Annotated in this window: 387 protein-coding genes, 4 tRNA genes, 5 pseudogenes and 1 other annotated feature (1 of these 397 cut by a window edge); of the genes and pseudogenes, 99 read left to right on the plus strand and 297 right to left on the minus strand. The window is 48.2% G+C overall.

Annotation, left to right across the window (positions count from 1 at the left end):
- Positions 1–524: the 5' portion of an O-methyltransferase gene (locus GCU39_RS15860; protein WP_152394410.1), read on the minus strand. 109 nt of this gene lie to the left of the window's left edge; only the first 524 of its 633 coding nucleotides appear in the window; its start codon is at positions 522–524; its stop codon lies beyond the left edge, outside the window.
- A 106-nt stretch (positions 525–630) separates the two neighbouring features.
- Here GCU39_RS15860 and GCU39_RS15865 point away from each other — a divergent pair, with 106 nt between their 5' ends.
- Together GCU39_RS15865 and GCU39_RS15870 are read left to right on the plus strand one after the other, a co-directional pair.
- Positions 631–1,776, plus strand: coding sequence for a THUMP domain-containing class I SAM-dependent RNA methyltransferase (locus GCU39_RS15865; RefSeq protein WP_152394411.1), 1,146 nt, complete (start codon positions 631–633; stop codon positions 1,774–1,776).
- Positions 1,777–1,965: 189 nt separating this feature from the next.
- The gene (locus GCU39_RS15870; RefSeq protein ID WP_152394412.1) at positions 1,966–3,936 is read left to right on the plus strand and encodes an LTA synthase family protein; all 1,971 of its coding nucleotides are present in this window, start codon (positions 1,966–1,968) and stop codon (positions 3,934–3,936) included.
- Positions 3,937–4,035: 99 nt separating this feature from the next.
- Here GCU39_RS15870 and GCU39_RS15875 read toward each other — a convergent pair whose 3' ends face one another.
- The 5 genes from GCU39_RS15875 to GCU39_RS15895 form a co-directional block, all read right to left on the minus strand.
- Complete coding sequence (locus GCU39_RS15875) at positions 4,036–4,722, minus strand: metal-dependent hydrolase (protein ID WP_152394413.1); 687 nt, start codon at positions 4,720–4,722, stop codon at positions 4,036–4,038.
- Positions 4,723–4,738: 16 nt separating this feature from the next.
- Positions 4,739–5,569, minus strand: a complete 831-nt coding sequence (locus GCU39_RS15880; protein WP_152394414.1) for an aldo/keto reductase — start codon at positions 5,567–5,569, stop codon at positions 4,739–4,741.
- Between the two features lie 164 nt (positions 5,570–5,733).
- A complete protein-coding gene (locus tag GCU39_RS15885; RefSeq protein WP_227793221.1) occupies positions 5,734–6,003 on the minus strand; it encodes a hypothetical protein in 270 nt (89 codons plus the stop codon).
- 86 nt (positions 6,004–6,089) lie between these two features.
- On the minus strand, positions 6,090–6,311 hold the full coding sequence (locus GCU39_RS15890; protein ID WP_152394415.1) for a YuzB family protein: 222 nt from the start codon (positions 6,309–6,311) through the stop codon (positions 6,090–6,092).
- Between the two features lie 14 nt (positions 6,312–6,325).
- On the minus strand, positions 6,326–6,628 hold the full coding sequence (locus tag GCU39_RS15895) for a HesB/IscA family protein (RefSeq protein ID WP_152394416.1): 303 nt from the start codon (positions 6,626–6,628) through the stop codon (positions 6,326–6,328).
- Positions 6,629–6,840: 212 nt separating this feature from the next.
- Between GCU39_RS15895 and GCU39_RS15900 the strand changes: the two genes are divergently transcribed.
- Positions 6,841–8,466, plus strand: coding sequence for an MDR family MFS transporter (locus GCU39_RS15900; RefSeq protein WP_152394417.1), 1,626 nt, complete (start codon positions 6,841–6,843; stop codon positions 8,464–8,466).
- Positions 8,467–8,543: 77 nt separating this feature from the next.
- On the opposite strand, the gene GCU39_RS15905 is transcribed toward GCU39_RS15900, so the two are convergent.
- Both GCU39_RS15905 and GCU39_RS15910 read right to left on the minus strand, forming a co-directional pair.
- Entirely contained in the window at positions 8,544–9,962 is a 1,419-nt protein-coding gene (locus GCU39_RS15905) for a sensor histidine kinase (protein WP_152394418.1), read from the minus strand.
- Complete coding sequence (locus GCU39_RS15910) at positions 9,952–10,674, minus strand: response regulator transcription factor (protein WP_152394419.1); 723 nt, start codon at positions 10,672–10,674, stop codon at positions 9,952–9,954. The genes GCU39_RS15905 and GCU39_RS15910 overlap by 11 nt, the downstream gene beginning before the upstream one ends.
- 171 nt (positions 10,675–10,845) lie before the next feature.
- Between GCU39_RS15910 and GCU39_RS15915 the strand changes: the two genes are divergently transcribed.
- Positions 10,846–13,104 carry an MFS transporter gene (locus GCU39_RS15915; protein ID WP_152394420.1) on the plus strand — a complete coding sequence of 753 codons (2,259 nt, stop codon included), beginning with the start codon at positions 10,846–10,848 and terminating at the stop codon, positions 13,102–13,104.
- Between the two features lie 52 nt (positions 13,105–13,156).
- Here GCU39_RS15915 and GCU39_RS15920 read toward each other — a convergent pair whose 3' ends face one another.
- Together GCU39_RS15920 and racE are read right to left on the minus strand one after the other, a co-directional pair.
- Positions 13,157–14,362, minus strand: a complete 1,206-nt coding sequence (locus tag GCU39_RS15920; protein ID WP_152394421.1) for a M14 family metallopeptidase — start codon at positions 14,360–14,362, stop codon at positions 13,157–13,159.
- Between the two features lie 157 nt (positions 14,363–14,519).
- A complete protein-coding gene (gene racE / locus GCU39_RS15925; RefSeq protein ID WP_152394422.1) occupies positions 14,520–15,329 on the minus strand; it encodes a glutamate racemase in 810 nt (269 codons plus the stop codon).
- Between the two features lie 176 nt (positions 15,330–15,505).
- Between racE and GCU39_RS15930 the strand changes: the two genes are divergently transcribed.
- The 5 genes from GCU39_RS15930 to GCU39_RS15950 all read left to right on the plus strand — a co-directional run bounded on the left by GCU39_RS15930 (position 15,506) and on the right by GCU39_RS15950 (position 21,636).
- Positions 15,506–16,402 carry a glycosyltransferase family 2 protein gene (locus GCU39_RS15930; protein WP_152394423.1) on the plus strand — a complete coding sequence of 299 codons (897 nt, stop codon included), beginning with the start codon at positions 15,506–15,508 and terminating at the stop codon, positions 16,400–16,402.
- Between the two features lie 187 nt (positions 16,403–16,589).
- Positions 16,590–17,624 (plus strand): phosphodiester glycosidase family protein, encoded by a 1,035-nt coding sequence (locus GCU39_RS15935; protein ID WP_227793638.1) that lies wholly within the window; start codon positions 16,590–16,592, stop codon positions 17,622–17,624.
- 317 nt (positions 17,625–17,941) lie between these two features.
- Positions 17,942–18,949 (plus strand): 2-oxoacid:acceptor oxidoreductase family protein, encoded by a 1,008-nt coding sequence (locus GCU39_RS15940; protein WP_152394425.1) that lies wholly within the window; start codon positions 17,942–17,944, stop codon positions 18,947–18,949.
- A 28-nt stretch (positions 18,950–18,977) separates the two neighbouring features.
- Complete coding sequence (locus tag GCU39_RS15945) at positions 18,978–21,287, plus strand: thiamine pyrophosphate-dependent enzyme (RefSeq protein WP_152394426.1); 2,310 nt, start codon at positions 18,978–18,980, stop codon at positions 21,285–21,287.
- A gap of 55 nt (positions 21,288–21,342) precedes the next feature.
- Positions 21,343–21,636, plus strand: a complete 294-nt coding sequence (locus GCU39_RS15950) for a hypothetical protein (RefSeq protein WP_152394427.1) — start codon at positions 21,343–21,345, stop codon at positions 21,634–21,636.
- A gap of 87 nt (positions 21,637–21,723) precedes the next feature.
- Here the strand turns inward: GCU39_RS15950 and GCU39_RS15955 are convergent, their stop codons facing one another.
- On the minus strand, positions 21,724–22,059 hold the full coding sequence (locus GCU39_RS15955; RefSeq protein ID WP_152394428.1) for a YtxH domain-containing protein: 336 nt from the start codon (positions 22,057–22,059) through the stop codon (positions 21,724–21,726).
- 16 nt (positions 22,060–22,075) lie between these two features.
- Positions 22,076–22,555 (minus strand): DUF948 domain-containing protein, encoded by a 480-nt coding sequence (locus GCU39_RS15960; RefSeq protein WP_152394429.1) that lies wholly within the window; start codon positions 22,553–22,555, stop codon positions 22,076–22,078.
- A gap of 747 nt (positions 22,556–23,302) precedes the next feature.
- Between GCU39_RS15960 and GCU39_RS15965 the strand changes: the two genes are divergently transcribed.
- Positions 23,303–26,179 (plus strand): endo-beta-N-acetylglucosaminidase, encoded by a 2,877-nt coding sequence (locus tag GCU39_RS15965; protein ID WP_152394430.1) that lies wholly within the window; start codon positions 23,303–23,305, stop codon positions 26,177–26,179.
- A gap of 153 nt (positions 26,180–26,332) precedes the next feature.
- Here GCU39_RS15965 and GCU39_RS15970 read toward each other — a convergent pair whose 3' ends face one another.
- The 8 genes from GCU39_RS15970 to GCU39_RS16005 all read right to left on the minus strand — a co-directional run bounded on the left by GCU39_RS15970 (position 26,333) and on the right by GCU39_RS16005 (position 32,448).
- Positions 26,333–26,599 (minus strand): YqkE family protein, encoded by a 267-nt coding sequence (locus GCU39_RS15970; protein WP_152394431.1) that lies wholly within the window; start codon positions 26,597–26,599, stop codon positions 26,333–26,335.
- Between the two features lie 106 nt (positions 26,600–26,705).
- Complete coding sequence (locus GCU39_RS15975; RefSeq protein WP_152394432.1) at positions 26,706–27,359, minus strand: helix-turn-helix transcriptional regulator; 654 nt, start codon at positions 27,357–27,359, stop codon at positions 26,706–26,708.
- 95 nt (positions 27,360–27,454) lie between these two features.
- On the minus strand, positions 27,455–27,889 hold the full coding sequence (locus tag GCU39_RS15980; protein WP_152394433.1) for a DUF86 domain-containing protein: 435 nt from the start codon (positions 27,887–27,889) through the stop codon (positions 27,455–27,457).
- Positions 27,890–28,048: 159 nt separating this feature from the next.
- Entirely contained in the window at positions 28,049–28,336 is a 288-nt protein-coding gene (locus GCU39_RS15985) for a Dabb family protein (RefSeq protein ID WP_152394434.1), read from the minus strand.
- Between the two features lie 195 nt (positions 28,337–28,531).
- Complete coding sequence (locus GCU39_RS15990) at positions 28,532–28,930, minus strand: phage holin family protein (protein ID WP_407671550.1); 399 nt, start codon at positions 28,928–28,930, stop codon at positions 28,532–28,534.
- 174 nt (positions 28,931–29,104) lie between these two features.
- Positions 29,105–30,424, minus strand: a complete 1,320-nt coding sequence (locus tag GCU39_RS15995; RefSeq protein ID WP_152394435.1) for a 6-phospho-beta-glucosidase — start codon at positions 30,422–30,424, stop codon at positions 29,105–29,107.
- A gap of 36 nt (positions 30,425–30,460) precedes the next feature.
- Positions 30,461–31,432: an N-acetylglucosamine kinase gene (locus GCU39_RS16000; RefSeq protein WP_152394436.1), complete on the minus strand. Its 972-nt coding sequence runs from the start codon at positions 31,430–31,432 to the stop codon at positions 30,461–30,463.
- A gap of 158 nt (positions 31,433–31,590) precedes the next feature.
- Positions 31,591–32,448, minus strand: coding sequence for an AraC family transcriptional regulator (locus GCU39_RS16005; protein ID WP_152394437.1), 858 nt, complete (start codon positions 32,446–32,448; stop codon positions 31,591–31,593).
- 229 nt (positions 32,449–32,677) lie between these two features.
- Here GCU39_RS16005 and GCU39_RS16010 point away from each other — a divergent pair, with 229 nt between their 5' ends.
- Entirely contained in the window at positions 32,678–33,286 is a 609-nt protein-coding gene (locus GCU39_RS16010) for an acetate uptake transporter (protein WP_152394438.1), read from the plus strand.
- 81 nt (positions 33,287–33,367) lie between these two features.
- On the opposite strand, the gene GCU39_RS16015 is transcribed toward GCU39_RS16010, so the two are convergent.
- The gene (locus tag GCU39_RS16015; RefSeq protein ID WP_152394439.1) at positions 33,368–33,760 is read right to left on the minus strand and encodes a hypothetical protein; all 393 of its coding nucleotides are present in this window, start codon (positions 33,758–33,760) and stop codon (positions 33,368–33,370) included.
- 42 nt (positions 33,761–33,802) lie between these two features.
- Entirely contained in the window at positions 33,803–34,246 is a 444-nt protein-coding gene (locus GCU39_RS16020) for a helix-turn-helix domain-containing protein (RefSeq protein WP_152394440.1), read from the minus strand.
- Positions 34,247–34,445: 199 nt separating this feature from the next.
- On the opposite strand from GCU39_RS16020, the gene GCU39_RS16025 reads away from it, so the two are divergent.
- Entirely contained in the window at positions 34,446–34,742 is a 297-nt protein-coding gene (locus GCU39_RS16025; RefSeq protein WP_152394441.1) for a hypothetical protein, read from the plus strand.
- Between the two features lie 15 nt (positions 34,743–34,757).
- Here GCU39_RS16025 and GCU39_RS16030 read toward each other — a convergent pair whose 3' ends face one another.
- From GCU39_RS16030 to GCU39_RS16040, 4 genes are all read right to left on the minus strand, one after another.
- A complete protein-coding gene (locus GCU39_RS16030) occupies positions 34,758–36,182 on the minus strand; it encodes a PAS domain-containing sensor histidine kinase (protein ID WP_152394442.1) in 1,425 nt (474 codons plus the stop codon).
- A gap of 114 nt (positions 36,183–36,296) precedes the next feature.
- The gene (locus GCU39_RS16035; RefSeq protein ID WP_152394443.1) at positions 36,297–36,629 is read right to left on the minus strand and encodes a hypothetical protein; all 333 of its coding nucleotides are present in this window, start codon (positions 36,627–36,629) and stop codon (positions 36,297–36,299) included.
- 23 nt (positions 36,630–36,652) lie between these two features.
- Complete coding sequence (locus tag GCU39_RS31560) at positions 36,653–36,802, minus strand: hypothetical protein (RefSeq protein WP_193726500.1); 150 nt, start codon at positions 36,800–36,802, stop codon at positions 36,653–36,655.
- 175 nt (positions 36,803–36,977) lie between these two features.
- Positions 36,978–39,593: a GH116 family glycosyl-hydrolase gene (locus GCU39_RS16040; RefSeq protein WP_152394444.1), complete on the minus strand. Its 2,616-nt coding sequence runs from the start codon at positions 39,591–39,593 to the stop codon at positions 36,978–36,980.
- Positions 39,594–39,831: 238 nt separating this feature from the next.
- Here GCU39_RS16040 and GCU39_RS16045 point away from each other — a divergent pair, with 238 nt between their 5' ends.
- A complete protein-coding gene (locus GCU39_RS16045) occupies positions 39,832–40,821 on the plus strand; it encodes a LacI family DNA-binding transcriptional regulator (protein ID WP_152394445.1) in 990 nt (329 codons plus the stop codon).
- A gap of 64 nt (positions 40,822–40,885) precedes the next feature.
- Here GCU39_RS16045 and GCU39_RS16050 read toward each other — a convergent pair.
- From GCU39_RS16050 to GCU39_RS16080, 7 genes are all read right to left on the minus strand, one after another.
- A protein-coding gene (locus GCU39_RS16050) for an IS3 family transposase (protein ID WP_152397154.1) occupies positions 40,886–42,033 on the minus strand; the annotation gives its coding sequence in 2 pieces (ribosomal slippage) (positions 40,886–41,775 and positions 41,775–42,033; 1,149 coding nt in all).
- 108 nt (positions 42,034–42,141) lie between these two features.
- Positions 42,142–43,422 (minus strand): Gfo/Idh/MocA family protein, encoded by a 1,281-nt coding sequence (locus GCU39_RS16055; RefSeq protein WP_152394446.1) that lies wholly within the window; start codon positions 43,420–43,422, stop codon positions 42,142–42,144.
- A gap of 104 nt (positions 43,423–43,526) precedes the next feature.
- Positions 43,527–45,194, minus strand: coding sequence for a response regulator (locus GCU39_RS16060; protein WP_152394447.1), 1,668 nt, complete (start codon positions 45,192–45,194; stop codon positions 43,527–43,529).
- A 13-nt stretch (positions 45,195–45,207) separates the two neighbouring features.
- The gene (locus tag GCU39_RS16065) at positions 45,208–46,941 is read right to left on the minus strand and encodes a sensor histidine kinase (RefSeq protein ID WP_193726986.1); all 1,734 of its coding nucleotides are present in this window, start codon (positions 46,939–46,941) and stop codon (positions 45,208–45,210) included.
- Between the two features lie 48 nt (positions 46,942–46,989).
- Positions 46,990–47,874 (minus strand): carbohydrate ABC transporter permease, encoded by an 885-nt coding sequence (locus GCU39_RS16070; protein ID WP_152394449.1) that lies wholly within the window; start codon positions 47,872–47,874, stop codon positions 46,990–46,992.
- A gap of 37 nt (positions 47,875–47,911) precedes the next feature.
- Complete coding sequence (locus GCU39_RS16075) at positions 47,912–48,817, minus strand: ABC transporter permease (protein ID WP_193726501.1); 906 nt, start codon at positions 48,815–48,817, stop codon at positions 47,912–47,914.
- 68 nt (positions 48,818–48,885) lie between these two features.
- On the minus strand, positions 48,886–50,559 hold the full coding sequence (locus GCU39_RS16080; protein ID WP_152394450.1) for an extracellular solute-binding protein: 1,674 nt from the start codon (positions 50,557–50,559) through the stop codon (positions 48,886–48,888).
- A 349-nt stretch (positions 50,560–50,908) separates the two neighbouring features.
- On the opposite strand from GCU39_RS16080, the gene GCU39_RS16085 reads away from it, so the two are divergent.
- Positions 50,909–51,754 carry a chitosanase gene (locus GCU39_RS16085; RefSeq protein WP_152394451.1) on the plus strand — a complete coding sequence of 282 codons (846 nt, stop codon included), beginning with the start codon at positions 50,909–50,911 and terminating at the stop codon, positions 51,752–51,754.
- Here the strand turns inward: GCU39_RS16085 and GCU39_RS16090 are convergent.
- Positions 51,717–52,487 carry a glycosyltransferase family 2 protein gene (locus GCU39_RS16090; RefSeq protein WP_152394452.1) on the minus strand — a complete coding sequence of 257 codons (771 nt, stop codon included), beginning with the start codon at positions 52,485–52,487 and terminating at the stop codon, positions 51,717–51,719. The two genes, GCU39_RS16085 and GCU39_RS16090, sit on opposite strands and share 38 nt — an antisense overlap.
- A gap of 160 nt (positions 52,488–52,647) precedes the next feature.
- Between GCU39_RS16090 and GCU39_RS16095 the strand changes: the two genes are divergently transcribed.
- Positions 52,648–53,331, plus strand: coding sequence for a polysaccharide deacetylase family protein (locus GCU39_RS16095; RefSeq protein WP_152394453.1), 684 nt, complete (start codon positions 52,648–52,650; stop codon positions 53,329–53,331).
- Between the two features lie 73 nt (positions 53,332–53,404).
- Here GCU39_RS16095 and GCU39_RS16100 read toward each other — a convergent pair whose 3' ends face one another.
- The 6 genes from GCU39_RS16100 to GCU39_RS16125 all read right to left on the minus strand — a co-directional run bounded on the left by GCU39_RS16100 (position 53,405) and on the right by GCU39_RS16125 (position 61,676).
- Positions 53,405–54,286, minus strand: a complete 882-nt coding sequence (locus GCU39_RS16100; RefSeq protein WP_152394454.1) for a pirin family protein — start codon at positions 54,284–54,286, stop codon at positions 53,405–53,407.
- A gap of 91 nt (positions 54,287–54,377) precedes the next feature.
- Positions 54,378–54,827: a MarR family winged helix-turn-helix transcriptional regulator gene (locus GCU39_RS16105; protein WP_152397273.1), complete on the minus strand. Its 450-nt coding sequence runs from the start codon at positions 54,825–54,827 to the stop codon at positions 54,378–54,380.
- A 225-nt stretch (positions 54,828–55,052) separates the two neighbouring features.
- Complete coding sequence (locus tag GCU39_RS16110) at positions 55,053–56,150, minus strand: LLM class flavin-dependent oxidoreductase (RefSeq protein ID WP_152394455.1); 1,098 nt, start codon at positions 56,148–56,150, stop codon at positions 55,053–55,055.
- Between the two features lie 295 nt (positions 56,151–56,445).
- The gene (locus tag GCU39_RS16115; protein WP_152394456.1) at positions 56,446–58,131 is read right to left on the minus strand and encodes a type 2 periplasmic-binding domain-containing protein; all 1,686 of its coding nucleotides are present in this window, start codon (positions 58,129–58,131) and stop codon (positions 56,446–56,448) included.
- 85 nt (positions 58,132–58,216) lie between these two features.
- On the minus strand, positions 58,217–59,845 hold the full coding sequence (locus tag GCU39_RS16120) for a response regulator transcription factor (RefSeq protein WP_152394457.1): 1,629 nt from the start codon (positions 59,843–59,845) through the stop codon (positions 58,217–58,219).
- Position 59,846: 1 nt separating this feature from the next.
- Positions 59,847–61,676: a sensor histidine kinase gene (locus GCU39_RS16125; RefSeq protein ID WP_193726502.1), complete on the minus strand. Its 1,830-nt coding sequence runs from the start codon at positions 61,674–61,676 to the stop codon at positions 59,847–59,849.
- A 213-nt stretch (positions 61,677–61,889) separates the two neighbouring features.
- Between GCU39_RS16125 and GCU39_RS16130 the strand changes: the two genes are divergently transcribed.
- The 3 genes from GCU39_RS16130 to GCU39_RS16140 all read left to right on the plus strand — a co-directional run bounded on the left by GCU39_RS16130 (position 61,890) and on the right by GCU39_RS16140 (position 64,447).
- Complete coding sequence (locus GCU39_RS16130) at positions 61,890–62,840, plus strand: ABC transporter permease (protein ID WP_152394458.1); 951 nt, start codon at positions 61,890–61,892, stop codon at positions 62,838–62,840.
- Positions 62,841–62,855: 15 nt separating this feature from the next.
- Positions 62,856–63,728: a carbohydrate ABC transporter permease gene (locus tag GCU39_RS16135; protein WP_152394459.1), complete on the plus strand. Its 873-nt coding sequence runs from the start codon at positions 62,856–62,858 to the stop codon at positions 63,726–63,728.
- A gap of 149 nt (positions 63,729–63,877) precedes the next feature.
- Positions 63,878–64,447 carry a superoxide dismutase family protein gene (locus GCU39_RS16140; protein ID WP_152394460.1) on the plus strand — a complete coding sequence of 190 codons (570 nt, stop codon included), beginning with the start codon at positions 63,878–63,880 and terminating at the stop codon, positions 64,445–64,447.
- Between the two features lie 27 nt (positions 64,448–64,474).
- On the opposite strand, the gene GCU39_RS16145 is transcribed toward GCU39_RS16140, so the two are convergent.
- The 3 genes from GCU39_RS16145 to GCU39_RS16155 form a co-directional block, all read right to left on the minus strand.
- Positions 64,475–65,668, minus strand: a complete 1,194-nt coding sequence (locus GCU39_RS16145) for an MFS transporter (protein ID WP_152394461.1) — start codon at positions 65,666–65,668, stop codon at positions 64,475–64,477.
- A 204-nt stretch (positions 65,669–65,872) separates the two neighbouring features.
- Positions 65,873–67,900, minus strand: a complete 2,028-nt coding sequence (locus GCU39_RS16150) for a DUF5107 domain-containing protein (RefSeq protein ID WP_193726503.1) — start codon at positions 67,898–67,900, stop codon at positions 65,873–65,875.
- A gap of 21 nt (positions 67,901–67,921) precedes the next feature.
- On the minus strand, positions 67,922–70,288 hold the full coding sequence (locus GCU39_RS16155; RefSeq protein WP_152394463.1) for a glycoside hydrolase family 95 protein: 2,367 nt from the start codon (positions 70,286–70,288) through the stop codon (positions 67,922–67,924).
- 180 nt (positions 70,289–70,468) lie between these two features.
- Here GCU39_RS16155 and GCU39_RS16160 point away from each other — a divergent pair, with 180 nt between their 5' ends.
- Positions 70,469–71,302 (plus strand): AraC family transcriptional regulator, encoded by an 834-nt coding sequence (locus tag GCU39_RS16160; RefSeq protein WP_152394464.1) that lies wholly within the window; start codon positions 70,469–70,471, stop codon positions 71,300–71,302.
- Between the two features lie 344 nt (positions 71,303–71,646).
- Here GCU39_RS16160 and GCU39_RS16165 read toward each other — a convergent pair whose 3' ends face one another.
- Positions 71,647–73,155, minus strand: coding sequence for a sulfatase family protein (locus GCU39_RS16165; protein WP_152394465.1), 1,509 nt, complete (start codon positions 73,153–73,155; stop codon positions 71,647–71,649).
- A gap of 117 nt (positions 73,156–73,272) precedes the next feature.
- Between GCU39_RS16165 and GCU39_RS16170 the strand changes: the two genes are divergently transcribed.
- Positions 73,273–74,136, plus strand: coding sequence for an AraC family transcriptional regulator (locus GCU39_RS16170; RefSeq protein ID WP_152394466.1), 864 nt, complete (start codon positions 73,273–73,275; stop codon positions 74,134–74,136).
- A 61-nt stretch (positions 74,137–74,197) separates the two neighbouring features.
- On the opposite strand, the gene GCU39_RS16175 is transcribed toward GCU39_RS16170, so the two are convergent.
- Entirely contained in the window at positions 74,198–75,730 is a 1,533-nt protein-coding gene (locus tag GCU39_RS16175; RefSeq protein ID WP_152394467.1) for a 2-isopropylmalate synthase, read from the minus strand.
- 109 nt (positions 75,731–75,839) lie between these two features.
- Positions 75,840–76,073: a binding site (T-box leader), on the minus strand.
- A 176-nt stretch (positions 76,074–76,249) separates the two neighbouring features.
- On the opposite strand from GCU39_RS16175, the gene GCU39_RS16180 reads away from it, so the two are divergent.
- The 4 genes from GCU39_RS16180 to GCU39_RS16195 all read left to right on the plus strand — a co-directional run bounded on the left by GCU39_RS16180 (position 76,250) and on the right by GCU39_RS16195 (position 78,775).
- A complete protein-coding gene (locus GCU39_RS16180; RefSeq protein WP_152394468.1) occupies positions 76,250–76,900 on the plus strand; it encodes a cupin domain-containing protein in 651 nt (216 codons plus the stop codon).
- 154 nt (positions 76,901–77,054) lie between these two features.
- Positions 77,055–77,435: a GntR family transcriptional regulator gene (locus GCU39_RS16185; RefSeq protein WP_152394469.1), complete on the plus strand. Its 381-nt coding sequence runs from the start codon at positions 77,055–77,057 to the stop codon at positions 77,433–77,435.
- Positions 77,419–78,120: an ABC transporter ATP-binding protein gene (locus GCU39_RS16190; protein ID WP_152394470.1), complete on the plus strand. Its 702-nt coding sequence runs from the start codon at positions 77,419–77,421 to the stop codon at positions 78,118–78,120. Before GCU39_RS16185 ends, GCU39_RS16190 begins: the two co-directional genes overlap by 17 nt.
- The gene (locus tag GCU39_RS16195; protein ID WP_193726504.1) at positions 78,107–78,775 is read left to right on the plus strand and encodes an ABC transporter permease; all 669 of its coding nucleotides are present in this window, start codon (positions 78,107–78,109) and stop codon (positions 78,773–78,775) included. The genes GCU39_RS16190 and GCU39_RS16195 overlap by 14 nt, the downstream gene beginning before the upstream one ends.
- A gap of 62 nt (positions 78,776–78,837) precedes the next feature.
- Here GCU39_RS16195 and GCU39_RS16200 read toward each other — a convergent pair whose 3' ends face one another.
- From GCU39_RS16200 to GCU39_RS16230, 7 genes are all read right to left on the minus strand, one after another.
- Positions 78,838–79,149 carry a hypothetical protein gene (locus GCU39_RS16200; protein WP_152394472.1) on the minus strand — a complete coding sequence of 104 codons (312 nt, stop codon included), beginning with the start codon at positions 79,147–79,149 and terminating at the stop codon, positions 78,838–78,840.
- Positions 79,150–79,255: 106 nt separating this feature from the next.
- Entirely contained in the window at positions 79,256–79,714 is a 459-nt protein-coding gene (locus GCU39_RS16205; RefSeq protein ID WP_152394473.1) for an SRPBCC domain-containing protein, read from the minus strand.
- Between the two features lie 26 nt (positions 79,715–79,740).
- Positions 79,741–80,328, minus strand: coding sequence for a TetR/AcrR family transcriptional regulator (locus GCU39_RS16210; RefSeq protein WP_152394474.1), 588 nt, complete (start codon positions 80,326–80,328; stop codon positions 79,741–79,743).
- Positions 80,329–80,365: 37 nt separating this feature from the next.
- On the minus strand, positions 80,366–80,800 hold the full coding sequence (locus GCU39_RS16215; protein WP_227793222.1) for a saccharopine dehydrogenase NADP-binding domain-containing protein: 435 nt from the start codon (positions 80,798–80,800) through the stop codon (positions 80,366–80,368).
- Between the two features lie 687 nt (positions 80,801–81,487).
- Positions 81,488–82,635, minus strand: a protein-coding gene (locus GCU39_RS16220; protein WP_152397276.1) for an IS3 family transposase whose coding sequence is annotated in 2 segments (ribosomal slippage) — positions 81,488–82,377 and positions 82,377–82,635 — 1,149 coding nt in all. Because the reading frame shifts where the segments join, the coding sequence is not laid out codon by codon here.
- A 122-nt stretch (positions 82,636–82,757) separates the two neighbouring features.
- Positions 82,758–85,211, minus strand: coding sequence for a glycoside hydrolase family 38 N-terminal domain-containing protein (locus GCU39_RS16225; protein ID WP_152394475.1), 2,454 nt, complete (start codon positions 85,209–85,211; stop codon positions 82,758–82,760).
- 216 nt (positions 85,212–85,427) lie between these two features.
- A complete protein-coding gene (locus tag GCU39_RS16230) occupies positions 85,428–91,538 on the minus strand; it encodes a discoidin domain-containing protein (protein ID WP_227793639.1) in 6,111 nt (2,036 codons plus the stop codon).
- 355 nt (positions 91,539–91,893) lie between these two features.
- Here GCU39_RS16230 and GCU39_RS16235 point away from each other — a divergent pair, with 355 nt between their 5' ends.
- Positions 91,894–92,985 carry a serine hydrolase domain-containing protein gene (locus GCU39_RS16235; RefSeq protein ID WP_227793223.1) on the plus strand — a complete coding sequence of 364 codons (1,092 nt, stop codon included), beginning with the start codon at positions 91,894–91,896 and terminating at the stop codon, positions 92,983–92,985.
- A 64-nt stretch (positions 92,986–93,049) separates the two neighbouring features.
- Here the strand turns inward: GCU39_RS16235 and GCU39_RS16240 are convergent, their stop codons facing one another.
- The 8 genes from GCU39_RS16240 to GCU39_RS16275 all read right to left on the minus strand — a co-directional run bounded on the left by GCU39_RS16240 (position 93,050) and on the right by GCU39_RS16275 (position 102,644).
- Positions 93,050–93,517 carry a hypothetical protein gene (locus tag GCU39_RS16240; RefSeq protein ID WP_193726506.1) on the minus strand — a complete coding sequence of 156 codons (468 nt, stop codon included), beginning with the start codon at positions 93,515–93,517 and terminating at the stop codon, positions 93,050–93,052.
- A gap of 118 nt (positions 93,518–93,635) precedes the next feature.
- Complete coding sequence (locus GCU39_RS16245; protein ID WP_227793224.1) at positions 93,636–94,289, minus strand: TetR/AcrR family transcriptional regulator; 654 nt, start codon at positions 94,287–94,289, stop codon at positions 93,636–93,638.
- Between the two features lie 68 nt (positions 94,290–94,357).
- The gene (locus GCU39_RS16250) at positions 94,358–95,053 is read right to left on the minus strand and encodes a YqeB family protein (RefSeq protein WP_152394478.1); all 696 of its coding nucleotides are present in this window, start codon (positions 95,051–95,053) and stop codon (positions 94,358–94,360) included.
- Complete coding sequence (locus GCU39_RS16255) at positions 95,050–95,616, minus strand: TetR/AcrR family transcriptional regulator (RefSeq protein WP_152397279.1); 567 nt, start codon at positions 95,614–95,616, stop codon at positions 95,050–95,052. The genes GCU39_RS16250 and GCU39_RS16255 overlap by 4 nt, the downstream gene beginning before the upstream one ends.
- Before the next feature lie 175 nt (positions 95,617–95,791).
- Positions 95,792–96,529: a MerR family transcriptional regulator gene (locus GCU39_RS16260; protein WP_152394479.1), complete on the minus strand. Its 738-nt coding sequence runs from the start codon at positions 96,527–96,529 to the stop codon at positions 95,792–95,794.
- Between the two features lie 113 nt (positions 96,530–96,642).
- Entirely contained in the window at positions 96,643–100,170 is a 3,528-nt protein-coding gene (locus GCU39_RS32020) for a DUF4855 domain-containing protein (RefSeq protein WP_152394480.1), read from the minus strand.
- Positions 100,171–100,498: 328 nt separating this feature from the next.
- On the minus strand, positions 100,499–102,097 hold the full coding sequence (locus tag GCU39_RS16270) for an S-layer homology domain-containing protein (RefSeq protein ID WP_227793225.1): 1,599 nt from the start codon (positions 102,095–102,097) through the stop codon (positions 100,499–100,501).
- A gap of 115 nt (positions 102,098–102,212) precedes the next feature.
- Complete coding sequence (locus GCU39_RS16275; RefSeq protein ID WP_152394481.1) at positions 102,213–102,644, minus strand: DUF6526 family protein; 432 nt, start codon at positions 102,642–102,644, stop codon at positions 102,213–102,215.
- A 186-nt stretch (positions 102,645–102,830) separates the two neighbouring features.
- On the opposite strand from GCU39_RS16275, the gene GCU39_RS16280 reads away from it, so the two are divergent.
- Both GCU39_RS16280 and GCU39_RS16285 read left to right on the plus strand, forming a co-directional pair.
- Positions 102,831–103,721, plus strand: a complete 891-nt coding sequence (locus tag GCU39_RS16280) for an ATP-binding cassette domain-containing protein (RefSeq protein WP_152394482.1) — start codon at positions 102,831–102,833, stop codon at positions 103,719–103,721.
- A complete protein-coding gene (locus GCU39_RS16285) occupies positions 103,718–104,506 on the plus strand; it encodes an ABC transporter permease (RefSeq protein ID WP_152394483.1) in 789 nt (262 codons plus the stop codon). The genes GCU39_RS16280 and GCU39_RS16285 overlap by 4 nt, the downstream gene beginning before the upstream one ends.
- A 79-nt stretch (positions 104,507–104,585) precedes the next feature.
- Here GCU39_RS16285 and GCU39_RS16290 read toward each other — a convergent pair whose 3' ends face one another.
- The 4 genes from GCU39_RS16290 to GCU39_RS16305 all read right to left on the minus strand — a co-directional run bounded on the left by GCU39_RS16290 (position 104,586) and on the right by GCU39_RS16305 (position 108,136).
- Positions 104,586–105,389 carry a TetR/AcrR family transcriptional regulator gene (locus GCU39_RS16290; protein WP_152394484.1) on the minus strand — a complete coding sequence of 268 codons (804 nt, stop codon included), beginning with the start codon at positions 105,387–105,389 and terminating at the stop codon, positions 104,586–104,588.
- A 108-nt stretch (positions 105,390–105,497) separates the two neighbouring features.
- Entirely contained in the window at positions 105,498–106,229 is a 732-nt protein-coding gene (locus GCU39_RS16295) for a class I SAM-dependent methyltransferase (RefSeq protein ID WP_152394485.1), read from the minus strand.
- A gap of 58 nt (positions 106,230–106,287) precedes the next feature.
- Entirely contained in the window at positions 106,288–106,665 is a 378-nt protein-coding gene (locus GCU39_RS16300; protein WP_227793226.1) for an NUDIX domain-containing protein, read from the minus strand.
- A gap of 463 nt (positions 106,666–107,128) precedes the next feature.
- Positions 107,129–108,136: a LacI family DNA-binding transcriptional regulator gene (locus GCU39_RS16305; RefSeq protein ID WP_152394486.1), complete on the minus strand. Its 1,008-nt coding sequence runs from the start codon at positions 108,134–108,136 to the stop codon at positions 107,129–107,131.
- Between the two features lie 188 nt (positions 108,137–108,324).
- On the opposite strand from GCU39_RS16305, the gene GCU39_RS16310 reads away from it, so the two are divergent.
- Complete coding sequence (locus GCU39_RS16310) at positions 108,325–109,314, plus strand: aldo/keto reductase (RefSeq protein WP_193726507.1); 990 nt, start codon at positions 108,325–108,327, stop codon at positions 109,312–109,314.
- Between the two features lie 77 nt (positions 109,315–109,391).
- Here the strand turns inward: GCU39_RS16310 and GCU39_RS16315 are convergent, their stop codons facing one another.
- From GCU39_RS16315 to GCU39_RS16340, 6 genes are read right to left on the minus strand one after another with little or no spacing between them, the layout of a single operon-like run.
- On the minus strand, positions 109,392–110,834 hold the full coding sequence (locus tag GCU39_RS16315) for a glycosyl hydrolase family 18 protein (protein WP_152394487.1): 1,443 nt from the start codon (positions 110,832–110,834) through the stop codon (positions 109,392–109,394).
- A gap of 17 nt (positions 110,835–110,851) precedes the next feature.
- The gene (locus tag GCU39_RS16320; RefSeq protein WP_152394488.1) at positions 110,852–112,504 is read right to left on the minus strand and encodes an extracellular solute-binding protein; all 1,653 of its coding nucleotides are present in this window, start codon (positions 112,502–112,504) and stop codon (positions 110,852–110,854) included.
- Positions 112,505–112,537: 33 nt separating this feature from the next.
- The gene (locus tag GCU39_RS16325; RefSeq protein ID WP_152397282.1) at positions 112,538–113,434 is read right to left on the minus strand and encodes a carbohydrate ABC transporter permease; all 897 of its coding nucleotides are present in this window, start codon (positions 113,432–113,434) and stop codon (positions 112,538–112,540) included.
- A 33-nt stretch (positions 113,435–113,467) separates the two neighbouring features.
- Positions 113,468–114,385, minus strand: a complete 918-nt coding sequence (locus tag GCU39_RS16330; RefSeq protein WP_152394489.1) for an ABC transporter permease — start codon at positions 114,383–114,385, stop codon at positions 113,468–113,470.
- Between the two features lie 29 nt (positions 114,386–114,414).
- Positions 114,415–115,689 carry a 6-phospho-beta-glucosidase gene (locus tag GCU39_RS16335; RefSeq protein ID WP_456093969.1) on the minus strand — a complete coding sequence of 425 codons (1,275 nt, stop codon included), beginning with the start codon at positions 115,687–115,689 and terminating at the stop codon, positions 114,415–114,417.
- Between the two features lie 19 nt (positions 115,690–115,708).
- On the minus strand, positions 115,709–116,695 hold the full coding sequence (locus GCU39_RS16340) for an N-acetylglucosamine kinase (RefSeq protein WP_152394491.1): 987 nt from the start codon (positions 116,693–116,695) through the stop codon (positions 115,709–115,711).
- Between the two features lie 404 nt (positions 116,696–117,099).
- Between GCU39_RS16340 and GCU39_RS16345 the strand changes: the two genes are divergently transcribed.
- Positions 117,100–117,639, plus strand: a complete 540-nt coding sequence (locus GCU39_RS16345) for an NADPH-dependent FMN reductase (RefSeq protein WP_152394492.1) — start codon at positions 117,100–117,102, stop codon at positions 117,637–117,639.
- Between the two features lie 59 nt (positions 117,640–117,698).
- Here the strand turns inward: GCU39_RS16345 and GCU39_RS16350 are convergent, their stop codons facing one another.
- Positions 117,699–119,372, minus strand: a complete 1,674-nt coding sequence (locus tag GCU39_RS16350) for a M20/M25/M40 family metallo-hydrolase (RefSeq protein ID WP_152394493.1) — start codon at positions 119,370–119,372, stop codon at positions 117,699–117,701.
- A gap of 393 nt (positions 119,373–119,765) precedes the next feature.
- On the minus strand, positions 119,766–121,604 hold the full coding sequence (locus GCU39_RS16355) for a UbiD family decarboxylase (protein ID WP_152394494.1): 1,839 nt from the start codon (positions 121,602–121,604) through the stop codon (positions 119,766–119,768).
- Between the two features lie 219 nt (positions 121,605–121,823).
- On the opposite strand from GCU39_RS16355, the gene shc reads away from it, so the two are divergent.
- On the plus strand, positions 121,824–123,722 hold the full coding sequence (gene shc / locus GCU39_RS16360; protein WP_152394495.1) for a squalene--hopene cyclase: 1,899 nt from the start codon (positions 121,824–121,826) through the stop codon (positions 123,720–123,722).
- Positions 123,723–123,826: 104 nt separating this feature from the next.
- Positions 123,827–124,357, plus strand: coding sequence for a hypothetical protein (locus tag GCU39_RS16365; RefSeq protein ID WP_152394496.1), 531 nt, complete (start codon positions 123,827–123,829; stop codon positions 124,355–124,357).
- A 71-nt stretch (positions 124,358–124,428) separates the two neighbouring features.
- Here GCU39_RS16365 and GCU39_RS32310 read toward each other — a convergent pair whose 3' ends face one another.
- From GCU39_RS32310 to GCU39_RS16385, 5 genes are all read right to left on the minus strand, one after another.
- Entirely contained in the window at positions 124,429–124,563 is a 135-nt protein-coding gene (locus GCU39_RS32310; RefSeq protein WP_265333398.1) for a hypothetical protein, read from the minus strand.
- 92 nt (positions 124,564–124,655) lie between these two features.
- A complete protein-coding gene (locus tag GCU39_RS16370) occupies positions 124,656–125,525 on the minus strand; it encodes an RNA polymerase sigma-70 factor (RefSeq protein ID WP_227793227.1) in 870 nt (289 codons plus the stop codon).
- Entirely contained in the window at positions 125,500–126,810 is a 1,311-nt protein-coding gene (locus GCU39_RS16375) for a phytoene desaturase family protein (protein WP_227793640.1), read from the minus strand. Before GCU39_RS16375 ends, GCU39_RS16370 begins: the two co-directional genes overlap by 26 nt.
- A gap of 157 nt (positions 126,811–126,967) precedes the next feature.
- Complete coding sequence (locus GCU39_RS16380; protein WP_227793641.1) at positions 126,968–131,296, minus strand: LPXTG cell wall anchor domain-containing protein; 4,329 nt, start codon at positions 131,294–131,296, stop codon at positions 126,968–126,970.
- 63 nt (positions 131,297–131,359) lie between these two features.
- On the minus strand, positions 131,360–132,004 hold the full coding sequence (locus tag GCU39_RS16385) for a class D sortase (RefSeq protein WP_152394499.1): 645 nt from the start codon (positions 132,002–132,004) through the stop codon (positions 131,360–131,362).
- 518 nt (positions 132,005–132,522) lie between these two features.
- Between GCU39_RS16385 and GCU39_RS16390 the strand changes: the two genes are divergently transcribed.
- Positions 132,523–133,143 (plus strand): flavin reductase family protein, encoded by a 621-nt coding sequence (locus GCU39_RS16390; RefSeq protein WP_152394500.1) that lies wholly within the window; start codon positions 132,523–132,525, stop codon positions 133,141–133,143.
- On the opposite strand, the gene GCU39_RS16395 is transcribed toward GCU39_RS16390, so the two are convergent.
- Together GCU39_RS16395 and GCU39_RS16400 are read right to left on the minus strand one after the other, a co-directional pair.
- Positions 133,137–133,583 (minus strand): DoxX family protein, encoded by a 447-nt coding sequence (locus tag GCU39_RS16395; protein ID WP_152394501.1) that lies wholly within the window; start codon positions 133,581–133,583, stop codon positions 133,137–133,139. The genes GCU39_RS16390 and GCU39_RS16395 overlap by 7 nt on opposite strands.
- A 14-nt stretch (positions 133,584–133,597) precedes the next feature.
- Positions 133,598–134,194 (minus strand): TetR/AcrR family transcriptional regulator, encoded by a 597-nt coding sequence (locus GCU39_RS16400; RefSeq protein ID WP_152394502.1) that lies wholly within the window; start codon positions 134,192–134,194, stop codon positions 133,598–133,600.
- A 270-nt stretch (positions 134,195–134,464) separates the two neighbouring features.
- Between GCU39_RS16400 and GCU39_RS16405 the strand changes: the two genes are divergently transcribed.
- Positions 134,465–135,856, plus strand: coding sequence for an MFS transporter (locus GCU39_RS16405; protein WP_193726510.1), 1,392 nt, complete (start codon positions 134,465–134,467; stop codon positions 135,854–135,856).
- Positions 135,857–135,925: 69 nt separating this feature from the next.
- On the opposite strand, the gene gap is transcribed toward GCU39_RS16405, so the two are convergent.
- Positions 135,926–136,939, minus strand: coding sequence for a type I glyceraldehyde-3-phosphate dehydrogenase (gene gap, locus GCU39_RS16410; RefSeq protein WP_265333399.1), 1,014 nt, complete (start codon positions 136,937–136,939; stop codon positions 135,926–135,928).
- A 274-nt stretch (positions 136,940–137,213) separates the two neighbouring features.
- Between gap and GCU39_RS16415 the strand changes: the two genes are divergently transcribed.
- Complete coding sequence (locus tag GCU39_RS16415; RefSeq protein WP_152394505.1) at positions 137,214–137,594, plus strand: hypothetical protein; 381 nt, start codon at positions 137,214–137,216, stop codon at positions 137,592–137,594.
- A gap of 170 nt (positions 137,595–137,764) precedes the next feature.
- On the opposite strand, the gene GCU39_RS16420 is transcribed toward GCU39_RS16415, so the two are convergent.
- Positions 137,765–138,469: a TraX family protein gene (locus GCU39_RS16420; RefSeq protein WP_152394506.1), complete on the minus strand. Its 705-nt coding sequence runs from the start codon at positions 138,467–138,469 to the stop codon at positions 137,765–137,767.
- 265 nt (positions 138,470–138,734) lie between these two features.
- On the opposite strand from GCU39_RS16420, the gene GCU39_RS16425 reads away from it, so the two are divergent.
- The gene (locus GCU39_RS16425) at positions 138,735–139,352 is read left to right on the plus strand and encodes a TetR/AcrR family transcriptional regulator (RefSeq protein ID WP_152394507.1); all 618 of its coding nucleotides are present in this window, start codon (positions 138,735–138,737) and stop codon (positions 139,350–139,352) included.
- Between the two features lie 69 nt (positions 139,353–139,421).
- On the opposite strand, the pseudogene GCU39_RS32025 reads toward GCU39_RS16425, so the two are convergent.
- From GCU39_RS32025 to GCU39_RS16440, 3 genes and pseudogenes are all read right to left on the minus strand, one after another.
- A pseudogene (locus GCU39_RS32025) lies at positions 139,422–139,911 on the minus strand (ABC transporter substrate-binding protein); the annotation flags it as partial.
- 156 nt (positions 139,912–140,067) lie between these two features.
- On the minus strand, positions 140,068–140,721 hold the full coding sequence (locus GCU39_RS16435; RefSeq protein WP_227793228.1) for a glycerol-3-phosphate acyltransferase: 654 nt from the start codon (positions 140,719–140,721) through the stop codon (positions 140,068–140,070).
- On the minus strand, positions 140,676–141,773 hold the full coding sequence (locus GCU39_RS16440; protein WP_152394509.1) for a glycosyltransferase: 1,098 nt from the start codon (positions 141,771–141,773) through the stop codon (positions 140,676–140,678). Before GCU39_RS16440 ends, GCU39_RS16435 begins: the two co-directional genes overlap by 46 nt.
- 234 nt (positions 141,774–142,007) lie before the next feature.
- On the opposite strand from GCU39_RS16440, the gene guaD reads away from it, so the two are divergent.
- Complete coding sequence (gene guaD, locus GCU39_RS16445) at positions 142,008–143,372, plus strand: guanine deaminase (protein ID WP_152394510.1); 1,365 nt, start codon at positions 142,008–142,010, stop codon at positions 143,370–143,372.
- A gap of 91 nt (positions 143,373–143,463) precedes the next feature.
- On the opposite strand, the gene GCU39_RS16450 is transcribed toward guaD, so the two are convergent.
- Both GCU39_RS16450 and GCU39_RS16455 read right to left on the minus strand, forming a co-directional pair.
- On the minus strand, positions 143,464–144,300 hold the full coding sequence (locus GCU39_RS16450) for a DNA alkylation repair protein (RefSeq protein ID WP_152397285.1): 837 nt from the start codon (positions 144,298–144,300) through the stop codon (positions 143,464–143,466).
- 71 nt (positions 144,301–144,371) lie between these two features.
- Positions 144,372–145,049 carry a Crp/Fnr family transcriptional regulator gene (locus GCU39_RS16455; protein ID WP_152394511.1) on the minus strand — a complete coding sequence of 226 codons (678 nt, stop codon included), beginning with the start codon at positions 145,047–145,049 and terminating at the stop codon, positions 144,372–144,374.
- Between the two features lie 161 nt (positions 145,050–145,210).
- Between GCU39_RS16455 and GCU39_RS16460 the strand changes: the two genes are divergently transcribed.
- On the plus strand, positions 145,211–146,968 hold the full coding sequence (locus GCU39_RS16460) for a glycoside hydrolase family 35 protein (RefSeq protein ID WP_152394512.1): 1,758 nt from the start codon (positions 145,211–145,213) through the stop codon (positions 146,966–146,968).
- 84 nt (positions 146,969–147,052) lie between these two features.
- Here the strand turns inward: GCU39_RS16460 and GCU39_RS16465 are convergent, their stop codons facing one another.
- The 9 genes from GCU39_RS16465 to GCU39_RS16505 form a co-directional block, all read right to left on the minus strand.
- Positions 147,053–152,422, minus strand: coding sequence for a glycoside hydrolase family 2 TIM barrel-domain containing protein (locus tag GCU39_RS16465; protein WP_227793642.1), 5,370 nt, complete (start codon positions 152,420–152,422; stop codon positions 147,053–147,055).
- Positions 152,423–152,616: 194 nt separating this feature from the next.
- On the minus strand, positions 152,617–154,341 hold the full coding sequence (locus GCU39_RS16470; RefSeq protein ID WP_152394514.1) for a sensor histidine kinase: 1,725 nt from the start codon (positions 154,339–154,341) through the stop codon (positions 152,617–152,619).
- Positions 154,338–155,924: a response regulator gene (locus GCU39_RS16475; protein WP_152394515.1), complete on the minus strand. Its 1,587-nt coding sequence runs from the start codon at positions 155,922–155,924 to the stop codon at positions 154,338–154,340. Before GCU39_RS16475 ends, GCU39_RS16470 begins: the two co-directional genes overlap by 4 nt.
- An 86-nt stretch (positions 155,925–156,010) precedes the next feature.
- Positions 156,011–158,320: a family 43 glycosylhydrolase gene (locus GCU39_RS16480; RefSeq protein WP_152394516.1), complete on the minus strand. Its 2,310-nt coding sequence runs from the start codon at positions 158,318–158,320 to the stop codon at positions 156,011–156,013.
- Positions 158,321–158,404: 84 nt separating this feature from the next.
- A complete protein-coding gene (locus GCU39_RS16485) occupies positions 158,405–160,033 on the minus strand; it encodes an extracellular solute-binding protein (RefSeq protein WP_152394517.1) in 1,629 nt (542 codons plus the stop codon).
- 64 nt (positions 160,034–160,097) lie between these two features.
- A complete protein-coding gene (locus tag GCU39_RS16490; protein ID WP_152397286.1) occupies positions 160,098–160,967 on the minus strand; it encodes a carbohydrate ABC transporter permease in 870 nt (289 codons plus the stop codon).
- Positions 160,968–161,016: 49 nt separating this feature from the next.
- Positions 161,017–161,892, minus strand: a complete 876-nt coding sequence (locus tag GCU39_RS16495; RefSeq protein WP_227793643.1) for an ABC transporter permease — start codon at positions 161,890–161,892, stop codon at positions 161,017–161,019.
- A 90-nt stretch (positions 161,893–161,982) separates the two neighbouring features.
- On the minus strand, positions 161,983–164,433 hold the full coding sequence (locus GCU39_RS16500) for a glycoside hydrolase family 2 protein (protein WP_193726511.1): 2,451 nt from the start codon (positions 164,431–164,433) through the stop codon (positions 161,983–161,985).
- Positions 164,434–164,693: 260 nt separating this feature from the next.
- The gene (locus tag GCU39_RS16505) at positions 164,694–165,440 is read right to left on the minus strand and encodes an SDR family oxidoreductase (RefSeq protein ID WP_152394520.1); all 747 of its coding nucleotides are present in this window, start codon (positions 165,438–165,440) and stop codon (positions 164,694–164,696) included.
- 158 nt (positions 165,441–165,598) lie between these two features.
- Between GCU39_RS16505 and GCU39_RS16510 the strand changes: the two genes are divergently transcribed.
- The gene (locus tag GCU39_RS16510) at positions 165,599–166,432 is read left to right on the plus strand and encodes a helix-turn-helix transcriptional regulator (RefSeq protein ID WP_152394521.1); all 834 of its coding nucleotides are present in this window, start codon (positions 165,599–165,601) and stop codon (positions 166,430–166,432) included.
- A 382-nt stretch (positions 166,433–166,814) separates the two neighbouring features.
- Here GCU39_RS16510 and GCU39_RS16520 read toward each other — a convergent pair whose 3' ends face one another.
- From GCU39_RS16520 to lpdA, 13 genes are all read right to left on the minus strand, one after another.
- The gene (locus GCU39_RS16520) at positions 166,815–167,252 is read right to left on the minus strand and encodes a hypothetical protein (RefSeq protein WP_152394523.1); all 438 of its coding nucleotides are present in this window, start codon (positions 167,250–167,252) and stop codon (positions 166,815–166,817) included.
- A gap of 116 nt (positions 167,253–167,368) precedes the next feature.
- Positions 167,369–168,379, minus strand: coding sequence for a serine hydrolase domain-containing protein (locus tag GCU39_RS16525; protein WP_152394524.1), 1,011 nt, complete (start codon positions 168,377–168,379; stop codon positions 167,369–167,371).
- Between the two features lie 18 nt (positions 168,380–168,397).
- Positions 168,398–169,333, minus strand: a complete 936-nt coding sequence (locus tag GCU39_RS16530; RefSeq protein ID WP_193726512.1) for a ComEC/Rec2 family competence protein — start codon at positions 169,331–169,333, stop codon at positions 168,398–168,400.
- Between the two features lie 20 nt (positions 169,334–169,353).
- A complete protein-coding gene (locus tag GCU39_RS16535; protein ID WP_152394526.1) occupies positions 169,354–170,187 on the minus strand; it encodes a carbohydrate ABC transporter permease in 834 nt (277 codons plus the stop codon).
- Positions 170,188–170,198: 11 nt separating this feature from the next.
- Complete coding sequence (locus tag GCU39_RS16540) at positions 170,199–171,113, minus strand: carbohydrate ABC transporter permease (protein WP_152394527.1); 915 nt, start codon at positions 171,111–171,113, stop codon at positions 170,199–170,201.
- Between the two features lie 159 nt (positions 171,114–171,272).
- Positions 171,273–172,589 (minus strand): ABC transporter substrate-binding protein, encoded by a 1,317-nt coding sequence (locus GCU39_RS16545; RefSeq protein ID WP_321575646.1) that lies wholly within the window; start codon positions 172,587–172,589, stop codon positions 171,273–171,275.
- Positions 172,590–172,877: 288 nt separating this feature from the next.
- The gene (locus GCU39_RS16550) at positions 172,878–173,651 is read right to left on the minus strand and encodes a glycerophosphodiester phosphodiesterase (protein ID WP_227793229.1); all 774 of its coding nucleotides are present in this window, start codon (positions 173,649–173,651) and stop codon (positions 172,878–172,880) included.
- Between the two features lie 136 nt (positions 173,652–173,787).
- Entirely contained in the window at positions 173,788–174,348 is a 561-nt protein-coding gene (locus tag GCU39_RS16555; protein ID WP_152394529.1) for a glycerol-3-phosphate responsive antiterminator, read from the minus strand.
- 84 nt (positions 174,349–174,432) lie between these two features.
- Positions 174,433–175,374 (minus strand): carbohydrate kinase family protein, encoded by a 942-nt coding sequence (locus GCU39_RS16560; protein ID WP_227793230.1) that lies wholly within the window; start codon positions 175,372–175,374, stop codon positions 174,433–174,435.
- Positions 175,375–175,420: 46 nt separating this feature from the next.
- Positions 175,421–175,567 (minus strand): hypothetical protein, encoded by a 147-nt coding sequence (locus GCU39_RS31580; RefSeq protein WP_193726513.1) that lies wholly within the window; start codon positions 175,565–175,567, stop codon positions 175,421–175,423.
- Between the two features lie 86 nt (positions 175,568–175,653).
- A complete protein-coding gene (locus GCU39_RS16565) occupies positions 175,654–176,826 on the minus strand; it encodes an ABC transporter permease (RefSeq protein WP_152394531.1) in 1,173 nt (390 codons plus the stop codon).
- Positions 176,810–177,442 (minus strand): biotin/lipoyl-containing protein, encoded by a 633-nt coding sequence (locus GCU39_RS16570; RefSeq protein ID WP_152394532.1) that lies wholly within the window; start codon positions 177,440–177,442, stop codon positions 176,810–176,812. The genes GCU39_RS16565 and GCU39_RS16570 overlap by 17 nt, the downstream gene beginning before the upstream one ends.
- The gene (gene lpdA / locus GCU39_RS16575; protein ID WP_152394533.1) at positions 177,439–178,851 is read right to left on the minus strand and encodes a dihydrolipoyl dehydrogenase; all 1,413 of its coding nucleotides are present in this window, start codon (positions 178,849–178,851) and stop codon (positions 177,439–177,441) included. Before lpdA ends, GCU39_RS16570 begins: the two co-directional genes overlap by 4 nt.
- A 155-nt stretch (positions 178,852–179,006) precedes the next feature.
- Between lpdA and GCU39_RS16580 the strand changes: the two genes are divergently transcribed.
- Complete coding sequence (locus GCU39_RS16580; RefSeq protein ID WP_152397288.1) at positions 179,007–179,573, plus strand: TetR/AcrR family transcriptional regulator; 567 nt, start codon at positions 179,007–179,009, stop codon at positions 179,571–179,573.
- 42 nt (positions 179,574–179,615) lie between these two features.
- Here GCU39_RS16580 and GCU39_RS16585 read toward each other — a convergent pair whose 3' ends face one another.
- On the minus strand, positions 179,616–179,891 hold the full coding sequence (locus tag GCU39_RS16585) for an MDR/zinc-dependent alcohol dehydrogenase-like family protein (protein WP_152394534.1): 276 nt from the start codon (positions 179,889–179,891) through the stop codon (positions 179,616–179,618).
- Positions 179,892–180,037: 146 nt separating this feature from the next.
- Between GCU39_RS16585 and GCU39_RS16590 the strand changes: the two genes are divergently transcribed.
- On the plus strand, positions 180,038–180,631 hold the full coding sequence (locus GCU39_RS16590) for a TetR/AcrR family transcriptional regulator (protein WP_152394535.1): 594 nt from the start codon (positions 180,038–180,040) through the stop codon (positions 180,629–180,631).
- Between the two features lie 39 nt (positions 180,632–180,670).
- Positions 180,671–183,670: a YhgE/Pip domain-containing protein gene (locus tag GCU39_RS16595; RefSeq protein WP_152394536.1), complete on the plus strand. Its 3,000-nt coding sequence runs from the start codon at positions 180,671–180,673 to the stop codon at positions 183,668–183,670.
- Positions 183,671–183,857: 187 nt separating this feature from the next.
- On the opposite strand, the gene GCU39_RS16600 is transcribed toward GCU39_RS16595, so the two are convergent.
- From GCU39_RS16600 to GCU39_RS16630, 7 genes are all read right to left on the minus strand, one after another.
- Entirely contained in the window at positions 183,858–184,307 is a 450-nt protein-coding gene (locus GCU39_RS16600; protein ID WP_152394537.1) for an SRPBCC family protein, read from the minus strand.
- Between the two features lie 14 nt (positions 184,308–184,321).
- Positions 184,322–184,660 carry an ArsR/SmtB family transcription factor gene (locus GCU39_RS16605; RefSeq protein ID WP_152394538.1) on the minus strand — a complete coding sequence of 113 codons (339 nt, stop codon included), beginning with the start codon at positions 184,658–184,660 and terminating at the stop codon, positions 184,322–184,324.
- A 121-nt stretch (positions 184,661–184,781) separates the two neighbouring features.
- The gene (locus tag GCU39_RS16610) at positions 184,782–185,423 is read right to left on the minus strand and encodes an NAD(P)H-dependent oxidoreductase (protein WP_152394539.1); all 642 of its coding nucleotides are present in this window, start codon (positions 185,421–185,423) and stop codon (positions 184,782–184,784) included.
- Positions 185,424–185,568: 145 nt separating this feature from the next.
- Positions 185,569–186,405: a YitT family protein gene (locus GCU39_RS16615; protein WP_152394540.1), complete on the minus strand. Its 837-nt coding sequence runs from the start codon at positions 186,403–186,405 to the stop codon at positions 185,569–185,571.
- Between the two features lie 161 nt (positions 186,406–186,566).
- The gene (locus tag GCU39_RS16620) at positions 186,567–186,812 is read right to left on the minus strand and encodes a hypothetical protein (protein WP_152394541.1); all 246 of its coding nucleotides are present in this window, start codon (positions 186,810–186,812) and stop codon (positions 186,567–186,569) included.
- A 154-nt stretch (positions 186,813–186,966) separates the two neighbouring features.
- Entirely contained in the window at positions 186,967–190,620 is a 3,654-nt protein-coding gene (locus GCU39_RS16625; RefSeq protein WP_227793231.1) for a discoidin domain-containing protein, read from the minus strand.
- Between the two features lie 200 nt (positions 190,621–190,820).
- Positions 190,821–191,255 carry an Lrp/AsnC family transcriptional regulator gene (locus tag GCU39_RS16630; RefSeq protein ID WP_152394542.1) on the minus strand — a complete coding sequence of 145 codons (435 nt, stop codon included), beginning with the start codon at positions 191,253–191,255 and terminating at the stop codon, positions 190,821–190,823.
- Between the two features lie 145 nt (positions 191,256–191,400).
- On the opposite strand from GCU39_RS16630, the gene GCU39_RS16635 reads away from it, so the two are divergent.
- From GCU39_RS16635 to GCU39_RS16650, 4 genes are all read left to right on the plus strand, one after another.
- Complete coding sequence (locus GCU39_RS16635; RefSeq protein ID WP_152394543.1) at positions 191,401–192,393, plus strand: oxidoreductase; 993 nt, start codon at positions 191,401–191,403, stop codon at positions 192,391–192,393.
- Between the two features lie 98 nt (positions 192,394–192,491).
- Positions 192,492–192,950, plus strand: coding sequence for a CcdC protein domain-containing protein (locus GCU39_RS16640; protein ID WP_193726514.1), 459 nt, complete (start codon positions 192,492–192,494; stop codon positions 192,948–192,950).
- 42 nt (positions 192,951–192,992) lie between these two features.
- Complete coding sequence (locus GCU39_RS16645; RefSeq protein WP_152394545.1) at positions 192,993–194,225, plus strand: sensor histidine kinase; 1,233 nt, start codon at positions 192,993–192,995, stop codon at positions 194,223–194,225.
- Complete coding sequence (locus GCU39_RS16650; protein ID WP_152394546.1) at positions 194,222–194,893, plus strand: response regulator; 672 nt, start codon at positions 194,222–194,224, stop codon at positions 194,891–194,893. The genes GCU39_RS16645 and GCU39_RS16650 overlap by 4 nt, the downstream gene beginning before the upstream one ends.
- Positions 194,894–194,974: 81 nt before the next feature.
- On the opposite strand, the gene GCU39_RS16655 is transcribed toward GCU39_RS16650, so the two are convergent.
- The 4 genes from GCU39_RS16655 to GCU39_RS16670 form a co-directional block, all read right to left on the minus strand.
- Positions 194,975–195,634 carry a hypothetical protein gene (locus GCU39_RS16655; RefSeq protein WP_227793232.1) on the minus strand — a complete coding sequence of 220 codons (660 nt, stop codon included), beginning with the start codon at positions 195,632–195,634 and terminating at the stop codon, positions 194,975–194,977.
- A 5-nt stretch (positions 195,635–195,639) separates the two neighbouring features.
- Positions 195,640–197,049, minus strand: coding sequence for an MFS transporter (locus GCU39_RS16660; RefSeq protein WP_152394547.1), 1,410 nt, complete (start codon positions 197,047–197,049; stop codon positions 195,640–195,642).
- Positions 197,050–197,146: 97 nt separating this feature from the next.
- On the minus strand, positions 197,147–197,572 hold the full coding sequence (locus GCU39_RS16665; RefSeq protein WP_152394548.1) for a MarR family winged helix-turn-helix transcriptional regulator: 426 nt from the start codon (positions 197,570–197,572) through the stop codon (positions 197,147–197,149).
- Between the two features lie 117 nt (positions 197,573–197,689).
- Positions 197,690–198,664, minus strand: a complete 975-nt coding sequence (locus tag GCU39_RS16670) for a GntR family transcriptional regulator (protein WP_193726515.1) — start codon at positions 198,662–198,664, stop codon at positions 197,690–197,692.
- A 208-nt stretch (positions 198,665–198,872) separates the two neighbouring features.
- On the opposite strand from GCU39_RS16670, the gene GCU39_RS16675 reads away from it, so the two are divergent.
- Positions 198,873–199,400 (plus strand): HPP family protein, encoded by a 528-nt coding sequence (locus GCU39_RS16675; RefSeq protein WP_152394550.1) that lies wholly within the window; start codon positions 198,873–198,875, stop codon positions 199,398–199,400.
- A 59-nt stretch (positions 199,401–199,459) separates the two neighbouring features.
- On the opposite strand, the gene GCU39_RS16680 is transcribed toward GCU39_RS16675, so the two are convergent.
- From GCU39_RS16680 to GCU39_RS16720, 9 genes are all read right to left on the minus strand, one after another.
- Complete coding sequence (locus GCU39_RS16680) at positions 199,460–200,371, minus strand: NAD(P)-dependent alcohol dehydrogenase (protein WP_152394551.1); 912 nt, start codon at positions 200,369–200,371, stop codon at positions 199,460–199,462.
- A gap of 83 nt (positions 200,372–200,454) precedes the next feature.
- Positions 200,455–203,109, minus strand: coding sequence for a winged helix-turn-helix domain-containing protein (locus GCU39_RS16685; RefSeq protein WP_152394552.1), 2,655 nt, complete (start codon positions 203,107–203,109; stop codon positions 200,455–200,457).
- Positions 203,110–203,269: 160 nt separating this feature from the next.
- Positions 203,270–203,692 (minus strand): VOC family protein, encoded by a 423-nt coding sequence (locus tag GCU39_RS16690; RefSeq protein ID WP_152397291.1) that lies wholly within the window; start codon positions 203,690–203,692, stop codon positions 203,270–203,272.
- Between the two features lie 139 nt (positions 203,693–203,831).
- A complete protein-coding gene (locus GCU39_RS16695) occupies positions 203,832–204,107 on the minus strand; it encodes a hypothetical protein (protein ID WP_152394553.1) in 276 nt (91 codons plus the stop codon).
- A gap of 533 nt (positions 204,108–204,640) precedes the next feature.
- Positions 204,641–205,456: an ABC transporter permease gene (locus GCU39_RS16700; RefSeq protein WP_152394554.1), complete on the minus strand. Its 816-nt coding sequence runs from the start codon at positions 205,454–205,456 to the stop codon at positions 204,641–204,643.
- Positions 205,453–206,475, minus strand: coding sequence for an ATP-binding cassette domain-containing protein (locus tag GCU39_RS16705; RefSeq protein ID WP_152394555.1), 1,023 nt, complete (start codon positions 206,473–206,475; stop codon positions 205,453–205,455). The genes GCU39_RS16700 and GCU39_RS16705 overlap by 4 nt, the downstream gene beginning before the upstream one ends.
- 152 nt (positions 206,476–206,627) lie before the next feature.
- The gene (locus GCU39_RS16710; RefSeq protein WP_152394556.1) at positions 206,628–207,446 is read right to left on the minus strand and encodes a carbohydrate ABC transporter permease; all 819 of its coding nucleotides are present in this window, start codon (positions 207,444–207,446) and stop codon (positions 206,628–206,630) included.
- Positions 207,446–208,324 carry a carbohydrate ABC transporter permease gene (locus tag GCU39_RS16715; RefSeq protein ID WP_227793233.1) on the minus strand — a complete coding sequence of 293 codons (879 nt, stop codon included), beginning with the start codon at positions 208,322–208,324 and terminating at the stop codon, positions 207,446–207,448. Before GCU39_RS16715 ends, GCU39_RS16710 begins: the two co-directional genes overlap by 1 nt.
- 81 nt (positions 208,325–208,405) lie before the next feature.
- The gene (locus tag GCU39_RS16720) at positions 208,406–209,704 is read right to left on the minus strand and encodes an ABC transporter substrate-binding protein (RefSeq protein ID WP_193726516.1); all 1,299 of its coding nucleotides are present in this window, start codon (positions 209,702–209,704) and stop codon (positions 208,406–208,408) included.
- A gap of 233 nt (positions 209,705–209,937) precedes the next feature.
- Here GCU39_RS16720 and GCU39_RS16725 point away from each other — a divergent pair, with 233 nt between their 5' ends.
- On the plus strand, positions 209,938–211,731 hold the full coding sequence (locus GCU39_RS16725) for a cache domain-containing sensor histidine kinase (protein ID WP_152394559.1): 1,794 nt from the start codon (positions 209,938–209,940) through the stop codon (positions 211,729–211,731).
- Here the strand turns inward: GCU39_RS16725 and GCU39_RS16730 are convergent.
- The 3 genes from GCU39_RS16730 to GCU39_RS16740 form a co-directional block, all read right to left on the minus strand.
- Positions 211,655–212,863 carry a response regulator gene (locus tag GCU39_RS16730; protein ID WP_193726517.1) on the minus strand — a complete coding sequence of 403 codons (1,209 nt, stop codon included), beginning with the start codon at positions 212,861–212,863 and terminating at the stop codon, positions 211,655–211,657. The genes GCU39_RS16725 and GCU39_RS16730 overlap by 77 nt on opposite strands.
- Before the next feature lie 119 nt (positions 212,864–212,982).
- Positions 212,983–217,368: an S-layer homology domain-containing protein gene (locus tag GCU39_RS16735; RefSeq protein ID WP_152394561.1), complete on the minus strand. Its 4,386-nt coding sequence runs from the start codon at positions 217,366–217,368 to the stop codon at positions 212,983–212,985.
- A 229-nt stretch (positions 217,369–217,597) separates the two neighbouring features.
- A complete protein-coding gene (locus GCU39_RS16740) occupies positions 217,598–218,338 on the minus strand; it encodes a VanZ family protein (protein WP_227793234.1) in 741 nt (246 codons plus the stop codon).
- A gap of 260 nt (positions 218,339–218,598) precedes the next feature.
- Between GCU39_RS16740 and GCU39_RS16745 the strand changes: the two genes are divergently transcribed.
- Entirely contained in the window at positions 218,599–218,919 is a 321-nt protein-coding gene (locus GCU39_RS16745; protein WP_152394563.1) for an ArsR/SmtB family transcription factor, read from the plus strand.
- Positions 218,920–219,319: 400 nt separating this feature from the next.
- Here the strand turns inward: GCU39_RS16745 and GCU39_RS16755 are convergent, their stop codons facing one another.
- The 5 genes from GCU39_RS16755 to GCU39_RS16775 form a co-directional block, all read right to left on the minus strand.
- On the minus strand, positions 219,320–221,248 hold the full coding sequence (locus GCU39_RS16755) for an FtsX-like permease family protein (RefSeq protein WP_152394564.1): 1,929 nt from the start codon (positions 221,246–221,248) through the stop codon (positions 219,320–219,322).
- Complete coding sequence (locus GCU39_RS16760; RefSeq protein ID WP_152394565.1) at positions 221,235–222,008, minus strand: ABC transporter ATP-binding protein; 774 nt, start codon at positions 222,006–222,008, stop codon at positions 221,235–221,237. The genes GCU39_RS16755 and GCU39_RS16760 overlap by 14 nt, the downstream gene beginning before the upstream one ends.
- On the minus strand, positions 221,968–223,050 hold the full coding sequence (locus GCU39_RS16765) for a sensor histidine kinase (RefSeq protein ID WP_227793235.1): 1,083 nt from the start codon (positions 223,048–223,050) through the stop codon (positions 221,968–221,970). The genes GCU39_RS16760 and GCU39_RS16765 overlap by 41 nt, the downstream gene beginning before the upstream one ends.
- Positions 223,051–223,063: 13 nt before the next feature.
- Positions 223,064–223,747: a response regulator transcription factor gene (locus GCU39_RS16770; RefSeq protein ID WP_152394566.1), complete on the minus strand. Its 684-nt coding sequence runs from the start codon at positions 223,745–223,747 to the stop codon at positions 223,064–223,066.
- Positions 223,748–223,871: 124 nt separating this feature from the next.
- A complete protein-coding gene (locus GCU39_RS16775) occupies positions 223,872–225,968 on the minus strand; it encodes a serine hydrolase domain-containing protein (RefSeq protein WP_152394567.1) in 2,097 nt (698 codons plus the stop codon).
- 238 nt (positions 225,969–226,206) lie between these two features.
- Here GCU39_RS16775 and GCU39_RS16780 point away from each other — a divergent pair, with 238 nt between their 5' ends.
- On the plus strand, positions 226,207–226,332 hold the full coding sequence (locus tag GCU39_RS16780) for a sporulation protein YjcZ (RefSeq protein WP_152394568.1): 126 nt from the start codon (positions 226,207–226,209) through the stop codon (positions 226,330–226,332).
- Positions 226,333–226,437: 105 nt separating this feature from the next.
- Here the strand turns inward: GCU39_RS16780 and GCU39_RS16785 are convergent, their stop codons facing one another.
- The 4 genes from GCU39_RS16785 to GCU39_RS16800 form a co-directional block, all read right to left on the minus strand.
- Positions 226,438–229,572 (minus strand): InlB B-repeat-containing protein, encoded by a 3,135-nt coding sequence (locus GCU39_RS16785; protein WP_193726518.1) that lies wholly within the window; start codon positions 229,570–229,572, stop codon positions 226,438–226,440.
- A gap of 4 nt (positions 229,573–229,576) precedes the next feature.
- On the minus strand, positions 229,577–232,048 hold the full coding sequence (locus tag GCU39_RS16790; protein WP_152394570.1) for a X2-like carbohydrate binding domain-containing protein: 2,472 nt from the start codon (positions 232,046–232,048) through the stop codon (positions 229,577–229,579).
- Between the two features lie 201 nt (positions 232,049–232,249).
- The gene (locus GCU39_RS16795; protein WP_152394571.1) at positions 232,250–233,332 is read right to left on the minus strand and encodes a response regulator; all 1,083 of its coding nucleotides are present in this window, start codon (positions 233,330–233,332) and stop codon (positions 232,250–232,252) included.
- Complete coding sequence (locus GCU39_RS16800; RefSeq protein ID WP_193726519.1) at positions 233,310–236,390, minus strand: hybrid sensor histidine kinase/response regulator; 3,081 nt, start codon at positions 236,388–236,390, stop codon at positions 233,310–233,312. The genes GCU39_RS16795 and GCU39_RS16800 overlap by 23 nt, the downstream gene beginning before the upstream one ends.
- A gap of 169 nt (positions 236,391–236,559) precedes the next feature.
- On the opposite strand from GCU39_RS16800, the gene GCU39_RS16805 reads away from it, so the two are divergent.
- Positions 236,560–237,057 carry a DinB family protein gene (locus tag GCU39_RS16805; RefSeq protein WP_152394573.1) on the plus strand — a complete coding sequence of 166 codons (498 nt, stop codon included), beginning with the start codon at positions 236,560–236,562 and terminating at the stop codon, positions 237,055–237,057.
- Positions 237,058–237,119: 62 nt separating this feature from the next.
- Here GCU39_RS16805 and GCU39_RS16810 read toward each other — a convergent pair whose 3' ends face one another.
- From GCU39_RS16810 to GCU39_RS16910, 21 genes are all read right to left on the minus strand, one after another.
- Positions 237,120–238,982 carry a sensor histidine kinase gene (locus tag GCU39_RS16810; protein ID WP_227793236.1) on the minus strand — a complete coding sequence of 621 codons (1,863 nt, stop codon included), beginning with the start codon at positions 238,980–238,982 and terminating at the stop codon, positions 237,120–237,122.
- 14 nt (positions 238,983–238,996) lie between these two features.
- Positions 238,997–240,571 (minus strand): response regulator, encoded by a 1,575-nt coding sequence (locus GCU39_RS16815; protein WP_152394574.1) that lies wholly within the window; start codon positions 240,569–240,571, stop codon positions 238,997–238,999.
- Between the two features lie 38 nt (positions 240,572–240,609).
- Positions 240,610–242,286, minus strand: coding sequence for an extracellular solute-binding protein (locus GCU39_RS16820; RefSeq protein WP_227793237.1), 1,677 nt, complete (start codon positions 242,284–242,286; stop codon positions 240,610–240,612).
- Positions 242,287–242,491: 205 nt separating this feature from the next.
- The gene (locus GCU39_RS16825; protein WP_152394575.1) at positions 242,492–244,192 is read right to left on the minus strand and encodes an extracellular solute-binding protein; all 1,701 of its coding nucleotides are present in this window, start codon (positions 244,190–244,192) and stop codon (positions 242,492–242,494) included.
- Positions 244,193–244,260: 68 nt separating this feature from the next.
- On the minus strand, positions 244,261–245,133 hold the full coding sequence (locus GCU39_RS16830; RefSeq protein WP_152397295.1) for a carbohydrate ABC transporter permease: 873 nt from the start codon (positions 245,131–245,133) through the stop codon (positions 244,261–244,263).
- 63 nt (positions 245,134–245,196) lie between these two features.
- Positions 245,197–246,135 (minus strand): ABC transporter permease, encoded by a 939-nt coding sequence (locus GCU39_RS16835; protein ID WP_227793238.1) that lies wholly within the window; start codon positions 246,133–246,135, stop codon positions 245,197–245,199.
- A 314-nt stretch (positions 246,136–246,449) separates the two neighbouring features.
- On the minus strand, positions 246,450–248,183 hold the full coding sequence (cysI, locus tag GCU39_RS16840; RefSeq protein WP_152394577.1) for an assimilatory sulfite reductase (NADPH) hemoprotein subunit: 1,734 nt from the start codon (positions 248,181–248,183) through the stop codon (positions 246,450–246,452).
- A 75-nt stretch (positions 248,184–248,258) separates the two neighbouring features.
- The gene (locus tag GCU39_RS16845; RefSeq protein WP_152394578.1) at positions 248,259–250,118 is read right to left on the minus strand and encodes an assimilatory sulfite reductase (NADPH) flavoprotein subunit; all 1,860 of its coding nucleotides are present in this window, start codon (positions 250,116–250,118) and stop codon (positions 248,259–248,261) included.
- A 263-nt stretch (positions 250,119–250,381) separates the two neighbouring features.
- A complete protein-coding gene (locus tag GCU39_RS16850; protein ID WP_152397296.1) occupies positions 250,382–252,706 on the minus strand; it encodes an ABC transporter permease in 2,325 nt (774 codons plus the stop codon).
- Between the two features lie 2 nt (positions 252,707–252,708).
- Positions 252,709–253,413, minus strand: coding sequence for an ABC transporter ATP-binding protein (locus GCU39_RS16855; protein ID WP_152394579.1), 705 nt, complete (start codon positions 253,411–253,413; stop codon positions 252,709–252,711).
- 238 nt (positions 253,414–253,651) lie between these two features.
- Positions 253,652–254,638, minus strand: a complete 987-nt coding sequence (locus GCU39_RS16860; RefSeq protein ID WP_152394580.1) for a glycoside hydrolase family 130 protein — start codon at positions 254,636–254,638, stop codon at positions 253,652–253,654.
- Between the two features lie 145 nt (positions 254,639–254,783).
- Entirely contained in the window at positions 254,784–256,022 is a 1,239-nt protein-coding gene (locus GCU39_RS16865) for a M24 family metallopeptidase (RefSeq protein ID WP_227793239.1), read from the minus strand.
- Between the two features lie 14 nt (positions 256,023–256,036).
- The gene (locus GCU39_RS16870; RefSeq protein WP_152394582.1) at positions 256,037–256,789 is read right to left on the minus strand and encodes an amino acid ABC transporter ATP-binding protein; all 753 of its coding nucleotides are present in this window, start codon (positions 256,787–256,789) and stop codon (positions 256,037–256,039) included.
- Positions 256,790–256,803: 14 nt separating this feature from the next.
- Positions 256,804–257,448: an amino acid ABC transporter permease gene (locus GCU39_RS16875; RefSeq protein WP_152394583.1), complete on the minus strand. Its 645-nt coding sequence runs from the start codon at positions 257,446–257,448 to the stop codon at positions 256,804–256,806.
- A gap of 27 nt (positions 257,449–257,475) precedes the next feature.
- A complete protein-coding gene (locus GCU39_RS16880; protein ID WP_152394584.1) occupies positions 257,476–258,309 on the minus strand; it encodes a transporter substrate-binding domain-containing protein in 834 nt (277 codons plus the stop codon).
- Between the two features lie 31 nt (positions 258,310–258,340).
- On the minus strand, positions 258,341–258,979 hold the full coding sequence (locus GCU39_RS16885; RefSeq protein WP_152394585.1) for a TetR/AcrR family transcriptional regulator: 639 nt from the start codon (positions 258,977–258,979) through the stop codon (positions 258,341–258,343).
- Between the two features lie 165 nt (positions 258,980–259,144).
- A complete protein-coding gene (locus GCU39_RS16890) occupies positions 259,145–259,882 on the minus strand; it encodes an ABC transporter permease (RefSeq protein ID WP_152394586.1) in 738 nt (245 codons plus the stop codon).
- A complete protein-coding gene (locus GCU39_RS16895; protein WP_227793644.1) occupies positions 259,879–260,610 on the minus strand; it encodes an ABC transporter ATP-binding protein in 732 nt (243 codons plus the stop codon). Before GCU39_RS16895 ends, GCU39_RS16890 begins: the two co-directional genes overlap by 4 nt.
- Entirely contained in the window at positions 260,610–261,047 is a 438-nt protein-coding gene (locus tag GCU39_RS16900; protein WP_152394588.1) for a helix-turn-helix domain-containing protein, read from the minus strand. Before GCU39_RS16900 ends, GCU39_RS16895 begins: the two co-directional genes overlap by 1 nt.
- Before the next feature lie 168 nt (positions 261,048–261,215).
- On the minus strand, positions 261,216–262,004 hold the full coding sequence (locus tag GCU39_RS16905; protein ID WP_152394589.1) for a response regulator transcription factor: 789 nt from the start codon (positions 262,002–262,004) through the stop codon (positions 261,216–261,218).
- A complete protein-coding gene (locus tag GCU39_RS16910; RefSeq protein ID WP_152394590.1) occupies positions 261,973–263,607 on the minus strand; it encodes a cache domain-containing sensor histidine kinase in 1,635 nt (544 codons plus the stop codon). Before GCU39_RS16910 ends, GCU39_RS16905 begins: the two co-directional genes overlap by 32 nt.
- A gap of 230 nt (positions 263,608–263,837) precedes the next feature.
- Here GCU39_RS16910 and GCU39_RS16915 point away from each other — a divergent pair, with 230 nt between their 5' ends.
- Positions 263,838–265,628, plus strand: a complete 1,791-nt coding sequence (locus GCU39_RS16915; protein WP_227793240.1) for a flavocytochrome c — start codon at positions 263,838–263,840, stop codon at positions 265,626–265,628.
- Between the two features lie 158 nt (positions 265,629–265,786).
- Here GCU39_RS16915 and GCU39_RS16920 read toward each other — a convergent pair whose 3' ends face one another.
- On the minus strand, positions 265,787–266,572 hold the full coding sequence (locus GCU39_RS16920) for a CPBP family intramembrane glutamic endopeptidase (RefSeq protein ID WP_152394591.1): 786 nt from the start codon (positions 266,570–266,572) through the stop codon (positions 265,787–265,789).
- Positions 266,573–266,696: 124 nt separating this feature from the next.
- Here GCU39_RS16920 and GCU39_RS16925 point away from each other — a divergent pair, with 124 nt between their 5' ends.
- A complete protein-coding gene (locus GCU39_RS16925; RefSeq protein ID WP_227793645.1) occupies positions 266,697–266,954 on the plus strand; it encodes a hypothetical protein in 258 nt (85 codons plus the stop codon).
- Between the two features lie 17 nt (positions 266,955–266,971).
- Positions 266,972–267,259: a hypothetical protein gene (locus tag GCU39_RS16930; RefSeq protein WP_227793241.1), complete on the plus strand. Its 288-nt coding sequence runs from the start codon at positions 266,972–266,974 to the stop codon at positions 267,257–267,259.
- 191 nt (positions 267,260–267,450) lie between these two features.
- On the opposite strand, the gene GCU39_RS16935 is transcribed toward GCU39_RS16930, so the two are convergent.
- The 5 genes from GCU39_RS16935 to GCU39_RS16955 form a co-directional block, all read right to left on the minus strand.
- Positions 267,451–267,711: a hypothetical protein gene (locus GCU39_RS16935; RefSeq protein ID WP_152394594.1), complete on the minus strand. Its 261-nt coding sequence runs from the start codon at positions 267,709–267,711 to the stop codon at positions 267,451–267,453.
- Between the two features lie 3 nt (positions 267,712–267,714).
- Positions 267,715–268,323 (minus strand): chorismate pyruvate-lyase family protein, encoded by a 609-nt coding sequence (locus tag GCU39_RS16940; RefSeq protein WP_152394595.1) that lies wholly within the window; start codon positions 268,321–268,323, stop codon positions 267,715–267,717.
- An 81-nt stretch (positions 268,324–268,404) separates the two neighbouring features.
- Entirely contained in the window at positions 268,405–269,427 is a 1,023-nt protein-coding gene (locus GCU39_RS16945) for a bifunctional 3-deoxy-7-phosphoheptulonate synthase/chorismate mutase (protein WP_152394596.1), read from the minus strand.
- Between the two features lie 51 nt (positions 269,428–269,478).
- The gene (locus tag GCU39_RS16950; protein ID WP_152394597.1) at positions 269,479–270,720 is read right to left on the minus strand and encodes a phenylacetate--CoA ligase family protein; all 1,242 of its coding nucleotides are present in this window, start codon (positions 270,718–270,720) and stop codon (positions 269,479–269,481) included.
- A gap of 72 nt (positions 270,721–270,792) precedes the next feature.
- Complete coding sequence (locus tag GCU39_RS16955; protein WP_152394598.1) at positions 270,793–272,136, minus strand: phenylacetate--CoA ligase family protein; 1,344 nt, start codon at positions 272,134–272,136, stop codon at positions 270,793–270,795.
- A 300-nt stretch (positions 272,137–272,436) separates the two neighbouring features.
- On the opposite strand from GCU39_RS16955, the gene GCU39_RS32030 reads away from it, so the two are divergent.
- The 4 genes from GCU39_RS32030 (at position 272,437) to GCU39_RS16975 (ending at position 277,032) form a co-directional block, all read left to right on the plus strand.
- The gene (locus GCU39_RS32030; protein WP_227793242.1) at positions 272,437–274,374 is read left to right on the plus strand and encodes a hypothetical protein; all 1,938 of its coding nucleotides are present in this window, start codon (positions 272,437–272,439) and stop codon (positions 274,372–274,374) included.
- 81 nt (positions 274,375–274,455) lie between these two features.
- Complete coding sequence (locus GCU39_RS16965) at positions 274,456–274,668, plus strand: hypothetical protein (protein ID WP_152394599.1); 213 nt, start codon at positions 274,456–274,458, stop codon at positions 274,666–274,668.
- A gap of 822 nt (positions 274,669–275,490) precedes the next feature.
- Positions 275,491–276,042, plus strand: a complete 552-nt coding sequence (locus GCU39_RS16970; protein ID WP_152394600.1) for a PadR family transcriptional regulator — start codon at positions 275,491–275,493, stop codon at positions 276,040–276,042.
- 9 nt (positions 276,043–276,051) lie between these two features.
- Entirely contained in the window at positions 276,052–277,032 is a 981-nt protein-coding gene (locus tag GCU39_RS16975) for a BtrH N-terminal domain-containing protein (RefSeq protein ID WP_152394601.1), read from the plus strand.
- A 329-nt stretch (positions 277,033–277,361) separates the two neighbouring features.
- On the opposite strand, the gene GCU39_RS16980 is transcribed toward GCU39_RS16975, so the two are convergent.
- From GCU39_RS16980 to nrdR, 5 genes and pseudogenes are all read right to left on the minus strand, one after another.
- Complete coding sequence (locus tag GCU39_RS16980) at positions 277,362–279,203, minus strand: alpha/beta fold hydrolase (protein WP_227793243.1); 1,842 nt, start codon at positions 279,201–279,203, stop codon at positions 277,362–277,364.
- Between the two features lie 70 nt (positions 279,204–279,273).
- Complete coding sequence (locus tag GCU39_RS16985; RefSeq protein ID WP_265333559.1) at positions 279,274–279,693, minus strand: TetR family transcriptional regulator C-terminal domain-containing protein; 420 nt, start codon at positions 279,691–279,693, stop codon at positions 279,274–279,276.
- A 48-nt stretch (positions 279,694–279,741) separates the two neighbouring features.
- Positions 279,742–279,930, minus strand: a pseudogene (locus GCU39_RS32395) (hypothetical protein); the annotation flags it as partial.
- 343 nt (positions 279,931–280,273) lie between these two features.
- A tRNA-Ala gene (locus GCU39_RS16990) sits at positions 280,274–280,349 on the minus strand.
- A 181-nt stretch (positions 280,350–280,530) separates the two neighbouring features.
- Positions 280,531–280,998, minus strand: a complete 468-nt coding sequence (gene nrdR / locus GCU39_RS16995) for a transcriptional regulator NrdR (RefSeq protein WP_152394603.1) — start codon at positions 280,996–280,998, stop codon at positions 280,531–280,533.
- Between the two features lie 114 nt (positions 280,999–281,112).
- On the opposite strand from nrdR, the gene GCU39_RS17000 reads away from it, so the two are divergent.
- Complete coding sequence (locus GCU39_RS17000) at positions 281,113–281,331, plus strand: alpha/beta-type small acid-soluble spore protein (RefSeq protein WP_152394604.1); 219 nt, start codon at positions 281,113–281,115, stop codon at positions 281,329–281,331.
- 250 nt (positions 281,332–281,581) lie between these two features.
- Here GCU39_RS17000 and GCU39_RS17005 read toward each other — a convergent pair whose 3' ends face one another.
- The 18 genes from GCU39_RS17005 to xylA all read right to left on the minus strand — a co-directional run bounded on the left by GCU39_RS17005 (position 281,582) and on the right by xylA (position 303,791).
- Positions 281,582–282,154, minus strand: coding sequence for a lytic transglycosylase domain-containing protein (locus GCU39_RS17005; protein WP_152394605.1), 573 nt, complete (start codon positions 282,152–282,154; stop codon positions 281,582–281,584).
- Entirely contained in the window at positions 282,151–282,753 is a 603-nt protein-coding gene (coaE, locus tag GCU39_RS17010; RefSeq protein WP_152394606.1) for a dephospho-CoA kinase, read from the minus strand. The genes GCU39_RS17005 and coaE overlap by 4 nt, the downstream gene beginning before the upstream one ends.
- Positions 282,754–282,803: 50 nt before the next feature.
- Entirely contained in the window at positions 282,804–283,496 is a 693-nt protein-coding gene (gene ytaF, locus GCU39_RS17015) for a sporulation membrane protein YtaF (RefSeq protein ID WP_152394607.1), read from the minus strand.
- Positions 283,497–283,599: 103 nt separating this feature from the next.
- The gene (gene mutM, locus GCU39_RS17020) at positions 283,600–284,439 is read right to left on the minus strand and encodes a DNA-formamidopyrimidine glycosylase (protein WP_152394608.1); all 840 of its coding nucleotides are present in this window, start codon (positions 284,437–284,439) and stop codon (positions 283,600–283,602) included.
- A gap of 54 nt (positions 284,440–284,493) precedes the next feature.
- Positions 284,494–287,157: a DNA polymerase I gene (gene polA, locus GCU39_RS17025; RefSeq protein ID WP_152394609.1), complete on the minus strand. Its 2,664-nt coding sequence runs from the start codon at positions 287,155–287,157 to the stop codon at positions 284,494–284,496.
- 611 nt (positions 287,158–287,768) lie between these two features.
- Positions 287,769–288,650, minus strand: a complete 882-nt coding sequence (gene pstA / locus GCU39_RS17030) for a phosphate ABC transporter permease PstA (protein ID WP_152394610.1) — start codon at positions 288,648–288,650, stop codon at positions 287,769–287,771.
- Positions 288,647–289,597, minus strand: a complete 951-nt coding sequence (pstC, locus tag GCU39_RS17035) for a phosphate ABC transporter permease subunit PstC (RefSeq protein ID WP_152394611.1) — start codon at positions 289,595–289,597, stop codon at positions 288,647–288,649. Before pstC (GCU39_RS17035) ends, pstA (GCU39_RS17030) begins: the two co-directional genes overlap by 4 nt.
- Positions 289,598–289,670: 73 nt before the next feature.
- Positions 289,671–290,531, minus strand: a complete 861-nt coding sequence (locus tag GCU39_RS17040; protein WP_152394612.1) for a phosphate ABC transporter substrate-binding protein — start codon at positions 290,529–290,531, stop codon at positions 289,671–289,673.
- A gap of 33 nt (positions 290,532–290,564) precedes the next feature.
- A complete protein-coding gene (locus tag GCU39_RS17045) occupies positions 290,565–291,992 on the minus strand; it encodes a TolB family protein (protein WP_152394613.1) in 1,428 nt (475 codons plus the stop codon).
- A 320-nt stretch (positions 291,993–292,312) separates the two neighbouring features.
- Positions 292,313–293,731, minus strand: coding sequence for an alpha-L-fucosidase (locus GCU39_RS17050; protein ID WP_152394614.1), 1,419 nt, complete (start codon positions 293,729–293,731; stop codon positions 292,313–292,315).
- Between the two features lie 150 nt (positions 293,732–293,881).
- Positions 293,882–295,381, minus strand: coding sequence for a xylulokinase (locus tag GCU39_RS17055; protein ID WP_152394615.1), 1,500 nt, complete (start codon positions 295,379–295,381; stop codon positions 293,882–293,884).
- Positions 295,382–295,385: 4 nt separating this feature from the next.
- Positions 295,386–296,210: a tryptophan synthase subunit alpha gene (gene trpA / locus GCU39_RS17060; RefSeq protein WP_193726520.1), complete on the minus strand. Its 825-nt coding sequence runs from the start codon at positions 296,208–296,210 to the stop codon at positions 295,386–295,388.
- Complete coding sequence (locus GCU39_RS17065) at positions 296,207–297,181, minus strand: ABC transporter permease (RefSeq protein ID WP_152394617.1); 975 nt, start codon at positions 297,179–297,181, stop codon at positions 296,207–296,209. Before GCU39_RS17065 ends, trpA begins: the two co-directional genes overlap by 4 nt.
- 60 nt (positions 297,182–297,241) lie before the next feature.
- On the minus strand, positions 297,242–298,738 hold the full coding sequence (locus tag GCU39_RS17070) for a sugar ABC transporter ATP-binding protein (RefSeq protein WP_193726521.1): 1,497 nt from the start codon (positions 298,736–298,738) through the stop codon (positions 297,242–297,244).
- Positions 298,739–298,805: 67 nt separating this feature from the next.
- Positions 298,806–299,732 (minus strand): sugar ABC transporter substrate-binding protein, encoded by a 927-nt coding sequence (locus GCU39_RS17075; RefSeq protein WP_152394619.1) that lies wholly within the window; start codon positions 299,730–299,732, stop codon positions 298,806–298,808.
- A gap of 34 nt (positions 299,733–299,766) precedes the next feature.
- A complete protein-coding gene (locus tag GCU39_RS17080; RefSeq protein ID WP_152394620.1) occupies positions 299,767–300,738 on the minus strand; it encodes a sugar-binding transcriptional regulator in 972 nt (323 codons plus the stop codon).
- 220 nt (positions 300,739–300,958) lie between these two features.
- The gene (gene xylB, locus GCU39_RS17085) at positions 300,959–302,452 is read right to left on the minus strand and encodes a xylulokinase (protein WP_152394621.1); all 1,494 of its coding nucleotides are present in this window, start codon (positions 302,450–302,452) and stop codon (positions 300,959–300,961) included.
- A gap of 25 nt (positions 302,453–302,477) precedes the next feature.
- A complete protein-coding gene (xylA, locus tag GCU39_RS17090) occupies positions 302,478–303,791 on the minus strand; it encodes a xylose isomerase (protein WP_152394622.1) in 1,314 nt (437 codons plus the stop codon).
- A gap of 210 nt (positions 303,792–304,001) precedes the next feature.
- Between xylA and GCU39_RS17095 the strand changes: the two genes are divergently transcribed.
- Positions 304,002–305,144 carry an ROK family transcriptional regulator gene (locus GCU39_RS17095; RefSeq protein ID WP_152394623.1) on the plus strand — a complete coding sequence of 381 codons (1,143 nt, stop codon included), beginning with the start codon at positions 304,002–304,004 and terminating at the stop codon, positions 305,142–305,144.
- A 20-nt stretch (positions 305,145–305,164) separates the two neighbouring features.
- Here GCU39_RS17095 and GCU39_RS17100 read toward each other — a convergent pair whose 3' ends face one another.
- The 7 genes from GCU39_RS17100 to GCU39_RS17130 form a co-directional block, all read right to left on the minus strand.
- Positions 305,165–305,791 carry a hypothetical protein gene (locus GCU39_RS17100; protein WP_152394624.1) on the minus strand — a complete coding sequence of 209 codons (627 nt, stop codon included), beginning with the start codon at positions 305,789–305,791 and terminating at the stop codon, positions 305,165–305,167.
- A 606-nt stretch (positions 305,792–306,397) separates the two neighbouring features.
- Entirely contained in the window at positions 306,398–307,051 is a 654-nt protein-coding gene (gene phoU, locus GCU39_RS17105) for a phosphate signaling complex protein PhoU (protein ID WP_152394625.1), read from the minus strand.
- Positions 307,052–307,084: 33 nt separating this feature from the next.
- A complete protein-coding gene (pstB, locus tag GCU39_RS17110; RefSeq protein ID WP_152394626.1) occupies positions 307,085–307,840 on the minus strand; it encodes a phosphate ABC transporter ATP-binding protein PstB in 756 nt (251 codons plus the stop codon).
- A 40-nt stretch (positions 307,841–307,880) separates the two neighbouring features.
- Positions 307,881–308,756, minus strand: a complete 876-nt coding sequence (gene pstA / locus GCU39_RS17115; RefSeq protein WP_152394627.1) for a phosphate ABC transporter permease PstA — start codon at positions 308,754–308,756, stop codon at positions 307,881–307,883.
- Between the two features lie 4 nt (positions 308,757–308,760).
- A complete protein-coding gene (gene pstC, locus GCU39_RS17120) occupies positions 308,761–309,690 on the minus strand; it encodes a phosphate ABC transporter permease subunit PstC (protein ID WP_152394628.1) in 930 nt (309 codons plus the stop codon).
- A 26-nt stretch (positions 309,691–309,716) separates the two neighbouring features.
- Positions 309,717–310,667 (minus strand): PstS family phosphate ABC transporter substrate-binding protein, encoded by a 951-nt coding sequence (locus GCU39_RS17125; protein ID WP_152394629.1) that lies wholly within the window; start codon positions 310,665–310,667, stop codon positions 309,717–309,719.
- Positions 310,668–310,830: 163 nt separating this feature from the next.
- The gene (locus GCU39_RS17130; RefSeq protein ID WP_193726522.1) at positions 310,831–311,904 is read right to left on the minus strand and encodes a methyl-accepting chemotaxis protein; all 1,074 of its coding nucleotides are present in this window, start codon (positions 311,902–311,904) and stop codon (positions 310,831–310,833) included.
- A 169-nt stretch (positions 311,905–312,073) separates the two neighbouring features.
- Here GCU39_RS17130 and GCU39_RS32315 point away from each other — a divergent pair, with 169 nt between their 5' ends.
- From GCU39_RS32315 to GCU39_RS17150, 5 genes are read left to right on the plus strand one after another with little or no spacing between them, the layout of a single operon-like run.
- Positions 312,074–312,199 carry a hypothetical protein gene (locus tag GCU39_RS32315; RefSeq protein WP_265333400.1) on the plus strand — a complete coding sequence of 42 codons (126 nt, stop codon included), beginning with the start codon at positions 312,074–312,076 and terminating at the stop codon, positions 312,197–312,199.
- Between the two features lie 15 nt (positions 312,200–312,214).
- A complete protein-coding gene (locus GCU39_RS17135; RefSeq protein ID WP_152394631.1) occupies positions 312,215–313,567 on the plus strand; it encodes a cytochrome ubiquinol oxidase subunit I in 1,353 nt (450 codons plus the stop codon).
- Complete coding sequence (locus GCU39_RS17140) at positions 313,564–314,586, plus strand: cytochrome d ubiquinol oxidase subunit II (RefSeq protein WP_152394632.1); 1,023 nt, start codon at positions 313,564–313,566, stop codon at positions 314,584–314,586. Before GCU39_RS17135 ends, GCU39_RS17140 begins: the two co-directional genes overlap by 4 nt.
- 20 nt (positions 314,587–314,606) lie before the next feature.
- On the plus strand, positions 314,607–314,708 hold the full coding sequence (gene cydS, locus GCU39_RS32550; protein WP_407671557.1) for a cytochrome bd oxidase small subunit CydS family protein: 102 nt from the start codon (positions 314,607–314,609) through the stop codon (positions 314,706–314,708).
- A 35-nt stretch (positions 314,709–314,743) separates the two neighbouring features.
- Positions 314,744–315,451 carry a hypothetical protein gene (locus tag GCU39_RS17150; RefSeq protein WP_193726523.1) on the plus strand — a complete coding sequence of 236 codons (708 nt, stop codon included), beginning with the start codon at positions 314,744–314,746 and terminating at the stop codon, positions 315,449–315,451.
- A 124-nt stretch (positions 315,452–315,575) separates the two neighbouring features.
- Here GCU39_RS17150 and GCU39_RS17155 read toward each other — a convergent pair whose 3' ends face one another.
- The 5 genes from GCU39_RS17155 to GCU39_RS17170 form a co-directional block, all read right to left on the minus strand.
- On the minus strand, positions 315,576–316,301 hold the full coding sequence (locus GCU39_RS17155) for a response regulator transcription factor (RefSeq protein ID WP_152394635.1): 726 nt from the start codon (positions 316,299–316,301) through the stop codon (positions 315,576–315,578).
- Between the two features lie 121 nt (positions 316,302–316,422).
- Positions 316,423–318,228: a two-component system histidine kinase PnpS gene (pnpS, locus tag GCU39_RS17160; RefSeq protein ID WP_152394636.1), complete on the minus strand. Its 1,806-nt coding sequence runs from the start codon at positions 318,226–318,228 to the stop codon at positions 316,423–316,425.
- 27 nt (positions 318,229–318,255) lie between these two features.
- On the minus strand, positions 318,256–319,041 hold the full coding sequence (locus GCU39_RS17165) for a bile acid:sodium symporter family protein (protein WP_265333548.1): 786 nt from the start codon (positions 319,039–319,041) through the stop codon (positions 318,256–318,258).
- Positions 319,042–319,062: 21 nt separating this feature from the next.
- On the minus strand, positions 319,063–319,206 hold the full coding sequence (locus tag GCU39_RS32035) for a hypothetical protein (RefSeq protein ID WP_227793246.1): 144 nt from the start codon (positions 319,204–319,206) through the stop codon (positions 319,063–319,065).
- Between the two features lie 54 nt (positions 319,207–319,260).
- The gene (locus GCU39_RS17170) at positions 319,261–320,799 is read right to left on the minus strand and encodes a fumarate hydratase (RefSeq protein WP_152394637.1); all 1,539 of its coding nucleotides are present in this window, start codon (positions 320,797–320,799) and stop codon (positions 319,261–319,263) included.
- 193 nt (positions 320,800–320,992) lie between these two features.
- Between GCU39_RS17170 and yfbR the strand changes: the two genes are divergently transcribed.
- Positions 320,993–321,586, plus strand: coding sequence for a 5'-deoxynucleotidase (gene yfbR, locus GCU39_RS17175; protein WP_152394638.1), 594 nt, complete (start codon positions 320,993–320,995; stop codon positions 321,584–321,586).
- 328 nt (positions 321,587–321,914) lie between these two features.
- Here the strand turns inward: yfbR and GCU39_RS17180 are convergent, their stop codons facing one another.
- Positions 321,915–322,781: an SDR family oxidoreductase gene (locus tag GCU39_RS17180; protein ID WP_152394639.1), complete on the minus strand. Its 867-nt coding sequence runs from the start codon at positions 322,779–322,781 to the stop codon at positions 321,915–321,917.
- Between the two features lie 166 nt (positions 322,782–322,947).
- On the opposite strand from GCU39_RS17180, the gene GCU39_RS17185 reads away from it, so the two are divergent.
- Complete coding sequence (locus tag GCU39_RS17185; RefSeq protein WP_152394640.1) at positions 322,948–323,220, plus strand: hypothetical protein; 273 nt, start codon at positions 322,948–322,950, stop codon at positions 323,218–323,220.
- Positions 323,221–323,272: 52 nt separating this feature from the next.
- A complete protein-coding gene (locus GCU39_RS17190) occupies positions 323,273–323,935 on the plus strand; it encodes a class F sortase (protein WP_227793247.1) in 663 nt (220 codons plus the stop codon).
- 69 nt (positions 323,936–324,004) lie between these two features.
- Here GCU39_RS17190 and mdh read toward each other — a convergent pair whose 3' ends face one another.
- From mdh to citZ, 3 genes are all read right to left on the minus strand, one after another.
- Positions 324,005–324,946 carry a malate dehydrogenase gene (gene mdh, locus GCU39_RS17195; RefSeq protein WP_152394641.1) on the minus strand — a complete coding sequence of 314 codons (942 nt, stop codon included), beginning with the start codon at positions 324,944–324,946 and terminating at the stop codon, positions 324,005–324,007.
- Positions 324,947–324,973: 27 nt separating this feature from the next.
- Complete coding sequence (icd, locus tag GCU39_RS17200) at positions 324,974–326,266, minus strand: NADP-dependent isocitrate dehydrogenase (RefSeq protein ID WP_152394642.1); 1,293 nt, start codon at positions 326,264–326,266, stop codon at positions 324,974–324,976.
- A 69-nt stretch (positions 326,267–326,335) separates the two neighbouring features.
- Complete coding sequence (gene citZ / locus GCU39_RS17205) at positions 326,336–327,448, minus strand: citrate synthase (protein WP_152394643.1); 1,113 nt, start codon at positions 327,446–327,448, stop codon at positions 326,336–326,338.
- A gap of 365 nt (positions 327,449–327,813) precedes the next feature.
- On the opposite strand from citZ, the gene GCU39_RS17210 reads away from it, so the two are divergent.
- A complete protein-coding gene (locus GCU39_RS17210) occupies positions 327,814–329,364 on the plus strand; it encodes a Ppx/GppA phosphatase family protein (protein WP_152394644.1) in 1,551 nt (516 codons plus the stop codon).
- An 83-nt stretch (positions 329,365–329,447) separates the two neighbouring features.
- On the opposite strand, the gene ppk1 is transcribed toward GCU39_RS17210, so the two are convergent.
- On the minus strand, positions 329,448–331,532 hold the full coding sequence (gene ppk1, locus GCU39_RS17215; protein WP_152394645.1) for a polyphosphate kinase 1: 2,085 nt from the start codon (positions 331,530–331,532) through the stop codon (positions 329,448–329,450).
- Positions 331,533–331,731: 199 nt separating this feature from the next.
- Between ppk1 and ytvI (GCU39_RS17220) the strand changes: the two genes are divergently transcribed.
- Positions 331,732–332,853: a sporulation integral membrane protein YtvI gene (ytvI, locus tag GCU39_RS17220; RefSeq protein WP_152394646.1), complete on the plus strand. Its 1,122-nt coding sequence runs from the start codon at positions 331,732–331,734 to the stop codon at positions 332,851–332,853.
- Here ytvI (GCU39_RS17220) and GCU39_RS17225 read toward each other — a convergent pair.
- The 8 genes from GCU39_RS17225 to GCU39_RS17260 form a co-directional block, all read right to left on the minus strand.
- Complete coding sequence (locus GCU39_RS17225; protein WP_152394647.1) at positions 332,850–333,245, minus strand: FxsA family protein; 396 nt, start codon at positions 333,243–333,245, stop codon at positions 332,850–332,852. The two genes, ytvI (GCU39_RS17220) and GCU39_RS17225, sit on opposite strands and share 4 nt — an antisense overlap.
- The gene (locus GCU39_RS17230; RefSeq protein WP_152394648.1) at positions 333,229–333,738 is read right to left on the minus strand and encodes an acyl-CoA thioesterase; all 510 of its coding nucleotides are present in this window, start codon (positions 333,736–333,738) and stop codon (positions 333,229–333,231) included. The genes GCU39_RS17225 and GCU39_RS17230 overlap by 17 nt, the downstream gene beginning before the upstream one ends.
- A gap of 85 nt (positions 333,739–333,823) precedes the next feature.
- On the minus strand, positions 333,824–335,248 hold the full coding sequence (gene pyk / locus GCU39_RS17235; RefSeq protein ID WP_152394649.1) for a pyruvate kinase: 1,425 nt from the start codon (positions 335,246–335,248) through the stop codon (positions 333,824–333,826).
- A gap of 129 nt (positions 335,249–335,377) precedes the next feature.
- Entirely contained in the window at positions 335,378–336,340 is a 963-nt protein-coding gene (locus GCU39_RS17240; RefSeq protein WP_152394650.1) for an acetyl-CoA carboxylase carboxyltransferase subunit alpha, read from the minus strand.
- Entirely contained in the window at positions 336,330–337,235 is a 906-nt protein-coding gene (gene accD / locus GCU39_RS17245) for an acetyl-CoA carboxylase, carboxyltransferase subunit beta (protein ID WP_152394651.1), read from the minus strand. The genes GCU39_RS17240 and accD overlap by 11 nt, the downstream gene beginning before the upstream one ends.
- Positions 337,236–337,640: 405 nt before the next feature.
- Positions 337,641–337,829: a hypothetical protein gene (locus tag GCU39_RS17250; RefSeq protein WP_018756083.1), complete on the minus strand. Its 189-nt coding sequence runs from the start codon at positions 337,827–337,829 to the stop codon at positions 337,641–337,643.
- 86 nt (positions 337,830–337,915) lie between these two features.
- On the minus strand, positions 337,916–338,419 hold the full coding sequence (locus GCU39_RS17255; RefSeq protein WP_152394652.1) for a phosphatidylglycerophosphatase A family protein: 504 nt from the start codon (positions 338,417–338,419) through the stop codon (positions 337,916–337,918).
- A gap of 1,189 nt (positions 338,420–339,608) precedes the next feature.
- Positions 339,609–343,226, minus strand: a complete 3,618-nt coding sequence (locus tag GCU39_RS17260; protein WP_152394653.1) for a DNA polymerase III subunit alpha — start codon at positions 343,224–343,226, stop codon at positions 339,609–339,611.
- Between the two features lie 101 nt (positions 343,227–343,327).
- Between GCU39_RS17260 and GCU39_RS17265 the strand changes: the two genes are divergently transcribed.
- The 3 genes from GCU39_RS17265 (at position 343,328) to GCU39_RS17275 (ending at position 344,559) form a co-directional block, all read left to right on the plus strand.
- Positions 343,328–343,654, plus strand: a complete 327-nt coding sequence (locus tag GCU39_RS17265; protein WP_152397300.1) for a YtrH family sporulation protein — start codon at positions 343,328–343,330, stop codon at positions 343,652–343,654.
- Positions 343,655–343,696: 42 nt separating this feature from the next.
- Positions 343,697–344,164, plus strand: a complete 468-nt coding sequence (locus GCU39_RS17270; RefSeq protein ID WP_193726524.1) for a sporulation membrane protein YtrI — start codon at positions 343,697–343,699, stop codon at positions 344,162–344,164.
- Positions 344,165–344,256: 92 nt separating this feature from the next.
- On the plus strand, positions 344,257–344,559 hold the full coding sequence (locus tag GCU39_RS17275) for a YtpI family protein (RefSeq protein ID WP_152394655.1): 303 nt from the start codon (positions 344,257–344,259) through the stop codon (positions 344,557–344,559).
- Between the two features lie 72 nt (positions 344,560–344,631).
- On the opposite strand, the gene GCU39_RS17280 is transcribed toward GCU39_RS17275, so the two are convergent.
- From GCU39_RS17280 to GCU39_RS17330, 12 genes are all read right to left on the minus strand, one after another.
- Entirely contained in the window at positions 344,632–347,013 is a 2,382-nt protein-coding gene (locus tag GCU39_RS17280; RefSeq protein ID WP_152394656.1) for a hypothetical protein, read from the minus strand.
- 24 nt (positions 347,014–347,037) lie between these two features.
- Positions 347,038–347,922 carry a carbohydrate ABC transporter permease gene (locus GCU39_RS17285; protein WP_152394657.1) on the minus strand — a complete coding sequence of 295 codons (885 nt, stop codon included), beginning with the start codon at positions 347,920–347,922 and terminating at the stop codon, positions 347,038–347,040.
- A gap of 17 nt (positions 347,923–347,939) precedes the next feature.
- A complete protein-coding gene (locus GCU39_RS17290) occupies positions 347,940–348,830 on the minus strand; it encodes an ABC transporter permease (protein WP_152394658.1) in 891 nt (296 codons plus the stop codon).
- Positions 348,831–348,909: 79 nt separating this feature from the next.
- A complete protein-coding gene (locus GCU39_RS17295; protein ID WP_152394659.1) occupies positions 348,910–350,538 on the minus strand; it encodes an extracellular solute-binding protein in 1,629 nt (542 codons plus the stop codon).
- 300 nt (positions 350,539–350,838) lie between these two features.
- The gene (locus tag GCU39_RS17300; RefSeq protein ID WP_193726525.1) at positions 350,839–352,239 is read right to left on the minus strand and encodes a response regulator transcription factor; all 1,401 of its coding nucleotides are present in this window, start codon (positions 352,237–352,239) and stop codon (positions 350,839–350,841) included.
- Complete coding sequence (locus GCU39_RS17305; RefSeq protein WP_152394661.1) at positions 352,214–353,998, minus strand: sensor histidine kinase; 1,785 nt, start codon at positions 353,996–353,998, stop codon at positions 352,214–352,216. The genes GCU39_RS17300 and GCU39_RS17305 overlap by 26 nt, the downstream gene beginning before the upstream one ends.
- A gap of 143 nt (positions 353,999–354,141) precedes the next feature.
- Entirely contained in the window at positions 354,142–355,479 is a 1,338-nt protein-coding gene (locus tag GCU39_RS17310) for a DRTGG domain-containing protein (protein ID WP_152394662.1), read from the minus strand.
- Between the two features lie 84 nt (positions 355,480–355,563).
- The gene (locus GCU39_RS17315) at positions 355,564–358,290 is read right to left on the minus strand and encodes an Ig-like domain-containing protein (RefSeq protein ID WP_152394663.1); all 2,727 of its coding nucleotides are present in this window, start codon (positions 358,288–358,290) and stop codon (positions 355,564–355,566) included.
- Positions 358,291–358,410: 120 nt separating this feature from the next.
- Positions 358,411–358,533, minus strand: coding sequence for a hypothetical protein (locus GCU39_RS32320; RefSeq protein WP_265333401.1), 123 nt, complete (start codon positions 358,531–358,533; stop codon positions 358,411–358,413).
- Between the two features lie 64 nt (positions 358,534–358,597).
- A complete protein-coding gene (locus GCU39_RS17320) occupies positions 358,598–358,891 on the minus strand; it encodes a hypothetical protein (RefSeq protein ID WP_152394664.1) in 294 nt (97 codons plus the stop codon).
- A 111-nt stretch (positions 358,892–359,002) separates the two neighbouring features.
- Positions 359,003–359,338, minus strand: coding sequence for a YlbF/YmcA family competence regulator (locus tag GCU39_RS17325; protein WP_152394665.1), 336 nt, complete (start codon positions 359,336–359,338; stop codon positions 359,003–359,005).
- Between the two features lie 147 nt (positions 359,339–359,485).
- The gene (locus tag GCU39_RS17330; protein WP_152394666.1) at positions 359,486–360,652 is read right to left on the minus strand and encodes a DUF445 domain-containing protein; all 1,167 of its coding nucleotides are present in this window, start codon (positions 360,650–360,652) and stop codon (positions 359,486–359,488) included.
- A gap of 147 nt (positions 360,653–360,799) precedes the next feature.
- On the opposite strand from GCU39_RS17330, the gene GCU39_RS17335 reads away from it, so the two are divergent.
- Genes GCU39_RS17335 through GCU39_RS17360 form a run of 6 tightly spaced genes read left to right on the plus strand, consistent with a single transcriptional unit; the run spans position 360,800 to position 367,518 of the window.
- Positions 360,800–362,164 (plus strand): YheC/YheD family endospore coat-associated protein, encoded by a 1,365-nt coding sequence (locus tag GCU39_RS17335; RefSeq protein WP_152394667.1) that lies wholly within the window; start codon positions 360,800–360,802, stop codon positions 362,162–362,164.
- A gap of 13 nt (positions 362,165–362,177) precedes the next feature.
- Positions 362,178–363,308 carry a YheC/YheD family endospore coat-associated protein gene (locus tag GCU39_RS17340; protein ID WP_227793248.1) on the plus strand — a complete coding sequence of 377 codons (1,131 nt, stop codon included), beginning with the start codon at positions 362,178–362,180 and terminating at the stop codon, positions 363,306–363,308.
- A complete protein-coding gene (locus GCU39_RS17345) occupies positions 363,305–364,678 on the plus strand; it encodes a YheC/YheD family endospore coat-associated protein (RefSeq protein WP_152394668.1) in 1,374 nt (457 codons plus the stop codon). The genes GCU39_RS17340 and GCU39_RS17345 overlap by 4 nt, the downstream gene beginning before the upstream one ends.
- On the plus strand, positions 364,679–365,788 hold the full coding sequence (locus GCU39_RS17350) for a YheC/YheD family endospore coat-associated protein (protein WP_152394669.1): 1,110 nt from the start codon (positions 364,679–364,681) through the stop codon (positions 365,786–365,788).
- Positions 365,789–365,836: 48 nt separating this feature from the next.
- A complete protein-coding gene (locus tag GCU39_RS17355) occupies positions 365,837–366,307 on the plus strand; it encodes a GNAT family N-acetyltransferase (protein WP_152394670.1) in 471 nt (156 codons plus the stop codon).
- A 5-nt stretch (positions 366,308–366,312) separates the two neighbouring features.
- On the plus strand, positions 366,313–367,518 hold the full coding sequence (locus GCU39_RS17360) for a YheC/YheD family endospore coat-associated protein (RefSeq protein WP_152394671.1): 1,206 nt from the start codon (positions 366,313–366,315) through the stop codon (positions 367,516–367,518).
- 88 nt (positions 367,519–367,606) lie between these two features.
- Here GCU39_RS17360 and GCU39_RS17365 read toward each other — a convergent pair whose 3' ends face one another.
- From GCU39_RS17365 to GCU39_RS17445, 17 genes are all read right to left on the minus strand, one after another.
- Positions 367,607–368,746 carry a YheC/YheD family endospore coat-associated protein gene (locus GCU39_RS17365; RefSeq protein ID WP_152394672.1) on the minus strand — a complete coding sequence of 380 codons (1,140 nt, stop codon included), beginning with the start codon at positions 368,744–368,746 and terminating at the stop codon, positions 367,607–367,609.
- A gap of 17 nt (positions 368,747–368,763) precedes the next feature.
- On the minus strand, positions 368,764–370,110 hold the full coding sequence (locus GCU39_RS17370) for a YheC/YheD family endospore coat-associated protein (protein ID WP_152394673.1): 1,347 nt from the start codon (positions 370,108–370,110) through the stop codon (positions 368,764–368,766).
- Between the two features lie 92 nt (positions 370,111–370,202).
- The gene (locus GCU39_RS17375) at positions 370,203–370,907 is read right to left on the minus strand and encodes a glycosyltransferase (RefSeq protein ID WP_152394674.1); all 705 of its coding nucleotides are present in this window, start codon (positions 370,905–370,907) and stop codon (positions 370,203–370,205) included.
- A gap of 152 nt (positions 370,908–371,059) precedes the next feature.
- Positions 371,060–371,815 (minus strand): GntR family transcriptional regulator, encoded by a 756-nt coding sequence (locus tag GCU39_RS17380; protein WP_193726526.1) that lies wholly within the window; start codon positions 371,813–371,815, stop codon positions 371,060–371,062.
- A 38-nt stretch (positions 371,816–371,853) separates the two neighbouring features.
- Positions 371,854–373,599 (minus strand): class I mannose-6-phosphate isomerase, encoded by a 1,746-nt coding sequence (locus GCU39_RS17385; protein ID WP_152394676.1) that lies wholly within the window; start codon positions 373,597–373,599, stop codon positions 371,854–371,856.
- A 149-nt stretch (positions 373,600–373,748) separates the two neighbouring features.
- Positions 373,749–373,828 (minus strand) — tRNA-Leu (locus tag GCU39_RS17390).
- 11 nt (positions 373,829–373,839) lie between these two features.
- A tRNA-Gly gene (locus GCU39_RS17395) sits at positions 373,840–373,914 on the minus strand.
- Positions 373,915–373,931: 17 nt separating this feature from the next.
- Positions 373,932–374,006, minus strand: a tRNA-Glu gene (locus GCU39_RS17400).
- A gap of 91 nt (positions 374,007–374,097) precedes the next feature.
- Complete coding sequence (locus tag GCU39_RS17405) at positions 374,098–374,667, minus strand: manganese catalase family protein (RefSeq protein WP_152394677.1); 570 nt, start codon at positions 374,665–374,667, stop codon at positions 374,098–374,100.
- Between the two features lie 36 nt (positions 374,668–374,703).
- Complete coding sequence (locus GCU39_RS17410; protein ID WP_321575584.1) at positions 374,704–375,000, minus strand: spore coat protein CotJB; 297 nt, start codon at positions 374,998–375,000, stop codon at positions 374,704–374,706.
- A complete protein-coding gene (locus tag GCU39_RS17415) occupies positions 374,997–375,227 on the minus strand; it encodes a spore coat associated protein CotJA (RefSeq protein ID WP_152394678.1) in 231 nt (76 codons plus the stop codon). The genes GCU39_RS17410 and GCU39_RS17415 overlap by 4 nt, the downstream gene beginning before the upstream one ends.
- 172 nt (positions 375,228–375,399) lie before the next feature.
- Positions 375,400–376,434 carry a sporulation integral membrane protein YtvI gene (ytvI, locus tag GCU39_RS17420; protein ID WP_152394679.1) on the minus strand — a complete coding sequence of 345 codons (1,035 nt, stop codon included), beginning with the start codon at positions 376,432–376,434 and terminating at the stop codon, positions 375,400–375,402.
- A 22-nt stretch (positions 376,435–376,456) separates the two neighbouring features.
- Entirely contained in the window at positions 376,457–377,788 is a 1,332-nt protein-coding gene (locus tag GCU39_RS17425; protein ID WP_152394680.1) for a hemolysin family protein, read from the minus strand.
- A gap of 28 nt (positions 377,789–377,816) precedes the next feature.
- Entirely contained in the window at positions 377,817–378,962 is a 1,146-nt protein-coding gene (yfkAB, locus tag GCU39_RS17430; RefSeq protein WP_152394681.1) for a radical SAM/CxCxxxxC motif protein YfkAB, read from the minus strand.
- A gap of 58 nt (positions 378,963–379,020) precedes the next feature.
- Positions 379,021–380,115, minus strand: a complete 1,095-nt coding sequence (locus tag GCU39_RS17435) for an HD-GYP domain-containing protein (RefSeq protein WP_152394682.1) — start codon at positions 380,113–380,115, stop codon at positions 379,021–379,023.
- Positions 380,116–380,244: 129 nt separating this feature from the next.
- On the minus strand, positions 380,245–381,093 hold the full coding sequence (locus GCU39_RS17440; protein ID WP_152394683.1) for an undecaprenyl-diphosphate phosphatase: 849 nt from the start codon (positions 381,091–381,093) through the stop codon (positions 380,245–380,247).
- 59 nt (positions 381,094–381,152) lie between these two features.
- Positions 381,153–382,601: a bifunctional metallophosphatase/5'-nucleotidase gene (locus GCU39_RS17445; RefSeq protein WP_152394684.1), complete on the minus strand. Its 1,449-nt coding sequence runs from the start codon at positions 382,599–382,601 to the stop codon at positions 381,153–381,155.
- Positions 382,602–383,066: 465 nt separating this feature from the next.
- Between GCU39_RS17445 and GCU39_RS17450 the strand changes: the two genes are divergently transcribed.
- The gene (locus GCU39_RS17450) at positions 383,067–384,119 is read left to right on the plus strand and encodes an HD-GYP domain-containing protein (protein WP_152394685.1); all 1,053 of its coding nucleotides are present in this window, start codon (positions 383,067–383,069) and stop codon (positions 384,117–384,119) included.
- A 128-nt stretch (positions 384,120–384,247) separates the two neighbouring features.
- Here the strand turns inward: GCU39_RS17450 and sufB are convergent, their stop codons facing one another.
- The 6 genes from sufB to GCU39_RS17480 all read right to left on the minus strand — a co-directional run bounded on the left by sufB (position 384,248) and on the right by GCU39_RS17480 (position 390,207).
- Positions 384,248–385,645: a Fe-S cluster assembly protein SufB gene (gene sufB, locus GCU39_RS17455; protein WP_152394686.1), complete on the minus strand. Its 1,398-nt coding sequence runs from the start codon at positions 385,643–385,645 to the stop codon at positions 384,248–384,250.
- A gap of 33 nt (positions 385,646–385,678) precedes the next feature.
- Positions 385,679–386,107 carry a Fe-S cluster assembly sulfur transfer protein SufU gene (gene sufU, locus GCU39_RS17460; RefSeq protein ID WP_152394687.1) on the minus strand — a complete coding sequence of 143 codons (429 nt, stop codon included), beginning with the start codon at positions 386,105–386,107 and terminating at the stop codon, positions 385,679–385,681.
- Positions 386,094–387,317 carry a cysteine desulfurase gene (locus GCU39_RS17465; RefSeq protein WP_152394688.1) on the minus strand — a complete coding sequence of 408 codons (1,224 nt, stop codon included), beginning with the start codon at positions 387,315–387,317 and terminating at the stop codon, positions 386,094–386,096. The genes sufU and GCU39_RS17465 overlap by 14 nt, the downstream gene beginning before the upstream one ends.
- The gene (gene sufD, locus GCU39_RS17470) at positions 387,314–388,618 is read right to left on the minus strand and encodes a Fe-S cluster assembly protein SufD (protein ID WP_152394689.1); all 1,305 of its coding nucleotides are present in this window, start codon (positions 388,616–388,618) and stop codon (positions 387,314–387,316) included. Before sufD ends, GCU39_RS17465 begins: the two co-directional genes overlap by 4 nt.
- A gap of 33 nt (positions 388,619–388,651) precedes the next feature.
- The gene (sufC, locus tag GCU39_RS17475; protein WP_152394690.1) at positions 388,652–389,434 is read right to left on the minus strand and encodes a Fe-S cluster assembly ATPase SufC; all 783 of its coding nucleotides are present in this window, start codon (positions 389,432–389,434) and stop codon (positions 388,652–388,654) included.
- A gap of 185 nt (positions 389,435–389,619) precedes the next feature.
- Positions 389,620–390,207: a DUF1802 family protein gene (locus GCU39_RS17480; protein WP_152397303.1), complete on the minus strand. Its 588-nt coding sequence runs from the start codon at positions 390,205–390,207 to the stop codon at positions 389,620–389,622.
- A gap of 211 nt (positions 390,208–390,418) precedes the next feature.
- Between GCU39_RS17480 and mtnK the strand changes: the two genes are divergently transcribed.
- Both mtnK and mtnA read left to right on the plus strand, forming a co-directional pair.
- Positions 390,419–391,639, plus strand: coding sequence for an S-methyl-5-thioribose kinase (mtnK, locus tag GCU39_RS17485; RefSeq protein WP_152394691.1), 1,221 nt, complete (start codon positions 390,419–390,421; stop codon positions 391,637–391,639).
- Entirely contained in the window at positions 391,636–392,688 is a 1,053-nt protein-coding gene (mtnA, locus tag GCU39_RS17490) for an S-methyl-5-thioribose-1-phosphate isomerase (protein ID WP_152394692.1), read from the plus strand. The genes mtnK and mtnA overlap by 4 nt, the downstream gene beginning before the upstream one ends.
- 75 nt (positions 392,689–392,763) lie before the next feature.
- Here mtnA and GCU39_RS17495 read toward each other — a convergent pair whose 3' ends face one another.
- On the minus strand, positions 392,764–393,066 hold the full coding sequence (locus GCU39_RS17495) for a YunC family protein (RefSeq protein WP_152397304.1): 303 nt from the start codon (positions 393,064–393,066) through the stop codon (positions 392,764–392,766).
- A gap of 135 nt (positions 393,067–393,201) precedes the next feature.
- Between GCU39_RS17495 and GCU39_RS17500 the strand changes: the two genes are divergently transcribed.
- On the plus strand, positions 393,202–393,510 hold the full coding sequence (locus GCU39_RS17500) for a hypothetical protein (protein WP_152394693.1): 309 nt from the start codon (positions 393,202–393,204) through the stop codon (positions 393,508–393,510).
- Between the two features lie 48 nt (positions 393,511–393,558).
- Here the strand turns inward: GCU39_RS17500 and GCU39_RS17505 are convergent, their stop codons facing one another.
- Together GCU39_RS17505 and GCU39_RS17510 are read right to left on the minus strand one after the other, a co-directional pair.
- Positions 393,559–395,244, minus strand: a complete 1,686-nt coding sequence (locus GCU39_RS17505; RefSeq protein WP_152394694.1) for a sensor domain-containing protein — start codon at positions 395,242–395,244, stop codon at positions 393,559–393,561.
- Between the two features lie 20 nt (positions 395,245–395,264).
- Complete coding sequence (locus tag GCU39_RS17510) at positions 395,265–395,639, minus strand: DUF423 domain-containing protein (RefSeq protein WP_152394695.1); 375 nt, start codon at positions 395,637–395,639, stop codon at positions 395,265–395,267.
- A gap of 233 nt (positions 395,640–395,872) precedes the next feature.
- On the opposite strand from GCU39_RS17510, the pseudogene GCU39_RS17515 reads away from it, so the two are divergent.
- Positions 395,873–396,532: pseudogene (locus GCU39_RS17515) on the plus strand (DUF444 family protein); the annotation flags it as partial.
- 93 nt (positions 396,533–396,625) lie between these two features.
- On the opposite strand, the gene GCU39_RS17520 reads toward GCU39_RS17515, so the two are convergent.
- The 5 genes from GCU39_RS17520 to GCU39_RS17540 all read right to left on the minus strand — a co-directional run bounded on the left by GCU39_RS17520 (position 396,626) and on the right by GCU39_RS17540 (position 401,165).
- The gene (locus GCU39_RS17520) at positions 396,626–396,793 is read right to left on the minus strand and encodes a GapA-binding peptide SR1P (RefSeq protein ID WP_152394696.1); all 168 of its coding nucleotides are present in this window, start codon (positions 396,791–396,793) and stop codon (positions 396,626–396,628) included.
- 193 nt (positions 396,794–396,986) lie between these two features.
- Positions 396,987–397,193, minus strand: a complete 207-nt coding sequence (locus GCU39_RS17525) for a CAT RNA binding domain-containing protein (RefSeq protein ID WP_152394697.1) — start codon at positions 397,191–397,193, stop codon at positions 396,987–396,989.
- A 51-nt stretch (positions 397,194–397,244) separates the two neighbouring features.
- Complete coding sequence (locus tag GCU39_RS17530; RefSeq protein WP_193726527.1) at positions 397,245–400,178, minus strand: DUF5107 domain-containing protein; 2,934 nt, start codon at positions 400,176–400,178, stop codon at positions 397,245–397,247.
- A 163-nt stretch (positions 400,179–400,341) separates the two neighbouring features.
- Positions 400,342–400,833, minus strand: a complete 492-nt coding sequence (locus GCU39_RS17535; RefSeq protein WP_152394699.1) for a DNA-deoxyinosine glycosylase — start codon at positions 400,831–400,833, stop codon at positions 400,342–400,344.
- Between the two features lie 113 nt (positions 400,834–400,946).
- On the minus strand, positions 400,947–401,165 hold the full coding sequence (locus tag GCU39_RS17540) for a hypothetical protein (protein ID WP_152394700.1): 219 nt from the start codon (positions 401,163–401,165) through the stop codon (positions 400,947–400,949).
- Between the two features lie 462 nt (positions 401,166–401,627).
- Between GCU39_RS17540 and GCU39_RS17550 the strand changes: the two genes are divergently transcribed.
- On the plus strand, positions 401,628–402,479 hold the full coding sequence (locus tag GCU39_RS17550; protein ID WP_152394702.1) for a DegV family protein: 852 nt from the start codon (positions 401,628–401,630) through the stop codon (positions 402,477–402,479).
- A 129-nt stretch (positions 402,480–402,608) separates the two neighbouring features.
- Here the strand turns inward: GCU39_RS17550 and GCU39_RS17555 are convergent, their stop codons facing one another.
- The 4 genes from GCU39_RS17555 to GCU39_RS17570 all read right to left on the minus strand — a co-directional run bounded on the left by GCU39_RS17555 (position 402,609) and on the right by GCU39_RS17570 (position 406,198).
- Positions 402,609–404,150 (minus strand): recombinase family protein, encoded by a 1,542-nt coding sequence (locus GCU39_RS17555; protein WP_152394703.1) that lies wholly within the window; start codon positions 404,148–404,150, stop codon positions 402,609–402,611.
- Entirely contained in the window at positions 404,105–404,308 is a 204-nt protein-coding gene (locus tag GCU39_RS17560; RefSeq protein WP_152394704.1) for a hypothetical protein, read from the minus strand. Before GCU39_RS17560 ends, GCU39_RS17555 begins: the two co-directional genes overlap by 46 nt.
- 139 nt (positions 404,309–404,447) lie before the next feature.
- The gene (locus GCU39_RS17565) at positions 404,448–405,176 is read right to left on the minus strand and encodes a sugar isomerase domain-containing protein (protein ID WP_193726528.1); all 729 of its coding nucleotides are present in this window, start codon (positions 405,174–405,176) and stop codon (positions 404,448–404,450) included.
- Positions 405,177–405,220: 44 nt separating this feature from the next.
- Positions 405,221–406,198 carry a BadF/BadG/BcrA/BcrD ATPase family protein gene (locus tag GCU39_RS17570; RefSeq protein WP_152394706.1) on the minus strand — a complete coding sequence of 326 codons (978 nt, stop codon included), beginning with the start codon at positions 406,196–406,198 and terminating at the stop codon, positions 405,221–405,223.
- Between the two features lie 142 nt (positions 406,199–406,340).
- Between GCU39_RS17570 and GCU39_RS17575 the strand changes: the two are divergent.
- The 3 genes and pseudogenes from GCU39_RS17575 to GCU39_RS17585 all read left to right on the plus strand — a co-directional run.
- A pseudogene (locus tag GCU39_RS17575) lies at positions 406,341–406,853 on the plus strand (DUF444 family protein); the annotation flags it as partial.
- Entirely contained in the window at positions 406,850–408,286 is a 1,437-nt protein-coding gene (locus tag GCU39_RS17580) for a SpoVR family protein (protein WP_152394708.1), read from the plus strand. The pseudogene GCU39_RS17575 and the gene GCU39_RS17580, both read left to right, overlap by 4 nt.
- A 180-nt stretch (positions 408,287–408,466) precedes the next feature.
- Positions 408,467–410,068: an ATP-binding protein gene (locus tag GCU39_RS17585; protein WP_227793249.1), complete on the plus strand. Its 1,602-nt coding sequence runs from the start codon at positions 408,467–408,469 to the stop codon at positions 410,066–410,068.
- Positions 410,069–410,113: 45 nt separating this feature from the next.
- Here GCU39_RS17585 and GCU39_RS17590 read toward each other — a convergent pair whose 3' ends face one another.
- Together GCU39_RS17590 and GCU39_RS17595 are read right to left on the minus strand one after the other, a co-directional pair.
- Positions 410,114–411,571: an ATP-binding protein gene (locus GCU39_RS17590; RefSeq protein ID WP_227793250.1), complete on the minus strand. Its 1,458-nt coding sequence runs from the start codon at positions 411,569–411,571 to the stop codon at positions 410,114–410,116.
- A gap of 491 nt (positions 411,572–412,062) precedes the next feature.
- Positions 412,063–412,872 (minus strand): phytanoyl-CoA dioxygenase family protein, encoded by an 810-nt coding sequence (locus tag GCU39_RS17595; RefSeq protein ID WP_152397305.1) that lies wholly within the window; start codon positions 412,870–412,872, stop codon positions 412,063–412,065.
- Positions 412,873–413,033: 161 nt separating this feature from the next.
- Between GCU39_RS17595 and GCU39_RS17600 the strand changes: the two genes are divergently transcribed.
- Complete coding sequence (locus GCU39_RS17600; RefSeq protein WP_227793251.1) at positions 413,034–413,861, plus strand: helix-turn-helix domain-containing protein; 828 nt, start codon at positions 413,034–413,036, stop codon at positions 413,859–413,861.
- On the opposite strand, the gene GCU39_RS17605 is transcribed toward GCU39_RS17600, so the two are convergent.
- Entirely contained in the window at positions 413,856–414,281 is a 426-nt protein-coding gene (locus GCU39_RS17605; protein ID WP_152394711.1) for an Rrf2 family transcriptional regulator, read from the minus strand. The two genes, GCU39_RS17600 and GCU39_RS17605, sit on opposite strands and share 6 nt — an antisense overlap.
- Positions 414,282–414,430: 149 nt before the next feature.
- Positions 414,431–414,880 carry a DUF3939 domain-containing protein gene (locus GCU39_RS17610; protein WP_152394712.1) on the minus strand — a complete coding sequence of 150 codons (450 nt, stop codon included), beginning with the start codon at positions 414,878–414,880 and terminating at the stop codon, positions 414,431–414,433.
- 164 nt (positions 414,881–415,044) lie between these two features.
- On the opposite strand from GCU39_RS17610, the gene GCU39_RS17615 reads away from it, so the two are divergent.
- Positions 415,045–415,881 (plus strand): protein phosphatase 2C domain-containing protein, encoded by an 837-nt coding sequence (locus tag GCU39_RS17615; protein ID WP_152394713.1) that lies wholly within the window; start codon positions 415,045–415,047, stop codon positions 415,879–415,881.
- Between the two features lie 55 nt (positions 415,882–415,936).
- On the opposite strand, the gene GCU39_RS17620 is transcribed toward GCU39_RS17615, so the two are convergent.
- The 7 genes from GCU39_RS17620 to GCU39_RS17650 all read right to left on the minus strand — a co-directional run bounded on the left by GCU39_RS17620 (position 415,937) and on the right by GCU39_RS17650 (position 424,339).
- The gene (locus GCU39_RS17620) at positions 415,937–416,938 is read right to left on the minus strand and encodes a globin-coupled sensor protein (RefSeq protein ID WP_152394714.1); all 1,002 of its coding nucleotides are present in this window, start codon (positions 416,936–416,938) and stop codon (positions 415,937–415,939) included.
- A gap of 117 nt (positions 416,939–417,055) precedes the next feature.
- Positions 417,056–417,616 (minus strand): GNAT family N-acetyltransferase, encoded by a 561-nt coding sequence (locus GCU39_RS17625; RefSeq protein WP_152394715.1) that lies wholly within the window; start codon positions 417,614–417,616, stop codon positions 417,056–417,058.
- Positions 417,613–418,806 (minus strand): MFS transporter, encoded by a 1,194-nt coding sequence (locus tag GCU39_RS17630; RefSeq protein WP_152394716.1) that lies wholly within the window; start codon positions 418,804–418,806, stop codon positions 417,613–417,615. The genes GCU39_RS17625 and GCU39_RS17630 overlap by 4 nt, the downstream gene beginning before the upstream one ends.
- An 18-nt stretch (positions 418,807–418,824) precedes the next feature.
- A complete protein-coding gene (locus tag GCU39_RS17635; RefSeq protein ID WP_152394717.1) occupies positions 418,825–419,274 on the minus strand; it encodes a MarR family winged helix-turn-helix transcriptional regulator in 450 nt (149 codons plus the stop codon).
- Between the two features lie 169 nt (positions 419,275–419,443).
- Complete coding sequence (locus GCU39_RS17640; protein WP_152394718.1) at positions 419,444–420,790, minus strand: MATE family efflux transporter; 1,347 nt, start codon at positions 420,788–420,790, stop codon at positions 419,444–419,446.
- Between the two features lie 202 nt (positions 420,791–420,992).
- Positions 420,993–421,769 carry a class I SAM-dependent methyltransferase gene (locus GCU39_RS17645; RefSeq protein ID WP_152394719.1) on the minus strand — a complete coding sequence of 259 codons (777 nt, stop codon included), beginning with the start codon at positions 421,767–421,769 and terminating at the stop codon, positions 420,993–420,995.
- 674 nt (positions 421,770–422,443) lie between these two features.
- Entirely contained in the window at positions 422,444–424,339 is a 1,896-nt protein-coding gene (locus GCU39_RS17650) for a PrkA family serine protein kinase (RefSeq protein ID WP_152394720.1), read from the minus strand.
- A gap of 213 nt (positions 424,340–424,552) precedes the next feature.
- Between GCU39_RS17650 and GCU39_RS17655 the strand changes: the two genes are divergently transcribed.
- On the plus strand, positions 424,553–425,305 hold the full coding sequence (locus tag GCU39_RS17655) for a DUF2161 domain-containing phosphodiesterase (protein WP_152394721.1): 753 nt from the start codon (positions 424,553–424,555) through the stop codon (positions 425,303–425,305).
- A gap of 99 nt (positions 425,306–425,404) precedes the next feature.
- On the opposite strand, the gene GCU39_RS17660 is transcribed toward GCU39_RS17655, so the two are convergent.
- Positions 425,405–426,640 (minus strand): aminotransferase-like domain-containing protein, encoded by a 1,236-nt coding sequence (locus GCU39_RS17660; RefSeq protein WP_152394722.1) that lies wholly within the window; start codon positions 426,638–426,640, stop codon positions 425,405–425,407.
- A gap of 258 nt (positions 426,641–426,898) precedes the next feature.
- Here GCU39_RS17660 and GCU39_RS17665 point away from each other — a divergent pair, with 258 nt between their 5' ends.
- Both GCU39_RS17665 and GCU39_RS17670 read left to right on the plus strand, forming a co-directional pair.
- Positions 426,899–427,312 carry a hypothetical protein gene (locus GCU39_RS17665; protein WP_152394723.1) on the plus strand — a complete coding sequence of 138 codons (414 nt, stop codon included), beginning with the start codon at positions 426,899–426,901 and terminating at the stop codon, positions 427,310–427,312.
- On the plus strand, positions 427,309–428,376 hold the full coding sequence (locus GCU39_RS17670) for a phosphodiester glycosidase family protein (protein ID WP_152394724.1): 1,068 nt from the start codon (positions 427,309–427,311) through the stop codon (positions 428,374–428,376). Before GCU39_RS17665 ends, GCU39_RS17670 begins: the two co-directional genes overlap by 4 nt.
- A gap of 295 nt (positions 428,377–428,671) precedes the next feature.
- Here the strand turns inward: GCU39_RS17670 and GCU39_RS17675 are convergent, their stop codons facing one another.
- Complete coding sequence (locus GCU39_RS17675; protein WP_152394725.1) at positions 428,672–428,926, minus strand: AbrB/MazE/SpoVT family DNA-binding domain-containing protein; 255 nt, start codon at positions 428,924–428,926, stop codon at positions 428,672–428,674.
- 117 nt (positions 428,927–429,043) lie between these two features.
- Entirely contained in the window at positions 429,044–429,508 is a 465-nt protein-coding gene (gene trmL, locus GCU39_RS17680; RefSeq protein WP_152394726.1) for a tRNA (uridine(34)/cytosine(34)/5-carboxymethylaminomethyluridine(34)-2'-O)-methyltransferase TrmL, read from the minus strand.
- A gap of 192 nt (positions 429,509–429,700) precedes the next feature.
- On the opposite strand from trmL, the gene GCU39_RS17685 reads away from it, so the two are divergent.
- Together GCU39_RS17685 and rsgA are read left to right on the plus strand one after the other, a co-directional pair.
- Entirely contained in the window at positions 429,701–430,417 is a 717-nt protein-coding gene (locus GCU39_RS17685) for a response regulator transcription factor (protein WP_321575585.1), read from the plus strand.
- Between the two features lie 287 nt (positions 430,418–430,704).
- Positions 430,705–431,775: a ribosome small subunit-dependent GTPase A gene (rsgA, locus tag GCU39_RS17690; RefSeq protein ID WP_152394727.1), complete on the plus strand. Its 1,071-nt coding sequence runs from the start codon at positions 430,705–430,707 to the stop codon at positions 431,773–431,775.
- Positions 431,776–431,868: 93 nt separating this feature from the next.
- On the opposite strand, the gene serC is transcribed toward rsgA, so the two are convergent.
- From serC to aroF, 3 genes are all read right to left on the minus strand, one after another.
- Positions 431,869–432,957, minus strand: a complete 1,089-nt coding sequence (serC, locus tag GCU39_RS17695; protein WP_193726529.1) for a 3-phosphoserine/phosphohydroxythreonine transaminase — start codon at positions 432,955–432,957, stop codon at positions 431,869–431,871.
- A 274-nt stretch (positions 432,958–433,231) separates the two neighbouring features.
- Entirely contained in the window at positions 433,232–434,656 is a 1,425-nt protein-coding gene (gene glnA / locus GCU39_RS17700; RefSeq protein ID WP_152394729.1) for a type I glutamate--ammonia ligase, read from the minus strand.
- Between the two features lie 247 nt (positions 434,657–434,903).
- On the minus strand, positions 434,904–435,968 hold the full coding sequence (aroF, locus tag GCU39_RS17705) for a 3-deoxy-7-phosphoheptulonate synthase (RefSeq protein ID WP_152394730.1): 1,065 nt from the start codon (positions 435,966–435,968) through the stop codon (positions 434,904–434,906).
- A gap of 261 nt (positions 435,969–436,229) precedes the next feature.
- Here aroF and GCU39_RS17710 point away from each other — a divergent pair, with 261 nt between their 5' ends.
- Together GCU39_RS17710 and GCU39_RS17715 are read left to right on the plus strand one after the other, a co-directional pair.
- Entirely contained in the window at positions 436,230–436,511 is a 282-nt protein-coding gene (locus tag GCU39_RS17710) for an ArsR/SmtB family transcription factor (RefSeq protein ID WP_152394731.1), read from the plus strand.
- Positions 436,512–436,585: 74 nt separating this feature from the next.
- Positions 436,586–437,794, plus strand: a complete 1,209-nt coding sequence (locus GCU39_RS17715) for an MFS transporter (RefSeq protein ID WP_152394732.1) — start codon at positions 436,586–436,588, stop codon at positions 437,792–437,794.
- 44 nt (positions 437,795–437,838) lie between these two features.
- Here GCU39_RS17715 and GCU39_RS17720 read toward each other — a convergent pair whose 3' ends face one another.
- The 15 genes and pseudogenes from GCU39_RS17720 to GCU39_RS17790 form a co-directional block, all read right to left on the minus strand.
- Positions 437,839–438,339: a DUF2062 domain-containing protein gene (locus GCU39_RS17720; RefSeq protein ID WP_152394733.1), complete on the minus strand. Its 501-nt coding sequence runs from the start codon at positions 438,337–438,339 to the stop codon at positions 437,839–437,841.
- A 12-nt stretch (positions 438,340–438,351) separates the two neighbouring features.
- Positions 438,352–439,299 carry a 4-hydroxy-3-methylbut-2-enyl diphosphate reductase gene (locus tag GCU39_RS17725; RefSeq protein WP_152394734.1) on the minus strand — a complete coding sequence of 316 codons (948 nt, stop codon included), beginning with the start codon at positions 439,297–439,299 and terminating at the stop codon, positions 438,352–438,354.
- A gap of 57 nt (positions 439,300–439,356) precedes the next feature.
- On the minus strand, positions 439,357–440,814 hold the full coding sequence (locus GCU39_RS17730; protein WP_152394735.1) for a sensor histidine kinase: 1,458 nt from the start codon (positions 440,812–440,814) through the stop codon (positions 439,357–439,359).
- On the minus strand, positions 440,814–441,509 hold the full coding sequence (locus GCU39_RS17735; RefSeq protein WP_152394736.1) for a response regulator transcription factor: 696 nt from the start codon (positions 441,507–441,509) through the stop codon (positions 440,814–440,816). Before GCU39_RS17735 ends, GCU39_RS17730 begins: the two co-directional genes overlap by 1 nt.
- 74 nt (positions 441,510–441,583) lie before the next feature.
- Positions 441,584–443,194 carry a S1C family serine protease gene (locus GCU39_RS17740; protein ID WP_152394737.1) on the minus strand — a complete coding sequence of 537 codons (1,611 nt, stop codon included), beginning with the start codon at positions 443,192–443,194 and terminating at the stop codon, positions 441,584–441,586.
- A gap of 115 nt (positions 443,195–443,309) precedes the next feature.
- Positions 443,310–443,963: a response regulator transcription factor gene (locus GCU39_RS17745; protein ID WP_152394738.1), complete on the minus strand. Its 654-nt coding sequence runs from the start codon at positions 443,961–443,963 to the stop codon at positions 443,310–443,312.
- Positions 443,950–444,993 carry a sensor histidine kinase gene (locus tag GCU39_RS17750; RefSeq protein ID WP_152394739.1) on the minus strand — a complete coding sequence of 348 codons (1,044 nt, stop codon included), beginning with the start codon at positions 444,991–444,993 and terminating at the stop codon, positions 443,950–443,952. The genes GCU39_RS17745 and GCU39_RS17750 overlap by 14 nt, the downstream gene beginning before the upstream one ends.
- A gap of 3 nt (positions 444,994–444,996) precedes the next feature.
- Entirely contained in the window at positions 444,997–445,866 is an 870-nt protein-coding gene (liaF, locus tag GCU39_RS17755) for a cell wall-active antibiotics response protein LiaF (RefSeq protein WP_152394740.1), read from the minus strand.
- A 447-nt stretch (positions 445,867–446,313) separates the two neighbouring features.
- Positions 446,314–446,568: a hypothetical protein gene (locus GCU39_RS17760; RefSeq protein ID WP_152394741.1), complete on the minus strand. Its 255-nt coding sequence runs from the start codon at positions 446,566–446,568 to the stop codon at positions 446,314–446,316.
- Positions 446,569–446,592: 24 nt separating this feature from the next.
- A complete protein-coding gene (locus GCU39_RS32040) occupies positions 446,593–447,150 on the minus strand; it encodes a 3D domain-containing protein (protein WP_152394742.1) in 558 nt (185 codons plus the stop codon).
- A gap of 120 nt (positions 447,151–447,270) precedes the next feature.
- The gene (locus tag GCU39_RS17770; protein WP_193726531.1) at positions 447,271–450,759 is read right to left on the minus strand and encodes a cohesin domain-containing protein; all 3,489 of its coding nucleotides are present in this window, start codon (positions 450,757–450,759) and stop codon (positions 447,271–447,273) included.
- A 35-nt stretch (positions 450,760–450,794) separates the two neighbouring features.
- Positions 450,795–451,865 carry a hypothetical protein gene (locus tag GCU39_RS17775; protein ID WP_152394744.1) on the minus strand — a complete coding sequence of 357 codons (1,071 nt, stop codon included), beginning with the start codon at positions 451,863–451,865 and terminating at the stop codon, positions 450,795–450,797.
- A gap of 196 nt (positions 451,866–452,061) precedes the next feature.
- Positions 452,062–454,002: a threonine--tRNA ligase gene (gene thrS, locus GCU39_RS17780; RefSeq protein ID WP_152394745.1), complete on the minus strand. Its 1,941-nt coding sequence runs from the start codon at positions 454,000–454,002 to the stop codon at positions 452,062–452,064.
- A 377-nt stretch (positions 454,003–454,379) separates the two neighbouring features.
- A complete protein-coding gene (locus GCU39_RS17785; RefSeq protein ID WP_152394746.1) occupies positions 454,380–455,294 on the minus strand; it encodes a putative sporulation protein YtxC in 915 nt (304 codons plus the stop codon).
- A 155-nt stretch (positions 455,295–455,449) separates the two neighbouring features.
- A pseudogene (locus GCU39_RS17790) lies at positions 455,450–455,614 on the minus strand (dehypoxanthine futalosine cyclase); the annotation flags it as partial.
- A gap of 300 nt (positions 455,615–455,914) precedes the next feature.
- On the opposite strand from GCU39_RS17790, the gene GCU39_RS17795 reads away from it, so the two are divergent.
- Genes GCU39_RS17795 through GCU39_RS17805 form a run of 3 tightly spaced genes read left to right on the plus strand, consistent with a single transcriptional unit; the run spans position 455,915 to position 459,180 of the window.
- Complete coding sequence (locus GCU39_RS17795) at positions 455,915–456,148, plus strand: helix-turn-helix domain-containing protein (protein ID WP_152394747.1); 234 nt, start codon at positions 455,915–455,917, stop codon at positions 456,146–456,148.
- Between the two features lie 6 nt (positions 456,149–456,154).
- Positions 456,155–456,817 (plus strand): type 1 periplasmic-binding domain-containing protein, encoded by a 663-nt coding sequence (locus GCU39_RS17800; RefSeq protein WP_152394748.1) that lies wholly within the window; start codon positions 456,155–456,157, stop codon positions 456,815–456,817.
- On the plus strand, positions 456,814–459,180 hold the full coding sequence (locus GCU39_RS17805; protein WP_152394749.1) for a hypothetical protein: 2,367 nt from the start codon (positions 456,814–456,816) through the stop codon (positions 459,178–459,180). The genes GCU39_RS17800 and GCU39_RS17805 overlap by 4 nt, the downstream gene beginning before the upstream one ends.
- Before the next feature lie 305 nt (positions 459,181–459,485).
- Here GCU39_RS17805 and GCU39_RS31585 read toward each other — a convergent pair whose 3' ends face one another.
- Both GCU39_RS31585 and GCU39_RS17820 read right to left on the minus strand, forming a co-directional pair.
- A complete protein-coding gene (locus tag GCU39_RS31585; protein WP_193726532.1) occupies positions 459,486–460,469 on the minus strand; it encodes a copper amine oxidase N-terminal domain-containing protein in 984 nt (327 codons plus the stop codon).
- A 114-nt stretch (positions 460,470–460,583) separates the two neighbouring features.
- Complete coding sequence (locus GCU39_RS17820; protein ID WP_152394751.1) at positions 460,584–461,225, minus strand: recombinase family protein; 642 nt, start codon at positions 461,223–461,225, stop codon at positions 460,584–460,586.
- Positions 461,226–461,373: the final 148 nt, after the last annotated feature.

Genomic DNA, 461,373 nt, shown 5'->3' on the forward strand with positions numbered 1-461,373 from the left:
GGGCCATTCCGAGTTGGATCTGTCGTTCTACCGCGCAGCAAAGTATTATCCCCAACGATAAGCGCCCCGGGGTTCGCAAGCGTTATGGCATAATCAAGGTAATTCAGATAGTTCCCTTTATCGGCATCAATGAAGAAGAAATCAAACCGCTGGCCTTCCGCTTCAAGCTGCTTCAGGCTCTCCATCGCATCGCCGATGCGATACTCCACCTGGTGTCCATGTCCTGCTTCTGTGACATGCCGCTTCGCCACCTCTGCAAACTCGGGCTTCAGCTCCAGCGAGATCAGCTTCCCTTCCTCATCCAAGCCGCGAGCAAGACAGATCCCGCTGTATCCTCCAAGCGCTCCAATCTCCAAAATGCGCCGTGCGCGCGCCGTCTTCACCAGAATCGTAAGCAGCCTGCCGTATCCCGGCGCGATCGATATTTCGGGCATCTCTGCCTGCCTTGTTCCTTCCATGACCTGTTCTAAAACCTCATCCGCAGCAAATAGTGAATCCATATATTGTTCATCCGATTGCGACATGTTATAACCTCCTGCATGATAACTTTGATTTCTATATTTGTAACGTCGGTTGAATTCGCCTATACTGGATTGTATCAGAAAATGCTGTTAGGGTGTGAACGATTACATGAGTCAGTACCAGTTAATTGCGACAGCGCCTATGGGTCTTGAAGCTGTTGTCGCACGTGAATTAAGAGATTTAGGCTACGAAGATCTGATGGTCGAGAATGGCCGCGTGACCTTTCGCGGTGATTTGATTGATATCTGCCGGACGAACCTCTGGCTTCGGACAAGCGATCGCGTCTTGATCAAGATGGGAGAATTCAAAGCCACCACTTTCGATGAACTCTTCGAAGGTACGAAGGCACTGTCTTGGCCGGACTGGATTCCGGAGAACGGGGAATTCCCGGTGGAGGGACGTTCACATAAATCGCAGCTGAGCAGTGTACCTGCATGCCAGGGGATTGTGAAGAAAGCCGTCGTCGATAAAATGAAAATGGCCTACGGAACCGAATGGTTCCAAGAGACAGGCGCTCGATACGTCATTGAAGTAACCTTGCTTAATGACATTGCCCTGCTAACCTTAGACACAACAGGTCCTGCATTGCATAAACGCGGATATCGCAAGCTAGCGACTGAAGCGCCGCTCAAAGAGACGATGGCTGCAGCCCTCGTGCTGCTCAGCCGCTGGAATCCGAATCGACCATTCTATGATCCATTCTGCGGATCAGGTACGATTCCGATTGAAGCAGCCATGATCGGCTGGAATATTGCGCCAGGACTACGTCGATCCTTCAATTCAAGCGGCTGGCCGGTCATTCCCGCAGACCTCTGGGAGCAGGCTCGCGAAGAAGCCTATGATCTTGTCAGAGATGACATTCCACTGCAGATTGCAGGCTCGGATATCGATCGAGCAGCGGTCGATATCGCATACGCTTCAGCCAAAGCAGCAGGGCTCGGCAAAGAAATTAAGTTCCATACCTTGCCCGTCTCCAAGATCGATCCACAAGGGGAGTACGGCTGTATCGTAACGAATCCGCCTTATGGCGAACGGCTCGGGGAGCGCGATGAAGCCGAGAAAGTTATGCGCGATCTTGGCTTTGTATCGAAGAAGCTCCCGACGTGGTCCTTCTTCTCCATTTGCCCGAACAAGCAGTTCGAGCACTACTTCGGCCGTCCTGCGGACAAACGCCGTAAGTTATTCAACGGTCGAATCGAATGCCAATTCTATCAGTACTTGGGGCCGCTGCCACCGCGTAAGCCGCTTGCTTAAAAAACGAATACGCCGTTATTCATTCGCTTCCTTTTGGAAAGAATGGATAGCGGCGGTTTTTTTAATTTAAGAAGCAGCATCCAGATGTTAACAGAAGTTGAATCCGAATCTTTAACGTTTATAATAGTAAAGGTGTCTTTGCACCGCTACGAATTTCCAAATGATTCGAAGAAAGGAGCTGTTTCGAACTTGAATACACCGTACCAGACGGCTCCGCGAGCCAAGAGAGTACTGCTGCAACCCCTGTTTCGTATTCGTTATGTCGAATGTATTCTGTTCATTGCACTTATTTTATATAAATTGTTCTTATTCGATCGTTTTATGGATGTCCCCCTCGTCCGGATGGATCGATGGGATTATATCATTGGTGTCGGTTCCATCATGCTCTGCTCGTTCTGGGTCTGGCTTCTCCCGCCTCGGGGGCGATGGATTAGCGTATTCATTCTGAATGTGCTGCTCACCAGTGTATTTTATGCCGACTTAGTCTATTATCGCTATTTCCAAGACTTTATTTCGATTCCTGTCCTGATGCAGGCGGGACAAGTTAGCTCGCTCGGACATAGCATTGCTTCGCTATTATTCTGGAAGGACCTCTTGTTCTTCATTGATATCCTTCTGCTCCTGCCGTTAACGATTGCAGCTTGGATCGTACTAGGCAAAGATAAGGCTATGATGCGTGTTGCGCATCAAGGGCGCAATCGACTGCAGAAATTCATCATTCGTGTCGTGATGAGCGCGGTCGTCTTCGGACTCGGTGCCGGGCTGACATTCCTGCCGATCAAGCACGCGACGAATACATGGGCGAAAGGGATCTTCGTCGGGAATTGGTGGAATGTATCCCTCTACAATGTCACCGGTCTGATTGGATTCCACGGGTACGATATTCAGCGTTATGCAAATGAGAATTGGTTCTCCAAACAGACGCTCTCGGCCGAAGAGGAAGCGGAAGTGAAAGAATGGTTCGCCGCCAAACATAAGGAACCACAAGTCACTAATGAGCTGTTCGGCGCATACAGAGACAAGAATATTATTGTCATCCAAGCGGAAGCGTTCCAGAACTTCATGATCAACCAGAAGATTAATGGCGTCGAAGTTACGCCTCACTTGAATCAGTTCGTTCGGGAGAGTATGTATTTCAACAATTATTATCATCAGACGGGTCAAGGCCGCACATCCGACGCTGATTTCTCGTCCAATATGTCTCTACATCCCTTACCGACAGGCTCCGTATTCATTCGTTATCCGAACCATACTTACGATGTCCTGCCGCAGATCCTCAAAGATCATGGGTATTCGACAGGGGTCTACCATGCCTATGATGCGAGCTTCTGGAATCGATACAATATGTACAATCAAATGGGATATGACCGGTTCTACAGCAAGAAAGACTTTACAATTGACGAACCATTAGGCTGGTCGCTGGGCGACGCATCGTTCTTCCGGCAGTCTTTAGATGATATGAAGCAGACGAAGGAGCCCTTCTATTCCTTCTTAATCACGTTATCCAGCCATCATCCGTATGAGCTGCCAGCTAGCAAGCAAGTGCTCGATGTCGGGAAGTTCAAAGGAACCATCTTCGGAGACTATCTTGAATCCGTTCATTATGTGGACGAAGCATTCGGTCAAATGATCGAACAGATGAAGGCGGATGGCCTTTGGGAGAATACGATCATCGCGTTCTATGGAGACCATGATAATTCCATACGTGATAAAAACGCGATGGAACAGTTCCTTGGCATGAGCATAAGCGACTTGAAATTTGAGCAGCTCATGAATCAGGTGCCAATGATTGTCCATTTCCCTGATGGAAAACATGTCGGAACCGTTGATCGCGTCGGCGGTCAATTAGATATGACGCCTTCCCTGCTCTATTTGCTCGGCATCCGAACGGATTCGTATTATATGATGGGAAATAATCTATTCACTGAAGGCGATAAACTCGTCGTACTTCGTACAGGCGCCGTGACTGACGGGCACGATTATTACATTCCTGCGGCAGACGGCATCTTCGAGAACGGGACATGCTATGATGCGAAGACCGGGGACAAAGCAGATGTTGCAGGCTGTCGTTCCATCGCTGACCGTGCGAAGAAGCAGCTCGATATCTCGGACAAAGTCATTACACACGACCTCATCCGCCGATTCCGGGAAAAAGCCTAAAATATTCCTACAAATAATAACCCCCTTGCACCACATGGAATGATTCCATGATGTGTAAGGGGGTTTCTTGGTATCGCTGGCTATGCGATTCGATATAGATTAATCGACGATATATCGATCGGACGGATGCAGGCACACCGCGTGCAGACGCTTCGCCTTTACAGCAGCAACCCACGCTTCTGCATCTTGAACGATCGCGGGGAACGTATCGTAATGCACGGGGATATTCGTCTTCGCGCCAATCCACTGTGCCGCGAGAAGCGCATCCGAGGGCCCCATCGTGAAGACATCACCGATTGGAATGGCTGCGGCGTGGATATCATGCAATTCGCCAATCAGCTTCATATCACTGAATAAGGCCGTATCCCCAACGTGATAGAAAGTTTTGTCGCCCATCGTAAGCAGAATCCCGCCTGCAACTCCACCATAGATTGGGCCTTGCTCGGTATCGAGACTTGAGCTATGTATCGCAGGGGTATATTTCACTTTTCCCCAACGGAATGAATTGCATCCGCCAGTATTCATGGCGAACACGGTTGCGCCTTTACTTCCAAAATAATTACAGATCTCAAAATTCGCAATGATCGGGCATTGATTCTGCAGTGCAATTTGCAGCGCATCTGCCGTATGATCGGAATGCCCGTGCGTGAGCAGCACCGCATCGACTTTGACGTCTTCGACCCTCAGGGTTGTGAGCGGGTTGCCTGAGATGAACGGATCAATAATCACTTTGAAGTTCTCATGGGACGCAATAAAGCAAGAATGACCGATAAATTGGAGCTCCATGCTCGTCACACCTCACTTAAAAATCAATATGATCTGGATCTGGACCTACGCGCTGTTCTTTGTTCATGGATTGAATGCGTTCCATATCTTCGTGCGAGAGCTCGAAGTCGAAGATATCGCCATTCTCTGCGATACGCGCAGGATTTACCGATTTCGGAATCGTAATCACACCGTTCTGCAGATCCCAACGTAAAATCACTTGGGCAACCGATTTGCCGTATTTCGCAGCAATTTCAGTTAATGTCTTATCGTCCAACAGCTTTCCTTGCATTAATGGGCTCCACGCTTCGAGTACAATATTGTGGCTGCTGCAGAATGCATGAAGCTCGCGCTGCGCCAGCAAAGGATGATACTCGACTTGGTTCACAACGGGTACAATACCGCTAACTTCGAAGATATCTTTCAAATGATGGATATGGAAGTTGCTTACCCCGATAGCGCGAACCAACCCGTCATTATAGAGCTTCTCCAGCGCTCGCCATGTATCGATATATTTCTTCTCTTTCACTGGCCAGTGAACAAGATACAAGTCAAGATATTCAAGTCCAAGCTTCTTACGGCTCTCTTCAAATGCTTGAAGCGTCGACTCGTAACCTTGATCCGAGTTCCATACTTTCGTTGTCACGAACAGCTCTTCTCTCGCGATCCCGCTGTCTTTGATTCCTTGACCAACACCTGACTCATTTTGATATACCGCTGCAGTATCAATGCTGCGATAGCCAAATTCAATCGCGGATTTAACGGCATTCGAGACCTCTTGGCCGTCAGTAACCTTCCATACGCCTAGACCAAGCCAAGGCATCTCCACACCATTATTCAATTTAACGCGATCCGCAATATGTTTCATACAATATCCTCCCTTGATATGTAGTCAAAATATCTCCATACGCTTCCATAAAGTAAGCGACAACAATATCATATCACAGGTATTTTCCACAGCGCAAAATGCAAAGCCACCCGGGTGAATCCTATCGATCCCTCCTAAGTGGCTCTACAATTACAACGTTCGTATTAATCTGCCGATAATTTATTAAGACGCTCCATTTCTTCACCAAGCAGCTCACGTGCGAATTCAACTGGCTGCTGATTCCGTCCTGTTTCGTTCTTGACCGCCGTATCCACGGCGTTTTTCGCTCGCTTCAATGCCGTGTTCGCTTGAGCCACCGACTGCTCCGACGGATGACTGAGCGCCTGAGAAACGGCATGATGCAGCGTCTCAATGGAATTTTGCGCCTGTGTTATCGGGGTCTGTTCATGCATCGAATCATCATTACGTGTCAATATGCTGTCCTCCCTTAGCCATTATTGCCTCCTTAGGATAGACGAAAAGGTGCGGAACTATCCGCACCTCGTAGGATCAACCTTTATTATTTCACGTATTTGCTTGCCTTTTCAATCGCTTCGTCTTCCGTTGGAGCCGAAATATAACGTCCATTAATAAAAATGAATACCCGCTTCCCGCAAGGACCACAGTACGATTTACACCCAATCTTAATCTCTGCGTCCGGATCCATCTGCTGAACTTTTGGTAAAAATGTTTTCATCTTGACATGCTTGCATTTATCGCATATGCGTATGTCGTTCGCCATAATTCATCCTCTTTCTAGTGATCCCCGTGATTGCCTTTTGATGGATTCGTGATGATAAATCCCTCTTCAGGGAAATATAAATAATCAATTTTGATCCCGTCGAGCATTGGCTCGTCCGATTGCAGCAGGACAGAGATTTCTTTATCCGTCTCAACAATCGTATCCGTATCCTTGACCTTATCTAAATCCATGCCGTAATGCGCATGATTCCCGTGAGAATGTGTAACGAAAACACGAAGCATCAGCTCCTGATCTTTCGCTTGTTCTAGCTCTTGCTTTATCTTTTTCGCAGCGTTGCGTGTAATTTTGCAATTCATGATTATCTCTCCCATCATGTCCAAATCCATATTCTTTTATTGTAAATAATTGAACCTTTGAAATCAACCTATAAAAAGTTCTAAATTCACAATTTGTTCACAAATTAACTCTTGATTCCCCATCTATTATGCCATATAATCCAAAAGTGATTTATTTTAGACCTAAAATATTAGAACGTAAGATTTTTAGGAAATTGGAGGTTTAACCATCTATGCAGGAAGCAATACAAGATTCCTCACCAAAAACGATTAACCGAACCATGGTGCTCATCGGCTTAATCATCGGGATGCTCTTCAGTGCACTCGAACAGACCATTGTTGGTACAGCAATGCCAACGATCATTAAAGATTTGAATGGATTCTCCATCTTCGCATGGGTCACGACAGCATATTTGATCACATCTACGACGGTTGTACCGATTGTCGGTAAACTCGCTGACATGTATGGTCGAAGACTGTTCTATCTACTCGGTGTTCTGATCTTCGTTGCAGGTTCCTTCTTATGCGCGACAGCGATGACGATGGAACAACTTGTCCTTTACCGTGCCGTGCAGGGGATCGGCGGCGGGATGCTCATGCCGCTGTCGCAGACCATCGTCGGAGATATCTTCAACGCAGAGCAGCGTGCCAAATGGCAAGGGGTTTTTGGTGGTATTTTCGGACTTAGTTCTGTCATCGGACCTTTTATCGGTGGATTTATCGTTGACCACGTGCAATGGCACTGGATCTTCTTAATTAACGTCCCTGTTGGACTCTTATCCGGTATTCTTATTTTCTTCGGCATGAAGCATGAGCTTGTAGCCAAACACAAAGCCGTCATCGATTGGTGGGGTATCGTGACATTCGTCCCTGCGATCGTTCTATTGCTCCTCGGCCTTACATTCGGAGGCAAAGATTTCGATTGGGTATCTGCAGAGAGCTTCATGATCTTCGGCGCTGCCATTGTCCTTGGCGTGCTCTTCCTGATCATTGAGAAGCGTGTAAAAGAACCAATTCTCGATCTTTCCTTATTCAAGAACCGCGTATTCGCAACTACAAATATTCTCGGATTCCTCGTCGGGATGGGGATGTTCGGCGCGATTATGTTCGTGCCGATGTTCATGCAAGCCATCCTCGGGGTGAGTCCGACTAAAGCAGGTTCGACCATGACACCGATGATGCTCTCGCTGATTGCAGCAAGTATCGTAGGTGGTCAACTGCTGCTTCGCATAAAATATCGTACAGTGCTGTTCGCGGGTATGGTCATCGGCGGCCTTGGCTTCTTCCTCATGAGTACAATGGGGACGCATACGACACAGCTTACTGTGAATATGTACATGATCATTCTAGGTCTCGGCATGGGTCTTGTCATGCCAACCTTAATGATTGCCGTGCAGAATCAATTCCCTCGCGAACAGCTTGGGACCGTTACATCCGCATCGACATTCTTCCGTTCCATTGGTAGTACGATCGGGGTTACCGTATTGAACGTGGTCATGAACCATGCGCTGGCTAGCAAAATGGATGAAGCGCTCAAGACGGATCAAGTGACGAATAATCCGGTATTGTCCGGCATTATGAGCAAGTTGGCTGAGAAGGTAGATGATCTATTTACGATCATGCTCGCGCCTCAAGCGCTGCAGCTCGAAGGCGACATCAAAGAGACGGTTCTGAATTTGATCAAAACCGTATGGACTGAAGCTTTCTCTATCGTATTCTGGGCAGGGTTGATCTTCATTGCATTAGGCGTACTAACCGCTTGCTTCGTCGGCAACGGTCGGATCTCCAGAGAACAAATGCCGCAGCGCGGCAAGAAGAAAGCGGAAGAGCAAGAACCAGCACCAGCAACAGAAGGATAAGTTATATCCGATCAACATCATGCATTTGGGAAGGGCAACCTCGAAGTCAGCACGTAGACTCGGGTTGCCCTTTTTTTTCATGACGATCCTATACACTTCGGGAACGTAATCTCAAATCGTGTCCAGCCTTCCAGCACATCCAGCGCCAGCTGTCCACCATGCTTTGCCGCAATCTGGTTCGCGATGGATAATCCAAGCCCCGTCCCCCCATCGCTTCGTCTTGCCTCATCGCCGCGAACAAAGGCCTCGAATACACGCTCCCGCAGATGGTCAGGAATGCCGACCCCGTTGTCCGCGACTTCGATGCGAACCGTATCGTGACAATCCACCAGCACCAATTGAACCAACGTACCCGAAGGATTATATTTCAGCGCATTCGTGAGCAGATTGGATATCGCACGATACATCAGCTTCCGGTTGAATGGTGCCACAACCTCCTGGGGAGGAATCTCGCATTCGAATCGAAGCCGTTTCTCTTCGAATTGGTCGTAATAATCGACGGCCATCTCCCGCATAAACTCGGCAACATCACCCACCTCTGTATCAATAGGATAATCCGGGCTCTCGAGCTTGGACAGTTCGAATACATCGTCGATTAATTCGGCGACGTGCTGCGCCTTGTCATGAATCAGCGTGATCGCCCGATGCCGCTTCGGTTCCTCCTCGATCATACCCAGCTGCAGCGCCTTAGCGTAGCCTTGTATCGTCGTGATCGGTGTCTTCAAATCGTGGGAGATATCAACGAGCATGCGCTGTTTGCTCTCCGCAAGCAAGCGATTCTCGCGCTCCGCCTGATCCAGCTTCTCCGCCATCGCATTGAAGCTCTCCTGGACTTGCGCCAGCTCATAATTCGACTCCAAATGAAGACGATCATAATACCGCCCCCCTGTAATATTGCGTATCCCCGCAGCAATTTTGCTTAATGGGCTGGTCAGCCTAGCCGCCGTCTGATGGCTGTATATGAATACGCTAATTCCCAGCAGCACGAGGAACAACACCCCAGTCTCCGCCAAGGCACCCCAGAAGATAACCTGGTTACTCTTGCTCGTCTCTTCGTCGAGGGCAATATCGATCTGAACATTCCGCTTCGGCAGACGAACAAGAACGTATCGTTGTGCGCCTTCATCCGTTCGATAAGGAGCAATGGAGTTGTAATAAGGATTCTCAGGTGTATCGTAGAACAACATGTTCAGCGAATGCTCCGTATACGATGTATCCCCCGCCTGCTTCAAGCCCTTCACTTCAATCACACGGAGCCGCTCGTCAAGAATTTCGACCCAGCCATGCAAATCCTTAATCGCGTTCTCGTTGATATGAGCTGTATTCCCCTGCACCATGCCGCTTGCTTGCCACATGGACGTATCCTTCGCCGGAAGCCATTCATTCGTTCGCATCACAAAAAAAAGCAGCAGCATGAACACGCTGACGCTAACCGTGAGCGAAAACAGAATATAATTCCTTAGCAGCATACCAGATAGTTTCAATTTATGGTTCATGCAGCTCATCCTTCTTCGCGAACCGATAGCCAAGCCCACGGATCGTCTTGAGATAGACTGGCTCTCGCGGCGAATCTTCGATTTTGTCCCTTAACCGGCTAATTTGCACCATGATTGTGTTGTCGTCGGCGATGTAGGATTCAGACCATACGGTTTCGAAAATTTGCTTCTTCGTATAAATCCGTCCCGGCTTGCTCATGAACAGCTTCAACAGCTTATATTCGATCGCGCTCAGCGTGATCTGCTCCCCTCGTTTATACAACATGCAGGCTTCATGATCCAAGGCCAGATCGCCAATCCGCGTCTCCGTCAAGGTCGGTTCCGCTCGTACGAACGAAGGATCATAGAACTCATACGTTCTGCGGAGCTGCGCTTGGATGCGTGCCACGACCTCCAGCGGACTGAATGGCTTCGTAATGAAGTCATCAGCGCCAAGGCCAAGCCCCGATATTTTATCTGTATCTTGATTTTTGGCAGACACGATAATGACCGGAATCTTAGAGTGTCTACGAATCCACTGGAGCAGTTGTAAGCCATCCAGCCGCGGCATCATGATATCAATGACAATCAGATCAATCGTGTGCTGCGAGAATCGCTCTGCCGCCTCTTGGCCGTCACGCGCTTCAATAATGTCGAATTCTTGTTCTAGAAACAACTTCAGTAGATCGACGATATCTTGTTCATCATCGACCAGCATGATCGTCTTACGCATCCGATCCCCTCCTCGTCACTCGTATTGTTCGAGAAGACCTTGCCATTTCCTCCCTTGTAAGGTTAATTTAAGAAACGAGAAAGTTCTTCGAAAGAATCGTTCCTTATACTGAGACCAAGCAACATCTTCGTGCAAACTCAAATTTCATGACAGAAAGGATAGGATCCATGCATGGCCAAAACAGAATTCAGAACCCCTGAACGCCTTCGAAAAAAACTTGAGCATTTACGTAACCCGATGCGCCGTATCCCTTCCTTGACGCCAGGCTGGAAAGGCGCATCGATCGCCTTAGCCATCACGGCCTGCTCTATTTATCTGGTGCAAGCCTATTATCTGCTTGGATCGCGTGGACTCGGAGACTACCTGATTGGAACCTTCCTGTCAGTGATTGCTATTGGGATCATAACAGGCCTCCTAGCCGGATTGCTCTCCTTCGCGAGACGAATGCCATCGCGTTATGTCTGGCTGGCGCTTGCCTCCTTCTGCTTGCTGTTCGTCAGCTTCATAGGTCCGATACCGCTCATGTTCATCGTAACCTTATCCATCATCGTGAGCGTCTCCTTACTCGGCGCGCTGCTAGCCAAGTGGATTACAGGACGATACCGCGAGGTCAAGCGAGTGACGCAGATCATTGCTGGCATAGCCTTCGTCCTGACGGTGGGCATCATCGGCATCGGCAGCTATTGGTTGCTTCATAACGGCAACCCCGAGCTCGATAAGCCTTACCGGCTGCAAACCATAAAGCCGGCCGAGCGTTATCTGCAGACGATGTTAAATCCAGCAGAGCAAGGTCCATTTGCCGTCCAGACCTTATCCTACGGCAGCGCGAATAGTTATCGGCAGCAATTCAATGCAGAAGGATCACTCATCACGAAGCAAGTGGATGGCTCCGCATTCGTGAAGAACTGGTCGACCCTCCGCACGAATACATTCGGCTTCGGGCCTGATCAGATGCCGCTGAATGGGCTCGTCTGGTACCCTGTAGGCCAGGGTACGTTCCCACTCGTCCTCATCGTGCACGGCAACCACACCGCGACCGAATATTCTGATCCCGGATACGAATATTTGGGGAAATTGCTCGCAAGCCGCGGCTATATTGTCGCATCCATCGACGAGAACTTCCTCAATACATCGCTATATGATGACTTGTTCATCCTGCATGTATTGGAGAAAGAGAATCCTGCGCGGGGCTGGCTGATGCTAGAACATCTTAAAGCGTGGGAGGCATGGAACCATACGAAAGGCAATCCGTTCTTTGGCCAAGTCGACATGGATCGGATCGCAATCATCGGTCATTCGCGCGGCGGAGAAGCCGTCACCGTTGCGGCAGCGTACAACAAGCTGCCCGCTTCGCCAGAGAACGGAAACGTAAAGTTCCAATACAATTTCGGCATTCGTTCCGTCATATCCATCGCTCCTACCGACGGGCAATATAAACCTGCAGGGCAGCCTACAACATTGCAGGATGTCAATTATTTAGCCATCCAAGGTGCGCATGATATGGATGTCAGCTCTTTCGATGGCGCAAGTCAATATCATCGAATCAGATTCTCAGATCGCAGCGATGATTTTAAGGCATCGGTCTACATCTATGGCGCAAATCACGGGCAATTCAATACGGTTTGGGGACGTACGGACGGCGCAGGCCTTGGCAACAAGCTGTTCAATACAGCCCAGCTCATGCCGATTGAGGAGCAGCTGCAGGCGGCGAAAGTGCTCATCTCCTCTTTCCTCGACGCAACCTTACGAGGAAAGAATGAATACCGAAGCATGTTCCAGGATCTCGGTTATGCACGAACATGGCTGCCTGACACGATGTACATCAGCAATTACGCCGATGCGAAGACAACGATCATCAGCAACTATGATGAAGATATCGATCTTGGCACGACAACATTACCTGGAGGAAAATTCATCGGAGAAAATCTCGAAGAATGGAAAGAGGAAAAAGTCGAGATGAAATTCATAACGGAGCAATACAGCGCTGTCCGGATTGGCTGGGACCGCAAGAAAGCATCCGGCGTCCCTCGTTATACCGTTGTTCTCCCTCCTGATGGTATCCGTACGCAGGGTAATGCCTCGGTCGTCTTCGCAATGGCGGACCGGAATGACGGACCAACGGAAGACAACACGGAAGCTCCCGTGGATGTCTCCATTCAGGTAGAAGATCGGCAAGGGAACAAGGCGTCTTTACCGCTGAGCAGCGCAGGCAGCTTGCTGCCAATGTTCGAAGGCAACATTGTCAAATGGCCGTTCATGGGCTCGATGCCAACGAAAGAGCCCATATTCCAGAATTTCACCATCAAACTTGCTGATTTGAAGAAGGTCAACCCGAATTTCCAGCCCGAGCTGTTAACTAGCATCCGCTTCCTATTCGATCGAACGGAGCGTGGAACCGTGCTCATTCGGGATATCGGGCTTCGCAATTAACCGACACCGTGATCGACTCCCCCGAATAATGACAGAGGCGTTATGCTGTTCTTTACGAACAACATAACGCCTCTGTTAATATACCGGATACGTCCTGATAGATATTCTGGAACTGCTGGATCGGGAGTGGATTCATCCCCATTCCGACTTCAATCGTGAAGCCCGGCTTACGGAACTCCTGAATGAACCAATCCTTATACCCTGCATCGCTTCCGCTCAGCTTCACCGAACGATAGCTGCTTGCTTGCGCAAATTTTCGCGCGATCGCTTCCGATTCCGCAGGTTCATAATCCCGATAATTCCAATAAATCTCTTCCCCTTGCGCATGCAAGGACAAGACCATGTCGAATTGATGCGCCCTCGTGAACTCCGCCAATGCGACGGCCTCAGGCTCCATCAGCGGCCCCTCAGCCGTGTAATCTTTGGGCCCTGGTCCCCGCTTTCCGCGTCGATCCCGCTCTTCCTCCCAATGCGCCGGGAATTGGTCATTCAGATCGACACCACGAATATTGGCTTTCCAGCGTATGAACTGATATGAACCGCCATTCCAATGCAACAGCGAACGATAATAAGGATGGCTCGGGGTGATTCCCTCTTGCGATAGCTCTACGCCGTCCGGGTTCACCATCGGGACGATCCATAGCGAATTGCGCTGATAGCATTCCTGCGGATCCATGCTGCCCCAAGTGCCGCCAGCACGATAGGCTTTGGCGTACTGTTCAATATATTTCATGAGGATTGGCGTCGTAATCCATTCATTGGCGTGAACAGCGCCATTCGCATGAACCTTCCGATCTCCTGTCCCAATCCGCATCGCAATGATCGGCTTGCCCATGACACTGTATCCAATAATATATCTTCGAATGAAAGGGTACTGCTCGCACAAGCTCGCGCTGTCTTCCATCAATTGCGCAGGTCCATATTCCGCATCCACGCGAACAATTTCCCCGCTTCTAGTGAGCGGAATAATCATGCTTTGACCTATTTTCAAATGGCGCGGATCGACCGAAGGATTCGCATTCAAAAGCTGCTGTATCGGCACCTGGAATCGTCTAGCAATTTCATAGAAGGTGTCACGCTCTTGAATCAGATAGACATGATCCGGCCGATATGGAATGTACATAACTTGTCCGGGAATTAAATACGGTGCTTCTTGCAGCTGCGGATTCACCATATGAAGCGCTGTCGTGTGGATGCCATACCTTGCTGCAATCCGAAGCCACGTATCCCCCTGCTGAACGACATAAGGAATCGCCATGGTTCCCCTCCCCTCCTTACTCCATCCAAATCTACTTTCGATTCCATGAAGTATATGAGAGAGTTGCAGATATTATGTCTTCGTTCCCCTACGAATCCGCACGAAAAAACCGGCAGGGTTCATTCCGATCGGATGAACGACACTACCGGTTTTATGTTCACAGAAAATTAGGCACTTGCCACACGACTGGCGCCGTCTCCAGATGTTCTTTTAACCATTCTTGGGCAATTTGTTGGAATATTCTCGGTTCCCCGCTGCAGAAAAATTGATGCACAGGGAGTTCATCGGCTTTGGCTAACTGTCCGTATTGATGTAAAATCGTACTGATTTCTCGCGCCGTCTCGTCCGCGGAGCTAATCAGCTTCACATTCGGCCCCATCACTTCCGCAATGGGTTCCATGAGGAACGGATAATGCGTACAACCGAGGATCAGGCAATCGATGGGCTTATAACGAAGCTGCGCAAGCGACTCCTGAACGGTCTCCCGCGTCACTTCGTCCCGGAACATGCCTTTCTCTACCAGGGGCACGAACTTCGGACAAGCTTCGCTAACCACTTCAATATGCGGTGAAATCTCCCGCAGCGCCTGTACATAGGCACCGCTCCGAATGGTCCCTTCTGTACCGATAACACCGACAAAGCCAGTCTCTGTCGCATTAATCGCGGCTCTTGCACCGGGATGGATAACCCCAACGACAGGCACATTGACCATCGCTCGAATCTGCTCTAGCGCGACGGCCGTTGCCGTATTGCACGCAATCACAATCATTTTAGGCTGAAACTGAATAAGATACTCGACAATTTGCTGGGTAAATAACAACACTTCTTCCGACGAACGCGGTCCATAGGGTGTGCGGGCAGTGTCTCCAAAATAAATGATCTTCTCCCGTGGAAGCTGCCTCATAACTTCTTTAACAACGGTTAATCCTCCCACACCGGAATCTAGTATAGCGATGGCTTGCTGCACGAACACACGCTTCCTTCTTATAGAATGTCAGTTACAGGGATTCCCCTCTCATAGAATATGAATCTATCGGCCGAAATGTACCACGTAACATGAATCCATAAATATTAGCTCAAAATGTAGTGAGGTTCAAGCAACGCCGTGACATTTCCACCAAATGCCAATAGGATATCATGAACATGATCACCACAAGTCAAATGGAAAAGGGGGCGCTCATGGCCGCTGAACGTATACTCATTGGTTGCCCGGTTCACCAATCGCCGCAAATTCTAGCTTGTTTCTTGGATACACTGCAGCACCTGCATCATCATACACCGCATCCTATCGATTATCTATTCATTGACGATAACTTGGATCCCTGGTCCAGCGAACTGCTCCTTCGTTTTGCCTATACCGAGAAGAGCCTATCACCGAACCGTCAGATTACGGTTCTCTCCTCAGGTGAATCCTTGCAATATGAGAAGGATGAGGTTACCCATCAATGGAATAATCTGCTTATTTGGAAAGTGGCGCGGTTCAAAGATCGCATCTTGAGCCATGCGCGGGAAGCCAGGTATGATTACCTCTTTCTTATCGATTCCGATGTGTTAATCCAACCTTCCACCTTGGACCAGCTCATCGAGGCGAAGAAACCGATTATCTCCGAGATCTTCTGGACGGAGTGGACGCCAGGATCACACCAGCTCCCACAAGTCTGGCTCACGGACCATTATAAAATGTATCGCGCCGATTACGGGGAAGAACTATCTGAAGAAGAAATTCAGACGCTAACGCTGGAATTCCTCGCACGCCTGCAAGTCCCAGGGGTCTACGAAGTAGGCGGACTAGGTGCTTGCACATTAATTCATAGAGATGCGCTGTACGATCGGATCTCCTTCGGCCCAATATCGAACCTCTCCTTCTGGGGCGAAGATCGCCATTTCTGTGTGCGAGCAAAAGCGCTCGGCATCCCGCTCTTCGTCGACACACATCAGCCTGCTTTGCATCTTTACCGGGCGTCAGATCTGCCCAAAGCGACGGCATTTTTTCATATTCATCGCATCGCGCCTGTCTATCAAAAAATATTTGCCAAATAAAATGACAAAATTTTAATGAACCTTTTTACCCCAAAATACGTCATAATGGTATAGATCTATATTCTATCAATATTTGAAAGGAGTCTTACCATTGAGACAGCAAACTCAGACGGCACAGCGACAATCGCAGCCTGTTGCCCCAAGCCGTCGAGCGAGGAAGCAACAGCTTACTAGCAAAAAGAAACGCATGACCTTTGGTCGTTTTATAAAGAATCTCTTCATTACATTATTTATTGTCGGATCACTCGGCGCCGCATGGCTCTTCTTCACGCCATCGGGTACGAACGTCCGTATGCTCATCGCAGATACACTCATCACCACGCAGCATCGCGTCTGGGCGAAATATATTATCGGGGAAGAAGCTCTGAAGAACCGTGTTGCCGAATATAACAAAAGATTCGAAGGCATGGGTGATGAGAAAGACGACCATACCATTACGACAGACGGGAAAAAATCCGGAGACTTGGTCGAGATCAAGCCAGTCAGCGGGGCAGGCTTCAGCGGTTACCTGATGATTGTCAATGATCCAACCAAAATCCGCATTGGCGTTCCGAATCACGTCGGACGCGGTGAGAAAGTCACGAGCATGGTGAAACGTACAGGCGCAATCGCAGGCGTGAACGCCGGAGGCTTTGCCGATCCGAATTGGAAGGGAAATGGATTCCAACCGATTGGACTCGTCATCGCCGATGGAAAAGTCTATTATGACGGCGGCATTAAGAAGACCAAGAAAACCCAGATTGTCGGACTCGATAAGAACGGACGAATGGTCGCAGGGAATTATACCATTCCGCAGCTTCAAGAGATGGGCGTGAAGGAAGCCGTAACGTTCCAGCCCCGCATCATCGTCAACGGCAAAGGTCTCGTGAAGAACGCTGCCGACGGTTGGGGCATTGCGCCACGTACCGTCATGGGGCAACGTGCCGATGGTACGATCTTGTTCCTCGTGATCGACGGCCGCCAAGCGCATAGTATCGGCGCCAATCTCTATGATTGCCAGAATATCATGCTTGAGAACGGCGCAGTCATTGCCGCGAACCTGGACGGCGGGTCATCGACCGTACTTGTGAAAGATAATGAAATTGTGAACTCTCCTGCCAGCCAGCATGGCGAGCGTTATCTGCCGACTGCCTTCCTCGTCTTCAATGATCCGGAGAAGGTCGACATTCCGAATATTTGGGAAGGACTCGATCCGCATAAAATTGACCCATCCAAGTGGTAATGCAATCATTCCTATTCATCATTTATTCATGCGAACCCATAGGACGAACGATCCTATGGGTTTTTTTCATGCCAACCAATTGACTCGTATGGCTCAGCTTCTTTAATTATTCTCAATTTAAAAATGTCAATGTGAAAATTTACAGACAACATCCGCAATCATCCTTAATATATTAGATTAATGGTGACCTCTAGCTTGTGCCTGATTCGATTTTTGTGATCAAAAAAGGTTGTTAAGAACGGTGGAAAAGCTATTGAACACTTGAGAAATACTGGTAATATTAGAGTTGAAATCTTATTCTAGAAGGGAGTAATAGGATGGTTACTTTACCCAAATTAAATGAACTAGGATTTTTCGAGATTAGGCTGGAATCCATCGGCGGTCTCGGCGCGAACTTAGCCGGGAAAATGCTGGCGGAGGCCGGAGTTACAGGCGCCTCACTTAACGGCGTAAGCTTCTCATCCTATGGATCGGAGAAAAAAGGCTCTCCCGTCAAAGCACACATCCGGTTTTGCGACAACCATACGAATATCCGAGATACGTCGCCTGTTGAACGGCCGCATGTTGTAGGAATTTTTCACGAATCATTATCCAAAACAGTCAATGTCATCAGCGGCATCTATGAGGACAGTCTCGTACTTGTAAATTCGAATAAAACACCTGAACAGTTAAAAGAGAAAATGAAGCTCCTCGGCGGTACCATTGCTGTCGTCGATGCAACAGGCATTTCACTAGAAGAGAAGAACCGCACGAACATGGCGATGTTAGGCGCGCTTTTCCGGCTATGCGACTTCCTAGACCCCGAAGCCATGAAAAAGGTCATCCGCAAATCCCTCGAGAAGAAGTATCCACAAGCTGTAGCTCCCGCAATCAAGACGTTCGAAAGAGGCTATCAAGAAGTAACATTCCAGACATTCGAACTGCCAGAAGGGCAGAAAATGCCAGCTTTTGTGCGCCAAGATACACCTGTGCTCGGTTACGAGACACAACCGATGGGCGGCGTCATTACCAATCCAGGGAACAGCATTCTGAAGGATCTAAGCATCTCGCGCGCAGGAATGATGCCGCATTTCGCCGACGATAAATGTATACACTGCGCGGCTTGCGATAACGTCTGCCCTGATTTCTGCTTCGTATGGGAAGAACAACCGGATAAGAAAGGCCGTCCGCAAATGTTCCTGCAAGGAATCGACTATCAATACTGCAAAGGCTGTCTCAAATGCGTTAGAGCTTGTCCAACAGATGCGCTCAGCAGCGCAAGAGAAGAAGATGGCTATGCAGATGAGCATCGAACGCCGCATCATTTTGACCTAGCAGTCCATTAAATTGCATGCCAGAAAGGTGGAATCGACATTGTCTATCGATTTGTCCAAAGAACAAGCAGGACTTGCCCAAGTAGAGCAGCGTGTCGTGTATGAATCCGGCAACGAAATGGCTGCTTACGCGGCGCATCAAATTAATTATCATATTATGGGATACTTTCCGATCTCGCCATCGACAGAGGTCGCTCAATTTCTAGATTTAATGAAGTCCAATGGACAGCATGATATCGTGCTAATCCCGGCTGACGGCGAACACGGTTCAGCAGGGGTATGTTATGGTGCTTCCACCGCAGGTGGGCGTGTGTTCAACGCAACGAGCGCGAACGGTTATCTCTACATGATCGAACAAATGCCGGTGCAATCCGGGACGCGATTCCCTATGGTGATGAACCTTGTCTGCCGCTCCGTCTCCGGGCCGCTTGATATTCATGGCGATCATTCGGATCTCTACTACGCCCTCAACACTGGCTGGCCCATTCTGATGTGTCGTGATCCGCAAGCGGTCTACGATATGAATATTATGGCGCTTAAGGTGGCAGAAGATGCAGAGGTTCGTCTGCCTGTGCTCGTCGCATCCGATGGTTATTTTACATCGCATCAGAAGCGTAAAGTGCAGACGTTCGCGAATCGTGAGGATGTGCATCAATTCATTGGCGCGCAGCCGCCAGTCGGATACCCTGACACGTTGGACCGCAACAATCCGATTACGGTCGGTCCGTATATGAATGAACCGGATTACATCAATAACTGTTACCAGCAATCGATGGCGATGTATAATGCCGAGCATGTCTATGATCGGGTTCGCCAAGAATTCGCTGCCCTGACAGGCCGCGACTATCCGATCCTTGATCTGTATCGCATGGAGGATGCCGAAGTCGCCGTCTTCCTCATGAACTCCGCATCGGAGATCATCAAGGATGTCGTAGACCAATTGCGTGCGCAAGGGATTAAGGCGGGCTCCATTGCACCGAATATGATTCGTCCGTTCCCTCAGAAAGCCATTGCTGAAGCGCTTAAGAACGTTAAAGCGATCACAGTTGGTGATCGCGCCGATTCTTACGGCGGACACGGCGGCAATATGGTAAATGAGATCAAGGCTGCCCTCTTCACACATGGCAACCGCGATACGCTCGTGATCAGCCGGATCTATGGTCTTGGCGGCAAAGACTTCTACGCCGAAGACGGGCATAACCTGTTCCAATTCGCCATCGATGCGATGGATAAAGGAATCGTCGAGAAGCCGTTCGATTATTACGGGCATACACCTGGCGATCCTGCCAAAGCACCGAAACGCGTGCTCAAGCCGATGAAATTCGAAGATTTGAAGACAGGCCTCATCACGGTGAAAAAAGACGAAGAGACGGGTAAGCTAAGCGTAAGGATCCCGCCGCTCCGCTCGCTCACGAAGAAACCGAAGCGCATTGCGCCAGGTCACGGTGCCTGCCCAGGCTGTGGGATTTTCTCCGGCCTTGAGTTATTCTTCAAAGGCATCGAAGGCGATATCGTAGCGCTCTTCCATACGGGATGCGCGATGGTTGTTACAACCGGCTATCCTTACTCGTCGCACAAAGCGACGTACATTCACAACTTGTTCCAGAACGGTGCGGCTACCCTGTCCGGGGTTGTCGAGATGTTCTGGGAACGCAAGCGCAGAGGCGAGCTCGATCACTTGAATCTGCAGGATGACTTCACCTTCGTCATGATTACGGGCGATGGCGGTATGGATATCGGCATGGGCCCGGCAATCGGCGCGGCGCTTCGCAATCATAAGATGATCATTCTGGAGTACGATAACGAAGGCTACATGAATACAGGGGCACAGCTCTCCTACTCGACGCCGATGGGACACCGGACCTCGACTTCCAATGTCGGTTCCGTCCGGGCCGGCAAAGTGTTCCATCATAAAGACACAGCGCAGATTATGGCCGCAACCCATATTCCTTATGTATTCACCGGTTCCGAAGCGTTCCCGCAGGATCTCGTGAAGAAAGCCGCCAAGGCACAGTATTATGCGCAAAATGAAGGACTTGTCTATGGTAAGATCTTAATTACGTGTCCGCTCAACTGGTTGTCCGAAGATGAACTTGGCACGGAAATTATCGATGCCGCTGTTGGCTCTTGCTTCTTCCCGCTCTACGAGGTGGAGCATGGCGTAACGACGATTACGTACAACCCGGATGAGAAAGATAAGCGCGTTCCGCTCGTCGACTGGCTCAAGACAATGGGCAAGACGAGACATCTTACCAAGCCAGAGCATGCCGAGACGCTCAAGGCATTCGAAGGGGAAGTCGAGCGCCGATGGAAGATCCTTCTCGCGAAGCATGAGAATCCGTATCTATAAGTTCGAGTTCAAAAAGTTAGCATTTCAGCACCGAGAATGAGAGGAGTTGTCCTCTATGCCTTACGTACTCCACCATACGGCAACCGGGCAGATCTATGCGTGTCTGCTCCGTAATGGCTATGATCTGGTCTATTACGGGGTGAAATATTGGGAGGATGAGGAAGCTGCCTCTACTGAGCTTCCTGCCTTCCACGCTTCACAGGAATTGTTAGCCACGGAAGCATGGTCGCTGCTTGAAATTGAAGAGCAGGTTCTGAAATTATGCAATGTGAAATTGAAGAACAACCCGAAGTACATCTGTTTCCTCGATACGGAGGGCCGGCCATATACGGAAGTCCTCACGCCATAACGTTCGTATACACACAGAGCAGCAGTCCCCCTTCATGCACAGGGAACTGCTGCTCTTTTACATTTCGTCATCGATTTAGCGACGCGGTTATTTAAGAACTTCTTCGAATTCGCGCGTTTCTTCCTTTTCTTCTTCTTGGCTTGAAGCGATTTGCGCAAAGGTTTCATCATCCTCTTGGCGACGGTTTTGGCGCCACTCGCGGATATTATTCACTTTATCTTTCGCTGCTTCAACCCAGCTCGAAGTCTGCTCGCCAACTTGTTTAATGACATTCGTCGTTTTCTCCGTTACTTGGTGCGCTCCTTCTTTGATATCTTGCCGCAGCTCGCGACCAGACTTGGGTGCAAGCAGTAGCGCCGCTACTGAACCAACAACACTCCCTACAAGTGCACCTAATAGAAAACTTTTTCTTTTCTCCGACATTTGTCATCGCTCCTCATTATGATCCTTCTTTACTCTCACTTGGCTTCGCTGCTCGGGACTCTGCGTTCGCTGGGCGAACGGCTTGCCATTTCTCCCATAATCCAAGGCCTAGATCCATCCAATCGAACATATCGCCAATGCGCTCAATGTTATTGGCGTGTGCACGATTCACATGCGACACGGCAGAGGCCGTTAACGCTTCCGTGACGGAGGTAACCGAGGAGGTGACATAGCGCAGTGTCTCCCCAGTATCGCGGATGGAATCACAGAATGGCTCAAAGGCATCCACTTGGCGCTTGACGTGCGCCGCTGTCTTCTGCGCATCTTGGATGAAGATGGACACCTCTTGGCCTAGCGCAGCCGTATCTCGCTGCAGTTGAAGAATTGTGACATAGGCCTGCAGCACCGTATTTCTTACCGTAATAAGTACGATGATGGCCACGACAACCAGTATGATGAATGCAATCGCCATACTTACAACACTCCATTCAACCATCCACGATCACCTCGATTCACGTTGTTCCCGGGCGAATGCCCATTTTCTAATGACAGTATAAGAAGATTGGGCTTGACTTGACACAGCGGACAAACCAAAAATATTGAACTTTCGTCAAAAGCCTTACGCGGCGTGCGATTTATGCCCTTATAAGCAAGGGGGCGTCATGCAGATTGAGCGAAAGATGCACTCTGTGTCCGTACATGGCTATGGCTAGCGAACTCAGAAATGCTTATTTCGCTGAATTACCACGTTTTCTGATTCTAACGAACCCCAGCAATGCTATTCCCGCCACAAGGCAGCGATATTGCCGATTCTGATTACAATAACGCCGCTAGGATTCGTTAGGTCAAAAAAAACTCCAATATTGAGCGGATAAGCCTACTACGATTCGTTAGCCGTTCCATCTCAAGTTAAAGCCAATGAGTAAAGGTAAGACACAAAAGTAATAAATGGTAACTAGTGAATGTCTTCTATGGGATTTTATAATTAACCAAAGACGAGCCTACACCATGAATACAGGATCAACTGAGAAGATCATTTTCAAACAGAATATAATGGCTTGTCAGTCAGCAACTTAGACAGAAAACTGTATGCGCTTCCATTTCAGTATTTATGATCATCTCTCAAACACCTTCAAAAATGAATGTATTTCCCCTTTCCAATTTGTAAGCGTTTCATCGTATTCCTTGCTATAGAAGCGACTATCGCTTTTATATAAAACAATCAAAAAAGGAGCATGCGATTATGAAAGGTAAACTGAAAAAACGTTTTGTGGTTATTTTAGCATCCGTATTAACTGTTGGTACGATGCTGAATGCTTCTAACGTACTGGCCGGCGGCGACACACTGCCACCGCGTCCTGGTGAACAAGGTTTTAAGGGGAAAAACCAACCTGTCTATCATGGGTATCGAAAACAAAATATTGTGGATTGGACACCTGCGAGCGATGAATATTATGACTTCATGCGAGCGAAAGTGCCGCTTCAGAATCGTAATGAAGCTTTCAAACCAACGCAGGCCAATCCGATGTTGGATCAGGAAGTTCAAAGCCTACTTTTAACAGGAGATTATGGCAACGAATTTTTCAACCCGACGATCTATAATGATCAATTCGCGCAATATTTGTTTAACTTCTGGCAATACGTGGATTATACGGCGTCTTGGCATGGTGTAGTAACGAACCCAACGCCTGATTCTTTGTTCGATCCGGAAGCAGATTGGTGGCAGCGTGAATATGAGTTTGGTGTGGTGAATATTCCAAACCCGGCGTATACCAATGCCGCTCACAAAAACGGTGTTAAATCGTTAGGTTGCGTTTTCTTCCCAAGAACAGAACATACCGATGACTTTATTTATAAAGACGAGAATGGAAGATTCCCAGTCGCGGACAAACTCGTTGAAATGGCGAAATATTACGGATTTGACGGGTACTTCGTGAATGCAGAGGAAACGTTGCCTGCAAGCTTTATGCCTTTGTATCAAGAATTTATTCGTGCGATGACCTCGCAAGGAATTTATGTGCAAGTCTATGCTTCGAATCTATATGGACCGACGAATCAGAGCAAGTGGGGAAAAATCGATTACTATAATAAAGATGCTTCCTTGTTTAGCAACTGGATCAAGTCTCCAGAGGATCAGTCCATTGCTGCGAACTCCTTGTATATGAATCCAGACCCAAGTAAATCCCAGGTAGATGGATCTGTTGCAGGCATGAAGGCATTAGGCTTAGATCCTAGAAATACGGTATTTAATACGCTTGAAGCGGGTCAAACCGGATTTAGCGGAACACGCGGCGCATTATATAATACGCTTGATGAAAATTTAGTACCAAGAACAGGTATCGCTTCGCTAGGGGCTTCAACAGTATTTGATCACCTGGATGAACAACTCTTTGGTCATTCAGGACCGAATAAGTACACGGAAAATCGACGCGGCAACCCGGACTATTACAAATATATCTCGCAGAGAGAAAGAACATGGTTCTCAGGTGCGTCCGATGCTCCTACATACAATGAAGGAAAAGGAACACTAGCTTCAGCTGGTATGACACAGGAGCAATTACAAGAAGCAGTATTAAATGCGACGCCAAACCCTGTGAAAACAGCGAATGACCCTGATCGTGGACAGCCAAACCCAGGTCAACAATATAAAACTTGGCCAGGTCTAGCCGCATACATTTCCGAAAGATCCGTAATCGACGGTTCCAACTTCTATACGAACTTTAATACCGGACATGGTATGGAGTATTACATTGACGGTGAAGTGTCGAATAACAACCAATGGGCGAACATCAACATTCAAGATATTCTTCCGACATGGCAATGGTGGATTGATACGGAAGGCACTCGTCTAAAAGTAGATTTCGACTATGGTAAGAAATATAGCGCAGGAAATGATTATACGCAGCTTGGCGGATATCATGGCGGAAGTTCTCTAGCCATCTTTGGTGATCTGGATGCAACGAACTTTATCCACTTGTACAAAACTAAATTAGACATTAAAGATTCTTCAAAGTTAAACATGACGTATAACAAACCATCAGCTACAGATGCGAGCAGCGTGAAAGTTGGTTTGATTTTTGAAGATGATCCATCCAACGTGGAGTACATTGACATTCCAAGTGGCGCGAACAAAACGACCAAAGGATGGGTTCAGAAAAATCTTGATCTATCTCCGTTTGCAGGTAGAACATTAGCATCTTTCGGTTTAGCTTTCACGCCTGAACAAGGAACGATTGAAAATTATCAATTTAACGTAGGCGAAATAAAAATTACAGATGGTACTGTTGCAAAGGCTCCCGTGCCAACAGGCTTAAAGATGGATAAGTCCTTTGACACGTCTGAAATGTATATTTCATGGACTTTAGATGATTACAGTAAAGTAGAGCGATACAATGTGTATGCGGAATATGAGAATGGCACAGAAATCTTCCTAGGCGGAACCTATGACGACAGATTTTATATTAAGTCTTTGTATGACCCGCAAGGTACGGTGAACATCAAAGTTACAGCCGTTGGTGCAGATGGAAGAGAGAGTAAAGCAGCCGTTGTTAAGAAAGATTTCTCCAAGACGGTGAAAAATATCAATACAACTGAAAAGGTTGGATCGATTGATGTCACTTGGGAAACACCAGCAGTTCAGTATGCTAAAGCAAAAGTAGACGTAACATTGAACTACTCCAATAAAGAAGGGGTTTCAACGACAGTAGCACAAGGAACATATGAAGCAAAAGTTGAAATTCCATTGGCAGACGGAAGTGCTTATACCGTTAGAATTTCATTGTTGGATGCTAAGGGTAATGTGGTTAGTTATGCAGATCATACAGGTGTACTAAAAGATGATCACGCGGATGCTTATGAAGGCGTTGCAACCTTGAAAGGCACGAAAGTGAAACTATCCGGCCCAACATCCGATGACTGGTGGCATTTATATGTCTCGCAAGATGGCAAACAGATTCCATTTAAAGATGGAAGAGCGTATGCGATTCGAGGTATTGATGATTTAACATCCATTCCAGTAAAGGGAGCTTCAGGCGTACTTGAGGTCGTATTAGAAGACTTTAACGGCAATAAGTCGGAGCCTGTACAAGTTTCATTTGGAACAACGCTTACCAATGAGTAAATAAAGGCTTTATTCATAACTCGCTTCCAGTTTATGTTGCAATAAACTGGTAAGCGGGTTTTTATATTTGGTAGATCGCATAAAACGCGATCCCCCGGACCGAGGAAATCTTCCCCGTAATCCGCTGAATCGCGTTTTATGCGAATTTCACAATTACTTATATTGCTTCCAATCTTGCTTCGTGTTATTCAGTAAATATTCGAAGTCATTCTCTCGGCGCTTCTGCTCTGCTTGCCGTGCTTCCTCTTCCTGCTTCCGCTTGGCTGCCTTACGAGCCTCTTCTTCTTGCTTCATGTCATTAGCTTGCGCTTTTAGCTTCTCGAGCACCTTCGGATCGAGGAGATCCTTGAGCGTTGCCGGTTTATCTTGAGCAGCCATTGTTTGCGCTTGGCGCGTCTGCTGCTTCATTTTCTTCGCCATCTTCATTCACCTCGTTTTTGAACAGTTCATCGTTCTATTATAACAGATTCCATGCTTCGGCTGCTGTTCGACATGAAAAAAGAGGCCTCATGGAGACCTCCTTGCATTAATTGGATGATGGAATGCGATAAGTGCATCTTAGTCCGCCTTTGGCAAGACATTCGGTTCGTTCTACCTCGGTGCCGAGCAATTCCTTGAACAATGCGAGCTCGCATTGGCAAGCTTGCTGATAGACATGAGCGACTTGGGTGATCGGACAATTATGCTCGTGCAGCAGATAGTCCCCCTGCTCCCCTTGCGTAAGTTCTGCCATATACCCATTCGTGCTCTGAATTTCCGTCAGCTCGATCAGCCGTTCATTCAGATTCTTGCCTTCCATACGAGGCGCATACTTGCGAAGCAGCTTCGCCTTACGCCCTTCGAACAATCGATTCACCATCGCTTGTCCGGCCGCAGGATCCTCAGCATGATTCTCTTCCAGCTCCTGCAGCAGCTCCAGTAACAAATTCTGATAGTTCTTCGGAAAATGATTATCTGCGAGCTCTGTTAATTCATAGACCAAGCTCGGACGTCCAATCGATTGCCGAACGAGCGAACTTCGTACAAGCCCATCTCGCTCCAATGTATTTAAATGGCGTCTCACCGCCATCTCCGTGATCTGCAGCGATTTCGCTAGCTCACTAACGAGGAGTCCGCCCCTCGTCTTCAATAATGTAAGAACAACACGCCGTGTTGATGTATCCTGCTCCGCTCTTAACATACGTACCACCTCAGGCGTATTGTAACGTATTTTGGTACATAAGTAAATTAGTAAACAATTATGTATCAAAAATACGCGTTCACTGTATTCTGCTATTACGTATGAAACGCACCTAATTCTCGTTCAACATACTGACGTACGGATGATGCAAAAGTCTCCAGCACATCCGGTAATACGGCTAGAAATGGATGGCGCTCCTGGCTTGGCCACGCATAATATTCCTGCACTAACGGTTTGCGCAGCCGCACAAGCTCAATCAGTACAGGGGTGAGTTCGCGCGGGAATACTTGCTCTTCCGCATTAATCTCAATGATGTCCTCATAACTGCTGGCATCACGCATAATAAATCCATCGATAAGATAACTGCCGACATCCGTGACAGTCTCAATCGCAAGATGCAGCGCCCGCTCTTGCGCTAGCCCTTCCACCTTGCTGCCATTCCAACCGGCTCCAATCTCACGCATCGCTTCCGCAATCGAAGGAATACATTGCAGCCGTAATTCAAGTTGCTCACGATTCACATAGTACACGGCAAGTGCCTCCCATTCTCTAGCTTAGGATTGCTTCTTCCGCTTGCCCTTCCACTTCAACCAGAAGAAGATTACGAGGAAGCCAATAACAATCTCAAGAACGACTGCAAAGGCTTCCATAACATCTTTCAAATCACTCATACTGCGGTCCCTACTTTCCTATACTTCATAATCCAGGCTGATGGAGCTCTCACGCGCTTCAGCCATATGGGCGATAACTTTCTGATGTTCCGGATGGACATTATATGCCGCAAGCGACTCAAGCGAATCAAAAGTCGTCACCAGAGCGATATCATAAGAACGATCGGAATGCATGACATCTTTCCCTACTTCGATGCTCTTAAGTTCGGGGATCTGACCTTCCATTGCTCGAAGTACACTCGCAGTCCGCTCCACGCTCTCCGGTGAACGGTCTTTTAGTTTAAATAACACAATATGTCGAATCATAGCCAATCGCTCCTTTACCTGCTACAAACTGTGGAATCTTACCTATTATACACCAATCATTTTCCAGAAACACGCATAAAATAACCCCACACAGGAGGGAGTTGGCTTCGAGGTCAATTCAGGTCCACGGAGGAACCCCGGGAACAAAAAAATGAGCGCTTGAATGATCATCAAGCAGCTCACTCCGCATACGCATCATTTGTCCCTCTGTTTCAGAATTTGAATCATGTCGCGAATCTTCTGAGGCAGCGGAAGCCCTAATCGTCCATAATTCTCCGTGATTGAGATCAACTCGTTCGCTAAGTAAAAATATATCGCACCTGACATTATGATTTCAGTCCCTAACAGCAGGTCCATCTGATGCCCTAACATAATAATGAAGAGCATGAATACTTTGCGTGCGATCCCCCAGAATCCCGTATTACTATTTAACCCTTGTCCCTCAAGCAGCGAAGCTGCAATGCCGGTAATATAATCTATGGTAATGGCGACTAGAAAAAATGTGAGCAATTGGCTCCACTCCCCAAAAGCAAAAGTCACGACGGAACCAACAATGCCGGTCATCGTATTCAGAGCGATTTGGTTCAATAGCATCGTCCCCTTTACTCTGGTGTGCTACGATATCATATGATCCTATCGATCAAAATGAGAGTGATAGTGCCTAGATCCCACGTGCACATTTCCTATTAACCTCGCAAACTTATACAGATTCCCAAAAAAGCCTCAGCACGAGGCAGAGGCTTCTCTAGTATTTCTATCAATCCTTCTTTACACGTCTTCTCTGAAGAAGTTCGGCAAATATTTGCGGTTTGCTTCGAGCATTTCGTTCAGCATGTCTTTCGCAACGGATACGGAAGGCACGAGCGGGTGATGTACAAGAGCTTGCAGCGCGAGACCACGGTCCCCGGTAATCGCCGCTTCAATCGTTAGCTCTTCATACGTCTTCACGGCTTTAAGCAAGCCTTTGACATGACTTGGCACACGCTGTGGTGGCAATGGTATTGGTCCATGACCCGTAATCACACAGTTCACCTCAATACTTGCATCTGCTGGCAAGAAATCATAAATATTGCCGTTCAGCACATTGACCGTCTGGATATCCTGTATATTGTTGTGCAGGGAATACATGAGGTTCACCGCTGCCTCCGAGTAGTAGGCGCCTCCACGCTGTTCCAACTGCTTCGGTTTTTCTTGCAAATGCTCATCTTTGTACAACTCGAACAATTCAGCCTCCACACGACTAACCACTTCGGCGCGGGTACCGTTCTTCTCAAGCGACGCCTTCATATCAGCGAACATTTCGTTCATCATATAGAAATAACGAAGATAGTAGGTTGGGATCGCGCGCAAGGAGCTTAAGAAATCATAATCCCAATCCATCGCGGTAACGTTCGATGCCGTATATTCCTTGCCGCCGTCAATGAGCTCATCCAGCTTGTCTTCCCCGTTGACGTAAGCCGCCGTTACCCAGTGCAAGTGATTGATCCCTACGAATTCAGGCATCGTCTCACTCTGCTTCACACCATACTGTTTCGCGAGGAACTTCTGGAAGTTGATCGGCGAATTGCATAATCCAATCGATTTCACCTTTGAATATTTCGCTACCGCTTCGGTTACGATCCCTGCGGGATTCGTGAAATTGAGCATCCATGCATTTGGTGCCAGCTCTTCAATATCGCGGCAAATATCTAGAATGACAGGAACCGTGCGGAGAGCCTTCATCATGCCCCCTGGGCCCGTCGTCTCTTGTCCGATCACACCATACTTGATTGGAATATGCTCATCGCGTTTACGCGCTTCAAGCAGGCCAACACGAATCTGCGTCGTGACGAAATCGGCGTCCTTGATTGCAGCGCGGCGATCCAGCGTTAAATGAACCTCTGTCGGGATACCCGCCTTCTTCACCATACGCTTCGCGAGCTCGCCTACGATTTCGAGCTTATGCTTGCCTTCCTCAATATCCACGAGCCACAATTCCCGAATCGGCATCTCATTGTACTTCTGAATAAAACCTTCGACGATTTCCGGTGTATACGAAGAACCTCCACCGATGACTGCTACTTTTAAGCCTGCATTTGGATTACTCATGACCATTGTCCTCCTTCGCGCATCCGCTTGATTAATTTATAGAAATTTAATCTGATGTAATTGGTTATAGACTGCATCATTGATCGAATGACCCGCACCGTCCATTGCGCTCATCACGGCCCCTACAACAGGATCCATCTCGACGCGTACGAAGCGTGCATGCGGTGCAAGACTCTGCACTTCCTGCGCAATCGCATCAATCATATGCCGGCTTGTGCTCTTCGAGAATACGCTGCCGCCGAGCACGACATCGAACGCATCCTCCTGCATGTTCAATCTTCGAATTAAGGCATTCGCCGCATTGCCGAACTCTGTACCTTCTTGCTCGAGAATCTGGATGCTTAAGGTATCACCCTTCGCTGCCGCTTCGAAGACAAGCTTCCCCATATCGAGCGGCAATGACTTGCGTCCATACAGAATATCATCGAACAACTCCTCAACACTCATGCTGTCTGTATGTTTCAAGACCAGATCTGTCAGCAACGTAGCAGGTCCGCGTTCATCCCAAGCCCGCACAACAGAGCGGAAAGCGTGAATCGCAAGATCCGTACCTGACCCGTGTCCATCGCCGAACATATAGCCAAAACCGCCATAATCGAGCTCTTCGCCTTTTTTATTTCGTGCTGCGCAATTGGACCCTGTTCCACTAATAATGACAACGCCTGATGCATCTCTTGTACCCGCACGCATGGCGATCATCGTATCACATACAATCTTATAGCGCTTAAACTTTAGGGCAGCAATCATCGGATTTAGAATTTCGAAGTCTGGCCCCCGGTCCGCACCTGCAAGCCCGAAGAACGCAAACGCAATATCATCTTTCTGTAACCCCGCTGAGGCTAGAGCTTGTTCACATGCAGAACGAATATTATTCTCCGCTTCTTCCTTGCCAGTCTGATGATTCCCATTTCCGAATACAATCCCTTGCCCGAGCACTTGTCCTTGCTCATCGACGATGAGTGCGTGAACCTTGGTCCCGCCCGCATCTACGCCTAGAAATCTACTCACTCCAGCGCCCTCCTGACATTCATGACTGAACTGCTGCTTTATCATTCTATACTGTAAAAGTACACGATTTTCGTGCATGCCAGCTACTGCAAACTGATTATCGACTAATACTATCTTACTGTCATTCATCTCAAAACGATAAACACAAAAAAACGGAGCTACTTTCGCAGCTCCGATGGCGATCTACCCATATAATGACGAAATAACCGATTGAAATTCGATAAATTACGGAAGCCGCACTGGGTACAAATATCAATGATTTTGTAATCGGATGTCTCCAAGAGATGCACGGCTGCTCCTAGGCGAAGCTGGATTAAGTAATCCATCGGCGAAGTGCCTACAATCTGACTGAACAAAAAGCTGAAACGAGATGGACTCAGGTGAGCCAGATCGGCTAGCTGCTGCAAGCACCAGGGCTCGGCAATATGCTGCTCCATCTGTTCAACCACCTTCCGAATGTTCTCGATCCCCTGCAATTTGGCCGCATGCTTTGGCAGCTCCTGCAGCGCGAAGGATCGATGTATCGAAGCGAGGAACCGAATCAGATGGGCACGTATGATGGATACATAGGAAGGGAGCTTCCGATCGAACTCTTCCTCCATGCCGTAGAGCATTCGTCTGAGTTCTTCAATAACCGGGTTATTCGCATCGAGCACATTCGAGAACCGCGTTCCGATCTCTCGGAATGGAGCGAGCAGCTCCGGATCATAACGCTGTTCAATCGCGAGCCAGGAAGGGTCGAACATGACGACCATCATCGTCAGCTCCTCCGTCTCAAAAGCGCGATGCAATTCATTGGAATTGATCAGAATGATGTCACCTTGCGAAAAGGTATATTTGTTCCCATCGATAATGTAATACCCTGAACCGCGTACGATGAGATTAATCTCGAGTTCATTGTGCAGGTGTAGTCGTTGGAATAACGGCGAGATGCCCTGACTTTGCGAGATGAGAATCGGAAACGACGGCGGGAGGTCGATCGTATCGCTCGGTATGGAAGATTGAATTTTGTGCATAAGCCGTCTGTCCTCTCTTTCGATCTATGAAACATTCGCACATTCGCCATCACTACTTCTGAGTATATCATATTTCATGCACAATGATTTCCATTATCTACATCCATCCATTTGATACATTTTCAACTTCCCTTTTTGACCAATTCATGTAAAATAGAAAGGTCGTGCCGACGGACTGTCGTCGGACAACCCATACTATTCCCTAAATAAAGGAGCATTTCGATTCATCATGCAAACACAACAAGTCAAAATGACTACAGCGGATCCGAGCGCACTCGGACTTTTTGGCCTAGCGATGGTTACGCTTGTCGCATCCAGCCAAAAACTCGGATGGACCGACGGTCTGTCACTCATCATTCCGTGGGCGATTTTCCTCGGGGCCTTCGCACAGCTCTTCGCCTGCATCCATGATGCCAAGAAGAACAATACATTTGGCGCAACCGCATTTGGCGGATTCGCATTCTTCTGGTTCTCGGTTGCACTCGCTTGGCTGTTCAAAATGGGCGCATTCGGTGAGATCATTGCCTCGCAAGCAGATGGCAAACAACTTGGATTTGCTTTTCTAGGCTATCTGATCTTCTCACTCTACATGACCATCGGTGCAATGGAGACGCACAAAGTACTCTTTATCATCTTCGTCCTCATTGACTTCTTGTTCCTCGGACTCACCTTCGATGCATTCGGCATCATGTCGCATGTCATGCACAAGGTCGCTGCCATCGCTGAGTTCTGCATTGCGATTTTCTCCTTCTACGGTTCTGCCGCTGCCGTGCTTAATGTGCATTTCGGTCGCACATTTTTGCCGGTTGGACAACCGTTCCATATTTTCAAGAAATAGAATATACGCTTAGTTATGACAAAAAGCTATGAATCTCAACGTTGGTTGACATCATAGCTTTTTTGGTGTTCTTGTATAGAATTACAGAAGTAAATAGAGAAAATAGCCGTACACCGATTCCAATTCCTTGACCGAAATCTGCATTGCATCCGCCTGCTGTTCGAAGGACGATTCCGGCAGCTGTTTGATCACTTGGAGCAGCTGCGCCATGTATCCAATCGGCGTATACGTAAGATCAGATTGAAGCACCCGGAACCCCGTCGGCTCAACGGCCTCTAGAATTCCAAAACCAATACACTTCTTAATTCGTGAAGCAATATCCGCATGCGACAGGCGAAGTACCTTACTTAACTCCGTCACCGTAACCGTGCTGATATGTGCTTCGTTCTTTTTCTCCAATAAAATATAAATCAATGTTCTGTATTGTTGGAGCAAATCACCCCAATGGAGTACGGAAGTTTGTCCTTGAATCATCGCTCTCATCTCTCTATATCTATGATATTGGTATGACTCTATTTATTGCTCTGTATAATCTCGAAAGAAACGGCTGACGGGTTGATTGAAATATTTCGCAACCTTATCCGCATTCTCACGCTTTGGGGTAATCCCCTCGAATACCCAGCGCTCAACGGTTCTCGTCTTCAGATCCAGCGCCTGGGCAAGCTCAGGTATGGAAATCTTCGATGCCTCGATCGCGAGATACAGTCGCTCATTCCCGATCTGCCACCGCTTCAACTTACGCAGCGGATACTTCTTGTAACAGAATTCGCAGCTCTCACATCCCTGCATGGGGCGGCCGCACTTCGTACATTGCCCAAGTCTAGCTCGCTGTGCTTCGATCACCTGGCGATTCTTATTCCTGCGCTCTTCACAGCGCTTGCATAAATATCGTTCACTCGGATGTTCGCCGCACTGTGCACATACCCCCTGCATGCGACGCCATTGTCGCAATTTCCGCATCGATATCGCTTCATTTGTCATGCTCATCATTCCTTCAAAAGAACTTCACTTGATGTAAAAATAGAATGATAGCCGAACACGGCTCATTTTATACCTCTATCAGTATCGTATAAATAGGAGCAAGTTACAACGATAATTTCTGCCAAATGGTATAGGTCGTATCGCATTAGGTGAAGGTATGAAGAGGAGGTGTTTCCCATTGGAATGGTTCATGCTCGCCGCGCTCATCATCGTCCCGATGTTGATGCTGGCTCTCGCTTATTATAGTCGACCGATTCGTAACGTCTTGCATGCCCTTGCTCTGCTCAGTTTCTATTGCGCTGGCTCTGTCGTCGCGATCGCGGTCTATCGTACGGTACAGCACGATACAACATTTACGACGGATGTCCATGCTATCTTATTGAATCCTTGGTTGTTGTACCCTGGTGCTTACTTAGGCCTCTATGTCCCCTATCGCATACTGGGCGGATTCGTGAAAAAAAACCAACCGCATTAGCGATGCGATTGGTTTTTACGCTTCGAACACCAAGGGGAGAACAATCTCAAAGGACGTTCCTTGATTAACTTCGCTTGATGCCGTAATGATACCGCCATGATTCACAATAATATTATAACTAATCATAAGTCCGAGACCCGTGCCCGTTTCCTTCGTAGAGTAGAACGGTTGACCAATCTGTTCGAGCTGTTCTGGCGTCATCCCGCATCCTTCATCGCGAATCACGATGCGTACCTCCTGTCCGCAGACCCCGGTGGTCACATACACATTTCCCCCGCCCTGCATGGCATCTATCGCATTCTTGAGCAGATTAATCAACACCTGCTTCAATTGATTCGAATCGCCAGACACCCAGATCGGGTACTGATTCATATTGCCATGGATCTCTACCTTCTTGAGAATCGCTTGTACACTCATGAGGGACATCACATGGTCCAGAATCGCTACAATATCCAAATGCTGAAGGTGCGCTTGATGAGGCCGTGCCAAGATCAGAAGCTCATTAACGATACTCTCAATCCGTTTCAATTCCGATTCTATAATCTCGAAATAGCGTACATCTCTTGTACGACCTGTCTGGAACAACTTCATGAACCCATTAATCGAGGTTAAGGGATTACGAATTTCATGCGCAATGCCCGCTGCGAGCTGTCCGACAACAGCAAGCTTCTCTGATTGCACCAGCTGCTCTTCTTCCCTCTTACGTTCCGTAATGTCAGCATAAATTCCTAGCGCAGCTCGATTACCTCGGTATTGGAAGGATAAAGAGACGCCTTCAACATCTTTCAGTTCGCCTGTCAGACAGTGCACACGATACCGGGTCGGACCGATTCGTTGATAATTCCGATAACGTCTTCTTCGCAATTCAAGCTGTTGATGATAAGACGCATCTACGAGTTGATTTGTCGATAACCCCAAGACTTCTTCCAGATGCGATGCGCCAATCAGTCGAAGCCCCGCCGGGTTCGCATACTGAATCACACCGCCACGGGTAATAAGAACAGTGAACGGGAGATCCTCCAGCAGCTGATCCAATTCTTCTTCAAGATCGTGCATATCGTGTGGGCGTATCTGCTCTCCCGTCCGCGGAAGCACTTGGATGAGAAAAGCCTCCTCACCCTGCTTCTCGCGAAGGTGAGAAATATGGAAATGCACATCGAGAATGTGTTCCTGCTGATGCTGGAGACGTATCCGGAGCTCTCTCCGCTCAAATGCTTCCTCCATCAACATGGCTTGCATCAGCATGAAGACTTCACTACGATCTTCCGGGTATGTAATCTCTTGGGCTGTTAAACTTCGTAATTCATCAGGCTCGTAACCCAGCATGCTGCATAAAGCGAAATTCGCATGGAGGATCTCACCTTTCTCCGATACATAAGCCATCCCAACAACCGCTTGCTCATATGCGACACCATGCGAATGAACTTGCTCAGGACACACTTGAAATCCCCTCTCGAATGAATAATGGTCAGGAATGTAATCTCATTTCATCCGAATTATTCCAGACTAACCCAATTTTACAACTACTCCCTATGACATTCAATAGCTAACCTATTACGTATCTCCAAGATCTTGTAGATGATCGAATATCCGCATTTCTTGCATCGCGTGCTTCGTCTCATCGGTTCCGCATTGATATATTTGCTTGTACACCTGCGTTAAATAATGGTCATAGGCGTCATTCTCTGGGTCTACATGGTACGGAAAAGCAGGAAGATGAGATCGGAAATACGTTCGGTCATCCGAGTTCATCTTCATCTCCAGCAAATGTTGCAATTGATCTACTTCCTCCTGCGTTGCGTAGATCTCAAATTCATAAGGGGTTGCGCCCTGTTCACTTACAATCGAGTTCGATTGTACGGATACATAATATTTATGCTTTTCCATCGAATCACCTCCTCCATTCCTGCCTATGACTTCAGGGAATAATATATGCAAGCCGCCGCGAATACGGCAATCAGGACGAGATAAGGGATATAGACGCGATTGAAAAACCATGGATTTTTCTTCATCTGTGCGTAGTAACGCTTGTCCATCATGTCTTTTTCTTCTTCCTTCACTTTGCATCCTTCCTTTCGCTATGGCGTCAAGAGCTCCCATCCTCTGATCACCCTTATTCTGTCCACTGGTTGGCAATTCATCCGTATCCACCCGTTGCCCGCTTCAAAATACAAAAAACCTCTGGGATAAGCAAGCTCCATAGGAGCGACTGCTTACTAGAGGTTTTTTTGTGTTTTATCCCCTTCTCACTTGTACTTGGACAGCTCCTCCGGATTCAACCGTCACGGGACTCGTGAACGAGATCGTGCCGGACATGGCCGAATAGCTTATAGCCTTATCTTCAAGCACAATAGATTCAATCTGCTGCCCGGCGAGGAAAGGCAACTGTAGTGTGGACAACGTCAAGGTTCCATACAGGACGCATACCGATACGGCATGTTCCGATTTGGTCAATACGCCCCAACCGGAATCCAGCGACCAGAAGCATTGGAAATCGCCTTCCTGCAGGACCGGATTGAACCCGATCATCCCCTGCACCATATCGAATTCGAACCCGCTTAATGTCGGGATCAACGCATAGCTAGCCATCGACCTTGCATAATTGCTTCCGCACTCATATTCGTTCCATGGGTTGCGTCTGTACCCGTCATAGCGGTCTCGAATGGCTTCCACGATCTCTAACCCTTCGGTCACAAGCCCTTCCTGAATCATATGAATCGCTGCTTGATATTCGAACCCGTTCATCGTCTCCTGCGCATAGGTGAGCGGAACGGCTGGCTTCTGTGTCCCTTCCGGCCAGACGCAGATCATAACGCCTGCTTCATCATTCAAGCTGTAGATTCGGCATGGGTTGAATACATCCTGCATACTCTTCTTAAAGTTATGCTCATAAATGGCTTGAAGCGCGGATTTCGTCTGTGCCGGATTGAATATCTCCCCTAAGCCGCTTATGTTCGCATGCCACTGGGCTACAACTTGATCCACGCCGCATCCGTCCACGATTTGATACTTCATCTCCTGTTTCTCAGCATTCCAATAATGCTTCATGGCGCTTGCGTCATAAGATAAGAGAAGGGATTGATCTTTAACGTCCACAATTTGATGATAATAAGAACCGTTGAATAAATGCTCATCCGTCCATGCTTTTCCTCGATTGAATAACGCGCGGTATTCGCCAGCTGTCTCCTGCTCGCCTAGTGCCTCCGCCATTTCGGCGCCAGCCTTGAGCGCCCCCAGGTAGAATCCATTCAGCCACGCATTCGGCCCGAACAGCTCCATATCTAACGTATGGTGCTGTCTTCCCTCGAGTACACCGTCTTTATCCGCATCCCAGCGGTCTTCGTTCGTCGCTGACCATGCATATTCGATCGATTGCTTCACCGCTGACCAATGCTGCTTCAGCCACGCCGTGTCACCGCATATTTTCCAATCCCGATACGTCTTCATGACGCCGCCGAATTGCCCATCCGCGCATGCCCGATAATTATTCGCCGCCCGACCTACTGGCAGCTGCAGTCGGAAGGACATCCTTCCATCTTCCCGCTGGTTATAATGGAAATCTAAATCCCGCATCGAACGTTCTAACGCAGGGAACAAGAATGGAAGCGCATAAGCATAGTTCCAGACATGCGTACAAGAGCCTTCGCAAGATCCTTGGTCAGGAAGACAGCCTTCCCAGCCGTAGAACGATCCATCGGTCAATCGCAGACATGTCGGCGACTTCAATATGGAGATATTCGCAGAGACGGCATCGAGCACCGCTGGCGGCAGCGTCGAGGAGAACAAGGCTTCCTTGAACATTAACGTCTCCTGGTACAACCGATCCCAGTGCTGTAGAGCATAGGCTGCACTTGCCGTAGAGTTCGGGAATATTGTCGCATAATAATTTGTCCATGAATTATGAACCAGTGGATCGCAATTGCCGCCTTCACAAGAACACGACTGCGGGTTCCAATCATTCACGACATTCGGGAAGCTCCAGCTGAGCACAAACCGCACGCTACGCTTCTCCCCTGGACCTAAGTGTATATGCGCCGCAAGCGTGCTATGATCCGTATGCTCTGGAACCGCTTTCGATTGTGCGGTCTCGTAGGAGCGATTCTTGAATTTCCCCGCGGTCGTGAGATCATTCCAATACATCTCAAGATTGTCGAACCAATCGCCGCGATACCAATATTCCTGATAGCTAATATCTTCGCTATCCGTTGCGATCGTCAAATCCCCATATTTCGGATCATGGGTGGCATACCCTGTTGATGACAGCTTGATCATATGGCTGTTCTGTACCTGTGTATACTGGCTCACCCGTTGTTCATCCATGAACGGATTCGAGACTGTGAAGCACAGAGTATAATCCAGAGTACGAGCTGTCGTATTCGTAATCTCAATATCGAAGAAGGCACTTGGAATGCTTGAATCCCGATCATTCAGCGGAATGAACGGGTTGAACGCGGTCATCTGGATGAGACCAGGGAACTTCGCATCTGCGAAGTCCAGCTTCGCGATTGGGAATTCACCCGTAAACTTGAGCGATTCGAAATGCGGTACGCCGGCTAATGTCGAGCGATTCGGCCCGAATCCGTAGCCGCCGTGATGGCGATATCGAATGTTACCCATATGACCTGGCGGCAGATCGCCGTGCAGAACGCGCGCGTCTAGCAGCTCCCCGTCTGCCTCTGTCTTGATAGCAAAATGGCTGAAGTAATTATCGCTCTGCTTGTTCGGACGGTTATAAAGCTCCCAATCGATCAATCGTCCGCTGCCTGACAACCCTAGACTTCCCGATCCAATACCGCCGAGCGGGAACGATATTTCCTTTGCTTGTTCGCCTTGATAGGTGAATCTGCTCATAGGTTCGATCTCCTTTGTCGATTGAATCCAAATCTTCCATTTATCGAAATTTACATATCCTACTGCATTTACGTTCACGTGCACGGGTTTATTGTAGCAGTCCTTTTTTCGGTTGTAAACCACCTAGAGAAAATTCGCATACAATTCATTTATTCAATCCGTTCACGTGCACAAATTGACCAGACGACTGTTTTGAGATACGATAAATCTATCTTAAGGAGAGGACCGGAAATACGCGATGCAGAAGATTACGAGTAAACATATTGCAGAAATATGCGGGGTCACACGCGGTACCGTCGACCGTGCACTGAACAACCGCCCTGGCATTAAGCCTGCGACGCGTGAGAAAATCTTAAAAGCAGCCGAAGAGCTCGGATACCGTCCGGATTATCTAGGTCAGAGTCTCGTTCGAGGCGAGACCCGAACCCTCGGGATTGTGATGTTCGATGTTCATAACCGGATTTTCGCCCAACTATTCCATGCGTTTGAAGAAGTCGCAAGATCACATGGATACTTCGTCTATCTTGTCTTATCCCATAAAGACCAAGCCGTAGAGATTGAATATATACATAATCTAATCGATCGTCGTGTCGACGGAATTGCGCTCAATCCGATCAATGAAGGGGCAGCCTTCGAATCCCTGCTCCAGAAGACGCGAACCCCCATTCTGACTTTTGGAAATGAACTCTCTGCTCATTTCCCTCACATCTGGATCGACGATCAAGCTGCCATTCAAGACGCCGTCAACCATATTGCAGTGAAAGGCTATCAACATATCCTGTATGTCAGTCCGCCGCTCCGATTTAAAGGGCGAGAGAATATCCACGTTCCCGAACAGCGGTATGCAGGGCTTCAGTCGGCTCTTCAACAACACCCTGATATCAGCCATACCGTGATCACCTCAAAAGATTATGTGGACGCCATCCATGCAGAGCTGCAGAAGTCATTCCGACGCACTGCGATTTTATGTACAAGCGATATTTTCGCGCTCGAAGTATTGAAATCGTTAAAAGATGCAGGCATGGATGTCCCTCACGAAGTCGGCGTCATGGGGTTCGATAATATCGATATGCTGAACTATATCGATCCGCCGCTCACAACCGTGGACTACCAAGTCGAGGACATCGGCAGACGCCTAGCAGACTCGCTCATCCGCCGTATTCAAGGCGAGGTCGTTCCTTCACGCACCATAGTAACGCATAGCATTATGGAACGCAGCTCGCTCTAACATCAAAAAGGCTGTTCCCAGGTGGTCATATCCCCGTCAAGTAGACAGCTAAAAAAGCCATAAATTAAGCGGCGATCGCTTTCCTGTATTCAACAGGGGAGAGGTCGCCTAATTTTTTCTGAAACCGCTCATGGTTGTAATAAGCAATATATTCAGTGATCAAACGTTCAGCTTCAGAGGCACCGTTTGGCTTCACCAAATGAAGCTTTTCTGCCTTTAGATGCGAGAAGAACGACTCAACGCACGCATTATCAAAGCAGTTCCCACGTCTAGAATGGCTGCCAACAAGCTTCTGATCTGCAAGGAGCTTTGCATACGTCTTTGTCGTGTATTGAAACCCTTGATCAGAGTGCAGGATCGCTTTTGGTGTATTCAGTTGTTTTACGGTGTCCAGAACAAGTTCTAGGTCATTTCGTTCTCCCAACCTCCAAGTCAAAATCTCATTGTTGTAGAGGTCTAAAACAACTGAAAGATAGAGGAAGCCATGTCCAACGCGAACATAGGTTATGTCGGTTACTAGTTTGAGCTTAGCTGCGGCTGAAGTGAATTCCCGGTTTAATACATTCTGGAACAACACAGAAGGCTTTCTGCCTGCGAAAGGCCGTTTCTTACGTATGACAGACTGGATTCCTAATTCTCGCATGAGTCGTCGCACCTTCTTGTGGTTAACATATAGCCCTTCCTTTCGTAGTGCTGTGCGCATGCGAAAATAACCGTAGTAAGGCCGAATACGGTGAATCGCTAGAATATGCTCTTTAATTACCGTATTCTCATCCATACGTGTTTTCCGGGACTCGTAAGTGGCTAACCATTTATAGTAGCCAGAACGGGAAACCTCAGCAATCTTACACAGTAATTTAATAGGAAAATCGGTTTTCATTTCTCGAATGGACTCGAATCGGACTTGCTTATCCAACTTTCCTCCCCATGTAGATTTGGATTGAGCTTTTTTAGATATTCCACCTGTGCTTTCAAATAACTAATCTCTTCTTCAACTGATCTGAAGCGCTTCTTACTCCATCTCCCTCGAAGATCCTTAAACGTTTCCCCACGCTCAGATTTCTTTACCCAATTCTGAATTTGACTCTTACTCTTGATACTCAGCTTATTCATAATCATGGAATAACTCCAGTGTTCCTCAAGACGTAGTCTAACAGCCTCCTGCTTAGTTGTTTCGTCATAACGATTGAATGTCTGTCCCTTTTTCGCCATGAAAAAATCCCCTCCGGTCAACAGTGTTGAATTCATCATAACATGAACTCTTTTTTTACTGTCTACCGTAAGGGGATAATACCACAGGGGAACAGCCTTTTACTTCGTCTATCCTTGAACCGCGACCGGTTGATTCGCGATCATATCGGCAAGCTTAACAGCCTGGCCGCCTTTCAATCTGGACTGCTCAGATGCAAAGGCTATCAGATGGCTCTGCAACGAGGCTGTCGCGGACGTCAATCCATACGATGGATTCTGGTCGAAGCGTCTCACTTCGCGCAGGAAGGAGCTGACCATGCGCTCGTCGCCGCCGCCGTGTCCGTCGCCGCTCGTGTTACAATTGATCTCCAGCTTCTCCCCAGTCAGATAACGATACAGCGTATAGATGCCGGTATCCATGTCGCCGATGATCTCAGCCTTCGTCCCCATAATCTGTACTCTGCGGGCACCGCTCTCGGTAAGTCCCGACATGATAAAGGAAGCGTTCGCCCCGTTCGTGAACTCCATATTCACGATCTGATGGTCTACCACATTGTTATCGCAGCGATACACGCAGCGTCCGAACGGCCCTTCATGAAGCGCATTCAGAATGCCTTCCTGCGAGAGGTCGCTGGTCATATAACGTGCCCATGGATGATGAGGCGGGTCGATATACATCTTGAGCGCCGAGAACGCGCACTCTTTCTCCACTTCGCAGCCGTCGATGCAGCGGTCCGCCGAGCCTTCCGGCGCATTCTCCGGCCGGAAATGCAGAAGCGAGCCGAAGGAGCTCACGTTAGTGCATTCTTGCCCCATCAACCAAGAGATAATATCGAGGTCATGGCATGATTTCGCGAGAATCATCGGGCTCGTCTCTTCGGAATTCCGCCAGTTCCCGCGAACATAACTATGCGTCATATGACGGTAACCAACATTCTCCGTCAATTGGATCGTCGCGACGGTTCCAAGCTCGCCTTGCTCGATGCATTTCTTGATTCCTGTCCAGAACGGTGTATAGCGAAGCACATGGCTCACGATCAACAGACGCTCATGCTTAAGCGACGCCTGCTCGAGCGCAATGCACTCCTCCTGCGAAGGCGACATCGGCTTCTCGAGCAACACGTGATAGCCGAGTTCCATCGCCATCATTGCTGGAACGTAATGCATCCGATCGAGTGTACTAATGATCATTACGTCCGCAATCTTGCCTTTCTCAAATGCTTTTTCCCATGAATCGTATACTTGATCCGGAGCAATCTGATGAATTGCCGCGAAATTATTCCTGCGCTCATCATCTGGTTCTGCGACCGCAACGATCTTCATTTCATTCGGATATTTTTCCGCATAAGGCCCATAGATGTATCGACCTCTGCTGCCTGCACCAAGTAGTACCGCGGTTAGTGTTCTCACGTCATTTCCCCCTCATGTTCACCCTCTGACTTCTATAGTAAAGGCAGAGCTAGGTACACGAAAGAGATCGTTGCTTACATTTCATATACATTTATTGACCTGGCCTATGTTCCGGAACGGACGATGCGGTACTCCTGCGGCGTGATGTCATTCTGCTTCTTGAAGAAGCGGATAAAGGCGAGAGCTGAGTTATAACCAAGCGCGGTCGCGATTTCGCCTACTTTCATCGACGATTTCAACAGCATTTCCTGCGCGATTAAGTTCCGGTAATCGTTAATATATTTAGAGAGGCCGATCCCCGTCATTTGCTTATACAGTCTGGAGAGGTAGGACGGATTCAAGCCGACGTAATCTGCAAGCGCATTCAGCGAAATATCGGTTGCGATATTTTCTTCGATGTATCGATGAACCTTATTCACGACCTCCGTCGGCAATTGCGTGCCACGCATCGTATTCCATTCGAATAGATAGTCAGCGAGCTGCCAGAAATATTGAATCATATCCGGCCAGGAAGACGCATCCTTAGGCTGGAACAGTCGATCCAAATCCAGCTGCGTGTTCACATAGTCGCGGAAATCCCGATTCTTATGAATATAGAACAAGAACACGGCTGATAGGGAATGGTACAGCTCTGTCTTCCGCTCATTCGGCGTCTTCGGATCATTCCAGATCGAAGTCAATTCGACATATAACTTATTGAACGGTTCACGATGATTATTCTCAATGCAGGTCATGAGCAATTGAATACGAGAATGGTAGAAGCAATCATGATAAGCTCCTGCTTTATCGTCTTCATCCTCGGACTGCATATCAATATCCGTCAAGATGACTTCGTTGGATAAGCCATGACCGTGCGCGAGACCGAACTTGATCGAATGAAACCGATCAGAGACATGCTCCCATAACGTTGGCTCGCTGCCCAGTACGAAAGATACTGGCAGACTCAGCAATCGCTTACAAGTTCCTTGAACCGTCTCGAGAATCCCGCTCGTATATCGATATACACGCCCCCAATCCAATGTGTGGGAATGGTTGGCATTCGGTTCAGAAGGCAGCGGTTGAATGAGCCACACGATTCGCGTCAGATCATATACGAAGGAGAAGCTTCGCACTTGCGCAGATAGATATTCATCACATACATTCTGGAATGCGTACGTTAGCAGCGCTTTATCCGGTGTCGTGAACAGTTCTCGCCATGCATCTACTCTACCTATCAGGATAAAGACAGGCAAATTCGCATCAAGTGGAATATCGATCTCCTTGAATGTACGTTCTAATTGACTCTGTGTGACCTGTTTGCCCTGGAAGAGCCCCCACAAATAATCTTTCTGGAGAGATGGCAGTGCTTGTCGCATCTTCGTCTGTGCTCTAGCTATAATTTGCTGCTGACTATACTCCGCCTCCAGCGTCGTTATGGCTCGCTCGACTGATTCGATAATTTTCTCATCGCTCTCTACTTTCAGAATATACTCGAAGCCGCCATACGTAATGGCGCTCCGCGCATAGTGAAAATCATTGTAACCCGTGAGAAAAATGACTTTGCAGGCCGGCCACTCCTTTTTAATCTCCTGCAGCAGCTCGATCCCTTCCAGCCCTGGCATCTTAATATCTGAGATCACGATATCGACGCGCTGCTCCCGCATGACGCTCAGCGCTTCTTCACCGGAATAGGCCTTAAGCAGCTCAAGCTTCAAGTGATCCGTCTGTTCGAATAATTCGAGCAATCCATCCACAATGATCGGAAGATCATCCACGATTAGCAATCGGTACATGCGAGTTCCCCCTCTAGTCTACACTCAGATTGATTTTGACTTGCAGTCCGCCTAGCTCAGAACGCGACATCGTAATGCCATACTCCGCCCCATAACGCAATTGAATTCTTCGATGAACATTCATTAGACCTGTTGTCTCTTCCATACGAATCGAAGATTGCCGAAGCCGTTGATTTAGCCGTTCAATCTCCTCATCGGAAATACCCGTTCCGTTATCTTCGACATACATCGTAAAGTCATGTTCTTTTTGCTCCATATGAACCCATAATTCTCCCCGCTCGACCATATTGCCGAGCGCATGTTTATAGGCATTCTCGATAATCGGCTGCAGAATGAGCCGCGGCACGAAGATATTCGGTGTATCCCCTTCGAAGAGGACCTGGATGCGCTCACCGTAACAAATGGTCTGCATATCGACATAGGTGCGCGAATGGTTCACTTCCAGCTCCAGCGGAATTTCGTCCTCGTCATTACGTGTAATAAATTGAAAATACTGCCCAATATAAAGACAGAATTGATAAGCTTTCTCTTTCTGATGCTCGGACTTGATTAGTCGGCATAAGACGAAGAAACAATTATATAAGAAATGAGGATTGATCTGCGATTGCAATCGTTTCAGCTCGGAGCGTTGATTGCGAATTTGCTGCTCATAGTTCTCCTCGATTAATGTCTTGAGGGATTGTACCGTATCATTAAAGGCTTGGTACAAATAGCCGAACTCATCCTGCCCGCGATCAATCGGAATGGGCTCCAGCCTGTTCTGCTGCACGCGTCGGAAGGATTGGACCAACTTCATTAATGGCCGATAGATAAGTCTTAATAAAAAATAAGAAAAGAAGAACACAATACATACGGCGAGCACACAAGCACCCCAAAACAACAATCGGTACTTCTGCAAAGGGCCTAGCACATTCTCTTCCGGAATGCTCGTAATGGAATACGAATGCCAGAGCTCTGAATACTTATAGACGGTTAAATAGCGTTCCCCATCGACATGCAAAGTCACATAACCTTCTTGTGCTTTCGAACGCTCTAGTTCTTTGGCGTATGCCCTCATCTCGGCAAGCAGCTTCGGATCATGTGCCCCGGAAATTTCCCAACCGCGATCTAAATTCAGCAGCACCGTCTGTCCGCCTCGCGAGTCCCCAATCTGCTCGAGCGTCTCACGGATCTTGTTCGTCGACAACTCCACCCCGACGAGATAGATCGGATTCTTTGCGAAGCTGCTCGGGTACTGCATCGTGATAAACAATCGTTCCTGCCAATAGATGAACGGCTCCTCATACTTCTTCGCGCTTTGCTGCATCGCCTTGTATTCCTGTTGATCCATAGCCGTCTCGAAATTCAAACTTAATATCGTACGGTCAATTAATGGGACATAAGCTCTCGCTTCACGAATGAAAGGACTCGAATTTTTCATCAGATCCAAGCGACGCTGAATATCAAGCACCATCTTAGCCCGTTCATAATAACTCATCGCTGTGCCTGTTGTCGCAATTTCCATCAAATCTTTGTCCATGACATAATTCGGCAAATATCGACTAATGCGATCTGCCTCCTTATCTAACGAATCCATATAGAACCGGGTCGTATTTAGAATCGAGGATGAGATCTCGGTCCGAATATTGTCCGAGCCCCGGTCATTGATCATCCACGTAATGAGCATAAGAGGCAACAAGGCTGCCAAAAAGGCAGCCAACATTTTCTTGAATATGGAGGAGTCCTGTAACATAAATTTGCTCTTCAACATCTGTTCTCTCCTCTAATAGTATCGTAGCGAAAATATTCTGCAATACTATTCTTTGACACTCCCCATTACAATTCCTTTAATGAAGAACCTCTGCATGAACGGATATACGATGAGAATCGGGAATGCTGCGACGAAAATCTGTGCTGCCCGGCTCGTACGATCTGACACTTTGAGTGCCAATTCGATATTTTCCGCTTTGATGAAACGGAAATCTAATTTAACAATAACCGTCTGCAAGAAGGTCTGCAACGGATAATTATCCGTATGATTCATGTAGAGCATCCCGTCGAACCAGCTATTCCAATGCCCTACCATCGTGAACAAACCTGTCGTTGCGAGTGCAGGTAAGGACAACGGGACATAGATTTTCCATAACGTCTTGAAATGTCCTGCGCCGTCAATTCGCGAAGATTCCTCAAGTTCCTTCGGCAGACTGCGGTAGAAATTGAGAAGCAAAATGACGTTGAATACGGCGACAGCTCCTGGTAGAACCAGCGCCCAGATCGTATCGATCATGCCGAGAGACTTAATCGTCGTATACGTCGGAATGAGTCCTCCGCTGAATAGAATCGTAAATACGAATACCCATGCGTAGAATGTACGCAGCCGGAACTGCCTGGAATCTTTGGACAATGGATACGCTGTAATAATCGTCAGCGCCATACTGATTGTTGTCCCTAGAACAACACGTTGAATCGAGATCCAAAATGCACGAAGATATTCCGGCTTGCCGAATACGTTCTCGTAAGCAGCGGTTGTAAATTCAACCGGCCAGAGCAGGACTTTTCCGGCTGATGCCGCCTGTCCGGAGCTGAATGAGATCGCTAGAATATGAATAATAGGCATAAGACATAAAAAGGATATGAGTGCCAAAAAGAAAAAGTTGCATACTAGGAACAACTTTCTGGACCATGATTTGTTACGATGCACGATGTGTCTCTCCCTTCTGAATTACCGGGCGTGTGTCTTAGAAGATGCGGTAATTCGCTATCCGATAGGCTAAGACATAAGAAACCGAAATGAAAATAAAGGATACGATGGATTTAAGCAGCCCAACCGCTGTCGCGAATCCAAACTGTGCTTGTTGGACCCCCATACGGTAGACGAATGTATCGATAATATCCGCACTTTCATAGACCGGCGGGCTGTACAGATTGAAGATTTGCTCAAAGCCAGCATTCAATACATTACCGATATTGAGTGTGAGCATCAGGATAATGATTGGCATCATCCCTGGCAGAGTGACGTTCAATATCTGCTTGAATCGCCCAGCCCCATCAATCTCAGCTGCTTCATACAGCGATGGGTTAATTCCGGTCAATGCAGCCAGATAGACGATCGTCCCGAACCCGAACTCCTTCCATACATCCGATATGACCATCACATAAGGAAACCAGGCATTATCGCCTAAGAAGAAGATCGGCTTGATTCCAAATATGCTGAGAAATTGATTCAGGATCCCGGCGGATGGAGAAAGAATATCAACCAAAATACCGCTTAATAGAACCCAAGATAGAAAGTGTGGCAAGTATACGAGCGTCTGGAACGTCCGCTTGACCCATTCTTTCCGCAGCTCATTGAGCAGAATCGCTATCGTGATAGGCACAATCAATCCGGCAATAATTTTCATAACCGCAATGTAAATCGTGTTCAGAAAGACCCGCCCGATGTCGGGGTAATCGATTAACAACTGAAAATTTTTCATCCCAATAAAGGGTGATCCGAGCAAACCTTTATTCGGGATATACTTTTGAAAAGCCATCATAATGCCAGCCATCGGATAATAGCAGAAGATCAATACCAAAATTAATCCTGGAAGCAGCATCATATGAAGTGGCCACTCCCGCTTCCACATTCGTGTCAATACATTCATGAATTTCACCTCGCTGTATTAAAAGAGGGGTTGTTATGATTCAACCCCTCAGCCCATCCTTCATGCGATTATTTGTGGCTTGCGTACCACTCGTTCACTTCTTTGGTAATGTCATCGCCGCCAAGCTTCTTCCATTCGCCGACGAACTTATCGAATTCATCAACGGACACTTGGTTCATAATGATTTTGAAGTAGATTTCATCACGTTTCTTGAGCAAAATTTCTTGGCGATCCGCCATCGTAGGCGTAGGTGCACCGTAGAATTTGTTTTGCAGGTACTCTTTGTTTTGCAGGATTTTCGGGTTATGCGATACTGCGCCGTTCGGACCCGAAATCAGAGGTTCCCACCACATATTGATATCGCTGCCATCGATAAATTTCATCGCACGTTCATAACGACCCTTCTGATCTGCAGTTTGAAGAATGCTAGGATCTTTCGTCTCAATCGCTTTCGGCAGAATCTCGCCGTTGTTATCCAGCTGTTTACCAACGCGAAGTGGGCTAAGCAGCCAGTAGTTATTGCCTTTTTCTTTCTTGTCTTTACCATACAAATAGATTTTTTGCTCATCTGTCGGAGTCATCGTATTATCCACGACAATCCATTGGTTCAGCAATCTGATTACGCCTTCCGGATGCTTTGCTTGTTTGGAAATAACATAATAATCATCTACACCAATACCGATTTGGTTCAATGTTGGGCTGCCATCGATGGAAGGAATAGGGTATGCGCCCCACTCTTGCACGACTTTACCATCTTTGACCGCGCCCTTCACCAGCTGTGCAGGCGTCCAGGATGCACCAAATACAAGACCTACATTGTTGTTGTAAAGAAGCTCTGCTTCTTTTTCGGTATCTTTAACGGCGAATTCAGGATCGATTAAACCTTTCTTGAACATATCTTGAAGCGCTTTGAGCGCATCCTTCACTTGCGGCTGGATGTCACTGTTCACGAGATTGCCGCTCGCATCTTCCATCCATAGATTTTCATAAGCGTGGTAACCGTTAAGGAATGCGCGAAGACCCGTTACACCTGTATCGATTTTGAATGGTTCCTTGCTGACGGCGATACCGTAAGGCTTGCCAGTGCCGCCTGGGTCTTTCGTCTTGAAGGCTTCAGCGATCGTAAGCACGTCTTGCATCGTCTTCGGCTCTGGCAGATTCAACTTCTTCAGCCAGTCTGTGCGTACGTACAAGTATTGGAAATTGTACGGATTGTAGGAGCTCGGAATTCCCATCAATTTTCCGTCGATCGTCGCGGTCTTCATCTGCATGCCGCCGTCCATCGTCAGGAACTTCTTCGTATTGTCCGTTGCGTTCTTGTCGTATACATCCGTGATATCCATGATCATGTCTGCTTCTGTCAGCTCTTTGAGCTGTGTCGCGCTCACGAGCATGAGATCCGGAATATCGTTGGATGCGATCGTCATTTTCAATTTTTCTTTGAATTGCGTGACGTCTGCTACCCATTTATTCGTGATTTTTACGCCTAGGTCTTTTTCGTACTGATCATAGACGGCGTTCTTGTCGAAGCTCTCGCCTTCGTCGAATTTCAAATACGGGTCACTCTGTGATACGGTAGATACTTCGATCACTTCATTTTCTTTCGGCGTTTCCGTTGTTTGCGTCTGTTCCTTTGTCGGTTCCGCCGGCTTCTGCGCTTCTTCTTTCGTACCGCCGCATGCTGTTAATGCCATACTGAGGACGAACAATAAGATCAAGAGTGCTTTGCTTTTTCTTCTCATATGAACCCTCCCTAGTGATCTCGAAAAGTGATGATTGGCTGATGGATCAGCTCAATGCTCTCTTCTTACTTTTAGTATAGGAAGATGACAGCCTATCTTCTATATACTAGTCTTTACTTTCGTATACACCTTTTGACACACCCCATATCATTCCATAGGAAAGCAAAAAAGCCAACCCCGTAACCTTGGAGCAGGTTATAAGGTGGCTTGACATCCAGCTCATCGAACGACTTTAGATACAGGTCTTCAGATACACTATTGATGCTCATGCGGCGTTCTCTCATGATTTGTTAGGGATAATGGCATACTAACCCAGAATGAATCGAACGATGACGAAGGAGTACAAAGGATGAATCGAATGCTAACCACAGCGATGATCGTCATGCTAATGACGGGATGTACAGCTTACACAACGCCCAAAGAAGCACCCTCCAAAGTAAAAATATATAGCGACGCCTCCATCTCAGCAACGCTATCCTCCGCACAGAAATTACGCGCCGAGAAACTGATCAGCCTATTCGAAAACGGTGTTACCACGATCCAATACGGCTATGCCAAGAACCTGCATGATGGCCGTGGCTTCACATGCGGCCGCGCTGGGTTCACGACAGGTACAGGCGATGCGTATGAGGTGATCAATCGATATACAAAGCGCGTTCCATCGAATAAACTAGCATCCTATTTGCCTGAATTGAAACGGTTAAACAGCGCTCGGAATAAAGCGGACGTATCTCGATTGGCCGGATTCGATCGAGCATGGAAATCTCTCGGCAGAGATGCCACATTCCGCGCCGTACAAGATGAAGTGGTTGATGAATGGTACTATCGTCCTTCCGCATCCTATGCGAGTACAGCAGGACTGAAGCTCCCGCTCTCCATGGCCGTGCTCTACGATACCATTATCCAGCATGGAGGAGGGAGCGACCCGGATAGCTTGTCCGCGCTAATAAAGCGCACCAATGCAGCAGTCGGAGGGACACCTCGGCAAGGCGTGGATGAGAAGATATGGCTCGCCAAATTTCTCGATGTACGCCGCGCAGACCTGAAGAACCCATCCAACCGCTCAACGCAGCAAGAATGGGCCCAATCCGTAGGTCGCGTCGATGTCTTCAAATCCATTGCAGCGAGCAATAATTATAACTTAAATGCACCGATCGTCATTCATACAAGCGAGTACCATGAGACGATAGTGTAGCCTTACTCATGTGACGGGTGACGTATTTCTTATAGTTGCGTACGCCGCGAATCACTTTGACATCCGCAGATAATAACTGTCGGTCACTAATCACCCATGTATGTCCCAATGAATTTTTCTCTCGGATCGCTGCAAAATTATATTTGCTCGCAGAGTAGACGCGGTACCCCCTTGCTCTGCTGTCTTGACAGAATTTATCATCCTCCCCGATGCTGCGATTCGGGAATTTCACCTTCTTGAATACCTTCTTCTTAAAGACCAACGTCGCACCCGGTAGGATCGATACGTATCTGCGTTCATAGCTCGGAAAACGAAGAATCAGCTTCCGATTCCCTTTGAGCCACGTATAGCATGCGCGTTTGCCTACGATGTCAGCTCCGCTCTTCTTCATCGCCAGCATCGAACCGGTTAGGTAGCTTGGCGCATAATAATCGTCATCATCGAACTTCGCGATCGTCCGATATTTCGATTGACGGACCGCATAGTTCAAGCAAGCGCCTAACGAGGTGTTCTCAGACAATTGATATACAGATACGTTGCTATAGCCTTGAGCCATTTTCCGATACGCTTTAATGTCCAATTTGTCATTATTCAGAATAATGATGAGTTCTTTATTCACCCAACGCTGTCTATTGAAATTTTTGAATATGTTCTTCAGGTGGTGGGGGCGTTTGGTACAAGTAATAATAGAAATGCCCTTCTTTTTGTACCGATAACCACTTCGGGTTGTCACTTGGCGGTCCTCCCTCCAGGGTAATGGAAATGCGTCTTTTTTCTTTCGAGGAGTCACTATATTTGTATGAAATGTATATAAAATAAAGACGGCGAATCGACTGGTTGTTTCGCGGAAATGAAGGCATGTGAACCCGCTCGGAGGGAGAGGTACCGCACTAATGAACGTAAGGAGCCAGATAAAACCAGGGATCAAGCGGATACAACGCCATAAACCATCGGCAATCCGTTCTAGCAGTAATCCTAGAATCGCCTATCTTACCTTTGATGATGGCCCGAATGAATACACCGAACAAATTCTTGATGTATTGAAGGCCTATGATGCGAGCGCCACCTTCTTCATGCTCAAGCCTCATATCCTTCAACATGCGAACACGGCTATGCGCATCGTTCGTGAAGGGCATGCGGTAGGGCTGCATGGCGTGACCCATCGAGCGGAGCTCTTCTATGCATCGAAGGAATCCGTCATTGAAGAATTTAATGACACGCGGTACACGCTTCGTGCGGTAACCGGCAAAGACACGCAGCTCGTACGCACGCCCTACGGCAGCATCCTACATATGAAGCCTTCCTACTTCGATGAGGTGGAGCGCTGGGGCTACCTGCTATGGGACTGGAATGTCGATAGTCGAGACTGGAAATATCGTGATGATCGTTCCGTTCGGGCTGTGAAGAGACGTGTTCGAGCACTTCGCCGGAGCGGCAAGGATCCTGTGATTCTGATGCACGATCGCCCCGAGACGGCAGAGCTGCTCAAGGATATCATTGCATATCTTTACGAACACGGCTATCGTCTGAATAAATTAGATGAGACGTTGAAGCCCGTCCGATTGAAATCCATATGAGACGGAAAAGGCGATAGCTCTCGGTTCCCATCCTCCGAGAAGCCATCGCCTCGATTTGATCGTACACGGCTGATTAGAAATTTGGATCCCCGAACTTGCCTATCCGCAAATCCCGGAAAGCTTCAACGATCTCACGCTCCGTATTCATCACGAACGGACCATGCTGTATGATCGGCTCATCGATTGGCTCGCCGCTTAACACGATGACAAGCGCATCCTCTGTCAGAGCTTCGATCAGCATTTCGCCCGGTTCGTTCTTAAATAGGACAAGATCAGACGACACAGCATCGGATTCACCATTGATCCTTACTTGACCTCGAAGAACGAGCACCGCCGTATTATAGCCCTGGGGAAGCGTGAATCTGGCTTGCCCGTGTTTCTTTAAGCTGATATCGAAAAGATGAACCGGCGTGAAAGTCTCGGCTGGACCCTTTACACCTTCATACTCCCCTGCAATAATACGTACAGTACCTGCTTGATCGGGCAATGCTACATACGCCATCTGATCTTTAAGCAGCTCTTGGTATTTGGGCTTACTCATCTTGCTCGCTTGCGGCAGATTCACCCACAGCTGAATCATATGCATGATCCCGCCACGCTTTGCGAATGATTGCTCCTGGTACTCCTTATGCAATACACCGGAACCTGCTGTCATCCATTGCACATCTCCCGGTCCAATAATTCCATGGTTGCCTGCATTATCATGATGCTCGACGTACCCGTCATAGGCGATCGTTACGGTCTCGAATCCACGGTGCGGGTGCGCTCCAACCCCTCTTGCCGTTTCGGCTGGCGGGAATTCATGCGGTGAATTGTAGTCGAGCAGAACAAATGGACTTAGCCGTTCCAAGAAAGGATTGCCGTGCGGGAAATAATTCGATACGCGAAAGCCGTCACCCACCATTTGAAAAGGTGCCCCTCTAAAAATTCCTTCGATCGGACGAAAGTTTGACATTGCCATTCCACTCCTTTGTTATGGTTCTCATTCAGTTAAATTATTTTATATAAATATTCTTCAATTAAAGATATATAGCGAAGAAAATGGGCTACACGCCATTAGCCCCTTTACCTAACAACTTCAACAGTTCAATCGCCTCTTCCTTCTGCGCTTGGGTTAGCCCGCCCATCAAGTCATGGATTCGATTCGCATGCTGTGGGAAAATTTGCCCGAAGAACGTTTGACCTTGCTCTGTCAACTCTGCAAAAATAACCCGCCGATCCTCCTGCGAAGGAATTCGCGCAATCCAGCCCTTCTTGCACAGTTTATCAATGTTATAGGTCATGGTCCCGCTGGTGATGAGAATTTTCTCCCCGATCTGCTGCAGCGGAATTCTCCCCTTCGAATGAAGCACCTCCAAGATGCCGAATTCGGAAGGCGATAGATCGTAGCTCCGAATATCCTTCGATACGCTATCCATCACGTTCTTATAAGCCTTGGAGAGAACGACGAGTAGTTTCAGCGATGTAAGCTCTTCTTTTTGTGTAGGATCCGCCATCATTATTCCCTCTATTCACCGATTTCTTGAACTTAAGATAATTATCTTGATTTAAAGATATATCGTTTCACGTCATTTGTCAATACACAAGAAGAACCGACTTCATCGTCCGTTAACGGACGATAAGCGTATCTTCGAGAAATATAAGAACAGTTTATTCGTAAAACTTATAAAAAAAACTGACACCCGCTGTGAAATCGAAGGATGCCAGTCTAGTATGAGATATTATGCCTTTGCATTCACCGTTTGCGATTGCTTGCGTAGCTCGCGTCGCACGATGGGAGCCACTTCGGTTGCCAACAATTCTATCGCTTTGGCAACACGATTGAACGGAACGCCGCCGATGTCCATTTGCATCATGTAACGGGTATGCCCGAATAATTGATGTTGAGTGAGAATCTTCTCCGCAATACGCTCTGGACTGCCCACGGCTAGCGCCGTCTCTGGACCTGCAAGCTGTTCGAATGCCTCTCGCGTTAATGTGGTAGACTCTAATCGATTCCCGTTGAACTGGGCGGTGTAATTCGCGTAATACGGGTAAAATTCGCTCATGGCTTGCTCCGTCGTCTTAGCAATATAACCGTGACTGGTAATTCCCACTTGCAAATGTCGTGGGTCATGTCCCGCCTTCTCCCCCGCTTGACGATAGGTCTCAACGATATGCTGCAGCTTGGACGGGTCTCCTCCGAGAATCGCAAGAGCCATGCCCGTACCATACGTTCCTGCAAGCGCAGCGCTCGCCGGTGTACCGCCGACGCCGATCCATAGCGGAATCTCTGGCTGTACGGGTCTTGGTGCGATTTCAGCGCCTTCAAGATCGCTGCGGAACGCCCCCTTCCAAGTGACTTTGGCCTGACGATTTAGCTCCTGCAGCAAGGTTAGGTTTTCCTGGAATAAGGCATGGTAATCCTCTCGTGCATAACCGAATAATGGGAATGATTCCAAGAACGCTCCACGGCCCGAGATAATCTCGGCACGGCCGTTCGAGAGCAAATCAAGCGTTGCGAAATCTTCGAAGACACGGACCGGGTCCGCCGTACTAAGTACCGTCGTTGCGCTAGTTAATCGGATATGCTTCGTCGCTTGCGCAATAGCTGCGAGGACGACAGGCGGCGATGATAAGGCAAAATCCAATCGGTGATGCTCGCCGACGCCGAACACATCGATCCCCGCTTCATCCGCAAGCTTCGCTGCCTCTACGATGTCCCGCAGTCGTTGTGCCGGATGAATGGGCTTGCCTGTCTGTATATCTGGCGATAAATCGCCTAATGTATAAAGGCCGAATTCAAACGTTGGCTCTACTCCATTATCTTTCATATTCATGGTTCCCTCCCTAGATGACATGAATCCTATACGCTTGTTAAGATCCATGAACGCAGTAAAATATGCCGTTAAGCTCGTACACTCCGATAGTTACAGTATGCTCACAAGACCTTGCTTTTCCTGTACGCTTCGTCCGGCATCATGCGCCATTTTTTCACAATCACATCATTTGATTACTTATAGTAAGTAAGTGTATTATAGTAATTTACTGTTGTCAATGTTAAACCGACAAAAAAGACTGACTCACACAGATCGCAACGATCTGGCAAGCCAGCCTTCTTAGGCAATCGCCTTATTATTTAGCCGATACGGATTTGTACCAATCGTTGACTTCTTTTGTGATTTGATCGCCGCCATTCGCCTTCCAGCTCGTAACGAATTGATCAAATGCATCGACTGGCAATTTACCGTAGATAATTTTATTGAACGTCTCCATCTCGGATTGACGCAGCAGGTTCCACTTCGAGATCATTGTAGGTGTTGCTGCACCTGTGAAATAGTTCTGCTTGCGGATATCCATTTGCGACATAACAACTTTCGCTGCATACCAGTTCTCTGGCTTACGGAATTCAGCTGTCTGCTTCTCGTAAGGTGTCTCAGGCTTCTGGCCGTCTGCGAGCTTCACGAGTGTCTTCATGTATAGATCCGGAATGCGTGCAGGGCCTGTAATGAATGGGAAGCTGTTGTTGAAATCCTTGATTTTATCTTTGCTGCTCGTTGGTTGACCATCGACGACATCCCAGTCATAGCCTTTGGCAAAACCGTACTCATACGGGCTGCCAGCCTTCGGATTCGCAAGGTTATCAAGCAAATAGTTGTAGTAGAGAATGATCGCTTCTGGATGCTTCGCATCTTTGTTGATCATGATACTGCTGTTCACGCCGGAGTTCTGCCATTTCGTTCCCATCAATCCATCTGGACCGGCAGGTACAGGATAAGCTTTGAATTTCGAACCCTTCACGTTCTTAAGTAAGTCTGGAGCCGGCCAGTCTGGAACCCAGTTCGCGCCTGGCAAGATGCCCGCTGCGCCTTTCGTCCAGATTTCAGCGGATTTACCTTCATCCCATAATGCCGCATCGACGTGGATATATCCTTTATCCATCCATTCTTTTAGTTTCGCGAGTGCTTGCTTCGCACCTGGGTGAATCGATCCGTAGACCAAATTACCGTCCGCATCTTTATTCCACTGCTCTTCAATCGTACCGTATGCCCCGAATAGCCAGTCCAGGGAGCCCATCCATGTGTTTGTGTTATTCTTGAGCGACACAGCGAGTGGATAGACATCCTTCGCAGGCAAGCCGTCTGGGTTCTGATTCTTGAACTTATCCATAATGTTCTCAAGGTCCGCGATCGTCTTCGGCGCTTGCAGATTCAGCTTCTCCATCCAGTCTTCGCGGAGCCATAAGATCGTATCATCATTATCGGTATATTCCATGATTGGCAGGTTGTACTTCTTGCCGTCTCGTGTGAATGGGTACCATAATTCTGGATTCTGCTCCGTATGTTCTTTCCAAGTCTTATTCGCATATTTATCGAACAGCTCATCGATTGCAATGAATTGCCCGGAATCGATCAATTGGTTCGTTAAGACTGGGTCTGTCGGAACAGGGACGAAATCCGGCAGCTTCTCACCGGAAGTGATTGCTAGCTGCAGCTTCTGACGGTATTGCGCGTCGCCAGCAGGATACCATGTATCTTTATATTTAATACCGAAAGTCTCAAGCATCCAGCGATCGTGTACGTTGTTCTCTTTCGTGTCGCCTTTTGTATAGGTTTTCGGCATTAAGCTCGTACTGATCTCAATCGGTGGATCATATTTCCCTTTTGCAAATGCTTCATCTGCGGCGGAGACGGTTGTTGTGTCGGCTGGCTTCTCTGCTGCCTTCTCCGTACTGCCGGTGTCAGATTTGCCGCCGCAAGCCGCGATCACGAGCAGCGATGAAACCGTAAGAAGCAGCAATGATTTTCTGAATTTTCCCATTCTGTATTCCCCCTACTGTGTAAGATAGCTACATCTGTAACTTTACCAACGGACCAGGAGGACATCTATATGACTTTGTTAGTTTTCATAGGACTCTATCATGTGTTTCATGACCGTCCCGATATTCCTGCGGTGTCACACCGAACTGACGCTTGAACACTTTAATGAAATACGCCGGATCCAAATAACCGATTTCCTGGCTGATTTCATAGATTTTCTTATCCGTTGTTTTTAACTTGTGACACGCCCGTTCCATCCGAAGTCTTGATACATAATCACTAATGCCTTCCCCGGTCTCCATTTTATAAATTTTGGACAAATGCGTCGGATGCAGGTTCACGTGATCCGCAAGCGCACGAAGGGAGACGTCTAGATGCAGATTTTTCTCCGCAAAAGCTTGCAGCTTCGACACATATGTCGACCGACTGTCCGATGCATGGTCGGAATTCGCTTCCTGAAGCTTCGCAAGCACCCGAAGCGACCAATTGCGCAGCTTGCTGATCGTCGAGAACGCCTCGCCGTTCTGCATCGACTCCATGTCCGCCCCAATGAGCCGCGTCAAGCTCTGTCCGTTCCGGTGCGCCAAGTACGTGAAGGAGGACCCGATGACGAATCCTGCTTCCATACAGTGCTCCAGCGATTCCGCCCAGTTACGGTCCAGCTCCGCACATACTGCGCCGATCTTCTCTCTTGCAGCTTCCCATCGCCCCGCTTCCAACAAATTCATGAAAGAGGGGGGCATGTAGAGCGCATCTAACGGCCGTTGGGAGAGACTCTGATCGACATCCCCAGCGCGTGTGACGAATTCACGTTCATCCCCAACGATTTGCCGGAAATAGGACGTTGCCTGCAAATATCGCTCAGGCAGCTGCTGCGGAAACTGGAATCCTTCGGTCATGACGATCGAAATCGATGCTCTCAGGAACTGTTTGACTTTATTTTGCAGCTGCATGGCGAGCTTCTCGAGCTTCGACCCGCGCCCCGACACAACGGTATTGCCTTTAAACTGAAGTACAAAAGCAAGGTAACCGTGCTCCTCCTTCACGCCCCACACCTCGCAAGATTCGCCGAGGATCTCCTGCGTCATATTCATCATGGCATATTCTAACAACTGCAGCCCCATCTTCTTGGTGAAATCAGATGCCTCTTCAATACGAACAAGTAACAACACCGCCTCGCCTTCATGAAAAGGCAGCAGGTAATTCTCCAGTTTGCGCTCCCATTCCTCATCTGCCATCGGTTGACCTCGAAATGCATCGAGTAGCAGCTGTCCTTGCAGCAGCGGCAGGTTCTCGCGGATCGTATGCACCGTCCGCTCAATGGAGCTAATCTGCTCCCATTCCCGGTTCAGCTGATCAATCGCAATCCGCACAGCGCCGAATAATTCCTCGTCTGTGGGCGGTTTGAGCAGATAATCGATCGCTTGATTCTGGAGTGCCTTCTTCGTAAATTCAAAGTCCGAGTGACCGGATAGAATTATACACTTGATCCGCCGATCCACGGTTCGGACACGCTCGATCAGTTCGAGCCCCGTCATCTCCGGCATAATAATGTCTGATATGACGATATCGATGGGATTTGTCTCTATAATCTGCAACGCTTCTTGAGCGGAATACGCTCGATGGACTTGCTCAATGCCCAGCGTATGCCAAGGTTTGAACATGGATAAATTATCTACCCAATGCGCTTCATCGTCTACAATGATCATCTGCATGCTAGTTATCTCCTTTATCGGCTATCCTCAGACGTTGCTGTTCATCTGGAGGCAGCTCCCATTGTATCACCGTTCGAAACCCTCCAAGAGGGGATTTGGTAAAATGCAAGAATGACGATCCGCCAAATTGATGGATGATCCGCTGATTGGTGTTCCATAATCCGCAGCCCATCTCCTCTTGGAGCGGCTCCATCATTTTACGATTCAAGGCTTCCTCCGCTTCCGGCGTCATGCCTGGCCCGTCATCATCCACATAGATGGTGCAATATTGCGCCGTGAATTCGCCTGTGATTCGAATGGCACCGGAAGAGTAGGTTTTGCCGATGCCGTGAATAACGGCGTTCTCCACGATCGGTTGCAATAGCAGACGCGGAACCTGCTGTGTAAGCATCGGTTCGGGAAGCTCGATTTGATAATCGATTCGCCCATTCCTTAGCTTCTGAATGTCCAAATAGTTCACGAGCAGCTTCACTTCTTCGCTCAGCGTCGCCGTCTCCTTCTCCATCCGGGTCGTATATCGATAATAGGCACTAAGGTTGTGCGCCATCGATACGACGGCTTCCTCTTCTTTCATTTGAGCCATATTAATAATATAGCCTAGACAATTATAGAGAAAATGCGGGTTAATCTGCGCTTGCAGCTGCTTGAGCGTCGCTTCCCGGGCTCGCAGCTTCTCGTTCAGCACATTTTCGATTAAATCTTGAATTTGACGCGACATCTCATTAAATCGATGGAACAAGAAAGAGAATTCATTGCTCTCCTTCGAGTAGATGCGCACCGTGAAATCCCCCCGCTTTACACGCTGCAATCCACCAATCAGCTGCTTGATCGGACGCTGCACATTGCGGTATAGCAGAATGGAGGCCGTAATCCCCACAACAAATAACAGTACCATCGTCAGGTAGAATAGATTACGACTATACGAAATGGGACCAAGCACCTGTTCAAGCGCCACGACATCAACCAGATGCCAGTTGAGATTGGGCGACCTAATCGAATTCAGTAGATAGGATTTGCCGTCGAGCTGGATCACTTGTTGATCTGTATCCTCAAGCGTCATCTCGTCCAAGACCGGGATGAGCTCTTGAATCATCTTATGATTTGCTGTCCGGTTCAAGATTGGTGCTTCACCTTTATGGTAGAACAAAGTCTCACGCTGCCCGCCAGCTTTATAAGAATCTAGCATATTTTGAATGTTCTCATTGCTGAAGCTCGCCTCGATGACCAGGCTGCTGCCGCGTATGACGCCTTGCTGACCGAAATTGTCAGTATAGAGCCAATAGAACGCTTTGGGATCACCCGCTTCGGGTGACTGTCCGTGTCGATATTCCCAATTGTTGCTCACATTCTCCAAGAGATATGCATTGTCATATTTGTTATTATTGCTGAAGTTCGAGATTAAATCTTGGTTCTGCTGCGAATAAACGGTATATCTCGCCGGCCAAATATTGATGAGCCCCGACTGCAGCACCATTTTCTCCTGCACGGTATACCGCGTCTGCATGCGGTCATACCGATCTCCCCAGATCTGCAGCCCATTAAATGTCTTCACGTTAGGATCCTTCGAGAAGGAGACGGTGAAATCCATCATTTGCTTCACACGCGATTCGATCTGGCCTGATAGGAAGGTAAGCTGCCTTGTATTCGACATTTGGAGTTCCTTACTCACGACATTCAGCGCCACATCATTCGAATACGAATACATCAGAATAATCGGGATGAACAGAATCAATAGCAACAAGTTCATTTTCGCGAACAAGCTCTTCCTCGTGCCGAACAACCTTCTCCTGATGAAATCTATCCCTCTATGCCATCCCACACGCAGATCCATGCTTGAATCCCCCTTATTCATTATCCCGTAGTGCGCTGAATCTTTAGTCTTCGCTCATCATGCTAACAAAACCCTATCGAGCCTAACATTGTCATATAGTCTCGCGACATCGCCGCTTGCTACTATTAATAGCAGAGATCTACTTTTTGCACAATTTTATTTTTTTATAGGTCTCAACTCTTTAAATACGAAATTACGAAACGGGAGAGCGCCATGGAAATGAATACGACGCAACAAAGAACCCTGAACACCGGCAGTCAAAGATTGACAAAAAGCCGCAACAAGTCCACTTGGATCCTGCATCTCATGGTCTTGCCTGCGGTCATTCTCGCTTTTATCTTCTCTTATCTTCCAATGTCGGGCATTATTATGGCATTTCAAGATTATAAAGCCGCCCTGGGCATTACAGGCTCCCCATGGGTAGGACTCAAGCACTTCCAGTACATGTTCCAGAACGAATATTTCTTGCAGATTACATGGAATACGCTATTCTTCGCCTGTTCCAAAATCATCATGAACTTGGTTATCCCGTTTATATTCGCCTTGCTGCTTAACGAAGTGCGTCATATGGGATTCAAACGGTCCATCCAGACTTTTGTCTACCTGCCTCACTTCTTGTCCTGGGTCACGCTCGGCGGGATTCTGATCGACATGCTCGCGCAAACCGGGATCATCAATCAGTTCTTAACATCCGTCTTCGGAATCAAGCCGATTTTCTTCCTTGGTGACGGCAACTGGTTCCGGTTCACAATCATTTTCAGTGACGTATGGAAAGAATTCGGCTTCAACACGATTATCTTCCTGGCGGCGCTCGCAGGCATTAATCCTGCACTGTACGAGGCGGCTGAGGTCGATGGGGCTGGGCGATTTAAGCAAACGTTGTACATTACGATCCCTTCGCTTATTCCGATTACGATCGTCGTTGCGACACTCGCGCTCGGCAATGTTTTGAACGCCAACTTCGACCAGATCTTCAACCTATATAACCCGCTGATCTACCAACAAGGCGATATTATCGATACGTTCGTCTATCGTGAGGGTCTGCTGACAGGGCAATTCAGCTTCGCAACCGCCGTCAGTTTGTTCAAATCCGTCATTAGTTTAGTCTTAATCGTGATCTCGTATCGACTTGCTTATAAATTCGCAGGGTATCGGATTTTCTAGAAAGGGTGACATCCAATGTATCACAAAACGCTGCCTTACCGAATCTTCTCCATCATTAATTATACTTTCTTGGCTATTGTCGCCATTCTCTGCTTGCTTCCGATGCTTCACTTGTTAATGGTATCCTTCAGCTCGCAAGCGCCAGCCAACGCTGGTCTCGTCAAGTTCTGGCCGATCGGGTTCACGCTCGAAGCGTATGCCAAAACGTTCGATAATGCCAACTTCTTGTCATCCTTATGGGTGTCCGTTGAACGTACCGTGCTTGGAACGGCACTTGCGATGGTCGTTAATACGGCGGCTGCTTATGCCTTGTCCAAAGAATCGCGTACGTTCCGCGCACGCAATATCTACCTCTGGTATTTCGTCGTTACGATGTTGTTCAGCGGCGGTCTTATTCCAGGTTATATCTTAATCCTGAAACTTGGACTTATGAATACACTAGCAGCGCTCATTCTTCCAGGTCTCGTAACGGTCTATAACATTATCCTGCTGCTGAATTTCTTCCGCAATGTCCCGAAAGATCTGGAAGAAGCTGCATTTATCGATGGCGCTGGTTATTTACGGACGTTCATTTCCGTCTATCTTCCTATCTCGCTTCCAGCCATTGCAACCGTCTCGTTGTTCATCATGGTAGGTCATTGGAATGCTTATTTTGATGGACTCATCTACATTAAAGAATCCGAGAAGCTGCCTCTTGCGAGCTTCATGCAGACGATCATCGTGCAAGCAGACATGACCAAGTTCGACCCAACGGTCGTCCAGAACTTGTCGCAGCGTACGATTCGGGCTTCCCAGATCTTTATCGGCGCGTTACCGATCTTGCTGGTCTATCCATTCCTGCAGCGCTATTTCGTCAAGGGGATCGTGATTGGGGCCGTCAAAGAATAGGGGAATCTATCAATAATAAGAAACACCTCTCCAATTATCGCGAAAAGAAGCATTCATCCATTCTTTCCCGGCAGGTTTGCTTTTGCCGTAAATGGGAAAAATAGATGAATGCTTCGTGCATAAGAGTGATCAATTGGAGGCGTTTGACATTGAAATGGCGTAACATATCTTGGGTATGGCTTGCTGGAGGGATGGTCCTTGCACTTACGGGCTGTGATACACAGCCAACCGCAATCCTTGCTTCGACAGCCCATGATCCCTCAATGAATGTACAACCTGTCACATCCGATATTGTGAATAGCAAAGGTAAAAAAATCGGGACGGCGACATTCACGCAGCTGGCCAAAGGGGTGCAAATTGATGTATCTGCATCCGGACTCAAAAAAGGGTTGCATGGCATCCATATTCACGAAATGGGTAAATGCGAAGCGCCGGACTTCAAGACAGCCGGCGGGCATTTTAACCCAACGAGCAGAGAGCATGGCTTCAACAATCCGAATGGGGAGCACGCTGGAGATCTGGCGAACCTCGTGGTCGGTTCGCACGGCAAAGGCGAAGTGCAGTTCGTGAATACATCGGTGACGCTGCGGAAAGGCGAACCGAACTCCTTGCTCAAGGACGGCGGAACCTCACTTGTCATCCACACAGATCCCGATGACATGCATACGAATCCTGCCGGCAACTCCGGCGATCGGATTGGCTGTGCTGTCATTCAGTAACAACCAATCATTAGCCCCTTGAAGCACCTAACTCTGGTGCTTCAGGGGGCTTTTACTTATGATCTGCTTCTCACGCAGCAAGATGATCGACATCAGTATGAGCGAGGTAACCACAAGTGCTGCTGGAATCATGAATATCGCAGGTTGGTAGCCCGGAACAAGAAAAGGCAAAATATAACCAACTAAGGATGCCGTCTGCGATAAGAAAACATACAGACTGGATCCAAAGCCGACTCGCGTATGGAACATCCGCTGGACATAACCCATCGCCACGCCGTATAAGACAGACACAAAGAAGGAATATAACGGCTGGACCATAAAGAAAATGACAAGCGAGGGAGATAGCGCATACGTCGTATATACGATAAGCGCGCACAAACTGGCGATAAATATCACCTTTTTGCTGCCATATCTCGCTGCCCAATATCCTGCTAATGTCATGAATAGCAGCTCGAATATCGCCTGCGCACTCCATAGATAAGACATTAACTGCGGCTCCTTGAATTTCTGAACGACAACGAGCGGTAAATATAGTCCGCGCAGCGCATCCCCGCAAGAGAGCAGCAAGAGCGCAATTAGCATGATGATCGAGAGCGGTTCCCCCGTACTCTTCTGGGAAGTCGAACCCACATCTTCTTCTCGGAACAGGAGCAGCAAGGCTAATAATAAGACATAACCGAGTAAATTCCCCCATAGGATTCCTATAAAATCAGCGAATAAATAGACATTCGCTCCGACGAGCAGACCCGTAAAGAACCCTACACTATATGTCGTCCGAAGCCAAATCTGAGCCATCTCAAAAAAATCAGCCGCATGCTTCATGAAGTGATTCCGTGCCATTGCAAAGAGCTGACCCATAATGAGTCCCGAAGGCGCGACAATAAAGATCATACCAGCCAAAGCCCAGCTATAATCCGCGGCTTGCATATAAATCGTAAGTCCAACAATACATAGCATACTCGCGATAACGGGCAGCGTCTTCTTCCGCTTCATCCGATCACTAATCAATCCTACCGCAATGGTCGTAATCATATTAAGTACAAGTGCGATCGAGAAAATAGAGGTAATCTCCCATTTACTAAGACCAATGCCATCCCGCATATAGACCGCATTCATTGGTGCAAGAATCCCCATGCCAATACCGTAGGCGAACATTCCGATAATTAACGGTTTCGCACCGCGAATGCGAAAGAATGCCAATAGATCAGCCCACCATTTCATCTTACAGTCACGCTCCTTCCATGATCATGTCACAAAAAGGCGCTTGATCGCTCAAGCGCCTGAAGTCTGGGCCTTCGTATGCCTACCCTTGATTGCGTGTGGATACTTCCGATCAATGACCGTCTCGAACACGATTGGTTCATTTTTCCACTTTCGTATAGAGTATAGTAAACCCTTGTCCCGTCGTCAATGCTCGCTATCATCTTACGGGCTGATTAAGCGGAAATCAATATGAACCGGCGGCGGGCAATTCGCCATCGCTTCCTCCAAGATCTCCGGCGTGACCTTTGTATGTCTCGCATTTGCCAGCTGCTTCGCATGATAATGATACCAGATGTCCACAATCCGCACTTCACCTTCGCGAATCACGGCGAACTCCTTACGGAATAGATTCTCGATAAATGTATGTTTATCCAGCTCCAGCGCAGCCGTTCCCATCATAATCTGAATCCGATCGCTTGCTGCATCAGCCGCAGGCAACGCTTCATAGACATCCCAAGCTTGCTGGTACGCCTTACTTGCAATTAATAGATTCAAGTACTCTTCAACAAACGCGCGATCAGGGAAGCCGTTCGCCAGCGCATATGCCTGTTCATAACAGGTGAGCGCGGCAGCCGTATCGCCTTGCTGCTGTTTCACAACCGCTAAGTTGCGATAGACCCAAGCCGACGGGGTCATGCAGAGAGATTTTTCCCATGCTTCCACGGCTTCTTCCTCGCGCCCCTCTTCATATAACATAACGCCGTAATGCAGAAGAGACACCCAGGAAGGCTGTTCTGTTCGCGAAATACTCGCTTCCAGCAGCTTGAACCACTCTGCTTGAATCATCCAAGAAGCCGGGATGCTGCGAACATCTTGATCCGGCAGCCAACCCTCTTCTAGCAATGCGAGCCAAGGATATTGCGGCGCATCCAATGTGATGTCTTCGAATACGAATCCGAGCGGAATCGCTTGTTCGCCCTGCCTTTCGCGACGCACCCGTTCCAATGCGCCCCAGCCAGACCCTCTGGATAACAGACGTGCCGGCTGTTTCTCTGCCAATCCTTGCAGCTTCAGATGTGTCCGATGTACTTCATCTTCGCTTAAGACGGAATCCACTTGCCCTTGAATGTATGATTTGGCTTCACGCCAAGGGGTCTCTAACGATTGTGCCGCCTGCACCTGGGTGACGCCGAACATCTGCGTAAAGTCCCAGACCGTATGGGCTGGCATATCGATTCCATGACGCTGAGTTGGCGCAAGTCCGCCTTGAACCTCGATATAATTGCCTTCCCCCGGCTTCGCAAGAAAATCACACCATCGTCTCCCCCCTCGGTGATTCCCCCAGCAGAACATTTTACGATAGCGCAGCAATGGCGTTGACCGTTCATAGAACAAGCGGCCGTCTTCATAAGCTACAGCCTCCCATGGCGAACGATGATCGGCATCCGTCTGGAAGAAGTATTCGTTCGAGAAAGGGATCCGCATCGGGTAAGATGCGTCTACTTGCGGCGCAGACGGCAGATGCGGCAAATCGTCCAATCCAAACCCCTTGATCTCCGGATCCAAATAAATGACCTTACTCGTCGAAGAGAAAACGCGCGCACCCTGCGTCTCTTCTACCGCGATGTTCGTCCACCAATACATCGGAACCGGCTTGTCGCTATCATTCACCATCCGGACATAGACCGCCAACTGTTCGGCGCCTGGCGGAAGATGGCAGTCGATATGCCAGAATATATTTTTACACCGTTCATATTCATAGAGTCGCAGAAATTCGTTGCCCTCCTCATCCTTCAACGCAGCAGCATGCAGCGGCGAGCATGTCGTAAAGGTATGACCGACTTGTCCAATATTCCATTCGATGCCGCCCGAGAACCACGCATTCAGAATCGATAGATTGGCCGGCTGAAGGACAGGATTACGATACAGAATCTCACGATCCGTTCGTTTATCTCTCAAAGCGTACAGACGACCGCCATATTCCGGCAGGAACGTTGCCTTCAAGATGTCATTTTCAAGGATGATAACCTTCAGTCCGATCGTGTTGCGTTCTCGAGTATAGCGATCCTGCATCCGGTAAGGCAAATACCGCTCCCCGGTCTCATATCCCAAATATTCGTGTTGTTCGGCCGTGAACGTTCCGTTCTCTGCTACGTCGATATGATAATGACGATTCCTGAACATCGGAAGCGGATTCTCACCTGTTACCGGTGTCCCTTCCAAATATAATGTTGATAATGAGACTTTCATCGCAAGCACCTCACTCTTCATTTATGTGCAGGTTAGTTCCTCTTCCGCCCATGTCAATTGAACCGCAACACCTGCCTTGCAGACGATCTCCATCATCGCCCCTTGATAACGAACTTGGCAGGTGCTGTCTCGATCGGCAATGATAGTGGCCTGCGTCAGCTTTCCATGCAACCATACCATACTTACCGTATAGCCTCCCCTTGCCCGAAGCCCATGGATATACCCATCCTGCCACTTGGCGGGCAGCGCTGGAAGGAGATGAATATCCATGAGATGGCTCTGCAGGAGCATTTCAGCGATCCCTGCAGCTGCGCCGAAGTTCCCGTCGATCTGGAACGGAGGATGCGCACAGAATAAATTCGGGTATATCCCGCCTTTACGATAGTTAAAGGCTTGGTCCGTACCGACCTGCATAAAATTGTCTAATAAGCGCAGTGCACGATCCCCGTCACGAAGCCGCGCCCACACGGCAACCTTCCAGCCCATGCTCCAGCCTGTCCCCTCATCGCCCCGCCGTTCCATCGTATTCCGCATCGCTTCACAATAGGCTGGCGTATGCTCCATCGTGAATTGCCGACCTGGATACAGACCGAACAAATGCGAGAAGTGTCGATGCTGCGGATCAACTTCCTCAAAGTCCTCGTTCCATTCCACTAAGTACCCTTGACTGCTGATTTGTAGCGGCTTCAGCTTGATTAATACGTCTTCGCACCGGTTCGTGAATGTCTCATCCACACCTAATAATCGACCCGCTTGCTCAGTAATCGACAACATTTCCCAGGCAATAGATAAATCCATCGCCGATGCTTCGGTCACGGATCGCGGCTGCCGGGTTACCGGATCATAGAAATGATTCTCCGGCGAAGTCGAAGGACTCGTTATCCATTGCCCCTCCTCATTCTCGATCAACCAATCTAGCATGAACTCCGCTGCGCCTCTCATTAATGGCCACGCCTTTTCTCTTAGAAAGCTTATGTCCTGATTGAACAAGTAATGCTCCCATAAATGCTGGCAGAGCCATGCGCCACCCATCGGCCAATACGCCCAAGTCGCTTCCCCGGTCGGACCTACATTGTTCGTTCGCCATATATCGGACATCGTATGCGCAGTCCATCCGTCACAGCCGTAATGGATTCGAGCGGTCTTCGCTCCCGTGACGGCCTGTTCCTCAATCAATTGGAAGAGAGGTTCATGGCATTCTGATAAATGGCAGCTCTCGGCTAACCAATAATTCATTTGCAAATTGATATTCAGATGGAAATCAGCATTCCATGGCGGCTGCACCATGTCATTCCATATGCCTTGCAGGTTCGCCGGCTGCGTCCCCGGCCGCGAGCTCGAGATCAAGAGGTAACGTCCGTATTGGAACAGTAGACGAGACATATCTAAATCTGTCTTGCCTTGTGCCATTCGCTTCAGCCTCTCGTCCGTCGGCCATGACTGAGTATATTCATGCTCAGGATCATGTAGTTCGAAGTCTACCCGCTGATGCAATCGTTGATAGTCAGTAACATGATCCGCTTCCAGCTCGACATAACACTTCTTCCCTGCCTGCTGAAGCGTATCCCTGCATACCACTGCGGGATCAATCGACGTCTGACCAGGCATCTCGTCAAATCGTGAATAACTCGTCGCACTTGTATACAATAATGTGGCGTATGTAGCCCCCTTCAAATAAATCCCGTCAGATTCAAGCTCCGCGTTCCCATCCGTCTCTGCAATCTTGATCATTGCGGCGAACCGCATGGATCGCCCTTCGTCATCGTAGACAACCGCTGGCTCAATCCTATTATTGTGGTTCTGAACCTTCGTCGGTGCTGTTCCCATCAGCAACAGCCCCTGTCCATCAACCGAGACTTGATAACGAAGCAAGGAATCCATAGCGATCGTAACATCGAATCTATTAGCCTGGGCGGCTTCAAGCCGTACCGCCATCACTTGATCGACAGCTGAAATGAACACTTTACGTATATGCTGCTCATCGCCTGAACCGATCTTCGTTGTCGCGATGGCGGTGTGCAAATCCAGCTCCCGTGTATAAGCCTCTTCTTTCGCAATTCCCTCAAAGTCTAAATAGACGTTGCCTAATGGCTGATAGGGCTGCACCCCATGCCCATCTGTTCCGAGCATATGATTCTCCACGAGCGCCTCTGCTTCCGCGTACTGCTTCGCTGCAATATAGTCTCTTGCAGCGGCTAGATAGGTCAAGGCATTTGGATTGTGCTCCTCCCGAGGATAACCCGCCCATAATGTATCTTCATTCATTTGCAGCCGATCACGTTCCACGCCCCCAAAGACCATGGCTCCCATCCTGCCATTTCCTAAAGGAAGTGCTTCCGTCCATTGTACAGCCGGTTGCTTGTACCACAATTTCGCAGCTTTTTGCATCTCATGACTCTCCTTAAGTTTTGTCGTCCAACGTGATCTCCATCGGCACCGTTCTCGTTGTTCTTGCATCGGTATTCACGAATACATTGAAATGATATATTGGTAACGATAAGATAGAAATAACACGATACTCCGATTTATAGAACAATATTATGATTCGTATAGAGGTGGATTCCGCTCATGTACCGTGAATGTTACTTGCCTGATTTCTCAGATATGCAATTCTTCTGCTTCCCTCATTCCGTTGGCTTCTATTCGAAGCCCTTTAATCACAACGTCAATCGGGAGACCGGCGTCAAAGACTACAGCCTTCACGTCGTTATGCATGGCAAAGGGTGGATCGAGCTCGATGATGTTGTCTATCCCTTGAAACAAGGCGATGCCTTTCTCCACTTCCCGAATAAGAAGATGCGCTATTACACCTCAGAGGATGATCGCTGGAAAACCTATTGGATTCAATTTTATGGACACCGTGTTCGAGATTTCTTGTTTGAGAAAGGGTTTGTTAAATCCTCTATCTGGTCCTTAAAACAATATGCACTTCTCCTTACTGCATTCGAAGAACTGCTCAAGGAAATTGAATCGAACAACTTCATGCGCCCATCACGCATCTCTTCCCTTACCTTTGCTACGCTTAATGAATTTATCTGCAATGCCTTGCCCTATGCGAATCTCAAACATAACCATAACTATGATCAAATCACCAACATTCTTCCGTTAATGCAGCAGGAAGCCCATTTGCCATTTATTCTTGAGACGTGGGCCGAACGCGTAGGATTAACGCCGAACTATTTTTGCAGCTTGTTCAAGAAGACGACCAACATGACGCCTGTCACCTACGTCACGAAATGCCGGATGCAGAAATGCAAGCAAATGCTGCTCGAAGACCCAACGCTACCCATCAAGGACGTCGCCTTACAATCGGGTTACCCGAGCACGAGCTACTTCAACAAAAAATTCATGGAATACGAGGGCATTACCCCGCGCGAATTCCGAGATCTTCATACACGCTAGACACGCTCTGTCACGTTAGTAACAGAAGAATCAGACAGGCTTCCCCCGACTAGTTCTGTTGTGCAAGGGCTAATGTATGAGGCTCCGGTTCGTTCGCGAAGATCAGCGCCTAGAAATATTCGACTATGGAAATTTATTACTGCATTCACGATCATTGTACACGTTTTCATAGCACAGTTAAATAACATTATTCCATGGGAATAGAACCACATTTCGATGGAATATCGACAAAAAAGAGCCCCTCCGTTCCGCCATGATTCATCCCTTTAGACCACAACTTACGTCAATCCAATCGTCTCCATTCGGAATAACGCCACCCGTATCTCTACGCGTGGCGCTATGCATTAAGCATGCCAAATCCGAGGCATCGGCATCGGCTCTTTACCGAGCTCGGCCCAGATATATTTCAACAGCAGTTCTTGTTTTAAAGTTTGAGCACTAGGATCATCCCACAGATTATGAAGCTCACCGGGATCCCGCTCCAGATCGAACATTTCTCCATAGGTCTGGTTGTAATAGACGGTGATTTTATATCGTGCATCGACGTACGTCTTCTGATGAATCGTCGTCGGCTCATGATGGAACTCACAGATGGCATGATCGCGTGCATGCGTGCTTGAGCCGCACCATACATCTCGCTGGTCAACTCCTGTCATGATCGGTGGAATAGCAATATCGCTGAAACGGAGGAACGTCGGTGCAAGATCAACAAGGGATTGTATCGCTGAAGATTGTGCTCCGCTAGGCACATGACCGGGATAACGCACAAGGAATGGCAGCTTGATCAAATCCTCGTAATGGAATCCGCCTTTATGCTGGAGACCGTGCTGTCCGAAGAAATGGCCATGATCCGTCGTGAACACGACGATTGTATTCTTCGCCAAATCCAGCTCATCGAGCTTATCTAGAATCCGTCCGATATATTTGTCCATCAAGCTGATCATGCCGTAATAAGTCGCGACAAGCTGCTTCCGTTCTGCTTTCGAGGTCAAATGTGAGTGATACCCATGAATCCCATTGCCCGTCTCGCGCAAGTGACTGAAATCCGGTTGTTCCTCCTGCGTCATCGCGAAATGCGGCGGATTCCGGTCATGCTCCCCCGGTGACATCTCCGGAATCGTCAGTCCATTCGGATCATACATCCTATCCCAAGGCGCGGGGACGAGATAATCCGGGTGCGGATCGAAGAAGCTGGACCACAAGAAAAATGGCTTATCTTCCGCCTTAGATTGCTCGAGCACCGCATTGCTTCGCTCCGCAATCCACGTATTGTAATGGAATTCCTCTGGGATCGGCCACGTATGCTTAATCGCACGATCCATCGTCCCCGTAGGCGCGACAAAATAATCCCGCCAGTTCGTACATCCTTTTTCCTCCAGCCATAATGCATAATGCTGGCCAACGTGCGCTTCGTTCGTATGGTTGCGCGTTAATGCCACATGATCGAATCCATAGAACGGTCCCTCATATGACCGCCAGAACGCCAAGTCCTGTAAGATTGGATAAGATTCGAGCGACGGATATTGCTCCGTTCCGTGAAGCGGTTGGAAGTGAGCTTTTCCAATCAATGCCGTCGTATACCCTGCGGCACGGAACTCATCGCCAACCGTTCTCCGATCCTCAAGCAGCTTCGTCCCGAGCGTCCATGCGCCATGCTGACTCGGGTACATCCCTGTAATGATCGAGGCACGCGTCGGGGTACATGTCGGATTCGGGCAATAGGCACGTGTGAACGTCGTCCCTTCTCTTACCAATCGGTCCAGATTAGGCGTATCGATCTCAGGGTTAAATGCACCGATCGTATTCCAATGCTGCTGATCACTCGTGATCAACAAAATGTTCGGTCTGTTCATCCAATCTACTCCTTCATCAACATATTTTTATCGTTACTAAGAAGCTTATCTTGTCTCATCCTGGATGGAAATGTCATAATGTATTTAGCATAATGTTAGGTATATTGGAGGTAGCGCATGAAAGAACATGCCGTTGAATTCGCGGATCTATGGCATCACATGCCCTCGAAACTCGAGCGTACCGGGGGATTCTGGCTTGTCAGGGCAGGACGCAATCTCGCCAAACCCCATTATCATGTGGGTCCGAAGCAGATTGATTGCTATGGATGGCATGTGATCGTGAGCGGGGATCTTCAGCTCATACACCAGAATGAAGTCATAACCCTGCATGCAGGCGACCTATTCTGTCTCTTTCCGCATATGACGTATGAATATCGCATTGCTTCGCCTGAACCGCTGCGCATGGTCTGGCTCACCATGGAGGGTCCCCAAATGCGCGAATTGATGCGGACGATCGGACTCACCGTTCAACAGCCATACCGTGTCTCTGCCATGCATCGCCCAGGATTTCGCTACTTGCTGCACATAGAGCAGATGATTTGGAGTGAAACACCAGAACAGCCTCGTCTTCTTCCCCTCCTCACTGCGCTGCTTCGTCTATTCGAGCATTTGGAGGTAGACGCGGAAGATCGAGGTACTGAGAAAGGACAACCGAACACCCCTTGGATTCAAGAGGTGCTTCATTTCCTTCAGCTGCATTATGCGGAGCCCTTGCGAATTGAAGCCATTGCGCATCGCTTCGGCTTTCATCGATCTTATTTCACACAGCATTTCAAGCAGAAGACGGAGCAATCACCACAGCAATATCTCCAGCAACTTCGACTGGATCGCGCGAAAGAACTGCTATGCAGCACCAGCTTATCGATCGGAGAAATCGCATTATCCGTTGGATATCCAGACTTATATATGTTCTCTCGCGCCTTTAAAGCGCAGACTGGCCGTTCGCCGACGGCCTATCGCGAAGTGAATCACTCCGAGTAACACGTCGTACAGCAGCAAAAAAAGCCCCCGGATCCTCCGAGGGCTCTTACGTATGTTGTAATTAGCTTACTGTCGCATCCAACAGAATCGCGTTGATTCCATTCAGGAAAGCAATTGCGCTCGCCTTAATGATGTCCGTGTCCATCGCGCGTCCTGTATAGACCTTATCTTGATAGACAACGCGAATGTTGACCCGTCCCACGGCATCTTTGCCGCGTGAAAGACTGTTGATCTTATAATCTTTAAGTTCCACATCAAGTCCTACCAGCGTCTTAATGACGCTGTACAACGCATCGATTGGCCCATCTCCGACACTGCTGTCGGTCAGAATCTCTTCCCCTTTACGCAGCCGTACCGTTGCCGTCGGGTGCAGCTCATTGCTCACCACTTGGAACGAATCCAGCTCATACAACTGATGTTCGCCTTGCGCCAACGTCCGGTGATTCGTCACCAAATAGAACACATCGTGGTCATATACTTCTTTTTTGGCATCAGCCAGTGTTAAGAACTTGTTGAACAATTGCTCGAAATCCGCTGTGTCGCTCGTATCGAATCCCATCTTCTCGACCGCGTTCTTGAACGCATGCCGACCCGAACGCGCGGTCAAGATCAGTTCCATGCTCTCAGCGCCGACTTCTTCCGGCGTCATAATCTCGTAAACCTGCTTATCCTTCAACAATCCGTCCTGATGGATGCCTGAAGAGTGCGCAAATGCATTCTCTCCTGTTATGGCCTTGTTCACCTGCACATCTAGTCCCGTCAAATGGCTAACCAGGCGCGACGTTCTGACAAGCTCCTTGGTATTAATATTCGTCGTGCAGCCATAGAAATTCTCTCTGACCTTCATGCCCATGACGACTTCTTCGAGCGATGCGTTACCTGCGCGCTCACCAAGGCCGTTAATCGTAACCTCGATTTTCTGTGCGCCGTTCTTGATCGCGCTGAGCGTATTCGCCGTCGCCATGCCAAGATCATTGTGGCAGTGGACGCTTAGAATGACGTCCGGATTCAAATTCTTCAACCGGTCATTGATGCGATAGATCAAATGCCCGAATTCCTCAGGAACAGCGAAGCCTACCGTATCCGGTACGTTAATCATCGTCGCGCCAGCCTTCACGACAGCTTCAATGGTGCTCCACAAATATTCGAAATCCGATCTCGAGGCATCTTCGGTCGAATATTGCACATGTGGCAGCAGTGTCTTCGCATACTTCACCGCATCGACGCCCATCTGCATAACAGCATCCTTCGAACGATTGAACTTCTTCTCAACGTGGATGTTGGATGTCCCAAGGACAATATGAATCAGTGGATTCTGTGCCAGCTTGATGCTCTCATAGACCGCATCGATATCGCCTTTCACGGCGCGCGCCAGCGCGGTAATCGAGACGGTGTCCCCTACGCTGCGGGCAATCTCTTGCACCGCTTGGAAATCGCCAAGGGAAGAGGCAGGGAATCCTGCTTCGATAATGTCGACCTGCAGACGTTTCAGCTGCTGGGCAATCTCGATTTTTTGATGCAAATTCAGCTTTGCACCTGGGACCTGCTCTCCATCTCGTAATGTTGTATCGAATACGATAATATTGCGACTCATATGATTTCCTCCTCTATTTTCGTTCATTATTGAAGTCATGGATATTCTCTATGTTAAGGTTTGTTGGTTAAACCCGGAATTTAACCAACAAAAAAACCCCGTCTCTACGTATAGAGACGAGGTTGAACCCGCGGTACCACTCTAATTCATTTCCGTGACAGAAATGATCTCATTCGATGGCCATCACCATCTATCCTTGTAACGGTGGAATTCCGGCTTACCCTACATGATTCAGGCAGCTGTTCATAGACGAGTTCGAAATGCTCAACATTACCGCTTCACACCACCCAGCGGCTCTCTGGAAAGTCAACACACTTCTACTATTTCTAATCAATACATTTACGTTGTCATTCAATTATTTGTTATTATATGGATCACTTCTTCGTTTGTCAACCGGTTCTTACAAATTCGTTCCAGTCGGCCTGGACGATGAAAATAATAAGCGCAAAATGAGACCGCCCGACATAACCTATTCCATCGGGCATTAGTCTACTCCACACGCGAAGGGCAGGGAACACATTGGCAGTATCTTACATGGACTTCACGTCCCCCAACGTTCAATTTACTTATGATTTGAAAAATAACCCATTTTTCAAAAAAGACGAAAACAACTATATCCTTGATCTATCCGTCAATCAGCTCAATACATTAGGAAATGTCTCCATGCTTGACATTTTCCTCAGCAACGGGAATATCGTCGAACCCCACTACCATCAGAATGCGAGCGAATTGGTCTACGTCATATCGGGTTCCGCCACCGTTTCAATTCTCAATCCGTTCACCAAGGAATTACGCAATTATCCTATCCAACCGGGCCAAGTCGCGAATGTACCGCAAGGATGGTGGCATTACGAAATTGCAACATCCGATAATACTCACCTACTCGCGATCTTCGATGCGCCTGTGCCTGAATTCATCGCAGGTTCAGATATTCTCCGTTTAACGCCAGCAAATATCTGGGCGGACACGTATTGCCTGGACGAAGCGAAAGTCAAAGAAACGTTCGCGCCGATTACGAAGACAGTCGTGATCGGACCTCCGAGTGATTGCAAACAACCGCAGCCACAACCAACCCAGACACAAGCAGCTAACATCGTCACACCGCCGATGAGCTCTAATACGCCGCCTCCAACAAGGCAAGTTATTGGCAACGGACTGAATTACAGGTAAGGCTATTCGATAAGACAGTACTTACGAAAGACCAGGGATGTATCCCTGGTCTTTTTACGATATCTAGGTTATTTCTCATTGACTTCCAATCTGCATTGTATTACTGTATTAATCAATTAAGACAGTGGTATAGTTATCCGGCTTGGAGGCGATCATGGAGTTCAATAAAATCGAACCGATATACGCTCAAATCATTCAAGACATTCGACGCAAACTGTTCAATGGCACGTATTCGCTCGGTCAAGAGATTCCCTCCCGCCGTGAGCTTGCCAAGACGTTAGGCGTCAATCCCAATACGATCCAGAGGGCTTACAAAGAAATGGAGGATATGAATCTCATTGTAACCTATCGCGGACAAGGGAGTTTCATCACGAGCGACGCTTCCGTGCTCGCTTCTCTCCGAGAGGAAGCCTTGCACGAATCCATCCATCAGAGCATGGAGCTCCTGCGATCCTTCGGTAAATCCGATACAGAGATTCTTGCGCTTATTCAATCCTATCTCGAGAGGGGCCATCGAAATGATTCAAGTATCTAATGCTGGCAAGAAATTTGGGAACAGAATCGCGCTTCATCAGGTATCTTTCGCCATCGAAGAAGGACAAATCATCGGGCTGCTCGGAACCAATGGCGCTGGAAAATCAACCTTACTTAAAGCGATGGCAGGATTACTGAAGCTCGATCAAGGTACTATTCTTTTCAATGGAACACCGCCAAGCCTTTCCACACGTGCTTCGACAGCTTACCTTCCCGATGTGAATGTCTGGTACCCTTGGATGAAGCTTAGCGATGCCATGAAATACATGCAGGATTTCTACTGGGATTGGGATCAAGATAAAGCTCGTCATTTATTGGATTTCTTAGAGTTAACCCCCTCCTCCTCCATACAACATGCCTCCAAAGGCACACAAGCCAAGATGAGGCTCCTGCTTGCCTTGAGTCGTCAAGCGCGGTATGTTCTGATGGATGAACCATTCTCAGGCATCGACCCCTTCGCAAGGGAACGTATTGCGCAAGCCATCATTGACGACTTCATCGATGAAGGGCAGACCATTCTCCTCACCACACAAGAAATCTCCGAAGTAGAGCATTGGCTGGATGAAGTTTTGTTTTTACATGAAGGGCAACTGCTGCTCACAGGTCAGATGGAGACGTTCAAGCAAGATCGGCATCAATCCCTATTTGATATTCTGAAGGAGGCTTATGACCATGCACGCGTTTAGACGTCTACTGCTAACCGAAATTCGCAATCGGAGAAATGTGTTATGGGTCATCATGAGTTCCCACATGCTCCTCAATATCCCTATCATCTTCCTTACAGCGAATACGTCAACAGCCCAGCTCTCTTATCTGATTCCCCTGAATATGACGCTGCTTAGTGTCATGCTGATCCTTCCTTTTCTTCGCTGCTTCTCCATTTGGCGGGATGAATGGAAACAACAAGCTATCTATCAACTATTTGCTTTGCCCGTTCCGCGATCCTATCTCCTCCTGACGAAATCACTCGTGATTCTTCTAGAAGCCGGAATGATCTTCGCAATAACCGTTATTTCCCTATGGATTCAGTACGTTGTTAGTGACGGTCATCTCTTCCGAGCAGAGCCGCTAACCACGATCAATGGACCCAAATTATTATTTATTATCAGCATTGTCATGACAGCCGTCTCTCTGATTCTCTTATGCACCATGAGTCTATTCATGGGTCACTGGATCGGCAAACTTCCTCTTCTATTGACCTTTATCAGTTTTGTGGCGGGATTGCTTGTAGGTCTGACTGTATTTGCATTCTTTCCTTCGTTCCTCACGATACTCGCATTATGTCTGTTGCTCACCGGAATCAATGTTTATTTATTGGAAAAGAAGGTGCACTTGGCATGAAAATCCTGTTCAAATGCAAAAAGAGATGCGTATGAACGCACCTCTTTCCTTGATATTGTCAATTATCCTTCCGCCACATCCGCCCGCAATTCCCCGGCAACTTCGAGCATCCTAGGAACAACGGCTTGATTCATCCCGGATACGTAGATATCGCCTTGATAATATCGGAATGGAATCTGAATATCCTGATAGCTCCACATGAAAAAATCGCCTTCAATGGACATACTGCCTGTCTCATTTGTTACCTTATAAACCGATGTATACATGAAGTCAGGTTGGGAAGCGAAATACGCCTGGCACTCTTCCAATGAAATGGTGCTCTCGCCATGATCGTTCTCCTGAAAAGCTCTTGTAATGCGATATCGTTGACTCATTCGACTACGTCCTCCATGATCATTCATTCGTCCGCTCTATCGGCAGACGGTTGACAAATCGTATCATCCCAAAAGCTAATTGTAAAGCTGCTCCCGCATATCCTTCTCATTTATCCTCATGCGTTTGTGAGTTCGTCCGAGCTGTCATCGTCGCTAATACTTGTTCCCAATGCAGTTTCATCTGCTCGCGCGTATGGGCATCCGCAAGCTTCTCCTGATGGAAGCTGATCGTAGTTCGGTCCGACTTGACTTGAAGCAGTCGAATTTGCAGCGTAGATGAATGTTCCCATGCCTTCGCGCGCCATGCCATTCGTATCTGATGGAACGGCTTCAATACGCGCACTTGCCCAGAAATGCCCTCCCGTGATTCGAAGGTTTCCCCAACTTCCAGCTGTTCCAGGGTGTTCCCTTCTCCAAGCCAGAGGGACAACCCTTCCGAGGAGACGAGGTATGCCCATGCTTGCTCTCTCGTGATCGGCAAGGTCCGTCTAACACCAATTTGAAATCCAACGCCTGCCGTCTGTCCAACCATTTTCTCTGAATTCATTGCGACTTTACGATTCATTAGTTCCACCTCTCAGCTTCGATTGGTTAAGGCGTCAAGCCCCTTGTGAACAACTCGATACTAGACGCAATAAAACGCTCCATCGTCACATTTGTCATGCCTTCTGCCCCATGCAGATGAGACATAAAGGCACCATAATTCATCCATAAGAACGACATCGCCTGTGCTTCCGCATCGGTTGGAATGAGGTTGCCGCGCTTCTGCATCTCCAAGAAATATTTCGTTAATAACTCAAGCAGCATTCGCGGATGCTTCTGTGCCTTGGTCCGAATCTCGGACAGTTCATCTTCCTTCAATACGATTCGGATCATCTTGCGATTGCGATTCATGCTCTCGTGATACATTCGGCTAATGAGCATCAAATCCGTTCGCAGTTCCCAGACGACCTGTGTTTCGAAAATCTTCGTCATTTCGACTGTGTAATAATAACGGTCAACCGCTTTTTCCAGTAAATGCTGCTTGCTCCCAAACTGCCGGAACAAGGTCATCTCGCTCACACCGGCAGCAGCCGCTATTTCCTTGGTCGATACGCCTTTGTATCCCTTGTCCGCCATGAGATCTATTGCTGCCAGCAGCAGTTTATCTTTGTTGTCCTTGATCTCTTGCTTCTCCACGTCATCCCACCCTTCATTCAATGTTTGTTAGTACTAACTAACACTTAGTGGTGATAGCATAATACATTGCATTGTGCCTGTCAATAATATCCATTGTGATGGCCGTCGCGCCTTGTGCCTCCGCCTCAGCACCCCCATGTTCCACCGCAGTTAGGAAAGAGCCATTCGCAGTGACATCCATGTAATGCACTCCGCTCTGGATACAAGTTCGCACAAATGTCGAATCCGTCTGATCTAGACACATGATGACCAGCTTTACATGCTCTAATTGATGCGGATGGATCGGTTCATGGATATTCATGCACAGAGGTCTCACTATCCCCTCCGTTTCACGACTGAACTGTTCAGCCTTCGCCATAGTTCTTCCTGCAGCGTACACTTTGCCTGGATACTTCTTACCTAGCTCTTGGCACAGGATTCGACCGACATGCCCGTAGCCCCCAATGACGAGAATGTTATCTTTTATCTCCATCACTCCTATTCTGATCGACATAAGCGGTCGCTTCTTTTCATTTTCGCCCATATCTTATACACTAATTAAGAATCATTCTCAATTATAAAGATATGAATCCGATGTACCATCCCAGAAATGTGGGATTCTCGCGATCACGTCAAGAGCTTAGGGGGCACCAATGCAAGCGCGAATCGAACTAACCAAACACCAGATCAGACGACTGGCTGAACGCTCCGAGACTTCACACGATTATCGCCTTGGGTTGTTCAAGCTGCTGTAGGACCTTGTCCCGTTCGCTGCGGCATGCTGCACGACGGTCGATCCGCAAACGCGGCTCTCTACCGGGGCCGTCACGGATGAAGAAGTCGAGCAGATCCACGCCAGGCTATTCGAATATGAGTACCAACGAACGGATTTCAATCCCTATGACCAGCTTGCCCTTTCCCCTGATCCTGTCGCGACGTTAAATCAGGCTACACATAGCAATCTGAATCGAAGTCCACGGTATCGCGATGTGTTAGGACCCGGGGGATTTGGGGATGAGCTTCGGGCAGCACTACGATATGACGGCGTATGCTGGGGGTTTTTGACGCTGTTTCGCCATGAGACCGCGCTTACATGGCAATTTGTCTCCCGGTTCCAATAGAAAAGGCAAGCCTCCTCTGGTCATATCCCCGTCAAGTAGACAGCTAAAAAAGCCATAAATTAAGCGGCGATCGCTTTCCTGTATTCAACAGGGGAGAGGTCGCCTAATTTTTTCTGAAACCGCTCATGGTTGTAATAAGCAATATATTCAGTGATCAAACGTTCAGCTTCAGAGGCACCGTTTGGCTTCACCAAATGAAGCTTTTCTGCCTTTAGATGCGAGAAGAACGACTCAACGCACGCATTATCAAAGCAGTTCCCACGTCTAGAATGGCTGCCAACAAGCTTCCGATCTGCAAGGAGCTTTGCATACGTCTTTGTCGTGTATTGAAACCCTTGATCAGAGTGCAGGATCGCTTTTGGTGTATTCAGTTGTTTTACGGTGTCCAGAACAAGTTCTAGGTCATTTCGTTCTCCCAACCTCCAAGTCAAAATCTCATTGTTGTAGAGGTCTAAAACAACTGAAAGATAGAGGAATCCATGTCCAACGCGAACATAGGTTATGTCGGTTACTAGTTTGAGCTTAGCTGCGGCTGAAGTGAATTCCCGGTTTAATACATTCTGGAACAACACAGAAGGCTTTCTGCCTGCGAAAGGCCGTTTCTTACGTATGACAGACTGGATTCCTAATTCTCGCATGAGTCGTCGCACCTTCTTGTGGTTAACATATAGCCCTTCCTTTCGTAGTGCTGTGCGCATGCGAAAATAACCGTAGTAAGGCCGAATACGGTGAATCGCTAGAATATGCTCTTTAATTACCGTATTCTCATCCATACGTGTTTTCCGGGACTCGTAAGTGGCTAACCATTTATAGTAGCCAGAACGGGAAACCTCAGCAATCTTACACAGTAATTTAATAGGAAAATCAGTTTTCATTTCTCGAATGGACTCGAACCGGACTTGCTTATCCAACTTTCCTCCCCATGTAGATTTGGATTGAGCTTTTTTAGATATTCCACCTGTGCTTTCAAATAACTAATCTCTTCTTCAACTGATCTGAAGCGCTTCTTACTCCATCTCCCTCGAAGATCCTTAAACGTTTCCCCACGCTCAGATTTCTTTACCCAATTCTGAATTTGACTCTTACTCTTGATACTCAGCTTATTCATAATCATGGAATAACTCCAGTGTTCCTCAAGACGTAGTCTAACAGCCTCCTGCTTAGTTGTTTCGTCATAACGATTGAATGTCTGTCCCTTTTTCGCCATGAAAAAATCCCCTCCGGTCAACAGTGTTGAATTCATCATAACATGAACTCTTTTTTTTACTGTCTACCGTAAGGGGATAATACCACCTCAGGTGAGGAAGAGCTTGCCTTTCTTAGCTATGATTAACGATCTACGCGAGCTACCGTGAAGCCCGAAGCGAGTGATCGCACACGATCAATGGCTGCTTCTGGCGTCGGACAATCCGCGTCATACTGAACACGATAGTGGAATTCGTAGAATCCGCCCACCGTCGCTTTGAAATTGGTCTCCCAATAATTGCTTAATGCCCACACGTATAAATGGTTTGGTTCGTCACCTGTTTGCTGTGAATGAACGAGGCGCGTACCATGAGCAAGAGAACCCAATTGAACAAGCGGCGTATCCGGCGTCGCTACGAGCAGCGCTTCCTGACGTCCGTTCTGTTGATTCATCAGACTAAGACCTTCCTGAATGCAGTAATAATCCAGACAGGTGCCAGGCAATTGATCAATGCCCGGACACATTGGCGCCCCTGCTTTGTCGAGCCAGAGCGTCTCTCCAACCCGCCCAAGCGTGAACGGCATCGCAATATAGAGATTCTCCGGATGCCATACACTATCCTTGTGGAGGCGTACGGATACATCCACACGATTCGTATCGGCATATACCTTCAGATGAACCGAGTAATAAGACATGCCCGCTACTTCATAATGCAGCTCAACCGTTGCGAACAATGGCCCTTTGATACCTTCCTTCATCTGCACGATACGCCCGATAGAGCGCTGAGCATTCAAACCTTTGCGATTGCGGCCCATCTGTCTGCGAACTGCGCACTGACTTCCGCCATCCTTCGCATCGGCGGCCGGAGTCACCTCGTAGACCGGCGTGAACGCATGATGATCACGATCCGTCCGCAGCAGTTCTTCGCCCGTTTCCTTGTTGAGCCAGCTCACGATTCCTTCATCCGTCCAACGAATTCGCACGTAATCCGATTCAATCGCGTGACGGCTGACCTTGATGCCTTGCTGATCGCCTCCACCCGGATACATGTCTGCGATATCATAGACTTGATCGGCCCCAATCAATTGCACATTGTTCGTTGTTGTTCTTGATTCAACATGCTTCACAGGCCGCAGATAGAATTCCTGATGAGCAAGCGGCTCCAATGCAACCTTCACCGTATAGCTCTGATATCCGCTCTTCTGATGCGGAACGACTGAACCCGTTGCCGCGTCGACAACTTCCAACCCATCCTTAAATCGAACGACTTCATAGCCTTCCAGATTCATTTCAGCGAGTCCGCTAGCAAGTGTGGAATTCGTGTTAAGCACCCGATAACGGAATGGACGGTTCGGGTACAAGAGCGCTTCCCCTTTGCTGTGCATCAGCTTATCCCAAGCCCGGTATGCGAGCGTACTTCCTTGGGAAGCATAGGCTTCCTTCCGGATGCCCAGTCTCGTGACTTGTGCATGCCACGGTTCATAGATGGATGAATGAAATCCCCACGTATGTTCCGCATACATAATCAGCGGCTGCTCGATGGCTTCCATCTCTTGGCGCGTAATGACCTCCTGATTCGGGTCCAGCTGCCGAATTTTCCGCAATGTCCGCTGCGCGTCCCGAAACATCTGCGTGTGCAGCGCTGTCGAGTTGACGCCGTCCGACCACCAATCCGGCCAATCGCCGCGATAGACAGGAATCTCGATATCCGTCTGCTTGACTGTCGCGAAGAATTGGCTTAACGTCGTCATCTCGATGTGAACGCTCTCCCCGTGCTTCGCATTCCATTCGTGGATGAACGCCATGAGATCGCCGTTCGGAGCGCCGTTATCCGTCGCCAAGCCTGAGATCATGACAGGCACGAAATCATACGGATAACCCTCCTCCTCCAGTTGCGCCAAATACCGCTCGATCCGAATCTCGGCAATCTCCATCTGGTTGTCGACGATCGCAGGCGTGTCGAACTCGTCACGAATCATATATTTGCCGACCGCATCGGGACAGAGCGCCAACTCATTGCCGAGCATATAGTGGTCACCGTTCCAGACAAGCAGCTGATCACCGCCGCGCGTCTCCCACCAGAAAGGCGTCTGTTTGCGGCCTAACGGGAACATGCCATGGTGCGTATGCACGCAGGAGAACAAATGCTTCGTCCCTGCATCCAGCAACTGCTGCGCATAACCCCAGCTGTAGCCATTAATATCCGCCGTCATCGCTGAATCGACGACATGTCCGATACTACGGCCGTATGCGGCTGCCTTGCCAAGCATACTGCGAAGCAGGTGTTCATCCGCCAATTCGGTCATGTTCAGGTAGGTCCCGGATAACTCGATATCGCCTTTGACAACGGCCTCGGCAAAGTCTGATTGCTCCTGCGGCGTCGCCTGTTCCAAGAAGCGCTCTACCGCCCAGAACGTCTCGCAGGTCCATTTGAATCCCTGCCACGATGGCTGCTGTCCTGACGCAGCATCACGGAGAATCTGCAAGGCTTGACGAATAAATCCGACGTGGTATTGTTCGATTTTCTCTTGTCGGTCGGTATATCCAATATCGGTATGAGAGTGATGAATGACACAAATTTTCCAAGGCTTCTTCAATGAGATCGCTCCTTTAATTCTGAGGTGATGCCACCATTGTAACGATGATAGGCACGGAAGTATTTATGAGAACAAGTCATGTTTTTATAATTTCGGGACATCAAGCACAGTACGATCCTTATATGACCATACAGATACCTGGACTTTCTCCAAAAAAAGGACACCCATCCCCGCTGGAATGGGTGTCCTCTTCCCTTCTACTTCTGCAGCTCACCTCTACAATACAATCCTCTTCGCAATCTCAGCCAAATCCTCAATATCGATCTTCCCGTCACCATTGAAGTCGGATGCCTTGATATTCGCCCAGTTCGGGTCTTGGCTGGTACGGCCATAGTTCGCTGCGGCAATCGCCAAATCGCCGATGCTGACCTTGCCGTCACCGTTCGTATCCCCTGGAATCCCCGGCGTGACGACAGATACTTTGATCAAGTACGAAGCGGATTCGATGCTCGTCTCCGCCCCCTGATCATCTGCGACAAGTGCATGCGATACCGTCACTGTTCCCGAGGCGGGCTGGGTTACCGGCTTCGCGCGGAATGTCAGCTGGAGCACATCACCTTTGCCTTGTACAGCATGCGCCGCACCTTCGCTCGCGATGATGAATCGGAGCTCGCCGGCAGTCGATGTCATTTTGTCTACGATATTGACGCCTGTACGAATAGGTTCTGCACCGACATATTCCAATACATCGCTATCGTAAGTCAGTGAAAAGTCTTGGGCATAGACAGCACCGCGAAGCTTATCAAGGCCAAACGTCACCGTGAACGTGCTGCCCGCTTGCACTTTGCCCACGCCTGCCAGCGTCGTTGTCGGCCCATCCGGCTGCGTCGGCACGATAGCATTCTTGAACGCCTGCACCGCTTCTCGGAGTGTGGCGGCAGCAGCATCAATATCTGCTTGCTTCGCTGCGCTGTTGTCGTACACGCCTTGTGCTGCCGTAATGGCTGCGCCAAGCTTCCCTTTGGCCGCTTCGGACACTTGACCCGGCGATGTTCCTACCGCTGTCTCGACATAAAGCTTCTTCGCCTGATCGATTTCCGCTTGCAGCTTGCTCTTATCGATCGGAACCTGCACCACTTCCTCAATCTTGATATCATCGATATAAGCATTTGCTGCGGGACCAGACTTTTTGTAGAAGTAGACGATTGCGGAGTTGGTACTGCTGCCCGTCGTGAACTCCAGCGTCTGCAGTGTATAGTCCGATGAGGTTACGCGTACGCTCTTGTCGATGCCCGTTCCCTTCACGCCGAACATGATCTCGAGCTGCGGGTCCAGCACCTTGGCATAGGCGCTAATCCGATACGTCGTATCCGGCTGAACCGTGAACGTCTGCTCCAGCGTGGTCTCCGCCGTAATTTTCTTAATGATCCCTGCATAGCTTCCGCCATGCGCATTCCCGTCGCTTACGATTCCCGCGCCGTTATTCCATTGATAATCCCACGGATCCCGAGGTCCATGCTGCGCCGTATTCTCGAAATCTCCATTCTTAATCACAGCAGGCGGCTTCGGAATAACCGGCTCGAACGGGTCGACGTGCGGATACGTCTGACCTGCATATTCATGAGCTCCGACATCCGGCATGCCGTTATAGATCGGATTGCCGAAATAGTCTCGCGGCCCCGGATTATGCGTTACACCGATGAAGCGCCCGGCGTTGATGAGCGGCGAATCATCCTGCAGCTTATACCCGTTTAACGCATCCCACTTCACTTGCTCTGGTACGATTGGACCTGCTCCCCCCAGCACGGTGCCTGCCTTGCCTGGATCTACCAGCTTCGGATCGCCCGTGATCATGAATGGATCTGGAATCCGGTCCACCGTTGGAACACGGTTGCCATAGAATGCATTATTGTTATACTTCCAGCTCGGCTTGGCCGTATATCCGCCCGTACCGTTGTTGATGAAGATGTTATTGTACAAACTTACATCCACGGCACCGCCTTGGCTGACGAGCAGATTCGTATTCATGCCTTCTTTGACATAGAAAACGTTGTTATACACTTGAATATTTTTCACGTTGTTCGCGCCACAGATCGTGAAGATCTGGTATTTGTCATTCTGGCTGATGTTATACCGATAGATGCCGTTTCTCACTTCGCCGCCGCTGCCGTCCGAGCAGATCAGCAGATTGCCGCCGTCGTTGTTATAACTGTAGTTAAATTGATAGATGATACCTTGCGTCCCATGGTCAAAATCGAACGGCTGCCCATCGCGCGTCGAGTACCCGCGCGTCACCTCATTGAATTGATAGAGCGTGTTATCGCCGTCCCACGTCCACATACCGGCATTGTAACCGGAGGATGTCCGGTTGTAGCCGTCCAAGAAGTTGTATTCGACGAGCGCTCCGTCGGTCATATGTGGAACGATGCCATCGCCGCCAACATCATAGAGCTTGTTGCCGCGGATAACCACATTCGTAATCGGGGTCCATGGCGTTCGATCACTGCTGCCATATGCACTCCCCAGCAGATCTCTGCTCTTCCAATCATTCCAAGTGACAATCCCTGAACGAGCGACATTACGTACTTCATTATTGATAATTTTGATGTCATCAAATGTCGTCCTTTGGATCACCCGATTCGGATCCGGCACATTGTTCACAACGCCTTGAATCCGGACGCCGACTTGAATACCCGCGCTGCCGTTCATATCTTTCTTGTCTTCACCGTTTACGTCATGAACGTAAAGGTCGTGGATATAAATACCGTGCAGCACCTGGACATCGGTCACATTCGTCTGACTGCCCTTCTTATAGTCCTCGCCCATCACCAGCACACCGCGGCGCGGCGATGTAGCAGCTTGGACGCCTTTATTCGTAATCTCCAGATGGCTGATCTCCCAGTGCTCTTGGTTGTAGATCATCACGGTATTCTCGACTAGACCCTGCCCTTCGATGAGCGGCTTATTGCCTTCGCCGTATCGGCCGATCGCAATCGGATTGCCTGCAGCACCCGACCCTTTCGGCTGCAGCGAACCGCTCCATTTGCCGCCTGCGCGGAACAGGATTTTATCGCCCGGTTTGTAAGTCATCTTATTGACCTGCGCAAGTGATTTCCAAGCTTGATCTTGCCCGGTACCGCTGTTCGTGTCCGCACCGCTCATATCATCGACATAGTAGGTGGTATTCCCCGGCGAGACCAGGTCTTCTTCCTCTACAGGCTGCGTATTGTACACTTGGAATTCCCATATGCTCGGACCTTGGGAGACGTTGACGGATTTCATGTTCAATCGAACCTTCGAGCCCGTCACCGGTGTAAAGGTTATCGTCTTATCCGCGCCAATCGTGGTCCCTGTATAAGCATCGAGCCACGCCGAACCGTTCCAATACTGGATCGCATACGACGAGATGCGAGACTGGAATTCGTTGATCACGACCTTATCGAATGTCTTATTACCGCCGAGATCGACCTCAAGCCATGCTTGTGGATTATTGTCTTCGGTCGCCCAACGGGTCAAAGAGCTGCCATCAACGGCTTGGGAGGCGGCATATGTCGGATTATTCGAATGGACGTTGCTTGCTGCCGCTGGCTTTTTCAGCGCCAAGTTTTCAGACCCGACTGGCTTTGTGAGATACACGCCAACACGGTTCAAGATCGGCGAAGCCTGAGACTCCGTAATGTTAATGCGTATTTTCGTTGTCTTCACGGCAGGAAACGATACGATCTTCTTGTATCCGACCGTTGCGCCCTGCGCGATTTGACTCCATTTGCCGTCCAACCATGTCTCGATTGTAAATTTAGAAATCCGCTGCCCGAGTGGGACATATTCTTGAAGCAGCACGCTATCGATATAACGTTCCTTATCCAGCGCAATCTCCACAATACCAGCCTTCACGCCGTCATCAACCGTCCAATACGTATCATAGCTGTCGTCCAGCACGTTCTGCGCACCGTATTTCGAAGCGTTGCCTCGCGTCTCACTTGCCGTAGCCGAGCCCTTCGCTGCAAGATCGTTCGCATACATCGCCATGACTTGCGTCTTCCATGCTTGCAGATTCGCGACATCGGAGGCTGGAATCTGCCCGGTCGTATCCGGCGATACATTGAGCAGCAGCGTCGCGCCTCGGCCGACGGTCGTCTGATAGATGTCGACCAGCTGATTCAAGCTCTTCGACGAAGAACCTGGACTCCAGAACCATCCCGAGCGCTGCTTCACATCGGACTCTGCCGGTTGATAGATCGTCCCGTTCGCGTGGCCCTTCAAATAATCCCGATTATCGTAAGCTGGCGGGACATATGCCCATGGCGGATTCTGCGGCAAATTCGGTACGACTTTGGCCCAATGCGTATCGTCGACGAACCCGGTCTCATTCCCGTTCCAACGAACGTCGCCGAGCGGAGGACCCCAGATCAATGCTTTTGGCTGGAGCTCGTAAATCAATTTCGCCCATGCATCAAAGTCATAATCCTGCTGTACGTTATCGCCTTTGGCGCCATCCATCCAGATTTCCGAGATTTCGCCGTAATTAGTGAGCAGCTCGCGAAGCTGGTTCATGTAGTAATCATTGTAAGCCTGCCCCTTGCCATAACTTGGCGCATTCATATCCCATGGTGAGAGATATATCCCGAATTTAATGCCCGTTTCACGCGCTGCATCGGATACCTCCTTCACGATGTCGCCTTTGCCGCCTTTCCATGGGCTGTTCTTGACGCTATGCTCCGTGTATTGGCTCGGATAGAGCACGAATCCATCATGATGCTTCACGGTCAGAATGACCATCTTGAGCCCCGCATTTTTCAGCGCAGCCATCCACTGCTTCGCATCGAAATTCGTCGGATTGAATTGAGAAGGGCTCTCCTTACCCGTGCCCCACTCCTTGCCTGTAAACGTATTCATACCAAAATGGACGAAGGCGATGGTCTCCATCTTCTGATATGCCAATTGCTTCGCCGTTGGAATCGGCAGATGCGGAAATGGAGGTGCGACATAACCAGGCTCAGGCGGCGTCTCATCATTTTTCGTGCCGTACACCTCAAATTCATGCAGGGCATAACCATTCTTATTGCTCCTTCCCGTCGCATAAATCCGAATGAACTTGCCATCTGCGCCAGTAAATTGCACGTCTTCCGCACCGCCTGCACCCACCTGCGTCGCGTAGACCGTCTTCCAGGTGATCATGTCGTCCGAGACTTGCAGCTGATAGGCTTTGGCATACGTACCGCCCCAATACATTTTGACGCGGTTCATCTGATAGCTGCCTTTCAGATCCGCAATAAGCCACTGCGGATCCGCAGGGTCGCTCTGCCATTTCGACGCAATCGTCTGATCGAGCGCTTTCTCTCCGCTATTGCCGGAAGCTGCGGAGGAGACGTACGCGGTATGCTGATACGCTAGATTTGTATTCGGGGCTGGCGCTGTATACGGTGGAAGCTCCGGGTCCGGATTCGGATCCGTACCTTCTCCTTCGCGCAGCTCGAAATCGTCTACATAGAAGACGCCGGCTGTTGTGTCTTTCCACACATAAATCTCTGCCGTTGTATTCGAGCTGCCTGTCTTAAAGGTTACGCTGAGCTGCTGATAGCCCATCGTCGTTGTCGTCACTTCTTTCTTGGCGCTCGGACCGTCGAATTTAATTGCTGCGAGATACAATTTATCTTTGTCTGTAGCTTGAACCGGGTTGGCCCACGCTTTTAACGTATACGTTGTATTCGGTTTAAGATTCGTCAGGTCTTGATTGATGCTTGCGCCCGGCGCACCCATTCTGCCTGCATAATTGCCTGTATGCGCATTCGAATTCACGATCATCCGATCGCCTGCGCCTCTCCAGCCTGTGAAATCCCCCTGCTCAAAGCCTGGATTCACAATCAAATTCTGCTGATCGGGATCCGGATTTGGATTATAATGGTTCACGATCATATAATCGATATAGACGGTGCCTTGATCGCCAGCATCGAATCGATATTCGATCGTATTGTCGCCGGCATCCAGCACGAACATTTCCTTCTTATCAGCCCATGCACCAGAGGCAGATCCAGGGAACGTCGCCGTCCCGCGCTTCACGCCATTGATGTAGACACCCAAAGTACTATCCGAAGTCGAGCGATTTGCATAGCGCAGCGTAACTTCGTAATTCAGCGTCGCCGACACGCTTGCCGTGAACTTCACCGCTGCGCCTGCTGACGCTAGTCCTTCAACATAACCTGTGCCCGAGTAGCCTGACTGACTTGAGCCTTTCTTAGCGCCGCCAGAGAGAACTGCATCTTCAGCTTCTGCCTTCTGACCGATTCCTGCAGCTGCCGTCGCACTCGCAGGAGCAGCCATCACCGCCGGTATCCCTGAGATGAAGATGAGCACGGATAGACTTAGCGCGAACACTCTAGACATCATCCTTCTCACAATCCTTACCTCCTTATAGAACCTATGCATTCATCCATCATGAGTATCGGTCATTATGTAGACACGCGCATCGCATCCCCCCCTATTCGCCTGAGCTTTCTATAAATGCAAAAAGGCATGCGCCTAAAGAGATAACTCTCCTAAGCTCATGCCCAGCATTTCGCTAGTTACACGCTAATTCGTTATACGAAGAACAACTATGTTCGTCCTAACCATAAGGTAGAAGATTCGCACGTGATTAGCAATAGAATCGACAAAGGCTCCCATAAAAATCGAATAGGTTACACAGAACGCCATTTCCTGCACAAGGAAGCACGAAGCATCCCAATTTCGAAAGGAATGACAGATGATGAACAAAGAACAGACCGAAGCCGCGATTACGGAACATTTCCGCAAAAAAATTCGCAAGGACAATAAGATTTACCATGCGTCCCTCCTTGTCCACTCCGATCGGCTCGGCATTCATTTGAATTTGGCTGAAGGACGATCCGCAGCGTTCGAGATCCATGCGGATCAACCCTTCTATATTGCGAGCATCAGCAAACTATTCACCTCCGTGCTCATCGGTATGCTCGTCGAAAAAGGACTCCTCGCCTACGATGAACCTATCTCACGATATTTGGACAAGGATCTGCTGCATCAACTCCATCTGGTTCGAGGCAAGGATTACACACATGAAATTCTGATCAGACATTTGTTAAATCATACATCTGGGCTCCATTGCTTCTTCGAAGATCGGCCAAAACGCGTGAAATCGATGATTGACATGATTGTCGATGAACCCGAGCGAACATGGACGCCGCTGGAAACATTACAGTGGGGTAAATCGCATCTCCATGGGCATTTCCGACCCGGCCAAGGGTTTCACTATTCCGATACAGGTTATCATCTCTTAGGATTGATCATCGAGAACGTGATGAAATTGCCTTTTCACGATGTTATACATATCTATATTTTTACGCCGCTTCGCATGCTCCACTCTTATGTTGCACCCGGCCAGCCGAGTAGCCAGAATGAACACCCGATAGCCCGTTTATTTATTCGAGATATCGATGTAACGGATTATGACAGTCTGAGTTTCATGTTTGCCGGAGGCGGGATCGTGTCTACGACGGAGGATTTGCTGCGATTCATGCGTGCCCTGGTCCATCATGAGCTGATTCGATCTGAGACCATCGACACGATGCTTGGGGACTGGGCGAGGTTCTTTCCGGGGATTGATTACGGATATGGGGTTATGCGTTTCCGCGCCATCCCCCTTCTTATGCCAGCACGTTATCAGGCGTGGGGAAATGCCGGCTCCACCGGTTCTTTCATGTTCTATCACCCTGCCACTGATGCATACTTCATCGGGAGTCTGAATCAATTCCGCTATCATCAAAAAGGAATCCGGTTGATGATGCAGACGATCGATAAGCTGCTGAAATGTGATGCTTAAGTGCGGTTGTTTTCAATTTCCAAAAAAAAGAGCTCCGCGAATTCGCGGGGCTCTTGATGTCTCTCTAGGACGTCCATGTTACAAAGGCGTCTGGGTTGGAACGAATGTAAGCGCTGATAAGCTGCAAGCTATCTGCAAAACAAACCTGAAACTGCTCAAATAAAGGAGGTAATGACGATTGTACATCTACAGCAGTTCGATCTGCTGTGGTTCGTAAGCCAAGGGTCTCAGCTGTCTCTTCCAGCAGCGCAATCATTGACGTGTCGCCAAAAAACCGCAAACCGCCCATGATACCTTGCCAGTAACCTGGCTGCTCGTGTAAGTAAGATACCCACGAAGCATATCCATCCGCTGAGCCTTGCGCAGGAAATAATAGTCGGAACATGCATAGCGCCTGCTGTCCAGGGTGGAGTTCAGCAATTTTCTCTGCCTTCACGGACAACTCTCGTCCACGAATTTGTAAAATCGTCGGTTCAATGCAAGCGGAGATCAGCTCCATATCCCCTAAACGGTCGAACATCATTTTTTCCATTTCAATCACCAATTGTATCACCCTCCTTTTTCCATTTTATTTTTGATTGATTTATAAGTCAATATAAAAACAAAAAAATTTATTGCCCTCAACGCAGCAATAAATTCATCCCTATCGCTTAACCCTTCAATAACGCAACGGACGATTCCACGATCTGATCTAGAACTTTCTTCAGCTGCTCCTTACGTTCCTCTTCAGAAAGATCCTCCGCTGTAAGTTCTTGCTGCACCTGATCCAGATAGTTCATTCCTTGGGATACGGAGCCCCAGAATTGCATGGCCATCAAATTCGCGTCACCTGCTGGTACCATCCCCTGCTCCATTCCCATCACAAGCATGCGTGTCATCGGGCGCATGAAATTTTTCACCCAATCAAAAGGTGATATTTCATCCGGCGTATACAGATGATGCAGATCCAGACTAATCCGACCGAAAAATCGAGAGACGGCTGGCCGATCTAGCACCTGCTCACAGACGATTCGGGCATAATGCTGGAATAACTCTAGAACAGGGCCTTCCTGTTCGAAGTACGTCTGCGTAAATCGTCTCGACTCTTCCATTAACATTTCATAGAGCTCGCGAAACAGCGTTTTTTTATTTTTGAAATAGTAGAAGACCAATCCATGCGCGAGACCCGCCCGATCCGCAATCGCTCCTACTTCAGAGGCGGCATAACCCTTCTCCACATAGACATGCATCGCCGCCTGAAGAATCTCTTGCTTGCGCTGTTTGCGAATCTCTTCATTCTGTTCTTTTGTACGAGGGGACATCATAATCACCTATAATCATTGTCATGGTTATTAATCGGACTATTATAAGGAGAATCGCGCTGGCTTGTCAATCATTTGACGAAGCGCCAGTATTGGCGTTTCTCGACATCACGGACGATAATGCCCATTTTGCCCAGCTCTTGGCGCAGGTCTCGAACATCGATTTTCTCTTCTTCCTTCAGTGCCATTTCCCGAGCCTTCAAGATGGCATTCGCCGCAGCATCCAGATCTGGCGTATCCGGCACCCATCGCCGGTATTCCGCCTCATACGGATCTCCCCCCGGCGTGTAGGGATAACCGTGCTCGGTAAACGCTCTGCCGATTTGCTCTTCTTTGGAATCGCTCTTCTCTCGCGCCAGTTCGTGCCCCGAAGATCCAAGGATGACAAGATGCCCCCGGTCTACGAATACCCTACCAACATCGCCGCGGGCAATCGTACACTCACGCTCATCAATACGCAATGTCACTTCCTGGTCGCTGCACGCAATAACAAGACTCTCCTGAATCGCAAGATAGGCGATAACGAGTCCAGCGATGAAACCTAGAAGAGTTAGTCCCGCATCCAGCCATACCCCTTGCCAGGAATGAAGCAGTTTTAGCGGTCCTTCAAAAGGGCTCCATGGTAACTTGAGCGCCCATTCCGCAATACGAGGAAGAAAGTAACCGACGGCCAAACCGATCAATCCAAATCCGCCATACAGCATAACTTTGGTAGACGTTGAGTAGCCGACGACCGTCTTGGCATTGGAAGTATAAGCCATGTTCATGAGACTCCCTCCGTTCGTGTTGTAATCGTACGTACCATCCTTATCAGCTCTTGGCCGTAGGTTTCAAGATCCACTTGTCTCGTAATCGCGGCACTCGCCATATATTCCCCGATCGCGCCTTGGATCATCGAAGCCAGCACTTCGACGTGGAATGAACCGAATTCCCCGGTTGCTTGACCCTCCCGCAGAATCTTCTGAAGCGCAAGCTGAATGACATCTTCATCATCCTCAACACGGTAATAGGAAATGTTGTCCGGTGTACGCGCATGAAAGACGATTTCCAGAAGTGCAATATAATGTGCGGGATTCGTACCTTGATAGGCTAGACCCGCTTCGATGAAGGTATCCAACTTCTCGCGTGCCGTCGCAGCTCCTGCTACGCGATCCATAATATATGTCGCCGAGCGTTCCATCAGCTTCATGAGCAAATGGTTCATTAGATCACTCTTATCCGCGAAATGGTAGGAGATCAGCGCTGTGCTCACCCCTGCCCGCTTCGCAATTTGCGACAAGCTGGACTGGGCATACCCGATCTCATCCAGCGTCGCAATCGCACCGTTCATAATCTGCTCACGCCTCGCCTCAGCGATAAAACTCGTCTTCTCTTCCGGATGGTTCGACACCTGTATTCCTCATCTCTGATTGAATAATCAAATTTCTGATCAATTGATCAATTAATTGTTATTATATGCCATTCCTGCTGATTATGCAACTCAGATCATAGGGATGCGGGAGCGATTATTCCGTTGTTACATAAGAAGCTGCAGCTGCTGCAAGATAGTAAGCTAGCCCAGTCTGCTGGCTCTCAAGCATTTGAAGATGGAAGTCATCCGTCAAGAAAAACTGGGTCTGTGCAGCGAACGAAGTCGGCGTGGTCGAATGCCCGTGTGCGTTCAGAAAATCAAGATGAATGCCGATCCGCTGCCTTATCTTCTCGTCGTGATGCTTCACGCCATTCCGAAGCGATTCAGCCATGCCCCCCATAAACGCCATGGCTTCCTTGGCTTGTTCATTCATCTCTGGCACATCGATTGGTTCCGCTTCAGCAAGATTATAATCATAGGTTTCCTTCAAGTGCTGCCTCTGAGCATCCAGCGCTTCTCGCCAAGCTTCATCGCTCTCAAACCCCTGGAATAATTCTTGCACATCCATGCGTGTCCCGGCCTTCGAGTTGCGAAGCGTCTCTAGAATACGTTCCAGCCTTTGCTGACGCATCTCAAGCAGCTTCTCCTGCTCAATCAGAATTTGAATGCGATCGGGTTCGCCTTCAAGCAATTGATTGATTTGCTCCAGCGGGAACTCCAATTCACGATAGAACAGAATTTGCTGCAGACGCTCCAGCTCCTTCGTTCCATAGTACCGGTACCCTGCTTCGCTGATCTCATGTGGGATGAGCAGACCGATTTTATGATAATGATGAAGCGTTTTAATCGTGACGCCAGACATCGTCGATACTTCCTTAACCGTATATAGCATGATGTCATGCACCTCCTTCACTTAGTGTAAAGTCTCCTCTTAGGTCAGAGTCAAGTCATGAAAAAAAGGCACCCATTTCTCCCAAATGGGTGCCTCGCTTCCTTCAATCCCTGTTACTTCACAATCTGCTTCGCGATAGCCGCCAAGTCCGCGATATCAATCTTGCCGTCGCCATTGAGATCGCCAGCCTTAATCACAGCCCAATTCGGATCTTGGCTGGTCCGTCCATAATTGGCCGCCGCGATGGCCAAGTCGCCGATGCTGACCTTGCCGTCACCGTTCACATCGCCAGGAATGCCCGGCGTAACGACCGTTACTTGAATGGTCAGCGATGCAGCACCGATGCTTGTTTCCACACCTTGATCGTCTGCGACAAGCGCCTTCGTCACGGCAACCGTCCCCGTCATCGGCGCCGTCACATCCTTGGCCCGGAATGTCAGCTTCAGTACGTTCGCTTTACCGAGAACACCATGCGCTGCTCCTTCACTCGCGACGATGAACCGAAGCTTGCCCTCTGGCGTTATTGTTTTCTCCACGATGCTCACGCCTGGCAAGATAGATTCTGCACTGACATACGTCATCGCAGCCGCATCATACTGCAAGGATAAATCTTGTGCGTAGACGGAGCCGCTCACTTGATCGAGCCCGAGCGTAACCGTGAACGCTTCTCCTGCAGCAACCGTACTTTCACCCGTTAACGTCGTCGTTGGTGCATCAGGCTTGTTGTATTCGAAGGATACCTTAACAGGTTGCGACATTCCATCCATCGAGAGATAAGCATCGAGTTTCCCCTTTAGATCACCGGTAAGGCTGATCGTGAATTGGAAACTTCCCGCTTCTGTGCTTGTCGTCTGGCCTTCGTAGCGAACTTTCCCTTCCGAATCGAGCACTTTGATATTCACTTTGGACAAGCTGCCGTTCATGACAAGGCCGTCGATCATCACTTTCTTCGCATCGGCATCCACCACAGCTCTTGCACCGTCGATTAGCGTTATGTCACTGTCTCCCGAAAGGTTATATACGCCAAACTCATAGAAGGAGTATCCGTATTCCGTGTTTCTTTCAACGCCTTGGAATTTAACATATCTCGCTGTGACCGGCTCAAAACGGACCGTTTCTTTTCCTGCACGGGCCGTGATGATCCCGTTGTTGTCCTTGATCACGCTGGTCCAGTTCTGATTATCACTCGACACTAGGATTTTGTATGTTTTCGCGCGGGCGAGTTCCCAATCGATTCGGACCGTATCGAACGTTTTGGCTTCACCAAGATCGACTTGATACCAGCTGTCATCTTCGTAGTAGCTCGCCCATCTCGTCCAAGAGAATCCGTCCACCGCTTTTTCCGGCGCTAATCTTGGACCATCCACCTCAACGGAGGAAGCCGTCACCGCCTTGTTTTCCGCCAAGTTCCCGGCAAGATTATACACCTCTTCTTTCAGCGCGGCGTATGCCGTGTCCGAGATGATATGATCTTTAGCCAATTGTTCGAGCTTTACATTAAAACCTTTTAAGTACTTATCAAATTGCGCTGCATCCGTTCCTTTCGAACGTTTCATCAGTTCCAGAACATTGTTCAGCGAACGAGGGGCTTCCGCATTCGTGAACTGTCCCTGTTCGGTGAACCGGTCAACAAGTGTTTTCAGAGCCTCTACACTCGACCCTGCTTTGATGATATACGTCGTGGTCTTGGATTTGGCAGCGGATACCGTGATCACCAGCTCATGGTTGCCCGGTTTACCTGCGAGATCAACCGGCGTCCCTTTGGTGTACGGCTTACCGTCAAACATCGCCGTCACCTTCGTTAGCCCGCTTCCGTCGTCATCTTTGACTTCCCATGTAAACTGAACCGTCTCTGTATTCGGTACGACCATATCGTCATGCAACGTTTTCCCGTTGATAAATACTTCGGCTTCCGGCGGCGGGTTATTGTTGATGACATACGTTCCGTTTAAATATTGATACAGCCAGTCATACATTAATCGCAGCGTCGGATCCTTGCTTACCCCTAAGTTGTACACGGCATTATTGCCCTGGTAATATGCTCTAAAACCCTGCTGCATCAAGCCGGTGGTGACACCGCTGTTCAAGTAGTCAATGTAACGCTCGAGGAATACGCCATCCGTCAGCATCCGGTCATCAAACTCGACTTCGATCCCCATCCCGTACCGTTTCGCATTATTCGCCGCATCTTCCAGACGGTCAACATCCATTCCGCCGAAGAAATAGTTCGGTTGGTAGGCAACAGCATCAAACCCTACATCTTTCCACATGTAGCTTTTGTAAGCCAAAGAGTGAGGAATCCAGAAAAATTTCAGGTTCATGTCATGGACCTTGCTGCTTACGGCTTTTACCAAATCAGGTCCCGTCGAACTTGTGCTGATTTGCTCTTCCAGCCAGTACATGCCGACAAGTTCCAAATTGGAATAATGTTCAGCCTGCCATCTTTGGCGGACCTGATCCAGCCACCACTGGACCGCTTTTTGCCTGTTTTCGAGTGCTCTTGCTTCACCTACATCGGAACCATTAAAGTTTTCGGATACGCCGTCACCGTCAACGTCGCCAAAATTTTTCAAGTACTCGCCTGGATTCGGAATCATTAACACAACCTTCATTTTATGATCAGGCTGGTTCAGCTTGGTTCCAACTTCCACAGTAGCCTCATTCAGCTGCTGCATATCCCCCTTGGCTGCAAAGGTTTTATTCAAGTACCATTTCCAGTCGTCCAGAATCGTCTGCCCAACACCGAAGTCCCGGCCGGCGGGCGACGCCAGCCCGAGATATAACACGCCGTCGAACAGCCAATCGGTTGGCTCGCCATTTTTGTCCACGTAACTGATATTCGGGATAATTCGCTCCTTCTTCCAATCCCCCAGACCATTATCATACTGTCCGTTATATAGCAGATTCAGGTTTCGGATCCCGGCCGTAGCTTCCCCCGGCGCCAAGAAGTGAGGCGGCTCGGCAGGAACCTTCACAGCTCCATTGAGTTCATCGTCCGTACCCATAATTTCAATTTCATCAATGTATTCCCATAGCGATTGATGCATGGTAAAGATGACTTTCACATAACGCGCATACGCCATCTTGCCATCCGTATTCCCGCCCTTGATTCCGTCCCGGCTGCCGTCCCATACAAAGGTCTCCTGTCTAGGCGGCCCATCTCCCCAGAGGAGCTGGGTGGCGTTATGGGATAACAGGCCCCAATTCTTCTTATCGTCGGAGACATACATCGATACCGTCAGCGGCACGAGGATGGAGTTCTTCGGATAATCTTGGAAGAAATGAGCTGATATTTTTCCGATGGTCTTCTCCTGACCCAAATCGAACACCACTTCACGCGATTTTCCGCGGAGATGTCCTACCCATGCCGGGTCATTCATATCTAGCTTGCCGTATTTGCCATCCGTCAGCTTATGTCCGTTGTCGGGATGCGACGCTTCTGGCGCTTCGGACCATTCATAGGAAAGGCCTGCCGCGAGATTGTGGAATTTCACTTTATCCGGGATCGGTGGTGTTGCAGCCTCATCTGCTTGTGCGATCGTTACAGCCGGAACAGACGATTTCGCCTGCACCACAGAAATCGGGGCCATCAGCATGACGGCTGCCATGAGGAGGGATCCCCATTTTTTATACGAATTCATCAAGGCCAGCTCCTTTTTTTCTCGTTTCACGCAAAGCACCTAAATCCTTCCAACCCATTTACCTGTTCCCGGGTGAATGCTTAATGGGAATCCCCCCTTTCACGGAATCTGGCGCATATCATTTTGTAAGCACTTCCATTCATTCTCGGCTTCATGATACCGGTTAGGGTTTCAGGTAGGCAAGCAACATAATTTGATATGCTGCGCAATATTTTCGCATGCGATCGAAGCTCTTTTTCCACATAAAAGGAGAGAAACAGAACCATAAAAAGGCCATATCCGAACTGGACATGGCCAATAAATACTTTATGATTTCACGTGGATTCTCTTAGTACGATGCATAACGAATGCTATTTCGCAGACTTGTCCAAATATCGTCGGTCTCCGCCCCCATATACCAGAACGCGAAACCCGCTACCCCTCGCTTCGCCGCCATCATCGTCTTGAGTCCGAGTGAACGTCCGTCTTCCACCCAAATCCGGTGCTGACTCCCTTGACGAATGTAACTGACGACATACTGCCCCAGTTCCGAATCCCATGAACGGTTATAGGCTACGGAGCGCATGCGGTAACCCTGTTGAATCAAAGTCAGCTCTTCAGACGACGCCCCGCCTGGCTGCAGCGTCCAATCTCTTGTGTAATACGGAAGCGCTAGAACGGTCTTGGATGACGGAACGACAGAGAGCAGTCGGTCTAAGGCCGATTGAACCCATGGGAGTGAGGATACGGAACCTGCGACAGGATCGCCGTCCCAATGCTCATCATACCCCATCAATACGATATAATCCGTATATCTTCCGAGCGCTTCATAGTCAAAGGCTTCAGTCCAATCTGTACCCAGGTCCGGTGACACGTCAATGGACAGCACCGCGCCTGCCGCCCGCAAGCTCGTCCCGAGTTCGGAAATGAATGCCGTTAACGAGAGCCGGTCCCCTGGACTTACGTTCTCGAAGTCCACATTAATGCCAGATAATCCGTATGTCTTCACATATCCGGCAAGAGTCTGAATAACAGAAGCCCTCTTCTTCTCGTCCGACAGAATCTGATGCGTCAATTCCGAATCCGAATGATTGCCGAGCATCGCCCACACCTTTTTATTGTTCTGCTTGGCCCAAGTGGTAAGGCTGGCATCCGCATAGTTCGAAAGAGGTTTGGATCCCTTTTCTAGGAAAAACCACCTTGGTACGAGCGTATTAACGTGACTCTTCTTCACCTGCTCCTTAAACTGGGAGGTCGTTAATCCGTTTTGCCAGCCCAGCTGGATGCCTTCCTTCGGCGTCTTGTGGATCGCACTCGCCCACACCTTATCCTTCAGAATCCTGGCGAGTACCGCAGCCGTTTCCTCGCGGGTCATAGCCTCGGACGGACGAAACGTCCCGTTTGCCCCATCCATCAGGCCAAGCGTATGCGCAGCTTGCACATAAGGAGCCGCCCAAGGGGCGATTTGGTCCGCATCGTTATACGAAAGATCGCTACCAGCATCGTTACCGGGATTAACTTTCAGTGCCTTGACGATCAGAACGGCGGCTTCCTGTCTCGTAATTTGGGACGACGGCTCGAATGTACGCTTGCTTTTACCTTCAGCGATACCGAGTTGAACCGCAGCTTCAATCCAGCCGTAATACCAACTTTTCGCAGAAACATCACTAAACGTCGGGATATCGGCATCCACAGGCGCAAGCCTCAGCAAACGGTCGGTCATAGTCACAAATTCGGCGCGTGTCACGTTTTTTTTCGGTTCAAATTTCCGATTACCCGCGCCGTTTACGACGCCTTCCTTCACAAGTTCTATGATTTCGTTCTTGGCAAAACTGCCTGCAATATCGTCAAACGGCACAGAGGTAGACGCAGCCGCTGCGTTGGTATAAGCGCCGAACGCCACGGCCGTCGCCAGCCATACAACTACAACTTTATTACGTATTTTCAAAACAAATGCCTCGCTTTTTGATTTTCATAGAATAGATTCATAACCCATAACTTCTATCCTATCAAAAAAAGGCATGAAAGGTAGACGACCAAATCATGGAATACATGTATGAGACTTACACTCTCAAATGGTCCGCTCTCCATTTCGTGATCGCTTGCTTAATGGCATCAGGCTGCATCCCTGTCTCCGCAGCTTTGGAACAAAGTGCTGGGAACTCCTCATCTGCTGCGAACCGAAGCGCAATGATCTGCTTCACGTTCAGCCTTGGATCTAATAGCTTCCCGGTTAAGCGGTAATACCTGAAATTCTCCTCCTGACGAATGATCCGGTCTTGAAGCTTGGTACTGTACAGCCGTAGCAGCGCAGCAAGCAGCACGATTACAATCGCCATGCCGAAGAGTAAGACCGATGCGTAGCTGAATGCCTCTCTAATCACGTACACAACAGACGCGACCAACACAATTAACACAATTAGAGTCAGCACAAAATGATACATCGGATCTACTTTCTTATGATTTTGGTAGGTTTGTTGATTCGATTGACTCATCAATACATCTCCTCCTCTTCCATTTTACGAATTAAGATCATGATTGCCTTACTAATCATTTCATTCGTGCAAGCCGTTCATCTTCCTGCTGGATAATCACCTGATTTCAAAAAAATGGTTGCACAAATAATTGTGTATAATATATACTGATTACATAATACACAGTTAATTGAAGGGAGCATCCCCATGTACAACAACGCAATTGAAGTCAAAGGACTACGCAAGACGTTCGGAAGCCAGACCGTACTCCATGGACTCGATTTAACTGTCCCAGCCGGATCAATCTATGCTTTGCTTGGACCTAATGGCGCCGGCAAAACAACGTTGATCAACATTTTATCCACCTTGGTTGCACCGGATGAAGGCTCTGTGCGTGTCGCAGGCTTTGATGTGGTGAAGGAGAAGCAGCGCGTCAAACGGTCCATCAGCTTGACCGGCCAATTTGCTGCTGTCGATGATGTACTGACGGCGGAGGAGAATCTACGTATGATCTGCCGACTGTCGGGACTTACCAAGGAACAGTCCCATGTTCGAAGCCAGCATCTGCTCAGACAATTTGACCTTACGGCATCGGCGAACAAACAAGTCAAGACCTTCTCTGGCGGAATGCGTCGGCGCTTAGACCTTGCGACCAGTCTCGTCGTCAATCGATCGATTGTCTTTCTTGATGAACCAACGACGGGTCTTGATACCATCAGTCGACGAGCCTTGTGGGATATCATTCTGGGCTTAAGCAGTGAAGGTATCACGATTTTCCTCACGACTCAGTATCTAGAAGAGGCTGATCAATTAGCCGATACGATTGCGGTGATCCATGGTGGTCGTGTCGTCGCATCCGGAACACCATCAGAGCTTAAATCACGCATCGGCGGTGAAGTCATCGAGCTGACCAACGCGAAGGATCAAGTCATTCGCACCATCCCTACGTTCGGCGATATTCATGATGTCAGCCGAATACTCCACGAACTCTCTCACACCCTACCGAAGGATACACAAGTAAGCATACGCAAACCAAGTCTAGATGATGTCTTCGTTGCGCTTACGACTTCATCTGAAATGAAAGGAGCTATCTCATGATCACATCTCAAACGACGGTTCAACCGGCTTCCATCTGGGTTACAAATCGCGTCTTTATTGGACGTAGTCTCCGCCACAGCATCAGAAATACCGAAGCTTTGATTATGGCTATCATGCTGCCCGTCATGCTCATGCTCTTATTCACTTACGTCTTCGGCGGCGCGATTGAACCTAGTGGTAATTATGTGAACTACGTCGTTCCCGGTATTATCCTGCTCTGTGCGGGCTTCGGTTCATCCAGTACCGCTGTGGATGTCTCCAACGACATGACCAATGGAATCATTGAACGGTTCCGTACCATGCCCATTCAAGCGATTGGTGTCATTACCGGCCATGTAGTCGCGAGCCTCATTCGCAATATGATGGCGACAGGTGTCGTGATCGCCGTTGCCTTGCTCGTGGGGTTCCGTCCCACAGCGAATGCAGTGGAATGGCTTGCCGCACTTGGCGTCATTCTACTCTTCATTCTCACATTCACGTGGCTGTTCGCAGCCATCGGAATCGTCGCTGGCAGCCCTTCTGCTGCATCTGGATACGGGTTCATCCTGCTATTCCTACCGTACCTTTCCAGCGCCTTCGTCCCTACCGATACCATGCCTTCTTGGCTGCAAGGGATTGCAAATCATCAGCCAATCACACCCGTCATCGAGACCATTCGCGGACTGCTCACCGGAACGCCGCTGCAGCAACAAGGCTGGATCGCTGTCGCCTGGTGTGTAGGGATTCTCCTCATCGCCTTCCTATGGAGTATGCTGTCCTTCCGTAGACGGGCTGGTCAACGATAAGACATTTATTCAATAATAAATAAAGAACAGCGGCTCGATCTTCATCGAATCGCTGTTCTTTTGGTTTGTCATCAATACTTTACTTCGATCCCGATTGGTTCAATTCCTTTATCGTCAAATAGTGCTCAATGCTGTCCAGAATTCTCTCCAACCCGAACTCGAAATCATCACCGACGTTGTTGTCCTGCTCATTCTCTCCCGTATATGCCCCCGACGCAATCACAGGGTAGAGATCTGGATACTGCTCCGGCTTGACCAGCATTTGAAGCGCAGATCCATAATTCACTCCGCTGAAACTCGCCACCGAAGAACCCGCTTCCACAGCACGGTCGATATCCCGAAGGAGCATGCCGCCGGATCTGGAATAGCTGCTCAGGAGGAGAATGAACGACATTTTCTCGAAATGATTCAATGGCAGTTGGCGCATGGAACGCAGTGCCCAATCAATGACCTTCAGATTGTACGGCGCAAGCGGAATCCCCATAATCGGAATATCGATGTACCACGGGTGGTCACGGAACACTTGCATACACGCCCTCACAAATGTACGCAAATTCTCCCGCCAATCCATTGATTCCTCCGCAACGTCGGGTATCTGAATATTGCATACAGCATCCTGCATAAGATATAGCAGATCATCCTTGCTCGATATATAACGATAGAGAGACATCGTCGTAAACCCAAGCGAGCCAGCCACGCGACTCATCGATACAGCTGCGAGTCCGTCTTTGTCGGCGATAGCAATAGCGGCTTCGACGATTTTCGGAATGCTCAGTTCGCCTTTAGGCCCTCTCGTCGGTGGTTTGTTCAATCCCCAGCTGAGCTTCGCACCGTTCGGCAGCGCGTTCAACACATCTTGATCTTCAGGTCGGTTGTCCTGCATATCGGAAAAGCCCCCATTCATTCACCCGATAAAGTGTATATTATATACACAGTATACCATAATTTAGGGCATCGTTCGAACATTTCATGATCATTGGAAGGATGCCTATCATTTCACCGCGGAAATAATTAAGAACATCGGACGGCGCAGCTCATCCCGCATTCCGTCATATTTGTCGAGCAACTCGATAGCAGGCTGCGGTTCGCTTAGTTCTTTGATCGTAAACCCGGCACCGATGAGCAAATTCAGATGCGTCGCGACAGTACGGTGGTATTTGACAACCTCGGTCTCCAAGAAGTTCGCAACCCGCGGGCCTTCGCTCTGGTAATCATCCACTGGCCAGTGCAGACGTTCGCCCGCTGCACCGTAATGCCAATCTTGGGCTGACCGCGCCGTAAAAATTGGATGTTCGAACGACAAGATGAACGCCCCGCCTGGCACGAGACTATGGTGGATTTGGCGATACACTTCTTCCAGATCCTGAATATAGTGGAACGCTAACGAGCTAATCACAACGTCGAATTCTTCTGCCGCGAAATCAATATCCTCCATGGCAAGACAGCGATAAGATATGGCGGGATCATCCGACAATGCTCTGGCACGTTCCAGCATCTTCTCAGAGATATCAAGGCCCAGCACCGTGCTAGCCCCCTGCTCGCGTGCATAACGGCAATGCCAGCCAAAACCGCAGCCAAGATCTAGCACGCGCTTCCCCCGCATATCAGGGAGCATTGCACGTAATGCCGGCCACTCCCCTGCTTCCTTCAGCCCGCCCGTGGAGCGTGGCATCTGGCTGTATTTATCGAAAAATTGTGGATCATCGTATTTATTTTGTTTCATATTACTGCACCCCTTGATTCCTTTATTTCATATGCATCATGATCAATAACGCTTCCCATTATACTTCATTCATTGCCCCGAACGTTGTGATCCACGAACCAGCCGGGTGATGGATAAGATCAACAAGACGATCTTGCAGAACGGGCGGCAGCACGTTATGCTGCTTAAGCGACGCCGTCTCAAGCTCGATCCATTGGAACGTAAGATGACCTTCTTGGGAATCAGGGATATGATGCGCGTGCAGCATGTCCGATTTCACTTCGAACAAATGGCTAATTTCATGGTGCATCACACCTTGCTCATCGTACCGATGCGTCTCAAGGACACCTAGAAAACGGGTGATGTGACACGCTACACCTAGCTCCTCATACAGCTCTCTCCGCAGCGCATCCTGCGCCCCTTCACCCAGCTCAATGCCGCCGCCAGGTAAGAACACATGTGCCCCTTCAACCTCGCTACTAAAAGCTTGTTTTCATGCACAATCACCGCTCGAGCAATATGGCGAAATTGGATGTTCACCACACACACCTCCGATTGATATCCGATTTGTCTCATTCATGATGTATTTTATCAGATGTTGGAAATATTAGGGAGGTGTCATATCAGGTTGTGTTATGGGACCTGCTGCTCTATCCTGGATCATTGCAGGAAGAAACAGCAGAACGCCACATTAAATCCGCTCTATATTGGATCATTGCAGGAACTTTCTCATATCAGCGTGGAGATAGATCGATATGCTCCTATTATCGTGCAGATCTCCATGATAGCTCAGCTAAGACACGTCTCCTCCCACCTTTTCCTGCAAATATCCACGATAGCTGCTCAAACGCTGCCGCACTCGCCGCCAACCTACTACTTATTAAAAAAAACAGCCCCTCCCGAGGAGTGGACTGTTCATCTCACACATGCAATCGATAAGGTGCCGTCGATTCCCGCACAATTATTTCTGGTTGCAGCATGATCGATGTATTCCGTTTGGAGCCCTGAATCAGCTTCAAGAGCAGGCGAGCCGCTTGCTGACCCATCTGTTCACCCGGCTGGCGGACCGTGGTTAGACGCGGATGAATCTCCGAAGCGAAGGCCTGATCATCATAGCCGATTACCGATATATCCTGCGGTACTCGATACCCTGCGCTCTGGAACGCTTCCATTACTCCAAGTGCCAGACCATCATCCCCAGCGAACACCGCTGTAGGAATAAGCCCTTGCGCAATCCACGCTTGGGCGGCTTCAAAGCCGGTGCGGATGCCGAAGGTTGTATTCGAGATGACGAGTGGCGTTAGCCCCGCTTCCTGCAGCGCTTGTTCGAATCCTTGTCTCCGCTGACGTACACTTAAAAAATGCTCGGGGCCGCTTAGATGCGCAATCTTCGTATGACCGAGCTCCAACAAATGACGGGCCGCGTCGTAGCCACCTTTCGTATTATCCACGTTCACCGTTAACGCTCTCGAATTTTCCACATGATTATCGATGATAACAAACGGAATTCCCTTACGCTTCAGCTCCGTTATATCATTCTCTTCATTTAACGGCGAGAGCACGATAATCCCATCGACACGATCCTCTTGGAATAAAATATTATGCTCCCTCGCATCCTTCTTCGTCGGATTAAATATGGACAATGCCAGGAAATAGCCCTGCTCTTCCAAGCATTCATTCACGGATTGGACAATCGTCTCGAAGACGGTATCCTGCAGCGTAATTAATGTAAGACCAATTACACCTGTCGAACCCCTTGCCAAGCTTCGCGCTGCCGAATTCGGCCGGTAATCCAGCTCCTTAATCGCTTGAAGAACCTTCTGGCGATTACTGTCCCGAACAGAAGGAACATTGTTCAATACTTTAGATACTGTGGCGAGCGAGACGCCTGATTTAGCAACAACATCTAAGATACTTACTTTTTTCATCCCGGTTGGACTCCTCCAAATTATATAAACGTTTATATATATTTATGATATCATCATAGTTCCATTATACCCTACCGTCAACCTTTAAGTATATATTTGACAATCCGGAAATCGAAGGATTATTATATTACTTGTAATTATAAACGTTTATAACTAATTTATCATCCCATCGTTTAGGAGGCATTCCCTTGAATTATCAACCGAACAGTCAAAGGTATGATAACATGCTGTACAACCGTTGTGGGAACAGTGGTCTCAAACTTCCTGCAATCTCCTTAGGTCTCTGGCATAACTTCGGAGATGGATTTGTCTTTAACCATTGTCGTCAAATGATCCAGCGCGCATTCGACCTTGGCATTACACATTTTGATCTCGCCAACAATTACGGATGGCCGGGAGGATCCTCGGAAGAGACGCTTGGTAAAGTCTTGAAGCTTGACTTCGCTTCCCATCGCGATGAGCTGGTTATCTCGACCAAAGCCGGGTGGGATATGTGGCCTGGACCTTACGGCGATGAAGGATCGAAGAAGTACCTTGTCGCAAGCCTCGATCAGAGCCTCAGACGGCTTGGGCTTGATTACGTCGATATTTATTACCATCACCGACCAGATCCGAATACACCGATCGAAGAGACGATGGGAGCGCTAGATCTGCTCGTTCGCCAAGGCAAAGCATTATATATCGGGATCTCCTCCTATAACGTAGAAGAATCCCGCGCAGCCTTCGCTGCGCTGCAGAAGCTGGGCACACCGTGTCTAATTCATCAACCTGCCTATTCCATGCTGGATCGCACAGTAGAGGACGGGTTACTTGACCTGCTAGACCAACAAGGTGTCGGCAGCATCGCCTTCTTCCCGCTCGCCCAAGGCATACTGACGAATAAATATGTCACTGGCATCCCGGCCGATTCGAGAGCAGCCCGCGGCATGCGGTTCCTGCAGCCATCACATATTACGGATGAGATTATTTCGAAGACATCACGACTCCATGAAATTGCCCAGGCTAGAGGCCAGTCTTTAGCGCAAATGGCCATCGCATGGGTGCTGCGTGGCGGTCATGTTACTTCCGCGCTGGTTGGTGCTAGCAAAGTCAGTCAAATTGAAGAAAATGTCGGAGCGCTCCAGAACCTCTCCTTCACCGAAGAAGAACTGCAAGTCATTGATCATATTCTCCAATGAGAAAGCTGTTTTCAGATTCTATTGTAGTAAACGAAAGACCGTCACACCGATCAATGATCGGGTGACGGTCTTTGACATTACGGCTGTTTCGTGAAGTTCAGCCAATTCAGGTTCGGATCGCCTTTTGGCATCGAGATGCGAATAGACTGAAGACCTGCTGGCAGCGCAATCGTCGTGGTGGCCGTTTTCCACGTCTGATATCCGCCAGTCTTCGGAATGTTAATAGAGCCTAACAGCGTACCGTAGCTGTCTCGAATTTGGAAGACGCCCCCGGTCACCGGACTTGCGACACGGAAATCGACATTGTAGACCCCCGCGCTCTGAACGTAGACGACATAATCCAACCAGCCGCCTTGGCCATTCCATCCAACATTCTTGCCTCCGCCCACATCAGACGTATTCTCTAGCGATGTGTTCGCCGTCGCTTGATAGTTCTCGGCTTCAATTTTCCCTGGAATCGCCGCTGCCGTTGCCCCCGAGCTTAGTCCGTTACGAATAGCTTCCCAGAAGGTTGCGTCCTCTTCCCCTAAGCTATAGATCGAGACACCCGCCAGACCATACTGAACCGTATAGTTCGTTTTCTGAGCAATACTGAGCGCATCTTCATACCATACGATATGGTTCTGACCGTTCGTCTTGTACTTGAAATACATCGAGCCTGTCGCAGCGTCTCTTGTCGGCGTCGCGCGATACGTGCTCATCAGATTCGGAATATCCTTCGAATACATGAGCACATTGCTGCTGTTCGTTGGATCGGATAGATTCCAATCGTTCCCGTAAGCAGGTATGCCCATGAGCAGCTTGCTAGGGGATACATGCTGTACGGCATAATCCAGCGCATTCGTAATGAATGACTTACTCGATACCGGACCTGAATCGCTCCATACCCCATATTCGTCATAGGTCATCATTTGCAGCAGATCTGCATCTTGACCAAGCGCCGTGAAATCGAACGGATAAGTCCAGCTATCATTCGGATTGTCTTCTGTCTTAGCAGGCACAGAGACCATCGTGTAGAAATTGTTCTGCTTCATCACCGTAGCTACATCATGCACAAAACTCGTAAAGTTCGGGCCTTCCGTCGCGAGCATGCCTTCAAAATCGATATTGATGCCTTTATAATGATTGTCTTTGACAAGCTTCAGCATATTATTAATCAGATTGCTTCTTGCCGATGGATTCGTCAAAACGGTATGCGCTAATGCGCTGTCCCAATCATAGGTAGCATCATTATAGTTAGAGACGAGTGCATAAGAGACAATGCCATGCTGATTCGCATAATTCACCGCATCTGTCGGCACATTACCGATCAAGTTCCCGTTCATGTCTGTATTAAACGTATCGGTCGAGAGATGTGTGAGATTGCTGCCAAATGCATTTAGATCATTACCCGTATCGACTGTGTAATAACCTAATACAATAGGGGGCGCAGATGCGGCCTTGGCTATCCCTCCTCCGAAGGACATATTACTCGACAACAGGGTCACGATTAATCCGAACAAGGCTAATGATTTTTTCATTGCATTCTTCCTCTCCCCTACTTCAACTTTTTTACATTCTCCAGCCATCTGTCCTGCTTAAACTTCAAGAGCTTGGCGTATCCCACTTTCTGCGCATCTTGCTCGGCCTGATCGAAGATCGCTGCAACCTCTTCATCGCTTTTCGCATTCTGAATGGACATGGCTCGTGCCTTGGAATAAATTTCTTGCACACTCTGCGCGATAATTCCTTCTTCCGATTCGACCGTTGGGTCCAGATTAACGAATTGCGTACTGTTCAATTGCGTCTTCCATGTAATTTCGGACTGCCAACGCGTCTCCCAGTTCTGCTCTTCCGGCTTTAATGTCTTCTCGAATTTCATCTTCGACGTATCGATGAACGATGTATTACTGTTCCATTGAAGATCTGCTGTTGAATCCATGAGTTCGTTGCGCCCGACTGGATCGCTCGTGAATTTATCGGTAAAGATCGGTGATCCTTCCGCATCGAACCCTTTCCAATACAACCCTTCAGGCCCCCAGATAATCGTGCTCTGGCCTTCTGGCCCCGTTGACCAATCGAGAAAAGCGAAGATGCCTTCCGGATTTTCAGCTGCTTTCGTGATGACGCTGACATTCCACCCAAGTTGATTGTAGTTGCCTGGATAGATCTTGTTCTTGTCTAAACCTGCTTTATGAATCGGCCAGATCATGAAATAACCTGCTTCGGGATCTTTTGCGCGAAGCGCTGTGTCCGCACGTGATCCGAGCTGCGTTGGGCTTGGGGAAGCATAGACAGCGACGCGGCCTGTCGTCAACTTCTCAGAAACCTGATCCATGTTTTCGGTAAATGCATCTTGTGTCATCAACTTCTCACGATACAATCGGCTGGCGAATTGTACGGATTCACGATAAGCGGGGTCTAAAAATAAACTTTTCATCTCATTGCCTTCCGGAACGGCGATCATACCTGTGAAGTAAGCGGTCCGGCCTTCACCAAAGGCGGAGTACATCGTATCGACACCTGCTGCACCCTCACCCGACTCAAAAGGCACAACATCTGGGTATTTGTCCTTCACTTGTTTCAAATAGGCATAGAGATCATCTGTTGTCTCTAGCTTTGGCGAGCCCAGTTCTTTATAGATTTTGCTGTTCACGACATAACCTGCATTTCCCTGTGGCGTACTCGTATACCAATTCGGAAATTGATACAGCATGCCATCGGGAGAACGCAGCATGTTGAGCGTCTCTTCGCCAGCCCATTTCTTCAAGTTCGGATACTTGTCGAGGTAATCATCTAATGGGACGAGCAGACCAGCAGTACGCAGCTTCTCGATCTCGGAGTCGCGCTCGGTCCAGATCACATCCGGCAATTCATTCGACACGATCATCGTGCTTAGTTTTGTTTTGGCTGCCCCGCCGGAATTTATCGCGGTGACATCGACCTTCTTGTTCTCTTTGATCCATTTGGACGCTTGGTCTGCCCCCCATTGCGGCATCGTATACCAGTCGTAATTCCCATAGAAGCTGAAAGATAACGGCTCACTGCCTAGTACAAAAGCCTTCCCTTCGCTCTCGCTCTTCTCCGCCGCGCTTGTCTTCAGCTCGGACGCATCCGTGTCCTCTTTGCTGCATCCTGTCATCGCGAACATCACCCATACCATAATTATCGTCAGAAGCAACGATATTCTGTTCTTCTTACGCTCTCGCATTCGCTAATACCCCTCTCATTGAGATCGAATCAATTATTCTTTAATTGAACCAATCAAGACGCCCTTAACGAAATATTTCTGTATAAAAGGATAGACCATGATGATCGGCGCCGTTGCCACCATCATCGTAGCCATCGTCAAGGATTTGGTTGTTACCGTTTTCATATTCTGCAAATGCCCAGCTGCCGCCGAATCCATCTGCGACATTTGTTGAGACATGATGTTGGAATTCAATATTTGCTGAAGCTTGGTCTGGATCGGCAGCAAATCAGCATTGGAGATGAAGATACCTGGCGCAAACCAATCATTCCAATGATTGATCGCCGTGAATAGCGAGAGCGTCGCGATGACCGGACCGGACAGCGGGAGCACAATGCGAAATAAGATCCCAAAGTTCGAACATCCATCAATCGTTGCCGACTCCGATAGGCCGGCAGGCAGCCCCAGGAAGAAGGTGCGGAAGATGATCATATTCCAGACGCTGATGAGCCCTGGGATCACCATCACCCAGAACGTATTCATCATGCCCAATTCACGAATCAGAAGGAAGTAAGGAATCAATCCGCCGCTGAAGTACATGGTGATGACGCAGAAGACCATGTAGAACTTCCTTCCGACAAGCTCCTTGCGGGACATGCCGTAAGCGAAAATCGCTGTAGCTAGAATCGACAGACTCGTTCCGATCGCGGTACGCAGCACGGTAATGATGAATGCGCTTACTAATCGACGATCTTCAAAGACCACCTGATAGTTCGCAAGCGTAAAATCCCTTGGCCAGAATGTTATGCCTCCGAGCACGGTGTCTGTGCCCGAATTGAACGAAATCACTGCCGCATTCCAGAACGGATAGAATGTCGCAAAGCCCAAAATAGACAGCGTAAAATATACGAAGAAAGAAAACGTCTTGTCTCTAAAGCTACCACTATGCATCATCACATCAACCTTTACTCCAAAATCGGATGTCTACCATAAGCTGTTATTCGATTTGCGTGCGATAAAATTGGCCGTTGTCAATAATCCAATACTAATGACCGCTTTGAACAAACCTGCCGCCGTGGCGTAGGAGAATCGATTGTTCTGAATCCCAATGCGATACACATACGTATCGAGCACATCCGACACATCTCTGAGCGACGGATTCGGAGCGAGCAGCAAGATATCTTCAAACCCTGCATTCAGGAAATCTCCGATCGCTAGAATCATGAAAATAATAACGACAGGTGTGATCATGGGCAGCGTAATCAAATAAATCTGTCTAAATCGGCTTGCGCCATCGATCGAAGCCGCCTCGTACAAATGAGGATCAATGCCTGTAATCGCTGCCAAATAGACGATTGATCCAAACCCGATTTCTTTCCACACGTTCGTCGTAATTAAGATCGACCAGAAATACTTCGGCAGGGATAGGAAATTGATTGCACTATCAGTGAGATGCAGCTTCTGCAGCAGCATATTGATGCTGCCGTTATCTACGGACAGGAGCGACATCGCAAACCCCGATACGATCACCCACGATAGAAAGTGCGGCAAATAACTGATCGTCTGAACAATTCGCTTGAATGCCATTTTCCGTACTTCATTCAGCAGTAAGGCGAGGAGAATCGGGGCCGGAAACCCAATACATAACTTCAATAGACCGATGACGATCGTATTACGCATAATCTGACCGAACTCTGGCGCGTTAAAGAACATCTCAAAATGACGAAATCCAACCCAGGAGCTATCAAAGAAGCCCTTGAAAATGCTATAGTCCTGAAAGGCCATGAGCACGCCATACATCGGAATGTAGCTGAATATGAAAATAAACAGAATAGCTGGAACAACCATAATCTGAAGATCCCATTGTCTAAAAAACCGTCTCGTAGTCCCTCTGTTGTTCATCCTTCATGCCCCTCTCACGTCGCTCGCCTTTAGGAAAAGAACCGAGGCAAAAAGTGTTTGTTCTGAGCGAGCATCTCATCCAGCATCGGCTCTGCAATATTCGCTGAAGGCACGAGCGGGTGGTGGGACAATGCGAGCAGAGCAAGACTGCGATCCCCATGCACAGCCGCTTCGATGGCGAGCTGCTCATACGTCTTCACCGCATGAATGAGCCCCTTCACCGCAAGTGGCACATTCGATACCGGCAGCGGAATTGGCCCCTGCTTCGTTACGACACAATTGACTTCAATGCAAGCATCCGGTGGCAAGAAGTCAAGAATGTTCCCATTCAGCACATTCAACGTCTGAATATCGCGTGTGTCATTGTACAAGGATTTCATGAGTCGTACCGCCGCTTCCGAGTAATAGGCCCCTCCGCGCTGCTCCAGCTGCTTCGGCTTTTCCGATAGATTTGGGTCCTGATATAATGTGAAGAGTTCATCCTCAAGTCGTTTCACCACTTCTGCACGCGTACCTTCTCTAGCCGACGTCTCGATCTGATCTTCGAGCATCTCTTTTTGCAAATAGAAATATTTCAAATAATACGACGGGATGGCGCCCAGCGCTCGAATCAAATCCTTATTCCAAGACGATTGTGGAACATTCTTGCCGGTATAGCCCTCATGCTCGCCGAGCATCCCTTCGAGCTTCGATTCGCCGTCAATTCGGACTTGAGTCACCCAGTGCAAGTGGTTCAGCCCCACGAACTCTGCATAGATATGTTCAGCTGGTACATCATACAAATCCATTAACCATTTGTAGATGCCTGTTGGCGCATTGCATAGGCCAATTGCTCGAATCTTCGAATGCTTGTTAATCGCCTCTGTGACCATCCCCGCAGGATTCGTGAAATTGAGCATCCATGCATCTGGGCAGATCTCTTCCATATCCTTACAGATATCAAGCAATGCCGGGATCGTCCGCAGCGCCTTCATCATCCCACCTGGTCCCGTCGTTTCTTGCCCAATCACACCGTATTTGAGCGGAATCGTCTCATCCCAGATCCGGGCTTGCAGCAGTCCGACACGCATTTGCGTCGATACGAAATCTGCCCCCTTGAGCGCTTCACGGCGGTCCAGCGTGAGATGCACAGCGATCGGAAGATTCGCTCGCTCGACCATTCGCTGGGCGAGCTTCCCGACGATGTCGAGCTTATGCTTGCCTTCCGGAATATCAACGAGCCACACCTCCGTCACAGGGAATTCTTTGTAGTTTAGTATGAAGCCTTCGATTAACTCCGGCGTGTAGGATGAACCGCCACCCATGACCGCTACTTTCAATCGTCTAGTCAACGTGAACCACTCCTTTAAGATGTTTGATGAATCGAAGCTGCATATAGATGTCATCGGTTATCGTAAGTCCGTCCCAATCCATCGCGAGCAGGACAGCTCCAACGACGGGTTCCATGTCCAGTGTCCGCAGCTGACAATTCGGAGCCGCCTTGCGTACCTCTTCGAGAATGTAAGGATGGATAAATTGCGCATCCCCTTTAGTAATAATACTGCCTGCCAGCACAAGATCGAACGTTTCCTGCTGCATACCGAGCTTCTCAATGACCGCCTTCGCCGACAATCCTAGTTCCGTGCCTTGCACGCGTAGAATGCTTAACGCGATCTCATCGCCGACCGCCGCAGCCGAGAATAATAACGGGGCAAGTGCCGAAGGCGCCTCCATGCCATGGTCTAAAAAGTTATGGAACATCTGCTCTACCGAATCATAGCCCAGCTGATCTAATATGAGCGGCGTCAACACTGTCGCTTCGCTTCGGCCTTCCCAAGAGCGAATGACGGAACGGAACGCTTCGATCGCAAGCTCTCTGCCTCCGCCAAAATCGCCGTAGGGGTACCCGAACCCTCCGCATTGCAGCATTGCGCCCTGCGGATTAATCCCCGCACAATTCATGCCTGTACCGCAGATGACCACAACACCATACGGCCTCATCGTCCCAGCTCTCAGCGCACTGATCGTATCGCATACAATCTCATACCTCGGGAAGCCCAGCGACTTGATCATGGGTCTCAAGATCTGAAAATCCGCCTCTCGATCTGCCCCTGCTAAGCCGAACCCTGCGTAACGAATGTGTTCCGGTGCGAGCCCCGCTTCTTGCAGTGCTAGACTCGTCGCTTCTTGAATATTCCGCCTGGCCATCTCCTCTTGAATCTGATGGTTACCAGGTCCGCTGTGACCGCTCGCGATCATTCGCCCTTCTGAATCCGTGATGACGGCAAGTGTCTTACTGCCACCGGCATCTACACCTAGGTAATATCCCACACCTGTCTCTCCCATCCTGATAAAATATTCAAATAATTATAAACGTTTATAATTAAATTTCAAAAAATAAAGAGTGTCTCACTCTTTATTTCAAACCAAATGATTCAGCATTCACCGAAGAACCTTTTACAAGGATTTATTTATAATTTTATTATAAACGTTTATATTTTATGACCATATTCTAATGAAGTAACGCCATGGTGTCAATCCTTTTCTTCGACAAGCTTGTCCGATGATTTGGCTAGTCATGTCGAATCATGCTAACCAAATTAAAGTACATTGCTTTTATTTATTTAATATGATATTGTTACTAATGTCAGCTAAGATTTTTACGGTTAGTGCAGTCATAATTGGGTATTCTAGTAACGTGATTTGGGAAACAAAACCTGAGGAGGTCATTCGTCATGTCCAAATTAAACATCGGAATTATTCTAGGAAGCACACGCCAAGGTCGATTAAGCCCACAAGTTGGTGAATGGATTAAGAAAATTGCAGATGGACGCGGAGATGCGAATTATGAGATCGTAGATATCGCAGACTATAAACTGCCACTACTCGGAGAAGTAGATGCAACAGAACAAGCAACAGCTTGGAATGAGAAGTTATCTACGTTAGACGGCTTTGTATTTATCGTTCAGGAATATAACCACAGTATTACAGGCGCACTTAAGAACGCACTCGATTATGCACGCGAAGCTTGGAATAACAAAGCAGCAGGGATCGTTAGTTACGGTTCTGTAGGCGGTGCTCGTGCAGCTGAGCATTTGCGCGGCATCCTCGGCGAATTGTCTGTCGCAGACGTTCGCGTTCACCCAGCCTTATCCCTGTTCACAGATTTCGAGAATGGATCTGTCTTCAAACCAGCTGACCTGCATTTAACGAATGTCAATGGTATGCTTGATCAAGTACTTGCATGGAGCGGTGCATTGAAGACTTTGCGTTAAGATAGATGAAGGCCCATCCCTAGCACAATAAGGGGATGGGCCTTTTTTTCAACGGAGTCTTAGGAATACTTCCTTGTACTTAGCCGCTTGCTGAACACAGGATAGATTAAGGTAGACACAAGCGCCACCACCGTCATCAATGCGCCTGCCATATCCAACGTCATCATCGTGTACACGAGATAGAAGATCGGGGTGATTAATACCAATCCCGGTACAGCAAATAACGCTGCAAGCCACGTCCATCGTTCTTCTCTGCACCGGAATGAAATATTGATCCCGATGAGACTGAACACGAAAGGCCAGAACATGAGATAGCTTCCACCCGGCAGCAGGAATGCCGCCGCCACGCCAAACAGTAACCACAAGAACAAAATACTCGCCCATACATTCTCCGTACGGACATAACGCGAGAGCCAACGATACAAGCCGATGGTGATCAACGCAGTTATCGCGAGCAACCCGATCAGATAATACACACTAATATGAGATTTCGTTAGAATATCCGTATATCGTTCGCTCGACACATTCGACGGAATGAAACGCCACAGCAAAGGAATGACCCCATACACGAAGCCCAGACTGCCTATTGGAATCAGGATACCGCCCATCATCCCCCGAACCGTTAATCGATGTTGTCGGAACCCGTGCCATAAAGTGAGCACAAACAACAAGGCACCAAGCGCAATGAATCCAATTGCCCAAGACTGAGGATAGCTGACCATATGCCAACCGAACACATTAAAATAAATCCGATCTTCTTGCCGCACCTCGTTTAAATCAAGTTGGCCGAAGTGACGTGATAAGCTCAACATGTATTCCCCATGATGCTGAAGGCTGCTCCGATCCAAGTTCTCGGGCGTATCCGTAGGACTGTGGTACGCGTCTAACCCCATCCCGAAGGCAAAATTCATGCCAGGCAGTCCGCCCTGCTTAAATATCGTAAGGTCGGTGTCATTGGGCATTAGCTTATATACGTTATATATGAGCGAATACGCAATAGGCTGCTGCGCGGCTTTCATGAATTCTTGGATGATCCACCCGTTCTGCTCACTCGTCTCGAACATAAAGACGGGGCCTTTATTTCCCCGTGCCTCAAAATTGAGTACCAATCCGACATCTTGAACCCATGGATGATCCTGAATAAATGCTTTGGCCCCGAGCATCCCCATTTCCTCCCCATCCGTCATGAGCAGAATGAGATCATTCTTTAAAGGCTGCCCTGCTTGAATCGCTCGGACCGTCTCCAGCATCGCTGCAATCCCAGCGCCATCATCTCCTGCTCCAGGACCCTCGGGTACCGAATCGTAATGTGCAGCAATCATTAATGCCTTGCTGGAATCCGTACCCGGTATGCGCGTAACAATATTCTCAATATTCCCTGATAAATCGTATGTTTCCGTGGCGTGCGAACTCACCGTAGCCTTTTGTATTTCGGGTTGGTAACCGAGCAGACGAAGTTCAGAAATCAGATAATCCCGAACCTCCGCATGACTGGCGCTTTCGATCGGATGCGGGTTCTTCGCGATGACCTTCAACTTCTCAAGGGCCCGCTCCGCCGAGAATTGATCTGCAGGCGCATCGATCCCAACCGACTTCGGTGCCTGAATTTGCAACATGCCAACAAATACGGAAGCTGCGATCAACACGAAGATACTTATACGCCTGAACCATGTAACCCATCGCATAGGGGTCTGCTGTGAAGTCACTGGCGAGATTGGTTGATTCGAATTCACATAATATCCTCCTCATGAAAATAATGGAAAACATTTCAATGATTTCATCATAGCATATTTAACCTATAGCGTGAATTCCAGCGTCAGACTTGTGAAGAAGGGACAGATTCTGTCGTTCATTGATCCTAACGAATCCAGGCAACCTTATTTGATCTTGAAATAGCTAATTTCATCTATAACGAACCGCATTAACGCTATTTATCGAAAAAGGTGGTAATTTCAGCAAAAATCAGCGTTATAACGCCGATACGATTCGTTAGCGGTACGGAAGCAGCATTTTCGCAGAAATAAGGACATTCAGATTCGTTAGCGTAACCTCCTGCTAATAAAAAAGGACTCAAGCACACTACTGCGCTTAAGCCCTCTTATCTACCATTTCAACGGATTCTGCAATTACTTCATTCCTACCCCACTAAGACTTGCACCCTTCGCGAACACGCGCTTGATGCGCTCCTCCACCTCGGGATCTTGAATGAGCGGCGGCGCCTGATGCGGCTTCGACCGCGCGTCGATGATGACATTATCGCAGCCCCAATGCTTGAAGTCATAGAAGCTGTTCACCCCATAGATATCATGCGACGGATTGCTCCGCGTGAACGTCACCCAGAGGAAATTGTTCAGCTCCGCGCTCAGATAAGCTGGGTCGTCACAAAAAATGATCATCGGGCATGTGGTCAGCGGCCCTCTCGCACGGATCGCATCGCATAAATCGTTCACCTGCTGCTCCGCTTCCGGATAACTCGTGAACTGCGGTCCACGAACGGCGACAATCCCCGGCATCACGAAGTTGACTTGCTCGAAGCCTGGAAGTCCTTGCATGAGTTCGGGAACGTCCGTGCACAGCTCCCGCTTCTTATCGCCCACCGCAGCGAAAATAACCTTACTGCCCGTATTCAATCCCGTTCCTGAATAGTCGAGCGTATCGATCGTCGTATTCGTCTGGAAATGGATATCTCGGTGCAGATCGATTCGCTCCAAGATGTAGCCTAAGAAATCCTCCATCTCATGGGTGCTGACGTTCCGCCCCTTCTCCTCCGCCGTCATGAACAGGAACTTCGCGAGGCTTAGCTGCCCGGTTCCTAGAATCCGATTCGCTTGTGTCAGAATCTCAGCTGGCTGCTTCACCTGTTGGTACGGCGTATACCGCTCGCTGCCGATCGCGAATAACAATGGATGCACACCGGCCGCATCGACGGCATGGACCTCCTTCACGCCGCGAATTTCGTTCTGAATCGCACCGCCCGTCAACTGATGAATCAGATCCCCGAACGACGTATCCTCCTGCGGCGGCCGTCCCACGACCGTGAACGGGTAGATCGCATTTTCGCGCGCATAGACCTTATGCACTTTCATCACCGGAAAAGGATGAATTAAACTGTAATACCCCAAATGATCGCCAAACGGCCCTTCGGGCTTCGTGTCCTCCGGATGAATTTCTCCTGTAATGACGAAATCGGCGTCCAGACTGATGCAATAGCCGTCGACATAGGTGTATCGGAAATGTCGTCCCGACAAGAGGCCCGCAAAGGTTAATTCGCTCATGCCTTCCGGTAACGGCATAATCGCTGACAACGTATGCGCCGGCGGTCCGCCAATAAACACGCTGACCTTAAGCGGCTCTCCCCTCTTATTCGCCTTATGCTGGTGAACCCCGATGCCACGGTGAATTTGGTAATGGATGCCGACCTCCCGGTTCACCTTGTAGTCATTACCCGTCAGCTGTACACGGTACATCCCCAGATTGGAATTCATGATGCCTGGTTTCTCTGGGTCCTCCGAATAGACCTGCGGCAGCGTCACGAATGCCCCGCCGTCGCCTTGCCAATGTTTAATTAGCGGCATATCCGAGATTTGAATCTCTTTGAATCCTGCCGGACCGCCGCTTTTCTTGAATGGCAATGCTTTTCTCGCTGCCACCCCTGTACCGATATATTTGAACGGATTTTTGAGCGCCTTCACCGGGTCGTTGCGAAGTCCAATCACGTTCTGCGTCGAATGCCAGGTATCGCGGAAAATAAACTTGCTGCGCTCCATCGTTCCGAACAGGTTAGAGACGGCGCGATATGTCGAACCTTTGACATTCTCGAATAATAGAGCCGGACCCCCGGCTTCATAGACTTTCATATGTATCGCAGCCATCTCCAGATGCGGATCCACCTCTTCGCGAATCCGAACCAAATGGCCATGTTTCTCCAGATCAATAATACATTCTTCCAAATTGCGATATCTCATGGGATAACTCCAATCTCTCGTAATATAGAACAAGATGACGAGGACAACAAGTCCAACCTCTATTATGTGAAAAAAGAAACGAAATCACAAGCCCGATGCCCGAATCGTTCACGGGTTCATTAGACTGTAACAAATAAGAAGTAGATTCAATTTCACATCTTTATCTGTTCTCCTGGTCATATATTGATGGAAAATGACTTTTGGAGGTATGACGATCCCATGCACGAGCTACATAGTCAAATCGATCAAGAAATCCAGCGGATAACCTACGGCTTAATCCAAGAACAGAAGCAGGATGGAAGCTGGCACTATTGCTTCGAGAACGGCATTGTCATCGATGCCTATCTCATTATTCTCCTTCGCTCCTTGAACGTTCCTAACGAGGAGCTCATCCGGCGGCTGCATGAACGCATTCTGGCGGAACAACAACCGAATGGGGGATGGCGATGGTATACCGATGAGGAAGGGGGGAACTTATCACTCTCCGTCGATGCTTATCAAGCCCTACTCTACTCCGGATACAGCCAGGTACACGATGTGCCAATGCAGCGGGCGAAGCGTTACATCTTATCGAAGGGGGGACTTGCGAGAGCCACGAGCATTCTGACCAAAGCGTTCCTCGCCATCACCGGTCAGCGCCCATGGCCAAGATCGATTACTTCCATCCCGCTTGAGATCATGCTGCTCCCTGCTTCGTTGCCGATCAGTCTCTATGACTTCTCAGGCTATTCGAGAGTCCATCTCGTCCCCTTGCTGTTGATGGCTGATCGGAAATTCTCCAAGAAGACAGTTGCGGCCCCGGATCTCTCTGACCTCTATGTCGGTTCGACAGAAGAAGACGAGGAACCCATGACTAGAGTTTTTCAAGAGTTGCTCGCAAGCATCCAATCCGGCCTAAGCCAGTTGATAGGTACGCCTCGTTCCTTGCATGAGGCAGCGACCAGGAAGGCCGAGCAGTTCATGGTACAGCGGATCGAAGCCGACGGCACGCTATACAGCTATGCCAGCTGCTCACTCCTGATGGTCTTCGCGCTCCTGGCCCTCGGCTACGATACGAAGCACCCGCTGATCACGCATGCCGTACAAGGGCTGATCGCGATGCAATGCCTTACGGATGGACGAACGACCATTCAGAACTCTCCATCCACCGTCTGGGACACCGCGCTGCTCGCCTATGCCCTGCAACAGGCCGGCATGTCGGAAGAGCATAAGACCATCCAACATGCCGCTAGCTACCTGCGCAAGATGCAGCAGCACAAGTCAGGTGATTGGCAGATTCGTAATCCGCATGCACTTCCTGGCGGCTGGGGCTTCTCGGAGACGAATACATTTATCCCCGATGTCGATGACAGCACAGCGGCGTTACGTGCCATCCAGCGATTATCGCATCAAGATCCTGCGTACCTAGACGCATGGAACCGTGGCATCCAATGGGTCATATCTATGCAGAACGATGATGGGGGGTGGCCCGCTTTCGAGAAGAATACCGACAAAGAAATGCTGACTTGGCTTGCGATTCCCGGAGCCAAATCCGCAGCGATCGATCCATCTGAAGCAGACCTGACAGGTCGGACACTGGAGTACTTGGGCAACTTCGCGGCACTGGGCACCAAGCACGACTTCATTCACCGGGGCACCCGGTGGCTCATCGAGAACCAAGGGGAAGATGGTTCCTGGTATGGACGGTGGGGGATTTGTTACATTTACGGCACGTGGGCGGCACTCACAGGACTGGTTGCGACGGGTGTCTCGCCAGATCATACTACCATCCAGAAGGCGGTCAAATGGCTGCTGACGATTCAAAATGAGGACGGCGGCTGGGGCGAATCTTGCAAGAGCGACCTGCTCCGCCGTTATGTGCCGCTTGAAGCGAGCACACCGTCACAGACCGCATGGGCGATCGATGCGCTGATCGCGACACATGCGCAGCCGACGCCTGCCATCGACCGCGGCATGCATCGCTTAATTACCTTACTCCACGAGACAAACTGGGCGAGCACTTATCCGACAGGTGCCGGTTTGCCGGACTTTTTCTACGTCCATTACCACAGCTATCGCACGATCTGGCCTCTACTCACGTTAGGTCACTACCAGAGTAAATATAGAAGTTCACGATAGCGGCATTCCATGAGAATATGGAAACTTCTGTCTTCCAGCCTGCACATTCATGATATAGTAAACTTTAATTTATAATTTTTACCATTTGGTTCAGGAGGGATTTGATGGACTATATTCGTGATTACGTCATGTACGCAGCTATTTTTGGCATGTTTAGCTTTAGTTGGTTCGGCTGGGCGCAGGAGAGACCGCGAGCAAGCTGGCGTCTCTATCTTGGCATCGCATCGGGCATCGCGCTACTCGTCTGCTTATACGGTGTCTATCTCAGCGTAACGCATTGGGACGCCCCGTCAGCATTGAACGATAAGACGTCTTACAGAAACTATTTGATCACTGTCTATGTTGAATTTTTCCTCGCTGCCGCTGGAGCTTTCGCCTTGATCCGATGGAAGCGCAAAGATTATGTTGCACCTTGGATTGCCTTCATCGTCGGGCTCCATTTTATCGGTCTGAAACCCGTATTTAACGATGCCAGTCTGTACGTTCTTGCTGCCCTGCTCGTCATTGTCTCGGTTATTTCGGTATTCCTCGCTCCGAAGCTGAACGTCGCGAATAGTGCGATTACGGGCATCGGTTCGGGCGCAGTGTTATTCGCATTTGCCATCTTAGGATTAATTCGATTCTATCTTGTCTAGGGCATTCGAATCGCTTCAGCAGTCCGCACTAATGGAAAAAGCAGCCTTACGGCTGCCTTTCCTGCCACATTTCATTTCAGAGATCTGACCCCACCTAGGAACATGGCGATCACCTTCATCGTATCCTCCAGTGCTGCCTTGCGCACGGATTCATGTGCAAGCCACAACGCCGTCTCATTCAATGCCCCCGAAATAAAATGCGTCATCGCGTCAAGCGAGACGGCCTGGAGAGCGCCTTGCTCCCTTCGGGGGATTGTCTACGATCATGCCAAGCAAGATTACCAATTTCGGCTTCATATCACTGTATATGCTTCAACTTATCCGGGTTCGCAACGATATAGATTTCATGGATATGGCCCTCGAAGAACTCGAACGAATACACATATCGAAGACCGCTATCCAACGTAAGCTGAAGACCCGGCATCCCATTGACCATAATGTACGTCATATCGAACTTCCCGCTGTACATCCGAAGCAGATTCTGCAATAAGCCAGCCACCTGATGTGCCCCGGCTACCGGAATCAGTCCCGCACGCACCTTGCCGCCGCCATCGGCGTACAACACGACATTATCGCTCAGCAGCTCGAGCAGCCGATCCTTGTTCCCCTGCGTGAGCGAAGTCACGAAGTCGTTGACCAGCCCTTCGGCGACAGTGATCGATGGGATCTGATCGGGATCAAAATGAATGCTTCGCTGGGCACGATGGAAAATTTGGCGGCAATTCGCGCTTGTCTTGCCAACCATCTCCGCAATCTCATCATACGAGTAATGAAAAATTTCGCGCAGCAGAAAAATCGCACGCTCTACCGCATTCAGCTGCTGCAATAGCAGCAGATAGGCCGTCGATATCGATTCATGCTGCAAATAAATATCCGAAGGATCTTCTTCTTGGTTGCAAAGGCCAACTAAGGGCTCAGGAAGCCATGGCCCAACATAGAGCTCTCTCTTCTTAACAGAAGAGCGCAATAGATCTAGGCAGCGATTCGTTACGATCTTGTAGAGAAACGCCCTTACGTTCTGAATCTCTTCTCTATTCGGCACTTGATTATAAGCAATAAAAGCTTCTTGCACGATATCTTCCGCATCCATGACACTGCCTAGCATACGGTAAGCCAAGGAGAATAGAGGCTTACGATAGGATTTATATAATGATTCTGTGGATGTCACGTTGTACCCTCTCCATTCCCTCATGCGTGAGGATATGTTGAACCGCTCTTTTGGCACTCGCTGTCGCCGCATCGACCAATAATTCGCCATGGGTGGCCCAATCCCCTGCCACATACAAGCCTGTGATTTCAGGTACGGCAGGACCCGGTTCGGCTTGACGCTTCACATGTGCAAAATCATAGCATACCGGAATTTTTGGAAGATACTGCTTGTCGATGAGTTCATTGCGCCAACCTGGCTGTATTAAGTCTAAAGCGCGCTCCAAATCTAGCAGATCCTTCTTCGGGTCCTTCTCTGTTCCTTGATATTTAATAAGGGATACGACTTGCGCATGGTCTTCATTCATCATCGCTGCACGCGACTGATTGCTGAGGAAGATCGGCTGATCTAGTCCATAGACGAACTGATGCTTCGGTTGTGGCAAGCGACGCAGCACGACATCCAGGCATGCTCCGGTAACCTCAATTGCCTGTTCTTTCCAGATCTGAATCGCCGTCGCTTCCGCATGCGGCACCAATTGATGCAGAACAGCAGGCGGCGCCGTGACGATCACATTCGCTGCTTCAATCGTCGTGGCATCCTCACATAAGACATGCGCCACACGCCCTTCACGATGCTCAATCGAGACGACTTTGCTCTTCGTCATGATGTGTACACCGAGTTTAGAAGCAACCTCTCGCATCTCCTCAACGATCGAGCCCCAGCCGCGATCAATGTACAGTACACCACGAAGGGCACTAATGAATTGGCGCAATACAGGTCCCGCTGCTTGAAGATCTGGAGCCATGACATAACTTGCCGTACGAAGCAGGGAATAGAACATATGTCGAACCATAGGGTCCTGAACATGTGTCTCAACCCATTCCCGAAGACTCATCTTGTCATAGGTATGGGTCTCCAGCTTGCCGAATTTCGTGAGCCAACCTGCAAACTCCATTTTCCCTCGCCAAGTGAGCAGCGGCGTCTTGATGAGGGAGCCTAGTCCTGTCGGCATTACCTGAAGCTTATCCTTCCAAATGCCGTATGCATCAATGGAAGGCTGACCCCCTTGCAGACGGAGACCTATTTCCCGGAACGTCTCGTATGCATCGCCTTGATATAAGGCGTGACCGCCTAAATTAAAATACGTTCCATTCTTCTTGTTCGTCATACCCCGACCACCTAAACGCTCTTGCTTCTCAATGAGTACTGTCCGCTTGCCTGCCCTTGCTGCAAAGATAGCTGCGGTTAACCCAGCAATGCCCCCACCTACGATTACAATATCCTTATTCAGCATCCGAATCATTCCTCTCAACTTGATACCCGTATGACGGGCGAGCGATTCTAGATGTGACACATCGGATGAAGTAATTAATCTGCGTGATTCGGATAACAAAAACCCCTTAGATGGATGCGGGCAACTCGAAAGTTCCCACCGTCCTTCTAAGGGGTCTAACCAATGTTTATGAATGATGACTGCGATTGCGCTGATATGCAAATATAACGATACCGAGCAGCATGATGCTTAGTCCTGCGAGTTGTATCGGAAGAGGACTATCCTCCCCTGTCTTCGGCAGGAATTTGCCTTTCCCGTTATTGCCGCCTTCGCTGCCTTCTGCGTTCGGACGACGGCCTTTCTCTTCATTGATCGCAGGTGGTTGTTGATCTTTACCGCCGCCTTGCTCTGACGTCCCCCCATCAGCATCACCATCTGAAGGTGAAGCGCCATCTTCTCCGCCGCCCGACGGTTCGTCTGGCGTTCCTGTTCCCGGTTCGGAAGGATCTACAGGATCTGTTGGTCCGATCGGTTTATTCGGATCAGGGGGGATAGGTGGTTCCGTAACTGGGTTTTCCCCGTCTCGCCCACCGATGGTGTCGCGAGCATTTTTCACGATAACCGCGACTTCTTTTCCTTTTACCACCTCGATTTTGGTATAGCGGTTATCCACTCGATAACCCACCGGCGCTTGGACCTCCTCGACATAGTAGATGCCTGGCCGAAGGTCCGAGAGACTCATTTCTCCATGCTTGTCTGTCACGAATAGCTCTAGCTCGTTGCCTTCACGGTCTTGCACAGGCCGTTTATCTGCATCGAGCAGCTTGAACACAGCCCCTTGCAATCGCAGCATCGGCTGTTCCGCTTCCACCTTTGTCAGCTTCACAGACCCTGGTGTGAGGTGATTCTCTGCTCGGAGCTTCACCTGGTCTTCGTTTGCAATGTCGAACGGGAGCGGCTCTGCTAGCGCATCATAATCCCTTAGCGGAGCAACCTCGACGAATTGGTAGCGCCCTGCCGCGAGACCATCGACCATGATCTTGCCATCGGCATCAGTCTTCAGTTGCGATCTAACCGGATGGCCATACGCATCTTGCAACTCGAACAAGACACCTTCAAGCGGAGCGCCATTGAACCCATCGACCTTCGTCAATTCAACCGAGCCGTTATCGATCACGCGGTTCGTCATCGTATATTCCTTGATGACGGTCTGATTCGGATCAATCGTGAACGAGATCGGCGCAGGATCCAGCTTATATCCCTTCGGCGCCTTGAGTTCGATCAACTGATAGTCACCTGGCTCCAGATTCGCCAAGACCACTTGTCCTTGATGATCTGTTGTTAGAGCTTCCTTCCCGCTTACAATCTGCATCCCACCTGCAACCTTCTTCTCCAATCGGAAGACGGCGCCTGCTAATGTTCGCGTGGTATCATCTTGATCCACCTTCGTCAGCACGAATGCTTGCTGAATCTTCTTGTTCTTCACCACGAATGTCTGTGTCGTGTTATTGGCGTCAAACTTCACTTTTATCCATTGTGTATCCGCCACATACCCTGATGGAGCGATGATTTCCTTGATTTGATAATCGCCCGATTTGAAGTTGATAAATTGTGCCTTACCTTCATGATCCGTCGCGTCGGATGTGGCGAGCAGCTTGTCGCCAGCTGCATTATAGAGTTCGAACTTGGCGCCTGACAGCTTGTGATTCGGATCAGCGGCATCTACTTTAACAACGGTTATATTTCCTTTTACCGCATGAATCGCGCCACCGCCTGCACCGGCAAAGTCAGCGACAATCTCCTGATTCGCAGAATCTCCGATTTCTTGAGCGGTCTTCCCGGCGAAAGATACGCTATTCGTCACTTTCTCGAGATGCACGGCATTCATGTAGGTCTGATATTCCAATACATATGCGCTCTCAAGCGCCTGATGGAACGTTATCGTAAAGGTTGGGCTGTCTGCCGCTGCGTTCTCATGGAACTCAAGCGTATAGTGCTGCGGATCAACCTCGCCTACTTTGCTCAATCGCCCATTCGCATCGGCTTTCAGTTGATAGAGTCTGAATGTATCCTTTAACGGAATCTGATTCGGTGACATTGTATCTTCCAAGACCGCGTTCTCGGCAATATAGGATTGGCTGCGGTTGATATGAATCGTCCAATACGCATGATCCATGTCGTTCACCGCTGTGCCTTGACGCCCCTTCTTATCAATCGACTCCCCACCATACACTGGAGCGATTGTCTTGGATTGTTCGAACAGCTTCGTACCCGCACCACCAGTATTGTCATAGAGCGTTGCATGATTCGCATATTCGCGATCTACGGACAAGGACTTCAAACTTGTCGTATACGTTATTCGATACGATGAATCAATCGGATCCCGGAACGTAATTTGGAATCCATCAACGGCATCGCCCTGCGATTTCGTCCATTCTACGTCGTATGCATCGAATCGTTCTCCGACAATAATCTGACCTTTGGCATCAATCGACGTTTTGTTGACCATGAGCGAACCTTCTAATAATGTCTGCTCACCCGTCAATTGATCAGTTACAACCGCATTCGGAATATGATGTTGGTTGTAATTGATATCGATCGTCCATGAAATCGATTTGTCTTCAGCGTTATAGACACCTGTCTTGTTCCCATTATGCTGCATGTTCTCGATCGGTGTGACATCAGCCGTCTTACCAATGGATTGGATAGCTCCTGAAGAATCCTCCCAAGTCATATCCGCCCGGTTCTTATACGTCTTCACCTTCTGCTTATCATAAGCAGCTGAATCAAATTGGGTCGTGTACGTGATGATGTAGTCCTTCGTCACAGGCTTTATGAACTTGATCTGGAATCCTCGCGTATAATCGGGATCCGGCGCGACGATATATTGCTGATCAGGCTCGAGCCCTGTGATGCGTAGACTACTCTCGAGAAATGTTAATCCTTGATCCGCGAACGAATCTCGAATGACGACGTTGTTCATGGTCTGTCGATCTCGATTCACCTGCAGCGTCCACTGAATCTCTTTGTCTTTATAGCTTGTAATTCGTCCGCTCTTCGATAGGATGACTTCCCGAATCGGCTTCGAATCCTGGCTTTCCTTACCGTCATGCATCACGACGACATTGGATGCTTGCCCATCCTGGAAGACACGGTCCTTTACTTTCGTCTGATAACGAATATAGTAACCTTCTTGAATATCTTGTTTGAAGCTTAGTTTGAACTGCGATGCGGACTTTTGTTCATCCAATGTATAATCCACATCTTGCGCAAGCGGCGCAGGATCTAGTGCCGCTCGTCCATCCGGGTTGATCTTGACGCGATAGACCTCAAGCGAGTTCTCGACGAGTTCCTGCGCCGGACGATTGTACGTATCGACCAGATAAGCTTGATCCTTCGGGATTCGCTGCTCATTGTAATTGTATTCAATCGCCCAATTCACCGTCTGCGTCACGGGGTCATAGGCTCCTGCTTTTTTGGATAGCGATTGGCTAAACTTCACGCTGACGTTACCCGTACGCTCCATCAGCGGCTTCTGGCCCTGATCATCGTATCCCTCATACAGCATCGCGTGATTGCTATACGTCGCTTGTTCTGTCGTACGAATGCACGTCGTATAGGTTACGCGGTATGCATGATCGATCGGATTATCGAAGGTTAGCTTTAACCGCTGCTGCTTCTTCCCCTCCGCTGTCATCTCGTCAGTTACTTGATGCGAATAATGACGATAGACATCATTCGTTACGCTGACCGTCCCATCCAGGTGAACCTGCAGCCGCTCTACCTTGATGGATGCTTCGTCAAGATCAAGTCCCGCAGGGATCACATCTTCTAAGCGAGGTTCGCGAATAATGCGCTCATCCTTGTTCAAATCGACGATCCAATGAATGGAGCTGGGATTAAACCCCTTGTCTGCGACGCCTGTTTTATCCATTGACGTGCCTTTTTGCTTGAAATGCAATGATACATCTTTGATCTCATCTTTGAACGGGAACAGCACTTTCTGCTCCGTACCGTCCTCTAACTTCGATGCATCCAGCTTGCGCCATACATAGAAATAACCGTGCATTTCCTGATTATTCTCAATGGTGTCGTTGAACAGCAGCGTTACCTCGCCTTCCGGCGTTACGGTGTACGATCCAACACCACCTGACAGATCCCCGGTTAACGTCTGACTAAGCGTAAATTTATCCGGCAGATCAAATGTGAAGGTGGAGTTCGCCTTATACCCATGATTCGCCGGCAGCGCCCAGTCCAAATAAATCTTCACGCGTTGCCCCGGATCCAGTCTGACCTCGGAGACATCCTGCTCGTGTCCGTCTTCTCCGACCGTTAGCCTGACCCTAGTAATGATATTCTCTGAAATCTCATAGACGGCATCCGTTACACTGCTTCCCTTTGCGCCGATTTGCAGACCATTCTCAGGCAAATCCGCAGCATAAGCCATCGGAATCATCATGTTCAGTACTATTGCAATAACTACATAGATAGATAGCCATTTCCTCGTTTTCCTCATTTTCAATCCTTTCATCTCTCCCAATCAAATGATAACGGCAAGCGAATAAAACCGTGACAGCTCTCAATTGAGATTTCGCGGCTCCTCATCTACCATTTTTCCTTTAATAATTAGTCGATGTGTCGGATTCACCATCGGTTCGCAAGTCACAAGCGTGATTTCTCTCTCCGTACCCTCCGGCTCCAACACCCACACTTCATCTGGCTTAACGGTCATTTTCTGCGTAACAACATATTGATAATGTTGATGCTTCGTCTCCACTTCAATGATATCGCCAGATTCCATTTCGGCGAGTCGATTGAAATTTCTCCCGTAGGTTCGGCTGCGGTGACCAGCAATCGCCACGTTGCCGACCTCGCCTACTTTGCCTGTTTTCTCGATTTGAGCAACAGTGGTTTTCATATGTTGGCTTGTGGCCCCATACAAAATCGGTAGATTCAAATTGATCTTATCGATTCTCAGAATACCTTGCACGTCAGAATCGCTAGTCGTTTGCTGATTCGCATTCTCTTGTACGGTATCCCCCGCCACGGACCGATCCACTGTGTTGATTCCTGCCGTACTGGAATCCAGATTCATAAGACTTGTCTGCCATTCCGCGAGCAAGCGCTGCTGCTGCCGATTGTCCATCCAATCGGATAAACCGGGATAGCTGAAAATAAATAGGCCAATGACAATAAGGAGGGGCGCCATATATCTGCTCTTCACTCCACATTCCTCCCTCTCTTGATCACATTTCCTATCCCTCACTGGTAGATTACCGTACGAACTTTGTTCGCTATGTATCATCCTCAGACCCTCGTAAACCAAACCTTTTCAACTCGTAAAAAAAACAAAAAGCCCTACGCATGCATAGAGCTTTTAAACACTCAATTAAGGATGATTCACTGTAAATCTACTTGCCATTGCCATGCCAATGACAGATTCTACATGCAGAAGAAAATGAAGTCAAGGCAGCTTCTGCAGAGTCCTGAGCGAAATCGCTCAACCAAGGGGGCTCGTGCAAATTTGGTAATTTTTGCTGACGATCCTTGTCTCCCAGCGCGCCAATGATGGGTCCGCTTTCATAGATTGAACACATTCCGCAGACACAACAACCGCATCCGACATGAAATATTCCACAACTTTCGTTATCTTGCTGTCTTATTCGTAAACCCGCTGCAATTGAGCAGGATTGTGCTATACTCGTCAATAATTCATCGATAGATAGGAGATGTGAAGCCGTTATGCATGTTACGATCGATCCGAAAATCCTTTATTTTGGCACATCCGTTGTTCTGATTAGCACCCGGAACGAAGACGGTACGCCTAATTTGGCCCCGATGTCCTCGGCTTGGTGGCTCAATAAGACATGTATGCTGGGACTGAGCAGCAAATCGCAGACTGTACAGAATATTATGCGCGAACGCGAATGCGTATTAAATCTGCCCTCTACAAATTTGGTGCCCGCCATTGAGCTGTTAACACTACTAACGGGCCGCAACCCGGTTCCGACATCCAAGGCACAGCGCGGCTATCAATATGAAGCGGATAAATTCGGTATTGCCGGACTTACGCCAATGCCATCCGATCAAGTTCGCGCGCCGCGCGTATTGGAATGCCCCGTCCACCTTGAGGCGACGCTCGTGAATATACACCCTGTCGAAGAACCCAGTTCCTTAGTTGCGCTTGAAGTTCGAATACAGAAAGTCCATATCGAAGAACATTTGCAAAAGGAGGGACATCCCCATTACATCGACCCCGCCAAATGGAAGCCGATGATTATGAATTTCTGCGAATATTTCGGACTTGATCATCAGCTCTCCACGTCCAGACTCGCACCTGTGTTCGGACCGACGACTCAGTAGAATAGGGGCGACGCCCCTAGAATCGCCGCAATAAAGATTAACTGAAGGACGATTCTCACCCCAAGCGGGGGGACGGGCTTACCGCCGATAGTTAAACGCTCGCGCGCAGCTCGAATGTTTGCGGGGAACATCGCGATAAGCAGGACAACTAAGCCAATAGCCGCCGCGCCCGAAGTGAACGGCAACACGATGAGAATCGCGCCGGCGATTTCTAAGATACCTGTCGCTGAGACGATCCATTCTCGCTTCGGCAAAGTCGGTGGAACCATCTGAATTAGATCGCCACATCGCTTCCCCCAATGCGCCGAAGCCGTTAACAACAGCATCAGTGCTACGGCCGCTTGCAATGATGCCTGCCAATCGGCGAAGTAGGAGAGACCGACAAATCCAAGTCCACGAAATAATAGAAACGATGCAACCAATACGATAAACGGCGCCATTGCAAATTTCCTCCCTAAGATTTCAATTTCAGAATATTGCCCATGAAAGCTGATAAATCTTCGGCGGTACACGTGAACTGCTGGTGCGGAAGCGAGGTGCGTACTCGTAATCCTAGCGTCAACATGACGAACATCTCCGCCGTTTTATCCGCATCCACGGATGTGTCGATGACACCATGCTGCTGCCCACTTACGATCCATTGCTTCGAGAAGTCTACCGACCGTTCATAATAGTGATGGAGCACCTCGGCGATGGCCGGCTCATCTTCCTTCCCCAGCAAATACATTAAGACTTTATTGGTGATATCCTCTGAGTCCTCCAGCGCAGACAGATTACGAGCGATAACGTCCATCGGTCCATCGAAATTCACGGGTGACGCCTGGACATCCTCCATAAATCGTCGATTCGTCTCCTCAAGCCGATCCTGCAGCACCCAAGCAAAAATTTCGTCTTTACGTTTTACATAATGGAAAATAGCGCCTTTGGATAATTCGGATTGCTCCATGATATCCTTCAAAGTTATCGCATGACAGCCGCGCTGTTGCAAGAGTTCCTTGGTCGCCTGAAGCAGCTGGCGAATCGTCTGTTCTCTGCGTTCTTCCTGTTTCAATGAGATCCTCCTCCTCAACTTACTTTTAACCCAATATTTAACATTTAATTATTATCATCATAAAAACCGACCAGCGGTTTGTAAATAGTTTTAACAAAAATATACAAATAACACGTTCCGAAAAGGTATAATGAATAATGAAGTAGCCTTACTTCTAACTCTAATTTACTTAGGAGGCATTTATTCATGCGGCAAACAACACTATTCCATCGGGTACACAAATTAGGGGAAGTCGCATCATTGACCCTATAAACTGCGCAATTCCCCTTGATGAACAAAGGGGTTATTTCTTTGAATTATCTAAAATCAATGATCTGGCTTAGCTTTTTAGCCTTTTGTAGTGTTCTTAATGAGACGGTATTTAACGTATCTCTGCCTGATATCGCAGCACAATACGGCATCTCTCCCGCTGCAGCGAATTGGGTCAATACGAGCTTCATGCTGACATTCGCCATCGGAACAGCCTTGTATGGGAAGTTATCCGACATTTACGGCATCAAGAAATTGCTAGTGATCGGACTGTTACTGTACGGCGCTGGATCGGTTTTGGGCCTGATACTTCATGCCTCTTATCCCGGCGTGATCGTCGCAAGATTTATGCAAGGCGCAGGAATCGGAGCGGTTCCTGCATTGATGATGGTTATCGTGGCGCGTTGCATCGAGCCAAGTCAACAAGGTAGAGCCTTTGGTCTCATCGGCTCCATGGTCGCCTTCGGCGAAGCGATTGGGCCGGTCATCGGCGGCATGATTACGAACCATTTGCATTGGTCCTACTTGTTCATCCTGCCGATGTTGACGCTTCTAACGCTTCCGTTCTTCCTTCAGACACTACCTAGTGAACCGGCTAGAGAAGGGAAGACCGATATCCTCGGGGCAACGTTGTTGTCTCTAGGCATTGTAGCGTTTACGCTCTACACCACGATGTTCCAATGGTTCTTCCTTGGGATTTGTCTCATCCTATTCATTGGATTTGCTTGGCGTATACGCCAAGCGGAGCAGCCTTTTATTGAGCCTTCGTTGTTCCACAGAAAGACGTTCATCGTCGGCGTTATCACTGGTAGTCTGTTGCTGGGCACGGTAGCAGGTTTTATCGCAATGGTTCCCTATCTGATGAAGGCTGTCTATCAAATGCCAACCAGTCTGATCGGTGCCGGCATCCTATTCCCTGGCACTGTCAGCGTCATCCTGTTCGGTTATCTCGGCGGCATCTGCGTCGATCGACGCGGGCCCATCATGACCATGGGCATTGGTGTTGGATTGATTACGATCAGTTTCTTGAGCGTGGCATGGATCCCTGATCGAACCCCATGGCTGATCACCTGTGCGATGGTGCTCACATTCGGCGGACTCTCGTTCGTAAAGACCGTCATCTCTACGAGTGTTGCGGGATCGCTTCGTTCCGATGAATCCGGGTCTGGGATGGGATTCCTGAACTTCGCATGCTTCCTGGCCGAAGGGATTGGTGTGGCGATCGTCGGCGGATTGCTTACGAAGGGATGGTTATCCGTCCCCTTCTTACCTTCAATTACGGATACGGCAGCATTCTTATACAGCAATATGATGCTGCTCTTCATCATCGCGATCATTGGAGGGAGCATTCTGTTTTTCGCGTTTTATACACGTAGATCAGGCAAGCCAGAGGTGTCGATGACAACAAAATAGTAGAATCAATAAAGAGCCTTCACCCTTGAATGGGATGGAGGCTCTACTCTTATGTGATCTGTAACGGTTTTATATGGTAACGGTCTCAGGCTCAGACACGTTCACTTCTTGGCTGACCATGTACTGGGCTAAGTCGATCACGCGACATGCATAGGCCCACTCGTTGTCATACCACGCGAGCACCTTCACTTGACTGCCTTGCGTCATCATCGACAATCCGTCGATCACCGACGATTTATCGTTGCCGATGAAATCCGTCGAGACGAGCGGCTCTTCGCATAATTGGACAATGGAGGCGTATCTACCAATGACCGCTTGCTTAAAAACGTTGCGAACTTGTTCCTGCGTCACTTCGTGGTATGTCTCCACGGTCAAATCGATGAGAGAGACATTCGGCGTCGGCACACGAATTGAGATGCCTTGAATCACGGGTGCCAGATGCGGAATCACTTCGCCAAGCGCTTTGCCGACGCCTGTTGAGGTTGGCACAATGGATTGCGTACAAGCTCTTGCTCTACGCAGATCGCGATGTGGATTATCCAGATGCTTCTGATCATTTGTATACGAATGTATTGTCGTCATCCAACCGGTTAGAACTTGAAAAGCATCGTCCAGAATATGAAGTACCGGTGCTAGACAATTCGTCGTACACGATGCTGCTGATACAATCGCATGTCGATCTGGATCATATTTGTTCTCATTGACGCCCATGACGACCGTGAGGTCCAACCCTTTGCCAGGTGAAGTAATGATAACTTTCTTTGCGCCCGCCTCCAAATGCTGTGCCGCTTGTGATCGGTCAGTAAATTTCCCCGTTGCATCAATGACCGTATGAATGCCAAGTTGCTCCCAAGGCAGGCGGGCAGGATCCGGTTCACTTAACACTTCAATTCGCTGTCCTTCAATGATAAGCGCGTTCGGCTCCACCGATATGTCTCGATCCCATTTGCTATGCACGGTGTCATATGTCAGCAAATGAGCAATCGTCGATGCTGGATATAGACAGTTGATTGCGCGCAGCTGCCACGACTTCTGAGGATGTTCGAATGCGCGGCGAACTAATAACCGTCCGATTCTTCCCATACCGTTAATTCCGATCAACATGAGTTAGATCATCTCCCTGTCATGATTTCCATTCCCATCTCACGGAATCAATGTATCACATTCATAAATAATACACAATATATATTCGTATTAATTGCATATAGTATGTACTATAATTTGGGTCATATAACCATAAATGATATATTATATACCGAAATTAAAGCTTAATAGGATTGATATTTAGGGATTAACATCAATATGACTCATAATCAATTCATAGTAACTGATTACTTCTTTGTAGCTATTCAGGGGTGTGGCGCTTTGGCTGCACAATTTAACTGCTTTTTGGCAGTTATTTCGGGCATGCGACGCTTTTCCTGCACAATTAACTGCTTTTTGGCAGTTATTTCGAGCATGTGACGCTTTTTCTACTCAATTAACTGCTTTTTTGCAGTTATTTCGGGCACGCGGCGCTTTTTCCACTCAATTAACTGCTTTTTGGCAGTTATTTCAGGCACACATCGTTTCTCCCGCACAATTAACTGCTTTTTTGCAGTTATTCCGGGCGCTTTGCGATTTTCCCGTACAATTAACTGCTTTTTGGCAGTTATTTTGGGCGCGTGGCGATTTTTCCACTCAATTAACTGCTTTTTGGCAGTTATTCCGGGCGCGCAACGCTTTCCCGCACAATTAACTGCATTTTGGCAGTTATTTCGGGCACACAGCGCTTTTCTAGAGCATCATCGTAGAGAAGCAATTCAAATCTTTCGATGCCCAACGTAGGGTTATCGCGTAACCTTATACTTATAGCAAACAGCAGCTCGTGCCTCCTACTGAGATCCGGGCTGCTGTTTGCTGTGCAAGCTATTTCATCAAACCTGCAACGATATAAATGATCCAAATATGCACGGGATAAAAGGCATAAAACATATACTTCGTGAATTTATTGTTCAATCCGCGTTCCCCATTGTAGAGCAGGATAAACGGCAATGCGAATACCATCATCCATTGCGGGTCTGCTAGGAACATCTGATCATACGAGAATTGTTGTCCCATGAATAGATTCATCCCTAAGAAAACGATGGCATAGAGCAATCCCATAAGCCACTTCCAGTTTCTACAGTAGTAGAAGATGAGCGTCATCAGGACACCGTAAAAGGAGGCTTCGGTGAACATGCCCCCCGCTGCCGCGACAAGAGCAATCAATATGCCGATGGCCGTCTTTTCGCGCCCTTTGCGAGCCATTTCTAATCCGTACATCATCACAACTGCCATGGCAAGCGACAAGAAAATATTGTTATGAATTTCGTGTTCCTGCCCTGAAATGAGTTGAATCAGCAATGAACCTCCCCACATCACAAATGCCCAGCTAAATAGCCGCAGCATATACTGAATCCGATTCCGCGTATGATAGAAACCTTCAACTACAAAATAGAAGAAGATCGGACTTACAATCCTCCCTACCCAATGAAACCACTGCGGGATGTCCCCAGGGATAAACGTCGCGATATGATCCAATACCATAAATATCATAGCGATTAATTTCAATTGAAAAGCATTCAAGCGCATGCTAACCTCATCCTTTCTTTCATTTACAACCCCTTCCTTAGTGTAATTGGTCATGCAAAATGAACCTATCTGATTAACTTACAAGAGCGTGACATTTCTGCAATGATGCGTTCGCATGCCAAACAAGCTGACCTCGGTCTTCCACGGGCTTCGATGTCAATGCGAATTGTATAAAAATGGATTTTACTTTAAAATCTATGAATACGGTTACTATTTGGTTGTCAGATAAAATACGATCATCTGTTTACTGAAAGGTTGAGATGTAATGGAAAAAGAAATCAAGGACACCGATGGCCGGCATTTACGATCCAAGAAGACAAGACAAAAACTACTAAAAGCGGCACGCGACGTCTTCTTAAAAGAAGGATTCCAACATGCGACCATCAATCAAATTATTAAGCTAGCAAATACAGGATACGGTACAGCCTACACCCATTTTGCCGGTAAAGATGAACTGTTGATCGTATTAATTGAAGATGTGATGCAGCGCTTCTTCGAGATTGCCCGCTTCACCTTCCTGCCGGCATCCAAAGAAGAGGCCAAAAAGATCATTGTCGGGCAGGTGCTCACCTTCTTCCAGATTGCCGAATCTGAGCGTGACATCTTGAAAGTATTCGCGGAAGCAATCGGTCTCTCCACGGCCATCAAGACGAAATGGGAAGAAATTCGCCATCAGTTCATTCAGACCATTATGAACGATATCACTTATTCGCAGCAAAAAGGTCTCGCTCGTAAAGACTTGAATGTTGGACTTGTAGCGCGCCAGTGGTTCTATGCGAATGAAATGTACCAATGGGAGATTGTTCATCATCGCCACGAGGCTACACTCGAAGAAATCGCAAACACGATTACGACCATGTATACGGACGCCCTCTACCTCTAAACGCTTCGCCCATTTTGACACGGTATCACATTTATTCTATATTGGTGCTGCGTTAATATTTTTGTGTCTTCAAATTGTGAATGGATGGGTTGATGAATGATTATTGGTGTTCCTAGAGAATTCAAAACGATAATAAAAAAAGACGCTTAAAAGTATTATGCCCTTCTTGAAGATATCCAACAGATATTCGAGCGACGTTGGGTCGCTGTACGTTGATGCTTCGGTATCAATCTCAATTATTGCCGAACACATAGAAATCCTTCGCATCATATTCGAAGACGGACACGGTTGCTAGATCACCAATCTTGGCTTTGATTTCTTCCCCAGCCGTTTTGGCACGTGCCGAGAAATCGTCGATCCATGTTTGTGCTTCCTTCTCCATGTTCAACACCTTGCCGATCTCCAGCTGCTGCTTCAGATAGTCAAGCTTTCCCCAGGTGTAGACAATGGTCGGAGCAATTTGGCTCATCTTATCCAAATTCTTCATCCATGAACCAGCGATAATGAGATCGGGCTCTAGCTCCATGATTTTCTCCAAATTTTCATCCGATACCGTCTCATCGAACAATGTTAGTGGATAACGCGGGCTAAACGCATAGTGTGATTGAAATGGGTTGTCTCCCTCGAATAAATACGCCTTATCCCGGCGGTAAGGTAAACTTCGTGTCGCCTTGTATAAAATGAGTCTGCCCCTAAACGATCGTATCGGGCATCTCTAGTCGGCATACTTTTTCAACCATGACACTAATTCCATACGATGGGTATAGACAAGGATGATAAGATTGCCAAGCCACACAAGCAAAATCGCCGTCGGGAACTTCGCTAGGACCAAGTATATCGCAAGAAGGAACATCCCGCAGACAACCTGCATACCATCAGACTCCACGGTCGTGGATTTTTGCCTATTCATCCAGTAGCCCCCTACCTTCATCGCTGCCAATATCGCGGCATACACCAGTGAAACCTCAAAGCTCGAAATTGCACTCCAGACGCCAAAAGTTACCGCGATCGCTTTCCCTCCTTTACCTTTGAGAAACGGCGAAAAGGCATGGCCCGCAATCGGCGCCAAAGCGAGAGGAATGAGGAAATAACCATAACCCGCAGCATAACCACTATGGACGATCCAAACCAGAGGTACGTACCCTTTGGCAAAATCCAAGATGACGCCGAGAAAACCGGCTTTATAGCCTTGAGCCTTCCATAAATTCATTGCACCAGGGTTGCCATCGCCTATCGCTTTCAAATTTTTACGTCCCGCTAAACCAAGCCAATACGAGAACATGAATGAGCCCGATAGAAATGCGCATACAATCCACAATACGATCATGGATCTCGCCTGCCCCTCACTTGGACGAGCCTGCCTTTCCATCTTACCTCTCCCCGAACAACGACCTGAAACATCGAATAGAGCATGATGAATACAAAAAATAGCGAAGCCAGCACATGCACCACCGGAACGAGGAATCCGAATACACCGACATACCGGATGAAATAAAAGATCTGCGCCATATAGAGAATATACCCAGTTAGTAAGGGCCAGGCCCATGACGTATTGATGAATACCCATGCTGCACCCGACACCAATAGTCCGATGACCCAGATCGCGATCGGCACAATCGTCCATGGACTGAGGGTCGACGTGCTCAATATAGCCCCTTTGCTAAAGCCTTCGATCTGGCTTCGAATCCCTTGGGGATACATTCGGAAGGAGACCATGTCATAGCCGATAAAATTCGTTACTGGAATGCCAGCTTCGACGAATTTGGATCCAATGAGCAGATCGTCGAGCACCTCGGATTTGACGCTCTCATGACCTTTAATTTTCTCATAATCCTCGCGAAGGGCTAGAATACATGATCCATAGAGGCCCTGCTTCGGATTTTGCCGTTCAAAGATCGACGTAAACGTAAAAATACCCAGCATATTCATGACGAGCGCGAGCTTCTCATAGAACTTCTCCGTGTGATGAAACGGGACGACCGAAATAACCCCTTGCGAACGATCGCGGGCTTTCATTAAAGAACCTAACGCATGTGGCGCCATTCGAATATCTGCATCTAGGAAAACAAACATATCCCCCGTCGCGTGCAAGTATCCATTCCATACGGCCCAACTCTTTCCCGTCCACCCGTCCGGTAGCGGCGTACCTGCAATCACTTTCACACCGGTATACCGTTCTGCAATTTCTCTCGTCCCATCATCAGAGAAATCATCCACCACGATAATCTCGTAAGGTGCGGTGGTCTGTGACATAAGCGAATCGAGAAGATAAGGCAGATTGCACGCCTCATTGCGAGCAGGGATAATGACCGAGAGTTTATATGGCCCGCGGTAGGGCTCATATGCAGGAGGTACGATATTTTTTCTGAACAGTAACAATCCACAGAGACATCCGGCGACCATCAGCAAGACGATCCACATGTCCGAACCCCCTCCTTCTTCTGGCTCTATATATATGAGGAAGTGAGCAAATTTAGTTACCTCAGGTCCCGCGATCGCAATAAAAGATCGCCTTACCGTCGAATACCACATTCGGCTGGGTGCTCTATAAGCTTATGGTCCGGTTGAATGGATAGCGAAATCATAGACTTTGCAGGATTAATCGCCTATAATAGAGCTATTGTCAACAAAAATACGAACATTAAGGTGTATAACATGACTAAATATTCGCAAATTTTTCAAGGTACTGCTTTTTCGTCTACAACTCCCAAAGAAGTGCAAATTCTCAAGGATTATCTGTTCTGCATTAACTCGAACGGGTTGATCGAGCGCGTCGTCTCTCCCGAAGACAATGACTATCAACCGTTAATAGATACGTATCAAGATCAAGCGAACTTCCATCGCCTTGCGGATGGGCAGTATATCCTGCCCGGCTTCATCGACCTGCACGTGCATGCGCCGCAATGGGCGCAGTCGGGCACAGCACTCGATATTCCGCTCTATGACTGGTTGAACACGTATACGTTCCCACTCGAATCGAAATTCGCCGATCTCGATTTCGCCGATCAAGTCTATACCGACGTAGTCAACACGCTGCTGGCGAACGGCACGACGACGGCACTCTACTTCGCCACCGTACACAAAGAGGCGAGCATCCGACTTGCCGAGATCTGCGCGAAGCAAGGCCAGCGCGGCTTGGTCGGTAAAGTCGTCATGGATCATCCGGAGAATAACCCGGATTATTACCGGGACAAGGATACGGCATCCGCGCTTGCGGATACAGAAGAATTCATTCTCGCGGTTCAAGAACTAGCGAAATCGGCGAAGCAGGGCGTCTATCCTGTTGTAACGCCGCGGTTCATTCCAAGCTGTACGGACGAGGGCTTGCAGGGGCTCGGCGAGCTCGCTGCCAAGTACGATGCCTATGTACAGTCGCACTGCAGCGAGAGCGATTGGGCACATGGTTACGTGCAGGAGCGCCATAAGAAGAACGACGCGTTCGCGTTGAATGATTTCGGCTTGCTGCGCGAGAAGTCCGTCATGGCACACTGCAACTTCCTGAGCGACGAGGATGCGGATTTATTCGCCGAGAAAGGAACAGCCATCTGCCATTGTCCCGTCTCGAACAGCTATTTCGCGAACAGCGTCATTCCGATTGCACATTTGCAAGCGAAAGGCGTGGAAATTGGGCTAGGCTCGGATATTTCGGGCGGGTTCTCCCCAAGTCTCTTCGACAACGCCAGACAAGCTGTTATCTCCTCACGCATGCTCGAAGACGGCGTGAACCCGGCGCTTCCTGCCGCAGAACGCGGTGTACCAAATTCGCGCATCACCATTAACGAAGCGTTCTATCTGGCTACTGCCGGCGGCGGCGAGAGCTTGAGCTTGCCGATCGGACGGCTGGAAGCCGGCTACGCATGGGATGCACAGATCATCGACACGACGTTAGCGACGGCTCGATTACCGATCTATTCGGCGGATGAGAACTTAAACGATGTGTTCCAGAAAATCATGTACCTGGCACGTCCCGAAAATATCCGCGAGGTGTGGGTGCAGGGCGAGAAGGTTCATACGCGGTAAATCGATCATAGCAGTACATGGATATGAAAAGTGCACGCCCCATGATAATAGGGCGTGCACTTTTTTGATGCATATATGAATCTTCTCAAAGCTATTTCATTTTCTCTACACTTCGCTTAGCCTTCGTCACGATTCTTCGCGTCTCCTTCGTATCCGATAAGTCAAGCCACTGATTACATACCTCGACAACCCATTCCGGGCGGGTCTTACTGGCATCATTTAACCAATTGCCGACGGAGTCCTGTACGTATTTGACTGGATCCGCCTTCACCCTCTCTAGTAAGGATAGGGCCAAGGCCGGGTTTTCCTTCAGCGGTTGAATATGCTTGGCCCAGACTCCAATGGGGCGAATCGATTCGACCGCGAATCGCCGGATATTCGCATCCGGATCCATCACCCATACAGCGAGCAGCGCGAGCGCCCTCTCTAAATCCCTCATGATCGGCTCCCTGACAGCCATCCAAGCAATCTCGCGGACACCAAAATGCGTATCCGCTGCAAAAGGACGAATGGTGGCTAGCCGCTCTTCCAAGCTTAACCTTTGATCCAAGCCAATGATATAAGCGGCCCAGCAGCGCACACTATCCGAGAGATGGGAAGCCAGCGAGTGGAAGATTCGTGAGCTGTCCTGCTCTGGCATTTGCGCGAACAGACCGAGCCATTCTACCGCAATCGCCGGAATGATCTTCATGATTTTCGTTTCCTTCGTGCAGCGAAGCCTCTCTATCATTGCATGCGTCTCTTGCTCCAGTCCAAGCTCCAGCAGCACATGGTGCAGTAAAGTGAGATGATCCACTGCCAGCCATTCGGTCAAATTCACCGATTGAAGTGCTCCTGTTTGCAGCAGCTCCAAGACATCGCTAGGGATATCCGTTAGTTTCCTAGCACCTTTTCGCGCGAGATAATCGATTTCTTCCTTCGGCTGCATATTCTCCACTCCATCGTTTCATATTTTCATATAGCATACCTTCCTCCAAGCGAGAAAGGATGTAGTGTAGATTACAACTTGTCCAGCTGAGAGCGATGAAGATAGATTGTTTTGAACCCTGTCTGAATCATGCCGTCTTTGACTAATTCTTGCAATGCAGTCGTGACTGCTTCTCTCGTCGCGCCAACAAGATTCGCAATTTCCTGATGCGACAAAGCGTACGCTATTCTCACATACTTCGCGTCATGCGCCGAATATCCGAATTGATTCGCCAACCTCTTGATGATATACAGAATTTTGTCATGTAGATTCCCTAGTGCTAGATTTTGCGTTAAATGACTCATCTGAGCGATACGATCGCTGAGGACTTGAATCATATTCATCATAAATCGAGGTCGTTCCATCAGATAGTTCTCGAATCGATCTTTATTCATTAAGCAAATATGGCTTTCTTCGATCGTCTCAATATAATGATCCCTCGTGCCGAGCGCGATAAATTTCATCTCGCCGAATACGTTGCCTTCGCACAGAATATCTGATGTAAATTGTTTCCCATCGCTATTCAGCTTGAACAACCGCACCTTTCCCTGCTTGATAAAATATAAGCCTTCTTTGAAGGAATCAGGGGTTTGAATATATGTATGTTTCGGAAAAATCGTGATCGACGTTAATTCATCCATTTCGACTAGATCTTCTCTAGATAAGGAGTGAAGTAAATTGAATTGTGACAAATATTGAATGCGATCCATGTCTCCTCCTTGTTGATGACTCTCCATCGTTTCATTATATCGTATCGATTTCGTTGATAGAATGCAGAAATCGTTGATGCGTAACGTAGTTATACCTATCGAGACACGATAAAATATAGTAATACATGATTCTACATAATAAATGAACGGAGGGTAATCCTGTGTCTATTTTTGCTGTGGAAGGTAACCAATTTGTTTTTGATGGCCAGCCTGTCAGGCTTATTTCAGGTGCAATCCATTATTTCCGCGTCGTTCCCGAATATTGGCGGGATCGTCTGATGAAACTGAAGGCGTGCGGCTTCAACACGGTAGAAACCTATGTACCGTGGAACTTGCACGAGCCAAAGGAAGGACAATTCAACTTTGAGGGCATCGCCGATATCGTCAAGTTTATCGAGATAGCTGGCGAATTGGGTCTTTATGTTATCATTCGACCAAGTCCGTATATTTGCGCAGAATGGGAATTTGGCGGAATGCCGGCATGGCTTCTGGCTGATCCTGGCATGCAGCTGCGCTGTTTCCACCAACCGTTCCTAGATAAAATTGACGCCTATTATGACGTCTTGCTGCCGAAGTTTGTGCCTCTGCTCTGCACGAATGGCGGGCCGATCATCGCGATGCAAATCGAGAACGAATACGGCAGTTACGGCAACGACACGCAGTATCTAGAATATTTAAGAGAGAGCAAGATCAAGCGCGGTATCGACGTATTGCTATTCACTTCCGATGGACCAGGAGATTTCATGCTGCAAGGCGGTATGGTGCCGGGCGTGCTGGAGACCGTCAATTTTGGTTCCCGTCCAAAGGAAGCTTTCAATGAACTTCGCATTTATCAGCCGGAAGGGCCGATCATGTGTATGGAATATTGGAACGGCTGGTTCGATCATTGGTTCGAGCAGCACCATACTCGCGACGCAGCTGATGTGGCGAGAGTATTCGACGAAATGCTGGCGATGGACGCTTCGGTCAACTTCTATATGTTCCATGGCGGTACGAACTTCGGTTTCTGGAGCGGCGCCAACGACGACGGCACGAAATATATGCCGACGATCACGAGCTACGACTACGATGTACCGATCAGCGAATCCGGTGATGTGACGGATAAGTTCTATGCTGTACGCGAGGTTGTATCCAAATATGTCGACCTCGGACCGCTCGAGCTGCCTGAGCCGATCCAGAAGAAAGCTTACGGCGAAGTGAACATGTCCCAGCAGGCTTCACTGTTCGAATCACTCAATAAGCTATCGACGTCGGTGCAAAGAACTTGCCCAGATCCGATGGAGCTGCTCGGACAAAACTACGGCTTTATCCTGTATACAACACGGATATCCGGACCGCGCCCAGAGACGAAGCTGAATTTGCAGGATGTGCACGATCGTGCGCAGATCTTTGTCGATGGTGAATTCAAGGGCGTCGTTGAGCGCTGGAACAAGGACGCGGAGCCGATCAAATTCAGTATCCCGCCAGAAGGTGCACAATTAAGCGTGCTCGTCGAAAATATGGGCAGAACCAACTATGGTCCACACTTGCGCGATGTGAAAGGGATTACGGAAGGCATTCGCTTCGGAGCGCAGTTCCTGTATCATTGGACGATCCATACGCTTCCTATGGATGATTTGTCGAAGCTGGAGTATTCGCCCGCAGGAGCGAAATGCGAAGACAAGCCGTCGTTCTACAAAGGCACGTTCCATGTGGATGAGACGGCAGATACGTTCCTCGAGCTGAAGGGCTGGAACAAAGGCGTCGCCTACATCAACGGCTTCAACCTTGGACGATATTGGGAAACGGTAGGTCCGCAAAAAACGTTATACATCCCAGGCCCGCTTCTGCGCAAAGGAGCGAACGAGCTCGTGCTGTTCGAACTGCATGGTGCTGAAGAGCCGGTCGTAACCCTTCGCGATAGTGCTATTTTAGGATAAAATCATCCTTGGATTTATAGAGAAGTCTACAAGAAAAAAGGAGAAGGCAAAATCATGCCTGCTCCTTTTTTAATTGAGATTCCTTTACTCCATTATCTTCTGTGCCAGGATTGCTAGGTCTTTAATGTCCACTTGGCCATCGTTATTCAAGTCGGCAGGCTTATATTTCGCCCAATCTGGATCTGCTGATGTCTTACCATAAGCTGCTGCGACGATCGCAAGATCACCGATTGAATATTTGCCGTCGCCGTTCAGATCACCCGGTTTCCCTTGGATCATGCTGTCGGTAAAGGCCTTCAGCGCAGCTGTCAATGCCGATACCGCTTGCTCAACCTGCTCCTTGCTCGCATCGCTTAGATTCGCCACGGCTTTGGCTTGATCGATCGCCGCTTGAAGTATCGCTTTGGAGCCTACTGGATACTGTCCAGCGCTCGAGCCTTCCACAGCTGCATCATGGATGCGCTGGGCCTCTCCAATCGCTGTAAGAAGAACACCTTTGTCGACTCCTTCTTGAATGATTATTTTATACGTCGAACCTGGGAATGGCATTTCCTTGCCTTCGCCATCTGCCAGCACAAGATCCGATAGTGCAACCGTGGCTTCGCCAATCGATTTGGCAGTGAACCGCAGTTTCAATACATCGCTCTTAACGAGCGTTCCGGAGGTATTCGCCAAGATGAGCCGAATTTTCCCTTCTGATGCTTTCTTCTCGACAATGAACGTCTTCTCGTCCAAGCTGCTGACGTCGATGAATTCCAGCAATTTCGCATCATAGTTGAATGTTACATCTTGGGCGTATACGTTCTGCGTTACATTGTTCAGCCGGTAGAATAGATCAAAGGATTGACCTTGAGCCGTTGTCGCAGGTCCGGTTAAGGATACTTCAGGTTCAAGCTTGCTGTTAGGAACAAGCACGGCATCTGCCCAATCGCCATGGTCTTCCGAATTGCCGTCGCCGTAATCCGTGACGATGAGCTTCAACTCCTTGGCGCCTTTGACAGGCACTTCGATCGCTTTCGCCACCGTCGCCGCCCGCATTAAGCCGCTGTCGTAAACCTTCTCGCCGTCCAAGAAGACTTGGAAAACAATCGTATTATGATCCGATCTTGTGCTGCCGATTTCCTGATCTACGCCGATAACCGCCTTAAACATGTCATAGCTGCGTCCCGTCAGATCGTATATTATTTCCGAATTGGCATGCGTACCGATCCCTTTGTCATACGTTACTGTTCCCGAAGGCCCGCGTAGCCGGATTGGATTGCCTTCCACACTCTGATCCTTCTTCACCGTAAGCCATCCTGTTGTAGCCTGAACCCATTCCAAATCGCTTAAGTACTGATCCGTCACCTTAAATTGAATTTCATACGTCTTCGAGAGCAGCCCATCCGAAGAGCTTGCTGTAACCATCGTCTTACCGGACAGATCTGCAGCCGGTGTTACGGTAATCCGCACATCTTTGCTCGTCGCAATGGCTTCAACCGCAGGCACTTTTGATGTGCCGCGAAGAACATTGTAAGTGTAACTCGTTTTCTCTGGATCAAACCCTGCCAGCGCCTTCCCATTCACTTGAATCAAACTGATCAAATGGACGGTAGAGATCGATTTGCTCAGCTCCATTAAATTCGATGTACCTGCTGGAATCGGACGCAGCGTGTAGCTATAGCTGTACTCTTTGCTTGGCAGCAGCAGGTAGGCAGGATGCGGCCTAGCTCCCCAACTGTCGTCGCCGCCGACGCCCATTTGCTTGTAATTTACGCGCAATGTAATATCATCGCGATGCGTAACTTGATGAGGATGGAGCGGTCCATCCAGATCGTCAGGCGTGTAATGCAGCGCATTCGCCTCGATTGTCGGTGCGCCAATAGCCATAATGCCCGCGCCTTCTGAATTGGTTAACGCTACGAATCGCACATCGGTCTTGTTCCCTGTCTCCGACGGCTCGATGTAAGGGAAGAACTGCTCCTCTACCGTACCGCTATATAACCCGACATCCGATCCCGTATTGCGATCCTGATAATTCTCATAAGGTCCACGGCCATACCATGTCATTTGCTCGAATTCCTGTGGGACCGTCATGAGGCTTCCTACTTCAGGTATTTCGGGAAGCGTGCTTGCACCCGGTTTCAAGCTGTTCGCGACTGTAATGTCGCCATTGCCAAAGACTGTGTAAGACGTCTTATACGAGGAGACGGTCGTCGTTGGCAGCGTTCCCTCCACATCAATCCGCACGATTTTCTCGCCGATTTTCGTCACATTCACCTTGCTGATGCTTCGATTCTTGCCTGCGTTCTTCCAAGTCGCCATCCGCGATGGACCGCCGTTACCTTTGTCATTATCAATTGGGGCACGCCAGTAATTCGGTATCGGCCCGTTTTTGATGAGCGATTTTCCTTTATAACTGAAGCTCTGAATTGTTCCCGACGCTTTATCGAAGGTCAAATCCAAGTCATCATTCTGGATCTTCACTTGCGTCTCCTTCTCTTCTGTCGTCAGATTCGGCATCTTCGACAGATCAAGTGCGGTCTGTGCTGCGGCATTCACCGGTAATCTGAATTGCTGCTTCGCCACCACATGGCCCTTAGACGCCCATAACGTATCGTTCTTCAACGTGAAGCTAATATTGAGCCAATACTCGACGCCAGGCTGCTCCTTCGGCCACACATATGGAATTGTAACTTGCTTGGATGTTAGCGCAGGGATATCCAATCCGGTGAGCGTTCCATACTGGATCACTTCATGATCTGCTTTCAGTTCCCAGGTAGCATCGTATTGGTTTACATTGCTGAATAAAAATTCATTCTTAATCTCGACGAGCCCTTTCGATAGATCAACGTCCTTCACGTTGATGTTCTGGTAAACTTGCTTGACTTCCCACAACTCAGGCTGTACCGTGCGATCAGCCGAGATCAAGCCATTGGCCATAAAGTTGCCGTCGTTCGGATTGTCACCGAAATCGCCGCCGTAAGCGAGATATTCATGCGATTCCAGCGGGATGGACTTGGCATCCGATACATTGAAATCCATCCATAGCACCGTATTCGCATCTGGTGTGCGGTCTGAATTATTTAACTCCGTTAATGATAATCCTCGATTGTATACACGAATTTTGTCAAAGCTCATGTTGGACGTACGGCCTTTCTCTGCATCTTTCCCGATCGTAAGCGCGTACGCATTCGAAGCGAAGCTGCCTGAATACGTTTTTGTAGCGACAATCTGTCCGTCTAGGTAAAGACTCACACTCGCACCATCATAAACACCGGCTACATGATGCCAATTGTTAAGCCAATTGGCAGGTAAGTTCGCTGTCGCCGCGGTCCAGACGCCACCTTTGTAGACAAAGAACTCCAATTTATCCATGCCATTCATTTTCAATGCGAATTGCGTGTCGCCTTTGGCGATAATGGGACTATTGGCGATGCTCGAGATCGGTTTCACCCAAGCTTCGACGGTCAGCGGACCCGTTAGGCTATATTTGGCATCATTAGGCATCGTTACGGAAGCAGAAGCCCGATCTTTCGCCTGCAACACGCCAGTTGCGCCATCAGCCTGTTCCACGACACTTCCCGTATAATCTGCTTGAAATGATTGATTTGCATCCGTCAGATACAGCCGCTCCGATGGCGTCTTCATACGCACCGCTTGATCTACCCAATCCCAGATGAACCCGCCTTGCAAATTCGGATACTTCTTGATCATATCCCAGTATTCCTGAAGATTCCCCGTACTGTTCCCCATCGAATGCGCATATTCACACATGATGTATGGTCGTGGATCACTGCTCTTCGCATACGTCTCAAGCGTCGATACCGCTGGATACATGTGGCTGACCATGTCCGTGACCTTCGCGTCATTATAGCCTTCATAATGAATCGGGCGTGTCGGATCCAGACTGCGGATATAGTCCGACTCCGTCTTGAAATTTGTCCCTTGGCCAGCTTCATTGCCGAGCGACCAGATGAGGACAGACGGGTGGTTCTTATCTCGCTCAACCATGCTGCGGGCCCTGTCCTTAATGTTCTCGGTCCACTCCGCTTTGTTCGTCGGGACAGACCCGTTAACGCCGTGCGTCTCCAAATTCACCTCATCCAAAAGATAAATCCCGTATTGATTCGCAAGATCGTACCAGAATGGATGATTCGGGTAGTGTGAGGTACGAACCGCATTAATGTTAAACTGCTTCATCAACTTCATGTCTTGAATCATCAGGTCCAGATCAACTGCATGACCCGTATCTGGACTGCTCTCATGCCGATTGGCCCCCTTCAACATAATCGGCTTCCCATTGAGCAGCATTTGTTGCTTGCCGCTGTCGCCCGCCATCACCTTCACTTCGAATTCACGGAAGCCGACGCGTGTACCAGCTGTTTCCATGACCTTCCCCGTTGCATCTTTGAGGCTAAATACGAGGGTATACAAATTCGGTGTCTCGGCAGACCATTTGAGCGGATTCGCGATGAGCTTAGAACTGCTAACCTGAACTTCAGCTTGACTGTTCAGATCTGCCTTCATTATGACTGGCTCCGTCAACACAGGTTGATTGCTCGCGTCATAGAGCATCGCTTCCACCGTATGTTTGTCCTCTGATGTGCTCGCACCGTCCTTTTTCACGTTCACCTTCAATTGCAGCTCTGCATCCTTATAGTTCGCGTCCAAGTCCGTCACGATCGTGAAATCCCGGATATGAACCGACGGCGTACTGTACAAGAACACATCGCGTTGAATGCCGCTAACGCGCAAGAAATCCTGGTCTTCCAGCCAACTGCCGTCTGACCAACGATAGACTTCTACGGCGAGGGAATTCTCGCCTTCTCTTAAATACGGCGTAATATTGAAATCCTTAGCCGTATAGCTGTCTTCTGCGTATCCGACCTGCTGGCCGTTCACCCAAAGATAGAATGCGCTTTCAACACCTTGGAACGAAATGAATGTCTGCCGATCCTTCCATGCCGCTGGAATCGTGAAGGTACGCTTGTAAGACCCGACCGGATTATACTGTGTTGGCGCAAATGGCGGCTGAACATTCGTCGAATTACCATTGCCCCAGAACGGGTATGTGACATTGGTGTAGATCGGAAAATCATACCCTTGCATCTGCCATTCCCCTGGCACTTTAATGTTCTTCCAACCACTCGTATCATATGTATCCTGGTAGAAATCCACTGGGCGTGAAGCTGGGTTATTCGCCAGATTGAATTTCCATTCACCGTTCAATGAACGATAATAAGGCGACGGATGTTCGGTCATCGCTGAGATCATATCTGCGCCTTTCAATGCCGACTCAACATCCCCATAGGAAATAAAAGATGCGTGGGCTGGTTCCCGGTTCACCTGAAAAACGGTCGGGTTGTTATTCCATTCGGGGTAGCCATTCGCAGGTGCAGCCCCCGCAGTTAATCCCCAGAATGAATTCGCTACCATGAGCAGCATGAGCAGTAAAGACAATCTTTTTTTCATCAACGTTACATAGCCTCCTTCTCAGATAATGAATGCCGTCCTCCACTATATTCTTGCTGCTTGCTTACAATACCATTATTACGCTCACTTCCATCACAATTAAATCCAAATTCCTCATAAGTTCTATCAAAATTCTCATCAATTTGCAGGAAATGAAAAAAGGTAACTCCGTCGAAAGGAAGTTACCTTAACATTTAACTACAATCATGCAATTCCCGGTACAAAGGAATGACGATACGAACCGTCGTCCCTGCACCCCATTCGCTCTCTATCGTTACGCCGAATGATTCTCCGAATTGCAGCTTGATCCGCTCATTCACATTTCGGATGCCATAACCAATACTTTGTTCTTGATATTCAAATATTTGTCTCATCGTTTCCTCACGCATCCCGACACCGTTATCGCTCACTTTCATGACGATGGTGCCTTCTTCCTGATAAGCGGCAATCCGGATATGAAGGGGCTCTTCAGACATGGCATGCTTGACCGCATTTTCAACAAACGGCTGCAAGATCAGCTTCACGGTATCGTATTCCATGACGGAGAATTGAATGTCATAGCTGACATCCAGCCTGTCGACATGCTTAATCTTTTGGATGACAACATAAGATTGGACCTGTTGGATTTCCTCACGAATCGGGATAATCGATCTTCCTCGATTCAAGGTCAGGCGATAGAACGTTGCCAGCTGTGTGACCATCTGGTGCAGCTTTTCCGTTTCGCCCAAACGAGCCAGCCTGCTAATTGAAGATAAGGTATTATACAGAAAATGCGGTTTAATTTGAGCTTGAAGCGCATCCAGCTCGGCTTCCTTCTTCTGCAAGTTGCTGATATAGACCTCCTGAACAAGGTCCTCAATATTCACCGCCATCTCATTAAATGCAATCGCAATTTGCGCAAACTCATCGGAGCCGACCGATGGAATCCGTTTCGTAAAATTCCCTTCCTGAAATGCGCGGAGAGATCGAACAATCCTGTTGATCTGCTTCGAGAATGTATTGGACACAATGGCACCGATCGCCATGAGCACCAAAAAACTGGCCAAGCAAATAAGCAGTGTCACATTTTTGACTTTCTGAGCGGCATGTTCGAGTTCTTGCAGCGGTACGAGCGCCACAGCGCGGTATTTGGTTCCCTCGATGGGCTCGTAGATCTGCATATAAGCTCTCGTGTCTGCCAGCCAATGCGGAGGAAGCGGGTTGCTACTGTTCTCGTACACCGTCTCGTTATGATTATTGATGACAGCGAAATAACCGGGGATGCCGTCTTGACTACTGCTGTAATTCAAATTTCCGAACAACTCGTCTTTTTTGACTGTAATCTGCATAGTCCCAATCGCCTTAATCGTCTCAAAATCCATCATCTTACGAAGCCAAGATACATTGCCGAACTTCACATCCGAACCCACCTGCATCCATTGGGAATCGACATGCATGTCATCGAATCTTTTCACCCAATTGAGCTGCTCTATGTGCTGATAATGAATCAGATTATACCGTTTTCCTCGGGAGAGCGGATCTTCTTCGGTCTCTATATCATAGATTTCAGGCAGGGTCGTGTTATGCAAAAACAAATTAATGACGACATTTTGCGGTGCCAAATTCATCGCCGAGTCCAGCTTGGGGAGAATCTTTTGCGTCACCGTCTGATAACTGTCCAAGGGCTCATATCGCTTATTTAATGCCCGCTGCAACGACTGGTCTAGATAGAGCTGATTATCCACCAGCTCCACCGTTTTCATTCTTCCCTCGATATTATCAACAGCCTGCACTAAGGTGCTTTTCACATTCTGAATCGTCTGCTCCTTCACATATTGCACGGATGTATAATAAGCGTAATAACCAATCGTAATAACAGGTACGATCACGAGCAGCATATAAGATGCCAGCAGTTTGTATTTGAAAGGAAGCTGTTTCATGATTGTCCACGGCCTTGCTTACGGTAATCGACCGGCGGAAGACCAAAACTTTGTTTGAAATGCCTGCTGAACATCGTCAGATTCTGATAACCGACTTGGTTAGCCGCCTCAAATATTTTGAGCTTCGGGTCCTGCAGCAGCTCCCGTGCTTTCTCCATCCGCTTCTTCGTGACGAAATCACTGAAATGTTCATCGGTTACCTCTTTAAACAAATAACCCAAATAATTCGGCGAAAAACCGAATAGTTTCGCAACGTGCCGCAGCTGCAGCGATTCTAATAGATTCGCTTCCACATATCTTTCAATTTCGTCAATCAACTTCCGGTTCGGGTTTTTCTTCTTGTTGTGCAGATGCTCAGATACCTCGAACAATTGCTTGCGCAGCCAGGACTTTATATCGTGAATCGTCTCAAAATCGTAAAGGACGTTTAAATTTTTCAGATCGATGCTTAAGAGATCAGACAGATTGACGTTCAGCGATTGCAGGAAAAAATCCGTTTTCGAAACGACGTACAGCGCAAAGTTATAGACCGACAACTTGTCCTTCAGATGATGCACTAACTTAAATAACTGCTCTAAGGTATCATGAATAAGTACAAGTTCGTAATTGACGGTCGCTGTAAACATCCGTTCCATCATCTGCTCGAGATCTAGCGTTGTTTGAACGATCTCACCGGCCGGCTGATCCGACGTAATTACCCGGCATTTGCCGATAAACATTTTGGTCGCGAGCGCCTCGCAGGCTTGCAGATAGGAGCTTGGCGCCTTTTCTAGGGAGATGACCTCCGAGCCGAGTCCAACCGTGATCGTCAAGTTCGAATGGTTCTGGACATGCTCAACGAGAGATTGCATCATGACATCAGCCTGAAACCCCATGGATTGAATGACGACGACAACCTTGTCATCCCCTGTTCTGCAATAGATCCCGAGTCGACTCGCTTGCAGATCATCGATGATTAACCGAAATCCATGTTCGATGGCGATTCTCCTCTGCTCTTCTGAAAACGTCTTCAATTTCCAAGCCATGTCATCCATCTCGATCAGAGCCACGCAGCAGGGACCGTCCTGCCAAGGGAGGCCGCCTCTTTCATATAACGTGAAGAAGGTGCGGTAATCGATCGTTCCGCGCAGCCACTGATACATCATTTCATTCTGCAAGAGCGGAATCGAAGAATCTATCTGTTCTTCCCTTTTCATTTGTTCCCGTTCATATTTCAATTGCTCGCTAACAAGCTGCAGCGTGTTCACCAGCTCTTGATCATCCACAGGTTTTAAAATATAGGAACTGGCATTCATCGAAATCGCTCGTTTGGCATATTGGAAATCATCATGACCGCTAATAAAAATGATTTTCAAATGGGGCAGCAAGCTTTTGGCTTGTTCGGCCAGCTCCAAACCAGACATGATCGGCATTTGGATGTCGGTAATTAAGATATCGACATGCTGTTCCCGCAGCAGATTTAGAGCGGCCCCTCCCCCGTGTACAGCGCCAACAATGGTCATGTCCAGCTGTTCCCACGGCGTAAATCGCTGTAAGACTTCCAAATCCAACTGTTCATCGTCCACTAGTAATACTTTATTCATAGAATCAGTCCTTATATCAATCAATGCGTACGTATTTCATAGTATACCTTCCCATTCGTCAAATCTAAAGATCGTGTCGATTGATGTCAGTTAAAAGTCGTAGCCTGTACTCCGTCACTCCACGCACTATAACCAGCTATGTTTTTCGCCCTTACCTTAACTGTATGGCGAGAGCTTGGGGCGAGGCCCGTTTGTGAGAAATCGCTCGTTACGTTGCTAATCACAAGGTCATCAAGCATCAAATCATATTGCAGCGCTCCAGGTGACGCATCCCATTTCATATTGAGCATGGATTCATTTTCCGCCACAACCGTCACATTTGTCGGGATGGGAGGGATTTGAGGAAATACTCCAGATCCAAACATAAACCAGTTCAGTTTGCACATGGATTGGCTCGCACCATGAAACACAAGAACAATGCTATGAATTCCAGTCAGTTCCACGGTCAGGTCGCTCTTCACCTGAACATATTGATCCATATCCCCTGTATTCGGAATCGAGAGCGTGCTAATGATCTGACCATCGATGCTGCCCAGTCTGACCTCCATCGAACCCCCGGTCAATGAACTTGCTACGCGAGCATTGAACCATGACGCTTCACCTGCACCAAAGTCGACCTGGTCGTACTGCAGCCAATCTCCATCTTTCAGATTCGATATACATAGATCATATTCGCGGTTAGCATCTTCACTAATCCACTCCGTTCTGGCGTTGATGAGCAGTTCCTTATCGGAGACAAATTTCTGATCGTCATAGCGCCCAGCGTCAATTTGTCGATTCATACCAAAGAGGTTCCCTTGATTTTCTGTCGTTGTTAATACAAAAGAATCGACATCTACATACCCGCCAAGCTTCGTTGTTGCATAGTTGAAAATACCGAATCGCATGCCAACATAAGTTCCATAGCGCATATCGTATCTTCCGCCAAGCCTTGTAAACGTGATCCCGTCCGTACTATAGAAAAACTCCATACGATATTCATGTCTTGGCATCTCGGCTCTGAACCACACTTCTTGAATACTGTCCGGTAAGGTCACGGCTGCATGTTCAATCGAATTATCGTTTATCACAATCGACTGACGACCTTCATCATATTTAATCCCGATATAAGTAAATTCTTTTTGCATCAAACATAGACCCGCCACATCACCATTCGCCATATGGCTCACATCGAGCTTCACGGTTCCTACACAATCCGGCCCAACGACGCGTTGTGTGAGTGTATTTCTAGCATAGGATAAGTTCTCTGTTACACTTGATGTATGAAGTCTCATATATCCTGGTCTTTCTTCAAGACTCCATTTGCTGTTATCCGGATTGTGATTCCACTGCCACTGCAACCCTAACGTATTCGCTCTAAAATCATCCGAAGTCGGAAGCGCTTTGGGCGCAATATACCCTACATTCGGGATGTTTGGCTTGGGATGCGTAACGACAGCTTTTTCTCCATCGACTTGCCCCATGTATGGCCAGCCATTCTTCCACTCGACAGGCTGCAGCGTAGGGACCCTGCCAAGCTTCGATCGGTCCTGGAAAATGATTGCCCACCATTCGGAAGTACCGTCTTCTTGAGGTACATCGACAATCCCCCCTTGATGAATGCCATTCCCCCAGAAGTTCATGAAGCTTGTCATAATATCCTCGACTTCATAAGGCCCATGGGCTAAATCCTTGGTCCGAATGGCCACTTCTTTCTTAGAGCCATGCTTCCAAATCGGCGTCGTAAGAATATAGTAGAGACCATTGATTTTATAGACATGCGCACCCTCATTGTAGCCATGATAACGATGACCTGGGCATGGGTAGGAATAAATCTTCTTCCCGTTTCTTCTCGCACCGGGTTCTCTCTTGGATCGGATCGATAATTGACCTGTTGCTTCATTGACGATCGCAAGCTCGCTTAGATAGAGCTCTCCTTGTCCATGCACGACATAGATTTTCCCATCCTCGTCAAAAAACAAACCAGGATCGTAGAGCTCATCCTCCAGTTTATACAATGTCCAAGGCCCTTCGGCGCGATCTGCAATACTGACATAAGCAGCGTCATGATTGATATTGAACATTAGGTAGAATTTGCCTTGATGATACCTTAAACTCGTAGCCCATGGCCCTTCATCATACACATCGCCGCCGATCAAGTCGTATGGATCGCCTTCCATTCGCTCAACCGCATAACTTGCGTATTCCCAATTCACTAAATCTTGCGAACGCATAATCGGACATCCGGGAAATAAATGCATGCTCGTAGAAGACATATAATAGGTGTCGCCGACTCGAATCACATCATTATCCGGATAGTCCCCCCACAGGATCGGATTCGTGTAGGTGCCGTTTCCATTATCAGCGGTCCATCCTACATTTCTAGGTATTAAATGATCTGAAGTTTGTATGCTCATTGTTCCAAGTGCCTCCTATCATTCCTTCTGATATAAATGTAAGAGTATACAGAAGTGTATACTCTTACGTTCGACAAACTGAAATTATTGACCGTTCATTTTATTTAGATTTTCCTGCCATTTTTTCTGGACGTAATCGAGCACTTTAGGGAAGTCAAGCTTTTGCATTTCTTCGTTCGCCTTATTCAGGATGGACTCGACTTCCGCATCACTCTTTGCATAAATCATGGTGGAGAATGCTTGATCAAACATATCCGTTACCGACTGCAGAATAATGCCTTCTTCCGAATCCCCTTGCGGATCGGTATTCGCAAAAGCCGTAATGTCCATCGACGTCTTCCAAGCGACGTTCACCTGCTGCGTCGTCTGGAAATCCCGCTGCTCCTCAGGAAGAAGACTCTCTCTAGCTACTTTAGCTAGATCAACCCATGTTGCATTGCCGGCCATCATATTATCAGATACGTGCAGCTTGTCGAGTTCAGCTTTGTCCATCGTCTTATATTTATCGTTCGGGATTGGAATGCCGTTCTCGTCTCTCTCATCCCAAAGGAATCCCTGAGGTCCGAACCAGAGAACCGACTGCCCTTCGCTGCTTGTAACCCAATCCAGGTAAGCGAAGATACGTTCAGGATCCTTCGCATTTTTCGTAATGACGAGTTTGCCGCCACCTTCTCGGCCGGTATAGTTCAGATAAATTTTGTTCTTGTCCAAGCCCTCTTTGTGGATCGGCCAAATAAATTCGTACCCGCCTTCTGGGTCTTGCGCGCGGAGCGTCGAGTTCGGAACGCGGGCTCTACCCGATAAGTTCGAATTGATCGAAACTGCTACTCTTCCTTGGCTCAGCTTCTCGATCATTTGATCGGCCTTTTGCGTAAACACGTCCTGAGTTAAGAGTTTATCGCGATACAATCGGCTCGCAAACAGCATGAATTCCTTAAATGCCGGATCTTCTGTAATCGGCTTGAGCGTATTGCCATCCGGATAGAACATTCTGCTCACAAAATATGGTGTGCTGTTTTCTTTGAACGCGGAATACATCATTTTGATATCGTACGGACCACCCACTTCTAGCGGAATCACGTTCGGATATTTTTCTTTCACCGATCGCAGATAGCTCTCGAGTTCAGTCAACGTCTCTAGCTTCGGCGAACCCATTTCTTTATAGATTTTTCGGTTGATCCCCCAACCGCCGTTACCGTTCATATGATTGCCACCGACATACCATTCCGGGAAAACATACAACTTGCCGTCTTCTGAACGATTGATATTGATGATTTGGTCTCCGGCAGACTGCTTCAGGTTCGGATACTTGTCAAGATACGGATCTAGCTCAACCAATTGGCCTTCACTGATCAACCGATCCAACTCAGGTCCTGGCGATAGCGAAATCACATCAGGCAATTCACCGCTGGCATACATGGCGTTGAATCTTTGTTTGGCGTTGCCATTCGTCGGCAGATAATTAATGGATACTTTCTTATTTTCCAGAATCCACTTCGTGGTCACCGTCTCTCCCCATGGAGCAGGCTGCCATCCGTCATCAAACGTATACATTGAAAACGTTAGCGGTTGATCTTGGCTTGCTGTTTCTCCGGCCTTTCCATTCTCAGTCGCAGCTTTGCTCTCATCTTCGTCGCTTCCGCAGCCAGCTAGCATGGTACTGCAAGTTAGAACCGCGGCCAACATACAGGTCAGCCATTTTTTCTTGTTCATTGCTACGATTGCCCCTCTCTTATCATCTCTTCTATGTTATCGCCTTCTGGCGCATAACATCTACCTATTCTTTCAATGACCCGACAAGTACCCCTTTGACAAAATACTTCTGCACGAATGGATACACCATAACAATCGGTATGGTTGCTACCATCGTCGTTGCCATCACGATCGATTTATGCGTGACGCTCTGTGCGTTCTGCAAGAATTCCTGCTTGGTCGCACTGATCACCGTTGAGGATTCAAATGATAAAATCGATTGTATCGTTTGGTTCAGAATCACCTGTAATGGCAGCAGCTTCTGATTCGAAATATAAATCGAAGCGTCAAACCAAGCGTTCCAGTGGCCTACGGCAGTGAACAACGATAATGTCGCGATAACCGGTCCCGATACCGGCAAGACAATTCGGAAAAACGTATCGATGTGATTACATCCATCGATTCGGGCCGATTCCTCAAGCCCGTCAGGGAGTCCCAAGAAAAAGGTACGGAAGATAATCATATTCCAGACACTGATGATCCCAGGGATAATGAGAACCCAGAAAGTGTTCATCAAATGCAAGTCCTTAATAAGCAGATAACTCGGAATGAGACCTCCGCTGAAATACATTGTGATAACGCAGAGGATCATATAGAACTTTTTGCCGATCAATCCGCGCTTAGACATGGCATACGCGAACATGGAGGTAAACAAAATCGACAGGAAGGTTCCTGTAACGGTTCTTGCCACCGTGATCCAAAATGCGTTGATTAACCTTGCATCCTTAAAAACATATTTATAGTTCTCCAGCGTGAATGCTCTCGGCCAGATGGTAACGCCCCCAGCCGCTGTATCATTACCTGCATTAAAGGAAATAACCAAGGAGTTCCAGAACGGATACAACGTAACAACGGCGAGCAACAATAAAATTACATATACCACAACATCGATCATATGATCTTCGAGTGAACGTTTCACAAGGCGCCTCCTTTCTTCGATGCCATTACCATAAGCTTGAGTTCCCTAACCTTCTGGCAATCCAGTTCGCGATGACAAGCAGACCGACGCTGATTACGCCTTTGAACAAGCCAGCCGCCGTCGCATAGGAGAAGCGATAATTCTCGATCCCGACGCGATAGACATACGTATCAATCGTTTCTGACACCGGTCGCAATACGACGTTTTGCCCCTGATTGGTAAGCAGCAATATTTCTTCAAAGCCCGCGTTCAGAATTTGCCCAACCTGCAAAATGAGAAAGATAATAATGACAGGTGCGATGGACGGAATCGTAATGGATACCAGCTGCCGCATCCGGCCGGCGCCGTCAATCGATGCCGCCTCGTACATATGGGGATCGATTCCCGTAATGGCCGCCAAATAGACGATGGCGCCGAAACCGATTTCTTTCCAAATCCCCGACGTGATCAGAATACTCCAGAAGTACTCAGGGATGGAGAGCCAATGGACGGGTTCGTCGATGATGTTCAGCTTCTGCAGCAGCATGTTGACACTGCCGTTGTCAACCGACAACAAGGAGATGACGAAGCCGGACACGATGACCCACGAAATAAAATGCGGCAAGTAACTAACCGTCTGTACGAATCGCTTGAAAAATGCGTTCTTCACTTCATTCAGCATCAGCGCAAAAACGATCGGCGCAGGGAATGCGATGAACAGCTTCAACATGCTAATCACAATCGTATTCCGCATGATCTGCCAGAACTCTGGCGCGTTAAAGAACATCCTGAAATGTTTGAAGCCGACCCATTCGCTCCCAAAAAATCCTTTCGCCGGACTGTAGTCCTGAAATGCGGTAAGGACACCCCACATCGGGATGTAGGAGAAAATAATAATCATGATGATCGCAGGGATGACCATAATTTGCAGGTCCCACTGCCGTATAAACCGTCGATTCAAACGACTCACCTCCTGCTATTCTGTGAAGTTTCTTATTGGATCAAAAAAGTCCTATGCGATCGTGAAACGAGTGACAGCAGAGGATAACCCTTTCGCATGGGCCGTCACGATCACTTCGCCAGGTACTGGTTGCGATTGCAGCAGTACCGTCGCGATGCCCGCCTCGGCCTGCATCGGATTCTCACCAACGATGACAGCGGGACCTTCGACTTCGAAAGTTACTGCATGGTTGGCAGATGGTACGACAGTTCCATTCGCATCCAGAATCTCGGCATAGGCGAAGACAAAATCAGATCCATCTGCCGCGAGTTCCTTGCCGCTGGTGTCGATGCGAATGGAGAGCCTTTCAGGTTCAAGCGGCGTACGTACAATATGTTCGGCCTGATCCTTGCCTTCAATTCGTCCAATGGCTTTGAGTTCGCCGGGCTCATAAGCCACGCCTTCGAACGTAAATGGCGCTCTCTCCAGATGGCGGCAATTCCCTCCATCATGCCTGTTTACCATCACAATGCCTGTATCGTCCTTAGACTCCACGCTGCCCTCTTTCCACTTATGCTGCTCCTCGTCGGTCAGCCAATAATCGACTTCATAGCCTGTTACGCGTTCTCCGTATTCCGTGTCGGGCCCTTGGTCAGGTTTTTGTACACCTACCGATTTCCCGTTAACAAACAGTTCAATTTCATCACAGTTCGAATACACGACAACTTTGGCCCGCGAGACACGTTCTGTCCATGTGTTTGCAATGAACACCATCGGTCCGCTATCGATTTGTGCGTGTATCACATCCGGCTCTCTCTGACTCTGATAGAAGTAATACACGTATTTCGGCAGCCGGAAGGTATCTAACGCTCCGCATTCCGCAACCCGCGGATAGCAGCCCCGGTTATGGTCAATGCCAACCCACGAAGCGTCGCCTAGCGACCAACGGTTGCTTCGGTTACGATTCAGCGACCATTGATAATTCCACGCTTGCAGCAGCAACTTCTCTTCTCCGGCACCGCGCGGTACACGGCTAGTACTCTCCTGACCGCCGAATTCATAATCCCCGTATTCTCTGTCAAAGCCCCCCTTATTAGGCAGTGATTCCTCCAGTGGACGGGTCAAGTCACGATCTTCCCACATGGTGTACGGCACATCATAATTGACGTAGGCAGGGTCTATCCTACCAATCGTATCTCCCGAAGTGTTCATTTGGTCTCCGGGATATTCTTCATGGGCGATCAAATGGCATTCATGGAAAAATTCATCCGTAGCACCTTGTCGTTTGTTATAGGTCTCATTCAAGCTAACCTCCCACATGATCATACATGGATGATTCCGGTCACGGCGGATCATATCCCGAATGTTTTGCTTGACGATTTCCTGAAATTCCCCAACCTCGCAGTACTGCCAACCAGGAACCGGCTCAACGGTCATCAGTCCGAGCTCGTCACAAGCGTCCAGGAAAGCCGGTGACTGCGGATAATGGCCAAGCCGTACGAAGTTGAACCCACCTTCTTTTACCTTCATCGCATCGCGGTATTGGGCGTTGTTCGAAGCTGCATTACCGATATATGGATATTGTTGATGGCGGTTCGTCCCGCGGATGACCAATCGTTCTCCGTTGATCATAAAACCATTGGTCTTGCTGAACGAAATTGTGCGGATTCCAATGCGGGTGAGCATCTCATCCGTCAACCGACCATCACCATCAATAATTTCCGTCAACAGCGTATATAAATAAGGTGTATCCGGGTGCCAAAGTTGAGGATATGTAAGTGAGATTAATTGTTTGAATGTGTGATCCCCGCCAGCTGTAACAGTCTCGACCAAGCTTTCTGAAGATCCAACGCATCTGCCTTCGTTATCCAGGATCGATGTTACGATTTTGACATCCTTGTCATGATCGTGTTCATTCAACACATGCGTTTGCACCTCGACTGTTGCAGCTGCTTGCGAGACGTCGGAATATTTGACAAAAACCCCACCTCCCGCTTGCTTCCCCGCATACACCGCATCAGTAACATGGAGTTTGTCCATGATATGGAGCTTCACGTTGCGATACAATCCACCGAAATATGAAAAATCTAGACTCTCCAGCGGTTTACCGGGCGGTATTGAACCGTTGTTACGATTATCGAGCCGAACAGCTATCACATTCTCCACGCCGAATTCAACATCTTCGGTGATATCAATCATAAACGGCAAGTAACCACCTTTATGGATCAGCTTGAACTTCCCGTTGATCCATACATAGGCTTCATGCATGGCCGCTTCGAATTCAATGAAGAGCTTCATTCCTTGATAAGTCTCGTCTACAAGAAAGCGCTTACGATACCAGCAAAAACCTTGATAGTGCAAATCTACATGAAGGGATTCGATTTTAGGCGTATGCGGCAAGTTGACGCATTCCCACTCAACGTCGGGTGTTAGCCTCTCCTCGGCTCCCGAGATATCCCCAAGAAGAAACTTCCATTGCTTGTTAAAATTCAAAGTGCTTCGACCGAGATTCGTACATTTCATGATTACTAACCTCCTAATTAACCATATCTTAAGGTTTTTCGACATGGGAAACTACTACGCTCAGCAACGATTTTTGCATTCTATCAACGGAGTCGATACGGCGAAATGGACAAGCTACACCCGCAGCTGACTACTTTGCCGGATCGCTTAGCAACAGCCGGACAAAATTGAAGAAAGGTCTGCTTCGATTACAGAAGCAGACCTTTCTTCAATATGTCGAATCGTGGATTTAATGAAGCCATTCGCGAAATCATGCTGATTCACACTAGCGTCGAACCACCATCCACGATAATCACTTGACCCGTGGAATATTGTTCACGCATTAAATAAAGAAACGCTTCAGCCGCATCCTCGGGTTCGCCTACATGACCTACTGGGAGAGAGTCCCCGATAGCTTTATACATCGCATTACGGTCTTCCTCAGGAATGCCGTTGTACATTTCCGTGCGCATAAGTCCAAAAGCAACCGCGTTGACACGAATCGGACGAAGCTCAATGGCGAGCGCCCGAGTCAGTGCCTCAACCGCTCCACATATGCTAGATGGAACGATCAAACCTTTGGGGGGCCTGGTTCCGGCAACGCCTGATACCAACGTGATAGACCCGCCCGTTCTCATGTTCGGGCTGCCGTATTTGGCAGCCATTAACGCTCCCCAGTATCGAAGGTCATACAATCGGCGCGCTGCATCGATGTTTATTTCGTTGAGGCTTTCAAACTGCAACGGTTCGCCGGCAGAAAAGACCAAGTGATCGAATTCGCCAATATGGCTGAAAAATGCACGAACCTCTGTCTCGTTTGATAAATCAACGACATGCCCTTCCGCTCCTTGCGGTAAGCGTGAAACGGCATGGTCAACCCGCTCTTTACGGCTGGATGCAACAACGACGGATGCCTCTTCCTTCGCAGCAGCTTCGGCTGCCGCAAATCCGACACCAGACGTTCCTCCGAGCAGAACCACCCGTTTTCCTCTTAATGTACTGCGGTTACTTCGTTCATGATTTCCCATATACAATCTCCTCTGTTTTGTTATTCACCACAAGCGGTAAGTGTATTATAATCGTGGTGATTAACGCGCAACAGATCTGTATTTCTACTGCTATTCCGAATTCTAGTCGCACGGATCCTAGTATAAATTCTATTACGATAAGGAGATGTCTCATCCTTATGAATAACGAGAGAAGACGAAAAGAGCTGGCCGACTTTCTCCGGTCCCGCCGTTCCCGATTATCGCCCCATGAGGTAGGCTTATCGGTCGATACTACCCGCCGGCGCACGCCTGGTTTGAGACGGGAAGAAGTAGCCAGTCTATCCGGTATTTCTTTGCCGTGGTATACCGCATTAGAGCAAGGACGGGATATTCAAGTATCGGAACAAGTATTGGAAAGCTTGGCGCGGACACTCCGTCTGAGTCATGATGAACGTCATCATTTGCTGGTATTAGCTAATCATGGGTTACTTCCAAATACTACGGGGGACGAATCTGTTCCCTCAGCCGTTCAACAAATTCTCGATAGAATGGGGACATACCCCGCTTATGTTATCGACAAACACTGGAATGTCATCGCTTGGAACAAAATATCAAGTACGCTATGCGGAAATATGAACGAAGTCGCACAGGTCGAAAAAAACGTGCTTTGGCAAGTTTTCATGATGAAAGATAAAGAAGCGCGCATCGTGAACTGGGAGCATGTCGCGACTGCGCTGTTGGCCTATTTTCGCAACCGCTATGTTATGAACATGGACGATTCGTGGTTACGGGAAGTCGTTTGCGAATTGCACGATAAGAGCGAGGAGTTCAGGGTGCGGTGGGAACGACATGACGTTTCAGGTCATTCGGAAGGGGAACAAGTCATCCAACACCCAAAAGCGGGCTTGCTGACTTTTCGCTACAACACATTTGCCGTTTCGGGACGAGGAGATTATGCGATGAGGGTGTTCACGCCGGTTGAAGGCACGGGAACGGAAGAAAAGCTGGAGCAATTATTGCGCGAATCTTGATCTATGATATGCAACAAGCCGTTTTCCTCAATGAAGGGGAAGACGGGTATCTTATTGCTACGATTTGAACGGCGTGATCGAAGCCACCGAATCGACGAGCCAATTAACTGCTTTTTTGCAGTTATTTCAGGCGCGGAGCGCTTTTTCAGACCCAATAACTGCTTTTTCGCAGTTATTTCAGGCGCAAGGCGCTTTTCCGGACCCAATAACTGCTTTTTGGCAGTTATTTCACGCACGGGGCGCTTTTTCGGAGCCAATTAACTGCTTTTTGGCAGTTATTTCGTGCGCGGAGCGCTTTTCCGGACCCAATAACTGCTTTTTTGCAGTTATTTCACGCACGAGGCACTTTTCCGGACCAATTAACTGCTTTTTTGCAGTTATTTCAAGCACGGAGCGCTTTTCCGGGCCTAATTAACTGCTTTTTTGCAGTTATTTCAGGCGCGGAGCACTTTTTCAGACCCAATAACTGCTTTTTTGCAGTTATTTCAGGCGCGGGGCGTTTTTTTGGCCTAATTAACTGCTTTTTTGCAGTTATTTCAGCCGCGGGGCGCTTTTTCAGACCCAATAACTGCTTTTTTGCAGTTATTTCACGCACGGAGCGCTTTTCGGGCTTAAATAACTGCTTTTTGGCAGTTGTTTCAGGCACGGAGCGCTTTTCGGGCCTAAATAACTGCTTTTTGGCAGTTATTTCAGGCACGGAGCGCTTTTCGGGCCTAATTAACTGCTTTTTTGCAGTTATTTCAGCCGCGAAGCACTTTTCCGGACCAATTAACTGCTTTTTTGCAGTTATTTCACGTACGGAGCGCTTTTTCGGACCCAATAACTGCTTTTTTGCAGTTATTTCGTGCGCCGTGCATATCACATTCTTGGAAATAAAAAAACCGCCTTTATAAAAGCGGTGAACTCTTGGGTTCTTCTTTGAGCTTTTACTTTCATTTATGCGTACGCCTCATTCCCTTCATCGAACACATCATCGCTTAATTGTTCCATGATGCTGCCTTCTCGCACAAAATCGTGATTCGCGAGCAAGATAATCGTACTTCGCGATGCGGGATACCGCCGGAATCGGCACCAATAGCCCGGAAGCCAGCCGTTATGATCCACGTACGAAGGATAGACATTCCAGCCGTATCCGTAATGTCTCTCGTCGCTCACTTGCGCATGCGGGGCGAACATCAGCCGCAGCGATTCGGCGGAGAGAAGCTTTTCCGTATATAGCGCTTGATCCCACTTCAGCAGATCGTTCACCGTGGAATGGAGATCTCCCGACGCCATCAGGGCACTCATATCGTAGTACGTCGCCGGTACGACCCCTTCATGCGTCGAGCTATAGCCGTAGGATCGATGCTTCACGAATTTCGTATGTGCGTCGCAGCCCGTATCGGTCATATCTAACGGATCGAAAATATGCCGCTGGAGGTACTGCTCATACGACAAACCGGTGACCGCTTCGATGATATAAGCAAGCATCGTATACCCGCAGTTTCCATATTTCCAGCCCTCACCCGGCGCAAAAAAAGGCGGCAGATCCTTAACTAGCGCCATAAAGCCCGGCTTATCGTATGACAATTTCTCCAAATGCCCTGTAAAATGAGGCACATCCTCGATATCCCGAATGCCTGATGTATGCGTAAGCAGATGATGCAGAGTGATGCGTTCATCTAATTCAGGGTAGTCTGGAAAATACGTACACAACCTATCTTGAAGCTGAATGGTGCCTTGCTCTGCCAGCTGCAGCATGGCCATGGCGGTGAATGCTTTGGTTAGTGAAGCGATCCGGTACTTGGAGCCGATTCGATTCGGCACTTCAAGCTCCCGATTCGCGAGACCAAATGCCTCCTGATAGAGAATTTCCCCCTCTCTTGCCGCAAGCACAGTGCCGCTGAAGTGATTGTCTTCCGCGAATTGATGCATCCGATCCGAGAACTTTTGCTGCTGCCGATCCATTCCGTTCCTCCTCTGCGGTCACTCTGCTTGCCATTCTTTTTCCGTGACCACGTTCATCTCTTTCCCGTCAGATGTAATAAGAATATTGCCATGCAATGCTGTAACGTACAATTTCACGCCGTTGTTCTTGTATCGCTTCACGATATCCGATGACTGAAGAATATTACTGCTGATGACAGCGATTTGCGGGGATACCGCCTTCACGAAAGATGGCGAAGACGACGTCTTATTTCCATGATGGGGGACATGCAGCATATCTGCCTTGAGCGCCTCGCCCTTGCCCTCCACCAATTGATATTCGCGTTCTTTATAAATATCACCGGTGAACAAGAACGTTTTTTCTTTATAGGTTACTCGTAAGACCATTGCTTGATTGTTGACCTCGGCAAAACTAAACCGTTTGACCGCGCCCGGCAAAGCGCCTTTTGGCGGATTCAGCACCTCAACCGAGACATCCTTGCCAAGCTGAAACGTTGCCCCATCCTCCAAATATTCGATCTTGACCTTTTTCTCTTGCAGCGATTGAACCGTGTTACGGTAGGCATTCGAATCATACGGCAGATTCTCCATGATCATGGTGGAGATCTCCTTAGACTGTAACACCGCTTGGAATCCGCCAATATGATCGGCATGCGGATGTGTATTCACAGCAACATCGATCTTCTCTACGCCAAGCTTGTCCAAATACTTCACGACTTGTGAACCAACCTGAGGGATCCCCGCGTCGATCAGCATGGTTTTACCGTCCGGCGTCTCAATCAGAATGCTGTCGCCGGTGTCTTCCGCCGATTGCAAATCGAAATATCGGATCGACAATTGATCTTTAGTTCTGGCAGCATCGAAGATGTCCTGTTTCCCGGCGGTTGAACATCCCGACAAGAGTAATAAAGCAGCTGCGATGCTCCAGATAACAGCAAACTTCGCTCGCCGCAGCCATTTCTTGATGCGAATCATTCTGCTCACTCCTCTCGGCATCATTTAAAGGTGGAATGGGACATCGCGGACACGATATATTTCTGCGCGAACACGAATAGGATCACGATCGGCGCAATCACGATAACACTGCCGGCCATCAGCAAATGCCAATTCAGCATTTCCGAACCGCCAACCGAATTTTTGAGCATGGCGATCCCTACGGTCAGCACGCGCATATCATTCGTATTCGTCATAATGAGCGGCCAGAAATACGAATTCCAGCTGCCGATGAACTTCAGAATAATGACCGTTACCACGGTTGGCATCGCCATTGGCACGAGTATGCGGTAAATGATATGGAATCGGTTCGAGCCATCCACTCTCGCCGCCTCCAGCACGTCGTTATTCAGCGACTTGAAGGTCTGGCGCAGCAGGAAGATGCTGTATGCCGAAACGCCGTTCGGAATGATCAAGGCAAGGAAGGTATTCAGCCACCCGAGCTTCGCCATCATCACGTATACCGGCACGAATGTCACCTGATCGGGGACGATTAAGGCAGCAATCACGAAGAAGAACCATTTGTCCCTGCCCCAGAAGTTGCCTTTGGCGAACGCGTAGGCAGCCAGCAGACTAATATTCAGCTGCAAGAAGACAATGCCGACCGTCTGAATCAGCGTGTTCAATGCATAGCGCCCGAATGGCGCCGCGCGGAACGCATCGCTATAATTTTCCCATGCAAGCCGCTCTGGCCAAAAGGTCGGAATCGCCGCCTTCAGCTCATCCGGCGACTTCAAGGAGGTAATCAGCAGCCAGTACATCGGAAAAAACATCAATAGCGTGATGAGAATCGCCACCGTATATCTCGTTGTTGTGAGTAGTCCTTTAGTCGACATCTGTTGCTCTCCTATCCTTCATAATGAACCTTCCGCTTGGACAGCCAGAACTGTACGAACGTGAAGAAAATAATGATAAAGAAGAAAATGATGACAAGTGCAGACGCCTTGCCCGCCTTGAATTGTACGAACGCCATTTCATAGATCCACATGACCATCACCTTGGTCGATCCGAGCGGACCACCGCCTGTCATAACGCTGACGGACTGGAACACCTGCATCGAGGAGATAAAGGACGTGATTACAAGGAATAACGTCGTGGGCGAGAGCAGCGGGATCGTAATATGAAGCAGCTGTCTCCATTTATTCGCGCCATCGATACTAGAAGCTTCGTAATATTCCGTCGGAATGCTGCGTAATCCTGCAATGAAAATAATCATCACAAACCCGACGCCCTTCCACACCGACACACTCACGACAGACCATAATGCCGTGGACGGATCATTCAACCAGAAAATCTTGTCGACGCCAAACAAGGCAAGCGCCTTATTGAGCACGCCATATTCCGGATTTAGAATCCAGACGAACACCATCGAGGCAATGACCATGGAAATGTAATAAGGCATAAAAATCAACAGGCGCATCGCGCCGAATGCCTTCGATCGATGATTGAACAGCAGGGCGAGCCCTAGACCGATCAACAAGGATAACACCACGTCGAGTACGGTGTACGTAAACGTAATTTTAAGCACACGATAAAATTGATCATCCTTTAACAAACGCTCGTAGTTCAGCAAACCGACGTATTTCTTAATCGGCTTGATTAAATCCCAGTTGGTTAGACTGATATAAAATGACGATCCGAGCGGGAAATACGTAAAAATCGCGAGCAGCAGCAATGCCGGCAAAGCGAGAGAAAAATCCTTCCATTTCTCCAGCGTGCGATAGCCCAGGATTCCCGTTCTCGGATTCGATTGACCGCGCATGCTCATCCCTCCATCTCTTGAAGTATCGTTCATACTGGCAGCAACAAGCATATAAGCACAGGAGAGGAGAGACCGATGTCTCTCCCCCTGCCGAATGAACCTTCGATAAATTCAGTCCTATTGCAAAGGCAATGTATATGTGGATTCCATCATCGTGCCTTACTTGGTTGCGTATTCCGCCAATACATCGTTCATTTGCTTCGCCGCTTCCTTGAAGGAAGCATCGACATCAGCGTTCTCCAGCACGACCTTACCTAAGGCTTGAACATAGAACTCGCTGACTTCGTCATACGCTGGATGCTGATCGCGAGGCATCACGTTGTCGAAGTTATCGAATACCGCTTTATATTGCGGATATTTCGTGAAGTACTGTTTGCCTTCCTCGGATTCGATCGCCGATTTGCGTGTTGGGAGGTATCCTGTGAACTCCGCCCATTTAATGTTGTTCTCCGGTGCCGTCATGAACTGTACGAATTTCCATGCCGCTTCTTTTTCTTTCTCTGATGCCATATCCATAACGGCAATCCCTGCGCCGCCGATTTGCGAGATACGTTTCTTTTCTCCTGGCAGGAAGGATACTCCCACCTCGAATTTCGCTTTTTCCATATACCATTTGATTAATGCAGACGTGTGCTCGACCATGCCGATTTTACCGTCGAAGAACATTTGACGCATCGTATCGGATGCACCTTTGCCGTAACCGATATGCATGTAACCTTTGTCTTTCCACTCTTTGAATTTCTTCATAAACTTCACGCTGTCCGGTTGATCGATCGCCGACATATTGTCCGATGTGAGCACGGATCCACCGCCGTTGATGATCCACGGGTCATAATACCACGAAGACCAGCCTGGAACAGAGAACGCATAACGTGTCGTTTTGTCGCCTTCTTTTTTGGTTAGTTTCTGAGCGAATGACTCGATCTCATCCCAAGATTGCGGAGGCGTAATGCCTTCCTTATCGAACATCGTTTTGTTATATACGAAGACGGATGTACTCACGATGAGTGGCAAACCGAATTGCTTATTCTGATAACTGTATGCCTTCAGCATCCCCGTGGAGAAGTCCGCTGTGTCTACCTTGTCACGTGCGATGTAAGGGGATAGATCCGCAAGCATGCCGCTCTCTGCGAAGTTCGGAACTTTGGCAACCTCAACATTGGTCACAGCTGGAACTTGCTTCGCGGCTACGGCAGCCATTAACTTCTGCTGCAGCTCATCGTAATCGCCTTGGAATACCGGTTCTACCGTAATGTAAGGATATTTCTTATTGAACTCCTTGATCATGTAGTCAAGTCCCGCCGTCTGATCCTCATCATGACTGTGCCAGTATTGAATCTTAATCGGTGTCGTATCTTCTTGGGCCGGGGCCGGCGGTACCGTCGCTGCTTCCTCCTTCGCCTGGCTCTCAGAACAACCAACGGCCGATGTAACAGTCAACATCAACAGCGTGACGAGCAACAACAACTGCTTCATTTTCACGGGTAAATCTCCTCTCAGAAATGGGGTTAAAATATATGAGAAACGCCGCTGTGGGACGTTCATCATCAACATTTTCGGGACAGCAAAAAGAGACAACGATAGCACACCAAGGAGCAATAATCCATTCTCTCAGCCAAGCGCAAAGAAGAAGATTATCGGCCCTCAGGGTTTTCTCATTGTCTCTGCCCTTTTCTCCCGATCGAATCTGATCGATTTCGTATTCAATTCCATATTTCTACTATATCAGCCATTTGTTAACTCTATCACAGCAGTTTGTAAAATCTATTTCATCGCTGTGTAAAGGTTTCGTGAAGATAGGAGCGCCTTCAGCACGCCAGGGTAGTCCGTAATGATACCCGATACGCCTTTGTCAATCGTCTGCTGCATGGCATCCGTCGTGTTGATCGTCCAAGGATAGACCTGCATACCGTGGCTTGTGACTTGGAGGATATCCTCACGATCAATCAGCCTATGATAGGGATGCAGCGCGTGAACGGGTACGCCCACGAGATTCGCGAGTTCAACATGATCGATTGCATTCATCGTATACAGAAGCCCGATTTTCACGTCAGGTTCGATGTCCGCAAGTCGCCGCAACGACTTATGGTCAAAGGAAGAGATGACGACTTGCTCCAACCGATTGTACTCGCGCAGCAAGTGCAGCAAGCGTTCTTCGATTTGCCCTTCGTATGTTTCTTTAATTTCAATATTCAGCAGGATCTGTGGAGGAACGAGCTCCAAGACCTCGCGCAGCAGTGGAAGCCGCTCCCCCGCATACGTCTCATGGAACCACCGCCCAGCATCGTATTGCTTCAGTTCGCTGACGGTCATCTCCCGGATGATGCCGGAGCCGTCTGTCGTACGGTCAATGGTACGGTCATGACAGACAATTAATTCGTCTTCTCTGGATAGATGAATATCCAGCTCAATGGCGTCGCAGCCTTGCCGAAGGGCAAGTTCAAATGCAGCCATGGTGTTCTCAGGCGCTTCGCCTGCAGCCCCCCGGTGCGCGATAATAAGCGGGGTGTACATGTTCTCATTACATGATGATGTCATTGGGTTAGAATCCTCCTCATTCGCTGTAAGAATACAAAATCCCCTTCAGAAAAGGCGCACCGAAATAAGCTCAGGCGCCTCTTCCAAAAGGGATTCTCTTCATCTCTGTCCACTCTGAAAGCAACAATATATCATTTTATGATGACCACAATTCACTTCTGCCACAGGATACGGCGAGTGCGCCAGCTTCCAGCGCATCCATAATCTCCTGCTGCGTTCCGATCAGACCGCCTGCAATGATTGGTAACGGCGTCAGGTCTGTCATCTGCCGAATCACCCTCGGCAATAACCCCGGCATCACTTCGACGGCATCCGGTGTACATTGCTCAGCCGCCTTAATTCCTTTCGTTACCGCATTATGATCGATGAGAAAGGTTCGCAGAATCGCCATCAGGTCCATCTCCTTCGCAAGCCGGATGAGATGGGTCCGCGTCGAGATTATACCCGTCGGTTTAATGCACTGAGCGACATAAGCTACACCACTGCGGTCGGCTGCAATGCCTTCGATAAATTCCATATGCAGAAAAACATGTTTGCCAGCATCTCGGATCCGGTCGACCATCGGTTTGACATTCATAATCGAACCGACCATTAAGAAGATAATGTTCACCTGACTGCCTAACGCACGCTCCAGATCGGATTCATTCTGAATTGCCGCAATCGTCTGATGTTCGACCAAGTCAACTATAGGATACATGCCAGCCACCTCTGTCCTTCCTTACGTGCTCCTATTGTAGCATGAACACGTACCGATTGGACCCGATTTACAATCTCTTAAGAATTAGAGCACGTCTTGTTCATATGAACCTTGGGCAGCCATCTCCATGAATTGCTTCACCTGTTCCAAGGTCGGCGCGCCGCCAGCGCCGCCGATTCGCAGCACAGCGAGCGCCCCGCAGGCATTCGCGAAACGAAGCAGCGCTTCGCCGCGCAAGCCTGATAAATGTCCGTAGATCATCCCGGCATTGAAGGAGTCGCCTGCCCCGGTTGTATCGATGGGATCCACCGCGAAGCTCGTGCCAACGACCGAAGTACCATCGGGCTGAAATATCACGGAGCCTTCCCGCCCCCGCTTCACGGCAACTGTACCGCGTGATGCGGGCAGCTTGGCGAACGCCTCTCTCAAATCTGCTGCGCCTTGAATCGCAAGGATCTCGTCTTCACTCGGCAGGAAGAACGTCGCATGCTGCAGCAGATCCTTCAACCTCTCGCTGTCCCAATCCTCCGCTGGATCCCAGCCTGCATCGAACGAGGTCGATATGCCATGCGACTTCGCCATTTCAAAGACGGTGGCCCAGTGCGGCCGCATCTGATGCTGCAAATAATAGGAGCCGAAATGGATATGCGCCGCTTGCTGCCATAGCTCCTGCGGGATATGACGCGGCTCCACATCGCCGATCGTGCCCATCACCGTTAACAACGCGCGGTCCTTCGAAGACGACAGTGATATCGTACACCCTGTGCGCAGACCGGGCACAACGTGAACATGCTCCGTGCCGACGTTCATGCGCTTCAATTCTCGCACCAGGAAATTCCCGAAATCATCGTCGCCAACCACCGAGACGAACCGGACATCCGCCCCCATGGCTGCAAGGACACAGGCCGTAATCGCCGAGGATGAGCCCATGACCAAATCGCAGGAATCGATGATTTTCTCCCGATTCCACTCCGGAGCGATATTCTCTCCGCGCGCAATAATATCGACATTCAATTCTCCAATCACGTAAATAACCTTTTCCAGTCTGGCGTCCCCCTTTTGTCATATCACCTTACTTCAACGCCGGAATATACGGTCGTTTGGCCAGCTCGCTGAATGCCTCCTGATCTCCGCCCCACGCTCGCACTCGTTCAACCAGCGTACGATCCGCTTCTTTCTGGTACCGCTTCACGAGCAAACTCTTTAACATCCAAATCATACCATTAATTTTCTATCAAAAATAGAATACTTGCTATTCCGGCAACAAAAAACGCAACCATTAGAGTAGGTTGCGTTGCATAAGATTTAACTAACGACGGACAAAACGTCCGATTCGATCTGCGGATCCCGTGACAGATTTGCTTGGCGCGCCTCTCGGTACATGAGCAATCCGATGAATAAGGACGCAACACCAATAATCATAAGCAGTGCGCCAATCTCCCGACCATAGACCGTTAACCCTCCATCACGGAATGCCATGCCGCGTAGGAGTCGATTCAGCCAGTTCATGGGCAGCGGCCATGCCGTGATTTGAAAAAATAACGGAAACGCAAGCGGTGTCAACTGAATTCCCGTGGCGAGAAAAGACGGGTACAGTACAAAGCTCGTACGCAGACTCACTTTGGCTGAATTTTGCGCAGAGTAACCAATCAGCATTCCCATGAGCGACAAGGCAAATGTGTATATGAGCAAGGGGATCACAAACAGATAAGGTTCTGCTTCAAACCGCATATGTCCCACTTGCTTGAGCAAGCCATAACATAGCAGCAGCGAAATCGCGCTCAGAACAGCATAGGGAATGCTGCGAGCCCATAACTGTGCAGGCGATGACCCGTTTGCGAACAACCTCCCCTCCTGTCTTAGACGCGGGGCAATCGATCCCGCCGCGGTCGTCGTTATCATTAACACGACGATGTTCACAAATCCTAGCACCATGAAGCCGACATAGCTCGTAGTCGGATTAAACAACATCCGTTGTTGAAGAGACAACGGAGATATGAGTCCTTTCGACGCGTCAGCAGACATCCCGCTCTGCGTCAACCGGGTCATGGAGAGGGTCATATTTTCCGTGGTGATGATCTCTTGCATGGCCGTTCGAATCCCGGTTAATCCTGAAGGCATCGTGTTATCCATGAGAATGCCAATGTTCGAGGATAACCCCTGCATTCGGCGCATCTCCAATCCGCTTGGCAGCATGATGACCGCGACAGCTTGCTCGTTCGCTAACAGGTCATCGGGAGCCATGCGGCTCGCGAATACATTCGTGACCTGCATATATTGGGACGCATTCAGTTGCGTAATCAGTTCCCGCGAATATGCGCTATGGTCTTCGTCAATCACAATCACTGGCGATTTATTAATTTGGTTATGGGAGAACATCAATCCAAAAAATAAAGCTGCAACAAGCGGGCCGATAAAGATCCCCTTCAGAAATTTGCTGCCCTTCACGTATCTCCATTCGTCAATCAGCGAGATCATCAAGGTTCACCTCCGCCGTCATCCCCGGAAGCAGATCAGGACTTGCATCGACCGAGATTCGGACTAGGAGCATACTTAAATCGGCTTGCCCCCTCTCCCGCGTCATACGCAGGTTAGCAAATTGCGGTGCAGCTGCAACGGAAGCGACGACGCCATGGACTTGATCCGGATGGTCTAGATATGGAAAATGAACCTTAACGCCTTGATTGATCGCAAGCTTCTGAATCTCACTCTCTTGCACATAAAGATCCGTATAATAAGCTGATTTCTGGATCATCGCAACGGGCATCCCTTGCGTGATCTGATCGCCCGGCTTTACAACGATTTTGCTCATCTGTCCCGTCTCCGGCGCGAGGACATCCTCTTCGGTCCCACCAGCGGATTTCACTTTGAATAGCAGCTCTCCTTTTTGAACCGCTTCACCCATCGCTTTGTTGACCTGAACAATTGTTCCGGGGCTTTTGTCATACAACATGATCTTCTGCTCTGCCTCGAGGGTGCCTTGCTTGCGATTCTCCGCTTGGCTGACAGCATCTTTCCCTTTCGCAACCAGAAGCGAGCCCCCCGCAATAAGAGTGACAGCCATGACCATATAAACGCCTATCTTGAGGTTCATTGTGCCAACTCACCTTCTCTCCGATCGTTGTGAACCCTGATTTTGCGAACAGCGTTCTCGGCAGCTTCCATAATGACTTCACCAAGCGTCGGGTGAGGATGGATTGTCATTGCCAGATCCTCTACGGTCGCTCCCATCTCGATCGCTAAGGCGAGCTCCGATACGAGGCTAGATGCTTCGACACCGACAAGTTGTGCACCCAATACGATTCCCGACGACGCGTCCGCGATGATTTTGACAAACCCTTCCGATGCTTGCAGCGCGAGTGCCCTACCATTAATCCCGAATGCCGATTTACCAATGACAATGGGCATGGCTCGTTCCTTGGCTTCTGTCTCCCCTAGTCCAACACTAGCCAATTCCGGCTCTGAGAATACAACCAGCGGGATAGCTTTGTAATCCACGACCGAAGGCTCACCAGCTATAGCTTCGGCTGCAACCTTCGCTTCATACGAAGCTTTATGGGCTAACGCTGGACCCGCCGTAATATCTCCTATGGCAAAAATATTCGAAATCGCTGTTCTGCACTGATCATCTGTCTCGATCAGCCCCCTGCTCGTGACGGGCAAGCCAATTCGCGCGAGACCTAATCTTCCATCGGTGTTCGGTTTTCTTCCGACGGTCACTAACGCATATTCCGCACGAAGCGTTTGCTGTTCTTGGTTGATAACATAGTGAAGGGTTAGCTCGTCTTCCCCTTGCTCCGCCGCAACAACTGTCGCTTCGGTGATGATGGTGATTCCGTCCGCCTTCAGCTGCTTCATAACCGGTGCCGTCAGCTCCGTCTCGAACCCTGGCAGCACGCGCTTGCCTCCCTCTAGAATGGTCACCTGGGTGCCGAACTTGGCATACATTTGTCCGAGTTCCACGCCGATATATCCACCGCCGATAATGATTAAGCTCTTGGGAATCTGTGACAGCGACAGCGCTTCTGTCGAGGATAGAATACGTCCGCCAAACGGCAGGGCTTGCAGCTCAATCGGACGAGAACCCGTTGCCAGGATGGCATTTTTGAATGAAATCCGTTGTTCTGTTCCTTGATATTCTACTTGTGCTGTATGTGTATCGATGAAGCTTGCATCTCCCTCTAGAACTGTTACCCCAGCTGCCTTTAGTATATACTTGACCCCGCCGGACTGCTTATTCACAATCATTTGTTTGAAAGCTTGCGCCTCTTCGAATGATCTTGAAGGAACCGACTTATTCCACTGATGCAGCAACTGATGGCGATGCGATTCAGCAATCAATGCTTTGGACGGAATACAGCCCACGTGCGTACAGACCCCTCCAATCTGTTCACGTTCCACAACGGCTGTCTTCATGCCAAGCTGAGCGGATCGCAGCGCCGCAACATAACCTCCCGGCCCCGATCCAATAACCAATGTATCTACCGATACAAGCTGACTCATACTCCGTACCTCCTAAACCGACTTTAAAATATGATGATCGTAATATATTATAATCATCATATTTTAAAACCGTCAACAGTCTCGGTTAATTGACATGCTTTAATATGATAAATATAATATTTTAAAGTGCATGACGTATGAATGGAGTGATTGCTATGCCTTATCCTGAAGGCCATAAGATCAAAGTGCGAGGCAAAATCATTGAAAGTGCCGCTCAAGCCTTCCGTACGCATGGGATACGCGACATTAGTGTTCCAGCTATTATGAAAGGCGCTGGCCTTACGCATGGCGGGTTCTATTCCCATTTTGAGAATAAAGAGCAACTGGTCGCTGAAGCCTGCCGATATGCCATCAGCGACACGATTGCATTGCTACAAGAAGCCGCAGACGAAGTGAAGCAAGGCCCCAAGATCCATGCGGTCATTCAATATTATTTGAGCCAACAGCACCGTGATCGAACGGAGATTGGATGCATTATCCCTGCCCTTTCCAGTGAAATCTCTCGATCTTCGGAAGAAGTTCGGTACACCTTCACGCAAGAGGTAGAACGCATGATTGATTTTCTCTCCAGTGTAGCGGAAGTCGATAAAGCTACAGCCAGTGCTCTGCTCAGCTCGATGGTTGGAACGCTGTTACTCGCCCGATCGGTTAGTGATGCCATGCTGAGTGACAGTCTCCTCACCGCGGGTAGACAGCATGCTAAAGAGCTCGTTAAGACTTGAAGTATCCTTGGATATCGATCCAATACCCAAGTGTGGCTTTATTCATTCTATTGTGGTAAGAAAAAACTCCAACAAGTTGTTGGAGTTTGATCGAGCCAGAGCAGCTTCCATTGCGCCAGCGAAGTCGTCTGCCTGGCTTACCATAGTATACGTATTCGGAAGCAGACGCCTCAATGTTGCCTGACAATCCTGCACCTTCATAACCTTCAACACTTCTCTAAAGTCCCGGTCCGAGCTGCGGCTTCTGCCATAGATCGTGATCCCCTTCTCCAGCACATCCCGTGTATTAATAGGAACACGTTCCTCACTAACTCCCACCCACGATCAAGTGATCGCCTGTCGTTTTCTTGCAAATTTATTTTACTGGAAGTATAATAGCATGTCTGAGTGACCGAAATTCACAATTAGTTTTGTAGTTCTAGCACCTGTTCGTAATCGCCTCTTTGCAGAAAGGAGGAATCCGTATGATCGTAGATCGAAGAACGAGGATTATAGAGGCAGCAACACAGTCTTTTTCATTATATGGTTATAAGGGCAGCACCATGGATCAGATTGCGAGACTTGCTCATGTGGGCAAGGGGACGATTTATCGTTTTTTCCCAAGGAAAGAAGAGCTGCTGGAAGCCATTATGGATAGATTCATTCAAGACATACTGGAGGTTGCACAGTCATCCGTTCAGGCAGGGAGAACCTTCACAGAGAACTTGCACCGTACTCTGCACAATGTGTTGGAATTCCGATCCAAGCATGAGATGATGGTTATTCTCTCACACGAGATGCGGGAGATGGGGACCGAGATTGTGATGTCTGAGATGAGCAAGGTGGAACATGCGCTTCAGCATTTTGTGAAAGAGCAGGTAGAACTAGCTATGGATTCAGGCGAGCTGCAGAGTTGTGATGCCGAGCTGACTGCTTTCCTATTTATTAGGACCTACGCAGCGCTTGTAGTGGAATGGCCTAAGCGTGCGAAGGCTATCCGTCAGGATCAAATTCCTCATTTGCTTGAATTCTATTTGCTGAATGGGGCAGCTCAGAAGGGGATTGCTAGAATTGGATAACGCATTACATTTTATAAGTAGAACGGTGGTGGCAGTGGGATGAAGAACATCTTACACATTTATAAAACGGATCTTCGCAACATTATTACAAATCCTGCTGCAATTATTGTTATTTTAGCAGTAGTGATCCTGCCCTCCCTATATGCATGGTTCAACATTCTCCCATCATGGGATCCGTACTCCAATACGAAGGATGTATCGGTTGCGGTTGCGAACTTGGATAAAGGTACCAAGGTAGAAGGCAAGGATCTTGATGTTGGGGCAAAGGTTATCGAACAGTTAAAGGAAAATGAGAAGTTAGGCTGGAGATTTGTTACGAAGGATGAGGCAATCAAAGGGGTTAATCATGGTGATTATTATGCAGCCATTATTATCCCAGAGGATTTCTCTGAGAAGATCTCTTCCGTCATCTCTGATCATCCGGAGAAGGCACAGCTTGATTATTATATCAATGAAAAGATTAACGCGATCTCGCCGAAGGTCGCTGGGGCAGGAGCCTCGACGCTGGTGTCGAACATTAGCAGCAACTTCGTAGAAACGGCGAACAAAGCGATATTCGATATTTTCAATGATGTCGGCCTTCAGCTTGAAACGAATGAGCCGGACATTAAGAAGCTAAGAGATAACATCTTCAAATTGGATGAGAAGCTGCCGGAGATCGAGAAGCTGATGAAGACAGGCCAAGTCGATATTATCAAGGCGAAGGACTTCATTAGCAAGGCAGAGTCTGCCATCCATGTCATCAAGCGCTACGAGAACCGACCGGATTCGGTAATTACAGATGCAGAGAATTTGCTCGATAAGGGCAGTGATTCTTTTCATAAGGAAGTACCCGTTGTCAAAGACAATCTGCGGAAGCTTCAGGGTGCCGTAACGGATACATCGAAGGTCGTGGAGAATATCATGAACTCTGACTTTGATCTTGGCAAGGTAGAGACAGAGCTGGCCAAGAAGAGCGTCGAAGTGGAGTCAGGGATGAATTCCTTACAGCGTCTCATTACGACAGTTGAAGATGTAGATCGGAATTTGAAGAATAATGGTCTGTTCGATAATGTGCTCACGTCCTTGAATGATGCGAAACGGGGCGCGGAGGATCTGAAGACGCGTCTGGATGAAGCACAAAAAACAATTGAGTCTGCAAAATCGATTGCGGATGATAAGCTGAGGGATATTCGCAATAAGGCAATCGAAGTCAACTCGATTCTGGATAAAGCCAGAACAAGCTTGAATACACAGATTGCACCGACAGTATCAAAGGCGTTCGATGATGCAGAACGATTAGGCAAGACGTACCGAGAGCATCTCGGTCAGCTGCAAGAAAAGATTGATCGCGTCAACAAGCTTATTCAGGGTAGTGAGACAGATGCGTCACTAACCGAAAAGCTGAATGCAGCTGTCGAGGATATGACGAATCAGTTGAAGCTCACATTAGGCTCCTTAGAGAAGTATAAGGATCAGCTGAATAAGCTGGCCCAAGTGACAGGTATAGACACTGATCTGTTGATTGCTCAATTGAAGGGTATGGAGACGAAGCTCACACTGCTGCAGGAGCGATTGGCTGGCGGCAAACAGATTGGCGCAGAAGCGGCAGCAAGAGCAAGTGAGGTCGTTGCTCAGCTCATTAGCGATTATGATAATGGAATTAAACCAAGATTCCATACGATCCGCGGGGATATGGAGGCATTGAATCGTGATGCTTTAAAGATGATCGATAAGATGCAGGCAAGCACTAACAATGTCATCGCAATGACAGATAAGATCATGAACCGGAATACGGCGAACAAGGTAATTGATCAAATCAATAATGCACAGAAGCACATCAGTAACGGTCAGAATCTAGCAGATAAGCTTATCACCGCCACCGAGAAAATGAAGCAAACGGTAGATGATGGTGCGATTACAGACATTGTCGATAGTATGTACAAGGTAAAAGGGAAACTGGCCGATTTGTCGGATATGCTGAAGCGTGCAAGTGAAGCGGCCGGCAAGGCGAATCAACCGACGAAGGATGCGCTGCAAAAGATATATGATGCCACGAAGGATACGAGCGCGTCAATCGATAGCGTAATCGGGAAGATCGATTCGGATGTTGTCCCTGCCTTCGACAAGGGTGTCATAGATTCCCGCAAAGGCTTGGACTTCATCAAGAATGTGAAAAAAGAAGTATTCTCAATGATTCCAGAAGTCGAGGCAACACTCGCTGATGTGAAGAGCAAGATTCACACTGGGGACGAGGGACTGGATGAATTCAGTGATAAGTTCCCAGAAATCAAAAAGAAAGTGAAAGACATTGCATCCAAAATCCGCGAATTGGAAGCGAAAGGTGATATGGATCAAGTCATTGATTTGCTTCGTAAGGATGCGGCTAAGGAAAGCCAGTTCTTCGCGGAGCCGGTATTGCTTAATCAGCATGAACTGTTCCCTGTACCGAACTACGGTTCAGCGATGTCACCATTCTTCACGACATTGGCATTGTGGGTCGGCGGCTTGCTGCTCATCTCCATGCTGATTGTAGACATCGAGAACAAACATGACTATAAGAGCTACCAAGTGTACTTCGGACGTTGGCTGACCTTTGTGACGATCGGTATAAGTCAGAGTATGATCGTGACACTGGGTGACATGTTCCTGCTCAAAACATATGTCGTTCACAAGTTCTGGTTCTTCGCGTTCGGGATTTTCATCAGTATCATATTCGTCAGCATCGTCTATACGTTGGTATCGGTATTCGGTAATGTAGGTAAGGCGTTGTCCATTGTATTGCTTGTGTTCCAATTGGCGGCCTCTGGTGGTACATTCCCGATTCAAATGACGCCGAAGTTCTTCCAGCAGCTGAACCCGTTCCTGCCGTTCACACATGCGATAGGCATTATGCGTGAGGCAGTGGGGGGAATACTATGGGATGTTGTGACGAAGCATGTACTTATCCTGTTGATCTATATCGGAATTGCCTTTGTACTTGGTATAGGCTTGAAGAAGACAATTAATAAGAACAGCGATAAGTTCTTGAAGAAAGCGAAGCAAAGTAAGCTGTTGTAGGTTTGTAGATTTGCATGAAGATAATAATAGCGTATTATGCAATCATCATATGGGTTATATAAAAAATCGCTGCCTGGATTATCAGGCAGCGATTTAGACTGTCGACAAAGTACCGTCGATAGTCTTTTTTATGTCTCTTTGGTTTAGCAAATCACCGCGTTACGCTATAAATTCAACGCATAACGTCTTACTCCATATAGTTACACAAACCGCGCTCCAACACATTGGTCCAACTGTTATTGTGTCTATTCGCTCCTTGGATCGTAGTGAAATCGGTATGTAGCATGACCAATTCCGTCTTACCATCTTTATCTATAAAATCAATCGTAACGAGCGTCTCCTCCGGATTGTCTCCTTCATTTACCCATTTCCAAGTGAACGATAACCTTTCATTCGGAACGATGTCCACATATCGGCCTTCTAGAATATGAATCGTACCGTGCGGAGAGGCCATTTGGAAACGGTACATTCCTCCAACGACAACATCCATTCGTTCAACGGTTGTCGTAAAGCCAGTGATTCCCCACCATTGTTTCAGTTGCTCTACCTTCGTCCATGCCTGGAACACTTTGTCCTTGCTCGCATTGTATACACGATGAAGCGTAAGCTGATATTTCCCATCCAACATCGTTATCATTCATGGTGCCTCCGTTAATGGTCTTCAGATTGTTGATCCAAAAATTGATCTAGGTTGTCCAATTGCGTCGTCCAGAACTTTCTCACGTCCATCAACCACGCATGAGCGTTGTCCATCGTCTTTGGATTCAAAACGTAATAGCGATATGTCCCTTCCTTTCGCACAGAGACTAGACCTGCTTTTTCTAACACGCGCAAGTGCTTGGAGATGGCTGGCAGTGTCATTTCAAAAGGTTCAGCCAATTTCATAACGGTCATCTCACCGAGCGCCAGACGCCTTATCATTTCTCGTCTCGTCGGATCCGACAACACATGGAAGACATCGTTCAACATTTCATTGTTATATTTAACCATATGTTTAAGTATAGGTGGATTTGAACGATTGTCAAGCGCTCTCCTTTTCATGCAAAAAGAGCCTGGAGAGTTCCAGGGCTAGATACCTAAGCCTCTTCCGGCTCTCTTGCTTATTGATGCTTTAGAAGGTCAAGGCAACTTCCCGAGCTTGCTGGATGGCCTTCTCTTTAATCGTTGATGCTTGATCCGGAGCAGCAGCCATCCCTTCCACATAGATGCTCTCGAAGCTAGGCACATCAAAGAACGCCATAATTACCTTCAAATAACGATTCCCCATTTCCATCTCTGCCAGAGGCGATCCTGGCGACAATACACTTCCGCTGGCTTGAATGTGAACCGCTTTTTTATCGCGAAGGAGACCCACCCGTCCTTTCTTAGGAAGATATTGGAATGTTTTGCCTGCGACACAGATCGAATCAATGTATGCCTTCATCACGGGCGGAAATGAAAAATTCCATATCGGATTGACAAAAATATATTTGTCCGCGCTGACAAATTGATCGACAAGTTCACCCAGACGACTCACTTTGTCCTTCTCCTCTTTTTTCAATTGCTCATACGCAGTGCCTGTTCCAAGCTTACCCCAGCCGCTAAATACATCGGCATCTAGATGTGGAATATCCATTTTATAAAGATCAAGATGAATCACTTCATCTTTCGGATTTGCAGAGCGATAAGCCTGAACAAATTGTTGTCCTACAGCCATGCTATAAGAGGTTTCAGGATCATTCGGATTGGCTGTGATATACAATACCGTTGTCATCGATATTACCTGCCTTCGTATTGGATTTATTATTTAACCAATTGGTTATTTAACTTTATGGTTAAATATAGGATTATTTTATCGTATTGTCAAGCGAAAATACAAAAAACCCCACCAGCCGCAGCTCATGGGGTTATAACATGAATTATTTCGAAATATCTAAGAATCCTTCACCAAATACGTCGCGTACATCATGAATCGTAATAAATGCATCTTTATCCGTTGCCCGAACAATTTTCTTCAGCGTGGAAACTTCCTGTTTGCTGATGACGATATACAGAACTTCCTTGGGTGTCTTCGTGTAGTAACCATGACCAGACAGAACCGTCACGCCTCGATCCATGACAACGTTAACCTGTTCCGCAATTTTATCCTGCTCATTGGAGATGATCGTTACAGCCTTCTTCGGATTCAGCCCTTCAATAATGAACTCCATCACCTTCGTCCCTACGAAGAGCAAGACGATCGTGAACATCAGCTTCTCGGCGCCAATAATGAAGTATGACGAGAAGGCCACGATCAGATCAAAGAATAATAGCGCGTAGCTGATGCTCCAGTCCAAATACTTATGCGCAATTCTTGCAAGGATCACCGTCCCTGCCGTCGTTCCCCCAACACGAACGATTAAGCCGATCCCCACACCAGCGAAGACTCCACCGAAGATCGCATTAATCATCGGTTCATTCGAAGCGATGCTCCAACTTTCCGTTAAGTGCAGGAAGAGGGAGTTGAAGAGGACGGCGATGATCGTGTAATACGTCGTCGTCTTGTCTAAGAATTTATAACCGATAACGAGCAATATGGCATTAAATATTAAATTCACGAGTCCGGGTGACCACTGGAAAAGATAATAGAGAATAATCGTAATCCCCGTGACGCCCCCCTCACCGAGTTCATTCGGGATGACGAACAGATTCACCGCTAATGCAAAAATAAAAGCACCGAGCATAATAAATAGAATGTCTGCTAACCTTTTTTTCACCAATTTCACCTCATATGATGTCTAAAAATAACATTTCCTGTCTACAATCCGAATATTATAGCTTAAAACATTTATTTTAGCCAACAACAATCCTGTAACACAAAAAGAGCCACATCCCATTGATGTGACTCTATTACATACTTATGCATTGATTGTGTATTTTAATGAACACCGGTCAATTGTATGCCTGCGACGACATCTCGAAAACCCGGTTCATTGAAGTGAATGACTTTGATGGTTCCCGCTTGCTCTAACTCGTACAGCTTGACCTTAATATCGTACTTGCGGCCAATATCCGTACATGACAATGACTCATAAATCTCTGGAAAACAAATGAGAGCACCATAATCTCGATCCTGCTGATAAGGTAATGTGCTTAACACTTCTAGAATTTGACCATGATTCATTTGGAATTCCCCTCTCTGAGTAGAATGCCTTTGACATCTATAGTCTAGCACGGACTGGAAACGCTTACAGTGACTTGTGTCATACTCCAGCAAATAAAGAGCCAGTCACCTCTTCAACGGAAGAGCGACTGGCTCGATTACGGTGGCCGACGTGTTATTGGATGACGAGATTAAATCCATTCTGAATGTAATATTTATTTGGATAAGCAATATTGCTGGTTGTTAGATTATTGAATGTTGCGGCACCGTTCCCCGTATACGTGAAGATTGCAGCGCCAAGATGCGGTCCAGAGAAGCGTGAAGTCGTAATGCCATCAAGACCAGTGCCATTGATCGTGATCTGGTTGAACACGATGTTCTGGAATCCGCCTCCATAGCCGAATTGAATCGCGTCACGCTGGCTATTGATAATATCGATGTTCGTGAAGGTCACATTTTTGATCGCGTCATTGGACGCTTCTAGATCGATGGCACCGCGCTCCCCGTTGTAGAGGTCTTTACTCGTACCACTGTTCACGATCGTATTATCCGAGAATACGATCCCCGTATTGTTCGCGAAATGATAGCCAGGGAAGACCGTATTCATCCGAATGCCAGAGCCGCCTACGCAATCAATAATATAGTTGTGATCCGCCTTATGCCCGCTTCCACCGAAGAATACGATGCCTCCTGCACGCCAGTTGTTCTCAATCGTGTTATACGAGAAGGTATTGTTGACTCCTTCAGGCGCACCATTCGTGTTACTGGTCCAGACTGCTAACGCGTCATCGCCATTATTTCTTAGATTGCTGTTCCGTACAATAGAATTGCTCGTGCCTTGAGCGAAGTTCACGCCATCCGCCAAGTTATTGCGAATTCGGCTATTCTCAATCGTTAGTCCATTTGCATAAATCGCTGGTGTGTGTGCATAATCGCCCACCCAGAAACCGCACTCGAAGTGCTCTACCCATACGTCGCGGATCACCGAATTGTTGCCGAAGTTGTCCATGAAGCCTTTGTAGATCGCATTCTGGCCATAACGGGAACGCAAATTGGAGTTCATGTACACATTGCTGAAATCAAGCTTACCGGAAATGCGAAGCGAGATCCCTCCGCCTGCAGCATTCGGATTCGTAAATTGAATATTCGTATGCCAGATGCCTGCTCCCGTAATGGTGATGTTATTGATCATATTGCTCGCCGAACCAATCTCCCACATGCTGGACAAATGGAACATACCTGCTGGGATATACAAGGTTTTGCCCCCAGCAACCGCTGCATTGACAGCAGCCTTGAACGCCGCAAGATCATCCTGCCCGTCATTCGCTACCGCGCCGTAGTCGGTAACGGATACGGCATTCGCAGGTCGGGCGATTGCCGTCGGTACAGGCTCGATCTCGAGGAAATCTACACCATATTCCAAGCTGTCTCCATTCGTCTTCTGAATCCGAATCGTATCACCCGGCTGTAACGCTTGATCCAGCTTAAAATGCACTTCGTCAAAGCGGAATAACGGACGACCGCCGCTAGGCGCATCCGCAGGCATATCGCCAGAGAAGTACTGCCAATTATAATAGGAGGTTAACGGGATTGTCTTCACCTTCGCACCATTCACATACGCGTCAAGCGAGCCGTTCAGTCCCATACCGTCCGAGGAATCGGGCATCGTGAATCGCATCGTCACGCCCGCACCTCCTTGCCCTTGTCTGATCGTCCATTGCACGCTCGAGCCATTCGAAGGAAGCGCTGCGTATTTCTGTCCGGAAGCTTCCGAGGCCGTTAAGGCTTGATCGAAGGTCGGTGCCGACTTCAATACGGCTCCTCCGCCTAAGGTTGCGTCTTCCGTATCATAGCGGCTGTACGGCATCACCGCGCCGCGTGCGGCATACACGTTCAAACTCGATGTCGACGTGTTATTACCCTGCTTGATTACGGCTTCGTTCGCATCCACCATGGCGGTAGTCGTTACCGAATAGTTGCCGTTCACCGCCGTCCATGTACCCGGAATCGAGACATTAACATTAGCTCCTGCAGCAAGAACGCCGTTGTATGTGCCGTTCAACGTCTGCAACGTCGCTCCGGCCGTATTCTTCACGACGACGGTTATGCCATGGGCACCGCTTGCGGATGCGAGGTTCCCTTGGTTCTTGAGATTCACCGTAAAAGATACCGCTTGATTCGCCATCGGGTTGCTTGGCGTCCAAGACGTCGTGGCGACGAGATCCGATGACCCGATTTGATTCACGACGAGCGGATTTGCGCTGGTATAACTGTTGTTCGCTTTATTCGTCTCAATGACGGCGTTATTCTCATTCACTTTAGCCGTTAACGGATAGGTTCCTGCATTTTTGGCGCCAATCGATACGTTGATATTCGCTGAACCGCCTGCAGCAAGCCCCGCAACCGAAGATGAGCCGAGCAGCGTATCGCCGCTGTAGAAGTTAACGATCGTTGCCCCAGATGGAGCCGATCCTATGTTGTTCACGGCTGCTGTTAATGTAATATTATCTGTCTCCACCGGATTCGCCGGGGACCATGTCAGGCCAGTAATCGTCAAATCCGGATTCGCCGCCGGTACGCCAATCACCTGAAACTCAGCCACTTGACCGCCAGTTGAGCCCGAATTCGCCGTAAATTTCAACTGTACATCACTTGCCGTTGCCGTGACGGGAATTGTCACCGTATTGCCTGTCGCCGGATTGAATGAATACGTCGCGGATGATACGAGGTTCGTGAAGTTGGTTGTATTCTGATCATGACCTAGCACTTGCAGCGTCTGCGTACGCGGACCCCATTCTGAAGCTGGATTCAGCTTCAGGACGACCGCTGTAATATCCGCATTGGCACCCAAACTCACGGTAAGTGTATTCGGATAGGTGTTCGCGTTGCCTTCCCAATACGTCGAAGTATTGCCATCATTCGCATTAGCCGCAACATAGGTCTGCATGACCGACGAGGCAGTAATCGGTTTGCCCTGCGCTAGGTTATTGCCGGATACCGCCCCATTTCGTGTGACCGCATTGCTCGCAGCCGACAGATTGCCCGCCGCATCCTTGGCTCTCACTGTGTAGGTGACGGTTGTTGTAGTCGGTTGATTGTCCGTATAGGTCAACACATTCCCGGCAACACTGCCGATCAGCGTACTGTCTAGATAAACATCATACCCCGTCACACCCACATTGTCGGTCGATGCATTCCAGCTGAGCTTAATCTGCCCTGCACCAGGTTCTATGTAGGATAATCCTGTCGGTGCTGTCGGTGCCTCCGTATCAGGGCCTGCTGCTGCACCATACACTTCAAACTCCGACAATTGACCAGCCGGCCAACCTGAATTCGCCGTGATCACAAGTCTCACATAACGCGTCTGTACCGCGGTAAAAGGAATACTCACAGTATTCGCAGCATTCGGGTCAAAGGTGTAATCTGCAGCAGCGACAATATCCGAGAAATTGCTTCCATTCGTGCTTCCTTGCACCGCAATTTTCTGTGTTCTCTTCTCCCATGCAGCAAGCGGCGGCAGCTTCACCACAACCTGATCCACGCTCGCCGCCGTACCAAGGTCCACTTGAATCCATTGCGGAAACGCATTATTTGCACTTTCCCAATACGTTGATCCATCTCCATCATTTGCATTTCCCGCGCCGTATGGCGCATTAAAAGAACTTGCAGTCATCGTCTTCCCTGAAGCCAAATTCGTTGCCGCATAGCTAACGGCAGGCAGCATGGTGAATTGACTCATCACCAATAGCACTGCTAGTACACCCATCATCCATGATTTCTGCTTGCGGCCTGCTCTTCCACGAGCGATACGCCTATGAAGCCTCCTCATACATCGATAACTCCTCTCAGGATGGTTTTTGGATTACATAGAAACTATACCAAAATCTTACATATCCAAATATGTGCACCCCTATCGTATATGTGTGTACTTCTACACAATTGTTCAACCCTCATGGAGTCAAACGGGAAGACAGAAAAACGCCCATAAGCTTGCGGCTTAAGGCGCTCTTCAATATGGCTATGAGGCGATTACACTTCATTCGAAATCAGACTTTTGTCTTCGAATGGCGTCGCCAGTACGATCAACGTCGTTGAGAACCCATGCGCACTGCACGCATCAAGAAAAGACGCAAGCGATTCCGTGTTCTCCGTAACTACTTTCATCAAATAATTGTACTCGCCGCTAATCCGGTACAGATCAACCACCTCAGCAGAAGCTTCAATAAACGATACAAAATCTTTGCAGTTGTCCGTCTTGAACATGACGAATGCGGTGGTATGCTTGCCAAGCTTCGCCCCAGAAAGCTGCGCCCGGTAGCCTGTAATGATGCCTTGATCCTCCAGCTTCCGAATCCGTTCGGTTACGGCAGGCTGCGACATAGAGATCGTTCGACTCATCTCCGATATGGGCATACGGGCATTTTCGTGCATCAACGATAATATTTTCCGATCAATTTGATCCATAACGATAGCCACCTCATTATTAAAGGTATAAACGCAAAAAGAAATAAAATTGTTAACTTTTAAGTAGAATGTTCCTTCATATTACTATGTAAACCATCCGTTTTCCATTATAAAATTGCACTATCAAAAATAAAGGAGATGCGATATGACGATCACATTGAATCAACCCATTACGATTGGCGGACTCACCTTAAAAAACCGATTAGTCATGGCACCGATGCAGCAATATAAAGGTACACCCGAAGCCTATGCCACGGAGCACCACATCCAACATTATGGCCGGAGAGCCAGACATGTTGGGCTGATGATCCTGGAATCGACCGCCGTCTCGGCGGATGGCCGGCTGGTACCAAACGATATCGGTATTTTTACGGATCAGCACGTCGAACCCTTAAGAGAAATTGTGAAGGCAGTCCATGCGCACAACACACATATTTTCATCCAACTGTCCCATGGCGGGCGGAAATCTTCGCCTGAAGTGACGCGCACGCTCGTAGCCCCTAGCGCGATTCCTTTCGATGAGGTGTATGGCACCCCTGAAGCATTATCGATCGACGAGATTCAGCGCCTAGTTGATGATTATCGGCTGGCGGCTAGACGGAGTCTTGAGGCTGGATTTGATGGCATTGAGATTCACGCCGCACATGGATTCCTGGTCCACGAGTTTCTATCGCCGCTATCTAACAAACGCCATGATCACTACGGCGGTTCACCCGAGAACAGAACACGATTCCTGCGCGAGATTCTAACGGCTATTCGTGGCGAGGTCGGTCAAGATTACCCCGTTATCATTCGAGTCTCTGCCACGGACTATGCCGAAGGCGGACTGACGCCTGCATCGATAGCCCAGATGCTCAAGCCGTTCGAATCAGAACTCGATGCGATTGATGTCTCGACAGGCGGATTGCTGCCGATTCAACCCAAGGATGTACACACGGGCTATCAATTGCCTCATGCGGCTGTGTTCAAGCAGCTCCTTCATATGCCCGTCATCGCCGTGGGAAATCTGCACTCACGCAGCATTGCCGACCGCATCCTTGAGGATGAACTCGCAGACAGCATCGCCATTGGCCGCCCCCTTCTCTCGGACCCGGATTACGCCGATACGATGTTAACTCCCGAATCTTTAGGCATATGACCAAGATCCTCATAAATCAATCTACAGGTGGACTTTTTCCAATCGGTCTTCACTTATACTTGGACTATCGAATTTGGAAAAAGAAAAGAGGAATCCGATTGAATACCTTATCGATTTATCTCATTGTCGTCGTCGTTATTCTTCTGAGCATTGGAAAAGAGAAAGCCATTCAGCCTTCTCGCATGTGGATTACACCGGCGCTATTCGCCTGGCTCGTCTATTCAAGCCTCTCGCAAACCACGAACTTAACGCCCTTAAGCTTCGTGCTCTATATCATCTGTCTTGCTGTTGGATTAGGTATAGGCGTGTGGCGTGGTTCGCTTGATAAAGTTCGTTATAACCCAAGCACGGGGAAAATCACTTCCCAGAGCTCTATCGGCGGGGTCATCGTATTTCTGGCAGTCATGCTGCTGCGTCTTGCGGTTGGATATTGGGGAAAAGAGCATGCTCTGGTATCATTAAGTAATGCACTCCTCTTCATCCCACTCGGGAGTGTCTGCGCACGCCGTTATGTCATCTACATGAAGTATCAACGATTACAGGGGCAGCGCAGATAGTAACGGCCTGACTTTACGGGCGGAAAGCGTGATTTAAGACACATGCCTACAAATCGATGGTCACAACTCGCTGAGACAATTTCATCCCGCTCCAGAACGATTACGTTAAGTTTCATTATCTTTGCGCTGATCATCCAGACGATCAATCGATCCTCCTTCGCCATCGCAGCGATCGAAACCCTGTGCTTCGTCGCCTACTTGGTGCTTATCTGGTCGTCCGACGGGTGGCTCATGGATTACCGGAAACGCGCCGCGGCTGTCATCCTCATCTGGCTCCTACTGGCTGCAGCCTGGATCGGATTCGACACCTATAAGACATCCAATATCCTCATATTCTGTCTGATTGCCTATAACGCACTTCGGCTGCCTGGGAGCCTCTCCATACTATTCACAGCGGCCATTATCGTGCTGGATGCGGCCATCTGGTTCTTCATGGAACGTGTCAGCATCGATGTGATCTTCATGTATTCGGTTGTTCATGGCGGCATGTATGGATTTTTCTGGGGCGCGAGAATGAGGCGTGAGTCGAATGCGATCAAACAGCAGCATTATCAGGAACTGCGTGTCATGCACACCCAGCTAGAGCAGACCCATCGCGCACTGAAGCAATCCCATAAGGAACTGGAAGAAGCTTCGGTCCGCTCATTACGTTATGCCGTTCTAGAGGAACGCACGCGGATCGCTCGCGATATTCATGATAGCATCGGCCATGGCCTTACCTCCGTCATCGTCCAGCTGCAGGCGTTACCCTATATGATCAAGGCAAACACGGCTGAAGCCGATGCGACGCTGTCGAATGTCCTGGATGTGGCCCGCAACTGCCTGACCGAAGTGCGTACTGTCGTTCATCAGATGGCCATCGATGATGCCGGACTCGGATTACTTGCGTTAAAAAGCTTGATCAATTCTGTCCAAGAACAGAGCGGATTACAGATCACGCTTAACGTGAAAGGGGACGTGACGCCATGGAAAGCGGACGTATCCGAGCTGCTGTACCGCGTTCTTCAAGAGTCGCTTACGAACGCGATTCGCCATGCAAAGGCGACTCACGTTCATGTATCGGTCAACGAGCAACCGGAGAAGATTACGATGAGGATTCAGGACAATGGGTCGTGGACCGGGGATGCCCCGCCTTCTCCTGGATTTGGCATCAACGGCATGCGCGAGAGATGTGAATGTGCGGGCGGTTCATTCTTCATGCGAACCAACCACCCTCACGGGCTCGCATTGATCGCAACAATACCCGTGGATAACTGCCCAATGGAAGGAGAATAACCATGGAGCCAATTACGGTAGCTATTATCGATGATCAACCGTTCATTCGACACGGCCTGCGTTATATTATTAATGCGCAAGAAGACATGCGTGTCGTTGGTGAGGCAGGGAATGGTCGCGAAGCGGTTGAACTGGCTGCAAGCACGTATCCACAGGTTCTGCTGATGGATGTGCAAATGCCGGAATACAGCGGGATTGAGGCGACGCGTGACATCTTGTCTATGTGGCCGGACAGCAAGGTCGTCATTCTAACCACCTTCGATACGGAGGAATATGTCTATGGCGGCATACGTGCAGGCGCTGTCGGTTATTTATTGAAGGACGCTGCGCCAAATGAGCTCATTGATGCCATTCAAGCCGCACATCGCGGAGAAGCGATCTTTCGAACAACTATGGCTGCGAAGGTCATTGCCCATGCACTGAACGATGTGATCACACCGGAGAATAAAGATAACCCCCACGTTCACCTCGTGGATTCTTTTACCGAGCGTGAGCTGGAGGTCCTTCAACAAATGGCATACGGACTAAGAAATGAAGAGATCGCGAACCAGCTGCATATTGGGGAAAGTACGGTGAAGACGCACGTCCATCGTATTTTACAGAAATTCGGCGTTCAAGATCGAACGCAGGCCGTTGTCTATGCCATTCGCAATCGGATCGTACAGTAGTGAACCGCCTTGTCATACAAGGCGGTTCGGTGCGTTCCAAACATACAAAAAAACGGCATTTCTGCCGTTTTTTCGATCGGATCAACCTTCTAATCCATGGTCTTCTTGAATTTTGTATAATCCTTGGAGAATCAAATCCGCAGGATCCCGGTTGAGCAGGAGCTGCATCATCAAGAAATGGATCGGGAATGCACAAGTGTTGTTCCCTTCGACGATCGATGGGAAGCCTGCTTCGAACACGGGCCCGTGCTCTTCATTCCAGTCCAGTCCGGCATGGACCGTATCCGGGAATTCCTCTTTGACAGCCGCGAGAAGTTGAGGGATAAGCACTTGATCAATTAGCGCCTTCGCTTCGTCTTCGGTCTCCGGTGATTTCGGCAGCAATTTGCCGCCCTTCGTCTTCATGAGATCTACGAAGAAGGAAGCCATCCATTGTTCCGGCTTATCGCTCGACTGGAACTTCTCGATTAATTCACGCAGGAAAAATCCGCATACATAACCGTCATCCGATGCATCTTTTACTTGATAAATAAAAATAGGGCCGTAAACCTCGTGGTTCAATACCTGTCCTTGTACCTCACTGTAATATCTACGAAGCGCAACAAGGCCGTTATGATGAACAGCATTGACCAGCTCAGTAAATTTCTCTGCCGAAGCAGTATCCTCATTGCTGTTGTTCGTTGGTTCATTGTTCGTTGGTTCATTGTTCGTCGGTTCATTGTTCATGGTTTCATTTGTCATCTTATTCACCCATTACCCATCATATCATTCGGCAAGATCGAGCGTCTAGTCCCACCCTTCCCAATGCGGAAAGATACGCAAAAACTCAAGATAACAAAAATAAGCTGAGTACCTAAAGCCAGCATAATTCCAATGAACATATTACCGCCGACATGTTCGCTCATGGCCATAAAAGCACCGCCGATGCCAATGCTCACCCCCGGGCAAAAGGCATCAACAAATTGCAGATAAGAGGAAACCTCGCCTTCTTCACCCGGATTCGCATGATGCAGCGCGATCGCCCCTGTCGTCGGGTTCGCAAGTCCGATCCCAAAGCCAGTCAATATCTGCGAGACAACCGCAAGAAGAATTCCTCCGCTCTCGAAGCCAACGACGGCGATCACCATGGAGACGCCTACGATCATCATGCCAATACCGAAAATAACCCGTTTTTCTCTACCATGCCCTTGATCCCGTTCATCCCATTTCGATTGCAGCCAAGCAGCTGTAGACCAACTCAGCGCACCTGCGGCGACAATCAATCCGGCCATGTCAGCCGACAACCCTTTAACCTTAATCAATGCCAATACGACATAACTCTCCGTCGCAACGTAACACGCAACATACAGTCCTCTAGCAACGATGGTTGCCGGTAGTCCTCTACGGATCTTGAATGTATCTACCGGAAGCAGTTTCTGCATCGGTCTAACCATAAGGATTAATCCGATGCAGGCCAGCACAACGCCGATCCAATCGGTTATATTACTTAATCCGGCCAGTAGCAATCCTGTGCCTAGGGTCAATACGATGGCGAATCCTTCTTTACGACGATTGGAGGAGCGATGTTCTGCATGCAATTTGCGAAAGGAAGGAAGGGTCAACATCACAGCTAAAGCGATGAATGGCAATACAAGCCAGAATACAAATCTCCACGACACGTATTCTGCCAACAGCCCGGCAAAATAAGGTCCGATCAGTGCAGGCAGGATATAAGCACTAGAGAACGCAGCCAATATTTTCGTTCGAAGCGCATCCGGATAGCTTAATGTGATGCTGTAATAGATACAGGTCACAATCGCCCCGGCTCCAAAACCTTGGAGCACCCGGCCCCCGATGAGCATCAGCATATTCATGGACACAGCAGCAACGATAACCCCGACGACAAAAATAGCGATCGCGATGGAAAAGGATCGATACGCACCGATCTTGCCTATCTGCTGTCCCATGATCATCGTCCCCAAAATCTGTGACAGCAAAAATGCGCTGAATATCCAACCGTAAAAAGAAATGCCGTGTAAATGCTGAGCTACGCTAGGCGCAATCGTCGTAACAGCTAACCCTTCGAAAGCTACGGTCGTAACTGCTAGGACGATACCGATGGTTAGGGCTCTATATCGCACATCCAATATACCTATTTTATTTGATTCTTGTTCCATATTCACTCTTCCCTCCTCATTTAATAGTCTTGATGATAGTTGTCATGGCATCTATATGATTAAAAAAATATATAATCGTGATAAGACCTGCACCGGATTACAGGTCTTTCACGTTGTTGTACATCACCGCTAGAATCCTTCGGAAGGTCTCCACCTCTTGTTCCGATAACCCCTCAATCGTTTTCTGATAAGCCTCAATTGAGGGTGCAAGGATTTCCTCTTTGATTTCCCTACCTTTGGCCGTCAAATAGACCCGCAGTGATCTTCGATCCGTCTCATGGGTGACACGATGGACAAATCCCTTTTTCTCAAGCTTGAACAGCATGCGCGCAATATTCGTCTGGTCTTTAAACAGCCGTTCCGCGATGTCTTTCTGCGTAATCCCTTCCTTTTCCCACAGGATGACTAGAATCTCCCACTGATCTACCGTAATATCAAAAGGGTTAACGACTTTCTGATAATAATTGTTCAGCTTCAAATCAGCACGATGCACAATCACACCGATATACTTTTCTAATTCCAAGCGTAAGTCTCCTTGTCACATGACATGATTATAGTTGCTATGACTATTATATTTTCGCCGTCCGTAAATTTCAATACCCATTAGAATCGAACCCCTGTCCATTTATGACTCGAATCCTCAGTTATCTTGGTTCTCCGATATATCCCGCAATAATCGCTCGCTGCTCTTCTCCAATGTCATCGGATAGAGCGCCACCTTATCGGGATTCATGGCTAACAGCTCCTTGTATACAGCGGGAGAGGCATATACCTTGTCCGCCTTGTCGATCACCTGGTGCAGCTGTTCCTGTTCGTCTATCCCCACCATATGCGGATGAATCTGTGTAATGCCTGCATCGCGTACACCGCTTGCCATCCATTGCCCTCCCGCTCGGCCTAGACATACAAAAGCGACCTCGCTGTCAGGCTTCATCTGAGCAATGCCGAGCAGGGCGGACATTTCGATCGTCGCTCCGATGACAACTAATTTTTTCTCATAGCGGGAATATCTTGTCTTGACCTCTTCCGCATGATTCAGAGTCGTGACGATCACGTCCGCATGTTCCAGCACTTCTATCATTGTTCCTTCGGCAGCCATCAAATCCTCCACGAAGAGGGTATGCACTTCAGCTTTCGTGACACGCTCAATCTCTTGACGGTAGAAAAGATGGTCGTGACCCCGGCATTCGATCAGAAGAATGCGCGGACGGGCGGCTGTTTCGGATGGACGCAATAACGTATAAGCTAAACCGGCGATGAAGAAATCAATAAGCGGAATACCTTGTGCCTCGGCCTCTTCAATCGTCTTCGCGACAAGCTGATGCATGGGCTGGCGAGCATTCTGAAGCAGCTCCACCTTCGATCCATTCATCACTTGCGTTCCCCGGCCTTTCTGCATCGTGAACATGCCTTCATCGCGCAGCTGCGTATAGACAAGATTAACCGTATTTCGATTTAATCCGAGAATGTCAGCCATTTGATTCGCAGACGGCAGCATATCGCCCGGTTCAATCACGCCAAGTCCAATCAGCCATTTCAATTGTTCCTTAATCTGGGTATTGACGCTGAAATTGATACCTGGGTCCACTTTTACCCGTAATTCTTTATTTATCATGCATCCTGACTCCATTCACAGATAAATGGTCAACCAAAATACTATTCAACTAGCTATTTAATACTGTACTGTATTCGGTTGCCCAACACAAGAAGCAGCTTTTATCTCAAAAATAAGTTGACACGAAAGAATCGATGACATACGATGTTAATCAAATAACTAGTTAACTATTAATTTAGTTGTATTTTATCGAAGGATGTGGTGAAGGATGGAATTAAAACAAGCATGGTCTCAGTATTTCGCTAAAATGTCGGGAACGGGAAAAAGTCCACTGAAGATTTCTACCAAAACAGCGCTCATCGGTTTTCTAGGGGGATTTGCAGCGATTGGCGCACTGGCTTATTTAACAAGCCTCACGTCCGCTGAATGGCTGATGGCGCCTTTTGGCGCAAGCTGCGTATTAGCTTTCGGGGTATGGGATGCGCCGCTCTCTCAGCCTCGGAATATTATTGGGGGACATCTGGTCTCTGCTGCAATCGGACTGCTCTTATTCCACTTATTCGGCAATTCATTCTGGGTCATCGCGCTTGGTGTTGGGTTAGCCATCGCCCTCATGCATCTCACACGCACGACGCATCCCCCCGCTGGCGCCAATCCTATCGTCGTGATCATGGCCGGCAGCTCATGGACATTCTTGATCAATCCGGTTCTGATCGGATCACTTGTGATCGTGCTCATCGCCCTGCTCGTCAATAATCTCGATGAGGATCGGCAATATCCGAGGTTCTGGATATGACAAAAACGCAGCCAATCGGCTGCGTTCATACGATGAAGCTCTGCAATTTGGAGATTCGCTTAGCTCACTGTAATAATCACATTTCCTTTCTTGTGCCCCTGCTCCACATAACGATGGGCATCCGGGATTTGCTCCAATGGGTAGCGGCGATCAATCACCGCTTGAAGCTTCCCTTCCTCTGTTAAGGCTTTGAGGTAGATCAAATCTTCTGGTGTCACCTTCGCCATGCCCTGACCATTGACCGTAACGAAGACCCCATCCGGCTTGAGCGCTTGCTTGCAGACTGCTCGGCTGGTCTTCCCAACCGCATCAAAGATCACGTCATAACGCTCCCCCCGCCGCGCAAAGTCTTCTTTCGTATAATCGATCACGTGACTCGCACCGAGCCTTCTCACCAATTCGGAGTTCGTCCCGCTGCATACTGCGGTCACGTCCGCCCCCATCGCCTTCGCAAGCTGAATGGCAGAACTGCCGACGGAGCCCGATGCACCGTAGACTAACACGTTCTGTCCCGGCTTCATCTTGGCCTTTCTGAAAAAATGCAGTGCGGTTGTGCCCCCAAAAGGAATCGCCGCCGCTTCCTCGTAGGTCGTATTCTTCGGCTTCAGTGCGATATTGCCATCTTCCGGCATCGATATATATTCTGCATGCGCACCAAATCGCATCCCATTCAAGGCATACACCTGGTCGCCTCTTTTGAATCGCTTCACGTGTCTCCCGACCGCTTCGATTTCCCCTGCGAACTCTACGCCAAGGATCGCATATCTCGGCTTCGAAACCCCTAAGAATAGCCTCATCGGAATCCATAATAGTAACGGGCTTATGAATCTTCGTACCCGAGCATCTCCGCTCGTTACGCTGGTTGCATGAATTTTAACCAATACTTCATTGTCCTCCGGTGTAGGCCGATCGACATCCATGAGCTTCAGGACGTCTGCAGACCCATATTTGGTGCATACGATTGCTTTCATGAGACTCCTCCATCCTCCATTTGCAATCAGTATATCGACCCCAAGGATCGGCATACAGCTACTAAAGTATGGTTTTGCCTCAGCTACAGCAAACCTAAGAGGCGAGCGCGGGCTACCGCCTCGGTCCGACGCTTCACCTGCAGCTTGTCGAAGATCACCCGATTATGTCCTTTGACCGTTGTTAGCGCAATGAACAGCCGCTCGCTGATCTCATGATTCGACAGCCCTTGGGCGATGAGCTGCAATACTTCGAGTTCCCTCGTACTTAGCGGCTCGAGGAGCTGCTCGGTTCGTTCCATGCCATGACGCGTTGTAACCTCCTGCATCTCACAGGCAGACAACAGCTTCCGGGCGTAATTCTCCATTGCTCCATGCTTAGCCGTATCACGCAATAGCTCCACGATCGGAAGCCCTTCGTCAACAAAGGTGCGTATGAATCCTTCAGGCTCCGCTATGACAAGCGCATGCTCAAACAGACGAACCGCATCTCCTTTGTCTCCATTCGCGTGTAAGGCAATCGCCTTTAGAACGGTCAGCTTCAGCTCCGTATCAGGCTGTCCCTTCGCTTGCGCCTGCTCATGCAAAGTTTCAACGACGTTCAATGCTGCTTGTGGTTTCCCTTCGGCAAGATGCACCCGAACCTGACTCGTGCTGTGTTCGAACGGCAGCGCACACGCACGTCCAGCAGCTGCAGCATTATGGCCTTGATGAAGCAGTACGCGCACATGAAGCTCCGCAATATTCGGTTGCACCTGTACAAAGTTCTGCTCGCGGGCCATTTGATCCGCCTTCGTCAGCATCACTGCCGCACTGTTCACTTCTCCCTGCGCAAACTTCACGCTGGCCAGGAAAACTTCACCCGCTATGGCTCGGTCGGTCTGCTCGAACTGCTGTGCTAGTAGGACACACTGCCTGCCATGCTGTTTAGCTGCCGCAAGGTCGTTCCGCTCGTAGTATATGCGAGCCATGCCCAGATGCGCTTCGCAGGCAACAGGCAGCGGCGGATCACCGGCGAGCTTCAGCACTTCTTCGTAGGTCTCCATCGCGCGGTGAAGCTGATTCTCTGCCTCTCGAATCATCCCGAGACCCAGCGTCGCCATGAGGGTGATCATGACATGGCCGATCTTCCGGCTCTGCATCAAGGACTCCGTATAAACCTTGTTCGCTATCGCAAGTTCCCCTTGCAGCTGATATGCATATCCAAGCGCCCAGGTCGTTGCTGCACGGACAGGCAGGTTCCTTGGGTGCAAGTATGCCAGAGCACGGAGCGCTTCCGTCATAATCGCATCTGCTTGATGCTGGCTCACCGCTAATGTAGCGCGAATCGATGCGATATGTCCGAGCAGATCACGGGTCTGCTCATCCAGTTCCGCCTCTTGCAGTGCTTGCTCGGCTGCCTGAAGCTTCGGTTCGACGCCCGATACTTGGCCGATCAAGAGCTCCGCCGATGCGTGCATCACATGTAAGGAAGGATGAGCATGAAGTTCCTCCTCTGGCAACGTGTTGAGCCAATTCAGCACGGGCATTACCGCCCCGCGGAAGATGAGAGGCATGCCTTCTCCCTCAAGCAGCCGAGCAGCTAGCGGAATATCGCCCGCCGCTGCGGCATGTTGGAAGGCTTCGAACGTAAGCCCTTGCCCCTCATACCATTGACTGGCGCGAAGATGATAGTCGGCTGCTCCTTGCGCGGTGAAGCTGCTGTGCTGCTCCAGCCGCTTGCGCAGGATGTCTGCAAACAGATGATGATACCGATACCACTTCCGTTCTTGATCGAGCGGTACGATGAATAAATTGGCGCGTTCGAGATATTCGAGCGTAGCCTGGCCGGATAAGGTAGATGTCTGGTGTTCTGGAGCATCCCGATCCAGTACGGCATCGCAGAGCGTTCCGCATAATCGGTCCAACATGGATGTATGCAGCAAAAAATGCTGAATCCGATCTGATTGCTGCTGCAGCACTTCTTCCACCAAGTAGTCGAGCACAAATGGATGGCTGCCGCTGAAGGACTGACTGATGCGGTTATGATCCCCATGCCCTTGCATGGACAGTGCGGCTAATTGCAGGCCGGCAGCCCATCCTTCCGTCCGCGACTGAAGCAGGGCGACGTTGTCGGCAGATAGGACTAACCCCATCACGTGGCTTAGAAATTCATCAGCTTCCGAAGCTGTAAATCGTAAATCCGACGCACGCACTTCGGTTAGTTGGTTCCTGACACGTAATCTGGCTAGAGGCAAATTCGGATCTTTACGCGTGGTCATCATGAGGTGTATATGAGACGGCATCCGTTCTAGCAATAACATAATGGCTTCATCAATCGATTCCGACGCAACCATGTGATAATCGTCAAGCACAAGAATGAGCGGATCGGGTATGACTAGTAGGTCGTTGACCAATGCCGTAATCAAGCTTTCCACTCGCGGTAACTGCGGCAATCGCAATAGTCCAAGTAAACCTTCACCTAGCTGCGGCACTGCCTGCTGCAGGGCAACGATAAGATAGGTGAGGAACCGCGCAGGATCTTGATCACGTTCATCCAGCGACAGCCATGCGGCTGACGCCTTATGGGCAGCGAGCCAATCACTGACGAGCGTTGTTTTGCCATAACCCGCAGGGGCCGAGATCAATGTCAACTTGCGCTGTGCCCCCTCTTGCAATCGCTCCATTAACCTTGGCCGGACGACAAGATTTGAGCGGAGAGGCGGAATACTCACTTTTGTTGCAAGAATAGGGATCGTCATACTTCGCCTCCGATCTGAACCGTTAAGGTTAGCAGTCTAATCTATTTCTTGAATATGTTCGACAATGGGGGAGCGATTCCTCTCACGCAGGACTTCGTCACCCAATAGAAAAAGCCACCCGAAAGCGGCTTATCCTGTGCGCGTGCGCGTTATGGCTATTCTATTCATCCAACGACCAAGCCGGATTCCACACTACTTCCCAGAGATGGCCGTCCGGATCTTGGAAATGCCCTGAATAACCTCCCCAGAACGCGTCATGCGCGGGATCTGTAATGGTAGCTCCTGCTTGCCGTGCGAGCTCCATAATTCGATCCACTTCTTCCTTGCTGCCTACGTTGTGACCAATCGTGATCTCCGTCGCGCTCGGCGCGGATAACGGAACCTTCGCCTCATGCGCAAGATCGCGGCGGTTCCATATTGCGAGCTTCAGGCCCGCTTGCAGATCAAAAAAGGCAACGGCGCCATGCTCGAATTCTTGTCCAATGATCCCCTCCGACGGGAATCCTAAGCCATCGCGGTAGAAGGCTAGCGATCTTTCCAGATCGTCGACGCCTAGGGTAAGTACGGAAATTCGCGGCTTCATCATTTGTGGTTACCTCCATGAACTATGATTATGGTGCATCACTACACATCGCTGTTTCTCCGTGTTGGAATATGTATCCAGTATAACGCAATTTCGCTCAACTCGCTCGAACGCAGCGTATTTAACTGACAAAATGCAGTTATTTGCCCAACTCGCTCAAACGCAGCGCAATTAACTGCTTAAATGCAGTTATTTCGCCAAACTCACTCGAAATCAGCGCATTTAACTGACAAAATGCAGTTATTTCGCTCAACTCGCTCGAATACGGCGCATTTAACTGACAAAATGCAGTTATTTCGCTCAACTCGCTCAAACGCAGCGCTTTTAACTGACAAAATGCAGTTATTTCGCTCAACTCGCTCAAACGCAGCGCTTTTAACTGACAAAATGCAGTTATTTCGCTCAACTCGCTCAAACGCAGCGCTTTTAACTGCTAAAAAGCAGTTATTTCGCTCAACTCGCTCGAAAGAGGCGCATTTAACTGACAAAATGCAGTTATTTCACCCAACTCGCTCGAACGCAGCGCATTTAACTGACAAAAAGCAGTTATTTCGCTCAACTCGCTCGAAAGAGGCGCATTTAACTGACAAAATGCAGTTATTTCGCTCAACTCGCTCAAACGCAGCGCTTTTAACTGCTAAAAAGCAGTTATTTCGCTCAACTCGCTCGAAAGAGGCGCATTTAACTGACAAAATGCAGTTATTTCACCCAACTCGCTCGAACGCAGCGCATTTAACTGACAAAATGCAGTTATTTCGCCCAACTCGCTCGAACGCAGCGCTTTTAACTGCTAAAAAGCAGTTATTTCGCCCAACTCGCTCGAAAGCGGCACAATTAACTACCAAAAAGCAGTTATTTCGCTCAACTCGTTCGAAAACGGCACAATTAACTACCAAAAAGCAGTTAATTACGCCAAAAAAGCAGCCTAAACGGCTGCTTATCGGCAAGCTATGTGCGGCGCATATACGCGCGAACGGTAATCGGCGCAAAGATCGCCACGATAACGAGCGCTCCGATCAGAGAGATCACAAGATCCCAGCCTACGGTACCCGCATTCGTCAGGTCACGAACGGCCGTGACCAAGTGCGAGATCGGGTTGATGTTCACGAACCACTGCAGCCAGCCCGGCATTGTATTCACCGGAACGAACGCGTTCGACAGGAACGTGAGCGGGAACAATACAATCATCGATATCCCCTGTACGCTGGAAGCGGTACGCGCGATGACGCCGAAGAATGCGAAAATCCAGCTAATCGCCCATGAGCAGAAAATGACAAGCAGCGCAGCGATGGCGACGTTGCCGAGGCCTCCAGCGGGGTGATACCCCATAATGTATCCCATCGTGAAGGTCAACACGGTTGCAATCGTATACCGAATCGTATCCGCGAGCAGCGCACCTGCGAGCGGTGCAATCCTCGCAATCGGCAATGACTTGAAGCGATCGAACACCCCTTTATCCATATCCTCACGCAATTGGACACCCGTCACGATCGAGGTCGTAATGACGGTCTGGACGAGGATCCCGGGAATGATGACGGGCAGATAACTCACGACGTCGCCGGAGATCGCCCCGCCAAAGATATAGGTAAACATCAGCGTAAAGATGATCGGTTGCAGCGTAACGTCGAACAATTGCTCCGGTGTGCGTTTCAGCTTCAGCAGACCGCGATAAGCCATCGTTAACGAGTGACGAACCGATTGACCGAAGCTGGTGTAGTTTTTTAATTGGCGTTGTACGGCCGGCTTGATTGAAGAGCTGCTCATGCTCTTGCCACCTCCACTTGGTTAGATTCTTTCGACGCATGAGATGCATCTTGCTTCACGCCTTCGCCTGTGATGGTTAAGAACACTTCATCGAGCGTCGGCTTCTGTACGCTCACCTCAGCTAAGTGAATCCCTGCCTCACGGAGAGCGATCAGCAGGTCCGTCACCCGATCAGCGTCCGCCATCGGTGCCGTAATCTTCGCCGCTTCCGAAGACACGCTGGACGGAACACGAAGTACTTGTTCGACGATGCGGCGCGCGTTCCCGATATCAAGCGGATTCTGCACTCGCAAATGCAGGGACGAGGTGCCGATAGACGCCTTCAATTCATCGGCTGTGCCTTCGGCGACCACATGACCGCGATCAATGACCGCAATCCGATCTGCCAATTGGTCCGCCTCTTCAAGGTACTGCGTGGTGAGCAATACCGTCGACCCTGTATTCACTAATCTGCGGATCGTATCCCACATCTGCGAACGCGTACGTGGATCCAGCCCCGTCGTCGGTTCGTCCAGGAAAATAAGCGGCGGCTGTGCGATAAGACTTGCAGCCAAATCCAGTCTGCGCCGCATCCCACCAGAGAAGTTCTTGAGCGGACGCTTTGCCGCCTCGGTCAACCCGAATTCTTCAAGCAGACCCGCGGCTTTCTGCTTCGCTTCTGCACGTCTGAGCCCGAGCAGCCTCGAGAAGATGATCAGATTCTCTGTTGCGCTCAGCGACTCGTCTACCGACGCATATTGTCCCGTCACGCCGATCAGTTGACGAACGATCTGTGATTCCTTCTGCACATCATGGCCGAAGATGCGTGCCGTCCCCGCATCCGGACGCAGCAGCGTCGCCAGCATGCGAATCGTTGTCGTCTTCCCTGCCCCATTCGGTCCAAGAACACCGTAGATGGATCCCGCTCGTACGTTCAAATTGACGCCATCCACGGCGCGATTATCGCCGAACGTTTTGACAAGTCCATACGCTTCAACGGCCCAATCGCCGTTATTCGGCTCTATATTTCGATTATTCATTGTTATTCCTCCCACGTAACGGATGATGTAGTTGATCTTAGCACCCCTTTTTAAACAGAATGTAAACAGCATTTTAATTTGCAAAAATGCAAAAAACCGCTGCAGCTTGTTCAGCTCAGCGGTCTTCGCTTGCGTATTGATACGATGCGGCTTTACCCTTTGATCGCGCCATCGGCCATCCCTTTGATGAAATATTTCTGCAAAAATAAATACACGACTGTCATCGGCATCATACCGATCAAGCATCCCGCCGCGACCCAATTCAGCTGGTTCGAGAACTGCGAGATGAACTGCGATAACGCAACCGGAATCGTCTGCACCTGCACCTTCTGCAAGAAGAAGATCGAGAATTGATAGTCATTCCAAATCTGGACACCCATAATGATGATGACGGTTGCCGTAATGGGCTTCAGCAGCGGCAAAATAATGCGGAAGAAGATGCCGAGCCGGCTGCTTCCGTCGATGAGGCCCGCTTCATCCAGCTCGCGTGGAACGGTGTTGATGAATCCCGTGTACAGGAATATCGTCATCGGCAATGCGAATGTCACTTGCGTCAAAATGGCGGCCCAATATGTATTAATTCCGCCGAGATCGACAATGAATTTGTACAGCGGCACGAGAATCGTTAAGGCAGGAACGATTAAGCAAGCTACGCTCACCGTGTAGATGATCGTATTGAGCCTGCTCTGATGCCTTGCCAAGGGATATGACGCCAAAGCGCCGACGATGACGACGAGCGCGACCGCGCTAGCCGTAATGAACACATTGTTGAAGATCGCTCGCGACAAGTCTGCTTCTCGCCAAGCATTCGCGAAGTTATCCCACGAGACGTGAACGGGGAAGCGCCACTTGGAGGTCGTCTCTGTCGGCAGCTTGAGCGCCATATTAATCAAGACATAGAACGGAATGACATGAAGAAAGGCAATGAAGAGCAATACGGCATACTTCAGTCCATGGAGAAATTTCCTCATTACATCTTCACCTCTTTCCGCTTCAAGTAGAACAGGGCCAGCAGGCTGACGATCGCAATCATCACGAACATCGTATTGCCGAGCGCTGCCGCGTAGCCGGCATCCTGCCTTGCAAAGTAGAGATTGTACATCATCGTGGAAATGGAGGAGGAAGCGTAGCCCGGACCGCCATTCGTCATCGCTACGATGACATCGAACAATTTCAATCCGCCAATAATATTGATCAGAATATTGATCGTAATGGATGGCATCAGCAGCGGAAGCATGACGCTTCGGAACTTCGTCCACCCGCCTGCCCCGTCAATGGAGGCCGCTTCATAGTAGTCTTTCGGAATGGATTGCAGGCCGGCAAGATAGATGATCATCGCGGTCCCCATGTATTGGTACGTATTGACGAACGTAATCAGCCATACGGCAACAGGCCCTTTCGACAACCAATCCACCGGCGCAAGGCCGAACAGACCGATCGCGTCATTCACAGCCCCTCCATCGTATTGGAAGAAGAAGTACCAAATATAGCCCATGATGAGCGGACTAATGATAACCGGTAAATAAACGATCGTTCGAACCAGCCCTTTCCCCCGAATGCGCGAATCGAGGAATAAGGCATACGCCAAACCGAGTATATTCTGAAAAAATGTGCTACCGAACCCGTAGATGATCGTATTTTTGATCGTGATCCATACGTTTTTATCGGAGAACATCATTTTATACTTGTCGAACCCAACCCAATTGTAGTTCTGGGAGTAACCGTTCCAATCGGTAAATGACACCCGAATCCCCTGTACAAATGGATAGAAAATAAACAAAGCAAACAATAGGACAGCCGGAACATACATTAAGTTTATTAACCCTTTGGATTGCATCCGTCGCTTCATGAATCTCACCTCGTTGAAAGAAGAAAGGAGGACCGCACGCATGCTGCCGCACGAGACTGTCCTCCTCTTGCTTCACTGTTATTATTGAGCTGCTCTCAGCCGATCATATTCCTGCTTCATGTTCGCGGTATATCCTTTCACATCGATGCCGTCCGCGAGCAGATCTTGGCCATTCTTGCACATGACGTCCCACATCCCGTTCGGAATGTACTCCCGGTCGAAGAACGGCATTACGCGAATATCCTTGTACCGGTCATAGTACTCTGAGAGCTGTCCCGCATCCGTGGATACCCCATCAAGACCCGGAGGTAGTTGATTGGACTTTGCGACCAGCGCAACATTTTCGGGTTTGGCGAAATACGCCACATATTTTTTTGCCGCCTCGATATTTTTCGAGTCTTTCCAGATGCCCCAAGTCGTCTTCTCGCCCCCTGCGAACGTCGGCGTATCGCCTGCCACGACGGATGGAATCGGCATCAATCCTGCCTTCAAATCCGGATTGATCTTCTGCGCTTCCTCAATAAAATAAGGACCGTAGATGCCGAATGCTGTTTTGCCGTCGGCAAAGGCCTTCGCGGAATCGTTATACTTCGCCGTCAAGACGTCTTTGTTCAGATACCCTTTCGTCTGAAGATCCTTGAACATTTGCGGCAGCTGGTCGAACTTGCTCCAATCGAACGTGCCGTCCAGCAATTGCGAACCGTAATTTTGCGATGAACTGATCAACAGCGGCGTCGCGAAGAAATCGAAATATTGTCCGATCGGCCAAGCATCCGCCCCGCCGATATGGATCGGCACCACTTCGCCGTTGCTCTTGGTTTTGATCGTCTCGCATGCGGCCAGGAACTCTTCATACGTCGTCGGAACTTGTACGCCGTATTTCTCGAGGACGGAGACGTTGAAGACTGGGCCCGATTTATCTTGATCCATCGGGAGCACGTACAATTTGCCCGAAGCGTCCGTCACGAGCGGCTTGATCGCGGCATTCACGCTCGAAGCCCAGCTCTCACCCGACAGATCCAGCAGGAACTCTCCATAGCGCGCTTTCGCCCAACCATGGGTAGCGAAGACGTCCGGCATATCGTTCGACGCCATTTTGACCTTCATCGTATTCTCATATTCCTTGCCCGGCGCGCTGAAATCCACTTTGATCGATGGATTATCCTTCATGAAGTTATCCGTAATTTGCTGCAATACTTTCGCTTGCTCGCCAACGACATTCGTGGATACAGTGATGCGCACTTCTTTCTCTTTCAATGCTTCAGGCGCTGAAGTCACCCCATTCGAATCTGATTTCTGCTCGCTAGTTCCCCCGCCGCATGCAGATAAAAATGTCAGCATAGCGGCACAGAGTAGAATCAGCCATTTTGATCTTTTCATATGGACCCTCCCCATGAGATTCAGTTCTTGTTTACAATTCCACTATAGCACCCATGAAGACGCTTCCAAATGCCACAGAACTACGATAGGCAGTGACGATTTCTACACACCGCTGCAGATCTACGATTTCATGCGTCCATTTCTACACTTTTGCCTCGATCTTCTTGCCAAATCACACTTCGGGCGGCGACAATATGATTGATACAGCGTGATCGCAAAAAGGGGCTGAGCCAATGCATTTCTTCTATACATCTGTCCGTACAAAATTAACCTTGTTATTATTGATCACGATCGTGATTCCCGAACTCATTCTAGGCATCATCTATCCGATCTATTTTCAACGCGTCATGGAGAAAGACAAAGAAGCCCTGATGGAAGGGACTTTGACCGCGATTACGCGGAGTATCGAGACATATATGGACGATCTGGAGCGGCTGACCATTACGCCGTTTCTTCAGAACGATATTTTGACTTCCTTAAAGATCAAAGCCCGTTCCGACCAGAATCATGTTAGCGTTTACAATAAATTGGTAGCCGATCGCACGCTGCACGAGATGCAGATGATCATGTTCCAAAATACGCGCAAAGATATTCTAGGCACGGTTCTCGTCACGGCCGATCAATCGGTTTACGCTACCGACCGCTATGAAGTCGCGCAACCGATACCGGATTTCCCATATAAAGCCCAGGACTGGTACAAGCAAACGATTCTTCGGAATGGCAAGGCAACCTTTATCAGTCCGCATCGACGGGACTATTTGCAAAATTCGCAGGACCAGCTTGTATTCTCCGTTGCTCGTCTCATTAAAGATCCAGATACGCAGAAGCCTCTGGCCGTGATCATGGCAGATGCCGACAATGACATCTTCGATGAGATCGTAAGCGACGTATCCTTTGACGTGAGTTCAATCGTGACGATTTTTGATAACTATAACAACTTGATCTATTCCAGCGATCCGCTGACGGCCGGCACGGCAGAACAAATCATAGCCGATCATGAGCTCATCGAGAGCCAGGGAAAAAATTATACGACGATCTCCAAACGGATTCCCTCTTCGGAATGGAGAGTCAACGTTCTACTATCGCAAAGCGAAATCACGTCAAAAATCAGGAATCTGAATCTCATCTCCATCGTCATGACTTGTATGGGTCTCCTTTTAACAGCCTTGTTCTATGTTTATTTGTCCCGTTCCATCGTGAAGCCCATTCTGCAGATGGGCGCCGTGATGCGCAAGGTGCAGCATGGATCCATGAACGAAAGCGTGACGATCAAAGGGCAAGACGAGATCGCATATCTTGGCAATCGCTTGAACAAAATGATATCGCAATTGAATGACACCATCATCCGAGAATACCGAACAGGGCTTGCGAAGCGCAACGCCGAATATCGAGCCTTACAGTCGCAGATTCAACCGCATTTTCTCTATAACACGCTGAACGGATTTATGGCACTGAACCGGGCTGGGGAGAGCAAAACCTTGGAAAAAGCCATCTTGTCCTTGAGCGGCATGATGCGATATACCTTAAGTAAAAACGACTGGGATACGTTAGAGAATGAGTTCTTGTTCCTGCAGCGATATGCGGAGATTCAGCAGCTTCGTTTCGATGAACGTCTGACCTTCCAGTTGGATTATGATCCTAGAACGAAAGACGTCCGCATTCCGAAGCTGCTGCTGCAGCCTTTGGTGGAGAATAGTATCATTCACGGCGTGGAAGGCGTGAACCGGGCATGCCGCGTCTCGGTCAAGGCGGAGCTGATCCATGAGAACGAACCGAACAATATACTGATTCGAGTTACCGATACGGGGGCCGGATTCGATCTTGACCAACTCGAGAAGCAAGACCGCGTAGGGATTTCGAATGTTCGAGAACGACTTGAGATGGCCTATCCCTACGCGTCCATGACCGTCAACAGCATCCGTGAAGTCGGGACCGAAGTAACCCTTCACATTAAAACGTCGCCGGATGAGGCTGATCCCGCATCTCCGATGGATAACATCGGAAATACTCGACGAACAGACGCGTAAAATGCCGGGTGCTGTAATAACCGACCTGCTGCGCCACTTGATGAATTCGAATCTGTGGATCGTTTAGCAAAATTTCGCGCGCTTTGTTCATCCGCGTCGCCGTTAAATACTTCATAAACGTGACCCCCTGCTTGCGATGAAACAGGGTGCTGAGGTAGTTCGGCGTCACGTTCAGCTCGTGCGCGATTTGGCCAATACCGATATCCTCCGTATAACGCTGATGGATGTAACGGAGCATTTGCTGAATCAAATCAGGCGGCGCGGCCTCTTCTGCCGGAATAGCGTCAGCCTGAAGCTGTTCTTCCGCCTTCTCTTGATGGCGGCGCAGCTTCTGAATCAATTCCTGAAAAGAGACGGCGCTAGCCAACGGCTCGATAGCCACGGCAAAGTTTGGCGTACGGTAACGAGCCGCGATGTGTTCCATTTCCTTCTCGTACTGCTTGATGAAGTCGCCGGATGCGTCCGGATGCGTCTCCTGCTTCGCTAGGATGACCACGGCTTCGCCGGAAGGCAGAATCAACAAAGCTCTTCGGATATGGATCGCTTGCTGCCCATTCATCTCCATTTGGTTCATCCGATCCATAAATGCATAGAATGCCTCATGACCACCCTCGGCGGGCGGAAGATGATCGACTTTTAATGCATAAGCCGTGTAATTCTCGTGCATGCCTCGCGAATCCGCAGCGACTTCGTCTTCTGAACGCGAAAGGTACAGAACAGACATGAGCTGTTTCTCGAACTCCAAATTGCGCCTTGCTATTTTCTTGCGCTGATTATCCCATAAACGCGACATGCATTCCCTAAAGGCATCGGGATCGACGGGCTTTAACAAATAGTCGACGACCCGCAGCTTGATCGCATGCTGCGCATAGGCAAAGTCCGAATAACCGGAAATAATGACCCATTGAATTTGTTCAGCATGTGCGGTATGCTCAATCGCGCTCAAGCCATCCATGACAGGCATTCTTATATCCACAAAGACGACATCAGGTTGACCTGCTGCGATAAGTTCTACAAGTTCTGTCCCGTCCTTCGCCTCTCCAATAATCTCCACAGGCATCTCCAATTCTTCCAGCATGCTTCTTACATTGGCTCTGGCTAATCGCTCATCATCCGCAATGATGATTTTCATCTTCGCCACTCCTGTTCCATGACCCTTTTGAGATGTATTTCTGATTAAGCTTGTTCCATAAGTATACAACGATCGTAAGCGCCCTTGAAGGCGCTTACGATGATTCCATGCGGCAATGCTCATGGACGTGCAGTCGATTTCGTTACAGAGAAGTGAATGATGCGATACAACAACATGGCCGCTTCCGCTCGATTGGCGATTTGTCGCGGCAGCAGCTGATCATTGCTTCCTTGGATCAAGTTCAGCTCGACAAGCGCCGCCACGCTGCTCTTCGCATAACCTGCGATGGACTCGTGGTCTGCAAAGGCATCTAATACGGTTTCATTAGCGCCTGATGAGATGAGCTTCTGCTGACGAAAAAACCGTTCGACGATCACCATGAATTGCTCGCGCGTAACTTCGGCCTCTGGCTTAAACGCTGTTGCTGTCATGCCTTGAATCAGGCCTAGTTTCTTGGCAATGGCAACTTCCTCGTAATAGTACGCCGCCTTGTTGACGTCCGAGAAATTAGCATCCGTGTCCGCTGTCAGCTGGAATAGATTCACGAGCATCTTGACCAGATCCCCGCGTTTTAGCCCTTGCTGCGGTCCGAATTGATCCGTGGATATGCCTTGCCATACCCCTGATGCGGCAAGCGTCTCAATCGCTTCCTCTGCCCACGCGAACTTCGCTAAATCTCTAAATTTCTTCGGCGTATACACCACTTCATAGACGTCTGTTTTGGAGCCCCTCACCTTCACGATGCCCGATTGGGGATCGTAGATGCTAAAGACGACCGGTGTTTTGCTTCCGTCTTGATTCACTTTCACCACGGATACATAACCAGGTGCGCTGAGCTGCTCGGCGGAAGGTTGAAATGGAATCTCGATCACTTGCCCTGACGGCTCCGGTTTTGTTTCCGGAACAGGTTTTACTTCTGGCTTTACCGTCGACGTGCCAGATGAATTCGAATTGGACCCGCTGCCATCAGACCCACCTCCCCCGTTATGCCCTGAATCGGATGGCTTCACGGTAACTTTGGCGACAGCTCGGATTGCGGTCCCAGCGATGGTTCCATTGACTTCGAATGTGCCAGCTGCAGCATAGCGGCTCGGTTGAATCGAATCCCATGCCACATCCACTTTCATTTGGGATTGGTCTGAGTAGGTTGCCATAACGCTAGTCGGCAGAACAGGAGCCTTGTCAACCATGGTCTCAACCGAAACGGCATCCACTTTGACGATTTGGACAACGCCAGGCACGACCACGTCGATCGCTTGTGTCGCCGCTTGGCTTCCATCGTAATTGCGAGTAATTTCCAAGATGACTTTAACTGTCGTATCCGTTGTCGGCGGGACAATCTTCCCATTCGATTGAATGATCGCGTCATGATCCGAGGATTTGACCGAGACCGTGAACCCGAACGGAACTTTAGGAAGCGTCAAAGCCTTGTCTCCCTTCGCTGGCGCTGGAATGGACGTAATCGCATTCGCAACCATGTAGGGACTAACCGACGAGATCGTTACCGCACCCATATCTGGCGCGTGGCCGTCATTATTGTACAGCGTGATCCGATTTATGCCTTTGTTCAATGCTACTTGAATCGTCTTGTATTGCGGCGTGTTCCAATCCGGACCCGTTAACGGTACTTCGATGCCTTCCTGCTCATTGATGCGAAGGAAGACGGATCGCGGTACCGCCGTCGCGTATTCCAATTGCACATCATAGAGGCTGTCGCCTGGCATGACTACATTTTCGTAGGCGGCCGTGTTGTCTTTCGAACCACCTACATATCCGATTGCGTAGCCTTTCATAAAGCTGTTCGAGCTCCGCAATTTGCTGTCCCCTGTTAACACGGCATCTGCCGGGCTGTAGGTTATCTTGATATTCTTAATGGTTCCTTCCGGTGCCACGACCGTGATTGGAGCGGTGTGCGTCGTTATCCCATCAGCTTGGCGTTTAAGTTCCAGAACAAGGCTCACCGGCGTATCTTCCGTCGGCGGAACGATTTTCCCTAGGAGATCGATGACATCCATCCGATCCGACTTCGCAATCCGAACTTCATACCCTGCAGGAACGCTTGGCAACGTTAGCGCTATCGCATTCTTAGCGGGCGCAGGGATCGCTGTCATGCCTGCCGCCATGTCCTGAATCGGGTCCATCGGGATGGGGTCGCCCGTTGCCGGAATCATATAGACCCCTTCCCCTGCCTGCAAGGACAGTGTTATGTGTCCATCCACGACAGCCATATCCTTCTGAATAAGTCTCGGCAATCCCATGCCGATCTCGAACAAATGCACTTTTTCGACGCCTGCCCAATCAGCCGGCAGCTTCCAGCTTCGATTCTCATAGCCTTTTTGGCTAAAAGCAATGATCTCCTTCGCATCTTTACGCCATAAGGCGGGGACAAATACGTCCGTGCCGTCGGCCAACATGACATCGCCTTGCTTCACGGTTCGGATGTCGCCGGATTTGGAGCTCGTCACGCCTTCCGAGAACTGCACAGTATTGGTCGCGCTGTCGTATGAAATGCGGTCTAGCTGATTCAAATATTGCCATACCAACGTCGTATTCATAAATTCAGGCAGGAAACCTGTCAGCCGTTCTTTATCTTTCGCCACAATGTCTTCGCCGTGCATGCTGATGCCTAGCAATTCATTCCCGCCTCGACCGCCAACGGCCACCTTCGCAGGCAAATCCATCTGATCCATCGTCCACCAATCAGCCCACCACGCCATGGGTTGCAGGCCATACAATGGATCGCCACGGTATTGCACGAAATATTCGCTTGTAAAATCCAACCCTTGGTCGCGCCAATACCGAATGATCTTCTTCTGCGTCTCCGTGTCTTGTCGGAAGGTCGTCTTATGGTATGGATCGGAATAGGCATCCGGATTCGGCTCGCCGGGCACGTAGTTGGTTACGAACGCATCGATATGGATCGTCCCTCCCTTTCTCAGATGAGGAAGCATATCGAGCAATTGATCGATATTGCGTTGGAAGACGCCCGCTTCCCACGTCCGCGTGAGATTAATGCGATAGCTCTGTCCGCTTACCCATTTGCCGCCTTCGATCAGATCGCCGTTCTCTTGCCTGCGAATGAGATCCTTCGCCATGAATTCATCCCATTGCGGACTATCCTTGTAGGCATCCGTCATATTGATATGAAGGCTGACGGTCGTATTGTATTGGTCCGCCTCGTCCATCAACCATTTCAAGCTATCGAGCGCTGTAGCGTCTTGCGCTCTTTTTAACCCTGGATTCACGACATTCCAATCCGGATATTTCGAATCGTGGCCGTCATGCTGCCATCCGACCAAATAGATGATCTTCGGAATTCCCCGCGTCATGTTATCCATGCGCTTAATGATGTCTAACGCTTCTTCTAAATTCAGGTCAATCTTCCCGTTGCTTCCCAAGAACAACTTCATCGTTAACGTCTGCGTATAATCCCTAACATAAGGCCGGGCCGGCTCAGGCTTGATCGTGAACGTCAGCGTATCCGTAAATACGCGGCCCTCTCGGGTTGCCTTCACTTTCACCTCGACATCCCCCGTTTTATAGGTGCCTGCCCTTGCTTCGCCATGCGCGCCGATCATAAACATGCGGCCTGGGGCGTCGAATTCAACGCGAGTGAATGGATCCTCCAGCAAATCGATCTGGCTACCGTCTTCTAGGATCCCCGTCAACGATAGCTTCGTTAATCCATCGAGAGGCAAGGTTGTCTCGCTCGCTGAGAAGATGATCGATTGGAGCGGACGATCATTGCTCATCACGTTGAAAGAGATTGTATGGGTCGTCGTTACACCGCCCATCGTTACTTGGATTTTCGCTTCTCCTGGCAGCTCTGTCGCCTGTTCAATACTTAGCTCGGCTCCTGCTGCTACAGCCCATTCCTCTAATCTAGCGCTTACTTGAGGTGCCTGAGCGGTACCTTTCGGCAGCACAATCGAATTGTCCGTATCGAAAAGATTATAGGATGCTGCCGGTTGGCCGTCGAATTGCACTTCAGCCAATAGATTCCGTGAAGTAGGAACCAAGGATACGTCATCGATATTTAGCCAACCCGACAATCCACTCGTAAACGTAATCGTTGCTTTCTCGCCTTTCCTAAAAGGTAAATTCGGCAGTTCAACTCGAACGTAACTGCCACCGTAAGCTTCGAAAGGGTATGCCTTGCCATTGATCGCCATCGAGCCCCCCGGTTGATAATTCGCCGCGTAAGCAGAGAGAGCATAGATTCCGCTATCGGGTATCGTGATCTCCTGCGAGATCGCGTATACGCTATCCGTCGTACTCGGGTCGACCCATCCTTTGAATTGCCCCGCATGCATCGCGTTCTTGGACACGCCCGCTTTGTCAGGCGGGTCAAATCTCCAATGTTCCGTTCCATCCTCAAACCCCGCATTTTGCACGAGGTTCGTGGGTGAAGCATCTTGCGCGTGAATCACCGGACTCAGCGATACGCCCGGTGCCATCGATAGGACTAGACATATTATCATTAACATGGCCACGATTTTCTTCATGGGTAAATCCCCCCTATTAAAATAGTGCAACTTTACCTTCGCTTCTGCATTTCATCTTTTAAAAAAAGCAACGCCTCCCTTCATATCTCATTTTGCAAGCGCTATCATTTTGGCTTAATTATATCCAAGTCATTTTAGCTTTCACATGTACCAAATCTACGCTAATACGTACTTATTTCTACATTCATACCGAACAAAAAAATAAGCTTCCCTTGTGCGGGAGCTTATTTCAGAATAGCGATGCAATAATCTCTTTTATACGATTCACGATCTTTTGCCCCATGTTTACTTCTGCAAGAGCAATATCCCATAATACAACATTTGTAGCCGGATTTGGATCTCGTATTTTCAAATATTCCCCTTGCAACTGGGTTCTTGTATTGTCGTGTTCCACTGTAAAACTCAAAACGGGATCGGCCCACAGTACGGTTCTTTCTTGTACCTCTAGCTCATGGAGAGCGATGACTTCACCCCTCTCCTTCTCTAGATAAGCGTTCATGCTGCCAATCAGGAGAACGAAACTCACCGACAACACAATCGAGATGAAGATGATTCGGCAGATGCCCTTCAGTTGATCTCGATCCCGGGATACCAAGCGCTGCGCGCAGTATCCGACCGCGGCCCCCAAGGAATTAATCAGAATATCGTCAGTATCGAAGGCACCGAGCTGAGTAAACATTTGCATGACTTCAAGCATCGTAATGGACAGCACAAAAAAAGTGATGAATCGAATAAAATAACAACGGTACAGAAGCGGAATAACGGCCCCAAAAGGGATAAATGCGATAAAATTGCCGAGTTCAAAAAACCAACCATCAAAACTTCTTCCCACGGGAAAGTGCAGCGGAATTCCATCAGGGATGAAGTCATACCGCAAGCCTGCCGTGTGCGTAAAAGCCGTTCGATTAAAACCGAAAAACATAAAATAGAGCACTAATAGGGTATATAAAACGAATAAAACTATAGTCATTTTCCGTAACTTCCCTTGATACATGATGACTTCCTTTCTGACTGCATATCGCGACATCGTTGTGTTTGATCCCATTGTAGAGACGAAAGCTTAAGGGTTCGATAAGCAACGCTTAAATTTTTCTAAAGATCAAGGAAGAGACGGTCGTCTGGAACCATTTCTAATGTGCGTGGGAAGGATGATCATATGCTCCGGTTGCATTTGATATGAAAATGCATTATGATACGTTTAAATAATTAAACATTCTAACGGAGTGAGCCATGAGCGAGTATAATGGTAATGAGAAAGCGATCCAAATTTTCGAGAATTTAAGCCCTTATTTTCAAGGACTAGGAGACCCCGTTCGCCAACAAATCGTCGCGCTGCTCATCAACAAAGAGCATTTGAATGTGACGCAAATCGCAGAACATATTCCGATGTCGCGCCCTACCGTCTCTCATCACTTGAAAATATTGCGGCAATCAGGACTGCTCAAGGTTCAGAAGAAAGGCACGGAGATGTTCTACAGCCTTGAATTCGACGAAGTGATCGGGCTCATGAAGCAGCTTGTCCATTTTGTCGAGAAGGAATGCCAGTGCTGAGGTCATTCGCCTGACAGCACATGTCATTCCTTTTTTCATACTTTTTATGTCGAAAAACTCAAACATATGAACATTTAAGTGGAGGTTAGCTGCCATAAATAAAAAAATGGTATTAATTGTAGGGGATGCATATTGCGCTCGGAGGAAGATCACCGAAGAAAGCAGCTCCTTTCGATTCCTTACGGGTACGGACTGTCGTAGATAATCTTGCCGAAGATCCGCTGCTTCGTGCTGGCGATAATATATCGCTGATTAGATGAACCGATGGATGCCAATGCCATTATGAACTTTTTCAAACAATACGGTGTTCTGATTTCTCATCCCAATCCGCATTAAAGTTGCAAAAAATAAGAAGCAGAGACATGGTACATGTCTCTGCTTCCTGCTCTTCTTGCTATGTTCAGTACATTGGAGAGTTCTGCAACGCTAATCTCACGATACGACGATAATATCCGTATGCGAGTACGGCAAATATCAAATATATGATTGTGTAAATCGACATCGCGATCGCTGCTGGAAACACGATATCCGACAAAGTCCAAGCCGAGAAGGCTCTGACAGCGAAAATCGAGTGGGTAAGCCCAATTGCCAGCGGTATCCCAAACACAATTAGCTGCTTACGAATAATCCCACCCAATATTTCGTGTTCCTCAAATCCCAGCTGTCGCAGAATTCTGTAACTGTTCCGTTCCTGCTCTGCCTCGGCCATTTGTTTGAAATAGAGAATACTGCCCGTCGTGATAAGAAAAATAAGCCCGAGAAAGCCGGCGACGAAAATGACGAGGCCAAATTTTTGATGTGAAGTTTGAGAATAGGAGTAAAAGTCCTGATTGCCCCCTATGGAATGGACATATGGCTTATAGAGATACGATGCCGCTGCACGATCACGGTTCACCAGAATTCGGAACGTATCGATTGGGATCCATTTCGATTCGCCACGGGATCGATTCGATATCTGGGAGATCATAGCCTGAAGCGTCGCTTCGCGAACGACCAACTGGTTGCCATTCAAATTGAAATTCATCGCATATCGATCCACACTTCGGGCTATTGGAATAGGAACTCTCGTCTCGCGCACTACTAATTCGATAGGATGCTGCGAATCCTCTTGGTCCAGTCCCCTGTCTCCCCTCCGTTGTCCCTTATACCAGACGGCTTCACCTAGCTTCGGCATACGAATATCCACACTACTTGCATGTAGATGTTCTGCTGCAAGCAGCAGCATCGTCTGCCCCTCCTCACCGTTCAACTGACCCGTCACCCGCAAGGCCTTCACCGGATGATGAACATACGGAATGCCTGCTTGCTCCAAAGAAGCACGAAATGTCTGCGCGTCTTGCACCTGATTCTCAAACACAAAATCAAACGGCAGCATGGCTCGGGACTCGCTCTCGGCCGAATAGTACAGCGAATAAGCGACCGCTAACATGGTTAGTGTCACTGCGGATAGAACCGTAATGATGGTGAGTGAGCACGCATTTGCTCTCATCCGATGCATGAGCGGAGCGAGGGATAGGCTGTTCTTCAATCCGAGCTGACCATTCCTGCGCCTGCGAATCTGGTAGAACAGTCTCCCTAACGTTACACGAAACAGCAGGTAGGTACCGAGGATAATAGAAACAAGAATGATCAGCGTATGCAGCATGAGACTCTGATATGGCATAATTCCAGACCATATATAACCCATTGCGATAAGCACGATGCTCAGTATCCCAAGCAGGACGGACCATCTCGCTGACGGCTGTCGTGGCTGGTCTCCCAGTCGCTCAGCTCGGAGCATGTCAAGCAGCGATACACGGCGAATCTTGTACAAAATCTGGATACAGGTCATACCATTGAGTACTATAAACGCGATAGCGGTCTGAAGAGCGGCTGAGGTGGAAAAAGAGACGGCGACGCCGTTTTCGATTCCGATCAATTTCATCAAAATAAGTAAAAATAACCGGGACACGAGCGTCCCCATGCCCATCCCGATCAGGAGCGCGACGAGGCCCAACATGACATGCTCTGTCATGAGCAACGACCCTACTTGTCTGCGCGTCATGCCTGCCAGCTGATACAGTCCGATTTCTCTGCTACGGCGTCTCAGAAAAATGCTGTTCGCGTAGATCGTGAATAGCGCTACAATTGCAAGCAGCAAAATGCCTGACACACGGATCAGCAATACGAATTGAACATCACCGAAGACCGCAGCTATCTCGGAAGAATCATGCTGTAAGACTGCGAATACGAAATATAGCGTTGTACTGCTTATCAGCGAGAAAACATAGAGATAGTCCTGTTTCATATGTTCACGCACACTGCGGACGATAAGCTCAAAAGGTGTCAACGCGGTTCCCTCCAAGCACAGCCTGCACATTAATAATATCTTGGAAGAAAGTCTGCCGCGTCTTGCTCCCGCGATAGACTTCGGAGTACAGCATGCCGTCTTTCAGGAACACGACACGACTGCAATAGCTCGAAACAACGGGATCATGCGTCACCAGCAGCATCGTAACGCTGCGACGCCGGTTCATGTCCTCCAGCACGTCAAGCAGCGCTGCGGCTGATTTCGAATCCAGCGCGCCTGTCGGTTCATCCGCAAAAACGATAGAAGGATGATGGATTAAAGCGCGAGCCGCAGACGTTCGCTGACGCTGGCCGCCGGAAATTTCATGCGGGTACTGATGAACGATATCCAGAATGCCAAGATCAGAAGCAAGAGCTAGAAATGCTTCCTCAGCCCTTTCCTTGTTCATTTTTCCAAGTGAGATTGGCAGCATGATATTCTCTTTGACGGTCAGTGTGTCCAGGAGTCGGTAATCCTCAAAGATGAACCCGAGTCTGCTGCGCCGGAAACGAGACAATTCAGCGTCTGACATCTTCGTGACATCTGTATCATCGATCCGTATCTCCCCTGCCGTCGCTTGGTCAATAGTCGCGAGCACTTGGATCAAGGTGGACTTGCCTGACCCGGAAGGACCCATGATCCCGACAAATTCGCCCGACGAGATCCGTAAGTCAATTCCTTTTAGCACCTGCTGAACATTGCCCCTCCCACCGAACGATTTACGAACTTGTTGTGCTTGAAGCACGGTTTTGGGCAGCATCGTCCGGCTCACCTCCAACTAGATGTCCTCGACGTTCGAACGTATTCACTGTATGAAAGATCATCTCCATTTCCGTTCCTGCATGCAGCTCCGACGTTGCACCCAAGCTGATCCCGATTTTCAGCGCAATCGTTTGGGCCAAATAAAGTCCGAGTCCCGTTGCCGCATTCTGCATCCTCCCGTTCTCACCGGTAAACCCTCGATCGAAAATTCGAGGCAAGTCATGGGCTGCAATGCCCGCACCTTCATCTCTGACCGTTAACCTGACATGACCTTGAGGGGTCATATCCGTCGACAGCACAATCATACCGCCTTCAGGGCTATATTTGACGGCATTCGTCAACAGTTGACGGAGGATAAAACGGCACCATTTGCGATCCGTCGTCGCTATGACCTCTTCGCCTTCGAATTCTACGGCAATATTCTTCTCTACGCACCAGGAAGCTAGTTCACGTACTTCCATAGCTGCTAGCTGCTGAATGCCCGTCTGCTCCAACACATAATCCGCTTCGAGCGACGGTAATCGTGATATGTACAATTGTTGATCGATGAGCAGATGCATGCGCAGCCAATCCAATTCCATTTTGCGCATGACCGGATTTCCCCGCTCAGCATCGATCGTCAATTTCATCGCTGTCAATGGCGCTTTGACTTCGTGCACCCAAGAAGCAACATAGTCCTTCTCCACGGCCTGAACGGCTTGTACTTCAGACAGTCTGCGCAATGTCCACTGTCCCGCTGTTCGCAAGAGTTGATTGGCTGCTTCTTCATGATGATACTGAGGCGTGGGTAATGCGATCATCCAATCATCATCCATCGTTACGGTTAGGTCAGCCAGAGCCCTTGAATATTGCATTTCTACGTGGAAGCGCCATCCCAGGAAGATAACGAGCGCTAGAATAAGAAGCACATTTAAATACAGTAAAGAGACGGCTTGGACGGCAATCCCGTTGTCGATCCAAATCAACAGATCTACGAAGGATAAGGAAAGCAGGTAGAAGATGATCCAGCTCTTTCGATCCATCAAATAACGAAGTAACAAAATCATCGCCTCCTTATAACGTGGCCGCCATATAGCCTAGCCCCTTCTTTGTGACAATGGCATCTTCGAGATGGAAGATGGTTAACTTGTGCCGCAGCCTCGTTATATTCGCAGTCAACGTATTGTCATTGACGAAATGCTCATCATCCCAGAGTCTCCGAATGAGATCGTGGCGAGTAATCACGGTATCCTTCGCTTTGACAAGAACAGCGAGGATAACGAACTCATTTTTCGTTAAGATTACATCTTGTCCATCCTTACGGATCAGCCCGCGTGTCATATCGATAACGGCGCCGTTCCACTCCAAAAGATCTGCCGCTTCCTCCCCATACGCGTACGTCCGGCGTAAGATGGCTTGAATCTGGGCCATCAATACGTCCATATGGAATGGCTTCTGAATATAATCGTCCGCCCCCATATTCATCGCCATCACCATATCAAGCGGATGATCACGCGAGGACAGGAACAGAATCGGCACTTTCGATACCGCTCGAATCTCTCGACACCAATGGAATCCATCATACATGGGAAGTTGTATATCGATGATAACCAACTGGGGCTTCACCTCAATAAAGGTATTCATCACATCATCATATCGCGCCGGTCCCTCGACATGAAAAGACCATTGCTCCAAACGCTCCTTCAAGGAACGAAATATTGCAGCATCATCTTCAATGATCAATATCGTAAAATCCATCCAGATATTCCTCCCCGCAATTGCCGCGCGGATATAGGACCATGAAGCAATCCATCCGTAGCTGTCCTCATCATATCACGCTTAACTTCCATGCCAAAAGAGGGGAAATGATCCCCTCAAGACCTTATGCCGGCAGCAGCATCGTGAAGAACAGCGCCGCCATCTCTTGCTTACGGAGTGCCCTTTGGGAGCCGTAGTCGAACATGCCGTCCGATGAAGCCACCTCTGGCCCGTACAGCTTCCAGGTAACAGCAGAACTGACAGCATCGACCGCCCATGCCGAAGTACCGGGAGCTAATGCTGCAGTGGCATCCGGCACCCGAATGCCCGTTCCAGCTAATAATCGGAACACGATTGCGGCTGCTTCTTCACGACGAATCGGACGATCTGGCTCGAATGCTTCATCCGCAGCCCCCTGCAATAGGCCTGCTTCGACAGAGGCTTGAATATCGCCACGATACGGAGAATTGGCAATGTCTTTAAATACGGGCGAATTGGAAGACTCCGGAAGACTCCATATCGCGTTGAACGCATGGATGAACGCACCGCGGGTAACGACTTGATCCGGTAGGAACGGCTTCGTTCGGTCATCTTCCAATAAACCAAGGGACTTCAGGCCAAGAATATAGCTCGCATAGGGATGATGAGGAGAGACGTCAGGAAAGCCCTCTTGATTGGCCGGTATTTTCGCAGCATAACTGAATAAGTTGGCGTATTTCATATAAGCAATTTGACCATCTGCATCCTCTTTAAAAGCAAGCGGTTTACCCTCTTCATCCACGAACAGCAGATCATCGACCTGCTTCAGTTGGTGACGGCCTGAGACATCGCTTACCCTAATGGCACCATCTCCCGTCACTTCAACTTTAGTGAATACTTTGATCCGTAGATCGGAATACAGTCCTTCGAGCTTGGATAGCGCAAACTTGGATTGCTTCTGATAACCTTTTGGGCCGAATGTCGATTGGCGATCAGCATAATAATGATCCATAAATGCTGCGAATAGGTCATTGCGCAAATCCTGATTCGTATTGTAAACAACGAAAACCCCCGTTCTACGGTCTGGGAGGAGCCACAATAGCGAGCTAAATCCAAGGATATCCCCTCCCTTGGAAATCACGGCTTCACCATTCGTATGGGAAAGATCCACTGGCGATTCAAATCCATATGTCATATCCGGCACATTCGGATGGATAAGCACATGGTACGTCGACATCGCCCGCACGGATTCTTGCGACAGGATCCTCGTACCATCAGGTGCCCGTCCTTCGTTCAGAAGGGCATTCATGAACAATGCCATATCAGAGGCCGTTGAGATCATGCTGCCCTCAGGCCATTCACGCGGCGACAAATCAAAGAACGGCAGCGGGTTATTCTCCGCATCGTATGAAGTAACTAGACGTCCAGCCAACTCCTTCGTTAGGCTGAAGCTGCTTGAAGTCATGCCAAGCGGCTTGAACAAACGCTCCGTCATATAGCTCCCGAATGGCTCCCCGCTGACTTGCTCAATGATGTAGCCCAGCAGTCGCGTTGCAAAATTATCATACATGTATGACGTGCCGGGCTCCCGAACGACGGGAGGAAATACGTCGAAAATGCTTTTTTGTAAGGAGATCGGCTTCACGGAAGGATCCATCAAATAACTGCCATCCGATGGTTCTCTTACTTCAAAGCCGGTCGTATGCGTCAGTAAATGCTCGATCGTAACAGGCGTCTCGAATGGATTAGATATGCGATACCCATCCAAATACTTCTCAATGTTATCCTTCAACGAGATTTTCCCTTGATCAACGAGCTGCAGTGCAGCCGCCGCGGTAAACACCTTCGATACAGAAGCGATTCGGAAGGTGGAACGGCTCGCGTCTACCCGTGACTTCGACATCTGATCCGTTATGCCATAGCCTTTAGAGACGAGCACTTTTCCCTCCCGGACAACGGATATCGCTGCGGCACCGGCCTTTCTCTGGATATCTTCACGAGCAAAAAAAGCATCCAGAAACGCCTCAACTTCGCTCACCTCACGCGGTCCGCCTGTATAAATTGCTGCTGTTGAATGCTGCTCGCTGGAAGCATCTCCTTTCGACGCAGACGGTACCCCGTACGCTACGGAATCGCCCATTAACGTTAGTGCCAGCAGAGCAATCCATAACGTACTTCGTGTTCTTGTCTTCTTGTTATCCAATTCATATCCTCTCCTTGTCACTTCCCATTGAACCGCCATGCATATTCAAGCGATTCCGACACCCTCATTGTATCGGCTGCAGCACATACCGTCGCTCGATTCAGGTGATAAATCAGCCGACGTATGTGACATATTCGTCATGTTGGAGGGATTCGGAAAGAGAACAGCTGCCTGAAAATTTATCGAATACGGACAGCCATCCCTAGTAACAACTACCCAGACAAAGTGAGCGCAGCCTTCATAACATATCGAGTATACAAATTAGGGAGGTGCTTACATGTCAGGTCTTGTTGGTGGAGCATTTACAAGTACAGGCACAATTCTCGTACTGTTTATCTTGTTAGTCATCATCGCTTGCAGTTGCATGGGTGGTTTTGGAGGTTTTGGTGGAGTAGGCTACTAATTCTTTCTTATAAATGCAATGAGCCCCGTACGATTGTACGGGGCTTTGCTTCATCATATGATCTGCTGGTGATTATGCTCCTGTGCTGCTGCGTATTTCTGCCGCTTACATGCCGATTCTATGATCGATCAGCTTCGCGCGGATCAAGAACCGCTCTACAATTGCCGCAGTCTCAGCCCGGGTCAGGTTGCCCCGCGGCGCGAGTCCTTCCGGCGAACCTTCCACAAGACCGTTCTTCACCGCCGTGATAACGGCCGGCTTTGCCCAAGAGGCGATATCCATCTTGTCCGTGAATGGGGACAGCAGAGCTTCTGCATCGCTCGCTGCCGAATCGAGCCCTGCCAGCTTCATCGCCCGGGACAGGATCACGAATGCTTCTTGCCTAGCAATCGTCCGGTCAGGACCGAACGTCTCGTTCTTGTAGCCTTCGATCAGACCATACGCTGCTGCCTTCGCCACGGCTCCCGCATACCAGTCGCCGGACTTCACGTCGATGAACGCAGCGCTGCTGCCATTGTCGGCCAAGCCCAACGCCCGCACGATGATGGCGGCGAATTCCGCCCGTGTAACCGATGCATCCGGGTCGTAACGGCGCTCATCCACCCCGTTGACAATCATGCGCGAAGCCATATCGTTCACGGCTTGCTTCGACCAGTGTCCCTCAACATCTGCGAAGGTCTTCGGATTCCAGATCAGTGCGTAGTCGCTATTCGTAAGGCTATTCACGACTGCGTAGCATTTCCCTGCCCGCGTCGTAACGAACGTCGGGACATGGCGAACGCTGCCATCCGGATTCACGACTGCCGCCGTTGTTACCTTACTTGCATCAACGCCGGCGGGAATCGAAATTTCGCGTTCTACAAAGCTGCTGAATCGCTCTACGCTTACCGTTTTGCCATTGTACGATGCCGTTACGCTGAATTGAACAGGCGGAACCACGATCGAATAATGACCTTGTGCTGCCGCAGTCTCAGCGGCAACTGCGGTAGCCTCACCGCTCTTGGCAATATCAACATGAACGATAATGCTCGACAACCCAACTTGTGTTCCCAATTGGGAGGAGACCGCTTCAATCGCGATCTGCTGCGCCGGTAGCTTGTAGTTGCCGTATGGCGTCTGCACCTCCAAGATAACCTCCTTGGCCGCCATGCTCTTCACCGCTTCGCCGGTCAGTACTACAGACACTTTCTCCACGCCAGTCGTCACGGGAATAACCACGGTGGACTTGTCTGCAGCTAGCTGCAGCTGTTCCGCCAGTTTGGCTTGATCGACCGTCGCCGTCAGCACGTTCTGGCCATTCTCTTTGGTCGTAACACCAACAGCAATCTGCTCCTTCACCACGCCGTCCACGATGACTTGGAGGCCGGAAGGCTTCTCGGCTGCTGGGGTTGCATTCGTTGATGTCGAAGAAGTATTCGAACTATTCGAAGTATTACGCGTCCACTTCGCGTACAGCGTCACATCGGCTGTTACCGACTCCGATCCGAATCTCCACGCACTCATCCCTGCCACATCCTTGTACCAGCCGGCGAACGTATAGCCCGCTTTCGTCGGCGCTGCCGGCTCGCTGATCATTGCACCGCTATCAACGGTCATGCTGTTAACCAAGCTGCCGCCTTGCGTATCGAATGTTACCGTATATTGCACAGCCGGAATCTGCGTCCATTTCGCATATAACGTCACATTCGACGTGACCGGTTCCGTTGCAAAACTCCATGCCTCCGAACCCGCCACATCCTTATGCCAGCCGGCGAACGTATAACCGGCCTTCGTCGGCGCCGTCGGCTCGCTGATGGTCGCACCGCTGTTCACGGTCACACTGCTAACCGAGCTGCCGCCTTGCGAATCAAACGTCACCATGTATTGCAAGGCGGGTATCGCCGTCCATTTCGCATATAATGTCACATTCGACGTCACCGAATCCGTAGCGAAGTTCCACGCTTCCGCACCCGCTGCATCCTTGTACCAGCCTGCGAACGTATAGCCCGCCTTCGTCGGCGCTGTTGGCTCGCTGACAGTCGTGCCGCTGTCCACGGTCACGCCGCTGACCAAGCTGCCGCCTTGCGAATCGAATGTCACCGAATATTGCACCGCTGGTGCCTCAGTGACTGTAACCTTGCCTGGCGTTAATGTTTTTTCCATTTCGTTCAGGAACGAATCCACAAGCGAGAACCTGCTAAGATCTCCCGTCTGCACACTCAACGGCTTATCACCTGTCACCGCGTCGCTCTTAATCTTGAAGCTGATCGTGAATAGCTTCTCTCCTGAGGCAATCGGCGTATCCCCGCCATCGCTATCCGCCCACGCGGCCAGCAGCCATCCTGTGTTGTTATCATAGTTAGAATCGAAATAGTCTCCCGCTTCCCCCGTAATCTTCGATATTTCCAACGCTGCCGGGTCATAATCGATTTGGAGCCCGTAAGCGCTGATGCCATATGTCGAGCTGGCTACCGTTACCGGAACGTCCACCGTAGATCCCGGCGTGCCACTCTTCGCGCCGATTGCGATCTGAGCCGCGTTGCGCATCCACTGCGCATATAACGTCAGGCTGGACGTTACCGCGTCTGTCGCGAATTGCCACGCATGGCTCCCTTCCGGTTCCGTATACCAACCTGCGAATGTGTAGCCGGCTCTCGTCGGTACCGACGGTTCGCTAATCAGCACTCCATTGTTCGCATACTTCGGTTCAACCAGACTGCCGCCTTGCGAATCGAACGTCACGGTATGCGCCCCGTTCAAGACGGTGATCTTGCCTGCTTCCACAGTCGTGGATGCGGGTAGCTCTCCTTCATAAAGATCATGCTTGGTGACATGCAGCGCCAGTTCACCGGGCTGTACGGTATTCTTGATGTTAAAATGAAGGGTGAACGCCTTCGTATCTTCTGTGAATATCGCATATTCAACGAGATCGGCTTGGACATTCACCGTACCCGGTTGGGACAGATCCGCATCGAAAGTATCACCTAAATCACCCACGCCTAAATCGTTCGTAATTTCATCGCCCTGCACCAGCTCCAGGGACTCGGAATCAAATGAGATTGTAATATCATATCGATTAATTAAATCAATCGGCGTCAGATACACAGCCGCTTCGACCGACTGTCCGGGATACCCTTCCGCGCCGCTTACCCTGACCTTGCTTGTCGGATCCACCGGATGCGGTCCGGCGCTGGCTACCGTACTGAAAGACAAAATCATGCTGACCGTAAGTATGATCGAAATTAGTTTCTTCCAATGCATGTTATCAACCCTTTCCTGTGCAAATCGCGAGGATCGCCTTGACATCGCTATCGTCCCATTGCCCATCGCCGTTCATGTCCAATCCCTGCAGCTGCTCCGGCGTCAACGTGATTTTCCCTTTAATGTATTGGGTCAAGAGCAGTGCGTCAGCAGGAGTAACTTTCCCATCGCCGTCCGCATCGCCCATAATGATCTTCGCATAGTAAGCTGTGTACGCAACATCCGCCGTAACTGGCGTTGCCGTCACCTGGCCACTGCTCAACAAGGTATGTCCTCCGTTACTGCTCCAGCCTATGAAGCGGTAGCCGGTCGCGGGGGTCACCGACGGCACATTCGACGGATGGCCACCTATTGTGACCTGTTCGTTTGACCCGCTGATCGTGCCATGATCTCCTGGCTCGTAGCTTACAGTTGCCATCCGCGGTGTCGAGTCAATGATGTCAATCGTCAATATCTGCGCCGCCCCTGCACTGAACGTGAAGGTCAACGTCGTCGTGCCAACGGGTAGTGAGGACAAATAGGACTTTTTGATCCTCACCGTATCCCCGCTAATCGAATAATCGGTTCCCTGTGTCAACGTTACAGCCTGATTATTAATCAGCGTCAGCGCATTTCCGTTAAGCTGCAGCGTCACCTTCACCTCTCGATGATCCTCGGACGGGATATACAAATCGAACTTCGCATTCGACGGATCGATGGCGCTATTTGGCTGCACCTTCAGACTCAGAATCGTACCCATATTGCCGCCTGCCACGAATGTGTTATCGCCAAACGCTGCGGTATAAAGATCCTCTTGCGTCCCGCTCGCCATCGGTGTCCAATCCGCACCGTTCGTCGAGGATAAGATAACCCCTGTATTTCCTACGGCGATATATGTACCATTGCCATAACCCACACCGTTCAACAGGCTTGAAATACCGCTGTTCCGCTTGACCCAGTTCACGCCATCAGCCGAGGTGAGGATCACGCCTGTGTCTCCTACCGCTACAAATTCGCCGTTTCCGTATTCGATCGCTTTCAGATTGCTCTGCGTACCGCTCGACTGCAGCGTCCAATTGTCTCCATCAGGCGAAGTGACAATGTGCCCGCCATCGCCAACCGCCACGAACATATGCTCCCCATAACGAATGGCATTAAGCGTATTCGTCGTGGGACTCGTCACGTCGGTCCACGTTACGCCGTCCAGTGAGCTTCGGATTTTGCCACCGTATTTGACCGCAACGAATTTCCCCTCGCCGAATGTTAAGCCGTAATACGTATCTGTCCAACTCCCGCCTGACGCTCGACTTGTCCAGGCCATTCCGTTAGGGGACGTCATGACCACGTTGCCAGGCCCCACCGCCACGTACGTACCATTGCCATAGCTCACGCTCTCGAACCCGATGGAGGAGTCCATCGCCTGCTTCTGCCAGCGCGCACCGTCGCTGGAATTCAGGATATTGCCAATCTGCCCGACCGCGATAAAGTTATGACCGTAGTATCCGATATCTCGAACAGGCCAGATCGTGCCTTGCGACCGATTCGTCCATGTCACGCCACCGTCGGCAGAAGTCAGGATCGTTCCGAACCTGCCAACCGCTACGAACATGTTTTTGCCGTATGTGACACCTTCCAGATTGTTGCCCCACCCGCTATTCTGCTCTTGCCAAACATTTGCGTAACTGGATGCGGTATAGACTTTGCCACCGTTCCCTACCGCAACAAACTTGTTATTACCATAAGCGACATCAGAGAAGCCATATACCGCAGCGTTCCCGCTGGCTTTACCTGACGTCCATATCCATTGGTTGCGTCCGATTGCCATTGAATATGAAATCTCTCCCGACGATCCAACAACGACATAACGGTTGTTGTTGCCGCCATAAATAACGCCGAGATAGTTCTCCCCTCCCGTGCCGAGCAACCCGTTCCAGTTCACGGTCGTATCTGACCCTACCGTCGTTCGATTTTGACCTGACGCGACGAACCAGCCGTTCCCGAAAGTGATGTCGTATAGCGTTCTGTCTGTTACGCCTGTTTTAGCTGTCCATGTCATTGCATCAGTGGAAATCAGAATTGTTCCTTCAATTCCTACCGCCACGAACTTGTTGTTACCAAAAGCAACACCATACAGCCACTTGTCACCAACCTTCTGACTAGACCATGTAACCCCGTCTGTTGAGGTAAGGATCGTGCCATAGGCTCCGACTGCCACATATTTGCCGTTGCCATACGTCACGCTCTCCAACGTCGCATAAGTCCCGCTATTCTGCGGAACCCAGCTAATGCCGTCTTCAGAAGTTGCAATCGTGCCCATATCCCCTACGGCTACGAACAAATTATTGACGTAAGCAACGTCGTTAAAGGTGTTGCGTGTCGGCAACGGACTCCGTTGCTCCCAGCCGGACGTACTGGCTGCGATTGCTTCCTGTGGAATCGCGGCTCCTATGATTAAGAAAGCCAGCAAAATGAAAAGCCATTTGTTAAGCGCCTTCATCGTCTTTCTTCACTCCCTTTCGATGTATCCCGTCACCCCACGGTGACCGGAATCTAGTTCTTCCTGCCTATCTGCTTCTCTACAGTAGCAAAAGGAGTCTCAACATTTTTACAACATCCTTCAAAAAACGACAAAAACGGTCATCGGATTGTAGCCCGATAACCGTCTTCTTACACGTACATATTCAACTGCCATGCCATGCTAGATTTCCTCTAGCAGCATTCGCTCTTTCATCACCTGGGTCTCACGAGCACCCGCACGATCACCGCTTCGTTCTTGGGCATCCGCCAACAGATCATAGTATTCCTCCCGACCCGGCTCAAGCGCAATCAGCTTGCGCAGCAGCAGTATCCTATGTTCACCTTCGGCTTCGCCTAGCACTGTCAGCAAAGCAGCCATCATGGTCGAGCGGAGTTCAATCCGGTACGCGTTCGCCCATGGATAATGATCGGTCTCCAGATAGTCGCCTCCGTACAGCGATACCGCTCTCTGCCCGGCTTCCCCGCGAAGGCCCGACGTTATCCGTTGTAGCAGTTCTTCCAAGTCACTCCGTATGGCTACGGGATCAAGCCAGTACCGGTCGTCCCCGTATCGTACGACCTCGCCATACCCTTCTGATTTGAACAAGCTGCGCAAATAATAGAGCGACGTATGCAACAATCTCTGGCCGCGCTCAGCAGAATCATCCGGCCACAAATGTTCCAGAATCGTATATTTGTAGACCGGCTGTCCCCGATGATGCCAGAGCAATGCGAACAGTTCCTTGGTCTTGCGAGTGCGCCAAGTCAACAGACGCCCGTCCGCCGTATACAATTCCATGCTGCCGAGCACCTTCAGCGATAACACAGGCTGATCTGTTCCATCGCTCTTCAGTTCGCTACTCCCGTTCGATCCTGTATGTACGCTTTTGTCTTGTTTTTTCGCTTGCAATTTCTCGAAGCGCGACAGCGCCCTAAGCAGCTTGTCCTTGGCAACCGGCTTCAGCAGATACCCGATTGCTTCCGTCGCGAACGCATCCACCGCATACTCGTGATAGGCCGTTACATAGATCACTTCGGCATCTGGGCAACGGGCGCGCAGCATCTCGGCGGCCTCTAACCCGTTCATGCCCGGCATCTCGATATCCAGGAAAATGAGATCCGGACGTAGCGTCCCGCAATGGCGTAACGCATCGGCTATCCATTGGTATTTGCCGACGACCGACACGCCGCCGATCTCGTTCAGCTTGATCTCCAAGACATCGAGTGCGATTTCTTCATCGTCAATCAGAATGGCTCTCCACATGATGTTCCTCCGTCAAATAGATCGTAATTCTTGTTCCCTTGCCTGGGCTGCTGACCATCTTCAGCTTACGCCCGTACCTCATTTGAAGCCGGCGGTTCACATTGCCGATTCCAATCCCGCCGCTATAGCCTTCCTCCAACTGTGCAAGCTTGTCCCCGTTCATCCCGACGCCGTCGTCTTCGACGACAATCTCCACGCCACTTGCGCCTTTACGGACGATGATGTCCACCGTTCCGCCCTCGGGTTTGGGACCGATGCCGTGGCGAACCGCATTTTCCACGATCGGCTGAAGCGTCAATGGCGGCAGAAGACTGTGCACACGTTCGTCGATCGTATACCGGACCTGAAGCCGCTGTCCGAACCGAAGCTGCTCGATCGCCAGGTAAGCGTGCACTAGCTCCATTTCCCGTTCCAGCGGAACGGCTTGACCTTGGAACACGAACGTGAACTTGGCGCGCAAATAGGTGGTCAGATGCTGGATGGTCTCCCGAAGCTTGTCCACATCCTTATAACTAAGGCCGACCAGCGCGTTCAGACTGTTATATAGAAAATGCGGCGTAATCTGGGTCTGCAGAAAATCCATCTCCCGGCGCACAGCCTGCTCCGAGGAATTCTTCATCGCGAGCAGCGATTGGACACGGGCCTTCAGTTCCGCGAGCTCGAATGGTTTCTGCAAAATATCGTTAGCGCCAGCTGTAAAAGCGGCGAGAATATCCCCCGTCTGGCCGGACGCGGTTAACATAAGCACCGGGAGCTCAGAGAGACCATGCAGCTCCCGGATGTCCCGGCAGATGTCCAAGCCGGATATGCCAGGCATCATCAAATCCAGCAGCACAAGGTCCGGCTTATGGCTTCGGAGTGCATTGAGCGCTTCCTCCCCGCTCCCTACCGCTGTGTATGTATGCTTCATGGAAGCGACGGCATCCATGGCTACCTTCAGATTGGAAGGCTCATCGTCGACGATTAGGATGTGAGAAGTCGCTTCTCCACCCTCGCTGCCTGCCCCAGCAGTGGAGAGCAGAACCGGATGCTCACGGAACTCGGTGAACTCGGCATGGACGCTGTCAACTTCGTATACCGTGGAAGCTGCCGCCTCGAACGCCGCATCTACGACCATTGGCAGCGTGAACGTGAATCGCGATCCCCGTCCCACTTCGGATTCCACATGCATAACACCGCCTTGCAATTCGACGAGCTGCTTCGAGATGCTCAGTCCAAGTCCGATCCCATCGCGCGAACGTGCCCCCTCCTCGTCGTATTGGTAGAACGGCTGGAATAGATGGCTCATGCTCTCCTGCGGTATCCCCCTGCCGGTATCGCTGACGGTAATGAACAGCATTTCACCCTGTCTCTCAGCGGAAATGGATACTGTCCCGTGATCGGTATACTTCAGTCCATTCTCCAACAGGTTATGAAGAATTTGCCGCAGCCGGTTCTCATCTGCCAGGACAAGAGGGAGCGTTGGCGGCAGCTCATTCACAAGCCGTACCCCGCTCTTGATCGGAGCGATCGACAGTGTCTCAATCACGAAGGCGGTCGAGATGTATACATCCACCGGCTTCGGCTGCACACGCAGTTCGCCGTAACGGATTCGATTCAGGTCGAGAATGTCGTTCACGAGTCCGGCGAGTCGACGCCCAATAAGGTTCAGGAGCCGAATATTGTCGCGGTGCTCCAGCGCAAGCGGGGTGTCGGTATTATCAAGCAGCGATTGCGACAGATTGACGATGCCATGCAGCGGCGTCCGAAGCTCATGTGATGTTTTGGCCAGAAATTCATCCTTTTGCCGATCATAGATCATCAACTGCTGGGCTTGCCGTTCAATCCGCAAATAAGCTGTACGTATCCGATCGGTCATGAGGAACGATTGCGATAATACGACCAACAAGAGCGTTACGATAATAAAATATGGGCTGTCCAGCGCCAGCTGATACCGCGTCTGGGCGAACACCCAACTGATCACGAGAAAGAACGCCCCGAGCAGCACATAGTAAATCTTGACCCCATGATGGCGATTGCGGAATATCGATGCAAAGATAATCCCGAAAGCCAGAATCTGCATTAGAATGCCTGGCACCAAGATCGGCACCAGACCCTCATTCGGAATGAAGAGCAGAACAATCATGAACATATAACAAATTCGCAGAAACGCTTTGATCCACTTCCCAGGCTTATCATCCAGATAGAGAAGGAGGTAATGAATAAAGAACAGGATTGACAGCGATGGGAGAATGAAGAGCAGCTTCTGCAGCAGCGGAAATGAAATCGACGGCATCAGCGAGGCGAAGACAATCTCATCGTCAATGCCGAAGAACAGCCCTAAGGAAAGGCAGAACAAACTAAAGAAGATCAAGTAAGGTTCCCTTCGCCATTGTCTGAACATCCCCGCAAAATAAATGCCGAACACCAATAGTGTCGTGATGACAATCATATCCGCCATGCGGGCGGTGTCCCGCCGGTTCATCACCTTATCTGTCGCCCCGAACTCCGGCACTTGCACGAGTCCGCCTTGCAGATAGCGGAAGCTTGCCACCTGAATGATAATCTCAACCGTATCCGACTCGACTCTAACCGTCCCGAAGAACGGCAGGTTGCTCGGCACGAAACGATCGGCCGACACATCGGGCCGCCCTGTGCCGCCCAGATCGTGGCCCGCCATGTAAATGCGACTGGACAGGCGGATTTTCTTCGCTCTTAGGCTGTAAGACTCCGCCTCGTTTACCTCCACCTTCAGCCGGTACGTTCCTGCACCAAAACCGCTGTCCGATACGTTCCCCTGCCGGTCCTCAGGGACGTTCAGCATCCTTCGATGGCCTTGCAGCTCCTGTTCGCGTTCCGCAAAGTCGCGAGGCGCCAACAATTGGTCCTTGTAATACTCCCACTCCCCCCGCAGCGGAATAATTCCCTGCTTCGCAAAATCCCAATGCCTGGCATCCAACACGCCTGCCCGTGCTTCGGGATAGCTAACATCAGGATGAAGCCATTCATAGACAGTGATCGAGGTCGTGACGGCAAAGACGACGACCATGCCGATCAGCACGAGCAATTGTTTCCTCATAGGGATGTGTTCCTTCCAGTCTATCATCATATATCGTACGAATTTAAAACAAATCACCCCAAAAATCAACCATAAAAAACCAATCTTTCAACTCCGAGGGGCCAAGACCTGTCTTCCCGCTCGACCGGATTTGTAGTATGCTAGCCATACAAGGAAGGAGAGGGAATCTATGGTAAAACAACTGATTGTAGGAGATGTCTTGAAAGAGCTCGCCACGACGCGCCGCATCCTGGAGTGCTTGCCCGACGAACATATGACGTGGAAGCCGCATGTGAAATCGATGTCGCTGGGCGGGCTGAGTACGCACCTGATCAACCTGTTGAACTGGCAAATCGCGATTTTCCTTCACCCGGAATTCGACCTTGCAACCGTGCCGTTCCGGCGAGAAGCGCTGGCAAGGCGCGAAGACGTGCTCGAAGAATTCGACGCGAACGTCGCCAAGCTGGAGCACCTGGTATCCGAATGCGACGAGGCGATGCTCGGCGAATCATGGTCCCTGCGGAGCGGCGACCATGTCATTCTGCGTGAGCCGCGGGCGATCGCGCTTCGCACGTTCGGCGTAAGCCACATGATTCACCACAGGGCGCAGATCGGGGTATATCTGCGATTGCTCGATATCCCTGTACCGGGCGTCTACGGCCCTTCAGCAGACGAAGAAGGCAATTAAATCAGAACGTAAACAAAGCCATCCTGCAACAGCACCGAATGCCGTTGCAGGATGGCTTTGTTTCATTCGCCGCCCACGCTTGGGTTATCCTCCAAAAATAGCCTACGTTTCCTTGCCGGAATCCGTATATTCACAGAAGTCCCAACGCCCCTTCGGCTAAAGATCGATACACCGTATTCTTCGCCGTATTGAAGTTGTACCCGCTGATGAATATTTCGGATGCCAAATCCGGTCTCACTCTCACTTGATGAATTCAAAATCTCTGCCATGCGTTCTTGCTTGAGACCCATGCCATCATCAATCACACGATAGAGAATATCGTCCCCCTCTAGCCGAGCGACGATTCGAATATGGATGCGTTCCCCGCCGCTCCACGCATGCTTCAATGCATTCTCGACGAAGGGCTGGAGAATCAGCTTGATCGTCTCATACTGCCATACGGCAACGTCGATATCAAAGGTCACTTCAAGCCGGCGCCCGTATTTAATCTTTTGGATATCCAGATACGCATTCGCCTGTTCAACCTCTGACGAGACGGGAATTAACGTTCTGCCCGAATTCAAGGTTAATCGATAGAACTTGGCTAGCTCTACGACCATCTGCTGCAGCTTCTCATTTTCTCCGAACTTAGCCAGCTGATTGATCGAGGAGAGCGTGTTGTAGAGAAAGTGCGGGTTAATCTGCGTCTGCAGCATCTCGAGCTCCGCTTCCTTCTTCTCTAGCTGGGTTAAGTAGACTTTTTTGATTAAGGCTTCAAAATCTTCCCCCATATGATTTAACGCGGTAGCGATTTGCGAGAATTCATCTTTTCCTCTATACGTGATGCGCTTATGCAGATCCCCTTCCCGAAAAGCATTCAGCACTGAAATAAATTTCGTAATTCTTTTAGAAAAGTAACCCGACATAAAGATGCCCATGAAGGTAAACAAAAACGCGCATAAAATGCAGATTCCTATAATGTATGTCCGCATACGCGCGCCTTCCTGTTGAATCGTCGTCAAAGGAACATGCGCGACAAGGGTCCAATCTTGCTGCGGCATATTCTCTTTGAGCGTCAAATATTCCCCCTCCGGTCGAAAATCCGCAAGGGATGGCGGCGTACTCAGATCAAGCTCGCTCACCTTCGCCGCATCATGACGCTTCTCGTCTGAAGCATAGATAACACGCCCCGTGCGGTCTTGGATGAACAGCATCGCGCCTTCACCAAGCTTACGGGCATCCACGCTCTCGAACAGCTCATCTCGACGAACGCTGAACCTCATCACGCCTACTTCCTTCGCGTTGAGCGGGTTCTGTAAATCTACGATTCGGCGAATCATGGATATACGATTGCTATGTACATCATCTTCCACTTCGGCCCATCGTTTCGTAATGCCGTATTCCTCATTCGGAAGCTGCTCATACCATGGCCGATGCACGATTCGGTTCATATGATAAACGTTATACGTTTGTTGCGTCGCGTCCAGGGCACTAGCTTCATAGATATCTTGATTCTCTGGTTCATAGTTGTTATAGATCTCCGGAATCGTCTCATTCGACACATACATGAACAGTCTCAGATTCATGCCGATTGACTTCGATGCGCCCGTTAGCTTCGGGATAATCACGTTTTTTAAGCGCAAGTTGTTTTCCTTGAAATTATCGGTTTTCACGTTTAAACGTTCTATAAAATTCTCATCGTCATATAACGTTGACGAAATGCGCACCATATCATCGCTTTTATAGGCTACATTGTCTCGAATCTGAACCAGCGTACTTTGAATATTGCTGCTGGTCTGCTTGCGCATGGAAGAATCGTACATCGAATGAGACACATAGCCGTTGACTGTTACAAGGACAATAATAAATACAAGATAGGACATCATCAGCTTATACCCGATGGGCACATAGCCGCGATATTTACCTTTCTTCCAGCCCACTCTCATCTTTACCCCCACTGCTACTGCTCTTTTCTCCGGTATTCAAGCGGTGTCATGCCGAACTTTTCTTTGAATTGCCTGCTGAAATATGGCAAGTAACGGTAGCCTACCTGATCCGAAATCTCGTAAATTTTGATCCCCGGCAGTTTAAGAAGCTCGCAAGCTTTCTCCATACGCAGCTGCACGAGCAATTCGTTGAACGTATGTCCTGACTTCTCCCGGACCAGAAATCCAAAATAGCTAGGCGAGAACGAAAAATGCTGAGCGATATCCTTGACCGTAATATTTTCACTCATCCGTTCTTGGATCGTCTTCTTCACATTGCGGATAAACTGACTGTCATGCGTGCTGTTCTTCTGGTGAAGCTTCTCCGAAATTTGAAATACGTGATAGATCATCCATTTACGAATATCATTGATCGTCTCGAATTGCACCAACATATCCAGCTTGCGGATGTCGATGTCCAGCAGTTCGAAGAGATCCTCGTTCACCTCGCTTAAATATTGATCCAGCTTCAAAATCATATAACTGGTCAAATTATGCACCGTGAATTTGGAACGCAAGCTCGTCACCACACGGAATAACTTCTCAAGTTCGTCATAGATTTGGACAAGCTCATACTCCTTAAGCGCTTTCAACAACGCGTTCATATGCTTATCCAACAACCGGTAGTCCAGCATGGCCGGTTCAACGATGACATCTTCATAATGAATGATGCCGCCTTTCCCCAGGAACATCTTCCCTTCCACAGCCTGGATGGCTTGCCGATACGACTCGTATAGTTGTTCCGACGCTAGCACGGACGATCCAAGTCCCGTTGTGACGACAACCGCCAGTCTCCGCTGGGCGAAATCGATGAGCTGCGTAATCTTATCTTCAACACCTTCCGCTTCCAGGAGCAGGGCAATTCGCTGTGGGCTTAGCTTGCAATAAGGAACGATATCCCCCCGGTTCGCGGCTTCATGGAGCTGCTTCAGAAATATTCTGGCGCCTTCAAGCCGAGATGGAGCGTTATCATCTACCCTCGACAGCAGATCTAATTCCATGACAGCAACGCGAACGGGCCAGTTCATCCGATGCAATTCATGAGTCTTCATCAATTTATCCATAAATTCTCGATCCGTCGTATCTTCGCCTTCGAAGAGCCGCAGCAGCATATCGCTTTTAGCAATTGGAATCATGTCCTGATAGGCCTCTTCCACTTCACGAAACTTCGATTCCTCGTCTAAGTCTCGCTTCACTTTCATCAGTGATGTAATTAGCTCGCGGTCCTCAAGCGGCTTCAGCACATAGCTATAGGCCTTCAGCGACAGCGCTTGCTGCACATAGCTGAATTCTTGGAAGCCGCTCACGAAAATGATTCTGATCTTCGGCTTACGCTGCAGAGCGATCCGGGCCAACTCGAGCCCTGACATATAAGGCATGTTCACATCGCTTACCAGTATATCGATCGGATGTTGATCCAGAATCTCACAAGCTGACAACGCGTTGTTCACGCATCCCTTCACTTCCATCCCCAGCTCAGCCCACGGTATAAATCGCCTCATGCCTTCCAAATCTAGTTCTTCATCATCCACCAACAGCACATGATACATAGACTCTCCCCCTACGTCGTAGCTATGCGACTTCGTTGCTATTCGTTATTCAGAACTTTCATATTGTCATGCCATCGCTTCGTAATGTAGTCCAAATAGGACTGAAATCCAGCCTCCATCGAAGCGCGATGCGCCTCATCCAGAATGCGCAGCACCTCCTCGTCGCTCTCGCCGAACATCGCATCCTCTCGTGCATCCAGCCATATTTCTTTTAAATCACGCATGATATGTCCCTCGGCCGAATTCGGCGGCGGCTGGACATTGATGAAGGCAGTCGCGTTCCCTTGCGTCGCCCAAGTCACTTTTTGCTGCCAATAGGTCGCCCAATTCTGCTGTTCTTTCGGTAACGTCTGCTCATACTCGCTTTTGGTTCGGTCCAAATAGACCGTATTCCCAACCCAAATCATATGGTTCGAGATCGCTTGGATCTCCGTTAAAGCTGCTGGATCAGATCCGTATCTAGCTGTGAAATTCGGTGTAATCCCATCTTCCTTGAAACCATCCCAATACCCATCCGGTCCCGGCGGTCCCCACATCTGTACGGCTGAGCCTTCCGGCCCTGTCATCCAATCCAGCATCGCGAAGATGGCTTCCGGATTCTTCGCACTTGTCGTGATCGCCGTGACATTCCAACCGAGGATGTTATACGTGCCTGGATAGATCTTCGAACGATCCAATCCTTGTTTATAGATCGGTTCGATAAACATATAGCCGTCATCGTTGTTCCCCTTACGCAGTTCTGCATCCGCCCGCATCGCATCTAGCATCGGATTTGCGCTTGCGTAGACGGCCACTTTGCCTTTCATTAGTTTCTCGCTGACCTGATCCTCTGTCTGCACCATGGCTGCCGCCGGCATCAGTCCTTCACGCATGAGCTTCGCCACGAATAACGCGGATTCCCGGAAAGCCTTATCCAAATAGATGGATGTCATCCGCTCCCCTTCCGGAACGCCATATAAACGCGTGAAACCCAGATTATTTTCCTTAAATGCCGAGAAAAGCTGATCGATCCCATGTCCTTCCTTGGCTTGCCCCGTCTCGAAAGGAACAACATCCGGGTATTTCTTCTTCACTTTGACTAAATACCGATAGAGATCATCCGTCGTATCCAGCTTCGGATTCCCTAATTCCCGATAGATCTTTTTATTGATGATATAACCTGCATTGCCATAAGGCCGATTCGAATAATAATTCGGGAAATAATAGATTTTATCGTCCGGAGCGCGGAGCAAATTCAATACCTTTTCGCCGGCCCAATGCTTCAAGTTAGGGTACTTCGTTATGTAATCATCTAATGGGACGAGCAGCCTCTCTTCGCGCATCCGCTCGAGATCGAAGTCCCGGTCTCCCCAGATGATGTCCGGCAGCTGCTTGCTCGCGATCATCTTCTGCAATTTCAGCTTCGCATTGCCCTCCGCGCTTATGCCACTGATATGGATCTTCAAGTTGTCTTGAATCCACTTCGATGACGGATCTTTCCCCCACGGAGGCATCGTATAGTAACTATAATGACCATAGAAACTGATATGAAGCGGATCTTGCCCTAGCGGATACAACTTCTGCCCAAGCTCCCGATCTTGTCTATCAAGTTGAATCGGAGGGATCGAAGTCACTTCTTCACGAGCTGGAATTTGTGAAAAGCCGCACCCTGCAAGCAGCGATAGGACAACGCCGACAAGCATGACCCGCAGGAACCTTACTTTATGTTCAATCAACGTCTCAACCCCCTACACTTCGCGAATATAAAGGTATTTTTGTAAAATTATATCAATACACACCGCAACAATACATCTAAAATTTGAAAATCTATCCAGCGAATGTTCAATGATTCAGGTGAGCATCAAAATAGACTTTGACACTCACCTGAATCATTGATTGAGTCCATCCCCTCTGTGGATGGACTCAATCTTCCTATGAAAATTACTGACCTAGTTTTTTCTTATTCTCCAGCCATCTTTCCGTACGCCATTCGAGCAGCTGGTTGTACCCTAACGCCTGTGCGTCTTTTTCCGCTTGCTCCAGAATCTTATCTACCTCTTCATCGCTCTTCGCCGTGGAAGATGCGGATAGGGTCTGCAAGAAGAGATCCAGCACATTCGTGCTAATATCCGCCAGTTCGGTGCCTGGTGCAGGCGTCAAGTTGCTCGCCAAGGCCGTCTGGTCAATGTGCGTTTTCCATGTAACCGATTCTTGATAACGGGCAAGCCAGTTGCGTTCTTCCGGCGGTTTCGATAGTTCGAACTTCATCTTCGCCGGGTCGATATATCCCGTGTTACCTGCCATCATGACCGGATTGTTGGCTGCCTGAATATCAGCCACTTCTTCCGCATTGTATTGTTCGGTAAAGATCGGCTGACCGCTCTCATCGAGTCCTTTCCAGTTCCCGCCTTCCGGACCAAAGAACTGAATGAGCATGCCTTCCGGTCCCGTAATATAATCCAGGAATGCATAGATCTTCTCCGGGTCTTTGGCCGCTGTCGTAATCACGTTTACATTCCAGCCCAGCTGGTCATAACCACCCGTATAGATTTTGTTCTTGTCGAGACCTGCTTTATGGAATGGCCAGATCATGAAATAGCCTGCATCCGGGTCCTTCTTAGACAGTGCCGCATGCGCAGCCGAAGCATATGGCATCGGATCTGAACTTCCGAATATCGCTACCCGGCCAGACATTAATTTCTCTTGCACCGGTCCGCGATCCGTGATTGTGAACATGTCTTGGGAGATCAGCTTCTCACGATACAATTTCGATACGAACTTCTGTGATTCATGGAATGCAGGGTCTGTGAACAAGGAAGCGAGCTTATTGTTCGCCTCGTCCACGACAGCAAGCGTGCTTCCATTCAAGGAACGGTAATAAGCATTTTCCTTGAAGCCTGTGTAGATGAGCCCCACACCTTGACCGTCAACAGCACGGTCCGGTTCATAAGGAATCACTTCACTGCCGTACTTCTGCTTGACTTTGACCAAATAGTCATAGAGTTGATCCATCGTTTCCAAGGTTGGCGAACCGAGCTCTTTATATATCTTTTTATTCACGGCGTAACCTGAACTGCCGTTCGGTTGCGATGTGTACCAGTTCGGGAATTGATACAGCTTCCCGTCTGGGAATCGAAGCAGATCCGCGGATTTCGAGCTCAGCCATTTTTTAAGGTTAGGATATTTCTCCATGTAATCATCTAGCGGCACGAGTTTGCCAGCTTCATAGAGTCGTAGGATATCCGGATCGAACCGATTACCATAGATCAAATCCGGGAGATCATTATCCGCCATCATCGTCGTCATGAGCTGGGCGTGGTTCCCTTGCGCGGCTCTTGTCTTAATATTGACTTTCTTATTCTCTTTCAAATACTTCCAGAATGGCACATCCTCCATCTTCGCCGGCAGGTCGAGCCAACCGTAGTGCGCATAGGCTGTAAACTCCAGCTCACTCGAACCCAACTGCCATACATCCGCTGGCTTTTCTTCTGTTGTATCGCTGCCAGTGCTCGTACTCGCATTCGTCGTGTCGTTCGGTGTGCTAGGTTTCGGCTCGCTCGTTGTTTTGCTGCAACCGGCGAACAACGTCGTCAGCAGTAGCGCGGTAGCCACCATGACGAGCGTCTTTCTCGTTTTCTTCATCCGAAAATTGCCCCTCTCATTCATTTTCTATATGTCCAAAGCGCGTACGCCTCAAACCGTAACTCGAACTACTCTTTCAAGGAACCGACCATGACGCCTTTGACAAAATACTTCTGCACAAACGGATACACCGCGATGATCGGTAGCGACACAACCATGACGGTCGCGCTGATCAGCGACTTCGCGGTCAAGCTCTTCTGGCTCATCGCCTCCAATGTCTGACTGTTAACCGTGCCGCTGCTTGCGCTTGCCTCATTAAAGAGGTTCGCATTGAGCAGTCGTCTCAGTACCGTCTGCACAGGCATCAAATCTTGGTTGGTGATATAAATCGTTGGCGCAAACCAATCATTCCAGTGGGCGATGGCCGTGAATAAACCAAGCGTCGCAATGACAGGCCCCGACAACGGAAGAACAATCTTCAGAAAGACCCCCCAGTTGCTGCAGCCATCAATCTGCGCCGATTCTTCCAGACCGACAGGCAGGCTTTTGAAAAATGTCCGAAAAATAATCATGTTCCAGACGCTGATTAACCCGGGGATAATAAACACGAGAAAATTATTCATCAGACCCAAAGATTTAATGAGCAAGAAGGTGGGAATCAATCCCCCGCCAAAATACATCGTGACGATAAAAAAGATGGTGAAAAATTTACGGCCGATTAAATAAGATTTGCTCATGCCGTAGGCCAGCATCGTTGTCATAAAGATGGCGGATACGGTCCCAATTACGGTCCGGAGGATGGTGATCATAAATGCATTCAGCAGCTTATCGTCGTTAAACACCGTGGCATAATTGCTCCAAGTGAACGCTCTCGGCCAGAAAGCGACGCCCCCCTTCGCCGTATCCAGACCTTGATTCAACGATACGACCAGTGTGTTCCAAAACGGATATAAGGCACTAAAAGATAACAAAATGAGAAACACATAGATCGCTACAACCATGACGCGGTCGCTATATCCCAAACGCTTGAAGAGCACAGTTTTCCCCCCATATTGTCGAATGTTCTACCAGAGGCTGTTGCCGGTCTTTCTCGCCAAATAGTTAGCCATCGTTAACAACATCACGCTAATGACGGCACGGAACAAACCAACCGCAACCCCGTAGGCATATCTCTGATTCTGCAGACCTGCCCGGTAGACATAGGTATCGATGACATCGGATACGGGTCTTAGGCTTGGATTTTGCGCCAGAATCAAGATATCCTCGAACCCGGCATTCAGCAGGCTGCCCATGGCCAATATCATGAAGATAATGATGATCGGCATAATGGTCGGAATCGTAATGAGATACATTTGCTTGAACCGGCTCGCGCCATCGATTTCTGCGGCTTCGTACAGGCTTGGATTTACGCCCGCGATCGCAGCCATGAAGATAATGGAGTTGAATCCGATGTCCTTCCACACATTCGCAGACACAAGAATGCCCCAGAAATATTCTTTCATCGAGAGGAAGTTAATCGACTCATCGATCGCCCCGATCCCTTTGAGCAGCATATTGACGCTCCCGTTCTCCGTTGAGAGCAAGCTCATCACGATGCTGCCGATGATGACCCACGACATGAAATACGGCAAATATGTAATCGATTGAACCACGCGTTTGAAGATCCGATGACGGACCTCATTTAACATCAACGCCAAAATAATCGGAGCCGGAAACCCAATGATCAATTTCAGCAGGCTGATCATGATCGTATTTCTCATAATCGTCCCGAACTGCGGCGCATTGAAAAAATCTTGAAAATGCTTCAACCCAACCCACTTATTCTCGAAAATTCTTGCGCCCGTAAAAATGTTGTAATCCATAAACCCTGTCAGCACGCCATACATCGGGATGTACGCAAAAATAAAGATCAGAATGACCCCCGGCCAGACCATGATCTGAATATCGATTTGCTTCCATAGCCGTTGCCATAAGCTCTTCTGGTTCGCCGTTGCCTGCGACATATCCATCCTCCCTGCTCATCTGCATGAATCGTCAACCTTTTACCAACATTCTACGTTCTTCAAATCCATGAAACGAGATAATAGAAGCGTGATTTTTTGCGCTTTTACGTTAACTTTATTTTGAAAAATGATACAAATTCACGATTCGATCGTGTGAAAATGACACTTTGATAAAAATACAAGATCCATTTCAGAACCTAGAATCATTCCCGTTCGGGCTTAGAACATAAAAAAGAATCACGTCTTATCGACGTGATTCTCAATTCGTTATCTTGAATTAGACCTGTACCGCTTTCTCTTGCACCGTCATCCGCTTAATCGTGGAAGTTCATCCCATTCGTTACCGCCGCGACATACCCCGTGCGGACGACAAAATCTCCGAAGTGCTCGCCCTGATTCCGATCAACCGCATAGTGCTGAATAATCGGTTTTAGCGTATCGATAATGTCATCTTCGCCAATGTTCTCGCGATATAGCTTGCTCAGTCGATCACCAGAGAACCCCGCGCCTAAGTACATATTGTACTTGCCAGGTGATTTACCAATGAATGCAATCTCACCTAGCGCTGGGCGCGCGCACCCGTTCGGGCAGCCTGTCATGCGGATATTGATTTCTTCGTCCAGAATACCGGCTTCCTCAAGGATCGGCTCCAGCTTATCAATAAGTGTCGGCAGATATCGTTCCGCCTCGGCCATCGCAAGCCCGCAGGTTGGCAGCGCTACGCAAGACAGCGCACTCCGACGTAGTGCCGAGTACTTCGAACCTTCGGCAATGCCGTGCTGTTGCAGCAAGGCTTCAACGGCTTTCTTTTTCCTAGTGTCTACACGCGCGATCATTAAGTTCTGATTCGCCGTCAGGCGGAAATCCCCTGTGTGTATCTTCGCAATTTCACGCAGAGCTGTTCTCAGCTTGTAGCCTTCTCCATCCGCGATACGGCCGCTTTGAACATAGAGCGTCAAGTTCCATTTGCCATCCTTGCCTTTCACCCAGCCGTAACGATCTCCCGTATGCTCGAATGTAAATGGACGCGCAGCTTCAAGCTGCCACCCTAACCGGTCATGCAGTTCTTCCACGAACCAGTCTAAGCCATGCCGATCGATCGTATATTTGAACCGGGCATTCTTCCGAACGGAGCGATTCCCGTAATCACGCTGGATCGTAACCGTCTTCTCCGCCACGTCCAGAATACGGTCTGGCGTTACGAAGCCGATGCTCCGAGCAAGCTGAGGATACGTACTCGTATCGCCATGCGTCATGCCCATCCCACCACCGACGACAACATTAAAGCCGACGAGCTTATCGTTCTCCACGATCGCAATGAATCCAAGATCCTGCGAATAGACGTCAATATCGTTGGACGGTGGTACCGCAATCCCAATCTTAAATTTCCGAGGCAAATAGACTTTGCCATAAATCGGCTCGACTTCCACAGCTGCTTCCTCTTGCTCCAGACTGTCGACCACCTTTTCCCCGTCCAGCCAGATCTCATGATAGGCAGGTGTCTTCGGTGCCAAATGCGTCGTCAGCTGTTGCGCCCAGTAGTACACCTCGCCATGTAAATCAGATTGATACGGATTCGGGTTGCACATGACATTCCGACTTACATCGCCGCACGCCGCCAATGTTGTCAGCAGCGCTTCATTGATATCTTGGATGGTCTGCTTCAAATTCCACTTCAATACGCCATGCAGCTGGAATGCTTGCCTCGTCGTTAGACGAATACTTCCAGTCCCGTACTTATCCGCTAATTCATCCATCACAAGCCATTGCGCAGGAGTTGACACCCCGCCTGGCGTAACAACACGAAGCATGAACTGATAGTAGGGTTCTAATTTCTGCTTTTCCCGTTCATTACGATAATCTCGATCGTCCTGCATATAGCTGCCATGGAATTTCAGTAGCCGATTATCCAGCTCGGGCAATCCACCCGTTATTCGATTCGCCAGCGATTCCGTCAATGATCCTCGTAAATAGTTGCTTTCTAATTTTAGTTGTTCCACGTCACTCGGCGGTCCACCAATCGGCTCCACCTTTTGCTTATTTACCATGGCTATCAGCTCCTCTACTTGCATGATGCGGTCATGTTATTGCACCGATTGAACCTTGTGCCGTAGCACAAACGCTTAGTATACATCACGTTGGTAACGCCCCTGCTCTTGCAGCTCGGCTAGATACGCAGCTGCCACCTCAGGCGATTTGCCGCCATATTGCCCAATAATGTCAAGCAATGCGGCTTGAACGTCGTGTGCCATATGCTTCTCATCGCCACAGACATACACATGTGCACCGTCCTGCAGCCAGTTGTATACCTCTTCACCATGTTCCAGCATGCGCTGCTGTACATAAACCTTCTCTTCCGTATCGCGGGAGAACGCTACATCCAGCTTCGATAATACGCCCGCCTTCAACATGCGCTGCCAATCCGTCTGATACAAGAAGTCTGTGACAAAATGTCTGTCGCCGTAGAACAGCCATGATTTCCCTGTCGCACCCAGCTCTTCGCGATCCTCAAGAAATGCACGAAATGGGGCAACGCCCGTACCAGGTCCAATCATAATGACTGGCGAATCTGGATTCACAGGAGGTTTGAAATTCGGATTCTGTTGAATAAAAATCGGAAGTTTATCGCCCGGCACCAATCGTTCCGCAATATAGCTTGAAGTTACGCCTTTACGTTCACGGTCATGTGCTTCGTATTCCACCTTGCGGACGGTCAAATGCACTTCATCAGGGTGTGCGTTAAGGCTGCTCGCAATCGAATACAAGCGCGGCGGCAGCTTACGAAGCAGTGTCGATAGATCTCCCGGAGCAATTGTCCACGGCAGGAAATCACGAAGCAGATCGAGCAAGTCGCGTGCTTTGACATACGCTCTCAACGCTTCTTTATTTTCGGGCTTCACCAGCTCTGCCAGTTTGTCGTTGCCGGAGAAGGCAACGGCTTTCTCCAATAAAGGCTTCGTTAACACGGTAATTTCATAGTAGTGCAAAAGTGCATCACGTACAGAAGAGGTCTCTCCATTCTTACCGGTTACAACGACCTCCTCCGGATTCCACTTCAGCAGCGAGATCAGCTCATCCACGAGAGCCGGATCATTCTGCGGATAAACGCCAACCGCATCGCCAGGCGAATACGTCAAGCCCGAATCTTCTAAGGAAATCTCCACATGGCGCGTCTCACGATCGGATCCTCTTCCGTTCAAGTCTAGATTCTCCAGCACTTCTGCCATGTAAGGGTTATTTCGCGAATAGATTGGTTCAACAGCATTGGGTTCAACTGACGCGCTAGCTGCATTCGTAGTCACATTCGTGGATGCAGGTGTCGCAGATGAACTTACCGCGCGATTCACAGCGTCAATCCAGCCTGCTGCAGATTCTTCAAAGTCCACGTCGCAATCCACACGATCTGTCACTCGCTCTCCGCCAAGCTCTGCCAGCCTCGAATCGAAATCTTGACCTGTTTTGCAGAAAAATTCATACGATGTATCTCCTAGGGCAAGGACCGAGAATTTCAATCCATCCAGCTTCGGAGCACGCTTACTATGAAGAAATTCATGGAATGTCAATGCATTATCTGGTGGATCACCTTCGCCGTGCGTACTCACAAGCACGAATAGATAATCAACCTTCTTTAACTGATTTGTCTTGTACTGATTCATGGCCGACAGTGTCACTGTGATCCCTTGCGCTTTCAACCGCTCAGCCAGCCGACCTGCTAGTCTCTGCGCATTCCCAGTCTGTGAGCCGAATAGGATCGTCGCTTCAGGTGGTACTTGCGTCTCGGTAGAGACGGGTGCTGCAGCAGGTATCGCCGATGCGTCATTAACTGTCGCTGATGCTGTCACCGTACCCGTACTCACCATGCGGTAAGCCGATAAATAACCGCCCAGCCAGCTCAATTGGACATCCGTTAACGTTGGGAGCAGCTTATTGATGAGCTCTGTTTGCTCACTTGTAAATGGACTATTCGTAACTTGAAGTTGCAACACGAACCACCTCACTGGAATATATAAACCCGATAAAACCACTAGGTATAATTTAACTTTTATACTAAAACAGATTTGCCAAAGGTTCAACTGAAATATCGACAATTATTTATTAGATATTTTTAGATTTTTCATATTTTTACTTATAAAGCTGAAAATGCTACGAACCAGACTAGATTCACCAATATAAAAATGCACCCTGTGTACATTCATTGGTTTACCCGAGGGGTAGTGCCGATGAATGTGGGTGCATTTCAATGCCGTTATTCTATACTTTTTAAGGATTCAATCATATTGATTTTGGTTACTTTTCTCCGAAGTAGTAAGTTAGCCAGAATGGTTAGTAAGAATGCAAGAATAACAGATACCAACATGATTAAAATGTTTAATTTATTTGGGATTTGTTGGTGGGTACTGGACAGTGCCTTGACAATAAGTGCATACATATAGCCACTAATCGGTAAGGCTACAATGACCGCAAATGTGGTTAGAATAATATTTTCAAAAAATATTAGTCTGTTTATTTTATTTTTTTGATAGCCTAATACCTTAAGTGTTGCAAGCTCACGATTCCTTTCATATATGTTGATGGAAGATATCGTATAGATGGCGCTAAAGGAGAGTATAACGGCACAAATGGTAAACATGATAAATACAAAACTGTTTTGTTTCAAAATATATTGAGCTGATTTCTTTAGATCCGTCTTATCTCCAATGGTATCTACATGAGGATCTTGTTCAAAGAAGTTACGAACACTTATAAGATCTATAGTGCTATTGGCTTCAACTAACAGCGAAGTTGGACGATAGTCGATGTCAAAGCTCTTTAAATAGGCTGGTGTAATATAAAACGAGGGATTCGAATACTGCGTAGATATTTGTAAAACCTTCGTATCTACCGTTTTATTCTTAAGCTCTGGTGCTGTGAACTTGATTTGGATGATATCCCCTTCTACAATTTGATACTTGTCAGCGTAAGATTTGGGTACCAGCACACCATTATTTTCTAAAGATATCTCATTGTCCTTTTCGTCAAAGAAATGAATGAGACTGTTTTCTTTTGCAGTAACCACTAAAGTGGCATTTTCTTTTTCATCCTTTTTTATGAATTCCACAGGGAAAGTGGATAAATCATAACTATTTTTAATTCCGGAGGGGAGGTTTATCGTATCAATCGATGTGCCCATTGTGTAATCTACTCTTAAATCATACTTATAAACATCTTCAATTTGGTTCGCTACTTTTAGCAAGGCCGCTTGCGTGCCAAAAGCAGTGATCAATAATACCGTGCTTACAACCACACCGATTGAGCTCGCTATAGCTTTTGGTTTATTTAAGAAAATATTTCTCAAAATGAGTTTATAACTGTAGGAAATGCGACGCCATAGGCCTGGAACTCTTTCTATCACTAGCTTTTTCATCGTCTTTGGCGGTTTAGGACGCATAGCTTGAGCTGCACGTTCTTTTAATATCGTTCTACCGCTTAAGTAACAGGCTAGAAGTCCAAAAGCACTAGAGAAAAGGATGGGAGGAATGATCGAATAAATAGAAAGTGAGTATGTGATGCCAGGCAGAGAGTGGGACTTTGCACTCGACGCCGTTACTAAAGGAATAAATACACTAGCAGCAACGACACTACCTAGGATTGAGCCTACGATACCTGCCAGTACAGGGTATCCCATGTAATGAAGCATGATGGTTCTGTTTTTTACCCCCAAAGCCTTCATAATCCCTACTTGATTTCGCTGAGAATCTATAATCCTCGACATGGTAAGAAATAGGATGATCGCTGCAATCAAAAAGAGAACGAAAGGTACAACCTTACTCATCATGCCGTTATTATAAATCGTTTCATGTATTTTAGAATAATTGAAAGTCCGTTCTTTACTTACTTGGTTTAAATAAGAAAGTTGTTTGGATTGTGCTTCAATGGATTGACCTAATAGATCAATATCGTAACCATCTTGAGCATCAATCATGATTTCATTATACGAAAAGCCGTCTGCAATTTCAGGTATTGCCGCTTCGGCAATATAAGCTACGCCGTAGGCTTTATGGTCTTGAGTTTCATTCTTTTTTACATATTCAACATTCTCGCCCAAGCCGCTAATGGTAAACTTAACATCTCTCCCATTCGCATTGATACGGATTTGATCACCGACATGATATTCATGTTCTTTTGCATAATGGGAATCTACTATGATTTCATCCTTTTTTGTCGGGATACTGCCCTCAATCATAGTAAGCGTATTTATTTCATTATTTTCAGGAATCGAATGAATTTTCAATGAAGTTTTATCATCTTCAAAAGCTTGCGTCGCATCGAAGGTATAACGTCCTTCTATTTTATGGATACCTTCAATTTTGCTTAAACCTGCCACATCATCTTTGGAAATTTGACTGTAATACACATTTAAGTCGCTTAAATGATGTTCTTCAAAGTAATCCTTCGTATAAGTACTAAGCTTATCGCTATACGTTACCAGCCCCGCATAGAAAAAAGCTCCTACTGCGATAATCAAAACTAAGGCTATAAATTGCCCGATCGATTGTTTAATATCCCTTATCAATTTTAGAAAAAGCTTCATCATTACCACTCGATCCCTTCGACATTCTGTTTGTCATGATTCACCGTTACACTTTCAATCATTCCGCTCTTCACCTTAATAATCTTATCCGCCATCGGAGCAATCGCCGTGTTATGGGTCACCAAAACAACACACTTCTTCGTCTCCTTATTCAGATCTTGAAGAAGCTTTAAGACCGACTTCCCTGTCACATAATCCAAAGCCCCGGTTGGTTCATCACAGAGTAACAGCAGCGGATTTTTGGCAACCGCTCTCGCAATCGCAACACGTTGTTGTTCTCCTCCCGAAAGCTGGGAAGGGAAGTGCCGCATACGGTCCTGCAAGCCAACCTTATGTAAAACATCTTTTGCATCCAGATGGTTTTTACATACTTCCGTGGCAAATTCAACATTCTCAAGTGCGGTTAAATTCGGGATTAAGTTATAGAATTGAAAGACAAAGCCAATCTTCTCCCCGCGATATTCCGTTAATTTTTTTTCATTAAATCTTGTGATGTCTTGATCACCAACGGTCACATGTCCTGTGGTTGCCGTGTCCATACCGCCAAGGATATTCAATATCGTACTTTTGCCGGCACCGCTAGCGCCCAATACCACGACGAATTCTCCCTCTGATATGGAAAAATCAACCCCAGCAAGAGCCTTGATCGTCACTTCTCCTGTGTTGTATTCTTTTGCTACGTTTTTGAATTCGATTAACGTTTTCATTTTCACGTCTCCTCAGTCTCCGGGGAAATGAAGCAAGCTGCGGGAACTTGATTTGCCATCCCTATTGCTCCAGATCTGAAATAAATTGGAATATTGTTCAAGTTGATTATACGTAGGCAAAAGATGGGTAGCATCCATCTCCAGTCTCTACATCAGCTAGACCAAAGTCGGGTTCAAACAAAAAACACGCCAATATTTGGCGTGTTTAGGTGTATTCTTATGTCAGCTTGCTTTCAATCTATAGCGGATACTGGTCCATATAATCCAACAACTCGTCCACTGTTGTGAAAGCAACTCCTGTTACGGTGTCTGCACAACCGTAGTAAATCGCGATTCGGCCTGTCTCTGCATCAGTTAAAGCTGCGCATGGGAAGGTTACATTCGGCACATCTCCTACGCACTCATACAATGTTTCAGGTCCCAAGATATAGTTGCGCGAGCGGGCCAATACCTTCCAAGGCTCGTTAATATCCAATAGCGCTACGCCCATCCGATACACAAACCCATTACACGTGTTAATGACACCGTGGTAGATCAGCAGCCAGCCGCGATCCGTCTCAATCGGCACAGGTCCTGGACCAATCTTCTTCGATTGCCATGCTGAAGCATCGGAATTAATTGTACCCATCACGAAGCGATGTTTACCCCAGTACGTAAGGTCCGGGCTCTCGCTAAAGAAAATATCTCCGAACGGTGTATGGCCTGTATCACTTGGACGGCTCACCATTGCGTATTTGCCATTGATTTTACGCGGGAACAACACACCATTGCGATTATACGGTAAGAATGCATTTTCCAGCTGGTGGAAGGTTTTGAAATCATACGTATACGCGATTCCGATCGTTGGGCCATGATATCCGTTACACCAAGTAATATAGTATTTATCATCAATCTTGCAAACGCGCGGATCATAACGATACTCACGCTTTGTAACGTATTCGTCACCTTCAAATTGAATCGGGTTATCTTGAATCTCCCAATCAATCCCGTTCTGACTAAAGCCTACGAAGATATCCATACTAACGGATCTAGAATCGCAACGGAATACACCTGCGTATCCATCTTCGAAAGGAACAACTGCTGAATTAAAAATACTGTTGGAGTTTAACTGTCCATCTCGCTGAATAATCGGATTCTGAGTATACCGCCATACTGGCGCCTTATAACCACTCGGCTTGTCCTGCCATGGCATATTTGGTAGCGCTTCACCAATAATTTTAGTCATCCTGTAATCCCCTTCCTGATCGCTTTCATATGAATACAATACCATACCACGATCTACTAAGATTGTAACTCAGGTCACATACCTGATTCAAATCGGTTTATTCGTGGAACGAAAGGGACTAAAAATTCAGGAGAGCAATCTGGCATTATAGTACAATAAGGTCTCGAGACAACTTATTCAGTCTCTCGCACCCATTGTCGGTCACAAGCACCATATCCTCAATCATGATCGAGCCTACGCCGTGACCATAATAGGGCGTCTCCAAGCAAATCACCATACCCGGGCGAAAAATGGCTTCTTCCGAAGGTCCAATAAAAGGAGCTTCCTCTGCCGCGAGGCTTAATCCCGCGCTATGTCCTAAATGGCCCCGGTTATAGTTCGGAAGCCCCGATTCTCGGATGAGCGCCATCACTTCATGAAAAGCGCTGCTCATCGGTCGCCCAGGTTCAATCCATTGTAGGAGACGATCGTGCCCCACCCGCAATGCATCATATACGCGCTTCACATGATCGGAAGGAGAACCAAGCACAAACGTACGCGCGATGTCCGAACCATATCCGGCCACATCGACACCGACATCAAATTTAATGATGTCTCCCGGCTCCGACGGCCGAGTATCAAAGCGATGCGCTGGTGCGAAATCAGCTCCGACTGAAATCATATGAAAGCGGGCATTCGAGCCATCTTCATACTTCATCAATGCCATTCTGAAGTCATTTACGATTTCAGAGGCAGAACTGCCCACGCGAATGCGATGGACCGCTTCCGTCATGCCTGATTCGGCATAAGCGCAGGCTTTGCGCAGCTGCTCGATTTCCCACGTCGTTTTTATTGCGCGCAGCTCTATAAACATACGACTTGCTTCCATGAGCTGAGCCGAACGGACCGCGTTCTGCAAAGCTAAGGCGGATGAATATCGCATGGCGCCTAATTCGACGGCAATCTTGCCGTCTGATACGCCATGTTCGTCAAGCACCTGCTGGAGCAATCCGAACATCTCATCCGCCTGGGGAGAAACGGGGCGTTTTCCCTGGAACGATTCACTCGTCATTCCATACGGATCGTCGATATCGACCCAGGTGGGATAAGTTCTGATCTCACATGGCAAATCTTTCGCTACGCCAGCTGCCTCAAAATCATTGACGATCAATATCGTCTTATGGTTTGGATTCCGAAACATGACAGCCAGTGCAACTTCATTCATACGCAGCGTATACATGAACGTGCTCGGATGCCCGGACAAATAATAGAAATTTTCGCAGGTTGACGCAACGATCGCATCAATCTGTTCCTTTTCCATGAGCGCTCTTGCCCGTTCTGCTATATTGTTAAGGTGTTCTGGATCGATACGAACCACGACTTCAACTCCCTCTATGTTGAACAAGACTTGTCTTGCGATTAGTCCGGTTGATGCGCCATCTGTCGCAAAAATTTACGTGCCCGTTCAGTTTTCGGCTGGTCAAAAAATTGCTCCGGCTTCCCTTCCTCCTGAATGACCCCGTCACTCATAAAAATAATCCGATTTGCGATGTCGCGAGCAAATTTCATTTCATGTGTAACGACAATCATGGTCATCCCCTCGTAGGCCAACTGCTTCATCACGGCTAAGACCTCACCGGTTAATTCCGGATCCAAAGCGGATGTCGGCTCGTCAAACAACATAATCTGCGGGTTCATCGCAAGCGAACGTGCGATGGCTACCCGCTGCTGCTGTCCGCCGGAAAGCCGGGAAGGAAATTCGTTTTTCTTCTCGGCCAACCCCACTTTTGCAAGTAAGGCTTCACCCAATTCATTCGCTTGCTGCTTGGGCATGTTTTTCACGGTGATCGGGGCCATCGTGACATTTTCCAGCACCGTCATGTGTGGAAACAAATTAAAAGATTGAAAAACCATACCAGTTAACGCGCGAATATCCTTCATGGCTTGTTTTTTTTCTTTCGCGTTCATCGCGGCATCCCATTGTGCGCCGCCTACCTGGATCGTCCCTACTGTAGGTTCCTCCAATCCATTGATGCAACGCAGCAGCGTGCTCTTGCCGGATCCGCTCGGTCCCAGCAGAACGACGATCTCTTGGGAGCGGACATGAAGGTTAATATTTTGTAATACGGTCAAATTGTCAAATTGTTTGCTGAGACTTGTTGCTTCAATCATACGCACACACGTCCTTAATAAGCTTTGGATAATTTGGTTTCGATGCGGTTAAGGATGTTGGAGAACAGCAGACTCATCACCCAATACATCAGAGCAATCGCAATATAAAACGGCATGGCCGTATAATATTGCGCTATGAGCAGTTGAGCAGATCGCAGCAGTTCCGTTACCGTAACGATAGAAACGAGCGAAGTCTCTTTCAGCATTCCGATAAACGTGTTGCCCATAGGCGGAATGGCCGCTCTGGCTGCCTGTGGAAGAACAACCTTGACCATGGTTTGCCACGGCGATAGCCCGAGGGATACCGCCGCTTCCATCTGTCCCTTATGTACAGAGAGGATTGCGCCACGGAATGTCTCCGCTAAATAAGCACCAATGTTGATGCTTAGCGAAATGTAGGCTGCTGTGAACGGCCCAAGTGTAATCCCGAAATCAGGTAAACCATAGTAGACGATAAAGATTTGAACAAGAATCGGCGTTCCACGAATAATGGATACATAGCCCTTTGCCAGCGTGCGGATCAGCCAATTTCCTTTTAGACGAGCGATCGCTGTAATCAATCCAATGATTAATCCGAAGCACATGGAGACGATCGTAATCAGCATCGTATAATATGCACCGGTTAACAGGAAATTAAAGTTTTTAAAGACGAGTTCCATGCATAAAGCCTCCTGTTGCGCACCACGTTAAATGTTCGGTTCAACATCAAACCACTTTTTGAAGATGTTCTTGAACGTTCCGTCTTTTTTCATGTCTTCCAATGCTGTATTGATCGCAGACACGAGTTCCTGATTACCTTTGCGAACAGCGATACCGGCAACATCTTCCTTGATCGGCTCGCCTACGGCTTTCACTTGAAGTTTGTTTTTTTGCAGGATGGGTTGGATCGCAAATGTATTGTTGATGGTGGCATCAATTCTTCCCGTGTTCAAATCCATTAAAGACGTAATCACATCGTTGTACGTTGCAATTTCAAATTGTCCGACTTTGGGAATTGCAACTTCACGCAAATATTTTTCATCGTTGGTACCAAGTCCAACGCCAACTTTTTTACCTTTGAAATCTTCCAGTGAATGGATGGTGGTATTGTCGTTTTTAACGATCACGTTAACGGCGTTCTTAATATAGGGCTCGGAAAAATCCATTGTTTGTTTACGGTCTTCCGTAATCGTGACTTGACTGACTAATGCGTCGTACTTATCCTTTTGTAGTCCTGCAATCAGACCGGAGAATTCGCCTGTAATAAATTCCACCTGCACGCCTAAGCGTTTACCAACTTCTTTCGCCACATCGGCATCAAATCCATCCACTTCATTTTTATCATTCATAAAGTTGTATGGTGCGTAGGTTCCCATTAAACCTATCCGGATTTTTCCTGATGACTTGATCTTTTCCAATAAGTTAGCTGGTGCGGCCGTTTCGGTTTTATCCGTTGACTTAGCTCCGCATCCGACTAAAGCCAATGCCACGATAAGTAATAGAGATATTGCTTTGAAAGCAGGTTTTCCTTTTAACAACATGGTTGATACATCTCCTTTATTCCTCTATGTTTTAGAATGTTCCGAGTAATCCGCCAAATTCGAATTTTGCCGTCTCAGCGGCAATCCTCGCGGGCGTATATACGGATTGAAAATCGACATCATGCATCGGCCCGAACAGCCATTTGGTGAGCACACCCGTAATTAAAGAGACAAGGATGTTGACGCGAAGAGACAAGTCCGCCGTGTCCGGAAGCATCCCTAACTCTAAAGCCCGCTTAACATTTTTATTAAAAGCTTCCTCGAATGCAATCCAAGTCTGCGATACGGCTTCCCGCACCGGTGGGTCAGCACCTTGACCTTTGATCAGTAAAAATGCCATGAGGTAGCGGTTCTGATCAGCGAATTCGAACAAATCTGTTAACAATCGCGTGGACGACTCCAGCATGTCAGTTACAGTCCCCGCATGATTACGATATCCTTGTTCGATGACTTTGATTAAATTTTGTTTACCATCTTCGATCAGTTGAATGGCAAGCTGTTCTTTACTCTCGAAATACCAGTAGAACGTACCCTGTGATACCCCGGATGATTTGACCACATCGGATACCTTCGTATTGTGGTACCCTTTGCGCGCAAATAGCTCGAGGGCCGCATGACTCAGTTGCTGCTGCCGATCCTGGTCGCGATTTGATATCGTAGGCAATTGCATAACCTCTTCTCTCTATTAACTGACTCGTCAGTTAGTTAATTCCGATGGGATTACTATACTTTAATACAAATCCTATTGTCAAGCTTAAAAGAGAATGATTTAACGCCAATCAAAACAAAAAAACGGCATCTCTGCCGTCGTTTTGTACTAATTTGCTATATATCGTTAGGCCTCGTTGCCATTCATTTTCTTCTTGAACGCGTAAACCGCAATGACGATGATGACAGCCGCGTAACCGAAGACCCACCATAAGTGCGGTAAGATCGATGCATAGTCTCCAGACATGGCCGCTCTGCTTGCCTCTACAGCATGAGCAAAGGGAAGAACATAAGCAATCCCTTTAAACCAGCCGCCAATCAGATTTAGATCAAACCAAATGCCGCTAAGCCATGCGCTAAAATTGGTCAATAGCGCTCCGCAAACGCCCCCGACCTGCTTGTCATTTAATACACTTCCAGCAAGCAATCCGATTGCGATAAATAGAATAGCCGTAGGAATAAGGGAAAGAATAGAGAGTAGAGCATTGAAACTGACCGGTAACCCTAGGAAGATTGCGGCAAGAAAACAGATTACAATTTGGATCATCGCCATAGGCACAAGCGGTAAGGTATATCCCACGATGTAATCAGGGGCTGTAAGCGGAGCCGTGAACAACCGCGTCAGAAATGAACTACTTCTATCCTTGGCGATCAGCATACCGGAAAATAGTGAAACGAAAGAAAGACCAAACATCGCGACGCCCGGAACAAGTTTATGAATGACAAATATATCGGCCGGAATATTTGCTTGTAATGCCGTTAGCAGGAATAAGATGATCAACGGGAAGCCTATGCCAAAGGCTAAGTTCAGAGGATCTCGAACAATCTCTTTCCGATTTCGTGCAGCCAATGCGATGGTTTTCATTGTTCTGCTCCCTCCTTGACAACGAGTGAGACAAAGGCTTCTTCCAGCGTTCTTGCATTGCTCTTTGCCATCAATTCGGCCGCCGATCCAACCGCTTTTAATTTTCCTTCCGCCATAATTCCAATTCGATCGGACAGCGCTTCAGCTTCCTCCATATAATGCGTCGTCAGAATAATGGTTTTTTTGCCCTTTAATTTCTCAATGGCCGTCCAGAGATCACGTCTTGAGAGGACATCCAGTCCCAATGTAGGTTCATCCAGAAACAGGATTTCCGGGTTCGAGATGAGGGCCATGGCAATACTGAGCCGCCTTTGCGTTCCGCCAGATAACGTTTTTGCTTTATCCCCGGCTACATCCATAAGGTTAAACGTCATAAGCATTTCTTCCACTTTTTTCTCTACTGTTTTCTTATTGAACCCGTAAATTCGGGCAATGAATTCAAGATTCTCCCTTACCGATAAATTGCGGGCGACGGCAGTCTCCTGCGGCGAAACATTGATTTTTTCTTTTACTGCATAAGCATTGGATACGATGCTGTCGCCGAGCAGTGCGGCATCGCCGGCAGTAGGCTTGCTCAAGCACGTCAACATTTTGATCGTTGTCGTTTTGCCTGCGCCGTTGACTCCGAGCAGAGTAAAAAGCTCACCTTGTTCGATCGAAAGGTTCAGTGCGTTCAGAACGGTTTTATCTTTGAATTTTTTCGTTAAATTAGTCGTTTGAATTGCAATCACTCGTCTTCCTCCTCGTATCGCTGTGCATGGAATACATCTTGCGCAAACTGTAGAAAGTCCTCGTTTCTGACAATGGCAAGTCCACGAGCCTCATCACCAAGGAGAAGCAGGCTGTCACCGGGCCGAATGTTGAATACTTCCCTGGCTTTTTTGGGAATGACGATCTGCCCCCGTTCTCCCACCTTAACCAATCCAAACATATGCTTTCCTTTGGGCCGGATGCCCACCTTTTCCTCGCTTTCGGCATGATGAACCAGGTCGTCCAACACGACACCATATAAATTGGCCAAAGCAATACAATTATTAATATCCGGAACGGTCTCCCCATTCTCCCATTTCGCGACAGCTTGCCTCGAAACGCCAATCTTCTCAGCAATTTCTTCTTGCGTCAATCTGTTTGCTTTACGCAATTGTTTCAAATTCATACTAATCATGTTTTTCACACCTTTCATCATTAATTATAATGCGGTCTCAGGTTAATTCTACCAATTGGAGATAACATCTCTTGTTCTATTCCGTTTACATTAAAAAACGCAACCCTCTCTAGGTTGCGTTGTGTTTACATATGGTGGAGCCTAAGCACTGGGTTAAGAATGGCCCTCCTATCCATAACCGAACGGATGTTTCTTGTACTCCAAGGGGCTTGAGCCGACTCTATTTTTGAACACACGACTAAAATAATACTGACTCTTATACCCTACCTTCACGGCCAGATCCCCGATCTTGATATTCGGCATGACGTCATCCAGAATCTCCTTCGCCTTCGATATCCGAAGCTCGGTCACATAGTCAAGGAATGAAGCACCGATTTCTTGCTTCATCCGCTTGCTAAGATAGGTTTGGTTGATATGAAATAGCGCTGCTACACGAGCAATAGACAGCTCCGGATCCTGATAATGACTGTCAATATACTCGGTCACTTTTTGGATAAGCACGGTTCCATCCCCTGTAAACCCGGTAATCTCCCGCTCCTTATCCACCCTGCTTTCATGCGAATGCAAAGGATATTTCGCCTGAAGATGCTCATCGATCCGATGAAGCAGCTTGTTCAGATCACTCTTCGGCACAGGTTTCAATACATAATCGAATGCTTGCAGTTGCACGGCTTGACGCGCATATTCAAAGTTATCGTAGCCGCTGATGATGACAACCAGAACCGACGGGCAGCGTTCACGCAATATATTCATCAGATCGAGCCCATTCATATTCGGCATGTTGATGTCGACAAGACATACATGTGGCGGAGCTTCCTCCACCATATGCAATGCTTCGTTTGCACTTTTCGCTTCTCCTGCGACCTCAAAAAGATATGGACTCTCCTCAATATATTGTCGCAAGCCTTTGCGAATGATCGTTTCATCATCGACGATGACAATCTTCCACATCTTCATTCCACTCCCCTTCCAAAGGTATTCGAATGACCATAACGGTCATGCCAGCTTCGCTCTTCACTGCAAGGCCGTATGGCGCTCCGTATGCTAGTCGAATGCGATGGTTTACACTGTATAACCCAAAGCCAGCGGCAGAACGATCGTATCGATCATCAAGAAGGGCTTGATTCATCTGTTCAAGCTTCTCTTCCGGAATCATAACCCCATTATTTTCAACCTGAATGACCAAATCATCGACCTGTTTATAAGCTGTAATCGAAATTTTGCACTTTTGATCCCCAAGTGGCTTAATCCCGTGATAAATCGCATTTTCCACCAACGGCTGCAGCATGAAGCGAACGACTTGGCACTGCGCAAGCTTTTCATCATATCGAAGCTCGTAGTCCAGAATCTCCTCATACCGCACGCCTTGAATATGAAGATAACTCTCGACATGGTACAACTCCTGATCAAGCGGAATATAGGGGCTGCCTGTGCCAAGCCCTAATCTGAAATACGCGCTAAGCGCCTCCACCATCTCCACCACATTGTCTGCTCCATGTTCCGTTGCCATCCACTGGATCGTATCCAATGTGTTGTACAGAAAGTGCGGTTTGATCTGCTCATGAATCAATCTGAGTTCCATCTCCTTTCGATCCTGCTCCACAGCGTACAATTGAACAAGCATGTCATTGAAGCTTCGTCCAAGATCGCCGATCTCATCCGAACGCGTAACAACTGCTCGTATGGTTTGATTGCCGTTCTGCACAGTTTCCATTACCCGGCGAAGCGACTGAATTGGACGAATAATGGAAGAAGCAAGCAGCATCAGCAGGACGATAAGCACACTACCGATAAGCACACCTACCAGCAATGCCGTCCGCTGGGTCTTGATCACCGCTAGCGAGAGACTTGAATTTGGTACTTCGAGTACAAGCTTCCAGCCTTCCACATTTTGAATCGGAGCCTCAAATATACTCATGTTCTTCTTATCTGCTGCATCCCCCGCTCCATCTCCTTCACCCAGCTCTCTACAATCGACGATAAGCTGGCCTGACTGGTCATATAGCATGACATCTTGAGCAATCTCCTTCATCTTCTTGACGGAGACGGCTGCGGCAATATAAGCTACCTCATCATTCACCGATGGATTCACGCGATAGAGAATGACGACGATTTCGGCTGCATTCGCTTGGGATACGATCGGATTGCTCACCACATATTTGGATTCTGAATTCAGCAGTCTTCTATAGTAGGGTCGGTTTAGTATCGAAAAAGGCTTGTCCCTTGAAGACCATGAATTCCCTCGAATGTCCACCACACGTATGGATTCGTACTCTTCTGACTTCTTTGCCTCGAACTTATTGATCTCTTGCAGCAATTCCTCTCGTGTCCACTGATGGTCCGAAGCTAGAGAAGCAAGCATGTCGATCTCACCGATGCGCTGATTAAACCAATAATCGATCTGATCGCTGCGTGCAGTAACCACTTGCTGCGTTAAGTTCTTATTCAAAGGGACAACCGTATGGTTCATCTCCAGATATATCGTTACAAGCAAAGCAACGAACAGCAGCAAGAAGCAGCCTCCTGCGATCAACGTAATTTTTAAGTGAATTGATTTCATTGCAATCCTAGCCTTTCACTGTTCTATTATCGATTTACTACATACCCGAAAAAGACAAAAAAACGCTAATCTGTGCAAATACATAATGCTGTACTAAATCTATAATAGGTCTTGTGCATATTTTCACATGAAACATCATTCATGTCTAGGATATAGATGAAGGATTTGCCTAACAAATCTTTCTCTGCCTAGTGTATGTAACCAATTCATAACAAAATGAAGGAGATATTATGCGAACTCACACGAAAAAGCTGTTATCTATTCTACTCGTCCTCAGTCTTATGTTCACGCTTGCTGCCTGCGGCGGCAAAGATGCAGCACCCGCTGCAGATGCAAACGGAGTTCAAGTCTTTGAAGGCGTTGGGCAAGGTAAACATGGCGATATTAAAGTACAAGTTTCCTTTGCAGATAACAAAATCACTGACATTAAAGTAACAGAGCATAAGGAAAATGAAGTACTTGCAGAACCTGTGTATACGCAGCTCAAGCAAGATGTCATGACAACGAACAGCGCAGAAGTTGATGCCATTAGCGGATCTACGGTTACAAGCAAAGGATATCTCGAAGCAATTCAAGATGCCATTACAAAGTCTGGACTTTCTCTTGTCGCTGGCTCTGCAGTCCGTAGCAGCAAAGACACAGAAGAAGCTGAGCAAACCTATGATGTTGTCGTCATCGGTGCCGGGGGTGCTGGCTTTAGTGCGGCGATCGAAGCGAAGAGCGCTGGAGCTAATGTCGTTCTGCTCGAGAAAATGCCAGCTGTTGGCGGCAACACATTGATCTCCGGTGGTGAGATGAATGCGCCTGACAACTGGGTTCAACGTGCTCTTGGCATTACAGATGACACGGCTGACTTGTTCTATAAGGATACGATGAAAGGCGGAGACAACCTCGGGGATCCGAAGATGGTTCGTATTCTTGCCGACAATGCTCTAACATCTGCCGAATGGCTGCGCGATGCTATCAAGGTAGAGTTCTTACCTGATCATCTATTCCAATTTGGAGGCCATTCCAGAAAACGTGCGTTGATTCCTGTAGGTCATACAGGCGCTGAATTGATTACGAAGTTAAAAACCAAAACAGACGCTGACCAAATCACAATCAAAACGAATATGAAAGCCGAAACCTTGCTGAAGGACGAAAGCGGCAAAGTAACAGGTGTCACTGCAACTTCGGGTGCTGGCGACAAAATCATATTCCATGCGAACAAAGGCGTCATCATCGCTACCGGTGGTTTTGGATCCAATGTAGAGATGCGTAAAAAGTATAACCCTGAAATGGATGAAAAATATATGTCTACCGACACACCAGGATCTACAGGTGACGGTATCGTGATGGCAGAAACGATTGGCGCCAAGCTGACAAACATGAACAGTATTCAAACGTATCCTATCTGTAATCCTGAGACAGGTGTTATTTCCTTGGTTGCAGACTCCCGCTTCGATGGTGCGATCCTGATTAATCAAGAAGGCAAGCGCTTCGTTGAGGAATTAGAACGTCGTGACGTTATTTCTAAAGCAATTCTTGCCCAAACCGGCGGATATACGTATCAATTATGGAATCAAGGCATTGCGGATATCGGTAAAACGATCGAAGTTCATCAAGACGAATACGATCAACTCGTTAAACAAGGCTTACTCTATAAAGCCGATACGATTGAAGAGGCGGCTGATTTCTTCAAAATTGACGTGAACACTTTGAAAGAAACGATTAAGAAAGTAAATGCGTATGCGAAAACAGGTAAAGACCTTGATTTCAAACATCGCGGTGGATTGAAATCTCTTGAACAAGGCCCTTACTATATCGAAAAAGCTGTACCATCCGTTCACCATACCATGGGCGGCTTGGTGATCGACGAGAAGACTCGCGTATTGAATGAAAAAGGCGAAGTCATTCCTGGGCTGTTCGCTGCTGGTGAAGTAACAGGGGTCATTCATGGTGCAAACCGTCTAGGCGGTAATGCCATCTCTGATGTCTTCACATTTGGCCGGATTGCAGGCAAACAAGTTGTAGCAGAGTAATCTTAGTAGGTTAGTCGTAAAAACGTACAATAGTTTGTAGAGTGCAGTTTGACTGGTAGCTTACAAGCTTCCCTCTACGACATAGCCAACCGCCCTGTCAGCAACATTACGAACAGGGCGGTTTATTTATTCGTGTCACGGTTATTCCCTACTGTGAATTATAAGAGGAAACCGCTGAAAATCATAAGGATATTAATCCATGTATGCCAGATCACGACTGGAAAGATACTTTTGGATTTGATCGTAATGCCTCCGAAATATAACCCTCCCAGCGCATAAGCGATGCAAGCACCCCAAGAGAATCCAAGGGAATAATGCTGTAAGCCAAACCCTGCGCTGGTCACAATTACTGCCCACTTATCACCTAATTGTTCTGAGAACCGACTAAGAAGCATTCCTCGCCAGATGATCTCCTCCAACACATTTATGATGGAAAAAGCGATCGCGAATAACCAAATCTCTTGCACGTTATTCCATCCGTTTCGAATAACAAATGGCATAAAAACAAAAGAAATCGCTGCAATTGCGATGAGTAAGAAATTGTTAACTTTTGATTGACGGAAGCCTGACCAAATAAATGGTATACCTATCTTCTCGTTCCAATGCGGTTTCTTCGCATACAGCATGAAGGGTAATTTTTGAATAAACGCTATGATAAACAAGGGAATGATTATACAAATCAGTGACAATCTGTTTAGAAGGATATGCCATTCCTGTGGCTTCAGATCGAGGATCCAACTTGAGTTTAGGAATAGATATAGAGCAAATCCGACACCCAAACCTATCGTTGTCAGTAAGAATGATCGCATTGGCTTGTAAATGAAGAACAATCCGGTACAACCTCCCCACAAACACATCAATAAGTAGTTTTGCGTTTGAAGGGAGGTAATAAGTGCCCCAACTAATAACAGACAAGCTAGATTCCTAAGTAATGTGAAATTCATTTTATCCTCCTTATGGATTAGACAATCGTGGAATTAAGCTGGAGGGTACTCATTTGTCCATATTATCGAGGTCCTCAATACATATACTGCATTGTTGTGAGAGGATGTGAGAATTGACTTGGATATGAAGAAAATGGGCTTTGCAGATCGCGTAATCTTTATTCTTGGACTAACCTTAGCAGGTGTACTGACATTTGTCCTTGTGATCGGGGTCATTGTTGCAGTAATAAAATTTTACATGGACAACAAGGAACGAACAATTCAAGTACAGTCAGATCCAATGCTAAAGGATGATCCGATGTCACCTTCGGGAAGCATTTCGACGTTATCTGAAGACGAAGAACGGCAAGTCAATGATGAGCTAGAAGGACCACCGAATTAGGTGATTTTAGAAAGGAGATGACGCAATTGGCAACGAGAAATCAAGGGATGTCGAAGTTCTTTAGTGATGCGAAGAATGGATTTCTAAATTTCGCCAATAACTATTCCATAGCGGTGAACAGTGGTGCGAAAGTGTCAGGGATGCAAATTATTGAAGCTATGGAGGGATTGAATCAACCATCCGATATTCCTGTTGGAAAACTGTTCACAGCCGTTAAAATTGGCGTGCAACATGCCAGTGAACAAATGGTGAATTCAAGTATGGAATTCGTTGAACAAATGAAAAATAATCAAAAAAGCAAATAGGAAATTTTGACTCTCTGTTTCGTGTCTTCTCCTCTTGGTTGATGAACTTACGTTATTGACCAGAGGTTTTTTTGAGTTGAATTCCGAATGCATACATAAACTATACGGTCTGGATTGTTGAAAAAATGTAGGACCACTTCCTTTTTAACGAAAATAAGGAAGTAGTCCCTTTTTTCATTTTCATGTATTTATTAATCTTTATTTTTCTTATCTTTTTCTTTTTCCTGTTTCTCAAGCTCTTTTTGTTCTTTTGCTTTCTCTTTTTGTTCTTTTGCTTTCTCTTTTTCTTCTTCCTTTGCTTTTTTCTTTGCTAATTTCTCAAGCTCCTTCTCTTCTTTCAGTTTCTCTTTTTCTACTCTATTCGCTTGTTTCTCAAGTCGAGCTTGCTCTTTCGCTTTTTCTTTTTCCTCTTTTTTCCCTAATTTTTGCTCTTTCATTGCCTCTTCACTCATGTTTTATCCCTCCATTTTGGAATTAATAGCCTGGTTTAAACGGTTTCTGACAACTTCTGGATTAAAATATTCAAGCATATGAATCCCTGGCATCAATTGGAAATAAATATCATATATCTTGTAAGGAATTTTAGCGTGCAGTTTAGGAATACGAAGATTGATCGGCTTTTGGAACAGATCGACAGCCTCTTCTTCGCTCTTGAGCCCAGAGTCAATCACTTTTCTGTAGGATTGTAAACCCATCGAGCTGATTGATTTACCAATCCCCTCTTGTCTGTGAGCAATTTTCTCAAATAAAGAAGCTGGTACGTACTTTGAATTCACAATTGATATATTGTGAGAAACGATAAAATCACTTTTGTCGCTTATCAAAATCGATTCTCTCAGATATAAAGGAGCACCAGAGGACTCCCTTTGATGAACAGCATGTTCTTCATTCAATTGCTCTTGTCGAATGACCGTTACGCGCATCTTTTCGTTCAACAAGGTTTCTAGCAAATCTGTAGTTCTTCCGTCTGTCACTAATAGCAAATCGAAAATCAGTTTCTGCAAAAAATCCAATGCATCCCCCGCATGCTGCGAGTCCTTGCCATCAGTATTTCTATCTGTCATACAGTTTCCTCCATTAGCCGTATGTCAACTCGTGTTGATTTATAACCTTTGTACAGCAGCTTCTGTTATGATAACTTGCTGTTAACGATACAGACCGGAATCGCGGAGCCCCTGCAAAAATGTGTTAAATTCGTCAAGATTCAACTGCTGCTTCGCATCAGAAAGTGCAACCTGCGGATTTGGATGCACCTCGACCATGATACCGTCTGCGCCAACCGCAAGCGCAGCTTTCGCGCAAGGAAGCATAATATCCTTTCGACCCGTAGAATGGGTGACATCTACGAGAACCGGGAGATGAGTCTCTTGTTTCAATATCGGAACAGCAGAAATATCAAGTGTATTACGTGTCCATTTTTCATAGGTGCGAATTCCACGCTCGATTAACATGACTTGGTTATTACCGCTGGATAGCAGATATTCAGCCGCATACACGAACTCCTCGAGTGTGGCGGAGAGGCCACGTTTCAGCAGGACAGGCTTTTGGGTTTGGCCAACGGCTTTCAACAGATCGAAGTTATGCATGTTGCGGGCACCAATCTGAAAGATGTCAATATAATGAGCTGCCGTGTCGATTTGCAAAGGGCTCATAATTTCACTGATCGTCACCATACCCGTTTCATCAGCCACTTCCTTCATGATTTTCAACCCTTCTTCGCCAAGGCCTTGAAAATCATACGGTGATGTTCTCGGTTTGAACGCGCCTCCTCGTAAGATGGTAATGCCGGCATTCCTCATTGCGGTAGCAACCGTTAATAGCTGATCTCTGCTTTCAATTGAGCAGGGTCCAGCGACGGTGACATGCGTAGAACCGCCGATTTCAGCATGCTTTACTTGAATAATCGTATCTTCACTCTTCTGCTGGCGGCTAACAAGAAGCTTGCGCTCGGCCGGAGCCTCCTTTTGTACTTTGGGATTCGCAAAAGTATGGGTAGCAAGCTCATTTAGTAGTTGTTGGTTGCCAACTGGCTCCGCTAGTGAAATGCCCTGTTTGTTCTTTTCTTGAACGATTTCCGTAGCCATTCGAGCACGTTCGTTCATCAGATCGAGCAATTGTTGGTTAATTCCATCCCATTGCGTAATTAATTGTTGCCATTTGTCGCTCATGACGGGCACACCCTCTTTTTCAAAATTAACTGTAGCCTTACCCTCACCAGCTTAATCTTTATTTCGCTTCTGGATATATACCGGTTTGGTCGATGGCACGTTATTCAAGAGTCCAACCCGATCGAGAAGCGTCGCGTCGGTAATGATTTGAATGGTGACAGGCAAATGAAGCTTTTCAGATAATCGAGTTTGGATGTCCTCCTTACTCCATTGTCCAGCATCGTGCGAATCAAGAAGAACGTGCAAACCATCCTCATGCTCCAATACCTTCCATGCATCTGGGGCAGGTGTCAACGAATAGACTGCTTCTTGGATGTCATAAGCATCTAGAATGGTATCACCGATCACGATTCGATCCTTACTTCTGCCGTAATGAACCAACTTGCCCATTGTTCGCCCACAAGCACACATGGAAGGTTCAACGGAGATAATATCTTCATTAAAGTATCGCAACAGAGGAGAAGCTTGATGAGAGAGCGTTGATATCGCCGCAAACCCTCTCTCTCCTTGAGTTACAGGACCTGAACCATCTTCATGTAGCACTTCTACGCAAAAATCCTGTTCCACGATATGCATCGTGCCATATTCACACATGGCTGCAATATTCGCGGTTTCAGTCGAACCATACATATTATAAACAGGTACACCCCACAGCATTTCTATATACTCTTTGCGTTTATCACTCATTAATTCCCCGGCAACACAAATGGCCCGTAGCGCTGGTAAATCTTTGAACACATCCAAACCGATGAGACGCGCTGCCTCAGCCAGAAGCTCCATCTCGCGTGGAAGTCCTGCTAATACTGTGACTTGTAGGCGCTTCATTAGATTTAATACTCTCGGGTATGGCGTAACGACCGTACGTCCGCTTGCAGGTACAACCCCAGCTCCTGTGTGCCAGGCAGCTTGTTGCATTAAGAAGGCGGGTAGCGCCAAGGCATACGGGAATCGAATCAGCACAAGATCATCCGCTGTCAATCGAACGCCACATTCCTGCAGCTGTCTTCCGCCTACTCGCATATCTTCTTGCGTGAACCAAGAAGCGGAAGGTTCCCCGGTTGTACCCGTGGATTCGTGGTATTGGGCAATCTCACTTATCTTGACAGCGAGGTGTCCGAAAGCACCCGCGTTCCGGAGATCTTCTTTTGTTGTCAATGGCAGTGTTTGGATGTGATCCATTCCAATACTATCAATGTTATATTTCGCTAATCGATCCTTATATAAAGGGGATTTCGTTAGGCGTACTAAAAAATTTTTGAATTTTCCCTCCTGCTCCCTCTGAATATCGGTCATAAGGGCACCTCCTCTCGGTGTTGCACGGCGCTTTGGGATGGTTAATGCGAATCCTCCATGCTCCTGGCCAACTTAATTGAATATTCGCGTTGCTTTGCCAAAAGTTCGAGGAATATCATGTTTGATCTCCACTTCGCAATCAATCCCGATTCGATCTGCCATATGCTTCTTGATTTTCGTTGCCAATTGCTCATCTGTTAAATCCGTCCGAAACGGTTCCGCTTCAATCTTTAATGATCCTTGATTCAATTTGAAGTGATACCACATACCCACATCCGGAATTTCCATCAAGAATTGTTCTAATAGGAACGGTGAATAGTCTTCATCTCCCAATCGAAGCATGTTCTCCATTCTTCCTCTCAGATGCAGGACGTCCATCGTGATACCACAATCACATTTGGATTTCTGCAAATACCCGATATCTCCACTGCGGTAACGCACCATTGGCATGGCTTCGCGCAGCAGCGTCGTTACAATGATTTCTCCCGTCTTGCCGTAAGGGAGCTTTTCCATCGTCATTGGATTAATGATTTCGACTTTTACATGCCCTTCCATCACGTGATAACCTTTGTGCTCACTGCATTCAACCGCAACGACACCGCATTCGGTCGATCCGTAGAAGAAGGATACTTCGCATCCCCACCATTTTTCCAAACGCTCACGGAATGTATTGGAGCAACCTTCACCTGTAAGCAATATTTTTTTCAATCGTATATCTTCTCCGATTTTTATGCCGAACCGCTCGCTTTCTTCAGCCAAAAGTGCCGCATAGGAGGGGGTCGTAGTCAGAACTGTTGCTTGGAACTCCTTCATCAATTCTAATGACTTATCGACGGGAGCCATGTAACCGCCTTTGCCAAGTGACAGTACTGCCGTTCCAAAAGCAAATTGATACAACCGCTGAAATCCAAGTCCGGGCAGAGCAAATTCATAAGGCAAGGCAATGGCCACCACATCAACATCCGTTTCCTTAAACAATTCCAAATATTTCGGCAGTAAATCATAGACATACTGATCAGCTAACGAGTACGAGGTATAGATAGGTTTTCCCGAAGTACCGCTCGTGAGGTGAACCTGACCGATTTCTTTCGGATCTAAGCATAAGATTTTCTGCTTATCGCCTCGAATGACGTCTTTATTCAATAGCGGTACATTTGTTAATTGCTCCAGACTTTCAATTTCTGGCACTGTAAAGCCTGCTTCTTCCAGCTCTGAGCGATAATATTCATTACGATTCCAAATATGAGTAAGTGTTGCGTTAATCGCTTTTAACTGATAATCTTCAATTCTTTGCCGAGGCAGCTTCTCAATGGTGCTTCCATCCTCATCCAATTGATTGAAAAAAGCTTTGAATTGTTCTAAATGGGATGTATGTTCGTCCACGGATACCTTCATTTTATGGGTTTGTGCTTTCATAGAAATCCTCCTAAACATTTTCAGTCCAAACCTCCGGCATGGTAATTCGTCTAGCAATCTCTTATTGATTACTAGTAGTAGATACGCTCCCTCCTCCCTAGTCACCCTATTATGAAATGCTAGCAATGTCAGGCTTGACTCGGACAGCCGTATATCTTCTAAAAAGTGATTATCTCATCCAATCATAGTAGTAGAAGTTCACATATCGTAACGAGTATATAGCCTTCGAAATCATGAGAAATTGGCGTAAAGAAACTCGGTTTTCATAGAATCCCGCAGTAAATTGGAGGTTAGGTAAAAATGTCAAACGAGAGCAATCCTGATAAACAATTCAAGGAAGCAATAAAGCTCCATCAAGATGGGGTTGAAGGAGACAAACAGGCAGCGAGAAGAGCGAATGAGGAGCTTTTAAAGCTCCGTGAGTCCCAGCCTCATAATGCGCTTATTGAAGCCTATTACGGTAGTACATTAGCCCTCTTATCACGCGATTCCGTTAAGCTTGTTGAGAAAGAAGAAAAAGCACTAGAGAGTCTGGAGGCATTGAATCAAGCAGTAACATTGGATCCGAACGAAAAAGAAGTTCGCTTTTTACGCGGAAGCGTCTGCCTGCATCTGCCCGAGTCTTTTTTCTATTCTTCGAAAACAGCGATCGAGGACTTCATGTTCCTCCTTGACCGATATCAACAAGATTCAAATTACCTTACCCAAAAACAAGTCAGAGAAGTACTTCAAAAGCTGAGTAAAGCCTACCAAAATATCGGAAATCAGGATAAGGCGAATGAAGTCTTACAGCGTCTTGCCTTCACAGACTTGAATGAGAGTTCAACATCAAGCGATGATCATACGAACTCATTGACCGAAAATAACCTATATTCCCCGTCTGACCCGTTCAATGACAGACTCACCCTAGCTATCCAACTTTATATAGATGGCGCAGCTGGGAATGTAACTGCTGTTCAAGAAGCACATCGGTTTTTAGAACAGCTACGTGTCGATTATCCAGATCATCCTCTTGTTGATGCTTACTATGGCAGCACAATGATATTGATTGCAAGAGATAAAACGAAGGGTTCTGAGAAATTGAAATGGTCAACTAATGGATTAAAAGTACTCGACAATGCGGTATCCGCCGATCCACACAACAGTACGATCCGACTGCTTCGCGGCAAGTCCTCTTACAATCTCCCAGAGGAATATTTCCAACGGGCGAAGACGGTGATTGAAGACTTTACCTTCCTCCTTAATACACAATCTGACACGCTAGACACCGATGAGCAATTACAGCTCATCTATGAACTCGGTGAGGCTTACGCTAGGATAGGTCGGAACCAAGACGCTGCTGCGCATTTTAGAAGACTGGAGAATCAAACACAAAATTCGGCATGGCAACAGCTATCCAAGCAAAAACTGCAAGCGCTAGAAGGAAAACCAGCACTTGAAAGCATACCAAACTACAGTCCCATTTCCATATTAATTGAAGCTACTCGGACTGTAGGCAGCGCCCTCATTACCTGGGCAGATGATGAAAAGAAGAAAGAAATAGCCCAACAAAAAGCTGAAGAACGGGCTAAAGAAGAAGCGAAAGAAAAGGCTAAAGAACGTGCGAAAGAAAAAGCCAAAGAACCGGCGAAGCAAATGACCAATGATCTTGCGAGAGATAAAGCCAAAACACCAGCGAAGGACATGATCAATGATCTTGCGAGAGACAAAGTCAAAAAAACGGCGAAGCAAATGACCAATGATCTTGCGAGAGATAAAGTCAAAAAAACGGCGAAGGATATGACCAATGATCTTGCGAGAGATAAAGTCAAAAAACCAGCGAAGGACATGACCAATGATCTTGCGAGAGATAAAGTCAAAAAACCAGCGAAGGATATGACCAATGATCTTGCGAGAGATAAAGTCAAAAAACCAGCGAAGCAAATGACCAATGATCTTGCGAGAGATAAAGTCAAAAAAACGGCGAAGGATATGACACATGATCTTGCGAGAGATAAAGTCAAAAAAACGGCGAAAGATATGACCAATGATCTTGCGAGAGACAAAGTCAAAAAAACGGCGAAGCAAATGACCAATGATCTTGCGAGAGATAAAGTCAAAAAACCAGCGAAGCAAATGACCAATGATCTTGCGAGAGACAAAGTCAAAAAAACGGCGAAGCAAATGACCAATGATCTTGCGAGAGATAAAGTCAAAAAAACGGCGAAGCAAATGGCCTTAGAAAAGAAAGTGAAATGACCTGTAAGAAAGACAACTGGCGAATTCACATCAGTCTTTATCTCAGGGGGATTTCCGTATTTTCGGAAGGAGGTGAGAAAAATGTCTAAAGAACACAGCGAATTTGCCAATAGCTTCCTTGAATCTACATTAAAAAGCGGCGCTAACAACATCGGCAGACAACTTCTAGATGCAGTGAATGATGAAAACCAAACACCAGATGTTGTTTTAGGGAGAGTCGTAACTGCCCTTAAGAAGGGTGCCGTTGCAACTGGCCAAGAAGTGTTGCGAACTGCACTTAGTCAGCTTAAATAGTCAACTTGCAACACATGAATTTCCCCTATATTTCGCACAAATAGGCAGAGGTATTTCCTGATTAATTTGCCGCTGATAATCATTCGACGATGATAACCTTATGAGACGCCGTTTTCTTACCCCACAAAGTGACGGCTCGTTTCGGAGATTATTCCGATTACATTGCGGGGACCTCCTCATCGTTTCACTTCACTCCGTCCGCGCGGACTGAACCCCGGGGTTCGCCCCTAGCAATCCACCACAACAAAAACCACGTCCGAAGACGTGGTTCATATTCGTTATATGGTGGAGCCTAGGGGGATCGAACCCCTGTCTTTGTTTTCCAAATAAACTGCTTCATCCAAAACAATACACAGCAAGTCAGTAGGCCTCGACATTGCAACATATGCAACTCGTACTTGCTTTTCAACGTTTTCTTCGATGGTTGAATTTTATTCCCCAATCAAATATTTAATAATCCTTAAAAACAGGCGCTCCTGCTGGCTTCCGAAAAAACGAAATACCACCAAAAAATTCTTTAGTGTGACCAAACGTGAGACCATGTTCTTAAATCTTTCATTATTCATGCATAGAAAAAAGCCTTTAAACACTCGGAAACCCTTGTGTTTAAAGGCTTCTTTAAGTATGGAGCCTAGGGGCATCGAACCCCTGACCTCTTCGCTCCAACGAAACGCTCTCCAGCGGTCACCATAAATACAAGGCAGATCGAAAATATAGCGCCATACGAGCCTGTAATATTTATCTGGTAGTCTCGGTTATTGATCTTTTATTACACCAGTGTTATATTACACATATGAAATAAAAAATATAAGGAGGCCCCTAATGCACACAATTTCGAATGTCGAATTCATGCTCCTGCAAATGTTCGCGGAATGTCGCCAAGCTTCCGGGTACGATATCAAGAAGCTAGTCGATCAGCGAGGCTACAGAGAATGGGCTAATATCAGTACGACTTCGATCTATGTAGGACTGAAGAAGTTGAGCGATAAAGGATGGATCATACCCGAGGAATCCGACGGGAAATCCGGCAAGGGACCAATGCCGACCCTCTTTTCCCTCACCGAAGCTGGTATGGCCAATTTGAGAAATGAAATCCTTGACAGTCTGTCTTCAACAAGGGAACGCGACATCCGCTTCGATCTCGGTTTGGCTGCTTTGCCTCATATCGGGAAAGACGAGGCTATCATTGCTTTACGGAAACGGTTGGATTTCCTTGCTCAAATTTCGATGACAATTAACCAAAAGTACGAATCACAAGGCGGTGTCAGCATGCCGCTGAACGTAAGAGCGCTGTTCTTGCATCCGATAAGCTTAATCGAGAGCGAGCAAGCGTTCGTTGTCCGTCTAATAAATGAATTGATTGAAGGGAGATGAGAGGGTTATATGACAAAAATCATTGAAGATTTTGTTCCTTATCAAGGCGAACATTGCGAGACGACCGCCATCGGCAATTTACTGCAACATGCTGGGGTCCAACTATCTGAACCGATGCTGTTCGGACTCGGGCAAGGACTTGGATTCATATATTGGGACTCGAAGGGAATGGAATTTCCGTTTATCGGAGGAAGGATAAAACCGGACGCATTGACTGCCAACCTCGCCAACCGGCTTGATTTGACCGTCAAAATTCAAGAAACGTCGTCCGTCGAAAAGGCTTGGCAGAACGTACGGAATTGTATCGAACGCGGAATTCCGATTGGGCTGAAATTGGACTCTTATTACTTAGATTATTTTACGAACAAAGTGCATTTTGCCGGTCACTATGCGGTCCTATACGGCCTCAGTGATGAACACGCCTACATGGCGGACACTAGACAACAGGGCGGACAGGTGATTACGAGCTTGACGAGCTTGGCCGCTGCCAGAAACGCCAAGGGGCCCATGAGTTCCCGAAATCGTTCCGTTGCTCTCGAGCCAATCGACAAATTGCCTCCGCTCGTTCCTGCTATACGCGAATCTTTGACCAAGAATGCGTATGACTATCTGAACCCACCCATTCGCAATATTGGCCATAAAGGCATTGTAAAAATGAGCAAAGAAATCTTGAAGTGGCCTTCCCGTAGCAACAATATTGAACATGATTTATGTCTAACTGCGTTGCTGATGGAGAGGGCGGGCACCGGCGGTGCTTTGTTTCGGAATTTATATCGGGATTTTTTGAGAGAATGCGCAGATCTGTTGGAAGAGCGGAAAATCGAACAAGCCCACTCTTTGTTTTCGGAAATAGCTCCGATGTGGGTCAGTGTTTCTGCGTCGATCGACCGTGCGGGAAGAACAGGTGACTACCAAGAGCTATTGCGAGCGTCGAAGCTTTTACTTGAGATCGTGGATAAAGAACGCACAGCCATGGAATTATTGTTGTGAAACATTTCATTTGGAGAGTGAATCGCCGTTTTCTTACCCCACAAAGTGACGATTCGCTTTCGGAGCTTTTCCGATTACTTTGCGGGGACCCCTTACCATATTCGCTACGCTACCTGCACGCGGACGAACCTGGTTCTCACCCCAAGCAATCCACCACAACAAAGAAACCACGTCGTCCGAAGACGTGGTTCATGTTCGTTATATGGTGGAGCCTAGGGGGCTCGAACCCCTAACCTCATCGTTGCCAGCGATGACCTCTCCCGCATTGGTCGGTTTCACTGCCCCAAATTTCAATGGAATTTATACTTGGCCATCCGAAGAATATGCTTCTATGACAACTCAAGATCCAAAACTTGACGAAGCCACTCAGCCACCTGATGCGGAGCTTCCAAAGGGTATTGATGACCATAGGGGATGAAGGTTGTATCGATGTGCTTGAATTGTTCCGGAATATGATGCGCTGCATCCCGGTCACCCCAATGGATTCGTACTTTTTGGGCGTTCCATAATTCAGGTTTTAGCTGGAAAGACTGGACTTGCGTTAACGCTGACATGACCATTGCGTTGGTAGAACGAATGCGGGCCGACTGCAGATCATGAATGACGTAGTTCGAGTAGTGATCCAGTCGTTCGCTGTCCGCGATAAAGTCATTGGCTTTCAGCAGTGTTTTTCTGAACGCGGAGCGAGATATAAGTTTCATAATCGACCTGGTAACACCTGCATATTTATATTTGGCATGAATGGGATGCAGTACGGGCTGCAATAGCAAGAGTTGCCTGATCTGCTGCTCAATTCTTTCCATGACCTTAGCAGCGATAAGTCCGCCGAACGAATGACCAATCAAAATAACAGGGCGATTCAGCTCGTGAATCATTTCGATCACAGCCTCTACATAGCCGTCCATCAGAGAAGGATGATGATGACGCGGTGAATGACCGAATCCGGGAAGGTCCACCAGCCAAGTATTGACATCATTCAATTGTTTCGCTATTGGAACGAAACAATCGGCCCCGCTGAATGTTCCGTGCAGAAAAATAACCGGTGTACCGTGATTCTCTTTTTCCAACGAAATCAGTTTGGATCTTCTGCGTTGCACGAACCCTTCGTGGTGCTCGGATGAGGGGTGGCTTAACCGGAAATCAAGATCGGCGATTACGTAGGGAATCGTGGTCGGAACAACGGATGTCCGTACTCCGTTCTTGCGCTCAAGTTCAAACTTCGAGGTAACCGGGAATTCCGATTTCACGAGAAAATTCATCGATTCTTTGGGAATTCCCAATCGCTTGCCGATGCCAAGTCTTAATAAAGAATTCAACAAAGCAAGCGGAATGGTGCCGAAAGGCGGCGCCGCTCGCATCTCTATCGCAATTTGCCTGATCAATGAACGGATCGACGGACTATCCTGCTTGGGATCCAATAAAAAATACGTATTACTCGCAAGCTCCTTTGTTTGCACTAAGTTAACAATGAATGATGCGACATGATCAATATGTACCATCGGCAGCCAGTAGTCCTTGCCTCCTGGAACGAGTGGCATAAGATTCCTTCTCACAGCATCTACCAGTATACTAAGACCGCCAATCTGCTCCGTAATTCCCGAGTAAGAATGGCCGATGACGGTACTGGGATTAACCGTGGACAGCGGAATGCCTAACGGTTTTAGTGCTTTTCGTATATAGGAGTCCGCTTGAAATTTCATCTTCTCATACGGGGGAGCTTTCTCAAGAACGGCATCCAGATTGTGAATAGCATTTTGCTCGTTATATGGACTCATATAGCCAACAACATGAATGAATTGCTTCAATCCTTTCTTCATATGGATTTTTTCGGAAAGTTCGGCCAATTCGATGGCAGGATTAAGAAATGCTTGCTCTGCCTCAGTCTGGCTTAACTCAATATTCATGGGACCGCCCGCATGAACGATGATATCGGAATTTTGTATTCGTTTGTAATCGTTCGCGGATAGCCCTAATTTCGGTTTTGACAAATCTCCTATTACTGCAGTAACGTTTTGCGCCTCAAGCAAATGTAACCGCCCGAGGGTATGTCGAAAGCGATCAAGACTTCGCACGAGTACAATAATGTCGTGATGTTTGGATATTAACTCGGCAAGAATATGGCTACCGATATAACCCGTCCCGCCAGTCAGGAATATTTTCAATTGAATCATCTGCCTTTCGATTCATTTAATAGTACTGAATAGTGCTAGTCGGTGCAAAAAAAATGACTTAAGTAACTAATCACTTAAGCATCGAAGCAAAAGCTTGAATAAGATTCTGAGCTAGCATTGGATTGTTGGTGGCCTTGGTTAGGAATAGAGCTCCTTCGATGGAGGTGACAATCAATGCCGCTGTCTCATGGACGGGCAGATTTCGGCTCAATTCTTTCTTTTCTATGCCTTCTTCCAGCAGCTTCTCAACAACTTGTAGTTGTTTATCGAAGAATGCTTTTATTTTAGCTCTCGCTTCCGAAGAGGAATGGGAAGTCTGCGTATAAAGTGTCAGGAACGGACATCCACCAACATAATCGATTTGTTCATTATCCTCCGTGAGGATTCGAAATAATCGCTCCATTTTTGCAGGAATGGACATGTCTTGCGTCAAGGTACGGGATATTCGTTCTTCATACCGCAAGATCAATTGGTCGACAATTGCTAACAAAAGCTCCTCCTTACTTTTATAGTGGTAATAAATGTTGGTTTTTGAAACTTTGCTGAGGGCAACAATTTCGTCCATGCTTGTCACTTGAAACCCTTTTGTTAGAAATAAGGTCGATGCGGTCTGCAGGACGATATCTTTGTTTGAAATGCTTGATCTTTTGTTTGTCATATTACTACCATACAGTACTATAATATGTATGTCAAACCCTGGATGTGATCGGAAATGATGCTCGAACATGATGGGCTTCGCTCTTTCGCCAACATTGCCAAATCAAAAAACACGCCGGATTGGCGTGTTTGAAGTTTATGTATGGTGGGGCCAAGGGGGATGTTTCAATCTCTGATTGAACTTGCTGACGAAGCCTATTCGACGAGGACAACCTTAGCGGTAGATTGAAACGCCGTTTTCTTACCCCACAAAGTGACGATTCTCTTTGGAGCTTATTCCGATTACTTTGCGGGGACCCCATTATCATTTTCGCTACGCTACCTGCGCGCGGACGAACCTGGTTCTCCCCCCCATTGGGGCTTCCCACCATAAACAAAAAACCACGTACAGTGACGTGGTTAAATTTCGTTTATGGTGGAGCCTAGGGGGATCGAACCCCTGACCTCATCGCTGCCAGCGATGCGCTCTCCCAGCTGAGCTAAGGCCCCGTTTGCAGGAACAGCATAGCATAGAGCAAAAAACATTGTCAATACAGAAATTGGTACAGGTCTTTAGGCATGCAGATTTGTTCTTCGCACAAGACTAACCTTGTCCACTCTTAACGAGTAGCAACTCCTGACTATCCATACCATCTCTCATGTTCATGCAGGTACGCTATCCATAGCTTCACTATTCATCCATCGTATGCTTCGATAACAGTCCAGTCAGCTCTTTCATGAACATGTTGATGTCCTTGAATTGACGGTACACCGAAGCAAAACGTACATACGCCACCTCGTCCACCGGATAGAGCTGCTCCATTAGCAATTCACCGATTTCACGGCTCTCCACCTCAGGATTGGCTGTGTTCCGCAATGCCTTCTCGACTTCGGAGACGATCATCTCCAGACGCTCCATTGGCACAGGTCTTTTTTCGCATGCGCGAATGAGGCCGCGCAATACTTTGTCACGACTGAATTCTTCACGGTTACCTTCTTTTTTGATGACAATGAGTGGCGTCTCTTCGATCATTTCAAAAGTTGTGAACCGCCGACTGCAGCGCTCGCATTCCCGGCGCCGTCTGATGGATCTATTCTCGTTAGCAGGCCGTGAATCCAGCACCTTTGTCCCCGAATAATCGCAATGCGGACATTTCATAAATAAATTTCCTCCGTCTCAAATCAATTACTTTAATTTTCCATTCGTTGCCTGAATAACAATCATCGTTAAGCACATAATACAATTACCAACCGCAAGGAGGTGAATACAGAGATGAGCCAAAACCGTTCGAGCAACACACTTGTCGTTCCTCAAGCAACTGCTGCTCTTGACCAAATGAAATATGAAGTTGCTCAAGAGTTAGGCATCGCTATTCCACAAGATGGTTACTATGGCAACATGGTAACACGTGACACAGGTTCTATTGGTGGTTACATCACCAAACGCCTTGTAACGATCGCCGAGCAACAACTTGCCGGTCAACACAGATAATTAAACCTTTTAGAGAGAAGCGTTGGTCAGGCTGTGCATACAGCTTGTCCCACGCTTTTCTTGTATTAGAGGTTGTTCAACAAATCATCATTTGATCACGAGGTCATTCAAGATGATGTATATTCGACATCGAATCTTGCACTCACCTTCGAAGTCCGGTACTCATTTAGGTTTTGCCTAAACTCCGTTCCTCCTTCTTCAAGTTCCCGCAACCTTCTCGGTGCTGAAATGCCGACTTTTTGAACACGCACTATGACAATTCATTCTGATAAAGATCCTTATATTTATTATAATAATAAACGACACGCTGTACATAGTTTTTCGTTTCCCCGTAAGGGATCTTCTTGACGTTCTCGAATTTACCGTCCCATGTATCATTCTGCAGCCACTTCGCAACTACACTTGGCCCTGCGTTGTATGCGGCTAACGCGACGTATGTATTATTATCGAATTTGGTTAATAGCGACTTAATATACCATGCACCAATCTGAATATTTGGTTCGGCCTCATGTTTGACTTCATCCATCGTCACGGTGTCGAATTTGCCTTTCTCAATAACCCAACTTGCCGTATTCGGCATCACCTGCATGAGTCCGAGCGCACCCTTCCGCGATTCGCTGCTTAACTTATAATTACTCTCCACCCGAATAATCGCAGCGATGAGCAGTGGATCCACTTCGAACTTCTTGGCGTGCTTCACAATGACATCTTTATAATGAATAGGATAAATCCATCTCCCCATCCAGCTTGAGTTGAAGAACAACACGGTTACCAGTGCAATAAATAGAACGAGCAATACCCTCTTTTTTCGTAATAGCTTCATCCGATCCCCTTTCTGCGCAAGAATTGATCGATTTGTTCTATCGTCTGCTCGAGTCCATAGCGGTTATCGATGACAATGTCGGCTTTTTCCTTTTTGAGTTCAATATCTAGTTGCGCGTTCAGCCTTTTCACTGCTTGCTCTTCCATAATCTCATCCCGCTTCATCAGACGCTCAATCTGTAACTCCCGCGGTACATAGACGACCATAATCTCATCGAAAAAACCTTCGTATGCAGCTCCCGCTTCATATAAGAGGGGGATGTCTGCCACGACCAGCTTCTCCGGATGTTCCTGTTCATACTGATTCATCCGCTCACGAATGGTTGTCCGAATCGCAGGATGTGTAATGCTCTCGAGCACCTGACGCTCTGCCGGATTCGAGAAAATAATCTCACCAAGCCGTTTGCGATGAAGCGTTCCATCTGCCTGTAAAATATCTTGTCCAAAATGCGCAGCCACCTGCGCCAAAATCGGAGAAGATGGCTCCATGATCTCGCGCGCAATTTGATCTGCATCTATAAGTAAGGCACCCCGAGCAACAAGGAGCGACGAGACAGTACTCTTGCCCGTCGCAATTCCTCCGGTTAACCCAATATTCATATTTGTCACCTCAGAATATAGTACAATTCATTTGATGTGTAAAAGTGCTTCTAGAAAAATCGAAGAATTCCCATAATAATGAGCACCACACCTGGAATAAAGGACAATTTGCGCAACCATTGCAGCCCCGCGAACATAAGTCCTACCCGCGTCCCTAAATAAAGGAAACTTCCGCTCGCGAACGTAATGGAAATACAAGTCCATAGTGGCGAAAACCCGAGCAGTGCAGCTCCGAGCCCTGCGCCAAAAGCATCCAGCGACAATGCAACACCGAGCAATGCAGCTTCGGATGCTGAGATCACACCCGAACGGTCGACATCTGCCGCCGATGGGGTTCTCAGAATTTGAATCACAAGACCAAATGCACGAATTTCGAACGTGAACACGGTCTTCTTCACAGCCACATCTTGCACAGCTTCGCGGTCTTCAGACTCGTGATGAACCTGTTGCTCCTCATCATCATCACGATTTTTGGAACCGATAAGTTGAATCAACGCCCAACCACCAATGCCCATCAGAATGAGGGCACCGACCCATTTACTAATTTCAGGCGATACATAGTTCGCAATCCATACCCCGATGAGCATTGAGGTATAAATAATAATGCCTGAACAAGCGGAGATAATGACGATCGATAAGATTGGAATTCGTATTTTCCGCAAGCCGTAGGTCACCCCTACACCGAACCCATCCAGGCTCAACGCGCATGCGAGCAATACCAATGACAACAAATGCACAAGCATCCCATACCCTCCCGCCTGCAGCTCGATAAGTCACCGAATTGAAGGTGCAATTGTGCCGCAATGTCTTCCACATCATATGGGCGGGAAGAGGAATAAGTGCCTATTAATTTGCGAAGGAATCCGGTTGGCAGCGCGGACAATAATGCGTACCGCGACCCCCAACAATCGTCTTCACGACTGCCGTGCCGCAGGTGACGCAAGGCTCGTCTTTACGGCCATAGATCTTCAAATATTGCTGGAACATCCCCATCTCGCCTTGTCCATTAACATACGATTTGATGGATGAACCACCCGCATCAACTGCTTCTTGCAATGTTTCGATCACGGCATGATAGATGCGCTCAAGCTGTTCACTTGATAACGAATTAGCCTTCTGCTCGGGATGGATGCCGGCACGGAAAAGTGCCTCATCGACATAGATATTCCCAATCCCGACGACATATGCTTGATTCAGCAAGGTTGGCTTAATATGCGTCGCGCGTTTGCCGATCACGGCACGGAACTTCTCGAATGTAAACTGCTCATCGAGCGGTTCTAGACCGAGCTTGTTCAATGGCGCCATCTCGAATTCCTGGCCCGGGTCGAACAGATGCATCGTGCCGAATTGTCTGACATCCTTGTACCGCAGCTCTGTCTGATCCGTAAAATGGAAAATGACATGCGTATGCTTCTCCACAGGCTCGTCCGAACGATACAGTCCGTACCGTCCTTCCATTCTTAAATGAGATACGAGCACAAGCCCGTCTAATACCATGCGGAGGAACTTCCCTCTACGCTCGACCTGCTGGAACGTGTGCCCTTCCAGAAGATGCGCGAACTGCAGCACATCGTCTGGACGTTGTATGATGCGAGGGAGCGACACGGTGACCCGCTCGATTTGCTTCCCTACGATTAATTGATTTAATGTTCTTCTTACAGTCTCGACTTCCGGCAATTCCGGCATATGACTTCACCTCATCCTCCATTATACCGAATTGTGAGACCCATTTCTTATGGATTATTTTGCTTCATACCAGTTCGCACCGAAGCTAACGTCCGCTTGCAGTGGCACATCCAGCTTAAGCGCGCCTGCCATCACTTCCGGTACAAGCTTTTTCATGATCTCAAGCTCATCCTCTGGTACCTCGAACACCAATTCATCGTGTACCTGAAGCAGCATGCGGCTCTTGAGGTTCTCATCCTCAAGGCGTTTTGCCATCTGCACCATGGCTAGTTTAATAATATCGGCTGCCGTTCCTTGGATTGGCGTGTTCATCGCTGTTCGTTCTGCAAAAGAACGAAGGTTGAAATTCGATGCCGTAATCTCCGGTAAATACCGTCTGCGTTCCAAGAGCGTCGTGACATAACCGTCCTGACGTGCTTGCTTCACGATATCGTCCATATATTTGCGCACCCCTTGGAACACAGCAAAATACTGCTCAATGAACTGCGCTGCATCACGGCGGGTAATGTGCAAGTTCTGCGACAAGCCGTAGTCGCTAATACCGTAGACGATACCGAAGTTGACCGCCTTCGCTTGACGACGCATATTCGCATCCACCGCTTCGGCAGGTACGCCGAAGACGTCCATTGCTGTTTTCGTATGAATGTCCATATTGTTCACGAACGCTTCGATTAATTTCTCGTCTTGTGAGATATGCGCGAGTACCCGCAGCTCAATCTGGGAGTAGTCCGCTGCGAGAATTGACCAGCCTGATTCAGACGGCACGAATACTTTGCGGATTTTGCGTCCTTCCGCTAGGCGAATCGGGATATTCTGCAGGTTCGGGAACTGGCTGCTCAGACGCCCTGTCGCAGCGATTGTCTGACGATAGTACGTATGCACTTTCCCTGTCTCGCTGCGCACCTCTTTGAGCAGTCCTTCCACGTACGTGGATTGCAGCTTCGCAATCTGGCGATAATGCAAGATTTGCTTCACGATGTCATGATAAGGCTCCAGCTTCTCCAGCACTTCAGCGTCTGTGGAGTAGCCTGTCTTCGTCTTCTTCATGACCGGCAAGCCTAATTTGTCGAACAGAATATCACCCAGCTGCTTCGTCGAGTTGATGTTGAACTCCATTCCCGCAAGGCGGTAGATGTCCGCAGCAAGTTGATTAATGATCGTCTCAAATTCCACCCCAAGATCCCGCAAATCTTCCACGTTCACGGAAATGCCCTGCTTCTCCATATCGGCGAGCACTTTAGATAACGGAAGCTCCAGATCGTAGTACAGCATGTGCATCTCGTTCTTCTCGAGCGCTTCTTGTTGTTTCACCATTATCTGTTGAACCGCCATCGCTTTACGGCCCAAATGCTCAGCGAGTGTTGCAAGATCAGGCAATTTGAACTTTGCGCCTTTGCCGTAGACATCTTCATCACGCTTGACCGACGGCAGTTCATACTTGGACGCCAAATAATCCACCGTCTGATTCGAATCCGTCGGATCGAGAATGTATGCTGCGAGCTGAACATCAAACGCCGCGCCTTCAAAAGCAACTCCTTGCCAATGCAGCGCAAGATCCGTCTTGTGCAGATCATATCCACGCTTCGGAATTGCCCCATCAGAGATCCAAGCACGAAGCGGTGCCGACTCTTCTGCTTTCAATTGTGCGTAAGGTACATAATAGCTCGTATCCGCTGTCCGGAAAACGACACCGATCACATCCGATTGGTGCGGGTTCTCGCCGATTGACTCGGTATGGAACACTTCCACGTTGAATAGGTCGGCGATGAGCTGTGGGAGCGTGTCCGAATCCACGATGACAAGTTGGAGCGGTGCAGCTGCCACGGATTCCATGCCCTCTAACGCTTCGCCGGACTCGTCTAAGGCAGCAATGCGTTCGATTAATGATTTGAACTCCATTTTGCGGAAGAAAGGAAGAGCCTGCGCAGCTGGAATACCGTTAAACTTCAAATCCTCCCACGTCTGGGTAAGCGGAACCTCGCGGAAAATCGTCGCCAGCTCCTTGCTCATCCGAGCCGAGTCAGCATGCGTCTCGACGTTTTCCTTGATCTTGCCTTTGAGCTCACCTGAGCTGGCAATGACATTCTCCACCGTGCCATACTGATGGAGAAGCTTGAGTGCCGTCTTCTCGCCAACACCTGGAATGCCTGGAATGTTGTCCGATGCGTCACCCATGAGCCCTTTCAGATCAATGATCTGATTCGGCGTTAAGCCGTATTTCTCTTTGATTTCCGCAGGGTCATACGCTTCAATCTCGGTTACGCCTTTACGTGTAACGGCGATTGTCACGTGATCTGATGCGAGCTGCAGCATGTCTTTGTCTCCAGAGATGACGATGACTTGCTTCTGCTGCTCGTCCGCGAGGCGCGTCAAGGTCCCGATAATATCGTCGGCCTCATAGCCGCTCAGCTCGAAATGGGTAATGCCGCACGCCGTTAGCAGCTCGCGGAGCAATGGGAATTGCTCAGACAGCTCCGAAGGTGTCTTCGCACGTCCGCCTTTATAGTCCTCGTACCCGGCATGACGAAAGGTCACTTTGCCGGCGTCGAACGCCACCATCAGGTGGGTTGGTTTCTCTTCTTCAATTAACCGCAGCAGCATCGTCGTGAAGCCGTATACCGCGTTTGTATGTAATCCGCTGGAATTGGTTAATGGCGGCATCGCATAGAAGGCGCGATTCGCGATACTGTTTCCATCAATCACAATCAGTTTGTCCATTGTACACCCCTAATTTAAGCGTTAAATGAATTTGTACGTTGAAAATAATGCTGTGCGCTCGAGGCTCGCTCCGCGTCTGAATCGTTCTTCCGATGACAAAGGCGAACGCTATCGCTTCTCCAGTACGATTTCAGCCGCTCCGCTTACATGCGACGGATTATGTGATTATGTGAATATGCTGTCCGGTGGAGTGTATGGTTAACTGCTTTTTGGCAGTTATTTCGCGCTGCACGAGCCAGAGTCAGCTAATTAACTGCCTTTTGACAGTTAATTTCGCACTCCACGGGCCAGAGTCAGCTATTTAACTGCTTTTTGGCAGTTATTTCGCACTCTGCACGCTAGAACCAGCTAATTAACTGCTTTTTTGCAGTTATTTTCGCACTCCGCAAGCCAAAGTCAGCAATTTAACTGCCTTTTGGCAGTTATTTCGCGCTCAGCACGCTTAAAGCAGCTTTTTTCAACGTCAAAAGACACATACGCCTATTCTTCCCTCCATTTTACCATAAGGAAGTGGTAGTTAAAAATGCAAAGAAAGCTTCCCCGCACGTTGTCCCCATCGGACTCGTCAAGAAGCTCTCATTAAGCGATATATAGCGCGCCGACATGCTGTCTTAGCGCTTTAATTTGCGATTGTTGAACCACAGTGGAATACGGAAGACCATATTGATCAGCAAAACGACGAATACAAGCACCGCCGCGGACTTGTCTGCAATTTGACGCGCATCTTCGACGATCGCTTCAGACTGTACGTACCAGAGATGAACCGCAAGCGTCTCGCCTGGCGCGAATAGACTGAAATCCCACATTTCGCCCGACGTGCTTAGTCCCGCCGTTAGAATGATAACCGCCGATTCACCGAATGCGCGGCCCGCCACCAGACATACCCCTGTCACGATCGCATTCAAAGCCACAGGCAATACGACCGTACGGATACATTGGAATCGCGTCGTACCTAATGCATAAGATGCGTTCCGAAGTTCATTCGGTACCGCACGAATCGCTTCTTCTGTCACGCGAGTCAGCATCGGCAAGTTCAAGAAAGCTAAGCTGATCGAACCGCCAAGAATTGTGAGGCCAATACCGAAATACTCTGCGAAGATCGCGAGTCCCAGCATCCCGAATACAATCGAAGGAACAGAGGATAGTGCTTCTACACAAATCCGCAGACCTTCCGTAAATTTGTTCGCTGGCGCATATTCCGCCATATATATTCCTGCGCCGACCCCGATCGGAATCGAAATGATTAACGACAGAATAAGCACATAGAACGAGTTGAACAACATCGGGCCGATCCCGCCGCCCGCTTCAATCTCATCCGGCAAATCAACCAAGAACTTCGGTGTGATCTCCGGCAATCCTTTATGCATAATCGTATAGAGCAACCAGAAGATCAGAAGAATGATCAACAAGCCAATAGCCCAGAAGCCCCCTGTCGCCATCCGATCCATGAAGCGCGCACGCATATTTCGTTTTGTCGCTGTGAATCCACTCATGCTTGTGCACCGCCTTTGGCCCGTAGGAATCGAATCACGAGAATAAGAATCATAGATATCGCTAGAAGGAGGAACGCCATCATATGAAGCGCATAGTTCCACGTCGACTCGAACTCGACATTCGAGATCTGCATCACGATGTTACTCGTCAATACCGAAGCCGGTGTGAACAGCGTCTTCGCAATCTGCGCCGTATTCCCGATCACCATCACGACAGCCATCGTCTCCCCAATGGCACGTGTCATCCCTAGGATCACCGCCGTCATAATGCCTCGGCTTGCCGCAGGAACGACCACTTTGAGGATCACTTGCAATCTTGTCGAACCAAGCGCATAAGCCGCTTCGCGATATTTCTTCGGCACCGCCGTAATCGCATCGTCACTGATCCGACTGATCGTCGGTAAGATCATAAGCGAAAGGACAAGCGCCGCAGCGAGCATACCGTCCGCTAGATCTTCCCCCGTCCACTCGCGCAGAAGCGGAATGAGCACCGTAAGACCCAAGTACCCGTATACAATGGAAGGAATCCCTACAAGCAGATCAAGTACCGGACGAATAAAGCTGCGGAACCATGCTGGCGCAATCTCAGCATTGAAGATCGCAATCGCGATCGAGATCGGCACCGAAATAATCAGCGTCAGTCCTGTCAACGTAATCGTATTCACGATAAAGGCAGCTGCCCCATAGTGCTCTTCTTCCGGCGTCCAGTCGAACGAGAGGAAGAACTCCTTGAAGGATACCGTCTCAAAGGTTAAGAAGCCTGTTTTGGCAATAAAGACAATGACGAGTGCCAGGACAAGACAGAGGGCAAGGATACTGAAGAGAAAATAGCTCTGAAACAGCTTATTCGTAAATCGTACGCGAGCTGCTCGATTGAACTTCGACTTCGTCGTAACACTGCCGAGAATCGATGTCTGTGATGCCTGTTCAGAAATAGGCGTTTGCATAAGGTTCCTCCCATAAAGCAACCAGCCCGATTCCTCTCAGGCTGGCCGCTAGGTTGTTCATGAATTCATGGAATTATTTCATTGCAGATAGTGGAATGAATTTCATTTTCTTTGCCGTTGTTGTTTGGAACTTTTTGTTCTGGATGTACTCGATGAATGCTTTTACTTCGCCAGTTGGTTGACCTTTTGTCATGTAGTAGCCATAGGACCAAATTTTATATTTGCCGTTGATTACATTGTCAGCCGTTGCTTCAACACCATTGTATTTCACAGCTTTGATATCGCCGCTCACATACACCAAGTCGATGTAACCGATCGAGTTCGGCGTTGTTGCTACAGCTGTCTTCATATCACCGCTGGATCCAACTTCTTTATAGTTCTTGCTCTTCTTCACGATATCGCCGCCGCCAAGCGCTTTGGCTTGATAGTTAACGCGAGTACCGGAACCGAATGCACGTGTGATGACGACGATATCCTCATCTGCACCGCCAACGTCTTTCCAGTTCGTGATTTTGCCGGAGAAGATTCCTTTCAATTGATCCGTTGTCAGGTTATCTACACCAACGTTTTTGTTAACAACCGTTGCGAACGGAATAACCGCTACTTTGTTCGCCACTTGGCCTTCAAAAGCTTTGAACCCTGGAACATCTGTGCTTGCATCCCAGTCACAAGCGCCGATATCCGCGATGCCTTTTTTAACCGCTTGAGGTCCTGTTACGGAACCTTTACCGGATGCTGCGAAGGAAACCTTCGGATGAAGCTTCTGGAATTCTTTTGCCGCTTGCAGCGTAAGTGGAAGAAGGGCTGTGGAACCGTTAATTGTAATTTTGCCTTTCAATGTGTCGCCTGCCGCTGCTGCGGATCCTGCGAATGCCGATGTAATAACGAACATGGTAGCTAATGTAAGCACCGTGAATTTTTTGAACACGTTCATGTGTAAATTCTCCTCTCGAGATTCAGGTTTGGATTATTTCGTTAATGTTGTGGATTGACCGTTCTGTACAAGAACCACTTTGCCGTCTGCGATCAATGCGATGGTGGAACCGTCAGCCGATACAGTGATTTCCGTTACTTCTGCTTTGATCTTGAATAGCTCCTTACGCTCGCCTTGCGCCGATACTTGAGCGATCGTCACGCCAGCAGCATCTTCTGTAGCTACGACTAACGCATCCTGCGTCGTAACCGCATTCCAGATCACGTTCTTATCCGCGATTAAGTCTGTTAAGTTTTTGCCATCAGCAGAGATAGCTTTCAGCACATCATTTTCTACTTTGCCTTCTGGGTCAGCACTGATATAGACAACGCGGCCATCGTTCAAGACGTTCGCGAACAATTTGTTATCAAGCGCCTTCGTCAATTGAACCGGCTTCGCATCTTTCTTCGTCAGATCGAATACGAACAACTGGGAGCCTGCTTTGGAGTAGTCGATTTTGAGCGACTCTTCCGTGCTGTCTTTATCGCTGTCCGCAACGCCTGTTACGTTCACCGTGTATACCAATTTCGTTCCGTCTGCCGATACATGAGGCTCAGCTTTGTTCTCCACTTTATCAGATAGGATTGATTTCACCGAGGAGCTCTCCAACTCGATCACACCGATTTTTTCTTGCTTATCGCCTTGAGCGAAGTATACTTTTTTGCTGTCTGCCGACCAGACCAAGTCTACCTTCACAGAGTTGTCGCTGCTCCATACGCGGGATGTGCCTGTATGTAGATTCACGAGAACGAGTTGTGCCCCTGCGTCAGCGTACACGCCGTATTTTCCGTCTGGCGATACAACCAATGCTGCAGCTTCATCAACTTTGGATAGAATCTCGTTCCTGTTGTTCGCCGCACGTAATTGATAGATTTCAGTCGTATCTGCATCATCTTTATTCACGATCACAGCATTGTTGGCGAGACGAGGTGCGGAGAAAATCCCTTCAAGAACTTTCACGCTCTTCACTTCTGCGCCTTCGATTTCTCCACCAAGTGCTTCCACGATCGCAGGCATTTCAACATACAAGACACCTTGAATCGTCTGTGGAGCCGTCGCGAACTGCTCTTCTTTGCCATTCGCTAAGAACGTTGTGCTCGAGGAAATCTCAGCCGTATGGAATTCATTCAACAATGTTGCTCCGTTTCCGCTTACGATGTAGCTTGCACCAAGTGCATTGGCTAGATCAGCTGCGGAGTACAGCACTTGAGCGCCGGATTTGATCGATTTTACGACCGACTTCATGCCGTCCACGGATAATGTTGCGTTCACAACCGGATTCGCTAGCACGTTACGCGCTTCGACATTGGCTGTTCCTTGCGCTGTATTCTTCTGAACTGGTGCTGCGCTTGCAGCGGATGTTGTCACAACAGCAGTGACGAGTGCAGATGCAATGACCTTACCCAACATGTTCTTTTTCATGGATTTCTTTTCACCCATTCTTTTCGGATTATGTAGCGGATTTGAACTTCTGATGTTATTTTCACATGGGATTGTTAAAAGACTTCGCAGGAATTGTTCGCCAGATATTAATATTCGGTGAAGGAATTGTAAAAGAAATTGTAAATTTTATGAAAATGAATCATGAAATCGTATAAAATTATAGTTCTTTATACCTTTCTGGATTAGATGCGAATAAGCATTCATTCCCATAACAAAAAAGCATACAACCGTCATTTGGATGACAACGGTCGCATGCTGATGTGTTTTCTGAACTGGTTATAGTCGAATATGCAAGATTATTAACTCGAATAGACTTCAAAATTGGAGATGGTCGGGCACCATCTCGATCCGGTTATCGATAGCCGAATGTACCGGGATATCACGGCATCGAACCGGCAAATACGCTTATATCCGACCACCGTACCATCGAATAGTGGTTTCCAGGTTTCTCCGTCCATATACGCAAGAGTGAAGCGCTCGATTCGCTGTCCCGAACGAATATGTTCCTGAAGAACGACATGATCGAAAGTCGTCTCGCGCTGTAGATCAACATCGATCGTCGCTTGTTCCATGCCTTCTAGCGAACACCAGAATGTGCTCGGATTGCCGTCTATCATATGACCAGCGGCATGTCCTTCCATAGATGCAGAGGCTTGAATCCTAGCATTCGCTGCCAGATTATTACTGAACGTGTGACGAATCGCATTCCCTAATTCCGTCAAGCGCGCCACATCATTCTCGTGGAACAGCCCTCGGCGGTCTGGTGGAATATTCAGCAGAAACGTCGCATTGCCGCCGACAGACCCATAGTAGATATGCAGCAATTCTTCCAACGATCTAACCTTATCATCTTCCGAAGCATGATAGAACCATCCTGGCCTGATCGATGTGTTCACTTCAGCAGGATACCATACTAGCTCTCGTTCATGCGCAATGACCTCTCTGCTGCCTAAATCAGCGTCTTCTGAACTATATCTTCGTGCAAAGGAAGCGTCATCCACGTGCTGTGACTTCTCTTGGATTCGCTCATTATCGCGAAGGGATGCAGGTACGACGCTCCACTCCGATGTTCGGCAGTGACCAGCCTCATTACCGCACCACCGAATATCCGGACCACACACCGAAATGGACGCATTGGGCTGGAGTTCTCGGATTAGTGCATAATAGCTTTCCCAATCGTAGACTTGCCGTTTTCCGTTAGGTCCTTCGCCGCAGGCGCCATCGAACCAGACGCAGAAGATCTCCCCGTAATTCGTCAGCAGTTCCCGCAATTGATTGGTGAAATAGGCGTTATATGAAGGCGAATCCCCATAGGTTGGCTCATGCCGATCCCACGGTGATAAATAAATGCCAAATCGAATGCCGCCTTGACGGCAGGCTTCGGCTACTTCTTGTACGATGTCGCCTTTGCCGTCTTTCCATGGGCTATTTTTGACAGAATGTTCCGTGTATGCACTTGGCCATAAGCAAAACCCGTCGTGATGCTTACACGTGAGGATCAACCCCCTCATCCCCGCTGCCTTACACGCTTCCACCCATTGATTCGCATCAAATTGTTCCGGATTAAAAATCGATGGCTCCTCGTTCCCCATTCCCCATTCTTTATCTGTATACGTATTCACCGTAAAATGAACGAACGCATAAAATTCCATCTCCTGTACCGCCAATTGGCGATCCGATGGCTTAACTTGCGCAGCGTATTGAATCATATTGTGCATGTCGCTTCCTCCCGTCATATTTGCTTTTTGTTGCACTGGTTCTTATTTTAATGGCTCGGTATGAAAAGGATTTGTAGAAAAGTAAGCCGTTTTTGTACAAAAAAAACCGAACCCCTGAATCTTCAGAAGTCCGGTTAACGTTAATCCGTCTTAATATGTTATAAATAAGTCCTTCACGGAAGGGTAGATGTTCTTATACTGCTCGAATTTGCGTTGATAGTGTGCATGCAACGCGTCATCCGGCATATACACTTCGGCCGCGGCAGTCGATAAATACTGTTCCGCGAATGCGGTGTAGCTGTTCACCCAGCCGAGCTGGATAAATCCTCCGGAGGCTGCTCCAAGCGCAGGCAAGTATTGTGAGTCCTGCGGAACCCTTACCGGTACGCCGAACACATCCGCAATGATCTGGCACCATACCTGACTCTTCGTTCCGCCACCGATCAGGACAAGCGGCTTCTGCAGCGCGCTGCCGCCCAGCTGCTGCTGCACATGCTTCATCGCAAAGGCTACACCTTCGAGCACTGCGCAGCCCATCATCGCTTTCGTCGTTGCTTGCCTCAAACCAATGAAGCAGCCGGACGCCTGTTGATCTTGGATCGGCGACCGTTCCCCGTTCAGATACGGGAGGAAGAGCAGTGGATTCGCTAATCGATCCGTTGTCCGCACCGCTTCCTCAAAGGCTTGGTAAGCTTGTTGCGAACTAACCGCACCTTCGCCGAACGTTGCTACCGCCCATTGATGTGCGTTGCCGGCATTCAGCATCGGAGCTACAGCGATCAATACGCCTTCCGCTGCATGTGCTAGATGAAATACCCGACTTTCCGCTGGCAACTTCTGATGGGACGTCATACCAATCCAGCCTGTCGTCCCGACGTAACCATACATTTCACCGGCCGCTGTGACCCCTGCACCAATCGTCGTCGCCCCGGCATCGCCAATGCCGCACAGCACTGTCGTGCCCGCCCTGAACCCTGTGATACGCGCAGCCTCGGAATGCACTTCACCCGCGACCGCATCGGGTGCCAGAATCGGCGTCAGCTTCTCGCTATTCAGACCGAAACGCGACAACCAAGCTGATTCCCACGTCCGGGTATGAAGATTCATCATCCCTGCAGTCGCAGCTGATGTTGCGTCTGTCACCGCCTGACCTGTCAGATGATAGATCACGTAGTCCTTGGAGCTGATCAGGTACCAAGCTGTTTGGTCATCCTGTTCCGCTTCCTGCTCTTTGATCCACAGCAGTTTCGCAAGCGGCGATGTGCCATCCAACGCATTCCCCGTCACTTGGAAAATGCCCTCCGGGCTGAGCTCTTGATTCATTCGTTCTGCCTGATGCGCCGCTCGCCCATCCGAATATAAGATGGCAGGCCGTACCGGAGAACCGTCTGCCCGAATTGGAATAATATCCTGCATTTGCCCGCTAAAGGTGATGAGCTCAATATCGTCGGCACGGATGCCGCTGCTCCACCAAGCGTTCGCAATCGTACACACCGCATCCATCCATTGCGCCGGGTGCTGTTCGATCCATCCTCCATCTAAGAGCGTCTGCATCGGAACATCTTGCTCTTGATGCAGCTCCCCCTGCTTGTTGACCAACACACCCTTCGCGTTCGTCGTGCCGATATCAAAAGCTGCAATGTAGCCCATGATCTCACTCCTTCATATCTGCAAGCGTTGTGTTCTCTTTCATCTCCGAAATCAGCCGGTACAAATAATCCTGCTCGCCGGTCTCGCACCGTGCCACAAGCACCGAACCAACGACAGCCCCTTCGAACCCGCTAGCCACGACCGACCTTACGCGTTCACCGGACCGCAGACCGAATCCCGCGACGATCATCGCTGTCTTCGTGAATGTTCTAGCTCTCGCGTACAGATCGGCCAGATTCGTGCTGGAATTCGCCAGCGGGTTCCCTGTCGCGCCTGTATAGAGCTGGGCATAGAGAATGTTGAGCGCACTGCATACCCGCTTCATCTCCTCATCCGGAAGGGCGTCGTTTACGAATCCGACCACATCAACGCCGTGCGCTGCAACGGCAGACTGCAGCTTAATCTGATCTTCTATACTCGCGTCCGGAACGACCAAACCGTCGATCAGCCCTGCTTCAGCTAATCGCAGAGCAACCCCCTCTTCGATCAGCTCTTTCTTGTAGCCCATCGCCCAGATTGGCTCTTCCTGCTGCTGACGAAGACGTGTCATATAAGGCATCAGCCAGTCATGCCCTGCTTCTTCCTCGGCATGGGCTTGTACGCGTGCATGTCCCCGCTTAATGACAGCGCCGTCCATGTATGGATTCGCGCTAGGGATCCCGATCTCGAATATATCAATGCCCGCTGTTGCGGAATCTCTAACAATCTCCAAGGACTTCTCGACATCTGGATCTCCGGATACGAAATATCCAATCAATAATGCTTCTTGCAATTCTTCAATTCGCTGCCAGGCTTGTAAGTTTCTCGTGCTGTTAAAATGATTGTTCATCGCGAACCACGACCGAACTTCTGCATAATGACGGCCGCAATGACGATCAAGCCCGTAATGACGTCCTGCATAAATGTCGGTACTTGCATGATGGTCAGACCATTCGCGAGAATACCGATAATGGCAGCGCCCACGAAAGTACCCCAAATGTTAGGTACCCCCTCCTTGAACGACGTCATGCCAAGATATGCTGCTGCATACGCCTGCAGGAACAAGCCATTCCCTGCCGTAGGATGCGCGGATCCAAGACGGGAAGCCATGAGGACGCCTGTCAATGCCGCAAGGGCTGCACCAAGTGCGAAGGCTGCGTTCTTATTCCATTTCACGCGAAGTCCTGCAATGCGGGATGCCGACTCATTGCCGCCAATCGCATAGAGACGTCTACCGAATGCCGTCTGTGTCATCACATACCAGAACAGAATCGTGATGAGCAGCATGACGATGGAGAGTAACGGGATGCCAAGCAGAGACTTCTGACCAACCAACCGGAAGCTATCTGGGATATTCTCGAAGATTGTTGCCCCGCCGGTTAACCAGAAGGTAAAGCCGCCCAGAATCGTACTCATGGCAAGCGTCGTAATGAAGGACAATACGCGGAACTGCGTCACGATCCATCCATTAATGAAGCCTACGACAAGCGCGACTAGAACCGGTACGATGAATGCGACCCAAATCGGTCCGCCGCTCGCTGCGATTTTTGCTGCGATGACCCCGCCAAGGCTGGCAATCGCCCCAATCGATAGGTCGAATTCACTCACAGACATTACAATGGTTGCGCCAATCCCAATAATAACGAGGAAGGAAATTTGGCGGCTGATATTGATCGCATTATCCAGCGTCGCGAACGAATCCGGATTCAGTATGCTGAAAATAATCGCAATGATCACACCGGCAATCACGGTGCCATAGGATCGGAATATTTTGCCCCACTCGATTGAAGAAGAGCTTTTTGTCATTTTCGTAGTTTCCATGATCGGTCTTCCTTTCATCGATAAAATCCAAAGATCAAAAAGGTGACGTAAATTTTTGAATTACCGATTATAGCAAATTTGTAGTAGTTGTTCGGATGTGGCTTCATCTCCCGGCACTTCGGCCACGATGGAACCCTCCCGCAGCACGTAAATCCGATCGCACAAGTCCAATATTTCGTGAATATCCGAGGAGACATAGACCACCCCGCGCTTATCACGCGCTTGCTCACGGAGCAGCCGGTGAATTTCTTCACGCGTCATCACGTCGACGGCTTGTGTCGCTTCATCGCAGAGGAAGATCTCCGGATTGTTCATCAGCGCTTTAGCAAAGACGACTTTCTGCTGATTCCCTCCACTAAGCTCAGATACATTCTGCTCACTGGATGTTGCTTTGACATTCATGTGATCCATAAAACGCCGCACTTCACTCTTCTCGAACCGCTGCCGCACATAGACGCCTGAGGAGTAATGCTTCAGACGCGGCAGTGTCATGTTCTCGCGAATTGTCAGACTCATCACGAGACCTTCCGATCTGCGATCCTCAGGAATCAATACCATACCGTTCTCCAGCGCGTGCTGCGGTGAAGCAATTCGCTTCGATTGACCTGAGACCATCATGTCGCCGCTCTGAATCGACCGAACGCCATAGATGGCTTCGAGCAATTCCGTACGCCCTGCGCCTGCCAGACCGAAGATGCCTACAATTTCGCCACGGTGAACACGGAAGCTGGAATCTCTTACAGTTCCATCGACGGTAGATAAGTTCTTTACTTCAAGAAGTACAGGCTCATGCAATGCATTCGTGCGCGTCTGAGCCGTTGTTCCTTGATAGTCCGTATCCGTCATGTAAGAAATCACTTTCTTGATATCGGCTTCTTCCCGTGTCAACGTACCTGCCCACTTGCCGTTCCGGAATACGATAATTCGATCCGATAGACGGAAAATTTCCTCCATCCGGTGAGAGACATACAGAATCGCTGTTCCTTGGTCCGTCATGCGCTTAATCAAGCGGAATAATACTTCCGTCTCCTGATCGGTCAGCGAGGCTGTCGGTTCATCGAGAATTAACAGCTTGCAATCCTGCATCATAATGCGCATGAGCTCCAGCATTGTGCGCTCGGGTGGTGACATCTCCTCCGCCGTTTTCGTCAAGTCCAGCTCGATGCCAAGCTCTTTCTTCACAGCCTCGGCGCGTTCCTTCATCTGGTTCCACTTGATCCGAAGGCCGAATTTCAACTGTGGGAGCTCGAGTCCAAGATATAGATTCTCATATCCTGAGAATGAAGGGATTAAATGCCGCTCTTGATGGATGACATGAATGCCCAAACGATGCGCATCACGCGGTGAATGAATCGTAACGGCTTGTCCATTCCATGCGATGCGACCGCCATCCGGTGTATAGACACCTGTGATGATTTTGATGAAAGTCGATTTGCCTGCGCCGTTCTCCCCCACTAGACCTACAACTTCGCCTGGCGCAATCGAGAGGGAAATGTCCGAGAGGGCGTGATGCTGACCGAATTTCTTATCCAGTTGTTGAACTTCTAACAGTGACATCAGGGTCATCCTCCTGCCATGGAAGGAATAAAGCGGCTGGAGACCAGCCGCTCTACCTTCATTTGTGTTATCCTTGGTCTTTTGTAATTAAGCTTGCTGGTGCGTACAATTCTGTTCCTTCCACCGGCTTGCCTTGGAATACGAGATCAAGCTGTTGCGCTACGATCTCCGCCATGCCTGGGAAGTTCTGCTTCACGGTTGCAATGAGCGGGGAGCCTTTCTTAATCATCTCAATCGCCTGGCTGTTCCCGTCGATACCGATAACGACGATATCTTTACGACCAGATGCTTCGATCGCTTGCGCTGCACCGATTGCCGGCTCGTCCCATCCTGTCCATACCGCTGTGATTGAACCTGGCTCTTTGTTTGCGAGCAGCAAGCTCTCCATTTGTTTACGTGCGCTCTCAATTGGTCCTGGCACTTCCACTTGCATTTCTGTTACTTTCTTCACATCTGGATTCTCGCTAAGCATTTGGTCTAGGAAAAGCGTACGCTTCAGTACACCCGGATGCGCACGATACGTTAACGCAACCAAGTTCCCTTTTTTACCGATCGTATCGAACAAATGCGTTGTAATCATTTTTGACATTTCCGTATTATCGCTTGTCGCGTTCATTGTCATGCCATCGATATAACCGGAGTCACAGCCCAAGACTGGGATGTTCTTTTCTTTTGCAGACGCAATCTGTGCTTTCAATTGATTCGGGTCTGTACTTACGATGATAATGGCATCCGTCTTGCTCGCAATTACGTCCTCCATCCGGCTAGCTAATTGGCCTACATCGCCTTTCGTATCAATGACATTGGCTTTCCAGCCATGGTCAGCAGCTTGCTTCTTCAGTGCTTCTACCATCTCGTTCGTCGTTACGGATGATAGGAATGGCGTCATGATCGACACGCTTTTCTCGCCATCTTTGCTAGAATTTCCGCCTGAGCATGCTGCAAGACTAATGATGAAAATGATCGATAATAACACGGATACTGCCTTCTTCATTATTTTTCCCCCTAATCATTTCTCTTGATATGATCTATGTAACGGGATGTGCATGATGCCACTCGAGCACAGCCTTGGCCGTAGCCATATCTGTGACGAGCACATTAACCCATTTCCCTCGCAAGACAGAGCAAATGGCTGGGACTTTATCCATACCGCTCGCGGTTGCGATCACATTCGGTATACGCCGCAATGACTCCGCATTCATGCCGATCATTCGCTGTTCAGATGGATAGGTTATCACATGACCCTGCTCGTCTAGAAACGAAGTACAGATACCGCCGACCGCGCCCATAGACTTGATCTCATTCATTTCCTTCGTGCCAAAATACCCAAACTTCACAACAGAAGCCTCGTCGGTCACTTGACTGATCCCTACGACAGCCACATTTACCTGATCCCACATGTCCACGACCTTCGATATCTCCGGCTCATTTATAATCGTATCGCGCACTTCCTTGGACCCAACAACTGCGGGTGCATTGAGCTGCATATACTTTGCCTTCAACTTCTCTCCAATGACGCGTGCATTCGAATTCGCATGCCATGTTGCGCCTTCAGCACCCCAACCTCCGATCAACGGAACGATCTGCATATGCTTGCGGCTGAAATAATTCAGTTCCTTGCTGAGCTCCGAGACGGTTCTCCCTGCCATGATCCCAACGGTGTCATAGTCTTTCAGTACGGATTCAAGCAAAGCCGCGCCCGCTCTTGCAAGCTTCAAATCGATCAAATGCTGTTCTTCTTCCGGCATCTGAATAATGATGACATCATGGATTCCGAAGGTTTCGGCAATCACCCTCTCATACACCTGTTCCTCAGAGTACGGGTTGCGAATGGAAATCTGTACGATTCCTTGCGCTTTCGCAGCACTTAACATGCGACTGATCTGCGGTCTGGAAATTCCGAGTCTCTCCGCAATTTCTTGTTGGTTGAGACCATCCATGTAGTACAAATGGCTCACTTTGACGAGTAACCTCGTTCTTTCTTCTGCGATATCAGTCATGCTGAAAATTCCCCTTTCTGGCACAAATGTTCAAAATTGAAATATTGTTCGTATTTAATCTTATAGCGATTTCATATATTTGACAAGGGATTAATTGGCTTTCATTAGACAAAATCATACAAATTTCTTGTAAAAGCCACAAAATTCGAGTTCTGCAGTTTCACGACAAAAAGCCCTAATCCAGATGAAGCTGGATTAGAGCTTGAGGTATAGCAATTCGTTAGCGAAATGCGGCTAATGACTCAGACAAGCCGCTCGTCTGCTGATAGATTTGTTGATATAGTCGATACAATTGATCATACTTGGCGACATGATCCGGGACAGGCAGATAACGCAGAGCAGGTCTTAAGAACGCATCCGCACAGGCTTCCAGCGAGTCGAACCAGCCGCTGCCGTAAGCGGCGAGCATGGCTGCTCCCATCCCTGGACCTTGCTCGCTCGTCAACCTCACGATCTCGCAATTGAACACATCCGCTTGCATCTGCAGCCAGGCTTCATTTTTCGCCCCGCCGCCGATCGAGATCATCGAACCGATCTTCTTCCCTGCGTCGCGCAAAATATCAAGCGACTCTCTTAGCGAAAAGGTGATACCCTCTACCACAGCACGCGTAAAATGCTCCACGGTATGGGAGGCATCCATCCCAATGAACGAGCCCCGAATATTCGCATCCGGATGCGGTGTGCGCTCTCCTACAAGATAAGGCGTGAACAGCAAGCCTTTGGCCCCCACATCGACGGATGCCATACCTTGCAGCATCTCTGGGAACGACTGCGTCTTGCAGAACGTATCATGGTACCACTGCAAGGAATAGCCGGCCGCGAGTGTCACGCCCATCGCATAATAAGCATCCTGTTGCGCATGGTTGAAGAAATGAACCTTACCTGCCACATCCAGCGACTGATTCGCCTCATAGGCCAAGATCACACCGGACGTGCCGATCGAACACATCGCCTTCCCTTCAGACAGAATGCCGGCGCCAATCGCGCCGCAGGCATTATCTGCCCCCCCGGCATACACTTTGGTATGGACAGAGAGTCCCGTTGCGGCTGCAAAATCAGCCGTCACAGTCCCGACGCACGCATGGGATTCAACCAGCGGCGGGCATATCCGTTCCTCGATACCCACGGCGCTGCATATCGCAGAACTCCATCGTTTGTTCGCTACGTCTAAGAGCAGCGTACCTGCCGCATCCGAATACTCCTGCGCGATATGGCCTGTCATCCGGTAGCGAACATAATCCTTGGGCAACAAGAATACGTCCGCCTTCTTATAAAGATCAGGCTCATGCGCCTTTACCCACAGCAGCTTAGGCAGCGTGAAGCCTTCAAGCGCTGCATTGCGGGCCGTACCCAGCAGCAGCGGTCCTAACCGTTCCTCGATCCACCGGCATTCGGTTGTCGTGCGCGTATCATTCCACAGAATCGCGTTGCGCAGCACCCGATGATTCGCATCCAGCAGAACCAGGCCATGCATTTGACCTGAGAAGGATATGCCTTCAACGTCTTCAGCGCTTACCTGATCCAGGTCGAGCAGCTGCTTCATGACTGCGATTGTCCCATGCATCCAATCCTCCGGACGCTGTTCACTGTAGCCGGATTGTTCGTGATATAACGGGTAATTCGCACTCGCTTCATGGACTACCTGACCACTCTGATCGACGAGCAGAGCCTTGACGGCACTTGTGCCGAGGTCAACCCCGATTACGTATTTCATCGCCATCTCTCCTATGGTCTGCTTCTTACTCTGACAACAAATATTCGTTCACAACCGCCTTAATCCGCTCCTGACGACCCGACACATTTCGGATCGGATGGTTCTGGAATGCATAAACTTCAAGCGACTTCAACGTCGCCCTACCCGATGCAATCTCTGCACCAATCCCTACTTGGAAGGACCGATAACGACCCTCTACAACCTCTTCGAGCACACGGTCTTCGATCAATTTAGCGGCTACCTTCAAACCTTTCGCATAAGCATCCATTCCCGCAATATGAGCGAAGAACAGGTCTTCCTGATCGAAGGATGCACGACGAACCTTCGCATCGAAATTGACGCCGCCTCGGCCAATGCCGCCGTTCTTCAAGACTTCATACATCGTTAACGTCGTCTGCGTCAAATCTTGCGGGAACTCATCCGTATCCCAGCCGAGGAGCATATCTCCTTGGTTCGCATCGAGCGACCCCAACATGCCGTTGATACTGGCTACACGAATTTCATGTTCAAAGGTATGTCCTGCAAGTGTCGCATGATTCGCTTCTAAATTCAATTTGAAATGATCTTGCAAGCCGTAAGTGCGGAGGAAGTTCATCGTCGTCGCCGCGTCAAAATCATATTGATGCTTCGTCGGCTCCTTCGGCTTCGGCTCGATCAAGAATTGGGCGTCAAAGCCGATTTCCTTCGCATATTCGATCGCCATCCGATAGAGATGCGCCAGATTATCCAATTCCAGCTTCATATCCGTGTTGAGCAGCGTCTCGTATCCTTCGCGTCCGCCCCAGAATACATAGTTCTCCGCGCCTAGCTCTTTACCGATTTCAAGGCTTTTCTTCACCTGCGCTGCCGCATATGCGTATACATCCGCATTCGAGGTCGTCCCTGCACCGTGCACGAACCGCGGATTCGTGAACATGTTCTGCGTATTCCACAGCAATTTCACGCCTGAGTCCTTCATGAACTGCTTCATCATCGCAACAATGACATCAAGATTCTTATTCGTCTCTTGCAGCGTTGCGCCTTCCGGTGCAATATCCCGATCATGAAAAGCAAAGAACGGTACACCAAGCTTCGTGATAAATTCGAAAGAAGCTTCTGCTCGCGCTTTGGCAAGGTCAAGCCCCGTGTAACGGTCCCAATTCCGTACCATCGTTCCTGCTCCGAATGGATCTGTCCCATTGGCGGTGAACGTATGCCAGTACGCAACGGCGAAACGTAGATGCTCCTCCATCGTCTTGCCTGCAACCAATTCCTTCGGGTTGTAATGCTTAAATGCCAACGGGTTCTTCGAACCTCTGCCTTCATAAGCGATTTGGGAAATGCCTTCGAAATACGTCATGATCATATCCTCCATAGGGTAAGATAATTGCTTTATAGGTTCAGTATATATTCACACACTTAGTTTGTCTATCGGTTAAACTAAGTTATTTGATTTTCTCTTTTTTGTTGAAAAAAGTATGAACCTGTCGATTCGATACGTTGATATGTTATAGTAAGTAAATAAAATTAATCTATCGAATGTACGAACAGTAGCGACTCAGGAGGTAGCATGAAGACTACAGGTGATCAATTTCTTGTCAAAAAAATAAATAAATCCATCGTGCTCGATACAATCCGGGAGCACTCCCCTATTTCCCGCGCAGCCGTGTCCAAAATGACCGGACTAAATAAAGGGACCGTCTCGAGTCTAGTGCAAGAGCTAATAGACAATGGCCTTATTCTCGAGATTGGGATGGGAAAATCAAGCGGCGGCCGCAAGCCCGTCATGCTGTTGTTCCATGAGACAGCCGGCTATGCGATTGGCGTTGAGCTTGGCGTCACACGCGTTCGAACAATATTAACGAATCTAAATGGAGAGATGATCGAAGAAGATCAACTCCCCCTTCCGACGACAGACAGCGAGCGGGTCATCGAGGTGCTCTTCGCAGCGATCCAAGCGATGATCGAGCGAGCACCTTCCTCTCGCTATGGCGTTGTCGGCATTGGGATCGGCGTGCCTGGCATCGTCGATGAGAAGGGGCAAATTCTATTCGCGCCAAATCTGGCTTGGGAGCATGTCGATCTGCATACGCTCGTATCCGAACGATTCAAGCTCCCTGTCACAATCGATAATGAAGCGAATGCGGGCGCGGTTGGCGAGCTGCAGTACGGTGCTGGCCGCTCTGCAGCAAATATCGTATATGTCTCTGTCAGTGAAGGGATTGGGACGGGTATCATGATCGGTGGAGAACTCTTCCGCGGTGCCGCCGGCTTATCGGGTGAGATGGGACATATGACGATCGAGGCGAATGGGCGCAAATGCCGCTGCGGGAACAAAGGCTGCTGGGAACTTTATGCTTCGTCAAGCGCACATCCGGACTATGACTTTAAGACCTTGCTTCGCATGGCAACGGAAGGGGAAGCGGATGGCATCCGCGGATTCTATGACATCGGCGAATATCTCGGAATCGGCATCAGTACGATTATCAACACGTTTAATCCGGAACTCATCATCATCGGGAATCAAATCTCTCGAGCGGAACGTTATATCACAAGCGCGATTCAACAGACGGTGGCGGCACGCTCGCTCTCCTATCACCGCAAACAGACCACCATACGATTCGCACAACTGGAGACCCGCTCTACACTGCTCGGCGCTGCATATTATGCGATCTCAGGCTTCTTCTCGAAGGATCGTGCGACGTTGGTTTAACGTATCGAGCATACGAGAGGTTACTCCACCGAGATGACTTGGATATCGATGAGACTATCGTGACTATACGCAGCCCCCTTGACATCCGTGCCCTTAAACGTCGTGTCAAAAGTTGCTTGGGTGTGCGGCTCCACCTGGAGTTCAAAGGGATCGAAGGTTACCTCGCGCCATTCTGTATCGTGTGTGAGAGGTATGACCTTCATCCGTGTCGCTTGCCCATAGTTGTAAATCTTGAATTCTTGGGAGCGAATGGTCACATCACCCGCTTCATTACGTTCAATGTAAGCTCGTCGATCCTTCGTTACGACTTGGATGGTGCCTGTGTCCTTAGCATTGTAATGGGCGAGGTACATCACATGCTCCGTCACCCACGGTATCGCAGCAAACAACAGAATAACACCTATCAAAAGTCGGCTAAAGATCTTCGGATAGATGGTACGGTAACTGTTAACGACGCCGATGAATCCGATGAGCAGCACCATGAGTCCTATGCTATTGGGGATGTGCAGACCTTGCGTCCCTTCGGACCACGGCGACATCCCGAATGCTCGAAAAGTTAATTCACCAAACGATTGGTTCAGGTGATCTCTCGCGAGCCAGATGATCGAAATGATAAGCAGGAATAGAAAGACATGCCGCTTCTTCATCAGGGTACCTCCTCGTTCGAATGAAATGCAGGGAAAATCCCCCTTAGGTATAGCATAGCTTATTATCACAAATTTTCCCATACGATCCGTAAGTTGTTGCATCTATTGTCATCGTACTAGCGGCTAACGAACCCTAGATTCGCTATTTGCCCCAAAATAGGCATTTTGAAATTCTAACGAATCGGTGACACGTTATTCCTTACTTCTGAGCCTGTTTTCGCTCATTTCGAGCACAATAGCGTATCTCAGATTCGTTAGCTCGCCATATCGTTCATTTGGGAACGAATAGTGTGACTACGATTCGTTAGCACGTCTTTCACCCCTCTTCCCCTTGCACTCTTTGGCATGGGGATTTTTGCTTGCTAAGCTAAATGCTGAAGATACAGAGGCATGGGTGTATTCGATGCAGAGCGACAGCGTCCGCCTTTGTCATGAGGGAACATACCCTAACCGTTCAATTCAACGTTCCCTCATGACAACAGCGGCGAAATCGGATACACCCAGCCTCCCGAGCTACTTCAGCCGATACCCCTCCACCTGGCTTGCTCGCATCCCTCCCCGAATACAACAAAAATCCCCTTGCCAACAAGCACAAGGGGATTTCTACTAATTGAGTTCCGGGCGCTTCCCTGTTACCAAGAACACGACGCTCTCGCCAATATTGGTCGCATGATCCGCGATCCGCTCGATATAACGTCCAACGAACGTTAACAGCATCGCTTGGGATACCGTCTTCGGATCTTCTACCATCAACGTGAACAACTCACGCACGATTTGGCTGTAGAGCTGATCGACAGCGTCATCGTCTTTAGACATTTTATAAGCCAGATCCACGTTCTCTTCCATGTACGCACGAATGGATTCGAAGATCATCTGTTCCACGATCTCGCCCATCCGCGGAATATCGATCAATGGCTTCACGAGCTTCTGTCCTTCCAGTCGTACGACAACCTTCGCGATATCCACGGATAAGTCCGCCATACGCTCTAGATCGCTGGAGATTTTGAACGCCACGAGAATACGGCGCAAATCCTTGGCAACGGGCTGCTGTGTCAGAATCAACTTCGAGCCCACATCCAAGATGCGTTCCTCCATATGATTGATCTCGGAATCGCGGGCAATCAGCGCACGTGCGTGCTCGACATCCAGACGTTGCAGCGATTCGATCGATTCTTTCAGCATTTGTTCTGTTTCATTGCCCATCGCTTCTAGCAGCTTCGTCAGTTCATTCAGCCCTGAATCAAATTCTTTTCTAGGCATTGCTGTCTCCTCCTACGCTTCGTTATCGGATGATTAACCGAAACGTCCTGTAATATAGTCCTCGGTACGTTGGTCCGATGGATTCGAGAATAATTGCTCTGTTGGCGCGAACTCAACGACTTCTCCGTTCAAGAAGAATACCGTCTGATCGGATACACGCGCAGCTTGGTGCATGTTGTGCGTTACCATTACAATCGTATAACGATCTTTCAGCTCTTGGACCAGCTCTTCGATTTTTAGTGTCGAGATCGGGTCAAGGGCCGACGTCGCTTCATCCATCAAGAGAATATCTGGATTGACAGCAAGCGCGCGTGCAATACATAGACGCTGCTGTTGACCGCCGGAGAGACTGAACGCGGAACGCTTCAAATAGTCTTTGACTTCATCCCACAATACCGATTGGCGCAAGCTCTGCTCTACGATCTCATCAAGCTTCTGTTTGTTACGAATACCATGCAATCTCGGACCGTATGCAATATTGTCGTAGATCGATTTAGGAAATGGATTCGGCTGCTGGAACACCATCCCGACTTTTTTGCGAAGTGTCTCGACATCCACCTCATTGCTATAAATATCCGTACCGGTAATTTCCACGGCGCCTTCAATTTTCGTTCCGGCAATCATGTCATTCATACGGTTCAATGTGCGAAGCAATGTCGATTTACCGCATCCGGACGGTCCGATAAACGCGGTGACCGCTTTCTCCGGAATCGTAAGGGATACATCTTTCAGCGCGTGGTACGTGCCATAATACAAATTCAATTTTTTAATATCGATCAACGTATTCATACGTTTCTTCTCTCCTTTAATTGCAGCTGGCTTCGATTGATTACAGGTTCTTAGAATATTTGTTTCTGAGTAGGATCGCCGAGAAGTTCATGATAAGCAGCAAGCCTAATAATAGAATGATCCCTGCGGCAGCAAGTTCATGGAACGCCTCCTGCGGTCTCGAAATCCAGTTAAAGATCTGAATCGGCATAACCGTAAATGAATCCATAATCCCATTTGGCAAAAATGCAACGAATGTAAGCGCACCGATCATGACAAGCGGAGCCGTCTCACCAATCGCACGAGATAGAGCAAGAATGACACCTGTCATAATCCCCGGCATGGCTGATGGCAACACGGAACCGGAAACTGTCTGCCACCGTGTCGCACCAAGCGCAAAGGAAGCATCCCTGCGTTGTCTTGGCACGGCGCGCAGCGCTTCTTGCGAAGATACGATGATGATCGGAAGGATCAGGAGTGTCATCGTCAACGCCCCGGACAACAAGCTCCGTTCCAAATGCATCCCGCGTACGAAGATCGTAAGGCCTAAGATGCCGTAAACAATCGAAGGTACACCTGCTAACGTACTGATGTTTAACTGAATTAAGCGTGTAAACCAGTTCTTATTCGCATATTCTTCCAAGTAAATGGCTGCGCCGACACCTAAAATGAATGAGAGCGGCGTCATGATCAGCACCATATAAATGGATCCTACAATCGCGGATTTGAGCCCCGCCTTCGAAGCCATCCGTGACGGGTAGTTCGTGAACAAATCCGGAGACAACCTCGACAGGCCATCCATCATAATGTTCACGAGGAGCGCCATGAGCGCAAGCACACCAATGGCTGTCGCTGCGACGAAGAGGATATGAAGCACCCAGTCCGTCTTACGTCTACGGCTAATCTGTTCTCTGTTGGCATCTTGTAAAATACTCATCGGCTTAGTACTCCTCCCTGAACCGTCTCGCGACCCATAGGGCTAGAATGTTCAATAAGAATGTAATGACAAAGAGCGCCATCCCAACGGCATAAATCGTTCCATACTCGATTGATCCGTGCGGAATATCCCCAAGGCTTACTTGTACGATATATCCTGTCATCGTCTGAATGCTCTCCAGCGGGTTGAACGTTAGCTTCGGGGTTGCTCCTGCGGCTACAGCGACGATCATCGTCTCCCCAATCGCTCTCGAGAAGGCGAGAACGGCAGAAGATACGATACCAGAGAACGCTGCAGGCACGACGACCTTAAGCGCGACTTCAAATCGTGTGGCGCCAAGTGCATAAGCCCCGTTGCGCAAACTGCGCGGTACGGCCTGCATTGCGTCTTCACTAAGAGAAGAGACCATCGGAATAATCATAATACCGACAACAAGACCAGCACTCAATGCGTTGAACACACCTGTATCCGGGAAAATCGTACGAATGAGCGGCGTTACAAAGGTCAGTGCAAAGTACCCATAAACAATCGTTGGAACGCCTGCCAACACTTCCAGCACCGGCTTCACAATTTTTCGCACTCTCGTTGGTGCATATTCACTCAGATAAATGGCACATGCTAGACCTACGGGAATCGCGAATAGACATGCAATGATCGTAATTAACATCGTACCGCTCAGCAGTGGAAGAATTCCGAATGCTTTTGGTGCGATGAGCGGACTCCAATTCGTTCCGAAGATGAAATCAAAGATCGGGATTTTACGGAAGAAATCAACCGTCTCGGATAACAACGTGTAGACGATCCCGATTGTAGTTACAATCGAGACCGCTGCACATAAGAATAGGAATAGGGGCATCGCACGATCTAGGATGTACGTCTTCTTATTTTTGAAGGAGATGCTGGTAATGCCTGGGCGTTCCTTCGCTTGGTTCATGGTGTATGCCTCATTTCTATATCAATCTACTTGTTAAGCGATGCAATTTGCTCGTCGTATTTCTCTTGTGGAAGAGCGATGAATCCTACTTCTTGCGCGAAGTTAGCTACATTTTTCAAATAGTATTCTGTGAATGCTTTAACTTCTGGTTTCTCAAGAGCTTTCGTGTTCAGGTATACGTAAAGCGGACGGGATAGCGGCGCATAAGAATTATCTTTAATCGTCTCTGCCGATGGAGATACAACTGCCGTTCCGTTATCAATTGGGACAAGTTTCAGTTTATCTTGGTTCTCTTCATAGAAGGAGAATCCGAAGTAGCCAATGGACGCTTTGTCGCCTTCAACACCAGACACAATTGAGTTCGTATCTGCTGCGAATGTAATTTGCTTATCGTTACGGCTTTCTTGTGCTTTACCGTTAATCACTTCTGTGAAGTAATCGAATGTGCCATGCTCAGACCCTGGCGAGTAAATTTTGATCGGATCTGCCGGCCAGCCAGCGCGTACATCTGCCCAAGTCTTCGCCGTTGCTTCTGGACCATAGATCTTCTTCAATTCGTCGAGTGTCAATTTGTCTACCCAAGTATTCTCTTTGTTGACAACAATCGATAGACCGTCATAAGCCACTTCTAATTCTTTATAATCGATACCTGCTGCTTTTGCTTCTTCAGCCTCTTTATCCTTGATCGGACGGGATGCATTGCTCATCGCAATCTCGCCTTTAATGAATCTCTTAAATCCACCGCCTGTACCTGCTGTACCAACCGATACGCGAACGCCAGAATTTTCTTTACCGAATTCCTCTGCTGCAGCTTCTGTTAATGGGAACACCGTGCTAGAACCGTCAATTTCAATCGTACCGGATAATGCTGCTGCCTCAGTTCCTGTATCTGTTGTACCTGCTCCTGCTTCTTCCTTCTTACCTCCGCCGCATGCTGCAAGTGCAACGGCTACGATTAATAACATGACCAACATCATGTAGCTTTTTTTATTCTTGTGTAGCAAATTAACCACTCCTCTAGTTGATTGAATAACTTCTATAGCTGTATCATAAGATTCGAATGTTAAGACAATTGATAGAGTTTGTTAACGGATTGTAAATTTTGAGTTTTTGTTAAGTTTTCATGAACACGGTAAGCGATTAGCTTGTCTTCCGCAATTGTTCAACGATTTGAGACAGCGATCTTGTCACTTCGGATGTCTTCTTATCTGCAATAACCGATTGATGCCTGATATCCGACGCTTGCAACCGATTCTCTTCCGCGGCGTGAGACAACTTCTCGAATAGATCCTTGGCCTCGGTAACGAGCAATGCGCTATTCGCCGTCTCTTCCCGCCCGCTCTGAACATCGCGCACCGTACTTGTCACTGCCTCCGCGATCTGTTCGATCATTTCGGTAATCGCTAATGCGGAACGTTTGGTCTCATCGGCTAACTTCCGTACCTCGGCAGCCACGACAGCGAATCCTTTCCCATGTTCTCCAGCTCTCGCCGCTTCGATCGCTGCATTCACGGCCAGCAGATTACTCTTCTCTGCAATTTCACGGATAAAATGAGAAATCTCCGTTACCGAGCTTGTCTTCTGCTGCAAGGTATCAATCTGTTTCTCTTGCCTCTCTGCCTGTATCGCAAAATGTTGAAAAAGCTTCGAGACTTTGTCCAATTCGCTTTTGCCTTGAAGCGTTAAATGCACCATTTCCTCGGACTGCTTCATCCCTTGATCCGCTGCACTCGCCACCTCTTCAACGGAAGCGTGAATCTGATCAATTCTCTCCTCCATACTATGGGCGATTCCAAGCTGATCTTGGATCGATTGCTGCTGCTGCATTCTCGAAATGTGTAGAAGTACGCCTACGGTTAGAACTCCTACGAATTGCCCCTGACTCGTTACGATCACGCAGTCATACATATGCTTTTCCTCGCGATTTAACGCCTTATCTATCATCTCTTGCGGTCCTATATGTATATCCACGATCAATGGATTGGGATCCATGATCTGTGCGATTGGTTTTTCGTAATACAGATCTGCGCCATACTTCTTCCCTAAGAATCTGAAAAATCGATCTTTCATCACGAGCCCCATCGGCTCATTGGTCGTCTCATTGCAGACAACAAGGCATTCGCTGTCGATTCCGCGATGGATCATCTGGACTACTTCACGGCAGGGTTGATTTGGCGAGAGTACGCTAGGTACAGTAATAAATTTATGAATCATCAGTACTTTTGACATCGCTGTTCCTCGCATTCTTTGCTTTTGCTAACCAATTTACCATCCAACTATTAAATGAAGAGCTGCACTTTGTACTAAAAGTGTAAAATTTGGGCAAATTACGATCGAAGAATGATTCTAAGTTCCTATTCCCAAATCGAATAGAGGTGCAAAAGTGACCCATCACAAATCAACTCATACCGTCCATAAACAAGAACAACGTCTCATCAAGCTCTGCCTCGTCGTAGCCGTCATCATGCTGCTCGCTCTCGCACGAATGCTGATGAAATGGTTGTTATAAGGAGGCTGCACGCCCATGAGTCACTATGATCCCGTCATCTACAGCCGAATGCTCACAACGCTTACGCTCGCATTCCACATTATCTATGCCACGATTGGGGTAGGCGTCCCAATGCTCATTGCGCTTGCGGAGTGGATGGGAATTAAGCGTAAGGATCCTCATTATCTATTGCTCGCAAGGCGTTGGGCACGCGGGTATACCATTACTGTCGCGGTAGGGGTCGTCACCGGAACAGCCATTGGACTGCAGCTGAGTCTGTTGTGGCCAAGCTTCATGCTTGTCGCAGGGCAATCGATCGCTTTGCCGCTCTTTATGGAGACGTTCGCGTTCTTCATTGAAGCGATTTTCCTAGGAATCTACCTCTATACGTGGAATCGATTCCGCAATCCGATGAAACATTTCATGCTGCTGATCCCCGTCGTTATCGGTTCATCGGGGTCTGCTTTCTTCATTACGTGTGTCAATGCGTTCATGAACACCCCACGCGGGTTCAACATCTCAGATACAGGAAAGCTGACCGATGTTCAGCCGTTCCTGGCGATGTTCACCGCATCAATGCCAACTAAAGCTGCGCATGTATTAGCGACCGCGTATGTTACGGCTTCATTCATTCTCGGTGCGATGGCAGCGATGGCGCTTCTCAAGGGCAAGAACCATGTCTACTATCGCAAAGCGCTGAAAATCACAATGGTCGCTGGGCTTATCTTCTCCTTAGCAACGATTCTGATTGGGGATTTGTCAGGCAAATATCTAGCTGCCTACCAACCGGAGAAGCTCGCTGCAGGGGAGTGGCATTTCAAGACAGAGCGTTACGCCCCGCTCATTGTCGGCGGGATTTTGGATGATCAGAATCAGGTCCATTATGCACTGAAGATCCCTTATGCCTTGAGTATTCTTTCTCACGGGCTGCCGAGTGCTGAAGTCCAAGGTCTGGATGAAACGCCGAAAGACCTTCAGCCGCCGCTGTGGATTCACTATATGTTCGATTTGATGGTCTCCATCGGCATGCTCTTGTTGTTCATCGGCCTCTGGTATGTCATCGCCATGCGGCGTCGGCGCAAGTCTGGTGAATCCGCAAGGCCATTGAACAAGCTGCTGTTGTCCTTGATTGTTGTTGGTGCTCCGCTCTCGGTCATCTCGATCGAAGCCGGATGGATCTATACGGAAGTCGGACGGCAGCCTTGGATCCTCGTTGGCTTCATGAAGACAGTCCAAGGAGCCACCAAGTCAGAACATGTGGATCTAATGCTCTGGATCTTCGCGGGATTATACCTCATCCTCGGCGTGAGCAGCGCCTATGTGCTGCGAAGAATGTTCAAACATCATCCCGCAGAGGAAGAATTGAAGGGAGGGGGCTCTAAGGCATGAGTTACGAAATCTTGGGGATTACAGTGCTGTGGATCTTTCTATACGGGTATCTTATCGTCGCTTCGATTGATTTTGGAGCAGGCTTCTATAGCTTCTTCAGTCTCATTACCGGTAAGCGGCATCGTATTCATCCGATCGTCGAACGATACCTTACGCCAGTATGGGAAGTAACGAATGTCTTCCTTGTCTTCTTCTTCGTCGGCATTATCGGCTTCTTCCCGGAAACGGCCTATTATTATGGGACTTCCTTACTCGTCCCAGGGAGTATTGCGATTGTTCTGTTAGCGATACGAGGCGTCTACTATGTCTACAGCCAATATGGGAACCGCAACAATAAATTCTATATGTTCCTCTATGGCGTTAGTGGATTGCTCATTCCCGCATCGCTGTCGATTGTGCTGACCTTGTCCGAAGGTGGATACATTCATGAGCAGGGAGGCGTCGTTTCGCTCGACTATCATGCGCTATTCACGAGTGCTTACTCCTGGTCCGTCGTTGTCTTAGCGATCGTCAGCGTCTTGTACATCTCGGCCATGTTCTTGACGTACTACGCCGCCAAAGCCAAGGACAAAGAAGCCTTGGATATTCTGCGCAGCTATGCGCTGTTCTGGTCTGTGCCGACCATTCTGTGCAGCTTGTGGGTCTTCTTCGCGATTCAGCGGCATAATCTAGACCATTTCAATAAAATGGTCGATAATGCCTGGTTCTTCATCGCATCGTTCATCTGTTATGTGATCGCTGTCTATCTGGTCTGGAAACGAAGTCGGCTTCAACTATCCTTCGTGATGGTTATGCTCCAGTTCGGCTTTGCCTTCTTTGGCTATGGGAAATCGCATCTGCCGTATATACTTGTGCCTTACCTGACACTGCATGAGCATTTCACCAACGAATCGATGGCGCTTGCGCTCGTCATTGTCTTCCTGCTCGGGCTGCTTGTGCTGGTGCCTTCCCTATATTTGCTGCTGCGGTTATTCCTGTTCGATGCGAGCTATGTGCGAGGCAAGTTGAGTAAAAAATAACTAGCGGAGGTTGTGGATCGATGGAAGCGTTCCTGTTGTTCGTTGCACCGTTTATCATCATTTTTCTCGCCGTCGCCGTGTTGTTCTGGTGGGGGACGTTCGTGAAAGAGGATCAGGTGTAGGAGGAGGTGGGTCGAAGGCGGAAATAACTGCTTTTTTGCAGTTATTTCGGCGGTGCGCGGCCTGGGCGCGGCATTTAACTGCTTTTTTGCAGTTATTTCGGCGGATCGAGGCCTGGACGCGGCATTTAACTGCTTTTTTGCAGTTATTTCGACGGCACACGGCCTGGGCGCGACAATTAACTGCTTTTTTGCAGTTATTTCGGCGGTGCGCGGCCTGGGCGCGGCATTTAACTGCTTTTTTGCAGTTAATTCGGCGAACCGCGGCCTGGGGCGCGGCATTTAACTGCTTTTTTGCAGTTATTTCGGCGGCACGCGGCCCGGGCGCGGCATTTAACTGCCTTTTTGCAGTTATTTCGGCGGCACGCGGCCCGGGCGCGGCATTTAACTGCCTTTTTGCAGTTATTTCGGCGGCACGCGGCCTGGGCGCGGCATTTAACTGCTTTTTTGCAGTTATTTCGGCGAACCGCTGCCCTGACGAGCCAATTAACTGCTTTTTTGCAGTTATTTCGGCGGTGCGCGGCCCGGGCGCGACATTTAACTGCTTTTTTGCAGTTATTTCGGCCGTACGCGGCCCGGACGAGGCATTTAACTGCTTTTTTGCAGTTATTAGGACGGTTCACGGGCGAGTCGCGACAATTAACTGCTTTTTTGCAGTTATTTCGACGAACCGCGACCTGGGCGCGACAATGAACTGCTTTTATGCAGTTATTTCAGCAACGCGCGGCCTTGGGCACGCCCAATAACTGCTGTTCGGCAGTTATTTCGCACCTCCCGACCTAGTCTTGATCTACAATGATTCAAAAAAGAGCATCTTGCCACATCAACGGGATGTTGCAACATGCTCTTTTCTTGTTTCACGACTACGTGTTATCGCGTCGTGCTTACTTTTTTGTTCATCACAAGCTTATAGCCGACACCTCGAATGGAGTCGATTTGTACGGATTGCTGATTCATCTCCAGCTTCTTCCGCAGCGAGCTCACATGGACATCGACGGTACGCTGTCCGCCAATGTAATCGAATCCCCAGACGACGTTCATCAAGTCATCCCGCGTGATGACCATGCCTGGTCGCTGAACGAGATAGAGCAGCACTTCAAACTCCTTCGGACGCAGCGGAATCGCTTCGCCGTGCAGGACCACTTCATACTTCTCCGGATAGATTAGCAGCTCTCCCGCATGAATCACATTCTCCTTGGTTGCCGCTTGCGTTAGAGCCGATTCATCACCCGTTGTCCTACGCAGCACAGCCGAGACGCGTGCGAGCAGCTCTGCCACGCCAAATGGCTTGGTAATATAATCGTCTGCACCATGCTTCAAGCCTTGTACGACTTCTTCCTCCGCATTGCGCGCTGTTAGAATAATAATCGGAGTCCGCATCCCGGATTGCCGTATACGACTCAAAATCTCAAATCCGTTCATACCTGGCAGCATAATATCTAGAATAATCAAATCGTACATTTTCTGAAGGGCAGCCTGCAATCCCTCTGTGCCGTGATCAATAACAGTAATCTCGTATCCATCCTGCGATAAGTTATAAGAGAGTAGTCGAGCTAAGGTGGGCTCGTCCTCGATAATCAATATTTTTTGCGGCATGTGAATCGCAACCTCCTCGTCAAGCTCATTCCGGTCTTTTCGCCTCATTCATCATACCATGATTATGTTAACGCAGTGTAAATATTTTGTAAATCGACATTAATATTTACGAAACCGTCTGTTAAAATGCATGCTCCTGTACGACAGGAATTTCAATAATGAAGCGAGTGCCTACCCCGATCTCACTCTCCACCGAAATAGTCCCATCATGCGAATCCACAAGATGCTTCACGATCGAAAGACCAAGCCCCGTACCGCCTGAACTGCGCGACCGCGCTTTATCCACCCGATAAAACCGTTCGAAGATCCTTGGCAGATCCGCTTTCGGAATCCCAATCCCGGTATCTGAGATAATAAATCGAATTCGTTCATAATCCCCAGCAGCATTTACATCGACAGGCTCTAAGGTTACCTTCACTGCTCCACCTTCCGGTGTATACGAAATCCCGTTCGATACCAGATTCAGAATGATCTGGCGCAATCGATCTTCATCCGCTTCGGCATAGAGATGCTCAGGCACCTGCACTTGAAGATCGATAAGCTTCTTCGATGCTTCGGTCCGGAGCACATCCACCGTCGACTCCACGAAGCTGTGCAGTTCGACCGGGGAAAATTGAAGCGGCACGCGTTTGGACTCGATTTTGGACAACTCCAATATATCACCAATTAAGCGGTTCAAACGTTCACTCTCATCATAAATGATCTGCAAGAAAGAATTGGCCGTCGCAGGATCATTGACAGCGCCACTGAGCAAGGTCTCCGCGAATCCTTTGACCGCTGCGATCGGTGTCTTCAGCTCATGGGACACATTCGCAACAAACTCACTGCGCATCCGCTCCAATCGCCGAATCGCCGACAAATCCTGCATTAGTACCAAGATGCCGCCGAATTCGTCTTCCCAGATCATAGGCACAACATCGATCTCGAGTAAGCGCTCCTCTGGGAAATAGATCGTGACTTCGTCGCGCATCACTTCCCGCTTCTCAAGCCCTTCCGCGATCATCTTCGTCAATTCATACTGCTGCTTCACTTCAGTATAGCGATGCCCCAGCAAGTATCCTGTTTCTTTGCCCAGAATCATCTCGGCCATCTGATTGACGAGCACGATTTTGCCTGTTGGGTCTACCATAACAATGCCGTTAATCATATGTTCGAGCACATTTTTCAATCGGTTCTCATTCTCGCGAATCAAATTCATCTGGGTCTGCAGACTATCCGCCATAGCGTTAATTGCTGATCCGAGCTGCTCAATTTCATCTACATTTTTGACATCCACCCGCGAGCGGTAATTCATATGCTTTATCTGATGTGCGACGCGCGTTATTTTCTCAATCGGCCGTGTTAGATTATGAGCGATGCGATAGCTGATCATGCCCGCAAGCACGAACATAATCGCAAGACCTACAGATAAATAGATCCATAAAGCACGAATACTCGCCTCAACATCCTGAATGCTCATCGCAAGACGAACATAGCCTTCAAAATATGGCTTATTATGCACAGGCAAGGCGACGTATAACATATTTTCACCAAGCGTATTGCTGTAACGGATCTCACTTCCGAATCCCTTTGTCTGAGCATTCATCACTTCCTGCCGATCGAGATGGTTATCCATCGAGGCGGGATCATGGTCCGAATCTCCTAATACTTTGCCATCCTGTCGGATGAACGTCACCCGTGCTCCTGAGGATTTGCTGATTAGATGAGACTCCTCGGTTAATTGCTTGATCGCCTCCGGCTCCGTCGATTGAATTTGATCCCAATGGAAGGTCGTATCAATGATTTTTATTTCCCGGGTCATATTCTCTTCCAACGCTTCGATATGAGATCTTTTGAATACTTGCACCATATAGAAACCGGAAGCTGCCATCGATAAACCAATAAGGACGATCATGATCACTGTAAGTCGAACTTTGAATTTTTTCATCACACGCATCCTATCTGTTCATAAGGTTTACCTCTTATCGTACCGAGACATGCCTTTTTTGGCTAGACATCGTAATGTTAAGATTTTATGAAGGGCATGGTAGGCGGTTGCCATCCGTTGTTGAACCAGAATAGACAAGACCACCGGAATCGATGCTTGAGGCGAAAAATATCCCATGGCAATAACAATCCCAAGTGAGATATTCCGCATGCCGGTAGCGTACGCAACAGTTACTTGCAGTGAAGCATCGGTACTCCCCTTCGTTAGCCATCGCGATCCTACGGCCCCGACCCCGTAACACAGCGCTACCAATAGGATAACCATTGGCACGAGCTTCATCATATCTTGCGATACACCCTCTACAAATGGCGCAATCGCCGAAGCGTTCAATAGAATAACCGCGAGAAAAGCTAGCTTGGACGTGGGAAGCATAACCGATGCCGTACGTTCCTTAGCTTGCCCCTTCGATATCTCATACACGGCGACACCAAGTGCCGTAGGCAACACAACAATCCAGATTAGATCTAGCATAACCCCCATTGTATCGATGGTCACCAACTGACCAAATGTCCACTCGATCGCATGCGGAACCACAACGGGACTTATTACCGCATCCAGGACAACCAATGCCAAGATCAAAGGTACACTGCCTTGCGACAGTCCCACCCAAATGATAGAGGAGACACCAAGTGGAATGACGGTGAACAATACCAGCCCGACCACATAAGGAGAGTTCGAGCCAAAGACCACTGATCCGAGCAAATAGGCTAACACGGGGGACACCAGATGAGCTAACCCTAGCGTTAACAGCATCAAGCCCGGCTTACGAAAGACTTACTTCAGATGCTCCATACCACATCCCAGCGCCATGACGAACGTCGAATAACCGAACAAATACGGAATGGAATCTACTGCTGGCTGCAGCATTGGAGCAAAAAGAAACCCCAGCAATAACGCACCCGGGGTCAGTAGGAACATGTATTTATCAACCCATTGACTAAACTGTATGCCGTAGGAACGCATCGATACGTCCTATTTGAACACAGGGTCTTTGAATTGAGATAACTTCGTTAAGGAGTCTTGCTCGACATCTGCATGCAGGCTGTTACCATGGGAATCCATCGTCACAATCGCAGCAAAGCCTTCCACCTGCAAATGCCACATTGCTTCTGGAATACCAAATTCCATAAAGTCTACGCCATTTACCTTGTTCAAGCATTGTGCATAATATTGCGCTGCGCCACCGATCGCGTTCAGGTAGACAGCTCCATGCTCTTGCAGCGCCGCGAGCGTCTTGGCCCCCATGCCACCTTTTCCGATCACCGCACGAATACCGAATTTCTTAATAATATCGCCTTGATAAGGCTCCTCACGAATACTTGTCGTCGGTCCAGCGGCCTTCACATGCCAGCCTTCCTCATCCTTCATCATGACAGGCCCGCAGTGGTAAATGACCGCTCCGTTCAGGTCGATCGGCGCATCATGATCCATCAAGTATTTGTGAAGCGCATCGCGGCCGGTGTGCATCTCGCCATTAATGACAACAACATCACCAACGCGAAGGGAACGAATTTGCTCTTCAGTAATCGGCGTTGTGAGTACAACTTCACGGCGTTCCGCGCCTTTAACTTCACGAACCTCTTCTTCAGCAGCATCGTTCATCGTCACTTCTGTACCTTGCTCGTAGATCCATTCTTGAATTTCGCCGCTCTCTGCGTTAATTAGTACTCCTTGTCTGCGATATGCCCAGCAGTTGTATGCCACAGAGACGAAAAAGCTCGCCGGTAGACGATCCATCACGCCGATTTTACAACCAAGCAGCGACACTTGTCCGCCGAAGCCCATCGTACCGATCCCCAGTTTATTCGCGTTCTCCAGAATATAATCTTCTAGCTTCGCTAGATCTTCAATCTCGTTCACGTCATCCACATGCCGGAACAATTGCTGCTTCGCGAGCTCATATCCGGTTGTCCGGTCGCCGCCGATCCCTACCCCGATAAATCCAGCACTACAGCCTTGACCTTGCGCTTGATATACCGCATGCATAATGCATTTGCGAATACCATCGAGATCACGACCAGCCTTACCCAGCCCTTCTAACTCCGTAGGCAGACTGTATTGGATATTCTTGTTCTCACAACCGCCGCCCTTAAGTATCAGACGCACATCAATCTCATCGCGTTCCCATTGTTCGAAATGAATGACCGGTACGCCAGGACCGATATTATCACCAGAGTTCGCACCGGTTAAAGAGTTCACGGAATTCGGACGCAGCTTGCCGTTCTTCGTCGCGCGTTGAATGGCATGCTTGATCTGCTGCTTCATGACGATTTGATTCGTCCCTACCGGGGTATGAACGATAAATGTCGGCATTCCCGTATCTTGGCAAATCGGAGACACATTACATTCCGCCATCTCAATATTTTGAGCGATTGTGGATAGCGCAATCCCTGCACGGGTTGCTTGATCTTCCGCTTCACGCGCTTTCTTCACTGCACGCCGTACATCCGCCGGCAAATTCGTCGAAGTCTCTACAATCAACTGATAGACGCTTTCTTCAAACTGCTGCATGTTGTCCATTTTCCCCTCTCATGATTCACGAAATCCTATCTTAACCATCGCTTCTATCATAGCATAGCCAGCTGGATCTATAAACGCTTTCATGTCCAATGGCTGTAAATTGTTGTGCAAATTAACCATTTCGAAGCTGGCTTCGATCGACTATGATAGGAGTATATGTTGACGATAAAGGGGACTCAAATGGATGGAAAAGCATTTTTCAGCCTATATGTATAGGCTTCGCTATATTGAACGATGGAGTCTGATGCGCAATGTGATGCCTGAGAATGTCGCGGAGCACTCGTATCATGTCGCCTTGCTCACACATATGCTCTGCACGATCGGCAATCAGGAATTCAACCGGCAAGTGGATACCCATCAAGCCGTCACGATGGCCTTATTCCATGATGCGACGGAAGTCTTCACAGGGGACATTCCCACTCCGGTCAAACACCATAACCCACGCATCCTGGCGAACTTCCGTGAGATTGAAGATATTGCTTCCGAGCGCTTAATCAGTATGGTGCCAGCTAAGCTGCTGCCTGTCTATGAACCATTGCTGGATAGCAAAGCTGATCAACATTCCGAGCTTCGCAAATACGTCAAAGCCGCCGATTTATTAGACGCCTATTTGAAGTGTGTCACCGAGCTCACCGCAGGAAATCGAGAGTTCGCTGAAGCGAAGCGCCAGACCGAGGAGAAACTTCAGCAGTTGTCGATGCCTGAGGTAGACTACTTCCTGACGTATCTTGCGCCCAGCTTCGAGAAGACGCTTGATGAGTTGTCCGAGACCGAGTAAAAACAGATTATTTCATAACAAAGAACCGCACCTCCATTTATAAGGAGAGTGCGGTTCTTTCCATTGCCGGAGCGAACATGATCGGGAACAAGAGATCCTTTATGATAGAATTTCTTAGATGAAGCTGCGTACCAACAACGGAGAGGAAGGTTGAAACTGGAGGAGTGAACACGTTCGCCTTTGTTTTCGGATTTCCTCCTTCGACAATTCATTCAAGAAATCCGATAACAACAGCGGCCGGAAGTTCAACCTTTCTCGGAGTTACAACGAGCAGCCACAACCTACAAGTTCGAGCATAACAGAGCACTTGACCAATCATGTGAGCGACCTATCCGTTCACAATGTCCCCGCCGTTCACGTGAATCATCTGGCCTGTGATGTACGAGGCATCTTCACTCGCGAGAAAGACATAACTCGCCGCGAGCTCTTCCGGCTGCCCCGGCCGCCCCATTGGCGTGTCGGAACCAAAGGTACTGACCTTCTGTTCATCGAAGCTCGCTGGAATGAGCGGCGTCCAGATCGGTCCTGGCGCGACGCCATTCACACGGATCCCTTGCGCGACGAGCGATCCTGCGAGCGAACGCGTGAAGGAGACGATCGCTCCCTTGGTCGCGGAATAATCGATTAACTCTGGGCTTCCCTTATACGCCGTAATCGATGCCGTATTGACGATGCTGCTCCCCTGTTTCAGATGAGGCAGCGCCATTTTCGTGAGATGGAAATAGCCGAAAATATTCGTCTTAAACGTTCGAAGCAGCTGTGCCGTCGTGATATCCGACAAGGACTTCTGCGGGTATTGTTCGGCTGCATTGTTCACGACAATATCAAGCTGACCCCAAGCGTCGATCACCTGCTTCACAGCTGTCTTACAGAAGTGCTCCTCCCCGATATCACCGCCGATCGCAATACACTGCCGACCGAGCTGTTCCACAGATTGCTTTGTCTCCTGTGCATCTTGTTCTTCATTAAGATAGAGGATGGCTACATCTGCGCCTTCCTTAGCGAAGGCTAAGGCCACTGCTCTACCTATTCCACTATCTCCGCCAGAGATAATTGCCTTCTTGCCTGCCAATTTCCCTGCCGGTTTATAATGTTTCCCCTCAAAAGCGGGCCTTGGTGTCATTTCCGCTTCAATACCCGGTTGCTGATTCTGATGTTGCGGCGGGTTGATCGCTTTTTGCTTGGACTGCGGCATACTTATTCCTCCTACACTAACACAAGTTCTCGGTTAGATTGCCCCAATTCCCCACACTTATAACAAACTGGTAATGTTCTATCCATAAAACACCTATACTGACCTGCTCGAAGTTGGGCAAATTAATACTCGTAAAGCCAAACTCAATCTTTAGGAGGTTATTTCATTGAAAAAAATCGCAGCAGCAGTCCTTTCCGCCTGTTTAGTATTATCTGTCGCTTCCGTAGCGTCAGCAGCTCCAGCAGAGCAACATCCGAAACACAAAATGCATGCGAAAAGTCATCATAAGATGCATGCGAAAAGCCACAAAATGCATGCAAAGAGCACACATAAAACGAAAAAGCTGCATGCAAAATCCCACAAAAAAGGTCATATCAAGATGAAAGGCTTAACGCCGAAAGCATTACCGAAAACAGGTTTTGGCGGCGTAAGCGAATAACAATAAAAAGAGGGGAAACCCTCTTTTTAATCATTTTTGCTAAGGAATTGAAATGATGACACCAAAACAGCGAAATTCCTTTATCATTGCCATTGTTATGACCTTACTTTTTGTTGGATGCTCTACGCGGCCTTCTGCAGAAGTGAAACCTCAAGTTTTACCCAAAAATCAACCTACGCAGGAGATGGCACCTCTACAACCCAAAACAGAGTCGCTGCCACCATCAGCCGCTTCATCAATTGCTGTGAAGTCTGAAAAAGCAGTCCGCACTGGCATCATTCCCAATAAAATACTTATACCATCCGTTCGGATCCAGACGTCCGTAGAACCTGTCGGTGTTCTCGATAACGGCCAGATGGAAGTCCCTGAATCTACAGAACGTGTCGGCATCTTAATGAATGGTGTGAAAGCAGGGGAGCAAGGAAATGCCGTTATCGCAGGACATGTTGATAACTATACGGGACCGGCTATATTCTATGGTCTCAAAAAATTAAAAAAAGATGATCCGATCATTCTCTCCGATGCCTCTGGAAAATACTTGGTCTATAAGGTGCTCTCTGTCGAATCGTTTAAGACTGCAGAGGCACCGATCGACCGGGTATTTGGTAAAACGGATGAATCGCGGTTAAATCTGATCACTTGTACAGGGAAGTATGATCGCAAGAAGAAAGAGCATGAGAAACGATTGATTGTTTTCGCACGGCTCATGAAATAAATATCTCCACATGAAAAACCCCGAGACCAATATTGGTCTCGGGGTTCTCGATATATCCATTTCGTGGCATTAACCTTGAACGACTTTGATCACATTACGAACAGAATCTGCCGATTTATCCAGCGCAGCTTTCTCATCTGCCGTTAATTCAAGCTCGAATACTTTCTCGATGCCGTTACCGCCAAGAATTGTCGGTACGCCTAAGAACAAGTTGTGATAGCCGTATTCACCTTCAAGCAATGCGATAACTGGAATGATGCGTTTCTTATCTTTAATAATCGCTTCTGCCATCTGAACCAAGGAAGCTGCTGGTGCATAGTATGCACTACCGTTACCGAGCAAGTTAACGATTTCGCCGCCGCCAACGCGAGTGCGTTGAACGATGGCTTCGATGCGATCGGCCGGTATTAATTTCTCGATTGGGATACCGCCTACGTTCGAATAACGAACGAGAGGTACCATATCGTCGCCGTGGCCGCCAAGTACGAAACCACGTACGTCTTCAACCGATACGTGAAGCTCTTGTGCGATGAATGTGCAATAGCGAGCCGTATCTAGAACACCGGATTGACCGATAACTCGGTTTTTAGGGAAGCCAAGTGTCTCGAACGCTGCATATGTCATTGCATCGACAGGGTTGCTAAGGATGATGACAATCGAATCTGGGCAATATTTCTTGATATTCTCACAGACCGATCTAACGATACTTGCGTTCGTGCTCACAAGATCATCACGGCTCATGCCCGGTTTGCGAGCAATCCCCGCCGTTATGATCACGATATCGGAATCTGCTGTATCTTCGTAATTGGACGTACCGATAATGTTGCTATCGAAGCCTTGAACTGGACTTGCTTCCAGCATATCAAGTGCTTTTCCTTTCGTCGGGTTCTCAAGCTGAGGTATATCCAGCAGCACTACATCCCCGAGTTCTTTTTGCGCAAGCATTAATGCTGTTGTTGCTCCTGTGAATCCAGCGCCAACGACGGTAATCTTTTTACGTTGAATAGCCATGATTGCAATTGCCTCCCTTAAATGAAACTACATATTTTTGATAATTTCATCCGCAAATGCAGAGCATTTCACTTCTGTCGCGCCTTCCATGAGACGAGCAAAGTCGTAAGTTACTGTTTTGTTGTTGATGGAAGTCTCCATCCCTTTGTAGATGAGGTCTGCAGCTTCCTGCCAGCCGAGGTGCTCTAGAAGCATAACGCCGGATAGGATAACAGAACCTGGGTTCACTACGTCAAGATCTGCATATTTCGGAGCCGTACCATGTGTCGCTTCGAAGATCGCGTGACCTGTTACATAGTTGATATTCGCACCTGGTGCAATACCGATACCGCCAACTTGGGCTGCAAGCGCATCAGACAAATAGTCACCGTTCAAGTTAAGCGTTGCGATGACATCGAAGTCTGTTGGACGTGTCAATACTTGTTGCAATGCGATGTCCGCGATCGCGTCTTTAACAAGAATAGCACCTGCTGCAAGCGCATCTGCTTGTGCTTTGTTCGCTGTATCTACGCCGTCAGCTGCTTTGATACGGTCATATTGATCCCAAGTGAATACTTTATCGCCGAATTCTTGCTCAGCCACTTCGTATCCCCAGTTCTTGAACGCGCCTTCCGTGAACTTCATAATGTTCCCCTTATGTACCAGGGTTACACTCTTACGTCCATGCTTAATAGCGTATTCAACAGCAGCGCGCACTAGACGCTTGGAGCCCTCTTCCGATACAGGTTTAATCCCGATACCCGAAGTCTCTGGGAAGCGAATTTTCTTCACGCCCATTTCTTGTTGCAAGAACTCAAGCACTTTCTTCACTTCAGCAGAACCTGAAGCATACTCGATACCTGCATAGATATCTTCTGTATTCTCACGGAAAATGACCATGTCTACGAGTTCAGGACGTTTTACAGGCGAAGGTACGCCATCGAAATAACGAACTGGACGCAAACAAGTATACAAATCTAATTCTTGACGAAGCGCAACGTTCAAGGAACGAATACCGCCGCCGATTGGCGTTGTAAGAGGTCCTTTGATCGCTACGATATATTCACGAATCGCTGTTAACGTATCATTTGGCAACCACTCGCCGTACGCATTGAATGCTTTCTCCCCTGCAAACACTTCGTACCAAGCGATTTTCTTGTCGCCATTGTAAGCTTTCTCTACCGCTGCATCCAGCACGCGTTTGGAAGCTTTCCAGATATCGCGGCCTGTGCCGTCACCTTCGATGAATGGAATAATCGGGTTGCTAGGAACCTGAAGTTTTCCGTTATCGATCGTAATTTTGTCGCCTTCTGTTGGTAAAGCAAATTTCTCGAGTTGCATGTAATAAATCCTCCTTCATCTTCTTACGAATTCTATCTATCAACACTACCTATGATCATACAGGAAAGATCAACGATTTTGAATCGGAACATATTTTTGATTCGTGAGACCCGTATATTCTGCGCGAGGGCGAATAAGTCGGTTATTCTCATACTGTTCCAAAATATGCGCTGTCCATCCGGATACACGGCTGATCGCAAAGATTGGTGTAAAGAGCTCGCGCTGAATGCCAAGGATCGTATAGACCGATGCAGAGTAGAAATCAACATTCGGCTTGAGACCCTTCTGGCCTGTAACCATCTCTTCAATACGAACGGACATGTCGTACAATTCCGTGTTGCCTTGCAGCTCGCTGAGGTTTTGCGACATCTTCTGCAAATGCTTCGCACGCGGATCGCCGTTCTTGTATACACGATGACCAAAGCCCATAATCTTTTCTTTGTTATCCAGCTTGGTCTGAACATAATCTTCGACACGATCGAAGGATCCGATCTCCTCTAACATGACCATCACCGCTTCGTTCGCTCCGCCATGAAGAGGTCCCTTCAATGCGCCAATTGCTGAAGTTACGCCAGAATAAATATCCGATAAGGTTGCAACGGTTACGCGCGCTGCGAATGTGGATGCATTCAACTCATGGTCTGCATGAAGAACGAGAGCTTGATTTAGCGCTTTCACGGCTAGTTCGCTAGGTTCTTCCCCATTGAGCATATACAAAAAGTTATGCGCAATAGATACGCCGGCTTTTGGGGCAATCGGCTCAAGACCTGCGCGAAGACGAGATAAAGCAGCTACAATCGTTGGCAATTGCGCTTGCAATTTAATCGCTTTCCGGGTATTCGCTTCAGGACTCATATCATTCGCTGTTTCATCATACAAAGCAAGTGCAGAGACGGCCGACCGCAATGCTGCCATCGTGTTCGTCCCACTAGGATACAATCTCATTTGGTCAACCAATTCAGCTGGAATCGCGGCGGATTCACTCAGGTCACGAAGCAATTGATCCAATTCGGCTTGCACAGGGAATCTTCCAAACCAGAGTAAATAGATTACTTCTTCAAAAGATGCATTTACTGCAAGATCATCAATATTATAGCCACGGTATGTCAGAGCACCGTCAATAATGGAGCTGATCGATGAAGTTGTTGCAACAATTCCTTCCAAGCCCTTTGTCGCTGTCATATACTTCTCTCCTTTGCAATGTTAGCGAGATAATCGTTAAAAAAAGATAAAAGCAGCGTGAAATTTGTCCGAAAATGAAAGCGGTTCCCTTCCAGGTCCCTCTATTTGTCAATACTCATTGCTATACTAATAATATAAGACTTTGGCTGTTATGTGAACACGTAAAGCTGGAAAAGGGAATAGAATTGATTTATCACACCTATAATAAAAAGATGTCAGTATAAGGAAAAATGAGTAAATCTGATACGTGGTCAACATGTGAACGCGCGTACGATGAATCCGATTATCTTTTTTTGTAACCTATTTCATAGGGTCAATTAAAGATGGTACAATAAGCGAAAATCAGCAAAAAAAGGGGCATCCGCATGCGCAATTCATTATGTATCGGCATCATTGACATCGGATCCAATTCCATTCGACTCGTCGTATACAATCGTTCAGAGAACGGAGCTTTTCAAATTATTGATGAGAGCAAATACGCAGCAAGGCTTAGTCAGCTTGTCGATTCGGAGAATGTTATCGATTTGGATCAACTCGGGCCATTGATTGAACGTTTAAATCATTTCAAGCGGATTTGTGAAATCCATCAAGCAGATACGATCCGCGTGGCGGCGACAGCCGCGATCCGCAATGCGGTCAATCGGGACGCGCTCATCTCGTATTTGCAACAACATACCGGCTTAACAATCGAAGTCATATCCGGCGAGCAGGAGGCCTACTACGGATTTATTAGCATGGCGAACACCATGGACGTTCATGACGGATTTCTTATAGACATCGGCGGCGGCAGCACCGAGATCACTTTATTTAGAGATCGTAAGATCGTGAAGAGCGTGTCCTTCCCGTTTGGTTGTGTAAATACAGCGAAAACATTCGGTCAGAGTGATCCCTTATCCGATTCGGATTTGATGCGGATACAAGCCATGATCCAAGAAGCTATAGTACGGGAACCGTGGCTTACAAATGCACCAGGTTTGCCTATGATCTGTTTAGGCGGAGCAGCACGCACCATTGCTAAAATGGAGCAGATGCGCACAAAATACTCGCTCCAACGTATTCATCAATACCAAATGGAATCCGCTCAAGTGTCAGACATGCTGGATCGGCTCCGAGAACTCCCGTTCGCGCAGCGCGCCAGCGTACCCGGATTGTCCAAAGACCGTGTAGATATCATTATTCCCGGCATCATTATTCTACAGACGATGTTCCAGCATTGCAGTTGCACGCATTATTTGATGAGCGGCTCAGGTATACGAGATGGCCTGTTCTATGAGACCATTATGCCGAAAGCGCCGATTGTCCCAGACGTATTGGAACACAGCCTGAATAACTTGATGGCTCTGCGTTTATCCGCTATTCCAAGGGATCATGTCGACCAAGTCAACCGACTTGGGAACCAGCTTTTCCAAAGCCTTCAAGAGAACAAGCCATTTAAGCTGACTACACAGGACGGGTTGTATTTGCACATCAGCTCATTGCTCTATCGAATCGGTACTATGATTGATTATTACGGGTATAGTCAACATACATTTTATCTGATCATGAATGCACGCCTATATGGCTTGACGCATCGGGAACAAATCCTCTGCGCTATGATTGCCTCTTATACGACCAAAGGCCGTGCGCGTCGAGCCGTTGCTGAGTACAAAGATATACTTGATGAAAGCGATTATCCGCGAATATGCAAGCTAGGGTCTTTGCTCCAGCTGGCCATTGCGCTCGACAAAAGCGAAACGCAATCCATACAATCACTGGACATTCTAATTCGAAAAAATAAATTGCGGATACAGGCCTTGCGCCATCATGGTATCGCCTTTGAACAGATGGAAGTGCAAGGTGTAGCAAAAGAGTTCAAAAAATCGTGGGAGCTTACCCCTATACTCACATCAGAGATTGAACCACTTGCCTCAACTTGAGAAACACAACAAAAAGGAGCCGCTTCGTTGAAGCTGGCTCCTTTTGATTCAAACACGTCAATTGGGGTGGCTTGTGTCCCTCATCAGACACGGACAGGCATGACCTTCCATGCTTCAATCTGCATCGCTTCGAACTGGCTCCGGCAAGGTCTGCCGTCTTGTCTCACACGCGCATACGTGCCATTCAATTGTAATTCCCTTGCCTTTACATTATCTCGCAGCTTCAACTGAAGCATTTGAATCAGGGACTTACAGAGCGCCTTATCGATCACGGGACACATGAGTTCAATCCGTCGCGTCAAATTCCTTGTCATCCAATCCGCACTCGATAAATACACTTCTTCGTCTCCGCCATTTTTGAAATAGATAATCCGAGAATGCTCCAAGAACCGATCCACGATGCTAATGACGCGAATATTCTCGCTGAGGCCTGGCACTCCTGGTCGCAAACAACATACCCCTCGCACGATGAGGTCGATCCGAACGCCCATCTGCGAAGCCGCATAGAGATGGTCAATCATTTCTTGATTGGACAATGAATTCACTTGCGCGATAATATGCGCTTCCTTCCCTTCTGCGGCCCATTTCATTTCGCGTTCGATCTTCATGATCAGCTTGTCCTTTAATTCCGTAGGCGCAACGCCAAATGCCTGCCAATCATGCGGTGCGGAATACCCCGTCACCTCATTGAACAGAAGCGACGCATCTTCGCCGATCACGGGGTTCGCTGTGAACAAACCTGCATCCGTGTATAGCTTGGCTGTATTTTCATTGTAATTGCCGGTTCCAACGTGGACATACCTACGGAGCATCGACTGTTCGCGCCGAACGACAAGCGTAATCTTCGCATGCGTTTTTAAGCCTACGAGTCCGTATACAACATGACAACCCGCCTTTTCGAGTTGGCGTGCCCAAGCGATATTCCGTTCTTCGTCGAACCGCGCCTTCAGCTCTACGACAACGGTCACTTGCTTCCCGGACTCAGCTGCCCTCGCCAGCGCCTGAACAAGGATAGAGTTGCCTGAGACACGGTATAACGTCATTTTAATCGCTAGTACTTCAGGGTCATCCGCAGCTTGACATACAAAATCGTTCACGGCATCAAATGATTCATAGGGATGATACATCAGCACATCCTTCGTCCGCAGCACTTGGAACAAATCTTCTGCATCGGCCAACTCTTCTGGATATACGGGGTCGAGCTTAGGAAATCGCAGATGGTCCACATTCTGCAGCGACATCGCGAACTTCATCAAGAAGCTTAAGTCAATGGGACCGTCAATCGTAAACACATGCTCCATAATTTCGAACTCTTCTTTGAGCAGTTGAAGCGCATAGGGGTGCATCCCTGATTCGACTTCGAGTCGGACCGGAACACCCCAACGACGACGCCTTAGCTCTTTCTCAATCTCTTCCAGTAAATCCTCTGCGCCTTCTTCATCCAGCGTCAGGTCGGCGTTCCTTGTCATGCGGAACCCATGAACAGCAACAGGGATATAGCCGCTAAACAACATTTCAATATGTACTTTAATCAGGTCTTCTAACAAGATGAACTCTTGTTTCTTGCTGTTCGTCCGACTAGGAACATGAATATACCTCGGAAGGATCGATGGGACCTGTACGACGGCAAAAAACAGATCTTGATCGGTTTCCTTCGATCCATCCGACCATTCATGTTTCCGTTGTAATACGACGGCCAGATACAGCTCGTTCGTATGAACCAACGGAAAAGGGCGGCTCTGGTCCACAGCCATTGGCGTTAATACCGGAAACACAATTTCATCAAAATAAACCTGCATGGCTTTTTGCTGCGTGTTATTCAAATCGTCAAACGTTGTAAATACCAAACCCTCTTTATGCAAACTCCGAATTAATTCCCGATAGGTTCGATATTGATCCGTTACTGCTTTGTTCGTCCGCTTCATCAAGCGCTTCAATAACCCTGAAGGGGTATAGCCGGTAAAGTCTTTTTTGTGATATCCAAGCCGTATTTGATCATGGATACCCGCGACGCGCACACTCATAAACTCATCCAAATTGCTTGATACAATTGATAAAAATTTCACCCGTTCCAAGAGCGGCGTCTCTGGATCCTGGGCCTCCTCCAGAACCCGGCGATTAAACTCCAACCAACTTAAGTCACGATTCACATATTTTGCAGAAATCATCCGTGTCTGAATTCCTCTCTCCACAAGGGATTAAACCTTATCCTATTATGAGTCTATTATTCAGTACGAATGTTTGGACAGTTTTAAGATTTTGTAAACGCAGTGTAAACATAAATTAAAGTCGTGATTTGATCAATACAAGCATAGGTATAGGAGAGACAAGTATTAACGCATTCTCGCTAGAAGGGAGCACTCTCCTGTGGAACATTTGGTTGTCAAAAAACTGCTGCGCGGCTGCTGGGTTCTCTTCATCTGCATCGCCATCATATACGCGCTCTACTTCGTTACGCCGCTGATCTACCCGTTCGTCTTAGCGTGGGTTATCGCTTATTTCCTCAATCCCATCGTCAATATGCTAGAGCAGAAGATGAGGATGCCCCGGTGGCTTGCCGTCACAATCGCCATATTCGGATTCGTCGTTACGATGCTGACCATCGTGTCCGCTGTCATTACGCGCATCATTATCGAAATCTTCAACTTATCTCAGTCGCTTGAAGGCAGCATCGATAATCTGAAGAACATGTTCGTGAACATCCTCGAAAACGAACGGCTAAACCGATTCATCACCCAAATCAGCTCATTCTATGAAAATAACCACAGCGTGCAGGACACCATCAACAACAATATGAACCATACGGCACAGACTTTAGCCGATGCCTTCTCCAACCTGATCAGCACGATGCTGAACAGCATCCTGTCCATTCTCTCCTCGCTGCCGAATATCGCCACGATCTTCATCGTCGTCATTCTGGCTGTCTTCTTTATTAGTAAAGATTGGGTTGAGCTTATGCGATGGGTACGCAAATGGCTGCCTGAGCGCGTCAAGCAGCCAGTCTCGATCATATGGGTCGATCTTCAGAAAGCATTGGTCGGATATCTCAGAGCGCAATTTATCGTAATCTCGTTAACAGCCATCGTTGTCATTCTAGGCCTAATTATTCTACATATCCAATATGCGATTACGATTGGGCTGCTCATTGGTCTCCTTGACCTCATGCCCTATCTCGGGGTTGGTATTGCGATGGTACCGTGGATTGCCTATTCTTACATGAGTGGCGACCATAATCAAGCCATTGGTCTTGGTATCCTCTACTGTGTCATTCTCATTGCAAGGCAGATTGTTGAGCCGAAAATCCTTGCTTCGAGCGTGGGGTTAAATCCGCTTCCCACGTTAATCGCCATGTTCGTCGGTCTTCAACTCTTCGGCATACTCGGACTCATTATTGGCCCTGTTACGCTCGTCATTGCATCCGCAATCCAACGTGCGAACGTGTTCCGTGACGTATGGCATTATATTTTTAGAGGTGGGCGTCACATCTAACGGCGGTAGATGGTAAACCGACCATTCTGCATCTTCTTCATGATCCACATGAGGATCAACCAGCGGTACAGCGGCCGCGTCAGCGGGAACGCTAACGTAAACCCAATGATATCCGTTATAAAGCCAGGAATGATGAGCAGCCATCCGCCGAGCAGCACGCATATCCCATCGATAAAGGTACGCCCAGGGACTTTTCCTTCACTCATTTGCTTCTTCGCGTCCTCTAGCACCTTCATGCCCTCAAATCGAGCGATGGCTACACCCAGAAGGGATGTAAGTGCCATGAGAAGTAACGTGTAGCCGCCGCCAATCCATCGGCTAACGAGCGTGATACCGAATGCTTCGACAATGAATACACCCAAGATAACCCACATGCTATTCCTCAATAACATCCGAGGCCCTCCTTTCTACAGCTTGTTCTAAGCAAGCATATAATTCTGGCGCTTCCTTGTCCATTCGCACCGGGCGAAAATCACGGTTGACCCATATATGATGCGTCTCACCGGATACAAGCAGCTTGCCTTCAGGCGCCGCCGTTACAGGGGATGATGCCAATGCTCTGCGCTCCTCGTCCGAATATAGACGCACTTCGGATTGGAAATGCAGCTTCCGCGAACTATAGGCAGCGATGCGGGTGCATACCGTCACTTGATCATCGTACTTCGCAGGCAGCCGGAATTTCGTCGTGAGCTCCGTAACGGGCAGCAATAATCCTCGTTTCTCAATATCAATGTATTCAATCCCTAACTCACGGATGAGCTCGGTTCGCCCAATTTCGAACCAGTTCAAATAATTCGCGTGATACACAACTCCCATTTGATCTGTCTCTTGATATCTTACCCGTAATTGCGTATAAAACCAACGGCTATATTGTTCTGCTTCCATGATTGTAGGCAGGCCCCTTTCTTGCAAAAAAAGAGCAATGGCTAGTCCCATTGCTCTTTCTTATTTTATCGCTATCTATAATGAATTAACGTTTTTTCGCGTGGCAAACTTTGATCAAGTTCGTCGAGCCGGATTGACCAGCAGGCACACCTGCAGTAATCACGATCAGATCGTCTTCTTCCACAAGACCGGAGTTGAATCCGCCTTGGATCGCGCTATCGAACATGCTGTCTGTCGATGTCGCAACTTCGCCTTTAACTGGGATAACACCCCAAGTTAATGCAAGACGACGCATCACTTGTTCTTCAGGCGTTACAGCAACGATTGGAGCTTTCGGACGGTATTTGGATACCATACGCGCTGTGTAACCGGATTGTGTCGAGCTGATGATCGCTTTTGCATCCAAATCAAGCGCAGAGCTTGCAACCGCTTGGCTGATCGCTTCTGTGATGGAAGCTTGTTGTGCTAAGCGTTGTTTGAAGAACAACTCGCGGTGATGAAGCGCCGCTTCCGCACGCTCAGCAATACGAGACATCGTCTGAACGGATTCAACAGGGTATTTCCCCGCAGCTGTCTCACCAGAAAGCATGATTGCATCTGTACCGTCGAAAATCGCGTTCGCTACGTCACTTGCTTCAGCGCGTGTAGGTCTTGGGTTACGTTGCATGGAATCAAGCATTTGTGTAGCTGTAATAACCGGTTTACCTGCACGGTTACATTTCTCAATCATCAATTTCTGTGCAAGAGGCACTTCTTCCGCTGGGATCTCAACACCAAGGTCACCACGAGCAACCATCAGGCCGTCAGACACTTCAAGGATTTCATCCAAGTTGTCCACACCTTGTTGGTTCTCAATTTTGGAGATGATTTGGATATGCGTAGCGTTATGCTTCTCAAGCAATTCACGGATTTCAAGCACGTCGCTTGCTTTACGAACGAACGAAGCTGCGATGAAGTCGATTCCTTGCTCAATACCGAAACGAATATCGCTAGCATCTTTTTCTGTGATCCCTGGCAAAGAAATTTTAACGCCTGGAACGTTAACACCTTTCTTGCTCTTGATTGTGCCGCCGTTCACAATTTTACACTTGATTTCAGTTCCTTTGATCTCAACAACTGTTAAACCAATCAAACCGTCATCGATTAGAATTGTGGATCCAACTTCGACATCATTCGGCAACTGTTCATATGTAACCGAAATGCGATCTTTATCGCCAAGAATTTCTTCTGTCGTTAATGTAATATACTCATCTTGAACCAAGTCGATAGGCTCAACTGCCAATTTACCCGTACGAATTTCTGGGCCTTTCGTATCTAGTAGAATTGCAACAGTTTTATTTAATTCCTGGCAAGCTTGACGAATCGTCTTGATTCGATTGCCGTGCTCTTCAAAATCACCATGGGAAAAATTAAGACGTGCTACATTCATGCCAGCTAGAATCAGTTTCTTTGTATTTTCTAGGGATTCGCTGGATGGACCGATCGTACATACAATTTTAGTTTTGCGCATTATGATTTCCTCCGTTTTCAAAGCATCTCTTCACAACTAATTAATTTACAACAAAATAGCATTTTTGTACATGAGAATTGTCATATCTACAATATTACCAGTCTCTCCAACTGTGCCGGAAGCCAATCATTAAACTTCATCAAAGGTAAACTTACCAATTTTCCGAAATTTATTATAGCGGTCTTCAAGCAATTGTTCTGTCGACATTTCTCTTAATTCAGACAATTGTTTCTCAATAGCCATCTTGATCCATTCCGCCTGGGAAGTCAAATCTTTATGAGCGCCTCCACGCGGTTCTGGCACGATTTCTTCAATAATTTCCATCCGCAGCAAATCAGAAGCCGTGATCTTCAGCGCTTCTGCGGCTTGATCGGCCTTACCCGCGTCTTTCCATAAAATTGAAGCTGCACCATTCGGTGAGATGGCCGAATAAATCGCATTTTCCAGCATGATGACGCGATTTCCGACGCCAAGCGCAAGTGCGCCGCCGCTTCCGCCTTCCCCAATCACAACACAAATGATCGGTACCCGAAGCAGCATCATATCACGCAAATTCCGAGCGATCGCTTCGGATTGCCCGCGCTCTTCAGCGGTGTTTCCTGGATATGCACCTTTGGTATCGATAAACGTAATAATCGGGCGATTAAACTTGTCCGCTTGCTGCATCAAACGAAGCGCTTTGCGGAATCCTTCCGGATGCGGACTGCCGAAGAAACGCGCGATATTATCTTTCATATCTTTCCCGCGTTGGTGTCCGATAACCGTAACCGGCATCCCGTTTAATTTTGCCAAGCCTCCTACAATCGCCATATCATCGCCGAACAACCGATCGCCATGAAGCTCCATGAAGTCGGTAAAAATCGCTTGAATAAAGTCAAGCGATGTCGGGCGCCCCTGGTGACGTGCTAGATGCATTTTCTGAGAAGGGGATATGTTCGTGTACACTTCTTCCTCTATTTGCTTATAGCGCTCTTCCAGGCGCGCAATTTCGTCTGTGAAATCGATCCCCTTCTCGGAGCCGAATTGTTTCAGTTCATCGATTTTTTTGCGCATTTCGACGAGAGCCGTCTCAAAAGGCATTTCATTCGCCATGTGAAACATCCCCCTTCACCGTGTGGAAATCAAGCAGTTTGGTCAATGTGCTGCGCATGTCTTTGCGATGCACAACCATGTCGAGTTGCCCATGCTTCATGTTGAACTCCGCTGTCTGGAAGTTATCTGGAAGCTTCTGACGAATCGTCTGTTCAATGACAATACGTCCCGCGAAGCCCGCACTCGCCCCAGGCTCGGCCAAAATAAAGTCGCCAAGCATCGCAAAGCTCGCCGACACCCCGCCAAAGGTTGGATCGGTGAAGACAGAAATATAGAGCCCGCCTTGTTCATGGAATTTCGCAAGTGCCGCACTCGTCTTCGCCATCTGCATAAGACTAATGATCCCTTCTTGCATGCGTGCACCGCCGGACGTCGAGAAGATGATAAGCGGATATTTCTTCTGCATCGCCGTCTCAATCGCGCGTGTCACTTTCTCGCCGACAACGCTGCCCATACTGCCGCTGAAGAAATCAAAGCTCATAACGGCAAGGACGACCGGATACCCTCCGATCGTTCCTTCACCGGTTACAACAGCTTCTGAGAGACCTGAATTCGCCTTCTGCTGCTCAAGTTTCTTGGTATACCCTGGGAATTCCAATGGATCTTCGGAAATCATATTCGCATCATATTCGAAAAACCGGCCTTCATCGACCGTGAGTGCAATACGATCCCTAGCGTTCAGACGCATATGATGTCCGCAACTGGAACACACCATCAGACTCTTCTCTAATTCCTTCGTAAAGTGAATCGTGCCACATTTCGAGCACTTATTCATGAGTCCTTCCGGAATTTCGCGTTTTGGACGCTCGCCTTCTTCCGTTCCACCCGTGCGTACCGTGCGTTCGGAAGGGACGGTAGCGTACTTTCTTTTTTTCTGGAATAAGTCTTTTAACACAACTACACCCCACAAAAGCCTTATTTTTGTTGCATATTACGAATAAGCAATATTTTAATCAAGTTCAAAAATCGACTTATCAGCACCTGAAAGTTTTCGAAGAAAACTACATCGTAAGCATAAGCTTAGGTTGCATGAAACTGAAGCCAAGCTTCCGAAGCGAGTTTTTTATGAAAAACTTGTAGAGGAGCGGAGTTTAGGCAAAACCTAAATGAGCACCGGACTTCAAAAGATGAATGCAAGATTCGATGCCGAATCAGCTTCTCGGAAATTCATCGTGATGAGATAAACTTAGATCGATGCAATCCACAGGTGTGCGACCGCGTAACGTTGTAAGTTTATTCGCCAATCATCAAGCCATTGCTTGATGATGTGGACATAAGGTGTATTTTTGAATCACCATAATTACGAATTTAAAATGGAATTGAGTACTTCTTGCACTTCCTCCAGTTCGCCTGAAGGAACTAAAATTTCAAACTGCTGCTTCGATAGATTAATAGGGCGGACTTGCACCAAAAAACCTTCTTCGGACAGTTTCGACTTGAGTCTGTCTGCAATCTTCGCTGTAGGAGCAATATAAATAACCGTCCACATGCGCTTCGTCCTCCTTAATCTCACAAATTAGCCCAATTAATGCAATAATGATAACATAACTCCCTTTTTAACATCAAGAATGCGATCTAGTTGGCACCGGGAGGATGCAGTGGATATACGATAGCTTTCGGGTCGGCATGCGCGATTCTGGCAGAAGCCGCTGCGGCAAGACCAGCAACAAGATCGTCCAAAAATACGTGAATATGCGCGCCCTTCGAATTCAGATGATGAATGATGCCAATTTTCTCTTTATCCAAGTAACCAAAGCTTGTCAACCCGATCATCCCGTACACATTCGTAATGCCGAGAGCAAGTGTCTCATCCACACCAAATAGGGACTCATCTGCTTCCATAATTGCTTGCAATGGCTGCGGCAGCTTCTTCTGTTCTGCGAGTTCATCCAAAGCAATGCCGGTATACAGTGTATATTGGACTTCCCGCTTATGCAATACCGCAATGACACTATCTTCACAATCTTTCATGGTTAGGCTGGCGTTATATGGAATCTGAAGCTTATGAACTATTTCCGCAATCGATTGGATCGTAACTCCGCGTCGTTTCAGCATTTCTACCACGATTTCATATGACATACGATCTCCCACCTGTCCTTTGAGTGTAACCTAAATGTATGCAGACGGAAGATCAAATGTTCATAGAAACGTAAAAATTTATTTTTTTCATAATGAAAGAAAATGCTTCGTTTTCAAGGTGCTTATCACCAGCATTTCCCGGATATAGGATGAGCAACCATAAGCTTGCAGGTTATGCTGCTGGAGGAATGCTCGCGGCGGGTCAGAGGCTGGAGACGCACTTGTACTCTAAAGACTTCAAGCCCTGTTCGCTTCAAAAAACGTCTATTGGCTCGTTTTTTGGTGCGGAAGAACACCGCTGTGCGTCTTAATCGCTGCTTCCACGCTAATTAACTGCTTTTTTGCAGTTATTTCGTGCTCAACTTGCTGCTCCCACGCTAATTAACTGCTTTTTTGCAGTTATTTCACGCTCCACTTACTACTTCTTCGCCATTAACTGCTTTTTTGCAGTTATTTCGCGCTACACTTGCTGCTTCCACGCTAATTAACTGCTTTTTTGCAGTTATTTCACGTTCTACTTGCTACTTCTTCGCCATTAACTGCTTTTTTGCAGTTATTTCGTGCTCAACTTGCTGTTTCCACGCTAATTAACTGCTTTTTTGCAGTTATTTCGTGCTCAACTCGCTGCTTCTTCGCCATTAACTGCTTTTTTGCAGTTATTTCGTGCTCAACTTGCTGCTTCTTCGCTAATTAACTGCTTTTTTGCAGTTATTTCGTACTCAACTTGCTACTTCTTCGCCAATAACTGCTTTTTTGCAGTTATTTCGCGCTACACTTGCTGCTTCCACGCTAATTAACTGCTTTTTTGCAGTTATTTCACGTTCTACTTGCTACTTCTTCGCCATTAACTGCTTTTTTGCAGTTATTCCGTGCTCAACTTGCTACTTCTTCGCCATTAACTGCTTTTTTGCAGTTATTTCGTGCTCAACTTGCTACTTCCACGCTAATTAACTGCTTTTTTGCAGTTATTTCACGTTCTACTTCCTACGTGATAAAAGCCCCTAAGGCATTTCAGCGCCAAGAAGGTTGCGTGAAAGCGAAGAAGGAGGCACGGAGTGTAGGAGGAGCCTACATGAGTACCTGAAATGTTCCGAAGGAACATACATCGAAAGCATAAGCACTTCGAGTTTGATCGCAAGATTCGACGCCGAAAAGACTTCATCGAAAATACTTCGTGATGGAAAGCCGCTCACTTGATGCGGATGGTGGTGGGACCTAGCAGCGCCTCCACCTGCTGCATCAGAACCGGCGACGGCTTGGCGTTGAACGCCTCACTCAAAGCGATCGCCTTCTGCTCCCGCTCATAGAACAGGACCGTCGGCATCTGTCCTGGATGCTCTTGCAGCAGCTCCTTGAGCTGCGCCAGGATCGTCGCCGTCTCGCGATCGGCGGCGATCTTGATGTACACGCGCTGCCCCGGGCGCGCGTGTCTGCCTGCCGCGCCACGCGCCGGTGCTTCGCTCGGCCGCGGCGCGGACGTTGCCGCCTGCGCTGCGCCGCCTTGCGGGGCGCCTGCGCGCGGCGCGCTGCTGCTGCCTGGCCGCCCAGCGGCAGGCAGCTCGCGCTGTTGCTGCGGCCTGCGGCGCCGCAGCAGAGCCTGGATCGCGCCTTCGTTAAGCGGCGCGACGTCGTCAGCCAGCAGCTTGAAGTCTTCGTCTTGCTGCTGCAGCTTGGCACGAACCGCGAGCAGGGCGCCTTTGTCGATCAAGTCATGGCATCGTTCCCATACCTTTGGGAAGAGAACCACTTCCGTCCGCGAGATACGGTCCTCAAGCTCCATGAAGCCCATCATCTTCCCTTGCTTGGTCGAGATTTGCTTCAGCGATACGACCATACCCGCGACGACCACTTCGCTCTCGTCCGGCGCTTCCGTGAGGTCCATGAGCCGATCAAGCTCCAGCTTCGACAGCATCTCATCATGATCATCGAGAGGATGACCTGAAATATATAATCCGAGCAGCTCCCGTTCGAACTCTAGCTGCTGCGTCATCGTATAAGGACGAATCTCTGGGTATTCAATGGACCAGTTGTTCACTTCGATGAACCCGAATAACTGAATTTGGAGATCGTCCCGTTCTTTGCGCCATTTCACCGCAGCTTCCACGGTCTCATCGAGCATGGCGATAAGCTGCGCCCGGTGCCCTGGCAGCGAATCGAGCGCGCCGCCTTGGATCAGCGACTCCAGCACCCGCTTGTTACACACGCGCAGATCGATCCGACGGCAGAAATCGATGAGACTGTCATACGGACGTTCTTCTCGTTCCTTCATAATGCTCTCAATCGCCTGCGTTCCGACATTTTTAATCGCCGCAAGGCCAAAACGAATCGCTCGACGACCATCCTCCGAGGAGACGGGCGTAAATAACACGCCGCTCTCGTTCACATCCGGCGGCAGCACATCAATGCCCATATGCTTGCACGCATCCACATACTCCGCGACCTTTCGATGATTCCCCATGACCGACGCGAGCATGGAAGCCATGAACTGTACCGGATAATGCGCTCTTAAGTAGGCGGTCTGGAACGCCAATACACCATAAGCTGCCGCATGCGCACGCGGGAATCCGTAATCAGCGAAGCGAACAATCATGTCGTAGACATGGTTCGCCTCCTCTTCCGTGAACCCTTCCGAGGTGCTGCCGGATACGAAATGCGCACGCTGCTCGTCGAGCACTTCCCGCTTCTTCTTCGATACCGCACGACGCAATAGATCCGCTTCGCCTAACGTGAACCCTGCCATCTGCGATGCGATCTGCATGATCTGCTCTTGATAGACGATAATCCCATACGTATCCTTCAGGATCGGTTCGAGCGAAGGATGCGGATATTCCGCTTCAATCTGCCCGTGCTTGGCCTGAATATACTTTGGAATGAATTCCATCGGTCCTGGACGATATAGCGCCAGGACGGAGACAATGTCTTCGAACTCCGACGGCTTCAATTCTTTGAGCACGCGGCGCACGCCGGCGGACTCCATCTGGAAAATGCCTGTCGTATCGCCATGTCCTAGCATCGTGTAAGTGAGCTGATCGTCATCCGGTACCTCATGGAAATCTATCGTCTGTCCCGTCTCTTCCTGAATCCATGCGAGCGTCCGCTCAATAATCGAGAGGGTGCGCAGACCCAAAAAGTCCATTTTCAAGAGACCAACTGCCTCTAGATTTTCCATGGAGTACTGTGTCAGCGCTGTCGTCTCCGACCCTTCCTGCAGCGGAACATAATGCGTAAGCGGCTCCTCGGATATGACAACCCCTGCAGCGTGTGTCGAAGCATGGCGTGGCATCCCTTCTACCTTCATCGCCATTTGAACCAATTCCATAACCCGTTCATTTCGTTCCTGAAGCGCTGCTAAATCCGGGTTCAGACGCAAGGCCTCTTCGATCGTCACGCCAAGTTGATTCGGGATCATCTTGGCCACGCGGTCAACTTCCCCGAATGGCAAGTTCAGCACACGTCCGACATCCCTTACCGCTGCGCGCGCAGCCATCGTACCGAACGTAATGATCTGGGCTACATGCTCCGAGCCGTATTTGCGGACGACGTAATCGATAACTTCATCCCGCCGCAAATCACTAAAATCGATATCGATATCGGGCATGGATACCCGCGCCGGGTTCAAGAACCGCTCGAACAACAGCTTATATTTGATCGGATCGACATCGGTAATATTCAGCACGTATGCAACCAAACTGCCCGCTGAAGATCCACGTCCCGGCCCTGTCGCAATCCCGTTCTCGTGGGCGAACCGAATGAAATCCCAGACGATCAGGAAGTAGTCGGAATACCCCATTCGGCCAATCGTCTCTAGCTCATAACGAAGCCGCTGCCACACCGTCTCCCGATACGAAGAGTCCTCCCAGACCGGCAGCGACCCATACCGCCGCTCCAAACCTTCTTCACACAGCTCTGCCAGATATTCGCCGGCAGTGATCCCATCAGGAATCGGCTGGAAGGCCGGCAGGATCGAACGACCAAATTCTAACTTCAACGCCGCGCATTTCTCCGCAATCTTCGCCGTATTGGCAATCGCCTCCGGAACATGAGGAAATAATCTAGCCATTTCCTCACCGCTTTTCAAATACAGCTGATCCGTTGTGATCCGTAGCCGATCTTCGGCGTCGACGGTCTTGCCTGTCCCAATGCAAATCAGGACATCCTGCATCGCCGCATCTTCCGGCGCAATATAGTGCACATCATTCGTTACGACGAGCGGTATGCCCGTCTCTTCGCTTAATGCAATCAACTGTGGATTCACCCGTTTCTGCTCGGCAATCCCATGGTCTTGAAGTTCCAAATAGAAATTTTCCCCGAAAATATCTTTATATCGCAAAGCGGAGGCTTTCGCTTCCTCATGCCGACCATGCAATAAATGCTGCGGAATCTCTCCGCCAAGACAAGCACTTAGGCAGATAATCCCTTCCGAATACTGCCTTAGCACCGTAAGATCGATGCGAGGCTTGTAATGAAATCCTTCTAAATGGCCGAGGGAACACAGCTTCATCAAATTCCGGTACCCTTGTTCATTTTTGGCGAGCAATATCAGATGATAGATTGGGTTCTCCTGACGCGTCCCGCGATCTTTCATCGAGCTCGTCGTCAAATACGCTTCACAGCCGATGATCGGCTGGATGCCATGCTGAACACATGCTTTATAAAAAGGAACCACACCGTACATCACGCCGTGATCCGTTAAGGCAAGCGACTTCATGCCAAGCCTAGCAGCTTGTTCGACCATCTTGTCAATCCGCGCCGCACCGTCCAGCAAGCTATATTCACTATGAACATGCAAATGTACAAATCCGCTCATCGCCTGTCCTCTCTTTCTAGTCTAATCCTTGGACAACACCCATATATCTAAGTATACACGATAACAGAGCGCAAACAGAGAGGAAAGGAGCCGAAATTATGATGGAATCCTTCGCAACCAAAGCAATTCTCGATTTCTTCATCGCCTTTGGCATTGTACTCGGCGGTGCCATGCTCGGCGGCATCGGGGCTGTCATTGCCTTGCAGCCGCCAACGCTTACGATGCTGAACGTCGCCAAATCACTTAAAATATGGGCGCTTGCCGCTGCTGTTGGCGGCACCATTGACCCGCTGCGCGTCATCGAGAGCAATTTCTACCTCGGTAATATATCCCCTGCGGTCAAGCAAATCCTCTATATTATCTGTGCCTTTCTAGGCGCACACCTCGCAACAGAGCTTGTAGCTTGGATCTGCCGGGAGCGAGGTTAGATCGCAATGCGAGTGCCGCCCTTTAGCCGATATCGTCATCTGATGCACTCTTTTGCCATCTTCCTCTGCGGGATGATCGTGGGCAGTGCGGTGTATAACGGCTTCTTCCATCTTCAAATGACACAGCTTACGAATAAAATTAGCGATCTGCAAGCCGAGAATGATCAATATAAAAAGGATATCTCCTCGCTCAACAGCAAATTTAAGAACCAGCATACGTCCATCCGCAATATCCAAATTTTCATCATTGAGAAGGCAAACGACAAAGACAAGCTTGATCCAGAAATCGAAAACGAACTTAAGAAAAAAATTCGAGACGACTTAGAGGTATTCATAGGCCGGGATATGTTCAAAATCAGTCAGGATGCGAGATTCGCAAGCGAACTCTTAAAAGATAAAGTCTATAAAGATATCCACGATCAAGATTTCAAAATTCAAATCCGAACCATGCTCGTAAATAACGGATTGTTACAAATTTGGGTCGACGCAAAACGCCATGATATCCCTTGAGGAAATATGTTACAATGAACGGAGCCATGAGAGGTTGTCACGAACCAATTATGAACGTATACATATTTATCGAGAAAGGGGCTGCATGACCTATGACGGGAACGATTCTCCTCGTCCTATACGCACTACTCGCTGTATCGCTTGGCTTCTCCGTATTCAACAGCTGGAAATCGCATCGATCCAAAGAACCCGCGCAGCGTGGCCTATACGGGGCGCGAATGAATATAAGCCTTGGCTCCATGCTGATTCTGCTCGCTGTCATCCAATTGTTCATGTTCAGCGGTTCATCGACGCGCGTCGTGATCGGTGCATTATTCTTGCTGCTCGGGTGCTTCAACATTTATGCCGGGCTGCGGAACCATAGCCACTTCAACAAAATGAACAATAACGCCTAACTGCCGTCTAACGAACCATAACCCTCTTGTTCGCATCTTCATCCGATGTCAGAACAGGAGGGTTATTTATCATTACAAAAATAATTGATCTATTCGTTGACCATCTGCCTGTATCCAGCACGGACCTTGGATATCAACCCAAATCTGATGACGGTCATCAAAGTCGGCACGCACCCGGATGCCAGAGGCATTCACATGAATTAAACGCACATGCGGCTCCGTCGGCTTAATCGCGATCACGCCTTCCGAATCATCCATTCTGCAGTTCCAAGTCAACCATTGACCTTCTTCGTCTAAGGCTGCGTATGCTTTGCCGAGCACAACTTCTTCCAGACACTTAAAGTGCTCATGCACATCGTTGTCCTGCAAGTTGCGTTCATGCCAATCCGAGATCATGCCGATGTATTGTTCACCTAGAATGAACGATTGCGATGCATACTGAAGGGTATGATGATGCCCTTGATCCGCCTTGCCCGCATCCGGCAATTTCAGCTGTTCGCTGATCTGACGAGCATGGATATACGGATCGGGAACGAAGGCCCACCGTAATTCCCCTGTGTTCATATCTACAGCTTGAACGACCGTACTTATCGCATTCATCGTCTGCACCAAATAGGACACTTCGCCAGTCAGCAGATACGCATACCAAGTCGCATAAATCCGCCAGGACGTCCAGCCATGCGGCGAATTCAACATATTCGGCTGAATTGCGACGTCATATTGCGATTCCCAGAATCGTCTTGTTGCACCGCGCTGACGCGCATCTGGAATGACGAGGTTCGTCAGACAATCATGTCCTGATAACATCTTAATCGCCATCTCCTGATAGATCATGCGCTGTTCTCTCGATTCCTGCATCAGTGCAAATAACCCGAGTTGGAGCGCACTGCATGCAATCATGCCGTCCTCGTACGTTAATTCTCCTTCGGTATCAATGTTCCCATCCGCACGGACAAGCTCATCCATCGCCTTACGTACCGATGCCCAGTGTCTATCGTACCTTTCTTTCCATTCCGGATCCCGCTCCTTCAGCGACTTCTCCGCCTGAATTAGCTCCATAATGCTTTTCGCCGGATATATAACCGACGTATAATGCGTCCTTCTTGCACGATAAGAACCGTCGGCATCTTGCGCGTTCCCGATCATCCAGTCTGCCAGATCCGAAGCCCTCTCCAAAGCTGAAATTTCGCCTGTCGCTTCGTACCGATCCACAAGAACACCGATCATGGAACTGACATTTTGGATACGATGCTTCGCCAGCAGCGGCTCATGACTTTCCATATCGAACATCAGAGGATAAATCTTATCCATTATTTTCTCCGTCTGATCCAGCTTATCCTGATCTGCTGTATACCTCTCAGCCAAATAAAGGGTATACATGCCGTACCAGCTCTCGCAATGTGAAGTCGCCCTTTGCGGGAATATTAACGCAGCTTCGCGCGCCCGCTCCATGAACCATAACCAAGAAGGACGCACAGCTAGAATGGCTTCGCTTTGCCGTCTTGATTCGTTCCGGGCATATACCTTGATATAGCCATATTTGCCGTTCCCTTGCACATCGAATCCATATAAATTTGGACCTAGGGAATCAGGTTGAACCGTCAACTGCTGTCCATCCGGCATGACCAGGCGAACCGTGACAGGCTCTAATGAATGTATTTTGAGCTGCGCCGTTTCACCGGCAGCGATGGTCGTCCGATCCATTTCAATGAACGGTGCCGTGCATATCGGTGCCAACGTGGAGGATAGATCTTCTAAGCTTTTCATCGATACCATATGAATGGTCCACGATTTCTCCTCACCAGGAAGAAGCTGATATAGGGATTGTGGATGCCGTTCTGGCAAGGGTAGGGCGTGCAAAAGATCCAGCACAAACGACTCCACGCGATGTCCACCCCATTCGAACGGACCTTCCGAGTAACCTACATTGTATTCCAAGTGCCATGATGCGATCGGATCCGGCGAACCTACGCCAATAATCCGCCCGTCCGGACGCATACAATAGCCCCAGAAATGATTTCGCTCCGAGCGAAGCAGTGTTGGAAAACATTTCCGATCCCAGTCCGGATACTTTTCCATGTATGTATCGAGTCCCATCAAAAGGCCTAGAGATACCGGCTGGAACGGAATGCGCCCGGTATGCTTGACCGTTGCCGTCACCGTGAAATTCCCGTTCGCGCTATGATATCGAAGGGAAAGCTGCAGTTCCCCCAGCGTGCCCGAGAACATCACCCCATGCTCATCCTGCGAAGCGAATGACAGCTCAGCTACATGTTTGCTGTCGTTCCACTCACCGCACCAGCGGATCCCAGCATAAACTCCTTCTCTAATATCAACATGCACCCATTCGCCGTCTGACAGAAATCGCAGCTTGTGTATTAATCCATTCGGATATAGTTCTACCTTCCAAGTTGTATCACCAAATTCAATAAAAGTCTGCTCAGATATATTCATCTGTGTGTTCCTCCCTTATGTAAATTATTCTTTAACGGAACCAAGCATGATGCCGTGAATGAAAAACCGCTGCAAAAACGGATACACGATTAAGATGGGGATCATCGAGATAACAATCTTCGCCGCATTGAGTGTCTTGTTGGATAGTTGAGCCATCTGACGAAGCTCTTCCGTTGTCATGTTATCGGTATTGATCTGAACAACCAATTGCTGTATATACGTTTGAAGCGGATAATGCTCTTGCTTATTCATCAAAATGAGACCGTCGAAGAAGGAATTCCAGTGCATGACAATACTGAACAGTGTAATTGTCGCAAGTACAGGCACAGATAACGGCAAGTATACTTTTAGCAGCATATACCAAGGCCCTGCGCCGTCCATCATTCCCGCTTCATCGAGATCCTTCGGCGTGCTGCGGAAGAAATTCACCAGAAGAATAACGTTAAATACAGGCACCGCTCCGGGAAGAACTAAGGCCCAAATCGTATCTAATAATCCGTAGGATTTAATCGTCATGAACCAAGGAATCAAGCCCCCACTGAAGAGCATCGTGAACACAAGAAACCACATATACGCATTCCGATAACGAAATTGATACGATTGGCGGGATAAGGGATAGGCCATTAAGACGCAAATGACGAAATTCAGGATGCCGCCAAGAATAACGCGTTGAATGGAGACGCCGAATGCGGTGAAGAAAGCCTGTTCCTGCAAAATTTTCTTGTAGGAAGAAAGCGTGAAATCGACCGGCAGCCAGGTCACTAATCCACCAGCTACAGCCGCTTTATCACTAAAAGAAACAGCAATGGTGTACCAAATCGGAAAAATACATAAGATCGACGAGAGGACGAGCAGCGCAAGGATGATACCATCAGCCGTCCGCGAGAACAGCGTTCGATTTTTGACCATAGTTGTTGTCTCCCCTCTTAGAAAATACGATAATTGGCGAACTTGGACGCCAGCACGTAAGAAATGATAATCAAAACAAAGCTAATGACCGACTTCAACAGCCCCACAGCAGTCGCGAGTCCATATTGTACTTGGAGCAGTCCGGCCCGATAAACATACGTATCAATGATGTCACCCGAGTCATAGACAAGCGGGTTGTACAAATTGAATATTTGGTCGAAACCTGCATTCAGTACGTTGCCGAGGCTAAGTGTTGCAAGCAGGATTATCGTCGGTTTAAGACTTGGCAGCGTGATGTAGCGAAGCTGCTGCATCCGTGTCGCGCCGTCGATCGCCGCCGCTTCGTATAGTGATGGATTGATTCCTGTCAGCGCTGCGAGATATACAATGGTCCCGAAGCCGAACTCCTTCCACACATCACTGCCAATCACGATGCTCGGAAACCAGCTATTACTTCCTAGGAACATAATCGGTTTGGCACCGAATGCGCCGATCATTTGGTTAATCAGTCCATCCATGGAGAGTAAATCCGAGAGGATGCCTGCTAGAATAACCCAAGATAGAAAATGCGGCAGATATACGATCGTCTGCACGCTGCGTTTCAGCCAAGCCGTCCTTACTTCATTCAGCAACAACGCGAAGACAACCGGGACGATCATGTTGGCAATAATCTTCCCAATCGCGATGAACAACGTATTAAACAAGATAATCCGACTATCCGGCAGCTCGAACAAATATTTGAAATTATCAAATCCGACCCATTCCGATCGCCAAAATCCAAGCCCAGGTTTAAAATTCTGAAAAGCAATGGTAATGCCAAACATGGGAACAATGCTGAACAAAATGAGCAGTACAATTCCTGGCAAGAGCATCAGATGGTAGTGGAACGCAAAGGGTTGTTTTTTCATGTGATCTCTTCCTTTCATGCAATCATAAAAACGGGGAGCGGTTAGCTACCTTGATCGGTAACTCGCCGCCCCATGCGATCTATTCTCCTAATGCTTCTTTCACTTCGCTCGTAATCTGCTCTCCGCCAAGCTTCTTCCACTGTTCTACGAACGTATCAAATGCCTCAAGCGGCTCTTTGCCCATAATGATTTTCAGATAAGTTTCTTTCTCCATCTTGTCCAATGTCGCATTCTTGAGTTCCATCGTCTTCGTAATGGATGTAAATAGATTCTCCGCTGCATTCAGAGGACCATTTAGCGGATCACTGCCTACGGTGTAAGAATAGTAAGGCTGCCATGATCCTAAGTCCTTGGCCGGATCATAATTATTTTCTTTTGCCTTCGCATAGATCTCTTGCATCTCCGGAATCATCTCTTCCGGCTTCATCTTGCCTGCGATCGTGTTTACTAACATGTCATGTTTCCTGGTCACGGTATCTGCATTCTCAATAACAACGCGCAGCGGCCAGAATCCAGGATTGACTCGATTATCCAACTTCTTCGCATCAGGATCCGTGCCGCGTTCTCCCGCAACTGTCGTATTTACCGCAATCATCACAGCCTCCGGATGCTTAATTCCCTTCTTGACGACAACAAATGAATTACTTACGGGAACGGTATGCGTGTTGAACTTCCCGTCCGCCGTCAGCGGAGCAGCTAGCGCAATCCACTCGGATTTCGGATCATTCTTCACCGCATCGCCGAGCGGCCCCCACGGCATCCACCATGGCCCGAAGAACATGCCCGATTTCCCGCCAGACGTAAGCTCATAAGCTTCCTTCCGAAGCGCGAATTCCTGGTCAATTAGACCTGCGGCATACCATTCACGCAATTTCGCTAACGCGTCTTTGACCTGCGGCTGAATTGATCCGTACACAACACTTCCGCTTGCATCCTTCATCCAATATTTTGGATACGCTCCGTAGTAACTGAATATCGATGCAAAAGCGTTATCGCCGTACACCAGATCAACAGGCGAACCTGGAAGACCGATCGTATCCGCTTTGCCATTTCCATCCGGATCCTTCTCAATAAATGCTTTGGCGACTGCCGCAATATCATCGATGGATTTCGGCTGCTCAAGTCCGAGCTTCGTTAACCAATCTTGGCGGATCCATAAGAAATACGGTGCATCCCCCTGCGGCACGATATTCGGTATCGCCATTAATTTGTCGTCGAACGTAGCTTTTTTAAGAGCTTTACCCTCTGTCGTTGCGTAGAAATCTTTTACTTGAGGGGAAGCGTATTTCTCATAGACCTGTGTCAAATCCTCGAGTTGGTCCGCTTCGACCATCTGACGGAGTTCTTTCTCGCCAACGACCATGACATCTGGAATGTCATTACTCGCAATAGCAACTTGAACTTTCTGTGTAAAAGGATCGCCGGATTTTGCGGTTAGACTATAGTCGAATTTAATGTTTGTCTTATCGAAGATATAGCGCGTAAATTGGTTGTTATCTACCGTGTCGCCTGACGGAAGGCTTTTATCCTCTGGATTGAGCGGCTTCGCGACCGTTAGCGTGACTGTCTCGGGATATTTGTAATAAGGATCAGCTGGTACGGCATTTGTTGCTTCTTGCTCGGGCTCCGCTTCGTTCTTCTCCGTACTCGCACATCCATTCACAATGACCATTGCGCTTGCAAGCAATACAATCAACCATTTTTTCATGAAAGTTCCCCCATTACCTATTTTGTTTACGCTTACATGATTAAACCGTGCTTCGAGCATTCCGGATGCCTTCGCATACCGTATACTTATTGTATCTGGATGGTACAAAGATAAGGTGCACAATCTGTTGCAAAGAAAGGGACAATTCGTACGTTAATTCAACTTCATGTGCAGACATTTCTTCGATTGTCGCATCAAATCTGCCCTTTATTTTCAATCCTTTTATACCTTGACAACTTAAATGATCACAACACGACAAAACAACCCGGAGAAAAATCTTCCGGGCTGTACTACACCTATTCATTTGTGCTCCGCTTGAATCGACCGAAAAATGCTGGGCAGCATCCCCGTCTGTTCCCGGAACACACGGCTGAAATACTTCTCGTTCATATATCCCGTCTGAACCGCAATCCAATAGATAGGCTTGTTCGTATCCAGCAGCAGCTTCTTCGCCCAGTCCATTCTTGCTTGACGCACATAATCATTGAATGAAGTGCCCACGATATCGCGGAAGCACTGGCTTAAATAGCTCTGACTCAAATTCACTTCCAAGGCCACTTCTCTTAGCGTAATGCTGCGGCTTAAATCCCGATGAATGCTCTCGCACGCCTTCCATACACAAGAGACGACTTCTTCCGAGAACGTCGGTTTGAATAGATACCCGGCCAGCACCGAGCGTAATTGATCTAACCACGATTTCCATTCCGACCATGAGCCCTTCGTATGTACGGATGAATCCCACAATCCCTCAGGCACAATACGTTCCCAACGGGTCGCTGCCGCGATGAATAACATGTCGAGCTGCGAAGGTTCGATTTTGATTTCTTGCAATTCAGCGATCAGATCTTCATATTGCTCGTCATGAATCACCCAGTGCAGGCTGGACCAGGAATTCTTAAGGCGCTGCATTTCCTCATCTGTGACCTGCTTGTGCTCTGACATTTGCAAGAGACTGTCATAGCTTTCTCTCCAAATCCGTCCCTCGCGCTCATCCCACGCATAGAACATGAATCGTTCTCGATATTGACGCAGTCCGCTGACCACGGATCTTAATTCTTTACCGTTGATATCTTCAAGCAGCATGATGACGCCATCCCGAAGGAAAGGATCCTTCTGCAGTTCCTTCTCTATGTCGTCGAATGATAGATGATTAGGCTTAAGTCGCACCCAAATTCCCGATGCGTACTCTTCAACCGGTTCCCCAGCAAAGGTCGGTTGTATCGAGAACTCTTCACTGAAGGGCTGCGCCATCCATACAATCGCACGCTCTGCAGCGGTTGTATGTGTATGCTGCGAATCAGGCACTTGTGCCTGGTGAGACTTATCAAATCCGATACGCTGTACGATTCGCTGCAATACCTCTTCCATCTTGTCCTGCTGAAGCTCAGTCTTCGCAATATAATCAATCGCACCGAGCCGCAGCGCCTCTTGTATATACTCAAAATCCTGATGAAAGGTTAGAACGACCGTCCAGATTCGGGGATACCGATCCCGTACGATTCGAATGAGTTCAATCCCATTCATACGCGGCATCGCAAGGTCCGTGATCAAGAGATCAATCTCATGATCTGCTAGAAATTCGAGCGCATCTTCACCATTTCCAGCCTCACCAATGATCTGCATCCCGAATTGGTCCCATGGCATCAATGAGATGAAGCCTTTACGAACGAGCCTATCATCCTCCACGATTAATACGCGCATGTCCATACCCCTCTCCTGTAACGTTTAGCGGAAGCGTAACGATAATGCTTGTCCCTTCATCACGCTTACTCCTGATGTGGATCGAGGCATCGTCACCATACTGATACTTCAATGTTCGGACGACATAAGGAATCCCGATGCCAAGACCTCGTCGTTTACGATCCTGGCAGTTCTCGTCGAGCAGTTGCTCCTGTTCCTCAGGCGTCATGCCAACCCCGTCATCCGAGACCACAATACGGATCTGCTCCTCTTCGACGAGACTAATATCCACGCGAATAAATCCGTCATCACGAATACCGTGATATAGTGCATTCTCGACAAGAGGCTGAAGCATGAACCGAGGAATCCGGCTCTCTAGCTGATCCGGCTCCACCGAAATCCGAATATCAAAGTGGAATTGATACCGAATTTCCTGGAGAACGATATAATCCTTCAGTGCTTCAAGTTCCTCCCGGATGGATACCGTCTCCCCTTTGCCTAAATTGTAATGAAGCACGCGATTGAGCGATGAGATCATCCGGTCAATATCCTCTTGTCCGTTCATTCTCGCCTGCCATCGAATGGTATCGAGGGTGTTATGCACGAAATGAGGATTAATTTGCGACATCATTTTCTCTACCTCAAGCCGCGATTTGTTCCGCTCACTTAACTTAATATTTTCGATCAGCTCCATAATCGTCGTTTTCATCCCATGAAACCGTCGCAACGAGTAATCAAACTCATCTGTCCCTGTTAATTGCAGCTCCGTTACGAATTGATTATGCTCCATGGAACGGATCTCACGATTCAGACCGGTTAGTGGCCTTGTCACGGTACGGCGGATAAGCCAAGCAAACGCCAAACTAATACCGAGGGATACGATTGCAACAAGTACAAAGAGAAGAAACCAATTCAAAATCTCACGTTTGTAGGACTCAAGCGGAATTACCGCTGCGACGCGCCAGCCTTGATTGCTGGACTCGTCGAATATGTAATTGCCCCCAACTCGCAACCGGTTCTCATGCTCGTCAGGCAGCACGATTTCCGAGCCAATCGGAAACGAATCCAGGTCCTCGCTATACGCGACTCGATTGTCCGTATCAATGATGAGATGCGATACGCTCATCCCATATTGCAATTTATTAAAGATCATGTCCACGAGACGATTATCCGTCTCCATGTAGATATACAATTGATCCAGATCCGGCACGTCAATCTTGCGGGTAAGTGACATGACTGTACGATTGAACTGCGCATTATACGTCTGATGGGGGCCGTAATACGTTAATCCATGCAGCTTCGTGAACTTGGGCAGCGCATCTGGATTGAATCCCTCTTTCACTTGTAGGTTCGGGAACAAGATCTGATTGGCTCCCGTGAAGTAATAGAACATGAGGCCAATGTTCGGATTGGTCGATGTGAGCAAATTCATTTCCGTCTCAATCTCGCCAGCAAGTACTTTACGATCGTAAGGGTGTTCATTGGAGAGATATTTGTATATATTTTTCCCTACACGGCCATCGAAGGCGAGCTGTTGTGATGCATAGTTCAGGTTACTCAGCACACTCTCAAGCGATATACGCACCTGCTTCAGATTGCTATGGATACCGCTCGTAATCTTCTTCTCAAGAATGGAATGCATAGACATGTAAGATATCATGCCAATGAGCAGAAGAGGCACGAGCGAGCTCAGGAGCAGAACATTAGTTAACTTGCCTTTGATAGATGTAGGAAAAATAATTTTACCGACAATATGCCGCATATGCTTCAGTGTATTCATGCTGGACCTACTTTCGTAAGCGATTTCAACACATCGATTTGCCTGAATTATAAAACATCCTCCTAGAATCAACAACAATAAAAAATGCAGCCTTCCGCGCTTACGCGCATTGAGCTGCACTCCTATCCTATATTTTATTCAACTCAAGCCTCACCAAAAGCTTGCGCTGTGATCATCGATTTGCAGACAATCTGATCGTCACACGTCACGACGACATCCACCTTACAGAAGCGCCGGCTTGCCTCGATCATCTCGACGCGAACCGTCATTTCTTTCTCAATCTGAACCGGTCTCAAGAAGTAGAATGTCATATTCTCCACCACGTGATCAATATTCCGCTCATCGCGTATGAAGCGGTATACCGCTTGGGTAACAATGGTCGTAAATACCCCTTTGGAGAGCGATCCCAGATGGCTCGACATCTGCGGCGTGACTTGACCGCGGAAGTACAGCTTGTTCTGCTCATCCCGCTCCTCCTCGAAGTGGCTCCAGATGAGATCGTCGAACGTCTCCCCGAGCTGCGGCAGCTTCTGCGAATCCCGCATCGCCTGCAGAACCTGCTTCCGTGTCGCGGTCGAGAGCAGCTTGCGATTACGATCGACGATCGGCAGCACTTCGATGCCTTCCCACGCCATCATATGGGCAGCGGTTGCCAGAGACGTGCTCATCGTCACCGTAATCGGATTACGCGTATAATGCTTGTCGATCACGTGATCCGGTTCTAGAACGGAAATATCCTTGTACGTAATCATCCCGATGACATGGTTCCATTCATCGACCACGGGGAACCGGGATTGTCCTGTCCGTTCACGAAGCTCTTGGAAATCTCGAATGGTACTATGTGATTTAAGCGCATTGACTTTCTTGCCAAGTTCAACGATATCCTCGATCAGCATAATCTTCTTCTTGATCAATCGGTCATAGATCGCACGGTTAATAAGTGATGCGACCGTAAATGTATCATGCTTGCAGGAAATAATCGGCAGATCGAGCGCATCGGCAATCAGCTTCACCTCGCGGCTCGCCTCAAAGCCCCCTGTAATCAGGACCCCTGCGCCCTGCTGCAAGGCTAAGCGATGTGCACTCTGCCTGTTCCCGACGATCAACAGGCTTCCCGCGTCAATATAGCCGAGCATATCTTCCAGCTCCATCGCACCGATCACATATTTATGGAGCGGCTTGACGAGTCCCTTGGAGCCTCCAAGGACATGGCCGCCAACGATTTTGACGACCTCTTCGAAAGTTAAGTGCTCGGATAAATGACGGCGTGAAGCCTTGTCGACCCGAATCGTCCCAATCCGATCTTTCGTTAAGACGTAACCAATATTTTCTGCTTCCTTTACGGCGCGGTACGCGGTCCCCTCACTGACCTGCATTTCTTTGGCGAGCTTTCGCACCGATATTTTGGACCCAATCTTCAGCCCTTCGATATGCTGTAGCAATAGCTCGTGTTTTGTGAGTGTCTCTTCATGAAAATCCACGCTGTATCACCTCGAATCCGAATCTGTACTATTTCTCTAGTATAGCATCCGAATGCGATTTTTTACACCTGCATCCTCACTGTATTATTTGGTGCGGAAGCTCACCCATTGTTTGTCCATACCAACCTGGTTCACATCGAGCAGACGCCCCGCGCCTTGATCCGTCACCCGAATTTGCCCGTAATCGCGCTTTTTCATCCGATCTACCGTCAACGTAATCGTCTTGCCGTCTTTCGAGATGTCGCCTGCCGTAGGCGTCAAGCGCTCCCCGTCCACAACGATCTCAAAATCATCAGCTGATCCTTTGTACCCTTGGAGCGGTGCGCTTAAGGTTAGTACAATTTTCGTGCCCTCTGCGCCGACGTTCTCGATATAAGGCGCTTCATGCTTCGTCCCTTTCGCTTTGAAGATCGACTCATTTACCCCCTGTCCCGGGTCGTACCCTTTTCCTTGATCATCCGCAATCTGACCGGATGCCACGTTATAGATGAGCTTATAATCATCATTTTTCTTCAACCCATCCACCTTGTCGGCAAACAAATGGATATAGAGCTTCGTGCGATCTTCTGATACTTCGAAGGCAGCATTTTCGCCCGATTTAAGATCCAATGCTTTTCGTTCCTCGCTCCATAGCGTATAAGGACCTTTCTCAGCATTCCGAACCGGTTCACTGAATTGCACGGTAATATTATACGGATCTGTCGAAGACGTGCCTGTAATACGCGGCGCTGCGTTATTGTCGCCAATGCCTTGGAACTGCACACTGTAAGGATTCGATCCATCGGTCACCTTCATGCTGTTCCAGCCTGCTGCATCCGTCACGCTCCCCGTAAATGTCATCGTGTAGATATCCCAATCGGTTGGCGAATCCAGATAAAGGACAACTTCATCGACCACTTTATTGCGATTGTTGATGGAATCGGATTTGATGGTCACATACCCACCCTTCGCATCTCTGATGATGAATCCATCACGCGACACATTACGCACCGACTCGCTGAACTGCACCAAGACGGAACGTTGGTCGAGCGCCTTCACCTGCTTGATCGTCGGAATCGTATTTGCGTAATCCGTGCCAGAGAACGATTTCACGTTCGCTTGATTCCGCGTATTCAGGTTCGGCAGACCATAGACGGAGGCTTGGATCGTATGCTGCTCACGGAAGAGATTCGGGTTCCCGTTATCTGCCGTTCTGAATTGCACGCGAATCGTCCGGCTGTCCGGCTGCGTGACATAAGACTGCCATCCTGACATCGAGACGCCGTTCCCATTATCCCGATTGATGACGACGTTCAATTGTGCAAGATCAGCAGTGGTAAGCGGATCGTCCACACGGATTTCAAGTGTGTTCCAATCGATAGCCCGGATGCTCTGTACATTTAATGTCATCCAAGCATCATCATTTACACCTGTGAAATTAACCTTCGTTGGGTTCTTAATCTTATTCCCGTAACGGTCTTCAATAGATTTCATCGTGACCGTGTAGACTTTCCCATTTACCTGATCAGGTGTCGTTAGCGTGACGGATTGGTTGGAATCATTGTAGCTAACGCGTGTTGGATAACCCAGATCCCCATTGATGCTGTAATTGTACTTATCTTCCGCGGTTCCCCGGTCCAGGCGTTCGTCGAACCAGAGGGTTACTGTATTCGAATCAGAGGTCACCTTGTTAACAGCGGGCGCCGACCGATCATCATCTTCACCGAAGCTGAAGTTCACCGGATCCAGCGTATTGCCTGCCTTATCCGCAACGCGATAAGCGACAAAGGTATAGCGTGTATTCGACTTCTGCTCGGAAGTCTGAATCGTAACGGTACGACCGTCATTCGAGAGCTCTGCGCGATAGAGATAAAGATTGTTATTCACGGAGTAGTTGGATAAGTCTGTCGCGGAGCTAAGATCGACAGGCTCGGAGAAAGTAATGGACAGCCAATAGTTCGAAGCAGTATGGAATTCAATAATGCGAGGCTTCGTGGTGTCTACAGCAAGCGAGACGAATGGCTTCGTATTGTCATCCACTGTGAGTGTGTATTGCGTGGAGCCTTCTTGCGGATCGGTAATAATCTCAACCTTCTTCCCGTCACTGCTAAGAACAGCTTGGCGAACGGTTAGCTTACTATTGCCATAGGTTTTGCGAATCGTTATATTGTCCGGCTTAATAACAGATACTGCTTCATTCAGGTTCAGGACCAGCTTCGTATTCGAAACGACATCTAGCGATTTGACCTTCAGCGGTCTATACTCCGGTTCTGCCATTTTCTTGTATGCGGCATACGTAGCATCTACGAGCAGCGCTCTGGTCGCATTTCCCGTGTAATCGTACATAATCGGAATAATGCCTTTATCGAGTGCGACAGCTACCGTACTGCGTGCCCAAGAAGATACCTTCCCCCCAACACCGTTGGTGGTCGACCCTTCGATGCCATAGGCACGCACAAGCATCGTAGCAAGCTGTTCGACCGTTACTGGCGCCGTAGGTCCGAACTTGCCTGCGCCGAGGCCCTTCATGAGACCTGCTTGCGTCGCTGCCTCTACGTATCCATAGGACCAACGTGTCTTCAGGACATCGTTATAGCTCGGTGAACCTTGGACTTGCTTCAAGTCCATTAATCGGAATAAGACGGCAGCGAATTGCTCGCGTGACATTTCTTCATTCAGTCGTGCGCTGCCGTCCGAAAATCCCGTGAATATCCCCTTATCCTTCAGAATTTGATACTTGTCTAATGTCGTCTCTGCAGCTGCTGATACGTGATTTGAGAAACTTACGGAAACTAACATGAACGTTAATATAGCTGTTGTCCATCTTCGCATATGTTGCGAACCTCCCCCATTCACTGGTCTGCTTTGCAAAGCATGGATATAGACGTTCTTTTTACCAGAAAGTTTCAGTTCCGAGGGCCCAAATATCGTTCGACAAAAGCTTGGAAAATTCTACCGGGACACTTCGACAAGATCACTCGCCGCGATCGCTAAATCTTCGATATGAATCGCTTCATCTTGATTCAAATCGAAATTTTTCTCGCTATTCCAGTCGCTACTTAACAAAAAAAGCATAAGCCATAAGAGTTGCCTCTTAAGCCCATGCCTTCATCCTGTAACACGCTTAACCAGGATCGTATCATTCTCCTCGGACACGTGTCTTCCGTTCGAGGGACTGCGTCAACTTCTGCTGCCATTGCAACCGGCGATATCTTCGTAGACGCGCGATCTTCTCCTCCTGCTTCTCGCTCGTTAGAAGCAGATAATGAAGCTGTGATAAGATGATTAAAAATGCAAATATGAGCCAGACATAGACGAATACCGTACCTGCTGACCACGACAATAATAGATGAAGTTTCGGCCACGCGAAGAGCAGCATGCCGAGTGCAGCGCCCAAATATATAATTGATTTTGTGATGTTCCACGTACGCATACGCAAAAACTCCTTTGCATGTTTGTCCTATTCTTCACCCTATGTGAGGAAGAATCGAAATATGACAACATGCAAAGGAGTTCGAAAAAAACATTCGGCGATCGTGATCTTTTATTGATATAGGAATTCTAAGTTTTGCAGCACGATTTTGTTAATATCTTCAATAATGACACTTAGGCGACGCTCTGCATCGAACAAACGGCTAATGTTCTGGTTCATCTGGAGCAGCTCGAACATTTTCTCCATCTTCTCCATCTCTTCCGGGTTCGGCATATCGCCAGTCATCATTTTCTGCTGCATCTCAGCTTGCTTCGCACGGAACTCGTCCAACATACGTTTGCTATCCGCATCCGCTGCGATCAAATTCATCATGCTCTTCACTTCTGCCACTTCAGGGCAATCTTTCAACGCTTTTGCAAGCTCATGTGCTTTATCATATACATTCATTCTTCTTCTCTCCCTTATAAAGGTTGTTCAATTAATCGACATCGAATCTTGCGTTCACCTTCGAAGAGCATATGCTTACGATGCTAGTTTTCATAGAAAACTTTCAGGTGCTAAAATGCCGTCTTTTTGAACTCGCACTTATTGCTATCATCCTAACCACAGCATGAACAGCGCCTGGAATAACCCAATAATACCGCCGAGCAGTGCGCCAAGCCAGGTAATGGCCTGAAATTCACGTCCCGACACACTGAGAATGATCTGCTCCAAGCGTTCGATTGGGAACCGCTCAACCTGCTCGCGAACGAGCTGAGGCAATTGAATCGACTTGACGATATTCGCCATGTTGCGTTCCAACATTCCTAGCGCCACCTGAACAACGCGAGGGACGAAAGACGTCAGACGCTCTTCAAATCGACTGACAAGCGAGCCGATATGTATTTCTTCCACCTGCTGTGCCCACGCTTTCCATTGTAACATGTTCTGGGCATAACGTGATAACCAGTTCAATCCATCCTCGCCTGCCATGGAACGAAGAGCCTGATCAAGAGACATGGTCGACAATGATTCGAGCTTGCGCTCGATCTTCGTGCTTAGAATCACCTTTACATGCTCAGATTCTAATTGCTCGACCAATACAGGCGTAATTTTCTGAACGATTTTCTCCTCATCCATGAACATAGAGGCCATCGCGCCTAAGAAGCCGCCAGACTGGCTCACGAGCCCCGAAGCAACACGTCTTAACATCCGCTGCCCTTGCAGTGAAGTAATCTCTTCACGCACTGCGTTCATGATGCCTTCCGCCGCCATATCGGACCACCGCGTCATCAGCTCTGGCGACCAACCTGGAATGAGTTCCTGCAGTGGCTTATCTGCCAATTCATACCGATTCCATGCCCACGCGATACCTTGATCCACCGCGCCCTGCAGCCAGAGTACGGTTCGATCTTTGTAGGCTTCCCACGCTTCTTCTGACATGTAGTGAAGCGCGAGTTCTTTGACCGTCCTATCATCTTGAGCTAGTCGCTGAATACCCTCTATTAATTTGTTCTCAATTTGGTCTCGAAAATGCGGCTTTTGCAGCATCTCCTTCAGACCATCCGTTGTGACGAGGTAATCTGAGACAATTTCACCAAGGGAACCCGCAATTTCTTCTTTGCGCTTCGGAATTAATCCTGGCGTGAACGGGATGCGCCAACTCCCAATATACATGGGCTTCCTTGGATGAAATAACATTTTAATGGCAAAATGATTCGTCAGCCCCCCTACGAAGGCAGCAACCGAAATACTAATTAGAATATACAACCATGTCTGCATATAGCTCCCCCATTTCTTGTTGGTTTATTTGTTTTTCATTAGTGGGTCAATCACCAAGGGAAATATGTCCTCATATGATGAATCTATGCAGTGTAGTACAGTAGGCCACTCTAGTCCCAATACGTTGTAGTTGAGAGGAGCTCCACAATGTCTAAAAGCAAATTCCCCATCCAGGTGACCAGCTCCAGCATCATACAAGAAGATGTGCTCATGATTGGGGAAAGTACGATCAAACAGTGGAAAATCCCTACCCATCAATACTTGATGCTCCATTTCGGTTCATTCAGACAACACGTGAAAGTCATACCCGTACCAAAGTACGACGGAATCCGGATCCATCCCTCTTTGGCGCGCAAAACAGGGCTGTTCTCAGGTGTTCAACTTCGATTGAATTACAAGAGCGGAGTACTCAGGATGGGGCCACTGATCAGCGTGTTGATCAGCCGTGATTATTCCGAGAACCCGGATAAACCCTTTGGCACCATCACGGGCTTCTGCAAAGAACTCGTCGACGCCTGTCGTGTTCAGGGTGCTTTTGTGTATTTCTTCACGCCGGATCACATCGGCTCGAGCACAAATCAACTTCAAGGCTGGGTCTATCATGACCGTTGGCAGAAAGCGATCCTTCCCATTGGGGATGTCATCAACAACCGTCTTACATCCAGAAAATTTGAGAACAAACCTAGCGTACAGCATTTTCTGAAAGAAGTAAAATCCCGTTACAAAACGCCTTTCTTCAATGAGAAATTTCTCGATAAGTCAGAAGTTTTCGAGGCCCTTCGCAAAGACGCTTCCTTACAGCGATTCCTACCAGAATCCCATATGCTGCGCAATTTCGCGGGATTGAAGGGCATGTGCTCCAAATATAGTCATGTGTTCCTCAAGCCCATTCGCGGGAGTCTCGGGAAAGGAATCATCCGTGTAAGCAAGCAACAAGGCGGGGTCGTCTACCAGGCCCATTATGCAACGATGAACGGGACTCGCCGAGCAACCTATCCCTCGCTGATGAAATTGTTCACCAGCCTCTCCATCAAAATGAAAACAACGCGATATCAAATGCAGCAAGGACTCCATCTCATTGAGAACACCAAACGTCCCATTGACTTCCGCGCCTTAGTGCAGAAGAATGCTACGGGCAAGTGGCAAGTTACTTCCATTGTCGCTCGAACGGCTGGAGATCATCACTTTGTATCCAATCTTGCACGAGGCGGAACGCTGAGCACGGTGAAAGAAGCGGTCGGGAAATCCAATCTTCCACCCGGCAACAAAGGCGATGCCCATGTTCGACTTCATAAAGCAGCGCTTGATATTGCCAAGGGTGTTGACGATTTCATCCCTGCACACTTCGGTGAACTCGGGATTGACCTTGCACTGGATACTTCGGGACATATCTGGTTGCTGGAAGTGAATTCAAAGCCATCCAAGAATGACAATACGCCACTGAAAGAGAATAAGATCCGGCCTTCTGTTAAACAAATGATTGAATACTCGCGTTTCCTGTCCGGATTCTAAAGGAGTCTTGCCTGTGTCAAAAAATAGAGCCTATAAGTCCGCAGGGTATCTTGGCATTATGGTATGTGAGACGAGAGGGAATCTCCCGATTCCTGAAAAATCATTCTGCCGGCGATTATGTGAAATCGGGCGTAAGCACGGCATTACCGTCTTTGTCTTCTCCCCAACCTGGTTACGGCCCAAGCTTGGGCGGGTCGTTGGCTACGCCTATACCGACAAAGGTTGGGAACGCGGGGCTTTTCCAATTCCGAAGGTCGTCTATGATCGATGCTATTATCCAACGCTTCAGAAATATCTCGAAATACAACGTGCGATTCAGCGGCTGAACGATCTCTCCCCCATTACCTTCCTCGGTCGAGGGTTGAAGGGCAAATGGGATGTGTATCAGATGATGTCCAATTATGAATCCGTGAGTCCACATCTGCCCAAAACGATGCTATACGATTCGATCTCATCCCTAAGCGAGTGGATCGAAGCTTGTGGCGGAGAAGCCTTTCTGAAGCCGCATGGCGGAAGTCACGGCAAGAATACGTTATATGTACATCGGAAGGATGGGAAGTTGTTCATTCGCGGTCGAAGTGCAAGTAATGAGATTATCGAGCGAGTATTCAAGCAAGAAGCAGCAGGTTACCGCTGGATTCATCAGTGGATTGGCAGCCGCAAGTTCATTATGCAACCCTATCTGTATTTAAATAACCGAAATGAAGAGCCCTTTGATATTCGATCCCTTGTTCAGAAAAATGAGCACGGTGAATGGCAATTGACGGGGATGGCTGTGAGGCGCGGAAAACCAGGTTCCCTCACCTCGAATTTGCATGGCGGCGGGCACGCGGAATCCGCAACCCCCTTCCTCGAGCGTGAGTTCGGCAACGTCAAAACGGCAGGTCTCATCAAGAGCATCAAGGAACTTTCGCAGCAGATTCCTCTTTTGCTCGAAGAACGCCACGGCAGATTAGCGGAGCTCGGTATTGACTTTGGTGTCGATCGCGATGGGAATCTCTGGGTGCTTGAGGTTAATTCCAAGCCAGGTCGATCCATCTTTCTGCAAATGAATGACCGCTCCACCGCCTTGAAATCTGTTGAGAATCCCATTTTATATGCTCGTTATTTATTGCTTCGACAACTTAGGAGGGTCCATTCATGAGTTTAATGGTTTGTAATGTTCATTTTACGCAGCAGCCCGAGAAGGTCGTCTATGTCTCAAATGCTTTGATGAAAACACTAAAGTTAACCGGCAAAAAGTCTATACACCTTCGACTCGGGAGAGTGTCGATCCCCGCGACGATGAAGCCCATCAAGAAGTCTGGGAAACATCTCTATCTGACTACGGGGCTGCGTAATTCCATCCGAATTCCGAATTCTGGCAATGTCTATTTATTGAATACCAATACGGACGAGGTTCAGATCGGACCCTTGATCGGCGTTCTCTCGGATGCTTCCGTTCGAACGGCGACAAGTCCTTTTGGCAGTCGTACTGAATTTATTAAAACACTGCTTCGCGAAGGCAATAAGAAAGGGTTCTTTTTCGCGTTCGCCCCAAGAGATATTAACTGGGTGGATGATACCGTGCTTGGCTACTTCCTAAGTGATTCAGGCTCGTGGACCCGCAAGACTGTCCCTCTTCCTGATGTCGTCTATAATCGGCTGCCAAGCAGACGTGCTGAGACTGGGACGACGATTGGTACGTTACGAGACCGCTTCATTAAGCGCAAGATCCCTTTCTTTAACTGGAGCTTCTTCAACAAGTCAGATGTCTACGAGCTGCTTAAGGATGATGAAGAAGCGAACAAATACGTTCCCGAATCGGTTATGGGACCAACGCCAGAGAAAGTGAAGGAAATGCTCGATAAACATCAATTCCTCTACTACAAACCGACGGCGGGAAGTCTAGGCATCGGTATATATCGTCTGACCCATAACCCTAAAAAAGGGTATTTCGCCAGGTATCGGTCGAAGGGAAGCAATGTGCTGCTGCGGTTCAATACGTTCAATAGTCTGATGCGTATGCTCCAAGCCAAACATGGCCGTTCCCTGCATAACTATGTCATTCAACAAGGCATCCGGTTGATTGAGATCGATCAATGTCCGATTGATTTTCGCTTCCACATGCATAAGAACGGCAGTAATCAATGGGTCGTCGTCGGCATCGGTGCGAAAAAGGCAGGTAAGGGCAGTGTAACCACCCATGTGAAGAATGGCGGCCAACTTCTTACGCCAGAACAAGCATTAAGCAGGGCCTTCGGTCCACGGGCCAATGAAGTGCTTCAACGAGCCAAAGATATATCCATCAGTCTCGCCGAATCCATCGAGAAGAACTACCCCCATTTGCTAGGAGAGCTTGGGTTCGATATCGGCATCGATCAAGATGAGCAGGTCTGGATGTTCGAAGCCAATGCCAAACCAGGGCGCTCTATCTTCAAACATCCTGCGCTCCGCAAAGAAGGAAAAGCATCGATCATCCATATCATTGAGCACTGTATGTATCTCAGCAAATTTCGGAGAGGAGAGAGCTAGATGGATGCAGGCGACCAAGAGACAACGAAACCCGTTGTAGCTATTCTGACAATCGAAGATGACCAGCTGATGTTCCGCGGGAATCGCGATAATTTCATCGATATATTGCGAACAGGTAAAGAATTGGGTTATCTGGCCTACGTTGTAACCGTCAAGGATTTGAGATTAAATATGGCCAAAATCGCGGGATACACGTATAACAACGAACTAAATCAATGGGTACAACAATGGTTCCCTGCCCCACAAGTGATCTATAATCGAATTCCGCTGCGTGAAGATGAAATCGAACCTGCAGTCCAGAAAAAGATAGAAGAATGTTTGGCGAATCCAAAGATTAAAATATATAACCCTTACTTTTTCAACAAATGGAAATTATTTGAGTGGCTCAAGAAATCCAAATTGACGAAGCCGTATATCCCAAGCACACATCGACTAACTGGATCGACGGAGCTTGGCAAGCAGCTTCTGCGCCACTCTTATCTCTATCTTAAGCCCGAATCCGGTAAAGCCGGCGTAGGGATCATGATGGTGAAATACCAGCCGAGCAGGACGCTGCCCTTTCGTCTGAAGATACAAGATAAGAAAAATAGCACCACTTACAAATGCTCCACCCTGAGCAAGCTCTGGGCGCGGATTAAGAAGGAAGCCGGACAAACGCAATATATCGTCCAGCAAGGGATCGAATTGGCCTCAATTCAGCGGAGGCCCTTCGATCTACGGGTCCTTATCCAAAAGAATCAGAGAGGGCAATGGGAAGTCTCCGGAATCGGAGCCCGTATGGCAGGTTCGCTTAGCATTACGACCCACGTTCCACGCGGAGGAAGCATTGAAGATCCGGAAAAGCTGTTAATCTCTGCATTCGGTCAAGTCCCATGCCGGAGAATCCTCTCACGCGCCCGCAGTACTTGCCTTACCATCGCGAGGCAGCTCGAACGAGGTTCCGGCTTTCAATTAGGGGAAATGTCCATGGATCTTGGCGTGGATGCTCAGGGTCATATCTGGTTCTTCGAGGCGAACTCGAAGCCCATGAAATTCGATGAACCCCATATTCGGAAGCGTTCCATCGAGCGTATATTCCAGTACAGCACATTTCTCGCACAACAAGCCTGATCCACAACCAACCAATACTTGAGAATACGAGGAATACAGGAGGAACCCATGGTGGACATTCGCGTCATCCGCTCCCCACAGGAAGACAAATGGCCCGTACTTCGTGCTAAATTTACACAGTTCATTATTAACGCCGGAGATCAGCGTATTACCGTGGATGCAATAAAGCAGTTCGGATCATTGTCCTTAAGCGGATTGCAAGCAGATGGCACGCAGCTCATCATTGCAACCGAGCGAACTTTGCGCGCGAAGGCGCGCTTAATCGGGTTAGCTTTTGTCGAGAATTACGGGGACACCACTTGCCTAGTCGTCGTTCATCCCGACTATCGTGGTCAACGCATAGGTACCAAGCTGCTTCAGGAGCAAATCAACCAACTCGGAAACCTAACCTGTACTGTTGCAATGGATAACCTGTCCAGCTTACACATGTGTTTTCAAGCAGGTTTAACGGCATATACGCTCATCGAGGGACCTACAGGAAAACCCACATTAGCATTTGAATATGATGCAAGAAGGTGAACAAGTTGTCTCAACCTGTCCTTGGTATACTAACGCTTTACTTGAATGAGAAGAAACATTTAGAGGAACGTCCCATCTACCAGCGCATGATTGCTGCAAGCCACAAGCTGGGGATGCAGACGTTTGTCTTTACGCCGCAAGATGTCGACTCGAATAAGAAGCAGATTTACGGCATGTTCTACAATCCCAAATCGCATACTTGGACCAGAGAATGGACGTCCTTTCCACACCTGATCTTTGACCGCTGCCGTATTCAGAATACTTATCGGTTCAAAGAACTGCTGAAATTCCGCGCGCGATACAATGCTCTGCATTTCTTAAACCGTCCGCTTCGCAACAAATGGACCATCTATCAGGTTCTATGTAACCATCCTACCATTAAACCTCATTTGCCTTTTACGAAACTATATAGTTCAGCAAATGACGTGCATCTACTCATGAAGAAGGAGCGGCTTGTCTTTCTCAAACCAATCAACGGAACAGGCGGGCGCGGTATTCTGCGTATTGAGCGTATGGCCGGTTCGCAGCGATATGATATTCAAGGGCGTGATCACAGGCGCCAGATCATCTCCCCTCAACGGATTCAACCCTCGTTATTAGCCTCGAAGCTGTCCAGCTGGAACGCAAAAAATCGTTATATTTTGCAGCAAGGGATCGCCATCAAGCTGCCGAATGGGCGTGTTCACGACTACCGACTACTCGTTCAGAAGGATGGGAGCGGTGAGTGGACAGTAACCGGCTGCGCAGGCCGGGTCGGCCCTCTGCGGAGCGTCACCTCGAACTTGCATGGCGGCGGTGAAGCCGTCCCCATGATGAAGCTCCTGAACGAATGGATCGAAGACCCCGAGAAGATTAGAACGGTCAAAGAAAAAATGGATACGCTTGGCATTGAGACGGCAAAATTTCTGGAAGAGAAATACGGTGCGCTCTGTGAGCTAGCACTTGATATAGCGATTGATCGAAGCGGGCATGTATGGCTGCTAGAGGTTAATCCGAAGCCCGCGAGGGAAGTATTCGCCAAAGCTGGCGAGAAGGACACTTACAATCTCGCGATCATCAAACCGATTGAATATGCCTACTTCGTATACAATACGAAAATCAACGTCAAATCTAAGTCAAAATTAAAAGCCCGCGAAAGAATACGAAAAAAACAAAGCCGGGTGACCGCCTTCGAGACACTACTGAACTTAGAGGATATTAAGAATCTATGAGATCACTCCTCTGCCAATAGCCCTCCATCCTGCCATGGAGGGTTTGTTATTTGTTGCTATGATGAATAAAACCCTTAAATCATCCGATTTAAGGGCTCTCCGTATATTTATCTGTGCTCTGCGAGCTGAGATAAATACAATATTGAATTAAGGTCTTGAGAGATTTACGGCGAATCCGTGGTTCGTCAAATTTCATCGGCTTCGAGTTGGCTTCGAAAAACCAAAGCTTTCCGCTACTATCAACACCGACGTCCATCGACATCTCACCGAGTTCATATCCCGATGATTTCTCGATTTGTTCCGCGATGACGATCGCGAGCGTGCCGGCGTTCTCTTTGATCTCTTGTGCCCTTGTAGGTCCGAATACCGCTTTTAACACTTTGCTAGCGCTTCTGATGGATCCGCCCCTTGGCACATGGGTCGTAATGCTTCGTTTCCCCGCAACACGCGCGCCAATCCCTGTCAGCTGCCACGTATTTGTATGATTTTTCTGCACGAGGATCCGAAGATCGAATGGATGGCCGTGCGACTTCGTTAAGTCGATCGCTTGCTGAATGATATACTCCTTGGCACCTATTTTCTGCTTCAGGTGCAGCCACATCTCTGGTATTGTCCAGAAATGATGAACGTGGCGTTTTTTTCCCGTCGAATGAATCAGACGATATTTCGGCCCACCGTCTTGCTTTATCCGTTGCCCCTGCATGATGCCTTTGCCCGCTTTACCATGGATCGGCTTCAAGTAGACAGCAGCATGCTGCTCTAGATAGGTCTCGAGGATTGAGGGGGAGGTGAGCTTCTCCGTCTTTGGCAGTGATGATTTGGTCGATTTCGCGCGAGATAACCATTCATAGAGGGTCCATTTATTGAAGAAAAACGGGTTAAACAATCTCACCTTACGGTCCTGCAGAAAATTGAGGATCATCTGCTGTATTTCTGGCTTCGCCTCATATTTCCGGAACGGAATCCGATTATAGATCACATGGGGTGCTGGAAAAGACTTCGTCATCCACATTCCCGCTTGTTTACTGTAATAAAGACCTACTATATTGTTATGCGATGACCGGATATCCTCTGCGGTCGTCACATACACGGTAGCTCCGAGTTTTTTGCCGACCCGAATGATATCGCTGAAATTGCTGAATCTCCCGCGCATACTTCGGTGTCGATCCTTGGCTGTTAAGATAGCTATGACAGGACGTCTACGCGCCTGAGCCTGAACTGATGCCATCACCCTACCCTCCCAGGTCAAAACTTGCTAAGGTATTTACAAAAGCCTATCAAATTGCTAAGCGAAGCACGCTCCCCGATTTTCGCGGTAGGATGCTTGAAGATAGAGCGGCCCGGCTTCGCATTCGCTTCGAACATCCAGACATTACCGGAGCGATCAATCCCTAGATCAAATCCGATTTCCCCTAGTAAATATGGGTAATGCCGTTCGATGGCTCGCGCGAGATCCACTGCGGTCGATCTTACTTTTCGCAGCATCTGAGCCGCATTTCCCCCAAAGACCTGACGGAATACTTGATCTGTCGCGAGAACCTTCCCGCCGCTAGCAACATGGGTTGTAATGCTGCCTTTCCCCGCTTTTTTGGCACCCACAGCAGCCACCACCCATTTATTCTCGCCGTCCTTGGTCATATGGAATCGGAAATCGACCGGGCAGGACTCAATTTGAATGAGGTCAATGCCCTGCTGCGCGATATATTGATGGAATCGGCTTTGCTGATGCTTCAGCAGCGTATTGATCATACGATCAGCACTCGTATAATTTACGGCCTTATTCTGGCCACGAGACCGATATCGAACGGTATAGAGCTTTGCTCGTTGACGTATCAACTTATAAATACCGACTCCGAGACTTCCCCCCGACGGCTTCAGATAGACCGTACCATACTTGTTCAACATTTCCTTCATCGTATTAACCGTTGGGTTCAAATGCGATTCTGGAATATGATGAGCCAGCGGATCGTCGACGAGCAGCTTATAGACGTCCGATTTATTAAAAAAACTCCAATTGAATAGCGGAATGGATCGACGCAAGAATCGATCTTTAAAGCTACTCATAGATTGATCCCGCTCTGTCTGGCGGCTCTGCATGCGATTATACACGACATCTGGCAGAGGAAGACTCCTTCGAATCCATCCACCCGTTTTTAGTGGAAAATAACCGGTTACAGTCTCCTCTTCCCAGTTCACATCCTTAGGGCTAAAAGCAAAACTATAAGATTGTCCTTCGCCTGCGCTAATTATCTGTCTGAAAAATCCTGACATCCCACCGAAGGATATCCCTTCGTGCTCCGTTCGAGCTGCCAGAATCCCAATGAGCGGGCCAATTTGAATCTCGCTGCTGCCTCGTTTGGTAACAAGACAATTCCCAGCATGGGGAAGCTTCAATTCAGCAGCCAACGCCGGGGATAAACGCAAGGAATGACCACTTTTCCGAGTCAAGACCAAATCAGAAGTTATCGTTCTACTCCCGAAGATGAGACTGATTTGACCAGGTTTCCCAATCCCGAGTGTCTTACGCAGTGCAGATGAAATATGAATCCCTTGCCCGGGAGCGATTTGTATCGAACATTTTGCAGAACTCATCGAGGGCCTCCCACACTTCTACGAATGTAACAACAGTCTATGGGATTTGCGCCCGAAAGGTCACTGATCCGCAGGAAAAAAGAAATCAACGCTTATGTCCATTGTCGCAACACGGGGAAAGGATCGAGGATGGAATCATATTGCTCCTTCCATCCGAATTGAGCACCCGGGTCTAGCCTAAGGTAACGGCCATATTTGGTAATGCGGTCCCCTTCCCGTGCCCAGCCGAAATGCTGAATCCGTGCTGTATGATATAAACAGGGGAGGGTATCGACGACAATCGGAAAGCGCCCGCAGTGCTGCCCCTGTTCTCTCCATGCCGAATAATCAATTTGCGGTCGGTAGCGTATCATGAACGGCCAATAATGCCGATGCGCCTGCCAATACATGTCATCGCGGTACGACGTCTCATTCCACATATCGTAGAGACGGAAACCGACCAGATCAAATTGATCTTGCTCGATTACATCCTCCACCATCGTGGCGAAACGTGCTTCGATCAGTTCATCTGCATCCAGGTTCAGAATCCAATCCGGTTCTTGGCGAACCGTCTCTTCCCACTGCTGCCTTCGCAGCTTGGCTTCCTGGTGAAAGCTTGACTCCGTATTCTGTACAATGTGCACCGGAATCGACGGCAGGCTTCGACAACACAGCTCTACCGTGTCATCGCTGCTGGCATCATCAATAATGACCGCCTCATCGATCCATGCCCGTGTTCTCTGCAGCATTCGTTCCAAATACCGTCCCGCTTCATTCCGAACAACCATGGACAATGTTACCTTACGCTTCCTGCTCATCCATCCCGCCCTCTCTACTGCTGCACCGAATGATTTCTAGTACATGATATTCGTCAGGGCGTGTTCCGTGTGTTCAGCCGGAAAATAGAAATAGGGTTGTTCCCTTGTCTGCGGCATGGCAGACTTAGGGAACAACCCTGATCCTCACGACTTCACTTCAAAATGTGATCAAATTCCAGATGATAGCGATAACGCCCGCCAATGTAATAGCACTCCGTATACTCTGTGAACTGCTTCTGCTCATCGAACGTACTGCGCACACGTTTGAGGATCGGCTGATTGGGCTCGATATTCAGAATCTGCTGCAGGCTTTCACTTGGATTAACCGCTTCAAGGTACTCTTGTACTTTCTTGACTTTGATCCCAAGGCCCTGCAGCATCTGATATAACGATCCATAGTAGTCCTCCGGCCGCAGGGAGAGCTCGATCGGAACATGGATATACGTCTTGAAGAATACAATGGCAGTATTCCCCACGCCTCTTACACGCTGAATCTCATAAATATGCTCACCCTCTGGCACACCAAGCTGCTCCGCGATCGATCCTTCCGCAGGAATGCGTGCCACTTTCGCCATTAAGGTCTCCGCATCCTTACCCATTTCTTTCATTTGATGCGTAAAGCTCCGAAAATGCGTTTCATAGACATCCGAATCTTGCCGTTGCCCAGGAACGCCAAGCACGTAGGTTCCTTTCGCTCTCCGCCGGATGAGATATTCCTCCCAGACCAATTCGTTGAGCGCATCCCTGACCGTCGTTCGGCTCACATCGTACAGCTTGCATAGATCAAGCTCGTTCGGGATCTTATCCCCTTCGCTCCATGTCCCATCCAGTATCTTCGCTTTAAGATCCTGTTTAATCTGAATATAGAGAGGCAATGCCTCCTTACTCTGGTCCAATTCAAAGGCCATAGACATTCCTCCTTGTTCCTATCTTGAATATTGCACCATTACACCCTTACGAATGCTTTTAAAGTCGCAATCGTCTTGCCTATGGAAGGCCCATGCGGACGAATCGTATACGTTCCGACCGATGCCGGAATGAAGAACGTCTCTGCATAATGGACAACGAACGGCTCGAATGCACCGGTAGGACTCTCGACGATCGCTTCTTCCCCTTCTACCAAGTTTAGCACATTCACGCTCTCATGCGTGTCATGCGTTACGGCTTTGGAGAACCAATGTCTTCTCGTCTCAATGAACTCGCGCTCGTGAAGCCCCGTTCTTTCTTCGATCCATCCGTCGCCCTCCGCGATCTTCTCCATTCGGTTGATTAGATTCGCTTCGACCCACTTTGTATCGCGGTCCCACTGAATGACCTGCTCCCCATGATCAATGTGAACTGGGCGAGGACGTCCATCCAAGCCGAGACGATCCCAATCCCACAGCTTGAATGTAAAAATATAAGGCGTGGCGCTGATCTCAAGCACCATTGTATTTTCTCCAGAGCAATGGATCGTACCTGCAGGAATCAAGTAATGATCGTGTTTCTTCGCCACGTAAGTATTGATGTATTTGTCATCTGGAAAAGAAATCTCGCCACGTTCTGCTCTACGCAGATCCTCCATCATTTCTTCGGGGTTGATGCCTTCTTTGACCCCCAAATAGACAAGGCCTGGAGCCTCTGCATCCAGAATGTAATAACTCTCATCCTGCGTGTAATGCATACCGAACTTCTCTTGAATGTACTCGGTGAGCGGATGCACTTGTAGGCTGAGGTTTTGTCCCCCCATCGTATCGAGGAAATCGAATCGAATCGGGAATTCCGTTCCGAAGCGCGCATGCACCTTATCGCCGAGAATTTCCTTCGGATGCCGGAACACAAGGTTAATCGACGGCACTTCAACTCGAACATCGCCATATGCGAGATACAAGCTATTCTCCTCCGGCACGCCATCGAAGCTCCAAGCAAAGTTGACCTGATCCCGGTCAAGGTCGCAGACTTCCTTCATCCATTGTCCGCCCCATACGCCCGCGTCGAAATACGGTACGACACGGAATGGGCGACTGCTTGCTTCCTCTAGTCCCGCCATGAAGGCTTCCCCAGTCACCATCTTAGGTTGATTCTTCACATTCGTATCCATTAAATAATCCATTTGCTTGTACAAGCGCTTTTTATGTCGATCGGCTACACGCCACTCGACAAAGTAGCCTCGTTTATATTTGCGTAAGATATCTTCATTATGATTATCGACTTTCCAGTTGCCCATTTCCTTGGAGCGGTACCGCTGTTGAATCTCCCAGCGCGCGAGATCCAGATAGACGAGCACATCCGGTTGGTATACGAGCGAAGCGCCTACGCCATAGATGACGACCAATCCTTGGGTTACACCTTCAATCGCCTGCTGTGCGCGCACGATACGATCTTGGTCGAAAAATTCTTGCAGCTGATGGCAAGACATGACGCCAAATACGCGATCATCAGTTAGATTGCGCTCAATCATCGCGGTAATCTCTTCACCGGAGAATGCTAAATCATCGGAATGAATCACAAGATCCGCATGGAGCGGACGAATCATTTTCACTAGAATTTCTTCATATCGAACACCGGGATAACAATCGATGACCAATATGTTACGATTGCCCAGCGAATTCAATTTACACGTTAGCTCTGCAACGATCTTATCGTAGCCTTGCCATGCGCTGGAATCCATCCCCTCAATTCGAACCTCTGGATACTTATCATAGTTAGACATCTGTTCTTCCTCCATATCCGTTTTGTGTTATATTGTTATAATGTTATAACATTATAACTTAATATGAACCTAAGCCTATCACAGCAGCATGATGAAAGCAACACGAAAAAAAGATACTTCGCTACGTAGCGAAGTATCTTCTTCTGTAATGCCGGTGAAGGGACTCGAACCCCCACGGTTTCCCTCACGATTTTGAGTCGCGCGCGTCTGCCAATTCCGCCACACCGGCTTATGAAGTTATGGAGCGGACGACGGGAATCGAACCCGCGACCCTCGCCTTGGCAAGGCGATGCTCTACCGCTGAGCCACGTCCGCATATTGCTGTAAAAAAATGGTGACCCGTAGGGGATTCGAACCCCTGTTACCTCCGTGAAAGGGAGGTGTCTTAACCCCTTGACCAACGGGCCTTCATATCAATTCCGTATTTACCGGACAGTTATTTACTTTATCATAAGTTATGCGGCTTGGCTACAGGTATTTTTTTACAAACATTTATATTTAAAATACCCGCTTCGTATTCCAATCTGCCTTAATGATCTCGACGGCTTCACGGAAGCGGAGTGAATGGATGATCTCGCGCTCGCGCAGGAATTTCAGACTGTCTTGCAGGTCGACATCATCTGTTAAATCGATGAGCCATTGGTAAGTGGCACGCGCTTTCTCTTCGGCCGCAATGTCTTCATACAGGTCGGCGAGCGGATCACCTTTGGCTTGAATATACGCTGTCGTGAACGGGACACCCGACGAATTGCTGTAGAACAACGCACGGTCATGCTGCGCATACATCTCGGAGAGCCCGGCAGCCTTCATCATCTCCACCGTCGCGTCTTTCGTGAGCTTATAGACCATGGTAGCGATCATTTCTAAGTGAGCGAATTCCTCGGTACCTATATCCGTAAGTAATCCAATCACCTTGTCAGGGATCGAGTAACGCTGATTTAAGTATCGTAAGGCCGCTGCGAGCTCGCCGTCTGCACCTCCGTATTGTTCCAGCAACAGCTTCGCCATTCGAGGGTCGCATTTGCTCACTTTCACCGGGTATTGCAACTTCTTCTCGTACAACCACATATCGTTGTTAGCCTCCCTTCAAATCGTGAATCCGCGTTACACCTGCCAAGGCCATGGCGTATCGATCCATTGCCACGGGAATCTCGAATAGCTATGCCCATATTGCAAGAGCGGTCCGTAATTCAGCTCATACTGATAAGCAAGCTTCTGACGTTGTTCTACGCCCTGATTGAACTGCTGGATAGATTTCATGTCGTTCGGGTGCGTATTCAGGAACAAGGCTAATTCCAGCAACACAAAATCGATTGCTTGCAGCTCATGCAGCAGCTTGTAATACTCATCATCAATCGGTTTGGTGTTCGTATTCGCATTGGCGGTCATCTTCTCACTCATGACGTCACCTCCCCTCCTTCTGATCCTCTCGTGGGCTCATAGGGACTGAATAATGCCGGCCATAGCGTTCCATATCTCAAAGCTTCCTGCGGCGTGAACTGCGGTAGATCGAGCGGTTGAAATTGAATATACTGATTGGGAGGCACGACATATGTCTTCACCCGAATGGGCGGACAGGGATTGTTCGCACCAACATAGGGGTACCAGACGCGGACTTGATCGTTCATTTCAAAACCTCCTTCATCTTCGACTTCCTTTCCTAACATATGACGTTCGCCTAGGGATGTGAACTAGAAAATAACCCAGAGAATGTCTATTTACGCACAAAAAAAACCGCCCAAGCTTTGGCTTGAACGGTTTCGATGCGATTCGACGTTCTATTCACGTATCCGAATCCCATTATTCAAACTTAATTTTGATCTGGAACAGTCCTGCTTTTCGCATCGCAGAATAGACGATGACGACCAGCGGACCGAGGAACAAGCCGATCGCTCCAGCCAACTGCATCCCGACATAGAGACTGATCAAGGCCGATAAAGAACCAATCCCCACTGCGTCTCCAAGAATTTTAGGTTCGATGATCCGTCGTAAGACGGTAATGACAAGGAATAAGACAATCAATCCAAGCCCTGTGAAAATATCCCCTGTGAGCAGGCAATAGACTCCCCATGGGACTAAGGCCGAACCGACTCCTAGAATTGGGAGAATATCCACAATCGTCACGAGGAGCGCGATTGCGAGCGGGTATTTCACACCAAGAATTAACAAGCCGATGAATGTCGTAATGTACGTGAACGCACTGAAAATTATCTGTGCGCGGATGAAGCCAAAGACGGAGTTTTTGAGACTATTCAGCACTTCATTCACTTGATCGCGTGAACGATCTTCGAATAACGTCAGCATGGATCTGCGCATCGTGTCCATATTGAAACAGAACAAATATAACGCAACGATAAAGAACAGGAAAAAGAAGAATAAACCCGGAATACCCGAAGCAAATGACAAGAGAATCTGCGACAGCTTATTCACGACGCCGCTAATGGAGTCCGATAAATTCGATAACATCCCGATTACGCTGTTCGCAATATCCGGCGACATCGTATCCAGAAATCCCTGTCCTTCTTCGATCAATTTGAGAATATAGGCCTGCACCCCTTCAAAATAGGCGGGCGCATTCGTAAGGAAGTTCATCGACTGCTCAAGCACTTGTACCCCAAGGAGATAAATCGTGCTCAAAAAGATGAGCATAAACAGCGTACAGGTGATGGAAGAGGCCACGATCCGCTTCATTTTCAATCTGCGCATCAATAGCCCATTAATCGGTTCAAGCAGCATGGCGCAAATAAAAGCAAGCAAGAACGGCGCACCGACTGTGAACAATCCATACAGAAAAGCAAGGCCAAGCAATATCAATATCAATTGTTTGATCTGCATCGCTTCGATTCTCTCTCCTTTCTCACGTAACTGGGACTTGTCCTCCCTTTTGCCGATAAATATGTATCCGAAGAATCCGTAAACGCTCCACCTCTGCCACTTCGAACCAGACATCATCGATGAGAACTTTTTTGCCTTCCGCAACATTGCCTTCCAGCTGTTTGAATAGCCAACCGCCGATGGAATCAACCTCGTCATCTTCAATGGTCACGCCGAGCATTTCATTCACATCTTCCAGCAGCATCCGGCCGTCCACCGAAATGATCCCGTCCGTCGTCTCGACATTAGGGCGTTCATCCTCATCGAATTCATCGCGTATCTCGCCTACAATCTCTTCCAAAATTTCTTCTGTCGTCAGCATGCCGGCTGTCCCGCCGTATTCATCCACGACCAGCGCAATTTGTGCGCGATTCTTCTGCATGAGGCGAAGCACATGGCTTACCTCCATCGACTCAGGGACGTTCAGAATCGGCCGTATGAGGTCTTGCATCGCTTCGACCGTCTGCGGAGGCGTGATGAAGAGATCTGAGATATGAATGAAGCCAATAATTTGGTCTTTATCCTCGACGGCGACCGGGTACCGCGTATGCTTCGTAGTGAAGACAATCTCCATGTTCTCCTCGATCGAATGCGTCGTATAGAGGCATTGCATATCCGTACGCGGAAGCATCACTTCACGGGCCAACCGATCGGAGAAATCGAAAATATTATCCATCAGCTTCATCTCGTCTTTGTCAATGAACCCGCTCTGCGCACTCTGACTGACAAGGATGCGAATCTCTTCCTCGGTATGCGCCACATCATGTTCTGTTGCAGGCTGAAGCCCCAATAGCTTCAAAAAGCCGTTCGCTGCCGCATTCAAGAGCCAGATCGCTGGCATGAACACCTTGTAGAACAATAAGAGCGGGCCGGACAGCCATAATGAAGTAGCTTCCGCCTTCTGAATCGCAAGCGTCTTCGGTGCGAGTTCACCAAGCACAATATGCAGGAAAGTGATGATGGAGAATGCAGCGACGAAGCTAATCGTCTGCGTCAGCGTCTTATCTACAACTCCCAGCTTCGCGAGCAGCGGTTCTACGATTAAATGAGAGATGGCAGGTTCCCCTACCCAACCGAGCGCCAGAGAGGCGAGGGTAATCCCAAGCTGTGTCGCCGAGAGATACGTGTCTAGACGATGGTTCACTTTCAGGGCAAAATGAGCGCGACGATTGCCTTCGTTCGCCAGCTGTGTCAGCCGGGTCTGCCTTACCTTAACAAGCGCGAACTCTGCCGCAACAAAAAATCCATTCAGTAAGACAAGTAAAAGGACAAGCAGGATATGAAGGAAAATGGCGCCAGGCTCAAAGTGGGTCATACTCTAACTCCTCTTCACGATCGCGAATCTAGATGATTGCTTTTCTTGATTTGAAATCAACATTCTTATAATACATATCTGCGACCAATAAATTCGGTCCGCAGCATTTGGCTGCACTACAGTGACAATTGATCCGTTGATTGAGCGGGTGATCATACAACCAACGGTTGAAGATATCATCAAGCTTCTCTGTTTCCATATTACCAAATGGAGGGATATCTGCAAAATCCGTCACGAATACATCGCCCGTAAAAGCATTCAGATTCACACGATTACGTCCATCCGGATCGTTGCGAAGTGTTACATTCGGCTCGGTTCGAAGACGACGCAGCAGCGCTTGATCTTCTTCATTCTCGTTGCATGCGTAGAACGGCAGCGTCCCGAACAGCATCCACATATTCTGATCTCGCGTATCAAGCAATCGATGTATTGCTGCACGCATCTCCGCTTGCGACAGTACCGGAAGATCAGAGGCGAACGAAGAAGGATACATCGGATGCACTTCATGCCGGAGACAGCCCATCTCACGGATCAATTCATGAATCTCGGTAATTTTATGATGGGTACGATAATTAATCATCGACTCCGCGGAGATGAACATTCCTTCACTGCTAAGACGACGCGTATTCTCAATCATCCGATCATACAGCTTCGTAGCTGCCTCTAGGCTTACGGAATGTCCTGCATGTTTGAACCCAACGGTATGAAAGTCTTCTGGACTCACGTAGTTAAAGGAGATATGCATAACATCCAAATAGGGTGCGAGAACCGCGTAACGATCATAGTCTAATGTTAAATTCGAGTTAATCTGCGAACGAACCCCGCGCTCACGAGCATATTTGAGGAGCGGCACCATGTAATCCTGAACCGTCTTCTTATGGAAGGTTGGCTCACCGCCTGTAATACTTATCGTCTCCAAATGTTCGACTTCATCCAACGCTTTGAGCAGCTTCGTTAGCGGAATTTTGTCCGGCTCAATGACGGTTAGCGAATCGCCGACAGCACAGTGTTCACAGCGCATATTGCATAAATTCGTTATCGTAAATTCGACACTCGTCAATACATGTTTGCCGTATTGTTCAAGTGAGCGAATGGGATCCCAAGGGTCATATGCCGGTGATAACACAGGCAGTGTTCTCGTTTGTTCTGATGATAAAATGCTTCTTGCTTGCATGTCTATTTCCCCCTACACTTCGTATTGATCTAAAAAAACCTGGTCCCATGTCCAGGTTTTATGCTCCGCCCGTTAAAACAGCAACAATCATTAAATTGAGTTTCACAGACAAATCAACATCATAAATCGAGCTAAGCTCCTGTCCATCCGTATCATATAGAATCCGGATAATCGGCCGCTGTGGAGACGTTGAATTCAAATCAACAACGACACCGATCTCACCTGTATTCAATTTGACCGTAACACCAATCGGATAGATAGCGATCCGATCGCGGAACAGTTCGAGCATCCCCTGCTCATAGAGCGTACCTGATCCTGTGTAGAGAATTTCTAATGCTTGATGTGGCATCATCGCGGAACGATAAATGCGATGGCTTGTCATCGCATCATACGAATCGACGATGCCGATCATTTTGGAAAACTCATGAATCTCTACGCCTTTAATCCCTCGTGGGTATCCTGTCCCGTCAATTCGCTCATGATGTTGAAATGCACAATGGGCTGCGAGTAACGGAATGTTCGCTTCATCTTTCAGAATGCGATACCCTAATTCAGTATGCTGTTGAATAATGCGATATTCCTCATTCGTTAATTTATCCGGCTTGAGGAGCACTTCCATCGGGATTTGAGTCTTCCCTATGTCATGCAGCAGCGCGCCGAGTGCGATCGTCGTTAAATCTTCCGTGTTATAGCCTTTTGACAGAGCCATCATAACCGTATAGATGCACACATTCAAAGAATGACGATATAAATAGAAGTCCGTTGAATTGATATCCGACAGCATAATCATGGCATCTTCATGACTGCTCAGATCATCGATCAGATTCGTAATGACTTTGCGGAAGTTTTTCCCAAGACTCGGGTATGCCGATTGCTTCTCTGAAAAAGGTTGATTCATTAACTCACGGAAGTTCTTGCGGATCTCATGCATCGATTCTCGCTTCGTCTCTTCCGAGATTAATTCAGGAATGCGAATATCGTCTGTTCTTGCATCTTCTATGTACAAGTATCGGAGCCCGAGCTGCTCAAGCCGCAGGATCATTGACTGAGTCAGCTCAATATGCTCTGATAAGAGAACGAGTCCATCCTCGTTATATATCTTTTTCCCAAGCTTCATGCCTGGTTGACAAAATTGAATAGGCATTAGTCGCAAATTAAAAACCTCTGATCTGTATAAAGATTCATATCAACGATTATGAAAATGATTAACCATCCTATTATGACATATTTACAGCATCAGTTCTACAACTTCGATCATAATACCCAGATGATTTTTCGCTTATTAACGCAGGATAAAGAACCAAAACAAGAATGCGACGATGAGTCGATAATAGGCGAAGTGACGCAGTTGAATCTTCTGAATATACTTCAAGAATGCGACAACAACAATGTATGCCACGACGAAAGAGACAATAAACCCGACGAGGAAGAACATCCAGTCACCGTTAAGAATCACCTTATAATTCTTTAGCAGCTCATATCCTGAGGCCGCACACATAATCGGAATCGCCATTAAGAAGGAGAAATCGGCTGCTGCTTTGTAGCTGAGACCGCTTAACATCCCTCCGGCCATCGTCGAACCGGAACGGCTAAATCCAGGCCATACCACGGACAAGATCTGATAGATCCCGACGAGGAGCGCTTGCTTGTACGTCATGTCATCCATGTCTTTCGCCGTAATTTTCACACGACTGCGCGAGAAGAACTCTGCGAATAAGAGAAACAATGCACCAACAACAAGTGCCCATAAGACTGTAGACGGAGAATCGAACTTACTCTTGATATAGTCTTTTGCGAAAAAAGCGGTAATTAACGCAGGTGCAATCCCGAGAAAGACGTGAATTAAGTTCAATTGCGATTTACGCACACGACCTCCCGTTGTCGTCGTAGCTGGCGTTGCAGGTGCTTTTTTCAATCCAAATAACCGGAAAAGCCGCTCACGGTAGACAATCGCAATTGCTAGAATCGCTGCAAGCTGAATGATGACTTCGAACGAGCTAAGAATGTCACGCGGGACATTGGGATGAATGATCTTGTCGGTTAGAATCATGTGACCTGTGGATGAGACTGGAATAAATTCTGTCAGACCCTCGACAATCCCGAGAATAATCGCTACTAAAATGGAATCCATATTGGTTCGTACTCCTCTTTTCTGTATAAAATAATGAAATAAAAAAGAAAGCTAATCTCTTACATCTGTAATGCATGCCAGCGCTTCGCTTGGCAATTGGATAGCATCGCTTCCTGACTTAACGCCCAGGCGAGCAGATCTCGAATGAACTCCGGTAAATAGTACCGCCGATCCGTCCCATCCTTCAGTGCCATATATCCTACACCGAATGTGAACATATCAAGTGTGGCGACTTGATAGATTTCCTCCTTCTGCAGGCGGTTTCCCGTGCCGGATACCATCACTTCTTGAATCCGTTCATAAGGCGGCTGGTTCAGATCGTAATGGATTTCCAGGCCGTCCACAGCTAGTGTACCAAGTACTCTCCCGCGGAATCCAAATCCTCGAATGGCACGCTGCTGAAATTCGGGAAGAAGCGACTCCTCTAGCGATTGCAGAATTTGAGCACCAGTCAACCGTAACAGACAAGGATTAATCGGCGATGGACAAATGCGATGCAGCATTTCAAGGGTAATATCGCCCGCTTCGAGCGAATCCAGCAATTGCCCCGTATTCGTGAGGCCAATTTCCGCACCGGTCCATGCTTTCAGCGCTGCAGCGAGCAAGTTCGCAAGTGGTGATTCCTCTTCCACAGCCACAGGTAATGCTCGATCCAGTCGTGCAGCGACCTGACTTAAGTTCTTGTTAGCTATCACGCCATACTGCTCAATAATGGATAGAATCAAAGGATCTGGAGGAACCTCCGCCACAGACAGCGCTTCAGCTCGCTTGATGATGCAGCGTCTTGATTCGAATTCGAACTCTATTTCAATACGCCCCAGATGGGAACCAAATTTCCCAGCTGCACAGACGTAGGTATTTCCGATTTTCTCTGCTTGCTCGAACAAGTGGTGCGTATGTCCGCCTAGAATCAGATCAATTCCGTGGGTACGCTCTGCAATCGCGCGATCATGTACGATTCCAAGATGTGACATGACGACGAGCAAATCGACTTGAGGGCGCAGGAAGGCAGACAGCTCCGCGACAACATCGTAAGGATGCAGCACATGCCAACCGAGTAAATCATAAAACTCCGTAAATGCGGCTGTGACACCAATCAGACCAATGCGTAAATCCCCTTTATGCAAAATGTCATACGGCAGCATCCAATCTGGCACTTCACCGCTAGTCATCTCTCGTATATTGCTGCCAACAATCCGGAAGGTCGCTTGGTCCGAGTATACTTTTTTCATGATCTCCGGGGTATAAGTTAATCCTTCATTATTACCTAACACGACTGCTTCATAACCAATCTGATTTAAAATCTGAACGTTGACAGCCCCGTTGCTGCCTTCCGTCTCCATTCGCATCCGGTCCATATGGTCGCCGATATCCAGAATAATCAATTCATCGGAAGGACGCATCTGACGTTCCTGATCAATGACCGTTGCGATTCTAGCTGCTTGCTCCAGATGGCTATGAATATCATTCGAATGGAACAGCACAAAGCTACGTCTTTCTTTATCCATAAATTCTCCTTAGACCCATCTATTATTATGTACGCGATGCGTAGGCATAGATTAACTTCGCTGTCGCCTTGATCCCGTTATTGAAAGGAATGAATCTACCAATCATTTTACATTTACGCCCAAGTCTTAGCATACCATTATCCTGCGTTTTAGGATACGGGTATCCTTATGGATATTCCTAAGTCGCTCTTCCAATAACTCAAGCAATCCTCCCTATTGGAAAAACAGAATATGGGAAGACGGTTCTGCTTAGGAAGAACTTTAACTAGGTCCTCAGAACCCAAGCGGAATCCAAATCAATCCAAATCACAAATCAACAAGATACGAAAGTCTTAGAACAATAGTCGCGTTTTTTTCGACAAAAAGACACATTGATTGTCATTTTTTTCATTTGTGATAGAATGAACTTAATGTTTTCTTCCTATTCGAACCATACCTCATAATGTGAAAAAGGTGGGCAACCCCATGCGAGTGCATGTCATGGATTTAGGCATCGGAGATCGGCTTAAGAACGATACGTTTAATTCCTACGGACTCCATGTTCTATCGCGCGGAACGATTCTTAGTTCCCAAGAAATCTCTAAACTTCTATTACATCAGGTTGAATATGTAGATATCGAACCCAAAGAGCATATCGAACCTGAGACACCCTTATTAAATACGTATTCCGTAGATTCTTTACAAGCGATTAAGCCACTATTCGATCATTCGATCTTAGGGACGAGCACCTTATTCGAGGAAGCGCTCGAGAATGGGTACATCAATGACGAGATTGTCCAAGATACGTTCATTCCGCTCACAAATGAAATCAAAGAGCAACGCGATGTCGTGAATCTGCTGCTGATGCTGAACGGCAAGAATGACTACACGCTCCAGCATTCGATTCAAGTCGGTCTCCTTTCCTATTTTATTGCTACTTGGATGGGATATGCCGAAGATGAAGCCCAGTTGATCGGTAAGGCGGGTTATCTACACGATATTGGCAAGTGCCGCATTGATGACGCAATCTTAAATAAACCTGGCCGTCTTACGGATTATGAATTCCGAATGATGACACAGCATACGATCCATGGGTATGAGATTATTCGCAATTCCATTTATCCATATTCCATTGCGATTGTTGCTCTGCAGCACCATGAACGAATGGATGGAAGCGGATATCCTTACCATCTGCTTGGATCGAATATTCATCCTTACTCGAAGATCGTGGGCGTTGCAGATGTCTATTGTGCGATGATTACAGAACGGGTCTATCAGCAGAAACGAGATCTCTTGTCGGTCTTGAAGGAGCTTCATGAGATGAGCTTCACAAAGCTGGATCCTACCATAACACACATCTTCATCTCGCATATGATTCCGAACTTCATCGGCAAGAGCGTCTTGTTGAACTCGGGCCAGACCGGGAAAATCGTCATGACGAACAACTCGGACTATTTCCGCCCGCTTATCCATCTGGAAGATCACTTCGTCGACCTCTCGATGGATCATTCCTTGGAAATCATCGAAATATATATGTGATGCGACCTACATAGCGATATTCTAGCAGCAGCGATGCGCAAGAGAATCGCAACAACTTGAATACATAACAAACAACAAGCCGCCCTTCGTGAAGAAGGGCGGCTCTCGTTATGTCTATGGTTCGAATCTTAACCGATAGAACCTTCCATCTCGAACTTGATGAGACGGTTCATCTCGACAGCGTACTCCATTGGCAACTCTTTCGTGAATGGCTCAATGAAGCCCATGACGATCATTTGCGTCGCTTCCGACTCGCTTAAGCCACGGCTCATCAAGTAGAACAATTGGTCTTCCGATACTTTGGATACCGTTGCCTCATGCTCAAGCGTGATGTTATCATTCATGATTTCATTGTATGGAATTGTATCTGATGTCGACTCGTTATCCAGAATCAGCGTATCACATTTAATGTTCGCTTTGGAGCCTTCCGAATTACGTCCGAAGGATGCAAGACCACGGTACGTTACTTTACCGCCATGCTTACTGATCGATTTCGATACGATCGTAGACGTTGTATCTGGTGCAAGGTGGATCATTTTCGCCCCTGCATCTTGGTGTTGGCCTTTACCAGCAACCGCGATGGACAATACGCTGCCTTTCGCGCCGCGGCCTTTCAAGATTACCGCTGGATATTTCATCGTCAACTTGGAACCGATGTTCCCGTCAACCCACTCCATCGTCGCATTCTCTTCTGCAACCGCACGTTTGGTTACGAGGTTGTAGATGTTCGGCGCCCAGTTCTGAATCGTCGTGTAACGAACGCGAGCGTTCTTACGACATACGATCTCAACCACCGCACTATGCAGCGAGTTCGTGCTGTAGATCGGTGCTGTACAGCCTTCTACGTAGTGTACGAAGCTGTCTTCATCCGCGATGATCAATGTACGCTCGAACTGACCCATGTTCTCGGAGTTAATCCGGAAGTAGGCTTGAAGTGGAATTTCACATTTAACGCCTTTTGGAACGTAAATGAAGCTTCCGCCGGACCATACCGCACTGTTCAATGCTGCGAATTTGTTATCTGCAGCCGGAATAACCGTAGCGAAGTATTCTTTGAAAATCTCTGGATGCTCACGAAGGGCTGTATCGGTATCCATGAAGATAACGCCTTGATCTTCAAGATCCTTCTGCATGCTGTGATAGACAACCTCAGATTCGTATTGAGCAGATACCCCTGCCAGGAACTTCTGCTCGGCTTCTGGAATACCCAGCTTATCGAACGTTTCCTTAATCTCTGCAGGAACCTCTTCCCATGTCTTCCCTTGCTTCTCTGAAGGACGAACATAATATTGGATGTCGTTAAAGTCTAGATCATCCAGATCGCCGCCCCATTTCGGCATCGCCATCTTCTCGAATTGTTTCAATGATTTCAGACGGAAGTCCAACATCCACTCTGGCTCATCTTTGATTTTCGAAATTTCACGAACGATTTCCTCTGTTAGACCTTTACCAGTTTGGAAAACCGCTTTGTGCTCATCGCGAAAGCCGTACTTATACTCTTCCATTTCAGGCATTTTCTTTGCCATGCGAGATACACCACCCTTTACCTTATTCTTGTTCTATTTTTGATGATCGTGTTCAATCCCTTTACGCAAGGCATTCCACGCTAATGTCGCACATTTGATACGTGCTGGGAACTTATTCACCCCAGACAACGCTTCGATATCTTCGAGTTCCTCGAACTCCACCGCTTCGCCTTTCATCAACCCAGAGAAACGATCTGCAAGGTCCAACGCCTCTGTAATCGTCTTCCCTTTGACAGCTTCTGTCATCATTGACGCCGAAGACAAACTGATGGAGCAGCCCTCGCCAGAAAATTTAGCAGCCTTGACGACATCGCCATTCATTTGAAGCTGCAGCGAAATCTTGTCACCACAGGTCGGATTGTTCAAGTTAATCGTTACCGCATCCTCATTGAATGTTCCACGATTACGCGGATTTTTATAATGATCCATAATTACTCGACGGTATAAATCATCCAATTGCATAGCCAAAATACTCCTTCGTCTGGATTAGACCCTTCACTAAGCGGTCTACGTCTTCCTCTGTATTATACAGATAAAGACTCGCGCGTGCTGTAGAACTTGCTTCCAGCCAACGCATCAGCGGCTGGCAGCAATGATGGCCTGCACGAATCGCGATTCCCTGCGCATCCAGCACCGTTGCAACATCATGCGGATGAACATCGCCAAGATTGAACGTAACGAGACCTGCACGTTTCTGTGGTCCATAGATCGTTACGCCTTCAATTTCGGATAAGCGGTTCATCGCATATGCTGTGAGCTGCTGCTCATGACGTTCAATCTCATCCATCCCGATCTCCTCAAGGAAATCGATGGCTGCACCAAGACCAACCGCCCCTGCAATGATCGGAGTTCCGCCTTCAAAACGATAAGGAATCTCTTTCCATGTCGACTCATAAAGCCCAACTTCATCAATCATTTCACCGCCGAATTCGATCGGCTCCATGTTGTTCAGTAGAGACTTCTTCCCATATAATACGCCGATCCCTGTCGGAGCACACATCTTGTGACCTGAAAAAGCATAGAAATCACAGTCTAGATCCTGTACATCCACCTTCATGTGCGGTGTACTCTGTGCGCCATCCACGACCATCACCGCACCATGGCGGTGTGCAATTTCAGCGACCTGCTTCACCGGGTTCAGCGTGCCAAGCACATTGGACACGTAAGTCATCGAGACAACCTTCGTACGATCCGTAATGACCTCTTCAACATCAGACAATCGGATCGTTCCATCCGGCTGCAAAGGAATATATTTGAGCGTAGCTCCTGTCGCTTTGGCCGCTTGCTGCCAAGGGATCAGATTACTGTGATGTTCCATCGGTGTAATCACAATCTCGTCTCCTGCCTGGCAGTTGAGCCTTGCGTAGGAGCTTGCGACTAGGTTTAGTGCTGTGGTCGTTCCACGCGTGAAAATAATCTCTTCTGAGCGTTTCGCGTTAATGAATCGAGCCACTTTCTCACGCGCGCCTTCGTAAGCGTCTGTGGCACGAGATCCTAGCGTGTGAACGCCGCGATGCACATTGGCATTATCATGCTCATAGTATTGCTTCACCGCTTCAATGACCGAGATCGGCTTCTGTGAAGAAGCCGCACTATCGAGGTAGACGAGTGGATGTCCGTTAACTTCCTGGTCTAAGATCGGGAAGAGCTTACGAATTTGCGCACTGTTCATTGTCCTAACTTCCTTTCCATCAAGCTGCGAAGTTGTTCTTGAACATTCTCAAGCGGAATCTCGGAAATAACCGGAGCAAGGAATCCATGAATAATCAAGCGTTCAGCATCTTGCTTCGAAATGCCGCGAGACATTAAGTAATAAACTTGCTCAGGGTTTACTTGTCCAACCGACGCCGCGTGTCCTGCTGTTACATCATCTTCGTCAATGAGAAGGATCGGGTTCGCGTCTCCGCGTGCTTTCGGGCTAAGCATAAGAACTTTCTCTGTCTGCTCGCCGTTCGCTTTCGTTGCGCCCTTCTCAATTTTTGTAATCCCGTTGATGATCGAACTTGCTTGATCGCGCATGACAGCACGCGTGAACATTTGGCTGTCAGAGCTTTTACCGAAATGAACAGCTTTTGTTGTGATGCTAAGCTTCTGGTCGTTCGTACCGGCACAGATCACTTTCGCATCCGAGGAAGAACCGTTGCCTTTAAGCACGGACATCGTCTCCGATACCGCATTACCATTGTGCATCTCACCGATAATCCACTCAATGCGTCCGTCGTTCTCTACCACAGCGCGGCGGTATGTAACGTTCGTAGCATTCAAGTGATGAACCGAAGCAAAACGCACATGTGCGCCAGCGTTGACGAATACTTCAACAACACCGTTATGAACCACTTGATCTAATGCGATGGCATCTGTCGACAAGTAGTTATCTACATACGTAACACGGCTGTTCGAATCTGCGATTAACAATACGTGCGGTGCGAAAGTTGCTGCTGCGTCATCCGCCATCAATACGGCCTGTAAAGGCAATTCCACTTCTACATTTTTCGGAACATAGACGAATACGCCGCCGTTCCATAATGCCGTATGCAAGGCTGCAAGACGGTTCTCATCCTTCTTCACAGCTTGGAATAGATATTTCTGCACCAAATCTGCGTGTTTCTCTACAGCTGTCTGCAAATCTGTGAAAATAACACCTTTCGCAGCTAGATCAGCAGACAATTGCTGAAACACAACACTCGAATTGCGTTGTACCAGAACACTGCTGTTCTCTTCTAACTTCACGAGGGATTGCAACGATTCCGGCAATTCGCTAAGCGATTGAATCGCTGCGGATTTCGTATAGGTTCCGTAGGCATCTAAGTTCCAACGGCTAATTTTTTGTTTCTCTACTACGGGTAATTCCAATTGACCTGCAAGCTCCAAAGCTTCCAAACGTAACGCCGATAGCCAAGCTGGCTCATTGTTGCTTTGCGACAACGCCGCTAACGTCTCACGGTCAATAGGAAGGATTGTTTGTGTTGTCATCTTCTTAGCTCCTCCTCTATTCGCTTCTATCGATTAAGCTTCTTGACCTACCGTTTCGTCAACAATGCCGAGCTCTTCTTTAACCCAGTCATAGCCTTCGTTCTCAAGACGCTCTGCTAGCTCAGGACCGCCGGATTTCACGATGCGTCCTTGCATCATAACGTGTACGAAGTCTGGTTTGATGTAGTTAAGTAGACGTTGGTAGTGCGTAATGATCAAGAATCCGCGATCTTCGCTGCGCATTGTATTCACACCGTTTGCTACAATTTTGAGCGCATCAATATCAAGACCGGAGTCGATCTCATCAAGGATCACAATGCTTGGATCAAGCAGCATCATTTGGAGGATTTCGTTACGTTTCTTCTCACCGCCGGAGAAACCTTCGTTCAAATAACGATGCGCGAACTCAGGGTTCATCTCAAGTTCTTTCATTTTGCCTTCCATTTGGCGAATGAACTTGATCAAGGAGATTTCGTTGCCTTCTTCGCGGCGAGCATTGATTGCACTGCGCAAGAAGTCGGAGTTCGTTACACCTGCGATTTCGCTTGGGTACTGCATTGCAAGGAATAGACCTGCACGAGCGCGCTCGTCAACAGCCATTTCAAGCACGTCTTCGCCATTAAGTTCTACGCTTCCTTCAGTCACTTCATATTTAGGATGCCCCATCAATGCAGAAGCTAATGTACTCTTACCTGTACCATTCGGACCCATGATCGCATGAATCTCGCCGCCTTTAATCTCTAAGCTAAGACCTTTTAGAATTTCTTTTCCTTCAATCTCAGCCTTCAAACCATCAATTTTGAAATGTGTTGCCATGTGTTTGGTACTCCCTTCAAGCATCTATATTATTTTTTGTACTTCAAAACAAATCTTACTTTATAATCATTCTAAAGTGATTCTCACTGATTATCAACTGTAATTTTACTTTATTTTCAACTTGAAAGCAATGAAATCGACTTCAGGGACACAGTTTAACATGCCTTGTAAGATTAGAACGTCATTCACACTGCTAGCGCTTTTCGTATTCTTGCAACCTGCTCTTGAAACGCTTCGTCCGATAAGACAGGTTCGAATCGATTTCGGTCCACCGTCGCCACCTGACTCGGCAGATTGACCCATGACTTGCAGCCCAGGTACTCTTCTTCGATCGCAATCTTAAGTCCCGGATCTACCTTATAGACACGCAAGAGCAATACATGGAGCGGAAGTTTCTTCTTCCACTTCAGACGTTCTTCGGCGAAGTGATCGGTCCAGATATGAAAATCGCGAAGCCGATTCAGCATCTCCTGATCATGAATTTCGATATCTTCGACAACCTCAGCATATAAACGAAGTGTCACTTGCGTATCGTCCGGCGACCACTCGGCCAGCGTCACATCGATATCGGATTGACTCGCCTCCTTCAGCAGCTCTCTTCGCTGATGCTCATAGGTAGGATAGACATAAAAGGACGGGCTCTTCAGTTCAAAATGCCTTGTCTCTTCTACGATTCCGCCTTTGCGCATCAACAGGATCTGCTTGCCTGAAGCGAGAGCTTCGATCGCAACGGCCCACTCCTTTAATGCGATGGGTTGTGCGTTATACTCCATTCCATTACCGCCTTTCTCACCAGCAATATGTCCATTATACCTTGATTTCGACAAGAGTTCATCTTTCGTGAGCAAATCTCCTGAAATTGCGCCGCGACTTTTGTCACATCGTCACAATTTAACTATTTTAACATTGTTGTGAATCCAGTATACTTAGGGACAACTATACCATTCCAATGGGAGAATATTGAATTATGGAGGTGGGGCAGAGGTGTCCGCTTATCATCCTTTAACCCTCGAAGAAGCGATTCAAATCGCGAGAGAAATTCCTGATTTATTCCATGAAAAAGCCGATCTATCCGCCCGTGAAATCGGAGACGGCAACCTGAATCTCGTCTTTCATATCTCGGATGAAGCATCAGATAAGAGCATCATTCTCAAGCAGGCGCTTCCTTATGCCAAAGTCGTCGGGGAATCATGGCCGCTCACCTTGGACCGTGCAAGAATTGAGAGCGAAGCACTCATCCTTGAGCATAAGCTGTGTCCGAACCTTGTCCCTACCGTATACCGCTATGATGCAGAGCTCGCGATGACGATCATGGAAGATCTAAGCGATCATACGATTATGCGTAAAGGCTTAATCGAAGGCAATCGTTACCCATTGTTCGCAGGCCACATTGCCGAGTTCCTTGCTAGAACGCTCTTCTTCACTTCCGACCTTGGCATGAACCAGCAGGCGAAGAAGGAAGCCGTGAAGCAATTCATCAATCCCGAGTTATGCAAAATTACAGAGGATCTCATCTTCGCAGATCCCTATGTAGATAGCGAGACGAATAATTTCAATCCGGCCATCCGCGACGCAGTCGAAGCGCTCTGGGCCGATCAGGCGCTTAAGCTGGAAGTCGCACAATTGCGGGAGAAATTCCTCACTTCTGCGCAAGCCCTGTTACATGGTGATCTGCATACAGGCAGTATCTTCATTACGGAACAATCGACCAAAGTCATCGATCCCGAATTTGCTTATTACGGGCCGATGGGCTTCGATATTGCCGCCGTTCTCTCGAACCTGGCCATGAACTACATCGGTCAAGAATTCTGGAGCAAGTCCAGCGAAGCTCGCGCGTCTTATCGTAATTATCTCGTTGAGACGCTACGTGATATCTGGGATACATTCGATACGAACTTCCGCGCCCTGTGGAACGAGCATGCGGTCGATCCGCTGGCGCACACACCAGGCTACCAGGATCTCTACATGCAGCGGTTATTGCAGGATGCGATTGGATTTGCAGGCTGCAAGATGATCCGCCGCACGATTGGGCTCGCACATGTCGCAGATATCGATACCATTAGCGATGCTGCTGTGAAAGAACGCACTGAACGTCTGGCACTTGCCATCGGCCGCACGCTCATCATGGAGCACCGTCAAGTGAAATCATTCGACTTACTCATTGATACCCTAGAACAAACAATAGAAGGAGTACATGCATCATGACGACTGCACCTTTGCAATCCGTCCATTGGGCGGAAACACATCTAGACTTATTGGATCAGCGATTGCTGCCGGAAGAGATCGTCATGCTTCCTCTGACAACGGTAGAACAAGTCTGGGAAGCGATCCGTCACCTCGCCGTTCGCGGCGCACCTGCAATCGGAATCGCTGCAGCATACGGCGTAGCGATTGCTGGACGAGCATTGAAGACAGAAGAGCCTGCTGCATGGCTGCAAGAGGTGCTCAAGGCTGCAGAATACCTAGCGACTTCACGTCCAACAGCCGTCAATCTGTTCTGGGCCCTTGACCGTATGAAACGTTGTGCAGAAGCTGCTGCTTCGGAAGACTCAACACTTGAAGGTCGAAATGCTGCCCTCCTCCACGAGGCGCATCAGATTCAGGCGGAGGATGAGGAAGTCTGCCGAAGCATCGGAGAACACGCATTAACCCTGTTCGAAGATGGCATGGGCGTGCTCACGCATTGTAACGCCGGTGGCCTCGCGACAGCAAAATACGGTACAGCGTTAGCTCCGTTCTATCTGGCGAAGGAACAAGGCATGCATCTTAAAGTGTTCGCAGATGAGACGCGTCCTGTCTTGCAAGGCGCTCGTCTGACAGCCTTCGAACTTGGGCAAGCTGGCGTCGACGTCACCTTGATCTGTGACAATATGGCAGGTTATGTCATGTCCAAAGGTTGGATCCAAGCGGTGATCGTCGGCACGGATCGCGTCGCTGCGAACGGGGATGTCGCGAACAAGATCGGTACGTACAGCGTTGCGGTTCTTGCCAAGGCGCACAACATTCCGTTCTATGTTGCAAGCCCGCTCTCGACCATTGATCTGAACACAGCAAGCGGCGCGGATATTCCAATTGAGGAGCGTCCGGATACAGAGATTACGGAAGGATTCGGAAAGCGCACTGCGCCGCAGGATATCAAAGTATTCAATCCTGCGTTTGACGTCACGCCGAATGAGTATGTCACAGCTATTATTACGGAAAAAGGGATCATCAAGCCTCCTTTCCATGTGAATCTTCCGAAATTATTCAACTAAAAAATGAAAGGTACAGAAGGGGTTCATGTCCTCATGAGCCCCACTGTACCTTTTTCCGGTTGGTCACCAAATGGTCTATACCATCTTAAGAATTGCATCTTTTCCCGTCATGCCGGGATGGATACCCATCGCATCTGCTTCATGGGTCACGGACTCGAGCGGGGCTTCTAACAATTCAGTTAAGGTTTTCACGCCAACAGCTCTACCAGCAATAATGTTCCGATCCTTCAATCTGTCATTGAGGAGTCCAACATCGAGCGCGCCGCACATAATGTAGCCACGCTCCGTTGTTACAGCAAGCAGCGTCGTCTTCGGTAATTTCACTTCAACCCCGATGACGGTCACACTGCCAATTTGAATCGGTTCAACCCGAACCATCATTTATCGCCTCCTTCATGTCGAGACTTTTATAATATATGCGTTTCAACCATTTTAGTTCTACATCTGATTTGAGAATCGTGGTACAATAGCACTACTCTTTATCTACGAAGTTGGAGGCGGCACATAGGCATTATGGATAACAATTCACGATCACACACATCTAAGCCAATAGGCTACTTGAACCAAGTTGATTTGGCCCAAGCACTATCGCCTAAAAATCCAACGGACATCCAGCTCTCTATCGAAGACATTATCCTCGCAGCCATACACCAATCGAAGCTCATTCGCTTCACCGTGAACAAAGGACGCGGCATTCAGCAGAGCATTCCTGGCCGGATCCTTGACTTTGATCCTAACCGTTCCATGATTCATGTCTATCATGTAGATGAGAAACAAGTCTACATTCTCAATCTCACAGAGATTGATGAGTTTATTGTCTAAGCCCAAGGAATGATAAAGGGAGCCCCTCGAAGGAGCTCCCTTTATCTATTATGCCATGACATTCTCTGTCAGCATCTCTTCAATTCTACCGACAGGCACTGGCGGACTATAGTAGTAACCCTGAATTTCATCACAGCTGTGCGCCTTTAGGAAATCAACCTGTTCCACCGATTCGACCCCTTCGGCAATGACTTGCAGATCCAAATGATGCGCCATCGCGATAATCGATGCTACGATCGCCGCCGCGCTGCGGTCTTCCATAATGCCGCGAACAAAGGACCGATCGATTTTGAGCCGATTGATTGAGAAATCTTTCAAATAACTGAAGGAACTGTATCCGGTACCGAAATCGTCAATACTAATGCCAACCCCCAGCTCGCGAAGCTCCTTCAGACAATTGGATGCATGGTTCACGTCCATCGTCATGCTCTCCGTGATCTCGAGGTCGAGATACTTCGCCTCAAGGCCCGTCTTCTCCAGCACCTGCCCCACCTTCTCGTTCAAATTCTGCAGAAGGAATTGGCGCATCGATAAATTCACGGATATCGGAATCGACGGCAACCCGGCTTGCTGCCAAGCTTTATTCTGACGGCATGCTTCTTCCAGCACCCATTCGCCCATCGGAACGATTAACCCGTTCTCCTCTGCCAGTGGAATGAACTGATCCGGCGGAATCAACCCTTTCTCCGGATGCTTCCAGCGAATTAATGCTTCCGCGCCAACAATTTGTCCGGTCTCCATATGTACTTGCGGCTGGTAATAGAGCAGGAACTCGCCATTCCTCATCGCTTTGCGCAATTCATGCTGTAAGGTTAGGCGCTCCAGCGATTTCGTAGACATCTCGGATGAGTACATCTGATAAAAGTTCTTTCCTTTATTTTTCACGCTCGAGAGGGCAATATCCGCTTGTTTGATCAGTTGTCTCGCATCCCCTTGATGCCCTCGGCTCATCGATATGCCAATACTCGCCGTGAGATGGATCGGCTGATCCTTCAGGATAAACGGATCGTCCAGTACTTGAACAATCTGCTTGCCCTTCTGAAGCGCCTCTTCCTCTGTACTAATGTTCACAAAGTAGAAAATGAACTCATCGCCATCCATTCTCGCAACGAAGTCGTATTCTGTCACGATCCGAGTCAACCGTTCAGCGATTTGCATCAGCAGCATATCCCCGAAATCCTGACCGAAGGAATCATTCACAAGCTTGAACCGATCCAGATCCATATAAGCGACTGCTACACCCACATCTGCCGAACGTGTTGCATCCAACAAATCTGTAAGCCGCTCCAAGAACAACCGCCGATTCGGCAGCCCTGTCATATCATCGTAATAGGACATATACCGAATTCGATCATTCACCCGCCGCCGATCACTTACATCTTGACTGATCAACACGACACGTTCTAACTGATCATCCTTCATCAAGGGATAGATCACCATTTGCAGATCGATTCGAAGACCATTCTTATCATCGAAGTAAGTCGCCTTCTGGGTTGCCTTCCCTTGGACAAGGCGCTCTTCGATGCATTTATTGGCATGAATTTTCTCATCACTTAACAACAACCGGTAATCCATGCCGATTAATTCGTATTCTTCATATCCGGTTAACTCACAGGTATGATGATTGGCATTTGCGATCTTCCCGTTCAGCTCTAATTCAATCACAGAGATCGGGTAATATTCCATTATCGCCCTCAGCAGCTGGTCATTAGAAGATTGCTTCTTCGCCTCCATGCGCACGATCCTCTCTTTATCTATGAGTTACGTAAAGCCGCTACAGCTAGCAGCAACCATCCGAGCAAGAATGCAACGCCGCCGAGCGGTGTAATGATACCAAGAATTTTAATGCCTGTAACGCTGAGCAGATATAGGCTTCCCGAGAATAGAATGATGCCCGTGAATAGTAGCCGTCCTGACCAAAGCAATTGGCGCGACGTCTTCAGATGCGCTGACAGTAGCGCAATCGCGAGGATCCCGAGCGCATGAATCATATGGTAATGAACGCCTGTCTCATATGTATTGAGCTGTGATGCCGTCAATATGGATTTCAAGCCATGAGCACCAAACGCGCCCAGAGCAACGGCAACAAGTAAATTTAGACTGCCGATCACGACGTACTTACGTAACATGGTCGAATCTCCTTTTCTGCTTTCCATATTTTAAACTTAGCTTAACCTCCTCTATCATAATAAAAAACGTCGTAATTTTCCATATCCTCCACGAAAACGACAATGATTCGATCCGTCCTTATCCACGCTCGCTGAATGCGGTCACATATCGTTCGTGCTTCTGAATATATTAGATTAACAGGCAATCAAGCACGCGTACGATTTTTTTGGGGAGGGGTTCCTGTATGGATAGAATGGATCAAGTGATGTCCATCGTATCGCGAGAAGACTGGTCTTTGCATCGAAAAGGGTTTCAAGATCAATCCCGCCATCAGCAAAAAGTACGTGACGCGATTAAACAGAATTTGCCCGATCTCGTCACCGAAGAGAACATTATCATGTCAGACGGCAAACAAATCATTAAAGTCCCGATCCGCAGTCTGGATGAGTTCCGCTTTATCTATAACTACAATAAGAAGAAGCATGTCGGTCAAGGGGATGGGGACAGTCAAGTCGGCGACGTGCTTGGCACCGATCCGAAGAGCGGCCCAGGCAAAGGGGACAAAGCCGGCGACCAGCCCGGCCAGGACCTCGTAGAGGCTGAAGTCAGCATCGAAGAGCTGGAGACGATGTTATTCGAAGAACTCGAGCTTCCTAATCTGCAGCAGAAAGACAAAGATCAACTCGAGACAACCGAAATTCGATTCAATGATATTCGCAAGACCGGCATCATGTCCAACATCGATAAGAAGCGTACAATTCTAGAAAATTTACGGCGCAATGCGACGGCAGGCGATCCCGGTATCCACGGCATTTCACCGGAAGACCTTCGTTACAAGACGTGGGAAGAAATCGTGACGCCGCACTCCAATGCCGTAATCATTGCGATGATGGATACCTCCGGTTCCATGGGGTTCTCATAATGAACTATAGAATACTCCCCCTTCTCTTATTGATAGCGATTGCATATCAGCGAAGAGACAGTTCGAATATCAGATAAGAAGATTTTACTTCATCGGGCTTATCGCAGTCGGTTCCATTGGCTCGTGTACTTCACAACCGTCACACAGACTGTACAGAACCGTTACTTTGTACGCATCAATCTCGTCAATGATTTCATTACACTGTTTACAGAGAACAACACCAAACTTTAAGCTGTCGCCATGGGTTGGCATTCACTTTCACTCCTTCATGTAATGGTTAAAATCGAACTTCTCTAGAAGCATATGCGCAAGCGATGTCGTACCATTCCACATCCCCCTACAAAAAAGGTAATTTTTGGATCCGAATTAAAAACAAAGAAGCCTGCACCAAGAACCATAAGGTTCTGCCAATGCAGGCAGTTATCATCGAATTCCATGGATTCTGTTATACGCAGCTCTTCATCGCGACATTGGAGGCGTGGTAGACAGGCAGCAGCAAATATTCCTCTGCAATTTCCTCATGGTCAATGACCATCCCCGGCTTCTTCATATAACCGATCCCTCTTCCAAAAAGAATGGACTTTGTCCCCGCTGAACTACTTACAATCACGGTATTATGGGATAAAATCTGAGTAATTTTACGATCCGACATCGTCATCCCTCCAAAAAAGTGGTCGTCATTCCCCTTCTCCATGTGAACGCGTTAGCCTTGCTGCAGCGCCTGTAAGCACAGCATGCGATAGATTGGACTTCGCTCATCCTGAGCCACGGTCTCTTCGTTATGTTCTAAATATCCCGCTCTGAACCATTGTCTAGCTGCTTCCATCTCTCCTAGCCTGCGGTAAATCATGGCCTTGTAATAGTACATTTCGGATAAAGACACCCGTTTGGAGTCTCCGTAATTCAAATTGGCGGGGTATTGGTCCACACGATCGATCCATTGCCTTGCGAGTTCCAGCTGCCCCTCATTCAGATGCTTCATCGCCATATGAATGACAAAATCGCGATAACAAGGGCCACTCAGCTCCTTGCCTTCCCAGTTCTCGAATTCCTCTTGCTGTAGAATCGCCCAAGCCTTGGATTCATCCCCCATAGCTTTATACGCTTCAACAAGCGCAATTAGAACGAGCGACCGGTTGTCCAATTGCTCCATTCGCTCAATCATTTGCTTGCGCCTGTCAAAATCTTGCCACAGCATATAAATCTGATCCAGCGCAAGAAGACAATCGACATTCGCGCCACCGTTCAGAGCAACATCCTCCGCCATCACTTTTTCGCTTAGCGCCATATCCTGCAGTTGTTCGTAGTAGATCTTGAAGCCAAGGTTGCGAAGCAAGACAGAATATCGGAGACCGCTGTTATAGGCCCGTTCATAAGCATATCGTGCTTCTTCCAGACGGCCAACAGCATAGTAGTAATTCCCGACGAGATAGTCAAGCTTGCCTGAATCATCCAGACTGCGATACCGTTCCGCCATCAACACAAGCTGAGGCTCATTCAGGAAAATATAATCAAGCGATGCAGATAGCACCTTCTCCAGACGTCGTTTCCGCTCCTCCGCAGTTACCGCATCAGTTAGACCGACCTTAATGAAGCTGGTCTTCATCGAAGGCTCTGCGACTAACGCTGCTACTTCGGCTGCATCCTGATGCAGTCCCATCTCCATATAATCAAGCGCGATCGGCAGCAGAATCCGCTCATCACCACAGGTATAGCGTAGAAGCTCCGATCGTACAGCATCATCCTTGCGAATAAGATAACGCGCAACAAGCACATATTCGTTCATCCGAAGCATCGGGCTGTATGGATAGGCATCTTCAGGATCCGAGAGCACACGCTCCGCGGCCTCCAGCATGCCATTATGCCGATACGCAGCAGCCAGCAACGTACGACGATAAGGGTCGCTGCCTTCCAGCAAATATTCGCGGCTTGACTGCACTTCCTTCCAATGACTCATCGAGATATTCAGCTTCGCGAGTTCGATCGCGGATGCCTGCGCGTATTCTGCATCCGCAGCAATATCGAGCAATAGCCGCCTTGCCTTCCTGCGATTACCGAGCATTTTCTCTGCCAGCGCAAGATGGAATCTGGCTTTGCTGTTCCGATTATCGTAATGCAGCACCTGAATGAAATACCCCATGGCTCGTTGTGGCTCTAATCGAGCTAGCAGGAGCTGCCCCAAACGATTAAGCGTCAAAGTACAAGTAGGGTACTTCACGAGATTTGCTTCATATCGCTGGACCGCTTCCGCCCATTGGCCTAATGATTCCTTTAGCTCACCCATCTTGTAGTGCTTCTCCTGATCCTCCGCACTTACAACATTTCGTGAGTCTTCAAACAACGCATGGTCAGGATATTCAAATGTGAATTCATCCCGCTCGCCGAAGCTTAAGATCCGCCTGCCTGCGCAATATAGATCCAATTGGAACGAATCCTCACCGAGGGGTCTGCTAAGGGAGAATGTCATTCGCACATTCTGATCTGGCGTCAAATCCCGAACCGCTTGCTGCTGCTCCCCGCAGCATGTCAACTGAATCAAGCATGCCTCGAGCTTCTCTGTCGCCGCGAATGTAAAAGTTATTCCCGAGGCTGAGGTCTCGAACTGGACAGCGACCTCCTTCTCCGCATAGCGGAACCCGTTCATATCCGAGACAGGATACCAGTATTCCGTCCACGTTAAGGTCTGGTGAGGCCGTAGAAATTTATAGACCATCTGACTCTCGAACAGGCCGCTCTGCATTTCAATATAAGCGGAATCATCATCGGTTAGCGAACGCGTCCAGGCGTGCGCATTGGCATCATTGCCCCATGAGAAAAACTTCGCGCCTTTCACTTTCTTACGGTCTGCATAATGCACGACACCATATTGTTCTTCGTGATTGTAAATACCGCAGAAGTTATGATTCATGAGCTTGCCGAATGTTTCATAGGAATAAGGAATTTCACTTGCTTGTCTGCAATCGTGATGTAGGTAGAACGGCCATTTCAAATAGCTCGCATCGATATGATTGAGGCACCAGTCGAACGGATAGATCAGCTCGACGCTCTGGTTGTAGGATACTGCGGTGTTCGTCCAGAAATAAAAACGATTTTCCTTCGGGGTAGGGTTCGTTAAGTAGACACGCTGCTCCATATAGGCTTGGCCTGGATAGAGCTTGATTTCTATTTTCCAATTCATATAAGAGATCTGCTCGATGCTGCCAAAGATCACCGAGCTGCTGCCATCGGCATGATTCAACGCTAGACAATTGACGCGGTCCATCGTCGTCGGCGAATGGCTGATCGGTGTATTAAATTCCATCCCGCCAGAGAACCATGCGCCGCGTGTCCCAATCATACGCGGCTTAATGACTTTGTTCGTGTACAGGAACTCTTTGCCGGTTCGCTTATCCTCGGCTCGGTACAGCCGTCCGCCCAAGGTTGGCAGGAACGTTAAATGCAAATATTCATTCTCCAATATAACCGCATCATACGTCTTCATCGATCTGACGGCATTCCGATGATTCTGCATCGTATATGGATAGGGATTTAAATGTTTATCCAGAATGGGGTTCAGATCCTCACGCAACAATTCATAGGTGGGCAATGTAATCACTTCGGCCCGGGCCTGTACAGTTCGCTCTTGAACGGTTGCCATGCATCTTCTCCTTTGCTCGGATATTCGATTATGACGAGAACCCGCTCCCCCCTTTGTCATAGGATATCAGCAATATTTCTAAGTTATTTCGACAGCCTAACTTAAATTCCTTCGCCAACAAGGCCATTAATTCATTTTTTTCCATACGGAAATTAGATGGATGTCATATCCAGACGATCTCATTCTTCCATGCTTCGAGCTTCCTCACATAAGCCATCGTATGCGCTGGACTTGTCGAAGGCAGCTTGTGCAGCTTCTTCCCCTCCAGATCAAGCTGAGGAGCAACCCGACGTGTGAACTCCTCATATGCCTTCGCTCCATTGAACATTAGATGGGTAATGCGGGGATACGCTTGGAATAACGAAATGAAGTCATTGGGTACCGCCTCTTGAATATTCGAATCGAGACTCCCTTCCCGAATACATTCCCCTAACACATCCCACAACCCGATTCCTCTAGATAATGCAAAAGCAATGCGCCGATCATAGTCCATCTCGAGCGGAGTTTGATACAAGTCATAGAGAATCCGCCAGAAATGATTCCTAGGATGCGCATAGTATTGATGCTGCGACAGCGAGACAACGCCGGGCATGGAACCTAATATCAATATAGTCGATTCGTCGTTCATGATCGGTGGAAAAGATTGAATGCGCATAGGGTCTCCTTTATATACCATGTCATTATGTAAATCACATTATAACGGAACAACCCGTTCGAATGGAACGGGCTGCTTGCGGGCTATCCATGCATTCATCATGAGGCCTTGTCCTAATAGGGCTCTGCCTCTACGTAATCAACGGTGTTGAATAGGATCTTCGTAATGACGGTTCGGCCATGGTGGCGATACCGAATGCTGAACATCGTTGTCGTCGCCATAACAATGTGTCCTGTATAGCCGGTACCATCTTGCAGCTCCACATTGACGCGATTGCCGACGTTTTGTTTGCAGAAATCACGAATATCGGATGGTGTCATCGTTCGTGACATATGTTCATCCCCTTTTATTCCTACACGTACACAGGATTCCAATAACCTATAACAAACGAATGAATCTCACACGAAAAAAAGGAATGACAACGATAATGTTGAGCCCGCGCCGTCTCACTCGCATTCGGAATGAGCTTCTGCCTGCTGATAAGATCCGCCCCCTTAGAAGGGTGCCATCGAACAAAGCAACAAGAACACGATCTCCAACATGATTTTTAACAAAGTTACGAATCCGCCTTACATGCTCCCGCAAACTCCATTTTACCTCTGCCATAGACCGAACACTTCCTTTCTGATCGATATACTACTAAAATATGAATCTCTGATCCTCTCGGACTGTTCATATACCCCTCATAGAATCGCACAATTCTATTGTTAACATTTCCCTACTCTATTTTTAGGTTCGTAGTATATAATGAGAACATTGTTCTTACATATTTTCATTTCAGGAGGTTGTTCTTCATGTCTAACATTCGGGTCTTCTCAGACAGCACTTGTGACTTGCCGCCTGAGTTACGCGAACAATATCAAATCGGCATTATTCCCTTGTATGTAACCTTTGGTGAAGAAGCTTATCGTGATGGCGAGGATATCACACCGATCCAGCTCTATCAAAAAGTCGACATCGTCGGTAGTCTTCCCAAGACGGCTGCACCTTCGCCAGGCGACTTCATAAAGGCGTTCACCCCTGCGATTGAAGCAGGACATGACGTGATCTTCATCGGTATATCAACCGAACTATCATCTACATGCCAGAATGCAAAAATAGCAGCCGATGAGTTCCCAGAAGGACGTGTTGTCGTCATCGATTCACGCAATTTATCGACCGGGATTGGTCTCCTCGTGCTTCAAGCTGCCCGTGCTGCCGAAACAGGGCATAACATACAGACAATTGAGCAAATGATAACCGAAGCGCGCGAACGCATCGAAGTTGAATTTATTATCGATACGCTCGATTATCTGCATAAGGGCGGCCGCTGCTCCAGTCTGCAGAACTTCATCGGCAGCTTGCTCAAGATCCGTCCTGTCGTAAAGGTCGTAGACGGCAAAATGATTCTCGCCTCCAAAATCCGCGGCAAACGCGAAAAGGCCTTTGATCAGCTTGTGCAAAATGCGCTGAAATTCAAAGACCAACTGGATGGCGCTACCGTCTCCGTCACCCACTCACTCGCAGAGACAGAAGCGGTGAAGATTCGCGAAATATTACTGCGCGAGACCAAGGCACACGAAGTGCTGCTCTCGGAGGCAGGCTGTGTTATCTCCAGCCACTGCGGTCCGGAAACCGTCGGTATTGTCCTTATGCGTAACGCTTAATCTCGAGGTGCTTCGGCTCGAACATAGAATATTCGATATGAACAAAAGAACGCCCATCGACTCTGACAATCAGATGCGATGGGCGTTCTTTTTTCCTCCTCGTGAATACCTTTAGCATAAGGGGCAGGCTTATTCTCTGCAAAAATGAACCTGATAGGAAATCGTTAAATGGCTTGAAGAGAGCGTCACACGATCCAAGAGTTCATGGAACAAAACCCGCATCTCCGCATCATCCTTAAGCTTCAAGTCTACGAAAAAATCATAGTATTCATGGAGTGCTGAATCCGAAGCCGGACGTTCCTCCAGCGCAGCAATCTGATGTTCGATCGCATTCACTTCCTCATCCACCTGTTCGAGCTGGCTTCGGAATGAACGCATTTGCTGCTCATACGTATTCGCATCGAACAGCTCACGCTGATGGAATAAGTCTACTTGGTCCTTGTGCCGCTTAGCCCGCAGGGTCAGCTTCGCGCTTAACGTTCCCCGAAGTCGCTCCAGATCCTGATGGCGGTCATAGGTGAACCGCAATTGGCCTTTGTCCACCTGAGCCAATCGCTTCCGAATCGCATCCAGCACGGCCCCTTCCAGCTGGTCGGCTTCCACATTGGGTTGCGAACATGCCCCTCGGCCATATTTGTGCGCTGTAGAGCAGACATAATAACGGTACGATTTGGCGCTGGTCGAACGCTTCTGGCAGACCATCCGCTTCCCGCAATGACCGCAATACAATAATCCTGTCAGAGGATGATACGCACGTCGAGGAGCCCCTTTCTTCCCTCTGTCCGCCAGGATATGCTGCGCGGCTTGGAACATCTCAGCATCGACAAGCGGTTCATGCGCATGCTCCATGACCTGCCAATCCGATGCGGGAATGCGGACCTGCACCTTGCGCTTGGACATTTTGCCTGTGTCATCATACTCCCGCTTCAATTGATTGCGACGCGTTCCATAGACCACATGTCCGATGTAAGCCTGATTGCGCAGCATTTTGTTCACGTTCTCCCGTGTCCACTGATTCCCGTTCTTCGTGCGGTATCCTCGCTTGTTCAGCTCCTCCGCTACGCGAAATGTTCCTAGACCCTGATGAACATACAGCGCAAAAGCTAACGTAGGAATCTCACAATATTCCGGATCAATCACGAGCCGCTGCGTTTCCCCATGGATTCGATAGCCGATCGGCGGCTCTCCGCTCCATTGTCCGCGACGTGCTTTTTGTTTCCTCGCGCTGCTTACCCGAGATGATATCTTCTTACTCTCTTGTTCAGACAAGACCGATAGAATATCGAAGGTAATGTTATCTTTGTTCAGCGAATCATAGTTATCATTTATCGCCACCACACGCACACCGTATTGTTCGAACATTCCGATAATGGCCGGATTTTCCTGCTTATCCCGGCCGACCCGGCTAACTTCCTTGAAGACCAGCAGCTTGAATACCTGCTCCCTTGCTGCTTGTATCGCCCGCTTCATCTCCTGCCGATCGAAGACACTCGTATAATACCCGGATACCGCTTCATCCCGATAGATGACAATATTCGAAGTATCATACTGCTCGCCAAGGCGATGAATATATTCCTCACATTGACTAATCTGATTCTCGATCGATTCTCCTTGCTGATCTGTGCTTACCCTCGCGTAGATGGCGCATCGGATTCGAGTCTCTGACTGCATCTGTCCGCCCCCTTCGACACGTTCGTATCCGCGGAGACCGGGTTCACGCTCACCTGAATCTTCACCCCGTAATGTTCGAGGACATACGATTTGAACCGTGTTTCAATCCACGCTGCGATAGGTTTATCGCCGAATGTTTCACTAACAGTATATAGCAAGGGACCGCCTCCCCTGATGGTCATACTGAAGTGTATGCGCAGCCGAACTTGTCTCATGCGCCCTGTCCCTTAGGCACCCACGTTGTCGCAAAAAATCAAAAAAGCCAGGGAAGCCCTGGCGATCCTGCCTAACATCTGATCAATAACCGCTCTCAGCGTATGCCTTCTCTTGTTCGTCGTTGTATGCCCATCCATCTGCATAATTATAGCTCTTATACACCGAAGGGGTCAGTCCTTTCGCCATCAGCTGGTCGATGGTCTCAGCTGTTACCGCCCACATGATGTACGCTGCCGACAACCCCGAAGCCGGGCAAATGCCTGTCCCAAGTCCCTCCACCTCGAGCAGTGCATCCCCGAGCGGGGCTCCGTTATCCAGGACGATATCCCCGATCTCGAACAACCGTTTCTGCGAAGAATGCATGGACTTGACTTGAGATGAGTAGGTTAACGACGTTAGTACGATCAGCTTCACACCCATTTCTTTGGCTGCGAGCGCGATATCGACGGCCTCCACGCTCTTGCCCGAGACCGAACCCATAATCAATACATCCCCCGGCATGACATTCGAAGCGCGCAGGAAATATTCGCCGAGCCCTTCCATCGAGCGTTCCTTCCCGTACAGGTCGCGCTTCCGAACCGGATTATCCACATGAAGTGTAGCCCGTAGCGGCTTCATGAGCAGCAATCCTCCAGCCCTGCGAATGAGTTCATGATCCACGATATGCCCTGTATCGTAGAGATGAACAGCCTGTCCTACCGCCGATGCTTCCGCAATGACGGTCGCAGCTTGTACAATCGCTTTCCGCTGCGTCGATCGTACACGCGCCTGCAGTGTCTCAATCGCTTCGAAATATCGATCCATCAACATAAGTACCCCTCCGATTTCATAATGCCACTCCATTTCGCATCTCTTCACCATAGCGTGTTATACATCAACGATGGATATCGATCCTGGATAGACTGCAGCATCGATGCGTCTGCCAGCTGGCCATTACCGCCAGCCGCTTCGGCAAGACGCTGTGCGAATAATCCGCCTAATGCCGGTTCGCACCGTGGTATTCGGACCTGAGCAGTCGGGTGCGCTTCCTGGACCTTCGTACAGAAGCGGTCGTACATCGCTCGGCACCCTTTCCATGCGCTTCCTGCGATCATCACCATCACTTCGTCGTCCTTCCGATACTTCCGCAGCATGGCATTCGTCTGCTCTGCCATCGCTTCGCCAGCCCGCTCGAAGATGTCCCGAGCCAGCGCATCCCCTTGCACTGCAGCTTCTGCGCCTAAGACGGCGGCCAGTGCAATCTGCCGCCGTGGGTTCGCCGCGCGATAGACATGGTAGATGAGCGCTTCCCGATCTTCCACCTGCCATGCGTTGATGAACAGCTGCGTGAGCAAGGTTGCCGGTTCACGGCCTTCGATATGCCGCAGCACAGACTGGATGATCTCCCGTCCGATTTCATAGGCACTGCCCGGATCGCCTATGAGATGCCCCCAACCGCCGATATGCAGCTCTTCGTCCGTTACACGGAACACGCCGGAGCCTGTCCCAGCCAACGCCACGACACCCTCCGGCTGCCCCAGTCCCGCCAGCAGCGCCATTTTGCCTTCGCTTAACCAAGCTGCGGCATCCACACTCACATACTGACGAAGAATCTCAAGGAACATCGCAGTTGAAGCCGGCATAGCATAGTAGACCTTCTGGATCGTGATCCCGCGATCGACATATCCATGAAGACATGATGTCAGGCAGCTCCGGATCGACTCGGCGATATCCGCTTGAGAAGCATAATTGATCGCTTGTCCCTGACCCACGCCCAGCACTTCAGAGCGATCATTGAATAGCACCGCGGTCAGCTTGGTTCCGCCGCCGTCTGCGCTAAGAAAATACCGCATCACTGGACTCCCCCTATGTCAATTCGTTATCCGACCTTCTCTCTTATACATATGACAATGCGGACCAAGCTAGTACACCTCACACCCTGGCAACTGTCATTCTAGCCTCATCGCCTCGCAATCAAAAATAGTTCATTATGAGACCCCTGGCTCCATGGGCAGCTTCGAAAAATATTGCGCGCGAAGCTTCTTCTTCTGGATGACCCGCTTCCTCCGCCAGCAATACGAGAAAGTGGAAATTGTGTTCATCGCGCACCATACGGAAGCGAAGGAAGTAACCGAAGATGAATTCTTCACGCGCGGCGAGAGCGGCGGGACGATCTGCTCCTCCGCTTATCTCAAGGCCCTCGAAATTATCGATCGCCGCTTCCCGCCCGCGAACTATAACATCTATCCGTTCCACTTCTCGGATGGCGACAACCTGACGTCCGATAATGATCGATGCGTCAAACTGATCGATGAATTATTGAAACGGTGCAATATGTTCGGCTACGGCGAGGTGAACCAATACAACCGCAGCAGTACACTCATGTCAGCTTACCGACATATCAATAAGCCGAATTTCATGCACTATGTCATCAAGGAGAAGGGCGAGGTCTATAAAGCGCTCAAAACGTTCTTTCACAAATCACCGGAAGGGGCGACGCGATCATGACGCAGGAAATCCGAGATCTGGAATTTGCCATTGCCGAGATTATGGAGATCGCCGACGGCTTCGGGCTCGATTATTATCCGATGCGCTACGAGATCTGCCCGGCCGACATTATCTACACCTTCGGCGCCTATGGCATGCCGACGCGGTTCAGCCATTGGAGTTTTGGAAAAACTTTCAATAAGATGAAGATGCAATATGATTTCGGTCTAAGCAAAATTTATGAGCTCGTCATTAACTCGAATCCTTGCTATGCGTTCTTGCTCGATGGGAACTCGCTTATTCAGAACAAGCTGATTGTGGCTCACGTCCTCGCCCATTGCGACTTCTTCAAGAATAACATCCGATTCTCCAATTCGAACCGCAATATGGTGGAGAGCATGTCCGCCACAGCGGAACGGGTAAGCCGCTATGAGCTCGAACACGGCACGGAAGCCGTCGAGAATTTCATCGATGCCGTACTCGCGATTCAAGAGCATATTGATCCGCAGCTCATCAAGCCGCAGCGTCTTGATAAGAAGCGATATACAGAGAAACGGATTCAACAAGCCAAAGACCAAGCAAATGCGTATAAAGAGCCAGGTGAATACGATGACCTGTGGGATCTGGATCCGAAAAATATTCTAAGTAAATCCGATCCGCAGACCAACCGCACCTTTCCGCCAGAGCCTGAGAAGGATCTCGTCTGGTTCATTCAAGAATATTCGCCGATTCTCGAGGACTGGCAGCGCGACATCATGTCGATGCTGCGTGAGGAGATGCTCTACTTCTGGCCGCAGCTGGAGACGAAGATCATGAACGAAGGCTGGGCTTCCTACTGGCATCAACGCATCATCCGCGAGCTTGACCTCACGAGCGATGAGACTGTTGAGTTTGCTAAGCTGAATTCATCGGTCGTTCAACCGTCGAGGAACAGCCTGAATCCTTATTATTTGGGACTCAAAATCTTCGAAGACATTGAACGCCGCTGGGATCAGCCAACCCAAGAGGAGCGTGATCGGCTGCATCGTGTTCCGGGCCAGGGAAGATCGAAGATTTTTGAAGTGAGGGAGCTTGATTCCGATACATCCTTCATCCGCAATTATTTGACGAAGCAGCTGACAGAGGATCTGGACCTCTATGTTTTCGAGAAGAAGGGCAACGAGTGGAAAATTACCGACAAAGCGTGGATGAATATTCGCGATCAGCTGGTCTATTCTCGTGTGAATGGCGGATTCCCGTTCCTGGTCGTACAGGATGGCGATTTTATGCGAACCGGGGAAATTTATCTGAAGCATCAGTACGAGGGGATTGAGCTTGATCTGAAATATTTGGAGCGGACACTGCCATTTGTGTATCAACTATGGGGCAAACCCGTTCATCTCGAGACCTTTGTCGAAGATAAAAAAGTGCTATTTACCTACGACGGCAGAAAACAAGCGCGCAAATTTCTATAAGGCTTCCTGAAAACTTATACATTTTCTCAATATGAAAAACGCTTAATACGATCTTCTCACCGTATGAGAAGATCGTATTTTTATGCCGAAAGACTCGACAACTTTCGATATTCTTTTGAACTTTTCTCATTTATAATAGAATCGAAGTAGATTTGATCGATCCTTGCGAGTCTGGGGTGTGTGAGATTGATTATTAATATAATCAGACAATTTTTTGTTCCCTCCATCAGTATATTCGTCATTTTATCGTCCATCTTTCTTCAAACCGCAACCAACTTATATCTCTTAATCATCACGGGATGTCTATTTCTGTCCAGCATTTTACTCGACAAGAAATTCCCGCAGTTGCAGCCATTCCAAATTGTTCTCCTTGGCGTATTCCATTGGAGCAGCAGTCTGAACTGGTGCCAGCTGCTCTACTGCATTCTGATCATTCTCACCGTGGAGCGTAAGACCAAATTTAGAGACTCCGTGCTCACCACGCTGCTCTACGCGATGCAATACACATTAATTAGTCTTACGTATCATCCTTTCAACACCTATAAGATGCTCGTGTCGATATTCGATATTCTAACTTTCGTCATCGTTCTCCTCCTCTACTACTTTGTCCACGTCTCCGAGATTGAGAAGAAACGACTTCGTGAGAAGTTCCAATTCCTTAGCACCCATGACTCCGTCACTGGACTCCTCAACTATGAAGGTTATATGAAATCCATTCAGAATGACGTCAAACGCAAAGAACCTTTTGTGCTGCTCCTCTTAGACCTACAAGACTTTAAATCCATCAACCACGAGAGCACCCAGAACGGGAATGAAATTCTAGCCAAAATCGCTCAGTTATTACGCACGTATTTTCCGAATGCCAAAGCAATGTCCCGATATGCCGGAGATCGGTTCGCACTTGTCCTACCTCCTTTTGATAACATTCATCAAGAAATTGCGGATGTGCTGGATTCGAATATGCTAGGATTCCAAGTTACGCATAGTACAACGCATTTCCCTCAGGAAGCAGAAAGTGCGCAAGAGATTATTACATTCGCAGAAGAGAAGCTGTTCCAGAACCGACGCAAGCTCTGGTTCAAGCGGGAAGAGAATATGTTCCGTACCGAGAAGCTCAAAGCCGTCGGGGAACTCGCGGCTGGAATGGCGCACGAAATTCGTAATCCACTAACCACCATCAAAGGGTTCATGCAGATCTCGATGCATCATGATTACAATATCCGGCCTTGGTTCGACACCATCATGAGCGAGATCACACGGATGAATGAATTAACCGCAGAATTCCTGCAGTTCTCGAAGCCGCATATCGGCAATATGAAGCCGGAGCCAATTGCCCATGTGATGGACCGTCTATTATATCTCGTGGAGTCAGAAGCGGCATTCCGTGGTCATCGGATCTATTACGAGCCGATCGGAATCCCTTTATTCATCCATATGGATCGTGACAAAATCGTACAGGTCTTACTTAATCTTGTCCGCAATGCGTTTGAAGCGATGGAGGAGCCTGGGGACATTTACATCCAGGTCGTACAGATCAATCACAAAGTCATTATCGAAATACGAGATACAGGGTGCGGCATTGCAGAAAATCATCTCGCCAAAATATTCAACCCCTTCTATACGACCAAAGATAACGGCACAGGGCTCGGTTTATCCCTCTGCCAGAAAATCGCGCAAGATCATGGCGGGTCGCTTGAAGTTCGCAGCACATTAGGCGAAGGCTCGATCTTTCGCGTCAATCTCCCGTTAGATGAAGTTGAGCTTCTCGAAGCTACCAACTAAATAGAGCCTGTACACCATGCTATGCATGAGGTACAGGCTCTATCGTTATTTGGGCAGCGGAAGCGTAATGCTGAACTGTGTCCCCCGCTCCTCATTGGCTTTCATTTGTATTTTACCGTTATGATTCTCAATAATCCGATAACAGATCGAGAGCCCAAGTCCCAGCCCATTCTCCTTCGTCGTAAAAAATGGGTTAAAGACGTTCTTCATCTGATCCTTCGAAATGCCGACGCCGTAATCTCGAATCGTAACGACAGCCGTATTCTGCTTCTTATTGCAGGTCAAGCGAATATCGACTTGTCCACCCTTCGGCATCGCTTCGAACGCATTCTGGATGAGATTGATCAGCACCTGCTTAATTTGAATGGAGTCGATAAAGATCGGGAGCGGTGTCTCGCATAAATCCGTCGTTAGGATAATATTGCTGAAATTGGCTTGACTCGTCATGAATTGCACCGTTTCGATCACAACATCCTGCAGGATGTGATCCCGTTTCTCCGGCGAGCTCGGCTTCGCCATTAGTACGAAATCAGACACCAAGCGCTTGAGGTCCAACAATTCACCGTAGACGATCTCCAGATAACGAACATGCATTTCACGGGACAACGGCTTCTCCCGAAGCAATTGAATAAATCCCATGATTGATGTCAACGGATTGCGAATCTCATGAGCAATGCCAGCGGCCAGCTTCCCAATCGCCGAAAATTTCTCATACGTTAACATCTGATTCTCCAGCTCATTTCGCTCCGTAATATCGCGCAGTTGCAAATAAGCCCCGGTCAATTCCTGATGGTCATTTACGACGGGGATCGCATCGAGTATGCATGTAATACGCTTATTCGCTGAGAGCAAGAACGTGCATTCTTGATTTTCAAATCGCAGACCATACAGGACGACATCGCACATATAACTCGCAAAGGGTTCAAAGTCGATGATCGACAGTCCAATCATGGAAGAACGCTTACGATTCATAATCCGCTCAATCAATTGATTGCATTCCGTTATCGTCCCTTCCGCATCCGTGATGATAATGCCGTTATTCACGCTACGAATAAGGGTATGATTCATAATATCTTTATTATGGTTCGTTCGCCGAAGCTCAATTTCACGTTCCATGGAGTCCACCATATTCGAGAGAAGCGGTAGCGCGAAGCTGCTATGGTGCTCAATGAAAGTCATCAGCGATACCGTTCCTGCCAGATGATCGGCGTGTTGAAATTGAAATGGAATACTGTAACAAGCTGTATTATACAGATATTCATGAAAGTGGTTGGTGCCAAGTAATTCAATCGGTTTCTGCTCCTGTAGTGCGAGATGAACGGCATTGGTCCCGAAGTCTTCTTCGATCATCTGGGAACCAACCTCCATCCCAACCTCGTTCAACAGACTACGAATCTTCTTATTACCTACAAAATCAATGATATAGCCCCGACCATCTGTCAGCGCAATGAGGATCGGAATTCCCTCAAGCTGCGAGCTGGTCTTCTTTCCAAAAAAATCCATTGCTGATATGACTTCACTATACATATTCCGAATTTTCCGGAGCTCTTCTTTAGTTAGACGGTTCCTCGAGAAAGGGATAGCGCTCGGGATCAGCCCTGACTCCAGGCATCTTTTTTTGGATTCAACAATGTATGAAGCTTCCATGGGTCATTCCGTTCCTTTCATTCAACGCAAAAAAAGTATGATATTCTCAAAGGATACCATACTTATTGAAATAAAACTTCCAAAATATTCTGAACATTGCACTTGCATAGGAAAAAAGTCATATAGATGTCATGGTTTGAAGGTGCATCTGCATCGAGAGAAAAGCCAAATTTCTCACGTAAGCCGCATAAAATAAAGGGATTGTAACCATCGATCGCTAATTTATTCCAGCTGATCATGATCGTCGGAGGTCGTAATCGCATATGAAAAAGGTCCTAGTTCACATACGAAAAGGAAAGCTTGATCCTTGGTTCAATCGATCCCTTGAACGTAGATAGTTGTTGCGGTTAATGGGGATACGCCGTAGCGAATAACACACCGCACGGTCCACCGTCAGGATTGATTCCCATCTCGGCCTCTGATCCATCAGCGCGGAATAATGGCCGATAGAATTCTCCGATCATCGATGCTGATGCATTCGCATAATGGCAGATGAATGCGCGGCGGAACCGGTCTTTTGATTTGTTGCGATAGGAACCATGAATGAGGTTTCCATTGAAGAATAGAACATCGCCTTTGTCCATGACGGCTGGAATCGCTTGCTGATCTTTGGGCGGCTTAACGTAATGGGTTGTGAAGGATTCCTGTTGATCAGCACGGTCAGGACAGACAATGTCATACTTGTTCGTCTTGGGCACTATCAGCATGCCTCCGTTTTCTTCATCCGCCGCATCAATCGCCGTCCAAGCTGCAATGCAGTTGCCCGGTTCGACCTTAAGATAGAAATTATCTTGATGCAGCGCTTGACCTCTGGAGCCAGGCGGCTTGTAGTAGAACATACTCTGTGCGGCTAGCGGTTCCTCTTCATAGAGATCCCTTAAGACATCCAGCACAGGTGCATGCAGCATATAACGCTTTGCTGTATCATTAAATCGATGCGGGTGCATCACACGTGGATAACGTGCGAGCGGATCGCTCTCGTCAGCATCCAATTGAGGTTCGAAATGACCTGGTATGGTCTGCCTGCTCATCATCTCAAACGTCTCTTCGATGATCCGCACATCAACCTCAGCAAATAGACCCTTCACGATCAAAAAACCTTCTTGCTCAAACTGCTCCTTCTGCTCCTTCGTTAATACACGTCGTGTATATGACATCATTAGCGCCTCCCTTGAACATCCTTCACCTTCATTCTTCTCCTACAGTATATGCGAGAGACCCACTGGATCTAAATCATCGATCCTGCTAATCTCTCACACAATTCTGCTATTCTTCTTGTCGAGCGTCCTGCTGCGTCATATGATTAGGGGAATATGAGTTGGATCGGAAGGGAGAGATCGGGATGTATCAAGAGTACACGAAGATGACGTTCGAAGAGGAACAACGGATCATCATTGCAGGGCACTACCATGCACCAGATACGTATGCATCCAAGCGGCCCTATGGGCGGAAGGATTGGCTCATGATCTATACGCTTGGCGGGGAAGGGTACGCGTCAACACCTAACATGAATGTCATCTGCCGGACGGGTGACATGACGCTATTGAAGCCTGGGATACCGCATCACTACGGTACGCGTAAAGGGGAGATATGGCATATGGTATGGGCACATTTCTCGGATCAACGCATGGAACCGCATTTACTGCCGCATCATGAAATCCATCAACAGCCGATCGAAAATGAATCCGCTCGTCACCGCATTTACAGTGCATTCGAGCGAATGATTACCGATTCAACTGAAGGTGGACCCTATGCCCAGGAGCTCTGTTACAATGCGTTACGTGAAATTCTCATGCTGCTTGCGCAGCGCGGGATGCAGAAGCTCGATGCACGTGTAGAAGAAACACTATTCCTCCTCTCACAGCATATTCGCGACCCTTTGAAGGTCGATGTCATTGCGAGAAAAGTCGGTCTTTCTCCATCGAGATTATCGCATCTATTCAAAGAAAACACCGGGTGCTCCATGATTGAAATGCTCAATCAAATGCGGATCCGTCAAGCGGCATTACTCCTGAAGCATACCGATCGGAGCGCATTTGAAGTGAGCCAGGATGTAGGGTTTCATAATTATAATCATTTCATTAATCAATTTCGCAAACTGATCCATATGACGCCAAGCGCTTATCGTGAACAAGATCCATTATGACGGTGCATGAAGAATATCATTCGCCACTTGATCGAGCGTCACGCGCGCAAGCTCTTGCTCCATCGCCTGCTGCGCTCTAGCGAAATTCATCTCCAGCGTGCTCTGTATGTTTTTACCCACGATGCACGCAGGATTCGGATTCTCATGGATCGCGAACAGTTCTTCTTGCACACCAACTTGAACGGCGCGATACACGTCAAGGAGCGTAATATCATGCAGCGGACGGACCAAGGTCGCTCCGGCTACACCCGGACTGGAATGGATTAATCCAGCTTTATTCAATAAGCTCATCATCCGTCTGATGACGACGGGATTCGTATTCACACTTCCTGCAATAAGTTCTGAAGTAATACGTCCTGATTTATGAAGTTCAAGCAGCGTCAAGATATGGACCGCGACGGAAAAACGACTGCTAATCATCCTCATTCCTCCTCTGTCTACAGCAATTTACGCTGTAACGATTATAGTTACACAGCAATCAAAAGTCAATTTCGGGTACAAAAAGAGCATCCCCTTCGCAATTCCCTTGGGGATGCTCATGATTCTCGCAATGCTCATACACGGCCTGATTACGGGGTGTGGCTTAACATATACTCCTCATCCGTGATATACAACGGAAATGGAGGCATTTCTTTCAAATAATATTCTTGCATGAGCAGTTCATAATGAACACGGTTTTCCGCGCAATCTTGCAGAATGGGCAATTTGTGATTATCGTCCATGTAGGCATCGACAGCTTCTTGTACAATGTCCAAATAATGAGGAATCAATCGATCCTTCTCTGTAAAAATTTCATACGTTTGGGTACTCATATAATAATTTTCGATCGGAGTTCCACCTAAATAAGGGACGAGCCGCGCCGTGTTAATCCGATTATCCTTGTCCACAAGAATAGTGCGTTTCACATTTTTTGGCAGATTCGCCTCGAATTGAATAACAGCTTTCTCAATATCTTTCAACGTCGTTTGAATACGTGCCGGCTCTTGATTAGGTTTGTTTCTCCTCCAAAATGTCCACATAGAGCTCCCTCCTCGGCATGTTGGTAAGCGTTCTCAAACTAAGCCTACGGTATAACGATATCGTTGTTTCCTTGATCCTATTATACCATATTTTCCACATTTCTTCTAAGGCAAATGTTAGAATGTAAAGTATACAATTCGTGGAGAAACGGAGGGCACGTACGATGCGTATCGAGCAAATTCATCGGAAAGGCCAAGGCACATATAATGAAGATGCCATCATCATGAACGAGGATCAGCATATTTATGGCGTGGTGGACGGCGTCTCAAGCCTTATTCCAACTGAGCATCCTGGCACTAGCTCCGGTCAGATTGCGGCGCAGCTCATCGCGGAGCATTTCATATTCTCTTCTCATTCAACAACCCTTGTTGAACGCACGCTGACCGCGAATAACCAGCTGCGTCAGATGATGATCGAGGCGCGAACCGACGTCCGCGATGCAAGTGCGCGATGGAGCGCAGTCCATGCAGTTGTTCAGATCAGTCCGCATCATATCGACTGGGTGCAGAGCGGCGATTGTATGATCTATGCGGTGTATGAGCATGGATTCGTTCGCACGGTTACTTATGATGGTGTCGATGTTCACGATAGCCGGGCTCTTTCCTTGTGGAAAACGTTGAACAACATGGAGCTTGTTCATGGGGAACGCCCCTATGAGGTCACCGCACAATTGCAGCGGAATCGACAATATGCGAATCAGCCGGGCGGGTACAGCGTGATGAACGGTGAACCTGAACTCCTGCATCATCTCGAGTCTGGGCGGATCGCTCGCCAAGGTCTCAAGCATTTGCTTATGATTACAGACGGCATTTATCCTTGGCAACCCGCTTATCCCCTTGCTGCGGAGCATCCCCATCACTTTGTTCAAGATGTCATCGATCAAGGATTGCAATCATATGTCGATCAATTATGTCGATGGGAAGCCGAAGATCCGGATTGCAGACGATCCGAACGATTCAAGATGTCTGACGACAAGACAGGAATCCTTATCACCTTATAATCTGCATAACAAAAAGGCGCCCGCTTCGGGCGCCTTCGCTTCACTCTGCATCGATTTATGAATTTAATCCCTTTAGATCCATTGCGACTTTCTCGATCATCTGCACGAAGGCATGCAGCTCTTCCGAGCTGGCTGCTTGGTGACGGGCGTTAAGCGATGTCTGTTCCGACTCCTGCTTCACCTGTACCAACTTGGATTCAATCTGCTCCAGCTTCTCTTGGATTTGCTCCTGTGCCTGGCGAGAAGTTAACGCAAGCTTACGAACCTCATTCGCTACGATCTCGAACCCTCTGCCATGCTCGCCGGCATGCGCCGCTTCAATCGCTGCGTTCAAGCCGAGTAGATGCGTCTGATTGGAAATGCCACGAATGAGCACACCCATTTCCGTGATCTGTTCCACTTCCACGTTCAGGCTCTCGACCAACTCATGAGCATGATCTTGCGATTCCGCAGTCGTAATTGCCGTCTCCGCGATCGTCTGTGCACTCGCATCCAATTCGAGCATCATCGCTGCCAGCTCTTGAACGACAAGACTCACTTGATGCAGCATATGTTCTTTATGATCCACCATGGCTTGAATTTTGTCTTTCTCTTTCAACTCATAGGCCTCAAGCACAAGTTGGGAATCGAAATTGAACATTTTCGAGATCGCATGCACCAATTGCATCCATTGATATGGCAGTTCATTTTTGAGCACCTCAGTCGCAATGTTCAAGTACACCATGTACGTCCCAAGGTACCAATTCGTCGTCAGGCCGATTCGGGAATGCACGCTGCCAATCCGTATTCGATTCGTGATGAATTCCTCGTCAATCACGCCTTGACTGAGCGATATCCAATAATCGGATTGGGTCTGCTTCAATCGTTCAATGGTGCTGAACTTGCCGATCAGCTCCACTAACTCTGGCTGATGCTGAATTTGTGTGTAAAGCCGATCAACTACAAGCTCGACTACCTTGCGAAAAACCTGTTGATTGGAAGCTAGCAATTGCAGGTCTTCTTCCGTGATTCCCGTATATTCTAACTGTCTCAATCGATGCTGTGAAACGTTGATCATAAGTTCCCTGCCCCTTTGAAATATATATATAGGTGTACTACCTGATTATAAGGAATAAAGACTGGAACATACAGGAAATTCCAATATTAATATGGAAATTTTTAGACATCGTATCTATTATTTATTCACGATTTTGATCATATGACGGAAATGATAACCGCTGACCATGATCTCACCATCTACATGATATCCTTTTTTCACGTACAATTGGTAAGCGTTCTCATTATCCATCTCCACGAGCAACGCTAATTTGGTATAACCGCGTTCTATCCCTTGCTGTTCGAACGCATCCATCAGCTTCTTCCCAATCCCTTGACCTTGGTAAGCATCATTCACCGCGACCGAATCCAAATAGTACTCATCATCTTGGGCTTCCTTCACGATCGTGACTTCTTCCCCGCTCACGGATCGAATGCGGTCCACGAAAGGCTTGTCAAGCTCCTCGGTACGACTGCCGTGATAAGCAAGCAAGAAACCTACCACTTGACCCTCCACTTCATAGACGATCGTATTCTCATAACTAAGTCGATTCCCTGGCTGCATGAAAAACTCACCAACAACCGTAAGCGCTTCTTGGTCATCTGTTGTGCCTGCAAGCGTATTGGCAATCCGGCCAATCGCCGCATGCATTAATGGTACGACCTGTGCTACATCTTCTGCTCTTGCTGTTCGAATCATGATTGTCCTTGTCTCCTTCTCGTAATAACATAGATTACTATAAATAATACCATGAATAACGAGGAGAGGCGAAACATCACCGCATAGCTTGTCTTCAATGCCACAATACCGAGCGTCATGGAGCCCAGCGCAATTCCGAAATCAATGGAGTTATAGAACGCCCCGTTCGCAACGCCGCGATTCTCCGGTTTCGCTTTTTGAATCGCCCATGCTTGCAGTGAAGGCTGGAGAGCACCATACCCGATCCCATAGCACAGCGCTGATACGATCAACATGGAGAGCGATGTCGTATAAGAAAGGAGCAGCATCGAGATGATAACCATAACACAACCGATCGGCAGTACGGCACCATGACCTTTGCTGTCATAAATCTTGCCTGAGATCGGACGCACCAGCAGAACAGCAAGCGCATTGAACAAGAAGAACCATCCGACATTTGGAATATGATTTTCTTTGCCGAGCATTGTAATAAACGTGATTAATCCGCCGTAGGTGATGGATAATAGGATATTTAGTCCGCAGGGAAGCAGCGCATCACGGTCCATCAACTTCATCTTCATCGGCGCTTTTCCTTGGCTATCACTCTTCTCTTGCCGATTCATGCGAATCGCGAATGTGATCGGGATGACAAGCGCAATCAGAACAGAAGCTACGACAATTAGCGTACCAAAGCCATAATCATTCAGCAGCCATAGGCCAATAACAGGCGCGATCGACATCGACAAGCTAGTTGATAGACCGAAATAGCCCATCCCTTCACCGATTCTTCGTCTGGGAATGATCTCAGAGACAACAGTACCGTACGTCGTACTAATAATCCCAAATCCGACACCATACACAATGCGAACAAGGATGATGAAGGCTATGGCACCAACACCATAATACGTCATGGTCGATAAGAGGAAGATGAGAAGCCCTGCAATGACAAGCGGCGCCCGTCTCATTCGTGAGACCGCAACCCCCGCATACATCCGGGTTGCAATGGCCGAGAGGGCGAACATACTGATCACAAAACTAATCATGAAACTGGATACATTGAACTTCTGCGCTACATACGCCGGTAGAGCCGGTGTAATCATCTGCAGGTTCATATAGACGAACAAATTTGATACAGTTAATAAAATAAAATCTTTCGTCCACAGCCTAGGGGCTGCGGATGGTTTCACTTCTGTCGCATGTGCGAGTTCCAACGCAAACACCTCTTCTGTCTATGAATTATACATATTTAATCGCTCGGCATTCTCGAATAACAACATGAGGCTCTGTCTGAACTGGGTGATTTGTTCCGGAGTCATGCCAGCGAATAATTCTTTGTCGTATGCCTTCTCGATCGGGATTAATTCCTCTGCCTTCTTGAGACCTTCATCTGTGATATAGAGTAGGAATGCGCGGCGATCGGCGGGATCTGTCACTTTGCGTACCAGTCCTTTCCGCTCCAGAACATCAAGAATTCGCGTCAATGTAGGCTGATCACGAGCAGTACGCTGCGCAAGCTCCTTCTGGTTGATGCCATCTTCTTCCGTTAAGCGCACCAACAGAGTATACTGCTCTGGTGTTATATCGTAAGGCTTGAATCGTTGGGTCAGATTATGCGAAGCTTTGCGATAGGTCATGCCAAGGCGAAATCCAAGTGAATCATCCAAAATACTTGAGGACATAAAAAACCTCCAAATTTAATTAGTTAGTATACTAATTATAATATACACAATCAATTATTGTAAATCATTATTTTACTTTCAGGCTGTTTTCAAGAATTACATCAAAAAAAAGCCCTCATCATTCCGATCCAGAATGATTGAGAGCTTTTTCGGTTACAACCTATTTTCATTAGGCGTGTGCAGACCCTTTGACCTGGATCGTGCTCCAGTCTCTTCGATAGAACCGATACATCAGCGTTAAGCCGAAAACCATCAGATACGTGTACAACGCGATCCATGCGCCAATGCTCCCCATATCCAAGACGAATATGAGCAAATAGGACAATGGAACGAACAGGCACCACGCGACGACCAGCGATGCACGCAATAGGAAGGTGGTATCTCCAATCCCTCGTAATCCGCCCGCATAGAAATTCAAGAACCCATCGAACAACTGTAAGAAGGCCGAGATCATAATAAGCTGCGCAGCCGTATGGAAGACACCGGGATCTGTATTATTATACAGCATCGAAATATTCTCGGCGAAAATAAACTCTACTGTCCCTAAGATGAGCAAGAAAATCGAACCCATAATGGCTGTATCGGTTCCTGCTCGTCTTCCGCGCAGCGGCTGTCCGCGACCAACTTCTTGCCCGACCAGAATCGTCGCCGTCGCTCCGAAAGCAAAGGCCGGCATAAAGCCGAAAGACATGACATTCAGTGCTACTTCATTCGCAGCGAGCGCCTCCGTCCCAAGTCTTGCCACGAACACGGTGAAGATGAACATCGACAAGCTCATGGAGAACTCTTGCACGCCAAGCTTCGCACTCTCGGAGATCATCTCTCCCATGTCTTTGAAGCGTGGTGTGACCCAAGTCCGTGTATGATATAGCGGATGCAGGCGGAAGAAATAAACATAGATCGCAAGCAAGAGACCCACCGCTTCACCAATCAGAATCGCAATCCCTGAACCTTCAAGCCCTAGCTCAGGCAAGCCAAAATGTCCGAAGACAAGCGCGTAGACTAAAAATAGGATGATGACATTACTGATAACGGATAAGACCATAGATGTCTTCGTATCGCCAATGCCGCGAAGAAATCCATGAAATACGAAAGAGACCATCCCAATCGCCAGTGCGACGAATCGCAGCTGCAAATAGGATTCCCCTGCTGACACCAGTTCCGAAGAGCCCCCGGTCCATCCTAAAATAACGCCGGAGAACAACCAACCAATGATCAATAAAACAATGGCAAAAAACGTGCATAAATATAATGCATAATACATCCGTTTGATCCCGGTCTTCATATCATTCGCACCATAATTCTGGGCGACCAGATAGTTCACTGTATGCCCGATCCCAGAGAATATCGCGAAACCGTTGTACATAATAATGTTCGACACGCCGACGATGGCAATGATGAGCGCCCCGAGATGCCCTACCATAATCAGGTTGACCGTTCCGATGACCGTCGCCGTTGCGAAGGACAAGAGGGACGGAATCGCGAGCATTAATATCTTTTTCCAATTCTGTAACATGATTCTGCCTCATTTTCATCAAGATGAAGTTCAATACATCAGCTTTTCAGCACCTTAGCGTTTTCGAAACACTTCGTAATCAAAAAGCTAGCTTATCGAACAATCCCTCTATTGGGGTTATCTCCCATTGTGCAATAGAACCCTATCCTTGGCAACGAAAGAACGGCGATCTGAACGAATTTTGTCATTTCTCACAAAGGAATTAACCATTTCTTACAGCATATACTCGAATTCGGCTATAATCCACAACCCATTGCCCTTCCTTCATCAAATGTGGCCTTGTCTGCTCAACAACGTTGTGAATGACATTCACGCGCTGCTCCTTCGTCAAATGATTCAGATAAGAGCCCGCAAACGTATCCAACCAGTTCACCATGCCTTGCTCACCATACTGTAAAGACGTTGGACGGTCGAAGTGAATTGCCTGCATGACCCGGAATCCGAACTGCTCTAATAAAGATGCATATTCACCAATGCTCGGAAAATACCATGGATTCATCGATGCCTCGTACCATCCTTTCGCCGTCATCACGTCTTCAAGTGCCATGGATATACTCGCGATATTTCCCTTGCCGCCAAACTCAGCGACCAGTCGACCTCCAGGACGCACCGCTTTCGCCATGGCCCGGACCGTACTCGGCGCGTCCTTCATCCAATGCAACGCGGCGTTGCTGAAGATCGCATCGGCGGGCAGATCAGTTGACCAATGCTGTCCATCCGCATGTTCGAAAGAAAGGTGCGGGTATTTCGTCATGGCTTCCCGAATCATCTCCTGGGAAAAATCGATCCCATGGACTTTCGCCCCGCTCTCAGCGATTCGTGCCGACAAATCTCCCGTGCCACAGCCCCAATCGATAATTCGTTCGCCTGCTTGCGGATTCAGCCATTGCACTACCTCCTGGCCAAACGCTGATACAAAAGGCATCGATCGATCATAATTTCTCGCATCCCATTGCTGTTGTCCGTGTTGGATTGTCATGTGAATCCTCTCCTCTCTTAAGTAACCTTATTTTGGCATTAATATTGTTATTCGTGAAATATATAGATCTTATTATAGTAATAGGTTTTAACTATAATATGTGGGGCGGATGGACGTATTGGGGTATGATGCGTCTTTTAAGTGGCTGAACAACTGCCTTTTGGCAGTTACTCCGAGCATCGGCGGGCCGTTTCGCGCTATTTAACTGCCTTTTAGCAGTTATTTCGCACGCGGTGGGACGTTCCGCGCCATTTAACTGCTTTTTGGCAGTTATTTCGCTCGTGGCAGGCCGTTCCACGCCATTTAACTGCCTTTTGGCAGTTATTTCGCACGCGGAGGGACGTTCAGCGCCATTTAACTGCCTTTTGGCAGTTATTTCGCTCCAGGCGGGCCGTTCCGCGCTATTTAACTGCCTTTTGGCAGTTATTTCGCACGCGGCGAGCCGTTCCGCGACATTTAACTGCCTTTTGGCAGTTATTTCGCACGCGGCAGGCCGTTTCGCTCCATTTAACTGCTTTTTGGCAGTTATTTCGCACGCGGCGCACCGTTCCCCGACATTTAACTGCCTTTTGGCAGTTATTCCACCCGCGGCACGCCCCAAATCGCAAAAGCCATGCCCACCCCTTGGGGCAGACATGGCTTAATGTACTTCAAGCTCACCGTTACGTATCAACTTATCGGTTCAACAGGCTTCCGACATAACGCAATAACTCATTCGCGCAGACCGGGCAATAGCCATGCTCATCCATTAATCGTTTGGATACCTCGTTGATTCGCTTCAGTTGCTTCTCATCCGGCGTCTTCGTGGACGTCGTGATCTTCACGATGTCTTTCAGATCAGCGAACAACTTCTTCTCGATCGCTTCCCGCAGACGGTCATGATTGTTGTATTCGAACTTGCGTCCTTTACGCGAGTAAGCCGAGATTCGAATCAGGATCTCTTCCCGGAACGCTTTTTTCGCATTTTCCGAGACGCCGATCTGCTCTTCGATGGAACGCATTAATCTCTCATCCGGTTCCATCTCCTCGTCGGTTAGCGGATCGCGGATTTTGGTCCAATTGCAGAAGGCTTCAATATTATCGAGATAATTCTCGAACAATGTCTTTGCCGACTCTTCGAAGGAGTATACGAACGCCTTTTGAATTTCTTTCTTCGCCAGATTGTCGTACTCTTTGCGAGCGACGGCGATGAAGTTCAAATACTTCTCGCGTTCATCCTTCGTGATGGATGCATGCTGATCGAGTCCATCCTTCAGCGCACGCAGCACATCTAGCGCGTTAATGCATTGAAGATCCTGCTTAATCAGAGCGCTCGAAATCCGGTTAATGACATAACGCGGATCCACGCCTGACATACCCTCTTCCGCATATTCGCTTTGCATCTCTTTCAGATCTGCTTCCTTGTAGCCTTCAACCTCTTCCCCGTCGTACATCCGCATCTTCTTCACGAGGTCCATGCCCTGTTTCTTCGTCTCTTTAAGTCGGGTCAAAATGGAGAAGATGGCGGCAGACCGCAGCGCATGCGGCGCAATATGGATATGCTTCATATCACTTTGGCCGACGAGCTTCTCATAGATTTTCTCTTCCGCCGATACTTTTAAGTTGTAAGGAATCGGCATGACGATCATCCGTGATTGGAGCGCTTCGTTCTTCTTGTTCGCGATGAAAGCTTTATACTCCGATTCATTCGTATGCGCGACGATCAACTCATCCGCCGAGATTAACGCGAATCTGCCTGCCTTGAAGTTCCCCTCTTGCGTCAGCGACAACAGGTTCCACAAGAACTTCTCGTCGCATTTGAGCATTTCCTGGAATTCCATTAGTCCGCGGTTCGCTTTATTGAGCTCCCCGTCGAAGCGATACGCGCGCGGATCCGACTCCGAACCGTATTCCGTAATCGTCGAGAAGTCAATGCTTCCCGTGAGATCCGCAATATCCTGCGACTTCGGATCGGATGGAGTGAACGTACCGATCCCTACACGCTGATCCTCGGAGATGACGACTCGCTCCACTAAGACACGCTCTATATCACCATAGTATTCGGTGCGAAGACGCATCTGACACGACGGACAGAGATTGCCTTCGATTCGAACACCTAGCTCATTCTCTACTTCGGCACGCAGCTCGTGCGGGATCAGATGAAGGGGCTCTTCCTGCATAGGACACCCTTTGATCGCATAGACCGCACCTTTTTCGGTACGCGAGAATTGCTCGAGACCACGCTTTAGCATTGTAACCAGTGTCGATTTACCGCCGCTGACCGGCCCCATCAAGAGGAGAATCCTTTTCCGAACATCGAGCCTTCGTGCTGCTGAATGGAAGTACTCTTCCACCAATTTCTCGAGTGCCCGATCTAGGCCGAATAACTCCTTCCTGAAAAAGTTGTATTGTTTATTGCCATGACTTTCTTCCACACCATGGGACTTAATCATTTCGAACACCCGGGCATGAGCTGTCATTGCCGGGGTTGGATCTAGACGCAGTAAGTCAACATACTCTCGAAATGTCCCAGTCCAAGCTATTCGCTCACTCTCCGCATGATGTTCAGATATTCGCTTAAATAAGTCCATGATTCTAACCTCCTACGCTTCTGTTTTCTATTGGTGCCCCTATCAGACCGAAGTGTGACAATGCCAAACCCATTCTAAAAGTGTATTACATACTTATGCGGGGAGATGGGATTAGTTGCTCGAAATTTTCAGTCCGATCCTATATAATGAGGGCTAGTTCAGGTACGAAAATTGGAATGATGTAAGATTGTTGGGGACAAGGGGAGAGGAATCATGGCGATCCAGCATGAGACCGAGCTATATGAGCCGATCAAGCGTTTCTATGAGGCACGCGGTTACACGGTAAAAGGGGAAGTCCGTCATTGCGATCTGGTCGCGGTTAGCCAAGATGAGCAGGACATTGTCATTGTCGAATTTAAGAAAACCTTTAATCTCGCACTGCTGCTGCAAGGGGTTGATCGGATGCAATCCAGTGAGCAGGTCTACCTCGCCGTCGAACGGAATCGCAGCAAGAAAGGCGCGGTGAATCAACGTTGGGGTGAACTCACCCGATTATGCAAACGATTAGGCTTAGGTCTGTTAACTGTGACCTTCTATAAAACAAAGAAGCCTATCGTCGAAGTGCTATGTGAATCAGCCGCAGCGACACAATACATAACTGCACCCGTTAACAAACCGGCACGGGTGAGCAGTCGGCGCAAGAACCGTCTGCTGCAGGAATTCAATGAACGCAGCGGCGATTATAATGTAGGCGGCAGCACGAAGCGGAAGCTTGTCACCGCCTACCGCGAGAAGGCGCTGAACCTCGCCAAATGCCTTCACGAACACGGGCAGCTCAGCCCGCGGCGCCTTCGTGAACTGTGCGGCTACAGCAACACAGCCACCATGCTCCAGCACAACTACTACGGCTGGTTCGCCCGTGCTTCGCGCGGCATTTACGAGCTCACGCCGGTAGGTCTTGCCGCGCTCGAAGAATACGCCACCGTCTTGCGCGAAGCTTCGGCCACCGCACAGCAGGATGCCTAGATTACCTCGCTTAGAGAGATTCCGGCGATCTGTGCCAGCAAGACAAAGAAGCCCCTACCAGGCCATTCATCATGGTCTGGTAGGGGCTTTCACATCTATTTAACTCCGTGCGACGAATTCGCCGATCGACTCCGCCAAGACATTCATTGCTGTCTCAATCTGTTCGCGGGACGAATGCGTGAAGTTCAACCGCATCCGATTACGCTTCGGCTCTGCCGCGTAGAAGTCATTGCCTGGCACGAAGGCAACCCCCTTCGATACCGATACCTTGAGTAATGCATCTGCATCGAGCCCTGAAGGAAGCTCAACCCAGAAGAACATTCCTCCCTTCGGCGTAATCCAGTTCGTCTCCTGCCAGTCCGGCCCTTCCAGCAGCCTTTTCATCAAGAGCATCCGCTCTTCGTATTCCTTCCGAATCACTTGAATATGCTCATCCAGGCTGAAGTCCGGCGCGACCAGTAATTCATAGAGGATGTTCTGGTCGAGCATGCTGGAGTGAATATCCACCGATTGCTTCATTCGCGTCATAGCTTGAATAACCCGTCGATCCCCCATCGCCCATCCTGTGCGAAGCGCAGGAGCTACCGTCTTACTGAACGTGCTCGTATAGACGACAATGCGATCCTCAGCCTGATCCATCGAAAAAATCGTCGGAAATGGATCAACGTCTTGAACGAGATCTTGAGCCTGTCCGCTGTTCGACTCAAAGCGCAACTCACCATATGGATCATCTTCCAGGATGAGCACTTCATTGGCGCGACACAGCTCGAGCAGACCAACGCGGCGATCCAAACTCCACACATTCCCTGTCGGGTTGGAGAACGTTGGCACCACGTAGACCATTTTCGGTGAATATTGTTTGATTTTGTTCGCGAGATCGGTAAGATCCATCCCATGCTCATCACTTTGGACTGGAATAATCTTCGCCCCTCGGAATTGAAGTACCTGTAAGCAAGCCAAATAAGTCGGATTCTCGACGAGTACAACGTCATTCGGCTCCAGGTAGACGCGGACTAACAGATCAATCGCCTGCTGTGATCCTGTTGTGAGCAGCATCTCTTCGGTACTCACATGCATGTTCTTGCGCGACGCCATGCGTTCGCATAACTTCTCGCGAAGCTGCGGCAGCCCCTCCGTTACGCCGTATTGCAAGGCGCGTTGATTGCCCGACAATGCCCGATTCGCTGCACTCCGGACCGCTTCCATCGGGAACAATGCCTCGTTCGGCAGACCACCTGCCAAGGAAATGATCGACTTTCCTTGCGTAAATTTCAAGATCTCGCGAACCGCTGACGCCTTAACCTCTTGTACACTCGGAATAAATCGGTAATTCATAGACGATTGCTCCTCTCCCAATACACTTTACACAAGATCATACGCCTTAACATTTTTTTCCGCAATCCCTTGTACGCATCTACGTTAAAAAATTCATAGATTTAACAGGATTCGACAGAATCTAGTCGTTTTTTGCGATACTGGTAAATCCATGGTAGAATACACAGGTGCAAGTCTATGAGACGGCTCCGTCCTTTAATAGAGCGGCTCAGTCGTTTTTTGCTTGCATGCAATTCATATTTTTTAGAGGTGATAGAAATGAATTCTTCTTTGGAGCCAAATGTCGATTCTGCCGAGATGAATCGTAGGGTGAAAAAGGGGGGCGCATCAGCAAAATGGTTTCTTGTTTTTTGGATCGTTATGATTGGAATTGGCGTTTACGCAACCTACTTATATAGCAACCATATGAAACAAACCATGATTACTGAGCTGAAGACGTCCACCAATCAACAGCTTGCAGAGATCAAACAAGACTATGAAGCACAGTTAAAAACGATGCACAAAGAGATGGAGACGCTGAAGAGTAAAGTCGACACATTCAACGAGCTGCTCACGTTCACGAAGGATAATGCCAGCAATAAGACGGATAACAGCAACAAATTATATTCGCAATTAAATGAAGTGAAGCAGAAGCTTGATGCGCTTCAGAAGAAAATGGATCTCTTAAAATGAGAACGCCGATACAACGAATGAATCGCGTGTTCATGCTGGCAAGCGCGCCATTCTTCGGCATGCTCCTGTATATGTTATCTGCTGCGCATCCCGTGGCCATCACCTATGAGGCAGAACCTCTAGCGCCGCAGGAGGAATTGACGCAGGCCGCGACGCAATTAGGCGAACAATTGGATCAAGCGAGTAAGACGGCCGAGTTCACCATTACTTCGATCCGCAAAGTGGCCACGATCTATCAGAAGACGACGTCGACCATGAATTCTATTGTGAAACAGTCTGCCACACAAGCGGCAAGACCAGAGAAAATCTACAATACCCGGATTACGAAGCGGCTTGGCAGTCCCAAGGAACGGATCGATAGCAACAACATTACGATGGAGCTCTATCGCATTAACCAGAATACATACAATGGTTACGCCCTCAAAATCAAACTGAAGGACCCGAAAGCAATGAAAATGGTCCTCGGTCATGATAAGGTCGGCAAATCGGAGACGACGCTCGGAGCTGTTCGCCGATATGGCGCAGCTGCAGGCATCAATGCTGGTGGGTTCGCCGATGGCGGCGGGAACCGTTATCCGCTCAGCACGACGGTGATGAACGGCAAGTATGTAAACGGCGGATTTGAGCCAAGCTATAAAGACCTTAGCTTTGTAGGGCTGAATAAGCAAGGGAAACTCATCGGCGGCAAATTCCAGTCCAAAAATCAGCTTGATCAACTCGATCCTGAATTCGGCGCGACCTTCGTTCCTGTACTGCTTAAGAATGGGGTCAAAAATCCGATTCCGGACAAATGGAAAGCTCCACAGCGAGCTCCACGAACCGTGATCGGTAATTATAAGGATGATCAGCTACTCATTATGGTCATCGATGGCTATAATGAACGAGGCAATTCCGGGGCAACGCTTGAGGAATTACAAAATAAGCTTGCTAACTTGGGCGTCACGGATGCCTTCAATCTAGACGGTGGCGGATCCTCCTCCCTCATCTTTAATGGCCGTATCGTAAACAACCCGTCCGACGGACAATTACGACCTGTTCCAACCCATTTCCTATTCTTTAAATAACGACGATTTGTGAATCTTCCCCTTGGAAATGTTCACATTTTAATGATTTTCATTTAGGTATATATTGGGTATAATAGGTTTTAGCTATTGGAGGTGTGCATAATGTCACTGACTTTTTGGATTATTATGTTAGTGTTTGCGCTATTCATTACGGCAATTCTCACTTCTTCGTATAACGAAGATAAAACCAAAGGGCTGTAATACATATATTACGTGTCCCAACACGCAAAAAAGCTTCCTATGTCCATGAATATGGAACAGGAAGCTTTTTTCTACCCCCAACATGAAAACAATACTAAGCTTTACGTTGCAAGAGGTTCATTTCCTCGGCACATTGCGTGCATATGTACTTTTCTTTAAATTCGATAACGCTTACCATAGATCCACAGAACAAGCATTTCGGACGATAACGCTCTAAAATAATGTGATCCCCTTGAACTAGAATTTCAACAGGGTCCCCCTCATTCATTTGATAACGTTTTCGAAGCGACTTCGGTAAGACAATACGTCCCAGTTGGTCAACTTTTCTGACTACACCGGCAGGTTTCATAAGTAGCGGCCACCTTTCTCTATCAGTCTTTGTATAACCTAAGAAAACTCTGCCTTTCTACACTTCGATTATAAACCCGCAAAATCCTGCAAAAAAAAATCAGAATTTATGAAAATGTTATCCAAGAGGTTTGAAATCAAGTTGCCGCAGCGCTTCATAAACGATAATCGCCGCTGAATTTCCTAAGTTCAAGGACCGTACTTTATCCGTCATCGGCATCTTCATACATGTATCCGGGTTGGCATGGATCAGCGATTCAGGCAGCCCCTTGGTTTCCTTGCCGAATACGAAGAAATCGTTATCCTGGAACGTAAAGTCCGTATAGCGATGGCTTGCCTTGGTCGTTGCATAGAAGAACCTTCCTTCAGGATATTTCGCCTGCACTTCCGCAAACGAATCATGATATTCGATATGTACCGCATACCAATAATCCAGTCCAGCGCGCTTCAATGTTGCATCGTCGGTACGAAACCCGAGTGGGCGTACCAAATGTAAATGGGTGCCAGTCGCTGCGCAAGTCCGAGCAATATTGCCCGTATTCGCAGGGATTTCTGGCTCCACTAAGACGATATGTAATGGCATCCGTTCATTCACCTCACAATTCTTATCCATTATACACTATGGTGTCACAATTTACGATTGAATCCAATGCATTGATGAAATTGATAATATTTAACATGGTTTTTACGTTAGATTAATCTTCACATGATGATCCTCCTCCATAATGAAGCACAGAGGAACAACCAGGAACTGTCTGGAGAGGAGCTACCGCGCATGATGAAGAAGAAGATTCTCGTCGTTGATGACGAACCTTCCATTTCTACCTTAATTGACTTTAATTTAAAGTTGGCCGGATTCGAAGTGATGTGTGTATTTGATGGAGAAGCGGTATTCGATGTCATCCAACAATTTCGTCCTGACCTAATTGTACTCGATGTCATGCTCCCGAAGATGGACGGATATGAAGTATGCCGATCACTTCGCCGTGAGAACAACCTTGTACCGATTATTATGCTCACTGCGATCCAAGATATAGCGAATAAAATCACAGGCCTGAACCATGGCGCTGATGATTATATGACGAAGCCTTTCAGCCCGCAAGAATTAATCTCCCGCATTCAAGCGATCCTACGCAGAGTGCAAGCCCTTCCTTCCATGAAGGAAGAGACGATCTATGCTATTGGACGGCTCAATGTGCATGCGGAACAACGCGAAGTAATCTTAGATGGCGACACCGTCGAGCTGACGCCGAAGGAATTCGAGCTTCTCCTATTCCTGTGCAGACACCGCGGGAAGGTGCTCAGTCGCCAGCAACTGCTGCATGGCGTTTGGGATTATCATTTCCTAGGCGATACACGCATCGTTGATGTTCATGTCAGCCATTTGCGTGAGAAGATCGAGAAGAATGCGCGCAGCCCGCAATATATTATGACCGTCCGCAATGTCGGGTATAAACTGAATGAACCCGTGATCAAAGAGGAACTCGCTTAATGCATTTGCGACCTCGCACAAGTTCTCATTGCTTTTTGGCACGCCAACTCCTATAATGTTCTTGTTCGCCCTAAATAAGGAAAACAACAAGGATACTCTATCCGTAATGAGAAAAGGAGTGGTTACAATGGTGAAAAATACGTTAATTGCCGGAACTGATAACTTGTCGCGAGGTCACAGTGCTCCTTAACTCCACTCATGAACGGGAAAAATAGACGATTATGATGAAGGATTCACTGTGGCTTGGATGTTTGATTTAAACCCAAGACCATTAGGAGGAATCCATTTTGACATTTCAATTACAACAACTAGGCTTTACCCCGTCGATTCAGACGGCTTTTGAATCTTTTGCAAACTTAGGGTATCAAGCTGCACGCGTTGCGCTTGAGCACACCCACCTATATACGTTATACACGGAACACGGAGAATTAATCGGTGAAGTCTCTGGGAAATACCGATTTGGCGCTATCGGGCGCGGTGATTTCCCTGCAGTTGGCGACTGGGTTGCCATCTCAGCCCGCCCTGAAGACGGCCGTGCCACGATTCATGCGGTATTGCCTCGATTCAGTAAATTCTCTCGTAAAGTTGCCGGTGCAACGACAGACGAGCAGATCGTCGCAACAAATATTAATACGGTTTTCCTCGTCGTTGCACTCAATAATGACTTCAATGTTCGGCGCATTGAGCGCTACCTCATCATGGCATGGGAGAGCGGCGCCAACCCGGTTATTATTCTGAGCAAATCGGATTTGTGCGATGATCCCGCAGCCAAAGCTGCAGAATTAGAATCGGTAGCGATCGGCGTTCCGACGCATATCGTCAGCACCGTAACGGATACAGGCTTTGATGAGCTTAAGTCTTATTTGACAGAAGGTATGACGATTGCCCTGCTCGGCTCCTCTGGTGTTGGTAAGTCTTCGATTATTAACCGGATGCTCGGGAAAGAGAGCCAGAAAGTGCAAGAGGTACGTGAAGGGGATGACCGTGGGCGTCATACGACCACACATCGTGAACTCTTCCTGCTCTCTGAAGGTGCGCTTATGATCGATACGCCAGGGATGCGTGAGCTTCAATTATGGGATGCTGACGAAGGATTCACGAGCTCCTTCCAGGATGTAGAATCACTGACGGAGCAGTGCTACTATTCCGACTGCCAGCACCGGCAGGAGCCACGCTGTGCAGTAAGAATGGCGCTTGAGAACGGTACCCTCGACCGCGCCAGATATGACAACTACAACAAGATGAAGGCTGAACTCGCATATCTTGCCCGCAAGGAAGATGCGAAGCTTAGGCAACAAGAGAAGCAGAAGTGGAAGCAGATTACCAAGTCGGTCCGCGGCAACGCGAAGTCACGGTAAGCCTATGATCCAGTCAACCAATAATAAAGGCCGTCCCATCGTCATTCAGATGACAAAGGGACGGCCCTTTTCTATTTTATTCGCTAGAATGCCTTAACCGTTCTTCTGCTGGAAATCTGCCATGAAGGTAGCCAATGCCTGACAAGTCTCATGCGGCACAGCATTATATGCTGAAGCGCGCAAACCGCCTACGCTGCGGTGGCCTTTCAATCCTACGAAGCCTGCTGCTTCCGATTCTTTGATGAATTGCTTCTCTAGCTCTTCCGATTGCAGACGGAACGTAATGTTCATGATCGAACGGCTGCCTTCCTGTGCACAACCTTTATAGAATCCGCCGCTATGATCGATCGTATTGTAGATCAGGTTCGCTTTTTCACGATTATTGCGCTCAACAGTTTCAAGTCCACCTTGCTCTTCAATCCATTTCAACGTCTGATTCACCATATAGATGGAGAATGAAGGCGGCGTATTGTACAGCGAGTTGTTCTTGAAGTGCGTATCGTAACGAAGCATGGTCGGGATCGTCTTCGGCGATTCCGAGATCAAATCTTCACGGGCGATCACGACTGTAACGCCGGAAGGTCCTAAGTTCTTCTGTGCTCCGGCATAAATCATGCCGAATTTCGACACATCGACAGGACGACAGAGAATATCACTCGACATATCCCCGATGAGCGGCACATTGCCTGTATCCGGATAGGACGCGAATTGTGTCCCTTCAATCGTCTCATTCGAAGTAAGGTGCAAGTAAGCTGCATGAGCAGGGATTTCGATCTCATCCAGAGCCGGAATGCGCATGAATTTATCCGCTTCGGAAGAAGCAGCGATATGCGTCTCACCGATTAACTTGGCTTCCTTGATCGCTTTGTCTGCCCAGCTGCCTGTCATCACATAGCTGGCAACTTGTCCTTGGCCTAGCAAGTTCATCGGAAGCATCGCGAACTGCGTGCTCGCACCACCCTGTAAGAACAATACCTTATAGCCATCAGGCACATTCAATAATTTCTTCAACAACTGCTCGGTCTCATTATGAACGCCTTCATAAATCGCGCCGCGGTGAGACATCTCCATAATGGACATCCCTGAACCTTGGAAATCTACGAATTCTTGCTGCGCGCGCTCCAGCACGGCTAACGGAATTGCTGCGGGTCCTGCATTGAAGTTATAAGCTCTCTTGCTCATGATCATCTCTCCCTGCCCTATCTATATTTAGTTGCCAGAATAGAAGCTTGGCTTTCATCAACCACCGGAAGCCTGCTTCTAGTTGGCAGTAACACCAGCAATATTAGCGATCGTTCGTCTTTTGGCGAGATTTCCTCGATTAATCCCTCTCAATCCAATAGTTACGGTAATGATAGCAGTAATATAGGGTTCCATCAAGTGAAAATTGTTATGGAAACAGCAAAAAATTCCTGCCCGATCCGGAACTGGATCGAGGCAGGAACTGCGCTCTAGATTAGCAATCGAAGTATAGGCTGTATTCTTGCGGATGGATTCGGATGTTGACCGATTTCGCTTCGCCGCGTTTAAGTTCAATGTAGTTTTCGATGAAATCTTTCGTGAATACGCCGCCTTCTGTCAAGAATTCGTAGTCCGCTTCTAGCGCGTTCAAAGCATCGTCTAACGTGCCTGGAACGCTGCGAATCTCTTTCTTCTCCGCATCGGACAACTCATAGATGTTCTTATCGAACGGTCCATAGCCAAGGACGGATGGATCGATTTTGCGTTTGATACCATCAAGACCCGCCATCAGCATCGCTGCGAATGCAAGGTAAGGGTTCGCTGTAGAGTCCGGTGTACGGAACTCAATGCGGCAGCCTTTTGGTGTTACAGCTGCAACTGGAATACGAATTGCTGCCGAACGGTTACCTTTGGAGTATACCAAGTTCACTGGCGCTTCATAGCCTGGAACAAGGCGTTTGAAGGAGTTCGTGCTTGGGTTCGTAAGTGCGATCAATGCTGGTGCGTGATGCAGGATACCCCCGATGTAATGAAGCGCCATTTCGCTCAAGTTCGCGTAGCCGCCTTTTTCATAGAACAAAGGTGTATCGCCATTGAAGATCGATTGGTGAACGTGCATACCGCTACCGTTGTCGCCGAACAATGGCTTTGGCATAAATGTTGCCACTTTGCCATATTGCTTCGCTGTGTTATGAATGATGTATTTGTATTTCATCAAGTTATCCGCTGTCTTCGTCAATGTGTCGAACCGGAAGTTGATCTCGCCTTGACCCGCTGTCGCTACTTCGTGGTGGTGACGCTCGATGCGAAGACCTGCTTCAGTCATCAAACGGCACATTTCGCTGCGGATGTCTTGTTGTGTATCGACAGGCGCTACAGGCACATATCCGCCTTTCGTACGAACTTTGAAGCCTAGGTTACCACCGTCTTCTTTACGGTTCGTGTTCCAAGAAGCTTCTTCGGAATCCACATAGAAGGAAGAGCTGTTCATGGAGTTCTCATAACGCACTTCGTCGAAGATGAAGAATTCGGATTCAGGTGCGAAAAATGCTGCCGTACCCACACCTGTTGTCTGCATGTATTGTTCAGCCTTCTGTGCGATGCTGCGCGGGTCACGTTCGTAACGAACGCCATCCGGTGTATGAATATCACACATCACGATTAATGTAGGATGTGCTGTAAATGGATCAATATATACGGATTCAGGATCTGGCATCATCACCATATCCGACTCTTCAATGCCGCGGAAACCTGGGATTGATGAACCATCGAAAGCTACGCCGTTCACAAATGTCTCATCTTCTACTTCAGAAGCAGGCAACGAGATGTGATGTGCGCGACCGCCAAGGTCCACGAAACGGAAATCTACCCACTCAATATTGTTGTGCTTAATTAGGTCTAATACGCTTTGAACTGACATCCTTAATTCCTCCCATTCCCGAACATTAATCGGGTTTCCACTTGTGAATGTTCAACTTTCATTTCTTTGTTGAAGTAATTATATGCCTGAGTCGGAGCATCGTCAATACTCATGTCAGGTATTTTTTGAAGTTTATGTGAGGTAATGTGACATAGTACAAATCATTCGTTATAAAGTGCAAATGTCCCGAATTTAAAACAAAAAACCACTGCGATACCGCAGTGGCCTGGTTCAGATATGAATGAAATTAAACAACTTTCCACGATTCGAATGCTTCCGCTGGAGCCTTCGCCGTGTCGAATGTTTTGCCCATTAATGCGCCTAGCTTTTCTAGGTCTTTCAATAGATTCGCGAATTGATCCGGGAAGAGTGACTGCACGCCATCGCCTGTCATCGAATTGTCCGGGTCTGTATGCATCTCAATGATCAGCCCGTTCGCCCCAGCAGCCACAGATGCCTTCGACATGGTCTCTACCAATTCACGACGGCCCGTGCCATGGCTAGGGTCCGAAATAACAGGTAAGTGACTCAATTGTTGAAGGACAGGAATCGCCGTTAGATCCAGCGTGTTCCGTGTGTAGGTCTCGAAGGTACGAATACCGCGTTCACAGAGCATGACATTCGGATTCCCGCCTGCGAGAATGTATTCCGCTGCATTAAGGAACTCATCATACGTTGCGCTGAATCCGCGTTTCAGCAGGACAGGTGTATTGCACTCTCCAAGCTTGCGCAACAGATCGAAGTTCTGCATATTACGCGTTCCTACCTGGAGAATATCCGCGTATTCTGCGCAGATATCAACGGTATCTGGTGTCATGACTTCGGTAATCGTCAATAATCCATGCTTCTTCCCTGCTTCCGCCATCATGACCAGCCCTTCGACGCCGATGCCTTGGAAGCTGTAAGGGCCTGTTCTTGGCTTAAATGCGCCGCCGCGTAGGACTTGACCGCCTGCTAACTTCACAAGTCTAGCAATCTCGTCAATTTGTTCAGGTGATTCAACGGCACAAGGTCCGCCCATAATCGTCAGGTTGTTCCCGCCAATCTTCACACCTTTGATCTCAATGATCGTATCGTCCGGATGGAAATCACGGCTTGCGAGTTTGTAGGACTTCGAGATTTTGATAACATTCTCAACATCTTTCATCTGACGCAAATGCTCTGCGAGCTTCGGCTCGAATTGTCCAATAATCCCGATCACCGTACGATCTACACCGCGGGAGATATGGGCTTGTGCACCAGCTTGCTCAATCACTTTAACGATTTCATTCACACGGGCTTCCGACGTTTTATTCGATGTAATTGCAATCATGTTCAACACTCCTCAATTTTATCATTATCTATCGACATTCGATTTGTCATTATTCCACTATCACACTTCAACGCTTATACGCTTTTAAGCTTTTATACGTTAAAGCAATTATACGGCCAATCGTGATGCCCGTCAAGACGATTCAGACAATTATTTTATGCAAACGCTTTTTCAGAAAATAACATATTTACTTCCGAGGAAAGTTGTGGTTTAATTTCGATAGATATAGAAATAACAACAAACAACGAAGGTGAATTGAGTATGTTCGAAGAAAACGCAGATGCACGTCAAGCGGTCAAAGTATACAAAGCTCTCGGAGAACCTACGCGGCTCAAAATCGCTATGCTGCTGGTCGATGAACAGAATTTATGCTGTTCGGACATCAAAGGCAAACTTGAATCCGTTGCTGGTTCAACTCTGTCGCATCATTTGAAGCTGTTGACCGATGCCGGTCTATTGGAGCTCCGCAAAGATGGAACCTATATTTACTATCGCGTGAACCGCGAAGTCGCGCAGAAGTACGCACCGTTTTTACTCGTATAATTTTTTTTGTTGTTATTTCTATATTTTTAGAAATATAAAATTAATAGCTCGTGAGAGTGGAGAGGAGCATCACTGTGAAGTCAAATGCTTGGAAAATCTATATATTAGCCGCTGTCAGCTTTCTCGTTGGTACATCAGAAAATATTATTGCAGGGATTCTCGATAAAGTCGCAGCGGATACAGGCATTTCCGTCGCTGCAGCCGGACAATTAATTACCGTCTTCTCGCTGGCATTTGCATTTGGAACGCCCGTCCTCATGGCGGTGACGGCACGTATGGAAAGGAAAAAGCTGCTGATCTATTCCCTGAGCATATTCGTCATTGGCAATGCCATTGCCGCCATCCTCCCCGGATTCGGATTTCTCATTGCATCTCGCATCATCTCAGCGCTTAGCACCGGCGTCTTCGTCGTCACGTCCTTAACGGTTGCTTCCAAGCTCGCACCGCCGGACCGGCAAGGAAGCGCCATTGCCACCCTGGTCATGGGCTTCAGCACCTCCTTGATCATCGGCGTCCCCCTTGGTAGGGTCATTGCTTCCGCCTATGACTGGAAGCTCATCTTCGGAGGCATTGGACTTCTCGGTATCTTCGCCATCGTCTTAATTAGCTATGTTATTCCATCAACATCGGGGGAAGAACCTGTTCCTCTTCGCAAACAGCTTACCCTCCTAAGACAACCACGAATTGCGATTGCCTTAGCCATCACCTTCTTCTGGATACTCGGCTACTCTATTGTCTATACGTACATTTCACCATTCCTGCTACAAATCACAGGGTTGAATGAACAAGGCGTCAGTATCGGGCTATTTGCATTTGGCATCGCAAGTCTGATCGGTTCGAAGTTTGGTGGCTTCAGCACCGACAAATGGGGCGTTGCCCGCACGCTGATTAGCGGGATGTTGATCCATGCGATCGTCCTTATCGGGTTATCCATCTCTGCGCAATCAGCTGTCGCGGTATTCCCGCTGCTCATGGTCTGGGCATTCTCTGCTTGGTCGTCAGGGCCAACGCAACAATATTATCTTATCTCGCTAGCCCCCGAAGCCTCTGGGATCATGCTTAGCTTGAATACGTCGATACTTCAGTTAGCCATGGCTGCAGGCGCTGGCATAGGCGGCTTTGCTATTGAGCAAATTTCGCTCTCTTCCATCAGTTGGATCGGCGCCGCTGGTGTGACCATTGCTGCAGGAACGGCAGCGGTGTCACTCGGACTATCACGATCCCGCGCACGCGCACGAACACGGATTCAGCTCGAGGAACCACAGCGGACCGTTGCCAACTGATCGCCCCTTTTTCATCGATGGACAAAAAAAGGCTGCAATTCACGTTATCCGTGAATTTGCAGCCTGCGTGTTTTTCGTTTTTCTTTTCGCTTATGCGTAGCGTAATCGATCATCCACTTCACAGGTAGATACATAATCAGTCCAAGGATAATACCATCCACAATACCGCCAACAATCAGCTTCACATTATACATCATAAACCGATTAATCCATTCCGGAACGTAAGGAATATGAATGTGAACACGCTTCGGAAGCAGCATCCCCCCAACCATACCATTCAGGAAGGAGATCGGGATATAAATGATCTTCCCGAATACGAATCCGATCAGCGCACTCGCGAAGCTTGCTCGCAGAATGTATACGAGGGGGAAGATCAAAAAGAATGCCAGCCCCATCGTAGGCAGCGTGAACATCTCAATGGCAAGACCGATCGAGAAGCCTTTCGCTACTTTTGCCCCTCCGCCTCGAGCGCGGATCAGCAGCAAGTACTTATATTTCATCCATCGCCCGACACCTTTAAGCCAGGATGATTTCCGGTTGGACATGCGCCCGGTTCCTTAGCTCGACTTGCCACGAACGGCTGGCAATAATTTATCCATATTCACCGTTCGTACGATAGGCCAGGTTGCTTCGTTATCAGCATCATACTGTTCCAAGTATGCGATCACTTCTTTGGTAATCGGTGTCGGTGTTGATGCGCCCGAGGTGACACCTACTTTACGAACCCCTGCCAACCACTCTCGATTGAGCTCCGTAATATCCGCAATCCTGTACGCTCTCACGCCTGCAATCTCCTCTGATACTTGCGCAAGGCGGTTCGAGTTATTGCTGCGAGGATCACCTACGACAATGACCAGATCCGTCTCACCCGCTTGCTCGGCTACAGCTTGCTGCCGCACCTGCGTTGCAAGGCAAATCTCATTATGAATTTCAGCACGAGGGAATTTCTCGATCAAGCGATTCATGATGTGTTTAATATCCCATTGGCTCATCGTCGTCTGATTCGTAATAATAATACGGTCTGTTGAAAGTTCAAGCTGGTCAATTTCTTCTTCTCTTTCGATCAGATGAACATGTTCCGGCGCAACGCCAATCGCACCTTCCGGTTCAGGATGCCCTTTCTTGCCAATGTAGACCACTTCATACCCCTCTGCGACCTTCTCGCGTATTAAATCATGCGTCTTCGTCACATCCGGACAGGTCGCGTCCACCGTCGTTAACCCTTTCTCCCGTGCAATACGGCGAACTTCTGGCGATACACCATGCGCTGTGAAGATCACAGTTCCCTTTTCCACTTGACTTAGAATTTCTAGACGGTTTTCTCCATCAAGCGTTATGATGCCATCCTTCTCAAACGCATCCGTCACATGACGATTGTGTACGATCATGCCTAATATATATATAGGACGAGGTAAATCCAGATTCTTCGCTGTCTGTGTCGCGAGTACCATCGCGTCGACCACCCCGTAACAATACCCACGCGGTGAAATTTTGACAACCTCCATGCTGCACCTGCTTTCTATCTACATGCACAAATAGTGTATATCAAATTTAATTATACTCTATTCAAGGGTAGGATGAAAGCTACTAACGATAGGAAGCCAGATGATAAACGTAGATCCTTTCTCCACGGCCGTGACGACCTCAACGGAACCATAGTGCTCATCGATGATCCACTTGGCGATCGATAACCCAAGCCCTGTTCCCGCAATGATGCCACGCGATTCATCCGCGCGGTAGAACCGGTCAAAGATATATGGAACTTGTTCCCGATCCATCCCAATGCCCGTATCCTTGATGCGGATTCCGATCTGCTCGTCGTGACGAACGGCATCGATCGTAACCGAGCCTTCCGGCGTATATTTGAATGCATTCTCGATAAAGACAAAGAGCATCTGCTGCAAATATTCTTTGTGCCCGTTCACTCCGATGGCATCCAAGGCCGACAAATCGCCCGTGATCCACTCCGCTGTCCTAGGCAGGAACTGGGCGCGGCGAATAACTTCATCCACGAGCGGGCGCATGTGAATCGGCTCTTTCTCCATGATCACACCCGCATCCGCGCGAGCTAGCGCGAGCAGGTCGTTCACCAGCCGCGACATCCGTCTGGATTCGCCTGCAATATCCTGCAGCGCTTCGAGCGACATCTCTTTCTTCATCGCCTCATCGATATGCTTGCTCTCTAATTCTCCTGCAGGTCCCCACATCTTCTCGAGCAGATCGACATTCCCTCGAATGGTCGTCAACGGCGTGCGCAGCTCATGTGAGGCATCTGATACGAATCGGCGCTGCGCGCGATAAGATTCATCGAGTTCCCGGTAGAAAACTTCCATCCGCGAGATCATCTCATTGACGGTATCAGTCAGCTGTCCAATCTCATCGTTCGGACCGGTTCGCTTAATACGGACGCTAAGATCCGACCCCCGCTGGATTTGATTCGCTGCTCGAATGACATTTTCGATCGGACGCAGAGATTTACGAGCAAGGAAGAGACCGATCGTCGATGCGATAATGACCATCGTGATCGAGACAAGCGTTAGAATATTTTTGAGCTGGGTGAAGAATAAGATCTCTTTCCCGGTATAGACTCCGATCGTGGCGACGCCGATTGTTTTGTTTTCGCCCTTATTCTTTATATTGATCGGTATTTCATAGACGTAGAATGGTAGGCCTTCCACGGTGATATGCTTGAATCCGGATTTGATTTTATCCGCTGACTTCGGATACGGGAATTGTATCCCTCCTAGATTCGGCGTCACTTTGATCGTACCGTTCACGTAATTGACGAATTGGGCGTACATCTCCTCTTCGAAGCCTTTACCGCCCACATTTAAGTCGATGCCATCCAAAAAATTATAATCCGCCGTAACCCGCATCACTTCAACTTGCTTGTTAATCTTATCCCGCATGCCGCCATAAATGCTCTGATCCGCGAACCAATAGATCGCAAGACCAACGAGAAAGAATGTTACAGCGAGAATGGAAGCATACCATGCTGTAAGCCGAAGCCGAATCGACATTACGAATCACCTCGCAGCACGTAGCCCGCGCCACGCACCGTCTGAATAATTCGCTTACCTCCGAACTCTTCGGTCTTCTGCCGCAGCATGGCTACATACACTTCGAGTACATTCGATTCGCCGCTAAAATCATAACCCCAGATCTTCTCCATGATCATGTCGCGTGTTAACACCCGCTTCGGGTTCAGCATGAACAGATGGAGCAATTCGAACTCTTTCGTTGTGAGCTCAATCGTATGGCCATCGCGAATCACTTGACGCATGTCTAAATCGAGCACGAGATCTTCATATACGACTTGCCTGGATACAGATTCGACTTCGGTCTCGCTGGATTTGCGTCGCAACAATGCACGAACACGCGCGAGTAACTCTTCCAGCGCAAACGGCTTGACCAAATAATCATCCGCTCCGTTATCGAGGCCTTTCACTCGGTCCTTAATATCGTCCTTCGCAGTTAACATCAGTACCGGCACCGAGCTGCCTGCTTCACGAATCCGGCGGCATACCTCCCAGCCATCCACCTTCGGCATCATCACATCAAGAACGACGAGATCCGGTTCGGATTCCATCATCTTGTTCAATCCCTGCTCCCCATTCGATGCGGTCAATACTTCATATCCTTCAAAAGCAAGCCCGCGCCGGAGCATCGAAATAATCTTCTCATCATCATCTACAATCAATATCCGCTGCCTCATCGCTCGATCCCCCTGTCTCATGCGAAAAGGAAGCAAGAAGGTGTTCATGCCTTCCGCTTCCTTCCTAACCCGTTTTATTGGTTACCATTTGCGTTATATTTATTTTTGTCGCCGATCTTGACTTTCAAATCCATCGCTTTTCCATTCCGAACGATATTGAACGTCACTTCATCGCCGACTTTCTTCTGTTGGATCGCCTCGATCAACGCTTCATTCGTCGCATATTTCTTGCCGTCGATCCCTGTAATGATATCGTAAGCCCGAAGGTCAGCTTCATAAGCAGGCGTACGGTAGTACACTTGCGTCACAATCGATCCTTCCACTTTATCTGTATTCAGCTGCTTCGCAATATCATCTGTCATCGTCGCGAGTGTCGCACCAATGAACGGAACAGGCTCTTGAGGAATCTCCTTGTTCGCTTTGAGGTTCGACAGATTCTCTAGGATAGTCTTCGCCGGAATGGCGAACCCAATGCCTTGCGAGTCTGCACTAACCGCGACGTTCATCCCAATGACTTCACCGTTCATATTGAGCAATGGTCCGCCGGAGTTCCCTGGGTTGATAGAAGCATCCGTTTGAATCAAATGTTTGTACTCACGCGTCTTGCCAGCTTCTTGGTCCGGAATACTAATGGAGCGTTCTTTCGCGCTTAACACCCCAGCTGTCACCGTATGGTCGAAGCCGTTCGGGTTCCCGATCGCAACGAGCCAGTCACCAGATTGAGCTTGATCCGAGTTACCGATATTGATCGTCGGGAAATCTGCCCCTTCAATTTTTAGTACGGCAAGGTCTAAGTCGAAGCTTGAACCGAGCAATTTCGCAACATAAGGCTTGTCATGCCCTTCCAAGACGACCTTGATCTGATCCGCGCCTGCAATCACGTGTTGGTTCGTAAGGATATATCCCTCTTTGTCGAAAATAAACCCTGAACCTAATCCATTTTCGATTAACGCGTCGCTATTACCATTCTGACGTTGTTGATTGGATCCGCCGCCGCTGCCATCTCCGAAGAATTGACGGAAGAACGGATCATCCATAAATGGATTGCTGTTGCTTTGTCTTTTGTTCTGTTTGACATAGGTCTCGATTTTAACAACCGCAGGACTTGCACTCTTCACAATGCTCGTAATGTCACCTGGACGCTCAAGCGGTGCAGTATTCACATTCGCACTTGTCGTAACGGCATTGCCGCTAGATGAACTCGAACCTTCTGATCCGTTCGTACTACCCGTGAATAAGTTGTAGCGATCCGAGACGAACATTAAGGAGCTAATCACAAGCATCCCAGCCAAGAAGGAGATGAACACCGTCTTGAACGATGACTTCGGAGGTGCTTGATTGTTCACTTGCCAGTTCCCGCCGATCGTACCATTTCCACTACCGCCATTACTGTAGTTCGCGAAATCCACGTTACCGGCCTTCAGTTCCATGCCCTGTGAATAGTAGGACCGCGTTGGCGCTGCTTTAATCGGATCTGGAGGTGTGACTTCAACTTCGGAAGCCATCCCGCCGTTCGATGCCGTTGCATCATTTCCCGTTACTTCGCTTGGTACGGATTTGAACGGTCCGTAAGAATAATAATACGAGGATGACTGCTCTTGCTTGTCTTGATTTTCTTTCGACTCATGATCGTTATGTTCTTCGAATAATCGTTCGTTATCATTGCGTTTATTTTCTTCACTCATTCGAATGACCTCCAATGCTAAATTAGCTGCTCTGTATAGTCATTATCATGAACGATAAACCTTAAACCAACCTTAAAAACAATTTAAACGAAAATAAAACCTAGGCGACTGCCTTTTAGGCACTTACCCACCCCTTGCGATGGGCATAAATCGCGAGCTGTGTCCGGTCTTCCATCTCGCATTTCATCAGTAGGTTGCTGACATGGGATTTCACCGTTTTGATGCTGATATGCAGCTCTTCCGAGATATCTTTATTCGTCTTTCCTTCTGCAATGAGGAGGAGCACTTCCTTCTCGCGCTCCGTGAGGCCATCGGATTCTCCTTGCGTAGTACGCTGCCGGATTCCACGGGTCAGCGCTTGGGAGACATCGCCGGTCATGACAGGCATCCCCCGGAAAGCGCCCTGCAGCGCATAGATAAGTTCATCCGCAGAGACGGTCTTTAGCACGTAGCTCACCGCGCCTGCTTCCACGGCCTCCACCACTTGGCGATCTTCCAGAAAACTCGTTAGAATAATGATCTTCATGCCAGGAAAATCACGCATAATCTCTCTTGTCGCTTCAACACCGTTCATCTCTGGCATCATCAGATCCATCAATATAACATCTGGCAGTCCTTCAGCAAATCCTTGCTTCAAGGCAGCGATTGCTTCGAGTCCATTGCCTGCTTCCCCGATGACATCGAACTTTGGTTCAATCATCAAATACGTGCGTAATCCCATCCGTACCATTTCATGATCATCCACGATCAATACTTTAATTCTCTCCATCGATCTTCGTCTCCTCTTCGAATTTCGGCATGTATACACGAATGGTCGTCCCAGCACCTGGTGTGCTCATAATATCCACCTGTCCGCCCAGCTTCTCAGCACGTTCTTGCATCGTATGAAGTCCATAGGAGCCAGGCTTCAACGTCTGCGTATTAAATCCTCGCCCGTCATCATTGATAGATAATATATATTGGCTTTCCCGTTCGGTCAGCTTCAGCGTCACACGTTGTGCAGAAGCGTGCTTCACGATATTTGCGACCGCTTCTTGGATAATAAGGAACATCTGGTGTTCCTTCGCTTCCGAGATCGGTTCGTGAAGATCGAGTTCTTTGGTGCCCTGCAACCCGTTATGACGGCAATAATCGGGGAACCATGCATCCAGCGCCTCGGACAGTGACTTCCCTTCCAGCTCGATCGGTCTTAACTGTGCGATAAGCCCTCGCATTTGCTTCTGCGCCAAATACGACATTTGAATTAATTGATCCATAACTAGCTTCGCGCGTTCCATATCGATCTCCATCACCTTCGGGAGGGATGACGCCGACATGTGAATGGCGAATAATTGTTGACTAACCGTATCATGCAAGTCGCGAGCCAGACGCTTCCGTTCTTCTGATACCGCAGACTCCGTTGTCATTTCCAGCTGCATCACCTGCTGCTCTCCAAGCTTCTGCAGCAGCTTCATTTTCTTCTCAACGCTATCCACCATCGTATTGAATTCATAGTACAGACGTGCAAAAGAGGGGTCCTCTGTCCGCCGAATTCGAACGGATAAATTCCCCCTTGAGACTTGAAGCATACTGTCATGAATGGCATCAATACGACGCTGCATCCGCTGTGCTACGGCATAACCAACGATTGTGCATAGGATAATGATAAGTAATAAATAACCCACCCACAATCGAAAATCGGTTAACATTCCCTCATATCGAAAGATACCAAGCAGCACAGCGACGATGCTGAATGCACTGGAGAGTGCAAAGTATATCAGTAATCCCCATTTTGAATTCTGCAATATGCGCGTCATCATGATTTAACCTACTTTATTCACTTTGACATCACCGATAAATGTGCTCACGATGATACGTACTTTTTTACTTGCCTCATTATAGTAAGGTGTCTCTTGTCGAATGTTCTTCATAAATCCGCTCTCGAAATGATCCAGCAGCTTCACATCGCCATGGAAAGCACTGCAAGAGACGGCGACGCCAACCTCAATATCATTAGGTACATAAACCTTCACATCACCGATGAAAGACGATACATTGATTCGCGTCTCTCCATAAGGGATATGCGCCTTCGTTAAATCAAGCACGGTATCGCCAATGAAATGCGAGATGTTCATCGGCTTCAATTCCCAGAACTCTGAACCCATATGAAGATCTCCGATGAACCCGGATTTATTCACCGCGTTACCTTGCCATCCGAACTCGAAATCTTCTTTCCACGTCGATTTCGGCGACTCACTTCCTGGAGGAGGTGGCGGTGGCGGCGGTGTCATCCCATACGGCTCCGGCGGGATATGAAAGTGCGGATCATGTTTTTTGTAAGAGCGACGAGGCTTAAGTATGACGTACAGTCCGATGAGAATGAGCATCAGAGGTACCAAATAACGGAAGAAATCCCCGGCCGAAAGATGAATCACATCTAGATTACGCGCTAGGAAATATCCACCGATTAAGATGAGTACGACGTTCCCAAACGAGACCGAACGTCCATATTCATGATGTTTGTGCGACACCACATTCTTCAGTCCTGCGAGAATCAGGATGACAGGCCAATATGTGCGTATCACATAACCAATATCGATGTGAACATAACCCATCTGATTCAATAAGAACACTACACCAATTCCGACAAGGATAAGCCCTCCAAACAATCGAGATCCAAATCCTGAATGCATATTCAACGCCTCCACACGATCTTCTTTAAATGCGTGTTCAAAAAGTCGGCATTTCAGCACCGAGAAGGTTGCGAGAACCTGAAGCCATGCTTCCGTAGCGAGTTTTTCTCTGAAAAACTTTTAGGAGGAACGGAGTTTAGGCGAAACCTAAATGAGTACCTGAAATGTTTTCAGGGGAAACATACTCCGTAAGCATATGCTCTTCGAAGGTGAACGCAAGATTCGATGTCGATTTTGCTTCATGAATGGCTTCGTGATCAAATGATGACTTTTTGAACTACCTCTTTAATCTAGTCTTAGTGTACAGGATGTCAATGGCATTGAACAGCGTCGGCGGGTTGAATTGTATATCGGTCTCGAGACGGAGTGCACTTCCACAAAAAGTAAAATATCATCTATTCCATAGAAAAGAGGACGCTCTCGCGTCCTCTTCGGAATCCATCTGTCTTATAGGTCGTCAGCATCCGCATTTGCACGGGACGCTTGACGATTCGCACGTGCTGCTGCATTAGCAGATGCTGCGCTAGAATCGTTTGCTGCTTCGCTCGCGAATTCCGTATCGAAATTAGCTTTGTTCGCGCGTGCCGCAGCGTTTGCTGCACGTGCGGAGTCCAAGTTATTATTCGCTGCGCCAGCTGTTTCGCTTGCGAATTCTGCATTGAACTTTTGGTTGCTCACCTTGTTGCGATTGTTGTTCTTCATTGATTTGCTCACCTCCAAGAAGTATTATGCGACTTCTTTCGGCGTCTTATGCACAATGACAGCCTCATTCAGCTCATGAATCAGCTTCTCGGTAACTTTGCCGTCTCCGCGTTTGATAACGTGAACTTTCAATGTTTTTTTGCCCCACTCTTTGTAGACTTGCTTCGTGGTTTTATAATATAAGTCGATTTTATTGCCTTTAATGGCTGATCCGGTATCTGCTACAATGCCATATCCATAGCCCGGTATGAACAGAACCGTGCCCAGCGGCAGTACGCTCGGATCTGCAGCAATCGTTGATATTTTGTTCTTATCACGTCTCACCTTCACGCCGGAATACGTAATACCATATTGCGGATGACCAGGGCGTTTGCCTGTCGATTCAATCCCGGCGGTATATCCTGTTGCCACAACGCTGAGTGTTTCTAGAATATCTTTAGGTTCCGGAATAATCCCTTCCTTGACCGGCTTCTCTTGTGCTGACGCCTGAAATGAAGATAGTGGGAACAACAAACCGATCGTAAGTGCAATCACAATCACCCAGCTAAATATGAACCTTGTTCTACGTATGCCTCGAAGCATAATGGATATCTCCCCCTTATCCCGAAAGGCTCTCCAGAGATTCGACATTTTATGCATCGATGTCCGCAAAAAATTAAACACACCTCCGCATCCATGAGACGAAGGTGTGTCGCTGTTGGTTTATTTCAAGATTTGGCTGGCAATCCATGCTAGGTCGTTGATGTCAATGACATGGTTATGATCGATATCTCCCATAGCAATTTGACTCCAATTCGGACTTGCTGAAGTCTCTCCATAATGCGCTGCGATGATCGCTAGGTCCCCAATGGAATATTTGCCGTCTTGGTTCATATCTCCAGGAATGCCCGGATCATTTGGTGTAATCTGTACGGATAGCGAGGATGCAGCAGCAATCGATTCTACGCCCTCTCCGTCAGCGACGGTCATCTGCTTAACGGTGAACAACGCAGATTTCGCGACATCCGTTCGCTTCGCCCGGAAACTTAATTCGATAATCGATTCAGTACCCGATACGCCGCTGCCCTCTCCTTCGCTTGCGACAATCAATCGAAGCTTGCCTGCTGATGAATCAACCTTCTTCTCGACGATACTAACCCGATCCTTGATCGAAGTAGCGCTGATGAAATCGAACGCCGCAGGGTCGTACTGAATGGTTACATCCTGCGCATAGACGCTGCTTGCCACATTTTTCAATCCGAAATTCACGTTCATGTCCGCTCCAGCTTGAACCGTATCGTTGCCTGTCAGTGTCGTTGCCAGTTCCTTTACGTCGGATATGACTGGGATGCTTAGCGAAGCTTGATATGTTAATTTGGCATCGCTGAGCGCGTACTTGATATTATCGAAGGCGAACGTCCGTCCATTCGCGCTATCCCACAAGAACCCCAGCACAATCCGATCGAAATTCTTGATCACCGTCGTCGACTTCACCAATTGTCCGTCAATATACATTTTAAGGTCCGTACCGGACGTATAATCCCATTTCAGCTCATGCCAACCCTTGCTGCGCTTGACGGTCGTTGCTTCCCATGCCTGGGAATTACTGCTGACACGAACCGAATAATAATCAAGGGATCCGTAGGTACCACCGTCATAGAGTAACCCCATCCCTGCCAAGAGCGTCGTTCTTGCGTTCCCGACATGGGCGACAACACGCGTCTTCGTATCCCGCGATCCATCGTCATACAGCATCATCGACACGATTCCTTGTTGGGTGGCACCGAACAGCTTCTGAATGGCATTCGAGCCATTACCAACGGTGAAGAGCGCGCTCTGTTTGCCTTGGAAGGCCACCTTATCCGAAATGGTGCCTGTCGTAATCGATGTTCCTGTCTCCGGTACGAAATCCCCCCAACCGGATTCAAAGCTCTGCGTGAAGATGATGTCTTTATACTCCTGCACTTCTGCCGTGACATTGACAGCCTTTACGCCCGTTAAGTCTCCCTTCACCTCGAGCTTACCCGTCTGGGCGTCGACAGCGACCCCAGGCTGCCCTGACTTATAATTCACTTGATAGTAAGGCGCATGTGGCAGCGTATTCCCACCTTCCGTCACCCCTTCCAATCGAAGCTGAACCTGTGTCGTTGCTACCGTTATTTCAGGCACATCACTCGTTATTTTGTATGAAGTCACTGCAGATGGCACTAGCACTCGCACACGTGCTTCTCCTTTGATGTTCGGATTGACGGTGCTCACCGCAGTCACCGTTGCCTCGCCGGGAACCATCGGGGTAACGTACCCGTCTGGACTCACCGTTGCCACACTTGGATTCGAGCTGGACCATGTTACGGTTTTGAACCATGCATTGGCAGGCGCAACGACGGCATCTAGTGACATCCCCACATGCCCTGCATATAAGCTGACATCCGTCCGGTCGATTGTGATCGACTGCGGTACAATTTCCGGTGACTGCTCGGTTGGCTCATCATTCGCGAACTCATGTGCCCCGATATCCACCTTGGCTGGGTTCGTAATCGGATTGCGGAAGAAGTCGACTGCTGCCGGGGACCAGACCGATGGAGTCATAGCCGTCATATCAAGACCTGCATCAATCGCTGGGGAACCAGATAGCAATTTGTATCCGTTAAGTCGATTGACATCGAATACACTTTGCTGTGCTTGGATGAGATCTTTCGGTTCTTCGCCTGGTCTCGCGAATTTCGGATTGGTGAATAGATTGTCCTTGAATGAAATACCGGTAAATTTGGCATTCTGATAATTCGTCCCAGGGTAGAAGATATTGTTCTTCACTTCGCCTCCAGCGAAAGTTTCCGTACCCATGCCTGTATTAGCCTTCGAATAGAAAATGTTGTTATACAATCGCATGTATTTACCCGAATCGCTCATCAGCTTCGTGTTAATGTTCGCATCCGTGAAGAATGTATTGTTATGAATCAACGGCGCGTCTGCTGAGCCCGTCGGCAGGTAATGGAATATGTATCTTCCGTCCCCATCGTTCACGCTGACATTGTAACGCACGACGGAATTTTTCGAACCGCTCATAAATAGAATGAATCCACCTCGGTTGCTGTGACTGTAATTGTATTGATAGAGCGTTCCCTCGCAGAACATATCCACGTCGAACGCTTGACCATCATTGTAGCCATAGATGCCGCCATACACTTCGTTGTACTGCATGATCATGTCTTTGACGCCGATGACCCAGAGCCCGGCATAGTTGACATTACCGACGTTTTTGGCTGAATGCTTCACAACCGTATTGTATTCCATCCGCCCTTCGCTGCCGATATTGCTCATCACAAATCCGTCGCCTTGCACTTCCTCAACGTAGTTGTTATTGAATTTCACATTCTTCAGCACTCTCGGAAAATTCGCATTCACGTCGCCTTCCTTATACAATCCCGCATTGCGAATTCCCTCAATATCCACCCGCTTCACAGTATTCCCTTCCACGAGCACATCCGATATATTCCCGAGCAGCAGAATGCCGCCGCTGCCGATTTTCCAACCTTTCGGGTTCCCGTCCACATCATGGATGTAGTTGTTCTTGATCGTAATCCCTTGGTGCGGATTGGCTTCCCATTCCGCTGTTGTCGTCGAGGCCGTACGAATATTGATTCCAGCCCGCTGCGATACGACATCAGGATTATTGTTCGTAATTTCGAGGTTCGAGAATTCCAAGTAGCTGCCATTCACCACATCAATCGTAGCAGACATCGTCTTATCTTTGACGCCCGTATAGTTTTTGACGATTGCTGCTTCTTCCGTTGTTGTTGTGCCATTCCCGTTCAGGACGGGTCTACCCGCTTGCGCAAGATCCCCATAATGACTGAATACGATTGGCGCTTCCTTCGTCCCGGACACATCCCGCAGCTTGATCGAACCGTTCCAGACATCACCAGCCTTGAAAAGAATGCGATCTCCCGGTCCAAAACGCGTCAGATTCACCTTGTCGAGTGTTTTCCACGCTGTTGCTTGCGATAATCCATCTTGATCATCGCGCCCATTCGCACTGACGTAATAGGTGTTCCCGGAAGCGGCTTGCGTCTGAACCTGCTCTTGCCCCGTCTGATCAGCTGATGCGGCGAGAGCTTGAGGCGACTTCATCATGGGCATCGTCATCGACACGATCAGCAGCGCGGATAGACATCGCAAGAGCAACCCCTTGTTCATCCGTTTCTTGTTCAATGCAGTATCCTCCTCATACATTATTATAAGAGCGGCTAAGTAAACGAAATGCGCTGAAGTACATCTGGATGTACCTCAACCACAGCTTTACTCAGTCGCTGACTTATCTGGAGCTCCACTTGCTTCTGAACAGCCATTTGAACGACAGCCATACGGACCTTCGTATAGGATTCATACCCTTTATCCTGGATAGCGATCAGCCGGTACATAACGGTGTCCTCGCCATAGGAGTCAATGCCCGAGAATGATCCCGGCTTCATCTGCATGAACAATTGATTGAGGTTGTGTGCAAGATCATCATCCTTCGATACATCATCCATGTCTAAACTTAACCGTTCCACATGAATGGCTTGCGATAGATTCAACCGCCCGATATCGTCCTTGGTCGATCGATAACTCGTTGCTTCTTGCCTTAACGTCTCCAACACATGCTGCGCTTCCGTTGTGCCAGAGAGTGATATTTTCTCATAGGTATAGCTGTAACCCTGGTGGAAAAATTCTTGTTTCATCTCCTCATACATCGATTGCAGCGTCTTCTCTGATTGCGTATTCATCGCCTCTTTCGTCAATGAATCCATCCAGCGTTGCCTATTCATGTTCTGCACATAGGAATAATATTCGCTCGCGCCATACTGCTGTGGGCCATAAATCGGCTCCCCTTTGCGGACCTTTTCTTGCCGTTCTTCGTTTTCCTTCTTGAATTGCTTCAGAAAAGCAGCGAAAGAAATATCAGAGACGATCCCTTGCTCTTGCATGAGCATTTGCTCGATCTTCACTTGCTTTAGGTCATCCATCGCTTTTCGCTTCGCATAATCAAGCGGATTTTCTCCGTTGTAGGTCGAGTTCCAGAAGTTCTCGTCATAATCCGCGTTATAGGTTCGCTTGAAGTAGCTCGTTGTAAGCGCTTTATAATTTTGCAAAAAAAGTTCGAACTCCCCCTCCGTTACCTTCGCTTGATCAATCGTAAATACAACATCATCCCCTGATGCGTAGGAGGTCATTCGCCATGCTGCAATGCCGATTAACATACATAAAATTCCGATGCCGACCCCGATGAAATAGCGTTTGTGACCTGTGATCCTTACGTTAGCTTTGACTTGTCTCATGACATCAGCTCCCTGATCAGGCTGCTATTTAACTTGATACGAACCAACCATGTGCCATCATTATAACGATTCTAAGCTTCTTAGGACATGAACTTTTTTAATGTTGTACATATAAAATTTTAACCTTTTCTATAATGAGAAAAGATCCCCCACTTGAAACCAAGTAAGGGATCTCTCGATCATCATGTATATGGAATTAGAAAATCAAGTGGGTACGAATCTCTTCGGAAAGGCGCGCCACAGCCGCATCCAACTTGAGGAAGCCTTGATCGCCTACGCCGCGCTGACGGACGGAGACGCCGCCATCGTTCTTCTCGTTCTCACCGACGACGAACATGTATGGCACTTTCTCCAGCTGTGCTTCACGGATTTTGTAGCCGAGCTTCTCATTGCGAAGATCCGATTCCACACGTATGCCTTGCTCTTGCAACTTCTCAGCGACTTTTTTCGCATAATCTTCGAACGCGTTCGATACAGGAATGATCTTCGCTTGTACTGGCGACAACCAGAGCGGAAGCGCACCTGCGAAATTCTCCAGCAAGTAAGCCGTCATACGCTCCATTGTACTGATAATACCGCGGTGGATCACGACTGGACGGTGTTTCTGACCATCATCGCCTACATATTCAAGCTCGAAGCGTTCAGGCAGCAAGAAATCGAGCTGCGCTGTCGACAATGTCTCTTCTTTACCAAGAGCTGTCTTAATCTGTACGTCAAGCTTCGGTCCATAGAATGCCGCTTCGCCTTCTGCTTCGAAGAATGGAAGCTCAAGCTCTTCCACCACTTCACGCAGCATACGCTGAGACATTTCCCACATCTCGTCGTTCTGGAAGTACTTCTCTGTATCCTGCGGGTCACGGTAAGATAGGCGGAACCGGTAATCCTTGATACCGAAATCTTCGTAGACTTTGCGGATCAAGTTCACGACACGTGCGAACTCTTCCTTGATCTGATCCGGACGGCAGAAAATATGCGCATCGTTCAGCGTCATTGCGCGTACGCGGTGCAAGCCTGTTAACGCACCTGACATCTCATAGCGATGCATCGTTCCAAGCTCAGCGATCCGAACCGGAAGGTCGCGGTAGCTGCGCATTTCGCTCTTGAACACCATCATGTGATGCGGACAGTTCATCGGACGAAGAACGAGCTCCTCATTATCGAGGACCATTTTCGGGAACATATCTTCCGAGTAGTGCTCCCAGTGTCCGGAAGTCTTGTACAACTCCACGTTCGCGAGCACTGGTGTATAGACATGGTCATAGCCTAGACGTTCTTCTAGATCTACGATATAACGCTCCAATGTACGACGAAGCTTTGAACCGTTCGGCAGCCACAGTGGCAAACCTTGTCCGACTTGTTGGGAGAACGTGAAGATTTTCAGCTCTTTCCCTAGTTTACGGTGATCGCGTTTCTTCGCTTCTTCCAAGAGACGTAGATGCTCATCGAGTTCTGCTTTCTTCACGAAAGCTGTACCATAAATCCGTTGAAGCATTTTGTTCTTGGAATCTCCGCGCCAGTAAGCGCCTGCTACGCTTAGTAATTTGAAGGCTTTGATACGACCTGTCGATGGTACGTGAGGTCCACGGCAGAGGTCGAAGAATTCGCCTTGATCATAAATTGTGAGCACCGAATCTTCTGGCAGATCACGGATCAATTCAAGCTTCAGGTTATCATCTAGCTCTGTATAGATGCGAAGCGCTTCGTCACGGCTTACGACACGACGGCGAATCGGCAGGTTCTCATTCACGATACGCTCCATTTCCTTCTCGATCTTCACGAGATCTTCCGGATTCAAGGAATGCTCCATATCGATATCGTAGTAGAAGCCATCTTCGATAACTGGGCCAATCCCCAGCTTCACGTTGTGCTCTTTGTACAGACGTTTGATCGCTTGAGCCATCAAATGCGCTGTACTATGACGCATCAATTCCAGCCCATCCTTGCTATCGAGGGTTACGATCTCCACCGCTGCATCTGCATCGATCGGTGTATAGATATCCACGATTTTTCCATCCAATTTCCCTGCTACTGCATTCTTCTTCAGTCCGCTGCTGATCGATGCGGCAACATCTTCAATGCTGCTGCCTGCTTCATATTCGCGCACGGCGCCATCTGGCAAAGTTACTTTCACTGACATGATTCCTGTTCCTCCTTCAATATAAAAACAACAAAAAACACCCATCCCGGAAAGGGACGAGTGTTATATACCCGTGGTTCCACCCTAATTCGAACGGGAAACACAAGACCATAAAGTCTGCATTCATCACGTTCCTTAGTGCATTCGATAACGAGAATGAATCGGATACATCTACTATCCTTCGATGGATCAGCTACAAAGGGGTAAATCGCTGGTGAGCTCTGAAGGAAATTGCAGCCAATGTTTCCTCTCTCTGGACAGTTCAACCAAGGACTCATGTCTTTGTCATCGCTATTCGCGATTTTGAATACCGTTATTATAAATCCATTCGAAGAGGAGGTCAAGCGGATTCCCAGTTATATTTATACAGAACGAAGTTAATCATGCTGCTGCGCACTCTCGCTCAAATAAGGCGAGCAGACGGGACAATAGACGCATAGCTGTGCGCGGCTCTCGAAAATTTGCTGAATTGTCTTAATGACTTGCAGTTCCGGCTCGCGCGTATGAATGTAAATTTTTTGCGGGGAGACCGTAATTAACGTGCTTACGATCATATCCTCCACCTCAATATCATGATCAGGCATCTCGACCACAACACTCGTCATTTGCTTCGTCTCGATCGGGCGCATCTGATCATTCAGCAGCACGAATTGATGATCCCCTCGATGCATTACATGCGCTACAGGAATTTTGGTCTCCTGCACGAAGACGAAATATTTGAGCAGCGCAATAAATTCATGATACTGTTGGTCAAGGATATATTCATCAACCGCATATTCTACAATGTCGCGCAGTTCCTTCGTATAGGCATCCAAGCGGAATCGGATGAACCCTTCCACATGAAGTGTGGTGTTCTCTTCAAAATATTGCGTAATTTCCTGTACGAGAAGCCGCTTCCTCCGTTCACGATCATCGGGTGTGCGGAACTCTTCGGTGGTCTCTTGCAGCAACTCCATACAGTATGTCTCGATCTTATCCAGATCTTCTGCCTGTTTATAGTGAAATTCTTTGCGAATAATTCGCCGCAGCACCGCACGTTCTCTGACTTCGAGAATATATTCTGCTAACACATTCGCCGCCTTGCTGTAGACCTTCGTCGCATGCTCCGTTAACTTAAATCCTGGCAAGATGCCATGGCATGTCATTTGATATTCAGGGGAATTTCTCGCTTCCGTAAACGTAACGCCTTCCGGCTGCATATGTAAATCAGCAAATTCATGTTCCATCTGACTATGAAATTTAGACCTGGCTTCATCGGAAGTCGTCGTGATTGTGACTGTAAACAGTTCCATGTGACTTGCTCCTTCCCGAACAATGTTCTTATTCAGTATATGGGCTTTAGGAATCAGATATACAACGAGGATTTTCCCAGCAAGTCCAGAATCAAGGCGAATTTCTCATCAAGACCATAAAAAAACAGCTACCGCTTAGGGTAGCTGTTGCCAAATTAATTTTGCATAATAAAATCACGATCTACATTCGATTCTTCTTCAAACACCCGCAGGATATTGTATTTCGTATCACGCTGCGCAGGTATTTTGCCCGCTTCGCGAATCGTCTTCAGAATCGTTCCGATATTCACCTTATGCGTTGCGCCTGCTGTGATAAGGACAACTGAGTGTTTCGATATTCACACCTATAAGCCTTACTACATAAGGAATCACGGTTCATAATGATTTTCTGTTCTAGGGTAAATACTTCAAACTGTAGCAACTACACGCTTGTATAGTATTATTATACATTTATCATCAATGTTTTACCATCTAATTGATAATTAACATGTTGTCGCTTCCTTATTATATGTACGGTTAAGTTGCTTCTTAAACAAGTATTCCATTCCCCTGCCAAAATCGATTAATTATTTCAGCCAGTAACACTTAAATAGTTAAGAAGACATTTTGAGGAGGATACCATGAGAAACGAATTTGATTTTAGCCTAAGACAGAATTACCAGATGTTACGCAAACTGAAAAAGATTAAGTTAAAAGACATTGCTTCAATAGTTGGGGTTTCTGTAGCAATGCTATCAATGTATGAAAATGAGGTGGTTAATCTTCACAAAGAAAAAGAGAATATGTATCGATCATTCATAATCAGCTTCTCAGAGGAGATAAGAGAGATACATCTATGCCCTGTAAAGAGGTGAATGAAATTGAGTAACGCTACAATAATTCAGACAAACAATGATCTATTTATAGGTTCTGACTCAGCAACCTCATTATTATTAGACGATCAGTTATATAGACTGGATACGAAAGCGACCAAGTTGTTTAAATTCGACAACTTGGTTCTTTTTTGTTCAGGTGATCTAAATTATTGTTATCGAATTATGGCTATGTTTTCATCTCATAAAACAAAAAGTGTTTATTTTCTAAGAGAAATTCTCCTTGATACACACCAAGATGAAGTTGTTGATGTTGTTATTGGTGAATATAAAGAAAATAAAACATGGTTATATCAGCTTTCCCCATATAATAATTTCGACATTGTTACATACACAGATATACCAGAAGGTGACGTCAACATCGTCACGGCAGGAATTAGAGTAATGGAGTCATATAATTCAGTTTGTAATAGTGTTTCAGCTGGGAAAAATGTTCGTGAGGTATATAAAGCAGTATTTGACGAGATATCATATGAAGGTATTGGTGGTACATTAACTGTATTTAGGGTAAATCGAGAAGGTATCAGTGAATATTTGAAGTATCAGATTAAGGAAAAAGAGAATCTAAAGGTAATAAACTATGAAAGCATTTTAAACCATTTTAAAAAACATCTAATTGTTGGTGAAAGAGTATATGGAAAGCAGGTGTGAACCTTGCACTCGAAGATGAAGATGGCGTTCTGAAATTCCAAGGTTCTAAAGGTGAAATCTTTGACCGCAATGGAAGACTTGTAATGAAGCTTGGTTTGGTAGATGAGAATCCAGATAAATTCGGACTCTGGTCATTCAATGATATAACGAGAGTGAAGATTGACCAAATCGAAGGATTCGTAATTGATAGAAAGTCAAATGATACTGTCAAGCATCCCGATGGTTGGGAGAAAATCTTATGGGCAGACCCGAAAGATGGAACACTTTACTCGCATGACCTTGTGGCTAAGAATATCAAGATTGTAAACAACGTAGGCGATTTGATTCTTGATGCTGAGAACAATTATCTGAACATCGGTGATTTCGACAATATCGTAATGGACAATAAACTTACTTCAATGGAGAAAATGCAAATAATCACTGAGTTGTACAAGATCAATTCTGGATATCACAGAATGCTTGAACAAGCGGCTGAATATCAACGCTCTCAGCGTGATGATATTTTTGATATGGAAGCACAATTCCTTTCCAAAACTCCAAGTACAATCGACCTATATTCGACACAACCGCTCACAGATGCTTATTTCGCATTGTTGACTTATATCTCTCAATATATCGATGTAGTGTCACCAGACCCACTCAACATCAACATCAACTCTCCCAAGACAGACCAAACGAGTGAGATTCCAGATCGTGCTGAGTTCATCTTAAAGTTTAAGACCTACTACGATGAAGAGAAGAATCTTCGGAATAAAATCGAGGATGCCCAATTCTACTCTGGTCTTAATATGGGTCAATTCTACAACAACGTTGTAATTGGTCAATATGGATTCATTGCCCTAAGAAGTGATGGAAAGTATCGTTCGGTGTTAAATGCTACGAATGGTTTGGCTCTGCAAAAATGGGAGAAGAACAAGTGGGTAAATAAAGTCTATGCTTCGATTGGGAATTCTTCATATGAAGATGGAACGTTAATTGCGGAAGATTTGGTTGCGAAACGATTGTGTATAGAAACCAAACTTGGAGATGTGTTGCTTGATGCTGATGCACTGAATTTTGACTTTACTGTGTTAGACTCCATTATTCTTGATGATGTAATTATGTCGATGGAAAAGATAACTTTAGCCAACCAATACAAGAGTATTACAAAACAATACGTTACCCTAAAAGAGCAAATAAACAGGTATACAACGACTATTTATAATGACAGAGACTCTTCCTATTACGGTTTGGATGATGCGAAAAATCAATTGGTTGGCGCTGGGAATGAATTGAACAACACATACAATTCGTTGACTACGTACATGACTCCTGTATTCGCTAATATGAACGTAACAACTCACATCGTTAATGACTTACACTCGACAAGGCAAATCTTCCATCAAAAATGGGAGGACTTTTACAAAGCATATGAGGGTGCAAGAGCGAAACTTGCAGACTTCTTAGAGAAGTCTTCTTTACAGTTAGGAAGAAATTACAACAACACTGTCATCGACGCAGAAAATGGTGTTGTAGTTACCAGAGGTAATTACATGAATAAAACGACTCTTAATGCTACCTATGGCATTAAGATAGAACGTAATGATGGTACAGCACAATCGCCATCGTGGTATAAGGTATTCTATGCAGACAAAGATGGGAATCTATTCGCAGAAGATATGAGTACAAAAAGACTGAGAATACTTGATGCTGAACTTGGGGAAGCGATTATCTTTGATTCAATTGAAGGTATCACAATTAACGGAAGACATGGAGAACAAATAAGATTGAATGCCAACGAAGGTATTGCTATTGATGTGAAAAAAGAGAAAAGAATGTGGATTCACACTGATGGTACACTTCGTGCAAGAAAACTGATAATCGAACCAGACATGGATGGAGATTTAGTTCTTGATGAGGAAACAGATGGCTATATTTCTGATCTATTGGTGAACAGCTTGAAGGCTGTTAAAAAGGACAATGAAGCACATGACTATGTTTATATTCGCGATAACTTCGTTAAATTAAATACTGGCACATCAGCGAAGAGTGATATTACTAAGTTTAAGCTACATTTAACCAAAGAAGATGATCAATTCAGCTATCCAGAAATGATTTGGGGTCAAGGTAATGGTGTTGGTGGTAATTTAGGAGTAATTAAAAAAACTTCAAACGGATTCTTTGTTCAATATATTAATGATGCAGGTAATATTAGGGCAATAGACATGAATGTAACACAAAAAGATGCAATAAAGATTCACGCAGAAAATGGAGAAATAATAGTAGAATCTGACACAGAAATAATGTTTAGTTGTGGTTCGAGTCACATATCTATGACTCCAAAAGGAATCAAAATAAGTTCTCCACGGGTTGATCTAAACTAATAGATTGAAAGTAATACAGTGCCTAATGTATATTTCATTTCAATCTACTCATGAAATTCTGCGTAATGTGAAGAGAAGAAAAAACTATGACGAACTAGGAACACCTTATCAAATAACGAATATAAAAAAGACACTTCGCTCAAACGGAGTGCCCTTCTATCAAATGTTCAAATACATAGTTGAAGCAATTATAGTTGATTACCACTGACTAAATAAAATCAATCTTCCATTGAGAATATGGTGGACAAGAACTGCCCAAACACGAATAAAAGCCCTACCACAATTGATAGGGCTTTTATTCGTTGTCAAAAGTTGAAAATGAGCATCCGATTTTGTTCGTCAATTTGAATAGTGCAGTCTATACCCAGTTGTTGGAAAATCTGATTCACAGGAAGGAGATAATTCCGATTAACAACTACAACCCCTTTTCCTGATTTTATGCTGTATTCATACTCCTTAGTGTTATCTTCATTTCGAATAAAAACACTTTCTCCTCTTGCTGATATGTATTGAGAGCCACCATTCACCTCAATCATACCATCAACATTTTCAATAGTAGTTGGCTTAATACTATTATGACCGTAGTATATACTCATAATACCAACCATAAATCCAAACTCGTTGAAATAGAAATTATTGGAGTCATCTTTATAGATATATGTACTGCTATCGAGCAGATAAATCTTGCTATCTTTTTTGATAGCAGTTCTGTATCCCGACAAATCTACACTCTTTATTGATATTGTCGGTGTCGTCGGTGTCGGTGTCGGTGTCGTCGGTGTCGGTGTCGGTGTCGTCGGTGTCGGTGTCGGTGTCGTCGGTGTCGGTGTCGGTGTCGGTGTCGTCGGTGTCGCTTCCACTTCACTTCCTATCGAGATAGTCCGAGTCGCACCCGACCATACTACCTTTCTCCCACTTGTTTCACTAACAAAGCGAAGTGGAACCAATGTACTTCCATTAATAACAGAAGGCGCTTTCTCCAACGTTACTTCTTTGTCATTTACTATTGCTTTGTTTTTATCAATATAAAGCACTATAGTCATTCCGTCCTTAGTCGCAGTAACCGAACGAACCTCCTGATTCCACTTTACCGAATATCCTAATCTCTCAAAAATAGTTCTAAACTGAACGAGCGTTGTTCCATCTTGAATTACTGGTGAAACATCAAAGTTTATTTTTTGCTGTTCAATGAATACTTGAATCTGCCCTTCTGCCGAAGCAGCATTCGCTGGGAGCGCAATTGACGTTGCTAGAAGTGATGATAACAATAGTGATTTCATGATTCTCATATTGGTTAATCCTTCCTGTGGTAGTTATTACAAATTCATAATAACCTTCTTTGCAATACTTATCAATATTTCATCCAGCTTTTCGCCCTACATCAATATTTTACCAAGAACCCTTTATAAGGACTGTTCATACTCTTTTACCAGTTTGTAGAAGTTGGACTTCTTCAATCCCATAGAAGCCATAAACGCTACCGCAGTCATATTCCCTGCTTTCCATTCTGTATAGCCCTTTGCGAACTTAGCAGCGTCAATTGTGCTTAGATCAGCTTTAGGTCTACCTAGATGCTTGTTGCGTAGCTTAGCAGACGCGATACCTTCTGCTTGTCTAGCCTTGATACGTTCGCGCTCCTCTTGTGCTTGCCATGCCATCAATTCAAAGATGATGTTACCGATACTGTCCATCAACTCTTTGTTTGCACCATGCTCACTGTAGAACTTATCCAGCATCGGCATGTCTAGGATACGGACGCGAACACCCATATCCTTATAGTACGCCCATTCAGCTTTAATGTCGTTCTTATTGCGTCCTAGACGGTCTAGGGACTTAATGACCAATGTATCGCCAGTTCTTAGACATTGATTGCGCATGTATTGATAGCCAACCCTATCCATATCCTTACCTGACGCTTCATCCTTAAATATGTTATTTGGAGAGATTCCTTGCTTCGACATCTCATCCATCTGCCGATCTAGTTTCTGAGATTTACTCGAAACACGAATATAGGCGACAACCTTGCTATTTGCAATTTCACTCATGGCATTTATCGCTCCTCTTGGTCAATCTCTATATTCTCAATTATACCAAGGCGTCCAAAAAGGTCGAACTATATAAGTGTTGTTTTTGGACGTCCAAGAAATAGGAAGTTAGACTATTATGGACATTAATAAGTGATTCCAAAATGGT

The organism is Paenibacillus guangzhouensis (genome assembly GCF_009363075.1).
GTDB classification, from domain to species: domain Bacteria; phylum Bacillota; class Bacilli; order Paenibacillales; family Paenibacillaceae; genus Paenibacillus_K; species Paenibacillus_K guangzhouensis.

Coding starts and splice junctions, on each gene's coding strand:
- GCU39_RS16490 (WP_152397286.1), bottom strand. CDS start 160,967: ATGATCGATGTTGTGGTATATGTAATTTTATTGTTGCTCGCCGTTGTT.
- GCU39_RS16740 (WP_227793234.1), bottom strand. CDS start 218,338: ATGACTATAGTTTTATTCGTTTTATATACCCTATTAGTGCTCTATTTT.
- GCU39_RS17070 (WP_193726521.1), bottom strand. CDS start 298,738: ATGTCACTGTTAGAAGTTCAACAACTGGATAAGAAATTCGGTCAGCAT.
- GCU39_RS16935 (WP_152394594.1), bottom strand. CDS start 267,711: ATGAGTGAAGAGGCAATGAAAGAGCAAAAATTAGGGAAAAAAGAGGAA.
- GCU39_RS17165 (WP_265333548.1), bottom strand. CDS start 319,041: ATGCTGTTAACGCTAGGGTTAGCTCATCTGGTGTCCCCCGTGTTAGCC.
- GCU39_RS16545 (WP_321575646.1), bottom strand. CDS start 172,589: ATGAAGCAGTTGTTGTTGCTCGTCACGCTGTTGATGTTGACTGTTACA.
- GCU39_RS16625 (WP_227793231.1), bottom strand. CDS start 190,620: ATGAGGAGGCTTCATAGGCGTATCGCTCGTGGAAGAGCAGGCCGCAAG.
- GCU39_RS16330 (WP_152394489.1), bottom strand. CDS start 114,385: ATGAACAACAGAGGGACTACGAGACGGTTTTTTAGACAATGGGATCTT.
- GCU39_RS16635 (WP_152394543.1), top strand. CDS start 191,401: ATGACGATCACATTGAATCAACCCATTACGATTGGCGGACTCACCTTA.
- GCU39_RS16335 (WP_456093969.1), bottom strand. CDS start 115,689: ATGGGTGGCGGTTCATCCTACACGCCGGAGTTAATCGAAGGCTTCATA.
- GCU39_RS15930 (WP_152394423.1), top strand. CDS start 15,506: ATGATCACCACAAGTCAAATGGAAAAGGGGGCGCTCATGGCCGCTGAA.
- GCU39_RS16890 (WP_152394586.1), bottom strand. CDS start 259,882: ATGAAAACCATCGCATTGGCTGCACGAAATCGGAAAGAGATTGTTCGA.
- GCU39_RS32020 (WP_152394480.1), bottom strand. CDS start 100,170: ATGAATTCGTATAAAAAATGGGGATCCCTCCTCATGGCAGCCGTCATG.
- GCU39_RS16970 (WP_152394600.1), top strand. CDS start 275,491: ATGCACACAATTTCGAATGTCGAATTCATGCTCCTGCAAATGTTCGCG.
- GCU39_RS17450 (WP_152394685.1), top strand. CDS start 383,067: ATGCGAGTGCATGTCATGGATTTAGGCATCGGAGATCGGCTTAAGAAC.
- citZ (WP_152394643.1), bottom strand. CDS start 327,448: ATGACAGCGACAAAGGGCTTGGAAGGAATTGTTGCAACAACTTCATCG.
- GCU39_RS17080 (WP_152394620.1), bottom strand. CDS start 300,738: ATGACTGATATCGCAGAAGAAAGAACGAGGTTACTCGTCAAAGTGAGC.
- GCU39_RS17635 (WP_152394717.1), bottom strand. CDS start 419,274: ATGTCCTCAAGTATTTTGGATGATTCACTTGGATTTCGCCTTGGCATG.
- GCU39_RS17685 (WP_321575585.1), top strand. CDS start 429,701: ATGATGAAGAAGAAGATTCTCGTCGTTGATGACGAACCTTCCATTTCT.
- GCU39_RS16455 (WP_152394511.1), bottom strand. CDS start 145,049: ATGGATCGCATTCAATATTTGTCACAATTCAATTTACTTCACTCCTTA.
- GCU39_RS17565 (WP_193726528.1), bottom strand. CDS start 405,176: ATGTTGATGGATCGATATTTCGAAGCGATTGAGACACTGCAGGCGCGT.
- GCU39_RS16345 (WP_152394492.1), top strand. CDS start 117,100: ATGTCCAAATTAAACATCGGAATTATTCTAGGAAGCACACGCCAAGGT.
- GCU39_RS16525 (WP_152394524.1), bottom strand. CDS start 168,379: ATGGATCGGCAGCAGCAAAAGTTCTCGGATCGGATGCATCAATTCGCG.
- GCU39_RS17315 (WP_152394663.1), bottom strand. CDS start 358,290: ATGCGAAGATGGACAACAGCTATATTAACGTTCATGTTAGTTTCCGTA.
- GCU39_RS17725 (WP_152394734.1), bottom strand. CDS start 439,299: ATGGAGGTTGTCAAAATTTCACCGCGTGGGTATTGTTACGGGGTGGTC.
- pstA (WP_152394627.1), bottom strand. CDS start 308,756: ATGAGTATTTTACAAGATGCCAACAGAGAACAGATTAGCCGTAGACGT.
- yfkAB (WP_152394681.1), bottom strand. CDS start 378,962: ATGCAAGCAAGAAGCATTTTATCATCAGAACAAACGAGAACACTGCCT.
- GCU39_RS16885 (WP_152394585.1), bottom strand. CDS start 258,979: ATGCAATTGCCTACGATATCAAATCGCGACCAGGATCGGCAGCAGCAA.
- GCU39_RS16835 (WP_227793238.1), bottom strand. CDS start 246,135: ATGTCGCAGGCAACGGCGAACCAGAAGAGCTTATGGCAACGGCTATGG.
- pstC (WP_152394611.1), bottom strand. CDS start 289,597: ATGCAAACGCCTATTTCTGAACAGGCATCACAGACATCGATTCTCGGC.
- thrS (WP_152394745.1), bottom strand. CDS start 454,002: ATGTCAGTGAAAGTAACTTTGCCAGATGGCGCCGTGCGCGAATATGAA.
- GCU39_RS16395 (WP_152394501.1), bottom strand. CDS start 133,583: ATGGCGCCGTTTATCGTATTGGTTGCATCGTTTCTATTATTTCGTGGA.
- GCU39_RS16880 (WP_152394584.1), bottom strand. CDS start 258,309: ATGTTGTTAAAAGGAAAACCTGCTTTCAAAGCAATATCTCTATTACTT.
- guaD (WP_152394510.1), top strand. CDS start 142,008: ATGACTAAATATTCGCAAATTTTTCAAGGTACTGCTTTTTCGTCTACA.
- GCU39_RS16775 (WP_152394567.1), bottom strand. CDS start 225,968: ATGGCGGTTCAATGGGAAGTGACAAGGAGAGGATATGAATTGGATAAC.
- sufD (WP_152394689.1), bottom strand. CDS start 388,618: ATGACAACACAAACAATCCTTCCTATTGACCGTGAGACGTTAGCGGCG.
- GCU39_RS17525 (WP_152394697.1), bottom strand. CDS start 397,193: ATGTCGGATCGTAAAATTACTCAGATTTTATCCCATAATACCGTGATT.
- GCU39_RS16470 (WP_152394514.1), bottom strand. CDS start 154,341: ATGAAACAGCTTCCTTTCAAATACAAACTGCTGGCATCTTATATGCTG.
- GCU39_RS15985 (WP_152394434.1), bottom strand. CDS start 28,336: ATGATTCGACATATTGTGTTATTTAAACTAAAAGACCGTTCACCGGAG.
- GCU39_RS17710 (WP_152394731.1), top strand. CDS start 436,230: ATGTTCGAAGAAAACGCAGATGCACGTCAAGCGGTCAAAGTATACAAA.
- GCU39_RS16420 (WP_152394506.1), bottom strand. CDS start 138,469: ATGCGCTTGAATGCTTTTCAATTGAAATTAATCGCTATGATATTTATG.
- GCU39_RS17670 (WP_152394724.1), top strand. CDS start 427,309: ATGAGAACGCCGATACAACGAATGAATCGCGTGTTCATGCTGGCAAGC.
- sufC (WP_152394690.1), bottom strand. CDS start 389,434: ATGGCAACACATTTCAAAATTGATGGTTTGAAGGCTGAGATTGAAGGA.
- GCU39_RS16170 (WP_152394466.1), top strand. CDS start 73,273: ATGAAAGAACATGCCGTTGAATTCGCGGATCTATGGCATCACATGCCC.
- GCU39_RS16480 (WP_152394516.1), bottom strand. CDS start 158,320: ATGAGCATACAAACTTCAGATCATTTAATACCTAGAAATGTAGGATGG.
- GCU39_RS16705 (WP_152394555.1), bottom strand. CDS start 206,475: ATGAATAATCGAAATATAGAGCCGAATAACGGCGATTGGGCCGTTGAA.
- GCU39_RS16760 (WP_152394565.1), bottom strand. CDS start 222,008: ATGCTGCCCAAAACCGTGCTTCAAGCACAACAAGTTCGTAAATCGTTC.
- GCU39_RS17405 (WP_152394677.1), bottom strand. CDS start 374,667: ATGTGGTTGTACGAGAAGAAGTTGCAATACCCGGTGAAAGTGAGCAAA.
- GCU39_RS16380 (WP_227793641.1), bottom strand. CDS start 131,296: ATGAGGAAAACGAGGAAATGGCTATCTATCTATGTAGTTATTGCAATA.
- GCU39_RS16110 (WP_152394455.1), bottom strand. CDS start 56,150: ATGAATATGAAAGATAATGGAGTAGAGCCAACGTTTGAATTCGGCCTT.
- xylB (WP_152394621.1), bottom strand. CDS start 302,452: ATGAAATACGTAATCGGGGTTGACCTCGGCACAAGTGCCGTCAAGGCT.
- GCU39_RS17625 (WP_152394715.1), bottom strand. CDS start 417,616: ATGATTCGAACAGCAAGAGCAGAAGATGTAGCACAGGTCGTACCATTA.
- GCU39_RS16720 (WP_193726516.1), bottom strand. CDS start 209,704: ATGAAAAGATCAAAATGGCTGATTCTACTCTGTGCCGCTATGCTGACA.
- GCU39_RS17300 (WP_193726525.1), bottom strand. CDS start 352,239: ATGCGCGTATTAATCGTGGAGGATGATAGGCTCGTTCGTAAAGGCTTC.
- GCU39_RS16590 (WP_152394535.1), top strand. CDS start 180,038: ATGATCGTAGATCGAAGAACGAGGATTATAGAGGCAGCAACACAGTCT.
- GCU39_RS16980 (WP_227793243.1), bottom strand. CDS start 279,203: ATGATTCAATTGAAAATATTCCTGACTGGCGGGACGGGTTATATCGGT.
- GCU39_RS17040 (WP_152394612.1), bottom strand. CDS start 290,531: ATGAACGTGTTCAAAAAATTCACGGTGCTTACATTAGCTACCATGTTC.
- GCU39_RS16655 (WP_227793232.1), bottom strand. CDS start 195,634: ATGACAAATGAAACCATGAACAATGAACCGACGAACAATGAACCAACG.
- GCU39_RS16925 (WP_227793645.1), top strand. CDS start 266,697: ATGAAGAAAATGGGCTTTGCAGATCGCGTAATCTTTATTCTTGGACTA.
- pstB (WP_152394626.1), bottom strand. CDS start 307,840: ATGAATACGTTGATCGATATTAAAAAATTGAATTTGTATTATGGCACG.
- GCU39_RS17075 (WP_152394619.1), bottom strand. CDS start 299,732: ATGAAGAAGGCAGTATCCGTGTTATTATCGATCATTTTCATCATTAGT.
- GCU39_RS16010 (WP_152394438.1), top strand. CDS start 32,678: ATGCAAACACAACAAGTCAAAATGACTACAGCGGATCCGAGCGCACTC.
- GCU39_RS16205 (WP_152394473.1), bottom strand. CDS start 79,714: ATGAATCGTAAAGTCGCAATGAATTCAGAGAAAATGGTTGGACAGACG.
- GCU39_RS17675 (WP_152394725.1), bottom strand. CDS start 428,926: ATGAAACCTGCCGGTGTAGTCAGAAAAGTTGACCAACTGGGACGTATT.
- GCU39_RS16485 (WP_152394517.1), bottom strand. CDS start 160,033: ATGAACAAGAAAAAATGGCTGACCTGTATGTTGGCCGCGGTTCTAACT.
- GCU39_RS17445 (WP_152394684.1), bottom strand. CDS start 382,601: ATGGATAAAGAAAGACGTAGCTTTGTGCTGTTCCATTCGAATGATATT.
- GCU39_RS16145 (WP_152394461.1), bottom strand. CDS start 65,668: ATGAAATGGTGGGCTGATCTATTGGCATTCTTTCGCATTCGCGGTGCG.
- GCU39_RS17000 (WP_152394604.1), top strand. CDS start 281,113: ATGAGCCAAAACCGTTCGAGCAACACACTTGTCGTTCCTCAAGCAACT.
- GCU39_RS16910 (WP_152394590.1), bottom strand. CDS start 263,607: ATGAAATCAATTCACTTAAAAATTACGTTGATCGCAGGAGGCTGCTTC.
- GCU39_RS17045 (WP_152394613.1), bottom strand. CDS start 291,992: ATGAAAAAGAACATGTTGGGTAAGGTCATTGCATCTGCACTCGTCACT.
- GCU39_RS16235 (WP_227793223.1), top strand. CDS start 91,894: ATGATGAACAAAGAACAGACCGAAGCCGCGATTACGGAACATTTCCGC.
- GCU39_RS16015 (WP_152394439.1), bottom strand. CDS start 33,760: ATGATTCAAGGACAAACTTCCGTACTCCATTGGGGTGATTTGCTCCAA.
- GCU39_RS16315 (WP_152394487.1), bottom strand. CDS start 110,834: ATGAAAAAATCATTAGCCTTGTTCGGATTAATCGTGACCCTGTTGTCG.
- GCU39_RS15905 (WP_152394418.1), bottom strand. CDS start 9,962: ATGAACCATAAATTGAAACTATCTGGTATGCTGCTAAGGAATTATATT.
- sufB (WP_152394686.1), bottom strand. CDS start 385,645: ATGGCAAAGAAAATGCCTGAAATGGAAGAGTATAAGTACGGCTTTCGC.
- pyk (WP_152394649.1), bottom strand. CDS start 335,248: ATGCGCAAAACTAAAATTGTATGTACGATCGGTCCATCCAGCGAATCC.
- GCU39_RS17295 (WP_152394659.1), bottom strand. CDS start 350,538: ATGAAAAAATGGTTGATTGTATTGCTTGCAAGCGCAATGGTCATTGTG.
- GCU39_RS17320 (WP_152394664.1), bottom strand. CDS start 358,891: ATGCGTACGTGGAACATCACAAAATCAATTATATATTTGGGCGCTGCA.
- GCU39_RS16870 (WP_152394582.1), bottom strand. CDS start 256,789: ATGATTGAAGCAACAAGTCTCAGCAAACAATTTGACAATTTGACCGTA.
- GCU39_RS17500 (WP_152394693.1), top strand. CDS start 393,202: ATGGATAACAATTCACGATCACACACATCTAAGCCAATAGGCTACTTG.
- GCU39_RS16290 (WP_152394484.1), bottom strand. CDS start 105,389: ATGCAGGACAACCGACCTGAAGATCAAGATGTGTTGAACGCGCTGCCG.
- GCU39_RS16950 (WP_152394597.1), bottom strand. CDS start 270,720: ATGACCGATATTCAGAGGGAGCAGGAGGGAAAATTCAAAAATTTTTTA.
- GCU39_RS17550 (WP_152394702.1), top strand. CDS start 401,628: ATGTCTAACATTCGGGTCTTCTCAGACAGCACTTGTGACTTGCCGCCT.
- GCU39_RS16185 (WP_152394469.1), top strand. CDS start 77,055: ATGGAGTTCAATAAAATCGAACCGATATACGCTCAAATCATTCAAGAC.
- GCU39_RS16680 (WP_152394551.1), bottom strand. CDS start 200,371: ATGAAAGCAATCGTATGCACCAAATATGGGTCTGCAGACGTCCTGAAG.
- trmL (WP_152394726.1), bottom strand. CDS start 429,508: ATGCCATTACATATCGTCTTAGTGGAGCCAGAAATCCCTGCGAATACG.
- GCU39_RS16735 (WP_152394561.1), bottom strand. CDS start 217,368: ATGAAGAAAATCGTGGCCATGTTAATGATAATATGTCTAGTCCTATCG.
- GCU39_RS17280 (WP_152394656.1), bottom strand. CDS start 347,013: ATGAATATATCTGAGCAGACTTTTATTGAATTTGGTGATACAACTTGG.
- GCU39_RS16075 (WP_193726501.1), bottom strand. CDS start 48,817: ATGAATGTATTGACACGAATGTGGAAGCGGGAGTGGCCACTTCATATG.
- GCU39_RS16505 (WP_152394520.1), bottom strand. CDS start 165,440: ATGGGAAATCATGAACGAAGTAACCGCAGTACATTAAGAGGAAAACGG.
- GCU39_RS16905 (WP_152394589.1), bottom strand. CDS start 262,004: ATGAAGATGTGGAAGATTGTCATCGTCGATGATGAAACGATCATTCGC.
- GCU39_RS17230 (WP_152394648.1), bottom strand. CDS start 333,738: ATGGAAGCAGAACAATATAGCCGTTGGTTTTATACGCAATTACGGGTA.
- GCU39_RS15960 (WP_152394429.1), bottom strand. CDS start 22,555: ATGGTTGAATGGAGTGTTGTAAGTATGGCGATTGCATTCATCATACTG.
- GCU39_RS17125 (WP_152394629.1), bottom strand. CDS start 310,667: ATGATGTTGGTCATGTTATTAATCGTAGCCGTTGCACTTGCAGCATGC.
- GCU39_RS16285 (WP_152394483.1), top strand. CDS start 103,718: ATGATCACATCTCAAACGACGGTTCAACCGGCTTCCATCTGGGTTACA.
- GCU39_RS16155 (WP_152394463.1), bottom strand. CDS start 70,288: ATGCAAAAAGCTGCGAAATTGTGGTACAAGCAACCGGCTGTACAATGG.
- GCU39_RS16660 (WP_152394547.1), bottom strand. CDS start 197,049: ATGGAACAAGAATCAAATAAAATAGGTATATTGGATGTGCGATATAGA.
- GCU39_RS16940 (WP_152394595.1), bottom strand. CDS start 268,323: ATGACAGATAGAAATACTGATGGCAAGGACTCGCAGCATGCGGGGGAT.
- cysI (WP_152394577.1), bottom strand. CDS start 248,183: ATGGTAAATAAGCAAAAGGTGGAGCCGATTGGTGGACCGCCGAGTGAC.
- GCU39_RS16930 (WP_227793241.1), top strand. CDS start 266,972: ATGACGCAATTGGCAACGAGAAATCAAGGGATGTCGAAGTTCTTTAGT.
- GCU39_RS17065 (WP_152394617.1), bottom strand. CDS start 297,181: ATGGAAACTACGAAAATGACAAAAAGCTCTTCTTCAATCGAGTGGGGC.
- GCU39_RS17180 (WP_152394639.1), bottom strand. CDS start 322,781: ATGCCGCAGTCCAAGCAAAAAGCGATCAACCCGCCGCAACATCAGAAT.
- serC (WP_193726529.1), bottom strand. CDS start 432,957: ATGAGCAAGAGAGCTTATAACTTCAATGCAGGACCCGCAGCAATTCCG.
- polA (WP_152394609.1), bottom strand. CDS start 287,157: ATGGACAAACTGATTGTGATTGATGGAAACAGTATCGCGAATCGCGCC.
- pstC (WP_152394628.1), bottom strand. CDS start 309,690: ATGAACCAAGCGAAGGAACGCCCAGGCATTACCAGCATCTCCTTCAAA.
- phoU (WP_152394625.1), bottom strand. CDS start 307,051: ATGCCTAGAAAAGAATTTGATTCAGGGCTGAATGAACTGACGAAGCTG.
- GCU39_RS17750 (WP_152394739.1), bottom strand. CDS start 444,993: ATGATGACGCGCATATTGCAGAATTCAAAATGGGGATTACTGATATAC.
- GCU39_RS16785 (WP_193726518.1), bottom strand. CDS start 229,572: ATGCATTGGAAGAAACTAATTTCGATCATACTTACGGTCAGCATGATT.
- GCU39_RS16425 (WP_152394507.1), top strand. CDS start 138,735: ATGGAAAAAGAAATCAAGGACACCGATGGCCGGCATTTACGATCCAAG.
- GCU39_RS17650 (WP_152394720.1), bottom strand. CDS start 424,339: ATGGACTTATTTAAGCGAATATCTGAACATCATGCGGAGAGTGAGCGA.
- GCU39_RS16280 (WP_152394482.1), top strand. CDS start 102,831: ATGTACAACAACGCAATTGAAGTCAAAGGACTACGCAAGACGTTCGGA.
- coaE (WP_152394606.1), bottom strand. CDS start 282,753: ATGAATATTGGGTTAACCGGAGGAATTGCGACGGGCAAGAGTACTGTC.
- GCU39_RS16230 (WP_227793639.1), bottom strand. CDS start 91,538: ATGATGTCTAGAGTGTTCGCGCTAAGTCTATCCGTGCTCATCTTCATC.
- GCU39_RS17730 (WP_152394735.1), bottom strand. CDS start 440,814: ATGTCGATTCGGCTTCGGCTTACAGCATGGTATGCTTCCATTCTCGCT.
- GCU39_RS16190 (WP_152394470.1), top strand. CDS start 77,419: ATGATTCAAGTATCTAATGCTGGCAAGAAATTTGGGAACAGAATCGCG.
- GCU39_RS17325 (WP_152394665.1), bottom strand. CDS start 359,338: ATGAATGTATATGATAAAGCACATGAGCTTGCAAAAGCGTTGAAAGAT.
- mutM (WP_152394608.1), bottom strand. CDS start 284,439: ATGCCGGAATTGCCGGAAGTCGAGACTGTAAGAAGAACATTAAATCAA.
- yfbR (WP_152394638.1), top strand. CDS start 320,993: ATGGAAAAGCATTTTTCAGCCTATATGTATAGGCTTCGCTATATTGAA.
- GCU39_RS16325 (WP_152397282.1), bottom strand. CDS start 113,434: ATGCATAGTGGTAGCTTTAGAGACAAGACGTTTTCTTTCTTCGTATAT.
- GCU39_RS16790 (WP_152394570.1), bottom strand. CDS start 232,048: ATGAAGGCGCTTAACAAATGGCTTTTCATTTTGCTGGCTTTCTTAATC.
- cydS (WP_407671557.1), top strand. CDS start 314,607: ATGGAAGCGTTCCTGTTGTTCGTTGCACCGTTTATCATCATTTTTCTC.
- GCU39_RS17285 (WP_152394657.1), bottom strand. CDS start 347,922: ATGGTCAAAAATCGAACGCTGTTCTCGCGGACGGCTGATGGTATCATC.
- pnpS (WP_152394636.1), bottom strand. CDS start 318,228: ATGAAAAAATTCAAAGTTCGACTTACAGTGATCATGATCGTCCTTATT.
- GCU39_RS16250 (WP_152394478.1), bottom strand. CDS start 95,053: ATGAACATGGCTTATACTTCCAATGCCAAGACGGTCGTCGGCTACTCA.
- GCU39_RS16825 (WP_152394575.1), bottom strand. CDS start 244,192: ATGAAGAAAACGAGAAAGACGCTCGTCATGGTGGCTACCGCGCTACTG.
- GCU39_RS17480 (WP_152397303.1), bottom strand. CDS start 390,207: ATGGAGTATAACGCACAACCCATCGCATTAAAGGAGTGGGCCGTTGCG.
- GCU39_RS16780 (WP_152394568.1), top strand. CDS start 226,207: ATGTCAGGTCTTGTTGGTGGAGCATTTACAAGTACAGGCACAATTCTC.
- GCU39_RS16275 (WP_152394481.1), bottom strand. CDS start 102,644: ATGAGTCAATCGAATCAACAAACCTACCAAAATCATAAGAAAGTAGAT.
- GCU39_RS17505 (WP_152394694.1), bottom strand. CDS start 395,244: ATGGAGGCGAAGAAGCAATCTTCTAATGACCAGCTGCTGAGGGCGATA.
- GCU39_RS16795 (WP_152394571.1), bottom strand. CDS start 233,332: ATGTGGAGAGCCATTCTGATTGACGATGAAGAAATCGCACTCGATGTC.
- GCU39_RS17240 (WP_152394650.1), bottom strand. CDS start 336,340: ATGGCGAATGAAATGCCTTTTGAGACGGCTCTCGTCGAAATGCGCAAA.
- GCU39_RS16620 (WP_152394541.1), bottom strand. CDS start 186,812: ATGAATCATGGTCAAATTCTAGAAGTGTTAAGCACATTACCTTATCAG.
- GCU39_RS17570 (WP_152394706.1), bottom strand. CDS start 406,198: ATGCGGTATTTTCTTAGCGCAGACGGCGGCGGAACCAAGCTGACCGCG.
- GCU39_RS17620 (WP_152394714.1), bottom strand. CDS start 416,938: ATGATCAACGTTTCACAGCATCGATTGAGACAGTTAGAATATACGGGA.
- GCU39_RS16830 (WP_152397295.1), bottom strand. CDS start 245,133: ATGGTTGTAGCGATCTATGTGTTTCTCATTTTGTTATCTTTTAGTGCC.
- shc (WP_152394495.1), top strand. CDS start 121,824: ATGCACGAGCTACATAGTCAAATCGATCAAGAAATCCAGCGGATAACC.
- GCU39_RS15910 (WP_152394419.1), bottom strand. CDS start 10,674: ATGCGTAAGACGATCATGCTGGTCGATGATGAACAAGATATCGTCGAT.
- GCU39_RS16565 (WP_152394531.1), bottom strand. CDS start 176,826: ATGATCTCGCTGATTGACGAATGGAGATACGTGAAGGGCAGCAAATTT.
- GCU39_RS16255 (WP_152397279.1), bottom strand. CDS start 95,616: ATGAACGGTGCGATTGCGACGCTGGATGAGATCGGGTATGCCCAGTCC.
- GCU39_RS17660 (WP_152394722.1), bottom strand. CDS start 426,640: ATGAATTACCGATTTATTCCGAGTGTACAAGAGGTTAAGGCGTCAGCG.
- GCU39_RS17370 (WP_152394673.1), bottom strand. CDS start 370,110: ATGAGTTCTGCAAAATGTTCGATACAAATCGCTCCCGGGCAAGGGATT.
- GCU39_RS16100 (WP_152394454.1), bottom strand. CDS start 54,286: ATGTCAAACTTTCGTCCGATCGAAGGAATTTTTAGAGGGGCACCTTTT.
- sufU (WP_152394687.1), bottom strand. CDS start 386,107: ATGCAATTGGATGATTTATACCGTCGAGTAATTATGGATCATTATAAA.
- GCU39_RS16580 (WP_152397288.1), top strand. CDS start 179,007: ATGCCTTATCCTGAAGGCCATAAGATCAAAGTGCGAGGCAAAATCATT.
- GCU39_RS17640 (WP_152394718.1), bottom strand. CDS start 420,790: ATGTTACAGAATTGGAAAAAGATATTAATGCTCGCGATTCCGTCCCTC.
- GCU39_RS17350 (WP_152394669.1), top strand. CDS start 364,679: ATGGATGCAGGCGACCAAGAGACAACGAAACCCGTTGTAGCTATTCTG.
- GCU39_RS17655 (WP_152394721.1), top strand. CDS start 424,553: ATGGCGATCCAGCATGAGACCGAGCTATATGAGCCGATCAAGCGTTTC.
- GCU39_RS16105 (WP_152397273.1), bottom strand. CDS start 54,827: ATGGCGGATCCTACACAAAAAGAAGAGCTTACATCGCTGAAACTACTC.
- aroF (WP_152394730.1), bottom strand. CDS start 435,968: ATGATTGCAATTACATCGAATAAAACGTCGGAAGCCCGTGTGAATGAA.
- GCU39_RS16645 (WP_152394545.1), top strand. CDS start 192,993: ATGCCTACAAATCGATGGTCACAACTCGCTGAGACAATTTCATCCCGC.
- GCU39_RS32320 (WP_265333401.1), bottom strand. CDS start 358,533: ATGCTTTTTTTGTTAAGTAGCGACTGGAATAGCGAGAAAAATTTCGAT.
- GCU39_RS15890 (WP_152394415.1), bottom strand. CDS start 6,311: ATGGCGAACGACATACGCATATGCGATAAATGCAAGCATGTCAAGATG.
- GCU39_RS17355 (WP_152394670.1), top strand. CDS start 365,837: ATGGTGGACATTCGCGTCATCCGCTCCCCACAGGAAGACAAATGGCCC.
- GCU39_RS16045 (WP_152394445.1), top strand. CDS start 39,832: ATGCAGAAGATTACGAGTAAACATATTGCAGAAATATGCGGGGTCACA.
- GCU39_RS17665 (WP_152394723.1), top strand. CDS start 426,899: ATGAATTCTTCTTTGGAGCCAAATGTCGATTCTGCCGAGATGAATCGT.
- GCU39_RS16085 (WP_152394451.1), top strand. CDS start 50,909: ATGAATCGAATGCTAACCACAGCGATGATCGTCATGCTAATGACGGGA.
- GCU39_RS16245 (WP_227793224.1), bottom strand. CDS start 94,289: ATGATGTCCCCTCGTACAAAAGAACAGAATGAAGAGATTCGCAAACAG.
- GCU39_RS16860 (WP_152394580.1), bottom strand. CDS start 254,638: ATGACTAAAATTATTGGTGAAGCGCTACCAAATATGCCATGGCAGGAC.
- GCU39_RS32310 (WP_265333398.1), bottom strand. CDS start 124,563: ATGACGCATTTTATTTCGGGGGCATTGAATGAGACGGCGTTGTGGCTT.
- GCU39_RS16435 (WP_227793228.1), bottom strand. CDS start 140,721: ATGGAAAGGCAGGCTCGTCCAAGTGAGGGGCAGGCGAGATCCATGATC.
- gap (WP_265333399.1), bottom strand. CDS start 136,939: ATGGGAAGAATCGGACGGTTATTAGTTCGCCGCGCATTCGAACATCCT.
- nrdR (WP_152394603.1), bottom strand. CDS start 280,998: ATGAAATGTCCGCATTGCGATTATTCGGGGACAAAGGTGCTGGATTCA.
- GCU39_RS17425 (WP_152394680.1), bottom strand. CDS start 377,788: ATGACCCACTTTGAGCCTGGCGCCATTTTCCTTCATATCCTGCTTGTC.
- GCU39_RS16115 (WP_152394456.1), bottom strand. CDS start 58,131: ATGGGAAAATTCAGAAAATCATTGCTGCTTCTTACGGTTTCATCGCTG.
- GCU39_RS16450 (WP_152397285.1), bottom strand. CDS start 144,300: ATGCAGCCGAAGGAAGAAATCGATTATCTCGCGCGAAAAGGTGCTAGG.
- GCU39_RS16195 (WP_193726504.1), top strand. CDS start 78,107: ATGCACGCGTTTAGACGTCTACTGCTAACCGAAATTCGCAATCGGAGA.
- GCU39_RS16685 (WP_152394552.1), bottom strand. CDS start 203,109: ATGACGATCCCTATTCTTGCAACAAAAGTGAGTATTCCGCCTCTCCGC.
- GCU39_RS16440 (WP_152394509.1), bottom strand. CDS start 141,773: ATGTGGATCGTCTTGCTGATGGTCGCCGGATGTCTCTGTGGATTGTTA.
- GCU39_RS16120 (WP_152394457.1), bottom strand. CDS start 59,845: ATGCAGATGATCATTGTAGACGATGAAGCGCATTGGGTAGATAATTTA.
- GCU39_RS17345 (WP_152394668.1), top strand. CDS start 363,305: ATGAGTTTAATGGTTTGTAATGTTCATTTTACGCAGCAGCCCGAGAAG.
- GCU39_RS16955 (WP_152394598.1), bottom strand. CDS start 272,136: ATGAAAGCACAAACCCATAAAATGAAGGTATCCGTGGACGAACATACA.
- GCU39_RS16130 (WP_152394458.1), top strand. CDS start 61,890: ATGGAAATGAATACGACGCAACAAAGAACCCTGAACACCGGCAGTCAA.
- GCU39_RS17495 (WP_152397304.1), bottom strand. CDS start 393,066: ATGGTTCGGGTTGAACCGATTCAAATTGGCAGTGTGACCGTCATCGGG.
- mdh (WP_152394641.1), bottom strand. CDS start 324,946: ATGGCTATTCAACGTAAAAAGATTACCGTCGTTGGCGCTGGATTCACA.
- GCU39_RS15875 (WP_152394413.1), bottom strand. CDS start 4,722: ATGGAGCTCCAATTTATCGGTCATTCTTGCTTTATTGCGTCCCATGAG.
- GCU39_RS16465 (WP_227793642.1), bottom strand. CDS start 152,422: ATGAAAAAAAGATTGTCTTTACTGCTCATGCTGCTCATGGTAGCGAAT.
- GCU39_RS17385 (WP_152394676.1), bottom strand. CDS start 373,599: ATGTCTAACTATGATAAGTATCCAGAGGTTCGAATTGAGGGGATGGAT.
- GCU39_RS16005 (WP_152394437.1), bottom strand. CDS start 32,448: ATGCACAAAATTCAATCTTCCATACCGAGCGATACGATCGACCTCCCG.
- GCU39_RS16095 (WP_152394453.1), top strand. CDS start 52,648: ATGAACGTAAGGAGCCAGATAAAACCAGGGATCAAGCGGATACAACGC.
- GCU39_RS17365 (WP_152394672.1), bottom strand. CDS start 368,746: ATGGCATCAGTTCAGGCTCAGGCGCGTAGACGTCCTGTCATAGCTATC.
- GCU39_RS15900 (WP_152394417.1), top strand. CDS start 6,841: ATGCAGGAAGCAATACAAGATTCCTCACCAAAAACGATTAACCGAACC.
- GCU39_RS16405 (WP_193726510.1), top strand. CDS start 134,465: ATGAACAAAGGGGTTATTTCTTTGAATTATCTAAAATCAATGATCTGG.
- GCU39_RS16240 (WP_193726506.1), bottom strand. CDS start 93,517: ATGGAAAAAATGATGTTCGACCGTTTAGGGGATATGGAGCTGATCTCC.
- GCU39_RS16600 (WP_152394537.1), bottom strand. CDS start 184,307: ATGATAACGATGTTGGATGGGAAATATCAGCTTACGCTTCATCGTGTA.
- GCU39_RS16715 (WP_227793233.1), bottom strand. CDS start 208,324: ATGAAGCGACGGATGCAATCCAAAGGGTTAATAAACTTAATGTATGTT.
- GCU39_RS16805 (WP_152394573.1), top strand. CDS start 236,560: ATGGTAAAACAACTGATTGTAGGAGATGTCTTGAAAGAGCTCGCCACG.
- GCU39_RS17050 (WP_152394614.1), bottom strand. CDS start 293,731: ATGCACAATATGATTCAATACGCTGCGCAAGTTAAGCCATCGGATCGC.
- GCU39_RS17415 (WP_152394678.1), bottom strand. CDS start 375,227: ATGAACGATCAAGTCCGCGTCTGGTACCCCTATGTTGGTGCGAACAAT.
- GCU39_RS17795 (WP_152394747.1), top strand. CDS start 455,915: ATGAGAAACGAATTTGATTTTAGCCTAAGACAGAATTACCAGATGTTA.
- GCU39_RS15865 (WP_152394411.1), top strand. CDS start 631: ATGAGTCAGTACCAGTTAATTGCGACAGCGCCTATGGGTCTTGAAGCT.
- GCU39_RS16770 (WP_152394566.1), bottom strand. CDS start 223,747: ATGGATTTTACGATATTGATCATTGAAGATGATGCTGCAATATTTCGT.
- GCU39_RS17520 (WP_152394696.1), bottom strand. CDS start 396,793: ATGCCAACCCATGGCGACAGCTTAAAGTTTGGTGTTGTTCTCTGTAAA.
- GCU39_RS17465 (WP_152394688.1), bottom strand. CDS start 387,317: ATGAACAGTGCGCAAATTCGTAAGCTCTTCCCGATCTTAGACCAGGAA.
- icd (WP_152394642.1), bottom strand. CDS start 326,266: ATGCAACTCGAGAAATTTGCTTTACCAACAGAAGGCGACAAAATTACG.
- GCU39_RS17270 (WP_193726524.1), top strand. CDS start 343,697: ATGCACTCTTTTGCCATCTTCCTCTGCGGGATGATCGTGGGCAGTGCG.
- GCU39_RS16020 (WP_152394440.1), bottom strand. CDS start 34,246: ATGCGGAAATTGCGACAATGGCGTCGCATGCAGGGGGTATGTGCACAG.
- GCU39_RS15935 (WP_227793638.1), top strand. CDS start 16,590: ATGACCTTTGGTCGTTTTATAAAGAATCTCTTCATTACATTATTTATT.
- GCU39_RS17140 (WP_152394632.1), top strand. CDS start 313,564: ATGAGTTACGAAATCTTGGGGATTACAGTGCTGTGGATCTTTCTATAC.
- pstA (WP_152394610.1), bottom strand. CDS start 288,650: ATGAGTGGATTCACAGCGACAAAACGAAATATGCGTGCGCGCTTCATG.
- GCU39_RS32035 (WP_227793246.1), bottom strand. CDS start 319,206: ATGTTCCTACTGACCCCGGGTGCGTTATTGCTGGGGTTTCTTTTTGCT.
- GCU39_RS15955 (WP_152394428.1), bottom strand. CDS start 22,059: ATGTCGGAGAAAAGAAAAAGTTTTCTATTAGGTGCACTTGTAGGGAGT.
- GCU39_RS15920 (WP_152394421.1), bottom strand. CDS start 14,362: ATGGCGATTCCTTATGTCGTTCAGCAGGGGGATACGTGGCTTCGGATT.
- GCU39_RS17330 (WP_152394666.1), bottom strand. CDS start 360,652: ATGCAGACATGGTTGTATATTCTAATTAGTATTTCGGTTGCTGCCTTC.
- GCU39_RS16550 (WP_227793229.1), bottom strand. CDS start 173,651: ATGACATCATCATGTAATGAGAACATGTACACCCCGCTTATTATCGCG.
- GCU39_RS16355 (WP_152394494.1), bottom strand. CDS start 121,604: ATGAGATATCGCAATTTGGAAGAATGTATTATTGATCTGGAGAAACAT.
- GCU39_RS15990 (WP_407671550.1), bottom strand. CDS start 28,930: ATGCTATTGAACCAAATCGCTCTGAATACGATGACCGGCATTGTTGGT.
- GCU39_RS16605 (WP_152394538.1), bottom strand. CDS start 184,660: ATGGTTAAATATAACAATGAAATGTTGAACGATGTCTTCCATGTGTTG.
- GCU39_RS32040 (WP_152394742.1), bottom strand. CDS start 447,150: ATGCTTCGAGGCATACGTAGAACAAGGTTCATATTTAGCTGGGTGATT.
- GCU39_RS17100 (WP_152394624.1), bottom strand. CDS start 305,791: ATGAAGAAGCGGCATGTCTTTCTATTCCTGCTTATCATTTCGATCATC.
- GCU39_RS17255 (WP_152394652.1), bottom strand. CDS start 338,419: ATGTCATATGAAATCGTGGTAGAAATGCTGAAACGACGCGGAGTTACG.
- GCU39_RS16850 (WP_152397296.1), bottom strand. CDS start 252,706: ATGAAGCTTTTTCTAAAATTGATAAGGGATATTAAACAATCGATCGGG.
- GCU39_RS16965 (WP_152394599.1), top strand. CDS start 274,456: ATGTCTAAAGAACACAGCGAATTTGCCAATAGCTTCCTTGAATCTACA.
- GCU39_RS16475 (WP_152394515.1), bottom strand. CDS start 155,924: ATGAATAAAGTATTACTAGTGGACGATGAACAGTTGGATTTGGAAGTC.
- GCU39_RS31585 (WP_193726532.1), bottom strand. CDS start 460,469: ATGAGAATCATGAAATCACTATTGTTATCATCACTTCTAGCAACGTCA.
- GCU39_RS16555 (WP_152394529.1), bottom strand. CDS start 174,348: ATGTATCCTATAGTTGACTTGGTCGAACATCAGACGATTGCGGCAATT.
- ppk1 (WP_152394645.1), bottom strand. CDS start 331,532: ATGATTTCTGCAAAATATGTGAATCGTGACTTAAGTTGGTTGGAGTTT.
- GCU39_RS16080 (WP_152394450.1), bottom strand. CDS start 50,559: ATGAGAAGAAAAAGCAAAGCACTCTTGATCTTATTGTTCGTCCTCAGT.
- GCU39_RS16135 (WP_152394459.1), top strand. CDS start 62,856: ATGTATCACAAAACGCTGCCTTACCGAATCTTCTCCATCATTAATTAT.
- GCU39_RS16500 (WP_193726511.1), bottom strand. CDS start 164,433: ATGAAATGTACGAATCTCGGTCGAAGCACTTTGAATTTTAACAAGCAA.
- GCU39_RS16305 (WP_152394486.1), bottom strand. CDS start 108,136: ATGAAAAAAGTAAGTATCTTAGATGTTGTTGCTAAATCAGGCGTCTCG.
- GCU39_RS16495 (WP_227793643.1), bottom strand. CDS start 161,892: ATGGTCATCCCTGCGATCATCATGATTATTATTTTCTCCTACATCCCG.
- GCU39_RS17305 (WP_152394661.1), bottom strand. CDS start 353,998: ATGAATACACTGAAGCATATGCGGCATATTGTCGGTAAAATTATTTTT.
- GCU39_RS17055 (WP_152394615.1), bottom strand. CDS start 295,381: ATGGGCTACATTGCAGCTTTTGATATCGGCACGACGAACGCGAAGGGT.
- GCU39_RS31580 (WP_193726513.1), bottom strand. CDS start 175,567: ATGATTTGGATGTTAAAGAGTTTGCTCGTGAAGCGGTACCAGAAAGAA.
- GCU39_RS17605 (WP_152394711.1), bottom strand. CDS start 414,281: ATGATTAGCAGTCGTTTTTCCGTCGCGGTCCATATCTTGACGCTGCTT.
- GCU39_RS17540 (WP_152394700.1), bottom strand. CDS start 401,165: ATGTCACGAACGATGACACCATCCGATATTCGTGATTTCTGCAAACAA.
- GCU39_RS17275 (WP_152394655.1), top strand. CDS start 344,257: ATGACGGGAACGATTCTCCTCGTCCTATACGCACTACTCGCTGTATCG.
- GCU39_RS16165 (WP_152394465.1), bottom strand. CDS start 73,155: ATGAACAGACCGAACATTTTGTTGATCACGAGTGATCAGCAGCATTGG.
- GCU39_RS32030 (WP_227793242.1), top strand. CDS start 272,437: ATGTCAAACGAGAGCAATCCTGATAAACAATTCAAGGAAGCAATAAAG.
- GCU39_RS16855 (WP_152394579.1), bottom strand. CDS start 253,413: ATGAAAACGTTAATCGAATTCAAAAACGTAGCAAAAGAATACAACACA.
- GCU39_RS17595 (WP_152397305.1), bottom strand. CDS start 412,872: ATGTCATATACACGACGTGTATTAACGAAGGAGCAGAAGGAGCAGTTT.
- GCU39_RS16320 (WP_152394488.1), bottom strand. CDS start 112,504: ATGCGAGAGCGTAAGAAGAACAGAATATCGTTGCTTCTGACGATAATT.
- GCU39_RS17535 (WP_152394699.1), bottom strand. CDS start 400,833: ATGCGCATTCAATCTTTTCCACCGATCATGAACGACGAATCGACTATA.
- GCU39_RS17760 (WP_152394741.1), bottom strand. CDS start 446,568: ATGAAGAACAACAATCGCAACAAGGTGAGCAACCAAAAGTTCAATGCA.
- GCU39_RS16375 (WP_227793640.1), bottom strand. CDS start 126,810: ATGATTCGGATGCTGAATAAGGATATTGTAATCGTAGGTGGGGGCATT.
- GCU39_RS15880 (WP_152394414.1), bottom strand. CDS start 5,569: ATGAAACATATTGCGGATCGCGTTAAATTGAATAATGGTGTGGAGATG.
- GCU39_RS16920 (WP_152394591.1), bottom strand. CDS start 266,572: ATGAATTTCACATTACTTAGGAATCTAGCTTGTCTGTTATTAGTTGGG.
- GCU39_RS17380 (WP_193726526.1), bottom strand. CDS start 371,815: ATGGCCTTTGAATTGGACCAGAGTAAGGAGGCATTGCCTCTCTATATT.
- GCU39_RS16175 (WP_152394467.1), bottom strand. CDS start 75,730: ATGAGTCGCAATATTATCGTATTCGATACAACATTACGAGATGGAGAG.
- GCU39_RS16745 (WP_152394563.1), top strand. CDS start 218,599: ATGAGCGAGTATAATGGTAATGAGAAAGCGATCCAAATTTTCGAGAAT.
- GCU39_RS16875 (WP_152394583.1), bottom strand. CDS start 257,448: ATGGAACTCGTCTTTAAAAACTTTAATTTCCTGTTAACCGGTGCATAT.
- GCU39_RS16040 (WP_152394444.1), bottom strand. CDS start 39,593: ATGAGCAGATTCACCTATCAAGGCGAACAAGCAAAGGAAATATCGTTC.
- GCU39_RS16975 (WP_152394601.1), top strand. CDS start 276,052: ATGACAAAAATCATTGAAGATTTTGTTCCTTATCAAGGCGAACATTGC.
- GCU39_RS15995 (WP_152394435.1), bottom strand. CDS start 30,424: ATGAGTAATCCAAATGCAGGCTTAAAAGTAGCAGTCATCGGTGGAGGT.
- GCU39_RS16810 (WP_227793236.1), bottom strand. CDS start 238,982: ATGAGAGTGGGCTGGAAGAAAGGTAAATATCGCGGCTATGTGCCCATC.
- GCU39_RS15965 (WP_152394430.1), top strand. CDS start 23,303: ATGAAAGGTAAACTGAAAAAACGTTTTGTGGTTATTTTAGCATCCGTA.
- GCU39_RS16295 (WP_152394485.1), bottom strand. CDS start 106,229: ATGAAACAAAATAAATACGATGATCCACAATTTTTCGATAAATACAGC.
- GCU39_RS17720 (WP_152394733.1), bottom strand. CDS start 438,339: ATGTCCAACCGGAAATCATCCTGGCTTAAAGGTGTCGGGCGATGGATG.
- lpdA (WP_152394533.1), bottom strand. CDS start 178,851: ATGAGTCAGCTTGTATCGGTAGATACATTGGTTATTGGATCGGGGCCG.
- GCU39_RS16915 (WP_227793240.1), top strand. CDS start 263,838: ATGCGAACTCACACGAAAAAGCTGTTATCTATTCTACTCGTCCTCAGT.
- GCU39_RS17290 (WP_152394658.1), bottom strand. CDS start 348,830: ATGAAAAAACAACCCTTTGCGTTCCACTACCATCTGATGCTCTTGCCA.
- GCU39_RS17590 (WP_227793250.1), bottom strand. CDS start 411,571: ATGGATTTTTTTGGAAAGAAGACCAGCTCGCAGCTTGAGGGAATTCCG.
- GCU39_RS16900 (WP_152394588.1), bottom strand. CDS start 261,047: ATGATTAGTATGAATTTGAAACAATTGCGTAAAGCAAACAGATTGACG.
- GCU39_RS16125 (WP_193726502.1), bottom strand. CDS start 61,676: ATGGATCTGCGTGTGGGATGGCATAGAGGGATAGATTTCATCAGGAGA.
- GCU39_RS17555 (WP_152394703.1), bottom strand. CDS start 404,150: ATGCAGTCAGAGACTCGAATCCGATGCGCCATCTACGCGAGGGTAAGC.
- GCU39_RS16725 (WP_152394559.1), top strand. CDS start 209,938: ATGCATTTCTTCTATACATCTGTCCGTACAAAATTAACCTTGTTATTA.
- GCU39_RS15915 (WP_152394420.1), top strand. CDS start 10,846: ATGGCCAAAACAGAATTCAGAACCCCTGAACGCCTTCGAAAAAAACTT.
- GCU39_RS17510 (WP_152394695.1), bottom strand. CDS start 395,639: ATGTTACGTAAGTACGTCGTGATCGGCAGTCTAAATTTACTTGTTGCC.
- GCU39_RS17265 (WP_152397300.1), top strand. CDS start 343,328: ATGGAATCCTTCGCAACCAAAGCAATTCTCGATTTCTTCATCGCCTTT.
- GCU39_RS17135 (WP_152394631.1), top strand. CDS start 312,215: ATGAGTCACTATGATCCCGTCATCTACAGCCGAATGCTCACAACGCTT.
- GCU39_RS17005 (WP_152394605.1), bottom strand. CDS start 282,154: ATGAAGCTATTACGAAAAAAGAGGGTATTGCTCGTTCTATTTATTGCA.
- GCU39_RS17260 (WP_152394653.1), bottom strand. CDS start 343,226: ATGAGCGGATTTGTACATTTGCATGTTCATAGTGAATATAGCTTGCTG.
- GCU39_RS16200 (WP_152394472.1), bottom strand. CDS start 79,149: ATGAGTCAACGATATCGCATTACAAGAGCTTTTCAGGAGAACGATCAT.
- GCU39_RS17210 (WP_152394644.1), top strand. CDS start 327,814: ATGCGCAATTCATTATGTATCGGCATCATTGACATCGGATCCAATTCC.
- GCU39_RS16530 (WP_193726512.1), bottom strand. CDS start 169,333: ATGATTCGCATCAAGAAATGGCTGCGGCGAGCGAAGTTTGCTGTTATC.
- GCU39_RS17410 (WP_321575584.1), bottom strand. CDS start 375,000: ATGAGTGAGAAGATGACCGCCAATGCGAATACGAACACCAAACCGATT.
- GCU39_RS16390 (WP_152394500.1), top strand. CDS start 132,523: ATGCATGTTACGATCGATCCGAAAATCCTTTATTTTGGCACATCCGTT.
- GCU39_RS16535 (WP_152394526.1), bottom strand. CDS start 170,187: ATGTCGACTAAAGGACTACTCACAACAACGAGATATACGGTGGCGATT.
- GCU39_RS17335 (WP_152394667.1), top strand. CDS start 360,800: ATGTCTAAAAGCAAATTCCCCATCCAGGTGACCAGCTCCAGCATCATA.
- trpA (WP_193726520.1), bottom strand. CDS start 296,210: ATGAACAATCATTTTAACAGCACGAGAAACTTACAAGCCTGGCAGCGA.
- GCU39_RS16690 (WP_152397291.1), bottom strand. CDS start 203,692: ATGAAGCCGCGAATTTCCGTACTTACCCTAGGCGTCGACGATCTGGAA.
- GCU39_RS17775 (WP_152394744.1), bottom strand. CDS start 451,865: ATGAGACAAGTCAAAGCTAACGTAAGGATCACAGGTCACAAACGCTAT.
- GCU39_RS17095 (WP_152394623.1), top strand. CDS start 304,002: ATGAAGACTACAGGTGATCAATTTCTTGTCAAAAAAATAAATAAATCC.
- GCU39_RS17155 (WP_152394635.1), bottom strand. CDS start 316,301: ATGCCGCAAAAAATATTGATTATCGAGGACGAGCCCACCTTAGCTCGA.
- GCU39_RS17225 (WP_152394647.1), bottom strand. CDS start 333,245: ATGTTATTGAGGAATAGCATGTGGGTTATCTTGGGTGTATTCATTGTC.
- GCU39_RS16260 (WP_152394479.1), bottom strand. CDS start 96,529: ATGCTATATACGGTTAAGGAAGTATCGACGATGTCTGGCGTCACGATT.
- GCU39_RS16060 (WP_152394447.1), bottom strand. CDS start 45,194: ATGTACCGATTGCTAATCGTGGATGATCTTCCGATCATTGTGGATGGA.
- GCU39_RS17375 (WP_152394674.1), bottom strand. CDS start 370,907: ATGAGCAGGAAGCGTAAGGTAACATTGTCCATGGTTGTTCGGAATGAA.
- GCU39_RS17440 (WP_152394683.1), bottom strand. CDS start 381,093: ATGGATTCCATTTTAGTAGCGATTATTCTCGGGATTGTCGAGGGTCTG.
- GCU39_RS16800 (WP_193726519.1), bottom strand. CDS start 236,390: ATGAGGAAACAATTGCTCGTGCTGATCGGCATGGTCGTCGTCTTTGCC.
- GCU39_RS16595 (WP_152394536.1), top strand. CDS start 180,671: ATGAAGAACATCTTACACATTTATAAAACGGATCTTCGCAACATTATT.
- GCU39_RS16630 (WP_152394542.1), bottom strand. CDS start 191,255: ATGGATCAAATTGATCGGAAAATATTATCGTTGATGCACGAAAATGCC.
- GCU39_RS17820 (WP_152394751.1), bottom strand. CDS start 461,225: ATGAGTGAAATTGCAAATAGCAAGGTTGTCGCCTATATTCGTGTTTCG.
- GCU39_RS16510 (WP_152394521.1), top strand. CDS start 165,599: ATGAATAACGAGAGAAGACGAAAAGAGCTGGCCGACTTTCTCCGGTCC.
- GCU39_RS17645 (WP_152394719.1), bottom strand. CDS start 421,769: ATGACAATCCAACACGGACAACAGCAATGGGATGCGAGAAATTATGAT.
- GCU39_RS16670 (WP_193726515.1), bottom strand. CDS start 198,664: ATGATAAATAAAGAATTACGGGTAAAAGTGGACCCAGGTATCAATTTC.
- GCU39_RS16675 (WP_152394550.1), top strand. CDS start 198,873: ATGGAATTAAAACAAGCATGGTCTCAGTATTTCGCTAAAATGTCGGGA.
- GCU39_RS15895 (WP_152394416.1), bottom strand. CDS start 6,628: ATGAATTGCAAAATTACACGCAACGCTGCGAAAAAGATAAAGCAAGAG.
- GCU39_RS15940 (WP_152394425.1), top strand. CDS start 17,942: ATGGTTACTTTACCCAAATTAAATGAACTAGGATTTTTCGAGATTAGG.
- GCU39_RS17170 (WP_152394637.1), bottom strand. CDS start 320,799: ATGCAGCAGTTTGAAGAAAGCGTCTATCAGTTGATTGTAGAGACTTCG.
- GCU39_RS17745 (WP_152394738.1), bottom strand. CDS start 443,963: ATGGAGAGAATTAAAGTATTGATCGTGGATGATCATGAAATGGTACGG.
- GCU39_RS15970 (WP_152394431.1), bottom strand. CDS start 26,599: ATGGCGAAGAAAATGAAGCAGCAGACGCGCCAAGCGCAAACAATGGCT.
- GCU39_RS16215 (WP_227793222.1), bottom strand. CDS start 80,800: ATGGAGATAAAAGATAACATTCTCGTCATTGGGGGCTACGGGCATGTC.
- GCU39_RS15950 (WP_152394427.1), top strand. CDS start 21,343: ATGCCTTACGTACTCCACCATACGGCAACCGGGCAGATCTATGCGTGT.
- xylA (WP_152394622.1), bottom strand. CDS start 303,791: ATGACGTATTTCGAAGGCATTTCCCAAATCGCTTATGAAGGCAGAGGT.
- GCU39_RS16945 (WP_152394596.1), bottom strand. CDS start 269,427: ATGAGCGACAAATGGCAACAATTAATTACGCAATGGGATGGAATTAAC.
- glnA (WP_152394729.1), bottom strand. CDS start 434,656: ATGTCAGTTCAAAGCGTATTAGACCTAATTAAGCACAACAATATTGAG.
- GCU39_RS17580 (WP_152394708.1), top strand. CDS start 406,850: ATGACGCAGGAAATCCGAGATCTGGAATTTGCCATTGCCGAGATTATG.
- GCU39_RS16365 (WP_152394496.1), top strand. CDS start 123,827: ATGGACTATATTCGTGATTACGTCATGTACGCAGCTATTTTTGGCATG.
- GCU39_RS17785 (WP_152394746.1), bottom strand. CDS start 455,294: ATGGAACTGTTTACAGTCACAATCACGACGACTTCCGATGAAGCCAGG.
- mtnA (WP_152394692.1), top strand. CDS start 391,636: ATGACGACTGCACCTTTGCAATCCGTCCATTGGGCGGAAACACATCTA.
- GCU39_RS17610 (WP_152394712.1), bottom strand. CDS start 414,880: ATGTGGACATTTTGGAGGAGAAACAAACCTAATCAAGAGCCGGCACGT.
- ytaF (WP_152394607.1), bottom strand. CDS start 283,496: ATGCTTGTGCATTTGTTGTCATTGGTATTGCTCGCATGCGCGTTGAGC.
- GCU39_RS16610 (WP_152394539.1), bottom strand. CDS start 185,423: ATGACAACGGTATTGTATATCACAGCCAATCCGAATGATCCTGAAACC.
- GCU39_RS16700 (WP_152394554.1), bottom strand. CDS start 205,456: ATGAGCAGCTCTTCAATCAAGCCGGCCGTACAACGCCAATTAAAAAAC.
- GCU39_RS17530 (WP_193726527.1), bottom strand. CDS start 400,178: ATGGCAACCGTTCAAGAGCGAACTGTACAGGCCCGGGCCGAAGTGATT.
- GCU39_RS17130 (WP_193726522.1), bottom strand. CDS start 311,904: ATGATTCATAAATTTATTACTGTACCTAGCGTACTCTCGCCAAATCAA.
- GCU39_RS16150 (WP_193726503.1), bottom strand. CDS start 67,900: ATGAAAGTCTCATTATCAACATTATATTTGGAAGGGACACCGGTAACA.
- GCU39_RS16160 (WP_152394464.1), top strand. CDS start 70,469: ATGTACCGTGAATGTTACTTGCCTGATTTCTCAGATATGCAATTCTTC.
- GCU39_RS17250 (WP_018756083.1), bottom strand. CDS start 337,829: ATGTGGACGGTTATTTATATTGCTCCTACAGCGAAGATTGCAGACAGA.
- GCU39_RS16540 (WP_152394527.1), bottom strand. CDS start 171,113: ATGCGCGGTCAATCGAATCCGAGAACGGGAATCCTGGGCTATCGCACG.
- ytvI (WP_152394679.1), bottom strand. CDS start 376,434: ATGCAGATCAAACAATTGATATTGATATTGCTTGGCCTTGCTTTTCTG.
- GCU39_RS17740 (WP_152394737.1), bottom strand. CDS start 443,194: ATGAGTGAAGAAAATAAACGCAATGATAACGAACGATTATTCGAAGAA.
- GCU39_RS17735 (WP_152394736.1), bottom strand. CDS start 441,509: ATGAGGCAGCGGATATTGATTGTAGATGATGATGAGAAGATTATTTCG.
- GCU39_RS16710 (WP_152394556.1), bottom strand. CDS start 207,446: ATGAGGAAATTTCTCCATGGACTGAAGTATGCCGTATTGCTCTTCATT.
- GCU39_RS15975 (WP_152394432.1), bottom strand. CDS start 27,359: ATGTTAAGAGCGGAGCAGGATACATCAACACGGCGTGTTGTTCTTACA.
- GCU39_RS17615 (WP_152394713.1), top strand. CDS start 415,045: ATGCGTATCGAGCAAATTCATCGGAAAGGCCAAGGCACATATAATGAA.
- GCU39_RS16730 (WP_193726517.1), bottom strand. CDS start 212,863: ATGAAAATCATCATTGCGGATGATGAGCGATTAGCCAGAGCCAATGTA.
- GCU39_RS16570 (WP_152394532.1), bottom strand. CDS start 177,442: ATGAACCTCAAGATAGGCGTTTATATGGTCATGGCTGTCACTCTTATT.
- GCU39_RS16035 (WP_152394443.1), bottom strand. CDS start 36,629: ATGGAAAAGCATAAATATTATGTATCCGTACAATCGAACTCGATTGTA.
- GCU39_RS16815 (WP_152394574.1), bottom strand. CDS start 240,571: ATGTATCATGTGCTGTTGGTGGATGATGAAGAACTAGATTTGGAAGGC.
- GCU39_RS17190 (WP_227793247.1), top strand. CDS start 323,273: ATGATGACACCAAAACAGCGAAATTCCTTTATCATTGCCATTGTTATG.
- liaF (WP_152394740.1), bottom strand. CDS start 445,866: ATGCATTCAGGATTTGGATCTCGATTGTTTGGAGGGCTTATCCTTGTC.